Origin of the sequence: Pseudomonas caspiana (assembly GCF_040224095.2) — a bacterium.
Taxonomy (GTDB): domain Bacteria; phylum Pseudomonadota; class Gammaproteobacteria; order Pseudomonadales; family Pseudomonadaceae; genus Aquipseudomonas; species Aquipseudomonas caspiana.
The window spans coordinates 57,672-519,044 of the sequence record NZ_CP167995.1 but is presented as its reverse complement, the minus strand read 5'-3'; the positions used below and the strand labels follow the sequence as shown (position 1 = coordinate 519,044).

The 461,373-nt window shown below is 56.9% G+C and carries 408 protein-coding genes, 9 tRNA genes, 6 rRNA genes and 10 pseudogenes (2 of these 433 running past the window's edge); 185 read left to right on the top strand and 248 right to left on the bottom strand.

Annotation, left to right across the window (positions count from 1 at the left end; genetic code table 11):
* From ABRP31_RS02430 to ABRP31_RS02420, 3 genes and pseudogenes are all read right to left on the bottom strand, one after another.
* Positions 1–140, bottom strand: the beginning of a protein-coding gene (locus ABRP31_RS02430; protein ID WP_349972399.1) for an MltA domain-containing protein. The gene continues 1,033 nt to the left of window position 1, outside the view; 140 of the gene's 1,173 nt are visible here — the first part of the coding sequence; it begins with the start codon at positions 138–140; its stop codon lies beyond the left edge, outside the window.
* A 171-nt stretch (positions 141–311) separates the two neighbouring features.
* Positions 312–746, bottom strand: a pseudogene (locus tag ABRP31_RS02425) (methyl-accepting chemotaxis protein); the annotation flags it as partial.
* 102 nt (positions 747–848) lie between these two features.
* Positions 849–1,571: pseudogene (locus tag ABRP31_RS02420) on the bottom strand (PAS domain-containing protein); the annotation flags it as partial.
* 413 nt (positions 1,572–1,984) lie between these two features.
* On the opposite strand from ABRP31_RS02420, the gene gmd reads away from it, so the two are divergent.
* A complete protein-coding gene (gmd, locus tag ABRP31_RS02415) occupies positions 1,985–3,016 on the top strand; it encodes a GDP-mannose 4,6-dehydratase (protein ID WP_349972397.1) in 1,032 nt (343 codons plus the stop codon).
* Positions 3,016–3,909, top strand: coding sequence for a GDP-mannose 4,6-dehydratase (locus tag ABRP31_RS02410; RefSeq protein WP_349972396.1), 894 nt, complete (start codon positions 3,016–3,018; stop codon positions 3,907–3,909). Before gmd ends, ABRP31_RS02410 begins: the two co-directional genes overlap by 1 nt.
* Positions 3,910–4,051: 142 nt before the next feature.
* Here ABRP31_RS02410 and ABRP31_RS02405 read toward each other — a convergent pair whose 3' ends face one another.
* Genes ABRP31_RS02405 through ABRP31_RS02395 form a run of 3 tightly spaced genes read right to left on the bottom strand, consistent with a single transcriptional unit; the run spans position 4,052 to position 7,934 of the window.
* Positions 4,052–5,266 carry a cytochrome c gene (locus ABRP31_RS02405; RefSeq protein WP_349972395.1) on the bottom strand — a complete coding sequence of 405 codons (1,215 nt, stop codon included), beginning with the start codon at positions 5,264–5,266 and terminating at the stop codon, positions 4,052–4,054.
* Positions 5,267–5,277: 11 nt separating this feature from the next.
* Entirely contained in the window at positions 5,278–7,470 is a 2,193-nt protein-coding gene (locus ABRP31_RS02400; protein WP_349972394.1) for a molybdopterin cofactor-binding domain-containing protein, read from the bottom strand.
* A gap of 11 nt (positions 7,471–7,481) precedes the next feature.
* The gene (locus ABRP31_RS02395; RefSeq protein WP_087274015.1) at positions 7,482–7,934 is read right to left on the bottom strand and encodes a (2Fe-2S)-binding protein; all 453 of its coding nucleotides are present in this window, start codon (positions 7,932–7,934) and stop codon (positions 7,482–7,484) included.
* Positions 7,935–8,589: 655 nt separating this feature from the next.
* Here ABRP31_RS02395 and ABRP31_RS02390 point away from each other — a divergent pair.
* The 4 genes from ABRP31_RS02390 to ABRP31_RS02375 all read left to right on the top strand — a co-directional run bounded on the left by ABRP31_RS02390 (position 8,590) and on the right by ABRP31_RS02375 (position 13,075).
* Positions 8,590–9,441: a TIM barrel protein gene (locus tag ABRP31_RS02390; RefSeq protein ID WP_349972393.1), complete on the top strand. Its 852-nt coding sequence runs from the start codon at positions 8,590–8,592 to the stop codon at positions 9,439–9,441.
* Positions 9,442–9,455: 14 nt separating this feature from the next.
* Entirely contained in the window at positions 9,456–10,511 is a 1,056-nt protein-coding gene (locus ABRP31_RS02385) for an isopenicillin N synthase family oxygenase (protein WP_087274019.1), read from the top strand.
* Between the two features lie 66 nt (positions 10,512–10,577).
* On the top strand, positions 10,578–11,381 hold the full coding sequence (locus ABRP31_RS02380) for an ABC transporter substrate-binding protein (protein ID WP_087274021.1): 804 nt from the start codon (positions 10,578–10,580) through the stop codon (positions 11,379–11,381).
* 182 nt (positions 11,382–11,563) lie between these two features.
* A complete protein-coding gene (locus ABRP31_RS02375; RefSeq protein WP_349972392.1) occupies positions 11,564–13,075 on the top strand; it encodes an amino acid ABC transporter permease/ATP-binding protein in 1,512 nt (503 codons plus the stop codon).
* 136 nt (positions 13,076–13,211) lie between these two features.
* Here ABRP31_RS02375 and ABRP31_RS02370 read toward each other — a convergent pair whose 3' ends face one another.
* Positions 13,212–14,624 (bottom strand): M20 family metallopeptidase, encoded by a 1,413-nt coding sequence (locus ABRP31_RS02370; protein ID WP_349972391.1) that lies wholly within the window; start codon positions 14,622–14,624, stop codon positions 13,212–13,214.
* Positions 14,625–14,795: 171 nt separating this feature from the next.
* Here ABRP31_RS02370 and ABRP31_RS02365 point away from each other — a divergent pair, with 171 nt between their 5' ends.
* Complete coding sequence (locus ABRP31_RS02365) at positions 14,796–15,710, top strand: LysR family transcriptional regulator (RefSeq protein ID WP_349972390.1); 915 nt, start codon at positions 14,796–14,798, stop codon at positions 15,708–15,710.
* A 182-nt stretch (positions 15,711–15,892) separates the two neighbouring features.
* Here the strand turns inward: ABRP31_RS02365 and ABRP31_RS02360 are convergent, their stop codons facing one another.
* The 11 genes from ABRP31_RS02360 to ABRP31_RS02310 all read right to left on the bottom strand — a co-directional run bounded on the left by ABRP31_RS02360 (position 15,893) and on the right by ABRP31_RS02310 (position 36,046).
* Positions 15,893–17,185 carry an MFS transporter gene (locus ABRP31_RS02360; RefSeq protein WP_349972389.1) on the bottom strand — a complete coding sequence of 431 codons (1,293 nt, stop codon included), beginning with the start codon at positions 17,183–17,185 and terminating at the stop codon, positions 15,893–15,895.
* A 306-nt stretch (positions 17,186–17,491) separates the two neighbouring features.
* The gene (gene recD, locus ABRP31_RS02355; RefSeq protein WP_349972387.1) at positions 17,492–19,588 is read right to left on the bottom strand and encodes an exodeoxyribonuclease V subunit alpha; all 2,097 of its coding nucleotides are present in this window, start codon (positions 19,586–19,588) and stop codon (positions 17,492–17,494) included.
* Complete coding sequence (recB, locus tag ABRP31_RS02350) at positions 19,585–23,298, bottom strand: exodeoxyribonuclease V subunit beta (protein WP_349972385.1); 3,714 nt, start codon at positions 23,296–23,298, stop codon at positions 19,585–19,587. Before recB ends, recD begins: the two co-directional genes overlap by 4 nt.
* Complete coding sequence (recC, locus tag ABRP31_RS02345) at positions 23,295–26,771, bottom strand: exodeoxyribonuclease V subunit gamma (RefSeq protein ID WP_349972384.1); 3,477 nt, start codon at positions 26,769–26,771, stop codon at positions 23,295–23,297. Before recC ends, recB begins: the two co-directional genes overlap by 4 nt.
* A 556-nt stretch (positions 26,772–27,327) precedes the next feature.
* Positions 27,328–27,443: ribosomal RNA gene (gene rrf / locus ABRP31_RS02340) — 5S ribosomal RNA — on the bottom strand.
* A 169-nt stretch (positions 27,444–27,612) separates the two neighbouring features.
* Positions 27,613–30,506, bottom strand: a 23S ribosomal RNA gene (locus ABRP31_RS02335).
* 228 nt (positions 30,507–30,734) lie between these two features.
* Positions 30,735–30,810 (bottom strand) — tRNA-Ala (locus ABRP31_RS02330).
* A gap of 44 nt (positions 30,811–30,854) precedes the next feature.
* Positions 30,855–30,931 (bottom strand) — tRNA-Ile (locus ABRP31_RS02325).
* A gap of 96 nt (positions 30,932–31,027) precedes the next feature.
* Positions 31,028–32,566, bottom strand: a 16S ribosomal RNA gene (locus ABRP31_RS02320).
* Together the 16S, 23S and 5S rRNA genes with 2 tRNA genes alongside form the textbook arrangement of a ribosomal RNA operon.
* A 579-nt stretch (positions 32,567–33,145) precedes the next feature.
* Positions 33,146–34,639, bottom strand: a complete 1,494-nt coding sequence (locus ABRP31_RS02315; RefSeq protein ID WP_087267836.1) for a CoA-acylating methylmalonate-semialdehyde dehydrogenase — start codon at positions 34,637–34,639, stop codon at positions 33,146–33,148.
* 60 nt (positions 34,640–34,699) lie between these two features.
* Positions 34,700–36,046 (bottom strand): aspartate aminotransferase family protein, encoded by a 1,347-nt coding sequence (locus ABRP31_RS02310; protein WP_349973745.1) that lies wholly within the window; start codon positions 36,044–36,046, stop codon positions 34,700–34,702.
* 127 nt (positions 36,047–36,173) lie between these two features.
* On the opposite strand from ABRP31_RS02310, the gene ABRP31_RS02305 reads away from it, so the two are divergent.
* The 7 genes from ABRP31_RS02305 to ABRP31_RS02275 all read left to right on the top strand — a co-directional run bounded on the left by ABRP31_RS02305 (position 36,174) and on the right by ABRP31_RS02275 (position 44,445).
* On the top strand, positions 36,174–37,094 hold the full coding sequence (locus ABRP31_RS02305) for a LysR family transcriptional regulator (RefSeq protein WP_095100329.1): 921 nt from the start codon (positions 36,174–36,176) through the stop codon (positions 37,092–37,094).
* A gap of 294 nt (positions 37,095–37,388) precedes the next feature.
* A complete protein-coding gene (locus tag ABRP31_RS02300) occupies positions 37,389–38,780 on the top strand; it encodes a nucleobase:cation symporter-2 family protein (RefSeq protein ID WP_349973747.1) in 1,392 nt (463 codons plus the stop codon).
* 74 nt (positions 38,781–38,854) lie between these two features.
* A complete protein-coding gene (locus ABRP31_RS02295; RefSeq protein ID WP_087267824.1) occupies positions 38,855–39,517 on the top strand; it encodes a TetR/AcrR family transcriptional regulator in 663 nt (220 codons plus the stop codon).
* A 33-nt stretch (positions 39,518–39,550) separates the two neighbouring features.
* On the top strand, positions 39,551–40,141 hold the full coding sequence (locus ABRP31_RS02290) for a YigZ family protein (protein ID WP_087267821.1): 591 nt from the start codon (positions 39,551–39,553) through the stop codon (positions 40,139–40,141).
* Between the two features lie 694 nt (positions 40,142–40,835).
* Positions 40,836–42,404 carry an ABC transporter ATP-binding protein gene (locus tag ABRP31_RS02285; RefSeq protein ID WP_349973750.1) on the top strand — a complete coding sequence of 523 codons (1,569 nt, stop codon included), beginning with the start codon at positions 40,836–40,838 and terminating at the stop codon, positions 42,402–42,404.
* Between the two features lie 11 nt (positions 42,405–42,415).
* Entirely contained in the window at positions 42,416–43,519 is a 1,104-nt protein-coding gene (locus ABRP31_RS02280) for an ABC transporter permease (protein ID WP_087267816.1), read from the top strand.
* Positions 43,519–44,445, top strand: a complete 927-nt coding sequence (locus tag ABRP31_RS02275) for an ABC transporter permease (protein WP_349973751.1) — start codon at positions 43,519–43,521, stop codon at positions 44,443–44,445. The genes ABRP31_RS02280 and ABRP31_RS02275 overlap by 1 nt, the downstream gene beginning before the upstream one ends.
* Positions 44,446–44,455: 10 nt before the next feature.
* On the opposite strand, the gene ABRP31_RS02270 is transcribed toward ABRP31_RS02275, so the two are convergent.
* On the bottom strand, positions 44,456–44,938 hold the full coding sequence (locus ABRP31_RS02270) for a hypothetical protein (RefSeq protein WP_349973752.1): 483 nt from the start codon (positions 44,936–44,938) through the stop codon (positions 44,456–44,458).
* Between the two features lie 80 nt (positions 44,939–45,018).
* Here ABRP31_RS02270 and ABRP31_RS02265 point away from each other — a divergent pair, with 80 nt between their 5' ends.
* The 3 genes from ABRP31_RS02265 to ABRP31_RS02255 all read left to right on the top strand — a co-directional run bounded on the left by ABRP31_RS02265 (position 45,019) and on the right by ABRP31_RS02255 (position 47,627).
* Positions 45,019–45,369, top strand: a complete 351-nt coding sequence (locus tag ABRP31_RS02265; RefSeq protein WP_087267806.1) for a MerR family transcriptional regulator — start codon at positions 45,019–45,021, stop codon at positions 45,367–45,369.
* A 27-nt stretch (positions 45,370–45,396) separates the two neighbouring features.
* A complete protein-coding gene (locus ABRP31_RS02260) occupies positions 45,397–46,083 on the top strand; it encodes an SDR family oxidoreductase (protein WP_087267804.1) in 687 nt (228 codons plus the stop codon).
* A gap of 188 nt (positions 46,084–46,271) precedes the next feature.
* A complete protein-coding gene (locus tag ABRP31_RS02255; protein ID WP_349973755.1) occupies positions 46,272–47,627 on the top strand; it encodes an 8-oxoguanine deaminase in 1,356 nt (451 codons plus the stop codon).
* A 135-nt stretch (positions 47,628–47,762) separates the two neighbouring features.
* On the opposite strand, the gene ABRP31_RS02250 is transcribed toward ABRP31_RS02255, so the two are convergent.
* On the bottom strand, positions 47,763–48,854 hold the full coding sequence (locus ABRP31_RS02250) for a calcium:proton antiporter (protein ID WP_349973757.1): 1,092 nt from the start codon (positions 48,852–48,854) through the stop codon (positions 47,763–47,765).
* Between the two features lie 392 nt (positions 48,855–49,246).
* Between ABRP31_RS02250 and ABRP31_RS02245 the strand changes: the two genes are divergently transcribed.
* From ABRP31_RS02245 to ABRP31_RS02235, 3 genes are all read left to right on the top strand, one after another.
* On the top strand, positions 49,247–50,344 hold the full coding sequence (locus ABRP31_RS02245) for a BMP family ABC transporter substrate-binding protein (RefSeq protein ID WP_087267790.1): 1,098 nt from the start codon (positions 49,247–49,249) through the stop codon (positions 50,342–50,344).
* A gap of 164 nt (positions 50,345–50,508) precedes the next feature.
* Positions 50,509–51,474 (top strand): 2-oxoglutarate and iron-dependent oxygenase domain-containing protein, encoded by a 966-nt coding sequence (locus tag ABRP31_RS02240; protein WP_349973758.1) that lies wholly within the window; start codon positions 50,509–50,511, stop codon positions 51,472–51,474.
* 84 nt (positions 51,475–51,558) lie between these two features.
* Positions 51,559–52,512: an adenosine deaminase gene (locus ABRP31_RS02235; RefSeq protein WP_122662557.1), complete on the top strand. Its 954-nt coding sequence runs from the start codon at positions 51,559–51,561 to the stop codon at positions 52,510–52,512.
* Between the two features lie 12 nt (positions 52,513–52,524).
* Here ABRP31_RS02235 and ABRP31_RS02230 read toward each other — a convergent pair whose 3' ends face one another.
* The 3 genes from ABRP31_RS02230 to ABRP31_RS02220 all read right to left on the bottom strand — a co-directional run bounded on the left by ABRP31_RS02230 (position 52,525) and on the right by ABRP31_RS02220 (position 55,651).
* Positions 52,525–53,217, bottom strand: coding sequence for a winged helix-turn-helix domain-containing protein (locus ABRP31_RS02230; protein WP_349973760.1), 693 nt, complete (start codon positions 53,215–53,217; stop codon positions 52,525–52,527).
* Between the two features lie 790 nt (positions 53,218–54,007).
* A complete protein-coding gene (locus ABRP31_RS02225) occupies positions 54,008–55,204 on the bottom strand; it encodes a multidrug effflux MFS transporter (protein ID WP_087267779.1) in 1,197 nt (398 codons plus the stop codon).
* A 246-nt stretch (positions 55,205–55,450) separates the two neighbouring features.
* On the bottom strand, positions 55,451–55,651 hold the full coding sequence (locus tag ABRP31_RS02220) for a cation transporter (protein ID WP_349973762.1): 201 nt from the start codon (positions 55,649–55,651) through the stop codon (positions 55,451–55,453).
* A gap of 157 nt (positions 55,652–55,808) precedes the next feature.
* On the opposite strand from ABRP31_RS02220, the gene ABRP31_RS02215 reads away from it, so the two are divergent.
* The 3 genes from ABRP31_RS02215 to cueR all read left to right on the top strand — a co-directional run bounded on the left by ABRP31_RS02215 (position 55,809) and on the right by cueR (position 58,854).
* Positions 55,809–56,189, top strand: a complete 381-nt coding sequence (locus ABRP31_RS02215) for a hypothetical protein (RefSeq protein WP_087267773.1) — start codon at positions 55,809–55,811, stop codon at positions 56,187–56,189.
* 68 nt (positions 56,190–56,257) lie between these two features.
* The gene (locus ABRP31_RS02210) at positions 56,258–58,456 is read left to right on the top strand and encodes a heavy metal translocating P-type ATPase (RefSeq protein ID WP_349973763.1); all 2,199 of its coding nucleotides are present in this window, start codon (positions 56,258–56,260) and stop codon (positions 58,454–58,456) included.
* Positions 58,453–58,854, top strand: coding sequence for a Cu(I)-responsive transcriptional regulator (gene cueR, locus ABRP31_RS02205; protein ID WP_349973765.1), 402 nt, complete (start codon positions 58,453–58,455; stop codon positions 58,852–58,854). The genes ABRP31_RS02210 and cueR overlap by 4 nt, the downstream gene beginning before the upstream one ends.
* A 215-nt stretch (positions 58,855–59,069) precedes the next feature.
* On the opposite strand, the gene ABRP31_RS02200 is transcribed toward cueR, so the two are convergent.
* Positions 59,070–59,966 carry a PA4780 family RIO1-like protein kinase gene (locus ABRP31_RS02200; RefSeq protein ID WP_122662539.1) on the bottom strand — a complete coding sequence of 299 codons (897 nt, stop codon included), beginning with the start codon at positions 59,964–59,966 and terminating at the stop codon, positions 59,070–59,072.
* Between the two features lie 235 nt (positions 59,967–60,201).
* A complete protein-coding gene (locus tag ABRP31_RS02195) occupies positions 60,202–60,984 on the bottom strand; it encodes a helix-turn-helix transcriptional regulator (protein ID WP_349973767.1) in 783 nt (260 codons plus the stop codon).
* A gap of 108 nt (positions 60,985–61,092) precedes the next feature.
* On the opposite strand from ABRP31_RS02195, the gene ABRP31_RS02190 reads away from it, so the two are divergent.
* Positions 61,093–62,121 (top strand): bile acid:sodium symporter family protein, encoded by a 1,029-nt coding sequence (locus ABRP31_RS02190; RefSeq protein WP_349973769.1) that lies wholly within the window; start codon positions 61,093–61,095, stop codon positions 62,119–62,121.
* A 152-nt stretch (positions 62,122–62,273) separates the two neighbouring features.
* On the opposite strand, the gene ABRP31_RS02185 is transcribed toward ABRP31_RS02190, so the two are convergent.
* Positions 62,274–63,551: an acetyl-CoA C-acetyltransferase gene (locus ABRP31_RS02185; protein ID WP_349973770.1), complete on the bottom strand. Its 1,278-nt coding sequence runs from the start codon at positions 63,549–63,551 to the stop codon at positions 62,274–62,276.
* Between the two features lie 114 nt (positions 63,552–63,665).
* On the opposite strand from ABRP31_RS02185, the gene ABRP31_RS02180 reads away from it, so the two are divergent.
* Positions 63,666–65,021, top strand: coding sequence for a 3-oxoacyl-ACP reductase (locus ABRP31_RS02180; protein ID WP_349973771.1), 1,356 nt, complete (start codon positions 63,666–63,668; stop codon positions 65,019–65,021).
* Positions 65,022–65,056: 35 nt separating this feature from the next.
* Positions 65,057–65,923, top strand: coding sequence for a MaoC/PaaZ C-terminal domain-containing protein (locus ABRP31_RS02175; protein WP_349973772.1), 867 nt, complete (start codon positions 65,057–65,059; stop codon positions 65,921–65,923).
* Positions 65,924–66,064: 141 nt separating this feature from the next.
* Here the strand turns inward: ABRP31_RS02175 and ABRP31_RS02170 are convergent, their stop codons facing one another.
* The 4 genes from ABRP31_RS02170 to ABRP31_RS02155 form a co-directional block, all read right to left on the bottom strand.
* Entirely contained in the window at positions 66,065–67,399 is a 1,335-nt protein-coding gene (locus tag ABRP31_RS02170) for a DEAD/DEAH box helicase (RefSeq protein WP_349972791.1), read from the bottom strand.
* Between the two features lie 129 nt (positions 67,400–67,528).
* Positions 67,529–68,140: a PolC-type DNA polymerase III gene (locus ABRP31_RS02165; RefSeq protein WP_167384345.1), complete on the bottom strand. Its 612-nt coding sequence runs from the start codon at positions 68,138–68,140 to the stop codon at positions 67,529–67,531.
* A gap of 23 nt (positions 68,141–68,163) precedes the next feature.
* Positions 68,164–68,640, bottom strand: a complete 477-nt coding sequence (locus ABRP31_RS02160) for an NYN domain-containing protein (RefSeq protein ID WP_027902939.1) — start codon at positions 68,638–68,640, stop codon at positions 68,164–68,166.
* A 210-nt stretch (positions 68,641–68,850) separates the two neighbouring features.
* Complete coding sequence (locus tag ABRP31_RS02155; protein ID WP_349972792.1) at positions 68,851–69,606, bottom strand: DUF2076 domain-containing protein; 756 nt, start codon at positions 69,604–69,606, stop codon at positions 68,851–68,853.
* A gap of 179 nt (positions 69,607–69,785) precedes the next feature.
* Here ABRP31_RS02155 and ABRP31_RS02150 point away from each other — a divergent pair, with 179 nt between their 5' ends.
* Together ABRP31_RS02150 and ABRP31_RS02145 are read left to right on the top strand one after the other, a co-directional pair.
* On the top strand, positions 69,786–70,463 hold the full coding sequence (locus tag ABRP31_RS02150; RefSeq protein WP_349972793.1) for a hypothetical protein: 678 nt from the start codon (positions 69,786–69,788) through the stop codon (positions 70,461–70,463).
* A 112-nt stretch (positions 70,464–70,575) separates the two neighbouring features.
* The gene (locus ABRP31_RS02145) at positions 70,576–71,664 is read left to right on the top strand and encodes an endonuclease/exonuclease/phosphatase family protein (protein ID WP_349972794.1); all 1,089 of its coding nucleotides are present in this window, start codon (positions 70,576–70,578) and stop codon (positions 71,662–71,664) included.
* A 155-nt stretch (positions 71,665–71,819) separates the two neighbouring features.
* Here ABRP31_RS02145 and hrpB read toward each other — a convergent pair whose 3' ends face one another.
* Together hrpB and ABRP31_RS02135 are read right to left on the bottom strand one after the other, a co-directional pair.
* Positions 71,820–74,351: an ATP-dependent helicase HrpB gene (hrpB, locus tag ABRP31_RS02140; RefSeq protein ID WP_349972795.1), complete on the bottom strand. Its 2,532-nt coding sequence runs from the start codon at positions 74,349–74,351 to the stop codon at positions 71,820–71,822.
* A 69-nt stretch (positions 74,352–74,420) separates the two neighbouring features.
* Positions 74,421–74,978, bottom strand: coding sequence for an alpha/beta hydrolase (locus ABRP31_RS02135; protein WP_349972796.1), 558 nt, complete (start codon positions 74,976–74,978; stop codon positions 74,421–74,423).
* Positions 74,979–75,271: 293 nt separating this feature from the next.
* Here ABRP31_RS02135 and ABRP31_RS02130 point away from each other — a divergent pair, with 293 nt between their 5' ends.
* Both ABRP31_RS02130 and ABRP31_RS02125 read left to right on the top strand, forming a co-directional pair.
* Positions 75,272–75,691 (top strand): polyribonucleotide nucleotidyltransferase, encoded by a 420-nt coding sequence (locus tag ABRP31_RS02130; RefSeq protein WP_087267726.1) that lies wholly within the window; start codon positions 75,272–75,274, stop codon positions 75,689–75,691.
* Positions 75,692–75,712: 21 nt separating this feature from the next.
* Complete coding sequence (locus ABRP31_RS02125; RefSeq protein WP_349972799.1) at positions 75,713–76,606, top strand: cation diffusion facilitator family transporter; 894 nt, start codon at positions 75,713–75,715, stop codon at positions 76,604–76,606.
* Between the two features lie 13 nt (positions 76,607–76,619).
* On the opposite strand, the gene ABRP31_RS02120 is transcribed toward ABRP31_RS02125, so the two are convergent.
* Positions 76,620–77,339: a DUF6515 family protein gene (locus ABRP31_RS02120; RefSeq protein WP_349972800.1), complete on the bottom strand. Its 720-nt coding sequence runs from the start codon at positions 77,337–77,339 to the stop codon at positions 76,620–76,622.
* Between ABRP31_RS02120 and ABRP31_RS02115 the strand changes: the two genes are divergently transcribed.
* From ABRP31_RS02115 to ABRP31_RS02105, 3 genes are all read left to right on the top strand, one after another.
* Positions 77,325–77,639, top strand: a complete 315-nt coding sequence (locus tag ABRP31_RS02115) for a hypothetical protein (protein ID WP_349972801.1) — start codon at positions 77,325–77,327, stop codon at positions 77,637–77,639. The two genes, ABRP31_RS02120 and ABRP31_RS02115, sit on opposite strands and share 15 nt — an antisense overlap.
* Before the next feature lie 578 nt (positions 77,640–78,217).
* Positions 78,218–78,697 carry an Lrp/AsnC family transcriptional regulator gene (locus ABRP31_RS02110; RefSeq protein WP_027901835.1) on the top strand — a complete coding sequence of 160 codons (480 nt, stop codon included), beginning with the start codon at positions 78,218–78,220 and terminating at the stop codon, positions 78,695–78,697.
* Positions 78,698–78,714: 17 nt separating this feature from the next.
* Positions 78,715–78,915: a DUF2788 domain-containing protein gene (locus ABRP31_RS02105; RefSeq protein ID WP_087267717.1), complete on the top strand. Its 201-nt coding sequence runs from the start codon at positions 78,715–78,717 to the stop codon at positions 78,913–78,915.
* A gap of 263 nt (positions 78,916–79,178) precedes the next feature.
* On the opposite strand, the gene ABRP31_RS02100 is transcribed toward ABRP31_RS02105, so the two are convergent.
* The 4 genes from ABRP31_RS02100 to ABRP31_RS02085 all read right to left on the bottom strand — a co-directional run bounded on the left by ABRP31_RS02100 (position 79,179) and on the right by ABRP31_RS02085 (position 85,413).
* Positions 79,179–79,811 carry a pseudouridine synthase gene (locus ABRP31_RS02100; RefSeq protein ID WP_087267714.1) on the bottom strand — a complete coding sequence of 211 codons (633 nt, stop codon included), beginning with the start codon at positions 79,809–79,811 and terminating at the stop codon, positions 79,179–79,181.
* A gap of 65 nt (positions 79,812–79,876) precedes the next feature.
* Positions 79,877–81,373, bottom strand: coding sequence for an AMP nucleosidase (gene amn, locus ABRP31_RS02095; protein ID WP_167384338.1), 1,497 nt, complete (start codon positions 81,371–81,373; stop codon positions 79,877–79,879).
* Between the two features lie 278 nt (positions 81,374–81,651).
* On the bottom strand, positions 81,652–83,301 hold the full coding sequence (locus ABRP31_RS02090) for an acyl-CoA dehydrogenase family protein (protein WP_349972802.1): 1,650 nt from the start codon (positions 83,299–83,301) through the stop codon (positions 81,652–81,654).
* A 147-nt stretch (positions 83,302–83,448) separates the two neighbouring features.
* On the bottom strand, positions 83,449–85,413 hold the full coding sequence (locus ABRP31_RS02085; RefSeq protein WP_349972803.1) for a 7TM diverse intracellular signaling domain-containing protein: 1,965 nt from the start codon (positions 85,411–85,413) through the stop codon (positions 83,449–83,451).
* Positions 85,414–85,809: 396 nt separating this feature from the next.
* Here ABRP31_RS02085 and ABRP31_RS02080 point away from each other — a divergent pair, with 396 nt between their 5' ends.
* The 7 genes from ABRP31_RS02080 (at position 85,810) to ABRP31_RS02050 (ending at position 95,387) form a co-directional block, all read left to right on the top strand.
* The gene (locus ABRP31_RS02080) at positions 85,810–86,607 is read left to right on the top strand and encodes a hydroxymethylpyrimidine/phosphomethylpyrimidine kinase (RefSeq protein WP_087267861.1); all 798 of its coding nucleotides are present in this window, start codon (positions 85,810–85,812) and stop codon (positions 86,605–86,607) included.
* 23 nt (positions 86,608–86,630) lie between these two features.
* The gene (thiE, locus tag ABRP31_RS02075; protein ID WP_349972804.1) at positions 86,631–87,257 is read left to right on the top strand and encodes a thiamine phosphate synthase; all 627 of its coding nucleotides are present in this window, start codon (positions 86,631–86,633) and stop codon (positions 87,255–87,257) included.
* A 40-nt stretch (positions 87,258–87,297) separates the two neighbouring features.
* Positions 87,298–88,581 (top strand): glutamate-1-semialdehyde 2,1-aminomutase, encoded by a 1,284-nt coding sequence (gene hemL / locus ABRP31_RS02070; protein WP_349972805.1) that lies wholly within the window; start codon positions 87,298–87,300, stop codon positions 88,579–88,581.
* A 243-nt stretch (positions 88,582–88,824) separates the two neighbouring features.
* Positions 88,825–89,373 carry a tetratricopeptide repeat protein gene (locus ABRP31_RS02065; protein WP_087267696.1) on the top strand — a complete coding sequence of 183 codons (549 nt, stop codon included), beginning with the start codon at positions 88,825–88,827 and terminating at the stop codon, positions 89,371–89,373.
* A gap of 222 nt (positions 89,374–89,595) precedes the next feature.
* Positions 89,596–93,114: a toxin VasX gene (locus ABRP31_RS02060; RefSeq protein WP_349972806.1), complete on the top strand. Its 3,519-nt coding sequence runs from the start codon at positions 89,596–89,598 to the stop codon at positions 93,112–93,114.
* 1 nt (position 93,115) lies between these two features.
* Positions 93,116–94,246, top strand: coding sequence for a hypothetical protein (locus ABRP31_RS02055; RefSeq protein WP_349972807.1), 1,131 nt, complete (start codon positions 93,116–93,118; stop codon positions 94,244–94,246).
* 1 nt (position 94,247) lies between these two features.
* Positions 94,248–95,387 (top strand): hypothetical protein, encoded by a 1,140-nt coding sequence (locus ABRP31_RS02050; protein WP_349972808.1) that lies wholly within the window; start codon positions 94,248–94,250, stop codon positions 95,385–95,387.
* 19 nt (positions 95,388–95,406) lie between these two features.
* Here the strand turns inward: ABRP31_RS02050 and ABRP31_RS02045 are convergent, their stop codons facing one another.
* Positions 95,407–95,733, bottom strand: a complete 327-nt coding sequence (locus ABRP31_RS02045) for a DUF1820 family protein (protein ID WP_087267690.1) — start codon at positions 95,731–95,733, stop codon at positions 95,407–95,409.
* A gap of 132 nt (positions 95,734–95,865) precedes the next feature.
* Here ABRP31_RS02045 and miaB point away from each other — a divergent pair, with 132 nt between their 5' ends.
* From miaB to lnt, 5 genes are all read left to right on the top strand, one after another.
* Entirely contained in the window at positions 95,866–97,194 is a 1,329-nt protein-coding gene (miaB, locus tag ABRP31_RS02040; protein ID WP_349972809.1) for a tRNA (N6-isopentenyl adenosine(37)-C2)-methylthiotransferase MiaB, read from the top strand.
* Between the two features lie 218 nt (positions 97,195–97,412).
* Positions 97,413–98,435: a PhoH family protein gene (locus ABRP31_RS02035; RefSeq protein WP_087267684.1), complete on the top strand. Its 1,023-nt coding sequence runs from the start codon at positions 97,413–97,415 to the stop codon at positions 98,433–98,435.
* The gene (ybeY, locus tag ABRP31_RS02030) at positions 98,428–98,928 is read left to right on the top strand and encodes an rRNA maturation RNase YbeY (RefSeq protein WP_087267682.1); all 501 of its coding nucleotides are present in this window, start codon (positions 98,428–98,430) and stop codon (positions 98,926–98,928) included. Before ABRP31_RS02035 ends, ybeY begins: the two co-directional genes overlap by 8 nt.
* A gap of 5 nt (positions 98,929–98,933) precedes the next feature.
* Complete coding sequence (locus ABRP31_RS02025; RefSeq protein ID WP_087267680.1) at positions 98,934–99,776, top strand: HlyC/CorC family transporter; 843 nt, start codon at positions 98,934–98,936, stop codon at positions 99,774–99,776.
* A gap of 25 nt (positions 99,777–99,801) precedes the next feature.
* Positions 99,802–101,322, top strand: coding sequence for an apolipoprotein N-acyltransferase (lnt, locus tag ABRP31_RS02020; RefSeq protein ID WP_349972810.1), 1,521 nt, complete (start codon positions 99,802–99,804; stop codon positions 101,320–101,322).
* Positions 101,323–101,411: 89 nt separating this feature from the next.
* Here the strand turns inward: lnt and ABRP31_RS02015 are convergent, their stop codons facing one another.
* Positions 101,412–102,173, bottom strand: a complete 762-nt coding sequence (locus tag ABRP31_RS02015; protein WP_087267674.1) for a YdcF family protein — start codon at positions 102,171–102,173, stop codon at positions 101,412–101,414.
* An 85-nt stretch (positions 102,174–102,258) separates the two neighbouring features.
* Positions 102,259–102,630: a hypothetical protein gene (locus tag ABRP31_RS02010; RefSeq protein ID WP_349972811.1), complete on the bottom strand. Its 372-nt coding sequence runs from the start codon at positions 102,628–102,630 to the stop codon at positions 102,259–102,261.
* A 315-nt stretch (positions 102,631–102,945) separates the two neighbouring features.
* On the opposite strand from ABRP31_RS02010, the gene leuS reads away from it, so the two are divergent.
* The 5 genes from leuS (at position 102,946) to ABRP31_RS01985 (ending at position 109,326) form a co-directional block, all read left to right on the top strand.
* On the top strand, positions 102,946–105,552 hold the full coding sequence (gene leuS / locus ABRP31_RS02005) for a leucine--tRNA ligase (protein WP_349972812.1): 2,607 nt from the start codon (positions 102,946–102,948) through the stop codon (positions 105,550–105,552).
* 89 nt (positions 105,553–105,641) lie between these two features.
* On the top strand, positions 105,642–106,247 hold the full coding sequence (gene lptE / locus ABRP31_RS02000; RefSeq protein ID WP_349972813.1) for an LPS assembly lipoprotein LptE: 606 nt from the start codon (positions 105,642–105,644) through the stop codon (positions 106,245–106,247).
* A gap of 230 nt (positions 106,248–106,477) precedes the next feature.
* On the top strand, positions 106,478–107,515 hold the full coding sequence (holA, locus tag ABRP31_RS01995; protein WP_349972814.1) for a DNA polymerase III subunit delta: 1,038 nt from the start codon (positions 106,478–106,480) through the stop codon (positions 107,513–107,515).
* 251 nt (positions 107,516–107,766) lie between these two features.
* Complete coding sequence (gene arfA / locus ABRP31_RS01990; RefSeq protein ID WP_087267653.1) at positions 107,767–107,922, top strand: alternative ribosome rescue factor ArfA; 156 nt, start codon at positions 107,767–107,769, stop codon at positions 107,920–107,922.
* 84 nt (positions 107,923–108,006) lie between these two features.
* Positions 108,007–109,326 (top strand): lytic murein transglycosylase, encoded by a 1,320-nt coding sequence (locus tag ABRP31_RS01985; protein ID WP_349972815.1) that lies wholly within the window; start codon positions 108,007–108,009, stop codon positions 109,324–109,326.
* Between the two features lie 106 nt (positions 109,327–109,432).
* On the opposite strand, the gene lipA is transcribed toward ABRP31_RS01985, so the two are convergent.
* The 12 genes from lipA to ABRP31_RS01925 all read right to left on the bottom strand — a co-directional run bounded on the left by lipA (position 109,433) and on the right by ABRP31_RS01925 (position 120,833).
* Positions 109,433–110,464 carry a lipoyl synthase gene (gene lipA / locus ABRP31_RS01980; protein ID WP_087267647.1) on the bottom strand — a complete coding sequence of 344 codons (1,032 nt, stop codon included), beginning with the start codon at positions 110,462–110,464 and terminating at the stop codon, positions 109,433–109,435.
* A 2-nt stretch (positions 110,465–110,466) separates the two neighbouring features.
* Positions 110,467–111,114 carry a lipoyl(octanoyl) transferase LipB gene (lipB, locus tag ABRP31_RS01975; protein WP_349972816.1) on the bottom strand — a complete coding sequence of 216 codons (648 nt, stop codon included), beginning with the start codon at positions 111,112–111,114 and terminating at the stop codon, positions 110,467–110,469.
* Positions 111,114–111,389: a DUF493 domain-containing protein gene (locus tag ABRP31_RS01970; protein ID WP_087267640.1), complete on the bottom strand. Its 276-nt coding sequence runs from the start codon at positions 111,387–111,389 to the stop codon at positions 111,114–111,116. Before ABRP31_RS01970 ends, lipB begins: the two co-directional genes overlap by 1 nt.
* Positions 111,390–111,476: 87 nt before the next feature.
* Entirely contained in the window at positions 111,477–112,637 is a 1,161-nt protein-coding gene (locus tag ABRP31_RS01965) for a D-alanyl-D-alanine carboxypeptidase family protein (RefSeq protein WP_087267637.1), read from the bottom strand.
* A 239-nt stretch (positions 112,638–112,876) separates the two neighbouring features.
* Positions 112,877–113,884 (bottom strand): septal ring lytic transglycosylase RlpA family protein, encoded by a 1,008-nt coding sequence (locus ABRP31_RS01960; RefSeq protein ID WP_087267634.1) that lies wholly within the window; start codon positions 113,882–113,884, stop codon positions 112,877–112,879.
* A complete protein-coding gene (mltB, locus tag ABRP31_RS01955) occupies positions 113,884–114,891 on the bottom strand; it encodes a lytic murein transglycosylase B (RefSeq protein WP_349972817.1) in 1,008 nt (335 codons plus the stop codon). Before mltB ends, ABRP31_RS01960 begins: the two co-directional genes overlap by 1 nt.
* 17 nt (positions 114,892–114,908) lie before the next feature.
* A complete protein-coding gene (rodA, locus tag ABRP31_RS01950) occupies positions 114,909–116,012 on the bottom strand; it encodes a rod shape-determining protein RodA (protein ID WP_349972835.1) in 1,104 nt (367 codons plus the stop codon).
* 31 nt (positions 116,013–116,043) lie between these two features.
* Positions 116,044–117,945, bottom strand: a complete 1,902-nt coding sequence (mrdA, locus tag ABRP31_RS01945) for a penicillin-binding protein 2 (protein WP_087267628.1) — start codon at positions 117,943–117,945, stop codon at positions 116,044–116,046.
* 12 nt (positions 117,946–117,957) lie between these two features.
* Positions 117,958–118,425: a 23S rRNA (pseudouridine(1915)-N(3))-methyltransferase RlmH gene (gene rlmH, locus ABRP31_RS01940; RefSeq protein ID WP_087267625.1), complete on the bottom strand. Its 468-nt coding sequence runs from the start codon at positions 118,423–118,425 to the stop codon at positions 117,958–117,960.
* Between the two features lie 9 nt (positions 118,426–118,434).
* The gene (gene rsfS / locus ABRP31_RS01935; RefSeq protein ID WP_087267622.1) at positions 118,435–118,836 is read right to left on the bottom strand and encodes a ribosome silencing factor; all 402 of its coding nucleotides are present in this window, start codon (positions 118,834–118,836) and stop codon (positions 118,435–118,437) included.
* Positions 118,837–118,852: 16 nt separating this feature from the next.
* A complete protein-coding gene (gene nadD, locus ABRP31_RS01930) occupies positions 118,853–119,497 on the bottom strand; it encodes a nicotinate-nucleotide adenylyltransferase (RefSeq protein WP_167384342.1) in 645 nt (214 codons plus the stop codon).
* 64 nt (positions 119,498–119,561) lie between these two features.
* On the bottom strand, positions 119,562–120,833 hold the full coding sequence (locus ABRP31_RS01925) for a glutamate-5-semialdehyde dehydrogenase (RefSeq protein WP_349972818.1): 1,272 nt from the start codon (positions 120,831–120,833) through the stop codon (positions 119,562–119,564).
* Positions 120,834–121,171: 338 nt separating this feature from the next.
* Here ABRP31_RS01925 and ABRP31_RS01920 point away from each other — a divergent pair, with 338 nt between their 5' ends.
* On the top strand, positions 121,172–121,843 hold the full coding sequence (locus tag ABRP31_RS01920) for a DNA-3-methyladenine glycosylase (protein WP_349972819.1): 672 nt from the start codon (positions 121,172–121,174) through the stop codon (positions 121,841–121,843).
* Between the two features lie 2 nt (positions 121,844–121,845).
* On the top strand, positions 121,846–123,162 hold the full coding sequence (locus tag ABRP31_RS01915; protein WP_349972820.1) for a bifunctional DedA family/phosphatase PAP2 family protein: 1,317 nt from the start codon (positions 121,846–121,848) through the stop codon (positions 123,160–123,162).
* A gap of 173 nt (positions 123,163–123,335) precedes the next feature.
* Here the strand turns inward: ABRP31_RS01915 and ABRP31_RS01910 are convergent, their stop codons facing one another.
* Genes ABRP31_RS01910 through ABRP31_RS01900 form a run of 3 tightly spaced genes read right to left on the bottom strand, consistent with a single transcriptional unit; the run spans position 123,336 to position 125,013 of the window.
* The gene (locus ABRP31_RS01910) at positions 123,336–123,926 is read right to left on the bottom strand and encodes an LON peptidase substrate-binding domain-containing protein (protein WP_349972821.1); all 591 of its coding nucleotides are present in this window, start codon (positions 123,924–123,926) and stop codon (positions 123,336–123,338) included.
* A 12-nt stretch (positions 123,927–123,938) separates the two neighbouring features.
* Complete coding sequence (locus ABRP31_RS01905; RefSeq protein ID WP_349972823.1) at positions 123,939–124,655, bottom strand: LrgB family protein; 717 nt, start codon at positions 124,653–124,655, stop codon at positions 123,939–123,941.
* Positions 124,645–125,013 carry a CidA/LrgA family protein gene (locus ABRP31_RS01900; RefSeq protein ID WP_349972825.1) on the bottom strand — a complete coding sequence of 123 codons (369 nt, stop codon included), beginning with the start codon at positions 125,011–125,013 and terminating at the stop codon, positions 124,645–124,647. The genes ABRP31_RS01905 and ABRP31_RS01900 overlap by 11 nt, the downstream gene beginning before the upstream one ends.
* A gap of 190 nt (positions 125,014–125,203) precedes the next feature.
* Between ABRP31_RS01900 and ABRP31_RS01895 the strand changes: the two genes are divergently transcribed.
* From ABRP31_RS01895 to ABRP31_RS01885, 3 genes are all read left to right on the top strand, one after another.
* The gene (locus tag ABRP31_RS01895) at positions 125,204–125,659 is read left to right on the top strand and encodes a MaoC family dehydratase (protein ID WP_349972826.1); all 456 of its coding nucleotides are present in this window, start codon (positions 125,204–125,206) and stop codon (positions 125,657–125,659) included.
* Between the two features lie 136 nt (positions 125,660–125,795).
* Complete coding sequence (locus ABRP31_RS01890) at positions 125,796–127,520, top strand: C13 family peptidase (RefSeq protein ID WP_349972827.1); 1,725 nt, start codon at positions 125,796–125,798, stop codon at positions 127,518–127,520.
* A gap of 25 nt (positions 127,521–127,545) precedes the next feature.
* Positions 127,546–128,187 (top strand): oxidoreductase, encoded by a 642-nt coding sequence (locus ABRP31_RS01885; protein ID WP_349972828.1) that lies wholly within the window; start codon positions 127,546–127,548, stop codon positions 128,185–128,187.
* A gap of 321 nt (positions 128,188–128,508) precedes the next feature.
* On the opposite strand, the gene ABRP31_RS01880 is transcribed toward ABRP31_RS01885, so the two are convergent.
* The 3 genes from ABRP31_RS01880 to mpl are packed head-to-tail and all read right to left on the bottom strand — an operon-like array spanning position 128,509 to position 130,761.
* Entirely contained in the window at positions 128,509–128,793 is a 285-nt protein-coding gene (locus ABRP31_RS01880) for a YceK/YidQ family lipoprotein (protein ID WP_349972830.1), read from the bottom strand.
* Positions 128,786–129,415 carry a flavin prenyltransferase UbiX gene (gene ubiX, locus ABRP31_RS01875; protein ID WP_349972832.1) on the bottom strand — a complete coding sequence of 210 codons (630 nt, stop codon included), beginning with the start codon at positions 129,413–129,415 and terminating at the stop codon, positions 128,786–128,788. Before ubiX ends, ABRP31_RS01880 begins: the two co-directional genes overlap by 8 nt.
* Positions 129,412–130,761, bottom strand: a complete 1,350-nt coding sequence (mpl, locus tag ABRP31_RS01870; RefSeq protein ID WP_095100475.1) for a UDP-N-acetylmuramate:L-alanyl-gamma-D-glutamyl-meso-diaminopimelate ligase — start codon at positions 130,759–130,761, stop codon at positions 129,412–129,414. The genes ubiX and mpl overlap by 4 nt, the downstream gene beginning before the upstream one ends.
* Before the next feature lie 333 nt (positions 130,762–131,094).
* Here mpl and ABRP31_RS01865 point away from each other — a divergent pair, with 333 nt between their 5' ends.
* The 11 genes from ABRP31_RS01865 (at position 131,095) to ABRP31_RS01815 (ending at position 142,347) form a co-directional block, all read left to right on the top strand.
* Positions 131,095–132,615: an aldehyde dehydrogenase family protein gene (locus tag ABRP31_RS01865; RefSeq protein WP_349972383.1), complete on the top strand. Its 1,521-nt coding sequence runs from the start codon at positions 131,095–131,097 to the stop codon at positions 132,613–132,615.
* 342 nt (positions 132,616–132,957) lie between these two features.
* Entirely contained in the window at positions 132,958–134,352 is a 1,395-nt protein-coding gene (locus tag ABRP31_RS01860; RefSeq protein ID WP_349972376.1) for an ethanolamine ammonia-lyase subunit EutB, read from the top strand.
* The gene (eutC, locus tag ABRP31_RS01855) at positions 134,349–135,200 is read left to right on the top strand and encodes an ethanolamine ammonia-lyase subunit EutC (protein ID WP_372489323.1); all 852 of its coding nucleotides are present in this window, start codon (positions 134,349–134,351) and stop codon (positions 135,198–135,200) included. Before ABRP31_RS01860 ends, eutC begins: the two co-directional genes overlap by 4 nt.
* Positions 135,201–135,287: 87 nt before the next feature.
* Complete coding sequence (locus tag ABRP31_RS01850) at positions 135,288–135,746, top strand: GNAT family N-acetyltransferase (protein WP_095100483.1); 459 nt, start codon at positions 135,288–135,290, stop codon at positions 135,744–135,746.
* Between the two features lie 332 nt (positions 135,747–136,078).
* Complete coding sequence (locus ABRP31_RS01845) at positions 136,079–136,726, top strand: DedA family protein (protein ID WP_349972375.1); 648 nt, start codon at positions 136,079–136,081, stop codon at positions 136,724–136,726.
* 3 nt (positions 136,727–136,729) lie between these two features.
* On the top strand, positions 136,730–137,542 hold the full coding sequence (locus tag ABRP31_RS01840) for a M90 family metallopeptidase (protein WP_349972374.1): 813 nt from the start codon (positions 136,730–136,732) through the stop codon (positions 137,540–137,542).
* Between the two features lie 111 nt (positions 137,543–137,653).
* Complete coding sequence (gene ppa, locus ABRP31_RS01835) at positions 137,654–138,181, top strand: inorganic diphosphatase (protein WP_003317259.1); 528 nt, start codon at positions 137,654–137,656, stop codon at positions 138,179–138,181.
* Between the two features lie 375 nt (positions 138,182–138,556).
* Positions 138,557–139,282 carry a S24 family peptidase gene (locus ABRP31_RS01830; protein ID WP_349972373.1) on the top strand — a complete coding sequence of 242 codons (726 nt, stop codon included), beginning with the start codon at positions 138,557–138,559 and terminating at the stop codon, positions 139,280–139,282.
* Between the two features lie 811 nt (positions 139,283–140,093).
* The gene (locus ABRP31_RS01825) at positions 140,094–140,729 is read left to right on the top strand and encodes a hypothetical protein (RefSeq protein ID WP_349972372.1); all 636 of its coding nucleotides are present in this window, start codon (positions 140,094–140,096) and stop codon (positions 140,727–140,729) included.
* The gene (locus ABRP31_RS01820; RefSeq protein WP_349972371.1) at positions 140,726–141,217 is read left to right on the top strand and encodes an ImmA/IrrE family metallo-endopeptidase; all 492 of its coding nucleotides are present in this window, start codon (positions 140,726–140,728) and stop codon (positions 141,215–141,217) included. Before ABRP31_RS01825 ends, ABRP31_RS01820 begins: the two co-directional genes overlap by 4 nt.
* Positions 141,218–141,222: 5 nt before the next feature.
* Positions 141,223–142,347, top strand: coding sequence for a beta family protein (locus tag ABRP31_RS01815; RefSeq protein WP_349972370.1), 1,125 nt, complete (start codon positions 141,223–141,225; stop codon positions 142,345–142,347).
* A gap of 8 nt (positions 142,348–142,355) precedes the next feature.
* Here the strand turns inward: ABRP31_RS01815 and ABRP31_RS01810 are convergent, their stop codons facing one another.
* The 3 genes from ABRP31_RS01810 to ABRP31_RS01800 all read right to left on the bottom strand — a co-directional run bounded on the left by ABRP31_RS01810 (position 142,356) and on the right by ABRP31_RS01800 (position 144,356).
* On the bottom strand, positions 142,356–143,000 hold the full coding sequence (locus ABRP31_RS01810) for a sce7726 family protein (protein ID WP_349972369.1): 645 nt from the start codon (positions 142,998–143,000) through the stop codon (positions 142,356–142,358).
* A 462-nt stretch (positions 143,001–143,462) separates the two neighbouring features.
* Entirely contained in the window at positions 143,463–143,639 is a 177-nt protein-coding gene (locus ABRP31_RS01805) for a hypothetical protein (protein WP_349972368.1), read from the bottom strand.
* Positions 143,640–143,963: 324 nt separating this feature from the next.
* A complete protein-coding gene (locus ABRP31_RS01800) occupies positions 143,964–144,356 on the bottom strand; it encodes a hypothetical protein (RefSeq protein ID WP_349972367.1) in 393 nt (130 codons plus the stop codon).
* A gap of 137 nt (positions 144,357–144,493) precedes the next feature.
* Between ABRP31_RS01800 and ABRP31_RS01795 the strand changes: the two genes are divergently transcribed.
* Positions 144,494–144,787, top strand: a complete 294-nt coding sequence (locus ABRP31_RS01795) for a helix-turn-helix transcriptional regulator (protein WP_349972366.1) — start codon at positions 144,494–144,496, stop codon at positions 144,785–144,787.
* 584 nt (positions 144,788–145,371) lie between these two features.
* Here the strand turns inward: ABRP31_RS01795 and ABRP31_RS01790 are convergent.
* From ABRP31_RS01790 to ABRP31_RS01780, 3 genes are all read right to left on the bottom strand, one after another.
* Positions 145,372–146,265 (bottom strand): helix-turn-helix transcriptional regulator, encoded by an 894-nt coding sequence (locus ABRP31_RS01790; protein ID WP_349972365.1) that lies wholly within the window; start codon positions 146,263–146,265, stop codon positions 145,372–145,374.
* Between the two features lie 387 nt (positions 146,266–146,652).
* Positions 146,653–147,612: a FecR domain-containing protein gene (locus ABRP31_RS01785; RefSeq protein ID WP_349972364.1), complete on the bottom strand. Its 960-nt coding sequence runs from the start codon at positions 147,610–147,612 to the stop codon at positions 146,653–146,655.
* Between the two features lie 60 nt (positions 147,613–147,672).
* A complete protein-coding gene (locus ABRP31_RS01780; protein WP_349972363.1) occupies positions 147,673–148,194 on the bottom strand; it encodes a sigma-70 family RNA polymerase sigma factor in 522 nt (173 codons plus the stop codon).
* A gap of 217 nt (positions 148,195–148,411) precedes the next feature.
* Here ABRP31_RS01780 and ABRP31_RS01775 point away from each other — a divergent pair, with 217 nt between their 5' ends.
* From ABRP31_RS01775 to ABRP31_RS01765, 3 genes are all read left to right on the top strand, one after another.
* A complete protein-coding gene (locus tag ABRP31_RS01775) occupies positions 148,412–150,865 on the top strand; it encodes a TonB-dependent siderophore receptor (RefSeq protein ID WP_349972362.1) in 2,454 nt (817 codons plus the stop codon).
* Positions 150,866–151,093: 228 nt separating this feature from the next.
* Positions 151,094–152,641: a PepSY-associated TM helix domain-containing protein gene (locus ABRP31_RS01770; RefSeq protein WP_349972361.1), complete on the top strand. Its 1,548-nt coding sequence runs from the start codon at positions 151,094–151,096 to the stop codon at positions 152,639–152,641.
* Positions 152,642–152,796: 155 nt separating this feature from the next.
* Positions 152,797–153,102, top strand: a complete 306-nt coding sequence (locus ABRP31_RS01765) for a DUF3649 domain-containing protein (protein WP_349972360.1) — start codon at positions 152,797–152,799, stop codon at positions 153,100–153,102.
* 3 nt (positions 153,103–153,105) lie between these two features.
* Here the strand turns inward: ABRP31_RS01765 and ABRP31_RS01760 are convergent, their stop codons facing one another.
* Complete coding sequence (locus tag ABRP31_RS01760; RefSeq protein ID WP_349972359.1) at positions 153,106–155,028, bottom strand: methyl-accepting chemotaxis protein; 1,923 nt, start codon at positions 155,026–155,028, stop codon at positions 153,106–153,108.
* 297 nt (positions 155,029–155,325) lie between these two features.
* On the opposite strand from ABRP31_RS01760, the gene ABRP31_RS01755 reads away from it, so the two are divergent.
* Positions 155,326–155,595: a hypothetical protein gene (locus ABRP31_RS01755; RefSeq protein WP_349972358.1), complete on the top strand. Its 270-nt coding sequence runs from the start codon at positions 155,326–155,328 to the stop codon at positions 155,593–155,595.
* Between the two features lie 128 nt (positions 155,596–155,723).
* Here the strand turns inward: ABRP31_RS01755 and ABRP31_RS01750 are convergent, their stop codons facing one another.
* Positions 155,724–156,365 (bottom strand): DUF1109 domain-containing protein, encoded by a 642-nt coding sequence (locus ABRP31_RS01750; protein ID WP_349972381.1) that lies wholly within the window; start codon positions 156,363–156,365, stop codon positions 155,724–155,726.
* Positions 156,365–156,934 (bottom strand): sigma-70 family RNA polymerase sigma factor, encoded by a 570-nt coding sequence (locus ABRP31_RS01745; RefSeq protein ID WP_349972380.1) that lies wholly within the window; start codon positions 156,932–156,934, stop codon positions 156,365–156,367. The genes ABRP31_RS01750 and ABRP31_RS01745 overlap by 1 nt, the downstream gene beginning before the upstream one ends.
* A gap of 277 nt (positions 156,935–157,211) precedes the next feature.
* On the opposite strand from ABRP31_RS01745, the gene ABRP31_RS01740 reads away from it, so the two are divergent.
* The 7 genes from ABRP31_RS01740 (at position 157,212) to dxs (ending at position 162,882) form a co-directional block, all read left to right on the top strand.
* Positions 157,212–157,487, top strand: coding sequence for a DUF2282 domain-containing protein (locus tag ABRP31_RS01740; RefSeq protein WP_087267545.1), 276 nt, complete (start codon positions 157,212–157,214; stop codon positions 157,485–157,487).
* Positions 157,488–157,530: 43 nt separating this feature from the next.
* Entirely contained in the window at positions 157,531–158,355 is an 825-nt protein-coding gene (locus ABRP31_RS01735; RefSeq protein ID WP_349972379.1) for a DUF692 domain-containing protein, read from the top strand.
* Positions 158,352–159,110, top strand: coding sequence for a DNA-binding domain-containing protein (locus ABRP31_RS01730; RefSeq protein ID WP_349972357.1), 759 nt, complete (start codon positions 158,352–158,354; stop codon positions 159,108–159,110). Before ABRP31_RS01735 ends, ABRP31_RS01730 begins: the two co-directional genes overlap by 4 nt.
* A 16-nt stretch (positions 159,111–159,126) precedes the next feature.
* A complete protein-coding gene (locus ABRP31_RS01725; protein WP_349972356.1) occupies positions 159,127–159,597 on the top strand; it encodes a DoxX family protein in 471 nt (156 codons plus the stop codon).
* 102 nt (positions 159,598–159,699) lie between these two features.
* The gene (locus tag ABRP31_RS01720) at positions 159,700–159,942 is read left to right on the top strand and encodes an exodeoxyribonuclease VII small subunit (RefSeq protein ID WP_020289635.1); all 243 of its coding nucleotides are present in this window, start codon (positions 159,700–159,702) and stop codon (positions 159,940–159,942) included.
* Positions 159,939–160,826: a farnesyl diphosphate synthase gene (locus tag ABRP31_RS01715; RefSeq protein WP_349972355.1), complete on the top strand. Its 888-nt coding sequence runs from the start codon at positions 159,939–159,941 to the stop codon at positions 160,824–160,826. The genes ABRP31_RS01720 and ABRP31_RS01715 overlap by 4 nt, the downstream gene beginning before the upstream one ends.
* A 160-nt stretch (positions 160,827–160,986) precedes the next feature.
* Complete coding sequence (gene dxs, locus ABRP31_RS01710) at positions 160,987–162,882, top strand: 1-deoxy-D-xylulose-5-phosphate synthase (RefSeq protein ID WP_349972354.1); 1,896 nt, start codon at positions 160,987–160,989, stop codon at positions 162,880–162,882.
* A gap of 372 nt (positions 162,883–163,254) precedes the next feature.
* Here the strand turns inward: dxs and ABRP31_RS01705 are convergent, their stop codons facing one another.
* From ABRP31_RS01705 to nrdR, 11 genes are all read right to left on the bottom strand, one after another.
* Positions 163,255–163,887: a Vat family streptogramin A O-acetyltransferase gene (locus tag ABRP31_RS01705; protein WP_349972353.1), complete on the bottom strand. Its 633-nt coding sequence runs from the start codon at positions 163,885–163,887 to the stop codon at positions 163,255–163,257.
* Positions 163,888–164,008: 121 nt separating this feature from the next.
* The gene (locus ABRP31_RS01700; protein WP_349972352.1) at positions 164,009–164,428 is read right to left on the bottom strand and encodes an MFS transporter; all 420 of its coding nucleotides are present in this window, start codon (positions 164,426–164,428) and stop codon (positions 164,009–164,011) included.
* The gene (gene ribA, locus ABRP31_RS01695; protein ID WP_087267523.1) at positions 164,425–165,042 is read right to left on the bottom strand and encodes a GTP cyclohydrolase II; all 618 of its coding nucleotides are present in this window, start codon (positions 165,040–165,042) and stop codon (positions 164,425–164,427) included. The genes ABRP31_RS01700 and ribA overlap by 4 nt, the downstream gene beginning before the upstream one ends.
* Positions 165,043–165,284: 242 nt before the next feature.
* The gene (locus ABRP31_RS01690) at positions 165,285–165,794 is read right to left on the bottom strand and encodes a phosphatidylglycerophosphatase A (RefSeq protein WP_027901910.1); all 510 of its coding nucleotides are present in this window, start codon (positions 165,792–165,794) and stop codon (positions 165,285–165,287) included.
* On the bottom strand, positions 165,791–166,756 hold the full coding sequence (gene thiL, locus ABRP31_RS01685) for a thiamine-phosphate kinase (RefSeq protein WP_349972351.1): 966 nt from the start codon (positions 166,754–166,756) through the stop codon (positions 165,791–165,793). The genes ABRP31_RS01690 and thiL overlap by 4 nt, the downstream gene beginning before the upstream one ends.
* 159 nt (positions 166,757–166,915) lie before the next feature.
* Positions 166,916–167,416: a transcription antitermination factor NusB gene (gene nusB, locus ABRP31_RS01680; protein WP_027901703.1), complete on the bottom strand. Its 501-nt coding sequence runs from the start codon at positions 167,414–167,416 to the stop codon at positions 166,916–166,918.
* On the bottom strand, positions 167,413–167,889 hold the full coding sequence (gene ribE / locus ABRP31_RS01675) for a 6,7-dimethyl-8-ribityllumazine synthase (protein WP_027901702.1): 477 nt from the start codon (positions 167,887–167,889) through the stop codon (positions 167,413–167,415). The genes nusB and ribE overlap by 4 nt, the downstream gene beginning before the upstream one ends.
* A 114-nt stretch (positions 167,890–168,003) precedes the next feature.
* Positions 168,004–169,095: a bifunctional 3,4-dihydroxy-2-butanone-4-phosphate synthase/GTP cyclohydrolase II gene (ribBA, locus tag ABRP31_RS01670; protein WP_087267517.1), complete on the bottom strand. Its 1,092-nt coding sequence runs from the start codon at positions 169,093–169,095 to the stop codon at positions 168,004–168,006.
* Between the two features lie 17 nt (positions 169,096–169,112).
* Positions 169,113–169,784 carry a riboflavin synthase gene (locus ABRP31_RS01665; protein WP_087267514.1) on the bottom strand — a complete coding sequence of 224 codons (672 nt, stop codon included), beginning with the start codon at positions 169,782–169,784 and terminating at the stop codon, positions 169,113–169,115.
* Between the two features lie 47 nt (positions 169,785–169,831).
* Positions 169,832–170,932, bottom strand: a complete 1,101-nt coding sequence (gene ribD, locus ABRP31_RS01660) for a bifunctional diaminohydroxyphosphoribosylaminopyrimidine deaminase/5-amino-6-(5-phosphoribosylamino)uracil reductase RibD (protein ID WP_349972378.1) — start codon at positions 170,930–170,932, stop codon at positions 169,832–169,834.
* Between the two features lie 41 nt (positions 170,933–170,973).
* Positions 170,974–171,438, bottom strand: coding sequence for a transcriptional regulator NrdR (gene nrdR / locus ABRP31_RS01655; protein WP_027901698.1), 465 nt, complete (start codon positions 171,436–171,438; stop codon positions 170,974–170,976).
* A gap of 216 nt (positions 171,439–171,654) precedes the next feature.
* On the opposite strand from nrdR, the gene ABRP31_RS01650 reads away from it, so the two are divergent.
* From ABRP31_RS01650 to trxA, 3 genes are all read left to right on the top strand, one after another.
* A complete protein-coding gene (locus ABRP31_RS01650) occupies positions 171,655–172,107 on the top strand; it encodes a hypothetical protein (protein WP_349972350.1) in 453 nt (150 codons plus the stop codon).
* Entirely contained in the window at positions 172,104–172,820 is a 717-nt protein-coding gene (locus ABRP31_RS01645; protein WP_349972348.1) for a 50S ribosomal protein L11 methyltransferase, read from the top strand. The genes ABRP31_RS01650 and ABRP31_RS01645 overlap by 4 nt, the downstream gene beginning before the upstream one ends.
* 141 nt (positions 172,821–172,961) lie before the next feature.
* A complete protein-coding gene (trxA, locus tag ABRP31_RS01640; RefSeq protein WP_349972347.1) occupies positions 172,962–173,834 on the top strand; it encodes a thioredoxin in 873 nt (290 codons plus the stop codon).
* 10 nt (positions 173,835–173,844) lie between these two features.
* Here the strand turns inward: trxA and ABRP31_RS01635 are convergent, their stop codons facing one another.
* Positions 173,845–174,201 carry a hypothetical protein gene (locus tag ABRP31_RS01635; protein WP_349972346.1) on the bottom strand — a complete coding sequence of 119 codons (357 nt, stop codon included), beginning with the start codon at positions 174,199–174,201 and terminating at the stop codon, positions 173,845–173,847.
* 579 nt (positions 174,202–174,780) lie between these two features.
* On the opposite strand from ABRP31_RS01635, the gene ABRP31_RS01630 reads away from it, so the two are divergent.
* The 6 genes from ABRP31_RS01630 (at position 174,781) to ABRP31_RS01605 (ending at position 179,151) form a co-directional block, all read left to right on the top strand.
* Positions 174,781–174,975 (top strand): hypothetical protein, encoded by a 195-nt coding sequence (locus tag ABRP31_RS01630; RefSeq protein WP_349972345.1) that lies wholly within the window; start codon positions 174,781–174,783, stop codon positions 174,973–174,975.
* A gap of 214 nt (positions 174,976–175,189) precedes the next feature.
* Positions 175,190–175,777: a DUF2796 domain-containing protein gene (locus ABRP31_RS01625; RefSeq protein WP_087267494.1), complete on the top strand. Its 588-nt coding sequence runs from the start codon at positions 175,190–175,192 to the stop codon at positions 175,775–175,777.
* 72 nt (positions 175,778–175,849) lie between these two features.
* A complete protein-coding gene (locus ABRP31_RS01620; protein ID WP_349972344.1) occupies positions 175,850–176,560 on the top strand; it encodes an ABC transporter ATP-binding protein in 711 nt (236 codons plus the stop codon).
* 1 nt (position 176,561) lies between these two features.
* Positions 176,562–177,827 carry an ABC transporter permease gene (locus ABRP31_RS01615; protein WP_349972343.1) on the top strand — a complete coding sequence of 422 codons (1,266 nt, stop codon included), beginning with the start codon at positions 176,562–176,564 and terminating at the stop codon, positions 177,825–177,827.
* Between the two features lie 11 nt (positions 177,828–177,838).
* On the top strand, positions 177,839–178,360 hold the full coding sequence (locus ABRP31_RS01610; protein ID WP_349972342.1) for a DUF3299 domain-containing protein: 522 nt from the start codon (positions 177,839–177,841) through the stop codon (positions 178,358–178,360).
* Between the two features lie 104 nt (positions 178,361–178,464).
* Positions 178,465–179,151, top strand: a complete 687-nt coding sequence (locus tag ABRP31_RS01605) for an OmpW family outer membrane protein (RefSeq protein WP_349972341.1) — start codon at positions 178,465–178,467, stop codon at positions 179,149–179,151.
* Between the two features lie 166 nt (positions 179,152–179,317).
* On the opposite strand, the gene ABRP31_RS01600 is transcribed toward ABRP31_RS01605, so the two are convergent.
* Positions 179,318–180,247 carry an NAD-dependent epimerase/dehydratase family protein gene (locus ABRP31_RS01600; RefSeq protein WP_349972340.1) on the bottom strand — a complete coding sequence of 310 codons (930 nt, stop codon included), beginning with the start codon at positions 180,245–180,247 and terminating at the stop codon, positions 179,318–179,320.
* Positions 180,240–181,124, bottom strand: a complete 885-nt coding sequence (locus tag ABRP31_RS01595; protein WP_095100549.1) for a sugar nucleotide-binding protein — start codon at positions 181,122–181,124, stop codon at positions 180,240–180,242. The genes ABRP31_RS01600 and ABRP31_RS01595 overlap by 8 nt, the downstream gene beginning before the upstream one ends.
* Positions 181,125–181,373: 249 nt before the next feature.
* Between ABRP31_RS01595 and ABRP31_RS01590 the strand changes: the two are divergent.
* A pseudogene (locus ABRP31_RS01590) lies at positions 181,374–185,696 on the top strand (DEAD/DEAH box helicase).
* 276 nt (positions 185,697–185,972) lie between these two features.
* Here ABRP31_RS01590 and ABRP31_RS01585 read toward each other — a convergent pair.
* Positions 185,973–188,138 carry a mechanosensitive ion channel family protein gene (locus ABRP31_RS01585; protein ID WP_349972339.1) on the bottom strand — a complete coding sequence of 722 codons (2,166 nt, stop codon included), beginning with the start codon at positions 188,136–188,138 and terminating at the stop codon, positions 185,973–185,975.
* Between the two features lie 197 nt (positions 188,139–188,335).
* On the opposite strand from ABRP31_RS01585, the gene ABRP31_RS01580 reads away from it, so the two are divergent.
* From ABRP31_RS01580 to ABRP31_RS01570, 3 genes are read left to right on the top strand one after another with little or no spacing between them, the layout of a single operon-like run.
* Positions 188,336–190,687, top strand: a complete 2,352-nt coding sequence (locus ABRP31_RS01580; RefSeq protein ID WP_349972338.1) for an FdhF/YdeP family oxidoreductase — start codon at positions 188,336–188,338, stop codon at positions 190,685–190,687.
* Between the two features lie 44 nt (positions 190,688–190,731).
* Positions 190,732–191,325: a TetR family transcriptional regulator gene (locus ABRP31_RS01575; protein ID WP_349972337.1), complete on the top strand. Its 594-nt coding sequence runs from the start codon at positions 190,732–190,734 to the stop codon at positions 191,323–191,325.
* A gap of 25 nt (positions 191,326–191,350) precedes the next feature.
* Entirely contained in the window at positions 191,351–191,830 is a 480-nt protein-coding gene (locus ABRP31_RS01570; protein ID WP_122662344.1) for a nuclear transport factor 2 family protein, read from the top strand.
* A gap of 215 nt (positions 191,831–192,045) precedes the next feature.
* On the opposite strand, the gene ABRP31_RS01565 is transcribed toward ABRP31_RS01570, so the two are convergent.
* Entirely contained in the window at positions 192,046–192,582 is a 537-nt protein-coding gene (locus tag ABRP31_RS01565; protein WP_032626487.1) for a single-stranded DNA-binding protein, read from the bottom strand.
* Positions 192,583–192,591: 9 nt separating this feature from the next.
* Positions 192,592–193,986 (bottom strand): MFS transporter, encoded by a 1,395-nt coding sequence (locus ABRP31_RS01560; RefSeq protein ID WP_349972336.1) that lies wholly within the window; start codon positions 193,984–193,986, stop codon positions 192,592–192,594.
* Between the two features lie 190 nt (positions 193,987–194,176).
* Here ABRP31_RS01560 and uvrA point away from each other — a divergent pair, with 190 nt between their 5' ends.
* Complete coding sequence (gene uvrA / locus ABRP31_RS01555) at positions 194,177–197,011, top strand: excinuclease ABC subunit UvrA (protein ID WP_349972335.1); 2,835 nt, start codon at positions 194,177–194,179, stop codon at positions 197,009–197,011.
* Positions 197,012–197,091: 80 nt separating this feature from the next.
* On the opposite strand, the gene bfr is transcribed toward uvrA, so the two are convergent.
* The 55 genes from bfr to tyrS form a co-directional block, all read right to left on the bottom strand.
* On the bottom strand, positions 197,092–197,556 hold the full coding sequence (gene bfr / locus ABRP31_RS01550; RefSeq protein ID WP_087267443.1) for a bacterioferritin: 465 nt from the start codon (positions 197,554–197,556) through the stop codon (positions 197,092–197,094).
* Between the two features lie 154 nt (positions 197,557–197,710).
* Entirely contained in the window at positions 197,711–199,159 is a 1,449-nt protein-coding gene (locus tag ABRP31_RS01545) for a catalase (protein ID WP_349972334.1), read from the bottom strand.
* Positions 199,160–199,340: 181 nt separating this feature from the next.
* A complete protein-coding gene (gene rplQ, locus ABRP31_RS01540; protein WP_008145500.1) occupies positions 199,341–199,727 on the bottom strand; it encodes a 50S ribosomal protein L17 in 387 nt (128 codons plus the stop codon).
* A 42-nt stretch (positions 199,728–199,769) separates the two neighbouring features.
* On the bottom strand, positions 199,770–200,771 hold the full coding sequence (gene rpoA, locus ABRP31_RS01535) for a DNA-directed RNA polymerase subunit alpha (RefSeq protein WP_003176403.1): 1,002 nt from the start codon (positions 200,769–200,771) through the stop codon (positions 199,770–199,772).
* A 22-nt stretch (positions 200,772–200,793) separates the two neighbouring features.
* Positions 200,794–201,414, bottom strand: a complete 621-nt coding sequence (gene rpsD / locus ABRP31_RS01530; RefSeq protein ID WP_002555465.1) for a 30S ribosomal protein S4 — start codon at positions 201,412–201,414, stop codon at positions 200,794–200,796.
* Positions 201,415–201,432: 18 nt separating this feature from the next.
* A complete protein-coding gene (rpsK, locus tag ABRP31_RS01525; RefSeq protein ID WP_002555466.1) occupies positions 201,433–201,822 on the bottom strand; it encodes a 30S ribosomal protein S11 in 390 nt (129 codons plus the stop codon).
* Between the two features lie 30 nt (positions 201,823–201,852).
* Complete coding sequence (gene rpsM, locus ABRP31_RS01520; RefSeq protein WP_027898310.1) at positions 201,853–202,209, bottom strand: 30S ribosomal protein S13; 357 nt, start codon at positions 202,207–202,209, stop codon at positions 201,853–201,855.
* Positions 202,210–202,339: 130 nt separating this feature from the next.
* Entirely contained in the window at positions 202,340–202,456 is a 117-nt protein-coding gene (rpmJ, locus tag ABRP31_RS01515; protein WP_002555468.1) for a 50S ribosomal protein L36, read from the bottom strand.
* A gap of 28 nt (positions 202,457–202,484) precedes the next feature.
* On the bottom strand, positions 202,485–203,813 hold the full coding sequence (gene secY / locus ABRP31_RS01510) for a preprotein translocase subunit SecY (protein WP_027898309.1): 1,329 nt from the start codon (positions 203,811–203,813) through the stop codon (positions 202,485–202,487).
* Entirely contained in the window at positions 203,814–204,248 is a 435-nt protein-coding gene (gene rplO, locus ABRP31_RS01505) for a 50S ribosomal protein L15 (RefSeq protein WP_027898308.1), read from the bottom strand.
* Positions 204,249–204,251: 3 nt separating this feature from the next.
* A complete protein-coding gene (gene rpmD / locus ABRP31_RS01500; RefSeq protein WP_003186033.1) occupies positions 204,252–204,428 on the bottom strand; it encodes a 50S ribosomal protein L30 in 177 nt (58 codons plus the stop codon).
* Between the two features lie 2 nt (positions 204,429–204,430).
* The gene (gene rpsE, locus ABRP31_RS01495; protein ID WP_003186035.1) at positions 204,431–204,931 is read right to left on the bottom strand and encodes a 30S ribosomal protein S5; all 501 of its coding nucleotides are present in this window, start codon (positions 204,929–204,931) and stop codon (positions 204,431–204,433) included.
* A 3-nt stretch (positions 204,932–204,934) separates the two neighbouring features.
* Entirely contained in the window at positions 204,935–205,285 is a 351-nt protein-coding gene (rplR, locus tag ABRP31_RS01490; RefSeq protein WP_087267435.1) for a 50S ribosomal protein L18, read from the bottom strand.
* Positions 205,286–205,295: 10 nt separating this feature from the next.
* Entirely contained in the window at positions 205,296–205,829 is a 534-nt protein-coding gene (gene rplF / locus ABRP31_RS01485) for a 50S ribosomal protein L6 (RefSeq protein ID WP_027898306.1), read from the bottom strand.
* Between the two features lie 12 nt (positions 205,830–205,841).
* Positions 205,842–206,234: a 30S ribosomal protein S8 gene (rpsH, locus tag ABRP31_RS01480; protein ID WP_027898305.1), complete on the bottom strand. Its 393-nt coding sequence runs from the start codon at positions 206,232–206,234 to the stop codon at positions 205,842–205,844.
* A gap of 213 nt (positions 206,235–206,447) precedes the next feature.
* A complete protein-coding gene (gene rpsN / locus ABRP31_RS01475) occupies positions 206,448–206,753 on the bottom strand; it encodes a 30S ribosomal protein S14 (RefSeq protein WP_027898304.1) in 306 nt (101 codons plus the stop codon).
* A 13-nt stretch (positions 206,754–206,766) separates the two neighbouring features.
* A complete protein-coding gene (gene rplE / locus ABRP31_RS01470) occupies positions 206,767–207,306 on the bottom strand; it encodes a 50S ribosomal protein L5 (protein WP_004883677.1) in 540 nt (179 codons plus the stop codon).
* A 20-nt stretch (positions 207,307–207,326) separates the two neighbouring features.
* Positions 207,327–207,641 carry a 50S ribosomal protein L24 gene (rplX, locus tag ABRP31_RS01465; protein WP_002555478.1) on the bottom strand — a complete coding sequence of 105 codons (315 nt, stop codon included), beginning with the start codon at positions 207,639–207,641 and terminating at the stop codon, positions 207,327–207,329.
* Positions 207,642–207,652: 11 nt separating this feature from the next.
* On the bottom strand, positions 207,653–208,021 hold the full coding sequence (gene rplN / locus ABRP31_RS01460; RefSeq protein ID WP_002555479.1) for a 50S ribosomal protein L14: 369 nt from the start codon (positions 208,019–208,021) through the stop codon (positions 207,653–207,655).
* Positions 208,022–208,044: 23 nt separating this feature from the next.
* Positions 208,045–208,311 (bottom strand): 30S ribosomal protein S17, encoded by a 267-nt coding sequence (gene rpsQ / locus ABRP31_RS01455; RefSeq protein ID WP_002555480.1) that lies wholly within the window; start codon positions 208,309–208,311, stop codon positions 208,045–208,047.
* Positions 208,312–208,313: 2 nt separating this feature from the next.
* On the bottom strand, positions 208,314–208,505 hold the full coding sequence (gene rpmC, locus ABRP31_RS01450) for a 50S ribosomal protein L29 (protein ID WP_002555481.1): 192 nt from the start codon (positions 208,503–208,505) through the stop codon (positions 208,314–208,316).
* On the bottom strand, positions 208,505–208,918 hold the full coding sequence (rplP, locus tag ABRP31_RS01445) for a 50S ribosomal protein L16 (protein WP_027898303.1): 414 nt from the start codon (positions 208,916–208,918) through the stop codon (positions 208,505–208,507). Before rplP ends, rpmC begins: the two co-directional genes overlap by 1 nt.
* A 12-nt stretch (positions 208,919–208,930) precedes the next feature.
* On the bottom strand, positions 208,931–209,617 hold the full coding sequence (gene rpsC, locus ABRP31_RS01440; RefSeq protein WP_003176422.1) for a 30S ribosomal protein S3: 687 nt from the start codon (positions 209,615–209,617) through the stop codon (positions 208,931–208,933).
* A 13-nt stretch (positions 209,618–209,630) separates the two neighbouring features.
* A complete protein-coding gene (gene rplV, locus ABRP31_RS01435; RefSeq protein WP_002555485.1) occupies positions 209,631–209,963 on the bottom strand; it encodes a 50S ribosomal protein L22 in 333 nt (110 codons plus the stop codon).
* A 13-nt stretch (positions 209,964–209,976) separates the two neighbouring features.
* Entirely contained in the window at positions 209,977–210,252 is a 276-nt protein-coding gene (gene rpsS / locus ABRP31_RS01430) for a 30S ribosomal protein S19 (RefSeq protein ID WP_002555486.1), read from the bottom strand.
* Between the two features lie 16 nt (positions 210,253–210,268).
* Positions 210,269–211,093: a 50S ribosomal protein L2 gene (gene rplB / locus ABRP31_RS01425; protein WP_003317104.1), complete on the bottom strand. Its 825-nt coding sequence runs from the start codon at positions 211,091–211,093 to the stop codon at positions 210,269–210,271.
* Between the two features lie 14 nt (positions 211,094–211,107).
* The gene (gene rplW, locus ABRP31_RS01420; protein ID WP_002555488.1) at positions 211,108–211,407 is read right to left on the bottom strand and encodes a 50S ribosomal protein L23; all 300 of its coding nucleotides are present in this window, start codon (positions 211,405–211,407) and stop codon (positions 211,108–211,110) included.
* Positions 211,404–212,006: a 50S ribosomal protein L4 gene (rplD, locus tag ABRP31_RS01415; protein WP_020290705.1), complete on the bottom strand. Its 603-nt coding sequence runs from the start codon at positions 212,004–212,006 to the stop codon at positions 211,404–211,406. Before rplD ends, rplW begins: the two co-directional genes overlap by 4 nt.
* Before the next feature lie 12 nt (positions 212,007–212,018).
* On the bottom strand, positions 212,019–212,654 hold the full coding sequence (gene rplC / locus ABRP31_RS01410) for a 50S ribosomal protein L3 (protein ID WP_027898301.1): 636 nt from the start codon (positions 212,652–212,654) through the stop codon (positions 212,019–212,021).
* Between the two features lie 81 nt (positions 212,655–212,735).
* On the bottom strand, positions 212,736–213,047 hold the full coding sequence (gene rpsJ, locus ABRP31_RS01405; RefSeq protein WP_003186070.1) for a 30S ribosomal protein S10: 312 nt from the start codon (positions 213,045–213,047) through the stop codon (positions 212,736–212,738).
* Positions 213,048–213,186: 139 nt separating this feature from the next.
* Positions 213,187–214,380, bottom strand: a complete 1,194-nt coding sequence (tuf, locus tag ABRP31_RS01400) for an elongation factor Tu (protein ID WP_087267432.1) — start codon at positions 214,378–214,380, stop codon at positions 213,187–213,189.
* A 32-nt stretch (positions 214,381–214,412) separates the two neighbouring features.
* Positions 214,413–216,515 carry an elongation factor G gene (fusA, locus tag ABRP31_RS01395; RefSeq protein ID WP_087267429.1) on the bottom strand — a complete coding sequence of 701 codons (2,103 nt, stop codon included), beginning with the start codon at positions 216,513–216,515 and terminating at the stop codon, positions 214,413–214,415.
* A gap of 30 nt (positions 216,516–216,545) precedes the next feature.
* Positions 216,546–217,016, bottom strand: coding sequence for a 30S ribosomal protein S7 (rpsG, locus tag ABRP31_RS01390; protein WP_002555493.1), 471 nt, complete (start codon positions 217,014–217,016; stop codon positions 216,546–216,548).
* 122 nt (positions 217,017–217,138) lie between these two features.
* Positions 217,139–217,510, bottom strand: a complete 372-nt coding sequence (rpsL, locus tag ABRP31_RS01385; RefSeq protein ID WP_002555494.1) for a 30S ribosomal protein S12 — start codon at positions 217,508–217,510, stop codon at positions 217,139–217,141.
* 201 nt (positions 217,511–217,711) lie between these two features.
* A complete protein-coding gene (gene rpoC, locus ABRP31_RS01380) occupies positions 217,712–221,911 on the bottom strand; it encodes a DNA-directed RNA polymerase subunit beta' (protein WP_087267426.1) in 4,200 nt (1,399 codons plus the stop codon).
* 63 nt (positions 221,912–221,974) lie between these two features.
* Positions 221,975–226,048 (bottom strand): DNA-directed RNA polymerase subunit beta, encoded by a 4,074-nt coding sequence (gene rpoB, locus ABRP31_RS01375; protein WP_349972333.1) that lies wholly within the window; start codon positions 226,046–226,048, stop codon positions 221,975–221,977.
* 219 nt (positions 226,049–226,267) lie between these two features.
* Positions 226,268–226,633: a 50S ribosomal protein L7/L12 gene (gene rplL / locus ABRP31_RS01370; protein WP_087267423.1), complete on the bottom strand. Its 366-nt coding sequence runs from the start codon at positions 226,631–226,633 to the stop codon at positions 226,268–226,270.
* Between the two features lie 78 nt (positions 226,634–226,711).
* On the bottom strand, positions 226,712–227,212 hold the full coding sequence (rplJ, locus tag ABRP31_RS01365; protein WP_027898295.1) for a 50S ribosomal protein L10: 501 nt from the start codon (positions 227,210–227,212) through the stop codon (positions 226,712–226,714).
* A gap of 195 nt (positions 227,213–227,407) precedes the next feature.
* The gene (gene rplA, locus ABRP31_RS01360; RefSeq protein WP_032626524.1) at positions 227,408–228,103 is read right to left on the bottom strand and encodes a 50S ribosomal protein L1; all 696 of its coding nucleotides are present in this window, start codon (positions 228,101–228,103) and stop codon (positions 227,408–227,410) included.
* A complete protein-coding gene (gene rplK / locus ABRP31_RS01355) occupies positions 228,103–228,534 on the bottom strand; it encodes a 50S ribosomal protein L11 (protein ID WP_020290713.1) in 432 nt (143 codons plus the stop codon). The genes rplA and rplK overlap by 1 nt, the downstream gene beginning before the upstream one ends.
* A gap of 118 nt (positions 228,535–228,652) precedes the next feature.
* Positions 228,653–229,186, bottom strand: a complete 534-nt coding sequence (gene nusG, locus ABRP31_RS01350) for a transcription termination/antitermination protein NusG (RefSeq protein ID WP_020290714.1) — start codon at positions 229,184–229,186, stop codon at positions 228,653–228,655.
* 9 nt (positions 229,187–229,195) lie between these two features.
* A complete protein-coding gene (gene secE, locus ABRP31_RS01345) occupies positions 229,196–229,564 on the bottom strand; it encodes a preprotein translocase subunit SecE (protein ID WP_087267420.1) in 369 nt (122 codons plus the stop codon).
* Between the two features lie 46 nt (positions 229,565–229,610).
* Positions 229,611–229,686, bottom strand: a tRNA-Trp gene (locus ABRP31_RS01340).
* A gap of 187 nt (positions 229,687–229,873) precedes the next feature.
* Positions 229,874–229,949 (bottom strand) — tRNA-Thr (locus ABRP31_RS01335).
* 25 nt (positions 229,950–229,974) lie between these two features.
* Positions 229,975–230,048, bottom strand: a tRNA-Gly gene (locus ABRP31_RS01330).
* Positions 230,049–230,073: 25 nt separating this feature from the next.
* A tRNA-Tyr gene (locus ABRP31_RS01325) sits at positions 230,074–230,158 on the bottom strand.
* Between the two features lie 143 nt (positions 230,159–230,301).
* Positions 230,302–230,739, bottom strand: coding sequence for a hypothetical protein (locus ABRP31_RS01320; RefSeq protein ID WP_349972332.1), 438 nt, complete (start codon positions 230,737–230,739; stop codon positions 230,302–230,304).
* Positions 230,740–230,746: 7 nt separating this feature from the next.
* Complete coding sequence (locus ABRP31_RS01315; RefSeq protein WP_349972331.1) at positions 230,747–231,496, bottom strand: pantothenate kinase; 750 nt, start codon at positions 231,494–231,496, stop codon at positions 230,747–230,749.
* Positions 231,486–232,451 (bottom strand): bifunctional biotin--[acetyl-CoA-carboxylase] ligase/biotin operon repressor BirA, encoded by a 966-nt coding sequence (gene birA, locus ABRP31_RS01310; RefSeq protein WP_349972330.1) that lies wholly within the window; start codon positions 232,449–232,451, stop codon positions 231,486–231,488. The genes ABRP31_RS01315 and birA overlap by 11 nt, the downstream gene beginning before the upstream one ends.
* 308 nt (positions 232,452–232,759) lie before the next feature.
* Positions 232,760–232,875 (bottom strand): 5S ribosomal RNA (gene rrf / locus ABRP31_RS01305).
* Positions 232,876–233,044: 169 nt separating this feature from the next.
* Positions 233,045–235,938: ribosomal RNA gene (locus ABRP31_RS01300) — 23S ribosomal RNA — on the bottom strand.
* A gap of 228 nt (positions 235,939–236,166) precedes the next feature.
* Positions 236,167–236,242 (bottom strand) — tRNA-Ala (locus ABRP31_RS01295).
* Between the two features lie 30 nt (positions 236,243–236,272).
* Positions 236,273–236,349: transfer RNA gene (locus ABRP31_RS01290), tRNA-Ile, on the bottom strand.
* A 122-nt stretch (positions 236,350–236,471) separates the two neighbouring features.
* Positions 236,472–238,010: ribosomal RNA gene (locus tag ABRP31_RS01285) — 16S ribosomal RNA — on the bottom strand.
* 504 nt (positions 238,011–238,514) lie between these two features.
* On the bottom strand, positions 238,515–239,714 hold the full coding sequence (gene tyrS, locus ABRP31_RS01280; protein WP_087268768.1) for a tyrosine--tRNA ligase: 1,200 nt from the start codon (positions 239,712–239,714) through the stop codon (positions 238,515–238,517).
* Positions 239,715–239,929: 215 nt separating this feature from the next.
* On the opposite strand from tyrS, the gene ABRP31_RS01275 reads away from it, so the two are divergent.
* Together ABRP31_RS01275 and ABRP31_RS01270 are read left to right on the top strand one after the other, a co-directional pair.
* Complete coding sequence (locus ABRP31_RS01275; protein WP_349971118.1) at positions 239,930–241,366, top strand: peptidoglycan DD-metalloendopeptidase family protein; 1,437 nt, start codon at positions 239,930–239,932, stop codon at positions 241,364–241,366.
* A 3-nt stretch (positions 241,367–241,369) separates the two neighbouring features.
* On the top strand, positions 241,370–242,464 hold the full coding sequence (locus tag ABRP31_RS01270) for an anhydro-N-acetylmuramic acid kinase (RefSeq protein ID WP_349971117.1): 1,095 nt from the start codon (positions 241,370–241,372) through the stop codon (positions 242,462–242,464).
* A 57-nt stretch (positions 242,465–242,521) separates the two neighbouring features.
* On the opposite strand, the gene erpA is transcribed toward ABRP31_RS01270, so the two are convergent.
* Together erpA and argC are read right to left on the bottom strand one after the other, a co-directional pair.
* Positions 242,522–242,872, bottom strand: a complete 351-nt coding sequence (gene erpA / locus ABRP31_RS01265; protein ID WP_027900658.1) for an iron-sulfur cluster insertion protein ErpA — start codon at positions 242,870–242,872, stop codon at positions 242,522–242,524.
* A gap of 168 nt (positions 242,873–243,040) precedes the next feature.
* Positions 243,041–244,075: an N-acetyl-gamma-glutamyl-phosphate reductase gene (gene argC, locus ABRP31_RS01260; protein WP_349971116.1), complete on the bottom strand. Its 1,035-nt coding sequence runs from the start codon at positions 244,073–244,075 to the stop codon at positions 243,041–243,043.
* A 133-nt stretch (positions 244,076–244,208) separates the two neighbouring features.
* Between argC and hemJ the strand changes: the two genes are divergently transcribed.
* From hemJ to coq7, 5 genes are all read left to right on the top strand, one after another.
* On the top strand, positions 244,209–244,631 hold the full coding sequence (gene hemJ / locus ABRP31_RS01255) for a protoporphyrinogen oxidase HemJ (protein ID WP_087268759.1): 423 nt from the start codon (positions 244,209–244,211) through the stop codon (positions 244,629–244,631).
* 69 nt (positions 244,632–244,700) lie between these two features.
* Positions 244,701–245,552, top strand: a complete 852-nt coding sequence (locus tag ABRP31_RS01250) for a DUF805 domain-containing protein (protein ID WP_349971115.1) — start codon at positions 244,701–244,703, stop codon at positions 245,550–245,552.
* A 60-nt stretch (positions 245,553–245,612) separates the two neighbouring features.
* A complete protein-coding gene (locus tag ABRP31_RS01245) occupies positions 245,613–246,401 on the top strand; it encodes an SDR family oxidoreductase (RefSeq protein WP_349971114.1) in 789 nt (262 codons plus the stop codon).
* A gap of 92 nt (positions 246,402–246,493) precedes the next feature.
* On the top strand, positions 246,494–246,832 hold the full coding sequence (locus ABRP31_RS01240) for a histidine triad nucleotide-binding protein (RefSeq protein ID WP_087268790.1): 339 nt from the start codon (positions 246,494–246,496) through the stop codon (positions 246,830–246,832).
* 123 nt (positions 246,833–246,955) lie between these two features.
* The gene (gene coq7 / locus ABRP31_RS01235) at positions 246,956–247,603 is read left to right on the top strand and encodes a 2-polyprenyl-3-methyl-6-methoxy-1,4-benzoquinone monooxygenase (protein WP_087268750.1); all 648 of its coding nucleotides are present in this window, start codon (positions 246,956–246,958) and stop codon (positions 247,601–247,603) included.
* 63 nt (positions 247,604–247,666) lie between these two features.
* Here coq7 and speD read toward each other — a convergent pair whose 3' ends face one another.
* The gene (gene speD, locus ABRP31_RS01230) at positions 247,667–248,467 is read right to left on the bottom strand and encodes an adenosylmethionine decarboxylase (RefSeq protein ID WP_087268748.1); all 801 of its coding nucleotides are present in this window, start codon (positions 248,465–248,467) and stop codon (positions 247,667–247,669) included.
* 237 nt (positions 248,468–248,704) lie between these two features.
* Positions 248,705–249,127 carry an OsmC family protein gene (locus ABRP31_RS01225; RefSeq protein WP_027900665.1) on the bottom strand — a complete coding sequence of 141 codons (423 nt, stop codon included), beginning with the start codon at positions 249,125–249,127 and terminating at the stop codon, positions 248,705–248,707.
* Positions 249,128–249,332: 205 nt separating this feature from the next.
* On the opposite strand from ABRP31_RS01225, the gene crp reads away from it, so the two are divergent.
* Positions 249,333–249,977, top strand: a complete 645-nt coding sequence (gene crp / locus ABRP31_RS01220; RefSeq protein ID WP_087268745.1) for a cAMP-activated global transcriptional regulator CRP — start codon at positions 249,333–249,335, stop codon at positions 249,975–249,977.
* A gap of 64 nt (positions 249,978–250,041) precedes the next feature.
* Here crp and ABRP31_RS01215 read toward each other — a convergent pair whose 3' ends face one another.
* Genes ABRP31_RS01215 through ABRP31_RS01200 form a run of 4 tightly spaced genes read right to left on the bottom strand, consistent with a single transcriptional unit; the run spans position 250,042 to position 253,290 of the window.
* Complete coding sequence (locus ABRP31_RS01215) at positions 250,042–250,740, bottom strand: lipoate--protein ligase family protein (RefSeq protein ID WP_349971113.1); 699 nt, start codon at positions 250,738–250,740, stop codon at positions 250,042–250,044.
* 42 nt (positions 250,741–250,782) lie between these two features.
* Positions 250,783–251,622 (bottom strand): indole-3-glycerol phosphate synthase TrpC, encoded by an 840-nt coding sequence (trpC, locus tag ABRP31_RS01210; RefSeq protein ID WP_349971111.1) that lies wholly within the window; start codon positions 251,620–251,622, stop codon positions 250,783–250,785.
* Positions 251,619–252,668: an anthranilate phosphoribosyltransferase gene (trpD, locus tag ABRP31_RS01205; protein WP_087268787.1), complete on the bottom strand. Its 1,050-nt coding sequence runs from the start codon at positions 252,666–252,668 to the stop codon at positions 251,619–251,621. The genes trpC and trpD overlap by 4 nt, the downstream gene beginning before the upstream one ends.
* A 22-nt stretch (positions 252,669–252,690) precedes the next feature.
* Positions 252,691–253,290 (bottom strand): aminodeoxychorismate/anthranilate synthase component II, encoded by a 600-nt coding sequence (locus ABRP31_RS01200; RefSeq protein ID WP_349971110.1) that lies wholly within the window; start codon positions 253,288–253,290, stop codon positions 252,691–252,693.
* A gap of 475 nt (positions 253,291–253,765) precedes the next feature.
* On the opposite strand from ABRP31_RS01200, the gene estP reads away from it, so the two are divergent.
* The gene (estP, locus tag ABRP31_RS01195; protein WP_349971109.1) at positions 253,766–255,694 is read left to right on the top strand and encodes an esterase EstP; all 1,929 of its coding nucleotides are present in this window, start codon (positions 253,766–253,768) and stop codon (positions 255,692–255,694) included.
* Here the strand turns inward: estP and ABRP31_RS01190 are convergent.
* From ABRP31_RS01190 to ABRP31_RS01130, 13 genes are all read right to left on the bottom strand, one after another.
* Positions 255,691–258,129, bottom strand: a complete 2,439-nt coding sequence (locus ABRP31_RS01190; protein ID WP_349971108.1) for a TonB-dependent siderophore receptor — start codon at positions 258,127–258,129, stop codon at positions 255,691–255,693. The genes estP and ABRP31_RS01190 overlap by 4 nt on opposite strands.
* 111 nt (positions 258,130–258,240) lie before the next feature.
* Positions 258,241–259,185 (bottom strand): FecR domain-containing protein, encoded by a 945-nt coding sequence (locus ABRP31_RS01185; RefSeq protein ID WP_349971106.1) that lies wholly within the window; start codon positions 259,183–259,185, stop codon positions 258,241–258,243.
* Positions 259,186–259,686, bottom strand: a complete 501-nt coding sequence (locus ABRP31_RS01180; protein WP_087268726.1) for a sigma-70 family RNA polymerase sigma factor — start codon at positions 259,684–259,686, stop codon at positions 259,186–259,188.
* A gap of 279 nt (positions 259,687–259,965) precedes the next feature.
* Entirely contained in the window at positions 259,966–261,438 is a 1,473-nt protein-coding gene (gene trpE / locus ABRP31_RS01175; protein ID WP_349971105.1) for an anthranilate synthase component I, read from the bottom strand.
* Positions 261,439–261,512: 74 nt separating this feature from the next.
* Positions 261,513–262,331, bottom strand: a complete 819-nt coding sequence (locus tag ABRP31_RS01170) for a phosphoglycolate phosphatase (protein WP_349971104.1) — start codon at positions 262,329–262,331, stop codon at positions 261,513–261,515.
* Positions 262,328–263,002 (bottom strand): ribulose-phosphate 3-epimerase, encoded by a 675-nt coding sequence (gene rpe, locus ABRP31_RS01165; protein ID WP_027900674.1) that lies wholly within the window; start codon positions 263,000–263,002, stop codon positions 262,328–262,330. The genes ABRP31_RS01170 and rpe overlap by 4 nt, the downstream gene beginning before the upstream one ends.
* 168 nt (positions 263,003–263,170) lie before the next feature.
* Positions 263,171–264,319, bottom strand: a complete 1,149-nt coding sequence (locus ABRP31_RS01160; RefSeq protein ID WP_349971102.1) for an iron-containing alcohol dehydrogenase — start codon at positions 264,317–264,319, stop codon at positions 263,171–263,173.
* A gap of 154 nt (positions 264,320–264,473) precedes the next feature.
* Entirely contained in the window at positions 264,474–265,298 is an 825-nt protein-coding gene (locus tag ABRP31_RS01155; protein WP_087268712.1) for an ABC transporter permease, read from the bottom strand.
* Positions 265,299–265,309: 11 nt separating this feature from the next.
* Complete coding sequence (locus tag ABRP31_RS01150) at positions 265,310–266,557, bottom strand: ABC transporter permease (RefSeq protein ID WP_349971100.1); 1,248 nt, start codon at positions 266,555–266,557, stop codon at positions 265,310–265,312.
* 80 nt (positions 266,558–266,637) lie between these two features.
* The gene (locus ABRP31_RS01145; RefSeq protein WP_349971099.1) at positions 266,638–267,669 is read right to left on the bottom strand and encodes a polyamine ABC transporter substrate-binding protein; all 1,032 of its coding nucleotides are present in this window, start codon (positions 267,667–267,669) and stop codon (positions 266,638–266,640) included.
* Positions 267,670–267,752: 83 nt separating this feature from the next.
* Positions 267,753–268,877 (bottom strand): ABC transporter ATP-binding protein, encoded by a 1,125-nt coding sequence (locus ABRP31_RS01140; RefSeq protein ID WP_349971097.1) that lies wholly within the window; start codon positions 268,875–268,877, stop codon positions 267,753–267,755.
* 248 nt (positions 268,878–269,125) lie between these two features.
* A complete protein-coding gene (locus ABRP31_RS01135; RefSeq protein WP_087268700.1) occupies positions 269,126–269,755 on the bottom strand; it encodes a response regulator transcription factor in 630 nt (209 codons plus the stop codon).
* Positions 269,752–271,761: a histidine kinase gene (locus ABRP31_RS01130; protein WP_349971096.1), complete on the bottom strand. Its 2,010-nt coding sequence runs from the start codon at positions 271,759–271,761 to the stop codon at positions 269,752–269,754. The genes ABRP31_RS01135 and ABRP31_RS01130 overlap by 4 nt, the downstream gene beginning before the upstream one ends.
* 122 nt (positions 271,762–271,883) lie before the next feature.
* On the opposite strand from ABRP31_RS01130, the gene ABRP31_RS01125 reads away from it, so the two are divergent.
* The gene (locus ABRP31_RS01125; RefSeq protein ID WP_349971095.1) at positions 271,884–272,864 is read left to right on the top strand and encodes an alpha/beta hydrolase family protein; all 981 of its coding nucleotides are present in this window, start codon (positions 271,884–271,886) and stop codon (positions 272,862–272,864) included.
* A 55-nt stretch (positions 272,865–272,919) separates the two neighbouring features.
* On the opposite strand, the gene ABRP31_RS01120 is transcribed toward ABRP31_RS01125, so the two are convergent.
* From ABRP31_RS01120 to ABRP31_RS01110, 3 genes are all read right to left on the bottom strand, one after another.
* Complete coding sequence (locus ABRP31_RS01120; protein WP_349971094.1) at positions 272,920–273,687, bottom strand: TerB family tellurite resistance protein; 768 nt, start codon at positions 273,685–273,687, stop codon at positions 272,920–272,922.
* On the bottom strand, positions 273,688–274,359 hold the full coding sequence (gene murU / locus ABRP31_RS01115) for an N-acetylmuramate alpha-1-phosphate uridylyltransferase MurU (protein ID WP_349971093.1): 672 nt from the start codon (positions 274,357–274,359) through the stop codon (positions 273,688–273,690).
* 63 nt (positions 274,360–274,422) lie between these two features.
* The gene (locus tag ABRP31_RS01110; RefSeq protein WP_349971092.1) at positions 274,423–275,448 is read right to left on the bottom strand and encodes a phosphotransferase; all 1,026 of its coding nucleotides are present in this window, start codon (positions 275,446–275,448) and stop codon (positions 274,423–274,425) included.
* Between the two features lie 129 nt (positions 275,449–275,577).
* On the opposite strand from ABRP31_RS01110, the gene ABRP31_RS01105 reads away from it, so the two are divergent.
* The 11 genes from ABRP31_RS01105 to ABRP31_RS01055 all read left to right on the top strand — a co-directional run bounded on the left by ABRP31_RS01105 (position 275,578) and on the right by ABRP31_RS01055 (position 289,764).
* The gene (locus ABRP31_RS01105) at positions 275,578–278,355 is read left to right on the top strand and encodes an LPS-assembly protein LptD (protein ID WP_349971091.1); all 2,778 of its coding nucleotides are present in this window, start codon (positions 275,578–275,580) and stop codon (positions 278,353–278,355) included.
* Entirely contained in the window at positions 278,336–279,658 is a 1,323-nt protein-coding gene (surA, locus tag ABRP31_RS01100) for a peptidylprolyl isomerase SurA (RefSeq protein ID WP_167384353.1), read from the top strand. Before ABRP31_RS01105 ends, surA begins: the two co-directional genes overlap by 20 nt.
* Positions 279,655–280,644 carry a 4-hydroxythreonine-4-phosphate dehydrogenase PdxA gene (gene pdxA / locus ABRP31_RS01095; RefSeq protein WP_349971090.1) on the top strand — a complete coding sequence of 330 codons (990 nt, stop codon included), beginning with the start codon at positions 279,655–279,657 and terminating at the stop codon, positions 280,642–280,644. Before surA ends, pdxA begins: the two co-directional genes overlap by 4 nt.
* Positions 280,641–281,447 carry a 16S rRNA (adenine(1518)-N(6)/adenine(1519)-N(6))-dimethyltransferase RsmA gene (gene rsmA, locus ABRP31_RS01090; RefSeq protein WP_087268674.1) on the top strand — a complete coding sequence of 269 codons (807 nt, stop codon included), beginning with the start codon at positions 280,641–280,643 and terminating at the stop codon, positions 281,445–281,447. The genes pdxA and rsmA overlap by 4 nt, the downstream gene beginning before the upstream one ends.
* A gap of 114 nt (positions 281,448–281,561) precedes the next feature.
* Positions 281,562–281,942, top strand: coding sequence for a Co2+/Mg2+ efflux protein ApaG (gene apaG, locus ABRP31_RS01085; protein WP_349971089.1), 381 nt, complete (start codon positions 281,562–281,564; stop codon positions 281,940–281,942).
* Positions 281,942–282,823 carry a symmetrical bis(5'-nucleosyl)-tetraphosphatase gene (locus tag ABRP31_RS01080; protein ID WP_349971088.1) on the top strand — a complete coding sequence of 294 codons (882 nt, stop codon included), beginning with the start codon at positions 281,942–281,944 and terminating at the stop codon, positions 282,821–282,823. The genes apaG and ABRP31_RS01080 overlap by 1 nt, the downstream gene beginning before the upstream one ends.
* 125 nt (positions 282,824–282,948) lie before the next feature.
* On the top strand, positions 282,949–283,269 hold the full coding sequence (gene glpE, locus ABRP31_RS01075) for a thiosulfate sulfurtransferase GlpE (RefSeq protein WP_087268666.1): 321 nt from the start codon (positions 282,949–282,951) through the stop codon (positions 283,267–283,269).
* A 286-nt stretch (positions 283,270–283,555) separates the two neighbouring features.
* Complete coding sequence (locus ABRP31_RS01070) at positions 283,556–285,478, top strand: PrkA family serine protein kinase (protein ID WP_087268663.1); 1,923 nt, start codon at positions 283,556–283,558, stop codon at positions 285,476–285,478.
* A 117-nt stretch (positions 285,479–285,595) separates the two neighbouring features.
* Positions 285,596–286,867 (top strand): YeaH/YhbH family protein, encoded by a 1,272-nt coding sequence (locus ABRP31_RS01065; protein WP_087268659.1) that lies wholly within the window; start codon positions 285,596–285,598, stop codon positions 286,865–286,867.
* Positions 286,864–288,426 carry a SpoVR family protein gene (locus ABRP31_RS01060; RefSeq protein WP_349971087.1) on the top strand — a complete coding sequence of 521 codons (1,563 nt, stop codon included), beginning with the start codon at positions 286,864–286,866 and terminating at the stop codon, positions 288,424–288,426. The genes ABRP31_RS01065 and ABRP31_RS01060 overlap by 4 nt, the downstream gene beginning before the upstream one ends.
* Before the next feature lie 108 nt (positions 288,427–288,534).
* Positions 288,535–289,764 (top strand): multifunctional CCA addition/repair protein, encoded by a 1,230-nt coding sequence (locus ABRP31_RS01055; RefSeq protein WP_349971086.1) that lies wholly within the window; start codon positions 288,535–288,537, stop codon positions 289,762–289,764.
* A 92-nt stretch (positions 289,765–289,856) separates the two neighbouring features.
* Here ABRP31_RS01055 and folK read toward each other — a convergent pair whose 3' ends face one another.
* Together folK and folB are read right to left on the bottom strand one after the other, a co-directional pair.
* The gene (gene folK, locus ABRP31_RS01050) at positions 289,857–290,381 is read right to left on the bottom strand and encodes a 2-amino-4-hydroxy-6-hydroxymethyldihydropteridine diphosphokinase (RefSeq protein ID WP_349971085.1); all 525 of its coding nucleotides are present in this window, start codon (positions 290,379–290,381) and stop codon (positions 289,857–289,859) included.
* Positions 290,372–290,725 (bottom strand): dihydroneopterin aldolase, encoded by a 354-nt coding sequence (folB, locus tag ABRP31_RS01045; RefSeq protein WP_349971084.1) that lies wholly within the window; start codon positions 290,723–290,725, stop codon positions 290,372–290,374. Before folB ends, folK begins: the two co-directional genes overlap by 10 nt.
* A 74-nt stretch (positions 290,726–290,799) precedes the next feature.
* Between folB and plsY the strand changes: the two genes are divergently transcribed.
* Positions 290,800–291,369 (top strand): glycerol-3-phosphate 1-O-acyltransferase PlsY, encoded by a 570-nt coding sequence (plsY, locus tag ABRP31_RS01040; protein WP_349971083.1) that lies wholly within the window; start codon positions 290,800–290,802, stop codon positions 291,367–291,369.
* Positions 291,370–291,389: 20 nt separating this feature from the next.
* Here plsY and tsaD read toward each other — a convergent pair whose 3' ends face one another.
* Positions 291,390–292,427 carry a tRNA (adenosine(37)-N6)-threonylcarbamoyltransferase complex transferase subunit TsaD gene (tsaD, locus tag ABRP31_RS01035; RefSeq protein ID WP_087268639.1) on the bottom strand — a complete coding sequence of 346 codons (1,038 nt, stop codon included), beginning with the start codon at positions 292,425–292,427 and terminating at the stop codon, positions 291,390–291,392.
* 198 nt (positions 292,428–292,625) lie between these two features.
* Here tsaD and rpsU point away from each other — a divergent pair, with 198 nt between their 5' ends.
* From rpsU to ABRP31_RS01010, 5 genes are all read left to right on the top strand, one after another.
* Positions 292,626–292,841 carry a 30S ribosomal protein S21 gene (gene rpsU, locus ABRP31_RS01030; RefSeq protein ID WP_002551877.1) on the top strand — a complete coding sequence of 72 codons (216 nt, stop codon included), beginning with the start codon at positions 292,626–292,628 and terminating at the stop codon, positions 292,839–292,841.
* 495 nt (positions 292,842–293,336) lie between these two features.
* On the top strand, positions 293,337–295,298 hold the full coding sequence (dnaG, locus tag ABRP31_RS01025) for a DNA primase (protein WP_349971081.1): 1,962 nt from the start codon (positions 293,337–293,339) through the stop codon (positions 295,296–295,298).
* Positions 295,299–295,365: 67 nt separating this feature from the next.
* Positions 295,366–297,216: an RNA polymerase sigma factor RpoD gene (gene rpoD, locus ABRP31_RS01020; protein ID WP_087268632.1), complete on the top strand. Its 1,851-nt coding sequence runs from the start codon at positions 295,366–295,368 to the stop codon at positions 297,214–297,216.
* Between the two features lie 136 nt (positions 297,217–297,352).
* On the top strand, positions 297,353–300,559 hold the full coding sequence (locus tag ABRP31_RS01015; protein WP_349971080.1) for an EAL domain-containing protein: 3,207 nt from the start codon (positions 297,353–297,355) through the stop codon (positions 300,557–300,559).
* A gap of 15 nt (positions 300,560–300,574) precedes the next feature.
* Positions 300,575–300,651: transfer RNA gene (locus ABRP31_RS01010), tRNA-Ile, on the top strand.
* 342 nt (positions 300,652–300,993) lie between these two features.
* On the opposite strand, the gene ABRP31_RS01005 is transcribed toward ABRP31_RS01010, so the two are convergent.
* The 7 genes from ABRP31_RS01005 to ABRP31_RS00975 all read right to left on the bottom strand — a co-directional run bounded on the left by ABRP31_RS01005 (position 300,994) and on the right by ABRP31_RS00975 (position 306,046).
* Complete coding sequence (locus ABRP31_RS01005; protein WP_349971079.1) at positions 300,994–302,151, bottom strand: glutathionylspermidine synthase family protein; 1,158 nt, start codon at positions 302,149–302,151, stop codon at positions 300,994–300,996.
* 14 nt (positions 302,152–302,165) lie between these two features.
* A complete protein-coding gene (locus ABRP31_RS01000; protein WP_087268624.1) occupies positions 302,166–302,879 on the bottom strand; it encodes a DUF1190 domain-containing protein in 714 nt (237 codons plus the stop codon).
* A gap of 26 nt (positions 302,880–302,905) precedes the next feature.
* Positions 302,906–303,331 carry a DUF350 domain-containing protein gene (locus ABRP31_RS00995; RefSeq protein ID WP_032629074.1) on the bottom strand — a complete coding sequence of 142 codons (426 nt, stop codon included), beginning with the start codon at positions 303,329–303,331 and terminating at the stop codon, positions 302,906–302,908.
* A gap of 12 nt (positions 303,332–303,343) precedes the next feature.
* Positions 303,344–304,012 (bottom strand): DUF2491 family protein, encoded by a 669-nt coding sequence (locus tag ABRP31_RS00990; RefSeq protein ID WP_087268617.1) that lies wholly within the window; start codon positions 304,010–304,012, stop codon positions 303,344–303,346.
* A gap of 50 nt (positions 304,013–304,062) precedes the next feature.
* Positions 304,063–304,623, bottom strand: a complete 561-nt coding sequence (locus ABRP31_RS00985) for a rhomboid family intramembrane serine protease (protein WP_349971078.1) — start codon at positions 304,621–304,623, stop codon at positions 304,063–304,065.
* Positions 304,624–304,702: 79 nt separating this feature from the next.
* Complete coding sequence (locus ABRP31_RS00980) at positions 304,703–305,410, bottom strand: PspA/IM30 family protein (protein ID WP_087268611.1); 708 nt, start codon at positions 305,408–305,410, stop codon at positions 304,703–304,705.
* 15 nt (positions 305,411–305,425) lie between these two features.
* A complete protein-coding gene (locus tag ABRP31_RS00975; protein WP_087268609.1) occupies positions 305,426–306,046 on the bottom strand; it encodes a YjfI family protein in 621 nt (206 codons plus the stop codon).
* Between the two features lie 168 nt (positions 306,047–306,214).
* On the opposite strand from ABRP31_RS00975, the gene ABRP31_RS00970 reads away from it, so the two are divergent.
* Positions 306,215–307,288, top strand: coding sequence for an FUSC family protein (locus ABRP31_RS00970; protein ID WP_087268606.1), 1,074 nt, complete (start codon positions 306,215–306,217; stop codon positions 307,286–307,288).
* A 230-nt stretch (positions 307,289–307,518) separates the two neighbouring features.
* A complete protein-coding gene (locus ABRP31_RS00965) occupies positions 307,519–308,562 on the top strand; it encodes a methyl-accepting chemotaxis protein (RefSeq protein WP_349971076.1) in 1,044 nt (347 codons plus the stop codon).
* A 126-nt stretch (positions 308,563–308,688) separates the two neighbouring features.
* Here ABRP31_RS00965 and ABRP31_RS00960 read toward each other — a convergent pair whose 3' ends face one another.
* Both ABRP31_RS00960 and oxlT read right to left on the bottom strand, forming a co-directional pair.
* Positions 308,689–310,278 (bottom strand): gamma-glutamyltransferase family protein, encoded by a 1,590-nt coding sequence (locus tag ABRP31_RS00960; RefSeq protein WP_349971075.1) that lies wholly within the window; start codon positions 310,276–310,278, stop codon positions 308,689–308,691.
* Complete coding sequence (gene oxlT / locus ABRP31_RS00955) at positions 310,279–311,571, bottom strand: oxalate/formate MFS antiporter (protein WP_349971074.1); 1,293 nt, start codon at positions 311,569–311,571, stop codon at positions 310,279–310,281.
* 411 nt (positions 311,572–311,982) lie between these two features.
* Between oxlT and ABRP31_RS00950 the strand changes: the two genes are divergently transcribed.
* The 10 genes from ABRP31_RS00950 (at position 311,983) to ABRP31_RS00905 (ending at position 323,007) form a co-directional block, all read left to right on the top strand.
* Positions 311,983–312,444 carry an Lrp/AsnC family transcriptional regulator gene (locus ABRP31_RS00950; protein WP_087268594.1) on the top strand — a complete coding sequence of 154 codons (462 nt, stop codon included), beginning with the start codon at positions 311,983–311,985 and terminating at the stop codon, positions 312,442–312,444.
* A 156-nt stretch (positions 312,445–312,600) separates the two neighbouring features.
* Positions 312,601–314,280: an FAD-dependent oxidoreductase gene (locus ABRP31_RS00945; protein WP_349971073.1), complete on the top strand. Its 1,680-nt coding sequence runs from the start codon at positions 312,601–312,603 to the stop codon at positions 314,278–314,280.
* A gap of 16 nt (positions 314,281–314,296) precedes the next feature.
* Positions 314,297–315,097: a carbon-nitrogen hydrolase family protein gene (locus ABRP31_RS00940; RefSeq protein WP_349971072.1), complete on the top strand. Its 801-nt coding sequence runs from the start codon at positions 314,297–314,299 to the stop codon at positions 315,095–315,097.
* Between the two features lie 221 nt (positions 315,098–315,318).
* A complete protein-coding gene (gene pqqF / locus ABRP31_RS00935; protein WP_349971071.1) occupies positions 315,319–317,607 on the top strand; it encodes a pyrroloquinoline quinone biosynthesis protein PqqF in 2,289 nt (762 codons plus the stop codon).
* 153 nt (positions 317,608–317,760) lie between these two features.
* Positions 317,761–317,832, top strand: coding sequence for a pyrroloquinoline quinone precursor peptide PqqA (gene pqqA, locus ABRP31_RS00930; protein ID WP_008365141.1), 72 nt, complete (start codon positions 317,761–317,763; stop codon positions 317,830–317,832).
* 102 nt (positions 317,833–317,934) lie between these two features.
* The gene (gene pqqB / locus ABRP31_RS00925) at positions 317,935–318,846 is read left to right on the top strand and encodes a pyrroloquinoline quinone biosynthesis protein PqqB (RefSeq protein WP_349971070.1); all 912 of its coding nucleotides are present in this window, start codon (positions 317,935–317,937) and stop codon (positions 318,844–318,846) included.
* 164 nt (positions 318,847–319,010) lie between these two features.
* Positions 319,011–319,766, top strand: a complete 756-nt coding sequence (gene pqqC, locus ABRP31_RS00920) for a pyrroloquinoline-quinone synthase PqqC (RefSeq protein ID WP_099268493.1) — start codon at positions 319,011–319,013, stop codon at positions 319,764–319,766.
* Positions 319,763–320,038, top strand: coding sequence for a pyrroloquinoline quinone biosynthesis peptide chaperone PqqD (gene pqqD / locus ABRP31_RS00915; RefSeq protein ID WP_027899483.1), 276 nt, complete (start codon positions 319,763–319,765; stop codon positions 320,036–320,038). The genes pqqC and pqqD overlap by 4 nt, the downstream gene beginning before the upstream one ends.
* Positions 320,010–321,197 (top strand): pyrroloquinoline quinone biosynthesis protein PqqE, encoded by a 1,188-nt coding sequence (gene pqqE, locus ABRP31_RS00910; protein ID WP_176469980.1) that lies wholly within the window; start codon positions 320,010–320,012, stop codon positions 321,195–321,197. Before pqqD ends, pqqE begins: the two co-directional genes overlap by 29 nt.
* The gene (locus tag ABRP31_RS00905) at positions 321,163–323,007 is read left to right on the top strand and encodes a S9 family peptidase (RefSeq protein WP_349971069.1); all 1,845 of its coding nucleotides are present in this window, start codon (positions 321,163–321,165) and stop codon (positions 323,005–323,007) included. The genes pqqE and ABRP31_RS00905 overlap by 35 nt, the downstream gene beginning before the upstream one ends.
* Before the next feature lie 175 nt (positions 323,008–323,182).
* Here the strand turns inward: ABRP31_RS00905 and ABRP31_RS00900 are convergent, their stop codons facing one another.
* The 12 genes from ABRP31_RS00900 to ABRP31_RS00845 all read right to left on the bottom strand — a co-directional run bounded on the left by ABRP31_RS00900 (position 323,183) and on the right by ABRP31_RS00845 (position 337,757).
* Positions 323,183–323,812, bottom strand: a complete 630-nt coding sequence (locus ABRP31_RS00900; RefSeq protein ID WP_349971068.1) for a glutathione S-transferase — start codon at positions 323,810–323,812, stop codon at positions 323,183–323,185.
* Positions 323,813–323,878: 66 nt separating this feature from the next.
* Positions 323,879–324,055, bottom strand: coding sequence for a hypothetical protein (locus tag ABRP31_RS00895; RefSeq protein ID WP_087268563.1), 177 nt, complete (start codon positions 324,053–324,055; stop codon positions 323,879–323,881).
* A complete protein-coding gene (locus ABRP31_RS00890; RefSeq protein ID WP_349971067.1) occupies positions 324,052–325,185 on the bottom strand; it encodes a PepSY-associated TM helix domain-containing protein in 1,134 nt (377 codons plus the stop codon). The genes ABRP31_RS00895 and ABRP31_RS00890 overlap by 4 nt, the downstream gene beginning before the upstream one ends.
* 161 nt (positions 325,186–325,346) lie before the next feature.
* On the bottom strand, positions 325,347–326,360 hold the full coding sequence (locus ABRP31_RS00885) for a FecR family protein (RefSeq protein ID WP_349971066.1): 1,014 nt from the start codon (positions 326,358–326,360) through the stop codon (positions 325,347–325,349).
* Positions 326,357–326,875: an RNA polymerase sigma factor gene (locus tag ABRP31_RS00880; RefSeq protein ID WP_349971065.1), complete on the bottom strand. Its 519-nt coding sequence runs from the start codon at positions 326,873–326,875 to the stop codon at positions 326,357–326,359. The genes ABRP31_RS00885 and ABRP31_RS00880 overlap by 4 nt, the downstream gene beginning before the upstream one ends.
* A gap of 187 nt (positions 326,876–327,062) precedes the next feature.
* On the bottom strand, positions 327,063–329,489 hold the full coding sequence (locus ABRP31_RS00875) for a TonB-dependent receptor (protein ID WP_349971064.1): 2,427 nt from the start codon (positions 329,487–329,489) through the stop codon (positions 327,063–327,065).
* 155 nt (positions 329,490–329,644) lie between these two features.
* Complete coding sequence (locus ABRP31_RS00870) at positions 329,645–330,451, bottom strand: electron transfer flavoprotein subunit beta (protein WP_349971063.1); 807 nt, start codon at positions 330,449–330,451, stop codon at positions 329,645–329,647.
* Positions 330,441–331,661, bottom strand: coding sequence for an electron transfer flavoprotein subunit alpha/FixB family protein (locus tag ABRP31_RS00865; RefSeq protein ID WP_349971062.1), 1,221 nt, complete (start codon positions 331,659–331,661; stop codon positions 330,441–330,443). Before ABRP31_RS00865 ends, ABRP31_RS00870 begins: the two co-directional genes overlap by 11 nt.
* Positions 331,661–333,607: a dimethylglycine demethylation protein DgcB gene (gene dgcB / locus ABRP31_RS00860; RefSeq protein ID WP_349971061.1), complete on the bottom strand. Its 1,947-nt coding sequence runs from the start codon at positions 333,605–333,607 to the stop codon at positions 331,661–331,663. The genes ABRP31_RS00865 and dgcB overlap by 1 nt, the downstream gene beginning before the upstream one ends.
* Positions 333,608–334,080: 473 nt before the next feature.
* Positions 334,081–336,141 (bottom strand): dimethylglycine demethylation protein DgcA, encoded by a 2,061-nt coding sequence (gene dgcA / locus ABRP31_RS00855; protein WP_087268550.1) that lies wholly within the window; start codon positions 336,139–336,141, stop codon positions 334,081–334,083.
* A gap of 15 nt (positions 336,142–336,156) precedes the next feature.
* Positions 336,157–336,687, bottom strand: a complete 531-nt coding sequence (locus ABRP31_RS00850) for a DUF5943 domain-containing protein (protein ID WP_187521455.1) — start codon at positions 336,685–336,687, stop codon at positions 336,157–336,159.
* A 92-nt stretch (positions 336,688–336,779) separates the two neighbouring features.
* The gene (locus tag ABRP31_RS00845) at positions 336,780–337,757 is read right to left on the bottom strand and encodes a dipeptidase (RefSeq protein ID WP_027899496.1); all 978 of its coding nucleotides are present in this window, start codon (positions 337,755–337,757) and stop codon (positions 336,780–336,782) included.
* Positions 337,758–337,988: 231 nt separating this feature from the next.
* Between ABRP31_RS00845 and ABRP31_RS00840 the strand changes: the two genes are divergently transcribed.
* Both ABRP31_RS00840 and ABRP31_RS00835 read left to right on the top strand, forming a co-directional pair.
* Positions 337,989–338,399: a lysozyme inhibitor LprI family protein gene (locus tag ABRP31_RS00840; protein ID WP_349971060.1), complete on the top strand. Its 411-nt coding sequence runs from the start codon at positions 337,989–337,991 to the stop codon at positions 338,397–338,399.
* A 60-nt stretch (positions 338,400–338,459) separates the two neighbouring features.
* On the top strand, positions 338,460–338,879 hold the full coding sequence (locus tag ABRP31_RS00835) for a DUF3010 family protein (protein ID WP_087268542.1): 420 nt from the start codon (positions 338,460–338,462) through the stop codon (positions 338,877–338,879).
* Positions 338,880–339,096: 217 nt separating this feature from the next.
* On the opposite strand, the gene gabP is transcribed toward ABRP31_RS00835, so the two are convergent.
* On the bottom strand, positions 339,097–340,488 hold the full coding sequence (gene gabP / locus ABRP31_RS00830; RefSeq protein WP_087268539.1) for a GABA permease: 1,392 nt from the start codon (positions 340,486–340,488) through the stop codon (positions 339,097–339,099).
* Between the two features lie 645 nt (positions 340,489–341,133).
* Between gabP and ABRP31_RS00825 the strand changes: the two genes are divergently transcribed.
* The 9 genes from ABRP31_RS00825 (at position 341,134) to ABRP31_RS00785 (ending at position 348,796) form a co-directional block, all read left to right on the top strand.
* On the top strand, positions 341,134–341,898 hold the full coding sequence (locus ABRP31_RS00825; RefSeq protein WP_349971059.1) for a transporter substrate-binding domain-containing protein: 765 nt from the start codon (positions 341,134–341,136) through the stop codon (positions 341,896–341,898).
* Positions 341,899–342,045: 147 nt separating this feature from the next.
* Positions 342,046–343,263, top strand: a complete 1,218-nt coding sequence (locus ABRP31_RS00820; RefSeq protein ID WP_349971058.1) for a methyltransferase — start codon at positions 342,046–342,048, stop codon at positions 343,261–343,263.
* 321 nt (positions 343,264–343,584) lie between these two features.
* Positions 343,585–344,103 (top strand): Dps family protein, encoded by a 519-nt coding sequence (locus ABRP31_RS00815; RefSeq protein ID WP_087268530.1) that lies wholly within the window; start codon positions 343,585–343,587, stop codon positions 344,101–344,103.
* A gap of 207 nt (positions 344,104–344,310) precedes the next feature.
* Positions 344,311–345,450 carry a homoserine O-acetyltransferase gene (locus ABRP31_RS00810; RefSeq protein ID WP_087268528.1) on the top strand — a complete coding sequence of 380 codons (1,140 nt, stop codon included), beginning with the start codon at positions 344,311–344,313 and terminating at the stop codon, positions 345,448–345,450.
* Between the two features lie 7 nt (positions 345,451–345,457).
* The gene (gene metW / locus ABRP31_RS00805; RefSeq protein ID WP_349971057.1) at positions 345,458–346,078 is read left to right on the top strand and encodes a methionine biosynthesis protein MetW; all 621 of its coding nucleotides are present in this window, start codon (positions 345,458–345,460) and stop codon (positions 346,076–346,078) included.
* Between the two features lie 146 nt (positions 346,079–346,224).
* Positions 346,225–346,659 carry a DUF4426 domain-containing protein gene (locus ABRP31_RS00800; RefSeq protein ID WP_087268523.1) on the top strand — a complete coding sequence of 145 codons (435 nt, stop codon included), beginning with the start codon at positions 346,225–346,227 and terminating at the stop codon, positions 346,657–346,659.
* The gene (gene rdgB, locus ABRP31_RS00795; protein ID WP_349971056.1) at positions 346,656–347,252 is read left to right on the top strand and encodes an RdgB/HAM1 family non-canonical purine NTP pyrophosphatase; all 597 of its coding nucleotides are present in this window, start codon (positions 346,656–346,658) and stop codon (positions 347,250–347,252) included. The genes ABRP31_RS00800 and rdgB overlap by 4 nt, the downstream gene beginning before the upstream one ends.
* On the top strand, positions 347,249–348,463 hold the full coding sequence (gene hemW, locus ABRP31_RS00790; RefSeq protein ID WP_349971055.1) for a radical SAM family heme chaperone HemW: 1,215 nt from the start codon (positions 347,249–347,251) through the stop codon (positions 348,461–348,463). Before rdgB ends, hemW begins: the two co-directional genes overlap by 4 nt.
* A gap of 9 nt (positions 348,464–348,472) precedes the next feature.
* On the top strand, positions 348,473–348,796 hold the full coding sequence (locus ABRP31_RS00785) for a DUF3392 family protein (RefSeq protein ID WP_087268516.1): 324 nt from the start codon (positions 348,473–348,475) through the stop codon (positions 348,794–348,796).
* Between the two features lie 107 nt (positions 348,797–348,903).
* Here ABRP31_RS00785 and trmB read toward each other — a convergent pair whose 3' ends face one another.
* The 4 genes from trmB to ABRP31_RS00765 form a co-directional block, all read right to left on the bottom strand.
* Positions 348,904–349,551 (bottom strand): tRNA (guanosine(46)-N7)-methyltransferase TrmB, encoded by a 648-nt coding sequence (gene trmB, locus ABRP31_RS00780; protein WP_218927839.1) that lies wholly within the window; start codon positions 349,549–349,551, stop codon positions 348,904–348,906.
* A gap of 233 nt (positions 349,552–349,784) precedes the next feature.
* Entirely contained in the window at positions 349,785–350,579 is a 795-nt protein-coding gene (locus tag ABRP31_RS00775; protein WP_349971054.1) for a thiazole synthase, read from the bottom strand.
* A 54-nt stretch (positions 350,580–350,633) separates the two neighbouring features.
* Positions 350,634–350,834 carry a sulfur carrier protein ThiS gene (thiS, locus tag ABRP31_RS00770; protein WP_087268510.1) on the bottom strand — a complete coding sequence of 67 codons (201 nt, stop codon included), beginning with the start codon at positions 350,832–350,834 and terminating at the stop codon, positions 350,634–350,636.
* Positions 350,835–351,028: 194 nt separating this feature from the next.
* Complete coding sequence (locus ABRP31_RS00765; RefSeq protein ID WP_349971053.1) at positions 351,029–351,406, bottom strand: DUF423 domain-containing protein; 378 nt, start codon at positions 351,404–351,406, stop codon at positions 351,029–351,031.
* Between the two features lie 80 nt (positions 351,407–351,486).
* Between ABRP31_RS00765 and mtgA the strand changes: the two genes are divergently transcribed.
* The gene (gene mtgA, locus ABRP31_RS00760; protein ID WP_349971052.1) at positions 351,487–352,197 is read left to right on the top strand and encodes a monofunctional biosynthetic peptidoglycan transglycosylase; all 711 of its coding nucleotides are present in this window, start codon (positions 351,487–351,489) and stop codon (positions 352,195–352,197) included.
* A 154-nt stretch (positions 352,198–352,351) separates the two neighbouring features.
* Here mtgA and ABRP31_RS00755 read toward each other — a convergent pair whose 3' ends face one another.
* The 6 genes from ABRP31_RS00755 to ftsY all read right to left on the bottom strand — a co-directional run bounded on the left by ABRP31_RS00755 (position 352,352) and on the right by ftsY (position 358,870).
* Entirely contained in the window at positions 352,352–353,131 is a 780-nt protein-coding gene (locus tag ABRP31_RS00755) for a MetQ/NlpA family ABC transporter substrate-binding protein (RefSeq protein ID WP_349971051.1), read from the bottom strand.
* 48 nt (positions 353,132–353,179) lie between these two features.
* A complete protein-coding gene (gene solA / locus ABRP31_RS00750; RefSeq protein WP_349971124.1) occupies positions 353,180–354,355 on the bottom strand; it encodes an N-methyl-L-tryptophan oxidase in 1,176 nt (391 codons plus the stop codon).
* A gap of 352 nt (positions 354,356–354,707) precedes the next feature.
* A complete protein-coding gene (gene rpoH, locus ABRP31_RS00745) occupies positions 354,708–355,562 on the bottom strand; it encodes an RNA polymerase sigma factor RpoH (RefSeq protein WP_027899700.1) in 855 nt (284 codons plus the stop codon).
* Positions 355,563–355,671: 109 nt separating this feature from the next.
* On the bottom strand, positions 355,672–356,697 hold the full coding sequence (gene ftsX / locus ABRP31_RS00740) for a permease-like cell division protein FtsX (protein WP_349971050.1): 1,026 nt from the start codon (positions 356,695–356,697) through the stop codon (positions 355,672–355,674).
* The gene (ftsE, locus tag ABRP31_RS00735) at positions 356,694–357,365 is read right to left on the bottom strand and encodes a cell division ATP-binding protein FtsE (protein ID WP_027899698.1); all 672 of its coding nucleotides are present in this window, start codon (positions 357,363–357,365) and stop codon (positions 356,694–356,696) included. The genes ftsX and ftsE overlap by 4 nt, the downstream gene beginning before the upstream one ends.
* On the bottom strand, positions 357,362–358,870 hold the full coding sequence (gene ftsY, locus ABRP31_RS00730) for a signal recognition particle-docking protein FtsY (protein WP_349971049.1): 1,509 nt from the start codon (positions 358,868–358,870) through the stop codon (positions 357,362–357,364). Before ftsY ends, ftsE begins: the two co-directional genes overlap by 4 nt.
* A 374-nt stretch (positions 358,871–359,244) precedes the next feature.
* Here ftsY and ABRP31_RS00725 point away from each other — a divergent pair, with 374 nt between their 5' ends.
* The 4 genes from ABRP31_RS00725 to ABRP31_RS00710 all read left to right on the top strand — a co-directional run bounded on the left by ABRP31_RS00725 (position 359,245) and on the right by ABRP31_RS00710 (position 363,896).
* Positions 359,245–360,597, top strand: a complete 1,353-nt coding sequence (locus ABRP31_RS00725; protein ID WP_349971048.1) for a pitrilysin family protein — start codon at positions 359,245–359,247, stop codon at positions 360,595–360,597.
* Positions 360,594–362,072 carry a pitrilysin family protein gene (locus tag ABRP31_RS00720; RefSeq protein ID WP_349971047.1) on the top strand — a complete coding sequence of 493 codons (1,479 nt, stop codon included), beginning with the start codon at positions 360,594–360,596 and terminating at the stop codon, positions 362,070–362,072. The genes ABRP31_RS00725 and ABRP31_RS00720 overlap by 4 nt, the downstream gene beginning before the upstream one ends.
* Positions 362,072–362,656, top strand: a complete 585-nt coding sequence (gene rsmD / locus ABRP31_RS00715; RefSeq protein ID WP_087268486.1) for a 16S rRNA (guanine(966)-N(2))-methyltransferase RsmD — start codon at positions 362,072–362,074, stop codon at positions 362,654–362,656. Before ABRP31_RS00720 ends, rsmD begins: the two co-directional genes overlap by 1 nt.
* Positions 362,657–362,873: 217 nt before the next feature.
* Complete coding sequence (locus ABRP31_RS00710) at positions 362,874–363,896, top strand: hydrolase (protein ID WP_349971046.1); 1,023 nt, start codon at positions 362,874–362,876, stop codon at positions 363,894–363,896.
* A 173-nt stretch (positions 363,897–364,069) separates the two neighbouring features.
* On the opposite strand, the gene ABRP31_RS00705 is transcribed toward ABRP31_RS00710, so the two are convergent.
* The 4 genes from ABRP31_RS00705 to ABRP31_RS00690 form a co-directional block, all read right to left on the bottom strand.
* Positions 364,070–364,924, bottom strand: a complete 855-nt coding sequence (locus tag ABRP31_RS00705) for a sulfurtransferase (protein WP_349971045.1) — start codon at positions 364,922–364,924, stop codon at positions 364,070–364,072.
* A gap of 63 nt (positions 364,925–364,987) precedes the next feature.
* On the bottom strand, positions 364,988–365,659 hold the full coding sequence (locus ABRP31_RS00700) for a TetR/AcrR family transcriptional regulator (RefSeq protein ID WP_087268779.1): 672 nt from the start codon (positions 365,657–365,659) through the stop codon (positions 364,988–364,990).
* A gap of 106 nt (positions 365,660–365,765) precedes the next feature.
* On the bottom strand, positions 365,766–366,926 hold the full coding sequence (locus ABRP31_RS00695; RefSeq protein WP_349971044.1) for a mandelate racemase/muconate lactonizing enzyme family protein: 1,161 nt from the start codon (positions 366,924–366,926) through the stop codon (positions 365,766–365,768).
* A gap of 195 nt (positions 366,927–367,121) precedes the next feature.
* A complete protein-coding gene (locus tag ABRP31_RS00690; protein WP_349971043.1) occupies positions 367,122–368,174 on the bottom strand; it encodes a LacI family DNA-binding transcriptional regulator in 1,053 nt (350 codons plus the stop codon).
* Between the two features lie 393 nt (positions 368,175–368,567).
* Here ABRP31_RS00690 and ABRP31_RS00685 point away from each other — a divergent pair, with 393 nt between their 5' ends.
* The 4 genes from ABRP31_RS00685 to ggt all read left to right on the top strand — a co-directional run bounded on the left by ABRP31_RS00685 (position 368,568) and on the right by ggt (position 373,081).
* On the top strand, positions 368,568–369,998 hold the full coding sequence (locus ABRP31_RS00685; RefSeq protein WP_349971042.1) for a coniferyl aldehyde dehydrogenase: 1,431 nt from the start codon (positions 368,568–368,570) through the stop codon (positions 369,996–369,998).
* Positions 369,999–370,468: 470 nt separating this feature from the next.
* Entirely contained in the window at positions 370,469–370,948 is a 480-nt protein-coding gene (gene coaD, locus ABRP31_RS00680) for a pantetheine-phosphate adenylyltransferase (RefSeq protein ID WP_349971041.1), read from the top strand.
* A gap of 100 nt (positions 370,949–371,048) precedes the next feature.
* Positions 371,049–371,300, top strand: coding sequence for a YfhL family 4Fe-4S dicluster ferredoxin (locus ABRP31_RS00675; protein WP_087268466.1), 252 nt, complete (start codon positions 371,049–371,051; stop codon positions 371,298–371,300).
* A gap of 65 nt (positions 371,301–371,365) precedes the next feature.
* Positions 371,366–373,081: a gamma-glutamyltransferase gene (gene ggt / locus ABRP31_RS00670; protein WP_349971040.1), complete on the top strand. Its 1,716-nt coding sequence runs from the start codon at positions 371,366–371,368 to the stop codon at positions 373,079–373,081.
* Between the two features lie 11 nt (positions 373,082–373,092).
* On the opposite strand, the gene ABRP31_RS00665 is transcribed toward ggt, so the two are convergent.
* The 3 genes from ABRP31_RS00665 to ABRP31_RS00655 all read right to left on the bottom strand — a co-directional run bounded on the left by ABRP31_RS00665 (position 373,093) and on the right by ABRP31_RS00655 (position 375,336).
* Entirely contained in the window at positions 373,093–373,434 is a 342-nt protein-coding gene (locus tag ABRP31_RS00665) for a multidrug transporter (RefSeq protein WP_087268460.1), read from the bottom strand.
* 233 nt (positions 373,435–373,667) lie between these two features.
* Positions 373,668–374,480 carry a bifunctional DNA-formamidopyrimidine glycosylase/DNA-(apurinic or apyrimidinic site) lyase gene (gene mutM / locus ABRP31_RS00660; protein ID WP_087268457.1) on the bottom strand — a complete coding sequence of 271 codons (813 nt, stop codon included), beginning with the start codon at positions 374,478–374,480 and terminating at the stop codon, positions 373,668–373,670.
* 43 nt (positions 374,481–374,523) lie between these two features.
* A complete protein-coding gene (locus ABRP31_RS00655) occupies positions 374,524–375,336 on the bottom strand; it encodes an HDOD domain-containing protein (RefSeq protein ID WP_349971123.1) in 813 nt (270 codons plus the stop codon).
* A 366-nt stretch (positions 375,337–375,702) separates the two neighbouring features.
* On the opposite strand from ABRP31_RS00655, the gene ABRP31_RS00650 reads away from it, so the two are divergent.
* Complete coding sequence (locus ABRP31_RS00650; RefSeq protein ID WP_349971039.1) at positions 375,703–376,899, top strand: class I SAM-dependent rRNA methyltransferase; 1,197 nt, start codon at positions 375,703–375,705, stop codon at positions 376,897–376,899.
* Between the two features lie 21 nt (positions 376,900–376,920).
* Here the strand turns inward: ABRP31_RS00650 and ABRP31_RS00645 are convergent, their stop codons facing one another.
* Complete coding sequence (locus ABRP31_RS00645; protein WP_349971038.1) at positions 376,921–377,316, bottom strand: hypothetical protein; 396 nt, start codon at positions 377,314–377,316, stop codon at positions 376,921–376,923.
* A 306-nt stretch (positions 377,317–377,622) separates the two neighbouring features.
* A complete protein-coding gene (locus tag ABRP31_RS00640) occupies positions 377,623–377,754 on the bottom strand; it encodes a hypothetical protein (RefSeq protein WP_349971037.1) in 132 nt (43 codons plus the stop codon).
* 4 nt (positions 377,755–377,758) lie between these two features.
* On the opposite strand from ABRP31_RS00640, the gene ABRP31_RS00635 reads away from it, so the two are divergent.
* Positions 377,759–378,418 (top strand): TIGR04211 family SH3 domain-containing protein, encoded by a 660-nt coding sequence (locus ABRP31_RS00635; protein WP_349971122.1) that lies wholly within the window; start codon positions 377,759–377,761, stop codon positions 378,416–378,418.
* Positions 378,419–378,593: 175 nt separating this feature from the next.
* Here ABRP31_RS00635 and ABRP31_RS00630 read toward each other — a convergent pair.
* Positions 378,594–379,051: pseudogene (locus ABRP31_RS00630) on the bottom strand (transposase).
* Positions 379,052–379,414: 363 nt separating this feature from the next.
* On the opposite strand from ABRP31_RS00630, the gene ilvD reads away from it, so the two are divergent.
* On the top strand, positions 379,415–381,262 hold the full coding sequence (ilvD, locus tag ABRP31_RS00625; protein ID WP_087268445.1) for a dihydroxy-acid dehydratase: 1,848 nt from the start codon (positions 379,415–379,417) through the stop codon (positions 381,260–381,262).
* Between the two features lie 192 nt (positions 381,263–381,454).
* Here ilvD and ABRP31_RS00620 read toward each other — a convergent pair whose 3' ends face one another.
* Both ABRP31_RS00620 and ABRP31_RS00615 read right to left on the bottom strand, forming a co-directional pair.
* A complete protein-coding gene (locus ABRP31_RS00620) occupies positions 381,455–382,513 on the bottom strand; it encodes a haloacid dehalogenase-like hydrolase (protein ID WP_349971036.1) in 1,059 nt (352 codons plus the stop codon).
* A 229-nt stretch (positions 382,514–382,742) separates the two neighbouring features.
* Positions 382,743–383,255: a dihydrofolate reductase gene (locus ABRP31_RS00615; protein WP_087268439.1), complete on the bottom strand. Its 513-nt coding sequence runs from the start codon at positions 383,253–383,255 to the stop codon at positions 382,743–382,745.
* Between the two features lie 107 nt (positions 383,256–383,362).
* On the opposite strand from ABRP31_RS00615, the gene ABRP31_RS00610 reads away from it, so the two are divergent.
* The 3 genes from ABRP31_RS00610 to ABRP31_RS00600 all read left to right on the top strand — a co-directional run bounded on the left by ABRP31_RS00610 (position 383,363) and on the right by ABRP31_RS00600 (position 386,704).
* A complete protein-coding gene (locus ABRP31_RS00610; RefSeq protein WP_349971035.1) occupies positions 383,363–384,742 on the top strand; it encodes a DUF2868 domain-containing protein in 1,380 nt (459 codons plus the stop codon).
* Positions 384,735–386,123 (top strand): GTPase/DUF3482 domain-containing protein, encoded by a 1,389-nt coding sequence (locus ABRP31_RS00605; protein ID WP_349971034.1) that lies wholly within the window; start codon positions 384,735–384,737, stop codon positions 386,121–386,123. The genes ABRP31_RS00610 and ABRP31_RS00605 overlap by 8 nt, the downstream gene beginning before the upstream one ends.
* A gap of 125 nt (positions 386,124–386,248) precedes the next feature.
* On the top strand, positions 386,249–386,704 hold the full coding sequence (locus ABRP31_RS00600; protein ID WP_087268430.1) for a YkgJ family cysteine cluster protein: 456 nt from the start codon (positions 386,249–386,251) through the stop codon (positions 386,702–386,704).
* A 108-nt stretch (positions 386,705–386,812) separates the two neighbouring features.
* Here the strand turns inward: ABRP31_RS00600 and typA are convergent, their stop codons facing one another.
* Both typA and thiI read right to left on the bottom strand, forming a co-directional pair.
* Complete coding sequence (typA, locus tag ABRP31_RS00595) at positions 386,813–388,633, bottom strand: translational GTPase TypA (protein ID WP_087268427.1); 1,821 nt, start codon at positions 388,631–388,633, stop codon at positions 386,813–386,815.
* A gap of 144 nt (positions 388,634–388,777) precedes the next feature.
* Positions 388,778–390,232, bottom strand: coding sequence for a tRNA uracil 4-sulfurtransferase ThiI (gene thiI / locus ABRP31_RS00590; RefSeq protein WP_349971032.1), 1,455 nt, complete (start codon positions 390,230–390,232; stop codon positions 388,778–388,780).
* A gap of 334 nt (positions 390,233–390,566) precedes the next feature.
* Here thiI and glnA point away from each other — a divergent pair, with 334 nt between their 5' ends.
* The 7 genes from glnA (at position 390,567) to ABRP31_RS00555 (ending at position 398,216) form a co-directional block, all read left to right on the top strand.
* On the top strand, positions 390,567–391,973 hold the full coding sequence (gene glnA / locus ABRP31_RS00585) for a glutamate--ammonia ligase (RefSeq protein ID WP_087268421.1): 1,407 nt from the start codon (positions 390,567–390,569) through the stop codon (positions 391,971–391,973).
* Positions 391,974–392,252: 279 nt separating this feature from the next.
* Positions 392,253–392,819 (top strand): chorismate mutase, encoded by a 567-nt coding sequence (locus tag ABRP31_RS00580; protein WP_349971121.1) that lies wholly within the window; start codon positions 392,253–392,255, stop codon positions 392,817–392,819.
* Positions 392,820–392,897: 78 nt separating this feature from the next.
* Positions 392,898–393,422, top strand: coding sequence for a DUF4124 domain-containing protein (locus ABRP31_RS00575; protein ID WP_087268414.1), 525 nt, complete (start codon positions 392,898–392,900; stop codon positions 393,420–393,422).
* The gene (locus ABRP31_RS00570) at positions 393,406–394,053 is read left to right on the top strand and encodes a DUF4124 domain-containing protein (RefSeq protein ID WP_372489307.1); all 648 of its coding nucleotides are present in this window, start codon (positions 393,406–393,408) and stop codon (positions 394,051–394,053) included. The genes ABRP31_RS00575 and ABRP31_RS00570 overlap by 17 nt, the downstream gene beginning before the upstream one ends.
* Positions 394,054–394,378: 325 nt before the next feature.
* The gene (glnL, locus tag ABRP31_RS00565) at positions 394,379–395,464 is read left to right on the top strand and encodes a nitrogen regulation protein NR(II) (RefSeq protein WP_027902132.1); all 1,086 of its coding nucleotides are present in this window, start codon (positions 394,379–394,381) and stop codon (positions 395,462–395,464) included.
* Positions 395,461–396,897 (top strand): nitrogen regulation protein NR(I), encoded by a 1,437-nt coding sequence (ntrC, locus tag ABRP31_RS00560; RefSeq protein ID WP_027902131.1) that lies wholly within the window; start codon positions 395,461–395,463, stop codon positions 396,895–396,897. The genes glnL and ntrC overlap by 4 nt, the downstream gene beginning before the upstream one ends.
* A gap of 575 nt (positions 396,898–397,472) precedes the next feature.
* A complete protein-coding gene (locus tag ABRP31_RS00555; RefSeq protein WP_349971031.1) occupies positions 397,473–398,216 on the top strand; it encodes an SDR family oxidoreductase in 744 nt (247 codons plus the stop codon).
* 174 nt (positions 398,217–398,390) lie between these two features.
* Here the strand turns inward: ABRP31_RS00555 and betT are convergent, their stop codons facing one another.
* From betT to epsC, 9 genes are all read right to left on the bottom strand, one after another.
* Positions 398,391–400,346, bottom strand: coding sequence for a choline transporter BetT (gene betT, locus ABRP31_RS00550; protein ID WP_238599585.1), 1,956 nt, complete (start codon positions 400,344–400,346; stop codon positions 398,391–398,393).
* A 292-nt stretch (positions 400,347–400,638) separates the two neighbouring features.
* On the bottom strand, positions 400,639–400,959 hold the full coding sequence (locus ABRP31_RS00545) for a hypothetical protein (RefSeq protein ID WP_349971030.1): 321 nt from the start codon (positions 400,957–400,959) through the stop codon (positions 400,639–400,641).
* A gap of 45 nt (positions 400,960–401,004) precedes the next feature.
* The gene (locus tag ABRP31_RS00540) at positions 401,005–401,739 is read right to left on the bottom strand and encodes a hypothetical protein (protein WP_349971029.1); all 735 of its coding nucleotides are present in this window, start codon (positions 401,737–401,739) and stop codon (positions 401,005–401,007) included.
* Between the two features lie 135 nt (positions 401,740–401,874).
* Complete coding sequence (locus ABRP31_RS00535; protein ID WP_349971028.1) at positions 401,875–402,555, bottom strand: hypothetical protein; 681 nt, start codon at positions 402,553–402,555, stop codon at positions 401,875–401,877.
* 87 nt (positions 402,556–402,642) lie between these two features.
* Positions 402,643–403,377 (bottom strand): hypothetical protein, encoded by a 735-nt coding sequence (locus ABRP31_RS00530; protein WP_349971027.1) that lies wholly within the window; start codon positions 403,375–403,377, stop codon positions 402,643–402,645.
* Between the two features lie 151 nt (positions 403,378–403,528).
* Complete coding sequence (locus ABRP31_RS00525; protein WP_349971119.1) at positions 403,529–406,849, bottom strand: toxin VasX; 3,321 nt, start codon at positions 406,847–406,849, stop codon at positions 403,529–403,531.
* Between the two features lie 52 nt (positions 406,850–406,901).
* Positions 406,902–407,777, bottom strand: a complete 876-nt coding sequence (locus ABRP31_RS00520; RefSeq protein ID WP_349971026.1) for a DUF4123 domain-containing protein — start codon at positions 407,775–407,777, stop codon at positions 406,902–406,904.
* Positions 407,774–409,828, bottom strand: coding sequence for a type VI secretion system tip protein TssI/VgrG (tssI, locus tag ABRP31_RS00515; RefSeq protein ID WP_349971025.1), 2,055 nt, complete (start codon positions 409,826–409,828; stop codon positions 407,774–407,776). Before tssI ends, ABRP31_RS00520 begins: the two co-directional genes overlap by 4 nt.
* 131 nt (positions 409,829–409,959) lie before the next feature.
* A complete protein-coding gene (gene epsC / locus ABRP31_RS00510) occupies positions 409,960–410,913 on the bottom strand; it encodes a serine O-acetyltransferase EpsC (RefSeq protein ID WP_349971024.1) in 954 nt (317 codons plus the stop codon).
* A gap of 195 nt (positions 410,914–411,108) precedes the next feature.
* On the opposite strand from epsC, the gene ABRP31_RS00505 reads away from it, so the two are divergent.
* From ABRP31_RS00505 to ABRP31_RS00420, 18 genes and pseudogenes are all read left to right on the top strand, one after another.
* Positions 411,109–412,104: a D-cysteine desulfhydrase gene (locus tag ABRP31_RS00505; RefSeq protein ID WP_349971023.1), complete on the top strand. Its 996-nt coding sequence runs from the start codon at positions 411,109–411,111 to the stop codon at positions 412,102–412,104.
* Positions 412,105–412,558: 454 nt separating this feature from the next.
* A complete protein-coding gene (gene tcyJ / locus ABRP31_RS00500; protein ID WP_349971022.1) occupies positions 412,559–413,356 on the top strand; it encodes a cystine ABC transporter substrate-binding protein in 798 nt (265 codons plus the stop codon).
* Positions 413,353–414,021, top strand: coding sequence for a cystine ABC transporter permease (gene tcyL, locus ABRP31_RS00495; protein WP_087268386.1), 669 nt, complete (start codon positions 413,353–413,355; stop codon positions 414,019–414,021). Before tcyJ ends, tcyL begins: the two co-directional genes overlap by 4 nt.
* A 3-nt stretch (positions 414,022–414,024) precedes the next feature.
* Positions 414,025–414,768 (top strand): L-cystine ABC transporter ATP-binding protein TcyN, encoded by a 744-nt coding sequence (gene tcyN / locus ABRP31_RS00490; RefSeq protein ID WP_087268384.1) that lies wholly within the window; start codon positions 414,025–414,027, stop codon positions 414,766–414,768.
* 579 nt (positions 414,769–415,347) lie between these two features.
* Positions 415,348–416,082 (top strand): hypothetical protein, encoded by a 735-nt coding sequence (locus ABRP31_RS00485; protein WP_349971021.1) that lies wholly within the window; start codon positions 415,348–415,350, stop codon positions 416,080–416,082.
* Between the two features lie 430 nt (positions 416,083–416,512).
* Entirely contained in the window at positions 416,513–417,760 is a 1,248-nt protein-coding gene (locus ABRP31_RS00480) for an SfnB family sulfur acquisition oxidoreductase (RefSeq protein WP_349971020.1), read from the top strand.
* A 24-nt stretch (positions 417,761–417,784) separates the two neighbouring features.
* Positions 417,785–418,990 carry an SfnB family sulfur acquisition oxidoreductase gene (locus tag ABRP31_RS00475; RefSeq protein ID WP_349971018.1) on the top strand — a complete coding sequence of 402 codons (1,206 nt, stop codon included), beginning with the start codon at positions 417,785–417,787 and terminating at the stop codon, positions 418,988–418,990.
* Positions 418,990–420,348, top strand: a complete 1,359-nt coding sequence (locus ABRP31_RS00470; RefSeq protein WP_349971017.1) for an LLM class flavin-dependent oxidoreductase — start codon at positions 418,990–418,992, stop codon at positions 420,346–420,348. The genes ABRP31_RS00475 and ABRP31_RS00470 overlap by 1 nt, the downstream gene beginning before the upstream one ends.
* A 139-nt stretch (positions 420,349–420,487) precedes the next feature.
* Positions 420,488–421,276 (top strand): MetQ/NlpA family ABC transporter substrate-binding protein, encoded by a 789-nt coding sequence (locus tag ABRP31_RS00465; RefSeq protein WP_349971016.1) that lies wholly within the window; start codon positions 420,488–420,490, stop codon positions 421,274–421,276.
* Position 421,277: 1 nt separating this feature from the next.
* The gene (locus ABRP31_RS00460; RefSeq protein ID WP_349971015.1) at positions 421,278–422,420 is read left to right on the top strand and encodes an ATP-binding cassette domain-containing protein; all 1,143 of its coding nucleotides are present in this window, start codon (positions 421,278–421,280) and stop codon (positions 422,418–422,420) included.
* Positions 422,410–423,054 (top strand): methionine ABC transporter permease, encoded by a 645-nt coding sequence (locus ABRP31_RS00455; RefSeq protein WP_095092916.1) that lies wholly within the window; start codon positions 422,410–422,412, stop codon positions 423,052–423,054. Before ABRP31_RS00460 ends, ABRP31_RS00455 begins: the two co-directional genes overlap by 11 nt.
* Positions 423,055–423,095: 41 nt before the next feature.
* Positions 423,096–423,722 (top strand): methyltransferase domain-containing protein, encoded by a 627-nt coding sequence (locus ABRP31_RS00450; RefSeq protein WP_349971014.1) that lies wholly within the window; start codon positions 423,096–423,098, stop codon positions 423,720–423,722.
* Between the two features lie 134 nt (positions 423,723–423,856).
* Positions 423,857–423,967: pseudogene (locus tag ABRP31_RS00445) on the top strand (SAM-dependent methyltransferase); the annotation flags it as partial.
* Positions 423,968–424,093: 126 nt separating this feature from the next.
* Positions 424,094–424,209: pseudogene (locus tag ABRP31_RS00440) on the top strand (SAM-dependent methyltransferase); the annotation flags it as partial.
* Between the two features lie 123 nt (positions 424,210–424,332).
* Positions 424,333–424,452 (top strand): annotated as a pseudogene (locus ABRP31_RS00435) (SAM-dependent methyltransferase); the annotation flags it as partial.
* A 126-nt stretch (positions 424,453–424,578) separates the two neighbouring features.
* Positions 424,579–424,695 (top strand): annotated as a pseudogene (locus tag ABRP31_RS00430) (SAM-dependent methyltransferase); the annotation flags it as partial.
* A 134-nt stretch (positions 424,696–424,829) separates the two neighbouring features.
* Positions 424,830–424,940, top strand: a pseudogene (locus ABRP31_RS00425) (SAM-dependent methyltransferase); the annotation flags it as partial.
* Positions 424,941–425,053: 113 nt separating this feature from the next.
* A pseudogene (locus ABRP31_RS00420) lies at positions 425,054–425,185 on the top strand (SAM-dependent methyltransferase); the annotation flags it as partial.
* A 125-nt stretch (positions 425,186–425,310) separates the two neighbouring features.
* Here ABRP31_RS00420 and ABRP31_RS00415 read toward each other — a convergent pair.
* The 18 genes from ABRP31_RS00415 to ABRP31_RS00330 all read right to left on the bottom strand — a co-directional run bounded on the left by ABRP31_RS00415 (position 425,311) and on the right by ABRP31_RS00330 (position 446,938).
* The gene (locus tag ABRP31_RS00415; RefSeq protein WP_349971340.1) at positions 425,311–425,769 is read right to left on the bottom strand and encodes a transposase; all 459 of its coding nucleotides are present in this window, start codon (positions 425,767–425,769) and stop codon (positions 425,311–425,313) included.
* Between the two features lie 190 nt (positions 425,770–425,959).
* Entirely contained in the window at positions 425,960–429,058 is a 3,099-nt protein-coding gene (locus tag ABRP31_RS00410; RefSeq protein ID WP_349971339.1) for an efflux RND transporter permease subunit, read from the bottom strand.
* Positions 429,055–430,122, bottom strand: a complete 1,068-nt coding sequence (locus tag ABRP31_RS00405) for an efflux RND transporter periplasmic adaptor subunit (protein ID WP_349971338.1) — start codon at positions 430,120–430,122, stop codon at positions 429,055–429,057. Before ABRP31_RS00405 ends, ABRP31_RS00410 begins: the two co-directional genes overlap by 4 nt.
* On the bottom strand, positions 430,119–431,237 hold the full coding sequence (locus ABRP31_RS00400; protein ID WP_349971337.1) for an efflux RND transporter periplasmic adaptor subunit: 1,119 nt from the start codon (positions 431,235–431,237) through the stop codon (positions 430,119–430,121). The genes ABRP31_RS00405 and ABRP31_RS00400 overlap by 4 nt, the downstream gene beginning before the upstream one ends.
* Positions 431,238–431,528: 291 nt before the next feature.
* Positions 431,529–431,741 carry a DUF6124 family protein gene (locus ABRP31_RS00395; RefSeq protein ID WP_349971336.1) on the bottom strand — a complete coding sequence of 71 codons (213 nt, stop codon included), beginning with the start codon at positions 431,739–431,741 and terminating at the stop codon, positions 431,529–431,531.
* A gap of 14 nt (positions 431,742–431,755) precedes the next feature.
* Entirely contained in the window at positions 431,756–431,893 is a 138-nt protein-coding gene (locus ABRP31_RS00390) for a hypothetical protein (protein ID WP_349971335.1), read from the bottom strand.
* Between the two features lie 337 nt (positions 431,894–432,230).
* Positions 432,231–433,238 carry an ABC transporter substrate-binding protein gene (locus ABRP31_RS00385; protein WP_349971334.1) on the bottom strand — a complete coding sequence of 336 codons (1,008 nt, stop codon included), beginning with the start codon at positions 433,236–433,238 and terminating at the stop codon, positions 432,231–432,233.
* A 145-nt stretch (positions 433,239–433,383) separates the two neighbouring features.
* Positions 433,384–434,238 carry an ABC transporter permease gene (locus ABRP31_RS00380; protein WP_349971333.1) on the bottom strand — a complete coding sequence of 285 codons (855 nt, stop codon included), beginning with the start codon at positions 434,236–434,238 and terminating at the stop codon, positions 433,384–433,386.
* A 120-nt stretch (positions 434,239–434,358) separates the two neighbouring features.
* Positions 434,359–435,237, bottom strand: coding sequence for an ABC transporter ATP-binding protein (locus tag ABRP31_RS00375; RefSeq protein ID WP_349971332.1), 879 nt, complete (start codon positions 435,235–435,237; stop codon positions 434,359–434,361).
* Between the two features lie 15 nt (positions 435,238–435,252).
* The gene (locus tag ABRP31_RS00370; protein ID WP_349971331.1) at positions 435,253–436,149 is read right to left on the bottom strand and encodes a TauD/TfdA family dioxygenase; all 897 of its coding nucleotides are present in this window, start codon (positions 436,147–436,149) and stop codon (positions 435,253–435,255) included.
* Positions 436,150–436,428: 279 nt separating this feature from the next.
* Positions 436,429–437,211, bottom strand: a complete 783-nt coding sequence (locus ABRP31_RS00365; protein ID WP_349971330.1) for a MetQ/NlpA family ABC transporter substrate-binding protein — start codon at positions 437,209–437,211, stop codon at positions 436,429–436,431.
* A 181-nt stretch (positions 437,212–437,392) separates the two neighbouring features.
* Positions 437,393–438,601, bottom strand: coding sequence for an RHS repeat-associated core domain-containing protein (locus ABRP31_RS00360; RefSeq protein ID WP_349971329.1), 1,209 nt, complete (start codon positions 438,599–438,601; stop codon positions 437,393–437,395).
* Positions 438,598–441,846 carry a hypothetical protein gene (locus ABRP31_RS00355; RefSeq protein WP_349971328.1) on the bottom strand — a complete coding sequence of 1,083 codons (3,249 nt, stop codon included), beginning with the start codon at positions 441,844–441,846 and terminating at the stop codon, positions 438,598–438,600. The genes ABRP31_RS00360 and ABRP31_RS00355 overlap by 4 nt, the downstream gene beginning before the upstream one ends.
* Before the next feature lie 360 nt (positions 441,847–442,206).
* On the bottom strand, positions 442,207–443,196 hold the full coding sequence (locus ABRP31_RS00350) for a hypothetical protein (RefSeq protein WP_349971327.1): 990 nt from the start codon (positions 443,194–443,196) through the stop codon (positions 442,207–442,209).
* A 377-nt stretch (positions 443,197–443,573) separates the two neighbouring features.
* Positions 443,574–444,524 carry a sigma 54-interacting transcriptional regulator gene (locus ABRP31_RS00345; RefSeq protein WP_349971326.1) on the bottom strand — a complete coding sequence of 317 codons (951 nt, stop codon included), beginning with the start codon at positions 444,522–444,524 and terminating at the stop codon, positions 443,574–443,576.
* A 94-nt stretch (positions 444,525–444,618) separates the two neighbouring features.
* The gene (locus ABRP31_RS00340) at positions 444,619–445,200 is read right to left on the bottom strand and encodes an alpha/beta hydrolase (protein WP_087274326.1); all 582 of its coding nucleotides are present in this window, start codon (positions 445,198–445,200) and stop codon (positions 444,619–444,621) included.
* Between the two features lie 322 nt (positions 445,201–445,522).
* Positions 445,523–446,203: a response regulator gene (locus ABRP31_RS00335; RefSeq protein ID WP_349971325.1), complete on the bottom strand. Its 681-nt coding sequence runs from the start codon at positions 446,201–446,203 to the stop codon at positions 445,523–445,525.
* Between the two features lie 24 nt (positions 446,204–446,227).
* On the bottom strand, positions 446,228–446,938 hold the full coding sequence (locus ABRP31_RS00330; RefSeq protein ID WP_349971323.1) for a Crp/Fnr family transcriptional regulator: 711 nt from the start codon (positions 446,936–446,938) through the stop codon (positions 446,228–446,230).
* A gap of 83 nt (positions 446,939–447,021) precedes the next feature.
* On the opposite strand from ABRP31_RS00330, the gene ABRP31_RS00325 reads away from it, so the two are divergent.
* Complete coding sequence (locus ABRP31_RS00325) at positions 447,022–447,546, top strand: DUF962 domain-containing protein (RefSeq protein ID WP_087274297.1); 525 nt, start codon at positions 447,022–447,024, stop codon at positions 447,544–447,546.
* Between the two features lie 64 nt (positions 447,547–447,610).
* On the opposite strand, the gene ABRP31_RS00320 is transcribed toward ABRP31_RS00325, so the two are convergent.
* The 6 genes from ABRP31_RS00320 to dibA form a co-directional block, all read right to left on the bottom strand.
* Positions 447,611–448,597, bottom strand: a complete 987-nt coding sequence (locus ABRP31_RS00320) for a sulfate ABC transporter ATP-binding protein (protein ID WP_349971322.1) — start codon at positions 448,595–448,597, stop codon at positions 447,611–447,613.
* 3 nt (positions 448,598–448,600) lie between these two features.
* Positions 448,601–449,473 carry a sulfate ABC transporter permease subunit CysW gene (gene cysW, locus ABRP31_RS00315; protein WP_087274293.1) on the bottom strand — a complete coding sequence of 291 codons (873 nt, stop codon included), beginning with the start codon at positions 449,471–449,473 and terminating at the stop codon, positions 448,601–448,603.
* A 13-nt stretch (positions 449,474–449,486) separates the two neighbouring features.
* Entirely contained in the window at positions 449,487–450,308 is an 822-nt protein-coding gene (gene cysT / locus ABRP31_RS00310) for a sulfate ABC transporter permease subunit CysT (protein WP_087274291.1), read from the bottom strand.
* A gap of 168 nt (positions 450,309–450,476) precedes the next feature.
* The gene (locus tag ABRP31_RS00305; protein ID WP_087274289.1) at positions 450,477–451,484 is read right to left on the bottom strand and encodes a sulfate ABC transporter substrate-binding protein; all 1,008 of its coding nucleotides are present in this window, start codon (positions 451,482–451,484) and stop codon (positions 450,477–450,479) included.
* 148 nt (positions 451,485–451,632) lie between these two features.
* Positions 451,633–451,815 carry a sulfur starvation response protein OscA gene (gene oscA / locus ABRP31_RS00300; RefSeq protein ID WP_003170956.1) on the bottom strand — a complete coding sequence of 61 codons (183 nt, stop codon included), beginning with the start codon at positions 451,813–451,815 and terminating at the stop codon, positions 451,633–451,635.
* A 324-nt stretch (positions 451,816–452,139) separates the two neighbouring features.
* Positions 452,140–454,056 (bottom strand): phosphodiesterase DibA, encoded by a 1,917-nt coding sequence (gene dibA, locus ABRP31_RS00295; RefSeq protein WP_349971321.1) that lies wholly within the window; start codon positions 454,054–454,056, stop codon positions 452,140–452,142.
* A gap of 154 nt (positions 454,057–454,210) precedes the next feature.
* On the opposite strand from dibA, the gene desA reads away from it, so the two are divergent.
* Positions 454,211–455,395: a delta-9 fatty acid desaturase DesA gene (desA, locus tag ABRP31_RS00290; protein ID WP_087274285.1), complete on the top strand. Its 1,185-nt coding sequence runs from the start codon at positions 454,211–454,213 to the stop codon at positions 455,393–455,395.
* Positions 455,396–455,531: 136 nt separating this feature from the next.
* Positions 455,532–456,515 carry a sensor domain-containing diguanylate cyclase gene (locus tag ABRP31_RS00285; RefSeq protein WP_349971320.1) on the top strand — a complete coding sequence of 328 codons (984 nt, stop codon included), beginning with the start codon at positions 455,532–455,534 and terminating at the stop codon, positions 456,513–456,515.
* Between the two features lie 319 nt (positions 456,516–456,834).
* Here the strand turns inward: ABRP31_RS00285 and ABRP31_RS00280 are convergent, their stop codons facing one another.
* The 3 genes from ABRP31_RS00280 to gabD all read right to left on the bottom strand — a co-directional run.
* Entirely contained in the window at positions 456,835–458,211 is a 1,377-nt protein-coding gene (locus tag ABRP31_RS00280; protein ID WP_349971319.1) for an HDOD domain-containing protein, read from the bottom strand.
* 324 nt (positions 458,212–458,535) lie between these two features.
* Positions 458,536–459,816 carry a 4-aminobutyrate--2-oxoglutarate transaminase gene (gene gabT, locus ABRP31_RS00275; RefSeq protein WP_087274281.1) on the bottom strand — a complete coding sequence of 427 codons (1,281 nt, stop codon included), beginning with the start codon at positions 459,814–459,816 and terminating at the stop codon, positions 458,536–458,538.
* A gap of 174 nt (positions 459,817–459,990) precedes the next feature.
* Positions 459,991–461,373 carry the 3' portion of an NADP-dependent succinate-semialdehyde dehydrogenase gene (gene gabD, locus ABRP31_RS00270; RefSeq protein WP_349971318.1) on the bottom strand. The gene runs 60 nt beyond the window's last position, so the window shows 1,383 of its 1,443 coding nt (coding positions 61–1,443); its start codon lies off the right edge, out of view — the gene reads right to left on this strand; its stop codon occupies positions 459,991–459,993.

Here is a 461,373-nt window from a genome sequence, read left to right as displayed (position 1 = left end):
TTATAAGTGGTGTGCGGCGGTGGCGGTGGTTCTGGTGGCGGGGCTGGCTGTTTGTCTCCGCCATCGCAACCGGCGAGCAGAATGGCCAACGGCACGGCCCAGCACAGGCCTTTGCGCCATTGCGTGAAAGAAAGGTTCATGAGCACCGGGGCTCCCTTGGAGCAGTGTGGGCCGCAAGGGTACTCAATGCGTGAGCCGGGCGAAACCTGTAGGAGTTGTCGGAGGTTACGACGGCGCCGATTGCGGCCCACATGACACACCGCTAATCGCAGCCTTCGGCAGCTCCTACAGGGACGTATTGCCGGAAGGTTTCACTTCAACTGATTGGCGAACCGGCTCACCGCGCCTACCACCTGTCGGGCGCCTTCCTGGATTTCGACGATCACCGACCCCGCATCGTTTGCCAGCCCCAATCCTTGTTCGGCCTGGCCTCGACTGTTGGCCATGCCCCGCACGGCAGCATCCACCAGATTCTGGTTTTGTTGCACCACGCTGACGATCTCCTCGGTGGCGGTGCTAGTGCGCCCCGCCAGCTGCCTGACCTCGTCCGCCACCACCGCAAAACCCCGGCCCTGCTCACCAGCTCGCGCGGCTTCAATAGCCGCGTTGAGGGCCAGAAGGTTGGTTTGCTGCGCGATGCCGCCAATGGTCTGAACAATGGAGCTGATCAGCAATGATTGCTTGCCCAGCGCTTCAATCCCCTCAGACGCCGACAGCATCTCTTCCGAAATTTTGCGCATGGTGTCCACGGTGTCCTGAACCACCGTCGCGCCGCGCTGAGCACTCAAATCGGTGCGCTGGGAAATCTCGAAAGCAATACCCGCCGCCTCGCTGACTTCCTCCTCGCGCTCAACCTGCTCAGTGATTACCGTGGCAAACTTGACCACTTTGTAGAGCTTGCCCTGAGCGTCATGCACCGGGTTGTAGGTCGCTTCCAGCCATACCACACGGCCACTGGCATCAATCCGTTTGAACCGGCTGGCGACAAACTCGCCACGATTCAAGGTCGCCCAGAATTCCTTGTACTTGGATGAAGAGGTTTCCTCAGGCTCGCAAAACATACTGTGATGCTTGCCCTTGATCTGCGAAAGGCTGTAACCCATGCCCCGCAAAAACTGATCGTTGGCGGTAATCACGTGCCCACCCAGATCAAACTCGATGACAGCCGTAGAGCGCAGCAGCGCCTGGATAAACCCGGCGTTTTCCGTGGCCTGCTCAATCGCTTCGGTGATGTCAGAACCAAAACAGCGGATCTGCGACAGCTTGCCGTCTTCACCCATGATCGGATACCAGATCGCCCTGACCCAGGCCAGGCTGCCATCCACCTTGAGGAAACGATAGTTATCGATGACCGATTCGCCGGCGTCCACGGCAGCTCTAAGATTGCGGTAACAATCAAGCTGTTTAACGTAGGCAGGAACAAGTTCATCCATGGAGCGCCCACGCACCTGCTCAACGCTGTAACCCAGCGACTTGAGGAAGTTGGCGTTGATATGGGTAACTCGATAGTTGGGATCAAGGGTGATGGAGAGCATCTGCGCATTCATGCCGACTTCCATCTGCCTGTACATTTCCAACTCGGCTTGTTGCGCCTGTAATTCCTTTTTCAAGCGAGTGTTGAACATTGCGCCACCGATCGATGTGTTGAGTATTTTCGGTTATCGGCAAGCGGTGAAAAGGGCTTATGACCCTTGGTCAGATTTCACGCACTGCGCTACACACCGCCAAATGCCTGAAGTGGGTCCTCTTCACGCCGACGACCTACCCCCATATGAATGAATAAAGCAGACTTTCTGTTCGTGTGCGTGTTTTTTACAAGATGTTGCGCGCGCCCTTTACTTGACCGTTGTGTCGTCTAGCATGTGAAGGGTCTCGCGCAACATCTCCCCCGCAGTATCAAGGATGGTCCAGCCATAGCGTTGCGGTCATGAGGATCCCAACCGGCGACCGCTCTATCCTCTTGAACGGAGTTGAAAGCCACCGTATGAAAGCAATCGTTACCGGCATCACAGGTCAGGATGGCGCTTACCTGAGCGAGTTGTTGCTCGAAAAGGGTTACACCGTCTATGGCACCTACCGCCGCACCAGCTCGGTCAATTTCTGGCGCATAAACGAGCTGGGAATCCAGAATCATCCCAATCTGCACTTGATCGAATATGACCTGACCGACCTGTCGGCCAGTATCCGCCTGTTGCAGAAAACCGAAGCCACGGAAGTCTATAACCTGGCGGCACAAAGCTTTGTCGGGGTGTCCTTCGAGCAACCGCTGACCACCGCAGAAATTACCGGCGTGGGCGTGGTCAATCTGCTTGAAGCCATTCGGATCGTTAACCCGAAGATTCGCTTCTACCAGGCATCCACTTCCGAGATGTTCGGTAAGGTGCAGGCGATCCCGCAGATTGAAAGCACGCCGTTTTACCCGCGAAGCCCGTACGGCGTCGCCAAGCTTTATGCGCACTGGATGACCATCAACTACCGTGAGTCGTACGGTATTTTTGGCACCAGCGGCATCCTGTTCAACCATGAGTCGCCGCTGCGCGGGCTGGAGTTTGTGACGCGCAAGATCACCGACTCTGTGGCCAAGATCAAACTCGGCCAACTGGACGCATTTTCTCTGGGCAACATGGACGCCAAGCGGGACTGGGGTTACTCCAAGGAATACGTCGAGGGCATGTGGCGCATGCTTCAGGCTGACGAACCGGACACGTTTATCCTCGCCACCAACCGCGTGGAGACCGTGCGTGACTTTGTCACCATGACGTTCAAGGCGGTGGGCATGAACATCGAGTGGAAAGGAACGGGCGAAGATGAACACGCAGTCGACACCGCAACGGGCAAGGTGCTGGTGACGGTCAACCCGAAATTTTATCGCCCGAACGAGGTCGAACTACTCATCGGTGACCCGGCCAAAGCCAAGAAAATCCTCGGCTGGGAATCCAAAACCACGCTTGAGGAGCTATGCCGAATGATGGTTGAAGCGGATCTGCTACGTAATGAAAGAGGCATCAGCTTCTGATGAGTATTGCCGGCAAGCGCGTTTTGATCACGGGCATCCATGGGTTCACCGGGCGCTTCATGGCCGCCGAACTGGCGGCCCAGGGCTGCGAAGTCGTCGGCATAGGTCGCCAGCCTTCAAGCGAAGCCGGTTACCTCCAGGTTGATCTGGCCAACACCACAGAACTGAAAAAGCGCCTGACCGAAATCCAGCCCGACATTGTGGTGCATCTTGCCGCAGTGGCATTCGTCGGGCATGGCGTGGCGGATGCGTTTTATCAGGTCAACCTGATCGGCACTCGCAACCTGCTGGAAGCCATTGATGCTTGCGGGAAAACGCCGGAATGCGTACTGATCGCCAGCAGCGCCAATGTTTACGGCAATGCCTCCGAAGGGTTACTGGACGAAAAGACCCCTGCCGCCCCCGCCAATGATTACGCGGTCAGTAAGCTGGCCATGGAACACATGGCGCATCTTTGGCAATCTCGATTACCCATTGTGATCACTCGCCCGTTCAACTACACAGGCGTTGGTCAGGACGAAAACTTCCTGCTACCCAAAATCGTTTCTCACTTTCTGCGCAAGGCCGAGCGCATCGAGCTGGGCAATCTTGATGTATGGCGGGACTTCAGCGATGTACGCGCGGTGGTCAGTGCTTATCGAGGTTTGCTCGAGGCTCGCCCTATCGGGCAGACCATCAACGTCAGCTCAGGCGTCACTCACTCGCTGCGCGAAGTCATCGACATGTGCAGCGAAATCACCGGCCATCCAATCGTCACCGAAGTAAACCCGGCGTTTGTCCGGGAGAACGAAGTGAAGACGTTGTGCGGGGATAACTCACGCCTGCGCGGGCTGGTGCCAGAGTGGCAGACACCGCCGTTGAAAGAGACGTTGCGGTGGATGTTGGAGCGGTGAACCTTTAGCAACAGTTCGGTTGGGAATACAAACCTGTAGGAGCTCACGAGCAGCGCGAGGCAGCGATAGCGATGTGTCAGATAAATCGCTATCGCTGCCTCGCGTTGCTCGTGAGCTCCTACAGGGGGCCATTACTTTTCAATCAGTGCAACGAAGCCTCTCTCGATTTCGCTACATCCTCTGCCTTCACTTCCCCATTACTCTGCCCAAAACGACGCAGTACGAAGGTGCTGACTGCTGCCAGCTCGGTGTCGTTATAGGCGCGGGCGAAGTCCGGCATGCGTTGATCGGCGCGGAGCATGCCTTGGGTGTGGCCTTCCAGCAACGTTGCCATCAGGTTAGTGCCTGCCGGGTCATTGACCGTTTTGAGGCCAATCAAGGTCGCGATTGCCGACTGATTACCCGTACCGTCCAGACGGTGGCAACCCACGCATGAATCGGTAAACACCTTGCTGCCCAAGCCTTTCTCAGCCTTGTCGTTGACCGCAACAGCCGGTCGCGGCACACCTTGGCTGCGAGCAGGCGTGGACTTGAGGTAAACGGCAATCGCGTTGACGTCTTCCGGCGTCAGGTAGCGCAGGCTGTGCTCGACTGCATCTGCCATCGGCCCGCCAGCACCGCCGTAACCCGGCGCATAACCTTTGGACAGATAGCTGACCAAGGCTTCCTGCGGCCAGGCACCGATCCCGTGTGTCGGGTCAGAGCTGATGTTGTAAGCACGCCAGTTGCCAATTTCACCACCGGCCAGGGATTTGCCGCTGCTCATGGCCTGGAAGATATTGCGCGGGGTATGGCATTCGCCACAGTGACCTGGCCCTTGCACCAGATACGCGCCACGGTTCCATTCGGCAGACTGTTTGCTGTCCGGCACAAAACGCTCGTTACCGGCGAAGATCGCGTTCCAGAAGAACATGCCCCAACGCTGGTTGAACGGGAATGCCAGGTCATTCTCCTTCGGCTTCTGGCTGATCGGTTCAAGACTGAACAGATACGCTTTGATCGCCAGAATGTCTTCGCGTGGCATTAGCGTGTACGAGGTGTACGGGAAAGCCGGGTAGTAATGCTTGCCGTCTTTGCCAACGCCTTTTTGTAATGCGCTGACAAATTCATCGTCGGTCCAGTTGCCAATCCCGGTTTCTTTATCGGGGGTGATGTTAGGCGAATACAGCGTGCCAAACGGCAGCTTGAATTCCAGCCCGCCCGCATAGGGTTTGCCGCCCGGGGTGACGTGACACGCCACGCAATCCGCCGCACGAGTCAGGTACTCGCCTTTGCTGATAAGGCTTTGGTCAGCAGCCTGAGCCGTCAGCGCAAAGCTTGCACCCAACACCGCGAGCGCATAATTCAACGTTTTCATAACAGCGCTCCTCAAAGAGTGAAATAGCCAAAGCGGCTCAGTGGCAGACGACGCTCGCGTACTTTCGACGCAGCGAACACAGCGTTGACCAGCGCTGCAGCAGCAGGCACTGCGCCGGTCTCACCGACACCACCGGGGCTTTCTTCACTCTTGATCACATGCACCTCCACAGGCGGTGCATCACTCATGCGGATCTGCCGATAGGCGTGGAAGTTGGTCTGAACCACCTGGCCTTTCTCGATGAGGATTTCGTTGAACAGCGCAGCCGACAGGCCGAACAATGTGCCGCCTTCCATCTGCGATTCGACCGACCGTGGGTTGGTGGCAAAGCCGCAATCCACCACCGTGATCAGACGCTTGATGCGCATACCTTTGTTAGCCTGCACTTCCAGCTCGACGATGGTCGCCACGAAGCTGCCAAACACCGCGCTGACCGCAACGCCACGACCGTGGCCGGCGGGCAACGGCGTTTTCCAGTCGGCGATCTCTGCTGCTTTCTTCAAGACTGCCTGAGCGCGGGGTTGCTCCTGCATCAGGCTCAGGCGGTATTCAACCGGATCAATTTTGGCGTTGTGCGCCAGCTCGTCGATGAAGCTTTCAACGGCGTAAGTACTGCGCAACGGACCCACGCCACGCCACCACGAAACCGGAATCACGTCCGGGTCCTGGCGGATATAGCGCACTTGCAGGCTGTCGAGTTTGTAAACCGGATCGATGGCCACTTCGACGGCGTCAGCATCCACCCCGCTTTCCGGCAACTTGCCGACGTAGGCAGCCATCACTGAAGCGCCTGCGATTCGATGTTCCCAACCGACAGGCTTGCCATCCTTACCCAGCGCCGCATTCATGCGGTCCACGTAATGCGGTCGGTACTTGTCGTGGGTCATGTCTTCTTCACGGCTCCAGATCAACTTGATCGGGTAGCTGAGCTGCCGGGCGATGTCCACGGCCTGGAAGATAAAGTCCGACTCCAGACGACGACCGAAGCCGCCGCCGATGAGCTGGTTGTGGATAACTACTTTATCCACAGGCAGACCGGCGACCTTGGCCGCGCCCATTTGCGCAAAGCCAGGGGCCTGACACCCTACCCACAGCTCGCACATATCAGGGCGAACGTGGGCAACACAGGTCATGGGTTCCAGCGGCGAGTGAGACAGGAACGGCTGCTGGTATACGGCTTCGAACTGACTTGAAGCGTTTTTCAGCGCCGCGCCGATGTCACCGGTCTGCTTGGCGAAAACCCCGTCTTTTGAACTGGCATCCAGCAGGTCTTTGTCCAGTTGCGCGGAGTCAATCGAGGCATGCGGACCGAAGTCCCATTCGATTTCCAGCGCCTTGAGCGCTTGCTGGCAAGACCAGAAATTGGTCGCCGTGACGGCGACGGCATTCTCCAGACGGATCACGTCGCGAACACCGGAGACTTTGCGCGCAGCGTCGTCTTTCACGCTGCGCAGCTTGCCGCCATGGACCGGGCAAGTCAGCGACGAAGCGATCAGCATGTCGGGGATTTTCACGTCGATGGTGAACTGCGCCGAACCGTTGACCTTGTGCGGCGTGTCCAGACGCTGCGCCGAGGTGCCCAGCAATTTGAAGTCGGCGATAGCCTTGAGCGGCACGTCCTTGGGAACCGGGAGCGCAGCGGCGGCTTCTACCAGTTCGCCATAGGCCAGCGTCTTGCCGTTCGGGCCCAGTACTTTGCCGTTTTCGGCACGGCACAGGCTTGGCGCCACGTTCCAGCGAATGGCTGCGGCTTCGATCAGCAAAACACGCGCGGTCGCGCCAGCTTTGCGCAGAGGCTCCCAGGTGTAACGGGTCGATGACGAACCGCCGGTGGCCTGGAATTGCAGAATGTTGTCGGTGTAGAGCGCCGCGTCGGGCGGCGACTCTTCGATCCTGACCGAGCTGAGCGGGACTTCCAGCTCTTCGGCAACCATCATCGCGATACCGGTCTGAACGCCCTGACCCATTTCGATTTTCGGCGAGATCAAGGTGACTTGACCGTCGAGGGCTACGCGCACAAAGGCACCAAAACCCGGCGAGGCTTTGTCACCCAGACGGGCAGCGCTGACCGCTTCGGCCGCCATGCTGCGTGTGGCCATCGGTGGCAGCCAGGTGCTGATGACCAGCCCTCCCAACGAAAGCGCGCCACCCTTGAGCAGCCCGCGACGTGACACCGTCGCAGCAGATCCTTTTACTTCTGACATGGTGTCTTCCTTCAGGCCTGACTGACGCTTTTGATGGCGGCACGAATCCGCGTGTAGGTCGCGCAACGGCATAGATTCCCGGCCATGGCCTCGGTAATCTGCTCCTCGTTGGCGTCCGGATGCGCCTGCAGCAGCGCCACGGCAGACATGATCTGCCCCGGCTGGCAGTAACCGCACTGCACGACTTCATGGGCGAGCCAGGCTTTTTGTACTTCCTGACCGACCGGCAATTGGTCGACACCTTCAATGGTGGTGATTTTGCGACCGGCCACAGCGCTGACCGGCAATACGCAGGAGCGCACCGCCTGACCGTCCAGATGCACGGTGCACACGCCACACTGGGCAATGCCGCAGCCATATTTGGTACCCGTCAGGCCCAGCACATCGCGCAGGACCCAGAGCAATGGCATGTCTTCAGCGACATCCAGCTCATGCTCCTGACCATTGATCAGTAGTGTTTGCATCGTAAAACCCCTGGCATTCATCACGGTTAACCGCTGATGCGTCGGGTTGGCGACGCTGGTCCACAGCGGTTTCGGTTGTGTACGTTTTTTCTGTGATCACCCGGAACGTTGCCGAGTGATTTAAAAGTAGCGTGCCTATGACAATCCCGGAGCGATTAATCCGGTTGGCAGAAACAAAAAATAGAGACGGTGGTATGGCAGACGCTCTTCGGCGTGATTTGCGCAATACCTTGACGAGGATCGTCAGCAATACGGTCGTGCGCGAATAGTACGCTTGTGCTGGCACGGGACGACATGCCTAGAACTCCGGGGTTCGTGCCTGATTCCAGGCTATTCCTGATTAACCGGCAGGAATGCGATCGCCTGTGGGCGATTCGCAAGCTGACGTGGGACCGGCTTTAGCCGGGAAGGCGATATTTCTGACGATGAAGATGTACTGAATGTACCGGCCTCTTCCCGGCTGAAGCCGGTCCCACGTCATCAGTGAATCCTGTAAGAGATTCTATGCTCGCCCACGTCAGTGATTCCTGTGGGAGCCGCTGATACTTCACAAATCTCTGAACTATCGATTTGAGCTTTCCTATTCTTCTCGCTCATCACGCCCACCTAAGATCAGGCCGCGCCACTTGCTTGAGCAATCTTTTGAGGTCGATCGATGAAGCTGGAAATATTCCGCACCCTCTGGGGCTATACCGCGAGCAAAACCCAGGCTCTGGAAGAACTGCTCGAAGCCGGGTTCGACGGCATGGAAGCTCGTCTGCCCTTGAGCGCGGCAGAACGTGCTGAGTTCGCGGCGTTCTTGCGAGCCAATCAGGTGGGTTATATCAGCACGGTCTTTACCGCTTACGACGTGCTGCCGGAACAGTCAGCCACGGTCGCCGAACACCTTACGGATCTGGACAAAAAACTGGGCTGGGCCAGTGAGCTGTCGCCGCGCTTCGTTAACGTACTGGCCGGTAATGACCGCTGGCAGTTGCCGCAACAAGTGGAGTTCTTCGGTCAGGCCATGGAACTGGCGCGCAAGCACGGCCAGTTATGCACCTTCGAAACTCATCGTTCGCGCTCGCTGTTCAATCCGTGGGTAACTCTTGAACTGATTCGGCAATTGCCGGACCTGCGTTTTACCAGCGACATCAGCCACTGGATCGTGACCTGCGAGCGCCTGCTCAATGATCCGGAAGACGACCTGAGCGCTTTCGTTGAACGCGTCCATCACATTCAGGCCCGGGTCGGCTATGACCAGGGCCCGCAAGTACCGCATCCCGCCGCACCGGAATACGCAAAAGAACTGGCCTTCCATCAGCAACACTGGGAAGCGATCTGGCGCTCGCAACAGGAGCGCGGCTATCAAGTCACCACGCTAACGCCAGAGTTCGGCGCCGATGGCTACTTGCATCACCTGCCCTTCACCAATGTCCCGGTGGCCGATTTATGGTCGTTGAACACCTGGATGGGCCAGACCGAACGCGAACACTTCCAGCGCTTCACCCAATCCAACCGCCGCTAATGGAGCCTGTTGTCATGCCGGAACACTCTCAAGCTATCGCCAACTTCAACAGCATTCCGGTGGTGGACATCGCTGGTCTGTTCAGTCCCGATATTGCCCAGCGTCAGGCGGTGGCCGAAGACCTCGGCAAAGCGGCGCGGGAAGTCGGTTTTCTGTACATCAAGAATCACGGCATTGATCAGCAGTTGATCGATGGCTTGCGTCAGGCAGCCAAGGATCTTTTCGCCCAGTCGCTGGATTACAAGATGCAGCATTACATCGGCACGTCGCGCAGCCATAAAGGCTTCGTGCCGGAAGGCGAAGAGGTTTATGCCAAAGGCAAACCGGACCATAAAGAAGCCTTCGATATCGGCTTTGAAGTGGGTGATGAAGACCCGTTGGTGATCGCTAAAACTCCGCTGATCGGCGCCAACGAATGGCCGGACCTGCCGGGCTTCAAGCCTGCCGTGCAAGCCTATTACGCTGCCGTGTTCGCCTTGGGTCGGCGGCTGTTCGATGGCTTCGCCCTGGCACTCGGACTGGAAGAGGGTTACTTCGACGCGATGGTCACTCGGCCGCCTTCCAAGCTACGCCTGATTCACTACCCCTTCGACGACGCTGCACAAGACGCGCCCGGTATTGGTGCGCATACCGATTATGAGTGCTTCACGATCTTGCTGGCCGACAAACCCGGCCTGGAAGTAATGAACGATCTGGGCCAATGGATCGACGCGCCGCCTGTGGATGATGCGTTTGTGGTGAATATCGGCGACATGCTGGAGGTGATGACCGCTGGTACGTTCGTTGCAACGGCCCATCGGGTCAGAACCGTCAGCGAAGAACGCTATTCGTTTCCACTGTTCTACGCCTGCGATTTTCATACGCAAATCAAACCGTTGCCGCAGTTCGCCAAGGCCGGCGCACAGGATTACGAGGAGATCACCATCGGCGAACATATGTTCGGCCAGGCACTGCAAACCTATCAGTACCTGCGTAAAAAAGTGGAGAACGGCGAACTGAAGCTTTATGAAAAAGCCCGCAAGCCTTCGAGTTTTGGCCATTTGAAAAACCAGGCGTCAGAACCGCTCTGACTAGCCCGAATACCCTTTTCCCAACCCTGACGTGCCTTACCTTTCTCTACTTTGGAGTCCTCGACGATGCGCAATAAAAAGAACATTGCTGTCCGCTTGACCGTGCTTGCCGCCGCCGTGTTCGGCGCGACGCTGGCACACGCCGCCACTACCGTGACACCGGGCGTGTTCAAAGTGGGGATGGAGATCACCTATCCACCGTTCGAGTCTTATGACGAGAAGAAAAACGTCGTTGGCTCCGATCCAGAGCTGGCGCACATGCTCGCCAAGCACATGAACCTCAAGGCGGACTTCGTCGACACCAAGTTCTCCAGCCTGATCCTCAGCTTGAACTCGGGTCACTACGACGCGATCATCTCGGGCATGTACATCACGCCAGAACGTCAGACTCAGGCACAAACCATTGCCTATGCCAAAACCGGCGCAGCGATCATGGTCCTCAAGGACAGCAAAGTTAAACCCAAGGTGCCGGAAGACCTCTGCGGCCTGAAAGTCGGCTTGGAAAAAGGCACGACCTGGGTTGCCCAGTTCAACAAGCTGTCAGTGGATTACTGCGTGCCGAACAACAAAGGCGCGATCTCGGTCAGCGAGTTCCCGTCGGCCCCTGAAGTGACTCAAGCGCTGCTGTCGGGCAATGTCCAGGCACAAGTGGAAATTGACGGCGCAGCCGGCATGATCGCCGAACGCACCAAAGGCCGCGTGGTGGTCAGCACTGAGCATTCGATCTATCAGCAGACCCTGGGCATCTACGTGAAGAAGGGTAACGAGGAGCTGTATCAAGCGCTGCTCAAAGCCTTCGACGAGACCAAAAAATCCGGTGAATACGACGCGCTGCTGAAGAAATACAACCTGGAAGCGCCGGGTAATTAATTCACAGCATAACCCTGTGGGAGCGATGACGTGGGACCGGCTTTAGCCGGGAGAGGCCAGTACATTCAAGACATCTGCATCGTCAGGAATGCCGCTTTCCCGGCTAAAGCCGGTCCCACGTCAGCTTGCAGGCAAACATAGAATCTCCCACAGCGGTCTGCGCTAATCAGGATGCGGTGTACATGCAATTCGAATGGGCTTACTTTTTTTCTCTGTTCTCGATGGTGGACTTCTGGAAGTCCTGCATCACCGTTATTCAGCTCAGTGCTCTGGGCTGGTTTATCGGCATGCTGCTGGGATTTCTGCTGGCTTCGGCCAAGCTGTCGGCGTCGCGCTGGATCCGTATTCCGGCGTCGATTTATATCTGGTTCTTCCGCAGCGTCCCGCTGTTGGTGCTGGTGGTGTTCATCTACAACCTGCCGCAGATGATGCCGTTTACTCGCGACCTGTTCTCCGACCCGTTCTATTCAGGCCTGTTTGCGCTGGTGGTCACGGAAGCGGCGTACATGGCGGAGATCCATCGCGGCGGGCTGATTTCCGTGGCCAAAGGTCAGAAGGAAGCCGGGCGCGCGCTGGGTATTGGTGTGCTGGGCATGCAGCGTTTGATCGTGATTCCGCAGGCATTCCGTATCTCGCTGCCAACGCTGATCAACGAATACATTACCGTGGTCAAACTCACTTCGATCATCTCGGTCATTTCCCTGACCGAACTGCTGACCGTGGGACAACGCCTGTACGCGCAAAACTTTCTGGTCATGGAAACGCTGTCAGCCGTGGCCGTGTATTACGTGATGATCGTCACCGTGTTCGGTTGGCTTTTTCACTGGCTGGAACAGCATCTGGAACTGAACAATCGCAAGCCGCAAACCCTGGACGACGCCAGCGTGCAACAACTGCGCGCCAGTCTCCCTGCCGCCGTTTCGAAAGCGGCGGCCCCTGTTGAAAGCGGTCTTGCACCAGCGCTGCAACTGCACACAATTCATAAAAGTTACGGCAAACATGAAGTGCTCAAGGGCATCAATCTGGACGTGGCTGTGGGTCAGGTGATTTCCATCATAGGCCCGTCAGGCTCAGGCAAGACTTCGTTGATTCGCACCGTCAACGGCCTGGAAAGCATTGATGACGGCGAGATCATTCTGTTCGGCGAGAGCTTCATTCACGCAGGCGACAAGCCGAACAATCCGCAGATTCGGCGCGGGGTGCAGCGCATCGGTATGGTGTTCCAGAACTTCAACCTGTTCCCGCACCGGACGATCCTCGACAACGTCACCCTCGCCCCGCGTTATCACGACCGGGACCGGGTGATCAGCGAACAGCGCGCTTACGCATTGCTGGACAAGGTCGGCCTGCTAGCTCATGCACACAAGTATCCGCACCAGTTGTCCGGCGGTCAGCAACAGCGCGTCGCCATCGCCCGCGCCCTGGCAATGGACCCGCAGATCATGCTGTTCGACGAACCGACTTCGGCACTCGACCCTGAGCTGGTAGGGGATGTGTTGAAGGTCATCAGCGACTTGGCGAAGGAAGGCATGACCATGCTGATCGTTACCCATGAAATGGACTTCGCCATGTCCATTTCAGACCGGGTGATTTTCATGGAGAACGGCGTGGTCCAGGCCGATGCCGGACCGCAGACCATTCGCGCCGGTCAGGCAGGGGAACGGGTGATGCAGTTTATGGGGCTGGATCGTTAATACACGCCCCCTTGTGGGAGCTGGGCTTGCCCGCGATAAGGCCGACGCGGTCCACAACAGAACCGCGTCGCCTGTATCGCGGGCAAGCCCGGCTCCCACAAGGGCTTCGTGCGCCCGTGCAAATAAAGAGTGTCTGTCAGACCTTCAGCATCTTCGCGGGCGCTTCGCCCAGATCCCAGAACAACCCGGTCGCGGCTTTCAAGCCTTGCTCCACAACACTCTCGAGCAAATGCTCATCCGGCGCGTGCTGTTTGCAGGATGGATAGGAGTGCGGGAGCCAGACCGTCGGCAAGCCCAATACATCAGCGAAGCAGTGGTTGGGAATCGTCCCGCCCAGGTTTGGCAAAATGCTCACCGGTTCACCCAGACTCTGACTCACCGACTGCTGCACAAAGCCAACCCACGGATGACGCGGATCAAGGCGCGTCGCCGCATAACCTCCCTCGACGTTAATCTGCACGTCTTCAAAGCCATGCTGATCCAGATGCTGGCGCAGGTTGCTCTCCAGCGATTGCCAGTCAGTACCGTCGACAAAGCGTAACTGGCACACCGCTTCGGCCCGCCCTGGAATCGCACCGATCACCTTGACCGTGCTGCCGGATGACAAACCAACGACCTCAAGGGTGTTGCAGCCGAATAGTTTTTCGCCCGTGGTCAGGCCCGGCTCGCCCCAGTTCGGGTTGAGCTGCGGGTCAAAGCTTTCGCCACCCACCGGCAGATCACGAATCAGCGCCGACACGTATTCAGGCATGGGTGCCGGACGCAGGCATTGCGCGAGTAGTTCGCCTTGAGCGGAAACCAGCGATGACACGGCGTGGCCCAGCACGATGGCCGGGTTGGTTATAATCCCGCCCCAATTGCCCGAATGGCGGCTGCCGTTGCCAGTGTCCAGCGTCAGGCGGAACTGGCAGACGCCACGGGAGCCGAGGAACAACGTCGGCAGATCGTGTCTGACCCGCGGGCCATCGGAGGCCAGAAACAGGTCGGCGGCCAGCTCTTCTGCGTTGTCACGACAGGCTTGTTCAAGACCCGGCGAACCGACCTCTTCACTCATCTCGAAAATGATTTTCAGGTTGTAGCCGAGTTTGCCTTCGCGCGCCTGCAACACCGCTTCGAGCGCGGCCAGGTTGATGCTGTGCTGGCCCTTGTTGTCTGCCGTACCGCGACCATAGATGCGCCCGTCCTTGATGCTCAGTTGCCAAGGGGCAGTGCCTTCCTGCCAGAGCTCATCCTGGCCGCTGGTGACGTCGCCATGGCCGTAAGTCAGCAAGGTCAGCAATGCCGGGTCCTCGATTCGCTGGGCGAACATCAACGGTGGTTTGCCGCTGTGGGGGTTTTCGACAAAGCAGCAGGTGAAACCCAGCCGAACCAGCAACGGTTGCAGCTCGACCAGTAAATAGTCACGCAGCGGTTGCGCGCACTCAGGGTTCTGGCTCTCGGTACGTTGCGCGACGCGGCGGCTCAGGGTCTGAATAAACGCGCCGGAATTCAGGTTGTGAACGGCCAGCTCAATGGCGTGCTCTCGGGTATGCAGGGAGGTTGAAGACATCAGGATTACCTTTCACGGGGCCTTTGAGTCGCGCTAAAAGCAGCTCGACCAGCAATGAAATCAAGGGTAACGTTGCCGCCTGACTTGCAACAATTATCAAGTTTGCAAGCTATCCTTGCCTTTAGAACAAACCAGATCTGCACAGCGATGAGGCAGGAATGGGGAGCTGATATGCATGATCTGCCGCTGCGTTATTTCCACAGTGTGGCCCGGACCGGTTCGTTATCGGCAGCGGCCGAAGAGCTTCACGTTGCGGTGTCTGCGGTCAGCCGCCAGATCAGCAACCTTGAAGAAACCCTCGGTTTGCAGTTGTTCGAACGCAAGCCACGCGGCATGCAACTGACCGAGCCTGGTGAGTTACTGCTGGCCTATGCCACGCGCAACATGCTGGAAGTGAAAAACGTAATCGCCGAAATGCGCGGCGTGAATACCTTGCAGCAGCACCGGATTGTGCTGGCCTGCCCGGAAGGGATGGCGTGGGAATTTTTGCCGAGGGTCACCGCAGAGTTTCGTAACTTCCACCCTGGCGCGAGTTTCGATGTGCACGTGGTAGACGCAGCCCGCGCATCGCAACTGGTCAAGGAAGGTTCGGTGGACATCGCCCTGACCTTCAGCCTGACACCGACCCAAGGCGTGGAAATCTCCTTGAGCTGCGACTCCCCTATCAGCGCGCTCATGCCTGCCAGCCACCCGCTCGCCGCCCGTGAATCCCTTGAAGTGAAGGACCTGAGAGATTGTCCACTGGCCCTGCCCTACACAGGCTCGACCCTGCGCTATCTGTTCGATATCGCCTGTCACTTGCAGGGCATCAACATTGTGCCCGCCTACACCAGTCAATCGTTGGGCACGATCTATAGCGTGGTGCGCTACTCACAGGATGTGATTGCGCTGTGCGGCACCGTCACCGTCAGTGGCTCCACCGCTCGTGACAATCTGGTGCTGGTGCCCATGAGCGACCCGCAGTTACGCCAGCGCAGCCTGCAAGTGCAGATCATGGCCGGGCGCAAACTGCCGGTGTTGGTGCGCTACTTTCTGAGCTTTCTGGAAGAACAGTTGGTAACGGCGAGCACCATTACCAAAGGCTGATGCTGCCCGCATCAAACAAAAAATAACTATCTGATTCGGAACGCTTTTCTGTAGGAGTGAGCTTGCTCGCGATGGCGTCAGCACAGGCTATATCTTCATTGACTGAGAGACCGAATCGCGAGCAAGCTCACTCCTACAGGTGCTGTGTTTGAAGGGTTACAGTGTGGACGCAGGACGCAAGATCAGGCCAGTTTCAGCTGTCGACGGATTGCCAACAGGGTGACCAGGCTGAGCACACCGGTGACGAGCAGGTAGTAACTCGGCGCAAGGTTGTTGCCGCTGGCACTGATCAGCCACGCGATGATGAAGGGCGTGAAGCTGCCGAACACCGTGGTGCCGATGTTGTAGCTCAGGGCCATGCCGGTGGCGCGGACCTGGGTAGGAAACAACTCGGACATCAAGGCAGGCAGGCCACCGAAGTAGATCGCCTTGAGAATGCTCATCCAGAACAGTACCGCCAACAAAACCAGCAACGTCGGGTTGGCTGCCAGCCAGGAAAACGCCGGATAGATGCTGAGGATGAAGATCATCGACGCGCCAAGCATGATCCGGGTACGACCAAACACGTCGGACAGATGACCAATGAACGGTGTCAGGATGGTCAGCACCAGCCCGCTGAGCAGCGTGCCCGCGAAACCGATGGATGCGCTCAGGCCCAGCTGTTTGACGGCATAGGTCGGCATATAAATGATCACGTAGGTGGCCGACGTCGACAGCACCAGCGCGCCTACGGCGAGCAGCATGCGGTACTTGTGCGCCTTGAACAGCTCGCCCACCGGCGCATGACTGCGCTCGCTTTCCTTGAACTCCCCGGCCTCTTCGATGTGACGGCGGATGTACAGGCCGACCGGACCGATCATCAAGCCGAACAGAAATGGAATGCGCCAGCCCCAGGATTCAAGCTGGTCCACCGTCAACGTCGTAGTGAGCAACAAGCCGAAGCCTGAGGCGAGCAAACCACTGATGCCCTGGCTGGCAAACATGAAGCTGGAAAGCAGCCCTTTGCGCTCCGGAGCATGCTCCACCAGCAAGGCCGTCGCACTGCCGAACTCACCGCCCGCAGAAAACCCTTGAATCAGGCGCGCCAGGAATATCCCGATGGGTGCCCAGATACCGATAGCCGCGTAGGTCGGCATGATCGCAATCAGCAGCGTACCGAGCATCATCAGCCAGATCGACACGAGCATCGCCGACTTGCGTCCGACACGGTCTGCATAGGAGCCCAACACCGCTGCGCCCAAGGGGCGAATCATGTAGGAGATCGCGAACGTGCCGAGCGCCAACAGTAACGAGACCGTCTCGTCAGCGGCGGGGAAAAACAGTTTGGAGATGGTGATAGCGAAGAAGCCATAAACGACCAGATCGAACCATTCCAGAGCATTGCCAATCGACGAAGCAATCACCAGCTTGTAAAGCTTGCCCCTGGACATCGACGGTGTCGCGGGGGACTGGGCCGCTGCGTGCGCAGTTGTCATGCATGGTTCTCCAACTCGTCAAAGAATGGGCCTGTCCCCCTGACGAGGTGGCTGACCTTTGACGTGATGGTAGGGGCGCAACACCTTTCCCACAATTATGCATTTCAGAACATTTCATTGCTTTAGGCGCAAAGCATGGGTGCAACATTTTGGTTTTTTTGAGCGTTATTGGTGCTCGTGAGGTTGTTAACAAATCTTGTAGGAGCGCACGGGCACCGCGAGGCCGCGATGGCGGTGTATCAGGCAGATCGCTATCGCGGCCTTGCGGTGCTCGTGCGCTCCTACAGGGAGGGGCTTTACGGTTTTTTAAAGCTCCAGCATCAACCCACTCAGACGCTTCACCTTGCGTCGCAGTGCTTCTTCGAACACGCCCTTGCGCGGCTCGATCAAACTGAACCAGTTTTTGGCGCGGGTAATGCCGGTGTAGATCAGCTCTTTGGTGAGCACCGGGTTCAACGCTTCAGGCAGGATCAGCGCGGTATGGGCGAACTCCGAGCCTTGGGATTTGTGTACGGTCATGGCATACACCGTTTCCACGTCGTTAAGCCGACTCGGCAAAACGAAGCGCACCCCGCCGCTACCGTCGTTACGCGGGAAGGCCACGCGCAATACCTGTTTGCCCGCTTCCGGACCGTCGCGCTCGGGCAGGCGCAAGGCGATGCCGATGTCGCCGTTCATCAAGCCAAGCCCGTAATCATTGCGGGTCATCAACACCGGACGACCTTCGTACCAATGCTGATCGCTTTCAATCAGCCGGGCTTCGTACAGCGCGCTGGTAATACGCCGGTTCAGCCCCTCAACACCCCAAGGCCCTTTGCGCACAGCGCACAACAACTGAAACGCATCAAAAGCATCCAGCACCGCTCTGGCCCAATGGCCCCAACGCTCGTCTTCCAGCGTGGCATCCTGTGGCGGACGCTGCGCAGTCATCACGCCCAGATAGTGCCGATAGCCCTGCGGACCTTTCGGGCCCTGGCCGAGCCCTTCGAGCAGCAGACGTTCCAGTGAACGGTCCTGCTCATTCTTGAGGGCCAATGCGTGCAAATCAGCGTGGCTACGGGCGGCCAATAAAGCCCGGGCTTCGGTGGACTGCTGCTGATTGACCAGTCGCGCCAGTTGCCCGATACCACTGCCTTCACCAAAGCGCCGCGAGTAACGCAACATCGCTACTTGCTGAGCCAATGGATGCTGTTGCTCATCGCCCTGCTGCAAACCGGCACGATTCAAGTCTTCGCCGCTGATTGCTTCAAGCCAGCGCTGGGTTTGCGGGCTGTACAAGCCGGCTTCAGCATCACGGCACAAATCACCCAGCACCGCGCCCGCCTCAACGGAGGCCAACTGGTCCTTGTCACCCAGCAGCACCATGCGTGCATGGGGCGGCAGGGCTTCCAAAAGATTGGCCATCATTTCCAGGTCGATCATCGATGCTTCGTCCACCACCAACACATCCAGTGGCAGCAGATTTCCAGCGTGATGGCGGAAGTGACGGGTGCCCGGACGACTGCCCAACAAGCGATGGACCGTCGTCACCTCGGCAGGGATTTTCTGCCGCACGTCTTCGCTGACCGTCAGGCTCTGCACTTGCTGACTGATGGACTCAGTCAAACGCGCCGCCGCTTTACCGGTGGGTGCCGCAAGCCGAATCCGCAATGGCTGACCGGCCTGTACAGCCGGGGCCTGCAACAACGCGAGCAAGCGCACAACCGTGGTGGTTTTGCCGGTGCCCGGCCCGCCCGTGATGATGCTGAATGCACCACGAGTCGCCAGCGCACACGCCAGTTTCTGCCAGTCGATCAGCGCATCCGGCGTACTGCTTGGCGGGAACAGTGCGTTCAAACGCTGGGCGAGGTCGTCGGAAACGGCCTCCTGCTGTGCCAGTCGCTGACGCAAGATCGCGCCGATGCGCCGTTCGTAGGTCCAGTAGCGGCGCAAGTACAAACGGCGATCAGACAACACCAACGGTTTGCTGGTCGCACTTTCACCGTGGTCATCCCCGCGGGCAACCAGCGTACTGTTCAGCAGTGCCTGGCACCATGCATCGCCATCCAGCGCTACCAGTAACTGCGACGGCAGCAGCATCGGGCCGCTTTGCACATCCCCTTCAGGAGGCAATGACAGGGCAAAGTCCGGTTCTTTGAGGGTTTCGTACAAATCCAGGCACACATGGCCGTGGCCGAGTTGGTGGCTGGTCAATGCAGCGGCCAGCAGCACCAGCGAATCGGCGGACGGATCCAGCTCACTGAGGAACGCCACGAAAGCCTTATCCAGCGCCCGCAACCAACCGCGCTCAACCCAACGTTCAAGAAGCAACAGCAGATCGCGAACGTTGGACAGCGGCGCGAGGTCAGCCAGGCTTTGCGCATCCAGCGGCGTGGGCAGCAGTTCAGCGAATGAGCGACTCATGCAGGTTCTCCGGTCAGGACGAATTCGTCGGTCACTGACTTGCCTTGAAACAGTAGATCCAGACCTTCGATCAGCTCGCGAGGCGGCCGGGTAAACCAGGCACCTTGGCTGGTAGAAAAAGCACCACGCAGGAACACATACAGCGCGCCGCCCATGTGCTGGTCGTAATCGTAATCGGCGAGCCGCGCCTTGAGCTGACGATGCAGAGCCAGCAGATAGAGCACGTATTGCAGGTCGTATCGGTTGTCCAGAATTGCGCTGGTCATCGCGTCCTGGGTGTAGCTTTCGTCGTCCGGACCGAGCCAGTTGGATTTGTAATCCGCCACGTAATAGCGACCTTCGTGTTCGAACGTCAGGTCGATAAAACCCTTGAACATGCCGTTCAGAGACACGGTTTCAGTTGCCGCACGCGGCGCGTTGTCGTGGGTGTAGCGACGCACCAGAGCGTCCATCTGCGCGACGTTGACCTTGTGGCAGGCGAACCAGAATTCCATTTCGATGCGGTACTGATTGGGCTGGTCCATCGCCCCCAGAGAAATCGGCGTGCTGTCGCCGGCCAGCGACAACGGTAGATTCAGGACCTGCGTCAGCCAGCCGGTCAGCGTGTCGATCCAGCCTTCCCAACCGCGCCGGTTACAGCGCCGGGCCACAGCATCCTTAAGCTGTTGAGGGTCGCTGGCAGCTTTGGCAAAACTTTCATTGCCCGCCCATTCCAACAAACCATGGAGGAAGGTGCCGGGATTAGGGCCGCGTGGAAAACGGTGGATATCACCGCCGCTGACCAGCACCTCACGGGGCGCTTCGGGGTCGAGACGTTCGTCATCGAACAGTTTTTGCGCTTGCGGGCTGTCCGGTGATTCGTCGCTGTCGCTGCCCGCAGTGATCGTGTCGCCAATGCGCAATGCGCTGTAGGAGGCGATCCACCAATTTTCGGCAGCGCGGCGTTTAGGCATGCGCGGCTTGAGCAGGGTTGCTTCGTTACGTGGCGGGCTGAAGGTTTCTGCAGTCGCGGCAGGCACGTCTTCGACGCTGATCCCGTCGCAGCCTTCGCCCAGATCCCGCAGCCACGACGCCAGGCCAGCCGACTCAGCCAACGGCATGCCCCCGCCCAACAGATAACCCAATGCCGAGCGGTGCAACATCGAGCTGCTGGAATTACCGCGTTTGAGATCAGCGACACCCAGCCAGCAGGCATATTCGGCGCGGGTCAGGGCCACATAAAGCAAGCGCAGGTCTTCGGCCAGGCGCTCGTTATCAGACTGTTCGATCAGCGCAGCGGTAGGTTTGAGACTGACTTGCGCACGACCGTTTTCATCATGGAAATGCAGGGGCAGACGTGTGCCATCCACCGGTTTGCTGGAACAAATGAACGGCAGTAACACCAGCGGATACTGCAAGCCTTTGGACTTGTGGATGGTCACGACCTTGACCAGTTGCTCATCACTTTCCAGACGCAAAATCTGTTCTTCACCGGCCTGACCTGACAGAGCCAGATGCTCACCCAGATGGCGGATCAAGGCCTGCTCGCCATCCAGCTCGGCAGCGGCTTGTTGCAGCAATTCGGACAGGTGCAGCAAGTTGGTCAGGACACGCTCGCCGTCACTGCGGGTGATCAGGGTCTGCGGTAAATGGAAGTCGTGCAGCAAGCGACGCAGCATCGGCAGCACACCCTGATTGCGCCAGATCAGGTGATAACCGCGGAACTGCATGACCCGCGCTTCCCACGCCAATTCGTCCTGATTGAGGCGCTCCAGTTCTGTCAGCGGCAATGCCAGCGTGATGCACGCCAACGCAGCGCGCAGGGTGCGTTCGGAATCGGGCTCGGCGCAGGCCTTGAGCCAGGCCAATACATCGTGAGCTTCCTGGGCGGCGAATACTGAGTCCTTGTCGGACAGGTAAACACTGCGCACGCCACGGGCCGACAATTCGCCGCGCACCGCCTGAGCTTCTTTGCCGTCACGTACCAGAATCGCGATGTCGGCAGGCAATAGTCCTTTCAGGTCTTTATCCGCAGCCGCAAAACCGGCGCGACCCTGTTGCCCCGCGTTGAGCAGTCGAACGATTTCACTCGCGCAACTGGCAGCGAGTTGCTGACGATAGCTGACACCGGAGACCGGCTGATCGCTCGCCAGTTGCCAGACATTCAGAGCAGCCAGCGATGTGCCATCGATTTGCAGCGCGTCTTTACGGCCTTGAGAAAGCGCACCGGCAAACGGTACGTCATTCTTGTCACCTTCGCGGAACAGGAAGGCACCACGCCCTTCTGGACGCTGCTCGGCGCGCAGGAACACATGGTTGACCGCTTCGACCATGGAGTGGCTGGAACGGTAGTTGGTGTCCAGCGTATGCCAGCGACCAGACGTGGCCTGACGTGCACGCAAGTAGGTGTAGATGTCGGCGCCACGGAACGCGTAGATCGCTTGCTTGGGATCGCCGATCAGGAACAGCCCGGTTTCGCTGTCGTTTTCTTCAAGGCGATAAATACTCTCGAAAATCCGGTACTGCACCGGGTCTGTGTCCTGGAACTCATCGATCAAGGCGACCGGAAACTGCTCGCGAATCAACGTTGCCAGACGCTCGCCGCCGGAGCTTTGCAGCGCGGCGTCGAGCCTGAGCAGCATGTCGTCAAAGCCCATTTCGGCGCGGCGGCGCTTTTCGGCTTCGAAGCGCATGCCGACCCAATGTGCGGCGTGTTCGAGCACTGCGGCATCGGGCGTCGGTAAGGTATCAAGGGCGACTTTGAGTTCGACCATTGCCTCGAAAGCGGGATGCGAAGGCGGATTGCTCTTCCATGCTTCGGCGATACCGTCTGGGGTCAGCCGGGTAAAGCCGGTGCCCAGATCAAGTTCTTCCAGTTCCTCATCAGCCGCCCAAGCGGTGAGTTTTTCAAACCATGGCCGGAAATAGCGCTCCTGCATCTTGCGCCCATCGACAACCTTGCACGCCACGCCGTCGATACAGATTGCATGCAGCTCGGCAGCCCAGTTAGTCCAGGGCGATTTGAGCGCTTTGAGGGCCTCGCGACGTTGCTGCAGGGAGGCGGCGATCAACTCGGCAGGGTCTTGGGTCGGGACCGCCCGGTCGCTGCCAAACAGACTGCGCACCCGAGGTAACAACGCGGCCGGGCCACTCCAGTTGGCGCGGACCCAGTTCAGGGCGTCGCCACTCATTGGGTAGCAGAACAGTCGCCAGTAATCGCGCAGCACTTCGCCAAGCAAATCGCTGTGGTCGGTTTCCAGGGTCTGGGTGAACAGACTGCCGCTGTCGAAAGCATGTTCGCGGAGCATGCGCTGGCACCAACTGTGGATCGTCGATACGGCGGCTTCGTCCATCCATTGCGCGGCAATGTCCAGGCGACTGGCGCAGGCCTGCCATTGCTCGGGCGTGAATTGCTCGCGCAGCTCGTTGATCAGCTCATCAGGTGCGCTTATTTCTTCGCGAAAGAAGCGTGCCGCTTCGGCCAGCCGGATCCGAATCCGGTCGCGCAGTTCTTTGGTCGCGGCATCGGTGAAGGTCACGACGAGGATTTGCGGCGGCAACAGTTCACGGCCAAAGCCGGCGACATCACCGCCATGACCGAGAACCAGACGCACGTACAGCGCCGAAATGGTGAAGGTCTTGCCGGTACCAGCGCTGGCTTCGATCAGTTGGCTGCCACGCAGCGGGAAACGCAGGGCCAGTGATGCGGTGTGCTGTTGGGCGTCAGTCATGCGCTGGCTCCTTCGCTTTGCCAAGGCGCGTCGAAAATCGGTTTGTAGAGCGCATCGCACCAGCCAGCGAACTCTTCGCTGTCGATCAAGGCGTCGAAATCCGGAAACTGCCGGGCCAGCGCGGTGCTTTCACGTCGCTCGCCATCAGTAGTTTGTCCGTCGCCTTCGTAGGCTTTGCGAGCGGCGGCTTCGGCTTTGCTTTCGTCGTTCTGACCAAGCCAGGCAAAAGCGGTTTTAACGGCCACCGGCAATGGACGCTGCATGCCGGTTAGCCAAGCGGTGAGCAGGTCATTCAGTGCGTTGGCGGCGAGAGTTTTGTCCAGCGGATCCAGCAACAAGGTTTCATCACTGGCCACCAATGCGGTGCTGAGCGGCAGCCCACAAGCGCAGCCCACCAGATGCAGAACCCACGGACGAATCAACCGATGCCATTTGCGGTTTTTCTTCGACCCAATGGAGTTGGGAATAGCCGTGATCAGCAAGTACTCGCCTTGAGCGTTGGCATGCAAACCACCCAGCCAGCCTTCCAGTCGCACGCCTTGATGGGCGTAGCTGACCGGCAGCGCACTGCTCAGCGCTTCAGGCCATTTATGCAGCAGGCTCTGATAACGCTGCAGCAAATCCGGCAGTGGCTCGATCAGCTCTTCTCGCAAGCTGCTGCCGAAACCCGCCATGGGTAACAGGCCGCTGCCCTGGAGTTTTAACGCTTGTGCCTGCAGCGCTTCGTCAATGTCTTGCGAGCCAGTAAGCGCGGCATTAAGCAGGCTGTCGCTCAGGCTGTAGCGCTCAAGGGCGTCGAGCACAAACGGCTCCTCGTCAGCCAAAGGGGCTTCGGCCACTTCGAAGTAGATCTTCAAGCGCTGGCTGAAGAAGTGTTTGACCGGGTTTCGGAGGAAGTCCTGAAGTTGAGCCAGATTCAGGGGTTCATCTTGCTCGTGAGCAGAGAGTGGCGTTGCTATCGGCACGGCGACATTGGTTTCGTGCAGGACCTGCCATTCACGGGCGAAGCTGAAGAAGCCGGTGTTTTCATGAAAGTATTGCGCGCTGAACGGCTGAAGCGGATGTTCGAGGGTCATTGCATGGAGAAGCTGCTGGCCAGGATCGCGCTTTTTGCTGTCCGTGGGTACTTCCGCGTTTTGGAGCGTCCAGCCTGCCGCCAAGTGATCACGCAGTTGGCCGATCAGTACGGAAGGTGGTCGCTCACTGTTGTCACGAATGCTACGGCCCACCCAACTGATGTACAGCTGATCTCGTGCCGAAAGCAGTGCTTCGAGCAACAGATAGCGGTCGTCTTCTCGGCGTGAACGATCACCTGGGCGGTAATCGCTGCCCATCAAGTCAAAGTCCAGCGGTGGCTGTGCGCGGGGGTAATCGCCGTCGTTCATGCCGAGCAGGCAAACCAGCTTGAACGGGATGGCGCGCATCGGCATCAGGGTGCAGAAGTTGACCGAGCCAGCGAGAAAACGTTGTGACAAACGGCCTTGGTCAAGTCCGGCAAGCCAGGCTTCGCGAACTACCGTTAGAGGTAGTTCGTCTTCCAGGCCAACCGAATCGCACGTTTCCAGCCAGGTCTCACGCAGTTGCTCCAGCTGAGCGAGCAGGTAATCGTCATGCTCGCTGTCAGCCTGAAAGAATAGCTGGATCAACGCTTGCAGCCGGGTGCCCCACTCTGTTGCAATCGCAGGCGAGGACAGCTCGTTGTGGGCGACCTGAAGCGCGTCAATCAAAGCAACGAGCGGCCCTATCAGAGCAGCATCGAGACCACCGATTTCGTCGTAGGGTTCGATGCCGTCACAGGCAGCACCGGCACCAACCGCATAGCCGAGCAACATACGGCGTAATCCGAAATGCCAGCTGTTCTGCTCCAATTCTGCGGGCAAGCCGAGCCCTTCCCGCTGCTCGGCATTCAGCCCCCAGCGGACACCGGCACCTTCGATCCAGCGGTGCAACGTCGGCAGGTCGCGTTCCTTGATTTTGAAACGGGCGCGCAGTGCAGGAACGTCCAGCAGATCGAGGATTTCACTGACCGGGAAACGACTGTCCGGAATCTTCAGCAAGTGCTCGACGGCGATCAGCAAAGGCTCGCGACCGCGCTGCCCCTGGTCAGCAAGGGTGAACGGGATAAAGCGGCGGTCTTCGCGATCAATCTGACCAAATACAGCGCGAATGTGTGGCGCGTAGCTGTCGATGTCCGGGACCATGACGATCACATCGCGAGGACGTAGATCCGGGTCTTTGCTGAAGCGTACAAGTAATTGGTCGTGCAGAATCTCGACTTCACGCTGAGCACTGTGGGCGACGTGAAAGCGGATTGAGCGGTCTTGCAGCGGGTCGACAGCGGGCCAGATTTCCCGGGTTTCATCAAGCGGCCGTAGCTCAAGAATGTCGTCCTGTAGCTGGTTGAGAATGGTATGCGGATCACTCTCGCTGAACAGATCTATGCGCCCATCTTTGAACGCAGAACGGTAGCTACCGGGATCATCGTGGCTGTCGAGCAGATTGATGTAATCGCGACCTTGCTTACCCCACGCAGCCAGTAGCGGATGAGCGTGTTGGTGCAAAGCCTGTGGATCGAGTACGACAGGCATTCCGGTTTTACGGGCCTGACGTTTGTACTGGTGCCGCAGCAAATCCTTGTCGGCAACAATGTCGGCCCAGTGGTGGCGACAGGGGTTGTGAACACAGAGCAGCACCTGGCTGAACCGGGCCAGACCGGCCAATGCTTCCAGTGCCTGAGCGGGCAGAGAAGAAATGCCGAAGACGATGACCCGAGCCGGTAGACCCGCAGGGGCTTCATTCATGTGAGTGATGCGTTCGATAAAGCGTTGATGCACACCGGCTCGGCTTTGAGCCATGCCTTCGGTGCCGACATCCAGGAGCAATGCACGCCACAATTCTGCCTGCCAGCAATTTGCCGGGGTGAGCGGTTTGGCTTCGCCTCTGACATTACGTAATTGATGACGACCTGCTGCCCAGTCTTCCAGCCAGTCAGCGCGGTACACCTGATATTGGTCGAACAGGTCGGCCAGGCGTTCAGACAGCTGATAGCGCTTGCGCAGATCAGTGTCATTGGTCAGGAAGCGCCTTAGCGGCTCGAAGTGTGGCTGGTCGATCAAGGCAGGCAGCAGGCGCATCAGGCGCCATGTCAGCGGCGCCTTGTCCAATAGTGACGCGACCGGAATTTCATCCTTCCCCAAAACCGATCGATACAACTGCCACATGAAACTACCAGGTAGCTGGACATCGATTGCTGCCGCAATACCGCAGCCGCCCAGATCGTCGTCTTCTGCATCTTCAGCCAGTGCCAGCTTCAGCCATTGAGCAATGCCATTGCTCTGCACCAAGGCGATTTCGTTTTCCAGAGGTGAGAGCGGATAACGACGCATCCAGGACACAACCAGACTGCGCAGGTCATCCAGGCGATTGCCATGAACCACCATGAAACCGGCGCTGAGAGAGGTTGTAACGGGCATGGATGCTTCCTTGGCTGGATAATTCGGTGCGAAAAAACTGTAGCCGAACCTTAAAGCAAAACGGAGGGGGTGGAGGAGGGAATTTGGTTGTAGGAAACGAGATATTACTGCTGCCGCGCTGTATCGCAGCGAACACAGCCCCGTGGGTCCGGATTCATTCGGGAAGGCTATGTCTCGGCCGATAGATATGCAGCATTGATAGCGGCCTTCTCGCGAATGAATTTACCGAGGTTGGCGCATGGACGCTGGACGGGTAGGAGCGAACTTGTTCGCGAGAGGGATGGCACATCCGCCGCCTGTGTATCGCCTGAAATGCAGCCCTCCCGAATGAATTCGGTCCTACCGGGTTGGTGCATGGACGCTGGACCGGTAGGACCGAACTTGTTCGCGAGAGGGATGGTACATCCGCCGCCTGTGTATCGCCTGAAATGCAGCCCTCCCGAATGAATTCGGTCCTACCGAGGTTGGCCAGAGCGCGCGCATATACCGTTAATTTTTTCTCCGCGCACAAACAAAACCCCTGAACGCATAAGCGATCAGGGGTTCTGGAATTTAATCTTGACGATGACCTACTCTCACATGGGGAAACCCCACACTACCATCGGCGATACATCGTTTCACTACTGAGTTCGGGATGGGATCAGGTGGTTCCAATGCTCTATGGTCGTCAAGAAATTCGGTTGCCGGCTCGTTGCCCTTGCGGGTGACGCTCCAGCCAATGGGTATGTGATAGATCAGGTTCAGTGTGCGAACAAACTTTCGGTTCGTGTCGTCTTCACAGTCACCGCAATCTGATGCCCTGCTCTTTTTAAGAGAAGGTCGCAGATTGCTTGGGTGTTATATGGTCAAGCCTCACGGGCAATTAGTATGGGTTAGCTCAACGCCTCACAGCGCTTACACACCCCACCTATCAACGTCGTAGTCTTCGACGGCCCTTCAGGGAACTCAAGGTTCCAGTGAGATCTCATCTTGAGGCAAGTTTCCCGCTTAGATGCTTTCAGCGGTTATCTTTTCCGAACATAGCTACCCGGCAATGCCACTGGCGTGACAACCGGAACACCAGAGGTTCGTCCACTCCGGTCCTCTCGTACTAGGAGCAGCCCCTCTCAAATCTCAAACGTCCACGGCAGATAGGGACCGAACTGTCTCACGACGTTCTAAACCCAGCTCGCGTACCACTTTAAATGGCGAACAGCCATACCCTTGGGACCGGCTTCAGCCCCAGGATGTGATGAGCCGACATCGAGGTGCCAAACACCGCCGTCGATATGAACTCTTGGGCGGTATCAGCCTGTTATCCCCGGAGTACCTTTTATCCGTTGAGCGATGGCCCTTCCATACAGAACCACCGGATCACTAAGACCTACTTTCGTACCTGCTCGACGTGTCTGTCTCGCAGTCAAGCGCGCTTTTGCCTTTATACTCTACGACCGATTTCCGACCGGTCTGAGCGCACCTTCGTACTCCTCCGTTACTCTTTAGGAGGAGACCGCCCCAGTCAAACTACCCACCATACACTGTCCTCGATCCGGATGACGGACCTGAGTTAGAACCTCAAAGTTGCCAGGGTGGTATTTCAAGGATGGCTCCACGCAGACTGGCGTCCACGCTTCAAAGCCTCCCACCTATCCTACACAAGCAAATTCAAAGTCCAGTGCAAAGCTATAGTAAAGGTTCACGGGGTCTTTCCGTCTAGCCGCGGATACACTGCATCTTCACAGCGATTTCAATTTCACTGAGTCTCGGGTGGAGACAGCGCCGCCATCGTTACGCCATTCGTGCAGGTCGGAACTTACCCGACAAGGAATTTCGCTACCTTAGGACCGTTATAGTTACGGCCGCCGTTTACCGGGGCTTCGATCAAGAGCTTCGCGTTAGCTAACCCCATCAATTAACCTTCCGGCACCGGGCAGGCGTCACACCCTATACGTCCACTTTCGTGTTTGCAGAGTGCTGTGTTTTTAATAAACAGTCGCAGCGGCCTGGTATCTTCGACCGGCATGAGCTTACGGAGCAAGTCCTTCACCCTCACCGGCGCACCTTCTCCCGAAGTTACGGTGCCATTTTGCCTAGTTCCTTCACCCGAGTTCTCTCAAGCGCCTTGGTATTCTCTACCCAACCACCTGTGTCGGTTTGGGGTACGGTTCCTGGTTACCTGAAGCTTAGAAGCTTTTCTTGGAAGCATGGCATCAACCACTTCGTGTTCTAAAAGAACACTCGTCATCAGCTCTCGGCCTTAAGATCCCGGATTTACCTAAGATCTCAGCCTACCACCTTAAACTTGGACAACCAACGCCAAGCTGGCCTAGCCTTCTCCGTCCCTCCATCGCAATAACCAGAAGTACAGGAATATTAACCTGTTTTCCATCGACTACGCTTTTCAGCCTCGCCTTAGGGACCGACTAACCCTGCGTCGATTAACGTTGCGCAGGAAACCTTGGTCTTTCGGCGTGGGTGTTTTTCACACCCATTGTCGTTACTCATGTCAGCATTCGCACTTCTGATACCTCCAGCAAGCTTCTCAACTCACCTTCACAGGCTTACAGAACGCTCCTCTACCGCATCATCAAAAGATGATACCCGTAGCTTCGGTACCTGGTTTGAGCCCCGTTACATCTTCCGCGCAGGCCGACTCGACTAGTGAGCTATTACGCTTTCTTTAAAGGGTGGCTGCTTCTAAGCCAACCTCCTAGCTGTCTAAGCCTTCCCACATCGTTTCCCACTTAACCAGGATTTTGGGACCTTAGCTGACGGTCTGGGTTGTTTCCCTTTTCACGACGGACGTTAGCACCCGCCGTGTGTCTCCCATGCTCGGCACTTGTAGGTATTCGGAGTTTGCATCGGTTTGGTAAGTCGGGATGACCCCCTAGCCGAAACAGTGCTCTACCCCCTACAGTGATACATGAGGCGCTACCTAAATAGCTTTCGAGGAGAACCAGCTATCTCCGAGCTTGATTAGCCTTTCACTCCGATCCACAGGTCATCCGCTAACTTTTCAACGGTAGTCGGTTCGGTCCTCCAGTTAGTGTTACCCAACCTTCAACCTGCCCATGGATAGATCGCCCGGTTTCGGGTCTATTCCCAGCGACTAGACGCCCTATTAAGACTCGCTTTCGCTACGCCTCCCCTATTCGGTTAAGCTCGCCACTGAAAATAAGTCGCTGACCCATTATACAAAAGGTACGCAGTCACCTAACAAAGTAGGCTCCCACTGCTTGTACGCATACGGTTTCAGGATCTATTTCACTCCCCTCTCCGGGGTTCTTTTCGCCTTTCCCTCACGGTACTAGTTCACTATCGGTCAGTCAGTAGTATTTAGCCTTGGAGGATGGTCCCCCCATGTTCAGACAAGGTTTCTCGTGCCCCGTCCTACTCGATTTCATGACAAAGAGATTTTCGCGTACAGGGCTATCACCCACTATGGCCGCACTTTCCAGAGCGTTCCGCTAATCTCAAAGCCACTTAAGGGCTGGTCCCCGTTCGCTCGCCACTACTAAGGGAATCTCGGTTGATTTCTTTTCCTCAGGGTACTTAGATGTTTCAGTTCCCCTGGTTCGCTCCATACACCTATGTATTCAGTGTAAGGTAACTGTCTTATGACAGTTGGGTTCCCCCATTCAGACATCTCCGGATCACAGTCTGTTTGCCGACTCCCCGAAGCTTTTCGCAGGCTACCACGTCTTTCATCGCCTCTGACTGCCAAGGCATCCACCGTATGCGCTTCTTCACTTGACCATATAACCCCAAGCAATCTGGTTATACTGTGAAGACGACATTCGCCGAAAGTTTGTTCTCACAAACTTTACCTTAGCCTGGACACGCACCAGTGAAAGAGGTGCCCAGTCTATATTTCTATCACATACCCAAATTTTTAAAGAACGATCTAATCAAAGACTAGAAATCAACACTCACCATCGAACCGATGGAGTGCTCATTTCTAAGCTTTCAAACAGAAGCAGTAAGTGGTGGAGCCAAGCGGGATCGAACCGCTGACCTCCTGCGTGCAAGGCAGGCGCTCTCCCAGCTGAGCTATGGCCCCGTATCCGGGTTTCGTACGCGCTCTGACCAACTTCACCAGGTAACTGGTGGGTCTGGGCAGATTCGAACTGCCGACCTCACCCTTATCAGGGGTGCGCTCTAACCAACTGAGCTACAGACCCAAAATCGGGTGTGCAAAGCAAAAGCTGCTTCTAATCGTCTTCTTCAATGAATCAAGCAATTCGTGTGGGAGCTTGTGCTGCAGCTGAGTCGTCGATTAAGGAGGTGATCCAGCCGCAGGTTCCCCTACGGCTACCTTGTTACGACTTCACCCCAGTCATGAATCACACCGTGGTAACCGTCCCCCCGAAGGTTAGACTAGCTACTTCTGGTGCAACCCACTCCCATGGTGTGACGGGCGGTGTGTACAAGGCCCGGGAACGTATTCACCGCGACATTCTGATTCGCGATTACTAGCGATTCCGACTTCACGCAGTCGAGTTGCAGACTGCGATCCGGACTACGATCGGTTTTATGGGATTAGCTCCACCTCGCGGCTTGGCAACCCTCTGTACCGACCATTGTAGCACGTGTGTAGCCCAGGCCGTAAGGGCCATGATGACTTGACGTCATCCCCACCTTCCTCCGGTTTGTCACCGGCAGTCTCCTTAGAGTGCCCACCATAATGTGCTGGTAACTAAGGACAAGGGTTGCGCTCGTTACGGGACTTAACCCAACATCTCACGACACGAGCTGACGACAGCCATGCAGCACCTGTCTCAATGTTCCCGAAGGCACCAATCCATCTCTGGAAAGTTCATTGGATGTCAAGGCCTGGTAAGGTTCTTCGCGTTGCTTCGAATTAAACCACATGCTCCACCGCTTGTGCGGGCCCCCGTCAATTCATTTGAGTTTTAACCTTGCGGCCGTACTCCCCAGGCGGTCAACTTAATGCGTTAGCTGCGCCACTAAGAGCTCAAGGCTCCCAACGGCTAGTTGACATCGTTTACGGCGTGGACTACCAGGGTATCTAATCCTGTTTGCTCCCCACGCTTTCGCACCTCAGTGTCAGTATCAGTCCAGGTGGTCGCCTTCGCCACTGGTGTTCCTTCCTATATCTACGCATTTCACCGCTACACAGGAAATTCCACCACCCTCTACCATACTCTAGCTTGCCAGTTTTGGATGCAGTTCCCAGGTTGAGCCCGGGGATTTCACATCCAACTTAACAAACCACCTACGCGCGCTTTACGCCCAGTAATTCCGATTAACGCTTGCACCCTCTGTATTACCGCGGCTGCTGGCACAGAGTTAGCCGGTGCTTATTCTGTCGGTAACGTCAAAACACTTACGTATTAGGTAAATGCCCTTCCTCCCAACTTAAAGTGCTTTACAATCCGAAGACCTTCTTCACACACGCGGCATGGCTGGATCAGGCTTTCGCCCATTGTCCAATATTCCCCACTGCTGCCTCCCGTAGGAGTCTGGACCGTGTCTCAGTTCCAGTGTGACTGATCATCCTCTCAGACCAGTTACGGATCGTCGCCTTGGTGAGCCATTACCTCACCAACTAGCTAATCCGACCTAGGCTCATCTGATAGCGCAAGGCCCGAAGGTCCCCTGCTTTCTCCCGTAGGACGTATGCGGTATTAGCGTCCGTTTCCGAGCGTTATCCCCCACTACCAGGCAGATTCCTAGGCATTACTCACCCGTCCGCCGCTCGCCACCAGGTACAAGTACCCGTGCTGCCGCTCGACTTGCATGTGTTAGGCCTGCCGCCAGCGTTCAATCTGAGCCATGATCAAACTCTTCAGTTCAAACATCTTTGGGTTTTGAGAAAACCCTAAACTTGGCTCAGCAATCGTTGGTTATTTCTTTGATTTCTCGCGGAGTAACTTACGATGCTGATAATCTGTTGACTTCAGTCTGACAGCGCAAGCACCCACACGAATTGCTTGATTCAATTGTTAAAGAGCGGTTGGTTAAGAGTCTTTCGTCTCAACCGAGGCGCGCATTCTACAGCAGCCTCTGTATCTGTCAAGCGGTTATTTTAAGAAGTTTTCAAAGTTTCCTCATCAACTTCAACCACTTGCGCTTCGATCAACATCACGTTGCTCGTTAGCGGGAGGCGAATTCTACAGCGTTACAACCTGCTGTCAACTGCCTTTTTTCACCGCTTTCGATCAACTTCATCGAAGCCTCTTCTTCGCCAACTTAATCGTCCAACTCGTTGATTATCAAGGAGTTTTTCGTTCTGTCTGCGCCAGAAGAGGTGCGAATTATAGAGAGATCTGAGAGGCCGTCAACCCTTAATTTCACTTAATTGTCATAACTATCTGAAACACCCTTAAAACAAAGGGGCGAGCCTCGCGGCTCACCCCTTCTCGACTGGCTACTTACAGGCTAGGAAAGGCAAACTGCGAAGCTTCATGGCTGGCACGTTGCGGCCAGCGCTGGGTAATAGCCTTACGGCGCGTATAGAAGCGCACCCCGTCCGGCCCGTATGCATGCAAATCACCGAACAGCGAACGCTTCCAACCGCCAAAGCTGTGATAGGCAACCGGCACCGGCAATGGCACGTTGACGCCGACCATGCCCACTTCAATCTCATCACAGAACAGACGCGCCGCCTCACCGTCACGAGTGAAGATGCAGGTGCCATTGCCGTACTCATGATCATTGATCAGTTGCATCGCCTGCTCAAGGCTGGCTACTCGGACAATGCACAGCACCGGCCCGAAGATCTCTTCTTTATAGATGCGCATCTCCGGCGTCACCTGATCGAACAGACAGCCACCCATGAAGAAGCCATCTTCATTACCGGTAACACTCAAGCCGCGACCATCAACAACCAGCTTCGCGCCAGCCTGCACACCGTCTTCTATATAGCCGCTGACTTTGTCGCGATGCTGACCAGTGACCAATGGCCCCATATCCAACCCGCAGGTCGTGCCAGCCCCGATTTTCAGCGATGCAATTTGCGGCACCAGCTTGGCGACTAGTGCGTCGGCAATCTGATCGCCCACACACACGGCAACCGAAATCGCCATGCAGCGCTCGCCGCACGAACCGTAAGCCGCGCCCATGAGTGCACTGACCGCGTTGTCCAGGTCGGCATCCGGCATCAGCACCGCATGATTTTTCGCACCGCCCAATGCCTGGACTCGTTTACCGCGTGCAGCGCCTTCTTTATAGATGTATTCGGCAATCGGCGTTGAACCGACAAAACTCAGCGCTTTGACTTCCGGCGCTTCGATCAGCGCATCTACCGCCGCTTTGTCGCCATGGACGACATTGAGCACGCCTTTGGGAAGACCCGCCTCGTGCAGCAATTGTGCGATTAGCAGCGTGGAGCTCGGATCGCGCTCGGACGGCTTGAGGATGAAACAGTTACCGCAAGCGATCGCCAGTGGGTACATCCACAACGGCACCATCGCCGGGAAGTTGAACGGCGTAATACCGGCAACAACACCCAGCGGCTGGAAGTCGGACCAGGCATCAATGTTCGGTCCTACGTTGCGACTGTATTCACCCTTGAGAATTTCCGGAGCCGCGCAAGCGTATTCGACGTTCTCAATACCGCGCTTGAGCTCGCCCGCAGCGTCTTCGAGAGTCTTGCCGTGCTCTTCGCTGATCAATTGCGCGATGCGACCTTCGTTCTGCTCCAGCAGTTGCTTGAAGCGGAACATCACTTGGGCACGTTTTGCTGGAGGAGTATTGCGCCACGCCGGGAAGGCCGCCTTTGCCGAGTCGATGGCTTGCTGAACGATTTCGCGACTGGCCAACGAGACCTTATGAATAGCCTGCCCCGTCGACGGGTTGAACACGTCAGCAGTGCGGCCGTTGTCGCTGACCAATTGGCCGTCGATCAAGTGTTGGATGGTGCTCATGAATGACTCCAAAGCAGGCGCGAACAACTCCGCGCCTGTCACCTATATAGAAGAGGTTTATCAGTCGATCTGATTCAGCGCTTCGCCAACCGCATCGAACAAACGATCCAGGTCTTGCGGCTTGCTGTTGAAGGTAGGTCCGAACTGCAAGGTGTCGCCGCCAAAACGCACATAGAAGCCAGCCTTCCAGAGCTTCATGCCCGCCTCGAATGGACGGACGATTGCATCGCCATCTCGCGGCGCAATCTGGATAGCGCCGGCCAGACCATAGTTGCGAATGTCGACGACGTTCTTCGTGCCCTTGATGCCATGCAATGCGCTTTCAAAATGCGGCGCCACTTCAGCCGCTTGCTGCACAAGGTTTTCCCGTTGCAGCAGATCCAGCGCTGCAAGACCGGCAGCACAGGCAACCGGGTGCGCGGAGTAGGTATAACCATGCGGAAATTCAACCGCATACTCAGGCGTCGGTTGATTCATGAAGGTCTGATAGATCTCGCTGCTGGCGATCACCGCCCCCATCGGAATCGCACCGTTGGTGACTTGCTTGGCGATGCACATCAGATCAGGGGTCACACCAAAACTGTCTGCACCAAACATGGAACCGGTGCGACCGAAGCCGGTGATGACTTCGTCGAAGATCAGCAGGATGTTGTGCTGATCGCAGATTTCCCGCAGACGCTTGAGATAGCCTTGGGGCGGCACGATCACACCGGCAGAGCCGGCCATTGGCTCGACGATGACTGCAGCGATGTTCGAGGCATCATGCAACTCGATCAATTTGAGCATTTCATCGGCGAGAGCAATACCGCCCGCCTCCGGCATGCCCTTCGAATAAGCGTTGCTGGCCAGCAAGGTATGCGGCAGATGATCAACGTCCATCAACTGACCAAACATCTTACGGTTACCGTTCACTCCACCGAGGCTAGTGCCCGCGATGTTCACCCCGTGATAGCCACGCGCACGGCCAATCATTTTGGTTTTGGTCGCTTGCCCCTTCAGACGCCAGTAGGCACGCACCATCTTCACGGCTGTGTCGGCGCACTCGGAACCTGAGTTGGTATAGAACACATGATTCAGATTGCCCGGCGTCAGCTCGGTAATTTTCTCGGCGAGCTGAAAGGACAGCGGGTGACCAAATTGAAACGCCGGGGAGTAGTCCAGAATGCCCAACTGTTTAGAGACAGCCTCCTGAATCTCCTTGCGCGTATGGCCTGCGCCGCAGGTCCATAGACCGGAAAGCCCATCGTAGATCTTGCGTCCCTTGTCGTCTGTCAGGTAACTGCCGTGTGCCGCGACGATCAAGCGCGGATCGCGCTGGAAATTGCGATTGGCGGTGTAGGGCATCCAATGAGCATCAAGCTTCAATTGGCTGGCAATAGACATCTCGGACGACTCGAAACTGTTCATCGAAACGGACCTCGCTGAAGCGCTGGGCGGTTGAGTGACTGCAAATACTTGATGCAGCTACGGTGCCACGGGGATAAAGTCGGAAAAACTCAACTTTTACGATCTTTAGTTAGCTGATTACTAAACTATGAGCAGCCGTCGCCCCGATCCATTGGCACAAGTCAGCGATTTTGATATTCGATTGCTGCGCATCTTTCGAAGCGTAGTCGAGTCAGGCGGTTTCTCTGCCGCCGAAAGCGCACTCGGCATAGGTCGTTCGGCCATCAGCCAGCAAATGAGCGATCTGGAACAGCGCCTGGGCTTGCGTCTTTGTCAGCGCGGCCGAGCAGGATTTTCGTTGACCGAAGAGGGCCGTGAGGTTTATCAGTCGGCGCTACAACTGCTGAGCGCACTGGAAAGCTTCCGCACCGAGGTCAACGGCCTGCATCAGCATTTGCGGGGCGAACTGAACATTGGTCTGACCGACAATCTGGTCACCCTCCCCCATATGCGCATCACTCACGCACTCGCCCAACTGAAAGAGCGAGGGCCTGATGTGCATATCAACATCAGAATGATTGCGCCTAATGAAGTGGAACAGGGCGTACTCGACGGACGTTTGCACGTCGGCGTCGTGCCCCAGGCCAGCGCCTTGTCAGGGCTTGAATATCAGCCGCTGTACAGCGAACGATCGTTGCTTTACTGCGCGGTGGGCCATCCACTTTTCTATATGGATGACGCTGCGCTGGATGACGTGCGTCTTGCAGAGCAGGATGCAATTGCACCGACCTTTCGCCTGCCGGCAGAAATCCAGGCCCATTATCAGGCGCTCAATTGCACCGCCAGCGCATCGGACCGGGAAGGCATGGCGTTTCTGATTCTGACCGGGCGTTATATCGGTTATCTACCAGACCACTATGCGAGCTTTTGGGTGCAACAGGGTCGGTTGAGGGCACTGAAACCGGCATCGCGCTTTTATGATTTGAGTCTGGTGTCGGTGACCCGCAAAGGACGCCGCCCTCATTTGGTGCTGGAAAGCTTCCTGCAGACGCTGGCTGCTACACGGTGAGACATAGCACCCGGCCAAAACTTAACGCTCCTATCAAACAAACTACATCTATCTGATTTGGAATATCCTTCTGTAGGAGCTCACGAGCACCGCGAGGCAGCGATGGCGTCCGGTCTGAAACACCGCTATCGCGGCCTCGCGGTGCTCGTGCGCTCCTACAGGTACTTTGTTTGCAGCACGACAGCGTTGTGTCAGGGTCCTAAAGATATCCGCTAAACACTAGCCTTTAAAAAACCTGAGCACTTGGACAGCTTTTTGCACAGTCGTACATCAAACGACCCGCGAGAGCACGACATGCAGCCCGAAGCCTCACCCAGCAGCGATCTGATCTACGGCCTTGATGATCGGCCCAAGCCATTACCGGCAATACTGGCTGCGCTGCAACACGTGCTCGCCAGTTTCGTCGGCATCATCACCCCGCCGTTAGTGATTGGCTCGGCATTGGGGCTGGGCGCGTATATGCCTTACCTGATCAGCATGGCACTGATGGTTTCAGGCGTAGGGACTTTCATCCAGGCACGTCGTCCATTCGGGATTGGCGCAGGGATGATCTGCCTGCAAGGCACCAGCTTTGCTTTTCTCGGCGCAGTATTGTCTGCCGGTTTTCTGGTCAAGCAACGCGGCGGGAGCCCTGAAGACATTCTGGCGATGATCTTCGGCGTCTGTTTTTTCGGTGCGCTGGTACAGATTGTATTGAGTCGCTTCATTGGCCAACTGCGCAGAGTCATCACGCCGTTGGTGACAGGTATCGTGATCACGCTGATCGGGGTCAGCCTGATCAAAGTCGGAGTGACGGATCTGGGCGGTGGCTTCAACGCTCCAGACTTTGGCGAGCCGCTGAATCTGGCGTTGGGCGGTTTTGTGCTGGTCGTTATCATTCTGCTCAACCGGTCAAATACGCCCTGGATACGTTTGTCGGCGATCATCATCGGCCTGGCTGTAGGTAGCCTGGCGGCGTGGTTCAGCGGAAAACTCGTGCCTCATTCCGTTGGCGATCTGCCCCTGATCAGCGTACCGATTCCGTTCAAGTTCGGTTTCGCCTTCGACTGGACAGCTTTCCTGCCCGTCGCGCTGATTTATCTGATCAGCACTATCGAAACAGTCGGCGACCTGACCGCCAACTGCATGCTCGCTAAAAAACCTATAAGTGGCCCCACGTATATTGCCCGGCTTAAAGGTGGCGTATTGGGTGATGGATTCAGCTGCATGATTGCCGCCACGTTCAGTGCTTTTCCCAACACTACCTTTGCGCAGAACAACGGCGTGATTCAGCTAACCGGTGTCGCCAGTCGTTACGTTGGCCTGTACATCGGCGCAGTGCTGTTCATGCTCGGCCTGTTCCCGACTATTGGCGCCCTGCTGCAACAAATCCCCAAACCTGTGCTCGGCGGTGCAACCCTGGTGATGTTCGGCAGCGTTGCCGCAGCAGGCGTGCGTATTCTGGCGCAGGCGCCACTGGACCGACGCAGCATGCTGATCATTGCTACTTCTTTTGGTGTGGGTCTGGGTATCGCTGCCCAACCGGCGTTGCTGCACCATCTGCCCAAGCTGGTGCAGAACCTGTTCGACTCCGCGATCACCAGCGGCGGCATCACAGCCATTGTGATGTGCCTGTTACTGCCGGAGGACAAGACAAGCGTTGTGGGTACAGAATCTGCAACCGAAGGTGAGCCATCGACACATTAATTCCTGATAATGCCGAGCACCTGATTACGCCAGCTGTTCAGCATTGCACCCTATGATCTGTCCGGAACTGCCCAATGATCCTTGAAGTCCCTGCGCACAGTACTCACGGCATCAAGCCTGCCAGTCGCATTCGTCAGAAGAATGAAGAGGCCATTATCAAAGCCGCCGAAGACGAATTCGCCCGCCACGGTTTCAAAGGCACCAGCATGAATACCATCGCGCTGAACGCCGGGCTGCCCAAGGCCAACCTTCATTACTACTTCACTAACAAGCTTGGGTTGTACGTCGCGGTACTCAGCAACATCCTCGAATTATGGGACAGCACCTTCAACAACCTGACCGTCGAGGATGATCCGGCCTTGGCGCTGAGCCGCTATATCCGCGCCAAGATGGAATTCTCGCGTCGCCAGCCTCAGGCTTCGCGGATTTTCGCCATGGAAATCATCAGCGGTGGCGAATGCCTCAACCAGTATTTCAGCCAGGATTACCAAGCCTGGTTTCAGGGGCGGGCCTCGGTTTTCCAGGCCTGGATTGATGCGGGCAAAATGGACCCGGTAGACCCTGTGCATCTGATTTTCCTGTTGTGGGGCAGCACTCAGCACTACGCAGACTTCGCGACCCAGATCTGTCAGGTTACCGGGCGCACTCGCCTGACCAAGCAAGACATGGAGGTTGCGGGAGACAATCTTATACGCATCATCCTCAAGGGTTGCGGCCTGACACCTCCAGGCGCTTAACTGGCGGCATCTGTTTAAAGCTGGAACCCACGCATGCCCTTTACTCTGGTTGGCCCTTGCGAATTTCGCGAAGAGATTCGCAAGAGCCGCTTCATCACACTCGCGGCGCCTATCTCCAGCGCCGCCGACGCACAAGCGTTTATCGAGCAGAACAGCGACCTCAACGCGACTCACAATTGCTGGGCCTGGAAACTGGCCGATCAATACCGCAGCAATGACGATGGTGAACCTGGCGGGACTGCAGGGCGACCGATTCTGGCAGCCATCGAAGCTCAGGAATTTGATCAGGTCGTGGTGTTGGTGATTCGCTGGTACGGAGGCATTCAACTGGGTACCGGCGGCCTCGCCCGAGCCTACGGCGGTGGTGCCAATAAATGCCTGCAACAGGCAGAGCGTTTGCCACTGATCACTCGTGTGCCGTTGAGTCTGTCTTGCAGCTTCAGCGAATTGGCGCTGGTCAAGTTGCGGGTGGCGGAGCTCAACGGCTTGGTGCAGCAGGAAGACTTCACCGCCAACGGAGTGGACCTTGCGATTGCGGTCGGCCCAGAGCAGGTTGAAGTGTTGCAGCGGCAGTTGGCGGATTTAAGCAGGGGGCGGATAGTTTTGAGCAAAGGCGGGGAATGATTTCGCGTTGTCGTGCGTGAATAATTTTCCGTAGGAGCTCACGAGCACCGCGAGGCAGCGATGGCGTCCTGTCTGATGCACCGCTATCGCGGCCTCGCGGTGCTCGTGCGCTCCTACAGGTCGGTGTTTACTTTGCGCCAGCGTGGTGTCAGCGGACAGCTCCCACAGGCTCACGCTAACATCGGTACTGCACACATTTACTGTGCATCCGGCTGTGGATAAGCTGAGCACATGCGCCCGTAAGCCTTGCCGTGCATGGCTTTCAGCCGATCGGTCATTTTTTATACAAATCTGTCATATAACTACAAAAGAGGTGTAAAAACAGCGCGTTACAGCTCGTTATCGTCAGTAGCTACTACCGATTGCCCGCTTATATCGCACTTTTGAGCTTGCACACATTTACTGTGGAGGAACCTGTGGATAACAGGTGCAAGGGTCGCGGTAATGCAGGAGTTGTCTCACTCGAAGGCGACTGTATGTTTTTTACTCAGACAGGCTGGTCGAAATTGAATCATTAAATCCCCGGGACGCCCTGATCTGGTGCTGATGCTGGCTGTCAGCTCCACCCAAGAACCGAGGCTCTAGCCATTGCGACTTCGCCGTTACAAGCAAATCGGCATTTTCCCGTAAAAACCTGACTGCCTGGCCAGGAAATTGCTTTATCCACAGGCGATCCTCTTACCTTGAGCCTGTCATGCCAAACCCTGTGACATCTGCACGTCTGCAACTGCGTGCCATCAGCAAGCGCTATCCCGGCTGCCTGGCCAACGATGCCATCGACCTGAATATTGCCCCCGGAGAAATCCACGCCCTGCTCGGCGAAAACGGCGCAGGCAAAAGCACCCTGATGAAAATCATCTACGGCGTGACGCAGCCCGATTCAGGCGAAATAGTCTGGCAGGGGCAGGCTCTGAAAATGCGTAATCCGGCACAGGCCCGCAGCTTGGGCATTGGCATGGTGTTCCAGCATTTCTCGTTATTCGAAACCCTGACCGTCGCCCAGAACATCGCGTTGGCAATGGGCGGTGCGGCCGGTACGCCAAAGCAACTTGAACCAAAAATTCGCGAGGTATCGCAGCGCTACGGCATGGCGGTCGAGCCACAACGACTTGTCCACAGCCTGTCGATCGGCGAGCGGCAGAAAGTCGAGATCATTCGGTGCCTGATGCAGGACATTCGTCTGTTGATTCTCGACGAACCGACCTCAGTACTGACGCCGCAGGAAGCCGACGAACTATTCGTCACCTTGCGACGTCTGGCCGAGGAAGGCTGCAGCATTCTGTTTATCAGCCACAAACTGGGTGAAGTTCGCGCCCTGTGCCACAGCGCGACAGTGCTGCGCGGCGGCAAAGTCTCCGGACACTGTGTTCCGGCGCAGTGTTCGGACCTGGAACTGGCGCGTTTGATGGTCGGTGACGCTGAAGGCCTGACTGCGCAGTATCCCAAAGTCGCGGGGCACAAGCCGTTCCTGAAGGTGGAAAAACTATCTTGGCACAATCCGGATCCGTTCGGCTGCTCTCTGGTGAATCTCGACCTTGAGGTGCGCAGCGGCGAAATCGTCGGCATTGCAGGCGTGGCGGGCAATGGTCAGGACGAGTTGCTGGCCCTGCTCAGCGGCGAACAGACATTGAGCAACTCACTGTCATCCAGTATTCGGTTTGCAGACCTGAACGTTGGCCATCTACGTCCTGATGCCAGGCGCAAAAACGGCCTGGCGTTTGTTCCAGCGGAAAGACTGGGGCACGGCGCGGTGCCGGACTTGAGCCTCAGTGATAACGCGTTGCTGACTGCTTTTCAGCAAGGGCTGGTTAGCAACGGGCTAGTCCAGCGTAGCAAGGTCAGAAGCCTGGCTGATGAAATCATCAAACGCTTTGCGGTGAAGACTCCAGATGCCCAAGCGCCAGCTCGTAGCCTCTCCGGTGGCAACCTGCAGAAATTCATTCTGGGCCGCGAGATCCTGCAGAATCCGAAATTACTGGTGGCTGCGCACCCAACGTGGGGCGTGGACGTCGGGGCCGCCGCAGCGATTCATCGCGCGCTGATTGCCTTGCGTGATGCGGGCGCAGCAATCCTGGTGATTTCCGAAGACCTCGACGAACTCTTCCAGATCAGCGACCGCCTTGCAGCGCTGAGCAGCGGCAGGCTCTCCCCTCTTGTACCGACCGGGCAAACCTCGCCCGTGCAGGTCGGCGGCTGGATGGCCGGTGAATTCGATGCCCCGTCTGGCGCTCAACCTCAACTTCAAGCCGCCGCGCTTAATTAACGGAGTTTCCGATGCTGCTCTCTCTGGAACCGCGCGGGCAACAATCGCGAGCCATGCTCTGGTTTTCGCCGCTGCTGGCCGCAGTATTGACCCTGATCTGCGGCTCACTACTGTTTATCACCCTGGGCCTGGACCCATTGCTCACGCTACATACCTTGCTCATTGCACCGGTGAGCGACTGGTATGGCGTATCCGAATTGATGGTCAAAGCGCTGCCGATTCTGCTCTGCGCGCTGGGTCTGGCGGTCGCTTATCAAGCGCGCATCTGGAACATTGGCGCCGAAGGCCAGTTGCTGATGGGCGCGCTGGCGGGGAGTGCCCTGGCGGTCAATATCATTGATATGGAAAGCCGCTGGGCCTTGGTCCTGATTCTGCTGGTCGGCACGTTGGGTGGTGCAGCATGGGCGGGTTTGACTGCCTGGCTGCGCACCCACTTCAACGCCAATGAAATCCTGACCAGCATCATGCTCAACTACATCGCGCTGAACCTGTTGCTGTTCTTCGTTCATGGACCGCTGAAAGACCCTGCCGGAATGAATTTCCCTGAGTCAGCGATGTTTGGTGATGCCAGCCGCTTGCCGCTGTTGACCGAGGACGGCCGCGTGCATGCCGGTGTGTACTTCGCCTTGCTGGCTTTGGTCGCAGTCTGGGTTTTGCTGCAACGCAGCTTTGTCGGTTTCCAGGTCAAAGTGCTGGGGCTGGATAAACGCGCGGCAGGTTTTGTCGGGTTTCGCGAGAAACGTTTGGTCTGGCTCGCCTTGCTGATCAGCGGCGGCCTCGCCGGACTGGCTGGAGTCAGCGAAGTCGCCGGCCCCATTGGTCAACTGGTCCCGCAAGTGTCGCCGGGTTATGGCTACGCAGCGATCACCGTGGCCTTCCTCGGCCGCTTGAATCCAATCGGTATTCTGTTCGCCAGCTTGCTGATGGCGCTGCTGTATCTGGGCGGCGAGAACGCGCAAATGGCCCTGAACCTTCCTCAAGCCATTACCCAGCTGTTTCAAGGGATGATGCTGTTCTTCCTGCTGGCCTGTGATGTGCTGATTCTCTATCGCCCACGCCTGAAAACGCGCTGGGCCAAACGTCAGATGGCACCCGCTGCCACGGGAGCTGTGTGATGGATATCGATCTGTTGAGCAATATTTTCTTTGCCATGGTGCGTTGCGGCACGCCGCTGCTACTGGTCGCTTTAGGCGAGTTGATCTGCGAAAAAAGTGGCGTTCTCAATCTGGGCCAGGAAGGCATGATGCTGTTTGGCGCGGTGATCGGTTTTATCATTGCCTTGAGCACCGGCAACCTGTGGCTCGGTGTGCTGCTGGCGATGATGGCGGGGATGCTGCTGTCGGGATTGTTCGCGGTAGTGGCGCTGGTCTTCAATGCCAACCAAGTCGCAACGGGTTTGGCGCTGACGATCTTTGGCGTGGGTTTGTCGAGCTTCGTCGGCGCAGCCTGGGTGGGTAAACCGCTGCAAGGTTTCGAGCCAATTCTGATCCCTTACTTGAGCGACATCCCGCTGATCGGCCGCATGCTGTTTGCTCAGGACATTCTGGTTTACCTGTCCTTCGCGCTGTTTGCACTGGTGGCCTGGGCCCTGTTGAAAAGCCGCATTGGTCTGATCATTCAGGCAGTTGGCGAGAACCCGGACGCCGCTAGCGCCATGGGTTTGCCGGTGCTGCGCGTGCGAACCCTGGCAGTGTTGTTCGGTGGCGCAATGGCCGGGCTGGCCGGGGCTTATCTGTCCTTGGCGTACACGCCAATGTGGGCCGAAAACATGAGTGCTGGCCGAGGCTGGATCGCCTTGGCACTGGTGGTATTCGCCAGTTGGAGAGTGTGGCGCCTGTTGTTGGGTGCATACCTGTTCGGCCTTGCCAGCATTCTGCATTTGGTGGCGCAGGGTATCGGCCTGGCAATCCCGTCAAACCTGTTGGCCATGCTGCCTTACGTAGCGACCATCTTGGTATTGGTGCTGCTGTCGCGTAATGCCCTGCGCACAAGGCTGTATGCCCCGGTTTCTTTGGGGCAGCCTTGGCAGGCGGGGCATTGAGACTCACAGCTCAATGACGTGGGACCGGCTTTAGCCGGGAAGAAGCCCGCACAGCCGATAAATTTTTATTGGCGGTAAGGACGCCTTCCCGGCTAAAGCCGGTCCCACGGGGCCATAGCTGCAAGACCGCCCAGATCAATTCCATGATCAGGAATCCCGCCAGCAACCACGTCGCACCGTGCATCAGGGCATAGGCCTGCCACGTCGCGAACAGCAATCGACCTGCCGCGTCGTAACGTCCGAAAATCATCTGCGGATCTCTAATCCGTAGCACTGACCACACGCACACAATCGAACCCAGCAAGTTGGCCATCAACATATGCATGGGTTCGAATGGAGGCAGCGTACCGGGCACGTTCCAGGCCTGACTCACACCGGATAACAGCCCATGCAACGCGACAAAACTCCATGGCGTTAAAAAAGCAGCCGTGACGATCAAGTCGTACCAGCCACTGGCCCGGACTAAGTGTCGATAGTGTTGCGGTTGCCACATATAAATTCTCCAGCGGATTTAACATTCCAACAGGCTAAAGGCTGGAGTACGCTCCAGGGTCAAGCCCATGGAACAGAACTATGCGTATTGGTGAACTGGCTCAAGCCACCGCCGTCAGCCGCGACACTCTGCGGTTCTATGAGCAGCGTGGTTTGATTGCCGCGCATCGTAGCGACAATGGCTATCGGCACTATCCCGCGGAGATGGTGCAATTGGTGCACTTCATCAAAACCGCGCAGCGCCTGGGTTTCAGCCTGAACGAAATCGGCCACAGCGTTGCCGAACTCTGGAAGGCGCCCGCGCCCGATCTGGCCATTGCTCAGCTACTTCGGGACAAACTTGTGCTGATCGAGACACGCATTGCGGAACTCGGCGAATTGCGCACCGAATTGCAGAACCGTCTGGGCCAGAGCTGCCCGCTAAGCCCCTGATGCCTTATTCCTTAAAGGAGAATATTCATGTCGGTTACTAAAACAGCGTTAATCATCGGTGCTTCACGTGGCTTGGGTCTCGGCCTCGTCAAGCGACTGACCGAACTGAACTGGAACGTCATCGCAACCGTCCGCGACCCGCAGAAAGCTTCCGACCTGAAAGCCGTTGACGGCGTACAGATCGAAACCCTGGATATGGACGACACCGCTTCTCTGAAAGCGTTGAAGCGGAGTCTGGAAGGACAGGTGTTTGATGTCCTGTTCGTCAATGCCGGAGTTTCAGGCCCACAGCATCAAAGCGCGGCTAAAGCGACTGCCTCGGAACTGGGTCAACTGTTTCTGACCAACGCTATTGCCCCGATCCGCCTGGCCGAGCTTTTTGTCAGCCAGATTCGCCCCGACACCGGCGTACTGGCGTTCATGAGCTCGGTTCTGGGCAGTGTCGCCTGCCCTGAAGGCAACAACATGGCTCTATACAAAGCGAGCAAAGCGGCACTGAACTCCATGACCAACAGCTTCGTCGTAGAGCTGCCGGAACCACGTCCCACCGTATTGTCATTACATCCAGGCTGGGTCAAAACGGACATGGGCGGCGAAGGCGCCGATATTGACGTCGACACCAGCACTCGAGGGCTGGTGGAACAACTCGAGGCTTATGCGGGTAAAGGCGGGCATTACTTTGTGAACTACAAAGGCGAAACTATTCCGTGGTGAAGTAACCATTAGAATCGGAATGCTCTTCGGTAGGAGCGAACTTGTTCGTGAGGCGGTTGGCTCCTTCCGGGATTCGCAGGTAGAATCCCGCCCTCGCCACCCGCTGCACAGCATGGCGACCCTGGATCAGCAGACAGGGCAACACTGAGCTGGCTAACCTGAACCTGTCTTTCAGAGGAGCCGGCACCATGCCTGCGATCCGTATCTGGTTGAAAAATCCCCTCGCTGTTTTCACCGCCAATACCCTTGATGCCCGAGGCGGTCTGGTCATTGAGAACGGTGTCATCGTCGAACTGCTCAGCGCCGGTCAGCAACCCGCCAGCCCTTGCGATGACGTATTCGACGCCCGTGAGCATGTGCTGCTTCCGGGCTTGATCAATACCCATCACCACTTCTATCAAACACTGACGCGTGCCTGGGCTCCGGTGGTCAACCAGCCTTTGTTTCCGTGGCTGAAAACCTTGTATCCCGTCTGGGCGCGTTTGACTCCCGAGAAACTGGCGCTGGCCAGCAAAGTCGCCCTGGCCGAGCTGCTGCTGTCGGGCTGCACTACCGCTGCGGATCATCACTACCTGTTCCCGGATGGGCTGGAAAACGCCATCGATGTCCAGGTTGAAAGCGTCCGCGAATTGGGCATGCGCGCCATGCTTACTCGCGGCTCAATGAGTCTGGGTGAAGAGGACGGAGGTCTGCCGCCGCAGCAAACCGTGCAGCAGGGCGAAGTAATCCTTGAAGACAGCCAGCGCCTGATCCAGCGCTATCACCAGCGTGGCGCGGGCGCTCAGATCCAGATCGCGCTGGCGCCCTGCTCACCCTTTTCAGTGACGCCGGAAATCATGCGTGAAAGCGCAGCGCTGGCGGAAAAACTCGACGTGCGTCTGCACACTCACCTGGCCGAAACCCTCGACGAAGAAGACTTCTGCGTGCAGCGTTTCGGCCTGCGAACGGTGGATTATCTCGACAGCGTCGGCTGGCTGGGGCCACGAACCTGGCTGGCTCACGGCATTCATTTCAACCCTGACGAAATCGCTCGACTGGGCGCAGCAGGCACTGGTGTTTGCCATTGCCCGAGTTCAAACATGCGCCTGGCTTCCGGCATCTGTCCGACGCTGGATCTGATCGGAGCAGGCGCCCCGATAGGCCTTGGTGTAGACGGTTCGGCGTCTAATGACGCCTCGAACATGATCCTCGAAGCGCGCCAGGCGCTGTATCTGCAACGCCTGCGTTATGGTGCAGAAAAGATCACGCCTGAATTGGTGCTTGGCTGGGCCACGAAGGGTTCTGCGCAGTTACTCGGCCGTAGCGACATCGGTGAGCTGGCGGTAGGAAAACAGGCGGATCTCGCGATGTTCAAGCTGGATGAACTGCGATTCTCCGGCAGCCATGATCCAGTGTCAGCGCTGCTGTTGTGCGGCGCTGACAGGGCTGATCGGGTGATGATCGGTGGCCAGTGGAGAGTGATTGATGGGCACGTCGAAGGGTTGGACTTGAAGGGTTTGATTGCTGATCACAGCCAGGCCGCGCGGGAGTTGATTCGCGGCTGATGAACCCATTCCTGTAGCTCACGAGCATGCGAGGCAGCGATTGCGTTCTGCCTGATATGCCGCTATCGCGGCCTCGCGGTGCTCGTGCGCTCCTACAGATCATTCGTTTGCAGCACAGTAGCGCAGTTTGAGGATTTACAACCCCAACAACGACAACATGATGAACGTCGCAAACAACACAAAGTGGGTCATCCCCTCTATCGCGTTGGTTTCACCGTCATTGAGGTTGATGGCGCTCACCAGCAGGGTGATGAAAATCATCACGGTCTGCACCGGGGTCATCGCCATCTGGAACGGCTGACCGCTGTAGAGGGCCATGGCTTCCATGACCGGGACGGTCAGGATCACCGTCGATAAAGATGCACCCAGCGCGATATTGACCACCGATTGCATGCGATTGGCCAAGGCCGCGCGCAATGCCGTCAGGATCTCCGGTGCGGCAGAAATGGCCGCCACCAGAATCGCCGTCATGACCGGCGGCGCTCCAGTACCTTCCAGACCCAGATCGACGGTTTTGGACATCACTTCCGCCAGCGCACCAATCACCACCACACCGAGCACCAGGATCCCGATCGACAGCGTCAGATTGACCGGCTTTGCCTCTGCTTCAGGCTGATCCTTACGTTTCTTTTTCTCTGGATAGCTGTAGCTGAAAAAGTAGCTGTGCGGCCCGACCTGCATGCGCAGGAACAAGGTGTAGAGCAGAATCATCGCGCCAATGGTGAACGCCGAATACAACTTCCAGTCGCCTTCGGGGATGAACTCGGGCACCACCATGGAAACGCCCATCGCGGTGAGAATCATCACGCTGTAGGTGCGCGCCGAGTCATCGTTGTAGGACTGCTCGCCATGTTTGATGCCGCCCATCAAAGCGGCCAGGCCAAGGATACCGTTGATATCGAGCATCACGGCTGAGTAAATCGTGTCGCGCACCAACGTTGGCGATGGCTCGTTGCTCATCATGATCGCCAGAATCACCACTTCCACCAGCACCGCCGACAGGGTGAGGATCATGGTGCCGTAGGGATCGCCGACTTTCTCTGCAAGCAACTCGGCGTGGTGAGCCACGCGCAACGACGCACAGACGATGAAACCCACCAGCGCAATCCCCGCCGTCAGCGCCACGCCCTGCCCGTTATTGAGGAACGAGTGCTCGAACACGTAGGCGACAACTGTCGCGATGATCGCGAGCAGGAGAAATTTTTCTTGCTTGAGTATTGAGCCCATTGACTAGCCTATAAACCTTCCTGGGTGAAACGTCCGGATAACGTGTTCAAGGCGTTGAGAGTGCCGAGTGTAAGCAAAGGTTTCAAAATGGGTGAGAAGTTGATTGAACGCCGCTGCCCGTAGGAGCGCGCTTGCCCGCGATCCATTTCCATTCAGCACCTCACCGCCTGGACTGACGCCATCGCGGGCAAGCGCGCTCCTACCAGTTCAGGAAACGCGCACCAGTTGGCGGCAACATCTGCCTTTCTTGCACCGTCCAGCATCGCTTTGCGCTACTAAAAGCAGCTAAAGCCCCAGCCCTGTCATTAACTGTCCAGTTGGTCAGTTTTTTGCATTGTTCGAGCAACCCGCTTAGACGGCCGTGCCAAAAAGACCAAAAGGAGCTAGACCCGATGCACTCCACCACTCACCCGCGTCGCCCCCTGAAAAAATTGCTGTGTGCCATGGCTGCGGTCGTCGGCCTGGGTTCGAGCCTGCTCGCATCGGCAGCAGACCCGCTGAAAGTTGGCTTCGTCTACATCGGCCCGATCGGCGATCACGGCTGGACGTATCAGCATGAACAAGGCCGCAAGGCCATGGTTGAAGCACTGGGCGACAAGGTCACCACCAGTTATGTCGAGAACGTGCCGGAAGGCGCGGATGCTGAGCGCGTCATCCGCAACATGGCTAAAGGTGGCTACGATCTGGTTTTCACCACCTCCTTTGGTTACATGAACCCAACGCTGAAGGTCGCCAAACAATTCCCGAAAGTGACTTTCGAGCACGCCACTGGCTACAAGCAGGACAAGAACATGGGCACCTACCTGGCGCGCACCTATGAAGGTCGCTACGTCGGTGGGTTCCTGGCGGCCAAGATGACTAAGACCAAAAAAGTCGGCTACGTCGCGTCGTTCCCGATCCCGGAAGTGCTGCGTGACATCGACGCCATTCAGCTGGCGTTGAACAAGTACAACCCAGGCACCGAAATCAAAGTGGTATGGGTCAACTCCTGGTTCGATCCGGGCAAAGAAGCTGACGCTGCGAACGCGCTGATCGATCAGGGCGTAGACGTCATGTTCCAGCACACCGACAGTCCGGCGCCGATCCAGACAGCTGAACGTCGTGGTGTCTATGCCGTGGGTTATGCCTCGGACATGGCTCACTTCGGCCCGAAAGCGGTGCTGACCTCTATCGTCAACAACTGGGGGCCGCACTACATTCAGGCTACAGAGGGCGTGATCAACGGCACCTGGAAATCTCAGGATTACTGGGGCGGTCTGAAGGAAGGCACAGTTGAGCTGCCGATCAGCGATATCGTCCCGGCGGACGTGAAAGCAGAAGCCGAGAAGATCATTGCCGACATCAAAAGTGGCGCATTCCACCCATTCACCGGCCCGATCAAGGATCAGACCGGCGCAGTGAAAATCCCGGAAGGCAAGGTCGCGACCAATGCAGAGCTGGCCTCGATGAACTACTACGTTGAAGGCATCAAGGCGGAATTGCCGAAGTAATCAAGACGAGCAACCCAAAACTTGTGGAAGCTATTGTCTGTAGGAACGGCCGGTGGCTGCGAAAACGGGGTATCAGAAAGACCGCTTTCGCAGCCTTCGGCAGCTCCTACAGGGATCTTCGACGTTGCAAATAAACAATCACGTCAAACCAGAGACAATCCACCGTGAACCAACTCCCCATCATCGACATCGCCCCGCTTTACAGCGATGACCAACTCGCCTGGCAAGACATCGCCCGGCAAATCGACCTGGCCTGTCGGGAGTGGGGGTTTTTCTATATCAAGGGCCACCCGATCAGTGCCGAGCGTATTGAACAGGTAGTCGGTACAGCGCAGCGATTCTTTGCGCTGCCAGAGGCTGAAAAGCTCAAGATCGACATAACCCAAAGCCGTCATCATCGCGGCTACGGCGCCATCGCGACCGAACAGCTGGACCCCAATATTCCCAGCGATCTCAAGGAAACCTTCGACATGGGCTTTCATTTGCCCGCCGATCATCCCGAGGTCGTCGCTGAAAAACCATTGCGCGGCCCCAACCGCCATCCAGACATGCCGGGCTGGGAAGCGTTGATGGAGCAGCATTATCTGGACATGCAGGCCCTTGCGCAGAAGTTGCTTCAGGCCATTACTGTAGCGCTGGGTATTGAGCGTGACTTCTTCGACAAGCGCTTTGTCGCACCCGTCAGCGTACTGCGCTTTATCCACTACCCGCCGCGCCATACTGCCACCAGCGCCGAACAGCAAGGCGCCGGAGCACACACTGACTATGGCTGCATCACTCTGCTGCATCAGGACTCTGCGGGCGGACTGCAAGTGCGTGATGTGCGCGGTCAGTGGATCGACGCGCCGCCGATTGACGGCACGTTCGTGGTCAACATCGGCGACATGATGGCGCGCTGGAGCAACGACCGATATGTGTCCACGCCGCATCGGGTGGTCAGCCCACTGGGTGTTGATCGCTACTCCATGCCGTTTTTCGTCGAGCCCAACCCGGATACCGAAATTGAATGCCTGCCCGGTTGCAAGAGCGAAACCGAGCCAGCGCGCTATCCTGTCACCACTTGCTCGGCATTCCTGTTGTCGCGTTTCGCCGATACCTACGCTTATCGACGGGAGCAGGAGGCCGGGTAAATTTGAACCGCTTGGTCAGGTTTTGCCCATCCCCAGGCATGACTCTGTAGAATGCCGGCCATCTGCACCTGATGAGAAAAGCACATGTACGATTGGTTGAACGCCCTGCCCAAGGCAGAACTGCACCTGCACCTTGAGGGTTCTCTGGAGCCCGAGTTGCTCTTCGCACTCGCCGAACGCAACAAGATCGCGCTGCCGTGGAATGATGTCGAAGCCCTGCGCGGTGCTTACGCCTTCAACAACCTGCAGGAATTTCTCGATCTTTATTACCAGGGCGCAGATGTATTGCGTACCGAGCAGGACTTCTACGACCTGACGTGGGCGTATCTTGAGCGCTGCAAAGCCCAGAACGTGATTCACACCGAACCCTTCTTCGATCCGCAGACCCATACTGATCGGGGCATCCCGTTCGAAGTGGTACTGAATGGCATCACTGGCGCTCTCAAAGACGGTCAATCAAAGCTGGGTATCAGCAGCGGTTTGATCCTGAGTTTCCTGCGTCACTTGAGCGAAGAAGAAGCGGAAAAAACTCTCGACCAGGCCCTGCCGTTTCGAGATGCATTCGTCGCCGTAGGCCTGGACAGCTCGGAAATGGGTCATCCTCCGAGCAAGTTCAAACGCGTCTTCGACCGCGCACGTAATGAAGGCTTCCTGACCGTAGCGCACGCGGGCGAAGAAGGCCCGCCCGAGTACATATGGGAAGCACTGGACCTGCTGAAAATCCAGCGTATCGACCACGGTGTACGTGCCATCGAAGACGAGCGTCTTATGCAGCGCATCATCGATGAGCAAATCCCGCTGACGGTGTGCCCATTGTCAAACACCAAGCTCTGCGTCTTCGACGACATGGCAAAACACAACATCCTCGACATGCTTGAGCGTGGTGTGAAGGTCACGGTGAATTCCGACGATCCCGCTTATTTCGGCGGCTATGTCACCGAGAACTTCCATGCGCTGTACACCCATTTGGGCATGACCGAAGATCAGGCAAAACGTCTGGCACAAAACAGCCTGGACGCCAGACTGATCAAGCCTTGAGCTAATCCCTTGTCAAGCGGCAGCCGCGATCTTGTCGATCTCGCGCTGCCCGCTGGACGAGACTTGCAGAGTGCTCGATTCCTCTGTGACCCGTAGCCAACCCATCTGAATAAAAAGCTGCAACAGACCCGCCCCTAACGCACCGCCCAAGTGCGGCGTGAACTCGCTCCTGTCAGCACAGGCGCAGACGGTTTCGCGCTGACGCAACGCAAGTGCAGGCACGTAAATTCCCCGCTCTGCAAACCTTGCCATCCCCACGCTGGTGACTTCGACCCGATGCTCCTGCTGCTCGATCCAACCGGCCCCGAGCAACCGCTGATACAACTCCGCGGCGATATCGCCGCCTAGGTGATCGCTGCATATACGCGCCTCGCGCAAAGGCATGGCAGGCAAAGGCTGTGCAACATTGCGGTTGATCTGCGCGGCACTGACGACAGAGGCACAGGCAAGCGCCTGGATTGCCGTCGCCACCTGTGGACCCGCCAAACGGAAAAAGCGCTTGCGCCCACGCACCTCCTGCTTCAACAGACCACCCGAGGCCAGACGCGCCAGATGCGCCCCGGCCGAAGATGTCGTAAGGCCCGCAAGCAAAGCCAGCTCATTAGCGGATCGAGCAGTACCGTCCATCAAGGCCCAAATCATTGCACTGCGCTTCGGGTCAGCCAGTAATGTTGCAACGTGGCTGATGCAAGGTGCATGTTCCATATGTTCACTCCCTGTTGAAACATCGTCTATCGCGATGACATGGTGGCAGCAATCCAGTTGTAACCAAGAAACCAAACCGCCAAAGTCGAAGCCGCTGTACGCCAGTAAATAGCACTATCAGATGACCGACGGTCTCTAATCACGCCTGGCTTCAGGAACTCCCACGTTATTGGTGACTTCATTGACACGGCGTGATCGTTCTACACATACGTCTAACTTGAAGCGTAATTGCTCCAGAACCTGATCGAGCCCAACATCAACTACGAAGGCTAACTCAAAGCACCAGTATAAGCCTTGGAACCTTTCTGCCGATCAGGCAAAAAGAGCATTGTTCCGAGAGCAGCCGTAATGTAATGACGAACCTTGTCCAAGCTTTTACTTTAGGAACCCGCTGGAAAATATCACAATGAAGTCTACCGACCCACCGCCACAAAGGCCTGCAACCGCAAACCCAGAAAGCTCGCTGCACCGCGAGAGGCATTTTCCCACAACTAAAATGTGCTAAAACGCTCAACAAAATAAGGCAAGTAGTAGAGCTAATTTTCGCAGCTCGCCACTAGCAATCATATTAACGCTCGTCACTTTCCGAAATATCCGTAGGATAAATCCATGAGACTTGTAGTCACTGACTACATTTTACGAAGGAATATAAACACCAACTTATCAAGTCAGTAACTTCAAGCAAGTATCCAGTCAACCGACATTCATTGATCTTGACCATTTGATAACTTGCGATTGCAATCTTGTTCACGCCCGAATTGGCTCCCGCAAAAAATGCGGGAGCATCCAGTCAGACCTGCGATGGCATGGCATCGCGTTTATTTTGCAGGCGACGGGTCAATACCGAGATACCCACCGCCAGAGCACCACATATGCTGATGACCAACGCCATGGGTACCGCTGTGCCATCGTGCAGCACGCCAACCATCGCAGCAGCGCCAGCGGCCACGCTGAATTGCAGACAACCCAGCATGGCCGACGCGCTTCCGGCGCGAGCCCATTGCCCGTTCATCGCACATGCCGATGCATTGGGGATGATGCAACCCAGGCTGGCGATGCAAACGAACAACGGCACCAGCAATGGCCAAAGTTGTTCGGTACGCAACCCGGTTATCGCCAGCAACACCAGAGCCGCAGCAAGGTAAATCCAGATAGTGCGCGACAACAGAAACGCAGGTCCCCGCTTGCCCACCAGCCTTGCGTTGAGCTGTGCGATCAGGATGAAACCGGCAGCGTTGGTACCGAACAACCAACCGTAATGCTCAGCGGGCACGCCATAAAGCTTGATGAACACGAATGGCGAACCGGCGATATAGGAAAACATCCCGGCCATGGCGATACCGCCCGTCAATGCATGCCCGAGAAATATTCGGTCTCCCAGCAAGCTGCGGTACTGCTTCAAGGCGCCCGCCAATGGCTGACGCGGATGACTGGCGGGCATGCTTTCGGGCAAACCAAGCGCTACCGCCAGCGATGCCAATGCACTGAAGGCCGTCAGGCTGATGAAAATCGACTGCCAACCGTACAGATTGACCAACAGTCCGCCGAGCATCGGCGCCAGAATCGGAGCCAGCCCCATCACCAGCATTAGTTGCGAGAAGACTTTGGCAGACTGCACGGCATCGCATTTATCGCTGACAATCGCCCGGGCAATCACCATCCCGGCACAACCACCCAGCGCCTGCACGAAGCGTGCGCCGATGAGCCAGTCCAGGTTCGGCGCGAAGGCGCAGGCCAACGAGGCCAACGTAAACAGCGTCACGCCAAACAGCAGCGGAATCCGCCGACCGAAGCGGTCAGCCACAGGACCGTAAGCTAGCTGGCCGATGGAAAGGCCCAGAAAGTAAGACGCCAGAGTCAGTTGAACGTGTTTCTCGTCCGTGCCGAACGCCGAAGCGATGGCCGGGAAACCTGGCAAATAAAAATCGATGGCCAATGGGCCGAAGGCGCTAAGCGCACCGAGAATCAGGATGGTACGAAGGTTCATGAGGCGTCCAGACAGTGCTCGTGCAGCCCGACAGTTTAACCGGGCCTGTACGGGCTGAGTGTCAGGAGAAGGTAATTACTTCAAAAAGTTTCCCGGCCGCGCCTCGTAGGAGATTTCACCTCGCTGCACTGCCCCCCCTGTAAGAGCTCACAAACATCGCGAGGCAGCGATAGCGGTTTGTCTGGAATACTGCTATCGCTGCCTCGCGTTGCTCGTGAGCGCCTACAGATAGAATTTAAACTGCCTTCAACTCGCCAACTGCGCCTGATACCCCTCCTCACCAATCAAGCCAATAACCTGTTCGCCGGTCAGGTCGCTTTCGACAATCACTTCACCGGTCCGCAGGTCTACTTGCACCAGCGCGCTTGGGTCCTGGTCCTTGATGGCAGTGGTCACCGCTTTGACGCAGTGGCCGCAGGTCATGCCTTGAACGTTGAATCGTTGCATGGTGCTACTCCTTCACACAGGGCTTTGGATGACGATGACGCCATGTTTGACCTTCCCATCGTGGCAAGGTCAAGTTTCTCGTTTGTCTGCCGGGCTGGTATTCGGCGCAAGGCTCGGCCAAGCTGCATCATCACCGTCTACATCAGGAGTATCAGCGATGCGCTGGTCAGCATTGAGCCTCTTCGGCATTCTCGGTCTGTTGGCTGCTTCCCCGGCGGTTCAGGCCGATCAGGATTACGGCGTTCTGATCATTTCCCGCGAGCGGCTGGAAGTCGCGACGTCCTGCGAGATCGGTATCTATATTCAGGACCAGCTCGCGGGCCGCGTGTTCCAGGAACAGTCTGTCTCCTTCAACCTTCCAGCGGGAAATGTCGCGATTCGCCTGCGAGTGCTGCCAGGTGCTGTCTTCGGCTGCGACCCCGGCATGGAGGCGCAGAGCAACACCAACATCAAGATTCAAGCCGGCGATATTCTCAAATACCGGATCGCCAGCAGCCTCAATGGCATGTATCTCAAACGCGCCGACCTGAATTATTGATCTGGACTTGACCTTGACCTCGTGGAAAGGTTGATCCTTGCAGGTAACCGCCTTCAGGGAGAACGAACATGCTCAATCCGCTCAACTTCGACCTGCCGATTTCCGGCATGACCTGCGCCAGTTGCGCAGGTCGGGTTGAACGTGCGTTGAATAAAGTGCCGGGGGTCAAGACCGCCAGCGTTAACCTGGCCAACGAGCAGGCGCATATCGAGACGGACGGCGGGCCGGATACCGCTACCCTCATCGCCGCTGTAGAGAAAGCGGGTTACGGGGCCACTGAACTTCAAGAGCCGGCCGCCAAAGCCGATCAACAACTGCGCAAACTGACGCGAGAGCGCTGGGCGTTGATTCTGGCGATAACGCTGTCGATCCCCCTGATTCTGCCCATGCTCCTGCAACCGCTGGGCATGCACTGGATGTTGCCCGCGTGGGCACAATTCGCGTTGGCCACCCCCGTGCAATTCATCTTCGGTGCGCGTTTTTACGTCGCAGCCTGGAAAGCCGTTCGCGTCGGGGCAGGCAACATGGACCTGCTGGTGGCGCTGGGCACCAGTGCCGGGTACGGCCTGAGTGTTTATGAATGGGTCACTGCCGCGTCCGGCAAAATGCCACATTTGTACTTTGAAGCGTCGGCGGTGGTCATTGCTTTGGTATTGCTGGGCAAATACCTGGAAAGCCGCGCCAAACGTCAGACCGCCAGCGCTATACGCGCGCTGGAAGCCTTGCGCCCCGATCGCGCCCTGCAAGTCATTGACGGTCATGAGTACGACATCGCCATCAGCGCCTTGAATCTCGGCGATCTGGTGCTGGTAAAACCAGGCGAGCGCTTCCCTGTAGACGGTGAGGTGATCGAAGGCCAAAGCCATGCCGACGAAGCACTGATCAGCGGCGAAAGTCTGCCGGTACCTAAACAGGTCGGCGACAAAGTTACCGGCGGTGCAATCAATGGCGAGGGGCGTTTGCTGGTGAAAACCACGGCGCTGGGCACAGAAACAGTTCTGGCGCGCATCATTCGTTTGGTTGAAGACGCCCAGGCTGGCAAGGCGCCCATTCAGAAACTGGTGGACCGGGTCAGTCAGGTGTTCGTGCCAACCGTTCTGATCATTGCCTTCTTTACCTTCGCCGGGTGGCTAGTGGCGGGCGCGCCAATGGAAAGCGCGCTGATCAACGCCGTCGCGGTATTGGTGATCGCCTGTCCGTGTGCACTGGGCCTCGCAACGCCTACAGCAATCATGGCCGGAACCGGTGTCGCGGCCCGCTATGGCATTTTGATCAAGGACGCCGAGGCGCTGGAGCGCGCACATGAAGTCACCACAGTGGTGTTCGACAAAACCGGCACGCTGACTTCCGGCACACCGCAAATCGCCCATTTCTGCGCCAAGGGCGGCAATGAAGAACAGGTACTCGAGTGGGCTGGCGCTCTGCAGCGCGGCAGCGAGCACCCGTTGGCCAAGGCCGTGCTGGATGCCTGCCGGGATTGGCACCTGCATCCGGCCAGCATTGAAAACAGCCATGCCCTGCCTGGCGCCGGTATTGCCGGAACGCTGGACGGGCGCGACCTGGTCTTGGGTAACCGGCGCATGCTTGAACAAAGCGGCTTGCACATGGAAGAGCTGGCCGACGCAGCCCATGCCTGGGAAGCCGAGGGCCGGACCTTGTCATGGTTGATTGAGCAAAGCCCAAACCCGGCAGTGCTCGGTCTGTTCGCCTTTGGCGACACACTTAAACCCGGCGCGCGGCAAGCGATAGAGCAACTGGCGACACGCAACATCAGTAGCCACTTGCTGACCGGCGATAATCACGGCAGCGCCAAAGTAGTTGCCGATGCGCTGGGTATCCGTGACGTTCATTCCGAAGTGCTGCCTGCGGACAAAGCCGCAACAGTGGCTGACTTGAAGCGCTATGGCGTGGTGGCGATGGTGGGTGACGGCATCAACGATGCTCCCGCTCTGGCCGCCGCCGATATCGGTATCGCCATGGGCGGTGGCACCGATGTCGCCATGCATGCGGCAGGGATTACGCTCATGCGCGGTGATCCGGCATTGATCCCGGCAGCGCTTGAGATCAGCCGCAAGACCTACGCCAAGATCCGCCAGAACCTGTTCTGGGCCTTCGTCTACAACCTGATCGGTATTCCGTTGGCAGCCTTCGGCTTCCTCAATCCGGTACTGGCGGGTGCGGCAATGGCGCTGTCCAGCGTGAGCGTAGTGAGTAACGCCTTGCTGCTTAAAACGTGGAAGCCCAAAGATCCGGGAGCAAAGTCATGAACATCGGACAAGCAGCGAAACAGAGCGGGTTGAGCGCCAAGATGATTCGTTATTACGAAGCCACCGGCCTGCTGCAGGCGGCGCATCGCAGTGACAGCGGTTATCGGCTCTATGGCAAAGACGATCTGCACACACTGGCATTCATCAAGCGCTCTCGGGATCTGGGCTTTTCGCTGGAAGAAGTCGGCAAGCTGCTGACGCTTTGGCAAGACCGACAACGCGCCAGCGCCGACGTTAAAGCACTGGCCCGCGAGCATATTGCCGAGCTCAATCAGAAGATCGAGGAAATGGCCAGCCTGCGCGATACCTTGCAGGAGCTGGTTGAGCATTGCCATGGCGACGACCGCCCGGACTGTCCGATCCTCAAGGATCTGGCTTCGGGTGGGTGTTGTGGGTAGGTGACCTCGCAGGTGAGACCCACACCTTGTGGGAGCCGAGCTTGCTCGCGATAAGGCTGGACGCGATCTAAAGTCAACCGAGTCCAGCCTTATCGCGAGCAAGCTCGGCTCCCACAGGGGAACAGCATTCCAATTCAGATGGCAGTAGGCAATATCAGCAGCCTTCCAATCCAAACAAAAAACCCGGCCTGAGCCGGGTTTTTGTTAACTGCTGATCACTGCATCCAGGGCGGAGGCGGCTCTTCAGCAGTCTTGCTCGGTGGAGCGTCGTCGGCAGCGCGGGCAGCCTGACGGCGGTCTTCGTCCAGGCGCGCCGCTTCGATTTCCCGCAATACGCCGCCAACATCGGCCTCGTCTTCCGGTTCGTCAAACTCGCCAGTCAACACCGTCGCTGGCGACAACGTACCTGCTTCGTAGTACGACCACATTTCCTTGGCGTACTTGGTTTTGCGCAACTCTGGCGCAAATCGCCCGAAGTAGGACGCCATGTTGCCCACGTCACGCTCCAGCATGCTGAACGCGTGGTTATTGCCAGCGGCGTCGACCGCCTGAGGCAAATCGATGATCACCGGACCGGTCGGGGTCAACAGCACGTTGAACTCGGAAAGGTCGCCATGCACCAAACCGGTACATAGCATCAGCACGATCTGTTCGATCAGAAAGGCGTGATATTCCCGAGCCTGATCCGGCTCCAGAACCACGTCATTCAATCGCGGTGCGGCGTCGCCATACTCGTCGGCGATCATCTCCATGAGCAATACGCCTTCGAGGAAGTCGTACGGCTTGGGAACCCGAACGCCAGCGCTGGCCAACCGGAACAGTGCCGCCACTTCGGCGTTCTGCCAGGCGTCCTCTGTTTCCTTGCGACCGAACTTGGAGCCCTTGGCCATCGCCCGTGCCTGACGGCTGTTACGTACCTTACGGCCTTCCTGATATTCAGAAGCCTGACGGAAACTGCGCTTATTTGCCTCCTTGTAAACCTTGGCACACCGCAGCTCATTGCCACAGCGCACCACATAAACAGCTGCCTCTTTACCGCTCATTAGCGGGCGCAGCACCTCGTCCACCAGACCGTCCTCGATCAGGGGTTCAATGCGTTTAGGAGTTTTCATCAGCTTTTATTGTGGGTCCTTCGTTGCCAAACACGCGATTGTTGCCCGTTATACGGCAATCCTCTGCCAGCGAGTAGTGGGAGCTGACGTTTGATGTGGATAGTTTCTGTCGGAAAATCCCTCATCGCCCCGATATGAAGCAGCTTTCATGCCGTAAGACAGTAAAAAACCAACCGGACGCGCCGGGTAAGAAGCTTCGGCAACTATAAGCATCGCGTAAGACAATCGGAATCAGTTACTGCTTGAACAGCTCACCGGGAGTGAACCCGAACAACCCCTTGAAAGCCGCGATGAACGCAGACGTGGAGTCGTAGCCGCAAGCCAAAGCCGTGTTGGTCACGCTGTCGCCATTCTCCAGCGCACCCAGCGATGACAACAACCGCGCGCGCTGCCGCCAGCCACGAAAACTCAGCCCCGTTTCCCGTTGAAACAGGCGCATCAAGGTTTTTTCCGAAGCCCCGAGGCGCATTGCCCAATCGTGTAGCGTAATCAGTTGGCTCGGGTTTTCGATCAGTTCATTGCACAGCTCGAGCAAGCGCGGATGGCGAGGCAACGGCAGCGAGAAACCCACTTCTGGCAAATGCGCCAATTGATCCATGAGCACCTGCACCAGTCGCGCTTCACTGCTATCCCCCAAGGGATATTCGGCGGGCAAATGACAGAAACTTTTGATCAGTTCCCTGGCCAGCGGCGTCACTTCCAGAACCCGACAGCGTTGCGGTGCCCAGCTGGAGTCCTCTTTACGCACATACAGGCTGCGCATTTCTGCACGCATGGAAGTCACTACTTCGTGCTCCAGACCGGCCGGTATCCAGACGCCCCACTGCGGCGGGGCAAAGAAACTGCCTTCAGTGGTATGCACGCCCAGAACACCACTGATCGCGTAGGAAAACTGCACCCATTCGTGACGATGCGGCGGCGTCCACGAGCCGGCGTTCAAGCTTTCGGCACGGGCATACAATGGACGCGGCAATTCACTCAGGGCGGGGATCTGTCGCTCACTGCCTTGACGGTGCATAGGATTTTGTCCGTTAGTCGGTATGGTATGGCCTTATGTCGCAAGACGGCAGTGTACGAGTGAGTTAGCCTTCGGACATCTATTTTTACAAACAATTGCCGAGCACTTATGTCAGCCCTCAAACACCTCAAACGCGTCGTCACCGACTGGTTCCTCTGCGGGATGGTCCTGGCCACGGTTCTGGCCTACTTCTTCCCCGGCTTCGGCGCGACCGGCGGAGGCATGCATGCCGAATACGTCATCAACATCGGCGTGTTCGTGGTGTTCTTCCTGCACGGGGTCAACCTGTCGAGCGAACAAATCAAACACGGCCTGAAGAACTGGCGCCTGCACATCATGGTGCAGCTATTCACCTTCCTGGTGTTCCCGATCATCTGGCTGGTCTGTGACAAAGCGTTCGGTGCATACATTCCGGCGCTGTTGATGCTGGGCTTCTTGTACCTGTGCGCGTTGCCTTCGACGATTTCCTCTTCGGTAGCGTTGACCGGCAGTGCGGGCGGAAACGTACCGGCGGCGATTCTCAACGCGAGCATGTCCAGCGTGTTCGGCATCTTCATGACGCCATGGCTGGTCAGCCTGGTGATTGGCACCGGCTCCGGCGGTATTGACCTGGGGTCCACGCTGCTGAACCTCAGCCTGATGTTGCTGCTGCCACTGATCCTGGGCCAGTTGGTGCGTCCGCTGTTGGGCAAGTTTTTCGCCAAACACAAGAAATACACCAACCTGATCGACAAGATTGTGATCCTGTTGCTGGTCTACGCGGCTTTCTGTAATTCGATGGTGTCAGGACTGTGGCAAACCCAAGGCAACTCGGTCATCGCCATGGCTTTCGTTGGTAGCGCTGTATTGCTGGTAGTGATCCTGTTACTGACCACCGGAACAGCCCGCGCCTTGAAATTCAACCACGCAGACAAAGTGGCGGCGGTGTTCTGCGCCACCAAGAAATCCCTCGCGGCCGGTGCGCCGATGGCGGCGCTGATCTTCGGCAACAACCCGGGCCTGGGCCTGATTCTGCTGCCGATCATGATCTATCACCCGCTGCAGCTTATCGTTTGCTCGGTGATGGCAGAGAACTACGCCAACCGGCACAGGCAGCAATTGTCGGCAGAAGCGCTGGAGGAAGCCCGCGCGGCTTGATCGGAGTCTTTTGGGGGTTATGCAAAACCTGTGGGAGCTGGGCTTGCCCGCGATAGGACTGAACGCGGTTCACTTTAGATCGCGTCAACCTTATCGCGGGCAAGCCCAGCTCCCACAGGGGGAAAGCATTTCAATTCAGAAAATGGCACCCCTCACCGCTCAAGAATCGCAGTAACCCCCTGCCCGCCCGCTGCACAGATCGAGATCAATCCGCGCCCTTCTCCCGCGACGCTCAACAACTTGGCCAAGTTGGCGACGATGCGCCCGCCCGTGGCTGCAAACGGGTGACCGGCGGCCAATGAGCTGCCTTTGACGTTCATCTTGCTGCGGTCAATCGATCCTAAAGGCGCGTCCAGCCCAAGTCGGGTCTGGCAATAATCCGCGTCCTCCCAGGCCTTAAGCGTACACAGCACCTGGGCAGCGAACGCTTCGTGAATCTCGTAGTAATCGAAATCCTGCAAGGTCAGGCCATTGCGCGCCAAGAGCCGAGGCACGGCATAGGCTGGCGCCATCAGCAGGCCCTCTTTGCCGTTGACGAAATCCACCGCCGCCGACTCTCCGTCACGCAGATACGCCAACACCGGCAGACCACGCTCTTTGGCCCACTCTTCACTGGCCAGCAGCACCAATGATGCGCCGTCAGTCAGCGGTGTGGAGTTGCCCGCCGTCAGCGTGCCCTTGGCGCTGCGTTCGAACGCCGGTTTCAGGCTGGCGAGTTTTTCCAGCGTCAGGTCCGGGCGCAAATTATTGTCGCGGGTCAGGCCCTGAAACGGCGTGATCAAATCGTTCTGCCAGCCTTCGGCATACGCCGCGGCCATTTTTAAATGGCTTTCCAGCGCCAGTTGATCCTGTGCGTCGCGAGGGATATTCCAGGTCTGCGCCATCAATTCGCAGTGCTGCCCCATGGAAAGACCGGTGCGCGGTTCGCCATTGCGTGGCAACTCAGGCTTGAGGTTGTGGGGACGCAATTGCAACAAAAGTTTAAGTTTGTCGCCTACGGATTTAGCCCGGTTAACCTGCAGCAAAACGTTACGTAAATCTTCGTTCACGCCAATCGGTGCATCGGAAGTGGTATCCACGCCGCCCGCAATACCGCATTCGATCTGTCCCAAGGCGATTTTATTGGCCACCAGCAACGCCGCTTCCAGCCCGGTGCCACAGGCCTGTTGCAGATCATAGGCAGGCGTCTGCGGGGACAAGCGCGAGCCCAGCACGCACTCGCGAGTCAGGTTGAAATCCCGGGAATGCTTGAGGACCGCTCCGGCAACGACCTCGCCCATGCGCAAGCCATGCAGGTTGAAACGCTCGATCAATCCCTCCAGCGCAGCGGTCAGCATGTCCTGATTGCTCGAAGTGGCGTACGGCCCATTGGAGCGAGCGAATGGAATACGGTTACCGCCGACGATGGCGACCCGGCGTGGCTGATTCATTGAAAACTCCCTTTATTGATACGGATTCGCTGATGAGCAGCGTAGGGGATACTCGAACGAACGTCGCTTGAGTGTGGTCAACTCCTTTGAACCCCGACTCAAGGAGAGTGTTCCATGCCGTCTGATCGCTACATAGATTTCGCCAACTCTGACCTGGGCAGCCGCCTGGTTGGCGCTATTGGCCTGCCTAAACCGGTCAGACTGGAACGCTGGCAGGCCGGACGTCTGCGCCCTGTTGAAGGTTCGTTGCTGATCAGCGCCGGGCCGTTGGCTGATCAAGTCCGGCTTTTCGCTCCGCGCTTGACCGAGTCTGTCTACAGCTTTGGCTCAGAGGTACCGGGCACAACCGCCTGGGTTGTCGATCAGGGTCCGAAAATCAAAGCAGTGGTCTTCGACGCCAGCGCTTTCACGCGCACCGAGGACCTCAAGCAATTGCGCGAATTCTTTCAGCCACTGCTGAAAAAACTCGATGACAGCGCGCACGTGGTGATTCTTGGCCATTCGCCCGCCAGCCTCAGCGAACCGCTGGCCGCCAGTACCCAACAGGCGCTCGAAGGCTTCAGCCGCTCGCTCGCCAAAGAGATGCGCAACGGCGGCACTGTGCAACTGCTGCAAGTGGACAGTGGCGCGGAGGATCAGCTTGAAGGTGCTCTAAGGTTTTTCCTGTCGCCCAAAAGCGCTTTTATCTCCGGCCAGGTCATCCGTCTGAGTCCTTGCGCGGCACAGGTGCAGGACTGGAGTCGCCCGCTCAGCGGCCGCAGAGCGCTGGTGACCGGTGCGGCGCGTGGTATCGGCGCGGCGATTGCCGAAACACTGGCTCGCGACGGCGCTGAAGTGGTCCTGCTCGATGTACCTCAGGCCAAATCAGACCTGGATGCCTTGGCGGCGAGACTGGGCGGCAAGGCCCTGACGCTGGACATTGGCGCAGCCGAGGCGGGCGCGCAGTTGATCGAACAACTGCAGGGGGGCATCGACATTCTGGTGCACAACGCCGGAATTACCCGGGACAAGACGCTGGTCAACATGTCTGCCGACTTCTGGGATTCAGTGTTGTCGGTCAATCTCAACGCACCACAAGTGTTGACCGAAGCGCTGCTCGACAGCGGCACCCTGCGCGATAACGGTCGCGTCATTCTGCTGGCCTCAATCAGCGGCCTTTCCGGCAACCGTGGCCAAACCAATTACGCGACCAGCAAAGCCGGCTTGATCGGCCTTGCTCGCGCCTTGGCGCCGGTGCTGGGCGAGCGCGGCATCAGTATCAATGCCGTTGCTCCGGGCTTTATCGAAACCAAAATGACCTCAAGCATGCCGTTCGCCCTGCGTGAAGCGGGACGGCGCATGAGCTCGCTAGGTCAAGGCGGCTTACCGCAAGATGTGGCTGAGGGCGTCGCCTGGCTGGCTCAACCAGGCGCAGGAGCTGTCAGCGGTCAGGTACTGCGGGTCTGTGGTCAAAGCGTCATCGGCGCATAAGCGGACAACGATAATCACGAGCAAGGAGATGCACGATGAGCGCTCATTGGCGATACCTGGATTCTCTACCGACGCTGCCGAACCTGTTTGTTCAGGCGGCGCTGCGGCGCAAGGTCACCGGTACTGAACTGCCAGACATCGGCTTGCGTTGCTGGACGTCAGTGGACGCGCAGAAGCTGTCCCAATACCGCGAAGTGTGTGGCTTCAGCGAAAACAGTCTGTTGCCGCCGACTTATCCACACGTGCTGGCGTTCAATCTGCAAATGCAATTGATGACAGCCAAAGACTTCCCTTTCCCGCTGTTAGGGCTGATTCATTTGGCCAACCGGATAAGGATTCACCGACCGCTGGGCAGCGTGAACAAGGTGTACATCGGGGTAAAAGCCGAAAACCTTAAGCCTCACGACAAAGGCGCGACGTTCGACCTGATTACTCAGGTTGAGGATTCGATGGGTCTGTTATGGGAAGAAGAGAGCACGATGCTCTGTCGCGAAGTGCAGCTGGAAGGCGCGGTGAGCAGCGATTATGAGCCGGCAGCATTGCCCGCTACGGAGGTCGCTCGGTGGCGAGCGCCAGCTGAAATTGGTCGGCGTTACGCCAAAGTATCTGGCGACTACAACCCGATCCACCTGAGCGGGCCAAGCGCCAAGCTGTTCGGCTTCCCGAAGGCCATTGCCCACGGTATGTGGCTCAAGGCAAGAACTCTGGCTTTTCTGGCTAACCACCTTCCGGCCTCGAACGTGGATATCAGCGTGCAGTTCCAGAAGCCGGTGCGCTTGCCCAGCGAGATTGTGCTGTCGGCCAGCGCGGCGGGTTCCCACGGCCAATTCCGCCTGGAAGGTGCGCCAGGGTTGGTGCATATGGTGGGGAGTTGGCAGCCGGTGACGGAAGTCGCGGAGTAATGGCGGGCTGAAATGAATTGTGGGAGCGGTGCTTGCCCGCGATAAGGCTGGACGCGATTCACTTTAGATCGCGTCCAGCCTTATCGCGGGCAAGCACCGCTCCCACAGGTAAGGCGTCGCTCGTACCCTCTTTTATTTACATCAAGGTTTTTTCTTGCGCGGCCCTGTGTTGAACACCGGGACTTTACGCACGGGCTTGGCCGATGGCGCTTCTGGCGCAGCGTCGCCACTGTCGATCCATTTGCCCAGGTTACGTTTGCCGCCACCGGAGGTTTTGGGTTTCTTCGGCTTTTTCGGTTTCTTCAGAATCTGGCCGCTGGCGTCGGTGGTTGGCACGCGATGTTCCGGTTCGAAATCCGGTTCTTCCTCACGACGCAACGTCTGGCGAGTCAATGTTTCGATCGCCGACAGCAATTCCACTTCGTCAGCACACACCAGCGAAATGGCCTCACCCGTCAGGCCTGCTCGGCCGGTGCGGCCAATGCGGTGAATGTAGTCTTCAGCGACGATCGGCAGATCGAAGTTGACCACGGTTGGCAAATCATCGATATCCAGACCGCGCGCAGCAACATCGGTGGCCACCAGAATCTGTACTTCACTGGCCTTGAAGCGATCCAGAGCCCTTTGACGGGTGGCTTGTGGCTTGTCGCCGTGGATACCGTCAGAACTGATGCCCAGCCCCTGCAAACGATCCACCAGTTGATCGACGCCAACCCGAGTCTTGGCGAACACCAGAACCTGAGACCAGCGCAGTTTTTTCAGCAGATGGATGAACAACTCGGGCTTGCGCTTCTTGTCGACCGTCACCACCCATTGCTTGACCGAAGACGCCGCCACGTTGCGCGGGCTGACTTCAATGGTCAGTGGGTCGTCGAGCATCTGCGCGGCCAGCTGGCGGATGGCGTCGGAGAAGGTCGCGGAGAACAGCAAGGTCTGACGTTTTTTAGGCAGGGCCTTGTAGATATCGCGCAGCTCTTCGGAGAAGCCCAGATCGAGCATACGATCCGCTTCGTCGAGGATCAGGGTTTGCAATTGGGAGAACTTCACCGCGTTCTGGCGGTAAAGATCGAGCAAGCGACCCGGTGTAGCCACCAGCACATCGACGCCTTTACGCAGTTTCATCATCTGCGGATTGATGCTCACGCCGCCGTAGACGGCATAGGTGCTCAGCGGCAGGTGTTCGGCGTACTGACGAATGTTCTCGTGAACCTGCTCGGCCAGCTCACGGGTCGGCACCAGCACCAGCGCACGCACCGAATTGGGCATGACTTTCGGGCCTTCCATGGTCAGGCGTTGCAGCAGCGGCAAGGCGAAACCGGCAGTTTTGCCAGTACCGGTCTGGGCTGCGGCCATCAGGTCACGCCCGGCCAGGACCGGTGGAATCGCCTGCGCCTGAACAGGCGTGGGAGTCTGGTAGCCGAGCGTCTCAAGAGCGCGCAGCAGAGGTTCAATCAGGCCGAGTGTGGCGAATGTCATTGGAGTACCGTAGATAAATCACGCGAGATGGCGCGCAGTTTACCCTGTCCGGACTATTCCGGCCTGCACCGCCTGCGGCTTTCGCCATTAGTCCGGCCCAATCCGCTGTAGAGACTGGAGAGAACGCCTTTAAAAGCCGCGCTGACGCTTGATGGCGTCGCTGATTTTCGCCGCGGGCACTTTCTGCAGCGTGCAGAGCAATTGGTGGGAAATCGTCGAAAGGCCATGGGTGTGACGCAGTTCATGGGTCAGATAGGCGGTGAGGTTGGCAGCCATCTCGGCATCAGCCATGGCCCGGTGAGCCTTGCCGGTATTGGGCAGGCGCGCATAGCTGGTCAGGGTGCCAAGCTTGTGATTGGGCGCTGCCGGCATCAGGCGTCGCGCCAACAGCAGTGAGCAAGCAAAGCTTTGTTGGCGGTTGCGCTCGATGCGCGACAGCTCGTAATCCCAGAACTTCTGGTCGAACGAGGCGTTATGCGCCACCAGCGGGATCGTGCCGACGAAATCAGCCACGTCACTCATGACCCGCTCGGCTGACGGCGCAGTGCGAATCATGCTGTTGCTGATGCCAGTCAGAGACTCAATGAAGCCTGGAATCCGCACACCCGCGTTCATCAGGCTTTGAAAGCGATCAACGATGCGCCCCTGCTCCATGATCACCACGGCAATCTCCGTGGCACGGCAGCCTTGGCCTGGAGAAATACCGGTGGTTTCGAAGTCGATGACCGCTACTTGTTCCAACACGTGCCTGAACCCTTAAAAAATCAACGTAAAAGCAACGCGCCTTCGATGGGCACGTAGCGACTGGCGGCGCGGATCAGCGAGTTGGCGGTCAGCCCCGGCACGCCATAGGCAACCGCTTCTACGCCATGTTTGCTAATGATGCGCTCAAGCAACAAATCAAAATCGCCATCGCCGGACGCCAAGACCACTTCGTCGACCTGTGGCGCGACGTCCATGATATCGATGGTGATGCCCACATCCCAGTCACCCTTGGCCGAGCCATCGCTGCGCTGGATGTACGGCTTTAGTTTGACGGTGAAACCGAGGTTGCGGAGGATTTGCTGGAATTGCTGCTGCTTGCTGTCGCCACGGTCGATGGCATAGGCGTAAGCCTCGACGATTTCCCCACGCTTGCTGATATCGGCCCACAACGCCGCGTAGTTGAAATGGCAACCATGGGCCTGACGGACCGTGTAATAGAGGTTCTGTACATCGGCGAACACAGCGATTTTCTTCACCGGTAATCCTCATGACGCAGCAGCGCAGCCAAACGACAGCGCCGATTCAGAAGTTGAATCGGCGCTTAGTATGCCAGTTTCGTGGATGGCCCGGGCATTGGCGGCCACTCGCTCCAACAAAGAAATGCGGTCTCCTGTGGGAGCGTATTTCAGCGCGGCAGGTGGGTGTCTGAGTAAAACGCCTCCTGGAAATACATCTGGATAGCTGAATCAAACAAACGAATCATCATCCCCACCATCAAAACCGCCGTCATCCCAGCCACCTTGATCGCTGCCGTATGAATCGTTGCTGGTCACACTCTCCTGGTTATCGTTCCAGCCACCACCTGAATCCTGAGGGCTATGATCTGCAACCTGGGCAGGCTCTTCCTTGATGACTTCAACAATTTCTTCAGGCTGGTTGTGACTGCCGAACATGCTGCTCAGGCCCTGCGCCAGCATTACACCACCGGCGACACCCGCTGCGGTTTGCAACGCACCGCCGAGAAAGCCGGTGCCTCTCGGAGCCTGTTGCTGCGGCGCAGCATAATTGCCTTGCGGCGCGTTGTAAGGCGCAGGGCTGGACGGGCCGCCGTCGCGCCAGCCACCACCCGACGACGCTGGCGGCTGGGAAAAGGACTGCTGCGGCTGAGGCTGCGGGCGATTACCACCGCCACCGAAGATGCTCGACAAGAAACCACCACCGCCCTGGGCCGGAGCCGAAGAGCCTTGGGCCTTCGCCTGCTGGAGTTCAGCCTGCAAACGCTGGATTTGCTCGTCGCGCTCTTTGACCTGCTGGTTGAGCTGATTGACTGCCGCTTCCTGCACCAGAATCGCCTGCGCCATGTAATAAGGCGCGGCGGGTTGCTGGTTGAGATGCTCCTTGATCCTGGCTTCAGCCTCGACGTCACGGGGGGCCGAACCGGTTTCGGCACTTTTCAGTTTGCTGAAAAGACCATCGATCAGGGTTTGCTCTTCGCTGTTCATGGCGACCTCGTTAGATTGCCGTTAAAAATCTTCGCCTGGCCGGATAGCCAGCGCGTAAGCAAGGTAATGGGGCTAATCCAGAGCGTTTCAATAGACAGTCGCAAATGTTAAGAAGGCTCTGGCCGGTGCCTGGTTAGCCAGCTAAAGTGACCGCCTGCTTTTTTTGCGACTCGATACTAATGAACCCGCTGACTATTCTTACCGACTCCCTGTATTTTTTTCGGCGCAACCTGACGAGCATTCTGGCGCTGTGCCTGCCGCTGGTCATCGTTGAGGCACTGGCCAAGCAGGCGCTGAGCAACTCACTGACGGCCAACTCATCATCGGCTTACGAATTACTGATCGGCCTGTTGTTCTACCCGCTCTACACCTGTGCACTGATCCTGTTTATGGATGCACGCAGCCGTGGTGGCGATCAGCCGAAACCGCGTGACTTGCTAGCCATGGCGCTGCGCATGTGGCCGACGTTCGCAGTGCTCTCGGCGCTGAGCACACTGCTGATCATGTTTGGTCTGTCACTGTTTATCGTTCCCGGCATCTGGGTGATGGTCAAACTGGTGTTCGCGGAATACCTGTTGGTGCTGCGCGGCCTGACGCCGCTGATGGCGATGCGCGCAAGCTTCGAAATGAGCAACGGCCATTTCGTGCGCATCCTGACCTGCGTGTTGTGTATCTATATTCCGCTGTCGCTGCTTGAAGGTATCGCCTACTTCCTGCTGCCTGAGCCACAGAACGCAGCGGCCACTCTGCTGATCAACGTCGTCAGCAGCTTCCTGCAGTTGTTCACCAGCGTGGTGATGTTTCGCTTGTTCATGCTGCTCAACGAACCGCCTGAACAACCCGAAGAGCTGGAGTAACCGAGAGGAAGGCTGCCAATCATGTCCCAGTCGGCTATGCTCGGGATTGCACTTTTTGAAAGCCCTGCAACGCGAACTTCTGACTGAACGCAGCGCGTTCTAAGCCGAGCCAATGAGCCGCCTGATCCGTTTCATGCTGATTCTCGTATTGCTGGCCGGCGTGCTGCTGGGGCTGGTCTACACCCTGACCTGGCGCCCTGCTCCTCGTGAAGAACTGCCTGTCGCCTGTATTCCTGCAGATAAAGCACCGCGTTTGATACCGGGGCAAGCACTCAAGGTCATGACCTGGAACATCCAGTATCTGGCGGGCAAGCGTTACGTGTTCTGGTATGACATGACCGATGGCAGCGGCCCGGACGAGCGGCCAACGCCGGAAGATGTCGCCTTCAATCTCGATGAAGTTGCCCGGGTAATTCGCGACGAACAGCCGGACATCGTCCTGTTGCAGGAAGTGAACGACGGCGCGAAGAACACCGACTACGACGATCAGCTGGCGTTGCTGCAAGAGCGCGTCACTGATCTGTATCCCTGCAGCTCCGAGGCGTTTTACTGGAAAGCCGATTTCGTCCCCAATCCGCACATCGCAGGTAGCGTCGGCATGAAACTCGCGACCCTCAGCCGATTCGAGATCGACCGGGCCGAACGCATTCAGCTGCCGATTCGCGACGCTAACCTGATCAGTCGCCAATTCCAGCGCAAACCAGCACTACTGGTCAGTTACCTGCCGCTGCGCGATGGCGGTCACTTGGCGGTGATCAACACCCATCTCGAGCCATTTATCGAAGGCGACGACGCCATGCAGCGTCAGGTCCAGGCGACCGCCAAGCTACTCGACAAGTTCGAAGCCACTGGCACGCCCTGGCTGATCGGCGGAGATTTCAACCTGCTGCCGCTGGGTCAGTATCAGCGCCTGCCGGTCGAACAGCGTTCGTTGTATCAGCCGGATAGCCAGTTGCACGTGCTGTGGGACAAATACCCGATGATCCCTAACAACGTCGAAGTCGGCGGTATTGATCGTTCGAAATGGCTTACGCACTTCCCCAATGACCCACGCCTCAATGGCCCGGATCGCACCGTGGATTACCTGTTCTACAGCCCGCGACTCAAGCGAGTGGGGGCCAGCGTGCGGCAGGAAGATACGCTGCTGATCTCGAATCACCTGCCGGTTATTGGACGGTTTTTGTTGCCGGTGTTGCCTTGAAAACTCTCTAAGCAGAACTCGGTACCTGTGCGAGCGGTGCTCGCCCGCGATGCATGAGACGCAGCTTGAAGACACACCGCGTTATCGTTTATCGCGGGCAAGCATCGCTCCCACAGAAAGCAGCATACGGGGGCGTTCAAAACACTCACGGGCAGCTACTTCCTCGGCTTGATCCGCGCAGTCGGCTCGGCAATCAGCGGGTCATCCGGCCAATAGTGTTTGGGGTATCTGCCCTTCAAGTCCTTTTTCACCTCGGCATACGTGCTGCGCCAGAAATTGGCCAGGTCTTGCGTGACCTGCACCGGGCGACGGGCGGGAGACAGCAGGTGTAGTTTTACGATCTGCCGCCCGTTGGCGATGCGCGGTGTATCGGCCAGACCAAAAAGCTCTTGCAGGCGCACCGCGAGAATCGGCGGGTGTTCGCTGTAATCCAGACGTACCGATGAGCCGGACGGCACGCTCAAGTGATGCGGCGCCAACTCATCCAGACGTTGAGGCAACGGCCAAGGCAGCAGGTTATGCAGGATCGACGACAAGTCCAGATTGCTGAAATGACTGAGCCGCGACACCTTGCCCAGATACGGCAGTAGCCAGATTTCCAGCCGTTCCAGCAAACCGGCGTTACTGACATCCGGCCATTCGCTGCTGTTTTTCTGCTGCAGATCCAGCGAGCGCAACAAACCGACGCGCGCCTGCCATTGGCGTAGTTCGGGCGTCCACGGCAACAGTTCAAGACCTTTACGCCGCACCAACGCCAGCAGCGCCTGACCTTTGGCAGACTCATCCAGCCCGGTCAGCGGCTCGCGACTGAGGATCAATTCCCCCACCTTGCGCTGGCGTTCAGCACGGAACACACCTTCGCGTTCGTCCCAGTCCAGTTGATCAAGCTGAACCACTTGTTCAGCCAACACAGAATCAAACAATGCCGGATCGAACTCGGCCGCCAGATAGATACGCTCTTCGCGCTGGCCCTGTCGGCTACCGAGGTCGGCGATTACCAACCACGGCTGCTTCATCAACGCATCGACTTCGGCAAATAAGGCTGCCCGACCGTTAGCCAATCGGTATTCAGCACCGCCCGCCTTACGCTGCTGCGCAACACGGTCGGGATAGGCCAGCGCCAGCAACGCGCCCAGCCAGCGCGGATGGTCTGGATCGCTCACCGGCGCAGTCGCAGCGCCGCGCAGATAGCCGCGATATTGGCGAGCCAGTTGTTTAGCCCGCTGCACGCCGCCTTGGGCACCACGCGCAGCGCGCTCACTGCCATCGAGCAGCGTCAGGCGACTGTGCAGATCGGCACCGGCGCCGCGCAAAATGTCGCGCTCGCCCAGCAAGGCCGCAACGTCACAGGCCAGACTGCCCAGGCCCAACGCCTGGCCGCGCAGCAGCAAATGGGCGATACGCGGGTGGGCCGGAAGCTCGGCCATGGCCTGACCGTGAGAAGTAAGTTTGTGCTCTTGCCCCGGTTCACGGGTCAGCGCGCCCAGACGGACCAATAAATCCTGAGCCTGCCCATAAGCCGCAGCGGGTGGGACGTCGAGCCAGACCAGTTGCGCCGGCGTCACGCCCCAGCGCGCCAGTTGCAAGGCCAAACCGGCGAGATCTGCCTGAAGAATTTCCGCTGCGCCATACGCAGCAAGTTGCTCGTGTTGAGCTTCGGACCACAGTCGATAACACACACCCGGCTCCAACCGTCCGGCTCGACCGGCGCGCTGAGTCGCGCTTGCACGGGAGATCCGCTGCGTGTCGAGGCGGGTCATGCCGCTGCCCGGATCGAAACGCGGGACCCTTGCTAACCCGGCGTCGATCACTACTCTCACGCCATCGATGGTGAGGCTGGTTTCGGCAATATTCGTTGCCAGCACTACTTTGCGAATGCCCTTGGGGGCGGGTTCGATAGCGGCGCGCTGGGCGTTCAGATCCAGTTCGCCATGCAAAGGGCACAACATGATGTCGGGGCGCGAGTCCAAGGCATCCGCCAGTTGCTGATTGACCCGTCGAATTTCCGCCTGTCCTGGCAGGAAGACCAAAAGGCTGCCATTTTGATCGTTGATCGCATCCAGAACCGTTTGCACCACACGCGGCTCGATGAATTCGCCGGGCTGAAACGGTCGGCCCCACTGCATCTGCACCGGGAACATCCGACCGTCGCTGCGCACCACTGGTGCATCGTCGAGCAAACTGGAAAGCCGCTCGCCCTCCAGAGTGGCCGACATCAGCAGGATCTTAAGCGGTTGCTCGTCACGAAAAAGATCGCGGCCGTTAAGGCTCAGGGCCAAGGCCAGATCGGCATCCAGGCTGCGCTCATGAAATTCGTCGAAGATCAGCAAACCAACGCCTTCCAGCGCCGGATCATCCTGCAAGCGTCGGGTCAGAATACCTTCGGTGACAACTTCGATGCGTGTGTTGGGGCCTACCCTGCTTTCCAGACGGATCCGGTAGCCAACGGTTTCACCCACCTTTTCGCCCAGCTCGCTGGCCAGTCGCTCAGCCGCTGCCCGCGCTGCCAGTCGGCGCGGTTCGAGCATGAGAATGGTTTGCCCGGCCAGCCAGGTTTCCTCAAGCAGCGCCAACGGCACGCGAGTGGTTTTGCCTGCACCGGGCGGAGCTTCAAGCACCGCTTCATGGCGCTCGGACAGCGCCCGGCGAAGGTCGGGTAAAACGGCATCGATAGGCAGGGAAATCATGGCGGCTCCAGAACAGGCGGCCGATTATACGTGCCGACGGCATTAAATCCGCTATGACCCCTTCAAGCGTTATTTGAGTTGAAAACGAGCGTCGCCCGTCAGTCGATGCAACAACTCCAGGCCTTCCGGCCAAGGCCCGTATCCGCTTTGGCCGTTGATATGACCCGCGTTTTCCAGCCAGACCAATTCGCTGCCCCACGCTTCACTGAAGAAACGTGCCCGCTCCTGAGTCACGTAAGGATCGTCAGTACTGGCTACCGTGATCGTCTTGAATGGAAGGCGTTGCGTCGACATCGGCGTAAAGCCGCTCGTGCCCGATGGATAGCTGTCTGCCTCGGTATCGCTGGGTGCAACTAGCAAGGCGCCGCGCACCTTGTGCGCCTCAGGATATTGCTGGGCCCAACGAGTGATCAGAGTGCACGCAAGACTGTGGCCGACCAGCACGACTTCACCGTCAGTTGCCGTGATTTCCTGACTGAGACGTTCAACCCAATCCGCTGCAACCGGGGTTTCCCAATCATCTTGCTCAACCCTGCGCAGGTCGGGGAACTGCCGCTCCCACTGCGACTGCCAGTGAGCTTCGCCTGAATTGAACAGGCCCGGCAAAATCAAAACCCTGATTGTCATTGTTCGTCTCCTTTTGAATACGTGAGCAATATGCAGTGCATGGATGGGCGAGTAAATCATGGATGAACCGGCACGGTGTGGAGGCAAACACTACACCTGTAGGAGCTCACCGAGGTTACGAGGCCAGCGCTGGCGGTGGGTCAGACAAACCGCTATCGCTGGCCTCGTAACCTCGGTGAGCTCCTACAGGATTCGGCCTGATCAGTTGCGCCGAGAACTGCAGACCCGCGCAATAGTCATAGCTCTGCGTTATTTGCCTTGTATAGTTGCCACTTCAACTCCTGGAGATGTTCATGCGCATTCCTTCTCGTTTAATCGGCGGCGTCGTGGTCGCTACTCTGCTGACCCAACTCACCGCATGCGGCAGCATTTTCTATCCCGATCGTCGCGGCCAGATCGATGGCAAGATTGACCCGGCGATTGCCGTGCTCGACGCTGTCGGCCTGCTGTTCTATGTAATCCCAGGCCTGATCGCCTTCGGTGTCGACTTCGCCACCGGCGCGATTTACTTCCCGCACGGTCAGAGCGCGCAGATCGACCCGCAAAAACTGCAGCCGGCAGTGAACGCCGATGGCAGCGTCGACAACAGCAAGCTGCAAGCCATTCTGGAAACCGAACTTGGCCGCTCGCTGCCACTGAACGATCCACGTCTGATCCAGCATCGTGGCAGCGTGCAACAACTGGCATCGCTGGGCCTCGCGCCGTCCGCCTGACTGTAATTTGAAGGAAGCACCATGAGCACCAGCCTCGAACACGCCCGCCTGTTGCGTCTGGCAACCCGGGCTTCGCTGGCGGTCGCCAGTACCCTGATCATCGCCAAAGCAGTGGCGTGGTGGCTCAGCGGGTCGGTCAGTCTGCTTGCCGGGTTGACCGACTCTTTGCTTGATGGCGCAGCTTCATTTCTGAACCTGCTTGCGGTGCATTACGCGCTGCGCCCTGCCGATGACGATCACCGTTATGGGCATGGCAAGGCGGAAGCGCTGTCCGGCATGGCGCAGGCGCTGTTCATTGCGGTCAGCGCCTGCCTGATCGGCTTTCAGGCTGTCGAACGGATTCAGAATCCGGAACCGATTGGCGCGCCAGGTCTGGGCATTGCCGTGATGCTGCTGTCACTGGCGCTGACTTTCGCCCTGTTGACCTTTCAGCACAAGGTGATCAAGGAGACCGGTTCTGCCGCGATCCGCGCCGATTCGCTGCATTACCGCTCAGACCTGCTGCTGAACATGGGCATTCTGCTGGCGCTGGTATTGGCGTGGTTTGGGTGGCAGCAACTGGACGCCTGGTTCGGCCTGGGTATTTCCCTTTACATCCTTTGGAGCGCTTTCCAGATCGCCAGGGAAACCGTATCCGTGCTGATGGATGAAGAGTTACCAGTAGATGTCAGCGCGCGGATGCTGGAGCTGGCGTGCAGTGTGCCCGGCGTACTCGGTGCTCATGACCTGCGCACCAGAATTTCCGGCAACCATTGGTTCGTGCAGCTGCATCTGGAATTGCCGGGCAGCCTGACGCTGTCTGTCGCCCATGGCTTGTGTGACCAGGCAGCGGCGGCGATCAACAGCGAATACCCGAAGGCCGAGGTGCTGGTGCACGCCGACCCGCAGGAAGTCGTGCGCCCAGCCGTAGTCTGAATCAGTTGATGCCTCAATTGATGGTGTAGCCGCGTCCCATCAGGCAAGCCACCATCGAACGACGGTAGACCTGAATCATCGCCGGTGCGTTGTTTGCATTCGGTTCAGCCGGGTCGAAGCTGCTCTGTTCTACCGACCAGCGATAGCAATCGTATTTGTCCTGCGCAACCTGTTCGGCGCTCTGCCCATTGTTTGGATAGGCGATAGGGTCATACGGACTGGACGCTGGCATAGGCGGCGTATAAACCGGCTCGACGTTTTGCGGCGGATAAGCGACCACATAATCCTGTGTATCGTTCTGGTAGGTGTAGTACGTCCCGGCGGCCAGAAAGAACAGGGAACTGCCGATCCATACTTCCTGAGAATAAGCCGGCAAGCTGCGCACACGTACGCCATAGGGTGGCGTCACGATCACGTAACGCGGGCCTTGAGGGCGGTACCAGTAACCGTCCGAGTAGTAGTAATCCAGGCCGCGATACGGGACTCGGGAATAACTGCCCGGCACGCGATCGGTTACATGCCCCGGACGATATTGCGGGCCTGGCCCCCAGCCATTGCTGTGACCATCAGGGCGGCCGGTCCAGTGATCATTCGGGCGGTTATCACCCCGACTGCCGCGATAACCGTTGTCCTGGTAATAACCCTGACGCGGCGGCTGGGTCTGGCGCGCTTCGCCGGGACCACTCTGAATCGGCAGGTTGTTCTGACGCTGCTCCAGTTGCTGACGCTCCAACTGCCGCTGTTGATTCTGCTGCTGTTGGAATTGCTGCTGTTGCTGGCGCTCAGACTGACGCTGCTGAATTTGTTGCTGCTGGATTTGCTGCTGTTGCTGACGGTCGACGTCGCGGATTTGTTGCTGCTGTTGCCGCTCGACCTGCCGTTGCTGATTTTGTTGCTGTTGAATCTGCTGTTGCTGTTGGCGTTCAACATTACGCATTTGCTGATCCTGCTGGCGCTCCACTCCCCGCTGTTGATCGCGCTGTTGTTGGATTTGTTGCTGGTTCTGGCGCTGCTGGATTTGCAATTGCTGTGAAGCATTGGGTTGCTCGCGCTGCTGCCCGCCCGAGCTGCCGCGAATCTGATCACGTGGCGCGTCATCCCCAGCCAATGCCTGAGTACTGATGCTTACCCATAACAGGCTCAAGCCTGCCAAATGCCAGATACGCGATTTCATGCTTTCCTCACAGGGGCGCCGGATGTATGTGGTTAAGACTGCATTATTGAAGCGCCGTTCGCCGCATGCTATCAGCGCGCTACTAATGCGAACACGATCCCGTACAAAGAAATTGCGCACAAAGAAAAAGGGGGACCTCGCGGTCCCCCTTCGGGAATTTCGTCCTGGCTCAACGCTTGTGGCGTCGGCTCACCTCATGCCGTCTTCTGGACAGTATGTAGCCCGGGGGCCGTGCCAACCCTATTGGGCTGGAGGCCGCAGCTGGCCTGATTGGGCGAGCCGCGCTGGACGCTATGTCCGGGCAGTGATTCTGTTTAAAAGCATAGGCCTGAGGCATCAGCACAGGATTGCTAAAGTTGCCGGATAAAACATTACTTGCGCAATTTTTAACTTCGGATGAATAATTCGGCGCAATCGAACCTAGAAAGGGGAACCTCGTGAGCAAACTCGACCGATATGATCTGAGCATTTTGGCGGAATTGCAGCGTGACGCGCGCATCTCCAATCAGGAACTGGCTGAGCGTATCGGTCTGTCTCCGTCGCCTTGCTCACGACGCGTAAAACAACTGGAAGACGACGGCTACATTGTCAGACAGGTGGCGCTTCTGGACCGAAAAAAGCTTGGCCTTAACCTGACAGCCTACGTACTGATCGGCATGGATCGACATACGCCTGACCGCTTCGAGAACTTCGAAGCGCAAATTCGTAACCTGCCTCAAGTGCTCGAATGCAGCCTGGTGACGGGTATGGATGCGGATTATCAGTTGAAAGTCGTGGTGGCTGACATGGATCACTATCAGAAACTGCTGTTAGGGCACCTTACCCGTATCGACGGTGTGACCAGCGTGAAGTCGAGCTTTGTGCTCAATCAGGTTCTGGCCAGCACCGAACTGCCCCTGGTTCACCTGCGCAACTGACTCGTTGGAGATAAGTCGTGGAGCCTGAAGTTTTCGAACAATGGATGATGACGATCCTCATCAGCCTTCTGGTCGGCTTCATGGGCTTCATCGTCTGGGATCTGGCGAAGAAGTCCAAGGCAGGACGATTCGGCACCCTCATCCTGTTCTTCGTGCTGGGTCTGGGGATCATGGCGTTTGTGATCAAGACCGTTGTGATTGCTTATCTGGAGAGCTGATGCAGTTTCATCATATGGGAGATTCTATTTTTGCCTGCAAGCACTGATCTCGCCCCGTAGGACTGCTTTAGCCGGGATGGCAGTATTTCAGGCGAAGGATATTTAGCGAATGCTCCGACGTCCTCCCGGCTGAAGCCGGTCCTACGGAATCGCGCGGTCTATGTGGGAGCAGAGCTTGCTCGCGATAGAGCTGGACGCGATTCACTTTAAACCGCGTTGCCTATATCGCGAGCAAGCTCTGCTCCCACAAGTTCTAACTCGCGCTATAACCTCGCAGGCACTTCCCGCCATTGCCCCTGATCCAGCCCTTCAATCGTCCAGTCGCCAATCCTCACCCGCACCAGCCTTAATGTCGGCAGACCTACCGCAGCGGTCATGCGCCTGACCTGGCGATTACGGCCTTCTTTGATGATCAATTCTAGCCAACTGGTCGGCACGCTTTTACGAAAGCGTACCGGTGGGTCGCGTGGCCAGAGTTGTGGCTCGTCCAGTTGCCGTGCCTGAGCGGGCAACGTCGGACCGTCGTTGAGCTGCACGCCGTCACGCAATTGCTGCAACTGCTCGGCGCTTGGTTCACCTTCGACTTGCACCCAATAGGTTTTAGGCAGCTTGTGTTTGGGGTCTGCAATACGCGCCTGAAGCTGGCCATCGTTGGTCAGCAGCAACAGCCCTTCGCTGTCCCGATCCAGTCGTCCGGCCGGATAGATGCCGGGGATCTCGATAAAATCCTTGAGCGTCGCCCGCCCTTCTCCGTCACTGAACTGAGTCAGAACGTCGAACGGCTTGTTGAACAGGATCAGTTTTGGCTCGGCGGGCGGGGCTTTGGCGACACGACGGCCAGCACCGGGGCTGGTTGGCGCGGGACGACGAGCAGGGGGACGCTGGATACGGGACATGAGGATTTCGGTATTCGGAAACAGAAAGGGCCACTTTAGTGGCCCCTTGTGCAAATACCAAACACTTAACGGAACGGCGGCTCATCGAAGCTGCGCAGTTTGCGCGAATGCAGCGAGTTGAGCTGGGTGCGCATCAGGTCCAGCGCGGCAATGCCGATCTTCAAATGCTGGCTGACCGCACGCTCGTAGAACGCGTTGGCTGAACCGGGCAGTTTGATTTCGCTATGCAGCGGCTTGTCCGAAACACAGAGCAACGTGCCGTACGGAACGCGCAAGCGATAACCCTGAGCCGCAATCGTGCCGCTTTCCATGTCCACAGCCACCGCTCGGGACAGGTTGATCAGCGGACGTTCCTGGGCCCAGCGCAATTCCCAGTTACGGTCGTCGTAGGTCAGAACAGTACCGGTGCGCAGACGCTTCTTCAGATCGTCGCCTCGCTCGCCAGTGATCTGCGCTGCAGATTCCTGAAGAGCCAACTGCACTTCGGCCAACGCCGGGATCGGAATATGCGGCGGCAGCACGCGATCAAGAATCCCGTCGCGACGCATGTAAGCGTGAGCCAGCACGTAATCACCAATAGTCTGGGATTGGCGCAGGCCGCCGCAGTGGCCGATCATCAGCCAGCAATGCGGACGCAGCACCGCCAGGTGATCGGTGATGTTCTTGGCATTGGACGGGCCCACGCCGATATTGACCAGCGTGACGCCATGACCGTCTTCAGCGATCAGGTGATAAGCCGGCATTTGATAACGATGCCAAACCACACTGGCGACAATGGCCTGCGCCTCGCCGTGATCCATGCTCTTTTCGACGATGACGTTACCGGGCAGGACCATGCGTACAAAACGTGGGTCTTCGCGCAGTTTTTCCAGACCGTGAACGATGAATTGGTCAACGTAGCGGTGGTAGTTGGTCAGCAGGATCCAAGGCTGCACATGACGCCAGTCGCTACCGGTGTAATGCACCAGACGGCGCAGGGAAAAGTCCACGCGGGCGGCATCGAACAAGGCCAGCGGCAACGGATCGGTGTTGGCCCAGTCGTACAGACCATCAGCGATGCCATCAGTGGCGGCAGACAAATCAGTGCTGGGGAAAACCCGCGCCAGCGCTGCGGCCGTTACGCCAGAACCGGCCAGCTCGTCGCCCTGTTCAACTACATAGGGATACGGGATGTTTTGCTCACTGACGCCGACTTCCACGGTAATCGTGAAGTCATTCATCAATGGCCCGAGTTGTTCGAGCAGGTATTTACGGAAGGCGGCCGGGTGAGTCACGGTCACGCTGTAGTTGCCAGGCAACTGGACCTTGGCGTAAGCACGAGTGGTCAGCGGTACTTCGCCCTGACAGTGATAAGTCAGGCGCAATTCTGGATAGCGGAACAGGGAACGCTGATCGGCATCAGGCTCGACCCGGTCTTTGAGATAGCGCTTGAGCGCCTGGCTCAACGCGCTGGTAGCGCGCTCGTGCAGTTCAGCAAGGCGATCCACGGCTTGTTCGGGCGTTTCAACGACAATAAAGGTTTCAGTCACGATTGGTATCCTTCTGATCTTGCAGTGGCCCATCTTGCCTGCATCGTGAAGGGAAGGCACTAGTGGCGTAATGCGGGAGGAATAGTCGTAGGACCGGTTTTAGCCGGGAGTGCAGTATTTCTGGCGAAGGATATCTAGCGAATGCCTCGACCTCCTCCCGGCTAAAGCCGGTCCTACGGTATCGCGCGGTTTCTGTGGGAGAGAGGCTTGCCCGCGATATAGGCGCTGCGGTGCATCAGATAGAGCAACTCATCCTTATCGCAGGCAAGCCTCGCTCCCACAGGTCCGGTGTACACCACAGGTTATGTGCCTCACCCAATCATCGGGGTAGATCTTGCGACCAGCGCCTGCACATCAACGCCTCTTGGCAAGGTGCCATACACCGCACTTCGCGACGCCAGTCGACTGGCAATAAAAGCGTCACTGACCGCCGCATTGCCCGCCTCAAGCAGCAGCTTGGCCTGTAGAGCCAGGGCGATGTCTTCGGTTAGCTGCCGGGCCCGGTATTGAATATCACCGGTGTCCCGGAAGGCCGCTTTCAAACCGTCGATATGCATGGCCAGATCCTGATCGCCATGCCCATCGCCCAATTCGGCGAAGAGGGTATCGAGCACGCCCGACTCCTTGGACAGTGCACGTAGTACATCCAGGCATTGCACATTGCCGGAGCCTTCCCACGTAGAGTTGACCGGTGCTTCGCGATACAGCCGTGGCAGGATGCTGTCCTCGACATAACCGGCACCGCCCATGCACTCCGCCGCCTCATTGATCATGGCCGGGGCCCGTTTGCAGATCCAGTATTTGCCCACTGCCGTCACCAACCGGGCAAAACGGGCCTCGTGCGGATCGTCCAGATGATCCAGGGCGCGCCCCATGCGCATGCTCAAGGCCAGCGCCGCTTCACTCTCCAGCGCCAGATCGGCGAGAACGTTCTGCATCAGCGGCTGTTCGGCTAACACTCGACCACCAACACTGCGGTGAGCGCAATGATGCGCGGCCTGACTCAAGGCCTGACGCATCAGGGCGCTGGAGCCCACCATGCAGTCGAAGCGGGTCATTGCAACCATCTCGATAATGGTCGGCACGCCTCGACCTTCTTCACCCATCATCCAGGCGAATGCCCCGCGCAACTCCACTTCGCTTGAGGCGTTGGACCAGTTGCCCAGCTTGTTCTTCAGGCGCTGTATATAGAACTCGTTTCGAGTGTCATCCGGGCGATGGCGTGGCAGCAGGAAACACGTCAGGCCTTTGTCTGTCTGCGCCAGCGTCAGAAACGCATCGCACATCGGCGCCGAACAAAACCATTTATGCCCGACCAGCTCATAAGCCTGCCCCGGACCCGACGCGCCAATGGGATATGCCCGCGTGGTATTGGCGCGAACATCGGTGCCGCCCTGCTTCTCGGTCATGGCCATGCCGATGGTCACACCGGCCTTGTGCGCCATTCCTACATTTCGTGGGTCGTATTCTCGGGCGAGGACTTTCGGCAGCCATTGGGCCGCGAGATCAGGCTGCACGCGCAACGCAGGCACACTGGCAAAGGTCATGGTCAGCGGGCACCCGCTACCGGCTTCGGCCTGACTGTGCAGATAGCTCATGGCGGCCCGAGCAACATGGGCGCCGGGTTGTGGATCAGTCCAGGGTAACGACGGGATACCGTGCTCCACCGCCGTGCGCATCAGTTGATGGTAGGCCGGATGAAATTCCACCAGGTCAATGCGATGCCCATATCGATCATGGCTGGCAAACACCGGTTTGTTCTGATTGGCGAGAAACCCCGCCTCCATCAATGGCCCGCCCGCCAAGGCACCATACGCGTCAATTCGACCCTGAGCCCAACCGGCACCAAAACGCTCAGACCATTGCTGCAGCGGCAGATCGATACGATAGAGATTCGCGCCCTCCAGAGAGGGCGGCTGATTGGTGACTTCGTGGGTTTCGGCGAACTGATGCAGGTTCATGGCGATTACCTCTCTGTCGGGCGCGCTTCAACACAGCCAGACACGAAGTGAATCACGCACATCGCGCTTTAAAAAGTGCCATACATGACGAATTGACGGCGCTTTTGCCTTGGTTGCTCAACTACTGCAGCGTAGTTTTATAGGCCCTTATGCGAGCGAGGGAGTCTGCGCCGCACATCCAAGCGTCACTTTGAGCGCAAAACAACTGCCCTCGCCCGGCGCAGAACTATGGCTAAGTCGTCCACCGTGCAACTCGATCAGTTGCCGACAGATCGCCAGCCCGATACCCAGCCCGCCGTACTGGCGAGTTAATGAACCGTCCACCTGAAAGAAGTGTTGATAGAGCGTCGACTCATCCAGTCTCTTAAAGCCAATGCCGCTATCGATCACCTCAATCAACAGTTGCACCTGGCCTTCGCCTTGAGCCTGCTCCTGAACGCGAATTCGGACCGAGCCGGACAGGGTGAACTTGATAGCGTTTTCCAGCAGGCACTCCAGGCACTGGCGTAACTTGTAGGCATCCCCGATCAGATCGGTTCGCAGCGGCTCGTTCCACTCAACCAGAAATCTGAGCCCTTTGCTCTGCGCGGCGCCGTTGAACTGACTCTTGAGCCCATAAATGAGGCAGCGTAAATCGAACGGCTCAGGAACCACATGCAAACGCCCTGCTTGCAGCTCAGTCAGGGTCAAAATCCCGTTCACCATGCCCATCATGTCCTGCGCAGAACTGGCAGCGGTCTGATGGTACGAAGCAAGCTCGGGATTCAGTTCCACGGTTTGCATCAACTCCAACGAGCCGATCACACCATTCATTGGGGTCCGTAGCTCATGAGTGAGCGAGGCAAGGAACTCATCCTTGAGCCGGTTGCTTGCTGCCAGTTGCTGATTGGCACGCTCCAGGTTTTCTCGAGCCTCGCGCATGATCTGCGCATGCTCTTCGCGGCTTTGGTTGATCCGCACAGCCAAAGCCATGGAAACCAGAGCAGCTTCCATGGCCGAACCAATCTGATTGGCGTACATGGTGAGGAAAGTGTGCGGCAGATAGCCCGCCAGCATACCGACGTGAATCACACTGCCCAGCAAGAATGCCGTCCAGGCGAGAACAAAGTAACGAGCTTCGCGCACCCCATGACACATCGCAGCGATGCCAGCGATGAAGATCATCGAGGTAAATATCAGCATCAACCCGCCGTACAGACGGAACGCCAGGTTTAGATTAGGTGACAAGCTCAACAGCATCACCACGCCTGCTGCGGCCATTACCAGCACCAGCGAATGATCGAGCCAAAGCCCGATTTTCCTGGTTTGCAGGAAAGAACGGGCGAACTGACAAGCAAACAGGACCGACATCATCAGCAGGAACAACGGCGCGACATTGGCCAGCCAGGGACTTTCCGGCCAAAGAAATTCGACACCAATGCCGTTAAGCGCCAGTTGATAAAGCCCAAGGGGAGCGATGTAGAGCACGTAGTAGAGGTAACTGACGTCACGCACACCCAGATAGATGCACAGGTTGTAGATCAGCATCACCAGAAGCACGCCGTACAGCACACCCAGCACATACATGCGAGGCGGTTGCTCTTCCAGATACGCACTGCTGTCCCAAAGGCTCAGCGGGACCTGAATCGAACCGGCACTTTTTACACGCAAGTAAATGGTTTTGCTTTGCCCGGGCTCCAGGCTGACCTCAAACAGGTAATTGGCCTGTTTGATCTGCCGACTGGAGAACGGCAGCATATCCCCGGTCTGCCAGGCGAGGTGCTGGGTACCGATCGCATCGGGCAGGAAAAAGTCCACGTAATCCATGGGCGGATAGGCGAGCTCAACCATCCAGTCACGATGGGCGGTTACGTCTCTGGGCATATAGCGCAAATCAACCCTGAGCCAGAAGGCAGAGTTGGAAAAGCCAGCGTTGAGGGTGTCGCTGTCGAGGGTTCGAAAACTCTCTGACATCGCCGCAGAGCTGACATCACTGATGGTCGCTTCGCCGCTGACATCTTCAAACACCTGAACTGCTCGGCCTAACGCCAGACTGCGAGTGCTCTCATCGAATTCGACGGCACTGGCTAGCTGCGACAACAAGGCGACCAGCATGATCAACAAATAGCGCATAAAGCCCCGGATAGATCCGTCAGTTGACGTCGCTGGCCCCCTTCCATTGGAGCGACGCTTTCTGCGATTCCTGATTTTTTTAGAGTAGCTTCAGACAGCCTGAAGCAACTATCTCAATGTGGACCTGATTACGCAGGCCTGCTCACTTCACACAGCGGTACCGGGTTCGTGCCATCACTATTTCATGCCAACGCGTTAAAGCATAGCTGCCTAAAGGTCTTATGCACTATTTTCTGGAAACCTGCAGAAGGCTCTATTCCGGCACTTACAGCCGGATGGTGCGTTTACGAAGTAAATTCATGCGCTGAATATCGGCTCTGAGTCTCTATTGGCTGTATGAAAATTCCGAGTCCGCTGAGCGGTGCCAAAAAAAGTTTAGTGGTAAGCTCGCGCACCATGAATATCTATAGCTCCCGCCCTGTTGTCCTCTGCCTCTCCGGCCACGATCCAAGTGGTGGTGCCGGTCTGCAGGCAGATATCGAAGCGCTGCTCGCTCAGGGTTGCCACGCGGCCCCGGCAATCACTGCCTTGACCGTCCAAGACACCGTGAATGTCACTGACTTCAGGGTGCTGGATCGCGAATGGGTGCTGGCGCAAGCCAATGCTGTACTCAACGACTCGACTGTCGCCGCAGTGAAGCTGGGCATGCTTGGCTCGCTGGAAATGGTTGATACCGTTGTGGGGCTGCTTGAAGCGAATCCGCACCTGCCAATGGTCTGCGACCCGGTTTTACGCGCGGGCGGCGGTGGACGGCTGGGCAAAGACGAAGTCGGGTATGCCATGCGTGAGCGCTTGCTGCCGCTGGCAACCATTGCTACGCCTAATTTACCGGAAGCCCGAATTCTCGCAGAACTGCCGGAAGGGACGGCTGACGAATGCGCCGAAAAGCTGCTGCCTTTTTGCGAGCATCTGTTGATCACCGGCGGCCATGGCGACGAAGTGGAAGTCCACAACCGCTTGTATATCCGTGGCGGCGAAACACTCACCTTTATCTGCCAGCGTCTGCCCGGCAGTTATCACGGATCCGGCTGCACGCTGGCCAGTGCCCTGGCGGGGCGATTGGCTCAAGGTGAAAACCTGATCAGCGCCGTGCAGACCGCGCTCGACTACACTTGGCGCACGCTGCGCGATGCTGAACAGCTAGGTAAAGGACAATTTGTTCCCCGTCGCCTGCCCCTGGATTTCTGTTCGTAACGCCACGTGATGAGGCTCTATCTATGAAACTACGTGGCTTGTATGCCGTTACCGACAGTCGCCTGCTGGCTGGCAAGTTCCTGTCTTACGTCGAAGCCGCCCTTGATGGCGGCGTCACCTTACTGCAGTACCGCGACAAATCTGGCGATGAATCCAAACGACTGCGCGAAGCCACGGCGCTGCTCAAACTTTGCCAACAGTACAAGACCCATCTGATCATCAACGACGATGCCGATCTGGCTGCCCGCCTGGATGTAGGTGTGCACATGGGCCAGACCGACGGCTCGCTGACCGATGCCCGTGCACTGCTAGGCCATAAGGCCATTGTCGGCGCGACCTGTCACGGTAGCCTTGAGATGGCCGAAAAAGCCAAAGCCGACGGCGCGACTTACATTGCGTTCGGACGCTTCTTCAACTCAACTACCAAGCCCGACGCGCCCGCCATCGAGCTGGACGTTCTGGCGCAAGCTCGGGCTCGCTTCAACATGCCGATTGCTGTCATTGGCGGCATCACCCTGGAAAATGCTCCGCAACTGGTTGAGCACGGTGCCGATCTGCTGGCCGTGGTAAACGGCCTGTTCGGTGCCGAAAATACCCAGGAAGTCACTCGCCGCGCCCGCGCCTTCAACGCCTTGCTCGCCAAAAACTGACCGCGCCCGGCCCTATTTCGATTACGTAAGAGACTCGCTCATGTCCCGTTCTGAAACCTTGTTCGCCAATGCTCAAAAACACATTCCCGGTGGCGTGAACTCGCCCGTACGCGCCTTCAAAAGTGTCGGCGGCACGCCGTTGTTCTTCAAGCACGCGGTCGGTGCGTACGTGACTGACGAAGACGACAAGCGCTATGTCGACTACGTTGGCTCGTGGGGTCCGATGATCCTCGGCCATAGCCACCCTGAAGTGCTGGATGCCGTGCGCAGTCAGCTGGAGCACGGTTTGTCCTACGGCGCGCCAACCGCCATGGAAACCGAGATGGCCGACCTGGTGTGCTCAATCGTGCCGTCGATGGAAATGGTCCGCATGGTCAGCTCTGGCACCGAGGCGACCATGAGCGCCATCCGTCTGGCCCGTGGTTTTACCGGCCGCGACAGCATCATCAAGTTCGAAGGCTGCTATCACGGCCATTCGGACAGCCTGCTGGTCAAAGCGGGCTCCGGCGCGCTGACCCTCGGCGTGCCAAGCTCGCCGGGCGTACCCGCATCATTCGCCAAGCACACGCTGACCGTGCCGTTCAATGACCTGGGCGCCGTTAAAGAACTGCTGGCCGAAGTGGGTCAGGAAGTGGCATGCATCATCGTTGAACCAGTTGCGGGCAACATGAACTGCGTACCGCCTGCGCCGGGTTACCTGCAGGGCCTGCGCGATCTGTGCGATGAGCATGGCGTGGTGCTGATTTTTGACGAAGTCATGACCGGTTTCCGCGTAGCCCTCGGTGGCGCGCAGGCCTATTACGGCGTAACGCCAGACCTGAGCACCTTCGGCAAAATCATTGGTGGCGGCATGCCCGTCGGCTGCTTCGGCGGCAAGCGCGAAATCATGTCGCACATCGCCCCGCTTGGCCCGGTCTATCAGGCAGGCACGCTGTCCGGCAACCCATTGGCCATGGCTGCTGGCCTGACTACTTTGCGCCTGATCAGCCGTCCGGGCTTCCACGATGAACTGAGCGACTTCACCCGTCGCCTGCTCGAAGGCCTGCAACAACGTGCCGATGCAGCCGGCATTCCATTCGTGACCACCCAGGCGGGCGGCATGTTCGGTCTGTACTTCAGCGAAGCCAAAGAAATCGTGACCTTCAACGACGTGATGACCAGCAACGCTGATCGCTTCAAGCGCTTTTTCCACTTGATGCTCGAAGGCGGCGTGTACCTGGCGCCAAGTGCATTCGAAGCGGGCTTCACCTCCATCGCCCATGGCGAAGAAGAGTTGAAGTTGACGCTGGATGCGGCCGAAAAAGCGTTTGCGGCGTTGAAATAAGGCGTAAATAACTCCCTGCAGGGGCTGCCGAAGGCTGCGATCATGGTGTACCCATCACATCCAATCGCAGCCTCCGGCAGCACCTACAGGGGATACACCCCGTAAACACGGGCTTTTCAAGCCCGCGCAGCAGAAAAACAGTAAAGACTTTGTAAGGTTGGCCTCGCTTATTTCATAATGCGCAGCCAGCACGTTTAGCTGGACGGGCACGCCCGCACCTTTTTCAGAGGTAAGTCGATTCCCATGAACCGCACCGGCCGCACCCTTGCATTGGGCTGCCTGTTGCTTATTCATCCCCTGCTGGCGAATGCAGGCGGCAACTCGTTGTTAATCCCAGCGGTGGGTCGTTGCACCCTCAATACCCAGCCAGACAACCTGCCTGCTGCGCTTTCGGCGTGTGAGCAAGCGGCGCAGTCCGGGGATGCACAAGCACAATACGAGTTGGGCGAGTTTTACCACGACGGTAAACACGCGCAACGCGACCTGCCCAAAGCACTCGGTTATTTCGAGCAGGCTTCGTTGCAGGGGCACGCGCAGGCGCAATACCAGCTCGGCCTGATGTTCTCCAAGGGTGAAGGTGTTCAGGCCAATAACATTCAGGCGTATATCGTGCTGAAGATGGCCTCGGTCAACGGTTCCGAAGACGCACTGGACGCCGCCGACGAAGTTTCCGAGCACATGCAGCGCGACGAGCTAGAAGTCGCCACTCAGGTGCTGGGACAGATTTTCCGCAAGTATTTGCTGGAATTGCAGACGGCTGAAGGGCGTACGCCGTTTGCTCCGCTGCCTTAGAAATCATCCCAGCTTTGAGCAAAACCGGTAGCACGACCTGTTGCGCCGGAAAAACTTTCGACATTTCTTGTAAGGCATTTCCCAAACCCTCTTCCATGCATTGAGCGCCCGCTGCTCATCAGCCACTCTCCCGCCCTCGCTCAGGGCCGGACTCACGTCGTACGCGCTCCGCCATCTGGACCCTGGCCTCCTCGATTCGCCAGCCCAAGGCAAGGAGCCTGCATGACCCACCCTCATATAACGCCGCGTGGCCACATGGCCAATCTGGTCGCCAAGGCTCAGCCTGCCGAAGCGCCTGATGCTGGCGGGTTTTGTCCGTTGATGAGCCAGACCCTGCAACTGCTGCCGGTGCGTTACGGGCTGGTAGAAGACCTCGACCCGTCCGTCGAAATCGCCATGCCGTACACGTTGCAAGCCCTGCCCTTGGGGTTTCGTCTGCTGCGCGATGGCTATCTGTACATCATCGACAGCGCCACTGGCTTTTTGCATGAGTACAGCATCGCCGACGGCTCCGTTGCGGCTCTGCTGTTCAAGGGCGATCAGATCACCAAGGATCGTCGACCGGACGTAATCGAGGCTTATCCCGCGCTGGCGTTTTCTCGCAGCAGCGTGCTGCACGTCTCCTTTTCCGAGGTCCAGTGGACGGCGTTCAAATGTGCTCAGGTCATTAAAGTCGCTACCGAGCGCGAATACTTCATGCAGCGCGTCAGCTTCGAAAATATTCAGCGCGGCAATGCCCGGGACCTGATCAACGACCGGAAAATGGCACTTTGGCTGGCCGAAAGCAGCGGCAGCCGAGCGGACAACCCTGACGATAACTCGACGAAGATTCCCTACGCCTGGGAACACACACCGCTGTATCGCCAGACGATTATTGAAGAATTCACCAGCCAGATCACCACCGCTCATAAACGGGATTTTCTGTTCCTGGCCGTTCGGGATGACGTCGGGGTGATGCGTGATCTGGCGCAGTATCAGGATCAGGTGGTCGGCCAGATCGAGAAATGGGCCCTGAGCCAGCAGGGCGAGGTCGAGCGCGACTACTTGCTGGGTTGCTACATCGAGTCTCTTACCCAGATCAACGAGGAGGATCTGAACGAACGCGCTAAAAAGGACCGGACGCTCAAAGCCTTGCTTGATGATCTGGAAATCCTGCCCGAGCCTGAGCGCACCCAGACCCGCAATACGTTGCGAGAGGTGATGAGCCAGGATAACCGTCAGGAAGCGGGGGCCTATTTCAATGATTCCGACGTACCGGAAGAGCTGCAGGAACGCCTCGAAAAAGCCAAACCAGACCGGCTAAGCATGGATGACGGCATCGAGGCACGTGCCAGTACCATTCAGCAATATCAACTCGAACAACGTTTCGTCGGCACCAGCCCGGCCTTCATCGCCCGGCATCGCAAAAGCCTCTGGAAGCTGTATCGCCAGATGGACAAACCCACTAAAGACGCGCTCTACGGCGCCAAATTCGGCCAGCGCGGCATCAATGACTTGATCGACCGCCCCCGCATGGATCTCTTTCTCAAGAAGCAACGGGCAATCCTGCAACCGCTAAACGAGCTATTGGAAAAGATCACCCAGGATCGCATCGATCTGCTGATCAAAAACCGCCTGCATCGGGCCATTTGGTATTACGACATCGAAGACAGCGAGCAGGTTGATCACGCCCTGCTCACCGAATACGCCTGCCTGAAAGACATCTGCCGAAGCGACAAAGCCGTTGACTCAGTGCTGGATTGGCTGAACAACAACCCGGCCATGACCCGCCCAATGTTCTACGCCGCGCCGTTGAGTGCGCAAACCGAGCTCGGCGTGCAGTTTGCTGTATTCACAAACGCGAGCTGGCTGTTTTTCAAGGACGCACCGCAATGGCTGGAACGCCTCAAACAATGGGGTGCAGGCCTGGTGCTCGACACCCGGCGGCTATCGCCCGCCTCTCAAGTCAACCTCACGGCTGCCTGGGGCACACTGGCTCCAGCGTTGCAGATGGGCATTCAGCAGGCGGTGCAGGTTTTTTTGCAGCAGATGGACAAGGGCCAGTTGCCCGACATGGATGCCCTGTTTCGCAGTCTGCCCAAGGCGGCGGGCGTTGCAATCCTTGATGCAGCGCGGCGGGAGAACGTGACGTTCCAGGTAGCCAGCGCCGAAGACCTGCAAAATCTTGGCAAGACCATCAAGGCCGTCCAGCAGCATCGTGATCGTCTGCGCACCTTGACCAGCATGTCTCGCGAGCGCAGGGCCGCAGACCGTTCCTGGCATCTGGGCTCCGATGCCAATTGGTTCAAGGAGCAACGGCAAACCACTCAACAGTCCCTGGCCGAACTGGAACAACAACTCGCCAAGACCATGAGCCCCATCGCGGACCTGCCGACCGACTCAAATCACCTGCAATCCGCGGCCCCCGGCAAGCCGGGGTTGGCGTTGGTGTTCCCTGCGCAACAGCATCGGGAGGTTCAATCAGTGCTGGAGAGTTATCGCCGGGGTGTGACGGTGGCACCGAAGGCCGGGCTGCTCGGGGATGGGGCTGGGTTATTGGTGTTTGTGGCGCAAGCATTGAATTTGGTGGTGGTGAGGAAGGAAACACTGGCTCAACCTGAAATCTCTCGAAACCACAGCGGCTACCGGAGCGCACAGGCGGCAACTGCCGCGGCTGGATTTGGCGCAGCTCAGGGCATCGCGGATACAGCTCTGGGTGCGCATGCGACTGAGTTGGCAAAAAATCTTAAGAAAGCGGAGCTTTTGGGCGTTCATGTGCATATGGGTAAGTTGCATATTGCCCTTGGGGTTGGCGGTTATCTTGCGGGCATGATTGCTGCTGCCATGAGTCTCAACAACTCCCACAACAACTGGCAAGAAGCCGTACGTAACGGAAACAGCGAAGCACAGAATGGTGCTGTGATCAGCATGCTGGGCAATAGCGGTTTTCTGGCGAGCAATAGTTATGGCGCAATACAAACCGGTATGGCCTTCAAAAATGTCTTGGCCACCGCACGCAAATCCCCATCCCGGATAGCAGCATGGGCAGCAGCCGGTACACGCCTGTCTACGGTGTTCTTACGGTTTAACCTGGCGGGCATCTTGTTTACCGCTCTGGAGCTATCCGGCAGTTGGTACTTCAACCGCAACAACCTCAGCCGACACGATCGGTGGCTGCTGAGCACGCCATGGGGCCAGGGTCAGGACCCCGACCTGTGTCTTTCTTTACCTCTTGATCAATATTTGAAGGGACTACGCGCGCATTACCAGGCCCCGCGTATACAAATCATACCGTGCAGCGATGACGCACCTCGCCGGTTCTTGCTGCATTTTCCGACACTGTTTGCTGCTGAACTGACAAAGCCCCTTGGCAGTCATGCCAGTTCTTCCGTGCTCAATATTGGCGGCTATCAACTGATACGCAAAGTCGAAGGCCGAATGGGCAGGCCAGAACGCTGGAGCCCCTTGAGCACAGCACTGGAGGATCGTCTGCACATCAAGACGCTCAACCCCCTGATTGTGGAGTTGACGGATGTGCGCGGCCTTATCAATTCAGACCTGCCCAACCACACTGATATCGTGCTTTCAATCCAGCTGGGACCTATCACTTCGAAGGGGCAACACGAAGCCAACGTGTATGAGGTTTGCTTCCCGGTGTTTGGCGAAAGCGGCGACTTCCCGGCGGTCGACCTTGATCCACCGGGAGAACAATGCGAGTACTTCGCTATCCATCCCGACCTCATGCCAGAGGTGAAAAAATAAGATGGCAGAAGACATTGCTGGGCCGCCGCCCATCAATCATGCCCCGTGCGCTGGCTTACTGGAGGTGTTCCCAACCGGTCAGGTGACTTATTTGGCCCCATTGCCATTACCCACCGATCTGCCGGCGCAGGACTACGGCGGCGCTGTAGGCGAAGTAAACGACACTTATCTGGACTTCGGTGTAGGGTTACCCGCCGTTTTTGGGTGGCAAATGACGCTAGGAGGACCTTTCTGGGCAATCTGGTTTTTTGGCTTATTCTTCCCTGCACTTGACTGGTTACTTTCGATGGCAGAAGGAAGGGGATTGGAACAGGCGACCGAGTTTTCGCTGCAACTGATTGCAGGGGGCCTAGAAATGGGAGGCTGGGCCGCCGCAGTGGCCCTGACCATGTACCTCACCATCACCTTCCACCACCTCCTCAAATACAAAGAAGTCGTCCCCACCCGCTTCAACCGCCAGCGCCGGGAAGTCTGCTTCGTCCCCCGTGGCCAAACAGAGCCCATTTTCGTCCCGTGGGAATCGCTGTCAGCGTGGGTCGTTCAGGCACGATCAGTCACGCAATACGGCATGGATATCCGCTACGCCATGGGCGTCGGCTTTTATCATCCGCCTCACGACGAGCATTACAGCCTGGAGTTCTTCTGTGCCGGGTTTGATCTGGCGGTGTGCAACTGGGAGGCGATTCGGGCGTACATGGAATATGAGGTTCACACCCTCAAGGAAATCCAGGACCCGCTTGAACTGCAAAACCCCGGCGATCCGCCTCATGAAGGGCTGCATACGTTTTACAACGCGCGGGAACGCATGCGGCGGCGTCGCAAGAATCGCGAGGTTGGCTTCTTTTATCCCTTCTGGTGGTACACGTACCACGTGCTGACACTGTGGACCTTGCCCAATCACCTCACTGAATGGGAAATCCGCCACATCAAAAACATCGGCCGCGCCGCCATACCTGAAGCGATGCAAAGCTGGTCCCAGCCGCTGCCAACCGAACAGTGGGCAAAGCCCAGTGACGAATTGGTGCGCATGAGTCAGGCAGTCAAAACCCTACGCGAACAAAGACCCAGCCAGAACCTCGCATCACGATTCAGCGAAGTACAGCAGTCTGTCCAGAAAACCCGAGGTAGTTGATTTGGCAGAAAGAACTGAGCTGGGGAAGCAAGCGCCTGAAGCGCCGCCGCAAATTCATCATGCGCCTCATGCGGGAATGATTGAAACGTTTCCAACCGGCCAAGTCGTGTATCTGGCTCCGCTGCCACTGCCCACTGACTTGCCCGCTCAGGATTACGGCCATGCCGTTGGCGACCTCAATGACACCTATCTGGATTTTGGTGTGGGATTACCGGCAGTGTTCGGCTGGCAAATGACATTGGGGGGCCCGTTCTGGGCTATATGGTGGTTTGGCTTACTCATTCCAGCCTTGATATGGCTGCTCACCATCATGGACGGGGGGGGGCCAGAACTAGCTGCGACATACATCGCCGAACTGATCCCTCAAGGTTTAGAAATAGGAGGATGGACCGCGGCTTTTAGCCTCGGCCTCTACCTCATCATCACCTTCCACCACCTAAACAAATACCACGAAGTCATCCCCACCCGCTTCAACCGCCAGCGCCGTGAAGTCTGCTTTGTCCCTCGAGGTCATACCGAGCCTATCTTCGTCCCGTGGGAATCGCTATCGGCGTGGGTTATTCAGGCACAGTCGGTCACGCAATACGGCATGGATATCCGCTACGCCATGGGCGTCGGCTTTTATCATCCGCCTCACGACGAGCATTACAGCCTGGAGTTCTTCTGTGCCGGGTTTGATCTGGCGGTGTGCAACTGGGAGGCGATTCGGGCGTACATGGAATATGAGGTTCACACCCTCAAGGAAATCCAGGACCCGCTTGAACTGCAAAACCCCGGCGATCCGCCTCACGAAGGTCTGCATACTTTTTACAACGCGAGAGAACGCATGCGGCGTCGGCGCAAAAATCGCGAGGTTGGCTTCTTTTATCCCTTCTGGTGGTACACCTACCACGTGCTGACCCTGTGGACCCTGCCCAACTACCTCACCGAATGGGAAATCCGCCGCATCAAAAGCATCGGTCGTGCAGTCATTCCGGACACGATGAAAAGCTGGTCCGAGCCGCTGCCAGAAGTGCAATGGGCAAAGCCCAGTGAGGAATTACAGCGCTTGAGCCACGCGGTGAAGGTTCTCCGGGAGCAAAAGCCCAATCAGAACCTTGTCGCGCGATTTACCGAGGCGCAGTCCAGCGCAGGAAAGTGAGGCTCAAAGGGACGAAGACTTACTTATCCGGCATCGGCATCGGAAACGGCATCACGTTGCTGGTGCCGCGTGCTTCGCTGATCTTTGGCGTGCCGATCCGCTCGACTTCGTCGATGCGCACAATTGAATGCATCGGCACAAAGCTGCGTACGACACCTTCGAACTGCGCCTTGAGCTTCTCTTCGCTCGGGTCCACCACAACGGTCGTGCGCTCGCCAAAGACGAATTCCTCTACTTCAAGGAAACCCCACAGATCACTTTGATAGATCTGCTTGGCGTACATTTCGAACACCTGGCCCTGGTTAAGGAAAATCACTTTGTAGATTGGAGCTTCGCGTTTGGTCATAAAGGGCGGGTAAGAATCGGGGGCATAAAAGAGGGCGCGAACTATAGCATGCCCGTTCGGTAGAGGACGCTAGGAAGCAGAGACCGTCGCCACTATAATGCGCGGTTCTTTGAACCACCTGATGACGGACGCATGGCCAAGAAGCTTTATATCGAAACCCACGGTTGCCAGATGAACGAGTACGACAGCTCGCGCATGGTCGATCTGCTGGGCGAACATCAAGCCCTGGAAGTCACCGCTCGTGCGGAAGATGCAGACGTCATCCTGCTCAATACCTGTTCAATCCGCGAACGCGCTCAGGACCGGGTCTACTCGCAGTTGGGCCGCTGGCGTGAGCTGAAACTGGCCAACCCGGAGATGGTGATCGCTGTCGGCGGTTGCGTCGCCAGCCAGGAAGGCGCGGCCATCCGGGATCGTGCGCCCTACGTGGACGTGGTGTTTGGCCCGCAAACCCTGCACCGTTTGCCAGAAATGATTGATGCGGCGCGCTTCACACGCTTGCCGCAGGTCGATGTCTCATTCCCGGAAATCGAAAAATTCGACCACTTGCCCGAGCCACGTGTCGACGGCCCGAGCGCGTATGTGTCAGTCATGGAAGGCTGCAGCAAGTACTGCACCTTTTGCGTGGTGCCCTATACCCGTGGCGAAGAGGTCAGCCGTCCATTTGATGACGTCGTGGCAGAGGTGATTCACCTGGCTGAAAACGGCGTGCGTGAAGTGACGCTGCTGGGTCAGAACGTGAATGGCTACCGTGCCACCACTGACGACGGCCGCACTGCCGACCTTGCCGACCTGATCCGCGTGGTGGCATCAGTCGACGGTATCGACCGCATCCGCTACACCACCTCGCACCCGCTGGAATTCTCCGACAGCCTGATTCAGGCACATGCCGAGGTACCGGAGCTGGTCAAACACCTGCATTTACCGGTTCAGTCGGGGTCGGACCGTATTCTGGCGGCGATGAAGCGCAACCACACCACGCTTGAATACAAGTCCCGGCTGCGCAAGCTCAAAGCTGCCGTGCCGGGTATCAGCATCAGCTCTGACTTCATCGTTGGCTTTCCGGGCGAAACTGAAAAAGACCATGAAAACACCATGGAGCTCATCGCCGATATCGGCTTCGACTTCTCGTTTTCCTTCATCTACAGCCCTCGCCCCGGCACGCCAGCGGCGGACCTGAAGGACGACACGCCTGAAGCACTGAAAAAAGAGCGCCTGGCCGCCCTTCAGCACCGCCTGAATCAACAAGGCTTCGAGATCAGCCGACAAATGGTCGGCAGCACCCAGCGCATCCTGGTGACCGACTACTCGAAAAAAGATCCTGGTGAACTGCAGGGCCGCACCGAGAACAACCGGATCGTCAATTTCCGTTGCGATAACCCCAAGCTGATCGGCCAATTCGCTGACGTGCATATCGACGACGCCCAGCCGCACTCGCTGCGCGGGTCGTTGCTGAACTGACAGCGCCGGGCACGCAGGGCCGGTAGGAGCCAACTTGTTGGCGAGGCATGGGGCCTGTGTAGCAGCAGATGACGCCTCGCGAACAAGTTCGCTCCTACCGGGATTTCATTGCTGCATCGATTTACCCACAACCTTTATCAAGTCAGAGCTTTCGCCCACAGGTCACAGGGTTTATCCTTCGTTTCACCTTAATTGCCCCAGGGCGGCTAAAAACGACCTTGAACGTACAAGTCGAACCACATCGTTTTACCCTCGAACCCTTCGAGGCCTATCGCTTCGCAAATCTCTGCGGCCAACTCGACGAGAATCTGCGTCTCATCGAGCAGCGCCTGAACATCGAGATCCGTAACCGCGGAAATCAGTTCGAGCTGATTGGCGATCCCACTCAAACCACCTCAGCCGAAAACCTGTTGCGCCGCCTGTATCGGGAAGCCAAAAGCTCCGAACTGTCGCCGGACATGGTTCACCTGTTCCTGCAGGAATCCGGCGAGCAAGAGCTGGATAATCATCCGGCTGCCGACCCAGGCGTGGCCCTGCGTACCAAAAAAGGCATGATTCGCCCACGCGGCTTGAATCAGCAGCGCTACGTCAAAGAAATCCTTGGCAACGACATCAACTTCGGCATCGGCCCGGCCGGTACCGGCAAGACCTATCTTGCCGTGGCCTGTGCTGTGGACGCGCTTGAGCGCGAACAGATCCGACGTATCCTGTTGGTGCGACCGGCCGTTGAAGCAGGTGAAAAGCTTGGCTTCCTGCCCGGTGATCTGGCACAGAAAATCGACCCGTACCTGCGTCCGCTTTATGACGCGCTGTACGAAATGCTGGGCTTCGAATACGTCGCCAAACTGATTGAAAAGCAGGTTATTGAAGTTGCACCGCTGGCTTACATGCGCGGCCGCACGCTCAATAACAGCTTCATTATTCTCGACGAAAGCCAGAACACCACAGTCGAGCAGATGAAGATGTTCCTGACCCGTATCGGCTTTGGCTCTACCGCCGTGATCACCGGTGACATCACTCAGGTCGACCTGCCAAAAGGCACCAAGTCGGGTCTGACCCATGTCATCGACGTGCTCAAGGACGTGCCGGGCATCAGCTTCACGCACTTCAAGCCCAAGGACGTGGTTCGTCACCCGCTGGTACAACGCATCGTCGAAGCCTACGAGCGCTTCGAAGACCGCAACAGCGATGCGCCACAAGCCACGACCAATTCCTCTCGGGAATACCGCCGCGATGCTTGAGCTGGACCTGCAACTGGCAAGTGAAGCAAGTGTCCCAAGCGAAGCCCAGTTCCGCCTTTGGTGCGAAATGGGCCTGCGTCAGCGCAGCGCTGACTCCGAGCTGACCATCCGGCTGGTGGATGAAACCGAAGGCCGTGAGCTTAATCACACTTGGCGGCACAAAGATTACGCGACTAACGTACTGTCGTTCCCGGCTGACGTGCCCGACGACATGCTGGATATTCCGCTGCTCGGCGACCTGGTCATCTGTGCCCCGGTGATTGCCCGTGAGGCGACGGAACAAGGCAAGGCTGCGGATGCGCATTGGGCGCACATGGTCATTCACGGTTGTCTGCATCTGTTGGGTTACGACCACATCGACGATGAAGAAGCCGAGGAAATGGAAGCGCTGGAACGAACGTTGCTTGAGGAGTTGGGCTATCCCGATCCTTATGCTGACGACGAACACGACGAACCTCCACATTCAGCAACACCAAGCAAGGACAACGAGTAAGGGCTATGAGCGAAGATCGATCGAGCAACGGGCAAAAGTCATGGCTGGGTAAGCTCACCCAGGCTTTTGCCCATGAGCCGAAAAACCGCCAGGAGCTACTTGAGCTTCTGCGTGAAGCCCACCAGAACAAGCTGCTGGACAGCGAAGCGCTGGCTATCGTCGAAGGCGCCATTCAAGTGGCTGACCTGCAAGTTCGGGACATCATGGTCCCGCGCTCGCAGATGATCAGCATCAAGGCCAGCCAGACGCCACGCGAATTCCTGCCCGCCGTCATCGACGCGGCGCACTCCCGTTATCCCGTCATTGGCGAAAGCCACGACGACGTGCTCGGCGTGCTGCTCGCCAAAGACCTGCTCCCGTTGATCCTCAAGGAAAACGGCGGCGAAGGCGATATCAAAAACTTGTTGCGCCCCGCCACGTTTGTTCCGGAATCCAAGCGCCTGAACGTACTGCTGCGTGAATTCCGCGCCAACCACAATCACATGGCCATCGTCATCGACGAATACGGCGGTGTGGCCGGTCTGGTCACTATTGAAGACGTGTTGGAACAGATCGTCGGCGATATCGAGGACGAGCACGATGTCGAGGAAGACAGCTACATCAAACCGCTGCCTAGCGGTGACTTCCTGGTCAAGGCGCTCACGCCCATCGAAAGCTTTAACGAGTTTTTCGACAGCGAGTTCTCTGATGATGAATTCGACACCGTTGGTGGCTTGGTGATGAGCGCTTTCGGCCACCTGCCCAAGCGTAATGAAATCACCGTAATCGGCGCGTACCGTTTCCGAATTCTCAACGCTGACAGCCGTCGGATTCACTTGCTGCGTTTGAGCCCTATCAACCGCACGTAACGCTTCCCCGCTTTAAGGAATGTAGATGCGCTGGATCACCCACCCCGGCTGGCCCGGTAACTTGCTGGCCGTGGTGGCTGGCGCGCTTACCACCCTTGCTCTGGCACCCTATGACATCTGGCCGCTGGCTCTGGTGGCGCTGGCCCTGTTTTATCTCGGCTTACGTCATCTGAGCCCGCGCCAGGCGCTGGGTCGGGGCTGGTGCTTCGGCTTTGGTCTGTTCGGCGCTGGCACCAGCTGGATCTACGTCAGTATCCACAACTTCGGCGGTGCTTCGGTTCTGCTCGCCGGGTTCCTGATGCTGTTGTTCATTGCCTGCATCGCCTGGTTCTTTGCCCTGCCCGCCTGGCTCTGGGCACGCTGGATCCGCCGCAATGAAGCGCCATTGGCTGACGCACTGGCTTTCGCTGCCTTGTGGCTGGTTCAGGAGGCGTTTCGCGGCTGGTTCCTCACCGGTTTCCCGTGGCTCTACTCCGGTTATAGTCAGCTTGACGGCCCACTTGCTGGCCTCGCGCCGCTTGGCGGGATGTGGCTGGTGTCCTTCGCACTGGCATTAACCGCTGCGCTGCTGTGCAACCTTTCACGATTGCGGGCACGCAAGTCCTTTCTGGCGATTGGCGTGGTATTGCTGGTCGCCCCATGGATTACCGCGCTCGCACTGAAAAACCATGCCTGGACATCGCCTGCTGGCGCACCGCTGAAAGTTGCTGCCATTCAAGGCAACATTGAACAGCACATGAAGTGGGACCCCGAGCAGCTTAATGCGCAATTGGCGCTCTATCGCGACATGACCTTCCGATCCCAGCAGGCCGATTTGATCATCTGGCCGGAAACGGCCGTGCCGGTACTCAAAAGTTCTGCCGAGGGTTACCTGAAGATGATCGGGCAGTTCGCGACAGAACGCGGTTCGGCGCTGATTACCGGCGTTCCGCTGCGTGAGCCCAATGATCGCGGCAGCTATAGCTACTACAACGCAATCACTGTGGTCGGTGAGGGTCAAGGCACCTACATGAAGCAGAAGCTGGTGCCCTTTGGCGAGTACGTTCCGTTACAGGATCTGCTGCGTGGCCTGATTGCGTTCTTTGACCTGCCGATGTCCGACTTCGCCCGCGGCCCCAGCGATCAGGCAATGTTGCAAGCCAAGGGATATCAAATTGCACCATTCATTTGCTATGAAGTGGTGTATCCGGAATTCGCCGCCGGGCTTTCAGCGCAAAGCCAATTGCTGCTGACGGTGAGTAACGACACTTGGTTCGGCACCTCCATCGGCCCGCTTCAACACCTGCAAATGGCGCAGATGCGGGCACTGGAAGCCGGTCGCTGGATGATCCGCGCTACCAACAATGGCGTAACGGCGCTGATCGACCCGTTCGGCAAGATCACTACGCAGATCCCGCAATTCGAACGCGGTGTGATGTATGGCGAAGTCGTGCCCATGCAGGAGTTGACACCCTACCTGCGCTGGCGCTCATGGCCACTGGCGATTGTCTGTGCGCTGCTGATCGGCTGGGCATTGGTGGCGAGCCGGATTTCCAAGACGGTGTAACGAAATCTGTAGGAGCTGCCGAAGGCTGCGATAGCGATCTCCCTGATACACCGCTATCGCAGCCTTCGGCAGCTCCTACAAGGTTCGTTTTAGGGATAAACCCACGGGTAAACCAACAACCCCGCGGCCTCATTAAGCAACTGTCCGCTCTGCCAGATCGCTCGACTCTCCGGTAACCAGCCACCGAACACGCGAGCGTTGTCGGCACTTAAAAAGCCAACGGGTGCGCTGACCACTGTGAAACCGGCTTTTTCAAAGCTCCACTGAGCGCGCGGCATGTGCCATGCCTGGGTCACGATCACAACCCGCTTGATACCCAATGGCTGCAAGACGGCAGCCGTCATCGTCGCGTTTTCCCAGGTCGTACGGCTCAAGCCCTCCTGCCAGCGCACCTGCACGCCAAAATCGTTTTCCAGAGACTCCGCCATAATTGCCGCTTCGCTAGGCGGTTCGCCATAGTGCAAGCCACCCGTTGTCAGAATGGGAAGGCCTGAAGCCTTGGCCAGCCTGGCCGCATAGCGCATACGCTCAAGGGCGACGCCTGTCGGGATATCAGCCCCCCAACTTGGGTCATTACGTTCGCGCCCCGATCCCAGCACCACAATCGCGTCAGCCCGTTGCGCCAAGGTTGCCCATTCACTGCGCGACAAGGGCGCAATCTGCTCGATGCTACGGGCGGCGGTTTCGACAACGACCGGCAAACTCATCAACCACAGACCGCCCAGAGCTACTGTAAAGCACGCCACAGCCAGCTTCGGCCGGGAGCGGCGCAGGTAAAAAGCCAACAGGAACAGAACGAAGAAAATGCCGGGCGGCAGTAACAGCGATTTAAGCAGGTATCGGACAGGCATTGGGCATCTCCAGAAGATGCCCGAAGCCTAGAAGGATTGACGCTAAGCAACAATGCTTATGATGCAGGCCCGTAGCCCACGAAGATTAACGCCTGAAAAAATTGCTCGAGCTGTGACGGTTCAATTTTGCCAATGTCATGGCACGCCTTTTATCCTCCAGCCAGATAACCTTGGCTGAATGCGACGGTATCGATACCGACTCGGCGGGTTCTCGCAAAACGATGAAACTGCTTTTTACGTCAAGGTTCACTTCACCACCTGCCGCAACGGCATCACTGTTCAAGTAGGCTTCAATCAAATCGAACTCGGCACGACTCAAGCCGCGGAGCTCCAGCTCTTCAGGCCACTCGTCGCGAAGTCGCACTGCAATATCTGCCGTTTCCAGAGCAAGACCAAGCCGATTAATCAACCGTTCATACAGTTCATGAGTTGTCGCTATGTGCTGCAGCTCTGTCATCCCCTCTCACCTCATCGAAGATAAAACATACCCTCGTCATTGAGCTTAGCGCCGCTGTCAAAACCGGTGCATTGCAGCGACAAACGGCGGCCGCATGCCGATGAGCAGGCGCTATCGAGCGATCAGCCACGCAATCAGCGTTTCCCTCGATAGTCGGCGCTCATGTATGCTACGGCGCTTCCTGTAATTCCACTTCCGCTCGCTCGAGCTTGAAAGCACCGCACAGGCAGTTTCCATTGCCCGGCAGCGGTGCCGACCTGAATCGGCGATGCAACGAAGAGGTCAAGGGTCACCAATCTTTAGTAAAAAGTAGCCATGCACGAACTCTATCAGCCCCGCGAAATCGAAGCCGCCGCCCAAACTTTCTGGGACGAGCAAAAGTCTTTTGAAGTCAGTGAACAGCCAGGCAAGGACACTTTCTATTGCCTATCGATGTTTCCTTACCCTAGCGGCAAGCTACACATGGGGCACGTGCGCAACTACACGATCGGTGACGTGATCGCTCGTTACCAGCGCATGCAAGGTAAAAACGTGCTGCAGCCAATGGGCTGGGACGCTTTCGGCATGCCGGCAGAAAACGCCGCGATGAAAAACAACGTCGCGCCTGCCAAGTGGACCTACGAAAACATCGCCTATATGAAGACCCAGCTGAAAAGCCTCGGTCTGGCGATCGACTGGTCCCGCGAAGTCACCACCTGCAAGCCTGACTATTACCGTTGGGAGCAGTGGCTGTTCACACGCCTGTTCGAAAAAGGCGTGATCTACCGCAAGAACGGCACGGTGAACTGGGACCCGGTTGATCAAACCGTTCTGGCCAACGAACAGGTCATTGACGGGCGCGGCTGGCGCTCGGGCGCGATCATCGAAAAACGCGAAATACCGATGTACTACTTCAAGATCACCGCTTACGCGGATGAGCTGCTGGAGAGTCTCGACGAGCTGCCGGGCTGGCCCGAGCAGGTCAAAACCATGCAACGCAACTGGATTGGCAAATCCCGTGGCATGGAAGTCCAGTTCCCGTACGACCAGGCTTCCATTGGCGAAGCCGGTGCGCTAAAAGTCTTCACGACCCGTCCGGACACCTTGATGGGCGCGACCTACGTCGCAGTGGCCGCTGAGCACCCGCTGGCTACCCTGGCCGCGCAAAACGATCCTGCGCTGCAAGCGTTCATCAACGAATGCAAAAGTGGCAGCGTCGCCGAAGCAGACGTCGCTACTCAGGAAAAGAAAGGTCTGCCGACCTCGCTGTTCGTCGAGCACCCGCTGACCGGTGAAAAGCTGCCAGTCTGGGTCGCCAACTACGTGCTGATGCATTACGGCGACGGCGCTGTAATGGCAGTCCCTGCGCACGACGAGCGTGACTTCGAGTTTGCCTCCAAATACGACTTGCCAATCAAGGCCGTCGTTCGTACCAGCGCTGGCGACGAAACACCTGCCCCGTGGCAGGCGGCTTACGGCGAGCACGGCACGCTGATCAACTCCGGCGAGTTCGATGGCCTGGATTTCACTGCGGCATTCGACGCGATGGAAGCAGCACTGACCAAGAAGACTCTCGGTCAGTCACGTACCCAATTTCGCCTGCGCGACTGGGGCATCAGCCGTCAGCGTTACTGGGGCTGCCCGATCCCGATCGTGCATTGCGACACCTGCGGCGACGTACCGGTCCCTGAAGATCAGTTGCCGGTTGTACTGCCTGAAGACGTCGTACCAGACGGCGCTGGTTCGCCATTGGCGCGCATGCCTGAATTCTACGAGTGCAGCTGCCCTAAATGTGGAGCACCGGCCAAGCGTGAAACAGACACCATGGACACCTTCGTGGAGTCCTCGTGGTACTACGCTCGTTATGCCTCGCCTCACTACGAAGGTGGCATGGTCGATCCTGCCGCTGCCAACCACTGGCTGCCGGTTGATCAGTACATTGGCGGTATCGAACACGCAATCCTTCACCTTCTGTATGCGCGCTTCTTCCATAAGCTGATGCGCGACGAAGGCTTGGTGACTTCGAACGAACCGTTCAAAAACCTGCTGACGCAAGGCATGGTGATCGCTGAAACCTACTATCGCCTTGAAGCCAACGGCAGCAAGACTTGGTTCAACCCGGCTGACGTCGAGCTCGAACGCGACAGCAAGGCCAAGATCATCGGCGCCAAACTGATCAGTGACGGCCTGCCCGTCGAGATTGGTGGCACCGAGAAAATGGCCAAGTCCAAGAATAACGGCGTCGATCCTCAATCGATGATCGATCAGTACGGTGCGGACACCTGCCGCCTGTTCATGATGTTCGCCTCGCCACCTGACATGAGCCTGGAATGGTCCGATTCCGGCGTTGAAGGCTCACATCGCTTCCTGCGCCGCGTCTGGCGCCTGGCGCAGAGCCACGTGACTCAGGGGCTGCCAGCAGCGCTGGACATCGCCTCGCTCGACGACGGACAGAAAGTGATTCGTCGCGCCATTCACCAGGCAATCAAGCAGGCGAGCCAGGACGTGGGTCAACACCACAAATTCAACACCGCCATCGCCCAGGTGATGACGCTGATGAACGTACTGGAAAAAGCGCCACAGGCTTCAACTCAGGATCGCGCACTGATTCAGGAAGGCCTTGAAACAGTTGCCCTGCTGCTGGCACCGATCACCCCGCACATCAGCCACGAGCTGTGGAGCCAGTTGGGCCACAACACGCCTGTGATTGACGCTGGCTGGCCGGTTCTGGATCAAACTGCGTTGGTTCAAGACAGCCTGCAACTGGTTATCCAGGTTAACGGCAAGTTGCGCGGCCAGATCGAAATGCCTGCCAGCGCAACCCGTGAAGAAGTCGAAGCAGCTGCCCGAGCCAACGATAACGTACTGCGCTTTGTCGATGGCCTGACCATCCGCAAAGTCATCGTAGTGCCCGGCAAACTGGTCAATATCGTCGCAAGCTGATGGGATCGAGCGCTCGACCATAATCGGGCGCTGAACATATTTCGTGGGCTCGCACAGTCGACCCAAACGGATTCAAGGGGAGCATCAAGATGATCAAACGCAATTTGCTGGTTATGGGCCTCGCGGTACTGTTGAGTGCCTGTGGTTTCCAGCTGCGTGGTACTGGCGAAAACCAGCTTTCCATCAAGGAGCTGGACCTCAGCGCACGTGATGCCTACGGTAAAACCGTTGTGCAACTGCGTCAGGTTCTGGAAGGAAGCGGTGTAAAAATCTACACAGGTGCGCCTTACAAGCTGGTTATTCTAAACGAACAGGAAACCCAACGTGCCGCGAGCTCCGGTGGTGCGGGCCGTTCGGTTGAATACACGCTGAACACGATGCTTAACTACCAGATCAAAGGCAGTCAGAACCGCGAGCTGCTGACACGTAAAGTACAGATCGAAAAGATCTACGTGCATGATGGCAACAACCTGATCGGTTCCGACATGCAGGCAGCGCAAGTTCGTAACGAAATGCGCAGTGACCTCATCCAGAATCTGATGTCCCAGTTGCAACAACTGACCCCGGCGCAACTGGACGAGCTACAAGCCAAAGCAGATGCCGTTGCCAAGGCAGAAGCCGATGCACTGGAAGCTGCACAACGTATTCGCGACGAAACACCACAACAGTCGCCGATCGAAATCCCTTCCCGCTAAAAATGTTCGGGGCCAGCTCGTTGCTGGCCCCCGCGTTTTATTAGCCGTCTAAAAATGCAAATATCTCAATTGAAACGCATTTTTTCTGTAGGAGTGAGCTTGCTCGCGATAGCGTTTTCCACGTCAGCAATTTGGCGACGGTCAGACCGAATCGCGAGCAAGCTCACTCCTGCAAAGACCCGGTGTTTGCTGCTTAATGGCGCGGTATCAGGGACAACGAGGAATTTCAGATGAAACTCGCCCCCGCCCAACTCGGCAAACACCTGCAAGGCACGCTGTCGCCTGTCTACATAGTCAGCGGCGACGACCCGTTGCTCTGCCAAGAAGCCGCCGATGCCATTCGAGCCGCCGCAAGGCAGCAAGGGTTTGATGAGCGTCAGGTCTTCAGCGCCGACTCCAGCTTTGACTGGGGCACGCTGCTACAGGCCGGGGCTAGCATGTCGCTATTCGCCGAACGTCGCCTGCTGGAGCTACGCCTTCCTTCCGGCAAGCCCGGAGACAAAGGCGCTGCGGCGCTGATGGAATACTGCTCGCGTCCGGCCGAAGACACGCTGCTGCTGGTCAGCCTGCCCAAGCTTGATGGCAGCGCGCAGAAAACCAAATGGGGCAAGGCACTGATAGAAGGCGCACAAACCCAATTTGTGCAGATCTGGCCGGTGGATGCAGGGCAACTGCCGCAGTGGATTCGCCAGCGTCTCTCTCAGTCTGGTCTGGCTGCAAGTCAGGATGCTGTGGAGCTGATAGCGGCTCGAGTCGAAGGCAATCTGCTGGCCGCAGCTCAGGAAATCGAAAAACTCAAGCTGATGGCCGAAGAAGGCCAGATAACGGTCGAGACCGTACAGGCTGCGGTAGCTGACAGTGCGCGCTTTGACGTTTTCGGGCTGACCGATGCCATCCTGAACGGCGAGGCCTCACACGCTTTGCGCATGCTTGAAGGCCTGCGCGGCGAAGGTGTAGAGCCACCGGTCATTCTTTGGGCGCTCTCTCGCGAGCTGCGAGTATTGGCGAATCTTGCGCTGCAATTCAGTCAGGGCATGCCACTGGACAAGGCGTTCAGCTCGGCCCGCCCGCCTATCTGGGACAAGCGCAAGCCGCTGATGAGCAAGGCTCTGCAACGCTACTCGGCCAAACGCTGGGGCGAGCTGCTGATGGATGCGCAACGCATTGATGCGCAGATCAAAGGCCAGGCGGTTGGCTCACCCTGGAGCAGCTTGAGCCGGTTGTCGCTGCTCATGGCTGGGCAGCGTCTGGCGTTGCCAGCGGAGTAAATCCGCTCCCACAGGTGAAACGAGTTTCCTTTGAGAGCCGGGCTTGCCCGCGATGAACGATGATGCGATATGTCTGTTGCACAGAGGTGTTTGTATCGCGGGCAAGCCCTGCTCCTACTGGGACTGGATTTGCTGGCAAATAGATAACCCTCCACAGAGATTTGCCAGCGATAGCGCAGATCAATTAGACACGGCCCTGTCTTGGGTCGATCATTCGCGCCGCTTACTTAACAGCCGAGAGAGCACCCGTCATGAAAAAGCCAAAGCGGCCCAACAAGGCCAAATCCATCATCGCCCAGCCATTGTTCCGCAGCCGCCAGGAACAACCCGGCAAAGGCAAAGGTAGCTACCGCCGCGAAGCCTTCCAGTCTAAAAGCTGGGAGGCTTCTTACTTTCTGGCGGCCTGAAACATCGCGACTGTTCCCCGAGGTCCTTTCCGGCCTGCAGGCATGTTAAGGTCTGCATCTAACGGTAATACCTTGGACCCAAGCATGCCCTCTTGTTTTTTCCGACGTTGGCAACTGCGCCAAATGATCGCTGCCTCCAGCCTTATCCTGTTAGTTGCCTGTGCGGAAAAGCCGACAGCAGCCGATGCCACGCCACTTCCACGCGCGATTACAACGCCGCTCGCCTCACCGGCTCCGGCCATTGCTGTGGATGCCAATCTCGATATCTTGCCAACCATGAGCTTCGCCGACTGGCAGGCAGGTTTCCGCACGCAGGCGCTCAAGGCCGGTATCAGACCAGACATTTTCGACCGTGCCTTCATCGGTGTGACGCCGGATATGAAGGTGGTGAAGGCAGACCGTAGCCAGCCGGAATTTACCCGCCCGGTCTGGGAGTATCTGGACGGAGCAATCTCTGACGCGCGGGTGCGTAAAGGGCAAGCATTGCTCAACCAATATGCAGGCGTTCTGCAAACCATCGAGCAGCGTTACGGCGTGGATCGCAATGCATTGGTTGCAGTCTGGGGCATGGAGAGTAATTTCGGGCAGTTCCAAGGCTCTCAATCGGTGATTCGCTCACTGGCGACTCTGGCCTATGAAGGTCGCCGTCGCAGCTTCGCTCAGGACCAGTTGCTGGCCGCACTGCAAATTCTGCAACAGGGCGATATAGCCCCTGAGCAAATGATCGGCTCCTGGGGCGGCGCGATGGGCCAGACCCAGTTCATCCCCACGACGTATAACACCCACGCAGTGGATTTCGACGGTGACGGGCGTCGGGATATCTGGAACAGCGCTCCGGATGCCCTCGCGTCTACTGCGCATTACCTGCAAAGCTCTGGCTGGCAGACCGGTCAGCCTTGGGGCTATGAGGTGAAACTCGCCAATGGCTTCAACTATGCGCTGGCTGATGCCTCGACCCGCAAGAGCCTGGCCGAATGGCAGCAACTGGGCCTGACGTTGCCTAACGGCAGCGCCCTGCCAGCGACCGCCTTACAGCAACAAGCTGCACTGTTGTTGCCAGCTGGTTACAAAGGCCCGGCGTTTCTGGTGATGGATAATTTCCGCGCAATCCTGCGTTACAACAACTCTTCGTCCTATGCGTTGGCGATCGGGCTATTGTCAGGCCGATTCCAGGGTGGCGGCCTCGTCGAAGGAAGCTGGCCGCGTGGAGACGTCCCTCTAAGCCGCTCTGAGCGCATGGAACTGCAAAGCCTGCTCTCGGCAAGCGGTTACGATGCAGGCAACCCGGACGGCATTATCGGCGCCAATACGCGCAAAGCCATTCGCAGCGCTCAGCAAGCGTTGGGTTGGCCAGCAGATGGGTATCCGACGCAGGAGCTGTTGCAAAACCTGCGCAAGCCATAGCTCCTTGGTTACGGGGTTGTCCCTAACACCCTCCAAAACAAAAACGGGCCGGATAGTGATATCCGGCCCGTTTTGTTTGTAGCTCAAACGATCAGCGCTTAAAGCGTCAGACCATTGCCTTGACGGCGATCTTGGCCTGCTCATCAGCGTGGTACGAAGAACGTACCAACGGACCGGACGCGACGTTTTTGAAGCCCATCTTGTAGCCTTCCTCAGCGAACCACGCGAAGGTGTCCGGGTGCACGAAACGCTGCACCGGCAAGTGGCTACGGGAAGGTTGCAGGTATTGGCCCAGGGTCAGCATGTCGATGTCGTGCTCGCGCATGCGTTGCATAACCTCGATGACTTCCTCGTCGGTCTCACCCAGGCCCAGCATCAAGCCGGATTTGGTCGGTACGTGCGGGACCATTTGCTTGAAACGTTGCAGCAGAGTCAATGACCACTGGTAATCGGAACCCGGACGCGCAGCCTTGTACAGACGCGGCACGGTTTCCAGGTTGTGGTTGAACACATCTGGCGGCTCGGCTGCGGTGATTTCCAGCGCAACGTCCATACGGCCACGATAGTCCGGAACCAGCGTTTCCAGCTGCACGTTTGGCGACAGCTTGCGGATCTCGCGGATACAGTCGGCGAAATGCTGGGCACCGCCGTCACGCAGGTCATCGCGGTCAACCGAGGTGATCACCACGTATTTGAGACGCAGATCAGCAATAGCGACGGCCAGGTTGGTCGGCTCGTTGACGTCCAGCGCCTTCGGGCGACCATGGCCGACGTCGCAGAACGGGCAACGACGGGTGCAGATATCACCCATGATCATGAAGGTCGCAGTACCACCGGAGAAGCACTCACCCAGGTTGGGGCAGGAAGCCTCTTCGCAAACGCTGTGCAGCTTGTGCTTGCGCAGCAGTTGCTTGACGCGATCAACCTCCGGGGAAACCGGGATACGAACGCGAATCCAGTCAGGCTTCTTCGGCAGATCGACAGTTGGAATGATCTTTACCGGGATACGCGCAACTTTTTCCGCACCGCGCAGCTTTACGCCGGCCTCGACTTTCGGCCGGGGCGCACGCTCGGAAACATCAACGCTGGGGATCAAGGTTTGTACGGCGTTATCCGCAATATCAGTCGCAGTAGTCATAATCAGTCGATTCCGCCCGTTAGGGTCGTCTGCTCAGCATAGTCGAGGTGTTTGACGAGCTGCGTGCGCAGCCGGGCACTTACCTCGGCAAATTCAATCGGGCCTGCATGATCGCACAGCTGGGTCATTGCCAGCCCTGCGTATCCACAGGGATTAATCCGTCGAAAGGGCTCAAGGTCCATGTCGACGTTGAGCGCCAGACCATGGAATGAGCAACCTTGGCGAATTCGCAGCCCCAGGGACGCAATCTTCGCTCCTTCGACATACACACCCGGCGCATCAGCCTTGGCTGCAGCCGTTACACCGTAACTGGCCAGCAAGTCGATCAGGCTGTTCTCGATCCGGGTTACCAGATCACGCACACCGAAACCAAGGCGTCTGACATCCAGCATCAGGTAGACCACCAATTGGCCGGGGCCATGATAGGTCACTTGGCCGCCGCGATCGACCTGTACCACCGGAATATTGCCCGGCAACAGCAAATGTTCGGGTTTACCGGACTGTCCCTGAGTGAAAACCGGTGCGTGCTGCACCAACCAGATCTCGTCCTGAGTCTCTTTACCGCGCTGGTCGGTAAAGCGCTGCATCGCATGCCAGGCCAGCTCGTAATCGATCTGGCCCAGCTCGCGAACGCCCAGCGTTGCGGCCATCAAAGCACCATGTGCACGAGACCCGTAGCGCGCAGTGCGCTATTGATGTCACGCAGTTGGTCTTCGCCCGTAGCGACGATGTGCAGTTGAACTGTCGTGTATTTACCGTTGCTGCTCTGACGCTCGGCGAGGGTTTTCATATCAACCTTGGCGTACTTGGCCAGGATTTCCATTACGAGGTCAGTAAACCCTACGCTGGTATCGCCAATCACTTTGATCGGGTAATCATCACAGGGGAATTCGATTTTGTGCGACTTGACGTCGGAATCTGTCATGGCAGTAAAGCTCTCACAAGCCGTGAAGACGGAAACGCGCCCACTCAGGGTATGAGCGGGCGCGTCATGGTCGGCGTTGTACTGTTATCAGTTGAACAGGCCGTAGAAGAATAGACGAATGCTATCCCACACACGGCGGAAGATGCCACCTTCCTCTACAGCATCGAGGGCGATCAGGTTGGCAGTATGGACGACTTTGTCTTCCATCTTCACTTCAACCTTGCCGATCACGTCGCCCTTGGCGATTGGCGCAACCAGTTGCGGATTCATGGTCATGCTGGCGGTCAGCTTCTTCATCTCGCCTTTTGGCATGGTCATGCTCAGGTCTTCAGCCAGGCCAGCTTTGACTTGACGCTCGGTGCCTTTCCAGACGGTAGCCTGAGCCAGCTCAGTGCCCTTCTGATAGAAGTTCTGGGTTTCGAAGAAACGGAAACCGTAGGTCAGCAGCTTCTGGGTTTCGGCAGCGCGAGCTTGCTCGCTGGCAGTACCGAATACAACAGCGATCAAACGCATGCCATCACGAACAGCAGAAGACACCATGCAGTAGCCCGCTTCGTCAGTGTGACCGGTTTTCAGACCATCGACGGTCTTGTCACGCCACAGCAGCAGGTTACGGTTAGGTTGCTTGATGTTGTTCCAGAAGAACTCCTTCTGCGAGTAGATCGCATAGTGAGCCGGATCTTCGTGGATGATCGCGCGAGCCAGAGTGGCCATGTCGTGAGCAGACGAATAATGCTCCGGGTTCGGCAAGCCAGTCGGGTTCATGAAGTGACTGTTGGTCATGCCAAGATCGGCAGCAGTCTTGTTCATCATGTCGGCGAAGGCGTCTTCGCTGCCTGCGATGTGCTCGGAGAGCGCTACGCTGGCGTCGTTGCCCGACTGGATGATGATCCCGTGCAGCAAGTCGCTGACGGTGACCTGGCTGCCCACTTTGATGAACATGCGCGAACCACCGGTGCGCCAGGCGTTCTCGCTGACAGTCACCGGGTCGTTCTCGCCGATCTGACCACGACGGATTTCCAGGGTCGCGATGTACGCGGTCATCAGTTTGGTCAGGCTGGCGGGCGCCAAACGCTGGTCGCCATTGTTCTCGACCAGAACGTTACCGCTGCTGGCGTCCATCAGCACGTAGGCTTTGGCAGCCAGTTGCGGAGCGGAAGGCGTCATCTGCTCGGCGGCCCAGGCAGCCGGAGTGATGATCAGCGGTACAAGCAGGCACAAGCGTTTTGCAAAGGTGGTGATGTTCATCCGTCTCTCGAAATTGCTAATGGGCAAACATGCCCTCGCGGGCAAAGCTTAACGGGTCAATGGAAGCGGTAGCGCCTCCATCGACCGGCGGTGCCAGGCTCTAATCCTGGCCCATGAGACGCCTGTTCGACAGACAGACTCATGGACAGTTGCCCGCGCGGCTTGCTCTGATGGCAACGAGTCCGGCAGGCAACTGTAAACCGATCAGTCCCCCACTCTCGGCGGGACGTGAACGGCTATTAATCCAGTGTTACGACGCTAGGCTGACCCAGATTGGCTGACCTTACGCTGTTTTGCATTTGCTGGGCTTCACCCTGCGTCTCGATCGGCCCCATTCGAACTCGATAGAGTGTCTGTTGATTGCGGGCTATCGAACTCACGAACACCGGTGCCCGAACCATCCCGCTCAATTTCGACCTCAGGAGCTCTGCAGCGTCCGGGTTGGCGAACGCGCCCACCTGGAGATACAGCCCAGAGACTGGTACGGAAGCGTTTTTTTTTGCGTCAAACGGCACAGCAGGCGCAGCGTGCTGTTGCGGCGGTGGTGTGTATTGCTCAATGGTCCCGGCGGAAGCAATCAAAGCGGGTGCGGGTGCTTGCGGGATCGCTTGCGGCTGATTTGGCAGCAGCGGCGCAGGACGCCCGTTTTGCGCTAGCCACACTTGTGGATCGATGCCCTCGACCTTGACTCGCGCAGTACCGGTCTCGGCATAGCCAAGCTTCTTGGCCGCCGCGTAGGACAAGTCGATGATACGGTCCGAATAGAAAGGTCCGCGATCATTGACCCGCAGAATCACCGTACGGTTATTGTCCAGGTTAGTCACTTTTACATAGCTGGGCAGTGGCAGCGTCTTGTGCGCCGCGCTCATGCCGTACAGATCATAAACTTCGCCGTTGGCGGTGTTCTGACCATGGAACTTGGTGCCATACCAGGACGCAGTGCCCGACGCGACGTAGTTCCGGGAATCCTGGATGGGAAAATAGGTTTTGCCCAACACGGTGTATGGGTTGGCCTTGTAAGGCCCGGTGTGCAGGCTCGGCGTAGCATCCGGGATACGCGAGATATCCACATCCCACCAGGGTGCGCCATCTTTATGGGCACGGTTGATGTCCAGGCCTGGCGGCGAAGAGATGCCCGCAGTGCCCTTCTGCACAGGACGACTGGGAGACGAACAGCTGACCACCAGCAATGACAGCGAAGCCAACGCCATCAACTTCAAAGATGTAACCATCGGCAATGCCCGCATTACTTGACGCCCCGAGCTTGAACCAACAATTCAGACAGCTGATGAACACTCATGGCGTACATCACACTGCGGTTATAGCGAGTAATTGCATAAAAATTCTTCAAACCCATCCAGTATTCAGGTCCGTTTTCGCCTTCCAGCTTGAATGCGGTCACCGGCAGATCGTCGCGCAGCGCATCATGACTCGACCACCCCAAGGCTCGCAACTCCCCGACGGTCTTTACCGGATCAATGCCCGGTGTCAGGCCTTCATCGACACGTTCACCGCGCACGCTTGCAAGGCTGACCACTGGTTCGCCAGCCACCCAGCCATGCTGCTTGAAGTAACTGGCCACACTGCCAATGGCATCATCCGGATCGGTCCAGATATTAATGTGTCCATCACCGTCGAAATCCACTGCATAGGCGCGGAAGCTGCTAGGCATGAACTGCGGCAGGCCCATGGCACCGGCATAAGAGCCTTTGAGGGTCAGCGGATCAACTTGCTCTTCGCGGGCCAGCAACAGGAACTCGCGCAGCTCTTTGCGGAAGAACTCAGCGCGAGGCGGATAATCAAAGCCCAGCGTCGACAAGGCATCAATCACACGGTAATTACCGGTATTGCGACCGAAGAACGTCTCTACCCCAATGATCGACACGATCACCTGAGCAGGAACGCCATATTCCTGTTCGGCGCGCGCCAGAGCGGCCTCGTGCTGACGCCAGAAGTCCACACCTCGCGCGATCCGCGCATCGGTTATGAACATAGGGCGATAGTCTTTCCATTGCTTGACCCGCTCTGCTGGACGGGAGATCGCGTCGAGAATCGCCTGTTTGCGTTCCACTTCGCGGAACACGTCGATCAACTGCTCACCCGCGAAGCCATAGTCGCGGGTCATTTGACCGACAAATTCGGCGACTTGCGGCGAACCTTCGTAATCGCCAGCAAATGCTTCTTGAACAGATCCAAGAATGCCAACCAGACCGACCACCGGAGCATATCGAGCCCAGTTACGCACTACTTGCATTGAATTCTTCACCTTAATCAAACCTGCGCGATCCATTTACGGTGTGTATGGATCGACATCAAAACCCCAAAGGCTGACAGCAGCGTCACGAGCGAAGTTCCTCCATAGCTAATGAAGGGTAACGGCACACCCACTACCGGCAACAGGCCACTGACCATACCGATGTTGACGAAAACGTAAACAAAAAATGTCATCGTCAATGCGCCAGCCAGTAACTTGCCGAACAATGTCTGCGCCTGAGCCGTGATCACCAGCCCTCGCCCGATGAGCAGCATATAGATCAGCAACAATGCGCAAATCCCTACCAGCCCGAACTCTTCCCCCATCACCGCGATGATGAAGTCGGTATGGCTTTCCGGCAGGAAGTCCAGGTGGGACTGGGTACCGAGCAGCCAGCCCTTGCCGAATACGCCGCCGGAACCAATGGCCGCTTTCGACTGAATGATGTTCCAGCCCGTGCCCAGCGGATCGCTTTCCGGATCAAGAAAGGTCAGGACCCGCTGTTTCTGGTAGTCGTGCATGATAAAAAACCACATCGCGACCGACACCGGTACTGCGGCGGCAATCACGCTGATAATCCAGCGCCAGCGCAAGCCGGCCATGAACAATACAAACGCACCAGACGCCAGAATCAGCAACGAGGTCCCCAGGTCAGGCTGGCGGACAATCAGGGCAAACGGCACGCCGATCAACGCCAGGCTGACACCTACGTGTTTGAGCTGGGGCGGCAATGTTCGCTTGGACAAATACCAGGCGATGGTCGCCGGCATGATGATCTTGAGAAACTCAGACGGCTGAAAGCGGATAACGCCGGGAATGTTGATCCAGCGAGTGGCCCCCATTGCGTTGTGGCCCATGACATCCACGACGATCAGCAACAGCACGCCCACCACATACAGCACGGGCACCCAGCGGGCCATGAACCGGGGTTCGAACTGGGCAATAATCACCATCGCCACCAAGCCGATACCAAACGAACTCGCCTGCTTGATGAGCAGATCCCAGTTCTTGCCGCTGGCCGAATAAAGAACGAACAGGCTGCCCGCCGCCAGAGTCAACAGCAACACCAGCAAAGGACCGTCGATATGGATACGCTGCAAAAAAGTCGCGCGACGACGCATCACGTCTTCGCTGGACAGAATGCGGTCGAAGTTACTCTTCACTGGCACTGGCCGCGGCCTCCACGGCTTGAGCGCCGCCATATTCAGGTTTGAGTGTTCCGTCGGGTTTGAGCAGCCAGGCATCCATTACCTGACGCACCACAGGGGCAGCAACGCCCGAGCCAGACTCGCCGTTTTCCACCATGACCGAAACAACGATCTTGGGGTCATTGGCCGGCGCGAAGCCTACGAACAGGGCGTGGTCGAGATGGCGCTCCTGAACCTTGGAACGGTCATATTTCTCACCCTGCTTGATCGCCACGACTTGCGCTGTACCGCTTTTGCCAGCGATCAGGTATTGCGCACCAATCGCAGCCTTGCGCGCCGTCCCCCGAGCACCGTGCATAACCTGCTGCATGCCGTGGTTGACCTTGTCCCAGTCAGATGGGTTGCGCAAGACGATATTGGGCATCGGATTTTCATCGACCGGCTTCTCGCCTTCGATGGTCTTGGCCAAATGCGGCCGGTTCCACACACCTCTGTTAGCAACCAGCGCGGTAGCTTGAGCCAACTGCAACGGCGTAGCCTGCATGTAGCCTTGGCCGATCCCGAGAATCAATGTCTCACCCGGGAACCAGGCCTGACGACGGGTCGCGCGCTTCCAGTCCCGTGACGGCATCAAACCGGGGGACTCTTCGAACATATCCAGCGACACTTTTTGTCCAATGCCGAATTTGTTCATGTAGCTGGAAAGCCGATCAATGCCCAGTTTGTGAGCCAGATCGTAGAAATAGGTGTCGTTGGAACGCATGATCGCCGTGTCCAGATCCACATAGCCATCGCCGGTGCGGTTCCAGTTACGGTATTTGTGATCGTAGTTGGGCAACTGGTAGTAACCCGGGTCGAAGACCCGACTCGAGGCCGTGACCACTCCCGCGTCGAGCCCGGCAATTGCCACGGCAGGCTTGATGGTCGAACCGGGCGGGTACAAGCCCCTTAATATCCGGTTGAACAGCGGCCGATCGATGGAATCACGCAGCTCAGCGTAAGCCTTGAAGCTGATCCCGGTTACAAATGGGTTGGGATCGAAGCTCGGCGCACTGACCATCGCCAGCACTTCGCCGTTTCTCGGATCCATGGCCACAACTGCGCCACGACGGCCGGCGAGTGCGGCCTCGGCAGCCTCCTGAAGCTTGATATCCAGACTCAGGACGATGTCCTTGCCCGGCACAGGATCAGTACGCTTGAGCACCCGCAATACACGACCACGAGCGTTGGTTTCAACTTCTTCGTAACCCACTTGACCGTGCAACTGCTCTTCGTAAAAACGCTCGATCCCGGTTTTACCGATGTGGTGGGTACCACTGTAGTTAACCGGATCCAGACTCTTCAGCTCTTTCTCGTTGATCCGCCCCATGTACCCCACCGAGTGCGCAAAGTGCGCGCCCTGTGGGTAATGACGCACCAGTTGCGCCACGACCTCTACACCCGGCAGACGGAACTGGTTCACTGCCACGAGCGCGATCTGCTCCTCGGTCAGCTCAAACAGGATAGGCACCGGCTCAAAAGGTCGCCGCCCCTGTTTCATGCGCTTTTCGAAGATCAATCGGTCATCCGGCGTCAGCTCCAGCACTTCGACGATGGTGTCCAGCACCTGCGCCCAGTCGCCAGAACGCTCACGGGTCATGCTCAGGCTGAAGCTGGGCCGGTTGTCGGCAATCACCACGCCATTACGGTCGAAGATCAAGCCGCGGCTTGGCGGGATCGGCTGCACATGAACACGATTGTTTTCCGAGAGGGTCGAGTGATAGTCGTACTGGATGACCTGCAGGAAGTACAGCCGGGCAATCAACACGCATACCAGCACCACGACGGCCACAGCCCCGACCACGACGCGACCACGCACAAGGCGTGCGTCTTTTTCGTGGTCTTTTAGGCGGATCGGCTGAGACATGAGGGCGCGATGCTATTTGTGATAGGGGTGCCCGGACAGAACTGTCCAGGCGCGGTAGATCTGCTCACCAATGAGGATGCGCACCAAAGGGTGCGGCAACGTCAGGGGTGACAACGACCAGCGTTGCTCGCTGCGCGCGCAGACTTCGGGTGCCAGCCCCTCCGGACCGCCCACCATAAGGTTCACCGTGCGTGAATCAAGGCGCCAGCGGTCCAGCTCCACCGCGAGTTGCTCGGTGCTCCATGGCTTGCCGTGCACTTCCAGAGTCACGATTCGCTCTCCCGGTTGCACTTTTGCCAGCATGGCCTCGCCTTCCTGACGGATCAGACGGGCCACGTCGGCATTCTTGCCACGGGTGTTGAGCGGAATCTCCACAAGGTCGAGCGCCAGTTCGGATGGCAGACGCTTGGCATATTCATGCCAGCCTTCTTCCACCCACTTGGGCATGCGCGAACCAACGGCAATCAGACGCAGACGCACAATGAGGCCTTATTCGCTTTCGTTACCCGGAGTGTGGTGCGCGGCGCTTGCAGCGCGACTCTGTTCTGCGCCCATCCACAGGCGTTCCAGGTCATAAAAAGCACGAGCAGAAGCAGTCATCATGTGCACGATAACGTCGCCCAGATCCAGAAGAACCCAGTCGCTTTCGCCTTTGCCTTCTTCGCCCAGAGGCTGTGCGCCTTTGGCTTTGACGTTCTCGCGAACCTTGTCGAGCATCGCGTTGATCTGACGGTTCGAGGTACCGGTAGCGATAACCATGTAGTCAGTCAGGCTGTGCTTATCTTTCACGTCGATGACCTGAATGTCCTGGGCTTTGACGTCTTCCAGAGCAGCCTTGGTCAGTTCAACCAGCTCTTCGCCGGAAATAGTGTTTAGTTTTTGCTTGGTCATATAAAACTCATTCAGTTCAATTGGGAGCACGGTACAGCCCGTGCTCCTCGATGTAGGCCAGTACGGCGTCTGGCACCAGAAAACGTACCGACTTACCGCTGGCCAGCAGTTGGCGGATCTGGGTGGCAGACACTGATAAAGGCGTCTGCCAGACGAATGTAATGTGTCCGCCCGGCCCCTCAAGGGCCTTCGGATCGCTGACCGCGCGTGCCGCCAACAGATTGCGCATGGCATCCGGCGACTCGCTGTCTGCGTCCGGGCGCTGAAGCACCACTATATGGCAGTGCTCCAACAACTCTTCCCAACGATGCCAGGTGGGTAGCCCGCAAAAAGCATCCCAGCCCAGCAACAGGAACAACTGATCCTCTGCGGCCAGTTCGGCGCGCATCGATACCAGGGTGTCGATGGTGTACGACGGTTTGTCCCGCTTCAGTTCACGGTCATCCACCGTCAGGGGCGCCACGCCGGCCACTGCGCATTGAACCATCGCCAGACGGTCCATTGCGCTGACACTCGGCGTGTCGCGATGAGGCGGCCTGGCGCTGGGCGTCAGGCGCAACTCATCAAGTTCAAGCAACGCGGCAACCTCAAGGGCGCCACGCAAGTGACCGATGTGGACCGGGTCGAATGTGCCGCCCAGCATACCGATACGCTTTGGCATGACCGCAACGGCCTCGACTACAGCATCCGCAGGCGTTGCCGCGTGCTGCACAGGTGCGCTCAAGTCAGACTGGCTCCTGTCCGCGCAACTGGCCGTCGCCGATCACGATGTACTTCTCGCAGGTCAAACCTTCCAGGCCGACCGGGCCGCGGGCGTGCAGCTTATCAGTAGAAATGCCGATCTCGGCACCCAATCCGTATTCAAAGCCATCGGCAAAGCTGGTAGGTGCATTGGCCATTACGGAGCTGGAGTCGACTTCAGCCATGAAACGGCGGACCTGACCCTGGTGATCAGAGACGATGGCATCACTATGATGCGAGCCATAGTGGTTGATGTGTTCGATGGCTTGATCCAGGCCGGTCACGATACGAATCGACAGAATCGCCGCCAGATACTCGGTATTCCAGTCTTCTTCGGTGGCCGGGATAGCTTCGATCAGATCACGGGTGCGCTCGCAGCCTCGCAGTTCAACGCCTTTTTCGCGGAACTGGGCAGCCATCTGAGGCAGAAAATCAGCAGCGATGGTTTGATCAACCAGCAACGTCTCCATAGCACCGCAAATACCATAACGATAAGTTTTGGCGTTGAAGGCGATGCGCTGAGCCTTGGGCAGATCAGCGTGGGCACTGACATAGACGTGGCAGATACCGTCCAGATGCTTGATAACTGGCACACGCGCATCACGGCTGACGCGCTCGATCAGACCCTTGCCGCCACGCGGAACAATAACGTCAACGTACTCAGGCATGGTGATCAGTGCGCCAACGGCGGCACGATCAGTGGTTTCCACCACTTGCACCACGGCAGCGGGCAGATCGGCTTCGGCCAGACCGCGCTGTACGCAGGCAGCAATCGCCCGGTTGGAGTTAATCGCTTCGGAGCCACCACGCAAAATAGTGGCGTTACCCGACTTCAGGCACAGACTGGCAGCATCGATGGTCACGTTAGGACGCGACTCGTAGATGATCCCGACCACACCCAGTGGCACACGCATCTTGCCGACTTGAATACCTGACGGCCGAAAACTCATGTCGCGAATCGCGCCAACCGGGTCGGGCAGGCTGGCCACCTGACGCAGCCCGACGATCATGCTATCGATACGTGCGGGGGTCAGGGCCAGACGCTCAAGCATGGCCGGTTCAAGACCATTGGCGCGACCTGCGGCCAGGTCCAGATCGTTGGCAGCGGACAACTCGTCGCGGGCTTCGTCCAGAGCGGCGGCGGTGGCGAGCAGGGCGCGGTTTTTCTGCGCGGTGCTGGCACGGCCGATCACTCGCGAAGCCTCGCGGGCGGCGCGACCCAGGCGGGTCATGTAGTCAAGAACGGACTCAGTCATGGTCTCAGAGGTCTTGGCAGAGAAGAAAGCGGCCGATTATAGCTGTCGGGCGACGCTAACGACAGCGGTCACAGGCGGATGGTCGATAACGGGGTGAAATGAAGCGCAGATTCATATGCAGGAGATCGCCTTGTGCCCCTGACACAGAACTGTCGCGCAACAACCAAGTGACTTGTAGTGACTGCCGAAGGCTACGATGACGGTGTGTCAGGGTAAATGCTTCGCAGCCTTCGGCAGCTCCTATAAACGCAAAGGCGGATTTTGAATCTGTCACATTCAGCTGCAATTAAGCCTCGCATTGATATCATCAGCGTCCGCCCACGCTCTGTAACCACGCCATGCCAACTGCCCTGCCCGACAGCTTTTTCAACCGCGACGCACAAGTCCTGGCGCAGGCACTGCTGGGTAAAGTCATCAGGCACAAGGTTGGCGATCTCTGGCTGGCGGCGCGAATTATCGAAACAGAAGCTTACTATTTCGCCGAAAAAGGCAGCCACGCGTCACTCGGCTATACCGAAAAACGCAGAGCGCTGTTTCTCGACGGCGGGCATATCTATATGTACTACGCACGCGGCGGAGATTCGCTTAACTTCAGCGCCGAAGGGCCGGGCAACGCGGTACTGATCAAATCAGCCCACCCATGGGTCGATGCCGTATCGGACGCCAACAGCCTTGCCAGAATGCAGTTGAACAACCCCGATGCCAGCGGCGGGCTACGTGCGCCCGAGCGCTTGTGCGCAGGTCAGACGCTACTGTGCAAAGCGCTAGGGCTCAAAGTACCGATGTGGGATGCGAAACGTTTCGATGCAAATTTGTTGCTCGTGGAAGATGTCGGCCAAACGCCATCTCGTATCATCCAGACCACCCGCCTGGGCATACCTGCGGGACGTGATGAACACCTGATGTACCGCTTCGTCGACGCTGATTACGCTCGCTTCTGCACACGGAACCCGTTGCGACGCGGTCAGGTCGAAGGGCGCGACTACTTTTATCTCGATCAAGGAAATTAACCATGGGCCAATGGCTCGACAGCATCACCGGCTGGCTCGCGGTCAATCCCTCGTGGCTGAGCGTGGCGATCTTTTTGATCGCGTTCGTTGAATGCGTCGCGATTGTCGGGATTATCGTGCCGGGTACAGTCGTGCTGTTTGCCGTTGCAGCGCTGGCCGGCAGCGGAATTCTGCCGCTGGGTGAAGTTCTGCTGCTGGGCTTTCTCGGCGGTCTGCTGGGCGATGCGGTGTCCTACGTCATTGGTCGCAAGTACCATCAGAGCATTCGACGTCTTCCAGGCCTTCGCACACATCCAGAATGGATCGGCGGCGCAGAAACCTATTTTCAGCGTTACGGCATCGCCAGTCTGCTGGTCGGCCGCTTCATTGGGCCGCTGCGTCCGATGCTGCCGATGGTGGCGGGCATGTTCGACATGCCGTTCCCGCGCTTCGCCGCCGTGAGCGTGATCGCGGCGGCTGGCTGGTCGATAGCTTATTTACTGCCGGGCTGGGCAGCCGGTGCTGCCGTTCGACTGCCATTGCCGGAAGGTTTCTGGCCTCAGGCGGGCGTGGTCGGCGGCGGATTGGCAATACTGATCGGCGTCGCCATCCAGACCAGCCTGCGCACTAAAAAGCACGCTACCGAAATTATCGCCGCCACCAGTGCGGTACTGCTCGCGGCCATATTCTTCGGCTGGCCGCACCTGACGCAGCTTGATAACGGCATCATGACCCTGATCCAGGAACACCGCAGCACGGTAGTCGATCAGTTCGTGATCGTGGTGACCGGTCTGGGCGACTTCCGCACTCAATTCTATGCAGCGGCCTTGCTGTTGGTCCTGCTGCTTGCGACACGGCAATGGCGTCATGCCGTATTTGCAGGCATTACGACGCTCGGTACGGCGTGTGCCAACGGTGGAATGAAGTGGGTGTTCGCTCGTCAGCGTCCTGAGGTGTTGCTGGAACCGCTGACCACTTACAGCATGCCCAGCGGACACAGTTCTGCGGCCTTTGCGTTTTTCATGACCCTGGCAGTACTGGCCGGTCGCGGCCAGCCGGTGCGACTGCGCCTGACATGGTTGATGCTGGGCGGGCTCCCTGCCATTTCGATTGCCATGTCACGGGTCTACCTGGGTGTGCACTGGCCGACTGACGTACTGGCCGGGATGCTGCTGGCGTTCACGTTCTGCGCGATCAGCCTGAGCCTGGTGCAACGACAGTCGTCGCTGCCCGCCTTGCCCGTGAGGATCTGGTGGCTGGTACTGCCTTCACTGGTAGCGCTGTTCGGTGGTTTCGCGCTGTACTCGTTGCCGCATGCGGTGCTGCGTTATCAGTATTAGTTTCCCTGACACAACGCTATCCCCTGTAGGAGCGGTGCTTGCCCGCGATAAGGTCGATGCGATTTAAAGTGAACCGCGTCCAGCCTTATCGCGGGCAAGCTACCGCTCCCACGGGAATTGCATTCCAATTTAAGACCTCGCGGTGCCCGTCAGCACCTACAGGTTCAGTGTTTTCAAGCCTGAATATCGCCCTGCATTTCGTCGAGCAGATCCTGAATGGCATCCAGACGATCTTCAGGGTCGTCGATTTCCAGCAACTCGATTTTGTCTTCTTCGGTGAACGGCAGCAGGTAGGCCAACTGATTGGCTAGCGACCACTGACCATTGGCCTTGAGCCCCATATTCAGGGCCTCCACCATCGGATGCTCAGCCAACGCAGCCAGCAGCGCCACCAGGTCGGCGTCCTCTTCCTGAAGCGGGCGCTCCTGAGGCTCATCCAGCCACTGCACCTGAGCAACCAGCAATTGATCGCGCTGAGTTTCGGTGCTCAGCACACGAAACCGCCGCCCACCTTCGACACGAATTCCCAGCAGGCCGTTGTCCTGCGTCTGGAAATCACGCACCAGTGCTTCGCAGCCGATCAATGAATATCCGCTGGGAGCGTCGCCGACTTCACTGCCTTGCGTAATGCACACGACACCGAATCCCTCGCCCTGCTTCATGCAGCGCCCGATCATGTCCAGATAGCGTGCCTCGAACAGTTGCAGGTCGAGAATGCACCCCGGAAACAGCACAGCATTAAGCGGAAACAGAGGCAATGTCATACATATGCACCTTTAAACGATCATAGACACCGCCAACGGCAGAAATAAAGCCGTCGCGACACCCATCAAACTCATCCCCAGCGCAGCGAAAGCGCCGCACTCCTCACCTTCCTGCAACGCGATTGAAGTGCCGACGGCGTGCGCCGTCAGGCCCAGCGCCATGCCCCGCGCAGCAGGATTATCGACCCGCGCCAGCGTCAGCAAGCCTGGCCCGAATATAGCGCCAAGCACGCCGGTAATCAGCACGAACACTGCGGCCAGTGCCGCAACACCGCCAATCTGCTCAGCAACGAGCATGGCAATCGGCGACGTGACTGACTTCGGCGCCATGGTCATCAAAATCATGTGATCGGCACCGAACCACCGCCCCAGCAACAGACACAGCCCCGTGGCGAACACGCCGCCCACTACCAGCGTAGTTAAGGTCGGCCACAACAACTGACGAATTCGGCGCAGATTCAGATAAAGGGGCACAGCCAGGGCAACAGTCGCCGGCCCCAGCAGTACGCTGAGGATTTCCGTGCTCTTGCGGTACTCCGTATAGCTCACGCCACAGGCGGTCAGCACGCCAATCAACACCAGCATGGAGATCAATACGGGCTGCAGGAACACCAGCCGAGTCTTCTCATAAGCAGCCAGCGCCAGTTGATAAGCACCCAGAGTTATCGCAATGCCGAACAAGGGATGATGGATCACCGACATCGCGGCGCCGTACCAATCAAGCGTCATGATGGCTCCCGGCACGCGCCTGACGCTCGATGAGTTTCTGCATCAGCCAGCCGGCAAAGGTCAGGGCAACCATCAGCGAGAGTACCAACGCGCCAACAATCGCCCAGAAGTCTTCGGCAATCGCTGCCGCATAAACCATGACACCTACGGCGGGCGGCACCAGCAGCAACGGCAGGTAGCGCAACAGGCTACTGGCAGCCTGACTGATGGGCTCGCTGACTTCGCCGCGCACCATGAGGAATGCCAGCAACAGCACCAGACCAATGATCGGGCCCGGCAAGATAGACAAGAACAAATGATTCAGCGCGGTGCCGAGCAATTGAAACAGCACCAGCCAGGTCAGGCCCCTTAGCAACATAGAAAGCTCCAGCAGATTCGCGGGGCCATTATAAGCACCTTGTACAGCTATGGACGGGCATTCGCGAGGTTACGTTTCCTTGACCAATCCCACTCTCTCTGCTGATCTTTGTGTCGCACGCGAAGGCAAAATCCTACGCAATAAAAAGTAAAAAGCGACAACAACGTCAGTAGAGACAAGGAGAGTGGACATGCCTTTTGTACCTGTTGCAGAACTCAAGGACTACATCGGCAAGGAATTGGGACATTCCGATTGGCTGACCATCGACCAGGAACGCATTAATTTATTCGCCGAAGCCACAGGCGATTTCCAGTTCATTCACGTCGATCCGGTCAAAGCTGCGCAGACGCCATTTGGCGGGACCATCGCCCATGGCTTCCTGTCGCTGTCGTTGATTCCCAAGCTAATGGAGGACCTGCTGGTTCTGCCTGAAGGTTTGAAAATGGTGATCAACTATGGGCTGGACAGCGTTCGCTTCATTCAGCCGGTTAAAGTCGATTCGCGCGTTCGTCTAAAAGTCGCGCTGACGGAAGTGACCGAGAAAAAAACCGGCCAATGGTTGCTCAAAGCCACGGCAACGCTGGAAATAGAAGGGCAGGAAAAGCCCGCGTTCATCGCTGAGCCGCTGTCGATGTGCTTCGTGTAACACCGCCAAAACACGAAACAGTCGTTACAGACTGTTTCGTCGCTAATACTCGCTGCGGCATACTCCCTGCGGTTGTGCACAGAACGCCCTCACCCCCTTATCTGCACACCTGAAATCATATTGTTCGGGATTGACCATGCGCGCGCTTGTTCCTTTGGCTCTGACTTTTCTTCTCGCTGCTTGCGGCGACGGCGAACCGCTGTCCCCGCCTGATGCGCGCCTGCCAGACGGCGGGCGCTATCGCGGCGATGTGGTCAACGGCTTACTGCAGGGGCAAGGTCGTATCGACTATCCCAACGGCAGTTGGTATGCCGGGGAGTTTCAGGACGGGCTATGGCAGGGCCACGGCGAATGGCACGCGAGCAATGGCGACACTTATAAGGGCGGCTTCGCCAACGGCCTGTTCGACGGCCAGGGCACACTGATCACCCACGGCGGTGTTTACGTCGGCGGCTTCAAACAAGGACGCCGCGAGGGTGAAGGCACGCTCAAAGAAAAAGGCCTGACTTATCGCGGCGCCTTCAAGGCCGACCAGTACGAAGGGCTGGGCCGAATCGAACTCGAAGACGGCAGCCAGTACCAAGGCATGTTTGCCCGCGGCAAGCCCAACGGAGAAGGCCTGCGCAGCGACGCCAGCGGTAACCAGTTCAGCGGCAAATTCGTCAACGGCAAGCTGGAAGGCAACGGCAGCTTTACCAGCGCCGAAGGCGATCAATACGTCGGTGGCTTTCGCAACAACCAACTGGATGGTCGCGGCCGCTACGAAAACAGCGATGGCGACGTTTGGGTCGGTCAGTTCAGAGCTGGCGCGTTAAACGGCAAAGGCGAACTGATCGGTGCCGATGGCAGCCGTTATCAGGGTGAATTCACTAACTGGCGCTTTACCGGCCAAGGCCGCTTGAGACTGGTGGACGGCAGCACCTACGTTGGGCAATTCGCTGATGACGTCTATCAGGGCCAAGGCGTGCTGACGCCGATTCAGGGCAGCGTGCAAAGCGGCACGTGGGCCAACGGCCAATTGATCCGCGACGCCAAGGGCAAGTTGCTGCCCGACGCACTGGAAGCTGGCTTGCTGGCGCAGGGCCCGCTGCTGGAAAAATCATTGTCGACCGTTCCTGCTTCCACGCCAGCGGTGGAGTTGTTCAGTCTGGTGGTGGGTGGCGACGGCAAACAAAGCGTGTTCCTGCGCGAAGCCGACTACGTCAACAATTTACTGGCCTCACGCTTCGGGGCTTTTGGGCAGATCACGCTGGTCAACCATCGCGACCACATGATCGACCGTCCCTTGGCCACCCGGGAAAGCATCAGCCGTGCGGTAAAAACCCTGGCACAACGCAGCGGTCCGGAAGACCTGGTATTCATCTACCTGACCAGCCACGGCACTGCCGAGCATGAACTTGTGCTGGATCAGCCACGCCTGGAACTGGCCGACCTGCCCGCCGACGAACTGGCTGAAGCGCTGGCACCGCTGAAGAATCGCGACAAAGTCATCGTCATTTCGGCTTGTTATTCCGGCGGCTTCATCCCGGCGCTGAAAGACGACCGCACACTGATCATGACTGCCTCCCGCGCTGACCGGGTTTCCTTTGGCTGTTCGGAAGAAGCGGACTTCACTTATTTTGGCGATGCACTATTTGCCAAGGCGCTGGTCGAAACCGATGACCTGCAACAAGCCTTCAGCGACGCCAAAGCATTCGTCGCAGAACGTGAGATAGCAGATAACTACGAAGCGTCTGAGCCGCAGATCTGGGCACCCAAGGGCGTGATTTCCCGCTGGCAATTGCTACGCAAAAACCAGGCGGAACGGGCCCTGAATACCACGATGATCCGCAAGGAAGCGAAGACTGCTGCAAGCCACTAAGCTGTCGGTATCAAGGGAGAATTTTATGTACTTGACGCCTCAACACATCCTGCTTGCGGGAGCTACCGGTCTCACCGGCGAACACTTGCTGGATCGCCTGCTCAATGAACCCACTATCAGCCGCGTGCTGGCACCGACTCGTCGGCCAGTACCCGAGCATTCGCATCTGGAAAACCCGGTCGGCGAACTGAGCGGGCTGTTGCCCGGTTTGAGTGGGCAGGTCGATATCGCGTTCTGCTGCCTGGGTACAACGATCAAACAGGCAGGTTCGCAAGAGGCATTCAAAGCGGTTGATCTGGATCTGGTCGTGGCCTTCGCCAAACGCGCCCGGGAGTTGGGCGCAAGGCATTTGCTGGTGATCAGCGCGATCAATGCCGACCCGAAATCCAGCGTTTTCTATACGCGTATCAAAGGCGAGATGGAGCAGGCGCTCATTGCCCAGGACTGGCCGCAACTGACCATCGCCCGACCTTCCCTGCTGGTAGGCAACCGCAGCGAACAGCGTCTGGCTGAACAACTTGCAGCACCATTGGCCAAGCTGATTCCGGGAAAATATGGTGCGATTGAAGCGTGCACGTTAGGCAGAGCGCTTTGGCGTCTGGCGCTTGAAGAGCAATCAGGGGTGCGGATTGTGGAGTCGGATGAATTAAGGCGTTTGGGGAAGTGATTTCCTGAAACCAGCGCCCCTCTCAAACAACTACAACTATCTGATTTGGAATGCTTTCCTGTAGGAGCTAACGAGCATCGCGAGCAAGCTCACCCCTACAAGTCTGTGTTGTTTCGCGACTGCGGCGTGTCGGGATACAGGTCCAGATTGAATTTAATCCTGTAGGAGCTCACGAGCACCGCGAGGCAGCGATGGCGTCCTGCCTGATAAATCGCTATCGCGGCCTCGCGGTGCTCGTGCGCTCCTACAGGTCTACCGTTTGCCGCGAGACAGCGGTGCCGTAGGCAGCGCCTATAGATCTGACTGCCTATACACAGCGAATTACAACCCGCCACTCGCTTGAAAGCCCACACCTGCCGCAGTCAACAGTGACAACGGCAGCAACAGCGTATCGAGCAACGCGCTGGCTGGCAGGTCCAGGCCTGGATAGCTCGGCGCATGTGCACCGAAACGGTCCACTGCACAGCAACCACCCTGCATCGCATACAAATCCAGCCGCGTACCGGCATAGACCACCGGCGCACCGGGCTGTGCGGCATTGAGCGTGCGGGCGGTTGCGCAGCCCGTCAGGCTCAACGCCAGCGCAATCAGCAGCAGCTTACTCATCGACGCCCATGTGATGCTCGCCCCAGCGCGGCAGCATGTCTTGCGGAATGTTGAGCAGGTTGAGAATCCGCGCCACAACGAAATCCACCAGATCATCAATGGTCTGTGGCTGGTGATAAAAGCCGGGCGAAGCTGGCAGAATCACCGCGCCCATGTTCGACAACTTGAGCATGTTTTCCAGATGAATGCTGGAAAACGGCGCCTCTCGAGGGACCAGAATCAACTGCCGACGTTCCTTGAGGGTCACGTCAGCGGCGCGCTCGATCAAGTTGTTGCAAGCGCCGGTCGCAATCGCCGACAACGAACCCGTGGAACACGGCACCACCACCATCGCGGCAGGCGAGCCTGAGCCCGAGGCCACCGGCGACATCCAGTCTTCCTTGCCATACACCCGAATCTGCCCTGCGGCGGCACCGGTGTATTCAGTGAGAAACGCCTGCATCATCGCCGACTTCGGTGGCAGCGAAACGTCGGTCTCAGTCGCCATCACCAGTTGCGCGGCCTTGGAGATCAAAAAGTGCACTTCGCGATCTTCACGCACCAGGCAATCCAGCAGGCGCAAGCCGTACTGCGCGCCGGACGCGCCGGTCATCGCCAGGGTAATGCGCTCCGGGCCACTCATTGCAGCGCCTCGGCGAGTTTGCCATGCAGGCCGCCAAAGCCGCCGTTGCTCATAATCACCACGTGAGTGCCGGGCTGAGCCTGACTTTTCACGCGGGCAATGATGCCTTCCAGAGAATCGCAGACCACTGCCGGTACTGAACATTGCGCTGCGGTCGCGCCCAGGTCCCAACCGAGATTGGCCGGTGCGTACCAGACCACCTGATCAGCCTGCTGCACGCTTTCCGGCAAACCGTCGCGGTGAGCGCCGAGTTTCATGGAGTTGGAGCGCGGCTCGATGATCGCGATCAAGGGCGCATCACCGACTTTCTTGCGCAAGCCATCCAGCGTGGTGGCGATGGCGGTCGGGTGGTGAGCGAAATCGTCGTAAATAGTAATGCCGCGCACTTCCGCGACTTTTTCCATGCGACGTTTGACGCTTTTGAACGCGCTCAAGGCTTCGACGCCCAGCGCCGGTACCACGCCAACATGACGCGCAGCTGCAAGCGTAGCCAAGGCATTCGCAACGTTGTGCTGGCCGGTCATGTCCCAGTCAACCGTTCCCTGTACTTCGCCTTCGAAGATCACTTCGAACTGCGAACCGTCTTCGCGTAAAAGACGTGCTTGCCACTGACCGCCTTGACCAGTGGTCTGCACGGGCGTCCAGCAGCCCATCTGTATCACGCGGGTCAGCGCAGGTTCGGTGGTCGGATGAATGACCAGACCTTCACTCGGGATAGTCCGCACCAAGTGATGGAACTGGCGCTCGATAGCAGGCAGATCGGGGAAGATGTCAGCGTGATCGAACTCAAGATTATTGAGGATCGCGGTGCGCGGACGGTAATGAACGAACTTGGAGCGTTTGTCGAAGAACGCACTGTCGTACTCGTCGGCCTCGACCACGAAGAACGGCGTGCCGCCCAACCGGGCTGACACCGCGAAGTTCTGCGGCACGCCACCGATCAGGAAACCGGGACTCATGCCTGCATGTTCCAGCACCCAGGCCAGCATGCTGCTGGTGGTGGTCTTGCCGTGAGTACCTGCGACTGCCAGTACCCAACGGCCTTGCAGCACATGATCGGCCAGCCATTGCGGGCCGGACACATAAGGCAAACCTTTATTGAGCACATATTCAACGGCAGGGTTGCCACGCGACAGCGCGTTGCCAATCACCACAACATCCGGCGCAGGGTCCAGTTGAGCCGGGTCATAACCCTGCGTCAGCTCGATGCCCTGAGCCTGCAATTGCGTGCTCATCGGCGGATAGACATTGGCGTCGGAACCGGTCACCCGATGTCCCAACTCTTTGGCGAGCACCGCCAGAGAACCCATGAACGTGCCGCAAATACCAAGGATATGAATATGCATGACCACCTCTTAAAACATCCGCGCAGGTTAGCGCAGGGAGTGTGAAATGGCACTTAGTGTTTGTCGGGGCGACTGGCACTGCCTGTAGGAGCGCACGAGCAACGCGAGGCCGCGATGGCGTCCTGTCTGATACAACGCCTTCGCGGCCTCGCGTTGCTCGTGCGCTCCTACAAGAGCCGGGGCAGGAACTTAGAGACCGCTGCATCTCCAGAAACCACCCGATTCGAGTCCACCGGCAAAGCCCGCCCCTTTGCTCTACGCTTGAACAACCGCACGATTCAGAGCTACTGTCATGGCAGCTCTCCCAACAACAAAAAATCAGGAGAAATCACCATGCGTTACGCACATCCCGGTACCGAAGGCGCTCTGGTCAATTTCAAGGAACGCTACGGTAACTATATTGGCGGCGAGTTCGTTGCGCCGGTCAAAGGTCAATACTTCACCAATACCTCGCCGATTACTGGCAAGCCTATCGCTGATTTCCCGCGTTCCACTGCCGAAGACATCGAAAAAGCCCTGGACGCAGCCCATGCCGCTGCCGACGCCTGGGGCACGACCTCCGTGCAAGAGCGCTCCCTGACCCTGCTGAAAATCGCTGACCGCATCGAGCAGAATCTCGAGATCCTGGCGATTACTGAAACCTGGGACAACGGCAAGGCCATCCGCGAAACCCTCAATGCCGACATCCCGTTGGCAGTCGATCACTTCCGTTATTTCGCAGGCGTATTACGCGCTCAGGAAGGCACCGCAGCCGAGATCGACGGCAATACCGTGGCTTATCACATACATGAACCGCTGGGTGTGGTCGGGCAGATCATCCCGTGGAACTTCCCGATCCTGATGGCCGCGTGGAAACTCGCTCCCGCCCTGGCAGCGGGTAACTGCATCGTCCTCAAACCCGCCGAACAAACGCCTCTAGGCATCAGCGTGCTGGTTGAACTGATCGGCGACTTGCTGCCGCCTGGCGTGCTCAATATTGTCCAAGGTTACGGCCGTGAAGCAGGTGAAGCCCTGGCCAGCAGCAAGCGTATCGCCAAAATCGCCTTCACCGGCTCGACCCCGGTGGGTTCGCACATCATGAAACTGGCGGCGGATAACATCATTCCGTCCACCGTCGAGTTGGGCGGCAAGTCGCCGAACATCTTCTTCGAAGACATCATGAACGCCGAACCCGAGTTCATCGAAAAAGCCGCAGAAGGTGTGGTGCTGGCGTTCTTCAATCAGGGCGAAGTCTGCACCTGCCCTTCCCGTGCACTGGTCCAGGAGTCGATCTACCCGCAGTTCATGGAAGTGGTGATGAAGAAGGTCCTGAAGATCAAACGCGGCGACCCACTGGACACCGACACCATGGTCGGCGCGCAAGCATCGCAGCAGCAGTTCGACAAGATCCTCTCTTATCTGGAAATCGCCCAAGGCGAAGGTGCCGAGCTGTTGACAGGTGGCAAGGTGGAAAAACTGGAAGGCGATCTGGCGACCGGTTATTACATTCAGCCAACGCTGCTTAAAGGCAATAACAAGATGCGCGTCTTCCAGGAGGAAATCTTCGGCCCGGTGGTCAGCGTCACCACCTTCAAGGATGAAGCCGAAGCAGTGGCTATCGCCAACGACACCGAGTTCGGTCTGGGTGCTGGCCTGTGGACGCGAGACATCAACCGCGCTTACCGCGTAGGCCGCGCAATCAAGGCCGGTCGCGTGTGGACCAACTGCTACCACCTGTATCCGGCGCACGCGGCGTTCGGCGGCTACAAAAAATCCGGCGTTGGTCGCGAAACCCACAAAGTCGCGCTTGAGCACTATCAGCAGACCAAAAACCTGCTGGTGAGCTACGACACCAACCCGCTGGGTTTCTTCTAAGCCAGGTTGATTGACTGCCAATGGCCTCTTCGGAGGCCATTGTTGTTTTTGAAGGCACGCCTAAACCCTTGTGGGAGCTGAGCTTGCTCGCGATAAGGCTGGATCCGGTTCACTTGAGATCGCATCCAGCCTTATCGCGAGCAAGCTCAGCTCCCACAGGGGGGATTGCATTCCAGTTCAGAGAGAGCTTAACGCTCCAAATTGGTTCACAAACCGCCGTATCCCACCCCATTCACGACACATCCACCCCGGTAATTGGCGACTTAGCCCGTGATGGAGTATTAATTGCTTACTTTGCTGCCTTCGCCCCGAACTTGAACCGGGGCGTCATGGAGAATGTGTATGGCAAGCTTTTCCCACTCCGTCGGCGCACAGACGTATCGCTTCGATAGCCTCAAGGACGTAATGGCCAAGGCCAGTCCCGCGCGTTCGGGGGATTTTCTGGCGGGCGTAGCAGCGCTCAACGATGGTGAGCGGGTTGCCGCGCAAATGGCGCTGGCGAACATTCCGCTCAAGCACTTCCTCGAAGAAGCGCTGATCCCGTATGAGCAGGACGAAGTCACCCGGCTGATCATCGATACCCACGACACACTGGCTTTCGCCCCCGTCAGCCATCTGACCGTAGGCGGTTTCCGTGACTGGCTGCTCAGCGACAAGGCCGACGAAGCCAGCCTGCGCGCCCTCGCCCCCGGCCTGACACCAGAAATGGCAGCCGCCGTATCAAAGATCATGCGCGTTCAAGACCTGGTGCTGGTGGCGCAGAAGATTCGTGTGATCACAAAGTTTCGCGGCACCTTGGGCCTGCGCGGTCGCTTATCGACCCGCCTGCAACCCAATCACCCAACAGACGAACCCTCCGGTATCGCCGCGAGCATTCTTGACGGCCTGCTGTACGGCAATGGCGACGCCATGATCGGCATCAACCCGGCCACCGACAGCACCTCGTCTATCGTTGCCCTGCTGGAAATGCTCGACGCAATCATCCAGCGCTATGAAATCCCGACTCAGGCCTGTGTGCTGACCCACGTCACGACATCGATTGAAGTGATCAACCGCGGTGTGCCAGTGGACCTGGTCTTCCAGTCGATTACCGGCACCGAAGCGGCCAACTCCAGTTTCGGCATCAACCTCAATCTATTGCAAGAAGGTTATGAAGCCGGCTTGAGCCTGAATCGCGGCACGCTGGGCCAGAATTTGATGTATTTCGAGACGGGCCAAGGCAGTGCACTGTCTGCCAACGCCCATCACGGCCTCGATCAGCAAACCTGCGAGGCCCGCGCCTACGCCGTTGCGCGGCACTTCAACCCGTTTCTGGTCAACACCGTGGTCGGCTTCATCGGCCCGGAATACCTGTACAACGGCAAGCAGATCATTCGCGCCGGGCTTGAAGATCACTTCTGTGGCAAGTTGCTGGGCGTGCCCATGGGTTGTGACATTTGCTACACCAACCACGCCGAAGCCGATCAAGACGACATGGATACCCTGCTGACGCTGCTGGGCGTGGCGGGCATCAACTTCATCATGGGCATTCCGGGCTCTGACGACATCATGCTCAACTACCAGACCACCTCGTTCCACGACGCTCTCTACGCCCGGCAGACGCTGGGGCTGCGTGCTGCGCCGGAATACGAAGCATGGCTGGAAAAAATGGGCATCTTCACCCAGACCGATGGCCGCATACACTTCGGTGACAGCCTGCCACCCGCCTTTCGCAACGCTTTGGCGCATCTGGCATGAGTGACCAATTGATGGACGACCTCCCCGAAAGCAAACCCGACAACACGCAAAACCCGTGGCTCGAACTGCGCCGCCTGACACCCGCGCGGATTGCCTTGGGACGCACCGGCACCAGCCTGCCGACCAGCGCGCAACTGGATTTCCAGTTTGCCCATGCGCAGGCTCGGGATGCCGTGCATTTGCCGTTCGATCACGCGGCGCTCAGCGAGCAACTGGCCGCCAAAAAACGCGAGACCCTGCATTTACACAGCGCCGCAGCGGACCGGGACAGCTACCTGCAACGCCCGGACAAGGGTCGTCGCCTGGACGAAGCCTCGGCGCAAACCCTGCGCGACTATGCAGCAGCGCATCCCGGCGGAATTGATGTCGCCGTGGTGGTCGCCGATGGCTTGTCTTCGCTGGCCGTTCATCGCCACACCGTGCCGTTTCTGGCGCGGATGGAAGAACTGGCCAGCGCCGAAGGCTGGACACTTTCGCCGGTGATTCTGGTGGAACAAGGCCGGGTCGCCATCGCTGACGAAATCGGCGAACTGCTCGGTGCAAAAATGTCGGTGATTCTGATCGGCGAACGTCCCGGCCTCAGCTCGCCGGATAGCCTGGGCCTGTATTTCACCTACGCGCCCAAGGTTGGCCTCAATGACGCGCATCGCAACTGCATCTCGAATGTACGACTGGAAGGGCTGAGTTACGGAATGGCCGCACATCGTCTGCTTTACTTGATGCGAGAGGCCTGCACACGGGGTTTATCCGGGGTCAATCTCAAGGACGACGCGCAATTGAACAGTCTGGAATCCGACGAGCCACTGAACACGAAGGGCAACTTTCTACTCGCGGGGCCATCGGACTGAGCATTAGATTGCGCTTTCTAAACGCATTCGGCAGCATCGGGCGGCAGCCTGATGGAACATTTGTCATCGAGAAGTTGAGGCCCGACCATGCGGATCGTTAAAGCCACACTGGAACACCTGGACCTGCTAGCCCCGCTATTCGTCAAATACCGCGAGTTCTATGGCGAACTGCCGTTTCCGGATTCGTCCCGCGACTTCCTCGAAAAACGCTTGAGCCGGGATGAATCGGTGATCTACCTGGCGCTGGCTGCCGATGATGACAAAAAGCTGCTGGGCTTTTGTCAGCTGTATCCGAGCTATTCGTCGCTGTCCTTGAAACGTGTATGGATCCTCAACGATATCTATGTCGCCGAAGACGCCCGTCGCCAACTGGTCGCAGACCACCTGATGCGCACCGCAAAGAAAATGGCCAAAGACACCCAGGCCGTCCGCATGCGCGTGTCGACCAGCAGCAACAACGAAGTGGCACAAAAGGTCTACGAATCCATCGGGTTTCGCGAAGATACTCAATTCAAAAACTATGTCTTGCCGATCAGCGAGGATTAAACGGTTATAGGAATCTCCCTCGTGGGAGCAGAGCTTGCTCGCGATTCAGGCGCTGAGTTACGTCAGACAAACCGCGATCTTTCATCGCGGGCAAGCCTCGCTCCCACAGCGACCGCGCGACCTCGTAGGACCGGCTTTAGCCGAGAGGGCGTCGTCCCGGACGAAAGATATGCCGCAATGTGACGGCCCTCTCCCGGCTAATGCCGGTCCTACGGCAAACAGGTTCTATGTTTCCCCCTCCCCACCCATTCTGCTTCTATAATCCCGCCGCAACCCCTCAGTAGTTACTTCCGCACGTGACCCGGTCTGGGTCTCCGCTATTGGTGCCATACATGGATTTCAACCCGCTCGACCTGATTCTGCACTTGGATGTGTACCTCGATTTACTCGTAACCAACTACGGCACCTGGGTCTACGCGATCCTGTTTCTGGTGATTTTTTGCGAAACCGGTCTGGTGGTCATGCCATTCCTGCCGGGTGATTCGCTGCTGTTTATCGCTGGCGCAGTAGCAGCCGGTGGCGCTATGGACCCTGTGTTGCTGGCTTGCCTGCTGATGTCTGCAGCGATTATTGGTGACAGCACCAACTACATCATCGGCCGCACCGCCGGGGAAAAACTCTTCCAGAACCCCAACTCGAAGATTTTCCGCCGCGACTATCTGGCACGCACTCACGAGTTCTACGACCGCCATGGCGGCAAGACCGTCACCCTTGCGCGCTTCCTGCCGATCATTCGCACCTTCGCGCCGTTTGTCGCCGGTGTCGGCAAAATGCATTACCCACGCTTCCTCGGTTTCAGCGTGCTGGGCTCGGTGCTGTGGGTCGGCAGTCTGGTCTCCCTCGGCTACTTCTTTGGCAACGTCCCGTTCATCAAGAAGAACCTGTCGGTATTGGTGCTGGCGATCATCGTGATAACGCTGCTGCCAATGATCATCAGCGTGGTGCGCGGTCGCATGGCTCGCTCGGCGGACGCCCGCTAAAGCATGTGGTCGTTTAGCCAATGGCGTCGACAACGCAGGCTGGCCAAGAGCCCGGTTACCCCCGAACTGTGGCAGCGGGTGCGTCAGGGCTTGCCGATCCTCGATGGCCTGAGCGCCGAACACGACGCCCTGCTGCGGGAAAACAGCGTGCTGTTCCTGCAAGACAAGCACATCACCTGTTTGCCGGGTGTCGAACTCAACGACGAACAGCGCCTGCATCTCGCCGCGCAGGCGCAACTGCCACTGCTCAACCTTGGCGATCTGAACTGGTATCAGGGGTTTCACGAACTGGTGATCTACCCCGACGACTTCGTCAGCCCGCAGCGCCATCGCGACCCCAGCGGCATCGAACACGAATGGGACGGCGAACACAGCGGCGAAGCCTGGCAGCAAGGCCCGGTTATCCTCGCGCTGCCCGGCGTGCTGTCCAGTGGCAACTGGGAGCCGTACAACCTGGTGATCCACGAACTGGCGCATAAACTCGACATGCTTAACGGCGACGCCAACGGTCTGCCGCCGCTGCACGGCGACATGCAGGTCAGCCAGTGGGCCAGCGTCATGCAGCACGCCTACGACGACATGAACCGCCAGCTCGATGCAGATCCAGACATCGAAACCGCCATCGACCCCTACGCCGCCGAAGACCCGGCCGAGTTTTTCGCCGTCACCAGCGAATACTTCTTCTGCGCGCCGGACCTATTGGCCGACGCCTACCCGGCGGTCTATCAGCAGCTCAAAGCCTTCTATCGTCAGGACCCGCTCAGCCGCCTGCAAACCCTGCAGCGTGATGAACCTTCCTACCAGAATCAGGACTAACCCCTGCAGGCTGCCACGCGTGGCAACACCAACAGAATATGCCTATAATCCGGCCCACTTTTTGGCGTAACCAGCCAAAGCCGTCTGGTCAATCAAGGGGGGCAATGCCCAATGAGCTACAGCAAGATTCCGGCCGGTAAAGACCTGCCGAACGACATCTACGTCGCGATCGAAATTCCGGCCAACCACGCGCCGATCAAATACGAAATCGACAAAGATTCCGATTGCCTGTTCGTTGACCGTTTCATGGCGACGCCGATGTTCTACCCGGCCAACTACGGTTTCATCCCGAACACCCTGGCTGACGACGGTGACCCCCTCGACGTGCTGGTCGTGACCCCTTACCCGGTGACTCCAGGTTCGGTTATCCGCGCCCGTCCAGTCGGCATCCTGCACATGACCGACGACGGCGGCGGCGATGCCAAAGTCATCGCAGTCCCACACGACAAGCTGTCCCAGCTGTACGTCGACGTGAAGGAATACACCGACCTGCCTCCACTGCTGCTGGAGCAGATCAAGCACTTCTTCGAGAACTACAAAGATCTCGAAAAAGGCAAATGGGTGAAAATCGAAGGTTGGGGCAACGCAGACGCTGCCCGTGCCGAGATCACCAAATCGGTTGCTGCCTACAAAGGCTGATCGATTGCTGCATCGTCAACGGAGTGTCTGCCAGCAGATGCTCCGTTAACACCCCTCGCAAAACCCTCCTACTCTTTCAAACGCGCCCGCAAACATTCACGCCGATTGGTCTTTCTGCGAAAACAATCAGGCTTTTCAGTAAACACGCTCAAAACAAACTATTCCTCTCGTTAAACCCGATAAACAAACCTCCCCACCTGCAATTGCGCGCCGAGCAGAATCCGCACTGTTTACCTGCCGCCAACTAATGACAGAAGCCGCCTACAAAACCCGCAAAACCCTGTAATCCCGCGGCTCGCAAGACAATTAGACGCACCGCTCATTTGAACACCTCGTTTATTTAAACCCGTTACCGAGCGCCGTAAACTCGGGGCCATGAATACATCAGGTGATCGACTACGCGCCCTCCTGCGGGAGTGCCATCTCTCAGCCACGGACTTCGCCGCCAACCGGAAAGTCACGCCTCAGCATGTGAACAACTGGTTCAAGCGTGGCATCCCCATGGCCCGGCTGGACGAAGTGGCTGAACTGTTAACCGTCAACGCGCGGTGGCTGCGCACGGGCGAAGGCCCCAAGCACCCGTGCGACTCGGCCAATGAAAACAATGGCGGCGACAGCGGTGCGTCCCGTCACACCAGCCGCAGCTCGCTGCGCAGCGACGTGGAAGTGCCGGTCTATAAGGAAACCGAATCGGACACCGGCGACGTCCTCATCGCCGAAGCCCCCGGCAAGAAAGTCCGCCTGCCGCTGCACGTGCTGCAGAGCATGAACATCAACATCGACAACGCCATCTGCGTCGCCATGATCGGCAACAGCATGGCCGACAAAATCCAGGACGGCTCCGTAATCGGCATCGACCGCGGCCTGACCCGCATCATCGACGGCGAAATGTATGCCCTCGAACACGGCGGCATGCTCCGCGTGAAATACCTCTACCGCCTACCCGGCAACGGCCTGCGCCTGCGCAGCCACAACAGCAACGAACATCCTGACGAACTGTTCACTGCAGAACAGATCGAGCAACAAGGCATCCGCGTGCTGGGCTGGGTGTTCTGGTGGTCGACGCTGAATACGCGACGCCATGCGATATCGTTTCGATGAGCTGATCCATCGTGGGGTGGACACCTCTCTGTAGGAGCTGCCGAAGGCTGCGAATCGGTCGGTCATGAACATGCTTTCGCAGCCTTCGGCAGCTCCTACAAAAAATCGTGGCGCCTCAGATGGACTTTCATTTCGCCGACAGCCACGACGACAGATCTTCCAACAAAGTGTTTCAAGACTGGGCAAGCGCCGCGAACATCAGTATCCTCTGCGCCATCCCGGCCCGAAGCACACCCCGCATCGACGCCGACGGTTACGCCAGGCTGAAACCTAACCTGCGTCACCATCCTAATTAGCGCCACTCGCTGAGCGCACCTGTTAAAGGCGAGCACGGTTTGCCAAAAACAAACCAAGTTCGTCCTTGAGAAGCCGGCCACAAGCCGGCTTTTTAGTGGGCGATGGAAAGCCAATGTTTCTTCGTAATGATGCCAACTACAAGTTGAAACGGCCCACTGCCGATGGCAAACTGACAGCACTGTTGCGCGACGGACCCACAAGGAGATGGCGGTGAATATACGCGAAATGGATTTTCTTACCGACGTGCTTGGCATAAAGCTCAAATCAAATACAGCGACAATCAGGCTCGCCTCCGCTCCATGCATATGTATTCATCTTAAAGAAAATTCTGCCCCAAAAATTCGGACACACACGATATATCCTGTAATGCAAAACTCTAAGCCACAAGTGAGAGTTTTAAATACCGCTCCTTTGCCGATGCAATGCAGTGCCACATCTAAAAAAATAGTTAATAGAGAAAAGCCATAAAAAGCCATTTTTTCCTTTCACCCGCTGATGTTGTGAGAAAAGAAACATGGTCAACCAAAAAATGGAAAACACAACAAAAACTAAAAAAACATGGAGGGGCGCATTTGCGTGTTTTTTATTTTTATTCGCTGCCTCCTCCACCTTAGTTTATGCCGAGACCCCATTATCGGATGAAAGCCATAAGGAATCAGGCTTAAGGACTACAAATATTAATCCTCTTGAAGCTTTCAGTTTTATTCAAGAGGTAATTAACGCCAGGCTAACTAGAGAGGATCGCAGCATGTCCTCTTTAGAAGAAAATTTACGCGTACAAACTGAAAAGATCAAAACACTAGAGAACGAGATTCTAATTCTAAAAAATCAAGATAGCAGTATTACTGCAACCACCGTTCTAGCAGCCGTCTCAGTTATAATCACAGTGCTAGGTGTACTAATAGCAATACTTTCTATTTTTGGATATACCAACATTAAGAACGAAGCCATAAAAGACGCGAGAGAGACAGCTATAGAAACAGTTAAAGCCATTGCCAAAGAAGACCTTCCAAAATTGACTGAGTTGAACATTGTAGCTTTAATAGCAGCAGATAAATTCGACAAACTTATTCAAAATGCTGTAGAAAATGTGGTATACCGAGGAATTGAAATGCCTAACGACACCTCACAGGAAGGAGGAGAATCTTGAGAACCTCACAGGAGTGGAAATCGCTAAATGAAACCCAAAGGGCGATCATTACTCAACATCAAGGCGCACTTCCAGTCGCAGTTGGCGCTATAGCGAAAGCTTTTGGCCTAGTAGTTTTAAAGTCCACTATGCAAGGTTCTATTTCTGGAGAAATCCGTGAGTCAGAAGGCGTCGTGACCATCAAGGTGAACCGACACGATGTCAAAGAAAGGCAGCGCTTCACGCTAGCGCATGAAATAGCGCACTTTCTTCTACATCGAGAGCGACTAATTGGCGGTATAACGGATGATATACTTTATCGCTCAAGACTATCTGACGACTTGGAAAGGGAGGCGAATAGGCTTGCAGCAGATATAATAATGCCAAGCTCGCTCATCGAACCAGCGCTCCAAGCTTGTTCAAACTTAAAGCCAGAAGAGCGATATAAGAAAATCGCAGAGCAGGCACAGGTTTCGTTAGCAGCAATTAAAATCAGAACGGGAAAATAGCTGTTATGCATAAGTTCCCACTTTGGAAATACATGCCAATATTAGCAATTGGCCCAGCTGAAATGATGGCATTAGAACAACTACCTGATAAAGATAAGGATCAAATGCTGCCCGTATTCCCTCTTAAGGGATGGCTAGGTGCTCATCGACTCGAAAACACAATTAAACGAATAGAAAAGTCCATAGGAAAACGTCAATGGATAGCGGACATTGATGAGAAATTCCTTTCAGAAAACAAGGTTTTTCTATTCACGGGATCGTACCCATCAAAGCCGGTTTTTCAAGAAGTGGCGCAACTTCTAAACCCTAAAAACGGGTATGAAAACTGGTTCCTTTTCGTTAAAGGCATTGAAAATGCGGTGCCTTGTTTGCAGCATGAACACTTAGAGGAAAGTGAAAATCAGATTCAAAAATTATCGTCGCTTGACAGAGGATTAGTGCTGCGCATCCAACCGAATGATGCAAATCTTGAAAAGCATAGCAACCTAATCAAAACAATTAGTAGGCATGCCAAAGGAGAAACACTTGTAATATACGATCTAGAAAACATTGATAGCAACTTCGAGGAAAGAATTTATATTCTCGAAAAATTCATAATTGAAGCAAAAAACAATTTAGCGAACCTTACGATAGCTATAAGTTCAACATCTTTTCCATCCGGATTCGCGGGTCAATCTCAGGGAGAAAACTCAATATACGAGCGAATTTTATTCAATACTGTGGAGCAAAAAAATATTTTCTCGCCAGTAATATATTCAGACAGAGGAAGTACTCGGGCACAAAAGCAAAGCGGAGGAGCGGGTACCCCCCCGCCTAGAATTGACTACCCGCTGAAAAAAGATTGGAAGTTCGTTAGACGTGAGGTTGATGACGATGCGCCCAATTCAAAAGAGAGAAGAAAAGCTGCATATATTGAGATTGCTCAAGAAATCACTAATAGTAACTATTGGATTCCAGAGCTTCGCTTATGGGGAACTCAACAAATAGAAATAACTGCGGACTCTAACGATTTCGGCGTCTACACGCCCCAGAAATCAACCGCTGTCCGTATAAACATACATTTATTCAATCAACTTCACTACAATCAAAACTTTGACGTCGTAAACACTGATGAGGAGTGGGTGGACTAGGAGCGCATTCAAGATTTGTGCAATAGGTACGGACTCAGCAGGGTAACATCAGAACTACTCACTGCTCCCGCAACAATCACCTTGGACAAGAATCGGTTCGAAGCCATGCCAAATCGTTTGTGCACCCCATCTAATAAAATTGTCTTCATATCAGCTTTGGAAATTTTCGATATTTTTTTAAGCACTTCAATTTTTAGTTCATACATTGCAAATTTTTCAGCTGCAATATCTAATTTTTTTGCCACCTGCGAAACTTCTCGCTTGGTCATCAAACTTAAGTAATCGTTTTTTGATGACTCCTTTATCAAGCGACCTCGCCTTACAACCCTTATCCCACAAGACGAAACTTCCCAGACAGCGACATCATCATCAACTAGGGTCATAACAGCGGCAGAGAACTTTGGAGCTGCAACTACTACAACTCTATCGAAGTATTTTCGATACTCCAAAACCTGCCCTTCCAATCTAAACAACGAGTCTTTCTCGCTTTTAACTTCGATAGCTATCATTTCTTCTAATCGCACGTATCCTAAATCGATACGGCGATTTTTTTTTGCCAAATGCATCTCATTGAAGACTAAAGATGATGCCCCTATTTGTCCGGTCTGGAGAAGCCTATCCAGAACCATAGCTTTAATCTCTTTCTCGTCCACTTTAAGTCACCAACCCCGGAAGCTTTACCTGACTACATCTAATTACTTAAAAATAAATCGTCTACACTCAGCAACTCAAGCTGAGCCGAAATCCCCATTTGAAGAAGAAACCGTACTTTAAGCTAGATCTTTAAAATAAGAAAATATAGTTTTACTCACTTCAACAAAATTTTCACGAAGGAAGCGCATCTTCAATGGGGTGGCCCCTCATTCGGAGTGAAATCCAGGCTCACGGTCAGCGGCCGAAAATGAGCCCTCGTCTACTGATGACTTTGACACCGATCCTGCGCGGCCACGAACGTAGAGTAGAGACTTATGGCCAGATGGATAGCGGTGACGTATATAGCTGGGCTGCGCGTCCTCTTGGTGCGATGCACATCACCCAACACACCAAGTATCTTGCAGAAAGGTGCGGCATTGCATAACCTCTGGCGCAACATACCCGCCATGCCTATGGCTGCATCAGTAGCTATGCACAAATTGAGCGGGTTTTTTATGCCCGTAACTTTCGACCTTGGCACGAGCCTCAGCCGCATCGTACAGCTTCATTTCAGTCAAACGGGCAGCCTTACCGGTTTTCATCTGACGTAACCAAGTCAGTATTCCCCTCTGAAATTGCTTCATATCGTTGTCCATCACTGAGTTTCTCATTCATCTGATTCGGTTCGGCGATGGGCGGCTGCACCTCGCTTTACACGATGAGAATACTCTCTCCCCAACTTTCCAATCCCCAATAAAAAACCCGCCGAAGCGGGTTTTTTGTCCAGTACCATTCCAACTCCCTGTCGGCAGTATCCTTTCATGGTCGATCATCCTTGATCCTGACGGGCTCCCTGCTCGTCAGTGGTTGGATCCAAGATTATGCCTGTCGGACAGGTCTGCAAATGGCAGTTTTTCTCTATCGCGTGTAAGCGTTTGGCTATGTGTGGATTGAAACTCTCGAAAGGCCTCAATGACAATTAATCAACCAGCGAATGCGGAGCCTGAATAAGCATCAAGACCGAGCCTCCTGCGCCTGGCGACCAATGCCCGCCGAAACGACAAATCCGCATACTCCATGAACAGCCGGGCCAGGTGATTCAGGGCGGCCTCCTCACCTTCGCTCCCTACAACAAAATCAAACCCTAATGCCCGCTTGTTCTTGTCAGGCAGCTCCTCCCAGCTAGTCATGAGATAGGCGTACATCGCACTGACGACTTGGAGCTTGGTCAAGGTTTCAGGACCTGAAGGTGCAGCTTTGTCTGGCCTTCGTAAGTAAAAGCCGCGGCGTCTATGGCTCGACTGGCATTGCTTGCAGACCACCGACAGTGAAGCTCGGTGTTTTTTGAAGGCGGCGTTGATTTGTTTTTGGCTCATAAAATATTTCCAATCCCTGCGCTATCGCGTCTGATCGTCCTTTAAAAAAACGCGCCCGAACAAACGAACGCTATAGCGTGTAGCGCTATAACGTGCATTCAAGCGAAATCCCTTTCTTTTGTAAAGGGGGCTGCGAAATGGAGCTGAGCAAAGCAATAGGGGCAGCGCTGAAAGAAGCGAGAGAAGCCAAAGGCCTTACTCAAGAGGATTTTGTTGGGGTGAGTGGCCGAAGTTATCTGTCTGAAATTGAACGAGGGCTGAAAAGTCCGACACTCGAAAAACTGGATCAACTCGCCACGAGAATTGGGATTCACCCCATGGAGCTGCTGATTTCTTGCTATGCAAAGCAAGCTTCATCGAGCCAGCAAGATGTCTTGGATCTGCTGATTGATCGACAGCATAAAAATAACGAAGAGTCAGCCAAAAATTAGGCAGGACCTATTCAGCCGAAATGACCTACATCCCAAACCTCTGTGTCATCGCGTAGTGGATGACGTTCCTGACGTTGGATGTCGTTTTTTCGGCTAAGTGGAGCGCCATTGTCCTGCGAATCTACAACTCCCCGACGATGGGCTGCATCAACAAAACGGTACTTCGGAAGTAGTTTTCGATCACGCCGCCTTTACCTCCGCCCCCCGATAAAAATCCTCCGCCCCAACAAGTCGCTCTTTCGCAGAGCGAAACTCCAACGCGACCACCGGCTGCTCACCCGTTTTATCCAAGAGCACCGAATGCACTTCACCAGCCTGGAACTAGGTTTATGCACGTTGGGGCTGGGTGGCGGTTTTTATGTTGGGGGGCTCGATTAGTGTTGTTGCGCTGGGATTCTGGGTGTGGACGCGGGTTGCGGGGCGTTCATGATTAGCCGCTTTAGCGGGGGAGATTGATTTGACCGCGACCAAGACGACGCAAACAGGCGGATATTCCGCGTTATCGTTCATCGCGGGCAAGCCTCGCTCCCACAGGATCTGCGAAAACCTTAAGACCCGCTTTAGCCGGTCCTACGTCAGCGTTATCAGACGCCTTCCATCTCTGCCGAAGCCTCAATCTCCGCCGCCTGATACTGAAGCAACGGGATATCCACCAACGCCACTTGCAGCGGTGAGAAGTGGTTTTCCTCTTCCGTGTCTCTTGTGCTCAGGCTGATACCCAGCGGCATGCCCGCATAGGCGTCCAGCACCAGGTTGTAGATGTCGGCGTTGGCGGCGCGCACGCTGGCGGTCGAGCCGTTTGCGAGATGGACATGGGTATGGCTGATCAAGTGCATGACTTTCGCGCTGGTCAGATCATGCTTGGCGACCAGTGTATGGATAATCTGTTGAGCGACCGGAGAGTTGTTGGCATCGAATGCCAGTTCATCTGTGAAGTACTCGCCCAGCGCTCGATAGAGTTCAGGCAATAGGCCTTCCTCGCTGTCCCAACCGTGTTGCCAGGCGTCATCTTCCGGGCGGTCGGCGGCTTCATCGAGCAGTCGGATGCGCCTGATCAAGGCGGGGTTGATGAGCAGTTTTCGGTTGTTCAGGGTGCTTACCACCAGCCACTGGGGCTCTGCGTGCTCGATGCTCAGCGAATCCGCTACCTGGGAATATTCGGTGAAGGTGATGGGATACCAACTGCAGCTGGTTTCACCGGGAAGCAGCAGCCCCATTCGGCCCCAGAAGCCATCGAAGATGGCATCGTCACCCGGCATCCAATGTTGGGATGTCATTCTTCGGCCGTTGCTGGCGAAGTCCATCAGGTCATCGACGTTAGTGCCTAACAGCGTGGCGATATCTCTCAAGGCCGGAATGCCGGGTTCTGCCTCGCCGCTTTCCCACTGCCCGACAACCTGTTCGGATACGCCCAGCGCCTTGGCAAAGTCAGCCATCGGCACGCCTAGAGAGGTGCGTAATTCTTGTATGCGCTGCATGACTTACTCCAACCGTTAGTTCTTCCAGAAGCAGATGCTGAGCCAGCAGGTGACCGGCACGTCAGCATCTATCGGAGGGAGAAATTAGCGGGAGTGAGCGAGGGTGTTGTCGGGGCGGGTTTACAGGTGGCGTAGTGGATTACGTAAACGGCTGACGGAAGATTCTTACAAGGCGGAACGAAAGGCCATGTTGGCCTGCCAGGCAGCCCCACCAATCACTGAATGGAATGCGATCCCATGTGGGAGCAGAGCTTGCTCGCGATGAACGATGACACGGTCCGTCTGAAACAACGAGGTGTCTGCATCGCGAGCAAGCTCTGCTCCCACAAAGATCTGTGTTTCAGCGCGACAGCATGGTGCGAGTAATACGGAGGTGGCTATTACAGGCTAAATCCCCGCCTTCCCCTCTTTCACCGCCTCGCCATTCATCACCACCGTCAACCACGGCAGTTGATAGATCCGCACCGGCTGGGTACGCGACAGCACGTTGAGCATGCCGGGTACGTCGTCGAGGTTGAATACGCCGCTGACGGCGGTGTCCGGCAGGGTGCCAGCGACGACCAGTGAGCCGGGCATGTAGCGTTCGATGTCGGCGAAGACTTCAGCCAGTGGGCGGCTGTTGAAGATGAGTTTGCCGCGCTGCCAGGCAGCCGCGGTATTGAGGTCCAGCGGGCTAGAGGTGGACGGTGGGGAACCGTTTTCGAACTCAAGCTGCTGAGCTACTTTCAGAGGAACGGCCTGGCCGCCCGAAGAGACTTTGACTTCGCCTTCAGTGACGCCAACGCGGACTCGCTGGCTTTGACGATCGACGTCAAAGCGGGTACCGACGGCTTGCACGCTGCCGCCGGATGCCTGGACGACGAAGGGCCGGTTGGCGTCTTTGCTAACTTGAAACAGCGCCTCGCCTTTGAGCAGGCTGATGTCGCGACGGTTGGCCGAGTAATGCACAGATAACGCTGTTGCGCTGTTCATCCAGACCTGGCTGCCGTCTTCGAGGGTGAGCATTTTGCGTTCGCCAACCGTAGTGGTGTGATCGGCGAAATACACCTGAACAGGCTCTGTAAAACTGGTCAGCGCCAATGCGCCCAACCCGGCAGCCAGTGCAACCCAGCGCAACGGGCGGCGTTTGGGCATTGCGGGGGGCACAAAGAGTTCGGCAGTTCGGCTCTGCGGGATGGCTTGCCACATCTGCTCGGCCAGCACGGCCGCTGCCTCATGCGCCGAGCTTTGCTGGCGCCAGCGAACAAAAGCGGCGTGGTCCGACTCGTTGGCATGGCCCGAGGTCAGATGCACCCATTGCTCAATGGCCTGGTCTTCGAGCTCAACGTTGGGCATTGCTTGGTTCATAGGCTCGGTCATGGTGAAGGGCTCGAAGAAGCCGCCAGCGATAAGTGCATTGCGCTCATTCTAAATGCACTCCGACTGACGTAGCCAATCCCGACAGTGACGCATGGCCTGAACAATGTATTTGCCCACCGAGCTTTCCGATACCCCCAGACGCGTAGCGATCTGCGCGTGTGTCATGCCTTCAAGGCGATTAAGCAATAGCGCCAATCGTGCATTGCTCGGTAGCAGCTGCAACGCTTTGTCGAGTTGTTCGATGGCTTCGGCTGCCAGAAACGAACGCTCCGGCGACGCCATCGGGTCGCACAAAGCCTCATCAAGCGCATCGTCGGCCTGCAATGCAGAGCGCCGTTGCTCCTGACGCAGACGGTCGATGGCAAGGTTACCCGCGACCCGGAAAACAAAGGCCCGCGGCTCCAGAATCTGCGCGGTATCGGACAGCCCGGCGAGCCGCAAGTAGGTGTCCTGAGCCACATCTGCAGCCTTTTCCACGTTCCCCAAACGACGTGCGAGAAAGGCCAGCAGGTCGCCGTAATGCTCCTGAAAGACTGTCAGCAAGTGGTTTGAATTGGGTGAAACGGACATTCGGACGGCCCCGACCGGTGAGGCGTGCATCCTATCTCAACTGAGAACAGTTATCATCACTATCTCCCGATAATGCACTTAATGACCTATCCAGATCACGCCAATGAAAAATTTTTCAACAATCGACGGCAAGGTTGGTAGGGATGATTCGTCGTTGGGGTGGGCGCGAATAATTCTCATGTCGTGTCACCACCTACATTCAAGACGGACGATTTAAATGCAGGCACCTTCCAAGTTCTTTGCTCCGGTCAGCGGTCGCACGTTGACCCTGACGCTGATGTTGTCCATGGCTGGCAGCCTGCCTTTGATACCGCTCCTGGCGCAGGCCGCTGACACATCGACCAGTATCGATCTGAAGTTACCGGAGCAATCCCTGGATCAGGCTTTGACCCAACTTGCGGATCAGGCCAACGTCCGTCTTATTTTCAACTCCAGCGATGTCGGGGCGCTACGCACCAACGCGTTGCAGGGCAAGTACACGCTGGGACAGGCCATGGACACGCTGCTCAAGGGCAGCGGGTTTACCTGGCGTTTGCTGGACGAGCGCACTGTCGTGCTGGAGAAACTGCCGGTGTCAGGTGACTCCGCCATGATTCTGGGTGCTACCAACGTGAACGCAGTCGGCCAGCTTGGGACTACGACCGATGGGACGGGGTCTTACACCACCGGTGGCAGCAGCACGGCCTCGAAACTCAACCTGAGCCTGCGGGAAACGCCGCAGACGGTCAGCGTCGTGACGCGGCAGTTGATGGATGACAAGAAACTCACCAGCCTCGACAAGGTGCTGGAGCAGACACCCGGCATTACTTTTCAGTACCGCAACTTCGGCGGCCACGTTTACACCTCGCGGGGCTTCTCGCTGCTGGCCGAAAGCTTTCTGATTGATGGCGTGCCGGGTCAGGGCTACCAGATCACCGGCTGGATGAAACCTGATACCGCCATTTACGACCGCGTTGAAGTGCTGCGCGGTGCTTCCGGTTTGCTGGTCGGTGCAGGCGAACCTGGCGGCGCAGTCAATCTGGTGCGCAAGCGCCCGACGGCTGAAAACAAACTGACGGTGCAAGCCAGTGCAGGCTCCTGGGACCGCTACCGCATGGACCTCGACGCCAGCGGCAAGCTCAATGATTCCGGCAGCGTGCGTGGTCGCATGGTCACAGCTTACGAAGACAATGGCTCTTACATTGATGAGCGCGACTCACGCACGCCGTTGATGTACGGGATTGTCGAAGCCGACGTGAATGACGACACCACGCTGACGTTAAGCCTGCGTCACCAGGAAAACGTCATTAACGGCTACTCGATTTACGGTTTGCCGCGCTACAGCAATGGCAACTCGCTGGACATTTCCCGCTCGACCTCGCTAGTGCAGGACTGGAACCGCCACGAGAGCGACATGAGCGAGGTGTTTGCCGAAGTTGAACACCGCTTCAATGATCGCTGGAGCAGTACAACTTCGATGACGTATTCGCAGGGTGGTTTTGATCAGCAGATTGCTTATGCGCAAGGTGCGATCAGCCCGGTCACCAACGCGGGGTCGACGTTTCGCAGGGTGCTTTTCCGTCGTGATGAAGTGGACAGCACCGGACTGGACAGCCATGTGAATGGCAACTTTGATGCCTTTGGCCTGACCCACGAGGTGACTGTCGGCGCAACGTGGTCCAGACAGGAAGCCAATACCAAACAGGCAACCGTGAACCGGGTAACCGCGCTGGACATCTTCGATGTAAACCATCACGCGTTCGCCAAACCAGCAAGGCCGGCATGGGCAACCGATATCGACATGACCGAAGAGCGGTCAGGCGTTTACGCCAACTCCCGCCTGCGCATGACGGAAAAACTGAGTCTGGTACTGGGCGGTCGGGCCAGTTGGTATGACTACAACTACGATGTCGATAAAGGTGCCGCCCTCTCTTATGAGTCCAAGGTCACCCGCAAAGTGACCCCTTATACGGGCCTGATCTACGACATCAACGACAACTGGTCGTGGTATGCCAGCTACGCAGAGATATTCAACGCTCAAGGTAACTACATTGATGCCAGCGGTTCGCCATTGTCACCATCGACAGGTGACAACTATGAGACGGGCATCAAAGGCGAGCTTTTCGATAAACGTCTGAACCTGTCGATGGCCGTGTTCTATATCAAGCAGGAAAATGTAGCCGTCGCAGATCTCACTCCAGGAGTGGAGTGCCTAAACAACGCTGACGGCCTTTGCTACTTAAACGGCGTAACCAAACGCAGCAAGGGCATCGACATAGAAGCCAGCGGTGAAGTACTCCCAGGCTGGCAGGTCTTTGGCGGTTACACCTTCAACCTGCTGCGTAACGACAGCGAAGCCGTTGAAGTTGCCTACGAAACCCCCAAGCATATGCTGCGCCTGCAAACCAGCTACAACCTACCCGGTGCCTGGAACCGTCTGACCATTGGCGGCGGTGTTTCGGCTCAATCCTATTACAAGGCGGCCTCAACAACCGGACTGGATTACGGCAGTCAGGGCTACGCCATCTGGGATGCCCGCGCCAGCTGGCAATTGGACGAACACTGGAAGGTTTCGCTGAACGCCGAAAACCTGTTTGACCGTCGCTACTACACCACCGCCGTGGCCACCGACCGCTCGAACCTGTTCGGCGATCCGCGCAGCTACATGCTCACGTTGCGGGGCGATTTCTGATCAGGGACAGCGCGCTATCGTCTGGAACATAGCACCTGTAGGAGCGCACGAGCACCGCGAGGCCGCGATTGCGGTATATCAGACAAGCCGCTATCGCTGGCCTCGTAACCTCGGTGAGCTCCTACAGGATTGGGTTCAATCTGGAAGATTGCATTTTTTTGATGGAAGCCTTGGCCGCATTGATAAACCCCGGCGAACCCAATCGTGAAAGGTAAATTTCGCCAGTCCATGTCGTGGCTCCACACGTGGTGCGGGCTGGTGTGTGGATGGTTGTTGTGTGCGATTTTCCTGACCGGCACGTTGAGCGTTTTTCGGGAACCCATCACGCGCTGGATGGAAGCGCAGCCACTGGTTGTAAAAGACTCTAACGCCGTCAGCGACGGTACGACTGCAGCCCGCTACGCCAAGCGCTACTTGGTCGAACATGCATCCGGCGCTCGATTCTGGAGAGTGGAATTCCCTCAGTATCCGGGCCAGGCCCTACAGCTGGCCTGGCGTTCCGGATCAACCCTTCAGCAGGTTTCGCTGTCGGCTGAAACCGGCGAACGACTCCCCCAGGGCATAGCGCGGAAAACCGAAGGCGGACGGCATTTCATGTCGTTTCACTACATGCTGCATTTGCCGGTGCTGGGTTTCTGGCTGGTGGGCTGGCTGACCGTAGGCATGCTGGTTGCGCTGGTGTCTGGCGTAGTGATCCACCGGCGAATCTTTCAGGACTTTTTCACCTTCCGCCCCAACAAAGGTTTGCGCTCCTGGCTGGATGCGCACAACGCCACGGCGGTCATGACCCTGCCCTTTCTGTTAATGATTGCCTATACCGGGCTGGCGATTTTCTATACCAGTTACATGCCCTGGCCTCTGCAAGCGACCTATGGTTCTGGCCCGAATGCATACAGCCAGTTTCAATCGGAGCTGTCGGGTGAGGCGGCCTCTGTCGGCGAGCCCAATTATGCTGCGACTGATTGGCCCTCACTATTGCGCCAAGCACAAACCTCGACCGGTCAGGACGCACGCATGTTGCTGGTGCAGAACCCAGGCACGCAGAAGGCAACCATCCGGGTGATGGGCCGACACGATGAAGCTCACCCGTCGCAGACACTGTTCACGCCGCAAGCCAGCATGCTGTTTGACGGCGTAACGGGCGCGACTTTGCAGGTGCAGAAGCCGCTGCCGGAAACGATGTCGTTGGGCGATCAGATTTACGGCGTGCTGCGCTCACTGCATTTCGCCGAGTTTGGTGGCTGGGGCATGAAGTGGCTGTATTTCGTCAGCGGGTTGCTGGGCATGGGGATGATGGCGACTGGCACGCTGCTGTTCACCATCAAACGACGCAACAAGAGCCAGAAAGAATTCGGAGCCGCGACTGCCAGGGTCTACCGCTGTATTGAGGCGTTTAACGTGGCGAGTATTGCGGGCATTGGCGTGGCTTGTATTGGTTATTTCTACGCCAACCGCTTTATACCGGCGGACATTTTGGACCGCGCAACATGGGAGATTCGTAGCTTCTTGCTGATCTGGCTGGCGACATTGGTTCATGCCCTATTTCGTCCGGCCAAGAAGGCCTGGACCGAACAATTGGTCTGCGCAGCCGTGCTGTGCATTTGTTTGCCAGCGATCAATTTTTGTACAACCGGGCAGCATATCGGCCGCTACATCAGTGCAGGGGATTGGCAGCGCGGGAGCGTTGAGATTGTAGCGCTGGGGTTTGGGGTCGTGCTGGTGATGGCTTTGTTGAAGCAGCGAATAGCTAACCAGGCAACCCCCAGCTCGATTTGAAATGCCAGTCATCGTGGGAGCTGAGCTTGCTCGCGATAAAGCTAGACGCGGTTCACTTTAGAGTCGCTGTGTCCTTATCGCGAGCAAGCTCAGCTCCCACATAAAATCGCATTCCAACTCACCAGATTATTTGTGGCATCTGCAGGTGATGTGCAATGAAAAAAACCACCAGTACACACCTCTACCGCTGGATGATTCTCAGCCGGGTGCTGGCCGCCACAACCGGCGGTTACGTTTTGTCTGCATTGGCCATGTCGATGCTGGCGCTGCTGCTGCCGCGCGTCTCGGGCAGCGATCCGGCAAGCGTTGTGCAGATCACGACGCTGTTGAGTTTTGTGCTGTACACCGCTGTCGTCATCTGGGTATTCAGCACTGCCAGCGCCTGGCGGGCGTGGCTCGGTCTTGGGCTGGCGGCGCTGTTGACGGGCGCGGTCATCGTCGGGCTGACGATGACCGCGTAGGTGTTAAACCTTGAAATGCCCAACCATCATCTGCAACTGACCACCCAAACGCGCCAACTCAACGCTGGATGCGGCGGTCTCTTCGCTGGCTTCGGCGGTCTGTTCACACACATCACGCACGTTGACGATGCTGCGGCTGATTTCATCGGCCACCGAGCTTTGTTGCTCAGCTGCGGCGGCAATTTGCTGGTTCATCGCCTGAATACTGGAAACGGTTTGAGTGATGCTTTCCAGAGAGGTCCCCGCCTTGCGGGTCAGCGCGACGCTGCTGTCGGTCAGAGAGCGACTGCCCAGCATGATTTGCGAAACCTGACGGGTGCCGTTTTGCAGCCCGGCGATCAGACTTTCGATTTCTTCGGTAGACTGCTGAGTGCGCTGGGCCAGGCCGCGCACTTCGTCGGCGACCACCGCAAAACCACGCCCAGCCTCACCGGCCCGCGCCGCTTCAATGGCAGCGTTGAGGGCCAACAGATTGGTCTGCTCAGCCACGGCTTTGATCACGTCCATGACTTTGCCGATCTTGTCGCTTTCCTGCTCCAGCAAGGTCATGGCGTCGCTTGAACGTAGTACTTCACCGGCCAGTTTTTCGATTTGCGTGATGGCCTCGCCCACCACTTTGTCACCGTCCCGGGCTTGCGTGTCGGCATTCGCAGCAGCTACCGAAGCCTGCTCAGCGTTGCGCGCAACTTCGTGCACCGTGGCAGACATTTCTTGCATGGCGGTGGCAACCTGATCGGTCTCGATCTTCTGGTTGTTGACCCCGGCGCTGGTCTGCTCGGTCACGGCGGACAACTCTTCAGCCGCGCTGGCGATCTGCGTCACGCCATCACGAATCCCGCTGATCAGATCGCGCAACGTGGCACCCATGCGCTGGATGCCTTGTTGCAGCACGCCCAATTCATCGCGACGAGTAACAGCGATGGTATGAGTCAGATCGCCCGAGGCAATGCGGTCCACCACTTCCAGTGTTTGCTGCAGCGGACGGGTGATCTGGCGAGTGATGATGACCGCCGCAAAAATACCCAACAGCAGGGCCGCCACAGTGCCGCCGATTTGCAGGCTGCGGGCCGTGCTGGTGTCTTCGGCTGCGAGCGTCAACTGAATTTTTGAGAGTTCTTCGCTGAGGTTAACGATCTCGTAACCTTGAGCGGTCATGTCTTTGCGCGCCGTCACAATAGCGTCGTTTGCGACTTTGTAAGCCTGAACCGAAACCAGGTAATTACGCAGGGATGCTTCCAACTGTGCGACTTCGCTGCCGTGGGTCGCGCTGAAAACAGCCTTCAGCTTGTCCACGTTTTTAATGGCCGTTTCCAGCTGGCTGAACGCGGCCTGCTCAGTCTTTTCATTGGAGTTGCCGGTGTAGCCCCGCACTTCATAACGGACCAGTTGAAAGTCCATTTTGGCGTCGGCCAACAGTTGCAACTGGTCTGAACGCTCAGGATTCGATGGGTCCTGCTTAAGCACCGAGTCGTTGATCGTGGCAATCAACTGGGCACCTTTAGTGGCTTCAGCGCCCATATCGGCGCGGACCTTCGTACTGGTCTGATAACCACTGCGCATCTGACTCAGCGACGTCTCATAGTCTTTGATGATGTCAGTGAGTCGCGCCAGAGCTTTGGCGTTGAGCGGATTAGTGAAGGTCGACAGCAGTAGTTGCTGTTGCTTCTTGAAGTCTTCCAGAGTGGTCTGCACTTTTTGTGCAGCAGCGTCGTCACCATTGGCGAGCATGTATTGCAGACGCGCGACACGTAACACGGTGAGACGATCAGTGAGCTCACTGATATCACCGATTCTGTCGGTACGGTAGATCAGCTTATCCAGACTGGTCCATCCCAGAAGTGAAAGCAGCGCCGTGAATAAAAGCACAACCCCGAATCCCAGGGCTAACTTCATAGTGACGCTGATGTTGGCAAAGCTGCTGTTCATAAAATCTCCGTGATGTGCCTGTGTTTCCCCCAAATGCACGCTGTAGTTATTTTTATTGATAGCAGCCTGTGCACAGGGCATATCGGCCCGCCAACCGCATAACTTGACTACCTGTCCGTTTTTTTTGAGTAACAGCGCTGATCGCCAACCCCTGAAAAGGCACTGATCCAGAGCCGTTCAGTCGCACCATAGCGTCGTAAAACCTGGGCAATTAAAGCGCTGCACTGGCTGTAACACGCTCTCGGTACCGTCATACCCGCCCCCACTCTGCGCCAAACGTCCCGAGGGTAATGACTCATGAAGATCAGTGTTTTTGGATCAGGCTATGTCGGTCTGGTAGCCAGCGCATGCCTTGCCGATGTCGGGCATGACGTGCTGTGCATGGACATCGACACGCAACGGATAGAGCTGCTCAACTCAGGCGAAACGCCCATTCATGAGCCCGGACTGAACATGCTCATGCGCAGCAACATGCAGGCCCAGAGACTGTTTTTCTCGACCGATACGGCGCAGGCCGTGGCTTTTGCCGACCTGGATTCCGGCAGCGACTCAAATCGGCGGTCGTGATCGATGGGCGCAAACTTTATGAGCCCAAAGCCTTGGCGGATGCCGGGTTGAGTTATTCGAGTATTGGACGGGCGTGAGCTCCAGCCAACACGTTGGGCCGTGAGCGCGGATGGCGATGACGTCTTCGACTACCAGCGCAACAACCAGGGCCCGGCAAGCGCGCCAAGAGCGGTGGGTAGTAACATCCCAAGGAAATACCACACCGCCCAGAAAGGTACTTCCATTTCAGGACAATGCAGACAGTAGGCCAGACAACCCAAGGCGCCGGCCAGCATTCCGCAGCAGGCCCCAGCCATCCTCAAACGGGTCGGCGCTAACCCCCGCAATGCCCAAAATGCAGCGATGAACCCCGGAATTGAAAGCATAGCGACGCTTGGCGCACAGGTACGCCAGGTTTCGCCCAAAAGAAGCACGGGGCGAACATCGGGCTCAGCATTGGCCAGGACATTGAAAGCTGCGGCCCATACGGCAACCAGCGCAACGACTACCCACAGGCTGCCTGCGCCGACGGACATGCCGGGCCTGGCCAAGCGATCGAGCATCAACAGGGCCCCCACCATCACGCACAATGGCAAACCCGTTTTCACCCAGAAAATGATTGTTGAAACGACGTAAGCAATATCCACCCTGACGCCAAAGAACGAGACGACGCACAGCGTTGCCAGCGACAAGCCAAACAAAACCACTACGCCCAGACGTTTCTCGGGCGCTCTGCGATCAATGGGCTGAACCCCGGTTACAAGCATGGAGATCAAGTCGTCAGTCTTCATCATTTACCTCTAATCAACGCCCCCAACGCTTTAAGCCCCCGATGCACACCAACCTTTACCGCCGACTCTGACAAACCGGTCATACGAGCTGTCTGTATGACCGAAAGCCCTTCGAGCTTTACATGCTGGATAGGCAAACGCTGGCGATCCGGTAATTCGTTCAGGAGCTTTTGCAGGTCGCGATTTGCTTGAGCGGCTTCAAGATGTGGCGCGGCAAAAAGCTCTTCCACATCATCAAGCGAATCGTTAAACACCTCGCGGCGTGAGCGCAAACGGAACAAATCACTGAGCTTATAACGAGCAATGGCAAAAACCCATGCCGTTAAAGGCTGGTCTGACCGATAGGTTTGTCGGCTGTTGTGCACTGCCAGTAAAACTTCCTGCAGAAGATCCTCGATTTCATCAGGTTGACGTTGAAGTTTCCCACGCAGAAAACCGCGCAAGTGCGTGCTTAGTTCATTAAGAAAGGCACGATAAGCCAACTCGTTACCCTCCAGTCCGGAAAGAAATAGCACTTGTAGATCCCTCTCTCGCTTTCGCAACAACTCGCTGTATGTATTTCGATCCATTTCACGCATTAGTTACACCGATATAAATATTTTTTGCGGACACTCTGAGCGCTCGGCGTTCCTGTTCGCACCTGCAATGCGGTAAGCACGGCTCCATGGGCAAGCGTCCCGAGTCTGCCCAATCCCCCCGGCAACGACACCCATCAAAGAATTTCAAAAAATATTTAATGACCGCTGTAACCCACGATCCACAAGCGGCGAATTACCTCTCGGACCGTAGTGCAGCGCTCTTAGGCACTGAACTAAGGCCAACCAATAATTTCCCGGAGAAAACAATATGAACAACATTAAAACCGCCGCTCTTGCAATTGCCCTTACATCCTTTGCAGCAAGTGCTATCGCGGCTGAAACCCCGGCAGCAAAAAGCGGAGCCAAAGAACGCTGCTACGGCATTTCGCTGGCTGGCAAAAACGACTGTAAGGCAGGTGCAGGCACTTCTTGCGCGGGCACAAGCAAAACCGACTACCAGGCAGATGCATGGACGTACGTTCCGGCAGGCACCTGCACCTCGATCAAAACCCCAAAGGGAATGGGCACGCTCAAAGCAATGTAATCGTTCATCAATAGAGCTACTGATCATGAAAGTAATTCGAGAAATGGGCGCCGGACTCAGCCTCAAAGCCGAGCACTTTGAAGACGTTCTTGAGAGCCGGCGTGAAGGCCTTTGGCTTGAAGTCCATCCGGAGAACTACATGATCAGCGGCGGTCCACGCATGGACTGGCTGGAAGCTATCGGTGACATCCACCCTATGTCGCTGCACGGTGTTTCCCTGTCTCTGGCGGCCGATTGCCCGCCGGACTCTGAACATCTGCAGCGCCTGAGGATCCTCGCTGATCGCCTCCAGCCAAGGCTCATCTCCGAGCATCTTGCGTGGTCTACATGGCGCGGTCGGTACTATCCCGACCTGCTGCCATTTCCCCGGACCACCGCTGCACTTATCCGCATCGCCGATAACATTCAACGCACACAAGATGCCCTTCAGCGCTGCATATCAATTGAGAACCCTACCCATTATCTGAGTCTGGAAGGTCACGACTGGAATGAGGTCGACTTTCTGGAGCAACTCGCCAGCAGGACGGGCTGCGGCCTGTTACTTGATGTCAATAACGTTCATATCAGCGCCCATAATCTGGGTTTCAATCCCGAAACCTACATTGATCAATTTCCTGTACACGCTATAACCGAGATCCATCTGGCCGGGCATAGCAAGGATTCCGGGACCTCATCACTGCTGATAGACAGTCATGATTCACCGGTTTCGGACGTGGTCTGGTCACTCTACCGCCGCCTGATAAAACGAGCGGGGCCTCGGCCCACATTGATCGAACGCGATGACCGGATACCCGCCTTCGACACCCTTGTCGCTGAGCGTGATATCGCGCAATCGATACTGCAGAACGAACAGGAGATGAGCCAATGAGCGCTTCATTGAGCGAGTTTCAGGATGCCTTCGTCAGCGCACTCTATCAAGAGGACCACATGCCCCCGCTGGGTGTCACCCGGCAGGCCGCCTTTGAGGTCTACCGCAACACAGTAATAAAAGGGTCTGTTGACGCGTTGATAGCGAACTTCCCGACCGTCGAACGTCTTGTCGGTGAGGAATGGTTACGTGCAGCAGCCACCACTTATACGAAGCAATCACCGCCTTCGGATCCTCGGCTGCTTTTCTACGGTGCCGACTTTCCGGACTTCCTCGATACCTTTGAACATGCCCGGACCATGCCGTATCTGGGTGACGTTGCCCGGCTCGACCTTCTTTGGATTGAAGTACACAGCGCGGCCGAAACACCCGGTTTTGATATCAAAACCTTCCTCAATCTGAACGAAGGGGCGCTGCTGAACATGCGCCTCAAGCCAAACACCACCGTCCGCTGGATATGGTTCCCCCGCCACCCCGCTTACACACTCTGGCGGGTAAACCGAGCACAGCTGGAATTGCCCCAGAACCTGCCCTGGCAAGGAGAGGGAGCACTGCTGACCAGAAGTGCTGGCCAGATTATCTGGCTCCCACTAGGCATTGGCGGCTGCACTTTCCTTGAAGGCTGCGCGGCAGACCTGACCTTGGGCCGCGCTGCAGAACTTGCACTTGATCACGAACCTGACCTCGACCTGAACCACCTGCTTGATCGCCTGATCACTGCGAACACCTTCGCAGTGACTGAATTCAATCGATAGTTTTCTGGAGGCAACCATGAACATGCCAAAAACAACCCCGAACACCCATTCAGACTTACGTGCGCAATGGGGTCGCCTTACCGAATGCATGCAGCAACTTGTAAACGACAGCCTGCTTTCGCTGGTCGCCCGCCTATCCATCGCCGCTATATTCTTGATGTCTGCACGTACCAAGGTAGAAGGGTTTATGACCATAAGCCCCAAGACCTACGACCTGTTTGAAATGGAGTACAACCTGCCGCTGATTTCTCCGGTGCTGGCATCTCAACTGGCGACTTATGCAGAACATGTATTCCCGTTACTGCTAATCGTCGGCCTGCTTACCCGACTATCGGCTTTAGCGCTGCTGTTTATGACGGTAGTCATTCAGGTGTTTGTCTATCCTGATGCGTGGGCGACCCATCTTTCATGGGCTGGCCTGCTGCTTGTCATCCTGGGACGCGGCGCAGGGCTTGTCTCTATGGACCGCATGATGTCCGGTAAGTAATGAATTGCCGGGGGCCCACGAGATTATTGACTGAGTCAATTTGCCCCGACGCCCTCGCTCTGCTAGTGTCGCGCCGGTTTAACCTCTACCGGAATAGCCCCCATGGCCCGCAAGAAAGCTGCACTGGATTTCGAACAATCACTCGCTGATCTGCAAACGCTGGTAGAGCGTCTGGAGAACGGCGAGTTGTCGTTGGAAGACTCGCTGACTGCCTTCGAGCAAGGTATTCGCCTGACCCGCGACTGCCAGGGCGCGCTGGCGCAAGCCGAACAGAAGGTTCAGGTGCTGCTCGAACGCGACGGCGAATTGGCCGAAGAGCCATTCGACGCGGAACAGCCTGAATGATCGCGACTTATCAGGCACTGAGTCAGACCCGCGTCAACGCGGCGCTGGAAGGTCTGTTTGCAGCACCCGCTCCAGAATTGACCCGTCTTTACGCCGCGATGCGTTATAGCGTGATGAACGGCGGTAAACGCGTACGCCCGCTGCTGGCCTACGCTGCCTGCGAAGCGTTGGGCGGCAAGGCTGAAGACGCTAACGGCGCAGCCTGCGCGGTCGAGCTGATCCACGCTTACTCGCTGGTTCATGATGACTTGCCTGCCATGGACGATGACGATTTGCGTCGCGGCCAGCCCACCACTCACAAAGCATTTGACGAAGCCTGCGCGATTTTGGCCGGTGACGGCCTGCAAAGCCTGGCCTTCACTGCTCTGCTGGACCCATCCCTGACCTCGCGAGACGCCGAAGCCCGCCTGCAAATGGTCAGCGCTCTGGCATTGGCCGCTGGCCCTGCTGGTATGGTCGGCGGTCAGGCCATCGACCTGGGCTCGGTAGGCCTCAAGCTGGATCAGGCCGCACTGGAATTCATGCACCGGCACAAGACCGGCGCACTGATCGAAGCCAGCGTAAAGCTTGGCGCATTGGCCAGCGGCAATGCCGATCAGGCCCGACTCGATGCGCTGCAAGTCTACGCACGGGCAATCGGTCTGGCGTTCCAGGTGCAGGACGACATTCTCGACGTCGAAAGCGATACCGAAACCCTCGGTAAGCGCCAAGGTGCTGACATCGCCCGCGACAAGCCGACGTATCCGGCGCTACTGGGTCTGGAGCCTGCCCGGCAATACGCCTTGCAACTGCGCGACCAAGCCATTGACGCCCTGCGACCTTTCGACGCGTCGGCTGATCCGTTGCGTGAACTGGCTCGTTTCATCGTCGAACGGCGCAACTGATCCCGATTACACGACTGCAAATATCCCGAACCGGCCTTGTCTGGCCGGGTCAGAGACTTGTGTTTGACAGGTTTACCTGCGCATCAGCGACTGCACTTCATGGGCAGCATGCGATGCATCAGGTAAACTGCTGCCTCTTTTACTTATAACGATTCGCCTGATGCCCACGACGTTTAAAGAGATTCCCCGCGTGCGCCCTGCCACGCCGCTGCTCGACCGCGCTGAAACGCCGGACGGCTTGCGTCGCCTGGGCGAAGCCGAGCTGGAAGCCCTGGCCGATGAACTGCGCCTGGAGCTGCTCTATTCCGTTGGCCAGACCGGCGGGCATTTCGGTGCCGGCCTGGGTGTTATCGAGCTGACCATCGCCCTGCATTACGTCTTCGATACCCCGGACGACCGTTTGGTCTGGGACGTGGGCCATCAGGCGTACCCGCACAAGATCCTCACCGGTCGTCGTCAGCGCATGAACACCCTGCGCCAGAAGGACGGTGTTGCCGCCTTCCCGCGTCGCAGCGAGAGTGAGTACGACACTTTTGGCGTCGGTCACTCCAGCACGTCGATCAGCGCAGCGCTGGGCATGGCCATTGCCGCCCGCCTGCAAGGCAGCGACCGCAAGTCGATCGCCGTGATCGGTGATGGTGCGTTGACGGCCGGCATGGCTTTCGAAGCGCTGAACCACGCGCCTGAAGTCGCCGCCAACATGCTCGTTATCCTCAACGACAACGACATGTCGATCTCGCGCAACGTGGGCGGGTTGTCAAATTATCTGGCCAAGATCCTCTCCAGCCGCACTTACAGCAGCATGCGTGAGGGCAGCAAAAAGGTTCTGTCGCGTTTGCCAGGTGCGTGGGAAATTGCCCGCCGCACCGAGGAATACGCGAAAGGCATGCTGGTTCCAGGCACCCTGTTCGAAGAACTGGGCTGGAACTACATCGGACCTATTGACGGCCACGACCTGCCAACCCTGATCGCAACCCTGCGTAACATGCGAGACCTTAAAGGTCCGCAGTTCCTGCACGTTGTGACCAAGAAAGGCAAAGGCTTCGCTCCTGCTGAAGTCGACCCGATCGGCTACCACGCCATCACCAAACTGGAGCCACTTGATGCTCCAGCCGCAGCCCTGAAAAAGGCCAGCGGGCCGAAGTATTCCGGTGTGTTTGGTCAGTGGATCTGCGACATGGCCGAGGCTGATTCACGTCTGGTAGGCATTACCCCGGCGATGAAAGAAGGCTCGGACATGGTCGAGTTCAGCGAGCGCTTCCCCGAGCGCTACTTCGACGTGGCGATTGCCGAGCAGCACGCTGTGACGTTGGCGGCAGGCATGGCCTGCGAAGGCTCCAAGCCGGTAGTTGCGATCTACTCCACCTTCCTGCAACGCGGCTATGACCAGTTGGTGCATGACGTGGCGGTGCAGAACCTCGACGTCCTGTTCGCCATCGACCGCGCGGGCCTGGTCGGCGAAGACGGTCCGACCCACGCGGGCAGCTTCGATCTATCGTACCTGCGTTGCATCCCGGGTATTGTCGTCATGACGCCGAGCGACGAAAACGAACTGCGCTCGATGCTCAGCACTGGTTACCTGCATAACGGCCCCGCTGCTGTGCGCTATCCACGCGGTACCGGGCCGAACGCATTGATCGACAATGGCTTGGCCCCTATCGAGATCGGCAAAGGCATTGTTCGTCGTAACGGCCAGGGCGTTGCCATTCTGGTGTTCGGCGTGCAATTGGCCGACGCGCTGAAAGTAGCGGAAAAGATCGACGCGACTGTGATCGATATGCGCTTCGTCAAACCGATTGATGAAACGTTGATCCGCGACGCTGCCGCCAACCATGAACTGCTGGTGACCATCGAAGAAAACGCCGTCATGGGCGGTGCCGGTGCCGCTGTCAGCGAGTTCCTGGCGCGGGAAAACATCCTCAAGTCCGTATTGCATCTCGGCTTGCCGGATGTTTACGTCGAACACGCCAAGCCCGCGCAAATGCTGGCAGAGTGCGGATTGGATGAGGCGGGGATTGAAGCGGCGATCAATGAGCGACTGGCGTTGATTGGCTGATCGTTGAAAGCTTCAAAAAAAGGCGCTCATTGAGCGCCTTTTTTGTGCAGTTTGGTTGATGACTGGCAGCGGATGGCACTGTGTCCTGGCGCCCTGTCGCCAAGCAAGCACGGCCCTGTAGGAGTGAGCTTGCTCACGATTCGGTTTTTCTGTTCATGAATCATTGACTGGCCTGACGCTATCGCGAGCAAGCTCACTCCTACAGGGATATGCAGACTATGCGTCCCCTGGCATTGCGCTGTCGCGCAGCAAACACAGATCTGTAGGAGCGCACGAGCAGCGCGAGGCCGCGATGGCGGCTTGTCTGATACACCGCCATCGCTGGCCTCGTAACCTCGGTGAGCCCCCACAGGAAATGTGCGCGTCTTTACGCTAAACCGCTGCCTGTAACGCCTCGATATCACCTGAAACGATCACCTGCAGATTCCGGGTAATTTTCTCTATAGGCCAGTCCCACCAGGCAATGGCCAGCAGTCGTTCGATGACTTCAGCGGGGAAGCGGTGTTTCAGGACTTTGGCCGGATTACCACCAACCACGCTGTACGCCGGGACATCTGCGACCACAACCGAGCGCGCAGAGATGATCGCTCCGTGGCCGATCTTCACGCCGGGCATAACCAGCACGTCGTAGCCCATCCAGACATCGTTACCTACCACGGTATCGCCTTTGCAGGGCAAGTCACCCGGCTCAGGCATGACCTTCTCCCAGCCGTTGCCGAAGATCTGAAACGGATACGTCGAGATGCCACTCAGCTTGTGATTGGCACCGTTCATGATGAATTTAGTGCCTCTGGCCAGAGCGCAGAATTTACCGATGATCAGTTTGTCGCCAATGAACGGGAAGTGATAGAGGACGTTACGCTCGAAGTTTTCCGAGTCTTCGGGATCATCGGAGTAGGTGTAATCACCTACGATGATGTTCGGACTGCTGAGGGTGTTTTTTATGAAACACACCTGCGGGAAGCCGTTCATTGGATGGGGATTTTGCGGGTCAGGTCCGTTCATAAAAAGCTCCTTTTTTCATGCCAGTACAAATAGCTTCTGTAGGAGCTGCCGCAGGCTGCGAATTCGGTTTGCCATGAGAATGCTTTCGCGGCCTTCGGCAGCTCCTACAGGGGGCAGTACTTCAAACCAGTTGCCGCGGTATCCGGTAGAGATACAGAAGCACCACGCTAGAGAACGCCAACAGTAGCAACGGCACTGTTTCCATCCCGACAAAGACCGCCAGTGCAGCGATCCATGCCGGTAAACCCGCAGCCAGAAACGCGACACGGCGAGTGTCAGCAAGGGCGATCCAGGCAGCAGGTTCTTCAGGAGTGTCGCGGGCGGCGCCCGTGGCAATCAGCGCGTGTTTATAGCGGCCGAACGGCTTGAGGCTGACAAACATCGATAGCAGACCGACCACGAAAAACGGCATCGCCAGCACGGGAAAAATGGCGTATTTACTATCGAACGCGCCGCTGATCACAAACAGCGGCGCCAGGGTAAACACCAGTTGCCACCACCACGCGAGGGCGAAGCGGCGTCTGGTGTTGTTGCGATTCAAGCGCGATCCGCCTCGCCCTGATGCTCGTTGCCCATCATGTGACCGAGCTTGCCAGCCTTGGTGGCCAGGTAGAGTTTGTTGTGCGGGTTATGACCGGTGTGCAGCGGCACACGCTCGGCGACATTGATGCCCATTTCGGTCAAGGCTTTGACCTTGCGTGGGTTGTTGGTCATCAAACGCAGTGCATCGACACCCAAGTGCTGCAGCATTGGCAGGCAGATGGCGTAGTCGCGCTGGTCAGCAGCAAAACCCAGACGCTCGTTGGCTTCAACGGTATCAGCGCCGCCATCCTGCAGCTCATAAGCACGGACCTTGTTCAGCAAGCCAATGCCCCGGCCTTCCTGACGCAAGTACAGCAAAACGCCGCGACCTTCAGACGCGATGGCACGCAAGGCAGCTTCAAGTTGGGAGCCACAATCACAACGCTGACTGAACAATGCATCGCCGGTCAGGCATTCGGAATGGACGCGACCCAGCACTGGAGCGCCATCGGATACGTCGCCCAGGCTCAACACAAGGTGTTCGCGACCGGTCGCATGCTCGAGAAAGCCATGCATGGTGAATTCGGCAAAAGGGGTAGGCAGCTTGGAAGCGGCTACAAATACGACGGGCACCGTGTGCTCCTGATCAGTATGGGACTGGAAATTCGCAAGGCACGCATTGTAGCAGCACGCCTCGGCAGACGCTTATGCCGAATTGTCGACCATACAGATCGGGAAGTTAGATTGATGCTTTATAAGGTGCTGCCCCTGTAGGAGCTCACCGAGGTTACGAGGCCAGCGATAGCGGTGTGTCAGAAACACCGCTATCGCTGCCTCGCGGTGCTCGTGAGCTCCTACAGGGCTATATTTTCAGGTCAAATCCACGCCCACACCCAGACAATTCCCTGCATCGCGGCCCAGGCGAACACGCCTGCCAGCACGTCATCGAGCATGATCCCGACGCCACCGTGCACCTTGCGGTCGATCCAGTGAATCGGCCATGGTTTGAGGATGTCGAAGAAGCGGAACACCAGGAAACCCACCAGCAGCCAGACCCAACCCTCGGGCACCAGCCATAACGTGATCCACATGCCGACCATTTCGTCCCAGACGATACCTTCGTGGTCGTGCACACCCAAGTCGTCCGCGACTTTGCCGCACAACCAGAAGCCGAACAGCATGGTGATGCCGAGCATCAGCCAGTAGCCCCAGTCCGGAAGCATTTGCCACAGCGGGATGAACGGTACGGCAACCATTGAGCCCCAGGTACCCGGTGCTTTTGGCAGCGTGCCGGAACCGAAACCGAATGCCAGGAAATGCCACGGATTGGTCCAGACCGAAGGTGGAACGAATTCCGCCGGGACCTGCTTTGGATGATCTGTCACGGTGTCTCCCGAAAATGTTGGTAGCCGCGTGCCAGGACAGGAATGTCGTGACCCTTGGTGTCGATCAGCGCGACGCCTTCGCCCGCCTCGACTCGCCCGATGACATGGATGGGCAATCCTTCGTCGAGCAAATCCTGTAAGTGTTCAGGCGGCAACGTGAACGCCAGCAAATAATCATCACCACCACTCAGCGCTGCCTGCGTTGCGCCTTGCTGCCCGATGAAGGCCAGCAAATGCTCGGACATCGGCAGTTTTTCCTGCTCAACCAATAGCCGGACTTTCGATGCTAGCGCGATATGTCCGCAGTCGGCCAACAGGCCGTCGGAGATATCCAGAGCTGCACTGGCCTTGCCACGCAGCGACAAGCCCAAAGCAAATTGCGGTTGTGGCGACCAGTACCGCGCCAGTAAAGCCTCTGCGGTAGACGCCTCAGCAGTACGCTGGTTCAACACAAGCGGCAATGCACCTGCCGCATCACCCAATGGTCCACCGACGCACAGCAGATCGCCCGGGCGGGCACCGCTGCGAGTCAACGCCTGACCAGCCGGCACGCGGCCGAATACTGTGACCGTCAAGCTCAATGGCCCACGCGTCGTATCGCCACCCACCAGTTGCAAGCCGCAACCCTGCGCCATGAGGTTCAAACCTTGGGCGAAAGCCTGTAGCCAAGTGGCAGACACTTCAGGGAGGGTTAACGCGAGGGTGAAAGCGACGGGTCTTGCGCCCATGGCAGCAAGATCGCTGGCCGACACACCAAGGGCACGCTGGCCCAGCAGGAAAGGATCGCAGACGTCAGGGAAATGCACGCCGCTGACCAGCGTATCGGTAGAGATTGCCAACTGCTCACCGGGTGGCGGCGTTAGCAAAGCGCAGTCATCACCAATCCCCAGCGCCACACCTTCACCCGCTTGGGCACAAGGCGCAGCGGCGAAGTAATTGCGGATCAGCTCAAACTCGCCCATCAGGATCTCTTATTGTGTTGATAACACCCGGCGGAAACAAATCGATCAGGTAGGAGGCAACTTGTTGGCGAGGCGTCCATTCAGGCTAATCACTAGTGCCTGATACGCCGCCTCGCCAACAAGTTGCCTCCTACCGGGACTGCGGCCAGCCTGAAAGACTTAGCGCTTGTACGCTTTCACTTCAGCTTCACGCAGGCGCGGGGCCAATTTGTCCAGCACGCCATTGACGAACTTGTGGCCGTCAGTGGAGCCGTAGACTTTTGCCAGCTCGATGCCTTCGTTGATCACAACGCGATATGGCACGTCGACGCGCTTGAGCAGCTCGTAGGTGGACAGGCGCAGGATGGCCAGTTCAACCGGGTCGAGTTCTTCAATGGTCAGGTCCAGGCAAGGCGTCAGGGCCGCATCGATTTCGTCGATGTTGGTCGGCACGCCGCGCAACAGCTCGCTGAAGTAAGGGCCGTCGACGTCTTTGAAATCGTTATCGACACGGAACTGCGCCTCGATTTCATTCAGCGAATGACCCGCCATATGCCATTGGTAAAGCGCTTGAGTTGCCAACTGACGGGCTTCCCGGCGCTTTACACTTTTAGATGGCTTGCCAGCGTCCGCAGGTTTTGGATCGCGCGGGTTGAACTGATCGCTATCGTCGGAAATCACTTGGCCTCCAACTGCGCCAGCAGGCTGACCATTTCAAGGGCGGACAACGCAGCTTCTGCGCCTTTGTTACCAGCCTTGGTACCGGAGCGCTCGATCGCTTGTTCGATGGTGTCGACAGTCAGCACGCCGAAAGCAACCGGCACGCCGAACTCCATGGAAACCTGGGACAGGCCTTTGACGCATTCGCCAGCCACGTATTCAAAGTGCGGAGTACCACCACGAATCACCGCGCCGAGGGCGACGATGGCGGCGAACTCGCTGCGCTGGGCAACCTTCTGCACAACCAGCGGGATTTCGAAGGCACCCGGAGCGCGGATGATGGTGATGTCGCTTTCCTTGACGCCGTGGCGTACCAAAGCATCAACAGCGCCGCTCACCAGACTTTCCACGACGAAGCTGTTGAAACGGCCAACTACCAGAGCGTAGCGGCCTTGGGGAGCGACGAAGGTACCTTCGATGGTCTTCAGGGTCATTCGTGTAAGTCTCGTATTAAAGAGCAAGTACGCCTTGAGGCGGACTATAGGGATGTTAGGCCACGAAACAGATTAGCCGGTGGCACGCACAAAAGCGCGCCACCCGACCGGTCTTTATTCGGAGGGCACGTATTCTACAACTTCCAGATCGAAACCGGATATCGCATTGAACTTCATTGGCGAACTCATCAAGCGCATTTTGCGCACGCCGAGGTCGCGAAGGATCTGCGAACCGGCACCGACGGTGCTGTACGTCGTCGGCGATTTGATCGGCAACTGCCCGGCGGTTTCACGAATATGCGCCAGCAGCACGTCACCATCCAGCGGATGACCCAGCAACAGCACCACACCGCTGCCCGCGTTGGAGACCGCGGTCATAGCGGCGCGCAGGCTCCAGCGACCCGGTTGCTTGACCATCAACAGGTCACGCAAAGGGTCCATGTTATGCACGCGCACCAGCGTCGGTTCTTCTGCGCAAATCTTACCCAGGGTCAGCGCCAGGTGGACATCACCTTCGACGGAATCGCGGTAGGTCACCAGGTTGAACTGGCCCAATTCGCTGTCCATCGGCTGCTCCGCAATCCGCTGAACGGTACGTTCGTGGATCATCCGGTAGTGGATCAGGTCGGCAATCGTACCGATCTTGATGTCGTGTTCCAGCGCAAAGGCTTCCAGTTCAGCACGACGCGACATGGTGCCGTCGTCGTTCATCACTTCACAGATCACGCCACTTGGCTCGAAACCGGCCATGCGCGCCAGGTCGCAGGCTGCTTCAGTGTGACCGGCGCGAGCCAGAGTACCGCCCGCCTGGGCCATCAATGGGAAGATGTGACCAGGGCTGACGATGTCTTCAGCTTTTGCGTCTTTGGCCGCTGCGGCTTGTACGGTGCGGGCACGGTCAGCGGCGGAAATACCGGTGGTCACGCCTTCAGCGGCTTCGATGGACACGGTGAACTTGGTGCCAAAACCGGAACCGTTGCGCGGTGCCATGAGTGGCAGCTTTAGGGTTTCGCAGCGCTCACGGGTCATCGGCATGCAGATCAGGCCACGGGCGAAGCGAGCCATGAAGTTGATGTGCTCGGCTTTGCAGCATTCGGCGGCCATGATCAGGTCGCCTTCGTTCTCGCGATCTTCGTCATCCATGAGGATGACCATTTTGCCCTGGCGAATGTCTTCAACCAGTTCTTCGATACTATTGAGCGCCACGCGGCACCCCCTTCAATTCAGGATTTGAGGTAGCCGTTGGCGGCCAGAAAGCTTTCGGTGATGGTGCCAGCCTGCCCTTTCGAAGAGTCGGCGGCCTTGTCGCCCATCAGCAAACGCTCCAGATAACGCGCCAGCAAATCCACCTCAAGGTTGACCTTACGGCCCGGACGGTAGTCAGCCATGATGGTTTCGGCCAAGGTGTGCGGCACGATAGTCAGCTCGAATTCGGCGCCGTCGACGGCGTTCACGGTCAGGCTGGTGCCATCAACCGTGATAGAACCCTTGTGCGAAATGTACTTGGCCAGCTCGCGTGGCGCGCGCACCTTGAACTGAATGGCACGGGCGTTTTCCTCGCGAGATACGATCTCGCCAACACCATCGACGTGGCCGCTGACCAGATGGCCGCCCAGACGCGTGGTTGGAGTCAAAGCCTTTTCCAGATTGACCGGGCTGCCGGTCTTCAGATCGATGAACGCCGTGACGTCGAGGGTTTCGCGGCTGACATCAGCCCAGAAACCATCGCCGGGCAGCTCTACAGCAGTCAGGCAAACGCCGTTGACCGCGATGCTGTCGCCCAGTTTGACGTCGCTCAGATCAAGTTTGCCAGTTTCAACATAAACGCGAACATCGCCGCCTTTAGGGGTGATGGCGCGGATGCTGCCGATGGATTCGATGATGCCAGTAAACATGGGTCCTCCAGGAGAACAAGCCCAGCGCGCTGAGCGAAAGGCGGAAATTATACGCCGGGTGCGAGCTTGGGGGTTGCAATGACTCGCCAGTCATCACCGACAGCTCGGATGTCCACGATTTTTAGCTCAAAAGCCTCGCTCATCTGCGCCAGCGGCAAGTCGAGCAAAGGCCGGGCGGAAGAACCGAGGAACTTGCCCGCGACGAAAATCTGGAATTCATCCACCAGCCCCAGGCGAGTAAACGCCCCGGCGAGTCGCGGGCCCGCTTCGATCAGTACGTCGTTGATGCCACGAGCGGCCAGGTCGACCAGCAACTTGCGCAGATCTACATGACCACCGCTTCCGGCAAGGGCCAACATGTCGTGGCCTTCATCGTGATAGCGCTCGCGGGCTGAAGCGGCAGCGCAGGTCACAACCAGTGCGTGCCCGGCCTGAAAGAACGGCGCATCCAGCGGCACCCGCAAACGGCCGTCGATCAGCACCCGCAGCGGCGGACGCGTCATTGCCAGTGCGGTGAGTTCGGCATTCAGGCCCAACTCATCAGGGCGTACCGTCAGGCGGGCCTTGTCAGCCAGGACGGTATCAGCGCCAGTCAACACGACACTTGATTGCGCACGCAGACGTTGTACTGCCCCACGCGCAGCCGGGCCGGTGATCCATTGGCTTTCGCCACTGGCCATGGCGGTGCGGCCGTCCAGGCTCATGGCGAGCTTGACCGTCACATACGGCAAGCCTTTGATCATGCGCTTGAGAAAGCCTTTGTTCAGCGCCCGCGCTTCGTCTTCCAGCACCCCGCATTGCACCGAAATACCGGCGTTCATCAAACGCAGCAAGCCACGCCCGGCCACATCGGGATTGGGGTCCTGCATGGCAGCGACCACTCGCGCCACGCCAGCATCGACCAGCGCATCGGCGCACGGCGGCGTACGGCCATGGTGGCTGCAAGGTTCCAGGGTCACATAAGCGGTCGCGCCGTGGGCCTTGTCACCCGCCTGACGCAGCGCATGCACTTCGGCATGTGGCTCGCCAGCCCGGGCGTGCCAGCCTTCGCCGACAATCTGCCCATCGCGCACAATCACGCAGCCGACACGCGGGTTGGGGTGGGTGGAGTAAATCCCTTTGCGCGCCAGCTCCAGCGCACGTGCCATGTAATGGGTGTCCAGCGCGGTTTGCTCAGTCAACGAAGCACTCACTCTTTAGCTGGCTCGCGAGCCAGGCGATCGATTTCTTCGCGAAATTCGTTGAGGTCCTGAAAACGCCTGTAAACAGAAGCAAAGCGGATATACGCCACTTCGTCGAGCTTTTGCAGTTCGCCCATGACCAGATTGCCCACTACCAGCGACTTGACCTCGCGTTCGCCGGTCGCGCGCAGCTTGTGCTTGATGTGTACCAGCGCCGCCTCCAGACGTTCGACGCTGACCGGGCGCTTCTCAAGGGCACGCTGCATACCGGCGCGCAGCTTCTCTTCATCGAAGGGCTGGCGGCTGCCGTCTTGCTTGATCAGGCGCGGGAGCACCAGTTCGGCTGTTTCGAACGTCGTGAAACGCTCACCGCACGCCAGGCATTCGCGACGACGACGAACTTGATCGCCCTCGGCAACAAGGCGGGAATCGATGACTTTGGTGTCGTTGGCACCGCAGAAGGGACAGTGCATGGTGGCAGGCAACAAAAGTAGGAAGGGCCGCCATGGTAGCGCATCCCGCCGGCAAGACAAGTCTTGGGCTTTGCGCTATATAGACGCGCATCTGACGCAGTGTTCGGCGATACTGCGCGCTATTGGGCTATTTACCGGCGTTTGCGGGTAATTTAGCGTTGCCGTCATTGAGCGGTTGCTGTTGTCCTTCGTATTGATTTTTTGTTGGAGCTGTTCATGACGCTACGACCGCTGATGTTGATCGGCCTGATCGGCCTGCTCGCTGCTTGCAGCAGCAATGAGACACCTGAACCCGTCCCGGCCAAACCGGCCTCAGCGCCTGTCGCCAAAGTGCCGGCCGGTCCTGGCCCCTTGCAGCCGTTCCAGCGTGAGCTGAGTGGGCAATTGCTGGGCGTACCGGCTGGTGCCGAAGTCGAACTGGCACTGTTGGTGATCGACGAACGCGGTCGCCCGCAAAAACTCCTGACCAGCACCAAACTGCAGGGGAACAATCAGTCGCTACCATTCCAGCTGCGTTTCAACCCGGAAGCCTTTCCGGTGGGTCAGCGCGTTGAACTGCGCGGCCGTGCCAGCAAGTCCGGGCAATTGATCCTGCATCTGCCGTCGATGCGTATTGAACAACCCGTCACACAAGCGCTGGGGCCTTTGCAGTTCGAAACTGCGCCATGATTGCACCGCAACACCTGCAACAGGCGCTCAGCGAATTGCTGGGCGATGCGCAACTGGTCGCTACAGCTCTGCCAGACACCGACTTGCGGCTGTGGCTGATCGACGCCGATAACATGGATCGTGCCTTCAGCCCCGAAGAAACCCGACGCATTCTTGAAGAGCCGCCGTACTGGAGTTTCTGCTGGGCCAGCGGCCTGGCGCTGGCCCGGTTTCTGGCAGAGCAACCGCATTGGGTCGCTGGTAAGCGAGTGCTGGATTTTGGCGCAGGTTCAGGTGTGGCGGGAATTGCGGCAGTCAAAGCGGGCGCTCTTGAAGTGGTGGCCTGTGATCTTGACCCTCTGGCCCTTGAAGCCTGCCGCGCCAATGCAGAGCTGAACGGCGTGCAGTTAAGCTACTCGGCTGACTTCTTTGCCGAAGCGGATCGCTTCGATTTGATCATCGTCGCCGACGTGCTCTACGACCGGGCCAACTTGCCGCTGCTGGACCAGTTCCTCAGTCGCGGGCGGCAAGCATTGGTGGCGGATTCGAGAGTGCGGGATTTTCAGCATCCACAATATGGACGCCTGGATATCTTTGAAGCGCATACGCTGCCGGATCTGGCGGAGCCCCATGAGTTTCGCAAGGTGAGCCTCTACCACGCTGAGCGAGTTGAAATGCAATCCCCTGTGGGAGCGGTGCTTGCCCGCGATAAGGCTGGACGCGGTTCACTTTAGATCGCGTCGTTCCTATCGCGGGCAAGCACCGCTCCCACATGATCACCGCTCCCACAAGGAAGTGCTTCGCCTGCAACGCCGCTTTGCGCAAACCCAAGCGCCCTTTATAGTTGGCCCCATTCAGATACCCCGAGATTCGCAATGAACCAGGACACTACCTACATCTTCGACGCTACGGCGGCGACCTTTCAGCAACTGGTCATCGACAAGTCTTTCGACCAACCGGTGCTGGTGGATTTCTGGGCCGAATGGTGCGCGCCCTGCAAAGTGCTGATGCCCCTGCTCGCGCAGATCACCGAGAGCTATCAGGGTGAATTGCTGTTGGTGAAAGTCGATTGCGACGCCGAGCAAGACATCGTCGCCCGCTTCGGTATCCGTAGCCTGCCGACGGTGGTGTTGTTCAAGGACGGCCAGCCCATTGACGGCTTCACCGGCGCTCAGCCTGAATCAGAGATCCGCAAGATTCTCGACCAGCACGTGGTCATGCCTGCGCCAGTCGCCACTGACCCGCTGAAACTGGCTCAGGAAATGTTCGCTGAAAGCCACTTCGCTGAAGCCGAAGCTGCGCTGCAACAGATCCTGACCGAAGACAACACCAATGCGGCAGCGCTGATTCTTTACGCACGCTGCCTGGCGGAGCGCGGTGAGCTGGGCGAAGCACGGCAAGTCCTGGACGCGGTGAAAACCGACGATCACAAAGCTGATCTGGCCGGTGCCCGTGCGCAACTGACCTTCCTGGCTGAGGCCAAGGCCTTCCCGGATGCAGCAGACCTCAAGGCTCGACTGGCGCAAAACCCGCTGGATGACGAAGCCGTGCATCAACTGGCGATTCAGCAACTGGCCCGCCAGCAATACGAAGCGGCGCTGGAAGGCTTGTTGAAGCTGTTCATCCGCAACCGCAACTACGCCGACGGCCTGCCACACAAAACCCTGCTGCAAGTCTTCGACCTGTTGGGCAACGACCATCCACTGGTCACCGCCTATCGTCGCAAGTTGTTTGCTGCGCTGTACTAAGCGTCTGTCATCAGGCGTCTGTATTGACCCAGCTGTAGAGCGGCGCGTCCTGCCCGCTCTCGACCTTGACTTGCGAACTGTGGCGCAAGCGCACTAACAGGCGCTTGCCCGCCGCCGTACTGCCAGTCAGACCTTCCAGTTGATCCAGCAACTCCGGCCCATTGATCTGCCCGGCCTTGCGCAGCAGGTCCAGCGCGATCTGCCAGATCTTGTCGTCCTGGCTTGCAGGTTTGCTGACCACGGCTGCGGCGGTGGCTTCAGGTTTGGCGGCTTTGAGTTGAGCGCCGAGCTGCGCCCAATCGCCTTCGTCCAGCTCCAGGGTCAAATCCACCGGCCAATCGCCAACGGTTCCACGAATACGCAACATGGGTGCTTCCTCTTTTTTTGCAGGGGGACATGCTCGCATAGATTCATCTTTTTGCGCTGGGCTGTAGACGCTGCCGAAGGCTGCGAATTCGGCATGCCATGAGATTGCTTCGCAGCCTTCGGCAGCTCCTACAGGGATCAGCGGTATTTCTGATCTCCTTCCGCAAATTCACCACAAAGGGCCAGTACTCCGCTGGACCTGTGGGAGCAGAGCTTGCTCGCGATACAGGCGCCGCAAATGTCAGGTCGATCGAGTCCAGTCTTATCGCGGGCAAGCCCTGCTCCCACAGGGATCCGTGTTCAGGCAGAGACCATTCCTACATTCTGAATCGCTGTTGTTACCTCGTGGATCGCGTCCCGCGTCGGTAATGTGCGCCGGTCGTTGCAGCAGCAGCGAACGGGTTTCGCAGCCTGAGCAGTGCATACCCTCAGCACCAAATCTATATGGCGGCTGTACTTGGGACACCTTCGGGTGTGCCGGGTTGGGTGTGCTCGGTCTGCGAACCCATGTACAGCTGCCACCCAGCGTTTCGCAGCGTTTGAAGGCAGCTCTTGGATCACATCTACCTCGAGCTTAACCATGAAATCAAAAAGAAAATCTCACCACCCCATCGACTGCCTCCACGAAGCCAGAACCCAAGGCTTCGCCTACCTCACGCCCGATGAACATCGCCTGATAGAACCCCTGCGCTGGACCAGTCATGGCGGGCGGGCAATTATTTACACACTGGCTCAAGACCTGCGCCGGGCGCGGCCTTGGGAACAGCGCGTTTAACGATTGGAATACATACCCCCCTGTAGGAGCGAGCTTGCTCGCGATGGCGATCGGTCAGCTATACAAATGTTCGACAAGCACACCGAATCGCGAGCAAGCTCGCTCCTACAGAGACTTCATCGCTCCCTGAACCAAATTCCAGCTCACGCCTGCGACATTAATTGTTATAAGATCACATAACGATCTTTATCCCGTCATGTCCGGAGTCTGTTTTATGCGCCGTCTGCTGCTCGCTTTGCCCTTGGCCCTGCTTCCTCTCGCAATGGTTAATGCAGCCCCTGAGCATGATCACGACCATGAACACGGCAGCCTCGGCGCGCATGAGCATGGCGTGGGCCGACTGGACGTCGCATTGGTTGGCGGCACGCTGGAGTTCGAACTGGACAGCCCGGCCATGAACCTTGTCGGTTTTGAGCATCTGGCCACCAGCGCTGAAGACAAGGCCAAAGTCGCCGCTGCCAAAGATATCCTGCTCAAGCCCCACGCACTGTTCAACATTCCGGAAGCCGCCGAGTGCAACGTGGTTGCCCAGAAGCTGGAAAGCCCATTGTTCGGTGACAAGCCTGATGCTGACGCAGGCCACGATCACGATGCCAAAGACGCCCACGATGAGCACGAGCACAGCGAAATCCATGGCACTTACAAATTCACGTGTAAGGTCCCGGCCGTACTGAAAACCCTCGACCTGTCGACCATCTTCAAGTCGTTCCCGGGCACCGAAAAACTTCAAGTGCAGTTGATTTCGCCCAAAGGTCAGTCGGGTGCCGAAGTACGTCCGAGCAATCCAAGCCTGAAATTCTGATTCAGCTATTGTTGAAAACCGACCGGGCTTGCCCGGTCGTTTGATTTCCATACCGGCGGATTCACACTGGCCATGACTCAAGCACTGATCGAACTGTCCAACCTTGGCTTCACCTGGCCAGGGCACGCGCAATTGCTGGATATCCCGGCGTTTCGGCTGGAGCCGGGCGAAACGCTGTTTCTCAAAGGTCCCAGCGGTAGCGGCAAGACGACGTTACTGGGTTTGCTGGGCGGCGTGCAGAAACCCAATCGCGGCAGCATTCGCCTGCTGGGCCAGGAGCTCACCGAACTCTCATCCGGCGAGCGTGATCGTTTTCGCGTCAATCACACCGGCTATATCTTCCAGCAGTTCAACCTGCTGCCGTTTCTGTCGGTGAGGGAGAACGTCGAACTGCCATGTCACTTCTCCAAAGTCCGCGCCGATCGTGCGAAACAGCGCCACGGCAGCGTGGAAAGTGCCGCCGTCACGCTACTCGCTCACCTGGGTTTGAAAGACCCGCAAATGCTTAGCCGCCGCGCCGACTCGTTGTCCATCGGTCAACAGCAGCGAGTGGCAGCCGCCCGCGCCTTGATCGGCCAGCCAGAGCTGGTGATCGCTGACGAACCGACTTCGGCACTCGACACCGACGCACGGGAAGCCTTCATCAAATTGTTGTTCGCCGAATGCCGCGAAGCAGGCAGCAGCCTGTTGTTCGTCAGCCATGACCAGAGCCTGGCACCGCTGTTCGACCGCAGCCTGTCGTTGTCCGAACTCAATCGCGCCGCCGTCGCCGCAGAGGTTTGAGATGTATTTGTTTCGCCTAGCCATGGCCAGTCTGGCTAACCGCCGTTTCACTGCCTTCCTCACCGCATTTGCCATTGCCTTGTCGGTGTGCCTGTTGCTGGCCGTCGAGCGCGTGCGCACCGAAGCCCGGGCCAGTTTCGCCAGTACTATCAGCGGCACCGATCTGATCGTCGGTGCGCGCTCCGGCTCGATCAATCTGCTGCTGTACTCAGTCTTCCGGATCGGCAACGCCACCAACAATATTCGCTGGGACAGCTTTGAGGAGATCGCGCAGAGCAAACAGGTGAAATGGGCGATTCCGATTTCCCTAGGGGACTCCCATCGCGGCTATCGGGTGATGGGCACCAACGAAAACTACTTCGAGCATTATCAGTTTGGGCGCCAGCAACATCTGGAGCTCGCCCAGGGTCGGGCCTTTGCGACGGACCCCTTTGAGGTGGTGCTCGGCGCCGAAGTGGCCGATGCCTTGAAATACAAACTGGATGACAAACTGGTGCTGGCCCACGGCGTGGCGGCGATCAGTCTGGTCAAACACGACGACAAACCGTTTACCGTGGTCGGTATTCTCAAGCGCACCGGCACGCCGGTGGATCGTACGTTGCACATCAGCCTCGGCGGCATGGAAGCGATCCATATTGACTGGCAAAACGGCGCGCCTGCTCACGGCAATGGACGTATTTCTGCTGATCAGGCTCGCAACATGGACCTGACGCCCAAAGCGATTACGGCGTTCATGCTGGGCTTGAACAGCAAGATCGCCACCTTCTCGATGCAGCGCCAGATCAACGAATTTCGCGGCGAGCCGTTGCTGGCGATCCTGCCCGGCGTGGCACTTCAGGAATTGTGGAGCCTGATGGGCACGGCCGAAAAAGCCTTGTTCGTGATTTCGCTATTCGTAGTCCTGACGGGTTTGATCGGCATGCTCACGGCCATTCTCACCAGCCTTAATGAGCGACGCAGAGAGATGGCAATTCTGCGCTCGGTCGGTGCACGTCCCTGGCATATCGCGACCCTGCTGATCATGGAAGCCTTCGCCCTTGCACTCGCGGGTGTGGTCAGTGGCATGGTTCTGTTATATATCGGCATTGCCGCCGCCCAAGGCTATGTGCAGAGCAATTACGGCCTATTCCTGCCGCTTTCGCTCCCGAGCGAATATGAATGGACGCTACTCGGTGGCATTCTGGCTGCCGCGTTGTTGATGGGGGTTGTGCCTGCTTGGCGCGCCTATCGGCAGTCGCTGGCTGATGGTTTGTCGATTCGTTTATGAGGACCTTGAACATGCGGCGCCTGTTGTTGCTTTTGCTGTTTTCGGTCAGTTCACCATTGTGGGCGGTCGAACCGAAGGTGCTGACCTGGGAAGAAATGATCCCGCCGGATGCGCCAAAAATCGCGCCGATCACGGCGCCCATTCATGACCTGTCAAAGCTGTCCGACGCGCTGTCAGTAGAGTCGGCGCCCGCCGCCCATCAACAAGCTCCCCACGCGCCAGTGGTCAAGGCGCTGGATGGTCAGAACGTGCGCTTGCCGGGTTATATCGTGCCGCTGGAAGTCAGCGAAGAAGGCCGGGTAATCGAGTTCTTGCTGGTGCCGTATTTCGGCGCGTGTATCCACGTGCCGCCACCGCCTTCGAACCAGATCGTGCATGTCACCAGCGAGCTGGGCGTGAAAGTTGAAGAGCTGTATCAGCCGTACTGGATTGAGGGACCGATGCAGGTCAAAGCCTCGACCAGTGAGTTGGCCGACGCGGGTTACAGCATGGAGGCTGACAAGATCCTGGTTTACGAGTTGCCCGAGAATTAAGTTTTGCGGGCTTCATTGCGATTTCATTGAGCTGTGTCAAAGCCTTGGTTCAGACGCTCCGTACCATTGGCGACAGACAACTTGAATCGCCTTTTGGAGCCCTCATGAACAAGACCCTGCTCAGCGCTTCCCTCTTTGCGCTGGCGCTCAGCGCCCCTTACGCCGCTCAGGCTTATGAGGCCGGTGACTTCATCGTTCGCGCCGGTGTCGCGCACGTTGAGCCGAATGAAGACAGCGGCGAGATCAAACTCGACGGCACTAAAGTCTCCGGCACCAAGGCGACCGTTGATGGCGAGAACCAGCTTGGCCTGACGTTCGGCTACATGATTACCCCGCACGTAGGTATCGAATTGCTGGCAGCTACCCCTTTCAGCCACACCGTTTCGGTCAAAGGCCTCGGCCCGGGCCTGGATGGCAAGCTGGCGGACGTGAAACAACTGCCACCGACCCTGTCGCTGCAGTACTACCCGATGGAAGCGTCGTCGAAATTTCAGCCATACGCGGGTGTCGGCATCAACTACACCACGTTCTTCGATACCGACCTGACCGGCAATCGCAAGAGCCAGGGCTTCAGCAACCTGAAGATGAAAGACTCCGTCGGCCTGGCAGCACAAGTCGGTATGGACTACATGCTGACCGACAACATTCTGGTTAACGCCTCGGTCTGGTATGTGGACATTGATACTGAAGCGACTGTCGACGGCCCTTCAGCACTGAGTGTTGGCAAGACCAAAGTGAGCGTGGACATTGATCCATGGGTTTACATGGTGGGTGTGGGTTATAAGTTTTAAGACGCGGCGCACACTGGACCTGTAGGAACTGCCGAAGGCTGCGATGCATTTGTTCTGGCGCACCGCGATCGCAGCCTTCGGCAGCTCCTACAGGTCAACGGTTTGCAGTAACCGCCCAAAAAAAAAGCACCTCAGAGGTGCTTTTTTTGTGGGTCTCGACTAGCTCTCAACGACCAAGCAATTTCGCCAGCCCGACCTTCAGCGGCGTTGGCTCACCCAGCGTAAACCGCTCCAGCAGGCGCTGATTGTTCGCTCTCGAGTGACGGATGTCGCCGGAGCGAGCCGTTTGATAGGTCACTTGCGGCTGCTTGCCCACCACGTCTGCCAACGCTGACAACAACTGGTTCAACGAGGTGGTCTCGTTCAGACCCACATTGATCGCGCCCGACTCGACGTGCGGCAGATCCAGCGCTTGGGTCAGCAACTTGACCACATCGCCCACATAGAAGAAATCCCGTGTTTGCTCACCGTCGCCAAACACGGCGATCGGCAGGCCTTTTACTGCGCGCTCGGCAAAAATGCTGATCACACCGGAATAAGGCGAGGAAGGATCCTGGCGTGGGCCGAAGATGTTGAAGAAACGAAAGATCACGGGCTCCAGACCATGCTGGCGGCCGTAGAAATCAAGGTAGTGCTCGCTGGACAGCTTGTCCGAGGCATAAGGCGTCAACGGCGCTTTAGGTGTGTCTTCGCTGATGGCTTCGCCTTCGCCATTATTCCCGTAGATCGCAGCGCTGGAGGCAAATACCACGCGTTTGATGCCTGCTTCACGCATGACCTCACACACGTTCAGCGTGCCGATGAAGTTGCTCTGGTGAGTACGCACAGGGTCATCCACCGAAGCCTGAACCGAGGCAACAGCCGCCAGATGCACAACCGCCTTGCAGCCCAATGCCGCCCGCTTGACCAGATCGGCATCGGCAACGTCACCTTCGATCAGCTCTATACGCGGGTTATCCAGCGGCAGGTTGCTGCGCTTGCCAGTAGAAAGGTCATCAAGGATACGCACCGCATGCCCTTGGGCCAGGAGTGCATCGGCTAGATTAGAGCCAATGAAACCGGCGCCGCCGGTAATCAAGACAGGAAGATCAGACATGACGGTAATAACGATCCAGAAGGCTCGGCAACCCGGCGCGCCATGCGCGAGGTTTGACGCCGAAGGTATGGAGAATTTTCTTGCAGGCCAGCACGCCATGTTGCGGCTCGTCAGCTGCGTCGGGACGTGCAGCATGAGCCTGCGCAGTCGGTGACTCTATCGCCAAAGAGTGCAGCAAACGGGCTTCGGTGAGAATCGCCTGCCCAAGCGCCAGCGGCGTGGTCGCCTCATGACCGGCGTAGTGGTAAGTGCCCCAGAGCGGCGCTTCGCAATCGAGCTGTTTGAGAACAGCGATCATGACCCGTGCAGCATCGTCTACCGGCGTCGGATTGCCACGTCGGTCGTCGGCCATCAACAGCTCTTCTGTCGATTCGGCACGTTTCAGAAAACGCCCCAACACACCCTCGGCGCTGTCATCGAGCAACCAGCCGAAACGCAGCAGCAGGTGTTGCGGGCAGGTGGCACGCACACTCTGCTCGATACGCAACAGCGCTTGGCCACGTGCACCCAACGGGACCGGCTCGTCTTTTTCACTGTAGGCAGTCGCCCGCGAACCATCGAAGACCCGATAGCTGGAAGGCTGCAGTAGAACAATGTTGTGGTGCTGGCACAGCTCGGCAAGGCGCTCAACAGAGCGTTCCTGACTGGACAGACGCGCGTCGCTTACGGATTCCGCCTGAAACCAGTCGAAATAGTAGGCAAGGTTGATCAAGGCATCGGGGCGGGTGTCATCAAGCAGTTGCGTCAGACTCGCTGCATCCCAGCCGTCTTGCGGTGGACGCGGTGCCAGGAAGCCAATGTCTTCCTCTGCACCCAGACGAATCAGCGCCTGCCCGAGGGCATTCCCGCCGCCCAACAGCATAAGGCGCATTCGCATAGAGTCAGCAGGCTCGGTATCAAATTCGGTTGGAATATTATGTGTAAAACGCCTGCAAACATATCACGTTGCCGCGCAACCCCCAACCGTTGAGGGCTGTGGGATTTTTCTGCTCTGCATGCAGGAATAGGATTAACCCTCAGGCGTAGCATTCCAGCTCAAAATGCGAGGGTTATAATTCTCGGCGCTCCCCCAGCCACCGATCAAAGGCGCTTGCATCTTCCCCTTGCCACCCTCATTAATTTGCCCATGAACTCCCCGCTTATTCCCGACCCCGCACTCGACGGTTTTCATCCGGCAGTCAGTGCCTGGTTCCGCAGTACCTTCCCTGCGGTAACGCCCGCTCAGGCGCAGGCGTGGCCGTTGATCAAGGCCCGGCGCTCGACGCTGATTGCCGCGCCCACCGGTTCAGGGAAAACCCTGACGGCATTTCTGGCTGTGCTCGATGAACTCGTGCATCAAGGCCTCGAACACGGCGGTGAATTACCCGAGCAAACCTTCGTGGTTTACGTTTCGCCGCTCAAGGCGCTGTCCAATGACATTCAGATCAACCTGCAAAATCCGCTGGCTGGCATTACTGAACAATTGCAGCGCATGAATTTGCCGCCACTGCGCATCAGCACTGCGGTACGAACCGGCGATACGCCGCAAAAAGAACGCGCCGCCATGCGCAAGACTGCGCCGCACATTCTGGTGACCACGCCCGAATCGCTTTACGTATTGCTCGGTTCTGACTCTGGCAGACGCATGCTCGCCAGCACACGGACGGTAATTGTCGACGAGATCCATGCCATCGCCGCCAGCAAGCGCGGCAGCCACCTGGCGCTGACACTGGAACGACTGCAAGCACTGTGCAGCGAGCCATTGCTGCGCATCGGTTTATCGGCGACGCAAAAACCTATCGAACTAGTGTCGCGCTTTCTGGTGGGCGCGGACCCGATTGAGCGTCCGTGCGCCATTGTCGATATCGGCCATGCACGGCCCCGTGATCTGGGGATCGAAGTACCGCCTGTGCCCTTGGGGCCGGTCATGTCCAATGATGTCTGGGAACTGGTCTACGACCGCCTTGCCGAGTTGGCGCGCGAGCACCGGACCACGCTGATTTTCGTCAACACCCGACGCATGGCTGAGCGCATGGCGCGACACTTGAGTGACCGCCTGAGCAGAGAGGCTGTGGCGGCGCACCATGGCAGCCTTGCCAAGGAGCAACGGCTTGATGCCGAGCAGCGTCTCAAGCGCGGCGATTTGCAGGTACTGATCGCAACGGCGTCTCTGGAGCTGGGCATCGATATCGGCGATGTCGATCTGGTGTGTCAGATTGCGTCGCCGCGCTCCATTTCGGCGTTTCTGCAACGGGTCGGACGTTCCGGGCACCACGTCGGTGGGACGCCCAAAGGCCGGCTGTTTGCTACCTCTCGCGACGACCTGATCGAATGTGCCGCGCTGCTCGATTGCGTGCGACGTGGCGAGCTGGATATTTTGCAGATCCCAAAAGCGCCGCTGGACGTGCTCGCACAACAAATCGTCGCTGAAGTCAGCTTGCAGGAATGGCACGAAGACGCGCTGCTGGAAATGTTTCGTCGAGCGTCGCCCTACGCCGGGCTGGACGCCGACCACTACCAGGCACTGTTGAGCATGTTGGCCGAAGGCTATAGCGGAAGTCAGGGCGTGCGCGGCGCCTACCTGCATCGCGATGCCATGACCCGCACAGTACGAGGTCGACGAGGTAGCAAACTGACCGCTGTCACAAGCGGCGGCACGATCCCGGACAACGCCGACTACAGCGTGATTCTTGAGCCGCAGGCGCTGAACATTGGCACCGTCAACGAAGACTTCGCGGTCGAGAGCATCGCTGGAGACATCTTCCAGTTGGGCAATACGTCTTACCGCATCCTGCGCATCGAAAGCGGCCGCGTACGCGTTGAAGACGCACAAGGCCAGCCGCCCAATATCCCCTTCTGGATGGGTGAAGCACCGGGCAGAAGCGATGAGTTGTCGTTTGCCGTGGCACGCTTGCAAGGTCAGATTGACGAACTGTTAAGCGCCCACCCCGGTGATCTGCAGCCGTGTACTGACTGGCTGATCGACACTCTGGGGTTGAGTCTGGCGAGTGCCGAGCAATTGGTGGATTATCTGGCGCGAACTCGCTCGGTGTTGACTGCACTGCCGTCGCAAGACACGTTGATCATGGAGCGCTTTTTCGACGAGTCCGGCGGCACCCAATTGATCATCCACACGCCATTCGGCAGCCGACTCAATCGTGCCTGGGGCCTGGCGTTGCGCAAACGCTTCTGCCGCACGTTCAATTTCGAGCTTCAAGCCGCCGCCAGTGAAGATGCAATCGTGCTGTCGCTGTCCACCAGTCATAGCTTTGAGCTGGATGAAGTGTGGCGTTATCTGAACACCAACACAGCTGAACATCTGCTGATTCAGGCGGTGCTGGATGCGCCACTGTTCGGCGTGCGCTGGCGCTGGAATGCCGGAACTGCGCTGGCGCTACCCCGTTACACCGGCGGACGTAAAGTCGCGCCGCAGTTGCAGCGCATGAAAAGCGAAGACCTGATCGCGACGGTGTTCCCCGATCAGATCGCCTGCCTGGAAAATATCGTCGGCGAACGCGAAGTGCCGAATCATCCTTTGGTGGAGCAAACCCTCAACGATTGCCTGCACGAAGCGATGGACGCTGAGGGCTGGCTCAATCTTCTGCGGCGCATGGAAAAGGGTGAGGTCCGGCTGATTGCCCGCGACCTACCCGCACCGTCGCCGCTGGCCGCCGAAATTCTCAACGCCCGGCCTTACGCCTTTCTCGACGACGCCCCATTGGAGGAACGTCGCACCCAAGCCGTACTCAACCGGCGCTGGAGTGATCCGCAATCTTCGGACGATCTCGGCGCACTGGATGCCGACGCCATCGCGGCAGTCAACGAACAGGCCTGGCCCCAACCGCAGAACGCCGACGAGATGCATGAAGCGTTGATGAGTCTGAGTTGCGTCAGCAACGCGGAGGCTGGGGCAAATAAGGATTGGCTTAAATGGCTGGAGTCTTTGGCCCGCTCCGGACGCGCCACGCGTTTCGAGGTCGGTGCCGATCAAATATTGTGGGCGCCTTTGGAGCGCCTGACTTGCCTACAGGCGATTTATCCACAGGCGCCCATGCATCCACCGCTAAGCGCCCTGCCCGGCTTCGATGACGCATGGGAAACCGATGAAGCGATCGTTGAAGTGGTGCGCGCCCGCTTGAGCGGCTTTGGCCCGATGCCAACTCGCGACATCGCCGAGCCGTTGGCGTTGAGCGCCAGCAGCGTGGCTCAGGCGCTGGCACGGCTGGAGAGCGAAGGCTACGTGCTGCGCGGGCGCTTCAGCCCCGGCGCCAACGAGGACCAATGGTGCGAGCGACATTTGCTGGCAAGGATTCATCGGTACACCGTCAAGCGACTGCGCCGGGAAATCGAGCCGGTGTCTTTGCAAGACTTCATGCGTTTTCTATTCGACTGGCAGCATTTGTCCGCGACTACTCGCAGCCAAGGCCGAACAGCGCTGCCGGAAATCATCAGTCAGCTTGAGGGCTTCAGTGCTGCCGCCGGGGCTTGGGACAGCGACTTGCTGTCGGCCCGGATCAAGGATTACTCGTCACTCTGGCTCGATGAAATCTGCCGCTCGGGCAAGGTGGTCTGGACACGACTCGCGGCCAGCAGCAAAACCGGCGCGGTGGCGCTGCGCAGCACGCCGATTGTGCTGCTGCCCCGTGGCCAAGTCAGTTTATGGAGCGGTCTGACCGAGCAGCCGGAGCCCGACGAGTTATCGCCGAAGGCACAGAAAGTACATGCGGCACTGACCCAACACGGCGCGATGTTTTTTGACGAACTGGTAACCGAAGCGCATTTGTTGCGCGCGGAACTTGAAATCGCGCTGCAAGAGTTGGTGGCTGCCGGACTCGTGAATGCTGACAGCTTTGCCGGTCTCCGTGCCTTGATCACTCCCGCCAGCAAGCGCTCAGCGCACACCAGTCGGCGTAATCGCGGGGCGTTTTTTGGCGGCATGGACGATGCCGGGCGTTGGGCGCTGCTGAAACGTTCGACGCGCCCCGCCGCTATCGCCAACAAGCGCCCGCAGCCTGTAGACCCACAGGTCCTGGAGCACGTCGCGATGACACTGCTGCGCCGCTATGGTGTGGTGTTCTGGCGTCTACTGGAGCGCGAAGCCGACTGACTGCCAAGCTGGCGGGAATTGCTGCGTACCTTTCATAGGCTCGAAGCTCGCGGGGAAATTCGCGGCGGGCGCTTCGTCAGTGGCCTGGCGGGCGAGCAATTCGCACTGTCTGAAGCCATCCCGGTGCTGCGCGAAATTCGCAAGCGGCCACTGGATGGCAGCCTGATCAGCCTCAGCGCTGTTGACCCGCTAAACCTGATAGGCACGCTGTTACCGGGCAGCAAAGTCCCGGCGCTGGTGGGCAATCGGCTGGTGTATCGCGATGGTATTCCGGCTGCAGCAGTTATTGCGGGCAAACCCCAGTATTGGCTGGAGCTGGATCAGGAAGCGATGGCGCAAGTGCGGGACAGGTTGTTGCGCTGAACGAAAAAAGCACCAACTGCTGTGGGAGCTGCCAAAACGTCCCTGACACCGCGCTGTCTCGCGCCCAACGGTGGACCTGTAGGAGCGTACGCGCACCGCGAGGTCGCGATAGCGGTATATCAGACAGACCGCCATCGCTGCCTCGCGGTGCTCGTGAGTTCCTACAGAATACATTTCAATTCAGTGGGCTTGCCCGCGATGAGGGATGACTCGTCAGGCAGCTGCTGCGCGATGCCCCAATCGGGGGAGCAAGCTTCGCTCCCACAAGGAAAAAGGTTAGACGGGTTTAACCGGCGGACTCTCCGAGCCATCGACGTTCACCACATTGCCTTTGCCTGACGCCGGTTGCGCATCTCTGTCGACAGAAAGCGGCTGCACTTGCCCGGCACTTGGGCTGATGACCGTTTGTGGGTAAGTTTGCGCAAAGCGAACGTCATCGGATTTATCCACAAGCTTTTTCAATCGCTCGTTGAACGCACGACCCACACTGTATTGCCCGCCGGATGAGGTCCGGAACTGAGCGGTGAGCACTACGCCGTTGAGGTCCATGCGATCCACACCGAAGACTTCCAATGGCCCTTGCAGATTGCTTTTGAGCAGGATGTCTTCAGTGATCGACTGGCCAACTTCGCGAATCAAAGACAGCGCGCTGTCGATGTCGGAATCATAGGTGAACTGCACCGAGAAGAACGCGTAAGCAAATTGCCGGGACTGGTTGGTCACTGCCTTGATCTGGCCGAACGGCACCGAATGCACAAAACCCTTACCGTCACGCAGACGCACAGTACGGATGGTCAGGCTTTCAACCGTGCCCGAGTGGCCGGTGCTGAGCACCACCCAATCGCCAATGGAAAACGTGTCTTCAATAATGATGAACAGACCGGTAATGACATCCTGCACCAATTGCTGGGAGCCAAAACCAATTGCCAGACCGACCACACCCGCACCCGCCAGCAGTGGCGCGACGTTAATGCCAAGGTTGGCCATGGTGGTGATGGCGCAGATGACCACCAGAATAATTTTTATCGCGTTACGCAGCAGCGGCAGAATGGTCTTGATCCGCGTACTCGGCTGACGAGACGAGCGATGATTGAGCGGCGCTTTCAATGCTTCCTGAATAGCAGTGTCGAGCACCACCCACAGCATCCAGGTGACCATGAAGATCAGGCCAATGCTGCTCAGCGACTCACCGATGGCTCGGCCCAGACTGTTGCTTTGAGCAAATTCAAAGAGCGAAAAACCCCAGATCTGGCCCAGGATTTCAATAAACGCCACTGCCAGAATAATCCGCGCCACCCCATGCGCCAGATTCAGCAACCGTGCTTTGTAGATATGCCCACCACGCCCTTCAACGGTGGTGGGCTTGAACAGATGCTGGAAAACCGTACTCAAGAACACCGTGGCAATTAGCAATACCGTCGTGAACAAGGCGCAACGCAGGGCCTTCTGACTGTCTTCGCCTGCACCGATCAGGTTCACCGCAGACACCAGAATCATCAGCAGAATCGGCAAGTACCACAGGTTTGAGAACACCTTCAGGGATTCTTGTAGCGCCGGTCGGGCCAGACGACTGCTCAGCGAGCGATTGCGTATCAGGTGCGCGATGGGACGACGCACCTTGATCACCAACATGCAGAACACGACTGACGCAAACAACCCGGTAAACACTGCAACGCTGGTGGTGACGTTATTGCCGATCTGGCGAGCGATCTGCGGGCTGGTCAAAGCGTCACTCAGGGCAGCCATGAAACCGATGACAAAAAGCGGCTTCGGGCTGAAGCGGCGAATCATTCGCACCGCAGCGCGCTTATGCCCGTAGTTGAACATGACGATCACGCACAACAACACCGAAGTGGAGAAGATACCGCTACTGGTCGAATACGCCAGACACAGCGCCAGCGCGCGCCCCACCGAGGCCGTCAGGAAGTGACTGGCGTATAGCGTCAGTGGCAGGCTGATCAACGCAGGCAAGGTGTACGGCAATACATAACCAAGCAGCGCCTGACTGCGCTCACGGACCTTAAAAAACGGGCGGCGGTTGAGACGCATGGCAACGAAACTGCCAAGGGTAGTCAACGCGGCAAATGCGCCGATCCATACGACGGACAGCATCAGGAAGTCGCCGACAACGCCCCACTTGGAACGCGAGGTTGGTTTGTTGACCAGCTTGTCCAGCTCATCGGCTGCCCGGTCAGCACGTAAGCGCCAGCTGTCGAGCAGGCGGCCATCCAGTGACAGGGCTTCCTGCACATCATCAATACTGGAACTGATCACCCCGAGTAATCCGCCCTGCACGAGGATTTCCGGTGCAGCGGGCGCCTCGGCGTTGTCCGGCGCTGCATCGGCGGCGGGAGCGGCAGCCGCTTGCTCGGCAGCCTGCAAGTTGAAGCTGCCAGCAAATAGCAGCGTGCAAAGCAGGACGATGGACTTGAAATTCAACAAAACGCGGGGCACTCCTTGATGATCAGGGCTCTCTTTATCAGGCAATAGGAACTGATTCATATACGGCGGACAAGTTCGGTTTTCGCCTGTCAATCCCATGACAACCACTGGAGAAAGCACAGCGAACCTTCCACAGGCCCCCACGTCAGAGTTGCATAAGACGTTCAGCGCGGCTGTTCGGCAAGAGGAATACCCTGATGCTCATCCATCCCCGGACACGCTATAAACCCTACAAAATGGCAGCAGGAGGTTGGGGCTCTGCCATATCGGTCATGCGTATTCTCTGGCGTGAACAGACACTGCTCAAGGCGGCGGGGGCACTGACCCGGCAAAACAAGCAAGGCGGCTTTGCCTGTGTCAGCTGTGCGTGGGCCAAACCCGGCAAACCCCACGCGCTGGAGTTCTGCGAGAACGGAGCGAAAGCCACAGCCTGGGAATTAACCTCGCTGAAAACCGGCCCTGATTTCTTTGCCCGCCACTCAGTCACAGAGCTGCTTCAACTGCCCGACTACGACCTCGAGCAGCATGGCCGCCTGACCCACCCGATGCGCTATGACCCCGAAACTGACCGTTACCGTGAAACCACCTGGGAGCAGGCTTACCGCGAGATAGGCGCTCAGCTAAAACAACTGGACCCGGACAGCGTCGCGTTTTATGCCTCAGGGCGTGCCTCCCTTGAGACCTCCTTCATCTACCAGATCTTCGCCAGAGCTTACGGGACAAACAACCTGCCAGACAGCTCCAACATGTGCCACGAAAGCACATCGGTGGGCTTGCAGGAAAGCATTGGCGTCCCCGTAGGCACTGTTACGCTTGAGGACTTCAAGCAGACCGATTGCATCTTTTTCTTTGGGCAGAATGTAGGCAGCAACAGCCCGCGCATGCTCCATGATCTGCAAGAAGCACGCAGTCGAAATGTGCCAATCATCACGTTCAATCCCATCCGGGAAAGGGGACTGGAACGCTTCGTCAATCCTCAATCACCACTCCAGATGCTGGGTCCGGATTCGACAGTCATCAGCACCCAATACCATCAGGTAGCGATAGGCGGTGACATTGCAGCCGTCATGGGCATAGCCAAGGCATTGCTGGAAATCGACAAGACCGCACTGATCAAGGGCGAGCCGCCAGTGATCGATCAAGCGTTCATCGGCCAACATACCGAAGGCTTCGCCGACTTTGTTAATGCGGTACGTCATTGCGAATGGGACACCCTGACGGAACGCTCAGGGCTCAGTCGTGGAGCCATGGAGGCGGCGGCGACAGTCTACGCCGCCAGCGAGCGGGCAATAATTGTTTACGGCATGGGTATCACGCAACACCGTAAAGGGGTTGAAGCCGTACAGATGCTGGTCAATCTGCTGATGCTGCGCGGCAACATCGGCAAGCCCGGTGCGGGTATCTGCCCGGTGCGGGGTCATTCCAACGTGCAAGGTCAGCGTACCGTCGGCATCACTGAAGACCCAGGCAAGGTGCCTGTGGATAAAATTGAGACGTTGTTCAGGTTTCAGGTTCCGAAAAACAAAGGGCGTGCGACCGTGGAAACCTGTGAAGGCATCCTTGATGGCAGCGTGCGCGGTTTCATTGGTCTGGGCGGTAATTTTCTCCGGGCGATTCCCGATACCTCACGCATGGAACCTGCCTGGAAAAATCTGCATCTGAGCGTACAAATTGCCACCAAGCTCAACCGCACCCATCTGGTTACGGCGAAAAACAGTTGGCTGCTGCCATGCCTGGGCAAGATTGAAATCGACCGCCAGAACGGGCACGAACAAAGTTATAGCACCGAAGACAGTACCGGCTGCATTCATGGCTGGAAAGGCACCAACGAACCGATCGGCGAACAATTGCGCGCCGAAACCTCGATCATTGCTGGCCTGGCGCAAGCGACACTGACAGGAACCGAGCACATAGACTGGAATGCCTGGCGCAGTGACTACAGGGAGATTCGCAAAGCCATCGCGACGGTGTACCCGGAAATTTTCCATGACATGGAAACCCGAATGTGGCAAACCGGTGGTTTTCACAAACCCATCCCGGCCATTCAGCGTGAATGGAAAACCGAGAGCGGGCGTGCCCATTTCATCACGCCACAATCGCTGGATGAAGACAGTGACGTCAGCCCGGGATCTGATTGCCGTGATGTTCTGCAACTGATGACGCTACGCAGCAACGACCAATTCAACACTACGATCTACGGCTATGAAGATCGCTTTCGAGGCGTCAGCGGTATACGTTCGGTGATCTTCATGAATCGTAACGACATCGTGCGGCTCGGCTTCACCGCAGGTGACTGGGTGTTGCTAAAGACTGCGGTGGAACCGGAAACACCGCGAGAAGCCGGGCCGATGCAAATCATCGCTTACGACATTCCCGAAGGCTGCAGCGCGGCGTATTACCCGGAATGTAATCCGTTAGTGCCGCTTTGGCACTACGCGGAACGTAGCAAGGTGCCCGCCGCCAAATCTATTCCAATTACCCTTAGCCGCGCAGAGCCAGATTCTGCACAACGCAAACGAGCGATCCCGAAAACGGATCAGGTGGTTTAAGCGATACGATTGACAGGGTAGAACGATCGTTCTACTCTTTGATCATGAACAAGACATCGACTACAGCTTTGCAGGACAAAATCCTGCAAACCGCCGAGCAACTGATCTACACCAACGGAATACATGCCATGGGCATGGACTTGCTGGTGCGTACTTCCGGCGTGGCACGCAAAAGCATCTACCGATATTACGCGACCAAAGAAGACGTGGCCGTGAACGCATTGAGCGCGCGCGATGTTCGCTGGATGCATTGGTTTCGCACTGAGACCGCTAAGGCCACAAGCCCTGAAGCGCGAATTCTTGAAATGTTTACGGTGCTCAAGGGCTGGTTTGAATCGGAAGGCTTCCGTGGCTGCGCATTTATCAATACGGCGGGTGAGATCGGCGACGCTGAAGATCCAATCCGGCAGTTGGCAAAAATTCACAAGCAGAAGCTTTTTGACTACACGCTGGAGCTGTCCCTGCAATTGAACATCGAGCAGCCCGAAGCGCTGGCCAAACAACTGCTGATCCTGATCGACGGCGCTATCACCCTCGCCCTGGTGATGGGCGACCACAGTGCCGCTGACAGCGCCCGCGACATGGCGCAATTACTCATGAAGTCTGCCCTGAAAAATCCTGCTCCGCCTGCAAACTGATCATCTACTGTTCGGAGGTTTTGCCATGTCATCCAGCACTGAAACCCGCCCGCCTTTGCCGCCCTTTACTCGGGAGTCTGCAATCCAGAAAGTCCGTCTGGCCGAGGATGGCTGGAATGGTCGCGATCCCGAAAAAGTCGCATTGGCCTACACACTGGACACCAAATGGCGCAACCGCGCGGAATTCGCGACCAACCGCGAGGAAGCCAAAGCCTTCCTGACCCGCAAATGGGCCAAAGAGCTGGATTATCGGTTGATCAAAGAATTGTGGGCTTTCACCGATAACCGTATCGCCGTGCGCTACGCCTACGAATGGCACGACGACTCAGGCAACTGGTTCCGCTCGTATGGCAACGAGAACTGGGAGTTCGACGCAAACGGCCTGATGGCCAACCGCTTCGCCTGCATCAACGACATGCCGATCAAAGAGTCAGAGCGCAAGTTTCACTGGCCGCTGGGACGGCGTCCGGATGATCATCCGGGGTTGTCGGAGCTGGGGTTGTAACAGAAAGCTCCGTTGCCCATGGCACCGCGCTGACTCTCCGCAAACATTGGACGTGTAGGAGCTGCCGAAGGCTGCGAAGCCGTTATGCTGAGACACCGCAATCGCAGCCTTCGGCAGCTCCTACAAGGTGCAATCTGTCATACGCACGCCCAACAAAAAGCCCGCAGCGAATGAACGCTGCGGGCTTTTTCGTTTAGCCGGATGAAGCAAGTTGGCTAGAACGGGATATCGTCATCAAAGCTGTCGAAATCGGCGGCCGGCTGTGGCGCTTGTTGCTGTGGAGCCGGACGGGATTCGCGTTGTGGCTGCTGCTGTGGCGCGGACTGTTGTGGACGCGACTGCTGAGGACGTGGAGCGGAGTTTTGATAACCACCGCCACCTTGGCCTTGAGGAGCACCGTCGTTTTGTGGACGGCCGCCCAGCAGTTGCATGGTGCCTTGCATGTCTACGACGATTTCAGTCGTGTAACGCTTGATACCGTCTTTTTCCCACTCGCGGGTCTGCAGCTTGCCTTCGATGTACACCTGGGAACCCTTGCGCAGGTATTCGCCAGCGATTTCGGCAACTTTGCCGAACATCGACACACGGTGCCATTCGGTCTTTTCGACTTTCTGACCGGTCTGTTTGTCAGTCCACTGTTCGCTGGTTGCCAGACTCAGGTTGGTCACGGCATTACCGTTAGGCAGGTAGCGAACTTCGGGATCCTGGCCGCATGTGCCGACCAATATAACTTTGTTAACCCCACGGGCCATAACGTTCTCCTAGGCTTCGCACGCTTGGGTCGATGGGTTGACCATCCGTTCCAGAGACGCGCGATCCAATAGTTTTGTATCCAATTTGATATAGATGGCTGCCTCTTCGGCAACCACCACTGCATCCGTTACGCCTTCCACGGCCTTGAGTCTGTCTGCCAGGCCCGCATCACGCAGGGCTTCAGGCGACAAGGGCAAACGCAGGCTCGTCACGTAAGGCGGTTCACGCATGGTCACTGCAACCGCTAGCCAGATGGCGGCCATCGCAGCACCACCAAGGAACACCACGTCGAGCCCGCCATGCTGGAACAACCAGCCGCCGAGTATCCCACCTGCGGCCGAACCAAGGAACTGGCTGGTGGAATAAACCCCCATCGCCGTACCTTTTCCGCCAGCCGGTGATACTTTGCTGATTAACGACGGCAAAGACGCTTCCAGCAGGTTGAACGCGACGAAGAATACCACTGTCCCGATGACCAGTGCTCGTAACGTGTCTCCAAACTCCCAGAAGAATAGTTCAGTGAGCATCAATACGGTGACTGCACCGATGAGCACACGTTTCATCTGACGTTTTTTCTCACCATAAATGATGAAGGGAATCATTGCGAAAAATGAGATCAGCAGCGCCGTAAGGTAGACCCACCAGTGCTCTTCCTTGGGCAAACCGGCTTTTGTCACCAGCGCCAGCGGCAAGGCCACGAAGCTTGACATGAGCATCGCATGCAACACGAAGATACCCAAATCCAGTCGAAGAAGATCCGGGTGGCGCAAGGTCGGCCCTAAAGCCTGACGTGCAACACCCGATTCACGGTGCTGCAGCGTGCCGGTATTTTTGGGCACCACAAAAGCGACGATCAAAATCCCCAGCAAAGCCATTGCGCCAGTGGCGAGGAACAAGCCGGACAAGCCGAACGCGCTAGTCAGTATTGGCCCTACAACCATAGCAACCGCAAACGACAGGCCAATGGTCATGCCGATCATGGCCATGGCCTTGGTACGGTGTTGTTCGCGCGTCAGGTCCGAAAGTAGCGCCATAACCGCTGCGGAGATCGCACCGGCACCCTGCAGGATGCGTCCGGCGATGATGCCCCATATCGAATCCGCACTCGCTGCCAGTACGCTGCCCAAGGCGAAAATGATCAAACCAAAATAGATAACCGGACGCCGCCCGATGCGGTCGGAAATAATTCCGAAGGGAATCTGCAGGAACGCCTGAGTCAGGCCATAAGCGCCGATTGCGAGACCGATCAGCGCCGGGCTCGCCCCAGCCAGGTCCATGCCATAGGTCGCCAGCACCGGCAGGACCATGAACATGCCGAGCATGCGAAAAGCAAACACCAGCGCAAGACCGCCTGCCGCGCGGGTCTCGCCGCCGCTCATTCGCTCGCTGTAGGGATCGTGCATGGAAAAACCTCGTGTGAACCGGCGGCGATTCTACCAGTCCCATCGATTGACGGGGTATATCGCGACGCTATGACACGCCTAGATGACACAGTCTTCATTTAAGGTGAGGACAGCTGACTAGATAGTGTGCATCCATCCAGTATTTGTCCGTATACTCCTACGTTTTCGACGCCCGCCGTGCGAGGCCATTTTGGACAAGATCCTGATTCGTGGGGCCCGAACCCACAACCTGAAAAACATTGACCTGACACTGCCACGCGACAAGCTGATCGTCATCACCGGGTTGTCCGGTTCTGGCAAATCATCGCTGGCGTTTGACACGCTGTACGCTGAAGGGCAACGGCGCTACGTCGAATCGCTGTCCGCGTATGCCCGGCAATTCCTTTCCATGATGGAAAAGCCGGACGTCGACACCATCGAAGGTCTGTCGCCGGCAATTTCCATCGAGCAAAAATCGACATCCCACAACCCGCGCTCAACCGTAGGCACTATCACCGAGATCTACGACTACCTGCGTCTGCTTTATGCACGCGTTGGTCAGCCTCGTTGCCCGGATCACGACATTCCGCTGGAAGCGCAAACCGTCAGCCAGATGGTTGACCTGGTGATGGCGCAACCTGAGGGCAGCAAATTGATGCTGCTGGCCCCGGTGATTCGCGAGCGCAAGGGCGAGCACTTGTCAGTGTTCGAAGAGCTGCGCGCACAAGGCTTCGTCCGCGCTCGGGTAGATGGCCGTTTGTGCGAACTCGATGAACTGCCAAAACTGGATAAGCAGAAGAAGCACTCCATCGATGTCGTTGTCGATCGCTTCAAGGTGCGTGCGGATCTGCAACAGCGTCTGGCAGAGTCCTTTGAGACTGCGCTGAAACTGGCTGACGGTATCGCCTGGGTAGCGCCAATGGATGACGAACCCGGCGAAGAGATGATTTTCTCCGCCCGCTTCGCCTGCCCGATCTGTGGTCACGCCATCAGCGAGCTGGAACCCAAACTGTTTTCCTTCAACAACCCCGCTGGTGCATGTCCGACGTGCGACGGTCTGGGCGTGAAGCAGTTTTTCGATATCAAGCGTCTGGTAAACGCCGAATTGACTCTGGCCGAAGGCGCGATACGCGGCTGGGACAGGCGCAACGTGTATTACTTCCAGATGCTCGGCTCGTTAGCCAAGCATTACGATTTCAGTCTGGAAGTGCCGTTCAAGGAACTGCCCAGCGACATTCAGAAAACCCTGCTAAACGGCAGTGGCTCGCAGAATGTCGACTTCCGCTATCTCAACGATCGTGGAGACATCGTCAAACGTGCTCACCCGTTCGAAGGCATCGTGCCCAACCTCGAACGTCGTTATCGGGAAACCGAATCGGCGACCGTGCGCGAAGAGCTGGCCAAGTTTCTCGGCACGCAGCCCTGCCCGGATTGCCGCGGGACACGCTTGCGTCGCGAGGCTCGCCACGTATGGGTTGGCGAGAAGACACTGCCTGCCGTTACGAACATGCCAATCGGTGATGCAACCGATTATTTCGGTGAGCTGAAGCTGACGGGACGTCGTGGTGAAATCGCTGACAAGATTCTTAAAGAGATTCGCGAGCGTCTCGAGTTCCTGGTTAACGTCGGTCTTGATTACCTGACGCTTGATCGCAGCGCTGACACGCTCTCGGGTGGTGAAGCCCAGCGTATCCGTTTGGCCAGTCAGATTGGTGCGGGGCTCGTCGGTGTGATGTACATCCTCGATGAACCTTCGATTGGCCTGCACCAGCGGGACAATGACCGGTTGCTGGGCACGCTCAAGCACCTGCGTGACATCGGCAATACGGTGATCGTGGTCGAGCATGACGAAGATGCGATTCGCCTCGCAGACTATGTGGTGGATATCGGTCCGGGCGCTGGCGTGCATGGTGGGCACATCGTTGCCGAGGGAACGCCGGATGAGGTCATGTCGCACCCCGACTCACTCACCGGCAAGTATCTTTCCGGCCGGGTGAAGATCGCAGTGCCAGCCAAACGTACGCCGCGTAACAAGAAGCTGTCACTGACCCTCAAGGGTGCTCGCGGCAACAACTTGCGTAACGTTGACCTGGAAATCCCGATCGGCCTGCTGACCTGTGTGACTGGTGTTTCGGGTTCAGGCAAGTCAACGCTGATCAACAACACACTGTTCCCGCTCAGCGCAACCGCACTGAACGGCGCGACGACGCTGGAAGCTGCGACCCACGACAGCATCAAAGGCCTGGAGCATCTGGACAAGGTCGTCGACATCGATCAAAGCCCGATTGGCCGTACGCCTCGCTCCAACCCGGCAACTTACACCGGTCTGTTCACGCCGATTCGCGAGCTGTTCTCCGGGGTACCAGAGTCGCGCTCCCGCGGATACGGACCAGGGCGCTTCTCTTTCAACGTCAAAGGCGGTCGTTGTGAGGCGTGTCAGGGCGATGGCCTGATCAAGGTTGAGATGCACTTCCTGCCGGACATCTACGTGCCGTGCGATGTGTGCAAGAGCAAGCGTTACAACCGCGAAACCCTTGAGATCAAATACAAGGGCAAGAGCATCCATGAAGTATTAGAGATGACCATCGAGGAAGCACGTGAGTTCTTCGATGCGGTTCCAGCTCTCGCGCGAAAACTACAGACCTTGATGGATGTGGGACTTTCCTACATCAAGCTGGGTCAGTCGGCTACGACGCTGTCCGGCGGCGAGGCTCAACGGGTGAAGCTTTCCCGTGAGCTGTCCAAGCGCGACACCGGCAAAACGCTGTACATCCTTGACGAGCCGACCACAGGTCTGCACTTCGCGGATATTCAGCAGTTGCTGGATGTACTGCATCGTCTGCGCGATCACGGCAATACGGTAGTCGTCATTGAGCACAACCTGGACGTGATCAAGACTGCTGACTGGCTGGTGGATCTCGGCCCGGAAGGCGGTTCAAAAGGCGGTCAAATCATTGCGGTCGGTACACCAGAGCAAGTGTCTCAAATGGAGCAATCCTATACAGGCCACTATCTCAAACCACTGCTATTGCGCGACAAAGCCTGACATTACCTGATCGTTAGAACGAAAAAGCCCCTGTCACATGAAGTGCAGGGGCTTTTTTGCGGCTTGCCTTGGCGGCGAAATCAATACTGCGATTGCAGGTAGTTTTCCAGGCCGATGGTCTTGATCAGACCCAGCTGTTTTTCCAGCCAATAGGTGTGATCTTCTTCGGTATCGTTCAACTGAACACGCAGGATTTCGCGCGTCACGTAATCCTTGTGCAACTCGCAGAGCTCAATACCCTTGCACAGTGCAGCACGCACTTTGTACTCAAGGCGCAGATCTGCAGCGAACATCTCAGGGACAGTAGTGCCGACATCCAGATCGTCCGGACGCATGCGCGGAGTACCTTCGAGCATCAAGATACGACGCATCAGAGCATCGGCGTGCTGTGCCTCTTCTTCCATTTCGTGATTGATACGCTCATAGAGCTTGGTGAAGCCCCAGTCTTCGTACATACGCGAATGAACGAAATATTGGTCACGCGCTGCCAATTCGCCCACCAGCAGCGTATTGAGATAATCGATTACTTCCGGGTGGCCTAGCATCGCCCACGTCTCCTGCTTGAAAGTGCGTAGTCTGAACCAACCGCTTGCGAAGGTCACTGCCAATAGTGATAAAAAGCGACAAAAAGCAGTGAAAAACAGGTGATCAGATACGAAAAACCGCCCAAATGAGGGCGGTTCCGTTTATCACTTAGACTTACATCAGCGATACGCCCAGCGCTTTAGCAATACCTTCGCCATAAGCGGCATCCGCCTTGTAGAAATGCTGCAACTGACGCTGAACCACATCGTTGGAAACACCTGCCATTGTGCCGGCAATGTTGTTGATCAGCAGCGCTTTCTGGTCAGCGCTCATAAGGTTGAACAACTTGCCCGCCTGGCTGTAGTAGTCGCCATCCTCACGGTGATCATAGCGATCAGCCGCCCCGCTGAGGGCCAAGGCCGGCTCAGCGTAGTGTGGAGCCTGCTTCGGTGCGTCTGAATAGCTGTTGGGCTCGTAGTTCGGCCCTGAACCACCGTTAGTACCGAAAGCCATCGCGCCATCACGCTGATAGCTGTGAACAGGATTCTTCGGTGCATTGATCGGCAAGTGCTGGTGGTTTGTTCCCACACGGTAGCGATGCGCATCAGCGTAAGCAAAAACGCGCCCCTGCAGCATGCGATCCGGAGACAAGCCAACACCTGGGACCATATTGCTCGGGCCGAACGCTGCTTGCTCTACTTCAGCGAAGTAGTTAAGCGGATTGCGGTTGAGTTCAATCTCTCCAACTTCAATCAGTGGATATTCTTTTTGCGACCACGTTTTGGTCACGTCGAAAGGATTCTCGTGATGAGCCGCTGCCTGGGCTTCAGTCATCAACTGAATGCAGACGGTCCACTTCGGGAAATCACCTTTTTCGATGGCGATGAACAAGTCACGCTGAGCGTAATCCGGGTCGGTCCCGGCAATACGTGCAGCATCGGCAGGCGTGAGGTTTTTGATGCCTTGCTGGGTCTTGTAGTGCCATTTAACCCAGTGACGCTCACCAGCAGCGCTAATCAGGCTGTAGGTGTGGCTGCCAAAACCATGCATGTGTCGATAGCCATCCGGGATGCCACGATCCGAGAACAAGATCGTTACCTGATGCAGCGCCTCTGGGGAATGGGACCAGAAGTCCCACATCATCTGGGCATTTTTCAGGTTTGTTTGAGGCTGACGCTTCTGAGTGTGAATGAAGTCCGGGAACTTCAGTGGATCACGGATGAAAAACACCGGCGTGTTATTACCCACGATGTCCCAGTTGCCTTCTTCTGTGTAGAACTTCAAAGCAAAGCCACGCGGGTCGCGCTCAGTGTCAGCCGAGCCGCGCTCGCCGCCGACAGTGGAGAACCGCAGAAAGATCGGGGTTTGTTTACCTACAGTGTCGAACAGGTTGGCGCTGGTGTATTGGGTGATGTCACGGCTGACAGTGAAAGTGCCGTGAGCGCCCGAGCCTTTAGCGTGTACGCGACGCTCAGGGATGTTCTCCCGGTTGAAATGGGCAAGCTTCTCGATCAGATGAAAATCGTCGAGCAGCAACGGGCCACGAGGACCGGCGGAACGGGAGTTCTGGTTATCAGCTACAGGTGCGCCGCTGGCGGTGGTAAGAGTCTTGGACTGGCTCATTAATAATTTCCTCTGGCATAAACGACCGGCTAATCGGCATGGCAGGGATTATTGTCCAGATTTGTTACATGGCAAAGTTTATTAAATCTTGGGTAACGATAGATATACCTAATACGAAATCAGGGACTGTAAAAACAAAAAACCGGGCACTAGGCCCGGTTCCTTGTTTCAGACTGACGTCTTACTCAGCGGATACAGCTTCGCCGCCAGCAGGACGATCAACAAGCTCGACATACGCCATAGGAGCGTTGTCGCCAGTGCGGAAACCGCACTTCAGGATGCGCAGGTAGCCACCCTCGCGGGTTGCATAACGCTTGCCCAGATCGTTGAACAGCTTACCAACGATTGCTTTCGAACGAGTACGGTCGAAAGCCAGACGGCGGTTAGCCAGGCTGTCTGTTTTAGCCAAAGTGATCAGCGGCTCAGCAACGCGACGCAGTTCTTTAGCTTTCGGCAATGTAGTTTTGATCAGCTCGTGCTCGAACAGCGACACCGCCATGTTTTGGAACATGGCCTTACGGTGGGAGCTAGTCCGGCTCAGGTGACGACCACTTTTACGATGACGCATGGTTCATTCCTTACCAAACACAACGTTCGGTGATTACGACGATCAGGCAGTCGCCTTGTCGTCCTTCTTAAGACTTGCCGGCGGCCAGTTGTCGAGGCGCATGCCGAGGGACAGACCACGGGAGGCCAAAACGTCCTTGATTTCAGTCAAGGATTTCTTGCCAAGGTTTGGAGTCTTCAACAGTTCTACTTCGGTACGCTGAATCAGGTCGCCGATGTAGTAAATGTTCTCCGCCTTGAGGCAGTTGGCCGAACGTACAGTCAGTTCCAAATCGTCAACCGGACGGAGCAGGATCGGATCGATCTCGTCTTCCTGTTCGATTACCACTGGTTCGCTGTCACCTTTGAGGTCGACGAACGCAGCCAACTGCTGTTGCAGAATGGTTGCAGCGCGGCGGATAGCCTCTTCAGGATCCAGAGTACCGTTGGTTTCCAGATCAATAACCAGCTTGTCCAGGTTAGTACGCTGCTCGACACGGGCGTTTTCCACCACGTATGCGATACGGCGAACCGGGCTGAACGAAGAGTCAAGCTGCAAGCGACCAATGCTGCGGCTTTCGTCTTCATCGCTCTGACGCGAGTCTGCCGGCTCATAACCACGACCACGAGCTACGGTGAGCTTCATGTTCAGGGCGCCGTTAGACGCCAGGTTAGCGATTACGTGATCGGGGTTAACGATCTCGACATCATGATCCAGCTGAATATCGGCAGCGGTAACCACCCCCGAACCCTTCTTCGACAAGGTCAGCGTAACTTCGTCTCGACCGTGCAGCTTGATAGCCAGACCTTTAAGGTTCAACAGGATTTCAATTACATCTTCCTGTACACCTTCGATGGCGCTGTACTCATGGAGTACACCGTCAATCTCGGCCTCGACTACTGCACAGCCGGGCATGGAGGACAACAGGATGCGGCGCAGCGCGTTGCCCAGGGTATGGCCGAAACCACGCTCGAGAGGCTCGAGAGTGATCTTGGCGCGGGTTGGACTGACAACCTGCACATCAATGTGGCGGGGTGTCAGGAACTCATTTACCGAAATCTGCATGGATGCACCTATTTTCTAGCCCTTACTTGGAGTAGAGCTCGACAATCAGGCTTTCGTTGATGTCGGCGGATAGATCACTGCGAGCTGGAACGTTCTTGAAAACGCCCGATTTCTTCTCAGTGTCTACTTCTACCCATTCTACGCGGCCACGTTGGGCACACAGATCGAGAGCCTGGACGATGCGCAGTTGGTTCTTCGCTTTCTCGCGGATAGCTACCACGTCACCAGCACGAACCTGATACGACGGAACGTTAACGGTTTTGCCGTTTACGCTGACCGACTTGTGCGAAACCAGTTGACGGGATTCAGCACGAGTCGAGCCGAAGCCCATACGGTATACAACGTTATCCAGACGGCATTCGAGCAGTTGCAGCAGGTTCTCACCAGTAGCGCCTTTCTTGCCGGCAGCTTCTTTGTAGTAACCGCTGAATTGACGCTCGAGTACGCCGTAAATACGACGAACTTTTTGTTTCTCACGCAGCTGGGTGCCGTAGTCGGACTGACGGCCACGGCGCTGGCCGTGGATACCTGGAGCTGCTTCGATGTTGCACTTGGATTCGATCGCACGAACGCCGCTCTTCAGAAAGAGGTCGGTGCCTTCACGACGAGCAAGTTTGCATTTTGGACCAATGTAACGAGCCATTTTCTACAATCTCCTGGATTACACGCGGCGCTTCTTCGGCGGACGGCACCCGTTGTGCGGGATTGGCGTCACGTCGGTGATGCTGGCGATCTTATAGCCACAGCCGTTCAAAGCACGGACAGCAGACTCACGACCTGGACCTGGACCTTTGACGTTAACGTCGAGGTTCTTCAGACCATATTCCAGCGCAGCTTGACCAGCACGTTCAGCAGCTACCTGAGCAGCGAACGGCGTGGACTTGCGTGAACCGCGGAAACCCGAACCGCCGGAGGTAGCCCAGGAAAGCGCGTTACCTTGACGATCGGTGATGGTGACGATTGTGTTGTTAAAAGAAGCGTGGATGTGGGCGATGCCATCAACCACCGTCTTTTTAACTTTTTTACGAGGACGAGCAGCAGGTTTTGCCATGACTAAATTCCTGTCGTTGCGCTGGTGCGATTACTTGCGGATCGGCTTACGCGGACCTTTGCGAGTACGCGCGTTAGTCTTGGTACGCTGACCGCGTACTGGAAGACCACGACGATGGCGCAGACCGCGGTAGCAGCCCAGATCCATCAAGCGCTTGATTTTCATGTTGATTTCGCGACGCAGGTCACCTTCAGTGGTGAACTTCGCCACTTCGCCACGCAGTAGTTCAATCTGCTCGTCGCTCAGATCTTTAATCTTTGCCGCTGGGTTAACCCCAGTGGTTGCACAGATTTTATGTGCAGTGGTGCGACCAACACCATAGATGTAGGTCAGCGAGATAACAGTATGCTTGTTATCTGGAATGTTAACGCCTGCAATACGGGCCATTCAGTGGGACTCCAATTGACAGCTACCTACGCCCCGGAAGCCAAGAAATAGGGCGCGAGATAATATCGCTGTAATAACAAATAATCAACCCAGCAGCGCACTAGCTGCTGGGCTTAAGCACAGATCACACTCAGCCTTGGCGCTGTTTGTGACGTGGTTCCGCGCTGCAAATTACTCGAACAACACCTTCGCGGCGAATAATCTTGCAGTTACGGCACAGCTTTTTCACCGATGCACGAACTTTCATTACCAGCTCCTCGAACCTTATGGGTACCTCAGCGCAACATGCCGCTGCCGTAGCCCTTCAGGTTGGCTTTCTTCATCAGGGATTCGTACTGGTGCGAAACGAGGTGCGATTGTACTTGGGACATGAAGTCCATCACAACCACTACCACGATCAGCAACGAGGTCCCGCCAAGGTAGAACGGTACGTTTGCTGCAACCACCAGAAACTGGGGCAACAGACATACGGCCGTCATATATAGAGCACCGAACATGGTCAAGCGAGTCAGAACGCCATCGATATAGCGTGCAGACTGCTCACCTGGACGGATGCCCGGAATAAAGGCACCGGACTTCTTCAGGTTTTCCGCTACGTCTTTCGGATTGAACATCAACGCCGTATAGAAGAAGCAGAAGAAAATAATCCCTGCACTAAACAGCAGAATATTCAACGGCTGACCAGGAGCGATCGACTGCGAGATGTCCTGCAACCAGCCCATACCTTCAGACTGGCCGAACCAGGCACCCAACGACGCTGGAAACAGCAAAATGCTGCTTGCGAAAATAGCTGGAATAACACCAGCCATGTTCACTTTCAGCGGCAAGTGGCTAGTCTGCGCAGCGAAGACCTTACGGCCCTGCTGACGCTTGGCGTAATGAACAGCAATACGACGCTGACCACGCTCAATGAACACCACAAAACCGATAATCGCTACTGCCAGCAAACCGATAGCAACCAGGGCAAAGATATTGATATCACCCATGCGAGCAGACTCGAAAGACTGCCCAATCGCTCTCGGAAGACCGGCGACGATACCTGCGAAGATCAACATCGAGATACCGTTACCAACACCGCGCTCGGTAATCTGCTCGCCTAGCCACATCATGAACATCGCACCAGCCACAAAGGTGGTGACAGCAACGAAGTGGAAGCCGATATCTGCAGAGAACGCGACGCCCTGACCGGCCAGGCCAACGGACATGCCGATAGCTTGAACCAAGGCCAGGACAACGGTGCCGTAGCGGGTGTACTGGCTGATCTTGCGACGGCCAGCTTCCCCTTCCTTCTTCAACTGCTCCAGCTGGGGGCTGACGGCTGTCATCAATTGCATGATGATCGATGCCGAAATGTACGGCATGATCCCCAGTGCAAAAATACTCATCCGCTCCAGCGCACCGCCGGAAAACATGTTGAACAAGCTAAGAATGGTCCCCTCATTCTGTCGAAACAGGTCTGCGAGTCGCTCCGGGTTAATACCTGGAACCGGGATGTGTGCGCCTATTCGGTAGACGATAATCGCCAAGAACAGAAAACGCAGACGAGCCCAGAGTTCAGACATACCGCCTTTGCCGAGCGCAGAGAGAGCACCTTGCTTAGCCATTTATTCCTCGAACTTGCCGCCAGCTGCTTCGATAGCCGCACGCGCACCTTTGGTGGCTGCGATACCTTTGATGGTGACAGCGCGATTAACTTCACCGGACAGCATGATTTTCACACGCTGTACGTTTTGGTTGATCACGTTGGCATCCTTCAGGGACTGCACAGTTACAACGTCGCCTTCCACTTTAGCCAGCTCGGACAGACGCACTTCTGCGCGGTCCATGGCCTTCAGGGAAACGAAGCCGAATTTTGGCAGACGACGATGCAGCGGCTGTTGGCCGCCTTCAAAGCCCGGAGCAATAGTGCCACCGGAGCGGGAGGTCTGACCTTTGTGACCACGGCCACCAGTCTTACCCAAACCGCTACCGATACCACGGCCCGGACGATGCTTTTCGCGACGGGAGCCCGGCGCTGGACTCAGATCATTGAGTTTCATCGATTAACCCTCGACTCGCAGCATGTAGTAAGCCTTGTTGATCATCCCGCGATTCTCGGGAGTATCCAGCACTTCTACAGTGTGACCGATGCGACGCAGACCCAGACCTTTAACACACAGTTTGTGGTTAGGAATGCGACCGGTCATGCTTTTGATCAGCGTTACTTTAACGGTAGCCATGATCAGAAGATCTCCTTGACACTTTTGCCACGCTTGGCAGCAATAGACTCAGGAGATTGCATAGCCTTCAAACCCTTGAAAGTGGCGTGAACCACGTTTACCGGGTTAGTCGAGCCATAGCACTTGGCCAATACGTTCTGAACACCAGCAACTTCCAACACTGCGCGCATAGCGCCGCCAGCGATGATACCGGTACCTTCAGAAGCAGGCTGCATGTACACCTTCGAAGCGCCATGAGCAGACTTCATTGCGTACTGCAGAGTAGTGCCATTCAGATCAACCTGGATCATGTTGCGGCGAGCAGCTTCCATCGCCTTCTGGATCGCAGCAGGCACTTCACGTGACTTGCCACGGCCAAAACCAACACGCCCTTTACCATCACCAACCACGGTCAACGCGGTGAAAGTGAAGATACGGCCGCCTTTTACAGTCTTTGCAACGCGGTTAACTTGAACCAGCTTCTCAATGTAGCCTTCGTCGCGTTTTTGGTCGTTATTTGACATAACTTAGAACTCCAGCCCGCCTTCACGAGCAGCATCAGCCAGCGCCTTGACGCGGCCGTGGTACTTGAAGCCAGAACGGTCGAAAGCCACTTGCGATACACCGGCGGCTTTCGCACGCGCAGCGACCAGCTGGCCAACCTTAGTGGCCGCGTCGATGTTGCCAGTGGCACCATCACGCAGTTCTTTGTCCAAAGTCGAGGCGCTCGCCAAGACTTTGCTGCCGTCGGCCGAAATGACCTGGGCATAAATGTGCTGCGAAGAGCGGTGCACGCAGAGACGCACGACTTCTAGCTCGTGCATTTTCAGGCGTGCTTTGCGAGCGCGACGCAGTCGGGTAACTTTTTTGACGGTCATTTGCTATGCCCTACTTCTTCTTGGCTTCTTTACGGCGGACGACTTCGTCTGCGTAACGCACACCTTTGCCTTTGTACGGCTCAGGACGGCGGAAGTCGCGGATCTCAGCGGCCACTTGACCAACCAACTGCTTGTCGATACCTCGAATGAAGATATCGGTCTGGTTGGGAGTCTCAGCGGTGATGCCTTCCGGCAGGTCGTAATCCACTGGGTGCGAGAAGCCAAGAGCCAGGTTCAGCACTGTGCCTTTTGCTTGCGCTTTGTAACCAACACCGACCAGCTGGAGCTTACGCTCGAAGCCTTGGCTTACGCCTTGGACCATGTTGTTAACCAGTGCACGAGTGGTGCCGGCCATTGCGCGAGTTTGCTGATCGCCATTGCGAGCAGCGAAACGCAGCTCACCAGCTTCTTCAACAATCTCAACGGACGAATGGATATTCAGATCTAGAGTGCCCTTGGCACCCTTCACCGAAAGCTGCTGGCCGACGAGCTTAACTTCGACGCCTGCTGGCAACTTAACGGGGTTCTTAGCTACGCGTGACATGCTTATCCCCCCTTAGAACACTGTGCAGAGCACTTCGCCGCCGACACCGGCAGCGCGCGCAGCACGATCCGTCATCACACCCTTGCTGGTGGAGACGATAGACACACCGAGACCGCCACGAACTTTTGGCAGATCATCGACGGACTTGTACTGACGCAGGCCTGGACGGCTTACGCGCTTCACTTCTTCGATGACTGGACGGCCTTCGAAGTATTTCAGCTCGATAGACAACAGCGGCTTTGTTTCGCTGCTGATCTGATAACCCGCAATGTAACCTTCGTCCTTAAGGACTTTAGCTACAGCAACCTTCACTGTGGAAGATGGCATGCTTACGACGGGCTTTTCAGCCATCTGGGCATTACGGATACGAGTTAGCATGTCCGCTAACGGGTCCTGCATACTCATGGGCTAGACGCTCCTAATACAAAATAATTAGCCTTGCGGCTACAGCTTATCGCCGAGAATTCCGGGCAAATGAAAAACACGGGCTCAGGCGAGCCGGCAATTCTAGGCGCACCCCGGAAATGAATCAAGCCCCAATAGGGGCTTGATTCAAATTCAGGCTTGATTCCGACCAATCGCTTGCACGACCAGCCGGAATTTTGCGTGAAAGGCGTATTACCAGCTGGCTTTAACCAGACCTGGTACATCACCACGCATTGCAGCTTCACGCAGCTTGTTACGGCCAAGGCCGAACTTGCGGTAAACGCCGTGCGGACGACCAGTGATGCGGCAGCGGTTACGCATGCGCGAAGCGCTTGCATCACGTGGCTGCTTTTGCAGCGCTACTGTAGCTTCCCAACGCGCTTCTGGACTTGCGTTCAGATCAACGATGATTGCTTTGAGCGCTGCACGCTTAGTGGCGTACTTGGCAACGGTGAGCTGACGCTTCAGCTCACGGTTCTTCATGCTCTTCTTGGCCATTTTCCTACTCCAATCAGTTGCGGAACGGGAATTTGAAAGCACGCAGCAGAGCGCGGCCTTCATCATCGTTCTTGGCAGTGGTGGTCAGGGTAATGTCCAGACCGCGGAGAGCATCGATCTTGTCGTAATCGATTTCCGGGAAAATGATCTGCTCTTTTACGCCCATGCTGTAGTTACCACGACCATCGAAGGACTTGGCATTCAGGCCGCGGAAGTCGCGAACCCGAGGCAGGGAGATCGACAGCAGACGATCCAGGAATTCATACATACGATCGCGGCGCAGAGTCACTTTGACACCGATCGGCCAACCTTCACGGACTTTAAAGCCAGCGATGGATTTCCGAGCGTAAGTCACAACGACTTTTTGACCGGTGATCTTTTCCAGGTCAGCAACAGCGTGCTCGATGACTTTTTTGTCGCCGATCGCTTCGCCCAGACCCATGTTCAGGGTGATTTTGGTAACGCGCGGAACTTCCATCACGTTCGCGAGCTTAAGTTCTTCCTTAAGCTTCGGAGCGATTTCCTTCCGGTAAATCTCTTTTAGTCGTGCCATGGTCTTCTACCTAGCAGTGTTCAAGCATCAACCGCTTTTTGGGTCGACTTGAAGACACGAATTTTCTTGCCATCTTCAACTTTGAAACCAACGCGGTCAGCCTTGTTGGTTGCACCATTGAAAATAGCGACGTTAGAAGCGTGCAGTGGCGCTTCTTTCTCGACGATACCGCCCTGTACGCCCGACATCGGGTTTGGCTTGGTATGACGCTTAACCAGGTTGATCCCACCAACGACCAAACGGTCGTCAGCGAGAACCTTGAGCACCTTACCGCGCTTACCTTTGTCTTTGCCGGCGATCACGATGATCTCGTCGTCACGACGAATCTTTTGCATGTCGGATCTCCTTACAGCACTTCTGGGGCGAGCGAGACGATCTTCATGAACTTCTCAGTACGAAGTTCACGGGTCACTGGCCCAAAGATACGGGTGCCGATCGGCTCTTGCTTGTTGTTCAAAAGAACAGCAGCGTTGCCATCAAAGCGGATGATGGAGCCGTCAGCACGACGAACGCCATGGCGAGTGCGGACTACAACAGCAGTCATCACTTGGCCTTTTTTCACCTTACCGCGAGGAATTGCTTCCTTGACGGTAACTTTGATGATGTCACCGATACCAGCGTAACGACGATGGGAGCCACCCAGCACCTTGATGCACATAACGCGGCGTGCGCCGCTGTTATCGGCCACATCGAGCATGGATTGAGTCTGAATCATATAATTTCTCCGACCCCTAGTCCTTAGACTTCCACAGCGCGTTCGAGAATATCAACCAGTGCCCAAGACTTGGTCTTGGCTACAGGACGAGTTTCACGAATCGTGACTTTGTCGCCGATGTGGCATTGATTGGTTTCGTCGTGCGCGTGCAGCTTAGTCGAACGCTTAACGTATTTACCGTAGATCGGGTGCTTAACGCGACGCTCGATCAGAACGGTGATGGTCTTGTCCATCTTGTCGCTGACAACACGGCCAGTCAGCGTACGGACGGTTTTTTCGGCTTCAGCCATGATTACTTACCTGCCTGCTGGTTGAGCACAGTCTTCACGCGAGCGATGTCACGCTTAACTTGCGAGAGCAGGTGAGACTGCCCCAACTGGCCAGTTGCTTTCTGCATACGCAGATTGAACTGGTCGCGCAGCAGGCCGAGCAGTTGCTCGTTCAGCTGCTGTGCTGATTTTTCACGAAGTTCATTCGCTTTCATCACATCACCGTCCGTTTAACAAAGGAGGTGGCGAGCGGCAGCTTTGCAGCAGCCAGGGCGAAAGCCTCACGCGCCAGCTCTTCAGAAACACCCTCGATTTCATACAGGACTTTGCCTGGCTGAATCTGGGCAACCCAGTACTCCACGTTACCCTTACCTTTACCCATACGAACTTCGAGGGGCTTTTTGGTTACAGGCTTGTCCGGGAATACACGGATCCAGATTTTACCGCCACGCTTAACGTGACGGGTCAGTGCACGACGCGCTGACTCAATCTGACGAGCAGTGAGACGACCACGAGCAACAGACTTCAGCGCATATTCGCCGAAGCTGACTTTGCTACCGCGCAATGCCAGGCCACGGTTGTGACCAGTCATCTGCTTGCGGAACTTCGTACGCTTTGGTTGCAACATTTGGCGTACCCCTTACTTAGCAGCTTTTTTACGAGGCGCAGGTGCTTGTGGTTTCAGTTCTTCTTGGCGACCACCAATTACTTCGCCTTTGAAGATCCAAACCTTTACACCGATCACACCGTAAGTGGTGTGAGCTTCGTAGTTGGCATAGTCGATGTCGGCACGCAGGGTGTGCAAAGGCACACGACCTTCGCGATACCATTCAGTACGTGCGATTTCAGCACCGCCGAGACGACCGCTCACTTGGATTTTGATGCCTTTGGCACCAATGCGCATGGCGTTCTGTACAGCGCGCTTCATAGCGCGACGGAACATAACGCGACGCTCCAGCTGCTGAGCTACGCTCTGCGCAACCAACATACCGTCGAGCTCCGGCTTGCGGATTTCTTCGATATTGATGTGCACAGGCACACCCATTTGTTTGGTCAGGTCCTGACGCAGCTTCTCAACATCTTCACCTTTCTTCCCGATAACGATACCAGGACGAGCGGTGTGAATGGTGATGCGTGCTGTCTGAGCCGGACGATGGATATCGATACGGCTTACGGACGCGCTTTTTAATTTGTCTTGGAGATACTCACGCACTTTCAGATCAGCGAACAAGTAGTCCGCATAAGTCCGACCGTCTGCGTACCAGACGGAGGTGTGCTCCTTGACGATTCCCAGGCGAATGCCAATGGGATGTACTTTCTGACCCATCTCTTCGACTCCGTTACTTGTCAGCAACCTTGACAGTGATATGGCAAGACCGCTTGACGATGCGATCAGCACGGCCTTTGGCACGTGGCATGATGCGCTTCAGCGAACGCCCTTCGTTGACGAAAACGGTGGAGACCTTGAGGTCATCAACGTCTGCGCCTTCGTTATGCTCGGCGTTGGCTACAGCCGACTCCAGCACTTTCTTCAGGATCTCGGCAGCTTTCTTACTACTGAAAGCCAACAGGTTGAGCGCTTCGCCCACCTTCTTCCCGCGGATCTGGTCGGCGACCAAGCGGGCTTTCTGGGCGGAGATTCGAGCGCCCGACAACTTAGCGGCTACTTCCATCGTTCCTTACCCCTTAACGCTTGGCTTTCTTGTCTGCCACGTGCCCACGATAAGTGCGGGTACCGGCAAACTCGCCTAGTTTATGGCCGACCATGTCTTCGTTCACGAGAACTGGAACATGCTGACGACCGTTATGCACAGCAATGGTCAAACCGACCATTTGTGGCAGGATCATCGAACGACGCGACCAGGTTTTCACCGGTTTGCGATCATTCTTTTCCGCCGCCACTTCGATCTTCTTCAGTAGGTGAAGATCAATAAAAGGACCTTTTTTCAGAGAACGTGGCACTGTCGTATCCCTCTATTTACTTGCGACGACGGACGATCATTTTGTCGGTACGCTTATTACCACGAGTCTTCGCGCCCTTAGTCGGGAAGCCCCACGGCGATACCGGATGACGACCACCAGAGGTACGACCTTCACCACCACCATGTGGGTGATCAACCGGGTTCATGGCAACACCACGAACGGTTGGGCGAACGCCACGCCAGCGCTTAGCACCAGCTTTACCCAAGGAACGCAGGCTATGCTCGGAGTTCGAGACTTCGCCCAACGTTGCACGGCACTCGGAAAGCACTTTGCGCATTTCACCGGAACGCAGACGCAGGGTCACGTAGACACCTTCACGAGCGATCAGCTGAGCCGAAGCACCAGCGGAACGAGCGATCTGTGCACCTTTACCCGGCTTCAATTCGATACCGTGAACGGTGCTACCAACTGGAATGTTGCGCAGTTGAAGAGCGTTACCCGGCTTGATTGGAGCCAAAGCGCCCGCAATCAGCTGATCGCCAGCACTCACGCCTTTAGGGGCGATGATGTAGCGACGCTCGCCGTCTGCGTAGAGCAGCAATGCGATGTGAGCAGTACGGTTTGGATCGTATTCGATACGCTCGACAGTGGCAGCGATGCCATCTTTGTCGTTGCGACGGAAGTCGACCAGACGATAATGCTGCTTATGACCGCCACCGATATGACGGGTAGTAATACGGCCATTGTTGTTACGACCACCAGACTTCGATTTTTTCTCGAGCAGCGGTGCGTGAGGAGCGCCTTTATGCAGCTCCTGGTTGACCACCTTGACCACAAAACGGCGGCCAGGGGAAGTCGGTTTGCATTTAACGATTGCCATGATGCACCCCTTCCTTACTCAGCACTGCTGCTGAAATCGAGATCTTGGCCTGGCTGAAGGGAGATAACTGCCTTCTTCCAGTCATTACGCTTGCCCAGACCGCGAGCAGTGCGCTTGCTCTTACCCAGAACATTCAGGGTAGTAACACGCTCTACTTTCACGCTGAACAGGCTTTCGACGGCCTTCTTGATTTCCAGCTTGGTTGCGTCAGTAGCAACCTTGAAAACGAACTGACCTTTTTTGTCTGCAAGAACCGTAGCCTTTTCGGAAACGTGCGGGCCAAGCAGAACTTTAAATACGCGTTCCTGGTTCATCCCAGCAGCTCCTCGAATTTCTTCACGGCCGACACAGTGATCAACACTTTGTCGTATGCGATCAGACTAACTGGATCGGAACCTTGTACATCACGCACATCAACGTGCGGCAGGTTGCGAGCAGCCAGGTACAGATTCTGGTCAACAGCGTCAGACACGATCAGGACGTCAGTCAGGCCCATGCCAGTCAGCTTGTTCAGCAGATCTTTGGTTTTCGGTGCTTCAACAGCGAAGTCCTGAACCACGACCAGACGATCAGTGCGAACCAGTTCAGCAAGGATGGAGCGCAAAGCTGCGCGATACATCTTCTTGTTGAGCTTCTGAGAGTGATCCTGAGGACGTGCTGCGAAAGTGGTACCACCGCCGCGCCAGATCGGGCTACGAATAGTACCGGCACGAGCACGGCCAGTACCCTTCTGACGCCATGGGCGCTTACCGCCACCACGAACATCGGAACGGGTCTTTTGCTGCTTGGTGCCCTGACGACCGCCAGCCATGTAGGCTACGACTGCCTGGTGTACCAGTGTCTCGTTGAACTCGCCGCCAAATGTCAGTTCGGAAACTTCGATTGCTTGAGCGTCATTTACATTTAATTGCATGTCAGCTTCCCCTTAACCGCGAGCCTTGGCTGCTGGACGTACAACCAGGTTGCCGCCAGTAGCGCCAGGAACAGCGCCCTTGACCAACAACAGATTGCGTTCAGCGTCCACGCGCACTACTTCCAGGGACTGCACGGTCACGCGCTCAGCGCCCATATGACCGGACATTTTTTTGCCCTTGAATACACGACCAGGAGTCTGGCACTGGCCGATAGAGCCTGGGACGCGGTGGGATACGGAGTTACCGTGGGTGTTATCTTGCCCGCGGAAATTCCAACGCTTGATCGTACCCTGGAAGCCTTTACCCTTGGACTGACCGGTTACATCAACCAGTTGACCAGCAGCGAAGATTTCAGCGTTGATCAGGTCGCCTGCTTGGTACTCGCCTTCTTCAAGACGGAATTCCATGACGGCACGACCAGCGGCAACGTTCGCTTTAGCGAAGTGGCCAGCTTGAGCAGCTGTAACACGCGAAGCACGACGCTCGCCGACAGTGACTTGCACTGCACGATAGCCATCGGTCTCTTCAGTTTTGAACTGGGTGACGCGATTCGGCTCGATCTCAATGACCGTAACCGGAATGGAGACACCTTCTTCGGTGAAAATACGGGTCATACCGCATTTACGACCGACTACACCAATAGTCATGTTGTAAACCTCATGAGTGTACGGGGCTTTCACCCGCTATGGCCGCCCATTTCAGAGCGTTACACGACTAAGACCCAAGTCTTAGCCGAGGCTGATCTGCACTTCCACACCGGCTGCAAGATCAAGCTTCATAAGCGCGTCAACGGTTTTATCCGTCGGCTGGACAATGTCCAGAACGCGTTTATGAGTACGGATCTCGTACTGGTCGCGCGCGTCTTTGTTGACGTGCGGGGAAACCAGAACAGTGAACCGCTCTTTACGTGTCGGCAGTGGGATTGGACCACGCACCTGAGCACCAGTACGTTTCGCGGTTTCCACGATTTCCTGGGTGGATTGGTCGATCAGGCGATGGTCAAAAGCCTTCAACCTGATACGGATTTGCTGGTTTTGCATTGGATTCAGACTCCAGATTGCTGTTCCCACCGAGCGCAATACGCCCGTTAAAAGGAGGCGCAATTCTATAGACGAGGTAACGGGGTGTCAACCCAATAAAAAAGCCCCCGCAAGCGGAGGCTTTTTTTCAAATCATTGCTTACGCGATGATTTTGGCTACGACGCCAGCGCCGACGGTACGACCGCCTTCACGAATTGCGAAACGCAGACCATCTTCCATTGCGATTGGCTTGATCAGGGTAACGCTAACTTTAACGTTATCACCTGGCATAACCATCTCAACGCCTTCCGGCAGTTCGCAGCTACCAGTTACGTCAGTAGTACGGAAGTAGAACTGTGGACGGTAGCCTTTGAAGAAAGGAGTATGACGACCGCCTTCTTCTTTGCTCAGAACATAGATTTCAGCTTCGAACTGAGTGTGCGGCTTAACAGTGCCCGGCTTAACCAGAACCTGACCACGCTCAACGTCGTCACGCTTGGTGCCACGCAGCAGAACGCCACAGTTCTCACCAGCACGACCTTCGTCCAGCAGCTTGCGGAACATCTCAACGCCAGTGCAAGTAGTTTTGGTGGTGTCACGCAGACCCACGATCTCTACTTCTTCCTGGATTTTGACGATACCACGCTCAACACGACCGGTAACAACAGTACCGCGACCCGAGATCGAGAATACGTCTTCGATTGGCATCAGGAACGGCTTGTCGATAGCACGAACTGGTTCTGGGATGTAGCTATCCAGAGTTTCAACCAGTTTCTTAACGGCAGTGGTGCCCATCTCGTTGTCGTCTTGGCCGTTCAGAGCCATCAGAGCAGAACCGATGATGATCGGAGTGTCGTCGCCCGGGAAGTCGTAAGTGCTCAGCAGATCGCGCACTTCCATCTCAACCAGTTCCAGCAGCTCTGCGTCGTCAACCATGTCAGCCTTGTTCAGGAAGACAACGATGTACGGAACGCCAACCTGACGGGACAACAGGATGTGCTCACGAGTCTGAGGCATCGGGCCATCAGCAGCCGAACAAACCAGAATAGCGCCGTCCATCTGAGCAGCACCAGTGATCATGTTTTTTACGTAGTCGGCGTGACCCGGGCAGTCAACGTGCGCGTAGTGACGAACAGACGAATCGTACTCAACGTGAGCAGTGTTGATGGTGATACCACGAGCCTTTTCTTCTGGCGCGCTGTCAATTTTATCGAAGTCGACTTTAGCCGAACCGAAAACTTCGGAGCAAACGCGAGTCAGAGCAGCGGTCAGAGTGGTTTTACCGTGGTCAACGTGACCGATGGTGCCAACGTTGACGTGCGGTTTGTTACGTTCAAATTTTTCTTTAGCCACGACAGTGAACTCCTAGCCTAAAGGGGCTGAAATCAGCCTTGTTTTTTAACGATAGCTTCGACGACATTCGACGGAGCTTCGGAGTATTTGGAGAATTCCATAGAGTAGCTCGCGCGACCCTGGGACATGGAGCGAACGTCGGTCGCATAACCGAACATCTCACCCAACGGTACTTCGGCGCGAATCACTTTGCCAGAAACCGTATCTTCCATACCCTGGATCAGACCGCGACGACGGTTCAGGTCACCCATCACGTCGCCCATGTAGTCCTCAGGTGTAACAACTTCAACCTTCATGATCGGCTCAAGTACAACACCGCCACCTTTGGTAGCAAGTTGCTTGGTCGCCATGGAGGCTGCCACCTTAAACGCCATCTCGTTGGAGTCGACGTCGTGGTAAGAACCATCGAAAACGGTAGCCTTCAGGCCGATTAGCGGATAGCCGGCAACAACACCGTTCTTCATCTGCTCTTCGATACCCTTCTGGATAGCAGGGATGTATTCCTTAGGAACAACACCGCCCACTACTTCGTTTACGAATTGCAGACCTTCCTGACCTTCGTCAGCAGGAGCAAAACGGATCCAGCAATGGCCGAACTGACCACGACCGCCGGACTGACGAACGAACTTGCCTTCGATCTCACAGGCCTTCGTGATTTTCTCACGATAGGAAACCTGCGGTTTACCGATGTTGGCTTCAACGTTGAACTCACGGCGCATCCGGTCAACCAGGATGTCCAAGTGCAACTCGCCCATGCCAGAGATGATCGTTTGACCAGTCTCTTCATCAGTTTTTACGCGGAAAGACGGGTCTTCCTGAGCAAGCTTGCCCAGAGCGATACCCATTTTTTCCTGGTCATCCTTGGTTTTAGGCTCAACGGCAACCGAAATAACCGGCTCCGGGAAGTCCATACGAACCAGAATGATTGGCTTGTCAGCCGAGCAGAGGGTATCACCAGTGGTGACGTCCTTCATGCCGATCAGAGCCGCGATGTCACCAGCGCGAACTTCTTTGATCTCTTCACGTGTGTTCGCGTGCATTTGCACCATACGACCAACACGCTCTTTCTTGCCTTTAACCGAGTTGATAACGCCGTCGCCGGAGCTCAACACGCCCGAGTAAACACGAGCAAAGGTCAAAGTACCCACGAATGGGTCGGTAGCGATCTTGAACGCCAGAGCCGAGAAAGGCTCGTTGTCGTCTGCATGACGCTCCATCTCAACAGTCTCGTCATCCGGGTCGGAACCCTTGATGGCAGGAATGTCTACAGGTGCAGGCAGATACTTGATCACTGCGTCGAGAACCAGGGGAACGCCCTTGTTCTTGAAGGAAGAACCGCAAACCGCCAGAACGATTTCGCCAGCGATAGTACGCTGACGCAAAGCGCCTTCGATTTCCTCGGTGGTGAGTTCTTCACCTTCGAGGTATTTGTTCATCAGCTCTTCGTTGGCCTCGGCAGCAGCCTCAACCATGTTGCTGCGCCACTCTTCAGCCAGCTCTTGCAGCTCAGCCGGGATAGCTTCGCGACGAGGAGCCATGCCCTTGTCGGCGTCATCCCAGTAAACCGCTTCCATGGTCATCAGATCGATCTGACCCTGGAAGTTATCTTCAGAGCCGATAGCCAACTGGATTGGCACCGGAGTGTGACCCAGACGCTGCTTGATCTGACCGATCACGCGCAGGAAGTTCGCACCAGCACGGTCCATCTTGTTCACATAAACAAGACGTGGAACGCCGTATTTGTTGGCTTGACGCCATACGGTTTCCGACTGAGGTTCAACACCTGAAGTACCGCAGAACACAACGACCGCACCATCGAGTACGCGCAGGGAGCGCTCTACTTCAATAGTGAAGTCAACGTGACCCGGAGTATCGATGATGTTGAAGCGATGCTTTTCGAACTGCTTGACGGAGCCAGCCCAGAATGCAGTTGTAGCAGCGGAAGTAATGGTAATACCCCGCTCCTGCTCTTGCACCATCCAGTCCATGGTCGCGGCGCCATCATGCACCTCGCCCATTTTGTGGTTTACGCCAGTGTAAAAAAGGACGCGCTCGGTGGTTGTGGTTTTACCAGCATCCACGTGAGCAACGATACCGATGTTACGGTAGCGGTTAATCGGAGTAGTACGAGCCATAAAGCCCTCGCAAAATTAGTGACGCTAAAATTAGAAGCGGTAGTGCGAGAAAGCTTTGTTAGCTTCAGCCATACGGTGCACGTCTTCACGCTTCTTAACTGCAGCACCTTTACCTTCAGCGGCGTCCAACAGTTCGCCAGCCAAACGCAGAGCCATAGACTTCTCACCGCGCTTGCGCGCGAAGTCTACCAGCCAGCGCATTGCCAATGCATTACGACGGGACGGACGAACTTCGACCGGAACCTGGTAAGTAGCACCGCCTACACGGCGCGACTTCACTTCGACCAGCGGAGCGATGGCGTCGAGAGCTTTCTCGAAGATTTCCAGGGGATCGCTGTTCTTACGCTCTTTAACCTTTTCCAGCGCGCCATAAACGATACGCTCGGCAACGGCTTTTTTGCCGCTTTCCATCACGTGGTTCATGAACTTGGCCAGAATTTGGCTTCCGTATTTTGGATCGTCAAGCACTTCGCGCTTGGCTGCTACGCGTCTTCTTGGCATGGATAAGCCCTCAAACGGTCTTCAGGTAGCCCGGGACCACCACTCACTTGGGAGCGCGCCCGACCTTACTCTTATCGACTCAGAAAAATAGAAATCTGCAATTTGTCACAGGAAGCCAAATACTACTTAGGCTTCTTGGTACCGTACTTCGAACGACCCTGGTTACGACCTTTAACGCCGGAAGTATCCAAAGAACCGCGAACGGTGTGATAACGAACACCTGGCAAGTCTTTTACACGACCGCCACGAATCAGTACCACGCTGTGCTCTTGCAGGTTGTGACCTTCACCACCGATGTACGAGGAAACCTCGAAACCGTTGGTCAGGCGCACACGGCATACTTTACGCAATGCCGAGTTAGGTTTTTTCGGCGTGGTGGTATACACACGAGTGCATACGCCACGACGTTGCGGGCAGTTCTGCAGCGCAGGTACGTCGGATTTCTCGACGATACGCTTGCGCGGCTGACGTACCAGCTGGTTGATAGTTGCCATCTACTAGCTCCACTGTTGTCTTGCGACGCTATTGTCTTGCAAGAAAAGCAAAATGGCAGGACGCTAGTCCCGCCAAATTTAGGGGTACAAGAGTCTAAAGAGGATCCTGCCCCCAGTCAAGACAAAGCCCCGACGTCCTTTCTCGTCAAGCGACAGAATTTATCTGCCGCTTGGTTAGATAGGAGGCCGAGGCCTTACTCTTTAATTACCGCTTGAGTTCAACGCTTCAGTCAATGCTGCTTCGACTTCGCTAGCGCTTACTCGCAACGGCTTGTCTACATCACGACGACGCTTGCGCTCGCTGTGATAAGCCAGACCGGTACCGGCCGGAATCAAACGACCCACAACCACGTTTTCCTTCAGACCGCGCAGATAGTCGCGCTTGCCTGTTACTGCTGCTTCGGTCAGTACTCGGGTTGTCTCTTGGAAAGACGCCGCAGAGATGAACGACTCAGTGGACAACGAAGCCTTGGTGATACCAAGCAGTACACGGGTGAACTTGGAAACAAATTTCTCTTCCGCGTTCAGACGTTCGTTCTCGACCAGTACGTGAGTCAGCTCCATCTGGTCACCTTTGATGAAGGTGGAATCACCAGACTCGGAGATTTCAACTTTACGCAACATCTGACGCAGGATGGTCTCGATGTGCTTGTCGTTGATCTTCACGCCCTGCAGACGATAAACGTCCTGGATCTCGTTAACGATGTACTTGGCCAGCGCACTCACACCCAGCAGACGCAGGATATCGTGTGGATCGCTAGGACCGTCGGAGATAACTTCGCCGCGGTTAACCTGTTCGCCTTCGAAGACGTTCAGGTGGCGCCACTTCGGAATCAGCTCTTCGTACGGGTCGCTACCGTCGTTCGGAGTAATAACCAGACGACGCTTACCTTTGGTTTCCTTACCGAACGCAATCGTACCGCTGACCTCTGCAAGGATCGACGCCTCTTTCGGACGACGAGCTTCGAACAAGTCAGCAACACGCGGCAGACCACCGGTGATGTCTCGAGTTTTCGAGGTTTCCTGCGGGATACGAGCGATAACATCGCCGATCGCAACCTGCACACCATCCGCTACGCCGACGAGTGCGTTAGCCGGCAGGAAGTACTGAGCAGGAACATCAGTACCTGGCAGCAACAGATCCTTACCATCGACACCAACCATTTTCACAGCTGGGCGAATATCTTTGCCAGCTGCTGGACGGTCTTTGGCATCCAGAACTTCAATGTTGGTCATACCGGTCAATTCGTCTGTCTGACGCTTGATCGTGATGCCCTCTTCCATGCCCACGTAGGTCACGGTACCTTTCATTTCGGTAACGATTGGGTGAGTGTGAGGATCCCACTTGGCCACGATCGAACCTGCGTCGACCTTGTCGCCTTCCTTCACCGAAATCACTGCACCGTAAGGCAGTTTGTAACGCTCACGCTCACGACCGTAGTCATCAGCGATGGCCAGCTCGCCCGAACGGGACACGGCTACCAGGTGACCGTCTACTCGCTCAACGTGCTTCAGGTTATGCAGGCGAACAGTACCGCCGTTCTTCACCTGAACGCTGTCAGCAGCGGAGGTCCGGCTTGCCGCACCACCGATGTGGAACGTACGCATGGTCAGCTGGGTACCCGGCTCACCGATGGACTGGGCAGCAATTACGCCGACCGCTTCACCGATGTTTACCTGGTGACCACGAGCCAGATCACGGCCGTAGCACTTGGCGCAGATGCCGTAACGGGTTTCACAGCTGATCGGCGAACGGACAATTACTTCGTCGATGCTGTTCAGCTCGATGAACTCAACCCACTTCTCGTCCACCAGCGTACCGGCAGGCACGATGACTTCGTCGGTGCCAGGCTTGAATACGTCACGGGCGATTACTCGACCCAATACGCGCTCACCCAATGGCTCAACAACGTCACCGCCTTCAATGTGCGGAGTCATCAGCAGACCGTGTTCGGTACCGCAGTCAACTTCGGTAACAACCAGATCCTGGGCGACGTCAACCAGACGACGAGTCAGATAACCGGAGTTAGCTGTTTTCAACGCGGTATCCGCAAGACCCTTACGAGCACCGTGAGTCGAGATGAAGTACTGAAGTACGCTCAGACCTTCACGGAAGTTCGCAGTGATCGGCGTCTCAATGATCGAGCCGTCCGGCTTGGCCATCAGACCACGCATACCCGCCAACTGACGAATCTGTGCAGCCGAACCCCGCGCACCGGAGTCAGCCATCATGTACATCGAGTTGAAGGATTCCTGATCAACTTCGACGCCGTGACGGTCGATAACACGCTCTTTGGAGAGGTTCGACATCATCGCTTTCGAGACTTCGTCGTTCGCCTTGGACCAAAGGTCGATCACCTTGTTGTACTTCTCGCCCTGAGTTACCAGGCCCGAAGCGTACTGACTTTCGATTTCTTTAACTTCTTCGGTAGCTGCGTCGATGATGCGAGCTTTTTCATCAGGGATAACGAAGTCGTTAACACCAATGGAAACACCCGAAATAGTCGAGTAAGCAAAACCGGTGTACATCAACTGGTCAGCGAAGATAACGGTCTCTTTCAAACCAACCACGCGGTAGCACTGGTTGATCAGCTTGGAGATTGCCTTTTTCTTCATTGGCTGGTTGACGACGTCATAAGACAGGCCGGCCGGAACCACCTGAAACAACAGCGCACGGCCGACAGTGGTGTCGACGATACGGGTGTTCTTGACGCTGCCACCGTCACGATCGTTGATCGTCTCGTGGATGCGAACTTTAACCTTGGCATGCAGCGCGGCTTCGCCAGCGCGGAATACACGGTCAACTTCCTGCAGATCCGCGAACACACGGCCTTCGCCTTTGGCGTTGATCGCTTCACGAGTCATGTAGTACAGACCCAATACAACGTCCTGCGAAGGAACGATGATTGGCTCACCGTTGGCTGGCGACAGGATGTTGTTGGTCGACATCATCAACGCACGCGCTTCGAGCTGGGCTTCCAGCGTCAACGGTACGTGTACAGCCATCTGGTCGCCGTCGAAGTCGGCGTTGTACGCAGCACAGACCAGAGGATGCAGCTGGATAGCTTTACCTTCGATCAGTACCGGCTCAAACGCCTGAATGCCCAGACGGTGAAGAGTTGGTGCACGGTTCAGTAGCACTGGGTGTTCGCGGATAACTTCTGCAAGAACGTCCCAAACTTCCGGCAGCTCGCGCTCAACCATTTTCTTGGCAGCTTTGATGGTCGTGGCGAGGCCACGCATTTCCAGCTTGCCGAAGATGAATGGCTTGAACAGCTCGAGAGCCATTTTTTTCGGCAGACCGCACTGGTGCAGACGCAGGGTCGGGCCAACGGTAATTACCGAACGACCCGAGTAGTCAACACGCTTACCGAGCAAGTTCTGACGGAAACGACCCTGCTTACCCTTGATCATGTCAGCCAAGGATTTCAGAGGACGCTTGTTCGAACCGGTAATGGCGCGACCGCGACGGCCGTTGTCGAGCAAGGCATCGACAGCTTCCTGCAACATACGCTTTTCGTTGCGCACAATGATGTCCGGAGCGGACAGATCAAGCAGGCGCTTCAAGCGGTTGTTACGGTTGATCACTCGACGATACAGATCGTTGAGGTCAGAAGTCGCGAAACGACCACCGTCCAGCGGAACCAATGGACGCAGATCTGGCGGCAGAACCGGCAGAACGGTCAGGACCATCCACTCAGGCAGGTTGCCCGAACCCTGGAATGCTTCCATCAGCTTCAGACGCTTGGACAGCTTCTTGATCTTGGTTTCGGAGTTGGTTTGCGGAATTTCTTCACGCAGACGGCCAATCTCGTGCTCCAGATCGATAGCGTGCAGGAGCTCACGAACAGCTTCAGCACCCATACGGGCGTCGAAGTCGTCACCGAACTCTTCCAAAGCTTCAAAGTACTGCTCATCGTTCAGCAGCTGACCTTTTTCAAGAGTGGTCATGCCCGGATCGATTACGACATAGCTCTCGAAATAGAGAACACGCTCGATATCGCGCAGGGTCATGTCCATCAGCAAACCGATACGGGACGGCAGCGACTTCAGGAACCAGATGTGGGCAACAGGCGATGCCAGTTCGATGTGAGCCATACGCTCACGACGGACCTTGGCCAGCGCAACTTCAACGCCGCACTTCTCGCAGATCACACCACGGTGTTTCAGGCGCTTGTACTTACCGCACAGGCACTCGTAATCCTTGACCGGACCAAAGATCTTGGCGCAGAACAAGCCGTCACGCTCAGGTTTGAACGTACGGTAGTTGATGGTTTCCGGCTTTTTAACTTCACCGAACGACCACGAACGGATCATCTCAGGCGATGCCAACCCAATACGGATGGCGTCGAACTCTTCGACTTGACCCTGGTTTTTCAGCAAATTCAGTAGGTCTTTCAAGGCCTTTCCTCCTGGCGGAGCAGAGGGCAGTCATACCGACCCACCCTCGATTCGCGTCACGTGTTATTCGGTTTCCAGATCGATATCGATGCCGAGCGAACGGATTTCTTTGATCAACACGTTGAAGGACTCGGGCATGCCCGGCTCCATACGGTGATCGCCATCCACGATGTTTTTGTACATCTTGGTACGGCCGTTCACATCGTCCGACTTCACTGTGAGCATTTCCTGCAGAGTGTAGGCCGCGCCGTATGCTTCCAGCGCCCACACCTCCATCTCCCCGAAACGCTGACCACCGAACTGAGCCTTACCACCCAGCGGCTGCTGGGTAACGAGGCTGTAAGAACCAGTGGAACGCGCATGCATCTTGTCGTCCACCAAGTGGTTCAGCTTCAGCATGTACATGTAGCCAACAGTAACCGGACGCTCAAACTTGTTGCCGGTGCGACCATCGAACAGCTGCATCTGGCCGCTCTCTGGCATATCCGCCAGTTTCAGCATTGCCTTGATTTCAACTTCTTTGGCACCGTCGAACACTGGCGTAGCCATTGGCACACCATTACGCAGGTTCTTCGCCAGATCCAGGATTTCTTTATCGCTAAAGTCTTCCAGTTTCTCTTGACGACCACCGATCTCGTTATAGATCTCGGTCAGGAACTTACGCAGTTCAGCAACTTTACGCTGCTCCTCGAGCATGCGGTTGATCTTCTCGCCCAAGCCCTTGGCCGCTAGACCCAGGTGAGTTTCGAGAATCTGACCAACGTTCATACGCGAAGGTACGCCCAACGGGTTGAGAACGATATCGACCGGCGTGCCATTGGCATCGTGCGGCATATCCTCAACAGGCATGATCACGGAGACCACACCCTTGTTACCGTGACGACCGGCCATCTTGTCGCCCGGCTGGATGCGACGACGGATTGCCAGGTAAACCTTGACGATTTTCAGAACGCCTGGAGCCAGGTCATCGCCCTGCTGCAGTTTGCGTTTCTTGTCTTCGAACTTGTCATCCAGAAGACGGCGACGATCAACGATGTAAGCCTGAGCTTTCTCGAGCTGCTCATTCAGCGCATCTTCAGCCATGCGCAGTTTGAACCACTGGCCGTGCTCAAGACCGTCGAGAACTTCGTCGGTGATGTCCTGGCCTTTCTTCAAGCCAGCGCCGCCTTCGACCTTACGGCCAACCAGAGCGGAACGCAGACGTTCGAAAGTAGCGCCTTCAACGATACGGAACTCTTCGTTCAAGTCCTTGCGGATCTCGTCCAGCTGAGTCTTCTCGATGGACAGTGCGCGAGCGTCACGCTCAACACCATCACGGGTGAAGACCTGAACGTCGATGACAGTACCTTTGGTACCGGTAGGTACGCGCAGGGATGTGTCTTTAACGTCGCTTGCCTTCTCACCGAAGATAGCGCGCAGCAGTTTTTCTTCTGGAGTGAGCTGGGTCTCGCCTTTAGGGGTGACCTTACCTACCAGAATGTCGCCAGCGCCAACTTCAGCACCTACGTAAACGATACCGGCTTCGTCCAGTTTGTTCAGTGCAGCTTCACCCACGTTCGGGATGTCTGCAGTGATTTCTTCAGGCCCAAGCTTGGTGTCACGCGCCACACAGGTCAATTCCTGAATGTGGATCGTGGTGAAACGATCTTCCTGAACAACACGCTCGGACAGGCAGATGGAGTCTTCGAAGTTGAAGCCGTTCCACGCCATGAACGCGATGCGCATGTTCTGACCCAGAGCCAGCTCACCCATATCGGTGGACGGACCGTCAGCCATAATATCGCTACGCTCAACACGATCACCTTTGCTCACCAGCGGACGCTGGTTGATGCAGGTGTTCTGGTTGGAGCGGGTGTACTTGGTCAGGTTGTAGATGTCGACACCAGCTTCACCGGTTTCAACTTCGTCATCAGCAACACGAACCACGATACGGCTTGCATCAACAGAGTCGATCACGCCGCCACGACGAGCCACGACGCAAACGCCGGAGTCGCGAGCCACGTTGCGCTCCATGCCAGTACCTACCAGCGGCTTGTCAGCACGCAGAGTAGGCACAGCCTGACGCTGCATGTTCGAACCCATCAACGCACGGTTGGCGTCGTCGTGCTCGAGGAACGGGATCAGAGACGCCGCAACCGAAACTACCTGCTTCGGCGATACGTCCATCAGCGTCACGTCTTCTGGAGCCTTGACGGTGAACTCGTTCAAGTGACGTACAGCAACCAGCTCGTCGATCAGGACCTTCTTGTCGTTCATCGCCGCAGAAGCCTGGGCGATGACGTGATCCGCTTCCTCGATAGCCGAAAGGAAAACGATTTCGTCAGTTACCAAAGCATCTTTAACAACACGGTACGGGCTTTCCAGGAAGCCGTACTGGTTGGTACGCGCATAAGCAGCCAAGGAGTTGATCAGACCGATGTTCGGACCTTCCGGCGTCTCAATCGGGCATACACGACCGTAGTGAGTCGGGTGAACGTCACGAACCTCAAAGCCAGCACGCTCACGAGTCAGACCGCCAGGGCCGAGTGCAGAGACGCGACGCTTGTGAGTGATCTCGGACAGCGGGTTGTTCTGGTCCATGAACTGGGAAAGCTGACTAGAACCGAAGAACTCTTTAACCGCTGCAGCAACTGGCTTGGCGTTGATCAGGTCCTGAGGCATCAGGCCTTCGCTTTCTGCCATCGACAGACGCTCTTTGACTGCACGTTCAACACGCACCAAGCCAACGCGGAACTGGTTTTCAGCCATTTCGCCAACACAACGAACACGACGGTTACCCAAGTGGTCGATGTCGTCGACGATGCCTTTACCGTTACGGATATCAACCAGCGTCTTGAGAACGGCGACGATATCTTCTTTGCACAGAACACCCGAACCTTCGATCTCGGTGCGACCGATACGACGGTTGAACTTCATCCGGCCTACAGCAGAGAGGTCATAGCGCTCCGGGCTGAAGAACAGGTTGTTGAACAGGGTCTCTGCAGCGTCCTTGGTAGGAGGCTCGCCCGGACGCATCATGCGATAGATCTCAACCAGCGCTTCCAGCTGATTGCTGGTGGAATCGATCTTCAGCGTGTCGGAAATGAATGGACCACAGTCGATATCGTTGGTGTACAACGTTTCGATGCGAACAACCTGAGCCTTGGCGATCTTCGCCAGGATTTCGGTGTTCAGCTCGGTGTTGCACTCAGCGATGATTTCGCCGGTTGCCGGATGCACGACAACTTTGGCAGTGGTGCGACCCAGGACGTAGTCCAGAGGCACTTGCAACTGCTTGATACCGGCTTTTTCCAACTGGTTGATGTGGCGAGCGGTAATACGGCGACCTTGCTCAACAATAACCTTGCCTTTGTCGTCCAGGATATCCAGAACGGCAATTTCGCCACGCAGGCGCTGAGGCACCAGTTCCAGGCTGAGGTTTTCACCTTCTACGTGGAATACGTTGGTGGTATAGAAAGCATCCAGGACCTGCTCGGTCGTGTAGCCCAGCGCGCGCAGCAGTACCGAAGCAGGCAGCTTACGACGACGGTCGATACGGACGAATACACAGTCCTTTGGATCGAACTCGAAGTCCAGCCACGAACCACGGTAAGGAATGATGCGAGCGGAGTAGAGCAGCTTGCCGGAGCTGTGCGTCTTGCCGCGGTCGTGGTCAAAGAACACGCCCGGGGAACGGTGCAGCTGGGAAACGATAACGCGCTCGGTACCATTGATTACAAAGGTGCCGTTTTCAGTCATCAGGGGGATTTCACCCATGTAGACTTCTTGCTCTTTGATGTCCTTGATCGCTTTGTTCGACGATTCTTTGTCGAAAATGATCAAACGGACTTTTACTCGCAGAGGTACAGCGTAAGTCACACCGCGCAGCACGCACTCTTTGACATCAAATGCCGGTTCGCCCAAGCGATAACCTACATACTCCAGCGCAGCATTGCCGGAGTAGCTGATGATCGGGAAAACGGATTTGAAGGCTGCATGCAGACCGACGTCGCGGAACTGATCTTTGGTCGCTCCCGCTTGCAGGAATTCGCGATACGAATCCAGCTGGATGGCCAGGAGATAAGGCACATCCATTACGTCCGGCAACTTGCTAAAGTCCTTGCGGATACGTTTTTTCTCAGTATATGAGTAAGCCATCAGCGTTCCCCAGCTTGGTCACCTGCTTGTTTGGCTCCTCCCGACGGGAACAGCCAGAAAATCGTGCAAACCCCTTGGTTTGCGCCACCATCACCGGTGGTTTTACACGTTATGGATACCGGCCGAGCCAGTCATCTATAACGGAAAAAGGCCGGTGGCAAGAGCCACCAGCCATCAGCCTTTCGCTTAACGCTTGGGCTGGACACTCAAAGTCGATACTTACTTCAGCTCGACTTTAGCGCCTGCTTCTTCCAGCGTAGCTTTGGCTTTGTCAGCAGCGTCTTTCGCAACTGCTTCCAGAACCATTGCTGGTGCGCCGTCAACTACTGCCTTGGCTTCTTTCAAGCCCAGACCGGTCAGTTCACGTACAGCCTTGATCACGTTAACTTTCTTCTCGCCAGCTTCGGTCAGCATGACGTTGAATTCAGTTTGCTCTTCAACAACAGCGGCAGCAGCAGCTGGACCAGCAGAAGCAGCAGCGGCAGTAACACCGAACTTCTCTTCGAAAGCTTTGATCAGCTCAACAACCTGCAGAACGGACATTTCGCCAACTGCGTTGAGGATATCGTCTTGAGAGATAGACATGAATCTAATTCCTGAATTGGGGGACGGCCTACGCGACCATCGAAATAAACAAAAATACGCGAAAGGAGGTACGGAGCCTTAGGCTGCAGTAGCTTCTTTTTGGTCGCGAATAGCCGCCAGAGTACGAGCCAACTTGCTGGTAGCGCCTTGAATCACGCTCATCAGCTGGGAAATTGCTTCGTCACGGGTCGGCAAGGTTGCCAGTACGTCGATCTGATTAGCTGCGAGGAACTTGCCCTCGAACGCAGCTGCCTTGATCTCGAACTTATCCTGACCCTTGGCAAACTCTTTGAACAAACGGGCGGCAGCGCCAGGATGTTCGTTAGAGAATGCAATCAGGGTCGGGCCGGTGAACGCGTCGTTGAGAACACTGAAATCAGTCCCTTCAACAGCGCGCTTGAGCAGTGTGTTACGTACTACGCGCACATAAACACCAGCTTCACGAGCCTCTTTACGGAGTCCGGTCATTGCGCCTACTGTCACGCCACGGGCATCAGCCACGACAGCAGACAGAGCGACTTTGGCAGCCTCGTTGACTTCAGCGACGATGGCCTTCTTGTCTTCGAGTTTAATTGCCACGGGTTTAACTCCTGCTTGTTACCGTTTCATCTGACCTAAGCCGGATGTCGTTTTGGTGTCTGATTCGGTAAGGAACCGGGAGCACCATCTGCGTAGGCTTGTATTTTAAGACTTGCGCCGCCTACGGTCTTGGATAGCCCCCGCGAGGCAGGGACCCCAATTTTTTCATTGGTGCGACGAGCGCACCAATTTGTCTTACGCGTCCAGGGAACCCTGGTCGATCACCAGGCCTGGGCCCATAGTGGTGCTCAAGGTTACGCGCTTAACATAAATACCTTTCGAGGAAGCTGGCTTGATACGCTTCAAATCAGCGATCAGGGCTTCAACGTTTTCTTTCAGCTTGACAGCGTCGAAACCGACTTTACCAACTGAAGTGTGGATGATGCCGTTCTTGTCGGTGCGATAACGAACCTGACCAGCCTTGGCATTCTTGACGGCGTTAGCAACGTCAGGAGTAACAGTGCCGACCTTAGGGTTAGGCATCAGGCCGCGAGGACCGAGGATCTGACCCAACTGACCAACAACACGCATCGCGTCCGGAGAAGCGATAACCACGTCATAGTTCAGGTCGCCGCCTTTCATTTCGGCAGCCAGGTCGTCCATACCAACGCGATCAGCGCCGGCAGCCAGAGCAGCTTCAGCAGCAGGACCCTGGGTGAACACAGCAACGCGAACGGTCTTACCAGTGCCGTGCGGCAGCACAGTAGCGCTACGAACAACCTGGTCAGATTTACGCGGGTCAACACCGAGGTTTACAGCAACGTCTACAGACTCGCTGAACTTGACGGTCGACAGCTCGGCCAGCAAGGTAGCTGCGTCGGTGAAGCTGTAAGATTTGCCCGGCTCGATTTTAGCCGCGATAGCTTTTTGGCGCTTAGTCAGCTTAGCCATTACACACCCTCCACGTTAAGGCCCATGCTACGAGCGGAACCGGCGATGGTACGCACGGCCGCTTCCATGTCAGCAGCAGTCAGATCCGCATTTTTTGCTTTAGCGATATCTTCCAGCTGTGCACGAGTCACGGTGCCAACTTTAACGGTGTTCGGACGTGCCGAACCGCTAGTCAGACCAGCAGCTTTCTTCAGCAGAACCGAAGCAGGGGTGCTCTTTGTTTCGAAAGTGAAGCTACGGTCGCTATAGACAGTGATGATCACTGGAGTCGGCAGACCTGGCTCAAGACCCTGAGTACGGGCGTTGAAGGCCTTGCAGAATTCCATGATGTTCACGCCGTGCTGACCCAGGGCCGGACCGACTGGCGGGCTTGGGTTAGCTTGAGCAGCTTTCACTTGCAGCTTGATGTAAGCGGTAATTTTCTTGGCCATGAGGCACTCCAATTACGGGTTCAAACGCCAATCAAGGCTCCCCGGTTACTTGCACGTTTATCCCAGTGACGAAAAAACCCCACAGCCTATGGCTACGGGGTATGGGATTCTCGCTCAGCTAGACCTTTTCGACCTGACTGAACTCCAGCTCCACCGGAGTGGAGCGACCGAAAATGAGCACTGCAACTTGAATGCGGCTCTTCTCGTAGTTAACTTCTTCGACAGTACCGTTAAAATCTGCAAAAGGACCGTCTGTGACACGAACCACTTCACCTGGCTCAAACAGAGTCTTAGGCTTAGGCTTATCACTGCCATCAGCAACGCGACGAAGAATCGCGTCAGCTTCTTTATCTGTAATCGGCGCAGGCTTGTCAGCCGTGCCGCCAATGAAGCCCATGACACGAGGAGTATCCTTGACCAAGTGCCAAGTACCTTCATTCATGTCCATCTGGACCAGCACATAACCTGGAAAGAATTTACGCTCGCTTTTGCGCTTCTGGCCGTTACGCATTTCCACCACTTCTTCAGTGGGAACCAGAATTTCGCCGAAGCCATCTTCCATGCCAGCCAGCTTCACACGCTCGATCAACGAGCGCATTACATGCTTTTCGTAACCCGAATAAGCATGCACTACGTACCAACGCTTAGCCACGGGACACCCTTAGCCAACAATCAAGGAAACAAGCCAGCCGAGCAGGGAATCAAGACCCCACAACAGCAACGCCATAACCAGAACAACAGCCACAACAATCAACGTGGTCTGAGTGGTTTCTTGGCGAGTCGGCCAAACGACTTTGCGAATTTCAGCACGAGCTTCCTTAGCCAAAACAAAGAAAGCCTTGCCTCTAGCAGTCTGCAAACCAACAAATGCAGCAACCCCAGCCAGCACGAGCAAGACCAGGACGCGATACAAGATAGGTTGAGCTGAGTAGTATTGATTACCGACAACCCCAACCACTACCAGAGCGACCACAACCAGCCACTTGAGCAGATCGAAGCGAGATTCTTGGGCTTCAGCCTTGAGAGTCATCTACGATAATCCTGTGAAAAGAAAGCCAGATACAACCTAATGAATCTGGCAGGTCAGGAGGGAATCGAACCCCCAACCTACGGTTTTGGAGACCGTCGCTCTGCCAATTGAGCTACTGACCTAAAAGCAAAATCAGGCCGACCAATATGCCAGCCCAACAAGAATTTTTCAACAGCATTCTGGCCCTTACCGATATACCCACCCACAAAGGAAAGATACAACACTAAAAACCAGATAACTAATCGCCTCGAAATGACAGCAAGCCGACTAGTAAAACAAAGGCAGATATTTTCATATCTGCCTTTATAATGGAGCTCTTGAGCGGATTTGAACCGCTGACCTCACCCTTACCAAGGGTGTGCTCTACCAACTGAGCTACAAGAGCAAACTCTTTGGACATACAGCAAATCTGGAGCGGGTAGCGGGAATCGAACCCGCATCATCAGCTTGGAAGGCTGAGGTTCTACCACTAAACTATACCCGCCTAACTTGCTGCACAGCCTGAAATATGGTGGAGGGAGAAGGATTCGAACCTTCGAAGTCGTAGACGTCAGATTTACAGTCTGATCCCTTTGGCCGCTCGGGAACCCCTCCTGAACGAGGCAGCATTCTCAACTCATGCCACCCTTCTGTCAACCTTTTTCTCAGTAAAAACCTGAGGTTACATGCGTTGACGATCGCTTTGCAGCCCTGAACAAACTATCAAGCACTGCGAAGCGGGCGCCATTCTATGCAAACTACTCCCCGGTTGCAATGCCTTCGCACAACATTATTTTGTTTTTTAACTCAGGGAAATCCTGCACGAGCCCAGCGATAAGGCTATCTCCGACAAGCCTGCGACTGACAGGGTCTATTTTGACCCAGTACGTATTAATACCACCAAGATGCTGCGCCTGAAACTGCGCCTGAACATCGAGACTCATGAGCCTCTGCTCAACCGTTCGAGCCTCGTCCTGGCGTTCAAAACCGCCAAGATAGAGACATTTGTCCTGAGACTCTCGATCTGACACTTGATTACCCTGCGCACCGGACTCACTGAGCAAATGTATGTTCTGCTGTTCAGCCCGATGCAGAGATAACGGCAAAACTTCTTTAGCCCTCAACGGTGCCTCTTGCTGATGCCAGACATAGTAAAAGCCGTTTAGCATCAGCAATAAAAGAAATAACCACCGCATAGAAACCTCAGAGCAAAGGGCAGGCCAGTGCCAGGCCTGTAAACACCAGATCAGGAACATGTCTTGCGCTTGGCATGACGCCCTTGACGAGCTCTGCATCCCCACCAGTCACAAAGACGACAAAGTCATCCCCCAAATACTGATGAGCAAGCTCTAGCTGCGACGCAGCGAAGCCTCTCAGCATCAGGGCGCAGCCTCGCTCCACAGCCTCCGCAGTCGTGCGCCCAGGAGCGAAGCTGGAATGCGCCTCCTCCGCCGCCGCATCATCGTACCGAATACGTCGCGTATGGGTACGGAGCTGCCCACGCATAAGCGGCATACCAGGACAGATGAAGCCACCAAGATGCTCCCCATCGACACTGACAAAATCCGAGGTGACTGCCGTCCCCAGATCAAGTACGAGGCACGCCGCCCCTACAGTCGCGTAAGCACCTACCAACGCCAACCATCGATCCAGACCGAGCCGCTCATAAGCCTCATAACCATTTTTGACACCCGCCAGCACCTTGGCCGACTCCGCACATTGGGTCTCAAGGCCAAACGACGCTTTAATCGCAGCAGCCAGCTTCTGAGTCTCCTCCGGACTCCGCACGCTAACCATGCGACTATGTCGAAGGAGTAATCCTGGGGTAGAAGCGACAGCGCCTATCAGCTTGTCATCCGAGTCAACCACACCACCCGATACAACTACTGGCGCCCCCTGCCGAATCACGCGCCACTTTATAAAGCTATTCCCGCAATCCAGCTCAAGTATCATCACGCAACCTCAAGCTGAGCTCTCCACCGCTGAACACTTTTTCGTCGCTCCCAACCTGCAATCGCAGCGCGCCCTGTGAATCGATACCCAAGACAACACCCTCAACCGCCTGAGTGCCCGCAAGCAAACAGACAGCACAGCCTTGCCATAAGTGATTGTTTTCCCACTCAGACCTGAACACTTCAAAGCCTGAATTCTGGTGCACCGATAAATACTCTTCGATATTGCTCGTCAATTTACCAGCCAACTCGTTACGGCTGGCGAGCGTTCCAACCTCCAGCCTTAAAGAGGTCCATAGCTGATCCACCTCTTCCGTCGCACGCATGTTCACGTTGATGCCAACACCGATGACCACGTGACACACATCCGCTGGATCACCTACCAATTCCAGAAGTATTCCAGCAATCTTGCGCCGCCCTACCAGGACGTCATTCGGCCACTTTAAGCCAGCGCCTTGAACACCCATTTCCCGCAACGTCTTCAAGACCGCAAGACCTATCAGGAGACTCATCCCGTCCAACTGGCGCATTCCCCCATCAATCCGAAGGGCCAGACTGTAGTAGATGTTCTCGCCAAATGGGCTAATCCACGTTCGACCCCGCCGACCGCGACCAGCGGTTTGCCGCTCCGCCAAGACAACGAAAGGTGGGGGAGGTGAGTTTTCAGCAATCAACTTCATAGCTGCAGCGTTGGTGGAACCAATTGAATCGTAGACAACAATCGGCCATGCACTCGCCTTACCGGCGGCGGCAGATACTTCACCAGCGACCAGCAGGGATATCGGACTCTCCAGCCTATAGCCCCGCCCTCTGATTTTATGAACACGGATGTTCAACTCAGACTCTAGCTGCTGAAGCTGCTTCCACACAGAAGTACGACTAACCCCGAGAGCTTGCCCCAGAGCCTGCCCAGAATGAAATTTCCCATCCTCAAGGAGCTTCAACAACGTCAGCATTTAAAGATCGCCATGCAATAAGGCTCGCATGATAGCCACGCAAGCCGACGATGCATAGAAACGACACGAGGTTAATTTCAGATTGCTGCCAGAGAGACCAAACACCAAGATCCAGTATGGCTTGGCGTGGCAATCCAAGGCTGTGAAGAGGTGCGGTAGACAGAACGCGCAGTCAGCCGAAGATCAGCGTCGGGGCGTATGATGCCCTCCGGCTGAAGCCGGTCCTACGGTTATGCAAGAGGCGGTCTTTTTTTCGCGCACAAACAAAACCCCTGAACGCGTAAGCGATCAGGGGTTCTGGAATTTAATCTTGACGATGACCTACTCTCACATGGGGAAACCCCACACTACCATCGGCGATACATCGTTTCACTACTGAGTTCGGGATGGGATCAGGTGGTTCCAATGCTCTATGGTCGTCAAGAAATTCGGTTGCCGGCTCGTTGCCCTTGCGGGTGACGCTCCAGCCAATGGGTATGTGATAGATCAGGTTCAGTGTGCGAACAAACTTTCGGTTCGTGTCGTCTTCACAGTCACCGCAATCTGATGCCCTGCTCTTTTTAAGAGAAGGTCGCAGATTGCTTGGGTGTTATATGGTCAAGCCTCACGGGCAATTAGTATGGGTTAGCTCAACGCCTCACAGCGCTTACACACCCCACCTATCAACGTCGTAGTCTTCGACGGCCCTTCAGGGAACTCAAGGTTCCAGTGAGATCTCATCTTGAGGCAAGTTTCCCGCTTAGATGCTTTCAGCGGTTATCTTTTCCGAACATAGCTACCCGGCAATGCCACTGGCGTGACAACCGGAACACCAGAGGTTCGTCCACTCCGGTCCTCTCGTACTAGGAGCAGCCCCTCTCAAATCTCAAACGTCCACGGCAGATAGGGACCGAACTGTCTCACGACGTTCTAAACCCAGCTCGCGTACCACTTTAAATGGCGAACAGCCATACCCTTGGGACCGGCTTCAGCCCCAGGATGTGATGAGCCGACATCGAGGTGCCAAACACCGCCGTCGATATGAACTCTTGGGCGGTATCAGCCTGTTATCCCCGGAGTACCTTTTATCCGTTGAGCGATGGCCCTTCCATACAGAACCACCGGATCACTAAGACCTACTTTCGTACCTGCTCGACGTGTCTGTCTCGCAGTCAAGCGCGCTTTTGCCTTTATACTCTACGACCGATTTCCGACCGGTCTGAGCGCACCTTCGTACTCCTCCGTTACTCTTTAGGAGGAGACCGCCCCAGTCAAACTACCCACCATACACTGTCCTCGATCCGGATGACGGACCTGAGTTAGAACCTCAAAGTTGCCAGGGTGGTATTTCAAGGATGGCTCCACGCAGACTGGCGTCCACGCTTCAAAGCCTCCCACCTATCCTACACAAGCAAATTCAAAGTCCAGTGCAAAGCTATAGTAAAGGTTCACGGGGTCTTTCCGTCTAGCCGCGGATACACTGCATCTTCACAGCGATTTCAATTTCACTGAGTCTCGGGTGGAGACAGCGCCGCCATCGTTACGCCATTCGTGCAGGTCGGAACTTACCCGACAAGGAATTTCGCTACCTTAGGACCGTTATAGTTACGGCCGCCGTTTACCGGGGCTTCGATCAAGAGCTTCGCGTTAGCTAACCCCATCAATTAACCTTCCGGCACCGGGCAGGCGTCACACCCTATACGTCCACTTTCGTGTTTGCAGAGTGCTGTGTTTTTAATAAACAGTCGCAGCGGCCTGGTATCTTCGACCGGCATGAGCTTACGGAGCAAGTCCTTCACCCTCACCGGCGCACCTTCTCCCGAAGTTACGGTGCCATTTTGCCTAGTTCCTTCACCCGAGTTCTCTCAAGCGCCTTGGTATTCTCTACCCAACCACCTGTGTCGGTTTGGGGTACGGTTCCTGGTTACCTGAAGCTTAGAAGCTTTTCTTGGAAGCATGGCATCAACCACTTCGTGTTCTAAAAGAACACTCGTCATCAGCTCTCGGCCTTAAGATCCCGGATTTACCTAAGATCTCAGCCTACCACCTTAAACTTGGACAACCAACGCCAAGCTGGCCTAGCCTTCTCCGTCCCTCCATCGCAATAACCAGAAGTACAGGAATATTAACCTGTTTTCCATCGACTACGCTTTTCAGCCTCGCCTTAGGGACCGACTAACCCTGCGTCGATTAACGTTGCGCAGGAAACCTTGGTCTTTCGGCGTGGGTGTTTTTCACACCCATTGTCGTTACTCATGTCAGCATTCGCACTTCTGATACCTCCAGCAAGCTTCTCAACTCACCTTCACAGGCTTACAGAACGCTCCTCTACCGCATCATCAAAAGATGATACCCGTAGCTTCGGTACCTGGTTTGAGCCCCGTTACATCTTCCGCGCAGGCCGACTCGACTAGTGAGCTATTACGCTTTCTTTAAAGGGTGGCTGCTTCTAAGCCAACCTCCTAGCTGTCTAAGCCTTCCCACATCGTTTCCCACTTAACCAGGATTTTGGGACCTTAGCTGACGGTCTGGGTTGTTTCCCTTTTCACGACGGACGTTAGCACCCGCCGTGTGTCTCCCATGCTCGGCACTTGTAGGTATTCGGAGTTTGCATCGGTTTGGTAAGTCGGGATGACCCCCTAGCCGAAACAGTGCTCTACCCCCTACAGTGATACATGAGGCGCTACCTAAATAGCTTTCGAGGAGAACCAGCTATCTCCGAGCTTGATTAGCCTTTCACTCCGATCCACAGGTCATCCGCTAACTTTTCAACGGTAGTCGGTTCGGTCCTCCAGTTAGTGTTACCCAACCTTCAACCTGCCCATGGATAGATCGCCCGGTTTCGGGTCTATTCCCAGCGACTAGACGCCCTATTAAGACTCGCTTTCGCTACGCCTCCCCTATTCGGTTAAGCTCGCCACTGAAAATAAGTCGCTGACCCATTATACAAAAGGTACGCAGTCACCTAACAAAGTAGGCTCCCACTGCTTGTACGCATACGGTTTCAGGATCTATTTCACTCCCCTCTCCGGGGTTCTTTTCGCCTTTCCCTCACGGTACTAGTTCACTATCGGTCAGTCAGTAGTATTTAGCCTTGGAGGATGGTCCCCCCATGTTCAGACAAGGTTTCTCGTGCCCCGTCCTACTCGATTTCATGACAAAGAGATTTTCGCGTACAGGGCTATCACCCACTATGGCCGCACTTTCCAGAGCGTTCCGCTAATCTCAAAGCCACTTAAGGGCTGGTCCCCGTTCGCTCGCCACTACTAAGGGAATCTCGGTTGATTTCTTTTCCTCAGGGTACTTAGATGTTTCAGTTCCCCTGGTTCGCTCCATACACCTATGTATTCAGTGTAAGGTAACTGTCTTATGACAGTTGGGTTCCCCCATTCAGACATCTCCGGATCACAGTCTGTTTGCCGACTCCCCGAAGCTTTTCGCAGGCTACCACGTCTTTCATCGCCTCTGACTGCCAAGGCATCCACCGTATGCGCTTCTTCACTTGACCATATAACCCCAAGCAATCTGGTTATACTGTGAAGACGACATTCGCCGAAAGTTTGTTCTCACAAACTTTACCTTAGCCTGGACACACACCAGTGAAAGAGGTGCCCAGTCTATATTTCTATCACATACCCAAATTTTTAAAGAACGATCTAATCAAAGACTAGAAATCAACACTCACCATCGAACCGATGGAGTGCTCATTTCTAAGCTTTCAAACAGAAGCAGTAAGTGGTGGAGCCAAGCGGGATCGAACCGCTGACCTCCTGCGTGCAAGGCAGGCGCTCTCCCAGCTGAGCTATGGCCCCGTATTTCTACAGGCGTTTCCCACACAAAATTGGTGGGTCTGGGCAGATTCGAACTGCCGACCTCACCCTTATCAGGGGTGCGCTCTAACCAACTGAGCTACAGACCCAATTTCGAGCTTGTAGCCGCTAGCGTGAGCTATCAGCTTGGAGCTTAAAGCTGCTTCTAATCGTCTTCTTCAATGAATCAAGCAATTCGTGTGGGAGCTTGTACTGCAGCTGAGTCGTCGATTAAGGAGGTGATCCAGCCGCAGGTTCCCCTACGGCTACCTTGTTACGACTTCACCCCAGTCATGAATCACACCGTGGTAACCGTCCCCCCGAAGGTTAGACTAGCTACTTCTGGTGCAACCCACTCCCATGGTGTGACGGGCGGTGTGTACAAGGCCCGGGAACGTATTCACCGCGACATTCTGATTCGCGATTACTAGCGATTCCGACTTCACGCAGTCGAGTTGCAGACTGCGATCCGGACTACGATCGGTTTTATGGGATTAGCTCCACCTCGCGGCTTGGCAACCCTCTGTACCGACCATTGTAGCACGTGTGTAGCCCAGGCCGTAAGGGCCATGATGACTTGACGTCATCCCCACCTTCCTCCGGTTTGTCACCGGCAGTCTCCTTAGAGTGCCCACCATAACGTGCTGGTAACTAAGGACAAGGGTTGCGCTCGTTACGGGACTTAACCCAACATCTCACGACACGAGCTGACGACAGCCATGCAGCACCTGTCTCAATGTTCCCGAAGGCACCAATCCATCTCTGGAAAGTTCATTGGATGTCAAGGCCTGGTAAGGTTCTTCGCGTTGCTTCGAATTAAACCACATGCTCCACCGCTTGTGCGGGCCCCCGTCAATTCATTTGAGTTTTAACCTTGCGGCCGTACTCCCCAGGCGGTCAACTTAATGCGTTAGCTGCGCCACTAAGAGCTCAAGGCTCCCAACGGCTAGTTGACATCGTTTACGGCGTGGACTACCAGGGTATCTAATCCTGTTTGCTCCCCACGCTTTCGCACCTCAGTGTCAGTATCAGTCCAGGTGGTCGCCTTCGCCACTGGTGTTCCTTCCTATATCTACGCATTTCACCGCTACACAGGAAATTCCACCACCCTCTACCATACTCTAGCTTGCCAGTTTTGGATGCAGTTCCCAGGTTGAGCCCGGGGATTTCACATCCAACTTAACAAACCACCTACGCGCGCTTTACGCCCAGTAATTCCGATTAACGCTTGCACCCTCTGTATTACCGCGGCTGCTGGCACAGAGTTAGCCGGTGCTTATTCTGTCGGTAACGTCAAAACACTTACGTATTAGGTAAATGCCCTTCCTCCCAACTTAAAGTGCTTTACAATCCGAAGACCTTCTTCACACACGCGGCATGGCTGGATCAGGCTTTCGCCCATTGTCCAATATTCCCCACTGCTGCCTCCCGTAGGAGTCTGGACCGTGTCTCAGTTCCAGTGTGACTGATCATCCTCTCAGACCAGTTACGGATCGTCGCCTTGGTGAGCCATTACCTCACCAACTAGCTAATCCGACCTAGGCTCATCTGATAGCGCAAGGCCCGAAGGTCCCCTGCTTTCTCCCGTAGGACGTATGCGGTATTAGCGTCCGTTTCCGAGCGTTATCCCCCACTACCAGGCAGATTCCTAGGCATTACTCACCCGTCCGCCGCTCGCCACCAGGTACAAGTACCCGTGCTGCCGCTCGACTTGCATGTGTTAGGCCTGCCGCCAGCGTTCAATCTGAGCCATGATCAAACTCTTCAGTTCAAACATCTTTGGGTTTTGAGAAAACCCTAAACTTGGCTCAGCAATCGTTGGTTATTTCTTTGATTTCTCGCGGAGTAACTTACGATGCTGATAATCTGTTGACTTCAGTCTGACAGCGCAAGCACCCACACGAATTGCTTGATTCAATTGTTAAAGAGCGGTTGGTTAAGAGTCTTTCGTCTCAACCGAGGCGCGCATTCTACAGCAGCCTCTGTATCTGTCAAGCGGTTATTTTAAGAAGTTTTCAAAGTTTCCTCATCAACTTCAACCACTTGCGCTTCGATCAACATCACGCTGCTCGTTAGCGGGAGGCGAATTCTACAGCGTTACAACCTGCTGTCAACTGCCTTTTTTCACCGCTTTCGATCAACTTCATCGAAGCCTCTTCTTCGCCAACTTAATCGTCCAACTCGTTGATTATCAAGGAGTTTTTCGTTCTGTCTGCGCCAGAAGAGGTGCGAATTATAGAGAGATCTGAGGGGCCGTCAACCCCTAATTACAGCTTTATTCCAAAACCAGCGTAATACGCCCGAATGCCTTCTTGCCAGCCTGGCAAACATGGGTCGCCCCTACTTTAAAGACGAACGAGCGATCCACAACTTCACCATCTATACGCACACCACCGGAAGCAAGCAGATCCCTGGCCATTGCAGAGTTCTTAACCAGGCCTGCCTTATTAAGGACGGCCGAGATGGGCATATCTTCAGGGGCACTTACTGAGATTTCCGGCAAATCGTCCGGCAGCTCACCATCCTTCATACGATTGCCCGCAGAGCGGTGCGCACTGGCAGCTGCCTCTTCGCCATGGAAACGAGCAACGATTTCCTCAGCCAGCTTGATTTTGATGTCGCGCGGGTTTGCACCCTTCTCGCAATCGGCCTTGAAGCCATTGATCTCTTCCATAGAGCGGAAGCTCAGCAGCTCGAAGTAACGCCACATCAGCGCATCCGGAATAGAAACCAGCTTGCTATACATAATGCCCGGCGCTTCCTGAATACCTACGTAGTTACCCAGAGACTTGGACATCTTCTTCACACCATCCAGACCTTCCAACAAAGGCATGGTGAGAATGCATTGTGCTTCCTGCCCATAAGCGCGCTGCAGCTCGCGCCCCATCAGCAAGTTGAACTTCTGGTCGGTACCGCCCAGCTCAACGTCGGAACGCAGAGCGACAGAGTCGTAGCCCTGCACCAACGGATAGAGGAATTCGTGGATCGCGATCGGCTGACTGCTTTTATAGCGCTTGTCGAAATCATCACGCTCAAGCATCCGGGCCACGGTGTATTGGGACGACAGACGAATGAAATCCGCAGGACTCAGCTTGTCCATCCAGGTGGAGTTGAAAGCCACCTCGGTCTTGGCCGGATCAAGGATCTTGAACACTTGGGACTTGTAGGTTTCTGCGTAGTCGAGGACCTGCTCACGAGTCAGCGGAGGACGCGTCGCGCTCTTGCCACTCGGATCACCGATCATGCCGGTGAAGTCACCAATCAGGAATATGACGTGGTGACCCAACTCCTGGAATTGACGCAGCTTATTAATAAGCACGGTGTGACCCAGGTGCAGGTCAGGCGCCGTAGGATCGAATCCGGCTTTAATACGCAGTGGCTGACCACGCTTGAGCTTGGCAACAAGCTCGGCCTCAACCAAAAGCTCATCCGCCCCGCGCTTGATCAGCGCCAGCTGCTCTTCAACCGACCTCATATCCATCCCCTATTAATAGCCGTTTTCAAAAGGGGACCAACCATACAAGATCAGCGCCCAATTACAAGTTTTGCCCAGCGCCAAGGGACGAATCGAAAACCGATTCATCCACAGGGTTGCTTCGCACAGGTTTTGGTTATATTTTATACAGTTATTTCATCTTCATCATGTCATTCATCTTTTCCAATTCATCTTTTTTCAAAGTCAAATTACCTATGATAGACACGCCGCCTAAAGCGCCACCGCTTTATCCCAAGACCCACCTGCTCGCAGCCAGCGGCATTGCCGCCCTTCTGAGCCTGGCACTCTTGGTCTTCCCCTCAAGCGAAGTCGAAGCCAAAAAAACTGTTTTGAATCTTGATATGGAAGCGCCTGCTGATCAGGGCGCACCTAACCAAGACGCTCTGGAAACAACTGAAGCCACACAATCGGCAACAGAATCTCCATTCGCCCAGATCGACAATGGCGATGAGCAGGCAGAAGACACTGCGGCGAACGAAGCACAGACAACCGGAGACGTTGCAGCTACTGCCGTTGCAGCCAAAGATCCCAATCACCGGGAAGTCACCGTAGCCAAAGGCGACACCCTGTCCACCCTGTTTGAGAAAGTCGGCCTTCCGGCAGCGACAGTGCACGAGGTCATGGCCAGTAATAAGGAGGCGAAGCAATTCAGCCGACTGCAAAACGGTCAGGTCCTGCAATTTGAACTGACCCCCGAAGGCCAGCTAAAGCAACTGCACACCAAGCTCAGCCAGCTGGAAAGCATCAGCCTGTCCAGAACGGGCAGCGGCTTCACATTCAATCGTGAAATCAGCAAGCCGGATGTACGCACGGCCTATATACACGGCGTAATCACCAATTCCCTGTCGCAGTCCGCCCAGCGCGCAGGCCTGTCGCACACCATGACGATGGACATGGCCAATATCTTTGGCTACGACATCGACTTCGCTCAGGACATCCGTAAGGGTGACGAATTCGACGTTATCTACGAGCAGAAGGTCATCAACGGCAAAACGGTTGGCACTGGCAATATCCTTTCTGCGCGCTTTACCAATCAGGGCAAGTCCTACTCCGCCATTCGCTACACCAACAAACAAGGCAACACCAATTACTACACCGCCGACGGCAACAGCATGCGCAAAGCGTTCATTCGCACGCCGGTCGACTTCGCCCGTATCAGCTCCATGTTCTCCATGGGCCGCAAGCACCCCATCCTGAACAAGATCCGCGCGCACAAAGGCGTCGATTACGCTGCTCCGCGTGGCACACCGATCAAAGCCACCGGTGACGGTAAGGTCTTACTCGCTGGTCGCCGTGGTGGATACGGCAACACTGTGATCATTCAGCACGGCGAAACCTACCGTACCCTGTACGGTCACATGCAGGGCTTTGCCAAAGGCATCCAGACTGGCGGGACCGTCAAGCAAGGTCAGGTGATCGGCTATATTGGTACTACCGGTCTGTCGACAGGTCCGCACTTGCACTATGAGTTCCAGGTCAATGGCGTGCACGTCGACCCACTAGGTCGCAAATTGCCGATGGCGGATCCGATCGCCAAATCCGAAAAACAGCGGTTCATGCAGCAGAGCCAGCCGTTGATGGCTCGTATGGATCAGGAAAAGGCCACCATGCTGGCCTCGAGCAAACGATAAGCCATGGCGTTCTTTTATATAGGTGTGATGTCCGGCAGCAGTCTCGATGGGATCGATATCGCCCTTGTTGAGCAGGATGACCGGCCAAGACTGTTGGCAACTCACTACATCCCGATGCCGGAAGACTTGCGCGCCGAGTTGCTGGGGCTTTGCTCCAGCGGACCGGACGAGCTGGCTCGCGCGGCGATTGCCGAGCAGAAATGGGTTCGTCTGGCAGCGGAAGGCGTACTTACGCTCCTGACCCAACAAGGCATGGTTGCCGGGCAGATTCGCGCTATTGGTAGCCATGGTCAAACTATTCGCCATGAGCCCGCTCGCGGTTTCAGTATCCAGATCGGCAACCCGGCCCTGCTTGCGGAGCTGACTGAGATCACCGTGGTCAGCGACTTCCGCCGTCGCGATATTGCTGCGGGCGGTCAGGGCGCACCTCTGGTCCCTGCGTTCCATGAGGCGCTGTTCGACGACAATAAAGACCGTCGCGCCGTCCTCAATATTGGCGGTTTCAGCAACCTGAGCCTGATCGAGCTGGACCGACCGGTAACCGGCTTCGACTGCGGCCCAGGCAACGTGTTGCTTGATGCGTGGATTCAGTCACAGCGTGGTGAAGGTTTTGACCGTGATGGTGCATGGGGCGCGAGCGGCACGGTTGATTCTGCACTGCTGAAAGCGCTGCTCAGCGATCCGTTCTTCCTGACTAAAGGTCCGAAGAGCACAGGCAGAGAGGTGTTCAACCTTGGCTGGCTGCACCACCATCTCTTCCAGTTGCCGACGCTCTCGGCCGAAAACGTACAGGCGACATTGATGGAGCTGACGGCTCTGGCGATTACCGAGTCCTTGCAATCGGCCCAATCGGAAACCAAAGAACTGCTGATCTGTGGCGGTGGAGCGCACAACGTTGCGCTGACTAATCGTCTGGCCGAGTTGTTGCCCAATACCAAAGTCAGCAGCACCGCTGCTTTCGGCGTTGATCCTGACTGGGTTGAAGCCATGGCGTTTGCGTGGCTCGCTCATTGCTGCCTCGAAGGCGTACCTGCTAATCGCCCGACCGTCACGGGTGCACAAGGTCTGCGAGTGCTGGGCGCTATCTACCCGGCCTGACTCCAGACGAACAAAAACGCCGCGCATTAGCGCGGCGTTTTTATTTGTGCAAAACGATCAGATCGAGAATGAAGACCCGCAGCCGCACGTAGTGGAAGCGTTCGGGTTCTTGATAACGAAACGCGAACCTTCCAGGCCTTCCTGATAATCCACTTCAGCACCCGCCAGGTACTGGAAGCTCATCGGGTCGACCACAAGGCTCACGCCTTCGCGCTCAACAATGGTGTCATCGTCGGCAACGTCTTCATCGAAAGTGAAACCATACTGAAAACCTGAACAACCGCCGCCGGTTACAAACACACGCAGCTTCAGGCGATCGTTACCCTCTTCATCGACCAGAGTCTTCACTTTGTGCGCAGCACCATGGGTGAATTGCAAAGCCGTTGGAGTGAAGGATTCGACGCTCATGTTAAATATCTCCCGGCGCTAAGCCGTCATAATGCGTAATGACGCGCATTATCCGCTTCTCCCAGAAAATTGGTCAACTATTCCAGAGCAGCGGCAAGTTTCAAGCCTCAAGCTGCAAGTGGTCGCACCACCCCCTCGAGGCTTGAAGCTTGAAGCTAAAGACCGCTTCTAAGGCATCATCCCGGCATGGGACAGACCCAGCGTCTCGTCCAGCCCGAACATGATGTTCATGTTCTGTAAGGCCTGGCCCGACGCGCCCTTGACCAGGTTGTCGATAACCGAAAGCACAACGACCAGATCTCCGCCCTGCGGACGGTGGACCGCGATACGGCAAACGTTGGCCCCACGCACGCTGCGGGTTTCCGGGTGGCTGCCAGCAGGCATCACATCTACAAATGGCTCGTTGGCATAACGCTTCTCGAACAAGGCCTGCAGATCAACCGACTTGTCGACCACTGTGGCGTACAGCGTGGAGTGAATACCGCGAATCATTGGCGTCAGGTGCGGGACGAAGGTCAAACCGACATCGCCGCCAGCCGCGCGACGCAGCCCTTGGGTGATTTCCGGCAAGTGACGATGACCTTTGACGGCATAAGCCTTGAAGCTTTCATTGGCCTCGGAATACAGCGAGCCGATGCTCAAGCCACGACCCGCTCCGCTGACACCGGATTTACAGTCGGCAATCAAACGCGTGTTATCGGCAAGCCCGGCTTCCAGCAACGGCAGGAAACCCAGTTGCGTTGCGGTTGGGTAGCAGCCTGGCACAGCAATAAGGCGAGCCTGCTTGATTTGCTCACGGTTAACTTCAGGCAAACCATAAACCGCATCCTTGAGCAGCTCTGGCGCGCCGTGGGGTTGACCGTACCACTTGGCCCACTCCACCGAGTCTTGCAGGCGGAAGTCGGCAGATAGATCGATGACCCGCGTGCCAGCGTTCAATAGTTCGCCCGCCAGGGAATGCGCGACACCATGAGGCGTGGCGAAGAACACTACATCGCATGCCCCCAGGGTAGCGATGTCAGGCACGCTGAACGCCAGACCATCGTAATGACCGCGCAGATTAGGGTACATATCAGCAACAGGAAGACCTGCCTCGGATCGAGAAGTGATAACGACCACTTCAGCTTGCGGATGCTGCGCCAACAGACGCAGCAACTCGACACCGGTGTAACCCGTGCCGCCGACGATACCGACCTTGACCATAACCTGCCCTCTACGTACCAACTGGAAAGCCGTCGATAATATGGGCCTAACGCGTCTGCGACAACCGACAACGTGACGTATGGGCGCTCAAGCCACTACTATTTGCATACCGTGAACCTGGGAATAACTAAAAATGCTTTTATGGATCAAAGCTTTTCATATCATTTCAGTAGTCTGTTGGTTCGCAGGGCTGTTTTACCTGCCAAGACTTTTTGTTTACCACTCGATGAGCGAGGACGCCGTTAGCCGCGAACGTTTCTGCACCATGGAGCGCAAGCTGTACCGGGGCATCATGGGCCCGGCGATGATTGCGACGCTGATTTTTGGTATCTGGCTTATCGCCCTGGTGCCGGGATACATGAGTCAGGCCTGGATGCATGCCAAGCTCACACTGGTTGTTCTGCTGATAGGCTATCACCATGTGTGTGGCGCACAGGTCAAACGTTTCGCCCGGGGCGAGAATGGCCGTAGCCATGTGTTTTATCGCTGGTTCAACGAAATCCCTGTATTGATCCTGCTGGCAATCGTCATTCTGGTGGTCGTCAAGCCTTTCTAACTAATGACTGGACCGACCGCACCTTACAGTCGGTCCACGTTGCCTTTTGTTGCGACAAGGAAGCCAAGCATGACCACCCCGCTGTTCAAGATTGTGTTCGAAGGTCAGTTGCGCAACGGTGTTGAGTTGCAGACGGCCAAGCTCAATCTTGCTCGACTGTTCAAAAGTGAAGTCACCGCCGTAGACAAGCTGTTCAATGGCAAGCCCGTTGCACTCAAGCGCGGACTGACTCAGGCCGACGCTCAGGTCTATCTCAATGCGCTCAATGATGCAGGTGTCGAAGCGCGCATCGACACTGACCCCCTCATAAGCTTGAACATAGAAGAAGTTGAAGAAAGCTCACCGGCGCCTTATGCCGCTCAGCCACAACCAAACTCCCCTTACGCGCCCCCCCGCGCAAGTGTGATTGATGCCGAGCCAGAGCACTCAGACCTGAAGATCTTCAGCTTCCAGGGTCGGATTGGTCGCGTGCGTTATCTGGCGTGGATCTCAGTGCTAGTGGTGACAGGGTTTATTGCTGCCGGCATATGTTCAGTCATCATGAGCGCTTCACTGGTCGGAGGCGGCCTACTGCTGGCGGTTGTCGGAGCTGCGTTCTTTTTGGTCTGTCTACAGATAGGTGCTCAAAGGCTGCACGACGCAGGATGGTCCGCCTGGTTGCTGTGTTTGTACGTGGTGCCCTACATAGGTTTCGTACTGCCTGTGCTGCTTGTTCTCGCACCGGGCAATAAAACCACTAACCGCTATGGCCCGCCGCCGCCCCCTAATAACCGCGGCGTCATCCTGCTGGCCTGCATGTGGATCTTCTTCATTGGCATCTCTGTGATTTCCAGCCTGACTGGCGGAGTTCATTTACTCAAAGAAGAGCTATCTGACGTCACAACTCAATACGAGCAGTCGCTGCCTGATGACGATCAATAGTCTGATGTCTACGCCCCGGACTAAACTCCGCGGCTCGCACTACGTTCAACGGAGAACCGCATGACCCGTTACGCCTTGATCACCGGGGCAACCAGCGGAATTGGCCTGGCCATGGCCGAAGCCTTGGCACGCAGAGGGCGCAGCCTGTTACTGGTTGCCCGCCAGCGCGACCTGCTGGAGACGATCGCTATCGAACTGACCCAGCGCTTCGGCGTAGAGGTGCTGATTCGCGCCTGTGATTTGGGCGAGCCATTGCGCCTGTCAGGTTTTCTGCTGGAACTGGAAGAAGAAGGTGCACACCAGATCGATCTGCTGGTCAATTGCGCCGGGATTGGAACATCCGGCCCGTTCCTGGCTCAAGACTGGGGGCTGGAGCAGGACTTGATCGACTTGAACATTCTGGCCCTTACGCGCCTGTGCCACACGGTCGGAAACCTGATGGCGCTGCAGGGTGGCGGGCAGATTCTCAACGTCGCATCCGTGGCGGCGTTCAGCCCCGGGCCATGGATGAGCACCTACTACGCCAGCAAAGCCTACGTGCTGCATTTCTCGGAAGGGTTGCGCGAAGAGGTCAAGAAAAACGGGATCAAGGTTTCGGTCCTGTGCCCTGGCCCTACACGCACCAGCTTTTTCCGTACAGCCCAGCTTCAAGTAGGTAAAAGCGGCGATCAGAAAATGATGAGCCCCGAAGAAGTCGCGCTGTATACCGTTCGCGCTCTGGCTAAAAACCGAGCAGTGATCATTCCAGGATGGCGTAACAGACTGATCGCGTTCAGCCCACGGATGGTTTCGCGCTGGATGAGTCGCTGCATTGCCGGGCTGATCAACAAGTCCGTGTGTTCGCGCTAACCGACAAATGCTGGGCGCGGGCCAATCCCCTCAGTACACTCGGGGCGGTCCATTCATCTGCACGTTCCATACACCACAAGGAGCAAATGGCTGTGGATACTTTGTTCACCAAGATCATTAACCGCGAGATACCGGCCAAGATCATCTACGAAGATGATCAAGTGCTGGCCTTTCACGATATTGCCCCCCAGGCACCGGTTCATTTTCTGGTCATCCCGAAAAAACCGATTCGCACCCTCAATGACCTGACAGAAGAAGACAAGGGCCTCGCCGGTCACATCCTCTTCACTGCACAACGTCTGGCCAAAGAGCTGGGCTGCGACGACGGATTTCGCGTCGTCATGAACTGCAACGAGCTGGGCGGGCAGACCGTCTATCACATTCACATGCATGTTCTGGGTCAGCGTCAGATGAACTGGCCGCCGGGTTAATCACGATATTCAAATACTTGCAGCACGGCTGGAGTCCGCCAGGGCTCTAGCCAGCTGATCCAGCTCAAGCCTCACACGGCTGATTGGGGTAGACTGGCCCCAATGGTTTTTCCGGAGGTGCCCATGGCTACCGAACGTCACTACTCCCCTATCGACCGTATCCTTTTGCAAGCCGACGCAGCGATGCGCACGCTGTTGCCGTCCAAGGGATACTCCCAACGCCCCTCGCCTGCCCTCGTTCAACCTGAAGTCAAAATGAACGATGAAGAAACCCGGCACGTAGCGGGCCTGATGCGTATCAATCATACCGGCGAAGTCTGCGCCCAAGCGCTGTATCAGGGGCAAGCGCTCACTGCCAAACTGCCTGATGTACGCGCATCCATGGAGCATGCCGCCGAGGAAGAAATCGACCATCTGGTCTGGTGCGAGCAACGTATTCATCAATTGGGCAGCCATACCAGCGTGCTCAACCCGCTGTTTTACGGGCTGTCCTTCGGCATTGGTGCCGCAGCGGGGTTGATCAGCGACAAGGTCAGCCTGGGCTTCGTTGCAGCCACTGAAGATCAGGTGTGCAAACACCTGGATGAACACCTTGAGCAAATCCCCGCCGAAGACGAAAAATCTCGCGCGATCCTCGAGCAGATGCGCGCTGACGAAGAGCACCATGCGCAAAGCGCGCTGGATGCAGGCGGCTTCCGCTTCCCTGCACCGGTCAGATTTGGCATGAGCGTGCTGGCCAAGGTCATGACCAAAAGCACTTACCGGATCTGAATCCAGTAAATTGCGAGCACAAAAAAGGCGCCCTCATCGGGCGCCTTTCTTTTGCGTGGAAAGTTAAACGGCGACGTTAACGTTGCGGCCGTAAAAGATTTCCAGCATTTCGTGTTTGACCTTGGAGGTCACCTGATCGCGCTGCACCGGGGACAGATTGCTGGTCGCATCACCGAACAGGTAGTTATCCAGTTCGAAGTTCTTGAGCAGCATCTTGGTGTGGAACAGATTTTCCTGATACACGTTAACGTCAGTCATCTGGTAACTGTCGCGCGTGTCTTCAGAAAGGTAGTTCTGGATCGAGTTGATCTCATGGTCGATGAAGTGCTTCTTGCCTTCAACGTCACGGGTAAAGCCGCGCACACGATAGTCGACCGTCACGATGTCCGATTCGAACTTGTGAATCAGATAGTTCAGCGCTTTAAGCGGTGAAATCACCCCACAGGTTGACACGTCGATGTCCACACGGAACGTCGCGATACCGTCCACCGGGTGAATTTCCGGATAGGTATGGACAGTGATGTGGCTCTTGTCGAGGTGCGCCAGAATGGTTTCCGGCAATGGGCCTGGCGACTCTTCGATCTGGCTTTCGGTAGGTGTTACCGGCTGCTCGGAAATCAGAATCGTCACACTGGCGCCTTGAGGATCGTAATCCTGGCGGGCAATGTTGAGGATGTTGGCGCCAATGATATCGACGACATCAGTCAAAATCCGCGTCAGGCGTTCTGCGTCGTACACACTATTGATGTACTCGACGTAGGCCTGCTGGTCCTGCGGGGTTTCCGCATAGCAGATGTCGTAGATGTTGAAGCTCAAGGTCTTTGTCAGGTTATTGAACCCGTGGAGCTTGAGTTTGCTTTTCACCGTTAAAAACTCTCTATATATGTGCGGCCCAGGCCACGTGATCAAGCATGCCCGTCAGTTGAGCGAAGCTCAGCTGCGTAGGACGGTTAACACCTCTTCGCGGTGGCGATTTTGGTTGTCTGTTCGGGAGCGGCCGCAAACAACCTGCGCATCCTGCTCCCTGAAAAAGGGGCGCATTATGCAGACGTCAGGAGCTGTCTGCCAGAGTGTGCGCCGCTTTTATGATAATTGGGTGTCTTAGCCCAACTCGATGATTTCGTAGTCGTGAGTAATCTCGACGCCGGCGTTGCCGAGCATGATCGAAGCCGAGCAGTATTTCTCGGCGGACAACTCGATGGCGCGCTTGACCTGAGCTTCTTTCAAGCCGCGACCCTTGACGACAAAATGTAGATGAATCTTGGTGAACACCTTCGGATCTTCAGTGGCGCGCTCGGCTTCCAGAAAAGCCTCGCAGCTTTCGACCGGCTGGCGCGACTTCTTCAGAATGCTGACCACATCGAAGTTGCTGCAACCGCCAAGGCCGATCAACACCATCTCCATAGGGCGCACGCCCAGGTTACGACCACCGCTCTCGGGCGGACCATCCATCACAACCACGTGACCACTGCCGGATTCGCCGAGGAACATGGCTTCACCAGCCCATTGAATGCGTGCTTTCATCGCCTGGGGCTCCACTGCTAAAAAGGCGGCCAGCTTAGCACAGCGACAGCCGCGCTCTGAGCACGCCTATAGATTCCATTTCACGACTAACGTGTAGGAAATTTCGGAAATGGACTCAAATGAGGTCCAAAAAGCTGGCTAAATGCAATCTGCTGCCGATAACGCTAAGAATGCCTCCGGCGATGTACTTTTTCAGGACTAAAGAATGCTAGCTATTCCCCTGTCATCCAAGACCAAGCATTTGGAAAAGTTTCTGGCTCACGCACAGCGCCGGCGCGTTTCGGCGAAGTCCAACATCATTTGTGCGGGGGATCGTTCCGAGTCCCTGTTCTACATCATCAAAGGCTCTGTCACTGTCTTGATCGAAGACGATGAAGGTCGGGAAATGATCGTTGCCTACCTTAACTCAGGCGATTTTTGCGGCGAGCTCGGGCTGTTTGAGCCTGCCGGAAAAGAAAGAGAACGTAGTGCGTGGGTACGCGCCAAGACCGAATGCGAAATCGCCGAAATCAGCTACAGCAAATTTCGTGAGATATCCCTGCTGGAACCTGAAATCCTCTACGCACTTGGCGGCCAGATGGCTGAGCGGCTTCGCAACACCACCCGCAAAGTCGGCGATCTGGCATTTCTCGATGTCACAGGCCGGGTAGCCCGCACATTGCTGGATTTGTGCAAGCAGCCGGATGCAATGACTCATCCTGATGGCATGCAGATCAAGATCACGCGTCAGGAGATCGGACGCATCGTAGGATGTTCACGTGAAATGGTGGGCCGGGTGTTAAAGGCCCTGGAAGAACAGAAGCTGGTCCACGTCAAAGGCAAGACGATGGTGGTGTTCGGAACGCGTTGAGGGGTTCTAACGCAGCAGGCATAGGACGACCCACTGTGGGAGCCGAGCTTATTCTGATTTCTCGTTAGAGGCCACGCCCCAAATCCGACAGGTCTGTCTGATAAGTGCTCTCCAACACACCCTCAACCGCAAACGCCTCGCGCAACGCGATATGGCTGTCCGCCCTCACTCGCTGGTCAAGCTCGCAGATTTCGTTGAAACGGTTAACGGCGGCGACCATTTCATGCCGTTCGTTATCGACCAGCAATGCACCGTGGGCCAGCACGACCGGCCTCAGCCCACCCTGGCTCTGGCGCCAGCGCTGGGCAGTGCCGACCATCTTGCGGCCATTGAGGTTAACGTTGAAGCGGCCATCACAGAACGCACCGTCCACCTCCCCCAACGACGCCGCGCCACCCAGTTCATTCAAGATATCCAGAATCGGCTGACACAACCGGCGGTAGGCAATTTCAATACGGTCACGATCAGGATCGCTTTTAGGCTGAGCGTAAACCAGGGCGATATTCACGGTGGCGGATGATTGCGGCACCGGCTCGCCACCGGTTTCCCGCAACAGAATCGGCCAGCCACTGTCTGCAAGCGTTTCGCTGGCCTCGACAAAGCCAGGCAGGCGACTCATACGGCGAGGCATCACCAGCGCCCGATCATTCGGGCGCCAGAGCAGCAGAGCGAAATCGGTCTCCCCGGCGCAGACCGAGGCGAGCAGATCCTGTTCGGCTTTCAGGCCAGCTTCGACGCAGATATCAATGACTGAATCAGACATGTTGATCCTCTGTAACACCTGTCGAAGCAACGCCCAAAATGATCAGTCCAGCGTAGAGCTGCGCACCGGCGGTGTGCCGCGCTCAGGGAAGAACAAGCGCTGCAATTCATCACCTGGATGTTCGGCACGCATGAAGGCTTCGCCCACCAGGAAGGAATACACATCGCTGATTTCCATCAACTCGACATCGGCACGGTTAAGAATGCCGCTTTCAGTGATGACCAGACGATCACGAGGAATACGCGGGAGCAGATCAAGCGTGGTTTCCAGGCTCACTTCGAAGGTGTGCAGGTTACGGTTGTTGACGCCGACCAATGGAGTGTCGAGGGTTTTCAAGGCGCGTTCCAGCTCGTCGCCGTCGTGCACTTCGACCAGTACATCCAGCCCGACGCTTTTCGCCACCGAGGCCAGTTCTGCCATCTTGACGTCGTCCAGAGCAGAAACGATCAACAGCACACAGTCAGCACCCAAGGCACGGGCTTCGATGATTTGATAAGGATCAATCATGAAATCCTTACGAATCACCGGCAGCTTGCACGCGGCACGCGCCTGCTGCAGATAAGCATCGGCACCCTGAAAATAATCAATATCGGTCAGCACCGAGAGGCAGGTCGCGCCGCCCTTTTCGTAGCTCTTGGCGATGTCGGCAGGTACGAAGTTCTCGCGGATCACGCCCTTGCTCGGCGATGCTTTTTTGATTTCGGCAATGACCGCCGGCTGCTTGCTCTTGGCCTGTTTAATCAGTGCGTCGGCAAAGCCTCGGACTGGATCAGCCGCCGCAGCCAGTTTTTCGACTTCAGCGAGACTGACTGCCGCACTGCGAGCCGCGACTTCCACGGCCTTGCGGGCGAGGATGTTCTCCAGAACTGTAGGCACGCTCATCCTTCATTCTCCTGCTTGAATACCGCGGTAAAGGCACCCAACTCTTCAAGCTTCTCCCGGGCCAGCCCGGTGTGAAGCGCATCGTGAGCCAACTCGACACCTTCTTTGAGCGTGTAGGCATGATCAGCAGCATAGAGGGCTGCGCCTGCATTGAGCACAATCATTTCAGCCGCTTTCTGGCCCTGTTCGGTTTTGCGGCGACCCAGCGCATCGCGGATTAGTACCAGCGAAGCCTCAGGGCCATCAACGCTCAAACCAAACAGACTCTGGCTTTTCATCCCCAAGTCTTCAGGCTGCACCCAGTATTCGGTCACTTCACCATTTTTAAGTTCAGCCACAAACGTTGGCGCGGCCAGACTGAATTCATCCAGCCCGTCCTGAGAATGGACCACCAACACATGCTTGCTACCCAGACGAAGCAGGACCTCGGCCAACGGGCGGCACAAAGCCTGACTGAATACGCCAACTACTTGGTGGCGGACACCGGCCGGATTCGTAAGCGGGCCGAGCATATTGAATAGAGTACGCAGGCCGAGATCACGACGCGGACCTGCAGCATGCTTCATCGCACCATGGTGAGCCTGGGCGAACATGAAACCGATGCCCACGCTGTCAATGCAGCGCGCCACTTGTACGGGGGTCAGGTTCAGGTAGACGCCCGCGGCTTCAAGCAGGTCGGCACTACCGCTTTTGCCAGAGACCGCACGGTTACCGTGCTTGGCAACCGTGCATCCGGCTGCGGCAACTACAAAAGAAGAGGCCGTCGAAACATTGAAGATATTTGCGCCGTCGCCGCCAGTACCCACAACGTCAACTACACCATCAAGGGTTTTCAACTCAACCTTGTCAGCCAGCTCACGCATGACGGAAACCGCACCGACGATCTCATCGATGCTCTCGCTCTTCATGCGCATACCCATCATGAAAGCGCCGATCTGCGCCTCTGTGCACTGGCCGGTCATGATGGCACGCATGACGTCGCTCATCTCGGCAGTGCTCAAATCCAGGTTATCGACAACACGCCCCAAAGCGGTCTTGATGTCCATTGGCTTAGTCATAAAAGAATCCTTAACCCTGACGGGTGCCGCCGGTTTGCTTGAGGAAGTTGGCGAACAGCTCGTGGCCCTGCTCGGTCAGAATCGATTCGGGATGGAACTGGATCCCTTCGATATTCAGCGTCTTGTGGCGCAGGCCCATGATTTCGTCCCTGGAGCCATCTTCCAGCGCAGTCCAGGCCGTCACTTCAAGGCACTCAGGCAACGTATCGAGCTTGACCACCAGCGAGTGATAACGGGTAACAGTGAGGGGGTGATTCAACCCTTCGAACACGCCGTGATCCTCATGAACCACCGGGCTTGTTTTGCCGTGCATGACCTGACGGGCACGCACCACATCACCGCCGAAAGCCTGACCGATCGACTGATGGCCCAGGCATACACCCAGAATCGGCAGTTTACCCGCGAAGTGCTTGATCACTTCCAGCGAGACGCCCGCTTCATTAGGGGTACAAGGACCGGGTGATACGACGATGCGCTCAGGCTTGAGGGCTTCGATCTCGGCGACAGTCAATTCGTCGTTGCGGATCACCTTGACGTCGGCACCCAGCTCACCGAAGTACTGCACGACGTTGTAGGTAAAGGAATCATAGTTATCGATCATCAGCAGCATTTGGCTTAAACCCATTGAATTACTGACTATTTTTTCAACCTTCAAAATCGCTGCCGATTGAGTGCCCGCTAGTTTAACGACCGGAGAGAGACCCGGAAAAGCGGCAGGGCAGAGTTTTAAAGGCGTATCAGGAGGTCCGGACAGGCCGGAAGAGAATAAGTCAGGCGCGCCAACGCCAACGGGCGTGAGCCTTGATAACACGCATCAAGAGTTTGCTGACGATCAACACAGGGGAGGTCTCGTTTCTACGTCCCGGCACATTAGCGTACCGGGGGATGGCGTGCAATATCACATCGCCTGAGCAAGATGACCGAAATCCACCTTTGGAGTCACTAAACAATCAAATTTGTAAAGCGGCGGATACACATCAACCATCAAAATCACCGTCGGGCGGTTAATGACCATTTAACCGGGCGCGCAGGGTTCAGCTAGCTACTTTTCCTTAAGCATAAAAAAACAAAAAAGGAACCTGACCATGCTCAAAACCAAACGGTTTGCGGCACTTGCCGCCTGCTTGCTGGTTTCAGCCTGCCCTGACAGTTGGGCAGCGCCTTCACCTTATTCAACCATGGTGGTGTTCGGTGATAGCTTGGCCGATGCCGGGCAATTTCCCGATGCTGATGGCCCGAGCGGAGCGACGTTACGCTTCACCAACCGCACCGGTCCCACCTATCAGGACGGAAGCGGTGAGTTTTTCGGTTTGAACTCATCGACCTTGCTGGGCCTGAAGCTCAATATTGCGCCAGGCGACCTCGCGGCATCCACATCCCCGGTCAACGCTGCGCTGGGTTTGGCGGACGGAAACAACTGGGCGGTCGGCGGTGACCGCACCGATCAGGTGTATGACGCGATCACTTCCGAATCCAGCGTCATCAATCCGGATGACGGCACGGTCCTGCGTACTCGTCCCGGTTATCTTGTCGCCAATAACTTTCAGGCAGATCCCAACGCTCTGTACTACCTGACCGGGGGCGGTAATGACTTCCTGCAGGGTCGGGTGCTGAGTCTGTCGCAATCCAGAGATGCCGCTGACCGTTTGGCCGATAGCGCTCAGGTTCTGCAACAGGCTGGCGCACGGTACATCATGGTGTGGCTGTTGCCAGACATCGGCCAGACTCCCGCGGTATCCGGCACGATCCTGGCTCCAGTCACCTCAATACTCAGCAGCGCGTTCAACGCACAGCTAATCAGCCGCCTGGCGCAGATCGATGCCGAAATCATCCCGCTGAACATTCCGCGCTTTGTGTCAGAAACTCTGGACGATCCCGCGAGATTCGGTCTGGCGGGAGATCAGAATCTGGTCGGCACTTGCTTCAATGGCGATAACTGCACCGAAAACAGCACTTACGGCCTCAACAGCGCGACGCCGGACCCAAGCAGGCTGTTGTTCAACGATGGCGTGCATCCGACAGTGACGGGGCAGCGACTGATTGCCGACTACGCTTATTCGCTACTCGCAGCCCCGTGGGAAATCTCCCTGTTACCAGAAATGGCCAGCGGCACATTACGTGCGCAACAAGATGAACTGCGCAGCCAATGGCTGGCGGATTGGGGCAATTGGCAAAGCGTTGGTGATTGGCGGGCCATTGTCGCCGCAGGGGGTCAGAAAATGGACTTTGATGCGCAGGACAACTCCGCAGAGGCGGATGGCAAAGGCTACAACATGACCTTGGGTGGCAGCTATCGGTTTGCTGAGCACTGGCGGATCGGCATGGTGGGTGGAGCTTATCGACAACAACTGAATGCCGGGGATCGGGATTCGGACTACAAACTCAATAGCTATCTGGCGACTGCCTTTGTCCAGTATCAGGCTAACCATTGGTGGGGTGATTTTGCAGCTTCAGGTGGATATCTGGATTACGAGAACGCTGAGCGCAAGTTCGCACTCGGTGTCAGTCAAGGTAATGAGAAAGGCGATACCGATGGCGATATCTGGGGAGCAAGTGCGCGGCTAGGGTTTGATATTGCTGGCGCAAGCAGTAGCTGGCATTTATCGCCCTTTATCAGTGCCGACTACGCACATGTGAGCGTGAATGGTTATTCAGAAAAGGGCACTCGCTCAACGGCGCTGACCTTTGATGACCAGACTCGCAAATCACGGCGTCTGGGCGCGGGTTTACAAGGCAAGTTTCAGGTCACCCCCACAACGCAGTTGTTCGCCGAAGTAGCCCATGAGCGGGAGTTTGAAACGGATCAACAGCAGGTGACCATCGCCTTGAACAGCCTGCCGTTCAATGACTTCACCCTTGAAGGCCACACGCCGCAGCGCAACCTGAACCGCGCCACTCTTGGCATCAGCCAGAAACTGACCCAAGACTTGAGCCTGCGGGCCGATTACAACTGGCGCAAGAATGATGACGTGACGCAGCAAGGGGTGAATCTGGCGGTGAGTCTGGACTTTTAAAACTCGTACTTGGCCGACAAAGTAAAGTTACGCGGCGCGCCATACACGCTGCGGCCACCAAATGGAGCGCTAGCCAGGCCTTCGTAGTAAACCTTGTCGAACACATTGTTGAGACTCAGTTGGGTCGAAAGATTCGGGTTGACCTGATAGCGAGTCATCAGGTCAACCAGCGTGAACGCGTCCTGCTCGACTGTAGTCGGTTGGTTCAGATAAGTACCGACGTTGTAGGTGCGTGTCTGACTATAGACCGCACCGCCAACATGCCATTTGTTCAGATCGCCCGGCAGCCGGTAGTTGGTTGAAAGCTTGAACAAGTGGCGAGGCAGGTCGGTGTCAAACAGGCGCCCCACATTGGCCGGATCGGAATCGCTCTTGTACTTGGCTTCGGTAAATGTGTAACCGGCACCCACCTGCCAATTCGGCGTGAGTGCACCATTGACCTCCAGATCAATGCCCTGGCTGCGTACTTTTCCGGAAGCCTCGTAACACGAAATGCCCGGATACGTCGGACAGGTCAGCGCAGGGTTGTCGACTTCACGCGCGCGGTTCATTTGATCGATCTGGAATACCGCAGCGCTGGCGTTCAACGTGCCGTCGAAGTATTCGCCCTTGATGCCGACCTCATAGTTCTTGCCCGTGATGGGCTCCAATATCTTGCCACTGGTGTCTTGAGAGGTTTGCGGCTGGAAGATATCCGTGTAGCTGACATACACCGAGTGGTTGGCATTGAGGTCGTAGATCAACCCGGCATAACGGGTCACATTTCGAGTGACCTTAAAGTTGGTGCTTGGGTTATTGAGGATGTCCTGGTTGTAGTCATACCAGTCAAGGCGCCCCCCAAGGATTAGCTTGAGCGGGTCGGCCAGGCTCCAGCGGGTGGTGACATAGACGCTTTTCTGTTCAATATCGGTGAGCGTGCCATAGGTGTGAGTCACACTAGGCCGAGGATTGGCGCTGGGATCCCACTGACCAAGAACGATGCCGTTCACGTTTGGCGCGTACCCTCCATTGGTTTCCTTGAGTGACTTACGCCAGCTGCTGCCCAGCACCAGCTCATGTTCGCGCCCCAGCATCTGGAAGGGACCGCTGGCAAACGCGTCATAGCTGGTCTGTTCGTATTCGGAGTTTTGCTCGACGATACGCTGCTGCCAGGTGTTGCCCACAGGTCGCAGGAACGAGGCAAGAATGTCAGAGTCAGTCCAGTTCTTGATCGCCGCCAGACGCAAGTTCCAGCCGTTATCGAAACGATGGTCCAGTTCGGTAAATACGCTTCTGGTGTCCTTGTCCCAATATTCCCAGTCGTTGCCGAAATAGGAAGAACGTGACAGATGAAGGTCGCCGCCATCAGCGTCCACCGGAATACCGCCCCAAGTGGTGTTGTTATTGTCGTTCTGATACGAGCTACCGAAGGTCAGCGTCGTATTGTCGTTAAGGTCGGCCTCGCCAATAGCGTAGAAAAGGCCCAGCTCGTTTGACTCAACATCCCGAAAACTGTTCTTGTCGTTGTAGCTGCCGACTACCCGCCCGCGCACTGTACCTTCTTCGTTAAGCGCCCCCGAGGCATCCAGTTCGGTACGGTAGTTATCCCAACTGCCGACGCTGCCACTGACGCTGACTTTGGTTTCTCGGGTGGGACGCTTTCTGACCAGATTTATCGCCGCCGACGGCGTACCGGCACCTTGCATCAAGCCCGTTGCACCACGCACGATCTCTACCCGGTCGTACATCGCCAGATCAGGTGATGGCACGAAGTCGCCGTCATAGGCCGTGGCAAGCCCGTCGTACATCAGGTTTTCTACCTGAAACCCCCGGGAATAAATCAACGGGCGCACCGCGCTGAATTTCTGCACCGTAACGCCGGGGGTGTTCTTCAGTGCATCTTCCAGGTTGACCATCGCCTGATCATCCATGCGCTGGCGGGTGATGACCGTGACCGATTGCGGCGTCTCGCGCATGGTCAAAGGTAATTTGGTTGCTGTCTGCATTGCACCGGTGCTGTAGGAACCCGAGTCCTCGGTAGTGCTGCCCAAGCCCAGACCGCGAATGCTTGTAGCCCCCAACTCCAATGCCGAACCCGTTGCAGCCGGCACCAGCACGTAACCACCATTGGCCTGACGCTGAGCTTGCAGGCCGCTGCCTGCCAAAAGCCGCGCCAACCCGTCCTCTACAGAATAAGTACCCACCAACCCCTGGGACTTCAGACCCTGAGTGTGTGCCGCGTCAAATGACAGAGTGACGTTGGCCGCAGTGGCGAACAGACTGAGCGCCGTACCCAAAGGACCGGCTGCGATCTGATAGCTGATGTTCTGGCTTTGCGCTGTGGCCTGTGCAGGCAAAAGCAGCGCCACAGGAAACGGCATCAAGGTCAGGCCATACAACGCCAAAGGTGCCATACGGGTAAATGCACTGGCTGTCTTGGGGGGCAATCGGGTCATGGATTTACATTCCGTCGGCTGGCAAATATGCGGCTCTGTTCGCCGCTTCAAGTGATTGGCCGTATGAGAATGAAAATCGGCAACCCGATCAGGTGATTTATTTACAGCGGTTCACACCGCCTCAATGCTGACCCAATAACGCGTCAGGTACTTCACCTTCACAGGCAAAGATACCCCGAGGTTTTCCAATATCGTGTCGGTGTCGTCTACGCGAAATGCACCTGACAGTCGCAAATCCGCAATGCTGTCGGCACAACGTACGAAGCCGTGGCGATACCGCGATAGTTCGGTAATGAAGTCTCCCAGACGCCACTCGATCACAGTGAGCATGCCTTGGGTCCATGCGTCCGCCCCGGGTGGCACGGGCATGGGCGTAGTGATCTTGTCACGGGTAAATCCCACGCGCTGACCCGCCTCAAGGCGAAATGGTACCGACGGATTACTACTGGCACGCACCTCTACAGCATGCTCCATCACGCTGACCTCAGAGGTCGATCCATCGCTGCGCACGCTGAAGCGAGTTCCCAAAGCGCGTACCTGCCCTTCGGAGGTATGCACCACAAAGGGTCTATTGGCAGGATCGCTCGCTGTCTGGATGAGGATTTCCCCGCGACGCAGGCGAATCAGCCGCAAACCCGGGTCATAGCTGATATCCACAGCGCTGTCGGTATTCATATTCAGGGTACTGCCATCGCTCAGGCGCAGTTCCCGGCGTTGACCCTTGCTGGTGTGGTATTGCGCCAAGGCGCCTTGTACAGCGGTTGAATCCTTGAGGGTCCAGCCCGCTGTTCCGGTGGCCAGTAGTAGCGCGAGGGTTTTGAGCACCGCCCGGCGACGGGCACGCACACCCACCAGAGTCGGTAATGCAACTTCCTGAGGCAGGCTAGAGAACTGACTTTGTAGTCTTTCGACGCGCGCCCAGGCTTGGGCATGCGCCGGGCTCGCCGCGACCCAATCGCTCCACGCCTGACGTTGTGCCGCGTTTGGTTTCGAAGAGTTGAGCTGCACATACCAAGTGGCGGCTGCTTCCAGCGTCTTGTGGTCAAGGACAACCATTCAGTCGTCCATCAGCGCGAGGCAATGGGTCATGGCTCGAATCATATGATTCTTCACCGTGGTGACCGAAACACCATGGCGCTCGGCGACAGCAACGTAGGACAAACCTTCAAGCTGCACCGCGAGAAACAATTGCCGGGTACGCTCACCTAGCCCATCCAGCATCAGATCAACCGCTGTCAGGGTTTCCAGAATCAGCAAACGTGTTTCAGGGGAAATATCCAAAGGTTCCGGGCGCATCGCCAAGGCCTCGATATAGGCCTGCTCCACTGCACGGCGGCGAAACTTGTCGATCATCAGCGCCCGGGCCACCGAGCTCAAATAAGTGCGTGGCTCACGGATCGCTTCTACATTACGTGCCGTCAGTACCCGCAGGAATGTGTCCTGGGCCAGGTCAGCGGCCTCGTTGGCACAACCCAGACGAACCCTCAACCAGCCCTTGAGCCAGCCGTTGTATTCGTTATAAAGGGAACCGAGCGCGCAATGATCCGATGCAGACATGGAAGATACGACCAGAGCAGTTAATGATAATGACTCGCATTATTCGTTAATATCTGATCGTAACGCAAGGGATGAATCCTGGGGGTGGGCCTGGATTTCTGAAGACCCACGGGAGGCGCTCTCGAATATTGGCGCGATGTCCTGGGAACGGCTTTAGCCGGGAAGACAGGGTTCATGACGACAAAAATGCTTCGTCTGAAGCCGCCTCTTCCCGGCTAAAGCCGGTCCCACGTCGCACACCATCTCCTACACAATCTTCGCCCCTTTCAATCAGAGCGATTACTGCTGCTCAGCCAACGCCACTGCGCGAAACATCGCGCGGCGTTTGTTCAGGGTTTCTTCCCATTCCAGCGCTGGCACCGAGTCAGCCACGATGCCGCCACCGGCCTGCACATGCAGCTCGCCGTTTTTGATGACAGCGGTACGAATCGCAATCGCGGTGTCCATGTTTCCGTTCCAGGCCAGATAACCCACCGCGCCACCGTAGACGCCACGCTTCACGGGTTCAAGCTCGTCGATAATTTCCATGGCGCGGATTTTCGGTGCGCCGGACAACGTGCCCGCTGGCAGAATCGCTCGCAGAGCGTCCATCGCGGTGAGGCCGCTTTTCAGTTGGCCGGTGACGTTGGAAACGATGTGCATCACGTTGGAGTAACGCTCAATGACCATTTTTTCCGTGAGCCGGACCGAACCGATTTCCGAAACACGGCCAGTGTCGTTACGGCCAAGGTCGATCAGCATCAAGTGCTCGGCGATTTCCTTGTCATCGGACAGCAGGTCTTCTTCCAGCGCCAGATCGGCTTCTTCGTTCGCACCGCGAGGGCGGGTGCCGGCAATCGGGCGAACGGTGATCAGATTGTCTTCAACCCGCACCAGAACTTCCGGTGAGCTGCCGACCACATGGAAGTCGCCGAAATTGAAGAAATACATGTAGGGCGTAGGGTTGAAGCAACGCAGCGCACGATATAGATCAATCGGCGCAGCCTTGAAGTCGATGGACATACGCTGCGACGGAACCACCTGCATGACGTCGCCCGCAAGGATGTACTCCTTGATGGTGTCGACTGCCCGTTCGTAATCATCCTGGGTGAAACTGGAGCGGAATACCGGATCAGCCGCTTGCGTACGCGTCAGGTCCAGACCGCGACGTGGCGTGATCGGCTGACGCAATTTCTCCATCAGTTCATCGAGACGTGCCAGGCCGCTTTCATAGGCATCCGGTTGCGCCGGATCGACCAGAACGATGGCGTGCATCTTGCCCGCAAGATTATCGAACACCACGACGGCATCAGACACCATCAGCAGGATGTCCGGCACGCCCAGCGGATCAGGATTCGGACATTTGCCGAGGCGTTTCTCGACATAGCGTACGCAGTCGTAACCAAAGTAACCCACCAGCCCGCCGTTGAAACGTGGCAGACCGGGAATAGTCGGCACGTTGTAGCGCGCCTTGAAGGTTTCGACGAACGCCAGTGGATCTTCGGCCTCCAGATGCTCGATCTCGACGCCATCGTGAGTGACACGAACATCGTGATCATGCACTCGCAATACGGTGCGGCACGGCAAACCGATGATCGAGTAACGGCCCCATTTCTCACCGCCCTGCACCGACTCCAGCAAATAGGAATTCGGTTGGTCGGCAAGCTTGAGGTAGATCGACAGCGGCGTGTCAAAGTCGGCCAGGGTTTCGTAGGCCAAAGGGATACGGTTGTAGCCAGCAGCAGCCAAACGCAAGAATTCTTCGCGATTCATCATCAGCCTCATCAGTGAGGGTTAGCAGTCAGGTAAGCAAACGGTGCCGGATTCAATCTCCGGCCGGATTCAAGTCAGGCGCGCCAACGCCAGCGGGCCAAGGCCTTGATGACTTTCATCCAGAGTTTGCGAGTGACCACCACGATGGAATCTCTAAGGGAGGGATCTTTGATTTCCGGCAACAGTATCCCAGCGTCCAGATCCAGGCAACCGGGAATCAGACGCCGCAGATCATCAATGACCAACGCCGGGGACTCTTCTTCAATCGGTCGACCATGGTTATAGCCGTAGCTCATGGCAACGCAGGGCACGCCAGCGGCTTTCGCCGCTTGCACATCACTGCGCGAGTCACCGACGAACAGCGACTGCGAGGCTGGAATATTGGTCATCTTCATGACAAAAAACAGCGCTGCCGGGTCAGGCTTTTTCGTCGGCATGGTGTCGCCACCAATGATCAGACGGAAAAAACGGCCTAGCTTCATCTCATCCAGCAGCGGCGCGACAAAGCGTTCCGGCTTGTTGGTGATCAGCGCCATCTCCACGCCCATCTTCTGCAGCCACTTCAGGGTTTCGCGTACGCCAGGATAGACCGCCGTGAATTCATGCTTTTCGGCATAGAAATTCATGAAGATTTCCAGTGCCTGCTCGGCCTGGGCATCATCGACGCCGCTGTGGTCCAGGTCATTGGCCAAGGCACGACGAACCAGAACAGGCGCACCGTTGCCGATCCAGTTCCGTACCTGCGCCAATCCAGCCGCAGGACGGCCCAGCTCGAGCAGCATTTTGTCCACCGCGACGGCCAGATCGGGTACCGAATCCACCAGGGTACCGTCCAGATCAAACATGATCAGCTTTGGCAGGCGCCCCGGAAACAGTTGCTCGAAGCCGCTCATGCGCGAGACAACGCCAGTTCTGCGCGCATCTTGTCGATGACTTGCTTGTAGTCGGGCGTGTTGAAAATGGCGGAGCCGGCAACAAAAGTGTCAGCACCAGCCGCCGCGATCTCACGAATGTTGTTCACGTTCACGCCGCCATCGATTTCCAGACGGATGTCCAGCCCCGAGGCATCGATCAAGGCACGCGCTTCACGCAGCTTGTTCAAGGTGCCGGGAATGAACTTCTGACCGCCAAAGCCCGGGTTGACGCTCATGAGCAGGATCATGTCGACCTTGTCCATCACGTACTCCAGCAGATTCAGTGGGGTCGCCGGGTTGAATACCAGACCCGCCTTGCAGCCGCCTTCTTTGATCAACTGCAATGAGCGATCAATGTGCTGCGTCGCTTCCGGGTGGAAAGTGATGTAACTGGCCCCCGCTTCGATGAAGTCGCCGATGATGCGATCCACCGGGCTGACCATCAGGTGCACATCAATGGGTGCCGTCACGCCATATTTACGCAAAGCCGAGCACACCATCGGACCGATGGTCAGGTTCGGTACGTAGTGGTTATCCATCACATCGAAGTGAACAATGTCGGCGCCAGCGGCCAGCACAGAGTCAACTTCCTGGCCTAGACGGGCGAAGTCGGCGGAGAGAATCGATGGAGCAATGAGGAAGGGCTGCATGACGCACCTTTTTGAGCAGAATCACGGTGGCGCGCATTGTACTCCAAGCGTTTCCGGAAAACTCCAACCCCTGTAGGCGCTGCCGAAGGCTGCGAAGGCAGCTTGTCTGACCCACGTCTATTCGCAGCCTTCGGCGGCGCCTGCAGGTTTGCATCAGTGCAGAAAGTCTCAATACGCAGCGCGATAGATCTTCTCGATATCCGCCGCCGTCAGCTTGCGTGGGTTATTGCGCATCAGGCGGTCGATCTTGCTAGCCTCTTCGGCCATCGCGGGGATCGCGTCTTCCGGCACATTAAAGCTGCGCATGCCCTTGGGGATATCCACGGCTTCGCACAAATCCGCCATGGCTTGCACGGCCTGGTTGGCCGCGTCTTCATCGCTCATATGCTCGACCCGCAACCCCATGGCTTCGGCAATGTCGCGAAAGCGCTCCACACACGCCATTTTGTTCCAGGCCATCACATACGGCAGTAACAACGCATTGCTCACACCATGTGCAATATTGAACCGTCCGCCCAACGGATAGGCCAACGCGTGCACCGCGCCCACTCCGGCATTACCAAACGCCATCCCCGCCATCAGACTGGCGGTAGCCATATGTTCACGAGCGATGAGATCAGCCGGATTGGCATACGCCTTGGGCAGCGACTTGACGATCAGCTTGATCGCCCCCAGCGCCAGCGAGTCAGTGATTAACGAGCGGTTGACTGACAGATACGACTCGATGGCATGCACCAACGCATCCACACCACTGGCAGCCGTGACACTGCGCGGGCAAGTCAGCGTCATAACCGGGCTGACCAGCGCTACGTCCGGCAGTAAGTAGTCGCTGACGATGCCCTTCTTCAGCTGCGCCAGCTTGTCAGAGAAAATCGCCACGTTGGTGACTTCCGATCCCGTGCCAGCCGTGGTCGGGATAGCGATAAGCGGCGGCCCTTTGCGCTTGACCTGATCTACACCGAACAGCTCGGCAAGCGGCCCGTCATGGCCGACGAATGCGCCAACGCCTTTGGCGATATCAATGGCACTGCCGCCGCCCAGCCCGATCAGACCGTCATGGCCACCCTGCCGGTAAGCATGGGTGCAGTCCTCAACAATGGAGATTTCAGGCTCAGGTTTGACCTGATCGAAGATGCCATATGCACGCCCGCCCAATTGCGCCAACGCAAGATCGACCGTGCCGCTCTTGACCAGAATCGCATCGGTGACGATCAGTGGGTTATTGATATTCAGGCGGGTCAGCTCAGCGGCTAGCTGCTCAATGGCAGCAGCGCCGGTGATCAGTTTATTGGCGATTTTGAATGCAGCGATACTCATCAGCTCGGCCCTTTGGAATTGTTTTGGCGAGGGAGGATGAGAAGAATAGATGAAATGACCAGAACGGCCCTGTAGGAGCTGCCGAAGGCTGCGAAATCAGTATGTCTGATACACCGCTATTCGCAGCCTTCGGCAGCTCCTACAGGGGGCATTGTTATTCCACAGCAGTACGCAGCTTCTCGCTACGCCCACGCAACCACTCCAGCACCAGCAGCAAGACCACTGAGAAACCAATCAGCAACGTCGCGGCGGCGGCGATGGTCGGGCTGAGGTTTTCCCGGATGCCGCTGAACATCTGCCTTGGCAGCGTCGCTTGCTCGGGACCAGCGAGAAACAGCGTTACAACCACTTCATCAAAGGACGTTGCGAAGGCAAACAGCGCACCGGAGATAACACCCGGCGCAATCAACGGCAATGTCACCCGACGAAACGCTGTCAGTGGCGAGGCCCCGAGGCTGGCAGCCGCCCGCACCAGGTTGTAGTTGAAGCCTTGCAACGTCGCCGACACAGTAATGATCACGAACGGCACGCCCAGCACCGCATGGACCAGAATCAACGACAGAAAGCTGTTACCCATGCCCAGCGGAGCGAAGAACAGGTAGCTCGCCACACCAATAATCACCACCGGCACCACCATCGGCGAAATCACCAAAGCCATGACCAGTGCTTTACCGGGGAAGTTGCCACGGGTCAGGCCAATCGCCGCCAGTGTGCCGAAGACCATGGCCAGCACGGTGGCAGCTGGAGCGATGAGCAGGCTGTTTTTCAGCGCACGCATCCACTCATTGGAGTTGAAGAAGTCCTGATACCAATGCAGCGAAAAGCCTTGCAGCGGGTAGACCAGAAAACTGCCGGAGTTGAACGACAAGGGAATGATCACCAGCACCGGCAACACCAGGAACAACAGAATCAGGCCGCACAGGATGCGTAGTGCGTAATACCAGACGCGTTCCAGCGGCGAAGAGTATGAACTCAACATGGTAATTCTCCTCAGCTCAAACGCAGGCGGCTGGCGCCGACCAGCCAGCTATAGATCAGATAAAGCACGATGGTCGCCAACAGCAGCAGACCGCCCAGCGCCGTAGCCATGCCCCAATTGATGCTGGTATTGGTATAGAAGGCGACAAAGTAGCTGACCATCTGGTCATTCGGGCTGCCCAGCAAAGCCGGAGTGATGTAGTAACCAATCGCCAGAATGAACACCAACAGGCAACCCGCGCCGATCCCGGCATAGGTTTGCGGGAAGTACACGCGCCAGAAACTGGCAAACGGGTTGCAACCCAGAGAGATAGCAGCACGCATATAGGTGGGCGAGATGCCTTTCATGACGCTGTAGATCGGCAGGATCATGAACGGCAGCATGATGTGCACCATCGAGATGTAAACGCCGACCCGGTTGAACACCAGCTCCAACGGTTTATCGATGATGCCCATGGCCATGAGCGCGCCATTGATCAGGCCGCTGGATTGCAACAAGACGATCCAGGCAGCGACCCGGACCAGAATCGACGTCCAGAACGGCAGCAAGACCAGAATCATCAACAGGTTGCTCTGCCGCGCAGGCAGATTGGCCAGCAAGTACGCCAGCGGGTAAGCCAGCGCCAGACAGATCAGGGTAATGACAAAGCCCATCCAGAAGGTGCGGGCGAAGATGTCCAGATAGATCGCTTGATCAGGGGTCGCAGGCGCCACTTCACCGAGGTCATCAATGCGGTGATCTACTGCAGCCAGCAAATAATAAGGGGTGACGCTACTGGTATTACGGCGGATCACCTGCCAATAGGCCGGATCCCCCCAACGCTCATCCAGTGCCTCGAGTGCATCTTTATAAGAGGCGGGTTCTTCTTTGAACGGCAGCGCACGCGCGGTGCTCGTCAGGAGGCTGCGATAGCCAGCCAGTTCCATGTTCAGACGCTTGGACAAATCGCCCAACGTCGAATTCTTGCGGGTTTGTGCCAGGTCCATGCTCAGCGCCTTGTAGACCGGCTCCGAGGGCAAACCCTTGCCGTCCCACTTGGCAACTTCGATCACGGTAGTTGGTAAAGCATTGACCACTTCCGGGTTGCCGACGCTCTTGTAGAGCAGCGCCACGATTGGCACCAGAAACACCAGCAGCAAGAAGATCACTAACGGCGCGATCAAGGCTTGAGCCTTCCAGCGGTTGACCCGCTCGGCACGAGCCAGGCGTTGCTTCAAGTTGGGGCTGGCGCCTTCAGTCAGGGGCACGGCGGTGGCCATAGCGAACTCCGAAATCTTTAAACGAGGGGCGCATTCCCTACTCTAGGGAACGCGCCCGGATCACACTCAACTTGATGCGCTTACTTGGCAGCCCAAGAGTTGAAGCGCTGTTCCAGTTGCTCACCGTTGTCGTTCCAGAACGCTACGTCGATCTGCACCTGATCCTTGATGTTCTCAGGGGTAGTCGGCATGTTCTGCAGAGTTTCAGCGCTCAACAGTTTGACGGCATCGGTATTGGCCGGACCGTAAGCGATGTTTTCCGAGAAGGTCTTCTGCTGCTCAGGCTGCAGGGTGTAAGCGATGAATTTCTTCGCCGCTTCGGCGTTTTTCGAGCCCTTCGGAATGGCCCATGCGTCGAAGTCGTAAACGCCGCCGGTCCATACCACTTTGAGTTTGCTTTCTTTGGCGACCGCTGCGATCCGACCGTTGTAGGCCGAGCTCATGACCACATCACCCGATTGCAGAAACTGCGGCGGCTGTGCGCCCGCTTCCCACCACTGAATGCTTGGCTTGAGCTTGTCGAGCATCTTGAACGCGCGGTCCTGACCGTCTTTGCTGGCCAGCACTTTGTAGACGTCTTTTGGCGCAACGCCGTCAGCCATCAGGGCGAATTCCAGGGTGTACTTGGCGCCTTTACGCAGGCCGCGCTTGCCCGGGAATTTTTCAGTGTTCCAGAAATCAGCCCAGCCGGTCGGAGCTGTAGCCAGTTTGTCGGCGTTGTAAGCCAGCACGGTGGACCAGACGAAGAAGCCCGCTCCGCAATGAGAGATCGCGCCCGGTACGTATTTCGACTTGTCGCCGAATAGAGCTGGATCCAGCTCCTCGAACATGTCTTCGTCGCAGCCGCGCGCCAGCTCTGGCGATTCAACTTCTACCAGGTCCCAGGACACGCTTTTGGTGTCGACCATGGCTTTGACTTTGGCCATTTCACCGTTGTATTCGCCGGCGATGATTTTGCCGTTGCCAGCTTTATCCCAAGGTGCGTAGAAGGCTTTTTCCTGAGCGGCCTTGTTGGCACCGCCAAACGACACGACGGTCAGGTCAGCGGCCATGGCTTGCGCGGCGCACATCATGCCCAGCGTAATTGCGGTGAGTTTCAAAGATTTGAGCATTTGATTGTTTTCTCCACGAGCAGTGTTGGTATATGCGTATGGGCGATGGGTTCGCCTCTGGCTGATGCCTTTTTATTTGTAGATCAATGCACGTGCTGCAAGGGATCGAGCGCGCGAACATGCTCGACTTGCCATCCAATTGGCACAACGTCGCCAACGCTCAGGGCCGGGTCCAGCTCGGCGATGGGCTGCTTGACGAAGAAGTCGGTTTTGCCTGCCACTTCCAGGCGCACACGAACGTGGTCGCCCAAATACACAAACTCTGCAACGCGACCGGAGAAACGGTTTACGCAGCTCTCGCTGTTGCCATTCAAACTGATGCGTTCAGGGCGGATCGACAACGTCACCGCGTCGCCGACCTGACCGACATTGACCGCCAGCGCCTCAACCTTCTCGCCCCGCTCGAGTTCAACGACGCAACGCTCGCCGGTGTGGCTGAGCAGCTTGCCGTTGAGGCGATTGTTTTCGCCGATGAAGTTGGCCACGAAGGTATTTTTCGGCTCTTCATACAGATTGCGCGGTGGCGCGATCTGCTGGATTTCGCCTTGGTGAAACACGGCCACACGGTCGGACATGGTCAGCGCTTCGCCCTGATCGTGGGTCACATACACCACGGTGACACCGAGGCGCTGGTGCAGATGCTTGATTTCCATCTGCATGTGTTCACGCAGTTGCTTGTCCAGTGCGCCCAACGGTTCATCCATCAAAACCAGTTGCGGTTCGAACACTAAGGCGCGAGCCAGAGCCACGCGCTGCTGCTGACCGCCGGACAATTGCGCAGGGTAGCGATGGGCGAAAGTGCCGAGCTGAACCATGTCCAATGCACGTTTGACCTTCTCACTGACGTCGGTTTTGCTCATACCGCGGACGGTCAGCGGAAAAGCCAGGTTTTCGGCGACGGTCATGTGCGGGAACAGGGCGTAGTTCTGAAACACCATGCCGATATCGCGCTTGTGCGGCGGCACGTTGTTGATGGCGCGCCCTGCCAGGAGGATTTCGCCTGCGGTCGGAGTTTCGAAACCGGCCAGCATCATCAGGCTGGTGGTCTTGCCAGAGCCTGACGGGCCGAGCAAGGTCAGGAATTCGCCTTTGCGGATGTCCAGATTAAGGTCTTTGACGATAAGGGCTTCGCCGTCGTAGCTCTTCTGCACACCACGGAAGCTGACCAGAACATCATTAGCCCCAGCGCTTGAATCGACGTTGCTCATTACCCACACCTTTGTTTTGTCTGCGTGCGGTCAGCCTAGTTTAGGCTGGGAGCCGCGAAAATCGGGGGGTAGGAGAGATTGGGGTAGGGATTGCCCTACACGGATGGCGGGGATAGGTATGTCAGTCTTGAGGCATTTGAGGGCCCAATCGCGAGCAAGCTCACTCCTACAAGGGATTGCGATCATCTGTAGGAGTGAGCTTGCTCGCGATTGCGGTTTCAGAGCTGAGCACGGATGTCGTTTTCAGATCACAACAACTTATGCTCCATCGCATATTTCACAAGATCAGCCAAAGAATGCAGGTTCATCTTCTGCATCAGCCGCGCTTTATGAGTGCTGATGGTCTTGCTGCTCAGGTTCAACTGCTGCGCGATGTCATTGACGTTGACGCCTTGGGCGAGTCGCTCGAACACCGAGAACTCGCGCTCAGATAACAATGAGTGCAGCGGCCGGTTATCTGTAAGACCAACTTCAAAGACCATGCGGTCGGCAAGGTCCGGATCAATGTAACGACCGCCCGCTGCTACCCGCCTGATCGCAGTCAAGAGCAGCGCCGGGTCACTGTCTTTGGTCGCATAACCGGCGGCCCCGACTTTCAAGGCCCGCGCCGCCATCTGCGCTTCATCATGCATCGACAGCACGAGTATTGCGGGCGGGTTGGTCAGCGCACGAATCCGCGGGATCGCTTCAAGGCCATTCACACCGGGCATGGAGATATCCAGCAGCACCACTTCGCACTCGGTCTGGCGAAGAGTTTCCAGCAACTGCTCACCGTTACTGGCTTCGCCCACCACCAGCAAATCCTTGGCGAGGCCGATCAACTGCTTGATGCCTTCACGAACAATAGTGTGGTCTTCAGCTACCAGTACACGAATCACGTTTGCTGCTCCTGCCCGGTTTGACGCAACGGAATATAGACGCGCAAGGCTGTGCCTTCACCTGACTCGCTGTCCAGTTCCAATCTGCCGCCAAGCATCAACACCCGCTCGCGCATGCCTACCAGACCGAACGAAACGACCTTACCCTGTGGCTGGACAAAGCCGATGCCGTCGTCGGCAATGGCCAGGCACATTACGCCCTCATCCAGCGTCAGACTCACGTCTACGGTGTGCGCCTGAGCGTGACGCATAACGTTAGTCAGCGCCTCCTGAAGAATCCGGAACATGCCAATAGCCAAGGCATCGCTAAGCGTTGGCAAATTATCAGGCACGTCCACCAGACACGGAATTTGAGTGCGCGCTTCGAACCGTTGCGCCTGCCACTCGATGGCCGAAGCAATACCCGCATCGAGGATCGGCGGGCGAAGCGCGGTCGCCACATCACGTACCAGCTGGAACAGCTGGGATATCAAACGCTTCATGCTGTTGAGTCGATCCCGAAGACCTGGATCAAGGTCGGCGTAGGCCAGTTCGCACATGGACGTTTCCAGCTTGAGCACGGTCAGCATCTGACCCAACTCGTCGTGAACTTCTCGTGCGATGCGGGCCTTTTCTTCTTCGCGCACGCTCTCCAGGTGCGCCGACAGTTCACGCAATTGTTCGTGGTAACGGCGGCGCTCGGTCACGTCGGTGAGGAAAACCACCAGATACTCGGACTCCTCGAAGCGCAGGAAACTCAAGGAGACGTCAACCGGCAGAACGCCGCCATCGGCGCGCACACAATTGGTTTCGAACGTTTGAGCAATGCCTTCGCTGGAGCGCGCGCTTTTCCATAGGCCCAGCCAGCGATCCATGTGCAAGGTAGGTTCGAAATCAATCAACGGGCGATTAACCACGCCGCCGCTGACGTATCCCAACATGGTCTCTGATGCCTGATTGGCGTAGCGCACACGGCTGTCCCAATTGACCCAGAGAATCCCTACCGTGCTTTGATCGATGGAAAACTGTGCCAGGCGCAGCGCCTCTTCCCCCGCAGCCCGCAACGCCAGCTCCTCACGAGCCGCAAGCACTTCGCGCTCCAGTACCTGTTGCTGACGCCGTTGCCAGATAACGATGGCGAAACTGGCCAGCAGCAATACCAGCAGCAACAGACAAATGTTTTGCCAGAAGCCTGGCGACTCGCTGGCTTTTACCGCATTAAGTGGCAGCCAGCGTGCATGCAGTTGATCAAGCTCCTTGGCCGGAATAGCGTGCAGAGCGGCACTGACAATCTCGGCCAACTCAGGCGCATCTCGACGGGAAGCGACGCGAAGCAATTGGGGAAACCCTATATCACCGACGATACTCAGCCCTGCAAACTCCGGTTCCCTAGACAAACGGCTGAGCTGCGCCTCATCGAGCACGGCATAGCGCGCCTGCTGGCTCAGCAACAATTGCAGCGCTTGCCGATCCAGTGGCACGCCTTGCAAATTGATATGGGGATAGGTGTTGCGCAAATAGTCGGCGGTCACGCTGGGCATACGAATCACCACACGCGTGCGGCTGTCGAGCTTCTCCAGATCCACGACACCAGAACCGTCGCGCTCGCCCACCACCAGTTGCGAAACCCGCATGTAGGGATCCGAAAACAGCCAGATACGAAGGCCGGCCGGGGTTTGCGTCAGGCCGGGGGCGATATCTACCATGCCTTGCGCCAAGGCTTCTTCCAAAGCGGCCTGATCAGGAAAGTTACGCCAAAGCAGTTCAGTTTGCAGGCTTCTGCCGAGCAGGTTCATGAGGTCAACGTTGGCACCGGAAAGCTGCTGCTGGCGACGATCAAGCTGAGCATAAGGTGCCTGCATCACCAGCCCGACTCGCAACGGGCCACGCTTTGCAAGCCACGCGCGTTGCTCTGCCGACAGCGGCGTCGACACGGCAGGCTCCGAATCAGCCCAAGCGATGGTGTTGAAAATCATCAAGAGCAGGGCCAGACAGCCGATAACTCCAGTGCGCAGCAGAACCATCATCAAGGTGTCGTTCCCATGAGTTCCATGTAGTCGTTTGAAGCGAGGCGCAGCTCAAGCATGGGCCTGACAAATCCTTACCAACCCATTAGGCTGCCGGGATAGTTTCTGGCCTGGAATATCCAATGTCCTACACATTTCGCGCAACGCTTCCTTCGCTCTGTCTGGCGCTGATACTACCTTGCGCGTTGCCTGTCATGGCGGCTGATCCCGCTCCTGCAAAAGATGCTGCAACCGAACCTGCCGTGGAAAGGGCACCGCTGTTACCACGCACCCAAGAAGACGCGCTGGCCCTTGAAGGGCGTTTGCCCGTTGCAGATCAGCAGCAGTTACAGGCCGGCGAAGACAGTTTCCTCGCCTTGTGGAAACCCGCCAACACTGAAGACCCCAAAGGCGCGGTGATTATTATTCCCGGTGCGGACGAGTCGGCAGACTCACCGGATACAGTAGGCCCGCTACGTCGCAAGTTTCCGGATATCGGTTGGGCCAGCCTGAGCCTGACCATGCCCGATCAACTGGCTGACTACAACCAGGCACGTGAAGCGGAGTCTGCGCCCACCGATGCCAGCGCGGCCGAAAAACCTAAAGAAACTCCCAAGGACGCAGCGGCCAGCGAAGCTGACAAGGCAGCAGCGGCAGAAAAAGAAGCCGCTGCCGCAACCGCAAGAGCCGCCGCGGCTGAAGAACAGGCAAACGCCCAGGCCGAACGCATTTTTGCCCGTATTGAAAGCGGCATCAGCTTCGCTCAACAGAACAAGGCCCGCAGCATCGTGCTGCTCGGTCATGGCAGCGGCGCCTACTGGGCAGCACGCTATCTGAGCGAGCGCCCGGCGCCACTGGTGCAGAAATTTGCCATGGTCACAGCGCGAGAGCCTGCGGACGCCAAACCACTGCTGACCGAACTGATACCGAGCCTTAAAGTGAAAACCTCGGACTTTATTTACAAGGACGCCACCCACAAAGCAGCTGTTGAACGCTTGCAGGTTAGCAAGCGGACAAAAGGGCCGGGGTATAGCCAGATTCCGCTTACTGCAATTCCAGGCAACTTCGCCGCCGAACAGGAACAGATGTTCCGCAGGGTTCGCGGGTGGGTTGAGGCGCAGTAAAGATGATTGACGGAGCGCAAATGCTGCTCCCACAGAATAAAGCACAACACCATGATCAAAACCCGCGCCGCGCCCTGATCACTTTATAAGCATTATGCAAATCCTGAGTCCGGTCAGTCGCATCACGCACCAGCAACTGACTCGCGCCTGAACCAGCCACTTTATCCGGGTGATGCCGACTGAGCAGACGGCGATAGGCGCGCTTTACATGCGCAGGCTCGGTATCGGCCTGCACACCGAGCAGCTTCAAAGCTGCCTGGTAATCGTTACTGTTGTTACCCAGCGGTTTTCGGGGAGCCTCCTCGTGCTCGGCGGCCAAAGAATCAACCCTGGCTGCCGGCCAGCCTAGCCATTTACCCCACCAAATGATCAGGTCTCGTTCGCCCCGTGAAGGTTTACCGTTGGCCCATGCCATACGCCAACAGGCTCGCAGCAGACCTTCAGCCGTATGAGGTTGAGGCGCCAGCCGACGCAGATAACCGCGAAGATTATCGCCCCCCTCCTTGCCACGATTGAAAGCTGCAATAGCCCTGCGCTGAGCAGATTCGCTCATGCCCATACGACGCATTTCAACGCGGGCTTGCTGAATGTGCTGCTCCACAACCCGGCCGTCACTTTTGGCCAGTCGCCCCAGCAACACGAACAGCAATTCATCATCGCGCAGCGCAACTCGCCCCCTCATCCGTTCACGCAGTTGCGCCCAGCTTTGCAGCGCCAGACGTCGATCCAGCGCCTGACCCAACAACGCGCCCAGCAAAGCACCCGGAATGCTGGCAATGGCGAACCCGGCTCCGGCACCTAAAAGGGTGGATGGCCAAAGCATTCAGCGGCCCGCCGCGAGCAACTGCTCGACCTGAGCAAGACGCTCGTGGGTGCCGACATCAACCCAGCGTCCGGTGAAGTGCTCACCGGTCACCTGCCCCCGGTCCATCGCTTCACGCAGCAACGGCGCTAGCTTGAAAGCCCCTTCCTGGCAGCCAGCAAACAGTTTCGGATGAAGAACGGCGATACCGCTGTAGGTAAGCCTGGTACCGGCCTCGCTGGAATTACGAACCTGCCCGTCGATCAACGAAAAATCGCCCTCCGGGTGATGCGCCGGATTATCGATCAGTACCAAATGAGCCAGACCGGCAAGAGGGACACACAACGCATTGAAGTCGTAGTCGGTCCATACATCCGCACTCACAACCACAAAAGGCTGGTCACCCAGCAGCGGTAACGCGCGCAGAATACCGCCTCCCGTTTCCAGCGGCTCGCCTTCAGGCGAATAAGCAATGTGCAGCCCTAAACGCTGACCGTCACCCAGATAATCTTCAATCTGCTGTCCGAGCCATGCGTGGTTGATCACCACGTCATGAAACCCTGCATCGCGCAAGGCTTGAAGGTGGTACTCAATCAGCGGCACGCCGCCTGCCCTGACCAACGGCTTGGGTGTGTGCAGTGTCAGCGGGCGCATTCGCTCGCCTTTTCCTGCTGCGAGAATCATCGCTTTCATGCAAGTCTCTTCAACACAATCGATAACCTTATTTTAGTAACGACTCTAATTTCGCGAAGCGATTCAGACTGATCCGCCCGCCGGTCGCTTAAGGCTGCTCAGCAGATCTGCCAATTCAGCCAACTCGGGACGCCGCTTCAGTACCGCCTCTATATAAGCAAAGAAGCGCGGGACATCTGTCAGATAGCGAGGTTTGCCGTCACGATGGCAAATACGGGCGAAGATACCGATGACTTTCAAATGCCGCTGCACGCCCATCAGATCGCTGGCACGCATGAATGCCTCGAAATCGTCCTGAACGGGAATGCCCAGCCCACGCGCCTTGTCCCAGTAACTCTTCAGCCACGCGTGGACACGCTCCTCAGGCCAACTCAGAAATGCATCTTTGAACAGGCATGTCACGTCGTAAGTGACCGGCCCGTAGACCGCATCCTGGAAATCCAGCACCCCCGGATTGGGTTCGCTGAGCATCAGATTCCGAGGCATAAAGTCGCGGTGCACCAGCACTTTGGGCTGCGCCAGCGCGCTCTCGATCAACAGGTCACTGACACGCTGCCAGCTCGCGAGCTGTTGTTGGTCAAAGTCGATTCCAAGATGCTTGCGCACATACCACTCAGGAAACAACTCAAGTTCGCGACGTAGCAAGGCGACGTCATAACTGGGTAGCGGCGCATCCATCGGCAACTGCTGATAAGCCAGCAGCGCATCAAAAGCATCGGCAAACAGCGAGTCCGCATTGTGCTCGTCAATAACGTCGAGATAGGTTTTTCGTCCGAGATCGTTCAGCAGTAAAAAGCCTTGAACAAGATCTTCGGCATAAATTTCAGGAACATTAATCCCTGATTTGGCTAACAAATGAGCGATATCTACAAACGGTTTACAGTTTTCCTGGGGGGGAGGAGCGTCCATCACAATAAAAGTTCGCTCACCACCCTCCCAACGAAAATAACGTCGAAAACTGGCATCGCTACTGGCCGCAGTCAATGTGGCCGGGGGTATCGCGCCCCATCCTCGAGCCAGGAAGAGCGCAGGAAGCTGCTCATCGAGCCAAGTTTTCAGGTGTTGCAGGCGTACATCTTGATCTGGCATTGCAAGGGTCTCCGACGGCGCTAGCCGTCAAGCGGGTCATGCTTTATTATCCGACATCTTTTTCAGCCCATCGAGAGGCGTGCGGCCCCCCCGCGGGCAGATGGCGCGCAGGAAGCCCGGACTAATAAGATGGCATTGAAATCCCCCGCGTTTCGTAAAAAATTTCCGTTGCTCGTAACCGGCAGTTTGCTGGCGATGCAACCTCTAGCCACTCAGTTCGTGGTTGCCGCGGAACAGTATGACTGCTCAGTCTCTGCTTCGGGTGCCTGGAATTGTGCGCCGAAAACCAATGCAGTCGAGCTGCCTCCGCGTCCAGTGCATAGCGCTACGTCGGTCAGCTCCAATGGCACGGTTACGTCGGACAGTAGCTCCACCAGCGAACCAGCCGTGGCCAAGACCCAACTGGTGACCGAAGCCAAAGGACGCGGCCTCAAGTCGCGTAGTGCTGACTACAGCCACCTGGACTGGGTTCCTCGCGAAAGCCTGACGCCTGCGCAGTTGGCAGAAACCGGGCCTTACTGCTCCGGGGCCTATGTCGAGCCGATCCGTCCTGGCATGGATGACAAGACGCCAATGAAAGAGGCTCCGATGTTCATCGGTGCCAAGGCCTCTCGTTATCAACAAGAAGAACAGATCGCCTCGCTAGCCGGTGACGTCGTCATGCGCCAGGGCAGCATGCAGGTACAGGCCCAGGAGGCCAACCTGTATCAGGCTGAAAACCGCGGCGAGTTGAACGGTGATGTTCGCATGCGCGACAACGGTGCCCTCATCGTGGGTGACCGTGCCGAGCTGCAACTGGACACCGGTGAAGCACAGATCGACAACGCAGAGTATGTTCTGCACAAGTCGAACGTGCGCGGTAACGCCCTGTACGCCAAGCGTGCCGAGAACGCGATTATTCGCCTCAAGGACGGTACGTACACCACCTGCGAACCGAACAGCAATGCCTGGACGCTCAAAGGTAACAACATCACGCTGAACCCGGCCACCGGTTTCGGTACTGCCACCAACGCCACCCTTCGGGTCAAAGACATACCGGTGTTCTACACCCCGTATATCTACTTCCCGATCGATGATCGTCGCCAGTCTGGTTTCCTGCCACCGTCCATCAGCACCAGCAGTGATACCGGCTTTATGCTGGTGACACCGTACTATTTCAACCTGGCACCAAACTACGATGCCACGCTCTATCCTCGTTACATGTCCAAACGCGGCATGTTGATGGAAGGCGAATTCCGCTACCTGACCAAAACCAGCGAAGGTCAGTTCGGCGGCGCGTACCTCAACGACGATGATGACGAACGCAAACTGCAGACCGATTACAAAGACACTCGCTGGATGATCAACTGGCAGCACAAGGGCGGTCTCGATTCGCGCTGGCTGACCCAGGTTGACTACACCGACATCAGTGATCCGTATTACTTCCAGGATCTGGAAACCAGCCAGATCGGCGTGGAAACCCGCGAGTACGTTAACCAGCAAGGCTCCTTGACCTACCGCGGTGACACGTACACGGCGGCGATCAACGCGCAAGCGTACAAACTCGCAACCGTGTCCAAGATTACGCCTTACGACCGCCTGCCGCAGATCACCTTTAACGGGGCTCTGCCTTACCACCCGGGCGGCTTGCAGTTCGATTATGAAACCGAAGCCGTACGATTTGACCGCGACCTGCGCAATGGCAACTACGTTGATCAGGACGGCATCTCGGAAGAACGCCTGGACACTCGTGTCGCAGGTCTTGCTCGCGCCAACGGTGACCGTTTGAACCTAGCACCTTCGGTCAGCCTGCCGCTGAACTGGAGCTATGGGTACCTGACACCAAAGCTGAAGTACGTCTATACGCAGTACGATCTGGATCTGGACAGCCAAGGCAAGGCAACCCTGCTTGACGGTGAACAGTACAGCAGCAGCCAGAGCCGCAGCGTTCCGATCTTCAGTGTCGATAGTGGCCTGTACTTTGACCGCAGCACAAACTGGTTCGGCAAGGACTACCGTCAAACCCTGGAACCACGCCTGTTCTATCTCTACGTGCCAGAGAAAGACCAGTCTGACATCCCGGTATTCGACACTTCCGAAACCACGTTCAACTACAGCTCTCTGTTCCGCGACAACCGCTTTGTCGGCTCCGATCGTATCGGCGACGAGAACAAGCTGTCGCTGGGCGTTACCAATCGCTGGATCGAAGACGACGGATTTGAACGCCAACGTTTCAGCATTGGTCAGGCGGTTTACTTCAAGGATCGCGAAGTACAGTTGCCGGGTGTGGTCTTCAAGGACCGTGACGACGCACAAGCTAACGTCTCGCCTTATGCGCTTGAGTATGAATACCGCTTTAACCGCGATTTGCGCTTCAATTCGGACTTCAACTGGGATCCGGACAGCCACAGCACCCGCTCCGGCAGCGCCATGTTCCACTATCAGCCTGAAGACAACCCGAACAAGGTCGTCAATGTCGGCTACCGCTATCGTGATGATCTGGTCCGTTATGACCAAAACACAGGGCGATGGAGTGTGGGCGGTGGTGACTACGGCACTCCGGGCCAACCGGGTTACGTGAAGGACTACTACAAGATCCAGCAGCACGACTTCTCGGTCATCTGGCCAATCGTGCCGCAGTGGAACGCAATTAGCCGCTGGCAGTTCGACTACAACCGCAATCGCACAATCGAAGCTTTCGGTGGTTTCGAATATGACAACTGCTGCTGGAAGCTGCGCCTGATCAGTCGTTACTGGATCGATTACGACGAGTTCAGCCAGAACGAACCTGAGAACGAAAAAGGCGACCGCGGCGTATTCCTACAAATCGTGTTGAAGGGGCTAGGCGGCGTGACCGGCGCCAAAGTAGATAGCTTCCTCGACAAAGGCATCCAAGGTTATCGTGAACGTGAAGACCAAGCTTTCTGATTGTCTGCGCCCGCTGTTGCTGGGCGCGTTGTTCCTGGGGACTGCAGCGAATGCTGCAGTCCAGCAACTGGACAGTGTGGCGGCCATCGTCGATAACGACGTGATCATGAAGAGCCAAGTGGACCAACGTGTCCGCGAAGTTCAACAGACCATCGCCAAGCGCGGCTCGGGTGTTCCGCCCGCCGAGGCACTGCAGCCACAGGTTCTGGAACGTCTGATTCTGGAAAACCTGCAACTGCAACTGGGCGACCGCGCCGGTATTCGCATTACTGATGAAGAGCTGAACCAGGCGATCGGCACCATTGCTGAACGTAACAACATGAGCGTGGAACAATTCCGCGCCGCGTTGGCCCATGACGGTCTCTCCTACAACGACGCTCGCGAGCAGGTTCGTCGGGAAATGATCATCAGCCGGGTACGCCAACGCCGTGTAGCCGAGCGTATTCAGGTGTCGGAGCAGGAAGTGAAAAACTTCCTCGCTTCCGACCTGGGCAAAGCTCAGTTATCTGAAGAGTTTCACTTGGCAAACATCCTGATTCCTACACCCGACAGTGCATCGTCGGATCAGATTCAGGCGGCAGCTCGCAAGGCACAGGACCTGTACAGCAAGCTCAAGCAAGGCGCTGACTTCGGTCAGGCGGCAATTGCCAACTCAGCCAGCGAAAGCGCACTTGAAGGCGGCGACATGGGCTGGCGTAAAGCAGCTCAACTGCCACCTCCATTTGGCGACATGCTGGGTTCGATGCCGGTTGGCGATATTACGCCTCCAGCCCGAACACCTGGCGGCTTCATTATCCTCAAGCTACTGGAAAAACGTGGCGGCCAGGGTCAGGCACAGATGCGCGACGAGGTACACGTGCGTCATATCCTGATCAAGCCGAGCGAAATTCGTAGCGAAGAAGAGACCAGGCGTCTGGCGCAAAAAATCTACGACCGCATAGAAAATGGCGACAACTTCGCCGATCTTGCAAAAAGCTTTTCGGAAGATCCAGGCTCGGCACTCAACGGTGGCGACCTGAACTGGGTAGACCCGAACTCGCTGGTTCCGGAGTTTCGTCAGGTCATGAACGACACGCCGCAAGGCACCTTGTCCAAGCCGTTCAAGACCGCCTATGGCTGGCACGTACTGGAAGTTCTGGGCCGTCGCGCCACGGACGCTACCAGTCAGGCACGCGACCAGCAGGCCCTGATGGTATTGCGCAACCGCAAGTATGACGAAGAGCTGCAAACCTGGTTGCGTCAGATCCGTGACGAAGCCTACGTCGAGATCAAACTCCCTGGCGCAGCCCAGGCTGCTCAGTGAAACCCAAGCGTTTTGCACTGACACCCGGCGAGCCGGCCGGCATTGGTCCCGACCTTTGCCTGCTGCTCGCCACGCAGCCTCAGCCATACCCCCTTATTGCAATCACCAACCGTGACCTGCTCTCCGAGCGGGCCACGCAGTTAGGCGTGGCTGTTGATCTGATCAACGTAACGCCAGATGCGTTCCCGGACACAGCAGCTCCCGCTGGCAGCCTTTACGTCTGGGATACGCCACTGCAGGAACCGGTGATCCCAGGTCAACTGAACAAAGCCAATGGCGCGTTCGTCCTGCAAACCCTGACCCGCGCGGGCCAAGGCTGCATGGACGGCCTCTTCGCCGGGATGATCACCGCCCCGGTGCACAAAGGCGTGATCAACGAAAGCGGTATCGCCTTTTCAGGCCATACCGAGTTTCTTGCTGAACTGACCGAGACCGAGCAAGTGGTAATGATGCTGGCGACCGGCAATCTGCGTGTTGCACTGGTTACCACCCACCTTCCACTGCGCGAAGTAGCCGACGCCATTACTGCTGAACGCCTGGAGCGCGTGACACGCATCCTGCACGCGGATCTGGTACACAAGTTCGGCATTGCCCGTCCGCGCATTCTGGTCTGCGGGCTAAACCCCCATGCAGGCGAAAGCGGGCATCTGGGCCGCGAAGAAATCGACATCATTGAACCTGCTTTGGAGCGTCTGCGCAGCGAGGGCCTGGATCTACGCGGGCCACTGCCAGCCGACACTCTATTTACCCCCAAATATCTGGAGCACTGCGACGCAGTGCTGGCGATGTACCACGACCAAGGCTTGCCTGTACTCAAATACAAAGGCTTCGGCGCTGCCGTCAATGTGACCCTAGGCCTGCCGATTGTTCGTACCTCTGTCGATCACGGCACTGCGCTGGATCTGGCAGGTACCGGCAACATCGACACTGGCAGTCTGCGAGTCGCCCTGGAAACCGCCTACCAGATGGCCGAGACTCATTCATGACCGAGCAATTCCAACACAAGGCGCGCAAGCGCTTCGGACAAAACTTTCTGCATGATGCGGGCGTGATCGACAAGATCCTGCGAGCCATCCGTGCTCGCCCGGAAGATCGTCTACTTGAGATCGGGCCTGGGCAGGGAGCCCTGACTCAGGGCCTGCTCGGCAGCGGCGCACAACTGGACGTCGTGGAACTGGACAAAGACCTGATCCCGATCCTGATCCACCAGTTTGGCAACAAGCCCAACTTCAACCTGCATCAGGGCGATGCACTGAAGTTCGACTTCACCAGCCTCAACGCGCCGGCCAACAGCCTGCGCGTGGTCGGTAACCTGCCATACAACATCTCCACGCCATTGATTTTCCACCTGCTGCACAACGCGAACCTGATTCGTGACATGCACTTCATGCTGCAGAAGGAAGTGGTTGAGCGGATGGCTGCGGTGCCTGGTGGCGGTGACTACGGTCGCCTTTCGATCATGGTTCAGTACCACTGCCGGGTAGAGCATCTGTTCAATGTCGGTCCGGGCGCTTTCAACCCGCCGCCTAAAGTCGACTCGGCGATTGTTCGCCTGGTGCCTCACGAAACACTGCCGCACCCGGCCAAGGATCACCGCCTGCTTGAGCGCGTAGTGCGTGAAGCGTTCAACCAGCGCCGCAAGACACTGCGTAACACACTCAAGCTGTTGCTCAGCAGCGATGAAATTACCGCCGCTGGTGTCGATGGCAGCTTGCGCCCCGAGCAACTGGATCTGGCCGCGTTCGTTCGCCTTGCGGACAAGCTCAGCGAGAAACCGGACCAGGCCTAAGCTTGTAGGGCATGTATATGATCAAAGTCCGATTGGTCATTTATCGTTTACATGTCCTAGACTGATTCCACCGGCTTTCCGGTTCTATCCGCATCCGCTTCCAAGGCCTAACGCATGCCCGATTCCCGATACCAGGTCGACGTCAGTGTCGTCACCCGCTTCCTGGCAGAGCAGTCACAACCCGAACAGAATCGCTTTGCCTTTGCCTACACCGTCACCGTGCACAACAGCGGCGATCTCCCTGCCAAACTGATGTCCCGACACTGGGTCATCACCGATGGCGATGGCCACGTCGAAGAAGTCCGCGGCGAGGGCGTTGTAGGGCAACAGCCGTTGATTGATGCAGGTAAGAGCCATACCTACAGCAGCGGCACCGTCATGACGACCAAAGTCGGCAACATGCAGGGCACGTATCAAATGCTCGCTGACGACGGCAAACGCTTTGATGCGGTCATCGCACCATTTCGCCTGGCGGTACCGGGGTCTCTTCACTGATGGCGGTGTATGCCGTTGGTGACCTGCAAGGTTGCCTCGAACCACTGCAATGCCTGCTGGAACATGTGAATTTCGACCCGGCCAGGGATCGTCTATGGCTGGTGGGCGATCTGGTCAACCGTGGGCCTCAATCACTGGAAACCCTGCGCTTTCTGTACAGCATCCGCGACTCAGTCACCTGCGTGCTCGGCAACCACGATCTGCATATGCTCGCTGCTTCACGCAGTATCGAGCGCCTGAAGAAAGGCGATACCCTGCGCGACATTCTCGAGGCACCTGATCGCGACGATCTGCTGCAATGGGTGCGTCAGCAGAAACTGCTGCACTACGACGCCGAGCGCAACGTTGCAATGGCTCACGCAGGGATCCCTCCACAGTGGTCATTGAAGAAAGCCCTCAAGCTTGCCGCTGAGGTTGAAGCTGCTTTGCTCGATGATGCCCTCTATCAGCCTTTCCTTGACGGAATGTATGGCAACGAGCCAAACAAGTGGGACAGCGACCTGCATGGCGTTGCCCGACTGCGGGTCATCACCAATTATTTCACCCGCATGCGATTCTGCACCAGCGACGGCAAGCTGGACCTCAAAGGCAAGGAAGGCGTCGAGACCGCCCTGCCCGGCTATGCACCATGGTTCAAGCATCAGGACCGCAGGACACGCGATGTGAAAATCATCTTCGGTCACTGGGCCGCGCTGGAGGGCCGTTGCGATGAGCCCAATGTTTACGCCCTGGACACCGGCTGTGTATGGGGCTCGGCGATGACGATGCTTAACGTCGATACCCTGGAGCGATATCTTTGCGACTGCGATGATCACGGCAATGCCGAATCCGGGGCGACCCGGACCATTCTGCATGACCCGACGGGCGTGATCAGGCGCTAAACTTAATGCAACTAACTGTAGGAGCTGCCGAAGGCTGCGAAAGCGGCATATCTGCACACCTCCATTCCCAGCCTTCGGCAGCGCCTGCAGAATCAGCCCCCAGACAACCTTCATAGGAGCCAACCATGACCGAATTCAAACGCATCCCGCCAGAACAGGCTCAAGCTCTGCGCGAGCAAGGTGCAGTGCTGGTGGACGTTCGCGATCCACAAGCTTTCGCAGGTAACCACATCCCTGACTCCCAGCATCTGGATAACCATTCCATTGCCGACTTCATTCGCAATGCAGATCTGGATAAACCAGTCGTGGTGGTCTGCTACCACGGCAACTCCAGCCAGAGCGCTGCTGCCTATCTGGTGAACCAGGGTTTCTCCGACGTTTACAGCATGGACGGTGGTTTTGAGCTGTGGCGCAGCACCTTTCCGAGCGAAACAGCCCAAGGCTGACAGAAAAATTTTTTATTTCAGTTGATCCCGCGTCCTGCGCGGGTTCGCGGCCTAACTGACAGACGGTCAGCCAGTCTTTCTGCTCATCCCTTCTTTATCTTTCCGATTCCGAACTATCCTTAGCCTCAGGCCATCCGTAATCAGGGGAGAGCCGGTACACCGGCGCGTGGGTCATCGGTAGTTACTTTTATGGTGTTTGGGGGGTAAACGGCATCTGGATCCTCAGCTGCTGCCAACATCGACTGACGATCCGCCGCCGGCTCTACGTATCGAGCGAGGTGACGTCATGAGTATCTTTAGCCACTTCCAACAACGCTTTGAATCGACACGGCAGGAGGAGCTCTCCTTACAGGAGTATCTAGAGCTCTGTAAGCAGGATCGCAGCGCCTATGCGTCTGCGGCAGAAAGACTGTTGCTTGCTATCGGCGAGCCAGAGTTGGTTGATACCTCGACCAACTCCAGGCTATCGAGGATCTTTTCCAACAAGGTTATCCGCCGTTACCCGGCCTTTGCCGACTTCCATGGGATGGAAGAGTGCATTGACCAGATCGTCTCGTACTTCCGCCATGCCGCTCAGGGCCTGGAAGAGAAGAAACAGATCCTTTATCTGCTCGGCCCGGTGGGTGGCGGTAAGTCATCGCTGGCTGAAAAACTCAAACAACTGATCGAAAAAGTCCCGTTCTACGCGATCAAGGGCTCGCCGGTCTTCGAATCTCCACTCGGGCTGTTCAATGCAACCGAAGACGGTGCGATTCTCGAAGAAGACTTTGGCATCCCGCGTCGCTATCTGAGCACCATCATGTCGCCATGGGCGACCAAACGTCTGGCTGAGTTCGGGGGCGACATCAGCCAGTTCAAAGTGGTCAAACTCTATCCATCGATTCTCAACCAGATCGCCGTAGCCAAAACCGAGCCGGGCGACGAGAACAACCAGGACATTTCCGCCCTGGTCGGTAAAGTCGATATCCGTAAACTTGAGGAATACCCACAGAACGACGCCGACGCTTACAGCTACTCTGGCGCGCTGTGCCGGGCCAACCAGGGCCTGATGGAATTCGTCGAAATGTTCAAAGCGCCGATCAAGGTGCTTCACCCACTGCTCACCGCCACCCAAGAAGGTAACTACAACAGTACCGAAGGCCTGGGCGCGATTCCGTTTACCGGCATTCTGCTGGCCCACTCCAACGAATCGGAATGGCACAGCTTCCGCAACAACAAGAACAACGAAGCCTTTATCGACCGGATCTACATCGTCAAGGTGCCGTACTGCCTGCGAGTGAGCGATGAGATCAAGATTTACGACAAGCTTCTGTTCAACAGCTCACTGTCCAAAGCCCATTGCGCGCCCGACACACTGAAAATGCTGGCGCAGTTCACCACCCTGTCGCGCCTCAAGGAGCCGGACAACTCCAACATCTATTCCAAGATGCGTGTGTATGACGGAGAGAACCTCAAGGATACCGATCCAAAGGCCAAGTCGATTCAGGAGTACCGCGACAGCGCAGGCGTAGACGAAGGCATGAATGGTCTGTCTACACGCTTTGCGTTCAAGATCCTCTCCAAGGTGTTCAACTTCGACCCCCATGAAGTCGCCGCCAACCCGGTGCACTTGCTCTACGTGCTGGAGCAGCAGATTGAGCAAGAGCAATTCCAGGCTGAAACCCGCGAGCGCTATCTGCGCTTCATCAAGGAATACCTGGCACCGCGCTACATCGAGTTCATCGGTAAGGAAATCCAGACCGCGTACCTGGAGTCCTACAGCGAATACGGGCAAAACATCTTTGACCGCTACGTGCTATATGCGGACTTCTGGATTCAGGATCAGGAGTATCGCGATCCGGAAACAGGAGAGATCCTCAATCGGGTAGCCCTGAACGAAGAACTGGAAAAAATCGAGAAGCCAGCAGGCATCAGCAATCCGAAGGATTTCCGTAACGAGATCGTGAACTTCGTATTGCGTGCCCGCGCCAACAACAACGGCAAAAACCCAACCTGGCTCAGCTACGAGAAGCTGCGTGTAGTGATCGAGAAGAAAATGTTCTCCAACACCGAGGACCTGCTTCCGGTTATCAGCTTCAACGCGAAAGCCAGCAAGGAGGATCAACAGAAACACAACGACTTCGTTACCAGAATGGTCGAGCGGGGCTACACCGACAAACAGGTACGGCTTCTTTCCGAATGGTACCTACGGGTCCGGAAGTCGCAGTAGAGCAGCCACAAGCGTCAAGCTACAGGCTGCAAGACAGAGGCGTGTGAACCTGATATCCGGGATTGCTTCTACTTGCAGCTTGCAGCTCATAACTTGAAGCTGCCCGGAGGGCTCCAGATGAGCTATGTGATCGACCGACGTCTCAATGGCAAGAACAAGAGCACGGTAAACCGCCAGCGTTTTTTGCGGCGTTATCGTGACCACATCAAGAAAGCAGTCGAAGAAGCCGTCAGCCGCCGCTCCATCACCGATATGGAACATGGCGAGCAAATCAGCATTCCCGGTCGCGACATCGACGAACCGGTGCTTCATCATGGTCGTGGCGGCAAGCAGACCGTAGTTCACCCTGGAAACAAGGAATTCACCTCAGGCGAGCACATTGCGCGCCCGCAAGGTGGCGGTGGAGGAAAAGGGCCGGGCAAAGCCAGTAACTCCGGCGAAGGCATGGATGAGTTCGTTTTTCAGATTACTCAGGAAGAGTTTCTGGAATTCATGTTCGAAGACCTCGAACTGCCCAACCTGGTCAAACGCAATCTGACCGGCACCGATACATTCAAGACAGTGCGCGCCGGGATCAGCAACGAGGGCAACCCCTCGCGCATCAATATCATCCGCACTCTGCGTTCCGCTCACGCGCGTCGCATTGCCCTGTCCGGCAGCAGCCGGGCCAAACTCAAAGAGGCGATCAGCGAACTTGATCGACTCAAGCGTGAAGAGCCCGACAACTTCGGCGACATTCAGGAGCTGGAGGTCGAGATCGATCGCCTGAAGGCCCGTATCCGGCGCGTGCCGTACCTGGACACCTTCGACCTCAAGTACAACCTGCTGGTCAAACAACCCAACCCCAGCTCCAAAGCGGTTATGTTCTGCCTGATGGACGTCTCCGGCTCCATGACACAGGCGACCAAAGATATCGCCAAACGCTTCTTCATCCTGTTGTACCTGTTCCTCAAACGTAACTACGACAAGATCGAAGTTGTGTTCATCCGCCACCACACCAGCGCCCGGGAAGTGGACGAAGAAGAGTTCTTCTATTCACGGGAAACCGGCGGCACCATCGTATCCAGCGCCCTCAAGCTGATGCAGGAAATCATGGCGGAGCGTTATCCCACCAACGAGTGGAATATCTACGCTGCTCAGGCATCCGACGGCGACAACTGGAACGACGACTCGCCCATTTGCCGCGACATCCTGATCAAGCAGATCATGCCGTTTGTGCAGTACTACACGTACGTGGAAATCACACCACGTGAACATCAGGCCTTGTGGTTCGAATACGAGCGGATCGGTGAAGCGTTCGCCGACACGTTTGCCCAGCAGCAGCTGGTCTCTGCCGGTGATATCTATCCGGTATTCCGTGAACTCTTCCAGCGCAGGTTAGTGACATGACCGCTAGAGAGCAGAAGCGCCAACCCCTGTCCACGGGCTCAGAGTGGACGTTCGAACTTATCCAGGCTTACGACCGCGAAATCAGCCGCATCGCGGAGCGCTATGCCCTGGATACCTATCCCAACCAGATTGAAGTCATCACGGCTGAACAGATGATGGATGCCTATGCTTCAGTGGGTATGCCCTTGGGCTATCACCACTGGTCCTACGGCAAACACTTTCTGAGCACGGAGAAATCCTACTCTCGGGGACAGATGGGTCTGGCCTACGAAATCGTCATCAACTCTGACCCGTGTATCGCTTACCTGATGGAAGAGAACACCATCTGCATGCAGGCACTGGTAGTGGCCCACGCTTGCTATGGGCACAACAGTTTCTTCAAGGGTAATTACCTGTTCAGGACCTGGACCGACGCCAGCTCGATCATCGATTACCTGGTGTTTGCCAAGCAGTACATCATGCAATGCGAAGAGCGCCACGGCATCGACGCGGTCGAAGACCTGCTCGACTCCTGCCACGCGCTGATGAACTACGGCGTGGATCGCTACAAGCGCCCTTACCCGATCTCTGCCGAAGAGGAACGCCGCCGCCAGAAAGATCGGGAAGAGCACTTACAGAAACAGATCAATGATCTGTGGCGCACTATTCCTAAAAACGCCGACAAGAACAGCAAAGAGGACAACGCCCGGTTCCCCGCCGAACCGCAGGAAAACATCCTGTACTTCATCGAAAAACACGCACCGCTGCTGGAGCCATGGCAGCGTGAAATCGTACGCATCGTGCGCAAGATTGCGCAGTACTTCTACCCGCAGCGCCAGACTCAGGTCATGAACGAAGGTTGGGCGACGTTCTGGCACTACACGTTGATGAACGACCTGTATGACGAAGGCCTGGTCACCGACGGCTTCATGATGGAGTTCCTGACCTCACATACCAGCGTCATCTATCAGCCGGGTTTCGACAGCCCGTACTACAGCGGCATAAATCCCTACACGCTAGGCTTCGCCATGTACCGCGACATACGCCGTATGTGCGAGGAGCCTACCGAGGAAGATTACCGCTGGTTCCCCGAGATTGCTGGCACAGACTGGCTGACGGCAGTGAAGTTCGCCATGAGCAGCTTCAAGGACGAGAGCTTCATTCTGCAGTACCTGTCACCCAAGGTGATCCGTGATCTGAAATTGTTCAGCATCATGGACGACGATCAGAAGGACGACCTGCTAGTGCCTGCAATACATGACGAACCGGGCTACCGGATCATTCGTGAAACCCTTGCCGCGCAGTACAACCTGGGCAATCGCGAACCCAACGTGCAGATTTACAGCATCGACCGCCGCGGCGACCGCTCACTCACCCTTCGCCATCAACAGCACGACCGCAAACCGCTGGGTGAATCTACCGATGAGGTACTTAAACATCTGCACCGGCTTTGGGGCTTTGATATCCATCTGGAAACCCTGCAAGGCGATCAGATCATGAAAACTCATCATGTCCCGCCCAAAGGCGAGCATGCTGACAGTGAATATCCCCGGCTCGATTTGGCGGTAGTGCATCTCTAGCAAGCAGGCGTCATGGGGTATTTGTTTAACACCCCGTGACTATTGATTCGTTTTTACCTCCGCAAGAGCGACGCAAGGTTTATCCTGTCGCGCTTACGGAGGTTTTTTATGCAGATCTATAAAGTCGGTGGCGCCGTGCGCGACCGCCTGCTGGGCAAACCGGTTACCGATGTCGATTGGGTGGTTGTTGGCGCAACTACCGACGAAATGCTGATCAAGGGCTATCGCCCTGTGGGTACAGACTTCCCGGTTTTTCTCCATCCACTGACGGGCGAGGAATACGCCCTGGCCCGCACCGAACGTAAAAGCGGACGCGGCTACGGCGGATTTGTATTTCATGCCAGCCCGGACGTGACCCTCGAGGATGACCTGATCCGTCGGGATCTGACCATCAACGCTATCGCCGAAGACAGGGAAGGCAACCTGACCGATCCCTATGGCGGTCAGCGCGACCTTGAAGCGCGGATATTACGCCACGTTTCACCCGCTTTCGCCGAAGATCCGCTCAGAGTACTGCGCGTTGCCCGCTTCGCCGCACGCTACGCACCTGAAGGCTTCAGCATCGCCCCTGAAACCCTTGAATTGATGCGCCAGCTCAGCGAATCAGGCGAGCTTGATGCGCTGACGCCGGAGCGCAGCTGGAAGGAAATTTCCCGCGCCCTCATGGAAAGTCAGCCACAAGTGTTCATCAAGGTACTGCGTGATTGCGCAGCCCTGAAAGAGCTTATGCCGGAAGTGGACGCACTGTTCGGCGTCCCTCAGCCGCCCGCCCATCACCCGGAAATCGACACCGGCGAGCATGTGCTGGGCGTTCTGCAGCAGGCGGCCCTCCATCAACAACCGCTGAGCGTGCGCTGGGCCTGTTTGCTACACGACCTGGGGAAAGGCCTGACGCCTGAAGAAGAGTGGCCGAGACATATCGCCCACGAACACACTGGCTTGCGCTTGATCAAGGAAGTAAATACTCGCTTCAAGGTGCCGCGCGACTGTCAGGAATTGGCGTTGCTCGTTGGCCAGTACCATACCCATGGACACCGGGCATTAGAGCTGAAGCCTTCGACAGTGCTCGACTTGCTGCACAGTTTTGACGTCTATCGTCGACCTCAGCGCTTCGAGGATTTCATCATCGCTTGCGAAATGGACGCCCGAGGCCGCCACGGCTTTGAGCAACGCGATTACCCGCAAGCAAACTACCTGCGTGGCGCGGCTGAAGCGGCGCGAGCGGTGTCGGTACAGCCGCTGATCGAGAAGGGTTTGAAAGGACAGGAGCTGGGTGAAGCTCTCAAAGGCGAACGCCTGGATGCGCTGAAGGTTTACAAGGCGCAGTACAACAGTTGAGATTGATGTGATCTTCTGAGGAGCTGCCGAAGGCTGCGAAAACGATATACCTGATCCATCGCGTTCGCAGCCTTCGGCAGCTCCTACAACATTCAGCTATCCAGCAAGCTCTGCGGCGTCAGCTGTGTTTCGCGCCACTCAAACGCCACCGGCCACAGCTGCTGCTCGATCTGCGCGTTAGCCCAAAGCTGCTCGAACGAAACTCCAGCCTCAGGATGCACACGATCCGGGGCGATCAGCGAGAGCGGCCACAGCACGAAAGCGTTCTTGAGAATCTCGGCACGAGGCAGGATCAAACCGTCGAAGCTACCTACCTGATCGCCATACAGCAGCACGTCGATATCCAGCGGAAGACCCTTGCGATCAGGGGCATAACGGCCGTTATCGGCTTCGATAAATTTCAGACGGCGGTCCAGCTCCATCAACGGCAGCGCAGTCAATCCGGTTACCACCAGATTGAAGAACAGACCGCTCTTGATTCCAACAGGCTGACTTTCAAAAACCGGGGAACAGACGATTTCACTGACGAAGCCATCCAGCGCTTCCAGCCCCGCGATCAGGTGCTTCTCGCGCTCGATGTTACTGCCTAAACCAAGGTAAACCCGTGTCAGCGACATCCGCGCTCGATCTCCACGCCGACACCAGCAGCGGCCGCAACAGCACCGGGCTTGGTCAGCTTCAAGTGCAGCCAGGGAATCTGAAACTCATGCATGAGCACTTCCGCCAACCGCTCGGCAAAGGTCTCTACCAGTTGAAATTGCGCCTTTTCGGCAAAGTCCAGAATGCTCGTGGATACACTGGCGTAGTCGAGTGCTTTGCTCAGGTCATCCCCAGCAGCAGCCGGCCGATTGTCCCAGGCAAAGCTCAGGTCCAGACGCAGGCACTGACGAATGCCCCGCTCCCAGTCGTAAGCACCGATAACGGTATCGACTTCCAGACCCTCAATGAAAACTCTGTCCAAACACCACTCTCCACTGCACGACAAGGGCGCGATGCGCCGTTAGAATCAGGGCTTCCCAGCCCGGAATAGTTAGCATGTTTTGGTTACTGGCGATTTTCGCCTACCTGCTTGGCTCACTGTCCTTCGCCATTCTCCTGAGCCGCCTCACTGGCAGCCCGGACCCGCGCGCCAGCGGTTCTGGCAATGCAGGCGCGACCAACATGTTGCGTCTGGCCGGCAAAAAACTCGCGATCCTGACCCTGCTCGGCGACCTGTGCAAAGGCTTACTGCCTGTACTGATCGCCAATCTGGCCGGGATGGACCCCAGAGCGCAGGCCTGGATTGGACTCTGCGCGGTATTGGGCCATCTATTCCCGCTTTACTTTCGCTTCCGCGGTGGCAAAGGCGTCGCCACCGCTGCCGGAATGTTGCTGGGCCTGTATCCGCCCGCAGCCGCCCTGGCAATCTGCGCATGGGCGCTGGTGTTCTACCTTACCCGCACCAGCTCGATCGCGGCCCTGATCGCCACGCCACTGACCCTGCCACTGCTGGCATGGCAGGAACCCAGGGCACTGCTGCCGATGACCCTGCTTACCTTACTGATTGTGTGGCGTCATCGGGGCAATCTACGCGACCTGTTTGCCGGGCGCGAACGGCATTTCTGAATCACAAAGGTGAATCCGCTTCACGTTGGCGCGTGCAAACCCTGTAGCTGCTCCATCGGCCAGCGAGCCTGGACGCTGATGCTCAGATCTTCCTTCTGCCCAGCCTGCAAGCGCTGACATCCGGCAAAAGCGATCATCGCGCCGTTATCAGTACAGAATTCAGGACGAGCATAGAAAACATTGCCTTTAAGCTCGCCCAGCATTTTCTCCAGCGAAGCCCGCAAAGACTTGTTGGCGCTCACACCACCAGCAATGACCAGACGCTTCATACCCGTCTGTTTCAATGCCCGCTTGCACTTGATGGTCAAAGTCTCCACCACTGCCTGCTGGAAGGCCAGCGAGATGTCGCAACGAGTCTGCTCGCTGTCGTCCCCAGTGCTTTGGCATTGCTGCCAGGTCGTCAGCGTGGAGGTTTTCAGGCCACTGAAACTGAAATCCAGCCCTGGGCGGTCAGTCATCGGGCGCGGAAAGACGAAACGCCCTGCCACACCTTTAGTCGCCAGTGCCGCAATCTCGGGTCCGCCTGGATACTGCAAGCCCATCATCTTTGCAGTTTTGTCGAAAGCTTCGCCCGCAGCGTCATCAAGCGTCTCGCCCAACAACTCATAAAGGCCAATGCCATCGACCCGAACCAGTTGCGTGTGCCCACCAGACACCAACAAAGCGACGAACGGAAACTCGGGCGGCTGCGCTTCCAGCATTGGGGCCAGCAAGTGGCCTTCCATGTGGTGCACACCGAGCGCAGGAATGTCCCACGCGAACGCCAGAGCCTGGGCGCACGATGCACCGACCAACAATGCACCTACAAGGCCCGGCCCTGCTGTGTATGCGATAGCATCAATGTCTGTAGTGACAACACCGGCGTCGGCTATGACCTGACGAATCAGGGGCAGCATGCGCTTCACGTGATCACGGGACGCAAGCTCCGGCACCACACCGCCATAAGCGCGATGCAGGTCGATTTGGCTGAACAATGCATCGGCCAGCAGCCCGCGCTCACTGTCATAAAGCGCGACGCCGGTTTCGTCGCAAGAGGTTTCTAATCCCAGTACTAGCATGGGTTTGCGCCTTGTAGAGGCTGAATTCGAAGGCGCGCATAATAGTCGCCACCTGATGCGCCGACCAGCGGTTTTCGATCAGAGGCTTTGCATTCCTCTCAATGAGGGGTTAACATCCGCAACCCTTAAAAACCGACGTACTTATGTGCAGTCTTTGCACGAGACGTTGACCCCGGTAATGAATGAAGGTAGCTCTGGATGCCAGCCGTCAAAGTTAAAGAGAACGAACCCTTCGACGTAGCTCTGCGTCGTTTCAAGCGCTCCTGCGAAAAAGCCGGTGTTCTGGCTGAAGTTCGTAGCCGCGAATTTTACGAGAAGCCTACTTCTGAGCGTAAGCGTAAAGCAGCAGCCGCTGTTAAACGTCACGCCAAGAAAGTACAGCGCGAACAGCGCCGCGCCGTTCGTCTGTATTAATTTACAGACGTCTGTCGCAAGCTTCTGCAATGCCCGGCCTCAAAGCCGGGCTAGCGGCAGTTAAGGCACAGCATAAGCTACATCGAAGAAGCATACAGATCGCACATGCGCATCTGAAACTTCCTCAAAGCACGTCCCGCCTGAGATTCAGGCCACGTTGATCACGTCTTACGACGAATGCATCAAGGTGAATGACGAGTATGCCTTGATGACCTTCGCAAGAAGTTCAGCCAAGGCTGCGTCGCCCTCGACATGCTGAGCACAGCGAATCCGTAACGGACATTCGACTTGCTACGAACAGCAACACGCTACAAAGCCGTCACTGCCTGGTTTCCCACAGGTAGATTGCTGGCAGCTACCATTCCAGATAATGATGAGCAGCCGCGCTGAGATCAGGCTGTGCATGCCTTATGGCATTACAGAAAGACCTGCTGCAGCCGTTACATCCTGGATTCGCCACGATTCTCATGGCGAAACGCTTGATACGAGAACGATATGGCCGGGCTGATTCCCCAAGGCTTCATTGACGACCTCCTGAACCGCACCGACATCGTCGATGTTGTCAGCTCACGTCTGCAATTGAAGAAAACCGGGAAGAACTTCAGCGCCTGCTGTCCGTTCCACAAAGAAAAGACTCCGTCTTTCAGTGTCAGCCCCGACAAACAGTTTTACTACTGCTTTGGTTGCGGCGCAGGCGGTAACGCCCTCGGCTTCATCATGGACCACGACAACCTGGATTTCGTCCAGGCCGTCGAGGATCTGGCGAAATCAGCAGGCATGGAAGTCCCCCGAGAACAGGGCATCAAAGGGCAAAAGCCCCGCCAGCCAGTGGACTCGCCGCTTTACCCACTGCTCACCGCCGCCGCCGAGTATTACCGCCTCGCTTTGAAGAACCATCCATCGCGCAGAGCCGCAGTGGAATACCTCAAAGGTCGCGGCCTTTCAGGTGAAATTGCTCGCGACTTCGGTCTTGGCTTTGCCCCGCCCGGCTGGGACAACCTGCACAAGCACCTGAGCAGCGACACACTTCAGCAGAAGGCCATGATCGATGCCGGCCTGCTGATTGAGAATGCCGAAACAGGTAAGCGCTACGATCGGTTCCGCGACCGGGTGATGTTTCCAATCCGCGACAGTCGCGGCCGGGTCATCGCTTTTGGCGGACGAGTACTGGGTGACGACAAGCCCAAGTACCTTAACTCGCCGGAAACACCGGTGTTCCATAAAGGCCAAGAGCTATATGGCCTGTTTGAAGCACGTAAATTCAACCGCAACCTCGATGAAATCATCGTGGTTGAAGGCTACATGGACGTCATTGCTCTCGCCCAGCAAGGCTTGCGCAATGCCGTCGCCACATTGGGTACCGCGACCAGCGAAGAACACCTGAAGCGCCTGTTCCGGGTCGTGCCCAACGTGTTGTTCTGTTTTGACGGCGACCAGGCAGGTCGCAACGCCGCATGGCGCGCACTGGAGGCCACACTTTCCAGCCTGCAGGACGGACGCCGGGCACGATTTCTGTTTCTGCCTGAAGGCGAAGACCCGGACACTCTGGTTCGCGCCGAAGGCACTGACGCTTTCAAGGCTCGCATCCATCAACATGCGCAGCCGCTGGCAGACTATTTTTTTGAACAGCTGACCAAGGAAGCCGACCCGCGCTCCCTCGAAGGCAAGGCCCACATGGCCACCCTCGCAGCACCGCTGATCGACAAAGTACCCGGCGCCAACCTGCGCACGCTGATGCGTCAACGATTGACGCAGATAACCGGCCTGACCAACGAAACAGTCAGCCAACTCGTCCAAAGCGCACCTGCTGAAGCGCCACCCAGTTATGACCCCGGCTTCGATTACGACGCCATGCCCGACTACGCTGATTACCAGCCACAGGGCGGATACGAACAACCCCCTAAGCAGGAATGGACGCCGAAAAAATCCGGCGGCCAGGGCCAGAAAAAGTGGGAAAAGAAGCCGTGGGACAAAAAAGGTAAGCGTGGAGATGACGAACCACGTGCCCCGCGCACGCCGGCGACCGTCGAACCACCAACGTTGACAGCATTACGAACACTTTTGCATCACCCGGAGCTGGCTGAAAAAGTTGAAGATGCCAGCCACTTCGCTGCAGAAGATCACACTTATGCGCAGCTATTGGTCGCTTTGCTCGAAGCTTTGCAAAAAAATCCAAAGCTGCGTTCGCTGCAACTGATTGCCCGCTGGCACGGCACCGAACAGGGCCGCTTGCTACGCGCATTAGCGGAAAAGGAATGGTTGATCTCGGCCGATAACCTTGAACAACAGTTTTTCGACACTATAACTAGGTTATCCGCCCGCCAACGCGAGCGCAGCCTGGAACAATTAATCAGGAAGGAACGCCAGTCAGGCCTGGACGCAGATGAAAAACTTCTGCTGCTCAAGCTGTTAAATCGGAATGTTCCTGCACAAACCCCGACCTCAACTGGCGCGTGAGGTCATAGCTCGGGTATAATCCTCGGCTTGTTTTTTGCCCGCCAAGACCTTCAGTGGATAGGGTGTTATGTCCGGAAAAGCGCAACAGCAGTCTCGTATCAAAGAGTTGATCACCCTGGGTCGTGAGCAGAAGTATCTGACTTACGCAGAGGTCAACGACCACCTGCCTGAGGATATTTCAGATCCTGAGCAGGTGGAAGACATCATCCGCATGATTAACGACATGGGGATCCCGGTACACGAGAGTGCCCCGGATGCCGACGCCCTGATGCTGGCCGACGCCGATACCGACGAAGCAGCCGCAGAAGAAGCGGCAGCAGCGTTGGCAGCGGTTGAGACCGATATCGGTCGCACCACTGACCCTGTGCGCATGTATATGCGCGAAATGGGTACGGTCGAGCTTCTGACCCGTGAAGGCGAAATTGAAATCGCCAAACGTATCGAAGAAGGCATTCGTGAAGTGATGAGCGCAATTGCGCACTTCCCTGGCACGGTTGACCACATTCTCTCCGAGTACACCCGTGTCACGACGGAAGGCGGTCGCCTGTCTGACGTACTGAGCGGCTACATCGACCCGGATGACGGCATTGCGCCGCCAGCTGAAGTCCCGCCGCCTGTTGACCCGAAAACAGCCAAGGCTGCCGAAGGCGACGATGACGAGGAAGAGAAAGACGAGTCTTCCGACGACGAAGAAGAAGTCGAAAGCGGTCCCGATCCGATCATCGCCCAGCAGCGCTTCGGTGCAGTTTCCGATCAAATGGAAATCACCCGCAAAGCCCTGAAAAAGCATGGCCGCGACAGCAAGCAGGCAATTGCCGAGCTGGTTGCACTGGCCGAGCTGTTCATGCCGATCAAACTGGTTCCTAAACAGTTTGAAGGTTTGGTGGAGCGTGTTCGCAGCGCACTTGAGCGCCTGCGTGCTCAGGAACGCGCAATCATGCAGCTGTGTGTACGTGATGCACGTATGCCGCGCGCCGACTTCCTTCGCCAGTTCCCAGGCAACGAAGTTGACGAAAGCTGGACTGATGCACTGGCCAAAGGCAAAAGCAAATACGCTGAAGCCATTGCCCGCCTGCAGCCTGATATCCAGCGTTGCCAGCAGAAGCTGACCGCGCTGCAGACCGAAACCGGTCTGACGATTGCTGAAATCAAAGACATCAACCGTCGCATGTCGATCGGCGAGGCCAAGGCCCGTCGCGCGAAGAAAGAGATGGTTGAAGCGAACTTGCGTCTGGTTATCTCGATCGCCAAGAAGTACACCAACCGCGGTCTGCAATTCCTCGATCTGATCCAGGAAGGCAACATCGGTTTGATGAAGGCGGTGGACAAGTTCGAATACCGTCGCGGTTACAAGTTCTCGACATACGCCACATGGTGGATTCGTCAGGCCATCACTCGCTCGATCGCCGACCAGGCACGCACCATCCGTATTCCGGTGCACATGATCGAGACGATCAACAAGCTCAACCGTATTTCCCGGCAGATGCTGCAGGAAATGGGTCGCGAACCGACCCCGGAAGAGCTGGGTGAGCGCATGGAAATGCCTGAGGACAAGATCCGTAAGGTATTGAAGATCGCTAAAGAACCGATCTCCATGGAAACACCGATCGGTGATGACGAAGACTCCCATCTGGGCGACTTCATCGAAGACTCGACTATGCAGTCGCCAATCGATGTCGCTACGGTTGAAAGCCTGAAAGAAGCCACTCGCGAAGTGCTGTCGGGCCTGACCGCCCGTGAAGCTAAAGTTCTGCGTATGCGCTTCGGTATTGATATGAATACCGACCACACTCTGGAAGAAGTCGGCAAACAGTTCGACGTAACCCGTGAGCGTATTCGTCAGATCGAAGCCAAGGCACTGCGCAAGCTGCGTCACCCGACAAGAAGCGAGCATTTGCGCTCGTTCCTTGACGAGTAAGCTAGCGACGCTACACACAAAACCCCCGGCCCTGCCGGGGGTTTTGCGTTATGGATCAGAAGTTTTCAACTTCAGGCGACGGTTTTCTCAGTACGGCTACACTCGTCTCATTGCCATCCGCCATCATGAGACTGCCATGTTACAACTGCCGGCCATTTTCCTAGCGTACGTAATAGGTTCTCCGGCGGCCGCCGCATATTCAGAAAACCTCTCCGCACCGGCACAGGGGGAGATTTCAGCTGCGTACCGGGCAAGTTCCGAACCTCGAAACCTATACGCGGCTGCCTCCGGGGCCCCGGCCAATGCAGAACAACCCCAGCCCATTACCCAGGTAACAGCCCTTGAATCGGAGTCCGAGCTAAAGCAGCGAAACGGCAATACCCCCTTAAAGGAAACCTTCCTGCTTTACGGCCTTCCAGGGCTCCTGCTGCTTTTCACCGTGCTGATTATCGTGATTCGCGTCAACCGACAACTGAGCTCGGAAATCACCCGAAGGATGGAGCTCGAACAGGAGCTGCGCAGTAGCGAATATCACTATAGAGGAATGGTTGAAAGCCTTTCAGCAATTGCCTGGGAGGCCAACCCGGAAGATTACCGCTACAGCTATGTATCACCTCAGGCCGAAAGCCTGCTGGGCTACCCACTCCAGCAATGGAGAGAGCCAGGGTTCTGGCGCACGATTGTCCATCCTCAGGATCTGCTCAGAACCGAAGCGATATGCATCCTGGAAGCCAGCAACGGTAAAGATCACAGTGTCGATTACCGGGTCATCAGCGCCGACGGCCGAACACTTTGGGTGCGAGACATCATCAGTTTGAGCAAGCACGGTCGTACCCCCGTTATGCGCGGGCTGATGATCGACATTAGCGAAACGAAACAAACCGAAGAAGCCCTGAAACTATCGGAAGGCAAGTTCGCCTCAGTGTTTGCTCAGTGCCCGGACATTCTGCTGATCGCGAGCCTCGTCGACGGCACCGTTCTGGAAGCCAATACCGCATTCGTCGAGCAAATAGGCTTGCCGGTGGAAGACATCATTGGCAGGACGCCGACCGAACTCGACGTCTGGGGCATTCCAGGCGTGGGCCCCGGAATACTGGAGCGCCTGCAGAAGGGCAGCATTCGTAACCTGGAGATGCCTTTTCGACGCAAAGACGGCCGTACGTTCTCCGGACTGATTTCTGCCGAACCGTTTGACCTGAACTCCATTCCAGCTGTTGTCGTCGTGGTTCGGGATATCACCCAACTCAAAAAGGCTCAGCAAGAACTCCAGCTGTCTGAGGAGAAGTTCGCCAAATCATTCCACTCATCACCGGACGGCCTGTTGATTACCCGACAACGAGACGGCTTGATGGTCGAGGTCAACGAGGGATTCAGTCGCATGACGGGTTACGACAGTGCGACCTCGCTGGATCAATCCACCCTCACGCTTGGAATCTGGGCGAACCCAACGGAGCGCGAAAAGCTGCTGGAGCAACTGAACCGCGACGGTTTCGTGCGTGATTTCCGCAGCCATATCAGACGTAAGGATGGCCAGATTCGACTGTGTGAAGTCTCGTCACGGCCGCTGCTTATAGCAGGCGAAGACTGCATGCTGACCATCGCCCGGGACATCACCGAGCGTCATCAGATGCAGGAAAAATTGCAACTCGCAGCCACTGTATTTGAAAGCACCGCCGAAGGTGTTCTGATTACCGATACCCGCCAGCGCATAAACGCCGTAAACCGGGCATTCAGCGAAATTACCGGCTACAGCGAGCAAGAATCCTTGGGACAGACTCCGCGGCTGCTTGCCTCAGGCCTGCATGACAGCGCGTTCTACGCAGCCATGTGGTATCAGTTGACCGCCGAAGGGCATTGGCAGGGGGAGATCAGTAATCGGAGAAAGAACGGGGAGATTTACCCAAGCTGGCTGACGATCAGCGCTGTAAGAAACAAGGAACAGTTCATCACCCACTTCGTTGCGGTCTTCGCCGACATATCCAGCCTCAAACATGCGCAGGCGCGCCTGGACTATCAGGCCCATCACGACCCGCTCACAGGTCTTCCCAACCGAACGCTGTTCGAAAGCCGCCTGCAAGCAGCCCTGCTGCACAGCGTGGAATCCAACAGCCTTGGTGCTGTACTGTTTCTCGATCTGGACCGCTTCAAACACATCAACGACAGCCTCGGCCATCCAGTGGGCGACCTGCTGCTCAAAGGCATCGCACAACGCCTGAAAGAAACCCTGCGCGATATCGACACCGTCGCACGCCTGGGCGGGGACGAATTCATCATCCTGCTGCCTGGCCTGCTTCATCCTGGCGATGCGGAAGCCATCGCCACCAAACTACTGGCCTGTTTCACAGCCCCCTTTCAAGCGGATGAACATGAGTTTTTCATGAGCGCCAGCATTGGCAGCTGTCTATTCCCCACCGATGGTCACGATGTGGCCACCGTCGTGAAAAACGCCGATGCCGCCATGTACCGCTCCAAAGCCAAGGGTCGCAACCGGGTCGAAAGCTATACGCAAGATCTGACGTCCCAGGCCAGCGCCCGAATCGCCCTCGAACACGAACTGCGCAGGGCCATCGAGCGTAATGAATTCAGCCTCTGCTATCAGCCGAAAATCAGTCTGGTCAGCCAGCGACTGGTCGGCGCAGAAGCCTTGCTGCGCTGGACGCATCCGACGCTAGGTGAAGTACCGCCCGAGCACTTCATACCGCTGGCTGAAGAGAACGGCATGATCCTGCAGATCGGCGACTGGGTGCTCGAACATGCCTGCCAGCAAATGCACGACTGGAACAAACTCTACAAATCCTTTGGCGCGCTGTCGGTGAACCTGGCCGGCGCTCAGTTACGTCAGCCGAACCTGCTGAGTCGCATTCAACAACTGCTCTCAGACCACCAACTGGCTCCGGATTGCCTGCAACTGGAGATCACCGAAAACTTCATCATGAGCCAGGCCGAGGAAGCCCTCGCTGTCCTGCACAAACTCAAAGCTCTGGGTGTCCAACTGGCCATCGACGACTTCGGCACGGGCTACTCATCCCTGAGCTATCTGAAACGCTTGCCGCTGGACATCCTGAAAATCGACCAGTCATTCGTGCGCAGCCTGCCCGAAGACCCGCACGACGTCGCTATCGTGCGCGCCATCATCGCCCTGGGCCGCAGCATGCAACTGACCGTCATCGCCGAAGGCGTGGAGAACAACGAACAACAGCAATTCCTAGCGAACGAAGGCTGCGAACAGATCCAGGGCTACATCGTCAGCCTCCCTCTCCCTCCCGATGAATTCAGCGCGAAATTTCTTCGTACGACTCTTTCGGACTTTTCGGATAGCACAGCATCGAAACCGCCGTTATAATCCGCGGCCTACTGAGGGCCTATAGCTCAGTTGGTTAGAGCAGGGGACTCATAATCCCTTGGTCCACGGTTCGAGTCCGTGTGGGCCCACCAAATTAAAAAGCCGCGCTAATACGCGGCTTTTTTGGTTTTGGGTAGATAGCTTTCATGCCACCGAACGTTTGGAAGGCCCTAAACAGGGGCTTATCGGTCCCTTTTTAGGACCGATCGATTTTATATGCCACCTCTACCCTTAAGGTACTACCACGCCGTGCAGCAAAGGGCGGCAAAGCCTATGTTCCACTGCAACGCTATCTGCGTCTGAGCGGACGCCATCGCCAGCAACCTCACTCCTACAGGAGGTCGGTACCTGCCATAAAGATCTGTCGTCTTTGATGCCGCACTCGCGAATGAATTCGCTCCTACAAGGACATTGTGTTGGCGGTACCGCCTCTCTCAATCCAACACCACATGCGGCAAAAACCGGCTGCTGTCCTTGGTGATCAAGCTGTCGTCTTCCCGAATACCAATCCCTGAAGCCAAGTCGCCCACGACCCATGAACCGATGAGCGTGTAGCTGTCGCCGAAGCGTGGCAGCGGGGCGAACTGTTGCAGGATGTAGGGCGCGTCGTTGTAGGGACCGTCTTCGAAAATAACTTCGTCACCCGGGGTGCGGATTTCGATGTTGGCGCCTTCACGGGAGAAGTAGGGTTTGCGGACCCAACCTTTCGGGACAGGCGCTCGTGGATCTTTGTCGACGAAGGTCGGCAGCAGGTTCGGATGCCCTTCGTTGAATTTCCAGAGCAGCGGCAGGATGCCTTTGTTGGAGATGATGGACTTCCACGCAGGTTCGATGAACTGGGTGTCGCATTGCGGGACTGCCTGGCCATGGGGTTCGTGGAACACGTGCTCCCAGGCATGCAGTTTGAAAATACGCTCGATCCAGCGGCCCTCAAGATCGACGAAGCGGCCCTGTGAATTCAGACCAATGTCTTCGATATCGATGTGCCGGGTTTCGATGCCGACATGCTCAGCCATCTTGCGCAGGAATTCAGTGGTGCCTCGGTCCTCGGCTGAACCTGACATCGAGGAGAAGTAGAATGGCCCGCCCTCTCTGATAGCCGCGAAGGCTCGAACCAGATCCTCTGCCAACGAGTTGAACTGCGAAGCGTGTGCAGGCAATACGCCTCGGGCGATCTGCTCTTCCAGCCAGATGAGCTGAAATGCGCCAGCCTCATAGGCAGAGGTTGGCGTATCCATATTGCCTTCCAGCAATTTCGCCGGATTTACACCGTCGTAACTGAAGTCGAAGCGCCCGTACAAATGCGGGTGCCCCTCCTTCCAGGATGTCCGGACCAGATCGAAGAACGCTGGCGGGATTGCCAGTTCGGTCAGTAGCTCCTCGCTCTCTACCACCCGCTCAACGGCATCCATACACATGGCATGAAGCTCCTGAGTCGGAGCTTCAATGTCGCGGGTGATCTGAGCTTCGCTGAACTGATAGTAGGCGCGCTCATCCCAGTAGCGCTCGCCGTCGATGGTGTGGAAATCGAATCCCTCACGCTCGGCGGTTTCGCGCCAGTCAGGCCGCTCTTCGATACTGATTTTCTTCATGGCTGGCGCTCCCGTTAGCCGCCGAAGCCGCTGCTTTTGCCGCCCCAACCGCTGCGAGCAGTTGCCTGGCTGCCAAATCCGCCACGGGAAACCGACGACGAGACTGATGAGTTACGGCCCAGCGTGCTCTTGGTGTAGGCACCGGTTGAACTGGTGCGCGCCTGAGTGGAATTGCCGAACGTCTTGCCGCGCTCGATCTGACGGGACAGCGTCGAGGACTGATAGCCGCCGCGCCCATCACGCTCCTGATAAACCGGTTGAGAGTTGTAGCGACCACCACCGCCAAGGTTGCTGACCATATTGCTGACCAACATGCCCATCAGGAATCCATTGACGCCTGAGCTGGCGAAACCAGAGCCCCCCGACTGACCGGCCTGAGCATTGGCCGCATCGACCTGCTCTTTGGGTAACTGACCGGAAAGCTCCAGCTGGAAGCCGCCGAGTTTTGGCGTGAACTTGCCATCAGAGTTCTGCTGGCAGTAATCAGGGACAAAGTCTGCCTCACATGCGGCCGCACTGTCGTACGTTGGCGCAATGCGCCGGTGATCCGCCAAGGCCGTCATGTAGGCATCCGAGCAGACGTCGACAGGAACCTTCTGATCCACGCAGGCTTGTACTGTCGGAAATGTCTGTTGCGCCGTGACGTCGACGGTGTCGGACTTGCCGCACGCACTGAGTGCAAGCGGCAACGTGCTGGCCAGGACCAGCTTCAAAGAACTACGTCTCATCGAATACTCCTTTCGATCACAGGCAATCAGGTCGACGGCGTCATGCAGGCCGAATTGAGGAAGCCGACACTGATCGAAACGCTGGCCGCGTAAATGGCAGCGGCCAGTTCGCCACGGGTGATGCGAGCCGAGAGGTCCTTAAGAACAAAATTGGTCGCGGTGAACGCCAGCAATTGCACAACAGCTGCAATGACCGCCCAGATCACCACGTCCAGCACGCTGATGCTGTAAGTGATCACGTTGCTGGCAGGCAGAGCGAACCCGATCAATGCACCGCCCAGTGCAACAGCGGCAGCGACATTGCCTTCGCGAATCTGCACGAACTCTTTGTGCGGAGTCAGGCGGGTGTAGGCCATCTGGAACAGACCGAACAAACCACCCGCCACAATGATGTAGATAACGAAGCTCAGCACCGACTGAAAGCTGAGGGACAAACTAAGCGCATCAAGCATTTTTACTTCCTTTTAGATGACGGTGAAGTCAGTGGACTGCAGCGTGACGCCAACCGAAGTAGTGAGAGAAACGATGCCCTCTTCATCCTCCTCAACCGACAACAGCAAAAACTCACGACGATCAATCAAGCCCGTGTCGCGGGCGTACAGCATACTCAAATGCTCGATCCGGTAGCTGCCTTCGGGGTTGGCAACCTCTTCGGTCATGGGGGTCAATTCAGTTTGACCTTCTTCCGTGCCCCACTGCCGCTCGTACTCCCAGCCGTCGTGCTCGTACAGTGGCAAACCGATTTTGGATTCGGGGCCTACCAGACGCTTCAATTCCGACTCGCTGTTGATGGTCACAACGCTGCTGTAGCCGAACAGGATAACGTCCTGCACATCTTCGGCGGCTGGGCCATTCATCATGACCTGCATCCAGTAGTCTTCATCTTCGAAGTAGAAGCGCACCAGCCGAATGGATTGCCCAAGGTCCACGTGACCCACAGACCAGACCACCTCTTCATTGGGTACAACCAGTTCCGAATGCCCATCAAGCAGCAACTTGAGCGAGTCATCAAGATCCAGCATGCGTCCGCTTGCCAGGCCAAACGGCGTGAGCAACGCTGCACTATTTAACGGCGCGACCGCTGCGGGCGGCTTTGGCGGCGCCAACCCCAAGGCTCGTTTGATCCAACTCATAATGCGTTTCCTTTCATTGGCGCCGAAGCGATGCTCAGCGCGAAAATTGCTCACACCGACGGATTTTCAACCAGCCCTTTTGCGTGCATCAGCCAGGCCACGACAATACCGGCAAGCGCGCCCGCAATGTGTGATTCAACCGAGACGCCCGGCACCGGTATGAAGCCCAGGATCAATCCGCTGTAGCCGACCAATGTAACCAATGCGACAGCGAAGCTGATCAGACTGCGCTGAAACCACGCGCGCGCCAAGAGATAAGCCCACAACCCAAAGATCAATCCACTGGCCCCGACATGAATCGTCGACCGCCCCACTGCCCAGACCAACAGCCCACCCAGTAGCGTTACCAGCAACACTACACGGACATAACGCTGCAAACCTTCGGTCGCCACCAGCCAGCTCAGCACGATAAAGGGCAGCAGGTTACTCAGCAGATGACGAACAGAACCGTGCAGAAACGGGGAAAAAATAACGCCTTGCAGCCCCGACCAGGTCCTGGGGACCAGACCATGGCTGAGCAGGCTGTTTGCGGTCAGCGAGTTAATCACCTGAACTGCAATCATCAAAGCAGCGAGGCCAAGAATAACGCGTAGTCCGCTTCCGACTTTCATGTAGGCACCGTTCGAACCAGTAAAAGCAACCAAACAAAAAAGGGACAAACGGATTTCCGCTTGCCCCTTTTTTCAGACCTTACTGACCCGCGTTGCCACCTTGGCTCTGCGCTTTCAAGCGGGCCAGAACGTCAGCAGCACCACCGGTTTTCGCACCGATACCGGCATCCTGCAAACGACGCTCCAGATCACCACCGTTCGCCGCGTTGTCCAGTTCCTCTGCGGCTTCGAGCTTGGCGTCCTGTTCATCCTGACGCTGCTTGATGCGCGCCAGCGAACCCACGGCAGTTTCCAGACGGCCATTGGCACCGCCTGTGGCCGCGGCGGCGTTGATCTGCGCTTTCTGTACGCTGTCACGCGCCTTGGCCATGTCGGCTTGCTGACGCAGGCCTTTGATCTGGCTTTCGGCCTTGGTGACCTGAGCGGTCAACTTGGTGACCTGAATGCCGAACTGGTCAGCGGCGGCTTTTTCCTGATCACGCAGTGCGGTCAATTCGGAAACCTTTTCCGCACACTCCAGAGCCAGACCTTCTTCGCCCTTGTTCATGGCGGCGATGGCTTTCTGTTCCCAGTTGGCGATGTTCTTGTCGTGTTCGTCCACACGCTGTACGGACAGCTTGTGCTTGGCTTTGATCTGAATCAGCTGGTTACGGGCGGCGAGCATCGAAGCGTCGGCGTCACGGATTTCCTGATCCAGAATTCGTAGGGCTTGAGCGTCGACGATTGCCTCACCGACCTCGGAGGCGCCGCCACGCATAGCGGTAACCATTTTCTTCCAAAGGCTCATTGATTTGTCTCCCGATTACTGTGAGTCAACTGTTAAAAAATCTTCGTAGGCATCAGCGGCGCGGATCACGTTGTCTGCCAAGGTAAACACTTCCTGGACAATGACGGTCAGTGAAGAAGCCGCGCTCAGTGCGCCAAACATGCTGTAGACGGTCTCGCCGTTGGGCATGGTTTCGATACCGATGGACGACAGCGGGAAGATGTCCCGGCTGCGCAATACGGTGTCGTTGAATGCCGCGACGTCTTTTACCTGGGAGGCGTAAACCAGTACGCAATCCACAAGAATCTGGTCGCCCGCAATTGCAATGATGATCGGCAGGCCGCCGAAGTTATTCATCGTCACGCTCAAGCTTGGCTCGGCCCCCTGGACCAGCGTCAACTCGACTTCATTACTCTTTACCACGTCCAGTTCAACGAGCGCCGAGTGCAGCGTGTCGATGGTCCAGTTGGTATTTTCGCTCATGAATTCCTCCAGTTTGATGCGGTTACCCAAATAGGGCTGGCGTAACACTTTTTCGACGTTTCTCAAGACTTCAGCGTTTTCAGGAAGCACATACAGCTCTCTTTTGACGTACCCGGCCGCCGTCAGCCGTGCACGCATTTCACGCATGTAGTCGGTTGAAGTTTTTCGAGCCATCCGAGCGCCTTCCAGGACATCACATGTGATGGTTCAGCAAGCTACTCTCATAAAAACTCACATGCAACACCTCACATGTGATGAAACATTTCATCGCGACTGTGGCTTAGTGACGTCATCCCGCGTCTCTTCCGGGATCGATTCCCAAACCGCGCGGTCTTTAAACGCATGACCAATACCCGCTCTCTCCGTTTGCCTTTCTGGTTGCGTCGCGTTTTGCGGCCCTTGCTAGATCCTTACCGCCGCTATCGCCATGCTCGCCTGATCCATGCGGCGCGGATTGCGGTCGGGTTGCTGGTGACGATTCTATTGACCACGGGGCTGAATCTGCCTCACGGCGAGTGGGCATCGGTGACGATGCTGATCGTGATTGGTGGCTTGCAGCATCACGGCAATATCCGCAAAAAGTCCGTCGAGCGTGCCTACGGGACATTGATTGGTGCGGGGCTTGGGTTGCTGGTCGTTGTGCAGCAGGGTTATCTGGAGATGCCGTTGCTGACGTACGCGATGATGTCGGTAATGTGCGGATTCTTTGCGTATCACGCGATCGGCAAGGGCGGGTATACCGCGTTGCTTTCGGCCATTACGCTGTTCATCGTTGCAGGCCATGGTTACAACCCTATCAGCGACGGGTTGTGGCGTACGGTCGACATTCTTATCGGTATCGCGCTGGCGTTGGCATTTTCGTTCGCCCTACCGCTTTATGCAGTGTTCTCCTGGCGCTACAACCTGGCCAGCGGTTTGCGTGACTGCGCCAAAGTGTATGGCCGCATTATCCATGGCCAACCCGTAGCGGCTGACGAGCATCTGAAGCTAATGGCGCGCCTGAACGCCACCATGTTACAGCTGCGCTCGCTGCTGCCTTCAGTGTCCAAGGAAGTGCGAATTTCCATGGTCGAGCTGGATGCCATTCAAGGGCACTTCCGCATGTGCCTGAGCACGTTGGAAATCCTCGCCAACATTCGCCCGGAAGATCTGGATCAAGCGGCCGGCCCGGAATGGCGTGCACGCCTGGATACGGAGTTCCGGCAAACCCGCCGTCAGTTGATCGGTATGGCTCGTGCGTTGCAAACAGGTGCGACGGAGCGCCTGCAGCGTACATCCGAAACGAACCTGCCAGACCTGGGTTACCCGATCCCCGTGCAACTCACCGGGTATCACCTGCTGATGCTGCAACTGGCGAGCAATATCGACGGCTTGCAACAGCGACTGGCGAAAACTTCAAGACGCTGGAAAATCTGATCAGTCCAGGCAAACGGTAGCGCCCTGCGCGCATTCATACCGGCAGATGACAGACCACCGAAACTGCGATAGCTTGCCTAAAGGCACGGTGACATCAGCCGATGACCAAATAGGAAGTTCAAACTTCCGCACTCCAAGGGGCAATCAATAGCCCCTTTTTCTGTACCTTTTTTTGCACATTGTTTATGTGAAGGCTGCCGCCTCCTATAACTTTTTGAAGCAGAAAGCACATGATCGAACCCGAACGGATAGTCACTCTCTCCCGAGAAGTGGAAGCGTTAGCGAATCGAGGTGTCAGCGACATACAAATGATCACGCGGCAAACTCGACTCTTGGCGATCAATGCACTGATTGAAGCGGCGCATGCGGGTAAAGCCGGATTGGGATTTTCCGTCGTGGCGGAAGAGGTCAAGGACATATCCGAACGGATTTCGAAAATCGCCAGTGGCCTGACCCAGGATTTGCAGGCATCAGTCAATGAACTGACTGATCTGGGCCGAGGCATGTGCTTTGACGTACGCGGTCAGCGGCTGGCGGATCTGTCGCTGAATATGATCGAGATCATCGACCGCAACCTTTATGAGCGTACGTGCGATGTCCGTTGGTGGGCGACGGATGCTTCGCTGGTCGATGCATTAACCACAACCACGCCGGAAACCAGCGCTCACGCCAGCGGGCGGTTAGGGATCATCCTCGATAGCTACACCGTGTATCTGGATATCTGGGTTGCAGACACCAAAGGACGCGTCATCGCCTCGGGTCGGCCAGACACTTTCGGCAAGGTCATCGGTGCCAACGTGGCAGAGGCACCATGGTTCAAGCAGGCCGTGCGGCACTCATCCGGTGATCAGTATTTTGCCGGGGAAGTGGCGGTGGAACCGTTACTTAACGGCTCGCAAACCTGCGCATTCAGTGCGGCTGTACGCAGCAAGGCCGGCAAGCAAACGCCGGTAATTGGTGTGATCGGGATTTTCTTCGACTGGAAAAATCAGGCGGACTCGATCATCAACGGCGTGCGCTTGAGTGACGAAGAGCGCGCTCGAAGCCGGGTGATGCTGGTCGACGCCAAGCACAACGTCATCGCCAGCTCCGACGCCCAGAGCCATTTGGGGCAGAACGTTGATTTGCAGATCAAAGCCGGACAGGCCAGCGGTTACAGCACCCAGCCCAACAACGTCATCCAGGGCTACTCGATGACGCCTGGATTCGAGACCTATCCCGGCATGGGCTGGCTGGGTGTGATTGAGCAGCAATTGCCAGCGATAGAGGCGTAGCTCAACCGAACTGTCTGAAATGCACTCCTGTAGGAGCTGCCGAAGGCTGCGATTTAATTATCCTGAAACACCGCCTTCGCAGCCTTCGGCAGCTCCTACAGGGGCCGTGTTGTTGCGTGATTACACTCAATACCCCGCCGCCGCCCCATTACTGCGCGGATCAAACGCACCTTCGAAAGAACCATTTGGCAAGCGTACCGCCGCTGCCGCATGCCCCATGGTTTCGGTAAAGGGCGCGAGTATCTCGACCTCATGACCAAGGGCTTTCAGTTGTTCGATCACTTCGGGCGCGATACGCGACTCCAGCTTCAACGTGTCACTGCTGTCGCCCCAGGTTCTGCCCAGCAACCAACGCGGCGCGGTGACGGCCTGCTGCAATGATTGATTGAACACCGCATACCGACTGAACACGGCAGCCTGGGTTTGGGGCTGGCCGTCGCCACCCATGGTGCCGTAAACCAGCGTGCGCCCGTCACTCAACCGCGCCGCCGCAGGATTCAACGTGTGGAACGGTTTCTTGCCCGGCTTCAGCGCCAACAGATGATCGGGATCGAGACTGAATGAGGCGCCCCGGTTCTGCCAGTTCAGGCCGCTTTCCGGCAACACTACGCCGCTGCCGAACTCGTGATAGATGCTCTGGATAAACGACACCGCCAAGCCATTGTTGTCGATGATGCCCATCCAGATCGTATCGCCCGGCCCCTTGCCCTCGCCCCACGCCGCTGCGTGCTGCGGATCGATTCGCTCGGCCAGAGTGTGCAGGTAATCCGCTTCGAGACAGGCCTGCGGCTCGATGGTCATGTGCTCGGGATCAGTAATGTGTTCATCGCGCACCGCAAACGCCAGCTTGGTGGCTTCAACCAAAGTATGGATGTGCTCGGCGCTATCGGCTGCACATTGGTTCAGACTCGCATGGTCGGCGATGCCGAGGATCATTTGCGACACCAGCCCCTGACTTGGGGGCGGCATATTGAACACGGTGCCAGCGCTGTGCTGGAGCGCCAAAGCCCGAACACGTTTGGCGCGATATCCCTCCAGGTCACTGCGAGTGACCGGGGCACCCACCCGCTCTAAATCCTTGGCGATGGAGTCCGCCAGCGAACCGCGATAGAAACTGTCGAGCCCCTCTTCTGCCAGCGTTCGCAGGGTCCCGGCGAGGCGAGTCTGTTTGAACAGACTGCCCGCAACAGGGGCTTTTCCGTCGTGCAGAAAGGTTTCGGCAAAGCCCGGAATATCCTGTAATTCAGCCTTCTTGCTGGCGGTTGCCATGTGCTGGGACGGGGTGACCGGGATGCCGGATTGCGCATAGAAAATCGCATCAGCCAACAGCCGGGGCAGTGGCAGACGACCGTCCCTTTCAGCGCTGACTTGCAACGCTTCTTGCCAACCGCCCACGGTCCCGGCGACCGTCAGTGCGGCGCCGGAACCGCGAACCGGGATGCGCGTCATGCCCGCGTAGCGCTCCATCGTCGCAAGGCTGCCGGCCGGGCCGCTCGCATCAATGGCAATTGGTTCGCCTTCGGGCGGGACAATCAACCAGAAGCCATCGCCACCCAGGCTGTTCATGTGCGGATACACCACCGCAATCGTAGCGGCCGCCGCGACCATCGCCTCAATCGCGTTGCCACCCTCGCGCAATATGGCCAATGCCGATTGAGCAGCAAGGCTATGAGGCGCGACGGCGATGCCACGGGCTGCGAGCGTTGTATTAAGCATTCAGACTCCTTGGTTGACAGGCTGCGGGGCATTCTTCGCCAGCCAGTTGATACGCATGCGTTTGAGGACGAAAAAGGCCAGTGCGGCGGTAATGATGTCGAAGCTGATCGCGACGGCAAACACCGGAACCCAACTGTCGGTGTATTGGTGCAGCAATGCCGCCACCGGACCGCCGAAGATTGAGCCAATGCCTTGCGCCATGTACAGAAAGCCGTAGTTGGTCGTTGCGTTTTTGCTGCCGAAGGTATCCGTCAGCGTCGACGGGAACAGCGAGAAAATCTCACCCCAACCGAGAAACACCACGCCCGACAGCAGCACGAAAAGCACCGGGTTATCGATGGTCAGAAACCACAACGTCATGGCGACGCCTTCAAAAAAGAAGGCGAAGGCCATGGTGTTTTCCCGGCCCCAATGATCAGAGATCCAGCCAAACAATGGCCGGGTCAGGCCGTTGCAGATGCGGTCGATGGTCAACGCAAGGGGCAAGGCAGCCATGCCCATGACCATCACGTTGGTCATGCCGAAGTCCTTGGCGAAACTGGCCATCTGCGAGGTGACCATCAAGCCCGAAGTGGACATCATGGTGAACATCGCGAACATCAGCCAGAAAAGCGGTGTTTTAAGCATCTGACGGGGCGTCACATCGGCCACCACTCTGCCCACTATCGGCACAGGCTGTTCGGCAAGTTGCGCGGGCGGTTGACGCAAGAACTGAGAAGCGACAAAACCCACGACGCCGAGGATCAGGCCGAAGGTCATCAGCGTCGACTCCATGCCGACATCCTTGAGGCTGTTGCTGATCGGGAAGGTCGTGAGCATCGCGCCCATGCCATAACCCGCCGCGACAGCACCCGCCGCCAGACCGCGACGATCCGGGAACCAGCGCACCATCAAACCGACGATGCCGACGTACACGATGCCAGTCCCCAGCCCACCCAGCAGGCCATAACTCAGGTACAACGCCGTCAATGAAGTCGCCTGACTGGCCAGTACCCAACTCAAACCGGATAGCACGCAGCCCGTAGCGATCAACTTGCGCAGACCAAAACGATCAATCAACCAGCCTTGGGCCGGTGAAAAGAATGTCTGCAGAATAATTAACAGGGAGAAAGTTATTTGCACCTGAGCCAGTGAAACACCCAACTTCTGTGTTAATGGGCCGGTGAATAAAGTCCACACATACTGCGGACTGGAAATGGCCATCATACAAACCATGCCGATAACCAACTGATACCAGCGCGAACTGAAAGCCCCGACAGCTGGCTGCTCTAGCGTAAGCGTCTTGCTGACCATAACGAATCTCACTGTGTAAGTGGGTTATGCGTCTTGTTCAGCAAGTGACATGCCAACTCAACTTGAGCACTCATGATATAGAGGATGGACTTTATATACGCCAGGCAACGTTATGAAAAACAGTCGCCCGCACTTTAAACTTCCGAGGCAAGAGTCGAAATAACGGCATTAATAGTGTTCAGATTAAATTGAGACATTACTTATTAACGACCTTCACTCTACGCCTACCCTCCGGACTCATCTAACGCTAGCCAGACACAAGACATCGCTTAACGGACACATTGCCTTTTTAGTTCAAGAATCGGCTCATGGCGAGCGCACCAGAATGATTCTTCTTGCTTCGTTTTAGCTCGTGGCAACCCATTGGCAGCCACCACAGGTAATATGCCCGCAGCCTTGAAGGAGAGAAGCTTGTCCACAACCCGCCAGCCCGTCCTCGATGAAATCGACCGCCAGTTGATCGCGGCCCTGCAGCTCAATGCTCGCGAAAGCGTTGCGATGCTCGCACGGCAACTGGGTATCGCCCGCACCACGGTCACGTCCAGGCTGGCACGGCTGGAAAGCGCCAAGGTCATCACCGGCTATGGCGTACGCCTGAGCCAGCGTGTCGTCGACGGTGGTCTGCAGGCGTATGTCGGGATCACCGTGCAACCGCGTTCAGGCAAGGAAGTGCTGCGCCGCCTTAGCAGCCTGGCTCAGGTTCAGCAGCTGTGTGCTGTGAGTGGCGAATTCGACTACGTGGCCTGGCTTCGTACCGACTCTCCCGAGCAACTGGACCAATTGCTGGATTTGATCGGCAGCGTTGATGGCGTCGAGAAAACCACGACCTCAATAATCCTCAGCAGCAAGATTGATCGCGGGCAGCCTGTTTAAAACAAGGCAGCTCCTACAGAAAATGTATTTCAATCCAAATTGACCGATACTTTCGTCATATCGCACAAAATCACTCCATAACGACGACACTTTGCGTCTTATTTACGTTCCTGCGCTTGTCTAGACTGTGCCTTTCGCGTTCCAGCCAGGTCAGTCATGAAAAACAATCGCCATCCCGCAGACGGTAAGAAGCCGATCACTATTTTCGGCCCGGACTTCCCCTTCGCTTTCGACGACTGGATTGAGCATCCCGCCGGGCTGGGCAGTATTCCGACCGAGAATCACGGCCAGGAAGTGGCGATTGTCGGCGCGGGCATCGCCGGGCTGGTGGCGGCCTATGAACTGATGAAGCTGGGCCTCAAGCCCGTCGTCTACGAGGCATCAAAGATGGGCGGCCGTCTGCGCTCCCAGGCTTTTGAAGGCACGGAAGGCATCATCGCGGAGCTGGGCGGCATGCGTTTCCCGGTGTCTTCCACGGCGTTCTACCACTATGTCGACAAGCTTGGCCTGGAATCGAAGCCCTTTCCAAACCCGCTGACCGCTGCCTCGGGCAGTACCGTTATCGATCTGGAAGGCGTGACCTATTACGCGCAAAAACTCTCGGATCTCCCCGCGATGTTTCAGGAAGTGGCCGACGCCTGGGCCGATGCGCTGGAAGAAGGTTCGGGCTTCAAGGACATTCAGCAAGCCATCCGCGACCGCGATGTGCCGCGCCTCAAAGAGCTATGGAACACCTTGGTGCCGTTGTGGGATGACCGCACGTTTTATGATTTCGTCGCCACCTCCAAAGCGTTCGCCAAACTGTCGTTCTACCACCGCGAAGTTTTCGGCCAGGTCGGTTTCGGCACCGGCGGCTGGGATTCAGACTTCCCCAACTCGATGCTGGAAATTTTTCGCGTGGTCATGACCAACTGCGACGACCACCAGCACCTGATCGTTGGCGGCGTAGAACAAGTGCCGCTGGGCATCTGGCGGCATGTTCCGGAGCGCTGTGCCCACTGGCCTGAAGGCACCAGCCTTGCCTCATTGCACCATGGCGCGCCACGTACCGGCGTAAAGCGCATTGCCCGCGCCGAAGACGGTCTGCTGGCCGTCACTGATAACTGGGGCGATATCCGCCACTATGCTGCCGTGCTGACCACCTGCCAGAGCTGGTTGTTGACCACCCAGATCGAGTGCGAAGAGTCGTTGTTCTCGCAAAAAATGTGGATGGCGCTGGACCGTACGCGCTACATGCAATCGTCGAAAACTTTCGTGATGGTCGACCGTCCATTCTGGAAAGACAAAGACCCCGAGACCGGCCGCGACCTGATGAGCATGACCCTCACCGATCGCCTGACCCGTGGCACTTACCTGTTCGATAACGGCGACGACAAGCCCGGCGTGATCTGCCTGTCTTACTCGTGGATGAGCGACGCGCTGAAAATGTTGCCGCAGCCCATCGACAAACGGGTCAAACTGGCACTCGATGCGCTGAAGAAGATCTACCCTAAAGTCGACATCGCGGCGCGGATCATCGGCGACCCGATAACCGTTTCCTGGGAAGCGGACCCGCATTTCCTCGGTGCCTTTAAGGGTGCATTGCCAGGGCATTACCGCTATAACCAGCGGATGTACGCGCACTTCATGCAGCAAGACATGCCCGTCGAGCAGCGCGGCATGTTTATCGCTGGAGACGACGTCTCTTGGACACCCGCCTGGGTCGAAGGCGCAGTGCAGACCTCACTGAACGCAGTGTGGGGCATCATGACCCACTTCGGCGGCAAAACTCACGCCGACAACCCAGGCCCCGGTGATGTGTTCCACGAGATTGGTCCCATCGCCCTGACCGACTGAACAAAAGGCATGAATCATGCGCATCGCCCTGTACCAATGCCCGCCCCTGCCGCTGGATATCGGCGGCAACCTGCAACGTCTGGATGATCAGGCGCGAGAGGCGGCAGCGCTCGGTGCGGAGCTTTTGGTTTGTCCTGAAATGTTTCTCACCGGCTACAACATCGGTGCCGAGGCGGCGCGTACATTGGCGCAACCCAGTGATGGCTTCGCCGCGGGGGATATCGCCGCGATCGCCAAGGGTTACGGCATCGCGATCCTCTATGGATACCCGGAGTTGGGCGTCGACGATTTGATCTACAACTCAGTGCAGCTGATCGACGGCCACGGCAAAACCCTCTGCAACTATCGCAAGACGCACCTGTACGGCGAACTGGACAAGGCGATGTTCAGCCCGGGCGAGGACCGCTTCCCGATTGTGGAGTTAAACGGTTGGCGTCTGGGCTTTCTAATCTGTTATGACGTCGAGTTTCCAGAGAACACCCGACGACTGGCGCTGGAAGGTGCCGAGTTGATTCTGGTGCCGACGGCTAACATGGCACCTTATGATTTTGTCGCCGAAGTGACAGTCCGCGCCCGAGCTTACGAGAATCAGTGCTACGTGGTTTACGCCAACTATTGCGGCAGCGAAGACGACATCCATTACTGCGGCCTGAGCAGCCTCTGCGCCCCGGATGGCAGTCGGCTGGCCGTGGCACAGCAGGATGAAGTGCTGATCTGGGGCACGCTGGACCGAGAGTTGATGGAGCAGTCGCGGTCGATCAATACCTACTTCAATGATCGGCGGCCGGGGTTGTATGTGGGGTTGGGGCAGGGTTGAACTGTAGCCTCTAACGATTTACAAATCACTGAATTGAAATGCACTTTCTGTAGGAGCTCACGAGCACCGCGAGGCAGCGATGGCGTCTTGTCTGATACACCGCCATCGCGGCCTCGCGGTGCTCGTGCGCTCCTACAGGTCTATCGTTTACCGCGAAGCCGCGCGGTGCCATGCACAACCAATTCCGCTAGCATGACCTGATCACGTCATCCGGAACGCCCATGCCTGCCTCCCCCACCACCGAACATCTGACGCTCGCCAACGGCCTGAACGTCGTGTTGTGCCATGCGCCACGGCTCAAGCGTTGCGCTGCTTCATTGCGGGTCGCAGCGGGTAGTCATGATGTGTCGGCGGCATGGCCGGGGCTTGCGCATTTTCTGGAGCATCTGTTCTTCCTCGGTACCGAGCGGTTTGCCGGGGATGAAAAGCTGATGACTTTCGTCCAGCGTCATGGCGGGCAGATCAACGCCAGCACCCGCGAGCGAACCACTGATTTCTTTTTCGAGCTCCCCGAACCGGTGTTCGCCCAAGGGCTGGAGCGCCTCTGCGACATGCTCGCTCACCCACGCATGATGCTGGCCGATCAACTGCGCGAGCGGGAAGTCCTGCATGCCGAGTTCATCGCCTGGTCTCGCGACGCCACTGCGCGTCAGCAGATACAGATGCTGGAAGGCATCTCTGCCCGCCATCCCCTACGCGCATTTCATGCAGGCAACCGCTACAGCTTGCCGGTGCCACGTCCGGCGTTTCAGCAGGCGTTACAGGCTTTCTATCATCGGTTTTATCAGGCCGGGCAAATGACCTTGTGCCTGGCGGGACCGCAGTCAATGGACGAGCTAAAACAGCTGGCGACGCGTTATGGCGCAGGGCTGGTCAGTGGCGTGAAGGTCACGCAAGCACACCCGCCTAAGCTGGTGGATGACGAGCGTCGAATACTCGTCAGCCCCGATCAGCAACTGCTGCTGGTGTGTGAGGATTTGCCTGAGGGAGCGGATGAAGCTGCCGCGTTTTTATGTCATTGCCTGAATGGCAGTAGAGCGGAGGGGGTGGTTGGAGCGCTGAAGGCGGAGGTGGTTTATCAGTTTGCGGGTCAATTGTTGATCAAGGTCGACGCCATCGCGAGCAAGCTCACTCCTACAGGGGGGCGTGTTACATCTGTAGGAGTGAGCTTGCTCGCGATGGCGTCAACGCTGATTCCAGACTGGATCTGCGCTTTCAAAACCCATTGGCCATCCCTGCACGACGACTATAACCGCCTTCAGCAACGGCACCTGGATGTCAGCTCCCCTCTTGAGCTAGCGCACTACCACGCCCGCAACCTGCCAAAAGGCCTGTCCAAGAACGGCCGTACAGCGCTGATCGCTTTGCTGGAGCAGATTCAACCGAACACACAACCTCCAGAAATCCATTGGCAGTTCCCGAAACCCAACCCATTCCTGAACGTACCGAGCAATGGCCACGAAGGTGCGCTTTACCTGCGCTGGTTACTGCCCGCCCCACAGCCGACGCTGTGGCGGATGTTTGATCAAAGCCTGAAGGCTCTCGCTCGAGATGCCAAGCAATCAGGCGTCAGTCTTGAGCTCAGTGCTTACGGCCGTTACTGGCAACTCAAGCTGACCGGCCTCGACGCTCCCATGCCGGATATCCTGAAGCATGCGTTACAACGGCTGAGCGCTCCGGACGATTCGGCCCAGGCGTACCTGAGCCAGCCGAGCGATGAACCCGCTCTGATTCCCATTCGACAGTTGCTCAAAGCGCTGCCCGATTGCTTTCTGAACGCAGCCCCCGCCTGTGAAACCACCGATGTTCAAGCTTTCTGGCCAGCGACGCAGTGGATCAGCTTCACCTCAGGCCTTGCACAGGAAACGATCCACGCGCTGAACACCGTATTACTCAGTACGCCGGGCCAGCGCGACGAGCAAACACTGCAAGCGCCAGCACTGGCACCCGGTAAACATTGGCAAGCCGCCGCGCCACACGCCTCGGAAGCCGCCGTGCTGCTGTTCTGTCCCGCGCCCTCTTCGTCCATCGTCGACGAAGCCGCCTGGCGATTATTGGCGCATCTGGCACAAGGCCCGTTCTACCAGCGCCTGAGGGTCGAGCTGCAACTGGGTTATGCGGTATTCAGCGGCCTGCGACAGATCGCCGGACGAACGGGAATACTTTTCGGCGCACAGTCACCTAACGCCTCGGTGCCGCAGTTGGTCGAGCACATTGAACAATTCCTGAACGATCTGCCGCGCTGGATAAACGAAGTGGATATGGCCGCTCAAACTGACGCCCTCATCGCACAACTGGACATCAACGCCATGGAAGCCCCGCAAGCCGCAGAGCTACGCTGGCAGGCGCATCTGGCGGGCCGCGACGAACGATTTATGTCGGCGCTGCATGAAACATTAAGAAACCTCGACAGGCATACTGTGTTGCAGGCCGCTGCTAGCCTTCAAAATGCAATTGGCGGCTGGCTCTGCCTGACCAACAGCCCGCAAAACCCATGGCACGCCGCGTGATCGTTACCAAAGCTGCAAAAGCTTTGTTCACTAATCCGACAGCCAGAATTTGTTAAATTAAGTAACATAGCTTCCTAACCATCGAACGTATGCCGTCGCAGGTGTACTAACGATTTACCACCCACCGCTGCAATCACCCAGAAGGAGTCTTTTATGTGGACTAAACCTGCTTACACTGATCTGCGTATCGGTTTCGAAGTCACCATGTACTTCGCAAGCCGTTGATTACAACGCGGTGCAAAGCCTCGGTTCGCCGGGGCTTTTTTTATTGGTGAGTTGTTTTTTCTTTTAGATCCTCCTTTCCATGCCTCGCCCCAGGGAGCTGACATGTACATCCAGATTCTAGGTTCCGCTGCTGGCGGCGGTTTTCCGCAGTGGAACTGTAATTGCGCGAACTGCGCCGGTTTCCGCGACGGTAGCCTGCGAGCTCATGCCCGGACCCAATCGTCCATCGCGCTCTCTGACGATGGCATCAACTGGGTGTTGTGCAACGCCTCTCCAGACATTCGCGCACAGCTTGCTGGCTTTGGTCCTATGCAACCGGGCCGCGCCCTGCGGGACACCGGGATCAGCGCAATCATCCTGATGGACAGCCAGATCGACCACACCACCGGCCTGCTCAGCTTGCGCGAAGGTTGCCCGCATCAGGTCTGGTGTACCGACATGGTTCACGAAGACCTGAGCACTGGCTTCCCGTTGTTCAACATGCTCAAGCACTGGAATGGCGGTCTGGTCTGGAACCGGATCGAGCTTGAAGGCAGTTTCGTGATTCCTGCATGCCCTAACCTGCGCTTCACGCCATTCCCGCTGCGCAGCGCCGCGCCGCCCTATTCGCCGCATCGCTTCGATCCGCATCCGGGTGACAACATCGGCCTGATGGTTGAAGACCTCAAGACCGGCGGCAAGCTGTTCTATGCGCCGGGGCTGGGCAAGGTTGATGATGCGCTGATGGAAAAAATGGTCGCCGCTGACTGCTTGCTGGTGGACGGCACGATGTGGGACGACGATGAGATGCAGCGTCGTGGCGTCGGTACGCGAACGGGTACTGAAATGGGCCATCTGGCACAAAACGGCCCTGGCGGCATGCTTGAAGTGCTGGAGCATCTGCCGAAACAGCGCAAGGTGCTTATCCACATCAATAACACTAACCCGATCCTCGACGAAGACTCGCCCGAGCGCGCGGAGCTTGCTCGGCGTAACGTTGAAGTGGCGTTTGATGGGATGAGTATTGAGTTGTAAGAGCTGTGAATACTGACCTGTGGGAGCGGTGCTTGGTCTGGGCGGCATTCCGACGATAAAGACACCTCGATCTAAAGTGAACCGCGTCCAGCCTTATCGCGGGCAAGCACCGCTCCCACAGGTCCGAGTCATTCAGAAAGAGATGTGTTGTTACAGGAGCCAAAATGAGCGAAGCAACGCCGCTGTCCCCCGCTGAATTCGAACAGGCTTTGCGTGCCAAAGGCGCGTATTACCACATCCACCACCCGTACCACGTGGCGATGTATGAAGGCCGTGCAACCCGCGAACAGATTCAGGGCTGGGTCGCCAACCGTTTTTACTACCAGGTCAACATCCCGCTCAAGGATGCCGCCATTCTTGCCAACTGCCCGGACCGTGAAATTCGTCGTGAGTGGATTCAGCGCCTGCTGGATCACGACGGTGCGCCCGGCGAAGACGGTGGCATTGAAGCCTGGTTGCGTTTGGGCCAGGCCGTTGGCCTGGACCCGGATCAGTTGCGCTCCCAGGAACTGGTCCTGCCCGGCGTACGTTTCGCCGTAGACGCCTACGTCAACTTTGCTCGCCGCGCCAACTGGCAGGAAGCCGCCAGCAGCTCGCTAACAGAGCTGTTCGCCCCGCAGATCCACCAGTCACGTCTGGACAGCTGGCCGCAGCATTACCCGTGGATCGATCCGGCCGGCTACGAGTATTTCCGTACCCGGCTGGGCCAGGCGCGTCGCGATGTGGAGCACGGTCTGACGATCACCCTGCAGCACTACACGACTTATGAAGGCCAGCAGCGCATGCTGGAAATCCTGCAGTTCAAACTCGACATTTTGTGGAGCATGCTGGACGCCATGAGCATGGCCTACGAGCTGAACCGCCCGCCTTATCACAGCGTGACCGACCAACGGGTCTGGCATAAGGGGATTGCCCTATGAGCTTTGATCGACAACAAGTCCCGAGCTGGCGTCGAGGCTACCGTTACCAGTTTGAACCGGCGCAGAACGGCCACGTGCTGCTCTACCCGGAAGGCATGATCAAACTCAATGAAAGCGCCAGCGCCATTGGTGGCTTGATCGATGGCCAGCGCAGCGTAGCGGCCATCATTGAAGCCCTGAACGAGCAGTTCCCGGGCTTTCCCGAGCTCGGCAGCGATGTCGAGCAATTCATGGAGGTCGCCCGTGGCGAACACTGGATCGAACTTGCCTGAGTCGACCCCGGTCGAGTCAGCGATCAAGATTCCGCCCAAGCCCGCGGTCGGTCTGCCGCTTTGGCTGCTGGCCGAGCTGACCTATCGCTGCCCGCTGCAATGCCCGTATTGCTCGAACCCATTGGACTTCGCCAAGCAAGGTCAGGAACTGACCACCGAGCAATGGTTCAAGGTCATGGCCGAAGCGCGGCAGATGGGGGCGGCGCAGATTGGCTTCTCAGGCGGCGAACCGCTGGTGCGTCAGGACTTGGCTGAGCTGATCCGCGAAGCCCGCCGTCTGGGCTATTACACCAACCTGATTACTTCGGGTATCGGTCTGACCGAACAGAAGATCATCGACTTCAAGGAAGCCGGCCTCGACCACATCCAGATCAGTTTCCAGGCCAGTGATGAGCAAGTGAACAACATGCTCGCAGGGTCGAAAAAAGCTTTTGCGCAAAAGCTGGAAATGGCTCGTGCAGTCAAAAAGCACGGCTACCCGATGGTGCTGAATTTCGTCACCCACCGGCACAACATCGACAAGATCGATAAAATTATCGAGCTGTGCATCGCCCTCGAAGCCGACTTCGTCGAGCTGGCAACGTGTCAGTTCTACGGCTGGGCGCACCTGAACCGCCAAGGCTTGCTGCCCACCAAGGATCAACTGGTTCGTGCCGAGCGGGTCACCAATGAATACCGCGACAAGCTCGCCGCCGAAAACCATCCCTGCAAGCTGATCTTCGTCACCCCGGATTACTACGAGGAACGTCCCAAGGCCTGCATGAACGGCTGGGGCAATATCTTCCTCACCGTCACCCCGGATGGTACCGCCCTGCCGTGCCATGGTGCGCGGCAAATGCCCGTGCAGTTCCCCAACGTTCGCGACCATACGATGCAGCACATCTGGTACGACTCGTTCGGTTTCAACCGTTTCCGTGGTTACGACTGGATGCCTGAACCGTGCCGCTCCTGCGATGAAAAAGAAAAGGATTTCGGCGGCTGCCGTTGTCAGGCATTCATGCTCACCGGCGACGCCGCCAACGCCGATCCGGTGTGCAGTAAATCGCCTCATCACGGGATGATTGTGCAGGCTCGAAAAGAAGCCGAATATGCTACCCAAACAATTGAGCAGCTGGCCTTTCGCAATGACAGAAACTCGCGCCTCATCGCCAAATCCTGACACGTTCACCGCAGCCCAGGCGGTCGCCGCCGGAGTCGACTTCGCCGAGCTGGCAGTCAACCCACTGGGCTTGTTCTGGAATGAATACCGGCCTGAGGATGGCGCGAGCCGCATCTGGCGCTGGTTTGAGGGCAATACAACCTGCCTGACACCCGATGGCTTCAGCGTGCGCAGCCGAGTGTATGAATACGGCGGTGGCTCGTTCTGCCTGACTGACGATGCGTTGGTGTTCGTCAACGAAAGCGATCAGCAGCTCTATCGCCAGCCCTTGGTGTTTGATGAGTTCGAAGGCGAGGGTCTGCCTGAAGCCATCACCACCGGCAAGAAACGCTACGGTGACCTGGTGTTTGCCAGCGGGCAGATTCTGGCCGTTGAAGAAGATAAGGACATCCACCAACTGGTCAGCATTGACGTCGCCAATGGCAAGCGTTTGGTTCTGGCGCGAGGGGCGGACTTCTATGCGTCGCCGACCCTCAGCCCTGACGGTCAGCGTCTGGCCTGGATTGAATGGCAAAAGCCGCACCAGCCCTGGACCAGCACGTTGTTGATGAGCAGCAAGCGTCAGGCGGCGGGCGGTTGGTCCGAGCCACGCTGCCTGGCGGGCGACCGCGATGAGGAGTCCATTCAGCAAGCGCGTTTTGACGCCACGGGACGTTTGTATTGCCTGAGCGATCAAGGCGGTTTCTGGCAGCCTTGTGTGGAAGGCTCATTCGGCCTGACCCACCTCAAGGCGTCCGACGCCGATCATGCGCCAGCGCCGTGGCAGCTAGGCGGTCGCAGTTGGTTGCCGCTGCCCCACGGTGCCTACCTTGGCACTTGGTCCGAGAATGGAACCGGAGTGTTGGGAATGCGCGACTCCCACGGCACGCTGGAGGACTTCAGCGGCGAGTACAGCCGCTTCCGCAGCCTGGCGCTCGACGATCAATATATCTATTGCATCGCGGCCTCAGCGACCAGCCCTTCCGCGGTGCTGGCGATCAGTCGCAAAGATCATAGCGTTCAGGTCCTGGCCGGTGGCGTTGCCCCCCTGCCGGCCGAACAGATCAGCCGTCCGCAAGCCCTGAGCTACAAGAGTGGCGACGGTGAAGCTCACGGTTATTTCTATCCGGCCATGAATGCTGTCGGCGCGCCGCCGCTGGTGGTGTTTGTCCACGGCGGACCGACCTCGGCCTGCTACCCGGTGCTTGATCCGAAAATCCAGTACTGGACCCAACGCGGCTTTGCCGTGGCGGATCTCAACTATCGCGGCAGCACCGGTTACGGCCGGGAGTATCGCCAGAGCCTGCACCTGAACTGGGGTGTGGCCGATGTGGAGGATGCCTGCGCAGTCGTTGCGCACTTGGCGGGACGCGGACTGATCAATCCGGATCAAGCCTTTATTCGCGGCGGCAGTGCCGGGGGATATACGACCCTGTGCGCGCTGGCCTTCAAGAAAGTCTTCCGCGCCGGTGCCAGCCTCTATGGCGTCAGCGATCCACTGGCGCTGGCCAAAGCCACGCATAAATTCGAAAGCGATTATCTGGATTGGCTGATCGGCGATCCGGAAGAGGACATCGACCGCTATCACGCTCGCACGCCGCTGCTGCATGCCGCCGAGATTCAGGTGCCGGTGATTTTCTTCCAGGGCGAGCTCGACGCCGTGGTCGTCCCAGAACAAACCCGCGCCATGCTGATGGCCCTGAAGTCCCGAGGCATTGAGGCTGAAGGGCATTTCTACGCAGACGAGCGCCACGGCTTCCGCAAGGCGGTCAACCAGGCGGATGCATTGACGAAGGAGTGGGCGTTTTATCGCAAGGTGATTGATGGGTGATCATTACACTTGGCTTGTCGGGCAACGCGACTAATTGAATTGGAACGCAGTCCTGTGGGAGCGGTGCTTGCCCGCGATAAGGCTGGACGCGATTGACCTTGTATCTGCGTCGTTCCTATCGCGGGCAAGCACCGCTCCCACAGGGTTAAGTGTTTGCTGCGCGAATATCTGTGCCTCAAACCGAAGGCTGGGTCGCCTGCATCGACGGTCTCTGACTGACTTCAAAGTACCAGTTGGCCAAACGCGGATAGCGGTTGCGCCAGGCCAGGTCCGGCTGGCGGAAGTCGATGTAACCTAGCGCCGCGGCGACGCTGATGGATGCCACGTCAAAAGAGGTGCTGAGTTCAGTTATCGCTTCCTGCTCGAAATAGCTGAGGCTGCGCTCGATCTTCTCTTGCTGATTATCAAGCCAGACGTCCCAGTGCTTTTCCGCCGGGCGTAACGCTTGCTCATAACGAATCAACAAGGCCGCATCCAACAGCGCATCCGCCAGGGATGCCAGGGTCAGACGTCGCCAGCGCGCTGAACCTTCACGAGGGATCAACGGATTGCCTACATGCTGGTGATCGAGGTAGTCGAGGATGACCCGGCTGTCATGGATGACGTTGCCATCAGCCAGTCTTAACGCTGGTATCTTGCCGGCCGGATTGTCGTTATTCAGCTCTTCAACCGGGGCGACGGGCGTCAGAAGAGTCGGTTGCAGCGTCACCCGGCTCAGTTGTCCGGTTTCATGCAGTACAAGCATCACCTTGCGGGCAAACGGCGAAGCAGCGTTGTAGTACAACGTCATGGTCGGCGCGGACATGGATGTTCCTCGAATAAGACAGTCCATCAGACTAGCCAGCGCCACAGCGGTCCGCAATATTTGCTTTCAGGACTTGCGAGCCAGCAAGCCTCTGATGCTGAACGCTGCGGCTACGCCCATCCCCAGCCAGGCCAGTGCATCCCACCAGCCATCACCCAACAACGCAGCAAAAAGCCCCAGCCCGGTCAGCAAGGCAATGACTCCCGGCGCGGCAAAGGTCTTCCAGAATGTGGAACGCTTCATTGCAGCGTCTCTTGTGGCAGCGCATCGACTGGCCGTGCCGCCCTTCTGCGTCCCCACCAAAGATACAGCCCGCTGGACAGGACAATGATCGTCAGCACATCGAGCACCGCCCACAGCACTTTCATCGGCATGCCGCCGTAATCACCAAAGTGCAGCGGCTGGGACATGCCCAACGCATCCATATACCAAGGCCGCTCGACCACCGCCGTAACCTCCAGGGTTTGCGCATCGATCAGCACCGGGGTCATCAAGTGCGCCGTCAGATGCGTATTACCTTTCATGAACACCGCGTAATGGTGCTCACTGGAGAAGCGCGTTCCGGGGAACGCAATGAAGTCGATCTGCATACCGGGCGCTGCGGATTCAGCGATCTCCGCCAGGCGCGTTGCGGGGGCAAGTTGAGTCAGCGGCGGCGCACCGCGATACGGTTCGATCATCGCGGCCAGCGTGTCGTTGCGCCACGAGGCGATCAACAGGTCGGCGCAGGCACTGATTACTCCGGTCACGCCTACCACCAACGCCCAGGTCAGGGTCACGACGCCAATCAGGTTATGCAGATCAAGCCAGCGCATGCGCGTTGATTTTTCGACGCGCACGGTGGCGAATTTGAGTTTGCGCATGAACGGCGCGTAAAGCACCGTCCCGGAAACAATCGCCAACACGAACATCAGCCCCATGAACGCCAGCAGTAACTTGCCCGGCAGCCCTGCATACATATCCACATGCAGACGCAACATGACCATCATGAAACCGCCGTTGGCAGATGGCGTTTCCAGGGCTTCGCCGGTGCGCGAATCGAGCATGAACGAGTGTGAATCGTTGGGATCGGTGCCCGCCGTTTTGGCCATGATCGCCCAGACACCGTTCGGGTCGTCGTCCTCCCAACCGAAATATTGCATGACCTCGCCCGGGCGATGGGCCTCGGCAGCCACTACCAATTGCTGCAGATTCAGGTGCGGTGTGTCGGCCGGCATTTCCTTGAATTCCGGCGAATTGCCCAACAGGTGATCGATTTCATGGCTGAATACCAAAGGCAGCCCGGTCAGCGCCAGCATCAACAGAAACAGGGTGCAGATCAGGCTCGTCCAAGTATGGATAAAGGACCAGCGGCGCACGGTTTGGCTTTTCATGCTCTTCTTCTCAAAAGCTTTTATCCAAAAGCAAAAGGCCGCTGATCAGCAGCGGCCCTTCTATGCGCCTCAGACCGCGAAGGTCGTGCGCTGTATTAACCGCGGCATCATACACGCAGAAAAGCCCCGGAGCTGAGCCCCCCGTGACGGAGTGTTCGACTCTAGGTCCCAGGTTTTGGAGGTGCCTGGGGAGCCGTTTTTTTACCGTCGCTCGCAATCAGCTTCGTCCACCATTGAGTTCGCTGCTCAACCTGAACGGCAAGAGTGGGTGAAAGAGCCTTGAGCGCCAAATCGGTATTGCTCAGCGGGAAAGTGCCCGTAATACGCAGGTCAGCCACCTCCGGCGCAACCCCAAGATAACCGGCTCGATAGCGACTCAACTCTGCCGCCAGCTCGGAAAGCCGCGTGTTCTCTACCACCAGCATGCCTCGCGTCCATGCATCGGCTCCAGGCTTGAGCGCCAGCATTGGCCCCAGACCGTCACGGGTCATGAGCACTTGCTGACCTTCTCGCAGAGTTTGCTCACGATCATCACGCTGAGCATGAGCCGCTACCGCCGATTGCAGCACGCTCAGCAACGTACCCTCGCCTTCGCGGCGGACCAGAAAGCGGGTACCCAGAGCACGCATACGGCCGTCGCGGGTCTCGACAATAAAGGGCCGAGGATCTTCGTGAGTGCCGGTTTCTACATAAATCTCCCCGTCCTGCAGAATCACCCGGCGCTGAGTGGCATCGAAGCGCACATCAATGGCGCTGTGGGTGTTGAGCTGGATCAGCGTGTTGTCTGCCAAGCGTATGGTTCGTTGCTCACCCGTCGCGGTGCGCTGGTCAGCCAGCCAGTAATCGATGGGGATGAATCGATTGCCCATGAACAGCAGCAGCCCACAAGCCAGCAGCACACTGGCAAGGCCACCACCAAGCTTGCGGATACGCCGCACAGCACTGTCGTGCGACCGCAGCAGGGCGGAGCGCGCAGGAGCAGAAGTCAGAGAGAACTGTTTATCAAGCATCCCAAGCTGAGCCCACGCACGGGAATGCTCTTCATTGGCAGCCAGCCATCTGGAATGTTCATCACGCTCGTCCTGACTGCCATTGCCGCAATCCAGACACAGTTGCCACGCAATGGCAGCATCCAGCACTTTTGCTGAAACCGGCTTTGAATTAAACGCGCTCATAACGGTTCGCCGTACAGTGCTACATAGCACTGACGCATTCCCTGAGCCAGATACTGGCGCACGCGTGATGGAGAGACACCGAGACGCTCTGCAATCTCTCCATGGCTCAAACCATCGATACGGTTGTAGAGGAACGCGGCCCGCGCCTTGCTCGACAGCTTGCCGAGCATGTGATCAATGGTTTTCAGATCTTCGAGGATCAGCAGTTGTTCTTCCAGCGAAGGTTGTTCGGCTTCCGGGATCAGCATCAACTCATTGAGGTAAGCCTGTTCAAGCGCCGCCCGACGAAAGTAATCGAACAACAGTCCTTTAGCGATCGCAGCCAGGAATGCCCGTGGCTCGCGTGGCTGATCAAGCTGATCACGTTTGAGCAAACGAACAAACGTATCCTGGCTCAGGTCTTCAGCCCGTTGCGGGCAGGCGACATTACGCCGTAACCACGTTACCAACCAAGTGCGGTGATCGCGGTACAAGGCGCCAATGAGCTCGCTCTGAGGGCTTGGAACTGACGACACGAAACGAACCTCGGAAAAGGTGCATTAAATAACGAGAATTATTCGCGATTGTGTCAGAGCTGACGAGTAGTGGCAAATGACACCCGTCGGATGGGGATGGTTTACTACTGCAGACCCGGAGATCGAAATGCACAGACCTTCGATCAACCTCGCCCCAGTGAAAGGGCGAGGTTGCCTTCAGCCAGGATTAAAACTCTAGTTGGGCCGAGAACGCGACGGTACGCGGCTCGCCCAAATAGCTGCTGTTGAGCCAGTACTCTTTATTGGTAAGGTTGCTAATGTTCATGCGCAAAGTCAGGTCATTTTCAGAAAGGCGCATGCGATAACGGGCACCCGCATCGAAGGTCGTGAAGGAAGGCAACTGGTAGTCGTTGTTTACATCGGTGTACTGCTTGCCGGTATAGAAAGCGCCGCCCGTCAGGGCCAGGCCCGGTGCTCCGTTGATGTCGTATTCGGCATAGACCTTCGCCAATTGCTTGGCAACGTTGGTCGGCGCATTACCTTCATTCGCCGCAATCTCGGTTTTCTTGACCTGAGGATCAAGCAACGTCACACCCCCAACCACGGTCAACTCCGGTATCACCTTGCCGGTGACGCTGAATTCCATACCGTTGTTTTCCTGCTGCCCGTCAACCACGTAAACGTTGGCACCGTTCGTATAGGCGTTAGGTTTTTTGATATTGAAAAAGGCGAGTGTCAGCAGCGTCTCACCTACCGTCGCCTTGGCACCGATTTCATACTGCTCACTGATTTCTGGTGCAAAAGCCTGTCCGGCATTTATCGTGCTCGAAGGGGCAACGCCGCCCGACTGAAGGCCTTCGATGTAGGTGGCGTAGGTTGTGAGCCAAGGCAGCGGCTTGTAGATCAGCGAGATGTTGGGCGAGGTTTTGCTTTCGTTGTACTTGGTTTCCGTTTCCGGCGTGCCGAATGCTTTCGCGTAGACAAACTCATTGGCGTAAGTCTTGATCTGCGTATTGGTAACGCCAAGGATCGTAGACCACTGCTCGTTGAAGGTGATCACATCACCAATCAGGAAGTTATTCGTCTCTGAGGTATTCGCCAGGCGCTGGTCGCCATGGCCGATGTAATAACCTGGCTTGTCGACTTGTGGCGTCGAGCTGAGCGGTATGGTGCCAACGGGCGAAGTGTATTGCGGACCCGGAAACGGGATATGGTCCTCATACTGACGTTGACGCGAGGTGTTGCCCTGATAGCCCATGGTCATCTTGTGCCCAAGGGGACCAGTGTCGAAAGCTGCGTCGAGGAACAAGTAACCGGATTTCTCTTCAGTCTCGATCGGCGCGAACGCATAAAGATTCTGCGCATACACGCCAGGTCCCGTGATAGTCGGTCCTGTGTACGTATTTTCAGTCGTGTATTGCTGGGCCGAGAATGCCGTGCGCAGCGTAAACACATCGTTCAAGCGCCATTTGGCACGCACACCGGCCTTGTCGGTTTCGTCGTCAGCAAAGCTCCACTTCTGACTGTACAGCTTGTCGTTGCTCAGGGATGACGCGCTTGGGCGCCAGGCTTCATTGTTGAAGAACCAGTAGCTGGTCGTGCCACGCATCTCGGACTTTTTGTGCGATGCGTCGAATTGAACCAGCAGATCGTCAGTAACGTTCCAGTCCAACGCCAGGCTGATCATTTCGCGCCGACGCTTCTGCATGTCAATCGCGGTTTCGCCGTCCTGGGTCAGGACGTTTACCCGGTAGGCCAACTTGCCTTCCGGATCGATCGGCCCGCCGAAGTCGCCATGAAGGTAGTAGTTTTCGCCGCCGGCATTGCCTAGCGTCACGCTGTTATAGCGCTCATAGGTCGGGCGCTTGAGGACGTAATTGACCAGCCCGCCCGGTGACGCCGGGCCATACAGGAAGCCGGTCAGGCCGGTGATGATTTCGAGCTGCTCATTCTCTTCGATATAGTTGCCGCCGTCGGCACCGGTGGTGAAACGCAAGCCATCGTTAGCGATGTTGAGATTACCCGCAGCGCTGAAACCACGCATGTTGACGGCACTGGCGTACCCGGCGTTGCGCGGAGAGTAGAGTTGGGTGAACGGGTTGTGTTTGAACACGTCATCAAGGGACGTGGCCATTGTATTTTTCAGCATCGCCTGAGAGGTCACACTCATCGAGTAAGGCGTGTCCTGAAGCTTCATCCCGCCCAGAGCGCCAACACTGGTGACATTCTCACTTACATAACCAGCAGCTTCTGAGCCATCAGGCCCGGCACCTGCCGCGTTGATATTGACATCAGGCAACGCCATCGTGCCTTCCTGCACGGCCTCCAGATAATAGCCCCCCGTGCCATTTTGCTGCAGTTGCAGACCCGTGCCGCGCAAAGCCTGGCGCATTGCGGTACCTGCATCGAACTCACCTTTGACAGTCGCCGAAGTCTTTCCTGAAACCAGAGACGGATCCACGCTCAGCGCCAGCCCGGCCTGACTGGCAATAGCGTTGAGGGTGCTGGCCAACGAGGCTGCTGGCAAATCGTAGGCGTGGGTGGCGGAAGTCTGCTCCGCTGCAATCAACTGTGCACTGGCTATCGAAGAACCAAAAGCGATAGCCATGGCCAATACACTTGGGCGTAGAAGGGTATCTAAAGGATGGGACATGGCGGCTACTCGTGAATGGAAGCAATTCTCAGTAACCATGTGCCGAATGAAAAATGGAAAGTGACAGGGGCAATTGAAAATAAAATTCGAATGAGCCGATAAAGTCTCGCCACCCACTGCGAGACCGGCTACAGCCGGTCCCACAATCGATGCGTCTAGCGAACCACACCCTCTTCAATCAACAACTTGAGGATCGCCTCTGCACCCGCCTCTGGCGTCACACCCTTGAGAACTTGCCCGCCGCCACCGCTGGCTTTGGCTGTTGCGGCCTTCATCCGGTCGGCGCCGCTTTTGGCTTTGATGACTTTCAGGCGTTTGGGCCGGGGTTTGGCCGGTTGCAGGACTGAGCCGCTGAACAGTTCGTCGCTGACAATTTCCACTTGTTCGGCTGCAAGTGTGCCGCGCTGCGCAGGGCCGTAGGCGCTTTGCCGGGGCTTAGGCGCGGCGTTATCCACCGTCGCCAGAAACGGCAGCCGTACTTTCAAGCGCCGACGCTGACCACGAGGTAATGCCTGCAATACAAGCGCGGTGCCGTTATCCAGCGACTCCACTTCAGCCAGGCCCACCACCAGCGGCCATCCGAGCTTTTCCGCCAGTAGAAATGGCAACATGCCAGAGCCTTCTCCGGTTTCTGCCTGGCTTCCAGTGAGCACCATTTGCACACCAGACTCCCGAATGTAATCCGTCAAAGCAGGCAGCGCGTCGGCGTTTTCCGGTTGCTCCAGCACATGCAACTCGTCCAGGCCCATGCCCAGATAAGCACGCAACGCAGGCTCTTCTGCGCTCCCCGCGTGCAGCACGTGCAAGTTATCCCCAGCCAGTTGCAAGCCCAACTCAACGGCGCGGGCATCCTGCTCAGCGCGACGCGCGCGGCCGGATGTCGGGTGCGCACCAATGGATACCAGGCTGATGACGTGCACTGCAGCGTTATCCCCAGAGGAAGCAGTTGGCTCAGGCCGCATCTTGTTTTGCTCCATGGCGGTGGGTTTCCACCGCGTCGATCAGCGCCTTGAGAATTGCCGCGCTGTCGCCGATCACAGAAAGATCAGCGCGTTTGATCATGTCGCAACCCGGATCAAGGTTGATTGCCACCACCTTGTCGCACGCACCAATGCCCTGCAGATGCTGGATCGCGCCGGAAATACCCACCGCCACGTACACCCGCGCCGTGACCCAAGTGCCGCTCGCGCCGACCTGTCGATCACGGCCCATGAAGCCGTCATCCACTGCCACGCGGGACGCACCTTCAGTCGCGCCAAGGGCTGCAGCAGTGCGGTGAAACAAATCCCAATCCTTGACGCCGTTGCCGCCGGAGAAGATGAACTCCGCTTCCGCCATTGGAATCATGGCCGGGTCGACAGCGACAGCGCCGAGGTCTTCAATGCGCGGCAGGCTGCGCGCTACGCTTGTGGATAACTCAACCGGCAGCGCTTCATGACGGGTTTCGCTGACCGGCTCAGCACACTCCGCAGCAGCGAGGATCAAGCGTGCTAATGGTCTTGAGATATCTTCCTGGCCAGCACCAGCGCGACCGATGCATTGCTCATCCTTGACTTGCCAGACACGCGTGGCAGGACGCTCACCCAAACTGGCCGCGAAGCGACGACCCAATTCACCGCCACCGCTGCGACTGTCCGGCAGCAGCCAGTGACGAGGGCTGAACTGGTTATCCACAGCCCGCAGGCCCTGGACACGCTGCTCCGGTGAGTAACCGCTGAACTCGCTACCTTCCAGAACCAGCAAGCGATCAACGCCTGCCGTCGCGAAAGCGCTCTCTTTGTGCTCGCCAAACACCACCGCGAGCACCGCGCCACTTTGCCCGGCAAGCTGATGAGCCAGACCGAGCAGATCACGGTCGTGGCTGCTCAAGCGTCCACCGACCATGTCCGGCGCAACGCAAATATAGAAAGCCGGTTGCGGCACTTGATGCAGCGGCAACTGCACTTCGGCTGCGGCTGAGCGTTTCACCGCCCCGCCTTGCTGAGCGCCACTGCGGTCGATTCGTTTGATGCCGTTGGGACCGATAAACCCTACGCCATGCACATTCTTGCGCATCAGGCCGTTGGGCCCCATCCAGCTGGATTGTGCCGGTTGCATGGCAGCGTGCAGCGGGTGCAGGCGGTTGCGGGCGATCCATTCAGCGCGAGGATCACGACGGATAATGTCGCTCATCAGTGCACCTCCGCAGGTTCACGTTTGACTGGCGCAGGTTTGCTGGGGATAACTTCTTCCACCAATGCGTCAGCCACCAATTCAGCAATGTCTTTGATCATCGGTCGCGGCTCGACCACGCCTTCGAGCATCGCGGTGCATTGCGGGCAACCGACGGCCACCAGTTCGGCACCGGTTTCGCGGATGTCTTCCATGCGCATGTCAGGAATCCGTTGCTTGCCGGGAATATCCGTAATCGGCGCACCGCCACCACCCCCACAGCAACGGGAGCGGAAACCGGAACGCTGCATTTCCTTGACCTCGATTCCCAACGCACGCAATACATCACGCGGCGCTTCGTACTCACCGTTGTAGCGGCCCAGATAACACGGGTCGTGATAGGTGACGCTGGAACCTTTATGCTGGCCCAGATTCAGCGCGCCGCCTTGAATCAACTCCGCCATGTAAGTGCTGTGGTGCTGCACGAGGTAATTGCCATCGAACGCGCCGTACTCGTTTTTCAGCACATGGAAGCTGTGCGGGTCGCAGGTGACGATGCGCTTGAAGCTGTATTTGCTCAGGGTCTGAATGTTGCGTCTGGCGAGCATCTGGAAAGTCGCTTCGTCACCGAGACGCCGCGCCACGTCGCCGCTGTCATGCTCTTCAAGACCGAGCACGGCGAAGTCGACCTTGGCTGCCTTCAGGACTTTGACGAAGGCGCGCAAAGTACGTTGATTGCGCATGTCGAAAGCGCCGTCGCCGACCCAGAACAGCACGTCGACAGATTTTTTGTCGGAGAGCAGATTCAAACTCAAATCCGCGGCCCAGTTCATCCGCCCGCCCGGTGCGAAACCGCCAGGGTTGTCGGTGGCGATGAGGTTTTCCAGCACTTCAGCGCCCTTGTTTGGCGTCGCGCCTTTTTCCAGAGTCAGGTGGCGGCGCATGTCGACGATGGCGTCCACGTGCTCGATCATCATTGGGCATTCTTCAACGCATGCCCGGCAAGTGGTGCAGGACCACAAGGTCTCAGCGTCTACCAAACCGTTGACGATGGGTTGATGCGGATTGCCGCCGTGCAGACCGATCTCTTTGCCGGGATACGGGCTACCGGCAAATTTGGCGTCAGTGCCGCCGGCCAGACCAACGACCATGTCCTGAATCAGTTTTTTCGGGTTCAACGGCTGACCGGCTGCAAACGCCGGGCATGCGGCTTCGCACTTGCCGCATTGCACGCAAGCGTCAAAACCCAGAAGTTGGTTCCAGGTGAAATCCTTGGGTTTTTCTACGCCGAGCGGAGCAGTCTTGTCGGCCAGATCCAGCGGCTTGAGGCCCGTCGAGCGACCACCGCCAAAACGTTCGGCGCGACGGTGCCAGGCCAGATGCAACGCACCGGCAAAGGCGTGCTTCATCGGCCCACCCCAGGTCATGCCGAAGAACATTTCAGACACGCCCCACAGGCAACCCAGGCCCAGCAATGCGACCAGCACCCAGCCGCCGAAGTCTTGCGGCAGGATACCCGCCACTGGCAGCGTGACCAGAAAGAAGCTGACGGAAAACGCCATGAGGCTTTTCGGCAGGCGCATCCATGGGCCTTTGGACAGGCGTGCTGGTGGACTACGACGGCGCAGGAACATGAAGATTGCGCCAACGAACATCAAGGTCGATGCCAGTAACAGTGCATAGCCGAGGATGCGGCTATGCAAACCAAAGCCGTGTACGACGATGGCCAGCAACGCTGAAAGCACGAAGCCCAGCGCCGTAGCGACGTGGGTATTGGCGATGTATTTATCCCGAGCCACGACATGGTGAAGATCGACCATATAGCGCTTGGGCATGGCCAGCAGCCCGCCGATCAGGTCGACTTTAGAGGCCCGGCCGTTGCGCCACATATTCATCCGCCGCACAGCCCCCAGGACAGCAAGGCCCAGAGCAGCGAACAGCAGGATGGGAAGCAAGGTGTTCAACATGTGAAGCTCCTACGGCACGCGGTCCGACAGAGGTCATCGGTCTCCTGAAGGAGTGGGCTTGCCCTCGATAAGGACGCTGCGGTTCATCAGGGCAACCGCGTCATCGTTCATCGCGAGCAAGCTCTGCTCCTACAGAGGTACTCATTTCTTCTGTGGGAGCTGGGCTTGCCCGCGATTTAGGCGCTGCGGTTCATCAGGACAACCGCGTCATCGTTTATCGCGAGCAAGCTCGGCTCCTACAGGGGTACTCGTTTCTCCTGTGGGAGCTGGGCTTGCCCGCGATTTAGGCGCTGCGGTCCATCAGGACAACCGCGTCATCGTTCATCGCGAGCAAGCTCGGCTCCTACAGGAGTATTCGGTGTTTCCTGTGGGAGCCGGGCTTGCCCGCGATAAGGGCGCTGCGGTTCATCTGGGAAACCGCGTCATCGTTCATCGCGAGCAAGCTCAGCTCCCACAAGGGTCGGCGTACAGCCTCAAAAATCCTTGCAGAGGCGCAAACCGTCATAAATCGCCGCATGGGTATTACGCTGTGCTACGCAGTCACCAATGCGAAACAGCAAGTACCCGTCACCCGGCTCGCTCAGACACGGTTGCGGCTGAATGGCGAACAGCGCTTCGATGTCGATCTGGCCTTTGTTACGCGAGTCGGCTTTCAAGGCGTAATACAACTCTTCGTCCGGGCGCACGCCGTTTTCGACGACCACCTGATCCACTACGCGCTCTTCTTTGGCACCGGTGTATTCGTTCTCCAGCACCGCCACCAGCTTGTCGCCTTCGCGGTAGACCTTCTCCAGCATCATGTCGCCGGTCATGATCACTTCTTTCGGATACATGCTGCGGTAGTAAGTCGGGAACGATGTCCCGCCAATCGCAACACCCGGTTTGATGTCGTCAGTGACGATCTCCACCTGGCTGCCTTTGTCGGCCAGGAAGTCAGCCGCAGACATCCCGGTGAATTCACAGATGGTGTCGTAAACCAGCACGTTCTTGCCCGGCGCGACCTTGCCGTCGAGGATGTCCCAACTGCTGACCACCAAACCTTCCGCCGCACCCCAATGTTCGTTCTGCTCCAGAAACGGATGACCGCCCACCGCCAGCACGACGATGTCCGGACGCAGATCCATGATGGTGGCCGGGTCCGCAGCCGTGCCCAGACGCAGATCGACTTTCAGACGCGCCAGCTCCAGCTGGAACCAGCGGGTGATACCGGCAATCTGGTCACGCTGCGGCGCTTTCGAGGCAGTAGTGATTTGCCCGCCGATAAATTCCTTCTTCTCGAACAGCGTTACGTCATGGCCACGCTCGGCCGAAACCCGCGCGGCTTCCATGCCTGCAGGCCCGGCTCCAACGATCACCACCTTGCGTTTCGGCCCGGTGGATTTTTCGATGATGTGCGGCACGCCCATGTATTCACGGGAGGTCGCGGCGTTCTGAATGCACAGAACGTCGAGGCCCTGGTATTGACGGTCGATGCAGTAGTTGGCACCGACGCACTGTTTGATCTGGTCGATCTGGCCCATCTTGATCTTGGCGATCAGGTGCGGATCAGCGATGTGCGCACGAGTCATCCCGACCATGTCGACGTAACCGCCCTCGAGAATCCGCGTAGCCTGGTTCGGGTCCTTGATGTTCTGCGCGTGCAGCACCGGTGCCTTGACCACTTCCTTGATACCGGCCGCGAGATGCAGGAACGGCTCCGGTGGATAACTCATGTTCGGAATAACGTTGGCCAAGGTGTTGTGGGTGTCGCAACCCGAGCCGACGACGCCGATGAAGTCAATCATGCCGGTCTGGTCGTAATACTTGGCGATCTCCTTCATGTCCTCGTGGCTGAGGCCGTCAGGGTGAAACTCGTCGCCACAGATACGCAGGCCCACACAGAAATCCGGGCCGACTTCCTTGCGCACAGCCTTGATCACTTCAAGGCCAAAACGCATGCGGTTTTCGAAGCTGCCGCCCCATTCGTCAGTGCGTTTGTTGACCCGCGGGCTCCAGAACTGGTCGATCATGTGCTGGTGCACCGCCGACAGTTCGACACCGTCCAGGCCACCGGCCTTGGCCCGCGCCGCAGCGCTGGCGTAGTTGCCGATCACGCGCCAGATTTCTTCCGGCTCGATGGTTTTGCAGGTTGCGCGATGTACTGGCTCGCGGATGCCCGAAGGCGACATCAGGGTCGGCCAGTGATCACCATCCCAACGGGAGCGACGGCCCATGTGGGTAATCTGAATCATGATCTTGGCGCCGTGCTTATGCATGGCGTCAGCAAGGTTCTGGAAGTGCGGGATGATTTTGTCGGTCGCCAGGTTGACCGATTTCCACCAGCCTTGCGGGCTGTCGATAGCGACGCTGGAAGAGCCACCACAAATCGCCAGACCAATCCCGCCCTTGGCCTTTTCTTCGTAGTACTTCACGTAACGATCGGTGGTCATGCCGCCATCAGTGGCGTAGACCTCGGCGTGCGCAGTACTCAATACGCGGTTGCGGATCGTGAGCTTGCCGATTTGAATCGGCTGAAACATCGCTTCGAAAGCCATAACACGATCCTCGACTTACAGCGGCTTGACGATGAACAGGCCGTCGTCGTGGCCTTCTTCCGAACCACCGTAAACCTGCTCGGCGACGGTACGAATCGGGCTGCCCGCTGCGGCGAGAATCTGGTCCATGGCACCGGCAAACCAACCGGTGAACATGTAATCAACCTTGCGACCGACTTTGCCGTAGACGTACACAAAGCAGGAGTGCTCAAGCTTGACGCTGGCGGTACCTTTTTCCAGGTCGATGTCCTGAATCTTGAACAGACCCCAGCCACGCTGCGACAGACGCTTCATGTAATGCTCGAAAACAGCAACGCCTTCCAGACCGTGACATTCGGCCTCTTTCTCACACCAATGCCAGGCAGATTTGTAGCCCGCCTTGTAGAGAATTTCGGCGTAGGCATCAGCGCCCAGCACTTCTTCAATACCCATGTGGTTGTTCACGAAAAAGTGGCGCGGCACGTAGAGCATTGGCAATGCGTCGGAGGTCCAGACGCCGGTTTCGCTGTCGACTTCGATAGGCAGTTGCGGGGCGATTTTAGCCATGGGGTCAAACTCCAGATGTTCGGGTTACGCCCACTGCGCGAAATGGCAGTGGGGTGATCAATTCAGTAAAGGTTTCGCTCGTGATCGGGGTATTACTCGCCCCAGACATCCTTGAGCACATTCACCCAGTTCTCGCCCATGATCTTGCGCACTACGCGCTCGGAGTGGCCGCGTTTGAGCAAGGTCTCGGTCAGGTTCGGGAACTCGCCAACCGTGCGGATACCCAGCGGGTTGATGATCTTGCCGAAGCTGGTCAGGCGGCGGGCGTAGCCCTTGTCATGGGTCAGGTATTCGAAGAAGTCCTGACCATGGCCCTGTGTGAAGTCGGTGCCAATCCCGATGGCGTCTTCGCCGACGATGTTCATGGTGTATTCGATGGCTTCGGCGTAATCGTCGATGGTCGACTCAATACCTTTGGCGAGGAACGGCGCAAACATGGTCACGCCGACAAAACCGCCGTGATCGGCGATGAACTTGAGCTCTTCGTCGGACTTGTTGCGTGGATGCTCTTTAAGGCCGGAAGGCAGGCAGTGGGAGTAGCAGACTGGTTTTTTCGATTCCAGGATGACTTCTTCTGAAGTCTTGGAACCGACGTGGGACAAGTCGCACATAACGCCGACGCGGTTCATTTCAGCGACGATTTCGCGACCGAAACCCGACAGCCCGCCATCACGTTCGTAGCAGCCGGTGCCCACCAGATTCTGGGTGTTGTAGCACATCTGCACGATGCCAACGCCGAGCTGTTTGAAGATCTCGACGTAGCCGATCTGATCTTCATAAGCATGTGCATTCTGGAAGCCGAAGAGGATGCCGGTCTTGCCCAGCTCTTTCGCCTTGCGGATGTCGGCGGTGGTCCGCACAGGCATCACCAGGTCGCTGTTTTCGCGCATCAGCTTCTGGCTTTTGCAGATACTGTCGATAGTCGCCTGGAAACCTTCCCACACCGAGACGGTGCAGTTGGCCATGGTCAGGCCGCCTTTGCGCATGTCTTCAAACAGCTCACGGTTCCACTTGGCGATGATCAGCCCGTCAATAACGATGCTGTCGGCGTGTAATTCGGCTGGGCTCATCAGGCTGTCCCCTTATTAGGTGCTTGTGCGCCGAATCGTATGCCGACGCTATTGAGGCCAGCATATGCCTGAGGGTCGGCCGAGCCGGGTGCAAAAACGACAGGGGGTTTGCCGAAAGCGTCAAGAAACGACAAAGGGCGACAGGACGCTGCCGGCGTCTATCTCGCCAACCTGTTATTTAGGGCGCGCTTAGGCCAGAATCCAGCTCATCAAATGGAGTGGAGAGACTCGATGAACAAGGTTTTCCTGGCTTTGGTTCTTTTAGCGACCGGCATTTCGGGCGCTCATGCAGCACAAAACCCTGATGTCTCGCCATGTGACGGCGTCGAAGAGGACCAGCAGACCCTTGAGTGCTCCAAGTACAGCCGCGACACGGCTGAGGAGTTGCTGAAAGAGAACTTCCAGAACCTGTTGCAGCGGGTTAACACCCAGTTCGGGGCCAATAAGTCGCAGGCCAATGCCTTCGCCGAAAAACTCAAGGCTGCCCAGCTAGCCTGGGAAAAGCTTCGCGACGCCGACTGCGCCGTGGAAGTGTTCCCGGCAGCAGCGGGTAGTAAAGCGTTCAACATCGCCCAGAACGACTGTTTGGCGCGTACCAGCGATGAGCGCTCCGAGTATCTGGAATCGATCGCGCAGGAATGAACACCGCAATGAGCTATGGTGTCTGCCTTTTAACCAAGGCTGTAACGTAAAGGCTCATTCATGATCATTTGTGGTGTAGAAATCAAAGGCAGCGAGGCTATTTTTGCGTTGGCGACACGCCAGCAAGGTGGCCTCGAACATTTGCCGCTGGCGACCAAGAAGCTGGCCCTTGAAGATGATGACGAGTCGGCCAACGTCAAAACCTTCGCGACCCAGATCGCCAGCTTTGTGCGTGAGAACGGCATCAGTCATGTCGTCATCAAGAAGCGCAGCAAGAAAGGCGAGTTCGCAGGCGGCCCGACGACGTTCAAGATCGAAACGGTTTTCCAGTTGCTGCGCGATTGCGAAGTGACCCTGTTGTCGCCGCAAACCATCAACGCGCAGAACAAGAAACACAACTTCGACCTGCCTGCTTCGCTGAACAAGTATCAGCACGAGGCGTACAAGGCGGCGTGCTCGGGACTAATGAAAACCAAATAAATGCATTCCCTGTAGGAGCTGCCGAAGGCTGCGAAGCATTCATCCTGACACACCGCCATCGCAGCCTTCGGCAGCTCCTACAAGTCCAACGCTTGCCCGAGACAGCGTGATGCCTTACACACCGAGGCGCCCCCCCACAGAAACATGCCCTCACTCCAACAAAAACGGCCGCGATCATTGCTGATCGCGGCCGTTTTGTTTGCTGCGGGTCAATCGGTCAATTCAACACAGCCTTGCCAGCCCTTTCGCCCTTGCGACGACGGGCCACCAGGACACCAGTGGCAATCACCAGAATACTCAGCAAGCCGGTCGCGATGATCTCCACGCGGTGCGACTCCTGGACCAGCATGACGCCCAACACACCCACGATGAACACGATCACCAACCAGGTCAGGTATGGGAACAGCCACATGCGGAACGACAGGGTTTCACCCGCAGCAATGCTCTTCTGGCGCATGCGCAGTTGGGAAACCGCGATCACCAGGTACACCAACAGCGCGATTGCACCGGAGCTGGCAAGCAGGAATTCGAACACGGCAGCCGGGGCTACGTAGTTGGCAAATACCGTCAGGAAAGCAGCCGCAGTAGACAGAATAACCGCCCAATAAGGGGTACCGCTTTTGCTGGTGCGAGTCGCAACCGCTGGGGCGTCACCGCGTTTACCCAGCGAGTAAAGCATGCGCGACGCGGTGTACAGCGCCGAGTTCAGGCAACTGGTCACGGCAATCAATACCACGATATCCACAATCAGCTTGGCGTTAGGGATGCCCATCATGTCCAGCACGGTCTGATAGGAACCTACTTCAGCCAGACGCGGGTCATTCCACGGTACAAGCGAAACAACGATGAAGATCGAGACCAAATAGAACAGGCAGATCCGCCAGATCACCGAATTGGTGGCCTTGGTGATCTGCTTTTCCGGATTCTTCGATTCAGACGCGGCGATGGTGACGATTTCGGTGCCCATGAACGAGAACATGGTGGTCAGCATCGCCGCCAGCACAGCGCCCATGCCATTCGGCAAAAAGCCCTGAGTATCGAACAGATGGCTGACACCGCTGACCTGGCTATTGGGCAGCAGGCCGAATATAGCCGCAACGCCCAAAGCAACGAAACCGATGATCGCCAGCACTTTGATCAACGCGAACCAAAACTCGAACTCGCCGTAGTTCTTCACGCTGAACAGGTTGGTGATGGTGAGCAACAAGGTGATCACCAACGTGAACACCCAGATAGCGATGTTCGGGAACCAGGCATGCAGAATGGTTGCGGCGGCGTTGGCTTCCAAGGGAATTACCAACACCCAGAACCACCAGTACAACCAACCAATGGTGAAACCGGCCCAATGCCCGATCGCACGATCGGCATAGGTCGAAAACGATCCGGTGTCCGGCGACGCAACCGCCATCTCAGCCAACATGCGCATGACCAGAACCACCAATGTACCGGCTGCAGCGTAAGCCAGGAGTACCGCCGGGCCCGCTTCGGCAATCGCATGCCCGGAACCTACGAACAGACCGGCACCGATGACACCGGCGATGGACAACATCGTGATGTGCCGAGGTTTGAGCCCCTGATCGAGCTCTGAAGCGTTAGGGATACTGCTCATTCAAAAACTACCTTTGCGTGGTAATCGACTGCCTGACCGTCTTCGTAAAAAGAAAAAAACGGGGCGTTTTTTATTATTTACGCAAATTCTGCGCCAAAATGATTCAAAAACGACGTCGCTCAGGGAAACGCTGGCGCTAGAGCTCAAGGATTAGCGACAAGAAGAATCGTTTCAGCGAACAAGTGACATGTTTTGTTACCGATGTGCACAGCCCCGTCCGCAGAAAACGCACCAAAAATACACAGGACGTTGAAGTGCGCACTATTGAAGTGCTCTGAATTGGTGAGTACGGAAACAGCACAAAGCTGCAGGACGACGTAGTGAGCTAATGGTTATCTTGCGACATGTACAGACATCTATGGCACCGCGCTATCGCGAAGCAAACACTAGACCTGTAGGAGCTGCCGAAGGCTGCGATGACGGCGTGTCAGGATGAGCGCTTCGCAGCCTTCGGTAGGGCCTACAGAAAGTGCATTTCAATTCAGCGCTCTTATGAGTGCATTGGTGCGCAAATGCTGAACCCCGCCGATACATGGCTTAACAAATGCTTCAGGCGACCAGCGACATTTTGCGGTAACTCATGTCCAACAGCAGTCGTCCTCACAGCAGCCCAATAAGTCCCGCAATTGCAACGGAGCAACACCCATGCAGATGTACAAAAAATTCCTGCTGGTCGCAGCCGCCACACTGGCTTTCACGACCAGTGCTTTTGCTGTGGAGAAATTGAAATTCGGTGTCGAGGGCGCTTATCCACCGTTCAACGGTAAAGACGCCAGCGGTCAGGCGGTAGGCTTTGACGTCGAAATCGGTCACGCACTGTGCGCAAAAATGAAAGTTGAGTGCGAGGTAGTTACCACCGAATGGGAAGGCATCATCCCGGCGCTCAATGACAACAAGTTCGACTTCCTGATTTCATCCATGTCGATTACCAAAGAGCGCGCTGAGCTGGTGGACTTCACCGAGCCGTACTACTCCAACAAATTGCAGTTTGTGGCGGCGAAAGGCAGCGAGCTCAAAACCGACAAGGCCTCCATTCGAGACTCACTGTTAGGCAAGACAATTGGTGCTCAGGCGTCGACGTTGTCAGCCTCGTGGCTGCAGGAAAATCTGGGCATGGATATCACCCTGAAGCTCTATGACACTCAGGAAAGTGCTTTCACTGATCTGGCCGAAGGGCATGTGGACGCGATCCTCGCCGATAAATATGTCAGCTATGAATGGCTCAAGGGCCAGGCCGGCTCGAGCTTCGAGTTCAAAGGTGACCCTGTTGTGGATAACGACAAAATTGGCATCGCCGTACGCCTGAACGACCCACTGCGCGCTCGACTGAACCTGGCGATCAAGGAAATCATCGAAGACGGCAGCTACAAGAAGATCAACGACAAGTACTTCCCGTTCAACATTCTGTGATCCAAATCGCCTGGCCAACACTTAAGTATTAATATTTTTCTGAGTTCAGACGTCCTTTACGCGTAGACGCCCGATCAGGGCGCTGTTATGAAGAGGGCTGGCGTTTTACCGCCAGCCCTTTTACGCGTTTGAACCCGACAGCTGACCATGGCCAACGACCTCGCTTTGCACGACGAACAGCTCCGCAGTCGATTCCGGGCCCTGGACAGTTTCCTGTTTGCCTGGCAGCCGCTGTGGCGTCCCCGACCGTTCACTCACTTGCATTTGCCTTGGGAGCGTCAATATCCCGAGCTCGCAGGCTGGCTGCGCCAACGCACGTTAAGCGAGGCCGAAGCGGCCCATAATCATCCGGAACAACTCGCAGCGCCGTTCCCGTTTCCACAACTGGCGGCTGAGGCTCAGGCACTGAGTCAAGTACAAACTCTGCCCGCCTTCGACCTTGCTCCGGTAGAGCCGCGCATGAGCGTCGACGTCCCTGGCCGCAAATGGCAACAGATCGAAGCCTTCGCCAGTTGCCTGAGTTTTGAACACAAACCCGCACACTGGCTGGACTGGTGTTCGGGCAAAGGCCATCTGGGGCGACGTTTACTCGGGCCAGACCAGACACTGACCTGCCTGGAACGCGACCCGACGCTGGTCCAAGCCGGACGTCAACTCAGCTCGCGCCTGAACGCCGAGGCCACACATGTACAACAAGACGTCATGGCAGACGATGCCTGGCGCCGACTTCAAGCTCATCACTCACCGGTAGCGCTGCATGCCTGCGGGGATCTGCACGTCCAATTGATGCGCCTGGCCAGCCAGGTCGGCTGCACTCAGCTGGCTGTTGCGCCTTGTTGTTACAACCGCATTGAAGCGGAGCATTATCAGCCGCTCTCCAGTGAGGGCCAAACATCTGCTCTGAAACTATCCCGGGACGATCTCGGCTTGCCGCTAAGCGAGACAGTGACCGCTGGAGCCCGTGTCCGTCGCCAGCGCGACCAGTCCATGGCTCGCCGCCTGGCCTTTGACTTGCTGCAACGACAGTTGCAAAACAGCGACGATTATTTACCCACGCCGTCACTGCCCAGTGCCTGGCTGGATAAACCTTTTGCCGATTATTGTCGTGATCTGGCAGCGCTCAAGGGCCTCCCTGCGATGGGCGAACAACATTGGTCCACCCTTGAAGCAGCGGGCTGGGAGCGCTTGGCTCAAGTGCGAAATCTGGAATTGGTTCGCAACTTGTTCCGTCGGCCACTGGAGCTGTGGCTGGTGCTCGACAAAGCCCTGTATCTGCAAGAACAGCATTATCGCGTGAGCGTTGGCACCTTCTGCGAAAGCCATATCACGCCTCGCAATTTGCTCTTGATCGCTCAGTCAAACTGACTTTCACTAACTGAATAGCCTGTGGATAACTCTGTTGATGAAAATCCGATTGTCGCGCTATTTGCTTAGCAAGCTACTTATCCAAACGGTCAGATCTTATCCCGCCGACCAAATAAAACCCCTTCTAAAACATGTAGTTATCTGAAAATTCAAAGATTTCCAGAAATTTCATTCCATTTGGTTATTTTCGCTCACCGCTTGTGCATAAAGATTTGAGCACAAGCGGTACAGAGGGTCCCAGTAGCCCATGCTGCAATGTCATCAGGATGCCCACTCGCATCGCCCGTTACGCCGACCGACTACTGAGGAAGGAAACGTCTGATGAAAAATCTTGAAGCTGCCAAAGAACTGCGCAAAGCCGACTTGCATACGCCCAACAGCCTGGGGGAAGAGGCCCGCCGTAATCTGTCAGCGGAACTCAACACCTTGCTCGCTGACATCTTCGGCCTGTACCTGAAAACCAAGAACTTCCACTGGCATATGTCCGGCCCGTACTTCCGCGACTATCACTTGCTGCTCGACGACCAGGCTGATCAGATTTTCGCAACCACCGACGCCATCGCCGAGCGCGTACGTAAACTGGGCGGCACCACTTTGCGCTCCACCGGGCACATCCAGCGCCTGCAACGCATTGCCGACAACGATGCCGACTTCGTCACCCCGGCCGACATGCTCGCCGAACTGCGTGAAGACAACATGCAACTGGCCAACTACATGCGCGAAACTCACGCACTGTGCGACGAACATAACGACGTCGCCACCGCCAGCCTGCTGGAAAACTGGATCGACGAAGCCGAACGGCGTATCTGGTTCCTGTTTGAGTCTGGGCGTACTGCTTAAGTCGAGGCTGAACGCTAATCCTGTGGGAGCCGGGTTTGCCCGCGATTCGGCTGGACGCGATTCACTTTGGATCGCAGTGTCTTTATCGCGAGCAAGCTCAGCTTCCACAGGGGTTTTACACCCCCCTGAGAGCCCACCGAATTCCTCTGTTGCCCCTCCCCCCCGTGGTCATTAGACTTACGCCTCATTTAAGCGAGAGCAGGGTCGATGTCCACGGTCTTTCCCGAAGATTCTGTCGGTCTAGTCACGCCGCAAACGGCACATTTCAGCGAGCCTCTGGCACTGGCCTGTGGCCGCTCGTTGCCTGCCTACGATCTGATCTATGAAACCTATGGCCAACTCAACGCCGCGCGCAGCAATGCCGTGTTGATCTGCCATGCCCTTTCTGGTCACCACCACGCGGCGGGCTATAACAGCGTCGATGACCGCAAACCCGGTTGGTGGGACAGTTGCATCGGTCCCGGCAAGCCTATCGATACCAATCGGTTCTTCGTCGTCAGCCTGAATAATCTGGGCGGCTGCAATGGCTCAACAGGCCCGAGCAGTATCAACCCGGAAACTGGCAAACCCTTCGGTGCCAACTTCCCGGTCCTGACGGTTGAGGACTGGGTCCACAGCCAGGCGCGCCTGGCTGATTTGCTGGGTGTCCAGCAATGGGCAGCAGTAGTCGGCGGCAGTCTGGGCGGCATGCAAGCGCTGCAATGGACCATGACTTACCCGGACCGAGTGCGCCATTGCCTGGCGATTGCCTCGGCTCCTAAACTGTCGGCGCAAAACATCGCGTTCAACGAGGTGGCCCGTCAGGCAATCCTGTCAGACCCGGAATTCCATGGCGGCGACTTCCAGGAGTTCGGTGTCATCCCCAAACGCGGCCTGATGCTGGCGCGCATGGTCGGGCACATCACTTATCTGTCCGATGACTCAATGGGTGAAAAATTTGGCCGCGGCCTGAAGAGCGAGAAACTCAACTACGATTTCCACAGTGTGGAATTCCAGGTTGAAAGCTACCTGCGCTATCAGGGCGAAGAGTTCTCCGGCCGCTTCGATGCCAACACTTACCTGTTGATGACCAAAGCGCTGGACTACTTCGACCCGGCAGGCGCGTTCAACGACAATCTGGCCGCGACCTTCGCCAATGTGACCGCAGACTTCTGTGTCATGTCGTTCACCACCGACTGGCGCTTCTCACCTGCCCGCTCCCGGGAACTGGTAGACGCACTGATGGCAGCGAAAAAGAACGTCTGCTACCTGGAGATCGACGCGCCTCAGGGCCACGATGCGTTCCTGATTCCGATCCCGCGCTACTTGCAGGCGTTCTCCAGCTACATGAACCGAATTGTAATTTGAGGACGCCATGAGAGCCGATCTGGAAATCATCCAAGAATGGATCCCTGCGGGCAGCCGCGTGCTCGACCTTGGTTGCGGCGACGGCGAACTGCTGGCCTGGCTGCGCGATAACAAGCAAGTCACTGGTTATGGCCTGGAAAACGACGCTGACAATATTGCCCGCTGCATCAGCAAGGGCGTCAACGTCATCGAGCAGGACCTGGACAAGGGTCTGGGTAACTTCGCCAGCGATAGCTTCGACATCGTGGTCATGACCCAGGCGTTGCAAGCCGTGCATTACCCGGACAAGATCCTCGACGAAATGCTGCGCGTGGGCCGCCAGTGCATCATTACCTTTCCGAACTTCGGTCACTGGCGCTGCCGCTGGTACCTGGCGACCAAGGGCCGGATGCCGGTGTCGGATTTCCTGCCTTACACTTGGTACAACACGCCGAACATCCACTTCTGCACCTTCGAAGACTTCGAAGAGCTGTGCCGTGGCCGCCACGCCAAGGTCATTGATCGGCTGGCAGTGGATCAACAGCATCGGCATGGCTGGGCCAGTAAACAATGGCCTAACCTGTTGGGTGAGATCGGTATCTACCGGGTCAGCAGCCCGGGGTTGCAGGAACACCAGATCGCGGTTTGAAGCAAACCTGAAACCGGAATCTGTAGGAGTGAGCTTGCTCGCGATTCGGTTTCACTGGCACTAAATTACCGTCTGAACAGACGCTATCGCGAGCAAGCTCACTCCTACAGGATCGTATTTTTCAATTCATGGACAGGAGAAAGATGATGCGTCGCCTGGCAATCATCTTGATGTGCGCCTTGAGCCTGTCGGCATTTGCTGCTGACTACGCCAAGCCCAACCGGCAGGAAACGTTTGGCGACGTGACCGTTTACTACAACGCGTTTGCCTCGACCACGTTGTCAGCGGACGTGGCGAAATCATCCGGCCTGATCCGCAGCAAACAGCTGAATGTATTGAACATCACCGTTCTAAAGACGGGCAAACCAGCGCCGTCCGTGGTGGCAGGCACCTACAAAGACCTGACCGGACGCCCAGAGCCTCTGACCTTCAAGCAAGTCACAGACAAAGGCTGGATCAGCTACATTGCGCAGTTCCCGGTTGAACAAGCCGGAACCTACACCTTCAACATCGATGTGAAAGCCGGGAATCAAGACAACCATTCCTTCAGCTTCAATCAAGAACTCTATCCAGGCGAATGATGACTTTCCCGCAGCTCGTACTGGCCAGCCACAACGCTGGCAAACTCAAAGAACTCCAGGCCATGCTCGGCGACAGCGTGCAACTACGCTCTATCGGCGAATTCAGCAATGTGGAGCCGGAAGAAACCGGTCTGTCGTTCGTCGAGAATGCCATTCTCAAAGCCCGCAACGCGGCACGCATTTCCGGCTTGCCAGCGCTGGCTGACGACTCGGGGCTGGCGGTGGATTTCCTGGGCGGCGCACCGGGTATCTATTCCGCGCGCTATGCCGATGGAAAAGGCGATGCCGCCAACAACGCCAAGCTGCTCGACGCCCTTAAAGACGTCCCGCAAGAGCAACGTGGCGCCCAGTTCGTTTGCGTACTGGCGTTGGTGCGTCACGCTGATGACCCATTGCCGATCCTCTGCGAAGGCCTGTGGCACGGGCGCATACTGACCGCCGCCAGCGGCGAGCACGGTTTCGGTTACGATCCATTGTTCTGGGTGCCGGAGCGGGACTGCTCCAGCGCGGAACTGAGCCCCGCCGAGAAGAACCAGCTCAGCCACCGCGCTCGCGCCATGGCCATCTTGCGTCAACGCCTGGCTTTGAAATGACCCACGAAACGCCTGCAACACCGCTGTTCCTCGGCACCACCGGTTTCTCATCGACCGAGCCGAGGACAGCCTTGCCGCAACTGCCGCCGTTGTCGTTGTACATCCATATCCCGTGGTGCGTACGCAAATGCCCGTACTGCGACTTTAATTCCCATACTGCCAGCCCTGTGCTGCCGGAAGCGGAATACATCGACGCACTGCTGGCCGATCTGGATCTGGACCTGCCTTACGTTTATGGCCGTGAACTCAGTTCGATCTTTTTCGGCGGCGGCACGCCAAGCCTGTTCAGCGCAGACGCCCTGGGCCGTTTGCTCAAAGGTGTCGAGCAACGCATTCGCTTTGCCAACGACATCGAAATCACCCTGGAAGCCAATCCCGGTACCTTCGAGCAGGTCAAGTTCAGCGCCTATCGGGGACTAGGCATCAATCGCCTGTCCATCGGCATCCAGAGCTTTCAGGAAGCCAAACTCAAGGCGCTGGGTCGCATTCACAACGGCGATGAAGCCATTCGGGCCGCCGACATGGCGCGACAGGCGGGCTTCGATAACTTCAATATGGACTTGATGCACGGCTTGCCTGACCAGTCACCTGAGGATGCATTGGGCGATCTGCAACAAGCCATCGACCTGAAACCGACGCATTTGTCCTGGTATCAGCTGACGCTGGAGCCGAACACGGTGTTCTGGAACCAACCGCCGACGCTGCCAGAAGACGACATCCTGTGGGACATTCAGGAAGCCGGACAGTTGTTGCTGGCGCAGAACGGTTACGCACAGTACGAGGTCTCGGCTTATGCGCAACCGGGCAGACCGGCGCGACATAACCTGAATTACTGGAGCTTCGGCGACTTCATCGGTATTGGTGCCGGAGCCCATGGCAAACTCAGCCATCCGGACGGGCGCATTGCGCGCACCTGGAAGACTCGTTTGCCGAAGGATTATCTGAATCCGGCCAAGCCGTTCAAGGCGGGTGAGAAGCTACTCAGCGTTGAAGAATTGCCCTTCGAATTCCTGATGAACGCGCTGCGCCTGACAAATGGGGTGGACGCTGCATTATTTCGCGAACGCACCGGTCTAAGCCTCGATTCGCTGGCCAGTGCGCGCCAGCAAGCCGAGCAACGTGGGCTGCTGCAAGCTGATCCGACCCGATTGGTCGCAACGCCGCAAGGCCAGTTGTTTCTCAACGACCTGCTGCAATATTTTCTGATCTAAGGACCCTGCATGGATTTGATACTGGACCTGCTCGCCACCATCTCCCGCTGGAGCCGCAGCAACCTCTCGGAAATATCCCTCGCTCTGGTGGGCTGTTTGCTGGTGTTGTTTGGCGCTGACTTCAAAGGCTGGGTCGAACAACGCATCAGCAGCTTCGCAGGTGCCTTGCGCATCCCGTTGATGGCCTTGCTGGTCACCATCGGCAGCGGAGCCGCGTTGATCTACGCCACGCCGTGGGTGATCCGCGGCCTGAGCCAGTTCAACAACTACAGCCTGGCGCCGGTGTTGGTGGTGGTGCTGGTGTTGATCGGGGTTGTTGCGGATCGTAAGTAAACTCACCCAGTAGGAGCCGCCGAAGGCTGCGAATGACCGGGAACCGGTCGCTGCGGTTTCGCCATGCTCGCAGCCTTCGGCAGCTCCTGCAGAGGGGTTGGTGTCAGTTAATCCACCTTCTCGAATTTCAAATCCCAAACCCCATGCCCCAAACGCTCACCACGGCGTTCGAACTTGGTGATTGGACGCTCGGCCGGGCGCGGTACGCATTTGCCGTCTTCGGCCTGGTTGCGATAGCCCGGCGCGACGTTCATCACTTCCAGCATGAATTCGGCATACGGTTCCCAATCGGTGGCCATGTGCAGAACACCGCCGACCTTGAGTTTGCTGCGCACCAGTTCGGCAAACGCAGGCTGCACGATACGGCGCTTGTGGTGGCGGCTCTTGTGCCATGGGTCAGGGAAGAACAGCATCAGGCGATCGAGGCTGTTATCGGCGATGCAACGGTTGAGCACTTCAATCGCGTCGCAATCGTAGACCCGTACGTTGGTCAGGCCCTGAGTCAGCACGCCGTTAAGCAATGCGCCAACACCCGGATAGTGAACTTCAACCCCGATGAAATCCTGATCCGGCGCAGCGGCTGCCATTTCCAGCAGTGAGTGGCCCATGCCGAAACCAATTTCCAGCGTGCGCGGCGCGGAGCGACCGAATACCTGATCGTAATCCACCGGCGCGTCGGTCAATGGCAGCACATAAAGTGGACGGCCTTGGTCCAGACCACGCTGCTGGCCTTCAGTCATGCGACCGGCGCGCATCACGAAACTCTTGATACGGCGGTGCTGGCGCTCTTCGCCTTCTTCGGCAACGGGCAGCTCTGGGTTTGGAACGTCTGGATCAGTCATCAACAAAGTCTCATCAAACAACACGTACTATCTGAATTAGTGCTTTCCTGTAGGAGCTCACGAGCAACGCGAGGCAGCGATAGCGGTGTGTCAGGCAAACCGCTATCGCTGCCTCGCGTTGCTCGAGCTCCTACATAGTTACTGTTTTACCGGATCAACCCATCCAGCGGCGAAGACGCGCTGGCGTAAAGTTTTCTGGGCATACGGCCGGCAAGGTAAGCCATGCGACCGGCAATCACCGCGTGCTTCATGGCTGAGCCCATCAGGATCGGGTCTTGAGCATGAGCGATGGCCGAGTTCATCAGCACCGCTTCGCAACCCAGCTCCATGGCGATGGTAGCGTCGGACGCAGTGCCGACACCGGCATCGACCAGCACCGGCACTTTGGTTTCTTCCAGGATGATCCGCAGGTTGTACGGGTTGCAGATCCCCAGACCGCTGCCAATCAAGCCAGCCAACGGCATGATCGCGATACAGCCGATTTCAGCCAGCTGACGCGCAATGATCGGGTCATCACTGGTGTAAACCATCACGTCAAAACCTTCCTTGACCAGCACTTCGGCGGCCTTGAGGGTTTCGATGACGTTAGGGAACAGGGTTTTCTGATCGGCCAGAACTTCCAGCTTGACCAGATTCTTGCCGTCGAGCAGTTCACGCGCCAGGCGACAGGTACGCACCGCCTCGATAGCGTCAAAGCAGCCCGCCGTGTTCGGTAGGATGGTGTAGCGATCCGGCGGCAGGACATCCAGCAGATTCGGCTCACCCGGGTTCTGGCCCAGGTTGGTACGACGTACCGCGACAGTGACGATCTCGGCACCCGACGCTTCGATGGCCAGACGGGTCTGCTCCATATCCACATACTTGCCGGTACCCACCAGCAGGCGCGACTCGAAAGTCCGACCGGCCAGGACAAACGGCTTGTCGCTGCGAACATTGCTCATTGGAAATCCTCTTGGAAGTTGAGGTCTTGCAGTTGAATCAGAAAACGTCGACGCCTAGCCGCCGCCAATCGCGTGGACGACTTCGACCTGATCGCCTTCGCTCAGGGCCGTGGATTCATGCTGGCTGCGTGGCACGATATCCAGGTTCAGCTCGACTGCGACACGACGCCCGACAAGATCAAGGCGGGTCAGCAATGCCAGAACGGTCGCGCCGTCGGGCAATTCAAAGGGTTCACCGTTCAACTGAATGTGCATGCGCGGGAGCAGCCATCATTTTTGGGGGCGAGCATTCTAGCCCGATCAGCCGGTATGACCAAGGTAAAGCGATGTGTGGGAGCAGAGCTTGCTCGCGATAGGAACGGCATAGATATCAGGTCCACTGCGTGCAGGCCTATCGCGAGCAAGCTCGGCTCCCACATTGACATCATTTCAATTTAAAAATGGGACAATCAAACCCCGTCCAAACGCCACGCGGTCAAGCCCAGCAATGCCCAACCCACCAGAAACGCTAGTCCACCGAACGGGGTGATAATCCCCAGTTTGCTGATGCCGGTCAGGGTCAGCAGGTACAGGCTGCCGGAAAACAGCACAATCCCCAGCGCGAAAGAGAAGCCCGCCCAGGTCATGAGCCTGCCCGGAAGCTGAGCGGCCAGCACCGCCACGCCCAGAATCGCTAAGGCGTGGATCAGTTGATAAAGCACGCCGGTATGGAAAATCGCCAGATACTCCGGGCTCAGGCGGTTCTTGAGGGCATGCGCAGCGAAGGCTCCCAGCGCTACGCCGGTGAAACCAAAGAACGCTGCCAACATTAAAAAGCTACGAACCATAACTAACTCCGTTCAAAAATCGTCCAAAGGCGCACGGTCTGTATAATGGCCCGCTCAACGGGTTCGGCCAAGCCATCTCTATGCTGCGTTCACTAGTACGTCTTCTCATTAAAGCCCTGCTCTGGTTTGCAGCGGGCAGCGTGTTGCTGGTCCTGATCTTTCGCTTCGTGCCGCCACCGGGCACGGCGCTGATGGTTGAGCGCAAGATTGAATCATGGGTCGATGGCAAGCCGATTGATCTGCAGCGCACCTGGCAGCCATGGAACAAGATTTCCAACGACCTCAAAGTCGCGGTTATCGCGGGTGAAGATCAGAAGTTCGCCGAGCATTGGGGCTTTGATGTGGAAGCTATTCAGGCCGCCATTGCTCACAACGAGATGGGTGGTTCGATTCGCGGTGCCAGCACCCTGAGCCAACAAGTCTCCAAGAACCTGTTCCTGTGGTCGGGTCGTAGCTATCTGCGCAAAGGCCTTGAGGCGTGGTTTACCGGGCTGATTGAAGTCCTCTGGTCCAAACAGCGGATCCTTGAGGTATACCTGAACAGCGTCGAGTGGGATGACGGTGTGTTCGGTGCCCAGGCGGCGGCGCAGCATCACTTCGGCGTGAACGCCAGTGCGCTATCGGCGCAGCAAGCCAGCTATCTGGCCGCCGTACTGCCTAACCCTCGAGTCTGGAGCGCCAGCCGTCCGACCAGTTACGTCGCAGGCCGCGCCAGCTGGATTCGTCGTCAGATGCAGCAGTTGGGTGGGGATGATTACTTGCTGGGTTTGAATAACAGCCGCAAGTTGTAGGCTCCCCGGTCGAGCAACACCGCCTGATGAACTGCAATGCTATCTCTGTGGGAGCCGAGCTTGCTCGCGATGGGGACGACTCGATCTGAAACCGCGCCGCCCTTATCGCGAGCAAGCTCGGCTCCTACATAAGATCGTATTTCACCACCCGGCTTTAAAACGCCGGAACAACATCCCCGTGGTATTTCTCCAGGATGAACGCTTTCACTTCAGGTGAATTCAGCGCGGCACCCAGCTTTTTCACAGCAGGCAGATCTGCCTTGTCACGGCGTACGTACAGGTAGTTGGCGTAAGGCGATTCAGAGCTTTCGATGAATAGCGCATCTTTATGCGGCTCAAGCTTGGCTTCCAGCGCGTAGTTGGCATTGATCAGCGCCAGATCAACCTGGCCAAGGGCACGAGGCAGCATCGCCGCTTCCAGCTCTTTGAACTTCAGGTTTTTCGGGTTGCTGGTGATGTCCTGACGGGTCGCCATGATGTTGCCTGGATCCTTCAGGGTAATAAGCCCCTGCTTGGCGATCAGCAACAGCGCACGCCCGGAGTTGGTCGGGTCGTTGGGGATGGCGATAGTTGCGCCATCCTTCAGTTCGGCAATGGATTTGATCTTCTTCGAGTAAGCGCCGAACGGTTCGATGTGCACCGCAACCACCGGCACTTGATCACAGCCCGGATGGCTCTTTTTGTAGGCGTCGTAATACGGCTTGCTCTGGAAGTAGTTGGCGTCCAGCAAGCCTTCATCCACCTGGCGATCCGGCTGCACGTAATCCGAAAACACTTTCACATCCAGGGTCACGCCTTCCTTGGCCAGTGTCGGCTTAAGGAATTCTAGGATTTCCGCATGGGGCACAGGCACCACTGCGATTTTCAGGGTGTCGGCATAAGCAGAACCTACAGCGGCGACCAATAGCGCCAGCGACAGAGCAACACGTTTCACGATACTTCACCTTTCAGAGTGGGCAGATAAATACAGGAATCAGGCGTTTCAACGCTGTTCGTCGAAACGCTTCAAGGAAAAGGCCGACAGATCCACATCGCTTTTGCCGTTGATGCACCACTGCGCGAGTGCTTCGCCCAGCCCGGCGGAATGCTTGAAGCCATGGCCCGAGCAGGCGGAAACAACCAGCACGTTTTTCATGGCCGGATGTTCGTCGATGATGAAGTTGTAATCGGGAGTAACGGTGTAAGCGCACACCGAGGATTTGACGACCCGCGAAGTCACACCCGCGATCTTGCCGCGAACCTGACCGTCGAACATGTCCTGCTCTTCTGCGGTGCTGATGGTTCTGTCCAGTGAGCCTGCCGAAGAGGCGTCGCGATACTGCTCGGTGGCGACCTTCATGCTGCTCTCACCCGGCAGGGGCGGGAAACCGTAGTTGATGTCCACCTCTCCGGGACCATGCGTCAGGATGAAGCTCGGCGACTGCGGTGCAAAACTCGCGTCCTCCTCCAGCTCGAACCAGAACAGCTTTTGCCGACAGACCCTCAACAATTGATTGAACGGAGCGCCCAGCAAATCCGCCGACCACATGCCCGCGCTGACAACGACTTTATTAGCCTGGATCGTGCGCTTATCGGTGGTGATCGTGACGCCCTGCTTGGTCGAACTGATGCCGGTCACGATCTCACCGGTCAGCAACGTCGCGCCATGCTCTCGTGCCAGCTTTAGCTGCACATCGATGCAGCGCTCCGGTCGCACGTAGCCGCCGCCTGGTTCGAAATAGCCAATTGCAGTGTCCAGGACTGGAGCAAATTGCGGAAAGCGTTGGCGAATCTGCTCCGCATTGAGCACTTCGTGATCAATGCCGTAAGTCTTGGCCAGGTGAATGGTGCGATGGGTGAAATCGTTTTCGTCTTGAGGGTCATAAGCAGGACTGGATGTCATCACCAAGACGCCACACTGCTCAAATAACGACTCACCTGTCAGCGCCTCAAGTTCACGCCAGATACGGTGAGAGTTGTGGACGATCGGTACATACTCAGCGCCTTCACCCACGGCCAGACGAGTGATGCGGGTGTCGCCGTGGCTGGAGCCTTCAGTGTGGGGCGGATTGAAGCGGTCAACGCCGATGACATCAATCCCGGCTTTAGCCAGTTGATACACCGTCGCAGCGCCCATCGCGCCAAGGCCTAACACCGCTACTTCACACCGCTCGTCCATCGACTCATACGCCCAAAAAGCGGACATTTGAGTATTTATGCTTATGCAAGGCAACGATCAAAAAGCCATAAGCTTATGCCTGAAAAAGCACACTCCTATCTGCGTAAATCAGATAGCGAGTGGTGTTTTACAAGAGGTGCCCAATGTCTCTGAGACCACGCTATTGCGAGCAAACGGGTGACCTGTAGGAGCCGAGCTTGCTCGCGATGAACGATGACGCGATGGACCTGAGAGGCAGCAGCGCCTGCATCGCGAGCAAGCTCGGCTCCTACAGAAGATCATCGGTCGCTACAAAACAAAAACGCCCCGACCGATTTCCCGGTCAGGGCGTTTCTTTGTCGATGAACCGATATTACGCGGCTATCGACAACTTGAGCTTGTTCATCGCGCTCTTTTCAAGCTGACGAATACGCTCGGCGGAGACGTTGTACTTCTGCGCCAGGTCATGCAGCGTGGCCTTCTCTTCAGCCAGCCAGCGCTGGTAGAGAATGTCACGGCTGCGGTCGTCCAGCACTTCCAAAGCCTGATGCAGATTGGCAGTGGAGTTGTCAGTCCAGTCGGAATCTTCCAGCTGACGCGCTGGATCGTAACGATGGTCTTCCAGGTAATTCGCTGGCGACTGGAATGCACTGTCGTCGTCGGCTTCAGCAGCCGGGTCGAACGCCATGTCGTGACCAGTCAGACGGCTTTCCATCTCGCGCACTTCACGCGGCTCAACGCCAAGGCTTTCAGCCACGCGATGAACTTCTTCATTGTTCAGCCACGCCAGACGTTTCTTCTGGCCGCGCAGGTTGAAGAACAGCTTGCGCTGGGCCTTGGTGGTCGCGACTTTCACGATGCGCCAGTTACGCAGGATGAACTCGTGAATTTCCGCCTTGATCCAGTGAACAGCGAACGAAACCAGACGCACACCCATTTCCGGGTTGAAGCGTTTAACGGCCTTCATCAGGCCAACGTTACCTTCCTGAATCAGATCTGATTGAGCCAGGCCGTAACCGGAATAACTGCGTGCGATGTGCACAACAAAACGCAGGTGGGCGAGGACCATCTGCCGAGCCGCCCCCAGATCCTGCTCATAATAGAGACTCTCAGCCAGTTCACGCTCCTGCTCAGGGGTCAGCAAAGGAATGCTGTTCACCGTGTGCACATAGGCTTCCAGGTTCGCACCCGGGACTAAGGCATACGCAGGTTGCAAAGAAGTGGTCATACGAAATGTTACCTCCGTCACATGACTCGTGCAGTTCAGCACTGCGAAATTGACCCAGGAACCGCTAAACAAGTTCCCTGTATGAAAAAGTCAATACATGAAGAAAAATTTACCGAGGTGCCAGCTCTCTCAAATGGCGTGCTACTGCAATCCAGGCACCGATATACCCTAACAACACCGCTCCAAGCAAGAGTGATAGACCATCGGACGCCGGAACGCCAGCCAGAGAAAAATCACTTCCATACAATCCGGCAAGACCGATTACCGCATCGTTGAGCCAGTCGAGCCCGAAGGCCAACACGCCCCAGGACAGAAAACCCGCCCCAAGGCCATACAGTGCGCCCATATAAAGGAAAGGACGCCGTACATAACTATCGGTGCCGCCTACCAGTTTAATGACTTCGATTTCGGTGCGACGGTTCTCGATGTGCAGACGAATGGTGTTACCGATTACCAGCAACAACGCTGCAACCAATAGCACAGTCAGACCAAAAACAAAGCGATCGCCCAACTTGAGTATCGCCGCCAGACGCTCAACCCAGACCAGGTCCAGTTGCGCCTGCTCGACGTTGGACATGCCTGCAAGCTGAGTACGCAAGGCCTCTAGCGCAGGCTTGTCCACCTCATCAGGAGTGACCAGCACAACGCCCGGCAATGGGTTTTCCGGCAATTCCTTGAGGGCCTCGCCCAGGCCTGACTGCTGCTGGAACTCGGCCAGCGCCTGCTCACGACTGATGTATTCAGCTTCGGCAACGCCCGGCATCAGACGAATTTCGTTACGTAATTTTTCGCCCTGGCTGGCACTGGTATCCAGCTTCAGGTAAATCGAAATCTGCGCAGCGCGCTGCCAGGAACCACCCAACCGCTCTACGTTGTTAAGCAACAACGACAAGCCCATAGGCAGGCTCAGGGCAATCGCCATCACCAGACAGGTGAAAAAGCTGCCGATTGGTTGCTTGCCCAGGCGCCGCAAGCTGTCGATCAAGCTTGAGCGGTGCGCTTCCAGCCAGGCGTTGAACAGCGTACCGAAATCCGGGCCGTCATCGTCATGGCTGTTTTTTGACTTTTTCGGAGCAGGATCAGCGGCTTTCGGCGATACGCGCTCAGAAACTTTAGGGGAACGTGTAGCACTCATACCCCAGCCTCCCCGTCACCGATGAGGCGACCGCGTTGCAGCGTGAGCATTCGGTGACGCATACGCGCAATCAGCGCCAGATCGTGACTGGCAATCAGCACACTGGTGCCCAAGCGATTGATGTCTTCGAACACTCCCATGATCTCTGCTGCGAGGCGTGGATCGAGGTTACCGGTGGGCTCATCCGCCAGCAGTAAAGCAGGGCGATGGACGATGGCGCGAGCAATGCCGACCCGTTGTTGCTGACCGGTAGACAAGTCGCCGGGGTACAGCTCGGCTTTGTCCGACAGTGCTACGCGCTCCAAAGCGGAATCCACACGCTTGGTGACTTCCAGCTTGGACAACCCAAGAATTTGCAGCGGCAAAGCGACGTTGTTGAACACCGTGCGATCAAACAGCAACTGGTGGTTCTGGAATACAACGCCGATCTGCCGACGCAGGAACGGGATCTGTGCATTGCTGATCTGACCGAGGTCCTGCCCCGCCAGCAGAAGTTTGCCGGTGGTCGGGCGCTCCATGGCCAGCAGCAGACGCAGCAAAGTACTTTTGCCCGCCCCGGAGTGGCCGGTCACGAACAGAAATTCGCCACGACGCACTCGAAAGCTCAGCTCATGCAAGCCGACGTGTCCGTTCGGATAGCGTTTACCGACCTGTTCGAAACGAATCATGTGCGCTCGCGCTCCGCAAACAGGGCCTGAACAAACGGCTCGGCTTCAAAGGTACGTAGATCATCGATGCCTTCACCCACGCCGATGTAGCGGATAGGCAGGTCGAACTGTTTGGCGAGGGCAAAGATCACGCCGCCTTTGGCCGTACCGTCCAGCTTGGTCAGCGCCAGGCCGGTCAGGGACACTGCCTGGTGGAAATGCTTGGCCTGACTGATCGCGTTCTGCCCGGTACCGGCGTCCAGCACCAGCAGAACCTCGTGAGGTGCGTCCGCGTCCAGCTTGCCGATCACCCGGCGAACCTTCTTCAACTCTTCCATCAGGTTGTCTTTGGTTTGCAGACGACCGGCGGTGTCAGCGATCAACACGTCGATACCCCGCGCCTTGGCGGCCTGCACGGCGTCGAAGATCACCGAGGCTGAGTCCGCGCCAGTGTGCTGCGCGATGACCGGAATCTTGTTGCGCTCACCCCAGACCTGCAATTGCTCGACGGCAGCGGCACGGAAGGTATCACCGGCAGCCAGCATGACTTTCTTGCCTTCCAGTTGCAGCTTCTTCGCCAGCTTGCCAATCGTCGTGGTTTTGCCCGCGCCGTTGACGCCGACGACCAGGATCACAAAGGGCTTGCGCGAAGCGTCGATGATCAGCGGCTGTTCGACCGGTTTGAGCATCGTCGCCAGTTCGCCTTGCAGCGAGGTATACAACGCCTGCGCATCGGTGAGCTGCTTGCGCGCGACCTTTTGCGTCAAGCTCCGAATGATGACACCCGTTGCCTCGACGCCGACGTCGGCGGTCAGCAGACGCGTCTCGATTTCCTCGAGCAGATCATCGTCGATGGCCTTCTTGCCCAGAAAAAGGCTGGCCATACCTTCGCCGATGCTGGCGCTGGTCTTGGACAAACCTTGTTTGAGGCGGGCAAAGAAACCGGCTTTGGTCGCTTCAGGCTGAGCAGCTGCTGCCGGGGTTTCGATGATCGGCGCAACGGCTGCAGCAGCCGCAGGCGCCATGGCAGCAACCACTGGCGGAACAACCGGCTCAGGTTGCGGCTCTGGCTCTGGCTCTGGCTCTGGCTCTGGCTCTGGAGTGATGGTCGATTCCGGCTCGGCAATCGGCACGTCAATACGTGCCAATTCGGGCTCTGGCTCAACCGGAGCAGCAACAGGCGCAATCGGCGGCGTGACGTGCAGCTCGTACTCATTGACCAGCGCCACCGGCTCTTCAGCGACCGGCAAGGTGAGCCACGGCTCTGGCGTAGGCTCGCCCGGTTGAACCTGTTCCACGACAGGTTCAACAGCGATTTCGTGCGCAGGCTCGGGCGTCAATGCCGGAGCAGGCTGCGACTCAGCCGTCAACGGAGCCGATTCAATCACTGGCTCCGGCGCTGCTGTAGATAAGTCTTGTGGCTGTTCGGCAGCGGTTTCCTGCGGCTTCTTGCGCAGCCATCCGAACAGGCCTTTCTTCTCGCCAGCCGGGGCTGGGGTCTTCTTGTCGTCGTTGGAACCAAACATGGAGGACGGCTATCTCAAGGTAGCGACGCGCCAGAGCGGCGCCTCTGAAAAATTCTGGTATGCGAAACAGACTGCATTTCAGTCTGCTTGTTCATCTGCTCGCTGAGCATAATCCGCAACCGGCGCTCTCTACTGCCTACTGTAGGAGCTGCCGAAGGCTGCGAAGCGATAGTAGCTCCGATGCCTCAGGCAGGGACATGAAGATGCGAAGCATCCAACACCGATTCGCAGCCTGCGGCAGCTCCTACGGAATCTGCGTTCAGCATTCCCTGACTCTTTTGTCATAGTCGGGAGCGAGACTGCCCGCTATCCTAACACCCCCGCGCCCGTGGACGCTAAGTTCAAACGGGCCGTCTTACAGGTTCAAATTACGAATGAATGCTCTAGCCCGCCGTGCCGCAGGCCTGCTGTTCGGCACAATTTGTCTGCCATTCGGTGCAATGGCCGCCGACCCGCAACCTACCCATGAATTCACCCTCGCCAATGGCCTGAAGGTCATCGTCCGCGAAGATCACCGCGCACCGGTTGTGGTGTCGCAGGTCTGGTACAAAGTGGGGTCCAGTTACGAGACCCCAGGCCAGACCGGTTTGTCACACGCCCTTGAACACATGATGTTCAAAGGCAGCTCCAAAACCGGCCCCGGCGAAGCTTCGCTGATCCTGCGGGATCTGGGCGCTGAAGAAAACGCTTTCACCAGTGACGACTACACCGCCTACTACCAGGTATTGGCTCGTGATCGCCTGGCGGTGGCGTTCGAGCTGGAAGCCGATCGCATGGCCAGCCTGACGCTGCCTGCCGACGAGTTCAGCCGCGAGATCGAAGTGATCAAGGAAGAACGCCGTCTGCGCACCGATGACAAGCCGACCTCCAAAGCCTTCGAGCGCTTCAAGGCCATGGCTTATCCGGCCAGCGGCTATCACACGCCAACCATTGGCTGGATGGCTGACCTTGACCGCATGAAGGTTGAAGAGCTGCGCCACTGGTATCAATCCTGGTACGTACCGAACAACGCCACACTAGTCGTAGTGGGTGACGTTAAACCCGACGAAGTCAAAGCCCTGGCTGAACGTTTCTTTGGTCCGATTGCGCGCCGTGACGTACCACCTTCGAAAAAACCACTGGAGCTGGCCGAACCTGGTGAGCGTCGCATCACTTTGCATGTTCAGACTCAACTGCCAAGCCTGATGTATGGCTTTAACGTACCAAGTCTGGCGACCGCCGAGGACCCGCGTTCAGTCAACGCACTGCGCCTGATTGCGGCTTTGCTGGATGGCGGCTACAGCGCACGCATCCCGACGCGTCTGGAGCGTGGCGAAGAGCTGGTTTCCGGTGCAGGTTCGAACTATGACGCTTTCGCCCGCGGCGACAGCCTGTTCATGATCAGCGCCACGCCCAACACCCAGAAGAAGAAAACCCTGGCTGACGTTGAAGCCGGTATCTGGCGTTTGCTCGACGAGCTGAAAACCAAGCCGCCAACCAACGAAGAGCTGGAACGCGTACGTGCTCAGGTGATTGCGAGCCTGGTTTATGAGCGCGACTCGATCACTAGTCAGGCCAGCACCATTGGCGAACTGGAAACCGTGGGCCTGTCGTGGAAGTTGATCGACGAGGAACTGGCCGCTCTGCAAAGCGTGACTCCGGCAGACATTCAGAAAGCCGCCAGCACCTACTTCACCCGTGAGCGCCTCAGCGTTGCGCACGTTCTGCCTGAGGAGAAAGCAAAATGAGTGAGCGCAACGGCCCACGTAAAATGCTGTTTGGCCTGCTGTTGACCACCAGCCTCAGTGTTTTCGCTACACAATCGGCTCTGGCTGAAGAAGCCGCCGGCAATGCCACACCCGCCCGCCCAGCTCTGGAGTCCTTGAAAGAACTCGACGGCAAGGCTCCGGCGCGCCGCACGCTGGACATTCAGACCTGGCAAACCGCTGAAGGCGCTAAAGTCCTGTTCGTCGAAGCTCACGAGCTGCCGATGTTTGATATGCGCCTGACCTTCGCAGCGGGCAGCAGTCAGGATCAAAACCTGCCGGGCATTGCCGTGCTGACCAACGCCATGCTCAACGAAGGCGTGAAAGGCAAGGACGTGACCGCAATCGCTCAGGGCTTTGAAGGCCTTGGCGCGGATTTCAGCAACGGTGCTTATCGCGACATGGCAGTGGCTTCGATTCGCAGCCTGAGCGCAACGGACAAGCGCGAGCCTGCATTGAAACTGTTCTCCGAAGTAGTGGGCAAACCAACCTTCCCTGCCGACTCACTGACGCGCATCAAAAACCAGTTGCTTGCCAGCTTCGAATACAAGAAGCAGAACCCGGGTTCGCTGGCAGGCGAAGAGCTGTTCAAGCGCCTTTACGGCAAACATCCTTACGGTCATCCGAGCGAAGGCACTGCCGAGTCCATCAAACCGATCACCCTCGCACAGCTCAAAGCGTTTCACGCCAAGGCTTATGCGGCTGGCAACGCCGTAATTGCGCTGGTGGGCGATCTGTCCCGCGACGAAGCTCAGGCAGTCGCTGCGCAAGTCTCGGCATCGTTGCCTAAAGGCCCAGCATTGGCCAAGCTGCCAACCCCTGCCGAACCCAAGGCTGGCGAAACCCACATCGAGTTTCCTTCCAAGCAGACTCACCTGATGCTGGCGCAACTGGGCATCAAGCGTAACGACCCGGACTACGCAGCGCTGTCGTTGGGAAACTCGGTACTCGGCGGTGGCGGCTTCGGCAGCCGCTTGATGACTGAAGTCCGTGAAAAACGCGGCCTGACTTACGGAGTGTCATCGGGCTTCACCCCGATGCAGACTCAAGGTCCGTTCATGATTGGCCTGCAGACACGTGCAGAATTGAGCGAAAACACCCTGAAGCTTGTGCAGGACATCGTTCGCGATTTCCTTGCCAATGGCCCGACCCAAAAAGAACTCGACGACGCCAAGCGTGAGCTGGCCGGTAGCTTCCCGCTGACCGCCGCCAGTAACTCGTCCATCGTCGCGCAACTGGGCGCTATCGGCTTCTATGACTTGCCGCTGACGTTCCTTGAAGACTTCATGACCCAATCGCAAAGCGTGACAGTCGAGCAAGTCAAAGAGGTGATGAACAAGCACTTGAGCGCTGACAAGATGGTCATCGTCACCGCCGGGCCGACCGTAGCGCAAAAGCCGCTGCCGCCGCCCACCGACAAACCTGCTGAACGCCCCCTTGGGGTCCCGGAGCATTAATGGCCAATCCACGCCCTAAGGGCCATAACGGCTTGGGCCAACTGCGCATCATTGGTGGCGAATGGGGCAGTCGCAAACTGACATTCCCTGACGCCCCCGGTCTGCGCCCGACGCCAGATCGTGTCCGCGAAACGCTGTTCAACTGGCTGGCGATGGATATTGCTGGCGCCAAGGTGCTGGATGTCTTCACCGGCAGCGGCGCGCTGTTTTTCGAAGCGCTGTCCCGTGGCGCCAGCAAGGGCCTGGCGCTGGACAACAGCGCCGCAGCCATCGCGAGCCTGCGCCAGAACCTGAGCATGTTGAACTGCACCACTGGCCAGGTGACACAGGCCGACTCGCTACGCCATCTGGAAACCCAGACCGCCGAGCCATTCGACGTGGTGTTCCTCGACCCGCCGTTCCACCAGAACCTGCTGGCTTCGGCCTGCGCGCTGCTGGAGTCACACGGCTGGTTGGCGGACAACGCCTGGATCTACACCGAAAGCGAAACCCCGCCATCGACCACCGGCTTGCCCGGTAGCTGGCGCCTGCACCGGGAGAAGAAAGCCGGGCAGGTGTATTACGCGCTTTGGCAGCGTGGGTAATCAAAGGCTGACGCAAGAACTCCTGTAGGAGCTGCCGAAGGCTGCGAAGCGGTTGACCAGAAGATCGCCTTCGCAGCCTTCGGCAGCTCCTACAGGGCACATCTGAAACCACCTATCCCTCGCCCGTACCGCTGAGCAAAAAATCTGCTCACCGCGCCTATCACTTGTGGCAACGTACGCCTGATACATAATCACAATCTGCCGAGAGAGGACGACCGTGCTAACACGCCCTGCTAAATCCTCCTTTGCTAACCGCTTCGTTCCCGCATCCGGGCTGGGCAATCCCCATCTGCAAACGTTATGGGGGCCGCTATGGCGAAGGAAAACATCCATCGAACGGCAACGCGAGCGCGTCTGGCTGGCCGATGGGGACTTTCTCGATCTCGACTGGTTCGGCCCACACGAGCTGAACACGCCTCTTGTGCTGGTGCTGCACGGCCTGACCGGTTCATCGAACTCCCCTTATGTGGTCGGCTTGCAACAGGCGATCGTTCAGGAAGGCTGGGCCAGCGTGGCGCTCAACTGGCGAGGTTGTTCCGGCGAGCCGAATCTGCTGTCGCGCAGCTATCACTCCGGTGCCAGCGAAGATCTTGCATCAGTCATCGCTCACCTAAAGGCCAAGCGTCCATTGGCACCGCTGTACGCAGTTGGTTACTCGCTGGGCGGCAACGTACTGCTCAAATATCTGGGTGAATCAGGCGTGAGCAGCGACCTGCAAGGCGCAGTGGCCGTGTCTGTGCCTTTCAGGCTGGATGAATGCGCAGACCGCATCGGCATGGGTTTTTCAAGGGTCTATCAGCGGCATTTCATGCGCGAGATGGTCACCTATATCAAAGACAAACAACGTCACTTCAAGGACGAAGGGATCAGCGAAGGGCTTGCTGAATTGTCAGCATTGGGCTCGCTGGAAAACATGCGCACGTTTTGGGATTTCGATGGCCGGATAACCGCCCCGCTGCACGGCTTCGCTGATGCCAAGGATTACTACCGGCGCGCGTCCAGCCGCTATTACCTGGGAGACATCCGTACGCCGACACTGATTATCCAGGCGGCAGACGATCCGTTCGTGTTCAAGCACAGCCTGCCAGAACCTGAAGAGCTGTCTGCCAGCACAGAATTCGAGCTACAGGAAAAAGGCGGGCACGTAGGGTTCGTCGATGGATCGCTGAAAAATCCCGGGTATTACCTGGAACGGCGGATTCCGCTGTGGCTGACGAGTGCGCATGGGGCAGTGGTTTAGTTTTATTACATTAACCACATGTCCTGTAGGAGCTGCCGAAGGCTGCGAAAGCTTTCTGTCTGAAACACCGAGGATCGCAGCCTTCGGCAGCTCCTACAGGGCAAATATTTGCCGCGATACAGCGCGATGCCCTGGACACAGAGGCAGCTCATCTCTACTGGAGGAGATTACGCTCAAGCCCCCGTCGCAACCTCACGCCCCGGATCGGTAATCCACTCACTCCACGACCCCGCATACAATGCCCCCAGCGGATATCCCGCCAGACACAACGCAAACAGGTTGTGACACGCCGTCACGCCAGACCCGCAATAAGCGACCAGGCTTTCTGGCGGGCGGCCCTGAAGCTTTTCAGTGAAGCGCTGCTTGAGTTGCTCAGCCGGTAAAAAGCGTCCGTCCGGGCCGAGATTTTCGTTAAATGCCGCACATTGCGCGCCAGGAATGTGTCCGGCAACCGGGTCAATGGGTTCCACTTCACCGCGAAAGCGAGCTTCGGCGCGGGCATCAATCAAGGTCAGCGATGGTTCGCCAAGACGCGCCTGCAATTGTTCCGCGGTCAGCACCAGCGAGTCATCCGGCTGACCGGTGAAATTCCCGGGTTCCTTGCCAGGCGGATCAAGACTCAACGGCAAACCCGCCGCGTGCCAGGCCTTTAGCCCACCATCGAGAATGAACACGCCGTCGCGCTTGCCCAACCAGGCCAGCAACCACCACGCCCGAGCGGCGTAGGCGCCGGGACCATCGTCATAAAGCACGACATCGCTGTCGGCGTTGATGCCCCAATACTGCAAACGCTCAACCAGCCTCTGCGGGTCCGGCAAAGGATGGCGACCGGTTTTCCCTTTGCTGATCGGGCCGCTGAGATCACGCTCCAGATCGGCAAAGGACGAGCCGTCGATGTGCCCGTCGGCATAGCTGCGCTGGCCGTAGGAGGTATCTTCGAGAGCAAAACGACAATCGAGAATCACCAGCCCCGGCTGCCGCTGGCGATCTGCCAACTGCTGCGGGCTGATCAGTTGCGCGATGGACATGACGAGCTCCTGTAGACAATTGAAAGGTTCAGCATCTTCTCTGACCGTTGCCGCTGACGATGTTCAGACTCCATTTGCCAGCGCTTGATGCAACGGAACATAAAATTCTTCGCACAGCGCGTTCACTTCCTGTTGCGCCTGCGGGGTTACATAGCCTGACTCAAGCATCAGAACCTGATAAACGCCACGGCGAATGGCATCTTCACTCAGGTGTGTGCTGTTTTCCCGTGTGGTGCAGAGAAAACGTACCCAGGACGTCAGGATGATCCAGGTGTTGAGCGTCAGCGATTCGATCTGCACTTTGTTCATTTGCAGGATGCCAGCCTCAACAAACCCACCATAAATGGCCATGGCCTGAATCAGACAATGCTGGGAAAAGCGTCGATAACGCGCGGCCAGTTCGGGGTCGCAATCGAGCAGATGCTCCAGATCACGATGCAGGAAGCGATAGCGCCACATCCCGTCGAGGATCTCCAACAAGTAAAAACGCTTGTCTTCAACGCTAGGCAGGCGACCTTTGGGCGGGCGCAGGAAGGTGTTCACCAGGGTTTCATACTCGGTGAACAGTTCGGCGATGATCGCCTGCTTGTTGGGGAAGTGGTAATACAGATTACCCGGCGACATCTCCAGATGCGCCGCGATGTGATTAGTGCTGACGCTGCGTTCGCCCTGCTGGTTAAACAGCTCCAGACTGTTCAGCACGATCCGTTCACGGGTTTTGATACGCGGGGTCAGGCTCACACTTGATCGCTCGGGTTTTATTGGTATCGAGCGATCTTAACGCAAGCGAACGATAAAGCGTGATGTCCGGGACAACCAATCGGCCCGGACATCACAAGCCTCAAGGGCGCTTGCCCACTTCAAACTGTTGAGCCGTCCAGGGTTTGACCTGTTCGCTTAGCGTCAGGCCCAATCCCGGACGCGTCGGTACCAGCATGCGACCATCGCGGGTTTCCAGACGCTCATTGAACAACGGCTCCAGCCACTCGAAATGCTCGACCCATGGCTCGGTCGGGTAAGCCGCTGCCAGGTGAACATGCAGCTCCATGGCGAAGTGCGGTGCCAGCATCAACCCGGCCTGTTCTGCCATGGCCGCTACCTTTAGATAAGGCGTAATACCGCCTACACGTGGCGCGTCCGGCATCAGGAAGTCAGCGCCACGCAATTTGATGAACTCCGCATGCTCGGCCACGCTGGTGAGCATTTCTCCGGTAGCGATTGGCGTATCGAATTGCTGAGCCAGCGCCGCATGGCCTTCAGCGTCATAGCAATCGAGTGGCTCTTCGATCCAGATCAGGTTGTACTCTTCGAACTTGCGGCACATGCGCTGGGCCGTCGGGCGATCCCATTGCTGATTGGCATCGACCATCAGCGGGAAGTTATCCCCAAGGTGTCTACGAATGGTGCTGACGCGCTCGATATCCACCGCCCAGTCCGGCTGACCGACTTTCAGTTTGATACCGCCGATGCCCTTCTCCCGCGACAAATCAGTGTTCTTCATCAACTGATCCAGCGGGGTATGCAGGAAGCCGCCAGAAGTGTTGTAGCAGCGCACCGAATCACGCTGCGCACCCAGCAAGCGAGCCAGGGAAAGGTTGGCGCGTTTGGCTTTCAGGTCCCACAACGCTACATCGAAAGCGCCAATGGCTTGAGTCGACATACCGCTGCGACCCACCGAAGCGCCCGCCCAGCAGAGTTTGGTCCATAACTTGGCGATATCGCTCGGGTTCTCACCGATGAGCGCCGGAGCGATTTCCTGAGCGTGAGCAAACTGGCCGGGGCCACCGGCGCGCTTGGAGTAACTGAAGCCCAGGCCACTGTGGCCGTCGACCGTTTCGATTTCCACAAACAGCATGGCGATTTCAGTCATGGGTTTCTGCCGACCGGTCAGCACCTTGGCATCGCTGATCGGATTGGCCAACGGCAGGAATACCGATGAGACCTTCACCCAGGCAATCTGGTCGTGATCGGAGGACTTGATGTTTTCTTGTTGGATTTGCATAAGTGCTTCCTGAGTTCAGCTCGAAAAAAGGGTTCGCGACTTAAATCACATGGAGATAGCCCAATGAATGATTGCGCAATCATTCAAGAATCAAAAAAAGCTCCACGCCTGAGATACGACGGGAGGCCTTGGAGGGATACTACTATGATTGCGCAATCATTCAACAGCGCCACTCATCAACTTCGGGCAATTGACTCAGGTGGTGGCGCGGTCGATGAGGGTAAAACCGGTATCGATCCGCAAGGGATCTTCGGCGCCAGCGGGATAGTTAAAGCGTTCCAGAAGTGCCTGAGCGGCCATTTGACCAATACGAGAGCCATCAACCTTGACCGTCGACAGTGCTGGATAGACCTGCGCTGCGCTGCTCAAATCACCGAAGCCCATCACCGCCAGATCTTCCGGGACGCGCAGGCCTCGGCTAGCCGCTTCTGCCAATACACCCTGAGCGATGGTGTCCGAGCTGCAGATCACAATTTCAGGGCGATCTTGCTGATCCAGCAGGCGGCGCAGACCTTCTCGGCCGATCTCCAGCGTGGCGGGCGGCGCAAGCACTTCAACCGGTACATCATGAACGCCATGGCGCTCCAGTTCGGCCAACAGACTTTTGCAGCGACGCATGCCTCGAGGATCGCTGATGGTGACGACAGAGAAGCGCCGGTAATTTTTGTCCAACAGATGCCGCGCCACCGCCTCGCCCACCGCCTCATGGGAGAACCCTACCAGCATGTCGATAGGCGCCTCACTCAAGTCCCAGGCTTCCACGACAGGAATGCCGGCCTGGGCCAGCCGTATCCGGCTAGCTTCGGTGTGCAGCGTGCCGGTGAGCACGATGCCGTCTGGCCGCCGCCCCAGAACCGCCTCAAGCAATGTTTCTTCCTGCTCGGCTGAGTAGCCAGTCAACCCCAACAGGGTCTGGTAACCCGCTTTGGTAAGTGAATCCATCAGCGCCTGAACTGTGTCGGCAAAAATCGAGTTGGCAATCGTCGGCAGGAAAATCGCCACCAATCGGCTTTTGTTGCTGGCTAGCCCACCGGCCAACATGTTCGACACATAACCCGTCGCGCGCACTGCTTCGCGCACCTTGTCGCGGGTCTTCTCGCTGACCAGCTCAGGCCGATGCAACGCCCGGGAAACCGTCATGGGCGAAACGCCCGCCACCTTGGCGACATCAATCAGCGTCAGGCTAGCGCCTTTGGGCGGGAATGGGATGGTAGATCCCGAAGGACCGCCATCTGATGGTTTCGACATGAGTGTTTCCGGACGGCTGCGCTAGACCGGCAAAGATACCGCTTCCGGGGAGACAAATGTAGCCGGGGCGTGAAGTGCTGGTGTATGCCTATTGGGCATGACACAGCGCTGTTGCGCAGCAAACAAAGCCTGTAGGAGCGCACGAGCACCGCGAGGCCGCGATAGCGTTGTATCAGAAAGGTCGCCATCGCTGCCTCGCGGTTCTCGTGAGCTCCTATAGAAAAGCACTCCAAATCAATTAGTTGAATCTTTTTGATCGGAGGCTGCCCTGAGTCGCTGACACTACTTGCCTATGGTCATCCGGCCTGAAAAACACTGCAGTCCACCGCGGAATTTGACTTTATAGAGCAACAACTCTAAAACCAGTGGATAACTCCAAACGGAATTGCCCACATGCCTGCCGAACTCGCCTGGTTACCGGACCTTTCGCAACCGCCAAGCGAACTTGAGCGGGTGTTTGCCGAGCAGCGTAAAGCCTTTTCCGCCAACTCGATGCCCACCGCAGGGCAGCGCCTGCAATGGCTTGCCAGTCTGCATGACGTGCTGTGCACCGAGCAGCAGGCTTTGATCGAGGCAATCAGCAGTGACTTCAGTCATCGCAGCGCCGATGAGACGTTGCTGGCCGAGTTGATGCCCAGCCTGTTTGGCATAAAGGACGCCCGTAAACACCTGAAAAAATGGATGAAGCCTTCAAGACGAAAAGTAGGCATCGCTTTCCAGCCCGCATCGGCCAAGGTGGTGTATCAACCATTGGGCGTAGTTGGCGTTATCGTGCCTTGGAACTACCCGCTGTTTCTGGCCATCGGGCCAATGATTGGAGCGCTGGCAGCGGGTAACCGGGTGATGCTCAAACTCAGCGAATCAACACCCGCCACCGGTGAACTGCTCAAGCGTCTGTTCGCTCGGGTGTTTCCGGAGGATCTGGTAGCGGTGGTGCTGGGCGAGGCGGACGTCGGCATCGCATTCTCAGGATTACCGTTTGACCACTTGCTGTTTACCGGCGCAACCAGCGTTGGCAAGCACGTGATGCGTGCCGCAGCGGAAAACCTAACGCCGGTCACGCTGGAACTGGGCGGCAAGTCTCCGGCCATTGTTTCCCATGATGTGCCGCTCAAGGACGCGGCCGAGCGCATCGCTTTCGGCAAGACGCTCAACGCCGGACAAACCTGTGTCGCGCCGGATTACGTGTTGGTGCCGGAGGATCGCGTTGAGGAGTTCGTCGACGCTTACAAGTCCGCCGTGCTCGGGTTTTATCCCTCGCTGGCTGACAATCCTGATTACACGGCAATCATCAATCAACGCCAGCTCGCTCGTCTCAACCACTATCTGACCGACGCGACTGAAAAAGGCGCGAAGGTTATTAACCTCTACGAAAGCGGGCAGGATCGACGCATGCCGTTCAGCCTGCTGCTTAACGTCAGCGACGACATGTTGGTCATGCAGGACGAGATTTTCGGCCCACTGCTGCCCATCGTGCCCTACTCACGCATCGACCAGGCATTCGCCTACGTCAACCAACGCCCTCGCCCACTGGCTTTGTACTACTTCGGCTACGACAAAGCCGAACAGCAGCGTGTGCTGGAGCAGACCCATTCCGGCGGCGTATGCCTGAACGACACACTGCTGCATGTCGCTCAGGACGATTTACCATTCGGCGGCGTCGGTCCTTCAGGGATGGGGCATTACCACGGGCATGAAGGCTTCATGACGTTCAGTAAGGCCAAGGGCGTGTTGATCAAGCAGCGCTTTAACGCTGCGAGGCTGATCTATCCACCTTACGGGAAAGCGATTCAGAGGCTGGTTTACAAGCTGTTTATTCGGTGATGGCGGGGATCTGTCTAGTGCATACGAATCGACACCCCACTGCAGGAGCTCACGAGCAACGCGAGGCAGCGATGGCGTTGTACCTGATAAATCGCTATCGCGGCCTCGCGGTACTCGTGCGCTCCTACAGAACGCATCCCAATTCAATTGCATACATGTAGTTTGATGGGAGCTGCCCCGGTGTCCATCACACCGCGCTGACTCGCGGCAAACATGGCCCCTGTAGGAGTGAGCTTGCTCGCGATAACGTTCTGCCAATCAACTATGTTGTGACAGAAAGACCGCTATCGCGAGCAAGCTCACTCCTACATATCTACCGTTTCGCGATGTCCCGCAGGAATACGGGATACACCGCTTTAACACTCAATTTTGATAGCAATACGACCTTAGCCTTCAGCACTCCGACTTGGCCCACCGGGAATGCTGCGCTACCATCCGACTCCCCAAAGGACTCCGACCAGGACGACGCGATGAACCGAGTGTTGTATCCAGGCACCTTCGACCCTATTACCAAGGGCCACGGCGATCTGGTCGAGCGCGCATCGCGCCTGTTCGATCATGTGATCATCGCCGTTGCCGCCAGCCCGAAGAAAAACCCGCTTTTCCCTCTGGAACAGCGCGTGGATCTGGCCCGGGAGGTCACTAAACACCTGCCGAATGTCGAAGTGGTAGGTTTTTCGACGCTGCTTGCGCACTTTGCCAAAGAACAGAACGCGAACGTGTTTCTGCGAGGCCTGCGTGCCGTTTCTGACTTCGAATACGAGTTCCAGCTGGCCAACATGAACCGCCAACTGGCACCGGACGTCGAAAGTCTGTTCCTTACGCCATCCGAACGGTATTCGTTCATTTCCTCGACGCTGGTCCGTGAAATCGCGGCCTTGGGCGGGGATATCACCAAGTTCGTCCATCCGGCTGTCGCTGAAGCGCTGACTGAACGCTTCAAACGCTGAGTTTTACGGCAACGTCCGGGTGCAACGAAACGACTAATGCGGCACAATTCGCCGCATTGGATTTCATATGCCCCGGCATCGACCGCGGCAGGAGTGTTTCATGTCCCTGATCATCACTGACGATTGCATCAATTGCGACGTCTGCGAACCCGAGTGCCCGAACGAGGCGATTTCTCAAGGCGAGGAGATCTACGTGATCAACCCGAGCCTGTGCACTGAATGCGTTGGCCACTACGACGAGCCGCAATGTCAGCAAGTCTGCCCCGTGGATTGCATCCCGCTGGATGAAAACCGCGTTGAAAGCAAAGACGAACTGATGAGCAAATACCTGATCATTACCGGCAAGGCTTGAACCGTCGGCGTCGCTGAATCGCCGACATCAAGCTCATCTTGCCGGCCGACCAAAGCGAGCCCGGCATGATCCTCAAGCACGTTCTGTCCAGCGTTTTGCTGCTCTGCGCCATGTCCGCGCAGACCATTGTCGCTGCTGAAACACCGTTTCCCCGCCCTGCACAGTCCGCCATCGCCAGTCCGCATCCGCAAGCCAGCGCCGCTGGTCGGGAAATCATGGTGGCGGGCGGCAACGCTTTCGATGCCGCAGTAGCCGTCAGCGCTGCACTCGCCGTGGTTGAGCCCTACGGCTCCGGATTGGGCGGCGGCGGATTCTTCCTGCTACGTCAAAGCGGGCCGCAGCCTGGCTATGTGTTTCTGGATGCGCGAGAAAAAGCCCCGATCAAAGCGACTTATGACCTCTATCGCCGCGATGGCAAGGTTCAACCCAGCCTTTCCCTGAACGGACCGCTGGCCGCTGCCATTCCCGGCCTGCCCGCAGCATTAATCGAGCTGGCAGAGCGCTATGGCAAGCTACCCCTGAACATTTCCATGGCGCCGGCCATTCGCCTGGCCTATCAAGGTTTTCCGGTCGACCGAATTTATCAGCAACGTGCTACGGCTCGCCTTTCAGCACTGCGCGACGATCCGGAAAGTGCTCGACTGTTTCTGCGTGACGGCGAAGTCCCGTCGATGGGCACGATCATCCAGCAGCCGGACCTGGCCGTGACACTCAACCGACTGGCCAACAACGGTCGCGATGGTTTCTACGCTGGCCTGACCGCTCAATCGATGGTTAATGGCGTAAAAGCAGCAGGAGGCATCTGGAAGTCAGAAGATCTGGATCAATACCAGGTCGCGACGCGCGCACCTTTGCGCTTTCGCCTGGATGACCAGCGGGAGCTGATCAGCGCCCCGCCACCCTCGGCAGGTGGCGTGGCGTTGGCCCAAAGCCTGATGATGCTGCAGCAACTGCCGTGGCAGCAGTCAGACAAAGTCCAACGCGCCCACTATGTGCTGGAAGTCCTGCGTCGTGCCTATCGAGACCGTGGCTTGCTGGGCGATCCGGACTTCGTTGTCAATCCCCTCGATCACCTGCTTGATCGTGAGTATCTGGTGCACTTGGCGGGCAGTATCGACCCGCACGAAGCAACGCCGAGCAGCAACCTGGAACCTTCACCGCGCTGGCGTGAAGGCGAACACACCACTCACTTTGCCGTGCTGGACACTGACGGCAATGCGGTCGCGGCGACGCTCTCGGTCAATTTACCGTTCGGCGCAGCGTTCACCGTACCGGGCACGGGCGTTGTGCTGAACGATGAGATGGATGATTTTGCCGCCGATCCGCAAGGCAGCAACGCATACGGACTGGCAGGCAGCAAAGCCAACTCGATTGCGGCAGGCAAACGTCCGCTGTCGAGCATGAGCCCAAGCTTTCTGGAAAGTCCTGATGAGTTCGCTGCATTCGGTACGCCGGGCGGCAGCCGCATCCCGAGCATGGTGCTGCTGTCGATGCTGGAGTATCTGGATGATCAACCGATTGCCAGGTGGCCTGCCGTGCCGCGTTACCATCATCAGTACTTGCCGGATGTGGTCGAGCACGAGCCGGGAGCGTTCAGCCAGGAAGACATGAAAGCGCTGCAATCGCGTGGTTATAACTTCAAGGAAGTTTCCCGCGGCTATGGCAATCAGCAAGTGTTGCTGTGGGACAAGACGGGGAAGCGTATCGAAGCGGCCAGCGATCCGAGAGGCCTTGGAGTGTCAGAGACCTTCGATCCGAAGGTCAGACAAATCGCGCCCTGAGCGGACTGGTCTTACTCCTGTTTGGCGTAGCCATCGCCCGTACATCCAAGGCAACGCACGAAAGCGGCTTTGCCAGGATCGACCACCAATGCTTTGCCAGTTGCGCCGAGGTTTCCGCCAGCAGCGGCGAATGGAGAGGCAATGACAAACAGACCGGCGCCGACAATGGTGGCCGCGATTAACAAAGGCCGGGCGATCAACAAGTCGCCGATCATGGCGTAGGCCGGTGGGTTCTGAATGCTGTAAACCGGATCTCCGCTGCCGTGATTCACCGGCTCGTTGGCCAATACAGGCATCGCCTGCATGCCGAAAATCAAAGCCAGGCTGGCGGCGATCAGTCGAAACGGCTTCATGGCATGGTCCTTCACGTACAGCGGGATGGGATTGGGTTAACTATAAACAGCGATGACGGTTAAGCAAGTGAGGCAGTACTGCGGATCATTTTGGGCCCACCAATATCCGATTCAACCGATGCCCCTGTAGGAGCTCACGAGCAACGCGAGGCAGCGATGGCGGTGCATCAGACAGAACGCTATCGCTGCCTCGCGTTGCTCATGAGCGCCTACAAAAAACCGGAATTACCGGACTACTTCTGACATTTGGGGCAATACACACTCGCCCGCTGCCCCAGCTTGATTTCACGCAACGTAGTGCCACAGACCTTGCAGGGCTGCTCGCCACGCCCGTAGGCAAACAACTCTTGCTGAAAGTACCCGGGCTGACCATCGCCACCAATGAAATCACGCAGTGTCGTACCGCCACGCTCGATGGCGGCCGCCAGAATGCGCTTGATCTCAATCGCCAATCGCAAATAACGGGCACGAGAAATGGTTTTCGCCTCACGCCGCGGATCAATACCAGCCGCAAACAACGCTTCGGTGGCGTAGATATTCCCCACACCAACCACGACAGCGTTGTCCATGATGAACGGCTTGACCGCCATGGACTTGCCCCGCGAACGCTCGAACAGGCGCTGACCATCAAACAGGTCGGTCAACGGCTCAGGCCCGAGGCGTATCAATAGTTCGTGGTTGAGCGGGTCCAGACTCCAGAGCATCGCGCCAAACCGACGCGGATCGGTATAGCGCAGCGCCAGCCCGGACTCCAGCTCAATGTCCACATGTTCATGCTTGAGCGCTGGCAAGCCCGCTTCCACTAGACGCAAGTTGCCCGACATACCCAAGTGGCTGATCAACGTCCCTACTTCAGCCTGGATCAGCAGATACTTGGCGCGTCGCTCGACCACTACGATCTTCTGCCCAGAAAGGCGGACATCCAGATCTTCAGGGATCGGCCAGCGCAGACGCCGGTCACGCACGATGACGCGGCTGACACGTTGACCTTCAAGATGAGGCGCAATGCCCCGGCGGGTAGTTTCAACTTCGGGTAATTCAGGCATGGGTAACTCGGTGATGCGCGAAGCGATGCGACCGCGCGCGGGATCAGTGCGCGGACAGCTCGCGAATGCTTTCTTTGAGGTTTTCGAAATCGTAATCGGACAGCCCAACGTAATCGAGGATCAGATGCCCGATGGCATTCCACTCATGATCTTCATCCTCGTTGCCGAGCACCTTGTGCGACGCGCAGATATGTTCGGCCATTTTCAGCACCGCCAAGAGATTTTTCAGCGGGGCATTGCGGTTGGAGTCATCCTGAAAAATCGCCAGCGCATTATGGTGATTAGCGATGGCATTGGTGACATGTTCGGGCAAACGCCAGGACTTTGCAGTGAAATAGCCGACAACGGCGTGGTTTGTATCAAACCTCTCGTTCTCGGTATCCACGACACGATGTTCCGCACTTGCATTGGTATAGGCCTGCTCAAGCACGTCCATATAGTCCGGAAAACGCTTGAGCATCAGCGGAATTCCGCAGTCGTGGAACAGACCCAACGCGTAGGATTCATCCACCGTTTGCGAGCCAATGCGCTTGGCCAGCGTCAGGCTGGTCATCGCCACGTCCTGAGTCGAATCCCAGAAACGATTCAACGTCACGATGGTTTCGTCGCTCATTTCGCCCTTGATCGACTGCGCATTGATCAGGTTGATGACGGAGCGAATCCCCAACAGATTGACCGCTTTCTGGATCGAGGCAATCTTGTTGGCAAGTCCATAGTGAGCCGAGTTGACGATTTTCAGCAGCGCCCCGGACAGGCCGGGGTCCTGAGAAATCAGCTTTGCAATCACATCAAGATCAGGGTCTGGCATGTACTGCTCCATCTGCAAATCCACCATGATTTGCGGTTGCGGAGGCACACTGATGCCCTGCAGGACTTGCTGAATCTGCTCGGACGTAAGCTCTTCGGACATAGGTAAACACTCAAGGACAGATCTGGATTCTACTCCTTCATACCTGTCGCTTTACAGTCACCGACGCATACGGCAAGCGCTTTAGACGCGTCAATTAACCCGCTACTGAACCGGCAGCTCTCGCAAGCCGTTAAAAGATATCGAGATGTGAAGCAATTTTCGTCCGTGATGATTCTGTAGAAATTCATTTCAGACGCAAGCCTTGCGCAACTTCCAGAGGGCCATCTAACCACTAGCCGGTTAATTAACATCATCGCGGCCCCTGAATGAAATGACGCGCTATAATCCCGCTCTTTTTTCCGGAGCGACGTCATGTCCCTGCCTAGCTTGCGCCTCAAAGCCAACGCCGACCGTCGCCTGCGCGCCGGCCACTTGTGGGTCTACAGCAACGAAATCGACGTAGCCGCGACGCCGCTGCACGGCTTTGCCGCAGGTGATCAAGCCGTGCTGGAAGCCGCAGGCGGCAAACCGCTGGGCATCGTCGCCATGAGCCCGAACAACCTGATCTGCGCCCGCCTGCTGTCGCGGGACGTCAAGTTGCCGCTGGACAAGTCGTTGCTGGTGCATCGCCTCAACGTGGCCTTGTCTCTGCGTGAGCGCCTGTTCGACAAGCCGTTCTATCGCCTGGTGTACGGAGATTCGGACTTGTTGCCGGGTCTGGTTGTTGATCGCTTCGGCGACATTCTGGTGGTCCAGCTGGCTTCCGCCACCATGGAAAACCATAAAGAAGACGTGCTTGCCGCTCTGATTCAAGTGCTCAAGCCAAGCGGCATTCTGTTCAAGAACGACTCGGCTGCCCGTGATGCAGAAGGCCTGAACCGTTACGTGGAAACGGCATTCGGCCTGGTCCCGGAATGGGTCGCTCTGGAAGAGAACGGCGTGAAGTTCGAAGCGCCGGTCATGGAAGGCCAGAAAACCGGCTGGTTCTACGACCACCGCATGAACCGCGCGCGCATTGCTCCGTACGTCAAAGGCAAACGCGTTCTGGACCTCTACAGCTACATCGGCGGCTGGGGCATTCAGGCGGCAGCGTTCGGCGCAACTGACGTGACCTGCGTCGACGCCTCTGCATTTGCGCTGGACGGTGTGGAACGTAACGCGGCCCTGAACGGCTTTGCGGAAAAGCTAACCTGCATTGAAGGCGACGTGTTTGCTGCACTGAAAGAACTGAAAGCGGGCGAAGAGCGTTTCGACGTGATCGTTGCCGACCCTCCAGCCTTCATCAAACGCAAGAAAGACCTGAAAAACGGCGAAGCCGGATACCGTCGCCTGAACGAGCAAGCCATGCGTTTGCTCAGCAAGGACGGCATCCTGATCAGCGCGTCGTGCTCGATGCACTTGCCGGAAGATGACCTGCAAAACATCTTGCTGACCAGTGCCCGCCATCTGGATCGCAACATCCAGTTGCTTGAACGCGGCGGCCAAGGCCCGGATCACCCGGTACACCCGGCGATCGCTGAAACGCGCTACATCAAGAGCATCACCTGCCGCTTGCTGCCGAATAGCTAAGCTGTAACGACTCTCTTTGAATCAAGGGGAGTCGTTTTTCTCCAGCTGAAGTTTCAGGTCACTAGTAGCAGACTTGAAACCGAAGCTGACTATCATGAGCCCACAAATAGCGACCGCGAAGCCTAGAAGAATCACGGCCTCCTGGTCGATTATCTCCGCGATAACCATCCCGAAAAACACCATGTTGCAGATGCCCATGATTATCATCGTCGGGATATAGCTCATTCCAGGATTGCCCTTATCTCTCAGAGCATCAAGCTGCTCTTGAGGCGAGATCAACATGCATTGACAATGTGGACAGGCCAAAGGCTGCCTTATAAACAAGGTTTTTTGCTGTTCCTTGCTCGGTAAGAACGTTTTGCCGCACTCACCGCAATCCGCCTTCATGCCTACGACACAAACAAAATTGTCGCCCACTTCATCCTCCCGACCAAACCGGGCTTCCCTAGTGGAAAGCGCTCCGGTGCGTCGGCATCCTATAGAGATGATTGGATGTAAAAAATCCGTCAGCAGCACTTTCAGAAGCTTCCTACAAACAAAACTGTAATCTGGATATCACGACCATCTGCCAAACGATTTTGCGGTCGTCCAGGCCCAGACATTCCCTACCGCAAGTCAGAAAACCGTCACCGTCCCACCCTCGCAATGAACCCGAACGATTTCTGACGGTCAGTGTGTGGGGATAAAAAAGGATGGCGTTGCTGGCGTTGAGCCCCAAAAGGCTCATGTATTCCCCTTCTCGCCCATGCCGATCATCCATCGCAGTTGCGGTGCTTTTGCGCTGTAGATCACTGCCCCATCTTTACCGGCCCGACCATCGGCGCCTTTATCTTTCCTTTTATCGAAGATAACCATGTCTATGTCTCGTCATCTTTCAGCATTCATTTCTCGTCTTCCTCGTGTATTCAACTACCGCACTCTGGGCGCTGGCTTGCTGATTGCCGCTTGCAGCACTGTGCATGCAGCAGAATCCAGACCTAATGATCGCTGGGTCAGTGACAGCCTTAATACTTATGTGCGCAGCGGCCCCACCGACGGCTATCGTATTGTCGGCACCCTCAAGTCCGGCCAGAAGGTTGAATTGATCAGCACCCAAGGCGAGTACAGCCAGGTGCGCGAGGGTGGCAACTCGGTGTGGATTCCGACTGCTGACCTGCAGAGTGAGCCCGGCCAGGCTGAGCGCTTGCCGGAACTGACTCAACAGGTGGCCGACCTGAGCGGCCAGCTCAAGACCATCGATGACGGCTGGAAGGTTCGCGTGCAAGGCATGCAGGAAACCCTGGACACCCGTAAAAAGCTGATCGATGAGCTTGAAGCTCGCAGTAAAGACCTCAACGAACAACTCACCGCAGCCCAGTCTGAACTGCGCACCACGCAAGCCAAACTCGGCGATGAGAACAACCTCGTCCTGATGCGCTACATGGTCTACGGCGGCAGCATCGCCGGTGCCGGCCTGCTGATCGGCCTGATCATCCCGGCCATGACCCGTGGGCGTAAGAAGAATGATGGTTGGGTTTAACCTGCGTAGCGGCAACTGACGTTATCGCGGGGAATCGCGCTCCTACAGGATCACAACCAAACGCATTATCAACCCTGAATTTTGCGTTGCTGCACATGACGCTATCGCGAGCAAGCTCACTCCTACAGTTGGAATGCGTTCCCCTGTAGGAGTGAGCTTGCTCGCGATGACGGACTCAAAGCCAAACAGCATCCCAGAGCGGATAATCCCCAACGCGCCTTACCAGCCTTGCTCTTAGCGGGTTCGCGATGATATAGCGAGCGGCCGTCAGTAAATCCTCGTCATAGCGCAGAGCACGGTCGTGAAATCCTCGTTGCCAAAGCTGTTCGCTACATCCCCTCATACGATTGACCGCAATCGCACTACGGGATTTTGTGCTCTGCATCAACGCTTTCAATGTTCCAGACCTTAGCTCGACAAGCCAATGGAAGTGATCTGGCATGATGACCCAGGCCGGGAGTTAGCCAGCCCCTGTTCTTGCGCCCATCGAAATTCTTTTACGACTAATCGGCCCAGCCTCCAGTCCACGAAAACAGGCCGTCGGCTCTGAACCACCGATGTAAGTAAATAGGGGCGGCCCGTCTCGGAATATCGCCCCGCCCGTGCTTGTTCACTACGATGCAAATCTGGCAATCCATTGCACTCCGCTGAAAGCTTAAAACGCTAGCCCTTCGGCGCTGATATTGCCGCAAGGTAAGTGATGCCGAATGTATAGGCCCAGGCATTCATCCATAAATCCCCCGCGTAACATCCCTTCTGCCCCTCACAGGTGTAGAATCGCGCTATTCATCGCCAGTCATCCCCGGCGGGTTTATGAGCTCAGGCCGAGCGCACGGCGATCCCGTGGCGTCGGTTTCCCTCGCAGCAAGCGGTCACTGCCGCTGGCTTTGTGAAGACAGGGGACTGAACGAAAAGTCGGCGAGCGCAGCCACTTTACGTACAGAACCAAGAAGCTCACTCCCCCATACTTACCTGATTAGCCGCCCGGAGTGCTCCATGCCTGATTACCGCTCGAAAACGTCCACCCACGGCCGCAACATGGCCGGCGCTCGTGCCTTGTGGCGCGCCACCGGGATGAAGGACGCGGACTTCAAGAAACCGATCATCGCCGTTGCCAACTCGTTCACCCAGTTCGTACCGGGCCACGTCCACCTCAAAGACATGGGCCAACTGGTCGCCCGTGAAATCGAGCGGGCCGGTGGCGTCGCCAAAGAATTCAACACCATCGCCGTGGATGACGGCATCGCCATGGGCCACGACGGCATGCTGTATTCGCTGCCGAGCCGCGAGATCATCGCCGACTCCGTGGAATACATGGTCAACGCCCACTGCGCTGACGCCATCGTCTGCATCTCTAACTGCGACAAGATCACCCCAGGCATGTTGATGGCCGCTTTGCGCCTGAACATCCCGGTTATCTTCGTTTCCGGCGGCCCGATGGAAGCCGGCAAGACCAAGCTCGCCTCCCACGGTCTGGACCTGGTCGATGCCATGGTGATCGCAGCTGACTCGACAGCCAGTGACGAAAAAGTCGCCGAGTACGAGCGCAGCGCCTGCCCGACCTGCGGCTCGTGCTCCGGCATGTTCACCGCCAACTCGATGAACTGCCTGACCGAAGCACTGGGTCTGGCACTGCCGGGCAACGGCTCGACACTGGCGACGCACAGCGACCGTGAGCAACTGTTCCTGCAGGCTGGCCGCACCATCGTCGACCTGTGCCGTCAGTACTACATCGAAAACAACGACGCCGTGCTGCCGCGCAACATCGCCAACTTCAAGGCGTTCGAAAACGCGATGATGCTCGACATCGCCATGGGCGGCTCGACCAACACCATCCTGCACTTGCTGGCAGCCGCTCAGGAAGCCGAGATCGCTTTCGACCTGCGTGACATTGATCGTCTGTCCCGCAAGGTTCCTCAGCTGTGCAAAGTGGCGCCGAACATCCAGAAGTACCACATGGAAGATGTGCACCGCGCAGGCGGTATCTTCAGTATCCTCGGCTCGCTGGCCCGCGGCGGTCTGTTGCACACCGACCTGCCGACCGTCCACAGCCCGTCCATGGCCGAAGCCATCGCCAAATGGGACATCACCCAGACTGACGATGAAGCTGTGCATACCTTCTTCCGTGCAGGCCCGGCCGGTATTCCGACGCAGACTGCGTTCAGCCAGTCGACTCGTTGGGAAACCGTAGATGACGACCGTGAAAACGGCTGCATCCGCAGTTTCGAACATGCGTATTCGCAAGAAGGCGGCCTGGCCGTGCTGTACGGCAACATCGCTCTGGACGGCTGCGTCGTTAAAACCGCAGGCGTTGACGAATCGATCCATGTATTCGAAGGCAACGCCAAGATCTTCGAAAGCCAGGACAGCGCAGTTCGCGGCATCCTCGCTGACGAGGTCAAAGCGGGCGACATCGTGATCATCCGCTACGAAGGCCCGAAAGGCGGCCCGGGCATGCAGGAGATGCTGTACCCGACGTCTTACCTGAAATCCAAAGGTCTGGGCAAAGCGTGTGCATTGCTCACCGACGGTCGTTTCTCGGGTGGTACTTCAGGCCTGTCCATCGGCCATGCATCGCCGGAAGCAGCCGCTGGCGGCGCGATCGGTCTGGTGCGTGATGGCGACAAGGTGCTGATCGACATCCCGAACCGCTCGATCAACCTGCTGATCGATGACGCAGAAATGGCCGCCCGCCGCGCCGAACAAGACCAGAAAGGCTGGAAGCCGGTTGAAGTACGCCCACGTAAGGTGACGACAGCGCTGAAAGCCTACGCCCTGCTCGCCACCAGCGCCGACAAAGGCGCTGTGCGCGACAAGGCGTTGCTGGACAAGCTGGTGCCTTAAGCTTTCTCAGCGACCACAAAAAACCCGGCAGCGATGCCGGGTTTTTTGTTGGGCTGCCAGGATCAACGCAAAACCTGTGGGAGCGAGGCTTGCCCGCGATAAGGACGCCGCAGGTATCAGGCACATCGCGTCCAGCCTTATCGCGGGCAAGCCTCGCTCCCACAGATCCAGCGTAGAACCTAGAAGTAGTTCCTACTGAATCTCATCCGGCTTGACGATCACCCAGTTCTTGTCCGCAGTCACCGGCAAACCTTCTTTGGCCTGAGCCTCGGCATTGTTTTTGATCATACCGTTCAGTTGGGTCATGTATTTGTCTTTGCGATTAACCCACAGGTGCACGCCGCCTTTGCTGACGTCTACACCGTGGAACAGCATGTAGCCATCGCTTGTAGGCGTATCGCCGCCGACCAGCACCGGCTTTTTCCATTGATCGATGTAGGTCAGGATCGCCGCCTGCTTGCCCGCCATCCAGGTCGCTGGTGTCCAGAGATAAGGCGTCAACTCCAGACCAAGGTTAGCCTTCTCGTCGTACTTGCCCGCCGTGATCTGCTTACGCGCGGTGGTCAGCTCGCCGGTCTTCTTGTCCTTGAGCAGCAGGGTCACGCCAATAACGTTTTGCGGTTTGACGTTGTAGCCGTACTTGGGATCGGAGGCGACCATCCGCACCAGCTCTTCGGATGCAGCGGTCATCACATAAACCTCAATGCCGTTTTCCATCAGCTTGTTGAATAGCTCTTTCTGGCCGGTGAAGATACGTGGCGGCTCAACGTCGAGCTTCTTGACCACATCGCCATCGTAGTAAGTCGCCGGGATCGGTTTACCCAAGGCCATCAGCTCATCGACATAGCCTTTGAGTTCTTTGAGAGTAAAGCCCGAGAACACCTGAGCGACCCATGGGTAGCAAACCATGTCGTCGACTTCACACAGGCGGTAGTAATAGCTGAACAGGCTTTCCTTGTGGTCAGCCGTGTCCTTGAAAGGCATGAGCTTGAGGGACGGATCGAGTTTCTCTCGGGTGATCAGCCCTTTGCTTTCCATGTACGGCAGCAGCGACTCTTCGAGGTCGAAGCGGTAGCTGGTGTTGTCCATGTCGAAAACCGCGTAATTGCCCTTGTTGGCATTGGCAGCAATCATCGCGTCAAGTGCTTTTGCGGCGGGCTCAGGCCAGTGCTTCAACTCGGTGGCAGCAAACGCCTGCCCGGCCAGACCAAGGCAGAGCGCAGCGGCAAGCAATCGTGGAGCGAACTTCATCGTGGTATCCCCCTGAAAGTTAAGAGGATCGACCGTAACAAATTATGATGACTGATTGGGGATGCCAGCGACTGTGTGCGTCCCGAGGGCGTCACACTGGAAGCGATTCGCGACGGAGATTTCCGATTGCGACACTTTTGTGGAGGATTTCAAACCGCTATCGCGAGCAAGCTCACTCCTACAGCTGACCGTATTTTTCTGTAGGAGTGAGCTTGCTCGCGATAGTAATTTAACGGCGCTCCCAAACCTCAAAGCTATACGCAGGCTTGTTATCCACCGCCGGATTCAAAACCTCAGACACCAAGGCCCACTCCGCCAGATCAAACTCCGGAAACCACGCATCGCCTTCGGGACTCAACGCCACACGGGTCAGATACAAACGATCTGCCTGAGCCAGACCCTGGGCGTACAACTGCGCGCCGCCGATCAGCATCACCTCCGCAACACCCTGCTCCAACGCCCATTCTTCGGCGCGGGCAACAGCGGACTCCAGCGACGTGAAAACCTCGGCGCCCTCCAGTTGCAGGTCCGCCTGACGCGTGACCACCAGATTCAAGCGACCGGGCAGCGGCCGACCCAGCGAATCCCAGGTCTTGCGCCCCATGATGATGGGCTTGCCCAAGGTCGTAGCCTTGAAATATTTGAAATCCCCCGGCAAGTGCCAGGGCATGGAATTGTCGACGCCAATCACTCGGTTCTCACCAAGAGCGGCAATCAGGCTGAGCGGAAGTTGATTTTTCATGGCGGCGAGAATAACAGACGCTGACACTGAATTCGTAGCGGCCGAACTGCTCGAATGTATGGCGCAAAGGTTATGCTCCTTTCCTGATTCATTCGACGAGACGCTGTGTGACTGCTCTGACTCCCCTCGATACCCTCTGGCTGACAGAAGCCGTGCGCCTGCGCGAAGAACAGGCCGGCCCGCTGGAAGACCTTGAAGCCAACCGTCGCGCCCGGGCCAACGGTGGCGACCTGACGAGCCGCGTGCAAAGCCGCGCCCTGTGGCTGGCCGAACGCGACGGCATGCGCGCCGCGCTTCCACACTGGAAACAAGGCGCCCGACTGGCGCTGATCGCACTGGCGATTTTCTCGGTGTTCAGCGGTGCGGGGCTGGCATTCGCGGCACTGGGCGACGGCCAGACTCCGGTCAATGTGTTCTGGGCGCTGGGCAGTCTGCTCGGGCTGAACCTGATTCTGCTGCTCAGTTGGGCGATGAGTTTTGGCGTCGCCGGACAAAACACGGCGAGCCTTGGACGCCTCTGGCTATGGCTCAGCGAAAAACTCGCCCGCGACGCCCAGGCCGCACAGCTCGCCCCCGCATTGATTGTGCTGTTGCAGCGCCGACGGCTTAATCGATGGGTACTGGGCGCGCTGATCCATGGCTTGTGGCTGCTGGCACTGGTCAGCGCACTTGTGCTGTTACTGCTGCTAATGGCGACGCGACGTTATGGCTTTGTGTGGGAAACCACTATTTTAGGCAGCGACACCTTCGTCAGCCTGACCCAGACGCTCGGCATACTCCCCGCTTTGCTGGGTTTCACTGTCCCGGACGAGTCCATGATCCGCGCCAGCGGCGACAGCGCCGTGGTTGTTGAATCAGGTCGCCAGGCCTGGGCCGCGTGGCTGGTCGGCGTGCTATTGGTTTATGGAATTGTGCCGCGGCTGATTCTTGCGTTGGTCTGCCTGTGGCGCTGGCGCATCGGCCGGGCTGCGCTAAGTCTGGACCTGACCTTGCCCGGTTACAGCCAGCTTCGCGAACGGCTTATGCCCAGCAGCGAACGACTTGGGGTCAGCGACGCGGCGCCAGAGCAACTGCATCAAGTACTGCCCAATGGCGCGGCACAACACAGTGACGGCGCAGTGCTGGTCGCTATCGAGCTGGACGATGAACAGCCCTGGCCGCCTCTATTGCCGGAAGGTGTGGTCGATGCAGGCATTCTAGACAGCCGGGAATCCCGGCAAAAACTGCTCGATCAACTGACCCGCTTTCCACCCGCACGACTGGTTATTGCCTGCGATCCGCGTCGCTCACCTGATCGCGGCAGCCTTGCACTGGTTGCCGAACTGGCTCGCTGTGCAGGCGCAACGCGGGTCTGGTTGCTACTAGCACCCGACGGGCAACATCTGAATCCTGAGCGAGTCGGCGACTGGCAGGCAGCGTTGCAGCAGCTGGATCTAGCGTGGAGCAACAGCGCGCCACTGAACTGGCTGGAGGCAGGCCATGACTGACAAGGACAAGATTCGCCCGCTGAAACTGGCGGTGGTCGGCCACACCAATGTCGGCAAGACCTCGCTACTACGAACGTTGACTCGCGATGTGGGCTTTGGGGAAGTTTCCCACCGGCCAAGCACGACGCGCCATGTAGAAGGTGCGCGGCTGTCCGTGGATGGCCAGGCGCTGCTTGAACTGTACGACACACCCGGCCTGGAGGACGCCATCGCGCTGCTGGATTTTCTCGAACGCCAGGATCGACCGGGCGAGCGCCTGGACGGCCCCGCACGACTGGCGCGCTTTCTGGAAGGCAGCGAGGCACGGCAGCGCTTTGAGCAGGAAGCCAAAGTCATGCGCCAGTTACTGGCATCCGACGCAGGGCTCTACATCATCGACGCCCGTGAGCCGGTGCTGGCCAAGTACCGTGACGAGCTGTCGATCCTGGCAAGCTGCGGCAAACCGCTACTGCCGGTCCTGAATTTTGTCAGCAGCGCGGATCATCGTGAACCCGCGTGGCGTGAGGCGCTTGCACGCCTGGGCCTGCATGCCTTGGTGCGTTTTGACAGCGTTGCACCGCCAGAAGATGGCGAACGGCGCCTGTATGAAAGCCTTGCGCTGCTGCTGGAAAACTCCCGTGATCAACTGGAACGGCTGATTCTGGATCTTGAGGCCCAGCGTGACGCGCGTCAGCAAAGCGCCAGCCGTTTGATCGCGCAGTTGCTTATCGACTGTGCGGCCTGCCGACGCAGCGTTTCCACTGACTCGGGCCATGAACAACAAGCCATTGATGAACTGCGCAAAGCCGTGCGTCAGCGTGAACAGCGCTGCGTGGAGGAACTGCTCAAGCTTTACGCGTTTCGCGTTCAGGACGCTGCGGCCAGTGATCTGCCCTTGCTGGACGGGCGTTGGGGCGACGACTTGTTCAATCCCGAAACCCTCAAGCAATTAGGCGTACGAGTCGGCGGCGGAATTGCGGCAGGCGCGGCAGCGGGTGCGGGAGTCGATTTGCTGGTGGGTGGCATCACCATGGGCGCGGCGGCCTTGGCCGGGGCTATAGCGGGCGGGGCACTACAGACGGTGCGCAGCTACGGCGGGCGGTTGCTCGGCAAACTCAAAGGCCAGCGCGAACTGACGGTGGACGATGCGGTATTGCGGCTGCTAGCGCTGCGTCAGCGTCATTTGCTGATGGCCTTGGCCGCACGAGGCCATGCCGCCATGGACAGCATTCAGCTGAGCACTCCGCAGGACAAAACCTGGCGCGAGGGTAAACTGCCTGAAGCTCTGCATAAGGCCCGTGCGCATCCGCAATGGTCGTCGCTGAATCCTGGGGCGAAGCTGAGTCAGGCTGAGCGGCAGGAGCAGATAGACGAGTTGGCGAAAGTGATATTCGAATCCTGAAAAATTTTCCCAGCCTGTAGGAGCGCTCGGCCACCACCGGTAGTCGCTTTGCAAAATTTTGCCTACGCGAAATCAACAAGCACCGGTATCATCGCGCGCCCGATACACCCGGAACCGTATTGCTCATGAAACCGACCTTGATCGCCGCCGCAGAAATCGACCGTATCGATACCTGGGCCAAATACTCCAGTCACATGTGCGGAGGCTGCATTTCCAGCTGCTGCACGCTGCCTGTGGAAGTGAAGATCAAGGACTTGATCCGCATCGGCATCGTCGATGAATTCGAACGGGGCGAACCGGCGAAGAACATCGCCAAGCGTTTGCAGAAGGAAGGGATTGTCGAGCGTTACAACCAGAAGTCAGAAATCTTCACCTTGCAGCGCATGAGCAACAACGACTGCCTGTATCTGGATCGCAAGAGCCGCTTGTGCACCATCTACGACAAACGTCCGGACACGTGCCGCAACCACCCCAAGGTTGGCCCGCGTCCCGGCTACTGCGCTTACAAGCCTAAAGATGTGGTTCGCCAGGCGAGCGGCACGCTGAAGAACAATACCAGTACGCCGTTTCCGAAGTTCTGACACCGGACTGTCGCGCCTGCAAAGTCCGCGATCAGCGAGCACCACACAAACAAAAACGCCCCCGACCTTGCGGTCGGGGGCGTTTTTTCAAGCCTGATTAAAAACTAATCAGTTCTTGGCTTTCTTGGCAGCGCGGGTACGCTCGCTTTCGTCCAGGATCTTCTTGCGAAGACGGATGGACTTAGGAGTCACTTCGCACAGCTCGTCGTCCTGGATGAATTCCAGAGCCTGTTCAAGGGTGAACTTGACAGGTGGAACCAGAGCGATGGTCTCGTCTTTACCCGAAGCACGCATGTTGTCGAGCTTCTTGCCTTTAGTTGGGTTAACACCCAGGTCGTTGTCGCGGCTGTTCAAGCCAACGATTTGACCACCGTAGATTTCCTGACCGTGCTCAACGAACAGCTTGCCGCGAGCCTGCAGGGTTTCCAGGGAGTAAGTCAGAGCCTTGCCGGTTTCAACCGAAACCAGAACGCCGTTCTGACGGCCGGACATGTCGCCGGACTTCATCACGTCGTAACGGTCGAAGATCGAGGTCAGGATGCCAGCACCGGAGGTGAGGGTCAGGAACTCGTTACGGAAACCGATCAGACCACGAGCCGGGATGTTGTACTCGAGACGTACACGGCCTTTGCCATCCGGAACCATGTTGGTCAGGTCGCCTTTACGCAGACCCATTTGCTCCATGATCGCGCCTTGCGCTTCTTCAGGCAGGTCGATGGTCACGTTTTCGTACGGTTCGTGCTTCACGTCACCTACGCGACGGATGATCACTTCCGGACGACCTACGGCCATTTCGAAGCCTTCGCGACGCATGGTTTCGATCAGAACCGAAAGGTGCAGCTCACCACGACCGGAAACCTTGAACTTGTCAGCCGAGTCGCCTTCTTCAACGCGCAGAGCAACGTTGTACAGCAGCTCTTTGTCCAGACGTTCCTTGATGTTACGGCTGGTGACGAACTTGCCTTCTTTACCGCAGAAAGGCGAATCGTTTACCTGGAAGGTCATGGAAACGGTTGGCTCGTCAACGGTCAGTGGCTTCATCGCCTCAACGTTGTTTGGATCGCAAAGCGTGTCGGAGATGAACAGCTCTTCGAAGCCGCTGATGCAGACGATGTCGCCCGCTGCTGCTTCTTCAACGTCGATGCGGTGCAGACCGTGGTGACCCATCAGCTTCAGGATACGGCCGTTGCGCTTCTTGCCATCAACGTCGATAGCCACAACCGGAGTGTTCGGCTTGACGCGACCACGAGCGATACGGCCAACGCCGATAACACCCAGGAAGCTGTTGTAGTCCAGAGCAGAGATCTGCATCTGGAAAGGACCGTCACGGTCAACAGCCGGCGCAGGTACGTTGTCGACGATCGACTGGTACAGCGGGGTCATGTCTTCAGCCATGTCGGTGTGGTCCAGACCGGCAATACCGTTCAGGGCCGAGGCGTAAACAACTTTGAAGTCCAGCTGTTCTTCGGTAGCACCCAGGTTGTCGAACAGGTCGAAGATCTGGTCCAGAACCCAGTCCGGACGCGCGCCTGGACGGTCAACCTTGTTAATGACCACGATCGGACGCAGGCCGGCTTCGAAAGCCTTCTTGGTCACGAAACGGGTTTGCGGCATAGGGCCGTCTTGAGCGTCAACCAGCAGCAGCACGGAGTCAACCATCGACATTACGCGCTCAACTTCACCACCGAAGTCGGCGTGGCCCGGGGTGTCCACGATGTTGATGTGGTAGCCGTTCCAGTTGATGGCGGTGTTTTTCGCCAGAATGGTAATACCGCGCTCTTTCTCCTGGTCGTTGGAGTCCATCACGCGCTCGTCGTTGAGCTCGTTACGCTCCAGAGTGCCGGATTGACGCAAGAGTTTGTCTACCAGGGTGGTTTTACCGTGGTCAACGTGAGCAATGATGGCGATGTTGCGTAGATTTTCGATCACTTGTGTATCTCGATCAGAGGATTCGGTTAGCTGAATACTGCTAAACAGCTATTTATAACGTCAGAGTCGGCCAAAGCCGTTACGGCTAGACGACTGGCGTCGGGGGGCCGGTGACGCAAGCCACAGGCAAACAGCCCCGGGCACTTAGCTCGGTCTATAAACGCGCACATTGGCATACCCCTCACTGAGCAAATGGTGAGCATGCAGGCGACTCATGACGCCTTTGTCGCAATACAACAGGTACTGGCGCGTGTTATCCAGTTCCTTGAAGCGGCTGTTCAGTGCATAGAACGGCAGCGCCTGTATTTCAATGCCAGGCAATACCAGTGGCTGATCTTCCTGGACATCCGGGTGACGGATGTCGACGATGACCTGCCCTGCCAGTGCCTGACTGACTTCTTCTATCTCGACACTCTGGCTCAAATCGTCAATCACACGATCGATCGAAACCAGTTTGGCGTTCTCCAGCGCTCGCTCGAGAACCGCCATGTCGAACTGTTGCTCTTCGTACTCAACGCGGTTGCGCTTTGCGTTGGTCTTGGGGTTGATCGAAATCACCCCGCAATACTCAGGCATGTGCCGGGCGAAATCGGCAGTACCAATTTCAACCGCCTGATCGACGATATCCTGCTTGTGGCTGGTGATCAGCGGACGCAAGACAAGCTTGTCAGTCGCGGCGTCAATCAACGACAGGTTCGGCAACGTCTGGCTGGCAACCTGTGAAATCGCTTCGCCGGTAACCAGCACATCGATATCAAGACGGTCAGCGATAGAGGATGCAGCGCGTAACATCATACGCTTCAAAACTACACCCATATGACTGTTATCGACTTTCTGCAGGATTTCTCCGAGAACTTCCTCGAAAGGCACGCTGATAAACAGCACGCGCTGGGAGCTGCCGTACTTCTTCCAGATGAAATGCGCGACTTCCATCACGCCCAGTTCGTGGGCACGACCGCCCAGATTGAAGAAGCAGAAATGCGCCATCAGCCCGCGACGCATGACCTGATAGGCCGCCACCGTCGAATCGAAACCGCCGGACATCAATACCAGGGTCTGTTCGAGGGCGCCTAACGGGTATCCGCCTACGCTGTTGTGCTGGCTGTGGATCACGAACAACCGTTTGTCGCGAATTTCCATTCGCACCACGATTTCCGGCTTTTTCAGCTCGATACCAGCCGCACCGCACTGCTTGCGCAGCTGGCTGCCGACGTATTTTTCGACATCCATTGAGCTGAATGCATGCTTGCCCGCCCGCTTGCAGCGCACTGAAAACATCTTGCCCGGCAGCAAGTCTGCGTAGTGCAGCTTGCACTTCGCGACAATGTCGTCCATGTCGCCCAGCGGGTATTCGGCCACCTGAAGGAAATTGGCGATGCCCGGCATGCAGCTCAGGCGATCGGTCATGTCCTGCAGGACCTTGGGGTCGGTCAGTTTCGTCTGAACCTCGAGGTTGTCCCACGAGCCATCCACCACCAGCACCGGATCCAGATCACGGAGCACGGTACGGATGTTCTTGGCCAGCTGGCGGATGAATTGCTTACGCACCGGCGGGCTTTTGATGATGATCTCGGGGAAGACTTTTACGATTAGTTTCATGAAAACAGCGCGCGAGGTGCCAGCCGAAAAAGAGGGGGCGGGATTATAGCGGAAATTGCTCAAGGTTTAACCAGTTATCGTGCAACCAATCATCGATGCACCAAAAAAGACCTTACGCACAATATCGAGCATCATTAAGGTGCACCAAATTTTCAAATAACCGTTTTTTATCCCGAAATAGCGAGCGTTTGGGGCATAAAACCCAACTCGGGGCACTGGCATGCAATTTGCTCCCTTGTGAGGCAGGTTGCCTTGGCAGAGTATCTGCGCCGGCATCACCCAAATTCTAAGGGCCCAAACCATTAAATAGGCCCGAAGCCACCCGGAGGACACCATGTCGAAGTCGGTTCAACTCATCAAAGATCATGACGTTAAGTGGATTGATCTGCGCTTCACGGACACTAAAGGTACACAGCACCACGTGACCATGCCGGCTCGCGATGCGCTGGAAGACGACTTCTTTGAAGTCGGCAAGATGTTCGACGGTTCCTCCATCTCTGGCTGGAAAGGCATCGAAGCCTCCGACATGATCCTGCTGCCGGACGATGAAACCGCAGTACTGGACCCGTTCACCGAAGAGCCAACCCTGATCCTGGTTTGCGACATCATCGAACCTTCGACCATGCAAGGTTACGATCGCGACCCACGCGCTATTGCTCACCGCGCTGAGGAATACCTGAAGTCGACCGGTATCGGTGACACGGTATTCGCCGGTCCAGAGCCAGAATTCTTCATCTTCGACGAAGTGAAATTCAAATCCGACATCTCCGGTTCCATGTTCAAGATCTACTCCGAACAGGGTTCGTGGATGTCCGACGCCGACATCGAAGGCGGTAACAAGGGCCACCGTCCAGGCATCAAAGGCGGTTACTTCCCGGTTCCACCATTCGACCATGACCACGAAATCCGCACCGCAATGTGCAACGCTCTGGAAGAAATGGGCCAGACCGTAGAAGTTCACCACCACGAAGTGGCAACTGCTGGCCAGAACGAAATCGGCGTGAAATTCAACACGCTGGTTAAAAAGGCTGACGAAGTTCAGACCCTGAAGTACGTTGTTCACAACGTTGCTGACGCTTACGGCCGCACCGCTACCTTCATGCCTAAGCCGCTGTACGGCGATAACGGTTCGGGTATGCACGTTCACATGTCCATCTCCAAAGATGGCAAGAACACCTTCGCGGGCGAAGGCTATGCCGGCCTGTCCGATACCGCTCTGTACTTCATCGGCGGCATCATCAAGCACGGTAAAGCGCTGAACGGCTTCACCAACCCGGCTACCAACTCCTACAAGCGTCTGGTTCCAGGCTTCGAAGCTCCAGTAATGCTGGCGTACTCGGCTCGTAACCGCTCCGCTTCGATCCGTATTCCTTACGTCAACAGCCCTAAAGGCCGTCGTATCGAAGCTCGCTTCCCGGATCCAGCAGCCAACCCGTACCTGGCTTTCGCAGCACTGCTGATGGCTGGCCTGGACGGTATCCAGAACAAGATCCACCCTGGCGACGCAGCTGACAAAAACCTGTATGACCTGCCGCCTGAAGAGGCCAAAGAGATCCCACAAGTTTGCGGCAGCCTGAAAGAAGCCCTGGAAGAGCTGGACAAAGGTCGTGCGTTCCTGACCAAAGGCGGCGTTTTCAGCGACGACTTCATCGACGCTTACATCGCTCTGAAAAGCGAAGAAGAAATCAAAGTACGCACCTTCGTACACCCACTGGAATACGAGCTGTACTACAGCTGCTAATCCAGTCGCGTCAGCAACTTTGACGCACCAAAGAGGCCTCCTTCGGGAGGCCTTTTTTATGGGCGGGATTTAATAGCCGGTAAATAGTTGTTGCCTGAAGCGCTGTGCGCGAGTGCATGCTGTCGTATCGCGAACGCCGCCCCTGTAGGAGCGCACGAGCACCGCGAGGCCGCGATAGCAGTGCATCAGACAGAACGCTATCGCGGCCTCGCGGTGCTCGTGCGCTCCTACAGATTCACTATCAAATTACATCCCGATTCAGAAAAGAGAAAAAGAGAGATGACCAATAAACCACGCCTGCTTTTCCTCTGCGCCACCTTCACCAGCCTGACCGCCTGCGCAGGCGCACCCCAGACCTCAACCGCCCCTGCGCCGCTGGCACCTTTGCTGGCAACGATCAGCGAACGCCTTGCCGTCGCAGATCAGGTCGCGCTGACCAAATGGGACAGCGGGAAACCGATTCAGGACAGCCCTCGGGAAGCACAGGTCATCGCCGCAGCAGCAAAGCTCGCCCCGACCTATAGCCTGGACGCACAGGAAGTCAGCCAATTCCTCGCCGCGCAGATTGAGGCGAACAAGCTGGTGCAGTACGCACTTCTTGCCAAATGGCACGAGACCGGCAAGGCGCCAGACACACCAAGGCCGGATCTGGTCGGGCAAATTCGCCCGCATCTGGACCAACTGCAAACGCGGCTGCTGCGTGAGTACTCAGCCTTTGCGATGTATCGCCAGGATCCAGAATGCCCAAACTGGCTGATTCAACAGTCCCGTCTGCAAGCAAAGGATCCCATTCATGATCTGGCGCTGACGCGCGCAGTGGGCGAGCTGTGCATAATCCGCAAATGATCGTAAGCCGCTCAGGCTGATTTATGTTCTATGCTGCGCCCATAACACCGCCAACCGCATCAAAGCCACGGAGCCTGCATGCGCCGAAGTCTCATCTGTCTGCTGCTGTTGATCGCTTTGCCCGCAGCGGCGCAGATCTATAAATACACCGACGCAAACGGTAATACCGCGTTCAGTAATCAGCCACCCGACGGGGTCAAGGCCAAGGTCGTGGAATTGCCGCCACTCAACAGCGTCGACACCCAGAAAATGGCCACCCCTGTGACGCCAGCGCAAACCCCACCGGCCCCGGCTCAGGCACAAACCGGCTACCAAACCCTTGAGCTGACTGACCTGCCTGCAGACGAAGCATTACGCGCCAACAATGGCACCTTCACCGTGGGCGTAGCGATCAAGCCAAGGCTGATACAGGGGCATCTGCTGCAATTACTGGTCGACGGCAACCTTTATGGCCAACCCGGTAATGTCCCGCGCCTGCAAGTGGTCAACATTGAGCGCGGCGAACACAGCTTTGCGGTCGTGGTGCTGGATAAAGGCCGCATCATCCAGCAGAGTCCGACCATTACCCTGACGGTGCAGCGCGTTCATGTCGGCAAACCTTAAATCCCCAGGACTGCTCAGCGCGCTGTTTTGCCTGCTGATCACGCTGCCCGCTTTAGCATTGGCGGAGGTTTACACCTACACGGACGCCCAAGGCAATCGGGTGTTCACCGATCAGCCTCACAAGAACGCCAAGCGCGTGGAGATCCTGCCCAGCAACAACACCACCGGATCGCCACCAAAACGTACCGTCCACCAAAGCGCGCCACCCAAGGCAAAACCCAAGGCGATATTTCGTTACGACTTGCTAAGGATTCTGGTGCCAGAACCGGACGCGACAATGCGCAGCGCTCCAGGCGAACTGATTGTCACCGTCACCAGCGACCCAGCCCTGCAGCCCGGTCATAGCTATCGACTCCTGGTCGATGGCAAGCCTTACGCTCAGGCCGGACGCAGCCCTGTGTTTCCGTTAACGAATGTTGATCGAGGCACTCATCAGCTCGCGGTAGAGATTCTCGATGAAGCAGGACGCGTGCTGGAAAAGACACCTAACCAGCCCTTCCATATGCTGCGCATTTCACTGGCGCAAAAGCGCACGGCCAATCCCTGCAAAACCGCCGAATACGGCGTGCGCCCCGAGTGCCCTCTGAAAGACAAGCCAGAAGAAGAAAGCAGCATCCTGCCTTTCTTTTGATTCATCCCCCGCCCTCCGAACACTAAAGCCCTATATTGGTGCAAGATATTACAAGCCGACAGCAAGTCGAGCCCATTTTGGGTCGAAAACAACCCAAACCAATGAACCAATCAAACGCACTGTCCAAAAAAAGCCCGATTTTGCAGATTAAACGCTTCTTTTCGGAGCCTTGGTTTGGTTTTTGCAACTTGCCCATAACAGCATCTTTATCTGCACTGGATACAAACGTATCAGTGGCGTTACCCACGCTGGAGAAGACCAACCAGCGCCTGTGATCCGAGGCTCGCCTGGAATCGCAATGAGCCAAAAGAGGTCAACGACTTTAATGACTATCAGCGACGCGCTGCACCGTTTGTTACTCGACAACCTGACCACTGCCACCATTCTGCTCAATGCTGATCTGCGCCTTGAGTACATGAACCCAGCAGCGGAAATGCTGCTCGCCATCAGCGGTCAGCGCAGCCATGGGCAATTCATCAGCGAGCTGTTTACTGAGTCGGCAGAAGCCCTGAGTTCCCTGCGTCAGGCGGTGGAACAAGCGCACCCGTTCACCAAACGTGAAGCCATGCTCACCGCCCTCACAGGTCAGACTCTGACTGTTGATTACGCTGTGACCCCCATCCTCAGCCAAGGCGAGACCTTGCTGTTGCTGGAGGTCCATCCGCGTGACCGCTTGCTACGCATCACTAAAGAAGAAGCCCAGTTGTCCAAGCAGGAAACCACCAAAATGCTGGTGCGTGGCCTCGCTCACGAAATAAAGAATCCGCTAGGCGGCATTCGCGGCGCAGCGCAATTGCTGGCCCGTGAGCTCCCTGAAGAGAGCTTGAAGGACTACACCAACGTCATCATCGAGGAAGCCGACCGCCTGAGAAATCTGGTGGATCGTATGCTCGGATCGAACAAGCTGCCTTCACTGGCCATGACCAACGTGCACGAAGTGCTCGAACGCGTCTGCAGTCTGGTCGAAGCAGAAAGCCAAGGGTGCATCACTCTGGTGCGCGACTATGATCCAAGTATTCCCGACGTATTGATCGACCGCGAACAAATGATCCAGGCCGTGCTCAATATCGTGCGTAACGCGATGCAAGCCATCAGCAGTCAAAACGAACTGCGCCTTGGCCGGATAAGCCTGCGCACCCGTGCGATGCGGCAGTTCACCATCGGCCATGTGCGTCATCGGCTGGTCAGCAAAATCGAAATCATCGACAACGGCCCCGGTATTCCGGCCGAGCTTCAGGAAACCATTTTCTACCCGATGGTCAGCGGCCGCCCTGACGGCACTGGGCTCGGCCTTGCGATAACGCAGAACATCATTAGTCAGCACCAGGGGCTGATCGAGTGTGACAGCCATCCTGGCCACACCACCTTCTCGATATTCCTGCCGCTGGAACAAGGAGCAGCTTCGACATGAGCCGTAGTGAAACTGTCTGGATCGTAGATGACGATCGTTCCATTCGTTGGGTTCTGGAAAAGGCCTTGCAGCAAGAAGGCATGACCACACAAAGTTTCGATAGCGCCGATGGCGTGATGAGCCGCCTGGCTCGTCAGCAACCGGACGTGATTATCTCTGACATTCGCATGCCGGGCGCCAGTGGTCTGGATCTACTGGCGCGTATTCGCGAACAGCATCCGCGCCTGCCGGTCATCATCATGACCGCCCATTCGGACCTGGACAGCGCTGTTGCCTCTTATCAAGGCGGCGCGTTCGAATACCTGCCAAAACCATTTGACGTCGATGAAGCCGTTTCCCTGGTCAAGCGTGCCAACCTGCACGCTCAGGAACAGCAAGGCATGGACGTTGCGCCAACGCTGACCCGCACACCTGAAATCATTGGCGAAGCGCCAGCGATGCAGGAAGTGTTTCGGGCCATCGGCCGCCTGAGCCACTCCAACATCACCGTGCTGATCAACGGCGAGTCGGGTACCGGTAAAGAGCTGGTTGCCCACGCCCTGCACCGCCACAGCCCACGTTCGGCATCGCCATTCATAGCGCTGAACATGGCTGCGATTCCGAAAGATTTGATGGAATCGGAACTGTTCGGCCACGAAAAAGGCGCGTTCACCGGCGCAGCAAACCTGCGTCGCGGTCGCTTTGAACAAGCGGACGGCGGCACACTGTTCCTCGATGAAATCGGCGACATGCCTGCCGACACCCAAACCCGTCTGCTGCGGGTTCTGGCTGACGGCGAGTTCTATCGCGTGGGCGGCCACACGCCGGTCAAAGTCGACGTGCGTATCATCGCGGCGACTCACCAGAATCTGGAAACACTGGTGCAGGCAGGCAAATTCCGGGAAGACTTGTTTCACCGCCTGAACGTGATCCGCATCCACATCCCGCGCATGTCGGATCGTCGTGAAGACATTCCGACGCTGGCCAAGCACTTCCTCAGCCGTGCGGCTCAGGAGCTTGCGGTCGAACCGAAACTGCTCAAGGCGGAAACCGAGGAATACCTCAAACACCTGCCTTGGCCGGGTAACGTGCGCCAGCTGGAAAATACCTGTCGCTGGATCACCGTCATGGCATCCGGCCGTGAAGTGCACATCAGCGACTTGCCGCCCGAGCTGCTGAGCTTGCCGCAAGATGCAGCGCCAGTGACCAACTGGGAACAGGCGCTGCGCCAATGGGCCGACCAAGCGCTGGCACGCGGTCAATCCAGCCTGCTGGACAGCGCCGTGCCGACCTTCGAGCGCATCATGATCGAAACCGCCCTCAAACATACCGCTGGCCGTCGTCGCGACGCCGCGGTTCTGCTGGGCTGGGGCCGCAACACCTTGACTCGCAAGATCAAGGAGCTGGGCATGAAGATCGATGGTGGTGACGACGACGAGGGCGATGAAGGCTGATTAAAGCCTTCACCCAAAAGCCCAGGGTTGCGTATGCAGCCCTGGGCTTTTTTGTTTTTGCATGCGGCTGGATGCAGATCCCGATTTAAATTCTATGTCTAGTCCCGGTTTACCTGACACCGCGTTGTCTCGCAGCACGCATTGGACCTGTAGGAGCGCACGAGCACCGCGAGGCCGCGATAGCGGTGTATCAGACAGACCGCCATCGCTGCCTCGCGGTGCTCGTAAGCTCCTACAGAAAAGCACTCCAAATCAGACAATTGCATTTAGTGATAAGAGCCGAGCTTGCTCGCGATTGCAATCTCACCGTCATAACCGGATTGCCTGCTACAACGCTTCACGAGCAAGCTAATCTCTCATCAAAAAATGCAAAACAACTGGATTGAAATGCGCTCTCTGTAGGAGCTGCCGAAGGCTGCGAAGCATCTATCCTGACACGCCGCGATCGCAGCCTTCGGCAGCTCCTACAGGTCCTGCGTTTGCTCAGGTTTCCCGAACATCAATGCCAATCCATGCCTGTTTATAACTGCGTTCAGCATGTAAAAGTATCGGCACATTCAGAATGGAGGTGGATCATGACTCAGAGCAATCCTCGCAAAGTCGCCATCGTGACCGGAGCATCTCGCGGCATTGGCGCAGAGATCGCTAAACGTTTGTCAGCCGATGGCTTTGCAGTTGTCGTCAACTATGCCAACAGCACCCACGAAGCTGATTCACTGGTGGCTGAGCTGGTCGCCGCTGGCGGTCGTGCCATAGCGGTCAAGGCCAACGTGGCCGACACAAACGAAGTGCGCAGCATGTTTGACGTGACTGAGCAAAAACTGGGCAAGGTCGACGTACTGGTCAACAACGCCGGGATCATGAAAACCATGCCCATTGCGGACACCAGCGATGAACTGTTCGAACAGACGTTCGCTAGCAATACGCGGGGCACCTTCAACACCCTGCGCGAAGCCAGCGCACGAATGAACGACGGCGGACGGATCATCAACTTCTCCAGCTCGGCGTTGGCGCTAAACATTCCAGGCTACGCGATCTACAACGCAACCAAGGCAGCCGTTGAATCGTTCACCCATGTGTTTGCCAAGGAGCTGCGCGGTCGTGACATCACCGTCAACGCGGTAGCACCCGGCCCCGTCGCCACCGAACTGTTCTTGAATGGCAAAACTGAAGAGCAGATCAAGAACTTCGCAAACATGCCGCCGCTGCAGCGCCTGGGTCAGCCAGAAGACATCGCCAATGTCGTGTCCTTTCTGGCCGGACCGGAATCAGGCTGGGTCAACGGGCAGATCCTGCGCGCCAACGGCGGGTTGGCGTAGATCGATGCGAACCGAGAGTCATCCTTGACTCAAATCCCTGTGGGAGCCGAGCTTGCTCGCGATACTGTCGACCCGGTCACTCAGAGGCACCGTGTCATCGTTCATCGCGAGCAAGCTCGGCTCCCACAGAATCTAAGCAAACCTGCAGGACCTAGGTGAGATGGTCTCACTGACCTAGCGCACCAAATGCAGGAACTGCATATGGCGCTCGTACTGGTCGAGGATGTCGTTGATGACCTGCTCTTTGGTGTAACCCACCAGGTCGTAATCCTGACTGCCTTCGCTCAGATGTACTTCGGCGCGGTAATAGCGACGATTGTTCAACTGCTTGGAGCCCATTCCGCCACGCGCAAACGACGGCGTGAAGAAGCCTTTCATCATCACCTGATAAATGAACGGACGTTCTTCGCCATGGCCGATTTCCAGACTGACGCTGTCGTTGGCCGGATCCGGCTGACTGACTACGTTCAGGCCTTTCTCGGCAAACACCGCCGTGACGTCTTCGATAGCCGGGCGCACGGTTTGGTCGAGGAAGCGATACACCTCGTCTCGCGACGGATAATGCACGGCCTGGCTCAAGCGCTGACGCCAGCCGCCACGTCGCGCACCCGACACCGGGGCCAACGAGTACAGCTGCGCGATCTGTCGCTGGGACTCCATGAAGAATGCTTTATGCAGACCCCACATCATCAACAGCAGAATCAGCGAGAACGGCAACGACGTGAGCACCACCGCAGACTTCAGCGCATCGATACTACCGGAGAACAGCAAGCCACTGGTCACCAGCGCAGTCGCCACACCCCAGAACACCCGCAGCCACTTGGGACCGTCTTCATCAGCGTTACCGCCTTTGGCCGACAGCGTCGAAAGCACCACCGTGCCCGAGTCTGCCGAGGTGACGAAGAACACAAAGCTGATGAACACCGTCACCGCAATAACGGTTTTGCTCCATGGATAGGTTTCCAGCAGCAAATAAAGCGTGCGTGACGGATCATCAATGGCCGATTGACCCAGCGCGACCATGCCGTGATTAAGCACCTGATCGATGGCGCTGTTACCGAAAATAGACATCCACGCCAAGGTGAAGCCCAACGGAATCAGCAGTACACCGAACACGAACTCACGAATGGTCCGGCCACGGGAAATACGCGCAATGAACAGGCCTACAAATGGCGACCAGGCAATCCACCACGCCCAGTAAAACACCGTCCAGCCGCCCAGCCATTCGCTCGGCTTGTCGTAGGCATACACATCAAAACTCTTGGTAGTGATCGCCCCAAGGTAATCACCGATGTTCTGCACCAACGTGTTCAGCAGATGCTGCGTCGGGCCAGCAAACAACACAAACAGCAGCAGCGCACAGGCCAGCAGCATGTTGATGTCCGACATGACGCGCACGCCCTTGTCGACACCCGCCACAGCCACCAGAATCGCCGCGCCCATCATCAGCGTGATCAGCCCGACCTGAATCCATTGGGTATGGGGAATATCAAACAGGTAATCGAGCCCGGAATTGAGGTGCAAGACCCCAAAGCCCATGTCGGCACCGAGACCGAAGATAGTCGCGATGATGCCGAAGCCATCCACCGCATAACCGATAGGACCATTGATACGTTTGCCGATCAGCGGGTACAGCGCGGAGCGCAACGCCAACGGCAGGTTATGGCGATACGCGAAGTACGCCAGCGCCATACCAACAAACGCAAACACGCCCCAGCCATGCAGGCCCCAGTGCAGAAACAGCAACTGCATCGCCTGACGCGCCGCCTCAGTCGTGCCCGCCTCGCCTTGCGGCGGCTGCAGCATGTGAGTCAGTGGTTCCGAGACGCAGAAGAAGAACAGCGTGATACTGATCCCGGCAGCGAACAGCATCCCCGCCCAGGACAGATAACTGAATTCGGGTTCGTCGTGGTCGGCACCGAGCTTGATCTTGCCGTAACCAGACAAGGCGGTGACCACCACGAAGACCAGATAAATCGTCATCGCCAGCATGTAATACCAGCCGACCGTATTGGCCGCCCAGTTCTGCGCCGCCAGCAACCACTGGCCAGCCGTCTCAGGGAAGGAAATGACCAACACACCGAACAGCAAAATAACCGTTGCCGCGAAATAAAACACCGGCGGATTCATGCGAACCATACCGCTGGATTGGCTAGCAGGTGCACTCATGAGCCATGCACCTCAAGGTCGTAGGCAAAGACAGCAACAAACGGATTCAGCAAGGGTAAGCCTCCTGTTATGAGCGGGCAGCGAACCACCGGTTTTAGTTGAACAAGCGTTCAATTAAAACATGGAAGCCCCGCAGAGACTAATCGCGAGGCCGATGGATGCTGGCTCAAGGGAGGTTATGACGCCCGGTTCACGGGAATCGTTCCGTGCTGGGACCGCTTGTCGGGTTGGGGATTTCGACGTGTCTCAGGGGTTACCACTTCCACTCAGCTTCACGAAATTCAGCGTGTGGAATTACGGTCTTCAGGAAGGCAACGAAGTCATCGATTCTGGCTTTTTCGAGGTGGACTTCGAAGCCCGCCAGGGGATCGGCATGAAAGCTGGGAACGACTATTTTCCGCTTGCAATCGATGAAGACGAGGTCATAGCGCGCCCAGTCAGTGGCGTGATGCTCGACGGGGTTTTCCCAGTTGAGCAGCTTAACTGCCGCAGCGATGGAAATTCCCGCCGGGCCTGCTGCGATCCAAATCAGGCTTGGGTCTATTGAGAACATAGAAAGGAAACTTACTACCACGCCCTCCTCCCTTTTATTGACTTCCGAAACACGTGAAATAATGGGCTAATACCCAGCATCACCCTCTTCAAAGTCTACTATGGAAGGGGCGTATTGTTTGCAAGCATCAATAAACTCATCAAACCGCTGCCTAGGCAAAAAAACTTTGAAATACATGTAGTTTTGCTCAAAAGGAATATTAGGGTTGTATCTTCGCTGAAGAACCACGAGATTTCTCTTTCGATCCGCCACTATCAGCTGCACTCTATCCCACTCAAAACTGCCGCTATCAATCTCATTCTCCCAGGCCAGCAGCTTCAACGCAGCCGGGATGGTAACAGCGCCGACGCCGACCAGAGCAAAAATCATCATTGGCATGATTGAGATTATGGCCAGCACGGTGACTAAAGCAAAAATGGCAATGCCTTTGAATATCCAACCCGCGCATTTTGGAAAGTACAGCCAGTAGTCGACTTCCCCGCCTTTCTCAGAAATGCGGTAAGAGTAAAAGGTTTTTTGTCGGGCGATTGTAACCCATAAGAAAAAAACCAGTGCCATGCCAAACAAGGCCGTATCAGTGAATAGATGCTTAGTATTTTCGTTCTGATGAAAAAAAGCGCCATAGAGATAACACATTAATGGAAACGAGCCAATCGCAATCGTGGGTACGTCCACATATACCGTCGGATGCGCATGGGCCTTAATATCCCAACGCATAAAGATAGAGCTCACTTCCTTCTCCAGAGGTACATCTGCCTCGATGGAAGTTTCCTGTACCTGTGCATTCTGTGTCAAACTCATTACTACTACTCTATGTAAAAACACATCAGTATCCGAACTGAATTCATCACCGTGCTTGCGAAGGGGCGATGACCTACGCATATGAGCGATGCCCAGAGACCGCCCCGAACTGGGGCATTCAAGGTAGCTCAGGGGTTACCACTTCCATTCAGCTTCGCGGAATTCAGCGTGTGGAATTACGGTCTTCAAGAAGGCAACAAAGTCATCGATTCTGGCTTTTTCGAGGTGGATTTCGAAGCCTGCCAGGGGATCGGCATGAAAGCTGGGGACGACCATTTTCCGCTTGCGATCGATGAAGACGAGGTCATAGCGCGCCCAGTCAGTGGCATGATGCTCGATGGGGTTTTCCCAGTTGAGAAGCTTTATTGCCGCAGCGATGGAAATACCCGCTGGCCCCGCAGCGATCCAAATTAGGCTTGGGTCTATTGAGATCATGGAGAGGATGGCTATGAGGGCGAAGATGGCGAGGCCTTTGAAAAAGCGTCCTGCGTATTTTGGATAATATAGCTGGCAGGTCACATCTCCCCCAAACTTATCCACATGATATTCAAATACTGTCTTTTGCCTTACGCCCAGAACCCAGAGATATAAGTAAATGACAACCGAAATCACTCCCCCACCAATAAGAGTTCCCTTCGTCTCAACGCTAACATCTCCTTGCCATCCAAAAGCAAATAAAGTTATCGGAAGCACAAACAGCACACCCATTCCGATATCTGCAGGAAGAGTAGGTCGTGCATGCGCTCTTATCTTCCAGACCAGAGGAGCTTTGCGAACACTAGGCTTGCTCTTAACCCTTTTTTTCAATTTCGACATATAGCTATCCAAAATCGATACTTAGACAAGAAATTCACGACTAGGCTTCCCCCTTCCATTGACCTCCAAAATATGCGGACCAACAGACTAATATCCAGCGTCCCCCTCTTCAAAATCCACAGTGGAAGGTACATGTTTTTTGCAAGTTTCAACAAACTCATCAAACTGCTGCTTGGGCAAAAAAACTTTGAAATACAGGTAGTTTTGCTCAAACGGAATATCGGGATGGTATCTTCGCTGAAGAACCACGAGACTTCTCTTTCGATCCGCCACTATCAACTGCACTCTACCCCACTCAAAACTGCCGCTATCAATCTCATTCTCCCAGGCCAGCAGCTTCAACGCAGCCGGAATGGTAATAGCGCCGACGCCGACCAAAGCAAAAATCATCATTGGCATAATTGAGACAATGACCAGTACGGTGACCAAGGCAAAAATGGCAATGCCTTTGAATATCCAACCCGCGCATTTTGGAAAGTACAGCCAGTAGTCGACTTCCCCGCCTTTCTCAGAAATGCGATAAGAATAGAAGGTCTTTTGTCGAGCGATTACAATCCATATGAAAAAAACCAGCGCCATGCCAAACGCACCTGAATTTATAAATGAGTGCCTTGTATTTTCGTTCTCATGAAAAAAAATACCGTAGAGAAAAAACAAAAAAGGAAATGCGCCAAGCGCAATCATGGGTATGTCCCCATATAACGTAGGATGTGCATGGGCCTTTATCTCCCAGCGCATGAAAATCGAGCTGGCTTCCGTCTCCAGAGGTACATCTGCGCCGATGGAGGCTTCACGTACTTGTGCATTCTCTTTCGCGCTCATTTACTTAACTACTCTCATGTAAGAAAAACTTTAGCATTCGAACTAAACACCCCCAAGTGGGGCAGGCCTGACCAGTCAGCAAACCTTGTGAAAGACAGGGAGCTTTCCGCGAGCAAGTTTTTTGCTCGCTCCTATTACGCACTCGTAATCACTACAGCGGAACGGGTAGCTGCAAAGCGTCCGCGCGACTGCCTAATGACTCAACCGTCAGTGAGTTTTTACTTGAACCCACCACTCGACTCTCGCTGCCATCAGTATCCCCCTCTGGAGTCAGTTCAATCTGATAGCGATAACCTTGGTCGCCTTCTCGAATGGTCAAAATGTGTTCCGGATACCAAACTTGCAGTTCCAGATATTTCGCGCCTTCAGTCAGCGGAACCCAGGTTTGCCAGATAACGTCTTCGTCTGCTGGAGGCGAAATGGTTTGCAGCGGCTCGTTGAAGTGGGTCTGAGTTTTGAGCGGAGAGACTCTTCGCCACTGAGCAACAGCCTCAACTGTGCCGTAGCCACTGAAGCAGTCCTTCAGGCTGTCGCCAACTTTCTCTACCGGAAAGCCAGGAAGCGGTCGGCCGGTTGCAGTCAAATTCACATGCGCCAACTCGCCTCGAATGGTGCCGGGCAATCGCAGTTGCACCCAGGCGCCATTTTGGGTCTCAGTCGGTAGGTAACCAATGTCCGGAAAGTAATGTTGGCTGGCATGGAATGTGGGCTTTATGAAAATAGCCGGAGCCAGTTGAATTTCGAGAAATGTTTGATTCTCCTCATTTTGATCTTTAAAACGTTCATCCGGGTAGCGGGGCCAGCGGCACTTGTGCAGCCAATGGCCGACTACATCACGCTTCAAATAGTTGAGAGCCAGAGTTGATAAAAGGTACACCACCCCAATCACTGCTGCGAAACCAATGAACCAAGGGTTCATGACCAAGGCAGCTAGTGCTCCATAACCCATTAGTGCTGCAATGCCAGCTGACAATTGAGCCCCACCCACCACTGCAAATCCAAGGACTGAGATCTTCTTTATATCCATTACATCTTTATCCAACGCTGAGTCCGTATTCAGGTAATCATCATCGATATCCCACCACTCCAAAGACGCAGCTACCACAGCAAACCCGCCTAAACCAACCAACCTCGCACCAAATCCTTTTATTAATTTCCCCCAGTCGGATTTACCCGCTCGAGTCCACTGAACTGCAGACTGCTGGGTAATTTTGATGGGTTTCGAGTCGCTACCAGAAACCGCCAAATCTTTCATTGCCCCCCAACCAGTCTCGACAAACACTGCCATCAACGCATTCCCGGTATAGGCCGCAGCTGACGCCACCTTCGCCCAATCCTTCTTATTCAACTCACCATCCCGGCTAGCGGTCTCGTAAGTAACGAAGGTGTTAAGCAGGTTGATGGCGGCGATACCCCAGGTGATGGCGCCAGCGTTAAGGCCGTGTTCGGCGCTCCAGGCTTTGGCCTGTTTGCTCCATGTCTGGGTGAGCTGGCCGTGTTTGGCGAAGAAATTAGAGATCCTGGTCTGCATGACTTGACCGTAGCGCTTGCTGCGATAGTCAAACAGCAACGGCTCGTTGAGCCTGTGCTGCGTCAATTGGCGCTGGATGTCTTGCATGACCGAAGCTATGGCGCGGCGATCGTATTGTTGGGGCTGGTAGAGCCAGCGGTATTGAGCCGTTTTGTAGAGATCGCGACCTTTTTTCAGTTCGGCGTTCCAAGCGGCGTGGCGTTTAGCGAAGTCCTCGTCGATCTGCAGTTTCTCGGGGTGGTTGAGAAGCACATGGCCCATGAGCAGATTGCGTAGCAACAATGCGGCGTTGTCGTTAACGGCACCTTTAGCCAAACGACTGTCGACCGGAAAGAATGCTAGCTGGATGTTTTCCAAGGTCGCCTTGCCAGCACCTTTTGCCAGATCAACCAAGGCATTCAGGGTCATTTGCGCCGGTTCGCTCAGCGCCTTGATCCAAGGTTTTTCTGCCAAGGCATCGTGGGTGAGGAATCCGTTCAGTTCCCCTGCCCGCCCTACTAATGCCGTGACATCGGAAATCCCCTGCATCACGCGATTGGCTTCATCGGTTAGGGCATCTTTGATTACATGGGAGAAGCCGAAACGAGCAAAGCCAAACAGGGTTTTGCTGTTCTCTTCTTCCTCTTGCAGCCAGCGAGAGAAACCGAGGTCCTGACTCAGGTTGCGAAGCAGGTCGGAAACAACGTCCAGCAGGCACAGCAGCGAGGTGGAGTGGGTGGTGTCGATGAACAGTCGAACCGGATCGGTTCCGATGTAGCCAACTAATGCCTTGATGTCATTCTGAGTTTCAGTGACTTGCGCACGCAGGGTCTTCAGTCGCGCGTTCTGGGTGTCGGAGTATTCCCGCGCTGCTTCCAGATCGACCTCGCGACGCCACTTGCTGCGGTCCTGCCAGCTTTGGCGCAGGTCGGGATTCGGCAAACTGCCGTAATTAGCCTTGAGCTCATCGCCCAAGGCGGCAGAGGGCAATTCAATGAGCCCTAAAACCTGACCGTCAGCACTTTGTTTGAGGTCATCCTCCACCTGAAGCTGCTCGAAGTACGCTTCGATATCCCGAATGTACTGCCGGGTTTTCGCTTCATCTTTGAGTACCGCAGCAGGCAGTAACGACTTGTCACCCGCTGCACCGCATAGCTTTTCTACGACGCCCGCGATATTCAGTGCGTGTTCGTGCTCCAGCTGAAATTCATGAAGCGCCGCTTGATCCGTTGCGAGCTGCATGCCGAGGTCTTCGAGCATCGCTAACGGATCGTCCAGCGCGATCAGTACCGAACTAAATTTGTCCTCGACGCTACCGGTCCAGAGCACATCGGCCGCGAGGGCAACAGATGGATATTTGCCTTCTTCGTCCGCCACAGGAGGATGGGCAGAATCAGCAAAACGGCCGTCATGGTTGATGGGATGGGGATCCACGTCTGCCACTACCCGCTTGCTCAGGCGGGTTAACGGCAGCGCATGCCAGGCGGTCATCTGTCGGCAGTAGTCGCGTAAGTCCAGCTCCCGCAGCCATGAGGAACGCTTCACGCTGCTGGCACTCATCATCTGGCACATGCGCCAGGTCCATTGATACGGCGAAAACGCCATGCGCAACTTGTGAGTTCGGGGATAAAGCAGGTGGCTGCGGCTTTCTCCTGACGCAGACCGGGTATCTTGCTCCGTACCGCTCCAGACAATCCGCGTCAGGCTCGCGTCATGCGCCTGAAAGCGGTACTCGTGCAGCACCTCATCGGTTTCGTCGTAGACATACACAAAACCATCGCGCAGCTGTCGCAAGGTGTAGCTGCGGCTTTGCAGTTTGGGAGGGCATTTCCATTTGCCCTCGGCACTCAGCGGCGTGAGCCGACCGGGATCGACGTCATAGCGCGAGCGATCCAGCGCATAGCGCATGGGCACAATGGCGATATCCGGACCTTTGAACGGGCAAACTCCCGGATTAGCCATGGGCCGATTAGAGAATCGAGCGTTGCGACACTGCTGAGGGTTACCGTTTTTATCAGCCATGAGCGTTATCCTTTTGCGCATAGCGGTGCGCGTCGAAAGCTTTGATTCGTGCTTCGGGAGACAGGCGAGCGTGTGCCGGATCGTGGGTTAGCCAGCTTTGGTAATGGCCATGCGGGCGAGTGGCGAAGTCCTGGCCATCGTCGGCACATGTCTCGATCCAGATAACCAGCCCTCGCTCGCTGACAAGGCCCCATTCCAGGCCTGCTGTCAGGCTGGAGTCCAACCAATCAGTGATCTGCGGACTGCTCATGTCGAGAAAGAACGAAGGGTTTCGCTCACGGACCCACGCGTGAACACGCCCAAGAAACCGCCAGTGTTGGGTTTGCTCAAGCGCGAGTATCTGGTCGGGTCCGAGCAGTACGCAGCGGTTGTCCCAAGGCAACCCGGTATTGGATCCGCTGAATATCTGCAATGAAGGCTGCGAACGTGGCTCCCAGGTCTGTTTTGGCTTGGCTACCCACCAATGCTGGATGGGGCCCAGATGCAGGTTTTCCGATTCAGAAAAACTCGACAGCCAAAAATGCGCCACCAGCGGATCGGCGAAGCGCAGTAAACCGCTGCCACCGTTACAGTCAGGCGGGCTGATAAGCCGTCGAAGGTGGCTGGCGACTTCCTGAATTGAGGCCTCGCTAAACATCAGCGTTGAGTCTGCCAGAAGCGCCTCATCATCGAACCAGTCCGACAGGAGCGTGCTGCCCGGTAAAGGCTTGACCAGAATCGGCCCAAGGTCGTAAAGGTCTTTCCAGCGAGTTCCCAAATACAGCGGATCGATTTCAAACATTTCATGACGCTGATAAAGGCTGGCCAGTGCGCCAGGCCTTAACGCGCCGTCGATCAATAAATAATTAGCCTGGGAGGGGGCGGTCATGACTGGCCTCCCTGCGCCAGTTCTTCCGCTTTGGCGGCTTCGCAGGCCTCACAACGGGCGGGAAGAATTTCGAACTCATCACGGATGGGTTGAACCGAGACGTCCATTACCGGCGTGGAAGAACCGCCCGGAACCGCTACTCGTTTTTCGAGAGGTACGGGCGGGACCGGAACGGCAGGCATCCCCGGCAAAGGAACTCCACCCAGCAAAATCGGTACGCTGGTAAAAATCCCCGCCGGAGTAATCGATATCCAGTGGCCGCCCGCTTTGATAGTGGTGCTGAGCGTGGCGTCGACAATCATGTTTTGCCCGGCCGACAGGTGGATTTCCTGCGCGGCGCTGACCAGATGATTCGCAGCACTGATGTGCTGGTTGCCCACTACCGTCAACGAATCATCGGCCAGCACCTGGGTTTTACGTGCCCCGTGCGTGAGGTGGTGTTCTTCGTCGTGCGATTCGTGGCTGGACAAGCCGGTGACCTTGACCTTGCGCTGGTTATCCACCTGAATCGACTGATCGTTGAGGACGTGCTCGGACCAGTTGCGTTGAGCACGGATGGAAATGGACTCGGCGCCTTTGCGGTCTTCGATGCGCAGCTCGTTGAAGCCTGCGCCCCCAGGGCTGCTTTGGGTCTTGAGCACGGTCTGGGTATTCTGCGCGGGCAGGTTCAGCGGTGCTCGCGTACCGGCATTGGGCAGGCAAGCCAGTACGTAAGGCTGGTCCGGATCGGCTTCGAAGTAACCGACGATCACTTCCATACCGACTCGCGGAATCATCGCCGTACCGTATTGCTCTTGCGCCCAGCCGGTGGCCACCCGCAGCCAGCAGCTGGAATGCTCGTTGCGACTACCCTCGCGGTCCCAAAAGAACTTGACCTTGGTCCGGCCGTATTCGTCGCAGTAAATCTCTTCTCCCTGCGGGCCGGTGACCACCGCGTGCTGGCTGCCTAGAACCCGTGGCTTGCGGTGCCTGAGCGGTGGACGAAACGGCACCTTGCCGGGGATGGCCTCAAAACGGTTGCGATAGCCTTGGGTAAATGCTCCCTGCTCAGACGAGCGAGGCATGGACTCTTCAAGCACCTGTGGTTGTTTACCCTCATGAAAAACCGAGGTTAATAACCACTGCTGACTCCACTGCGGATTGGGATGCGTCAGTTCAAACAAGTGACCGCTGACCAGCGCGCTCTGATCGCTGTTGCCACTGGCCAGTTGAACGTCGCTGCGGTTTCGTTCCAGTGCCTTTCGCGCCTGCCGTGTGCCGACGCTGAGGTCGGTGAACGGCGCTGGATAGTGGTAATCCTCCAGCTCACTACGACCTTCGACGCCCGCGCTGCTGAGCAGGTCCACCTTGGGCAATTGAAAGTGATAGTTCTGCTGGCTGGCCTTGCCTGAACGTGTTGCGAGACGAACGTTGAATTTGTTGATGACCGAAGCTTCTGCGACCAACCCGCTGCTCTGCACGTATGAGACCGCAGGTTTGAGCACCGGCAATTGAATCGGATCGTCAGCAAACACCAGCAGATGCGCGCTCGGGCTGTGCTGAAAATGAAAGTGGATGCCCTCTTCTTCACATAGCCTGCGCACGAAATGCAGATCGGTTTCCTGATACTGGGTGCAGTAGTCGCGAGGCTTGAAGGATTCGCGCAACCTGAAAGCAAACGCATTACTGAAGATGGCGTGATCCTTGAGGACCAACGCGATGATGTCCGGGACCGTCTTGCCCTGAAAAATCCGATGATTGCGGCGGTATTCCAGACGCTTGAGGCTGGGCACCAACTGGATGTAATAGTGGGTGAAGCGCTTGCCCGAATCACCCTGGGCAATTTCGCCAATCTGTCCGTGAAAACCATTACCTTCAGCGTCAATTTTCAGAAACGCCAGGCGGTGCAGCAGCTCTCCCAGTTTGAGATTGGCCCGCTCGCTGACCAACTCGATGCGTACGCTGAACGGACGACTGATGGACTCTTTGGCCGTGAAGGCCAGCACTCGTAAGTCATGCTCAAGCCCGTCGATTTCCAGCGTGAACGAGGCGCGATTGGCGGGGTTGAACATGGGCGAGTCCTTGGCCTGGGTAAAAGGCGGGACTTTGCACTAACGCACAGCAACAAGAAGTCGGATGCTGCTAGCAGCATCCGTAGGATTTATCCCTATTGAAAGCCGACAGGACAATTAAAGGCCGACATCTACTTCTGACTCCCATCATCCTGCTGCAACAAATTAGCCTGCGTCAGGTTGCAACCCGCTGGCACGCTGCGCGTCAGCCAGACGTTGCCGCCAATGGTCGAACCTTTGCCAATCGTTATGCGGCCCAGAATCGTTGCGCCAGCGTAGATCACGACGTCGTCTTCGACGATGGGGTGGCGGGCGTGGCCTTTTTGCAGTTGGCCGTCTTCGTCTGCCGGGAAGCGTTTGGCGCCCAGGGTGACGGCCTGGTAGATGCGCACTCGCTCGCCGATGATGGCGGTTTCACCGATGACGACGCCTGTGCCGTGGTCGATAAAAAAGCTTGGGCCGATCTGCGCGCCGGGATGGATGTCGATGCCGGTAGCGGAATGGGCGATTTCCGAGCTGATCCGCGCCAGCAGCGGTAAGCCTGCACGGTACAGGTGGTGGGCGATACGGTGGTGGATGACGGCTAGAATTCCGGGATAGCACAGCAGCACTTCGTCAACGCTGCGGGCCGCCGGGTCGCCGTGATAAGCGGCCAGCACGTCAGTGTCGAGCAGCGTGCGCATCTGCGGCAAGGCGCGGGCAAAGCCCTGAATCAGGTCCAGTGCCTGCTTATCCAGCGCACGAACGTCCTCGGAGCGTTGATGTGCCACGTAGCGCAGCTCCAGCCGAGCCTGCGCCAGCAGCGCATTGAGTGCGACGTCGAGGGTATGACCGACATAAAAGTCTTCACTTTCTTCGCGCAGATCTACCGGCCCCAGACGCATGGGGAACAGCGCGCCGCAGAGCGCTTCAAGAATGTCGCGCATGGCAGCTCTGGAGGGCAGCTCTCGGCCGCCGTGCTCACCACTGACCCGTTTGTTACGTGCCCGCCAATCATCACGCGCGGTACGCAGCTCACTGACGATCTGCTGCAACTGCCAGTGACTGGATCGGCCTTCGGCGGATGCCTCTGGGATATCACTCACGCTGACTTCTCCTCGGTTCGGGGTACGGCCTTATCGCGCTGGCCGCTGATGCGGCCACTCTACGGCAAACATTTCAGGCTAAAAAATAACAATTTAAGTAGGTGTTCTCCTCTGAGGGCATAAGCAGTGAGAAGTTGCCCTGTAGGAAGCGTCTGCTTATAGTCCTGCGACTCTTTACACGGCTTACCTATCCTCATGATCAAACAACAGCTCGCTCAATTTAATCGCCTGGACTTGATCGGTGCCCCCACTGCACTGGAAAAACTGGAGCGCCTGTCGGTCTGGGCGGGCCGCGACATCTATATCAAGCGCGATGACACCACGACGCTGGCCTTGGGTGGCAATAAGGTTCGCAAGCTGGAATACCTCGCCGCCGATGCGCTGGCGCAGGGCGCTGACACACTGATTACAGCGGGCGCGATTCAGTCCAACCATGTGCGTCAGACCGCTGCCCTGGCCGCCCGTCTGGGCCTGAGCTGTGTGGCGCTACTGGAAAACCCGATCGCCACCGAAGACAGCAACTACCTGCACAACGGCAATCGTCTGCTGCTGGACCTGTTCGACGCCAAGGTCGAGATGGTGGAAAACCTCGACAACGCCGACGAGCAGTTGCACGCATTGGCCGCGCGTCTGCGTGCCAGCGGCAAAAAACCTTACTTGGTGCCGATTGGCGGCTCCAGCCCGGTGGGCGCACTGGGTTATGTGCGGGCAGGCCTTGAGCTGGCCGAACAGATCAAACAGACCGGGCTGGATTTCGCGGCTGTCGTGCTGGCTTCCGGTAGCGCCGGTACGCATAGCGGGCTGGCCCTTGCCTTGGCTGAGGCCTTGCCGCAGTTGCCCGTGATTGGCGTAACCGTGTCGCGCCCTGAAGAAACTCAACGCCCGAAAGTGCAAAGCCTGGCCGAACGCACCGCCGAGTTGTTAGGCGTAGCACTGCCTGATGCTTTTAACGTGGAACTGTGGGATGAGTATTTCGGCCCGCGCTATGGCGAACCGAATGCGGGCACTTTGTCTGCGATAAAACTAGTAGCCAGTCACGAAGGTCTGTTGCTGGACCCGGTCTACACCGGTAAAGCCATGGCCGGATTGCTGGATGGAATTGGCCGTGGTCGCTTTGATGACGGCCCGCTGATTTTTCTGCACACCGGTGGTGCACCCGCACTGTTTGCTTATCCGGGTGTGTTTGCTTGAGCTGTTTTTAGCGGGCGGGAGTCTATGCCCTGCAAGAGGATAGTGCTGCGTTTCTGACACGGAGCTATACCTCAGCCAAAAGGGCTCTGTAGGAGCGTGCTTGCCCGCGATTGGACTTCGGAGCCGCATACTTTGTCGTCAGTGTGAATGCTTTCGCGGGCAAGCGCGCTCCTACAGGAAATCGCCCCAGCTCCGGTCCATATGTATCGTGTGAATTAGCTGGTGAATGTCAGATCGCGCCGAAGCTGTAGGTATTTCCGGAAAAAGAGGCGCCATATTCTATAAGCGAATATAAATCAGGTTTTTAGTTATTTTGAGCCATAACCAGCTGCTCTTATGATCGCCGCCAGCACGGATCAAAGCGTTGAAAAAGCTGGATAAACATTCGCTGCCAACGTAGCGTTCGTCAGGTCCGATTCTTGCCTGAAACCAAACAACTTAAATGGGGCTAGTCATGATTATTTCTGCCATTCGGCGCACCGTTCTTCTTTCCACTCTGGGCCTGGTGCTCGGTTCCAGTTTGATGGGCCAGGCAATTGCAGGCGAACAACTGGATCAAATCAAAAAAGCCGGCACGATCAAGGTCGGGCTTGAAGGCACTTATCCTCCTTTCAGCTTCGTGGATGAGAACGGCAAACTGACCGGTTTCGAAGTCGAGTTCTCCGAAGCGCTGGCCAAAGAGCTGGGCGTGAAGGTGCAACTGCAAGCCACTCCATGGGCAGGCATCCTCGCGGCGCTGGAGTCCAAGCGTCTGGACGTGGTGGTCAACCAGGTCACGATCTCCGAAGAGCGCAAGAAGAAGTATGACTTCTCCGAGCCGTACACCATCTCCGGTATTCAGGCGCTGGTGCAGAAGAAAGACGCAGCCAAGTTCAAAACCGCAGCAGACCTCAAAGGCGCCAAAGTGGGTGTAGGTCTGGGTACTAACTACGAGCAATGGCTCAAAGAAAACGTACCGGACGCCGTCGTCAAAACCTACGACGATGATCCAACCAAATACCAGGACCTGCGTGTCGGCCGCATCGACGCCATTCTGGTTGACCGTCTGGCTGCACTGGAGCTGATCGCCAAAACCAAGGACAGCCTTGCAGTTTCCGGCGAACCGTTCTCCCGTCAGGAATCCGGTATTGCCATTCGCAAAGGTGAGCCTGAACTGGTTGCGGCCATCAACAAGGCCATCGACAAACTGCGCGCTGACGGCACCCTCGCCAAGCTGTCGCAGAAGTACTTCAAGGCTGACGTGACCAAATGATTGAAGAGGGTCTAAAGCTTGCGCTGGACTCCGCGCCCTTTCTGATAAAGGGCGCGTACTACACGGTCTTCCTGAGCCTGGGCGGTATGTTCTTCGGCCTGCTGCTGGGCTTCGGGCTGGCGCTCATGCGCCTGTCACCGCTGATGCTGCTGCGCGGTATCGCCCGGGTTTACGTGTCGTTCTTTCGTGGCACGCCGCTGCTGGTTCAACTGTTCATGATCTATTACGGCCTGCCGGAACTAGGCATTGAGCTGGAACCGCTGACCGCTGCGCTGATCGGTTTCTCGCTGAACATGGGTGCGTATGCCTGTGAAATCCTGCGCGCCGCTATCGCGTCCGTGGATCGCGGCCAATGGGAGGCCGGTGCAAGTATCGGCATGACCCGCGCGCAAATCATGCGCCGGGCCATTCTGCCTCAAGCCGCGCGCACTGCATTGCCGCCACTGGGCAACAGCTTTATCTCGCTGGTCAAAGACACCGCGCTGGCGGCCACTATTCAGGTGCCGGAACTGTTCCGTCAGGCACAACTGATCACCGCCCGCACCTTCGAAATTTTCACCATGTACCTGGCGGCCGCCTTGATCTACTGGATCCTGGCCACGGCGCTTTCGTACCTGCAGAACCGTCTGGAAGAGAGAGTCAACCGCCATGATGTGGAGTCCTGAAGCATGATCGTGGTTGAAAAACTGACCAAGGAGTTCAAGGGTCAGCAAGTGCTCAAAGGCATCGACCTGAAGGTTGAGGCCGGCGAGGTCGTAGCGATCATCGGTCCTAGCGGTTCGGGTAAAACCACCCTGCTGCGCTGCCTGAATTTCCTGGAAGAGCCCACCAGCGGCAAGATCATCGTGGGCAACATTGAAATCGACGGCAACCGTCCGCTGAGCAAGCAGCAAGGCCTGATCCGAGAGCTTCGTCAGCACGTGGGTTTTGTGTTCCAGAACTTCAATCTGTTCCCGCACCGCACCGCGCTGGAGAACGTCATTGAAGGCCCGGTCGTGGTCAAGAAGATGCCGCGTGAAAAAGCCTCCGAACTGGGTCGGCAACTGCTGGCCAAAGTGGGTCTGGCAGGCAAGGAAGACGCCTACCCACGGCGCTTGTCGGGCGGTCAGCAGCAACGCGTGGCTATCGCCCGTGCCTTGGCCATGGAGCCGGAAGTGATTCTGTTCGACGAACCCACTTCTGCTCTGGATCCTGAGTTGGTGGGCGAAGTGCTAACGGCTATTCGCGCCTTGGCTGAAGAAAACCGCACCATGGTCATCGTCACCCACGAAATGAACTTCGCCCGAGACGTAGCCAACCGCGTGGTATTCATTGATAAGGGCGTAATCGTCGAGCAGGGCGACGCGAAAGAGCTGTTCGCCAACCCTCGTGAAGAAAGAACGCGGCAATTTCTGGAGCGCAGCCGCTCCTGATCCTACAAGGTACTTTCCGGAAACTGGCGCCTTCTGGCGCTGTTTCCGCTCGCCTTACATTTGTACATCAATCAATTGATCAATCTAGCCGTTGATCGCTGCCTAAAGCCCCCGCAAAAAACATCTAAAAAACTGAACGCAAAGCCTGTCTCGATTGCCATCCATTACAGGGCAAGGCGAGTCTGTGAGTATTTGAGTTCTTACCAGCTTTGTCAGCTAGCAGGTTTTCTTGCGCAATAAACATAACCCGATATTTCAACAAGTAGGACGGACCAAGTCGTTACGGTCAACAGTTCGATCATTTCATGTAGGAATAATCTTATTTACTCAAACAACTAACATTCAATCCATTAGCGCCTTGACAGATATGCGCAAACGACATTAGCTCAAGAACAACAGAAAACCTCATCACCTTCGGACAGTTACAAGCGGAATTTACCGACACTTTGTAATGCTTCCCATAAACCGAATCTATACGTTAACTATCCACAGGCTGAACTCGAGGTGCTTATCAATGATGTCACTTACAACTTTGTTACAACTATCAATGACCAACTCAATTATGACGGGCATTCAGACATGACTCACACACTTGGCAAAACCAGCGGTCAAAAACTGTTCCCACCGTATGTCCCGCAGGCTCACAGACATGGCGTAGGCATCCGTGCCGCGGCCCACCTGCTGGTCAACATTGATCCCTATCCGGACATGGACGCAGGCGATCTGATCGAATTATTTTGGGGCGGCAGCTACGTCGCATCGAAATTACTTGATGAGTCCGACGTCGGTTACACCATGGTCCTACGGGTACCGGAGAGTTTCCTGCAAAGCGGCACGATCAAGACCTACTACCGGCTCATGAAGGTCGGCGGAGCGCCCATTACCTCACCTTGCCGTAGGCTGAGGGTGAAGCTGGACATGCCCGGCGGGCTGTTGATCAACGACAGCGACGAAGAGAACCAGGGGCTCGCACCGGTTTCACTGCCCGATACCGTGATCCGCAACGGCCTGATCACCAGCGACGTCAAGAAAGGCCTGCCACTGTCCATCGAGCCTTACCTGAACATGGCGCCTTGCGACGAAATCACCCTGCGCTGGGGCGATGTGCGCATGGATCTGGAACCGCTGGAGGCCGACGACGTCGGTAAACCCGTCACGCTGATCGTACCTGCCACTTTGATTCTGGAAGCTGGCGATGAACCGCAACTGGAGGTGACCTATTGCGTTATTGATCGAGTTGGCAACAATTCTCGATGGGCTCCGCCACGGGCAATTAACGTCAGCACCCTGGATATTCACCAAGGGTATGAGTGAACAGTTTTTAATTCACGCCGATATGCGAAGGCATCAAAACTTCGTATATCGGCTTACGTATCAGAAACCGAGAACTGACTCACAGCCAGGCCACCCCCAAGAATAATCCTACAAACATTTACATATTTACCTACGCCTCCCGGCATAACCTATACAAACAACTGACTAGGCTTCCCTGAACAAGCTATTGCCATTCAGGACACTCCTCATGAAAGTAAGCAAGCCCGTCAAACTATGCATTCTTATTGTTCTGCTCGGCTCCTGCCTGACCTACGCTCAGACCGCATGAGCAGCCGTGATTTAGCCTTCTATGCTTATTCCAAAAAATTCGTATATTTAATTTTTTAGTCGCCTTAGGGTATATGCACCGGACCACCGGACATCGTGTTTTTTCTTCGCCTTCTCTGGACGGCGTTTTTGCGAGGTTTGAATGGTCGTTTCAACGTCTCACACCACCCTGATTGATAACGACGCGGATATCGCGCCGCCTTTGCATCCTGCGCGGATATTACAAAATGACGCCCAGGCAATCGAAGCCGCCCACGCATTGGCTGCACAAGCCCGCCTGCAGGCTGCAGAGCGTGATGCTCAACGCTTGCTCCCTTGGCAGCAGATCGAAGCGTTCACCCGAAGTGGCTTGGGCAGTATTTCCATTCCGCGCGCGTATGGCGGGCCTCAAGTATCGTTCGTCACCATCGCTGAAGTATTCAAGATCATCTCTGCCGCTGACCCGGCGCTGGGCCAGATCCCGCAAAACCAGTTCGGCATCATCCACTTGTTGCTGGGCAGCGCCAACGAGCAGCAGAAAAAGGTGTTGCTCAAGAGCGTGCTCGACGGCTGGCGGATCGGCAATGCCGGACCTGAACGCGGCACTAAAAACACTCTGGAGCTCAAGGCTCGCATCACCCATCACAAAGGGCGTCTGGTCATCAACGGCCAGAAGTTCTACTCCACGGGCGCATTGTTCGCACACTGGGTCGCAGTCAAGGCGCTGAACGATCAAGGCCAGCAGATCATGGCCTTTGTGCCACGGGGTAGCGCGGGCCTGCGAATCGTCGACGACTGGTCGGGATTCGGCCAGCGCACCACCGCGAGCGGAACCGTACTGCTCGACAACGTGCCGGTTGACGCCGAACAGGTGGTCGAAAACTGGCGTCTGTCGCTGACACCCAATATTCAGGGCGCAGTCTCTCAACTGATCCAGGCGGCCATCGACGCAGGCATCGCCCGTGGCGCCATCGACGACACCATCTCGTTCGTGCGTGAGCGTTCCCGGCCTTGGGTCGACGCTCAGGTCGAGCGCGCCGGTGATGACCTCTACGTGATCGCCGACATCGGCAAACTCAAACTGGAACTGCACGCGGCTGAAGCGCTGTTGCGCGAAGCGGCCAGAGTCCTTGATGAAGTCAACGCCAGCCCCATCGACGAATACGCCGCTGCACGCGCCTCGATAGCCGTTGCCCGCGCCAAGGTGCTGACCACTGAAGTGTCACTGCTAGCCAGCGAAAAACTGTTCGAGCTGGCTGGTAGCCGCGCCACCCTGGCCGAGTTCAACCTCGACCGACACTGGCGCAACGCCCGCGTTCACACCCTCCATGACCCTGTGCGCTGGAAATACCACGCCGTCGGCGCGTGGCACCTCAACGGCACCCTGCCCGCCCGCCATTCGTGGATTTAAACCAGACCACTGGAGTACAACGTTATGAGTTTGCAATCCCCACTGCGGGAACGGGCTGCCCTGATCGAAAACGATGAACAGGCCCTGCACATTGCCCAGGAACTCGCCGCTCACTTCAAACGTGAAAGCGCGGTGCGTGATCAGGAGCGTCGGCTACCCCATGCCGAACTGGATCTGTTCAGCGCCTCGGGCCTTTGGGGCATCAGCGTGCCCAAGGCATTTGGCGGCGCAGGCGTGTCGAATGTCACCCTGGCGAAAGTCATCCGCCTGATCGCCGAGGCGGATGGGTCGTTGGGGCAAATTCCTCAGAACCATTTCTATGCACTTGAAGTACTGCGCGTTAACGGCAGCCCGCAACAGCAGCAGCGTCTGTATGCCGAAGCATTGGCAGGTTTGCGCTTCGGTAATGCGCTGGCCGAACTGGGTACCAAGACAGCCCACGATCGCACCACCCGCCTGAGTCGCGACGGCGACGGCTATCGCATCAACGGCCGCAAGTTTTACTCGACTGGCGCACTGTATGCCCAGCGTATTCCGACTTCGGTCATCGACGAAAACGGCGTTCAGCAACTGGCTTTCGTGCCCGCTGACAGTGAGGGCCTGACCGTCATCGACGACTGGAGCGGCTTCGGCCAGCGCACCACCGGCAGCGGCTCGGTGGTCTTTGAAAACGTCTACGTGGACGCTCGCGACGTCGTGGCATTCCAAAGCGCATTCGAGCGCCCGACCACCGTCGGGCCATTGGCACAAATCCTCCATGCAGCCATCGACACCGGCATCGCCCGCGCTGCTTTCGAAGACGCTCTGCACTTCGTTCGTACGCGCACCCGCCCTTGGATCGACTCCGGCATCGAAAAGGCCGTGGACGATCCGCTGACCCTGAGCAGCTTCGGCAAATTGAGCATTCGTCTGTATGCCGCCGAAGCGCTGCTGGACCGGGCCGGGCAGTATCTGAATATCGCCCAGGCAGACACTAACGCCGAGACCGTGGCCGCCGCATCAATTGCCGTCGCCGAAGCCCGCGCCATCAGCACTGAAATCTCACTCGCGGCGGGGAGCACGCTGTTCGAACTCGCTGGTAGTCAGGCGACTCTGGCCGAGCATGACCTTGACCGGCACTGGCGCAACGCCCGCGTCCACACGCTGCACGACCCGGTACGCTGGAAGTATCACGCCATCGGCAATTACTACCTCAATGACAAAAATCCTCCACTGCGGGGGACGATTTGATGGCGAAGAAAAAGATCCTGCTCAATGCCTTCAACATGAACTGCATTGGCCACATCAACCATGGTTTGTGGACCCATCCACGGGACACCTCGACCCAATACAACACACTCGAATACTGGACCGAACTGGCACAGCTGCTGGAGCGGGGCCTGTTCGATGGCTTGTTCATCGCCGATATCGTCGGCGTGTATGACGTTTATCAAAACTCGGTGGACGTGACGCTCAAAGAGTCCATTCAGTTGCCGGTCAATGATCCGCTGCTGCTGGTCTCCGCCATGGCCGCCGTTACCAAAAACCTCGGCTTCGGTCTGACCGCCAACCTCACGTACGAAGCACCGTATTTGTTTGCCCGGCGCATGTCGACGCTGGATCACCTGAGTCGTGGCCGGGTGGGCTGGAACATCGTCACCGGCTACCTGGACAGCGCTGCGCGGGCCATGGGCCTGACTGAGCAAGTCGAACATGACCGCCGCTACGATCAGGCGGACGAATACCTGCAAGTGCTCTACAAACTCTGGGAAGGCAGTTGGGAAGACGACGCGGTCATCAATGATCGCGAGCAGCGGGTTTACGCCCAGCCGGACAAGGTTCACAAAGTCAGGCACACAGGCGAGTTCTATCAGGTTGAGGGATATCACCTGTGTGAACCCTCCGCTCAACGTACCCCGGTGCTGTTCCAGGCCGGCAGCTCGGATCGCGGTCTGCAGTTCGCCGGGCAACATGCCGAATGCGTATTTATCAGCGGCCAGAACAAAGCCGCGACCCGGGAGCAGGTCGACAAGGTGCGCGCCAGTGCCGTCGCGGCAGGGCGCAACCCGCAAGACATCAAAGTATTCATGGGCCTGAACGTGATCGTCGGCAAAACCGAAGCCGAAGCGCAGGCCAAGCTTGCGGAGTATCGCGAGTTCGCCAGCGCCGAAGCCGGTGTTGCGCACTTCGCCGCCTCGACCGGCATCGATTTCTCCCAGTACGAGCTGGATGAACCGATCCAGTACGTGAAGAGCAACGCCATTCAATCGGCGACCAAGAACCTCAAGAACAACGACTGGACCCGGCAAAAACTGCTCGACCAGCACGCCTTGGGCGGGCGCTACATCACCTTGGTGGGTTCACCTGAACAGGTCGCCGACGAGCTGGAATCGTGGATCGCCGAAACCGGTCTGGACGGCTTCAACCTGACCCGCATCGTCACCCCGGAAAGCTACGTGGACTTCATTGACCTGGTGATCCCCGAGCTGCAACGCCGAGGCTCCTACAAAACCGCTTACGACAGCGGCAGTCTGCGCGAGAAGCTTTTTCCAGAGGGCGGCGCGCGGTTGCCAGAGCAGCATGTCGGAGCGAGCTACAGATCCCGCTGATGGCGTAGATCCTGTGGGAGCGGTGCTTGCCCGCGATGGCGTGGAAACCCAATCGCAGGCAAGCCTGGCTACCACAATTGAATGCGATCAAACCAAACAAACAACACAACTAACCCCTGCAACACATCGGACATCCACCATGAAAAAACTCATCAGCACCCTGGCACTCAGCCTCTTAGCCCTCACCGCCCATGCAGCGGACGCGCCTCTTAAAGTCGGCACCACCGCCGCTTTCGCCATCCCGCTGGAAGCCGCTGTCCAGGAAGCAGCCAAGCAAGGCCTGAAGGTCGAGCTGGTGGAATTCACCGACTGGATCGCGCCCAACGTCAGCCTCGCGGCGGGCGATATCGACGTGAACTACTTCCAGCACATTCCGTTTCTGACCAACGCCAAAGAAGCGGCCGGGTTTGATCTGGTGCCATACGCGCCGGGGATCATCAACAACGTCGGCCTGTACTCCAAGAAGTACAAAAGCTTCGATGAACTGCCAACCGGCGCCACCGTGGCCATCGCCAACGACCCGATCAACAGCGGTCGCGGTCTGCAACTGCTGGCCAAGGCCGGTTTGATTACCCTCAAGCAAGGCGTGGGCTACAAGGCCACCGAGGAAGACATCGTCGCCAACCCGAAGAAGCTCAAACTGATTCAGGTCGAGGCCGTGCAACTGGTTCGCGCTTATGACGACGCTGATCTGGTTCAGGGCTACCCCGCCTACATTCGCCTGTCGAAAACCTTCGACGCCGAATCGGCCATCCTCTTTGACGGTCTTGATCACCCGGAATACGTCATCCAGTTCGTGATCAAGCCGCAGAGCAAAGATGATCCACGCCTGGCCAAATTCATCGACATCTACCAGCACTCGCCAGTCGTGCGCGCCACGCTGGACAAGGTTAACGGCAAGCTCTACCAAGCCGGCTGGGAAGGTTGATATGAATGCATCCGTGCAACGCCAACTGCCACTCGAACCCACGGGCGCAGCGCACTCGGCAGATCATTCGACAACCAAGGCCGAACTGCACGCCGACCTGAACCGCGCGCACGTGCGGTTCATTAATCTGGGCAAAACCTATCAGGGTCAGCAAGGCCCGGTAGATGCGCTGCAAAACATCGACCTGGCGATCCAGAAAGGCGAGATTTTCGGCATCATCGGCCGCAGCGGCGCGGGCAAATCCTCGCTGATCCGCACCATCAACCGCCTGGAACAACCCAGCAGCGGCCGGGTGCTGATCGAGCAGACCGACATTGGCGAACTCAATGAAGACAAGCTGGTGGAGCTGCGCCGTCGCATCGGCATGATCTTCCAGCACTTCAACCTGATGTCGGCCAAAACCGTATGGCAAAACGTCGAGCTGCCGCTCAAGGTGGCGGGCGTGCCCAAGGAACAGCGCCAGCGCAAAGTCACTGAACTGCTGGAACTGGTGGGCCTGCAAGACAAGCACAAGGCATACCCGGCGCAATTGTCCGGCGGCCAGAAACAGCGCGTGGGCATTGCCCGCTCGCTGGTGCATGACCCGGCGATTCTGCTCTGCGACGAAGCCACTTCAGCGCTGGACCCTGAGACCACCCAGTCGATCCTCGGTCTGCTGCGCGAGATCAACCAGCGCCTGGGCCTGACCATCATTTTGATCACCCATGAAATGGCCGTGATTCGCGATATCTGCGACCGCGTCGTGGTGCTCGAACAAGGCCGTGTCGTCGAGCAGGGCCCGGTCTGGCAAGTGTTTGGCAACCCGCAGCATGAGGTCAGCAAAACCCTGCTCGCACCTCTGCAGCATGGCTTGCCGGAAGACCTTCAAGCGCGACTGGCTGCCCAGCCGCAAACCCCTGATGCCAAAGTCGTGCTGGACCTGCACTTCACGGGCGACAGCGGTGAAGAGCCGGATCTGGCTGCGCTGTTCGCGGCACTCGGTGGCCGCGTCAGCTTGCTGCAAGGCGGTGTTGAACGGATTCAAGGGCGTGCGCTGGGCCACCTGCTGCTGTCAGTGGCTGGCTCGCCGCACAGCGTCGACACCCTGTTGAACCAGGCGCGCAAACAAGCGCAACACGCGGAGGTACTGGGCTATGTGGTTTGATCGCTTGCTGCAAGGCGCCATCGATACCTTCCTGATGGTCGGCGTCTCATCGTTTATCGCACTGGTGTTGGGCATTCCGCTGGCAGTGATTCTGGTCACCAGCGGCAAAGGCGGGATTTATGAAGCGCCTGCACTCAATCAGGTCTTGGGCGGCTTCGTGAACCTGTTCCGCTCCATTCCGTTTCTGATCCTGATGGTGGCGCTGATTCCGTTCACCCGAATGATCGTCGGCACTACCTATGGCGTTTGGGCTGCGGTGGTACCGCTGACCATTGCCGCCACGCCATTCTTTGCGCGGATCGCCGAAGTCAGCTTGCGTGAGGTCGATCACGGATTGATCGAAGCGGCGCAGGCCATGGGTTGCCGCCGCTGGCACATCATCTGGCACGTGCTGCTGCCTGAAGCACTGCCGGGCATCGTCGGTGGTTTCACCATCACACTGGTGACCATGATCAACTCCTCGGCCATGGCCGGCGCGATTGGCGCGGGCGGGTTGGGAGACATCGCCTACCGCTACGGCTATCAGCGCTTCGATAGCCAGATCATGCTGACCGTGATCGTGCTGTTGGTGATTCTCGTTGCAGTCATTCAACTGGGCGGCGATCGTCTGGCCAGAGGTCTGAACAAGCGCTAAGTGAGTTATATTTGGCGCCTCACTGCTCAGACAGAGTCGCCATGAAGCTCCAAGCGCAAGACCTCGCACAGATCACCGACAAAACCCTTGGCCACTACAACCAGGTGGCCGAGGACTTCCGCGAAGGCACCCGCGACCACGACGTCAGCCAGAACATTGCCGCGTTGCTGCGCCACATTGAAGGCCCGGCGCCGTGGCAGATTCTGGATTTCGGCTGCGGGCCCGGCCGTGATCTGCAGACGTTCAGCGGTATGGGCCATGCGCCGGTGGGCCTGGACGGCTCCGAGCGCTTTGCCGAAATGGCCCGCGCTGAAACGGGCTGCGAAGTGTGGCAGCAGAACTTCCTTGAGCTGGACCTGCCTGCTGAACGCTTCGATGGCATCTTCGCCAACGCCGTGCTGTTTCACATCCCCAAACAGGAACTGCCGCGCGTGCTGAGCGAACTGCACGCCACGCTGAAACCGGGCGGCGTCCTCTTCAGCTCCAACCCCCGTGGCGACAACCGCGAAGGCTGGAACGGCCCCCGGTATGGCTCATATCACGACCTGGAATCCTGGCAGGAACTGCTCACCGCTGCGGGGTTTGTGGAGTTGGAGCATTACTATCGCCCGGCAGGTTTGCCTCGGGACCAGCAGCCTTGGTTGGCGAGTGTTTGGCGTAAAGCCTGAGACCGAGTCGCCCTTATCGCGGGCAAGCCCAGCTCCCACAGTGACTGCATTCCAGCCAGATAAACGCGATTCCTGTGGGAGCAGAGCTTGCTCGCGATGGCCTCGACTCGATCTACGAAATTCTGGAATCCTGACAAGCACTGCTCACTGCTGCGGGGTTTGTTGAGTTGGAGCACTACTACCGTCCGGCAGGATTGCCTCGGGACCAGCAGCCCTGGTTGGCGAGTGTCTGGCGTAAAGCCTGAGACCGAGTCGCCCTTATCGCGGGCAAGCCCAGCTCCCACAGTGACTGCATTCCAGCCAGATAAACGCGATTCCTGTGGGAGCAGAGCTTGCTCGCGATGGCCTCGATTCGATCTACGGAATCCGAATCCTGGCAAGAACTGCTCACCGTGCGGGGTTTGTGGAGTTGGAGCATTACTATCGCCCTGCTGGGTTGCCTCGGGAACAACAGCCCTGGTTGGCGAGTGTCTGGCGTAAAGCCTGAGACCGAGTCGCCCTTATCGCGGGCAAGCCCAGCTCCCACAGTGACTGCATTCCAGCCAGATAAACGCGATTCCTGTGGGAGCAGAGCTTGCTCGCGATGGCCTCGATTCGATCTACGGAATCCGAATCCTGGCAAGAACTGCTCACCGCTGCGGGGTTTGTGGAGTTGGAGCATTACTATCGCCCTGCTGGGTTGCCTCGGGAACAACAGCCCTGGTTGGCGAGTGTTTGGCGTAAAGACTGAGACCGAGTCGCCCTTATCGCGGGCAAGCCCAGCTCCCACAGTGACTGCATTCCAGCCAGATAAACGCGATTCCTGTGGGAGCAGAGCTTGCTCGCGATGGCCTCGATTCGATCTACGGAATCCGAATCCTGGCAAGAACTGCTCACCGTTGCGGGGTTTGTGGAGTTGGAGCATTACTATCGCCCTGCTGGGTTGCCTCGGGAACAACAGCCCTGGTTGGCGAGTGTTTGGCGTAAAGCCTGAGACCGAGTCGCCCTTATCGCGGGCAAGCCCAGCTCCCACAGTGACTGCATTCCAGCCAGATAAACCCGATTCCTGTGGGAGCAGAGCGTGCTCGCGATGGCCTCGACTCGATCTACGAGATTCTGGAATCCTGACAAGCACTGCTCACTGCTGCGGGGTTTGTTGAGTTGGAGCATTACTACCGTCCGGCTGGATTGCCTCGGGACCAGCAGCCCTGGTTGGCGAGTGTCTGGCGTAAAGCCTGAGACCGAGTCGCCCTCATCGCGGGCAAGCCCAGCTCCCACAGTGACTGCATTCCAGCCAGATAAACCCGATTCCTGTGGGAGCAGAGCGTGCTCGCGATGGCCTCGACTCGATCTACGAGATTCTGGAATCCTGGCAAGAACTGCTCACCGCTGCGGGGTTTGTGGAGTTGGAGCATTACTATCGCCCGGCAGGTTTGCCTCGGAACCAGCAGCCTTGGTTGGCGAGTGTTTGGCGTAAAGCCTGAGACCGAGTCGCCCTTATCGCGGGCAAGCCCAGCTCCCACAGTGACTGCATTTCAACCAGATAAACGCGATTTCCTGTGGGAGCAGAGCTTGCTCGCGATGGCCTCGACTCAATCTACGAAATGGGTTAAATCCACGCAGCATCCCAAAGCGGGTAATCCCCCACTCGCTCGGTCAGTCCTGCTCTCACAGGATTCAGGATCAGATACCGAGCCAAGCCCTTTAAATCCTCTTCTTGCCGAATCGCATAGTCATGGAAGCCGCGCTGCCAGATACTTCCGGTCCGGCCTTGAAGATCATTCACCACCACGCAAGCGCGAGACTTTGTCCGCGCAACCACTCGGCTCAACGAACCACTCTTTAGCTCCAGCAACCAGTGAAAGTGATCAGGCATCACTACCCAAGCAAGTGACTGAGCCAACCCGTCACGCTCAGCCAACCTAAACTGCTTCGCCACAAGACGACCTACTCGCCAATCGCCGAAGATCGGCTGGCGGTCTTTGGTGTTAGCAGTTACGAGATAAATCCGGCCTTTTTCACTGTGGCGGCCAATGCGTAACTGTCGAGATTGATGAGGTGATCGCATTCCATTGCCTTTGAGCTCTAGTGGAACTCAAAAGGTAGGTCAGGCAGGTGATCTACAGCGCTGGATTAATTGGCTGGATGTATCTGCTTCTCGAATCGAGGCGCAGCCATCGCGAGCAAGCTCAGCTCCCACAGCGCTTGCTTTTGCTGTGGGAGCCGGGCTTGGTCTGGGCGGCATTCCGACGATTGAGTCAATGATTTACAGCTGGCTCACCACCCTTTTCAGCCTGCTCCCGCTGCTCATCACTCGGCTCCTTAATCCGGTACCACGCCACATACAGCGCGGGCAGGAACAGCAGCGTCAGCAGGGTGGCGATAATAATGCCGCCGATCATGGCGTAGGCCATCGGGCCCCAGAAGACTTCGCGGGCGATGGGGATCATGCCCAGGCTAGCAGCCGCGGCGGTAAGCAGGATCGGACGGCGACGATGCTGGGTCGCTTCGGCCACGGCGTCCCATGGCAAGTAGCCGTCGCGCTCATACGCATCGATTTGCGTCACCAGAATCACCGAGTTACGGATGATGATGCCGATCAGCGCCAATATCCCGAGGATCGCCACAAAGCCCATGGGCGTACCGGTCGGAATCAGCGCCAACACCACGCCAATCAAGCCCAATGGCGCAACGCTGGCGACCAGGAACATCTTCTGCACGCTGTGCAGCTGGATCATTAGGAACGTCGCCATCAGGAAGATCATCAGCGGCACAACGCTGGCAATCGGGCCTTGGGCCTTGCCACTTTCTTCGACGGTGCCACCAGTCGCGACCTTGTAGCCAGTCGGTAAACCCGCAGCAAACTTGTCGATCTCAGGCTTGAGCTGCTTGACCAGATCCGTCGGCTGCATGTCATCCGCTACCGCCGCTTTAACCGTAATGGTCGGCTTGCGGTCACGACGCCAGACCAGCGGCTGCTCCAGTTCGTATCGCACCGTCGCAAACGCCAGCAACGGAATTGACGTACCGCCCGGCGTTACAATCTGCAGATTCTGCAGGGTTTCCGGCGAGCCACGCTCTGCATCTTCAGCACGGCCCACGACGTCAATCAGGTAAATGTCGTCGCGAACCTGCGTGACAGGCGAGCCGCTGACGATGCTGTTCATCAGCTTGGCGACGTCCTCGGACGACAAGCCCAACTGCCGCGCCTTGTCCTGATTGATGTCGATGCGCAGGACTTTGCCTGGCTCGTTCCAGTCGTAAATCATCTCGCCGACATGAGGATTGGCGTCCAGCAGTGTGGCCAGTTCGATGGCGTGCTGGCGGACCTTGTCGATGTTTTCGCCGCTGATTCGATACTGCAGCGGACGCCCCACCGGCGGCCCCATTTCCAGCGGCTGAACGAAGCTGCCGATGCCGACAAACTCTTCGCGCAGACGCTTGTTCAGGCGGTCGGTCAAATCGGCGCGCTGCTCCAGGCTTTTGCTGACGATGACCAACTGCGCGTAGTACGGATTTTCCAGTTGCTGGTCCAGCGGCAGATAGAAGCGTAAGGCGCCCTGGCCGATGTAAGTGCTCCAGCGCTCAATGTCCGGATCGTCCTTGAGCGTCGCTTCAAAACGGTCCACCACCTTGCGGGTTTCATTGATCGAAGCGTTTTGTGGCAGGTTCAGGTCGACGAGAACTTCTGGCCGATCCGAGGATGGGAAGAACTGGTTCTGCACGAACTGCATAGAGAACACTGCCCCCACAAACAGCAGAATGGTGAAAATGATCGTGATCCAGCGATGTCGCATCGCCCAGAACATGCTGTTGTTGAAGCCTCGGGCGATCCGCCCTTCCTTCTCTTTTTCGTCTTTCTTTTTGATGTTGGCACTCAGGATGTGCACGCCGATCACCGGCGCGAACAACACCGCCACGACCCACGACACCAGCATCGCCACGGCAATCACCGCAAACAGCGTGAAGGTGTATTCCCCCGCCGAGCTGGCATTAAGGCCGATGGGCACAAACCCGGCGACAGTCACCAGCGTACCGGTCAGCATCGGAAAGGCGGTCGAGGTATAGGCGTAAGTCGCGGCCTGCTCCTTGGTCTCGCCCATCTCCAGGCGCGTGACCATCATCTCCACCGTGATCATCGCGTCATCCACCAGCAAGCCGAGGGCGATGATCAACGCGCCGAGGGAAATCCGCTGCATGGTGATGCCGCTGTATTCCATGAACACGAAGACCATGGCCAGCACCAGCGGGATCGAACAGGCGACCACCAACCCGGCGCGTATCCCGAGGCTGACAAAGCTGACGATCAGCACGATCACCACCGCCTCAAACAGCGCGCTGGTGAAGCCGCCGACGGCCTTCTCAACCACTTCGGCCTGATCCGACACGTTATGCACACCGACGCCCACCGGCAGATTGGCGGTTGCGGCGTCCATACGCCCATGCAGCGCTTTACCGAACTCCTGAATATTCCCGCCTTTCTTCATCGCGATGGCCAGGCCGATGGCTGGCTTGCCGTTGAAGCGGAACAGAGGTTTGGGCGGATCGGCATAGCCACGGGTGATGTCAGCGATGTCGCTCAAACGGTAGAAACGATCATTGAGGCGCAGATTGACCTCTGCCAGATCCTTCTCTGATGCAAACTGCCCCGAGGTCCGCACCGAAATCCGCTCCGGCCCGGCCTCGATCACACCCGCCGGTGTGACCGCGTTTTGCGATTGCAGGCTCTGTACCACCTGGCTTTGATCCAGACCTAGCGCCGCCAGCTTGCGGGTGGAGAAATTCAGGTACAGCACTTCGTCCTGCTGGCCGATCATTTCGACCTTGCCCAGCCCTGGCACTTCACGGATTTCCGTACGCACTTGCTCGACGTAATCGCGCAACTGGCGCATGGAAAAACCATCCGCCGTGAACGCGTAAATCGACCCGTAAACATCACCGAATTCGTCGTTGTAAAACGGTCCTTGGGTGCCTTGAGGGAATTGCGCGCGGATGTCATCGATCTTCTTGCGCACCTGATACCAGATCTCCGGAATGTCCCCGGCAGAAGTGGTGTCGTGCAGGAAAATCATGATCGTCGACTCACCCGGACGCGTGTAACTCTTCACGTAGTCCAGCGAGTCCAGCTCTTCGAGCTTCTTCTCGATGCGGTCGGTGACTTGCTCCAGGGTTTCGTCCACCGTCGCGCCCGGCCAGCGGGTTTGTACGACCATGGTTTTGATGGTGAAGGAAGGATCCTCTTCACGCCCAAGATTCATGTAGGAAAACACGCCCATTAACAGCGCGACGAACATCAGGTACCAGACAAAGGACTGGTGTTTGATGGCCCACTCGGACAGGTTAAAACTCCCTTTCATCGCGGGCTTTCCTCATCGACTTTAACTTTTTGGCCCGGCTTGAGGCTGTTGACCCCGGCGCTCACCACCCACTCGCCGGGTTTGATCCCGTTGCTCAATACAAAACTGTCACTGCTACGACTGATGACGTTCACCGTCCGGGGATTTACCGTCTGGTTTTGCCGGTCGATGATCCACACCTGCGCCTTGCCATCGACCTCCTGCAAAGCATTGATCGGCAACTCAGTGCGCGAGGCGATGGCCGAGCTGAGGCTGACGCTGATTGCGGTGCCAAGGCGGAAGGCTTCCGGCGTCTCTGCCAGGGTCAGGCGCGCACGGCGGGTGCGCGTGGTGCGTTCGGCTTGCGGCTCGATTTCGCGCAACGTCGCGGTGGTGTTGATCTGCGGATCAAGTTGGCTGGCGACCTTGAACTCGACGCCTTTGGGCAACTGATCAGCCAAGGTTCCAGGCAAATCGATCACTGCTTCTTTGACGTCCGGACGGGCCAGCGTTACGACCTCCTGCCCGGCCGTGACCACTTGCCCGGCCTCTACCTGCCAGCGAGTAACAACCGCTGCGTGATCGGCTCGTAATTCGCTGTAACCCAGTTGATCCTGAGCCTGGCTCAGTGCTGCACGGGCCTGCTCCAGTGACGAGTTAGTGGTTTTCAGATCGGTCTGGGCGATGTCCAGTTGCGCTTGAGCGCCCACGCCACGGTCGAACAACTCCTGCTGACGACGGGCATTGGCTTGCGCGTTGATCCACTGCGCCTGAATGCGGGCAAGATCGCCTTGGCGAGCACGCACGTTGTTCTGTTGATCGGTAGGGTCCAGCGTGGCGAGCAGCGCGCCTTTGGCGACTTCACTGCCGACATCCACGCTGCGTTGCGCGATCCGTCCGCCGACACGAAAGCCCAGGGTGCTTTCAAAGCGCGCTTCGATGTTGCCTGCAAAACGTCCGAGGCTTTCCTCGGAAATCGCGTTGGCTTCGACATGCAGCACGGGGCGTACCGGTTCCGGCGCAGGCTCTTCTTTGCTGCACGCGCTCAAGAATGGCAGCAACAGCAACCACGACAAACGCTTCATGGCTGCACCTTCGCGGTTTTCTGTTTCTCGCTGGCGGCTATTTCCACCTGCATGTCCGGGTGCAACAACTGCCCACCGGCCACGACCACTTTCTCACCCGCCTTCAGGCCATCGGTGATGATGACTTTGGCAGTCAGGTAACGGCCAACGGTGACGGCACGCAAATTGGCTTTGCCTTGATCGTCCACCACCCACACGGCTGGCTTGCCCAATTGATCACCTAAACCTTTGGTCAACGCGGCCCACGGCAGTTCGATGCTGGCTTTGCCCGGCGCGTTCAGCGACCCGCTGACCACTGAACCGAGGTCCATGCCAGCGGGTAATTTTTCGAGGGCGATTTTCACTTGTACGGTGCCGGTTTCGGCTGACACGGCGGGTGTCACTTCACGGACTTTGCCGACCGTTTTGATTTGCGGGTTATCCAGCAGCGTCACCACCACCGGTTCATCGCCGGACGCTTGGGCGAACAGTGACTCATAGACGTTGAATACCGCGTCACGCTCGCCGTCACGGGCCAGGCCGAAAATCGGCACAGTGGCCTGCACCACTTGCCCAACCTCCGCCTGACGTTCAGTAATCACACCCGGCGCGTCGGCGATCAATGCGGTGTAACTCAGTTGTTCACGGGCATTGGCCAACTGCGCCTGAGCCGCATTGAGCGCGCTCTGGCTGCTTCGCAACGCGGCTTGCGCCGAATCGTACTCGCTGCGGCTGGTGTAACCCTTGGGCAGCAGTTTTTCCTGTCGCACGAACGCCGCACGGGTTTGCGTCACCCGCGCCTGTTCGGCAGCGACAGCAGCGACGGCGGAATCGACGTTGGTCTGTAAGTCTTTGGGGTCAAGCTTCGCCAGCACTTGCCTGGCCGTGACCCGATCGCCCACATCCACCATGCGCTGAATGATCTTGCCGCCCACGCGGAATGAAAGCTGCGTCTGCACCCGCGCCTGAACATCACCGGTCAGGGCCACCTGAGCGGCGTAGTCAGTAGTTGCGACTTCTTGCACGTAAACGCGTGGCAGATTGGCCGGAGGGGCTTCTTCTTTGCCGCAGCCGGCGAGAATGGCCAACGCCAGCGTCAGACCGGACAACGCCAATTTAGAGGGGGAAACGGGCATGCAGACTCCTTATGCGGATGCCGTGCGCGTGCCTCGCTGTAAACAGTGGGTGGCGCCGTGACTATGCGACTCTAAGCGTAGATCAGGGTTCCTTGAGGTGTGTGATTGGTTGTGCAGAAGAGGGTGAAACGGCCGGAATCAGGGTATCGGCTGGCACTGAGCCTGTGGGAGCAGGGCTTGCCCGCGATAAGGTATCGGTGATCTATCTGCAACCGAGGTGTTCTTATCGCGGGCAAGCCCTGCTCCCACATGAGGACTTCATTTCAACAGTGCCAGCACGGTGCTCCAACTTCAGCGGGGTTCGACGCGTTCCAGTGAGCGGTCGAGTTCGGCTTTGGCCATGGCGATCAGGTGGACGACGGAAAAGGCAAGGTCGCGCTTGGAGCCGTTGAGGGTATCGCCGGTTTCATAGGCGGTGGCGGCTGCGCAGCGGAGTAGGTCGCTGACATGGAGCAGCGACTCTTCGAGGGTTGGTAGCGGTGGATCCGGTGTTAATTTTTTCATTTGCGTATGTCCGGTTAGGCCACCGGATGTTCGCTGCTAAACGAATAAGGGGTGGCGGCTTCGTCGCGGGTTAGCAGACCGGTGGACATACGCAAGCATCCGGCGCACTCGAAAGTGCCCCACGCAAAGCCGCCATAAAGCGGTAATTGCACGTTACGTAGTCCAGACAGGCTGCTAAACCCGATCACTGATTGGTCAGTGACGGGCGCAGCCTAGTGTCCGGAATTGGCACGCGCAAGGGCTCAGGATTTTCTAGGAAACTTCACACAGAAGAAAGGGAAACAGCCGCAGGAAAGGGCCTTCAAAGGGGTGTTTTTCGTGAGTTGAAGTTACAGATCAGGGTCGGAAGGATAGCGATTTGTGGGAGCTGGGCTTGCCCGCGATAAGACTGGACGCGATTCACTTTAGATCGCATTCAGCCTTATCGCGGGCAAGCCCAGCTCCCACAAGGGTCAACGCCAGCCAGTGGATGGATATTCCAGACTGGTATCAGCTACCCGCACCACCATGGGCTTCTTCAAAGAAGTAATCCTTCCAGCTCGCCGCCTTGTTTTTCAACACACCCAGCTCTTGCAGTTTTTCAGCATAAATAAAGGTTCGCTGCGGGGTGATGGTGAAGTCGATTTCCGGATCGGAAACGATCTTCTCTACAAACGGCAGCGCCAGCTTGGATTGCTCTACGCGGATGTAGGTCTGGGCGGCAGCAGGTTTGTCGGCCTTGATGATTTTCTCGGCTTCAGCCAGGGCGTCGTAGAACGCCTTGTAGGTTTTCGGGTTTTCGTCGTGGAATTTCTCGGTGGTGTACAGCACGTTGAACGTAGCCTGACCGCCCAGCACGTCGTAAGAACTCAGCACTTTATGCACATTCTTGTTTTCCAGCGCCTGGTATTGGAACGGCGGGCTGGAGAAGTGCGAAGTGATTTCCGAACCGCCCGAAATCAGCGCCGACGTGGCGTCCGGGTGCGGCAGGCTTACCGAGATGTTGTCGAATTTCTTGAAGTTGTCGTTACCGAACTCTTTGGCAGTTTCGATCTGCAAGGTACGCGACTGGAAGCCCACGCCAGCGGCTGGCACGGCGATGCGGTCTTTGTCGGTGAAGTCTTTGAGGGTTTTCACGTTCGGGTTGTTGGTCAGCAAGTAGTTGGGCATCGAGCCCAGCGACGCGATGGCTTTAACGTTCTGCTTGCCTTTGGTGCGGTCCCAGATGGTCAGCATCGGCGGCACGCCCGCGGATACTACGTCCAGCGCGCCAGCCAGCAGTGCTTCGTTCATGGCGGTGGCGCCAGAGATGCTGTTCCAGTCAACCTTGATGTCGATGCCCTGCTCTTTACCGTGCTTCTCGATCAGTTTTTGATCACGCACCACGTCCAGAATCAGGTAACCGATACCAAACTGCTGGGCGATGCTGATCTTGCCTTCGGCCTGTGCGCCGCCGCTGAGCAGGCCGATGGTGGCTGCCAGAGCGATGATGGCTGAGCGCTTGAAAGGAATTGCCATTTGAAACCCCATATCAGAAATGTTGTTGATATCTGTGGGAGCAGAGCTTGCTCGCGATAAAGCTGGACGCGGTTCACTTTGGATCGCATTCAGCCTTATCGCGAGCAAGCTCTGCTCCCACAAGGTTTAAGTGTTTTCAGTTAAATCAGCGCTGCATACCCCAGCGCTTGACGGTCAGGCGTTCGATGTTGGCAAACAGCAGGTTTTCCACCAGCAGGCCGATCAGGATGACCGCGGCCAGGCCAGCAAAAACTTTGTCGGTGTACAGCTCATTGCGGTTCTGGAAGATGTACCAGCCCAGGCCGCCTTTGCCGGACGATGCGCCGAACACCAGTTCAGCCGCGATCAGGGTCCGCCAGGCGAATGCCCAACCAATTTTCAGACCGGCCAGAATCGACGGCAGCGCCGCCGGAATCAGGATGTGCCAGACAAAGCGCAAGCCTTTGAGGCCGTAGTTGCGGCCGGCCATGCGCTGGGTTTCCGAGACGCCGAGAAAGCCCGCGTAGGTATTGAGCGCCAACGCCCACAGCACCGAGTGCACCAACACAAAAATCAGGCTGTTCTGCCCCAGGCCAAACCACAGCAGCGCCAGTGGCAGCAGCGCAATGGCAGGCAGCGGGTTGAACATCGCGGTCAATGTGCCGAGCAAGTCACGGCCTAGTTGGGTAGACACCGCAAGCGTGGTCAGGGCAAAGGCCAGGACGATACCGATCACGTAGCCCTGGATCAGCACGGTCAGGGAAATCCAGACCTTGTTGATCAGTTCACCCGACAGGATGCCGTCATAAAACGCAGCAGCGGTTTGCAGGAAGCTGGGCAGCAACAGGTCGTTGTTCTGAATCCGCGCAGCAACTTCCCAGAGCACGGCCAGCACGATCAGGATCACGGTTTTACGCACCCAGCTCACTTGCCAGATGCGTTGCGCCAGCGGGATGTCACGGGCCAGGTCTTCCTGAGTGAAAGGCTCCAGCGTGACTTCGTATTCTTGACGGATGTTCATGGTGTGTTCTCTGAATTCGACACTCCACAGGTAGGAGCTAACTTGTTAGCGAGACATTCGACCTGTGTTGCCAGGAAGATCGCCTCGCGAACAAGTTCGCTCCTACCGGAGTAGGCGGTGTTAATAAGCGATCCGGATGTCCTGGAAGTTCAGCTCGCGATCAACGGCCTGCTCTTCGCCTTCGTCGAAAAGCAGCCGGTGAATGCGCTGGGCGGTTTGCTGGAAACCAACGCCGCCAAGGCTTTTCAGGTCGTATTGATGGCTGTTGATTTCAGCCCGCACACGGCCCGGATGCGGCGACAACAGCAAGATGCGGTTACCGACCACCAGCGCCTCTTCAATCGAGTGCGTGACAAACAGCAGCGTGAAGCGCACTTCTTCCCACAGCTCCAGCAGCTCTTCCTGCATCTTGCGACGGGTCAGCGCATCCAGCGCAGCGAAGGGTTCGTCCATGAGCAGGATTTTCGGCTGCATCGCCAGCGCGCGAGCAATCGCCACGCGGGCTTTCATGCCGCCAGACAAGGTGTGCGGGTAGGCATCGGCAAAGGCGCTCAACCCGACTTTCGCCAGGTAGTAATGCGCACGCTCCAATGCTTCCTTGCGCTTCAAGGTGCGCGAGGCCAGCAGCGGGAAAATCACGTTTTCAATCACGGTTTTCCAGGGCGGCAGCTGGTCGAACTCCTGGAACACCACGATGCGGTCCGGGCCTGGCTCATGAACTTCAGCGCCAGCCAGACGAATCTGCCCTTCGCTGGGTTTGATGAAACCCGCCACAGCCTTGAGCAAGGTGGATTTGCCGCAACCCGAAGGGCCAAGCAATACGAAGCGATCAGCCGGATCAACTTCAAAGCTGACTTGATGAGTCGCCCGCACCACACGCTCGGGCGTGCGGTATTCCAGGCTTACGTTCTGGACTTGCAGCAGGGCTTCAGCAGCGGGCTGGTCGACCTGTTGCGCAATCGAGTTTGCGCTAGCCGTGTGGCTTTGCAGAACAGTCATTAAAAGCTCCCGGTATTAGAACGGCGCATCGCCCTGAATGGTGGTGCGGTGCAAGCGGCGACGCAGATGGTCAGGCGTGCCGCCTGCCAAGTGGATCAGCGAGCGGTTATCCCAGAAGACCATGTCGTTGGGCGCCCATTTGTGGCGATAGACCCCTTCAGGACGCACGCTGTGGGCGTACAGCTCATTGAGAATCTGCTGACTCTCGTCTTCCGGCAGACCGACGATATGCGTGGTGAAGCCTTCGCTGACGAACAGCGCCTTGCGGCCGTTCTCCGGATGCGTACGCACGATCGGATGGCTGACCACAACGACTTGTGCCAACTGCTCGGCGGTCAGGGTTGGGCGCCAGTTTTGAGCGTTGTGCCCGTCGCGATAGCGCGAGGTGTAGCTGTGTACGGCAGAGCGGCCTTCAACAGCTTTGCGCAGATGCTCCGGCAAGGTGTCCCAGGCCAGGTGCATGTCGGCGAACAGCGTGTCGCCGCCTTCGCTCGGCAGTTCTTGTGCGTAGAGCATCGAGCCCAGGCTTGGCAGTTCTTTGTAGGAGAGATCCGAGTGCCAGTACTTGCCCGCATCGCCAAGGCCCAAGGGCTGACCGTTTTCCACGATGTTGGAAACGATGAGAATTTCCGGGTGGTTAGCCAGCAGGAATTGCTTGAGGACGTGGATCTGCAACACGCCAAAACGGCGGCTGAAGTCGATCTGCTGTTGTGGGGTGATCTGCTGATCGCGGAACACCACGACGTGATAATCCAGGTGTGCGCGGTGTACGCGGGCGAAGTCAGCGTCATTCAGCGGTCGGGACAGGTCCAGCCCAACGATTTCCGCGCCCACTTTCTCGGCGAACGGGCGCACCTCGAACTGCTGAGGTTCGGCGTGAACAGGTGATGACGCGAGGGACGCTGCTGACATGACTCAGACTCCAGAAGACTGGTGGTAATGAGCCATGACTTTATAGGTATAAGAATCGAAATTTAAATATCGTTATTGCATATGGATAGTCCGGATTGAGCTAGGCACTCAAGGCGGACACCTGTAGGAGCTGACCGAGGTTACGAGGGCTGCGAAAGCGTTGTATCAGACAGACCGCAATTCGCAGCCTTCGGCAGCTCCTACAGATTCTCGCCAGAAACAAAAACGCCGACGCTGTTGCCAGCGTCGGCGTTGGGTATTACGTGTTCAGCTCAGCAATCAGAATGCAGGCAGTACCGCACCGTCGTACTTCTTGTTGATGAAGTCTTTTACTTTCTGGCTGGTCAGGGCCTTGGACAGTTTCTCGATAGCGTCGGTGTGAGCGTTATCGGAACGGGTCACCAGGAAGTTCACGTAAGGCGAATCGGCACCTTCGATGATCAGCGCGTCTTTCTGCGGGTTCAGCTTGGCTTCCAGCGCGTAGTTGGTGTTGATCAGCGCAAGGTCAACCTGGCCCAGTGCACGTGGCAGTACAGCCGATTCCAGCTCGCGGAACTTGAATTTCTTCGGGTTGGTGGCGATGTCTTTCGGGGTCGCCAGTGCATCGGTCGGGTTTTTCAGTGTGATCAGGCCATTCTTCTGCAACAGCAGCAGAGCACGACCGGCATTGCTGCCTTCGTTAGGGATGGCGATGGTTGCGCCTTCTGGCAGGTCAGCGATTTTCTTGAACTTGCTGGAGTAGCCACCGAACGGTTCAACGTGTACGCCAACACCTGTCACCAGCGTTGCGCCTTTACCTTTGTTGAAGCCATCCAGGTAAGGCTTGGTCTGGAAGTAGTTGGCGTCCAGACGCTTTTCATTCAGTTGCACGTTTGGCTGCACGTAGTCGGTGAAAACCTTGATTTCCAGATCCACGCCTTCTTTAGCCAGATCAGGCTTGATCAACTCCAGGATTTCCGCGTGAGGAACCGGCGTAGCACCAACGATCAGTTTCTCGGCTGCTTGAGCCACGCTTACCGAAAATACGGCCGCCAGAGCGGTCAACAGCAATGTCTTTTTCATGCAATGTCCTTAGAGAAAATCGAGGTCGATGTATACGACAGCTCTTCAATGAGTTGCCCCCGGCTGCGAGTGCAGTCGGGGGCGTGGAGCGGACATTACCGGCTTTATTTATTCCAATACAATACTTTTTTAGCAATTACTTATGCTTTTTTAGAAGGTCGATAGTGAAGCGAACCGACGGTTAAAAGTCCCTGATATCCTGCGCCAAAGTTTGATCGCCCCTGAGAAAGTCGCCCGGTTTGAAGTTGCTCTGCCCCAAGCCCTCTGCGCCGCCCTGCGCATCGCCGCGCAGAAAGGCGTCGAGTGTTGAAGGAGCATCGTCAGGCTGGCCGTCAGCAGGCGGGTTGAAGAAAGGAACGACGAACTTATCGGTGTAGTAGGCAGCCTTGGCTGGATAAGTAGCATATTTGACGTACTGCAAAATCTTCTCTGCCTTGGCCAGCCGATTCTGAATTGCGACGGTATTTCTTGCTCCGTTGCCGAGCTTTGCCACACCACTGAGGCTTTTCAGAGCTTGGCCGTTGGACACCCGGACCGCGCCCTGACGCGTTACCGAAACAGGTCCGGCGTTGAAGAACCCGGACGCCGCACGGGATCCACGAGAGGCAGCATGCTTGGCGGCGTAGGGAGAAGCCACGGATAACACCGCTAACCCCAGACTGAGCTGGCCTAAAATCGATCCCGCCTCAGAGTCAGGCGCCAACTCCTCTGCCAATTCACTCGCGATACTCAGCGCTTCGCTGGCGACGCCGACGACCGCCGCGAAAATCAGCGGCCCCGTGAGCGGCACTCCCGACCCCAGCGTGATGACAGTGATGGCAATGGCTGCGGCAGAAAGCGCAATGCTTAAGATCGATTTCCACGAAAAGTGCCCGGTGGGGTCGCTCATGTTTATCGGGTCGCCCAGGCAATAGGCGTAAGGGTTTACCCCACCCGAATCAAATGGGCTGAGGCTGTCGGGGCTGTGAAAGCGCATCAATGCCGGGTTATAGGCACGATAGCCATTACCAAGCAAATAGCAGCCCGTGACCGGATCAGGTTGCTCGCCGTTAAATCCCGGCAGGCTTTGCAGACCGCTTTCTACAGTATGGCCGCCATAGGGTGTGTAAACGCTGGCGTGGATGTGATCGCCGGTGACCGACTGCACAACACTGCCTTGAGAGTCGCAGCCCAACAAGCTAGTCGCCAGGGTATCGCCGGACCGGCTGGACTGAGCCAATACCTGCCCGCCCGCCTCCATCACGCTGTGGTGTAGCGCCCCCTGAAACTGCGCGGCAATGCGGCCATCGGTGTACACACGGGTACTGGCAGGCTCGCCTGCGGGTTCGATGCCGATCAGGCGATCAAGGGCGTCGTAGCGATAACTGATCAATATACTTTGCGGGTTCATGATTGAGCCTCCGCGACCGAGGCCAGTCGGCCCAAACCGTCGTAATTCAGGCGTCGGCCACGCTCGTCGTTGAGCTGATTGCCGTCCTGGTCATAAGAAAATCCAGCGTCTTGCTCCGCATAGTCCGGATGACTGTGGCGGACACGACTCAGTTGGGTTTTGTCGAAATTGTCGTATGCATAAGTGGCGAGATCTTCCCCGCCAACAAATACCGTTTTCAGCTGGCGGATGTTGTCCAGCGCATCAAAAACGTAGTCCTGACGGAGGATCGATTTGCCCGCCGAATCCACCGGCAAGTGCTCGCCGGCGCACTGGAATCGCTGCAGGCGGCCGCGCAGGTCATAGGTGAACTGTTCGTCGCGCAATACCGCACTACCGCGGCGAAGCACGCGCCTGATCAGTTTGTCGTTACTGTCGAACTGCTGAGAAAGTTCTTCCGACTCATTGGCGTCGACGGTCAACAGGCGACGCACCTCACGGCCAAGGTCGTCGTATTCCATCTGCGTGGTGAGCTGACGACCTGTTTGGGCATCGACGGTAACGATTTTGCTGACGCGTCCGAACGGGTCATAGGCGTAGTCCGCCTTGACCGTCCCCTGCTCCACCTGCACGACTCGACACAGCGGATCATAGCGGGTGATCCGGGTCGCGCCGGTCGCATCCACAGAGCGCAAAGGCAAACCATTGAGTGAGGTTCGCTGCGTAGCCTCCCGTGTAGAACTCCCCTGCGTGACCTGCTCGTTACTTAACTTGCCCGACGGGAGATAACGAAGCCGTTGCTGACAGGCCGGGCTTACGGCCTGGATCAGTCTGGCGTGGGTGCTGTCGTAGCGGAAACTGGCAGATAACGTGTTGTCGCTCGCAACATGGCGCTCGGTCATCTGATTGTTCAGCGCCGGGTCGTACTGGTAAGAAATCAGCTTGCCGCTGGCCGTAACATGGGTCGCAGGATTTGGCTGCGCACCCTCGTAGCTGAAAGTCTCAGTACGCCCGCCAACGGTGATGCTTGAGACGCGCAGCAGACCATCGTAAGTACGCTGACCGGCCAGATAGTCGTCGACCCAGATATGCGTCGCCAGGTCTTCGGTACTGTGTTTGACGTACGCCTTCTTGATGCGCGTGCCGTCCGGCAACAGGGTCATTGTCAGGCGATCAGCAAAATCATAGGTATACCGCGTGGTACGCCCCAGTGGATCTACCTGTTGAACGCACCGGCCCAGGCCGTCGTAAACGTATCGAGTGACGCCGTAGGAAACGCCTTTCCGGTCAAAACGTTCAACCGATTCGTTCTTGCCGAACACGTTTTTGGTGATGACGGTGCGACCCGCCTCACCGGCGCCTTGAGTCTGAACGAGCGTGACCGGGTCATAACGGTCGTGGGTGACCATCCCGTCCGGGCCAATCGTTGCGATGCGGCTGCCCCAGTCGTCGTACGCATATCGAGTCATGAGCGGGAAAGGCTTGCCGTCGAGCCAGTCAGTACTCACCTCTTCAGCCAACTGCCCAAGCCCGTCGTACCGAGCGCGATAAACAGTTCGCATGGGTTGTCCCGCACCGTCGACATCCTGCATCTCAACAACAAGTTTGCGACTCAATCCATCCAGCCGGGTAACCGTTTCAGCACCATTAGGTGCAATCGTGCGCATCGCTACTTCATCAGCCAGCGTGTTGGCCAGCTCGTAGCTGTGAACTCTGGTGGCCTGGTCCGCAGTCCGCGGAGCGAGTATTTCCTGAGCCTTACGCCCTAGCCGGTCGTGAGTCGTTTCCACGGTGACGCCCAACTGTTCAACGAACTTTACCTGCGCCCCTGTGAGCTTGTTCTGCCAGTGAGACTGGGTACTTCGGGTGCCATCCCTGGCGATCAGAGTGGTATGGGTGCACACGGCGTTATCACGCACCTCATAGCGATGGTTCAGAACAGTATCAATGCCCTCTACTGTCTCGACCCTTTGCCTCACGCGGCCGAAGAACATGCTTTTGGGATCGTTCTCGTACTGCCGCGCGATTGTGATGATCGGCACCGACTGCCCGCCTTGCAGAACCGACTCTTGAGCAAGGGCCAGAAAATGCCCACGCTCGGCGCTGGCCGAAGGTAGCTCGGTGTAGCGGTATTGCGTGATCAACGTGGGTGCGGGTGCACGATCCGGTGCGGGTATGAGTGTCTTGCGCTTGAGCCAGCGCACCCCGCCGAATGCATCTGCCGGGCAGCCATCAGAAGCGCCTGGCGGGTAGTACTCGAAGACTTCTGTAATACCGGCAGGCGAGACTTTCTTGAGGATGTTGCCGAAATCGTCGTACTCGGTGGAGGTCGTCTCCTCGCGACTAATCTCAGGTTTCGCAGCATCAAACCAGGACACTTGAACCGCGGCTGGTAGCTGAAAGTTACCGGGCTGATCCTCGAATCTCAAACCCGGCTTTTCATGATATCGCGTGCGCCTGCGCACTGTTTTGCCGTTCTGGATGACCGTTTCTTCAACCTGGAGGTGAAAGCGGTTGTAGACACGTTTGGTACTGCGCATCACGCGTGCAGCAGATCCGGCCCCGACCATCAGGTCCTCGAAAACTTCATACTCATAGCTGCCCGCCGCCCGATACAGGTTATCGCCGTCATCACGCCATGAAACACTGGAGCCATTGCCTAAGTAGTTGCGGTTCGAGTAACGATAAGTTCGGGTTATGGGCGCCTGGTTGGAGCGCGGGAGGGTGACGTGCGACGCAACCGCAGGCAGCGCCTTGACAGGCGCGCCCAAGGGCAGAGTCAACGCCGAAGCCCGGTAGGCCACTTGCTCAACAGCACCTGTTGGTAACTCCAGTCTGGAAATCAAACGCAGACCGTTCACGCTTTGATAGCTGAAACGCCACGATGCCAGCTTGCCATTTTCCAGCGACAAGGTGATTTTAGTCAGCTCGTTATTCTGGATCAGAAGGCCGAAAACCAGCTTGTCAGCCGGACTGTCAGGCCATAGCGTAATACTCGAAACTCTTGTCGCGCCATTAACAATATCAAGGGTCATCAGCGCCTGACTTTCGTCCCGGATTTCACGCAGCAAACGCTGCCCTGCGACGACTCGATACGACAAGTGGACAACCCGACCTTCGGGTGAGTAAATTCTGGAAACGACCCACTCGTCCCAATTCAGGGCAGGGTTAGTCAGCACCTCAACAATTCCCGACTTGTGCTCGATGATCAACTCGTCGCCCGAGCGGCTGGTTTTTATATCCCGGACTTTCTTGTCAGCGATCACGAACCGATCGGGAGCTGTATTGGCGATATGTGTTGCACCGGTCGACAGGCTGAGTTGGCGAGTTTTTCCATGATAGCGTGACAGCGGTATAGACCAGCCCGCTCCCAACCCCGTAGAACTTAGGTTGAGGCCGTTAAACCCCATCGTTATAGGAAGTGATGGCCCACTTAACACATTTGCCAATAATGTTGAGAGGGATAGATTACAACTGTATGTCCCGGTTCTAGGGTCAACACCGGCGCTGACGAAACTTGCAAAATTATAAGCATTGGAGTGAAAACTGTTCATATGCATTACCGCTCCACAGGGAAGCCGTTTAAGGAACCGCGCCCAGAGACCAGGCGCGACTCTATCAATTGACTAAACCAGTTCAATGTCACCGGTTCGCTGGTTATTTTTGAACCGCAAGCTCAATTGATGCACATTTCCATATTCATCAGTTGCACTCAGAGAGGTGTTTAGTACCGCCGTGCGACCAAGAAGTTGAGAGAAATACCTACGCGGCTGAGCCTGAACATAGGTTTTGGTAAATAAAATCTGTCCAGGTCGCGGTTCCCATTTCAGTTGAGGGTCGACATACAATAAAGGAAAAAGGTAATTGATGTTCTTTTGCCCCGGCTTGACATAGCCAACCATGGTCGCGGCCTCATTCGTCCAACCCGGACCAATGTCGCCATGCAAGCCTCCCGGGGAACACGTGATGTCGCGGAACTCAAGACTGGGGTTTTCATTTAATCCAAATCGAAAATAAGACAGATGCCCTACACCGAACTGCCCCTTGCTACCATCAAGATAACGCTCAGGAACGATGACGACTTCTTCCAGATAGTAGTCAGCGGGACGATAGGACTTGGGGCGGACAGGGGACAATAGCAGCGCCCCACCTGCCATATTGCGGGAGTAGAACAAGGTGCCATCGTCACGAGTAATCCGAGCGCTCACGGTGAACGGGGTGACATCTACAGTACGCAAGTAAAAATCGATGTACGCCTCATCCGAAGTTTGAGCTCGCGCCACCTCTTGGTCGGTTGACAGCGTACGAGCTCCCGACGACGGGAAGTAGCTGTAGCCGCCATTATTCTGTACGGACCAGTCCCATTTTCCTTTCGCGGGATTCAGTGGCGAACTAGACCAGGTATCGTGGTAGGTCAGTTCCGCGTTGCCGTGAAAATTCACCAGCGTAATACTGCGCCTTTCCTTCTCCGTCAGCACCGCGGGCTGCCCATTAATATCAATGACCTTAATTGTCATTCTTACCCGAATAGACTGACGCCCATTTGCGTACACATTATTATTTCCAGTTGCACTTTCAAGCGCAAATATTTCAGGTGCATTCCAATGACCAGTCATAAAAATCCTTTTATAGGCCTCATACAAGAAGCCTCAACAATTATTAGATACCTAAGCAATAACTTAAGCAGAGATTACATAAGAAGCAGACTGCGACTGTGAGTGCCGAACAGTGAAACTAACTTCTTGCACTCAGACTGATTTAAATATTTTTTGTTGTCTAGCGCACGCAATAAAAAGTAATGAACAGTGCTGTAAATGCGCCATAAACTACAACTTCAAGACCCAATAATCAGCAACTCGCAAGGGATAAAGAGTCAGGCACTGTAAGACCAATCCCTTTGTAGTGCAGGATTAAAATAGGTGCTTTTTTGTCCACAAAAAAAAGCGCCGCATCCCTGGCAAAGATGCGGCGTCGTAATACCGGGGTAGCTGCGCTAGCGTGTAGCGCTTTCCAGCCTGGAATTGACCGTTTCTAGCAGCCGCTGCACTGCAAAGAGTTGCTCAACCTTTGCACCAACAAGAACTTTTCCTACAAGGAGCTCCAGTTGCACAAATGGATCGGTCTTTGAGGGTAAGTTCAGATGCTCCGGCAATACCTCATCGCCGCTGCTGACCAGCAACGCGAAGTGGATAACGTTTTCCAGTTCACGCGTATTGCCTGGCCAGTCATGGGCTTCCAGGATTGCTTGCGCAGCATCACTGATCAACGGCACGGCGAGGTCCAGACGCTGGCTGTAGATACCGAGAAAGTATTCGGCCAGCGGCAGGATGTTCCCGGGTTGCTCGCGCAATGGCGGCAAGTCCAGATGGCCCTCGCTGAGGTAATGGAACAGTCGCTCGTGGAATTTACCGGCCGCAACGGCCTGGCCCAGATCAATGCTGGTGGCAGCGACCAACCGCACATCGACCGGGCTGGGTTGATGTGCGCCAACACGGGTGACTTCGTGATTTTCCAGGGCGGCGAGTAGCTTGATTTGGATCGGCAACGGCAGGTCGCCAATCTCATCCAGATACAGGGTGCCGCCATTGGCTGAGCCGAACCAACCGGCGCGGCTGCTGGCGGAACCGCTATGAGCACCGGCGGCATAACCAAACAGCTCGGCATCGGCATAGGTCGGGCTGATCGCGCCGCAATTGACCGAAACGAACAGCCCGGTGCGATCGCTGCCACGGTGGATGTGCCGCGCCAGTAACTCTTTACCGGTGCCCGACTCGCCACGTATCAATACCGGCAGCGCACGAGGTGCCAGTTGCTCCATTTCTTCACGTAATTGGCGCGAACGCGGATCGATGAATACCAGCGCCTTGGCACGAATGCTAAGCGGGCTTTTTTCTGCGTCGGGGAAGGTCAACAAAGGCTGACCGAAGGGTTCATTCAGGCTCATGGCAAACTCCCGCCTGAGCCCTTGCGACGGCTCAAACGTTAAAAAATCAAATAGGGCGAGGAAGCAAGCGCGATAGGTTTCGCGCTGCATAAGTTCATGCGCGACGCCGCGCGTGTTGTTCCATTCGGCTCTGCAGGCGGTACAGGTAGGCGAAACCTTGCTCCCAGCGCCGATGACCTGACTTGACGTTGATGTGCCCGGCCTCGCTGAGAATGCCGGTTTCGGCCCCCCAATCGCGAGCCATCTCAAGCGCCCGCTGGGTGCTGACCGCCGCATCGTTATCCGAGGTGACGATCTGAGTAGGGAATGGCAGCAGATCCTTGGGGATCGGCGCGAAGTTGCGCAGAGCTGGCGAGCAGTTAGGCCGCTCGACATCAGCCGGCGCGACCAGCAGCGCCCCCTGAACCTGACGCAGCGACTCCAGCGGAGCCAGCCGCGCCCAATGCGCAACGGTGATGCACCCCAGGCTGTGAGCAATCAGGATCACGGGCGTGCTGTCTGCCGCGATACTGCGCTGCAACTCGCCGACCCAGTCTTCACGACGCGGTTTGAGCCAGTCGGCCTGTTCGACGCGAGCACTGTTTGGCAGGCTGTTCTGCCAGTGGGTTTGCCAATGCTCATCGCCCGACCCCTGCCAGCCTGGCACGATCAAGTAGCGGATCGACTCGTTATGCATGGGGTCAGCCTCCTGCATGGGTGCATTCATTGAGTGCAGTATAAGGAGCTGACATATATTCGTTAAGGAATAAGAAGCTATCAAGCAATAGCTAAAAAGAATATATAGAACAAAAAAAAGGGGTTGTCCCCTGCCTAAGGAACAACCCCGATAAAGACTGCTGTGTGAATGCCCGCCTTCCAGAGGGCATGAGTGAAGGTACTCAAGATTTGTTACAGATAGACGAACTCGCCTCATTTGGATGAGCTGCCACGGTATTCATGACACCGCGCTATCTCGCGTCAATAGACGGCTCGTGCGCTCCTACAGGTTCGCGGTGCCTTCACCGCAAATCAAACGCTTCATCGTCCAGCAACGCCAGTTGATAGCCGTCATCGCCCACCGGGTGAATCAGCTTGGGCAGGTAGCGCTCGTCGATCTTGGAGCGTAGGCGCTGGATGGCAACGGTTACAGGCCGAGGGTCGTCATCGAAAATCTCTGCCGCGATTTGCTTGCGGGACAAGACTTCCCCCTGGCGGCTCGCGAGCAGCTGCAACAAGGCAAACTCCCTTTCACCCATGGAAATCCGCTGGCCGCCACGGCTGACGCGCTGGAGTGTCATGTCAATTTCCAGATCCGCGATGCTGATGCTGGCGGCGTCGCCAGTCGGGCCGCGACGCAGCAACTTGCGCACACGGGCCAACAGCTCTTCGTAACTGAAGGGTTTAAGCAGGTAATCATCGACACCCAGCTCCAGACCACGAAGACGATCTTCGATGGCATCCGGAGCGGTCAGGAACAGCACCGGCGTAGCGCCGCGCTGGCGGATCAGTTGCAATAATTGCCAGCCATTGAGGCCGGGCAGCATCACATCGAGGATGATCAGGTCGTAGTGTTGCTCTTCGACGAAATGGCGACCGTCCAGGCCATTGAGCGCCACGTCCAGGGTAAAGCCTGATTCGGCAAAGCCTTCAGCCAGTTCCTTTGCCGTCCCGGCATCGTATTCCACTAACAGCAGCCGCATGGCTCACCTCGATTGTTCAGGCGCTCAGCATAACGACTTGGCGCGCAGGGCGTTGGCCGCTTTGCGCAATTTGACCACATCGAAGATTTCCACCTGCTCGTCGCCCAAGCGCAGGATCTTGCGCTGCTGCATGTCCTGCAATACGTCGAGCAACTCTGGCGGGGATATGTCTGCGGTGCGTTGCGCATCGATTTCAGTAAAACTCATCAAGCGCCGCGCATGGCTAAGATGCCCATAACCTTCTGCGAGCATCAACAACCGCCAAGCCACCCGGGCTTTGACCGGCAGCGTTTTGATCCGCTCTGGACGCAGCAAGTTGATCCCCATTTTCTGGCTAAGCAAGTCAGCGAACGGACGCCAGTGGGCAGGGTTTTGATCAAGCAGCTCAGTGAGCACCGGCTGTGAGACATGGAGAAAAATGCTCTGCTCCATGGAGTAGACATCGAACCTGCGGGGCAATCCGTCGAACAGCGAGACCTCACCAAACCAGTAAGGCGTGCGGACATGCTCAAGACGGGGCGCCAGACGTTGCTCGGCTGGGCCGCCAATGCGCACCGAGCCTTCCAACAGCGCATACAGACCACAGGGTGCATCACCCTTTTCGAACAAGAATTTACCCGGTGTCTTGCGCGTCTGGCGAGCGGCGTCCAACAAGCTATCCTGCAAGGCGGCGGGCAGATGACCAAACCAAGGGTCGTTCATCAGACGCGAGCGCCATCCAGCTCCATTTGTCATGTATTGCTCCCTGTTATTGCTGATCACATCGCGTAAAAGACGAAACCGTAGCAGAATCGTTTATCGCTCAAAGAGGAATAATAATGAAAACCCTCACCGATCATCTCAGTCAATACGCGGCCTACCACCGCGATTCGCGGAATATCGCGACACACTTTGTAGGAATTCCACTGATCGTCGTAGCCGTGACAGTACTCCTATCCCGCCCTGGCTGGATGGTCAGCGGCTTATGGCTGTCCCCGGCAGCCGTTGTCGCGGCCGCATCGGTGATCTTCTATTTACGGCTTGATCGGCAATTCGGCGTGTTGATGGGCGTGCTGCTGGGTCTGTGCCTGTGGGCAGGCGCACTCCTCGCGCAGCAAGCGACCATGGTCTGGCTTAGCGCCGGTGTGGCTTTGTTTGTGGTGGGCTGGGTCATCCAGTTCGTCGGGCACTATTACGAAGGCCGCAAGCCGGCGTTCATCGATGACATTAGCGGGCTGATCATCGGGCCATTGTTTGTGGTGGCTGAACTGGCGTTTCTGGCAGGTATTCGCAAGCCGTTGCAGCATGCGATTGAAGAAAGAGTCGGCCCGGTGCGCAAGCGGGATTTGAAGCAGGCGGTTTAACAACACGCTGAACATTTGTGGGAGCAGGGCTTGCCCTGCTCCCACATAAGATCTTCCACAGCCTCTAGATACTCGCGACCTTCTGCCAGACCTTAGGCTTGAAGAACAGCGTTTCACCACGCGCCAGACCGGTCAGGCTGTCGTGGTCTTTCACCACTTCAGCTTCGATCAGTTCGCTCTGCCCTTCGACTTTCAGGGTGATCCGGGTGGTCGCGCCCAGCGGACGAATGTCGCGCACTTCAGCCGCGTGGTGGTCTTCCAGCTCGGAGCGTGACAGCGACACTTCGTGCGGACGGAACAGCACATGCTCTTCTCCCACATGCAGGCGGTTCGAGTCGCCGAGGAAGTGATAAACAAAATCGCTGGCCGGGTTTTCGTACACTTCGCCCGGCGAGCCGATCTGCTCGATCACACCTTTGTTCATGACCACGATGCGATCCGCCACCTCCATGGCTTCTTCCTGGTCGTGGGTCACGAAAACCGAGGTCAGGTTGATGTCTTCATGCAGGCGCGCCAACCAGCGACGCAGCTCTTTACGGACCTTGGCATCCAGCGCACCAAACGGCTCGTCGAGCAGCAATACCTTAGGCTCTACCGCCAGTGCGCGAGCCAGCGCAATCCGCTGACGCTGACCGCCGGACAACTGCTCCGGATAACGATCAGCCAACCAGTCCAGCTGGACCATGTTCAGCAGCTCGTGAACCTTGACTGCGATCTGGCTTTCATTCGGACGCTGATTCTTGGGCTTCATGCGCAGGCCGAATGCGACGTTGTCGAACACGGTCATGTGGCGGAACAGCGCGTAGTGCTGGAATACAAAACCGACGTTGCGATCACGCACATCGTGGCCGGACACGTCTTCCCCATGGAAAACAATGCTGCCGGCATCGGGTGTTTCCAGGCCGGCAATAATCCGCAGCAAGGTAGTCTTGCCACAGCCGGACGGGCCTAACAACGCCACCAGCTCGCCACTCTGGATGTCCAGATTGATGCTGTTCAGGGCCTTGAAGGCATTGAAGTTCTTGCTGACATTACGGACTTCGATCGACATGAATTATTCCTCCGCCGCACTTTGGCGCAGACGGTTAATGCGCGCTTCGCTCCACTGCTTGAGCAGCAGGATAAACAGCGCAAGGATCAGCAACAGGCTCGCCACGGCAAAGGCTGCAACGTGGTTGTACTCGTTGTAGAGAATTTCGACGTGCAGCGGCAGGGTATTGGTGACGCCGCGGATGTGCCCGGAGACTACCGACACCGCACCGAACTCACCCATGGCCCGGGCGGTACAGAGCACCACGCCGTAGATCAGGCCCCACTTGATGTTCGGCACGGTCACATGCCAGAACATTTGCCAGCCATTGGCGCCGAGCAGACGTGCCGCCTCTTCTTCCTGAGTGCCCTGCTCCTGCATCAACGGGATCAGTTCACGGGCCACGAAAGGCACGGTAACGAAGATGGTCGCCAGAATGATGCCCGGCAAGGCAAACACAATCTGGATGTCATGATCCTGCAGCCATGGGCCGAAGAAGCCTTGAGCACCGAACATCAACACGTAGACCAGACCGGCGATGACCGGTGAGACCGAGAACGGCAGGTCGATCAATGTCACCAGAATACTTTTGCCACGGAACGAGTATTTGCTCACGCACCAGGCAGCACTGACACCGAAGATCAGATTGAGCGGGACCGAAATGACGACCGCGATCACGGTCAGCTTGAGTGCTGACAGCGCGTCGGGTTCGAGGATTGCCGTGAAGAACGCGCCGAGGCCGTTTTTCAGCCCCTGAGACACCACGATAAACAGCGGCAAGCCCAGGAACAGCAGAAACACCAGCCAGCACAGGATGATCAGAATCCGGCGCGACACCGCGCTGCCACGACGGGCGGCGTTGGCAGAGGCGGCGGCTGAAACAGATGAATGGGACATGTTCTGCGCCTCCTCAGGATGGGGTTTCGATGCGCCGCTGCAGCAAGTTGATCAGCAGCAACAGAATGAAGGAAACCACCAGCATCATTACGCCAATCGCCGTAGCGCCGGTGTAATCGTACTGATCGAGCTTGACCATGATCAGCAGGGGCAGGATCTCGGTTTTCATCGGCATGTTACCGGCAATGAAAATCACCGAACCGTACTCGCCCACACCTCGGGCAAACGCCAATGCAAAACCGGTCAGCCAGGCAGGCAGCAGTGCCGGTACGAGGATGTGACGGAACACTTGCAATGGACGCGCACCCAGGCAAGCAGCCGCTTCTTCGACTTCACGAGGGATATCGGCCAGCACTGGCTGCACCGTACGCACCACAAATGGCAACGTAACGAAGGTCAGTGCGAGGGTAATACCCAATGGGGTGTAGGCAATCTTGAAGCCCAGGTCGGTAGCGAATTGCCCGACCAGACCGTTTGGCGCATACAGCGCAGTCAAGGCAATACCGGCTACTGCGGTAGGCAGGGCAAACGGCAGGTCGATCATTGCATCAATGATCTTGCGGCCCGGGAAGGTGTAACGCACCAGTACCCAGGCCAGCAAAACACCGATCACGCCATTGATGACTGCGGCGTAAAACGCCGTGCTGAAGCTCAGTTTCAGAGCTGCCAGCACACGCGGTGCAGTGATGATTGTCCAGAACTGATCCCAGGTGAGCTGCGCGGCATGGATGAACATGGCCGCCAGCGGAATTAACACAATCAGGCTGAGGTACACCACGGTGTAACCCAGCGTCAGCCCGAAGCCGGGTATGACGGGGGAGATGCGTCGTGACATAAAAGTCCTTGGTTAACACACGGAACCCGCAAACGAGTGCGGGTCCTGAAATTAAATCTACTTCTCCACTGTAGGAGCGCACGGAGGTTACGACGCCCGCGATGGCGGTGTATCAGACAGACCGCCATCGCTGCCTCGCGTTGCTCGTGAGCTCCTACAGGTTATGTGTTACTGCGCCTGGTAGATCTGGTCGAAAATGCCGCCGTCATTGAAGAACTTAGGCTGCGCAGTTTTCCAGCCGCCGAAGTCTTTGTCGATAGTCAGCAGGTCCAGTTTCGGGAACTGTTTTTCGTACTTGGCAGCGACTTCAGCGTTACGTGGACGGTAGAAGTTCTTCGCTGCAATTTCCTGGCCTTCCTTGCTGTACAGGTGCTTCAGGTATTCAGTCGCAATTTCGGTATTGCCTTTCTTCTCGGCGTTTTTGTCGACAACGGCGACAGGAGGCTCAGCCAGGATCGACAGTGAAGGTACGACGATGTCGAACTTGTCCGCGCCACCGTCTTCTTTCAGTGCCAGGAACGCTTCGTTTTCCCACGCCAGCAGCACATCACCCTGACCGTTGTTTACGAATGTAATGGTCGAACCGCGAGCACCGGTATCCAGAACCGGGACGTGCTTGAACAGCTCTTTCACGTACTCGTTGGCTTTGGCTTCGCTGCCGCCGGTTTTCAGGCCATAGCCGTAGGCTGCCAGGAAGTTCCAGCGAGCGCCGCCGGAGGTTTTCGGGTTAGGTGTGATAACAGAAACGTCTTTCTTGATCAGGTCGCCCCAATCCTTGATGCCTTTCGGGTTGCCCTTACGCACCAGGAACACAATGGTGGAGGTGTAAGGCGTGCTCGCATCCGGCAGACGGGTCTGCCAGTTCTCCGGCAGGGTTTTGCCAAGCTTGGCGATTTCATCGATGTCACCCGCCAGCGCCAGCGTCACCACGTCAGCACGCAAGCCATCGATTACCGAACGGCCCTGCTTACCGGAACCACCGTGGGACTGTTTGATTTCAACCTTGTCGTCCGGATGGGACTTTTTCCAGAAGTTGATGAACTCAGCGTTGTATTCCTGATACAGCTCACGAGTCGGGTCGTACGAGACGTTCAACAGCTCGTAATCCTTTGCAACTGCAGAACCGGCAAACACGGCACTGGCGAGTGCGGCCAGCGCATAACGGCGTATGGACATGGGTCAAGCTCCTGGAAAATCCGGTGGTGTTGTTGGCTTTTTCTAATTTTATTGATTGTAGGAGCGCGCTTGCCCACGATGAACGTTAACGCGGTTTGCCTGACATACCGCGTCGCCTCAATCGCGGGCAAGCGCGCTCCTACAGGGTTCAGCTCGGTTTGTTACCCGGGTTCTGCAAACGAAATTTTTCTTTGCGTTCGATCTGGACGACCTGTGCGTTGTGCACGGTGATTTCAACAGCACCAAAACGCAGGTCGCGCAGCGCACTCTGAATTTCACGCAGAATCGCTGCTTCGTCCTGGCCGTCAACGCTACGCAGAGATGCGCTCATGATCGTACTCCTTGATATTGATTGGCCTGCAAAACCGACTTGCGTGGATCTGCTTGTGGCGTGGAGGCAATCTTAGAGACGCGCGGATATTCTTAAAAATACTATTTAAGAATCTACATATAACCAAAGTGAATTTACGAGAGATTCTCTACTTCAGTTTGCCCGGACAATAGACCTGCAGAAGCGCACGAGCATCGCGAGACCGCGATAGCGGAGTGTCAAAAAGACCGCCATCCCGGCCTCGCGATGCTCGTGAGTCCCTACAGGATGTATTTCAATTGCCTGGTTTGCAGGTAGCCTGAAGAGAGCTGCCACTTCGGCTGACTAAAAATTCGGGGCATGAGACCAGTCAATCTGCTCAGCCGGCATTGGCCGCGCAAACCAGTAGCCCTGACCCATCTGGCAATCGTTGGCGAGCAGAAACGACGCCTGATCCACCGTCTCGATGCCTTCGGCCAGCACGCGCATGCCCATGCTTTGCGCAAGGGCAATGATTACTCGCACAATCGCGATGTCATCCTCGTCACCGGGCAGACCGGCGACAAAACCTTGATCGATTTTCAGCTTCTGCACCGGCATCCGTTTGAGGCGCAGCAAAGATGAGTAACCCGTGCCGAAATCGTCGATGGCCAGGCTCAGCCCGAGGTCACGCAAACGGTGCATCTGCTCGATAGCCTGATCAGGATCCTCCATCACGGCGCTTTCAGTCACTTCCAGCTCCAGATGGGCAGGATTGAGCCCGGTGTCGCGCAACACCTTCGCCACCCGCTCAACCAGATGACCACTGGCAAACAGACGGCTGGAGATGTTGACGGCCACAAAGGAAATATCCACCCCCGCTGCCAGCCAGGTGCACATTTGCTGGCAGGAAGTGTTCAACACCCAGGCATCCAGCTCGGCAATCAAGCCACTCTGCTCGGCGATGGGGATGAACTCCCCTGGCGACACCAGCCCCCGCTCGGGATGCTCCCATCGCACCAGCGCTTCGACGCCCAGAATACGGCTGTTGTACAGGTTGTGAATCGGCTGATAAAACACCCGCAGCTCATGTCGTTCAATGGCCCTGCGCAATTCGCTGGCCAGATGCACCCGCTGCTGGGCGTGAGCCGTCAGCTCTTCGGTATAGAGAGCATACGTTTCGCGACCATCGCTTTTGGCTTTGAACAGCGCCGAGTCGGCATTGCGCAACAACTGCGCGGGGCTGGCCGCATCGCCAGGGAACAGGCTGATACCCACGCTCGCACTGATGAAAAGCTGTTGGTTTTCCAGCACAAATGGGGTTTTGAAGCCGTCCAGGATTCTCTGGGCATACCCGGCCACCTGTACCACTTGCTGGCAGTTCTCAATCAGCAGTGCAAACTCGTCACCACCCAGCCTCGCCAGGGTTATTTCAGCATCAAACAAAGACCTGAGCCGCTCGGCGACCGCTTTGAGCACGTCATCACCGACGTTGTGCCCGAGGCTGTCATTGATATTCTTGAAGTGATCCAGATCGATCAGCAAAAGCGCACAGCCGCGCTTGTTCGACCGGGCATAACTCAGCGCTTGAGTCGTGCGGTCGATGAACAGCAAGCGGTTGGGCAGATCAGTCAGCGGGTCGTAATGAGCGAGTTGCAGCAAATCCTGCTCAGAGCGCTTGATGGCCGTGATGTCGGAGAAGACCGCGACGAAGTGCTTTATTTCACCGTTGTCGTCCTTCACGCTGCGAATACTTTGCCACTGCGGGTAAATTTCGCCACTTTTGCGCCGGTTCCAGATTTCGCCGCTCCACTGTCCGGCGCTGAGAATCGAACGGTACATCTGCCGATAGAACTCAGGGCCGTGACGACCGGATTTGAATTTGCTCGGGTTTGCACCCAGCACCTCATCCAGCTGGTAGCCGGTGATCTCCATGAAGGCACGATTGACGTGAACGATCTGCCCTTGGCTATCAGTGACCACGACCCCTTCAAGGGTGCTGTCGAAAACGGCAGCCGCCAGACGCAAGCGATCAAGGTCTTCGCGTTGCTGGCTCCGGGTGACTTCGATGCCCATGAAGCGCAGCAGCTGACTGCGAACAACGAAGATAAAAATCGCGCTGACCGCGACCCAGACATAACCACTCATCTGCTGGGCAAATGCCAGCCTGGCCGGATTTTCGATCCATACGGGTAGACAGTAGTCACACACGACAAACCAGAGAATGGACAGAACCCCGTAAAACAGGGCTGTTCGCAGTGCATCACGCGACGAGTCAGTCATAAGAAAGCGAGAAACCTTATGAAATGCGGGATTAAAGATTAGGAAACATCTGGCGACTCTTATCTCAAAGGCCGACTGGTTTTATCTGGTGGCTCAGTGATAATGCGCACTGTTGGTTTTATTTCAAAGCGTCTTTTCGAGGGCCATACAGCCTATGTGGTACAACGGTTTGCTCGACCTTTCAGTCTGGCAGTTAGTGGCAGTTACTCTTGCCATGACCCATGTGACAATTGTCGGCGTCACAGTTTATCTACACCGCTACTCCGCCCACCGCTCACTGGAGCTGAATGCGGGCCTCAAGCACTTCTTCCGTTTCTGGCTGTGGCTGACCACTGCGCAGAACACTCGTGAGTGGACGGCCATCCACCGCAAACACCACGCTAAATGCGAAACCGTCGATGACCCGCATAGCCCGGTCGTCAAAGGGCTTTCTACTGTACTGCGCAAGGGCGCAGAACTGTATAGGGCCGAGGCAGAAAATCCTGACACCTTGCGTATCTATGGCAAAAACTGCCCTGAAGACTGGATCGAACGCAAAATCTATACGCCTTACCCGTTGCTGGGCGTGGCGATCATGGCAGTGATCGACCTGCTGCTGTTCGGTGCGCTGGGCATCACCGTCTGGGCGATCCAGATGATGTGGATTCCGTTCTGGGCTGCTGGCGTGGTCAATGGTCTGGGCCATGCCGTGGGCTATCGCAACTTCGAATGCCGTGATGCGGCAACCAATCTGGTGCCGTGGGGCATCATCATTGGCGGCGAAGAACTGCATAACAACCATCACACCTACCCGAACTCGGCCAAGCTATCGGTCAAGAAGTGGGAGTTCGACATGGGTTGGGCGTGGATCAAGCTGTTCAGCGCACTGCGTCTGGCCAAGGTCCAGCGGGTTGCACCTATCGCGCATCGTGTCGAGGGCAAAGGCAGCATCGACATGGACACCGCCATGGCGATCCTCAACAACCGTTTCCAGATCATGGCCCAATACCGCAAGCTGGTGATCGGCCCGCTGGTAACCCAGGAGCTGGCCAAGGCCGACGCCTCGGTACGCCACCAGTTTCACCGCGCCAAGCGCTTGCTGTCCCGTGAAACCACCCTGCTGGATGACAAGCACCACTTGCGCATCCAGACCATGCTCGAACACAGCCATGCGCTGAAAGTGATCTACGAGAAACGCCTTGCATTGCAGCAGATCTGGGTCAAAACCAGCAGCAATGGCCACGACATGCTCGCGGCCATGAAAGAGTGGATTCACGAAGCCGAAGCCAGCGGAATTCAGTCCCTGCGCGATTTCGCCGACCAGCTCAAAACTTACTCGCTGCGCCCTGCGCACGCCTGAAGCCTCTGATCAGCGCGCCCACCCGTGGCGCGCTGATTTGAACTTCATCCCCTAAATCCAATCAGAACAACAGCCCGCCACCCCGTGCGGGAAGTGTTGTGGCTGAGCGCCGCACCTTATCCTGAGATGCAGTGCGATGGACAACAAGAATCTACTGACCCCAAACACCGATGCGCCCGCAGCTGAAACCTTACTGGCCCTGATGCATGCCCAGGCGGAAGTCGCTCGGCTCAGCGAACGTGAACAACTCTTCAGCTCGCTGCTGGTTAGCGTCAATGCTGTGCTGTGGGCATTTGATTGGGCCACGCAGCGGATGATTTACGTTAGCCCGGCCTACGAACGCATTTTCGGCCGTTCTGCTGGTTTGCTGCTGGCGGACTTCGGCGAGTGGCGCGACAGCATTTACCCCGATGACCTCAATTACGCCGAACGCAGCCTGAACGAAGTCATCGAGAAAGGTGCCGTCGAAGATCGCGAGTACCGAATCATCCGCGCTGACGGCGAAGTGCGCTGGATCAGTGACAAATGTTTCGTGAGCCACCAGACCGACGCCGAACAGCGTCTCGTCGTAGTCGGGATTGCTGAAGACATCACCGAAAAGAAAGAGCTTGAGAGCGAGTTGCAGCGTCTGGCGACGACCGACGTACTGACGCAAAGCAGCAACCGTCGACACTTTTTCGAATGCGCTCAGCGCGAATTCGAACTGGCTCGCCTGCATGGCACGCCTTTGGCGTTTCTATTGCTGGATATCGATGACTTTAAACTGGTCAACGACACCTACGGCCACCAGGAAGGCGATCTGGTGCTGCAGAAAATCGCTGAGTGCGGCAGGACAACGTTAAGGCGTGGGGATCTGTTCGGCCGTATCGGTGGGGAAGAATTTGCGGCGGTGTTCCCGGGCTGTGCCCCGGACATGGCCAAACAGATCGCCGAGCGGCTGCAGCGGGAGATCCAGCGTTTGAGTTTCCAGCGCGGCGACAAGACCTTCGGCATTACCGCCAGTCAGGGCCTGACCAACATGGGTGAGGAGGACCAAAGCCTGGAAGTCCTCTACGCCCGCGCGGACGCCGCCATGTACCAGGCCAAACGTCAGGGCAAGAATCAGATTGTGTTGGTGTAGGTAAGTCGCGCAGGAGCCTGTTGGAGCGAAGCTTGTGATGCATCTGTGGGAGCCGAGCTTGCTCGCGAAGAACGATAACGCGGTATGACTGATAAACCGCAGCGCCTATATCGCGGGCAAGCCCGGCTCCCACAGTAAACCGTTGTCCTGTTGGAGCGAGGCTTGCTCGCGAAGAACGATTACGCGGTACGACTGATACACCGCTATCGCGGCCTCGCGGTGCTCGTGCGCTCATACAGGTCTGTAGTTGCTTCGCGACCGCGTGGTGTCAGGGACACCTGGGCTCACGCAAGGAAACGAGTTCCAGTAGCCAATGAAGCTACCGCGATGAATCCTCCTCAGCCGCTGGCGTCTCATCGGCCACCGTTTCAGGCTCTGCCTCTGGCGCGCCATCCAGCAAATCCGGACCTTCGTCCTCTTCAGTATCTGCCAGCGTTTCCACCGCCAAGCTCACTGGCGGTGCCAGCAAACTTGGATCAGTCACGCCGGTCAGTTTTTTGCGCAACCGCTGCAAGTCCGCAACCGTGAGCTTCAGCAGCCGGGCCGGTTTGGTCTTGAGCAACGTCGTCACGCTGTCGTCATCCCCCAGACGCGCCATATGCCCGGCCAGGTTCATGACCAGCACTTCGCGGGTATAAACCCCGGTGTTGTACTGGTAAACCGACGAGGTCAGCTCACGCAGCTCAAGCGGTAGACGCCAGCGCACACGCAACGCCGAACCATAAGCCGCGGAATACTGCTCCAGCGCTTTTTCGATCTGCTGATCATCAAGCTTGCCACCGGCTAACAACCACTCCTGCAAACAGCCCAATACGGCAAGATCACCCAGCGACAACAGCAGCCCGGCACAAAAGCAACGCTCCGGGTCGACCTCAAGCATGCCCGCCAGCACCCGCGCGTACTCGGCCGTACGCTGCGACATCTCCCAGAACTCGCTGGCCTTAGCCTGCAACGCATTGTTGGTCAAAATCGACATGCGCTTTTTAGTCAGCCCGGAAACAATGCTCGCGCTCTGCGTTGCGCCCAACAGCGCCAGCGCTGCACCGAGCGTTTGCACGGGCTTGACCAGATGCTTGGCGGCCGTATTGGCTGCCGCGATCAGCACCGCGGTGATATGGGGATCACTGCGCAACTCTTGCTCAAGCAGGGTTGCATCAACACCAGCGGCGCCCTTGCTGAGCTTGAGCGCGGTGGCGACATCCACAAACAGCGGCGCACCGTCTGCGGTGTCTCGGTTCTTTTCGAGGTACTTGCTCAGTGTCAGGCCCGGGGTCAGAGCGGGCACTGCGCCCGGCATCGGACACGCCAGCAACACACTCTCGACGCGTTGACGCAGCTTTTCAGCATCCAGCGGCTTGGTCAGGTAAGCAGTAGGTGCCAGCGGTACTACCTCGCGAACACTGGCTGTGTCCCCCCGATTACTGATCAGGATAAAGGGCAGCGGAGGCTGACGACGCAATCCGCGCACGCCACGCAACAGACTCAAGCCGTCGACAACAGGCAATTCTCTGGCAGCAATGATCAGATCAGGGACGTGCTTCTTCATAAACTCGACGGCCTGCTTGCCATCGCTGCAAATCTGGAGCGCAACATCGTCACGCACGCTCAGGATCAACTCACTGAGCGTTTCACGAATCCATGGATCGGATTCAGCAATCAATACCCGAGGTCCCGCAGGTAAATCTACAGCTGTCATCAGAACTCTCTCGTCGAACAAACGCATAGCCAACGAACTGAAATGTATTTTCTGCAGGAGCTGCCGAAGGCTGCGATACGGTATACCAGACCCAGCGCCATTCGAAGCCTTCGGCAGCTCCTACGGTCAATGTATTGCAGCACGAACATCCTGTTTCAGGAGCATGGCGCAACCTTCAACATCAATGCACCCACCTTAGCCAATGCATACGTCGGGATATAGATAAAAACCCTCATTTACCCCTTTTAAGCGCAAAAAAACCCGCCGAAGCGGGTCTTTTTTGTCCGTTTGGTCACATTTTAATCAATTGCGACCCTGGCATTTTCACGCCAGCTCAGCGAAACATTCTTCGATGATTGCCAGACCTTTATCCAGTTGCTCGTCAGGCGAGGTCAGAGGTACCAGCACGCGCAATACGTTGCCGTATGTGCCGCACGACAGGAGGATCAAGCCCTTGTCGCGAGCCTTGGCCACTACTTGCGCAACAGCAGCGGCGTTTGGCTTGTGGGAATCGCCGTTTTCGAACAGCTCAACCGCGATCATTGCGCCCAGCGCACGGACTTCACCGATGACCGGGTATTTGGCCTGAATGGCCTTGAGGCCCGTCACCAGACGCTCGCCGACCGCTTTGCAGCGATCCAGCAGGTTCTCTTCTTCGAAGACCTGCAACACCGCCAGTGCAGCAGCACACGCCACCGGGCTGCCAGCGTACGTGCCACCCAGACCGCCCGGAGCAATGGCGTCCATGTATTCAGCTTTACCGCACACACCGGCCAACGGGAAACCGCCAGCGATGGATTTGGCAAAAGTGGTCAGATCAGCTGTCACGCCCATCTGTTCCATGGCGAAGAAAGTACCGGTACGACCTGCGCCCGTCTGCACTTCGTCAGCGATCAACAGGATGCCGTGCTTGTCGCACAGTTCGCGCAGGCGAGCCATGAACGCTTTCGGCGCCACGTAGAAACCACCTTCGCCCTGAACCGGTTCGATGATGATTGCCGCGATGTCTTTAGGCTCAGCGTCATTCTTGAAGATGCGCTCGATGCTGGCGATGGAATCGTCAACACTGATGCCATGCAGTTCACATGGGTAAAGCGCACGGAAGATACCGCCTGGCATTAGGCCCATGCCTGCCGAGTAAGGCACGACCTTACCGGTCAGGCCCAGGGTCATCATGGTGCGACCGTGGTAAGCGCCAGTGAACGCGATCACGCCAGCACGGCCAGTGGCAGCGCGAGCGATTTTCACGGCGTTCTCTACCGCTTCGGAACCGGTGGTGACCAGCAGGGTTTTCTTGGCGAAATCACCTGGCACCTTGGCGTTGATCTTTTCGCACAGCTCAACGTACGGCTCGTAGGCCAGCACCTGGAAGCAGGTGTGAGTCAGCTTGGTCAGTTGCTCTTGCACGGCGGCAATGATTTTCGGGTGCAGGTGACCGGTGTTCAGTACGGCGATACCGCCCGCGAAGTCGATGAACTCACGACCTTCAACGTCGGTAACCGTGGCGTTCTTCGCGGACTCAGCGAAGATCGGGTGGATCTGGCCAACACCGCGTGGAACAGCGGCTTCGCGGCGTTGCATCAATTCTGCGTTTGTCTGGGTCATGTTTCCTCATTCGCCGCTCATCGGTCGGCGTGGTTCAAGGATCAAGTGGCGGATCAACGCGTGACAGCATTCGATGATCGACTGTCACGGCCTCCGGCCACCAAAAAGGTTTTGGGTGCCACTAAAAACCGCCGAAACGTCGCTCTCGCGCCCCGGCGGCTGCAACCCCCTGCGTTAAACCGACAGGCAGAGGTATTTGATTTCCAGATAATCTTCGATGCCGTACTTCGAGCCTTCACGGCCCAGGCCCGAGGCCTTGATGCCACCGAACGGCGCGACTTCGTTGGAGATCAGGCCGGTGTTGATACCCACCATGCCGTACTCCAGCGCTTCAGCCACGCGGAACACGCGGCTCATGTTCTGAGCATAGAAGTACGACGCCAGACCGAACTCGGTGTCGTTGGCCATGGCGATCACTTCCGCTTCGTCTTTGAAGCGGAACAGCGGAGCCAGCGGGCCGAAGGTTTCTTCTTTGGCAACGGCGGCATCTTTGGACACATTGACCAGAATAGTCGGCTCGAAGAAGTTGCCTTCGATGCTGTTGCCGCCGAACAGCACTTTCGCGCCTTTGCTCACGGCATCGGCAATGTGCTCTTTAACCTTCGCCACGGCCTTGCCGTCGATCAGCGGGCCCGTAGTGGTGCCCTCTTCCAGGCCGTTACCGATCTTCAGCTTGGCGACTGCGACTTTGAGCTTCTCAGCGAACGCATCGTAAACCGCGTCCTGCACGTAGATACGGTTGGCGCAGACACAGGTCTGACCGTTGTTGCGGTACTTGGAAATGATCGCGCCTTCGACGGCCTTATCCAGGTCCGCGTCGTCGAACACGATAAACGGCGCGTTGCCGCCCAGTTCCAGCGAAACCTTCTTGATGTCCTTGGAGCATTCAGCCATCAACTGACGACCAATCTCGGTCGAGCCGGTGAAGGACAGCTTGCGCACGATCGGGTTGCCGGTCAGCTCGCTGCCGATGTCGCCAGCGCTGCCAGTGACAACGCTGAACACGCCAGCCGGGATGCCTGCACGCTCGGCCAGTTCAGCCAGCGCCAGTGCGGAGTAAGGAGTTTGCGAAGCAGGCTTGAGCACCATGGTGCAACCGGCAGCCAGCGCCGGGCCCGCTTTACGGGTGATCATCGCAGCCGGGAAGTTCCACGGCGTGATCGCAGCGGTCACACCAATCGGCTGCTTGAGCACGATCAGGCGCTTGTCTGGCTGATGGCCCGGAATCACATCGCCGTAAACGCGCTTGGCTTCTTCAGCGAACCACTCAATAAAAGAAGCGGCATAACCGATCTCGCCTTTGGCCTCGGCCAGCGGCTTGCCCTGCTCCAGCGTCATCAGGCGAGCCAGGTCATCCTGATTCTCGATCATCAGCTCAAACCAGCGACGCAGCTTGTTGCCACGGTCCTTGGCGGTCAGTGCACGCCAAGCGGGCAGCGCCTTGTCAGCCGCTTCAATCGCACGACGGGTTTCAGCAGCGCCCATCTTCGGCACAGTGCCCAGGACTTCATCCGTTGCCGGGTTGTTGACCTTGATCGTCTGACCATTGTCCGCATC

Bases quoted from the DNA above. Each gene is read 5' to 3' on its own strand.
- gmd (WP_349972397.1), top strand. From the start codon at position 1,985: ATGAAAGCAATCGTTACCGGCATCACAGGTCAGGATGGCGCTTACCTG.
- ABRP31_RS02410 (WP_349972396.1), top strand. From the start codon at position 3,016: ATGAGTATTGCCGGCAAGCGCGTTTTGATCACGGGCATCCATGGGTTC.
- ABRP31_RS02405 (WP_349972395.1), bottom strand. From the start codon at position 5,266: ATGAAAACGTTGAATTATGCGCTCGCGGTGTTGGGTGCAAGCTTTGCG.
- ABRP31_RS02400 (WP_349972394.1), bottom strand. From the start codon at position 7,470: ATGTCAGAAGTAAAAGGATCTGCTGCGACGGTGTCACGTCGCGGGCTG.
- ABRP31_RS02395 (WP_087274015.1), bottom strand. From the start codon at position 7,934: ATGCAAACACTACTGATCAATGGTCAGGAGCATGAGCTGGATGTCGCT.
- ABRP31_RS02390 (WP_349972393.1), top strand. From the start codon at position 8,590: ATGAAGCTGGAAATATTCCGCACCCTCTGGGGCTATACCGCGAGCAAA.
- ABRP31_RS02385 (WP_087274019.1), top strand. From the start codon at position 9,456: ATGCCGGAACACTCTCAAGCTATCGCCAACTTCAACAGCATTCCGGTG.
- ABRP31_RS02380 (WP_087274021.1), top strand. From the start codon at position 10,578: ATGCGCAATAAAAAGAACATTGCTGTCCGCTTGACCGTGCTTGCCGCC.
- ABRP31_RS02375 (WP_349972392.1), top strand. From the start codon at position 11,564: ATGCAATTCGAATGGGCTTACTTTTTTTCTCTGTTCTCGATGGTGGAC.
- ABRP31_RS02370 (WP_349972391.1), bottom strand. From the start codon at position 14,624: ATGTCTTCAACCTCCCTGCATACCCGAGAGCACGCCATTGAGCTGGCC.
- ABRP31_RS02365 (WP_349972390.1), top strand. From the start codon at position 14,796: ATGCATGATCTGCCGCTGCGTTATTTCCACAGTGTGGCCCGGACCGGT.
- ABRP31_RS02360 (WP_349972389.1), bottom strand. From the start codon at position 17,185: ATGACAACTGCGCACGCAGCGGCCCAGTCCCCCGCGACACCGTCGATG.
- recD (WP_349972387.1), bottom strand. From the start codon at position 19,588: ATGAGTCGCTCATTCGCTGAACTGCTGCCCACGCCGCTGGATGCGCAA.
- recB (WP_349972385.1), bottom strand. From the start codon at position 23,298: ATGACTGACGCCCAACAGCACACCGCATCACTGGCCCTGCGTTTCCCG.
- recC (WP_349972384.1), bottom strand. From the start codon at position 26,771: ATGCCCGTTACAACCTCTCTCAGCGCCGGTTTCATGGTGGTTCATGGC.
- ABRP31_RS02315 (WP_087267836.1), bottom strand. From the start codon at position 34,639: ATGAGCACCATCCAACACTTGATCGACGGCCAATTGGTCAGCGACAAC.
- ABRP31_RS02310 (WP_349973745.1), bottom strand. From the start codon at position 36,046: ATGAACAGTTTCGAGTCGTCCGAGATGTCTATTGCCAGCCAATTGAAG.
- ABRP31_RS02305 (WP_095100329.1), top strand. From the start codon at position 36,174: ATGAGCAGCCGTCGCCCCGATCCATTGGCACAAGTCAGCGATTTTGAT.
- ABRP31_RS02300 (WP_349973747.1), top strand. From the start codon at position 37,389: ATGCAGCCCGAAGCCTCACCCAGCAGCGATCTGATCTACGGCCTTGAT.
- ABRP31_RS02295 (WP_087267824.1), top strand. From the start codon at position 38,855: ATGATCCTTGAAGTCCCTGCGCACAGTACTCACGGCATCAAGCCTGCC.
- ABRP31_RS02290 (WP_087267821.1), top strand. From the start codon at position 39,551: ATGCCCTTTACTCTGGTTGGCCCTTGCGAATTTCGCGAAGAGATTCGC.
- ABRP31_RS02285 (WP_349973750.1), top strand. From the start codon at position 40,836: ATGCCAAACCCTGTGACATCTGCACGTCTGCAACTGCGTGCCATCAGC.
- ABRP31_RS02280 (WP_087267816.1), top strand. From the start codon at position 42,416: ATGCTGCTCTCTCTGGAACCGCGCGGGCAACAATCGCGAGCCATGCTC.
- ABRP31_RS02275 (WP_349973751.1), top strand. From the start codon at position 43,519: ATGGATATCGATCTGTTGAGCAATATTTTCTTTGCCATGGTGCGTTGC.
- ABRP31_RS02270 (WP_349973752.1), bottom strand. From the start codon at position 44,938: ATGTGGCAACCGCAACACTATCGACACTTAGTCCGGGCCAGTGGCTGG.
- ABRP31_RS02265 (WP_087267806.1), top strand. From the start codon at position 45,019: ATGCGTATTGGTGAACTGGCTCAAGCCACCGCCGTCAGCCGCGACACT.
- ABRP31_RS02260 (WP_087267804.1), top strand. From the start codon at position 45,397: ATGTCGGTTACTAAAACAGCGTTAATCATCGGTGCTTCACGTGGCTTG.
- ABRP31_RS02255 (WP_349973755.1), top strand. From the start codon at position 46,272: ATGCCTGCGATCCGTATCTGGTTGAAAAATCCCCTCGCTGTTTTCACC.
- ABRP31_RS02250 (WP_349973757.1), bottom strand. From the start codon at position 48,854: ATGGGCTCAATACTCAAGCAAGAAAAATTTCTCCTGCTCGCGATCATC.
- ABRP31_RS02245 (WP_087267790.1), top strand. From the start codon at position 49,247: ATGCACTCCACCACTCACCCGCGTCGCCCCCTGAAAAAATTGCTGTGT.
- ABRP31_RS02235 (WP_122662557.1), top strand. From the start codon at position 51,559: ATGTACGATTGGTTGAACGCCCTGCCCAAGGCAGAACTGCACCTGCAC.
- ABRP31_RS02230 (WP_349973760.1), bottom strand. From the start codon at position 53,217: ATGGAACATGCACCTTGCATCAGCCACGTTGCAACATTACTGGCTGAC.
- ABRP31_RS02225 (WP_087267779.1), bottom strand. From the start codon at position 55,204: ATGAACCTTCGTACCATCCTGATTCTCGGTGCGCTTAGCGCCTTCGGC.
- ABRP31_RS02220 (WP_349973762.1), bottom strand. From the start codon at position 55,651: ATGCAACGATTCAACGTTCAAGGCATGACCTGCGGCCACTGCGTCAAA.
- ABRP31_RS02215 (WP_087267773.1), top strand. From the start codon at position 55,809: ATGCGCTGGTCAGCATTGAGCCTCTTCGGCATTCTCGGTCTGTTGGCT.
- ABRP31_RS02210 (WP_349973763.1), top strand. From the start codon at position 56,258: ATGCTCAATCCGCTCAACTTCGACCTGCCGATTTCCGGCATGACCTGC.
- cueR (WP_349973765.1), top strand. From the start codon at position 58,453: ATGAACATCGGACAAGCAGCGAAACAGAGCGGGTTGAGCGCCAAGATG.
- ABRP31_RS02200 (WP_122662539.1), bottom strand. From the start codon at position 59,966: ATGAAAACTCCTAAACGCATTGAACCCCTGATCGAGGACGGTCTGGTG.
- ABRP31_RS02195 (WP_349973767.1), bottom strand. From the start codon at position 60,984: ATGCACCGTCAAGGCAGTGAGCGACAGATCCCCGCCCTGAGTGAATTG.
- ABRP31_RS02190 (WP_349973769.1), top strand. From the start codon at position 61,093: ATGTCAGCCCTCAAACACCTCAAACGCGTCGTCACCGACTGGTTCCTC.
- ABRP31_RS02185 (WP_349973770.1), bottom strand. From the start codon at position 63,551: ATGAATCAGCCACGCCGGGTCGCCATCGTCGGCGGTAACCGTATTCCA.
- ABRP31_RS02180 (WP_349973771.1), top strand. From the start codon at position 63,666: ATGCCGTCTGATCGCTACATAGATTTCGCCAACTCTGACCTGGGCAGC.
- ABRP31_RS02175 (WP_349973772.1), top strand. From the start codon at position 65,057: ATGAGCGCTCATTGGCGATACCTGGATTCTCTACCGACGCTGCCGAAC.
- ABRP31_RS02170 (WP_349972791.1), bottom strand. From the start codon at position 67,399: ATGACATTCGCCACACTCGGCCTGATTGAACCTCTGCTGCGCGCTCTT.
- ABRP31_RS02155 (WP_349972792.1), bottom strand. From the start codon at position 69,606: ATGAACAGCGAAGAGCAAACCCTGATCGATGGTCTTTTCAGCAAACTG.
- ABRP31_RS02150 (WP_349972793.1), top strand. From the start codon at position 69,786: ATGAACCCGCTGACTATTCTTACCGACTCCCTGTATTTTTTTCGGCGC.
- ABRP31_RS02145 (WP_349972794.1), top strand. From the start codon at position 70,576: ATGAGCCGCCTGATCCGTTTCATGCTGATTCTCGTATTGCTGGCCGGC.
- hrpB (WP_349972795.1), bottom strand. From the start codon at position 74,351: ATGATTTCCCTGCCTATCGATGCCGTTTTACCCGACCTTCGCCGGGCG.
- ABRP31_RS02135 (WP_349972796.1), bottom strand. From the start codon at position 74,978: ATGACAATCAGGGTTTTGATTTTGCCGGGCCTGTTCAATTCAGGCGAA.
- ABRP31_RS02130 (WP_087267726.1), top strand. From the start codon at position 75,272: ATGCGCATTCCTTCTCGTTTAATCGGCGGCGTCGTGGTCGCTACTCTG.
- ABRP31_RS02125 (WP_349972799.1), top strand. From the start codon at position 75,713: ATGAGCACCAGCCTCGAACACGCCCGCCTGTTGCGTCTGGCAACCCGG.
- ABRP31_RS02100 (WP_087267714.1), bottom strand. From the start codon at position 79,811: ATGTCCCGTATCCAGCGTCCCCCTGCTCGTCGTCCCGCGCCAACCAGC.
- amn (WP_167384338.1), bottom strand. From the start codon at position 81,373: ATGGGCCACTGCAAGATCAGAAGGATACCAATCGTGACTGAAACCTTT.
- ABRP31_RS02090 (WP_349972802.1), bottom strand. From the start codon at position 83,301: ATGAACCTGCATCAGTTCGCCGAAACCCACGAAGTCACCAATCAGCCG.
- ABRP31_RS02085 (WP_349972803.1), bottom strand. From the start codon at position 85,413: ATGCGCTATTTGTTGATCATGCTGGTCGCCTTGTTGTCGCAGCTAGCC.
- ABRP31_RS02080 (WP_087267861.1), top strand. From the start codon at position 85,810: ATGAATATCTATAGCTCCCGCCCTGTTGTCCTCTGCCTCTCCGGCCAC.
- thiE (WP_349972804.1), top strand. From the start codon at position 86,631: ATGAAACTACGTGGCTTGTATGCCGTTACCGACAGTCGCCTGCTGGCT.
- hemL (WP_349972805.1), top strand. From the start codon at position 87,298: ATGTCCCGTTCTGAAACCTTGTTCGCCAATGCTCAAAAACACATTCCC.
- ABRP31_RS02065 (WP_087267696.1), top strand. From the start codon at position 88,825: ATGAACCGCACCGGCCGCACCCTTGCATTGGGCTGCCTGTTGCTTATT.
- ABRP31_RS02060 (WP_349972806.1), top strand. From the start codon at position 89,596: ATGACCCACCCTCATATAACGCCGCGTGGCCACATGGCCAATCTGGTC.
- ABRP31_RS02055 (WP_349972807.1), top strand. From the start codon at position 93,116: ATGGCAGAAGACATTGCTGGGCCGCCGCCCATCAATCATGCCCCGTGC.
- ABRP31_RS02045 (WP_087267690.1), bottom strand. From the start codon at position 95,733: ATGACCAAACGCGAAGCTCCAATCTACAAAGTGATTTTCCTTAACCAG.
- miaB (WP_349972809.1), top strand. From the start codon at position 95,866: ATGGCCAAGAAGCTTTATATCGAAACCCACGGTTGCCAGATGAACGAG.
- ybeY (WP_087267682.1), top strand. From the start codon at position 98,428: ATGCTTGAGCTGGACCTGCAACTGGCAAGTGAAGCAAGTGTCCCAAGC.
- ABRP31_RS02025 (WP_087267680.1), top strand. From the start codon at position 98,934: ATGAGCGAAGATCGATCGAGCAACGGGCAAAAGTCATGGCTGGGTAAG.
- lnt (WP_349972810.1), top strand. From the start codon at position 99,802: ATGCGCTGGATCACCCACCCCGGCTGGCCCGGTAACTTGCTGGCCGTG.
- ABRP31_RS02015 (WP_087267674.1), bottom strand. From the start codon at position 102,173: ATGCCTGTCCGATACCTGCTTAAATCGCTGTTACTGCCGCCCGGCATT.
- ABRP31_RS02010 (WP_349972811.1), bottom strand. From the start codon at position 102,630: ATGACAGAGCTGCAGCACATAGCGACAACTCATGAACTGTATGAACGG.
- leuS (WP_349972812.1), top strand. From the start codon at position 102,946: ATGCACGAACTCTATCAGCCCCGCGAAATCGAAGCCGCCGCCCAAACT.
- lptE (WP_349972813.1), top strand. From the start codon at position 105,642: ATGATCAAACGCAATTTGCTGGTTATGGGCCTCGCGGTACTGTTGAGT.
- holA (WP_349972814.1), top strand. From the start codon at position 106,478: ATGAAACTCGCCCCCGCCCAACTCGGCAAACACCTGCAAGGCACGCTG.
- arfA (WP_087267653.1), top strand. From the start codon at position 107,767: ATGAAAAAGCCAAAGCGGCCCAACAAGGCCAAATCCATCATCGCCCAG.
- ABRP31_RS01985 (WP_349972815.1), top strand. From the start codon at position 108,007: ATGCCCTCTTGTTTTTTCCGACGTTGGCAACTGCGCCAAATGATCGCT.
- lipA (WP_087267647.1), bottom strand. From the start codon at position 110,464: ATGACTACTGCGACTGATATTGCGGATAACGCCGTACAAACCTTGATC.
- lipB (WP_349972816.1), bottom strand. From the start codon at position 111,114: ATGGCCGCAACGCTGGGCGTTCGCGAGCTGGGCCAGATCGATTACGAG.
- ABRP31_RS01970 (WP_087267640.1), bottom strand. From the start codon at position 111,389: ATGACAGATTCCGACGTCAAGTCGCACAAAATCGAATTCCCCTGTGAT.
- ABRP31_RS01965 (WP_087267637.1), bottom strand. From the start codon at position 112,637: ATGAACATCACCACCTTTGCAAAACGCTTGTGCCTGCTTGTACCGCTG.
- ABRP31_RS01960 (WP_087267634.1), bottom strand. From the start codon at position 113,884: ATGCGGGCATTGCCGATGGTTACATCTTTGAAGTTGATGGCGTTGGCT.
- mltB (WP_349972817.1), bottom strand. From the start codon at position 114,891: ATGCAAGTAGTGCGTAACTGGGCTCGATATGCTCCGGTGGTCGGTCTG.
- rodA (WP_349972835.1), bottom strand. From the start codon at position 116,012: ATGCGTCGTCGCGCGACTTTTTTGCAGCGTATCCATATCGACGGTCCT.
- mrdA (WP_087267628.1), bottom strand. From the start codon at position 117,945: ATGTCTCAGCCGATCCGCCTAAAAGACCACGAAAAAGACGCACGCCTT.
- rsfS (WP_087267622.1), bottom strand. From the start codon at position 118,836: ATGACCAAGCAAAAACTAAACACTATTTCCGGCGAAGAGCTGGTTGAA.
- nadD (WP_167384342.1), bottom strand. From the start codon at position 119,497: ATGCCAAAGCGTATCGGTATGCTGGGCGGCACATTCGACCCGGTCCAC.
- ABRP31_RS01925 (WP_349972818.1), bottom strand. From the start codon at position 120,833: ATGACTGAGTCCGTTCTTGACTACATGACCCGCCTGGGTCGCGCCGCC.
- ABRP31_RS01920 (WP_349972819.1), top strand. From the start codon at position 121,172: ATGCCAACTGCCCTGCCCGACAGCTTTTTCAACCGCGACGCACAAGTC.
- ABRP31_RS01915 (WP_349972820.1), top strand. From the start codon at position 121,846: ATGGGCCAATGGCTCGACAGCATCACCGGCTGGCTCGCGGTCAATCCC.
- ABRP31_RS01910 (WP_349972821.1), bottom strand. From the start codon at position 123,926: ATGACATTGCCTCTGTTTCCGCTTAATGCTGTGCTGTTTCCGGGGTGC.
- ABRP31_RS01905 (WP_349972823.1), bottom strand. From the start codon at position 124,655: ATGACGCTTGATTGGTACGGCGCCGCGATGTCGGTGATCCATCATCCC.
- ABRP31_RS01900 (WP_349972825.1), bottom strand. From the start codon at position 125,013: ATGTTGCTAAGGGGCCTGACCTGGCTGGTGCTGTTTCAATTGCTCGGC.
- ABRP31_RS01895 (WP_349972826.1), top strand. From the start codon at position 125,204: ATGCCTTTTGTACCTGTTGCAGAACTCAAGGACTACATCGGCAAGGAA.
- ABRP31_RS01890 (WP_349972827.1), top strand. From the start codon at position 125,796: ATGCGCGCGCTTGTTCCTTTGGCTCTGACTTTTCTTCTCGCTGCTTGC.
- ABRP31_RS01885 (WP_349972828.1), top strand. From the start codon at position 127,546: ATGTACTTGACGCCTCAACACATCCTGCTTGCGGGAGCTACCGGTCTC.
- ABRP31_RS01880 (WP_349972830.1), bottom strand. From the start codon at position 128,793: ATGAGTAAGCTGCTGCTGATTGCGCTGGCGTTGAGCCTGACGGGCTGC.
- ubiX (WP_349972832.1), bottom strand. From the start codon at position 129,415: ATGAGTGGCCCGGAGCGCATTACCCTGGCGATGACCGGCGCGTCCGGC.
- mpl (WP_095100475.1), bottom strand. From the start codon at position 130,761: ATGCATATTCATATCCTTGGTATTTGCGGCACGTTCATGGGTTCTCTG.
- ABRP31_RS01865 (WP_349972383.1), top strand. From the start codon at position 131,095: ATGCGTTACGCACATCCCGGTACCGAAGGCGCTCTGGTCAATTTCAAG.
- ABRP31_RS01860 (WP_349972376.1), top strand. From the start codon at position 132,958: ATGGCAAGCTTTTCCCACTCCGTCGGCGCACAGACGTATCGCTTCGAT.
- eutC (WP_372489323.1), top strand. From the start codon at position 134,349: ATGAGTGACCAATTGATGGACGACCTCCCCGAAAGCAAACCCGACAAC.
- ABRP31_RS01850 (WP_095100483.1), top strand. From the start codon at position 135,288: ATGCGGATCGTTAAAGCCACACTGGAACACCTGGACCTGCTAGCCCCG.
- ABRP31_RS01845 (WP_349972375.1), top strand. From the start codon at position 136,079: ATGGATTTCAACCCGCTCGACCTGATTCTGCACTTGGATGTGTACCTC.
- ABRP31_RS01840 (WP_349972374.1), top strand. From the start codon at position 136,730: ATGTGGTCGTTTAGCCAATGGCGTCGACAACGCAGGCTGGCCAAGAGC.
- ppa (WP_003317259.1), top strand. From the start codon at position 137,654: ATGAGCTACAGCAAGATTCCGGCCGGTAAAGACCTGCCGAACGACATC.
- ABRP31_RS01830 (WP_349972373.1), top strand. From the start codon at position 138,557: ATGAATACATCAGGTGATCGACTACGCGCCCTCCTGCGGGAGTGCCAT.
- ABRP31_RS01825 (WP_349972372.1), top strand. From the start codon at position 140,094: ATGGTCAACCAAAAAATGGAAAACACAACAAAAACTAAAAAAACATGG.
- ABRP31_RS01815 (WP_349972370.1), top strand. From the start codon at position 141,223: ATGCATAAGTTCCCACTTTGGAAATACATGCCAATATTAGCAATTGGC.
- ABRP31_RS01800 (WP_349972367.1), bottom strand. From the start codon at position 144,356: ATGAGCCAAAAACAAATCAACGCCGCCTTCAAAAAACACCGAGCTTCA.
- ABRP31_RS01795 (WP_349972366.1), top strand. From the start codon at position 144,494: ATGGAGCTGAGCAAAGCAATAGGGGCAGCGCTGAAAGAAGCGAGAGAA.
- ABRP31_RS01790 (WP_349972365.1), bottom strand. From the start codon at position 146,265: ATGCAGCGCATACAAGAATTACGCACCTCTCTAGGCGTGCCGATGGCT.
- ABRP31_RS01785 (WP_349972364.1), bottom strand. From the start codon at position 147,612: ATGAACCAAGCAATGCCCAACGTTGAGCTCGAAGACCAGGCCATTGAG.
- ABRP31_RS01780 (WP_349972363.1), bottom strand. From the start codon at position 148,194: ATGTCCGTTTCACCCAATTCAAACCACTTGCTGACAGTCTTTCAGGAG.
- ABRP31_RS01775 (WP_349972362.1), top strand. From the start codon at position 148,412: ATGCAGGCACCTTCCAAGTTCTTTGCTCCGGTCAGCGGTCGCACGTTG.
- ABRP31_RS01770 (WP_349972361.1), top strand. From the start codon at position 151,094: ATGTCGTGGCTCCACACGTGGTGCGGGCTGGTGTGTGGATGGTTGTTG.
- ABRP31_RS01765 (WP_349972360.1), top strand. From the start codon at position 152,797: ATGAAAAAAACCACCAGTACACACCTCTACCGCTGGATGATTCTCAGC.
- ABRP31_RS01760 (WP_349972359.1), bottom strand. From the start codon at position 155,028: ATGAACAGCAGCTTTGCCAACATCAGCGTCACTATGAAGTTAGCCCTG.
- ABRP31_RS01755 (WP_349972358.1), top strand. From the start codon at position 155,326: ATGAAGATCAGTGTTTTTGGATCAGGCTATGTCGGTCTGGTAGCCAGC.
- ABRP31_RS01750 (WP_349972381.1), bottom strand. From the start codon at position 156,365: ATGAAGACTGACGACTTGATCTCCATGCTTGTAACCGGGGTTCAGCCC.
- ABRP31_RS01745 (WP_349972380.1), bottom strand. From the start codon at position 156,934: ATGGATCGAAATACATACAGCGAGTTGTTGCGAAAGCGAGAGAGGGAT.
- ABRP31_RS01740 (WP_087267545.1), top strand. From the start codon at position 157,212: ATGAACAACATTAAAACCGCCGCTCTTGCAATTGCCCTTACATCCTTT.
- ABRP31_RS01735 (WP_349972379.1), top strand. From the start codon at position 157,531: ATGGGCGCCGGACTCAGCCTCAAAGCCGAGCACTTTGAAGACGTTCTT.
- ABRP31_RS01730 (WP_349972357.1), top strand. From the start codon at position 158,352: ATGAGCGCTTCATTGAGCGAGTTTCAGGATGCCTTCGTCAGCGCACTC.
- ABRP31_RS01725 (WP_349972356.1), top strand. From the start codon at position 159,127: ATGAACATGCCAAAAACAACCCCGAACACCCATTCAGACTTACGTGCG.
- ABRP31_RS01720 (WP_020289635.1), top strand. From the start codon at position 159,700: ATGGCCCGCAAGAAAGCTGCACTGGATTTCGAACAATCACTCGCTGAT.
- ABRP31_RS01715 (WP_349972355.1), top strand. From the start codon at position 159,939: ATGATCGCGACTTATCAGGCACTGAGTCAGACCCGCGTCAACGCGGCG.
- dxs (WP_349972354.1), top strand. From the start codon at position 160,987: ATGCCCACGACGTTTAAAGAGATTCCCCGCGTGCGCCCTGCCACGCCG.
- ABRP31_RS01705 (WP_349972353.1), bottom strand. From the start codon at position 163,887: ATGAACGGACCTGACCCGCAAAATCCCCATCCAATGAACGGCTTCCCG.
- thiL (WP_349972351.1), bottom strand. From the start codon at position 166,756: ATGGGCGAGTTTGAGCTGATCCGCAATTACTTCGCCGCTGCGCCTTGT.
- ribE (WP_027901702.1), bottom strand. From the start codon at position 167,889: ATGACCCTGAAGACCATCGAAGGTACCTTCGTCGCTCCCCAAGGCCGC.
- ABRP31_RS01665 (WP_087267514.1), bottom strand. From the start codon at position 169,784: ATGTTTACTGGCATCATCGAATCCATCGGCAGCATCCGCGCCATCACC.
- ribD (WP_349972378.1), bottom strand. From the start codon at position 170,932: ATGGCACGTGCGCTGGAGCTGGCGCGCAAAGGGATTTACTCCACCCAC.
- nrdR (WP_027901698.1), bottom strand. From the start codon at position 171,438: ATGCACTGTCCCTTCTGCGGTGCCAACGACACCAAAGTCATCGATTCC.
- ABRP31_RS01650 (WP_349972350.1), top strand. From the start codon at position 171,655: ATGACGCTACGACCGCTGATGTTGATCGGCCTGATCGGCCTGCTCGCT.
- ABRP31_RS01645 (WP_349972348.1), top strand. From the start codon at position 172,104: ATGATTGCACCGCAACACCTGCAACAGGCGCTCAGCGAATTGCTGGGC.
- trxA (WP_349972347.1), top strand. From the start codon at position 172,962: ATGAACCAGGACACTACCTACATCTTCGACGCTACGGCGGCGACCTTT.
- ABRP31_RS01635 (WP_349972346.1), bottom strand. From the start codon at position 174,201: ATGTTGCGTATTCGTGGAACCGTTGGCGATTGGCCGGTGGATTTGACC.
- ABRP31_RS01630 (WP_349972345.1), top strand. From the start codon at position 174,781: ATGAAATCAAAAAGAAAATCTCACCACCCCATCGACTGCCTCCACGAA.
- ABRP31_RS01625 (WP_087267494.1), top strand. From the start codon at position 175,190: ATGCGCCGTCTGCTGCTCGCTTTGCCCTTGGCCCTGCTTCCTCTCGCA.
- ABRP31_RS01620 (WP_349972344.1), top strand. From the start codon at position 175,850: ATGACTCAAGCACTGATCGAACTGTCCAACCTTGGCTTCACCTGGCCA.
- ABRP31_RS01615 (WP_349972343.1), top strand. From the start codon at position 176,562: ATGTATTTGTTTCGCCTAGCCATGGCCAGTCTGGCTAACCGCCGTTTC.
- ABRP31_RS01610 (WP_349972342.1), top strand. From the start codon at position 177,839: ATGCGGCGCCTGTTGTTGCTTTTGCTGTTTTCGGTCAGTTCACCATTG.
- ABRP31_RS01605 (WP_349972341.1), top strand. From the start codon at position 178,465: ATGAACAAGACCCTGCTCAGCGCTTCCCTCTTTGCGCTGGCGCTCAGC.
- ABRP31_RS01600 (WP_349972340.1), bottom strand. From the start codon at position 180,247: ATGTCTGATCTTCCTGTCTTGATTACCGGCGGCGCCGGTTTCATTGGC.
- ABRP31_RS01595 (WP_095100549.1), bottom strand. From the start codon at position 181,124: ATGCGAATGCGCCTTATGCTGTTGGGCGGCGGGAATGCCCTCGGGCAG.
- ABRP31_RS01580 (WP_349972338.1), top strand. From the start codon at position 188,336: ATGCTCATCCATCCCCGGACACGCTATAAACCCTACAAAATGGCAGCA.
- ABRP31_RS01575 (WP_349972337.1), top strand. From the start codon at position 190,732: ATGAACAAGACATCGACTACAGCTTTGCAGGACAAAATCCTGCAAACC.
- ABRP31_RS01570 (WP_122662344.1), top strand. From the start codon at position 191,351: ATGTCATCCAGCACTGAAACCCGCCCGCCTTTGCCGCCCTTTACTCGG.
- ABRP31_RS01565 (WP_032626487.1), bottom strand. From the start codon at position 192,582: ATGGCCCGTGGGGTTAACAAAGTTATATTGGTCGGCACATGCGGCCAG.
- ABRP31_RS01560 (WP_349972336.1), bottom strand. From the start codon at position 193,986: ATGCACGATCCCTACAGCGAGCGAATGAGCGGCGGCGAGACCCGCGCG.
- bfr (WP_087267443.1), bottom strand. From the start codon at position 197,556: ATGCTAGGCCACCCGGAAGTAATCGATTATCTCAATACGCTGCTGGTG.
- ABRP31_RS01545 (WP_349972334.1), bottom strand. From the start codon at position 199,159: ATGAGCCAGTCCAAGACTCTTACCACCGCCAGCGGCGCACCTGTAGCT.
- rplQ (WP_008145500.1), bottom strand. From the start codon at position 199,727: ATGCGTCATCGTAAAAGTGGTCGTCACCTGAGCCGGACTAGCTCCCAC.
- rpoA (WP_003176403.1), bottom strand. From the start codon at position 200,771: ATGCAGATTTCGGTAAATGAGTTCCTGACACCCCGCCACATTGATGTG.
- rpsD (WP_002555465.1), bottom strand. From the start codon at position 201,414: ATGGCTCGTTACATTGGTCCAAAATGCAAACTTGCTCGTCGTGAAGGC.
- rpsK (WP_002555466.1), bottom strand. From the start codon at position 201,822: ATGGCAAAACCTGCTGCTCGTCCTCGTAAAAAAGTTAAAAAGACGGTG.
- rpsM (WP_027898310.1), bottom strand. From the start codon at position 202,209: ATGGCCCGTATTGCAGGCGTTAACATTCCAGATAACAAGCATACTGTT.
- rpmJ (WP_002555468.1), bottom strand. From the start codon at position 202,456: ATGAAAGTTCGTGCATCGGTGAAAAAGCTGTGCCGTAACTGCAAGATT.
- secY (WP_027898309.1), bottom strand. From the start codon at position 203,813: ATGGCTAAGCAAGGTGCTCTCTCTGCGCTCGGCAAAGGCGGTATGTCT.
- rplO (WP_027898308.1), bottom strand. From the start codon at position 204,248: ATGAAACTCAATGATCTGAGTCCAGCGCCGGGCTCCCGTCGCGAAAAG.
- rpmD (WP_003186033.1), bottom strand. From the start codon at position 204,428: ATGGCTACCGTTAAAGTAACGCTGATCAAAAGCATGACCGGTCGCATT.
- rpsE (WP_003186035.1), bottom strand. From the start codon at position 204,931: ATGTCAAATAACGACCAAAAACGCGACGAAGGCTACATTGAGAAGCTG.
- rplR (WP_087267435.1), bottom strand. From the start codon at position 205,285: ATGACCGTCAAAAAAGTTACCCGACTGCGTCGCGCTCGCAAAGCACGC.
- rplF (WP_027898306.1), bottom strand. From the start codon at position 205,829: ATGTCACGCGTAGCTAAGAACCCCGTTAAGTTGCCAGCAGGCGTCGAA.
- rpsH (WP_027898305.1), bottom strand. From the start codon at position 206,234: ATGAGTATGCAGGACCCGTTAGCGGACATGCTAACTCGTATCCGTAAT.
- rpsN (WP_027898304.1), bottom strand. From the start codon at position 206,753: ATGGCCAAGAAGAGCATGAAGAACCGTGAGCTGAAGCGTCAGCTCACC.
- rplE (WP_004883677.1), bottom strand. From the start codon at position 207,306: ATGGCACGACTAAAAGAGATTTACCGGAAGGAAATCGCTCCGAAGCTT.
- rplX (WP_002555478.1), bottom strand. From the start codon at position 207,641: ATGCAAAAGATTCGTCGTGACGACGAGATCATCGTGATCGCCGGCAAA.
- rplN (WP_002555479.1), bottom strand. From the start codon at position 208,021: ATGATTCAGACTCAATCCATGCTCGATGTGGCCGATAACAGCGGCGCA.
- rpsQ (WP_002555480.1), bottom strand. From the start codon at position 208,311: ATGGCTGAAGCCGAAAAAACCGTCCGTACGCTGACTGGCCGTGTTGTC.
- rpmC (WP_002555481.1), bottom strand. From the start codon at position 208,505: ATGAAAGCGAATGAACTTCGTGAAAAATCAGCACAGCAGCTGAACGAG.
- rplP (WP_027898303.1), bottom strand. From the start codon at position 208,918: ATGTTGCAACCAAAGCGTACGAAGTTCCGCAAGCAGATGACTGGTCAC.
- rpsC (WP_003176422.1), bottom strand. From the start codon at position 209,617: ATGGGTCAGAAAGTACATCCCATTGGCATTCGCCTGGGAATCGTCAAG.
- rplV (WP_002555485.1), bottom strand. From the start codon at position 209,963: ATGGAAGTAGCCGCTAAGTTGTCGGGCGCTCGAATCTCCGCCCAGAAA.
- rplB (WP_003317104.1), bottom strand. From the start codon at position 211,093: ATGGCAATCGTTAAATGCAAACCGACTTCCCCTGGCCGCCGTTTTGTG.
- rplW (WP_002555488.1), bottom strand. From the start codon at position 211,407: ATGAACCAGGAACGCGTATTTAAAGTTCTGCTTGGCCCGCACGTTTCC.
- rplD (WP_020290705.1), bottom strand. From the start codon at position 212,006: ATGCAATTAAATGTAAATGACGCTCAAGCAATCGAAGTTTCCGAACTG.
- rplC (WP_027898301.1), bottom strand. From the start codon at position 212,654: ATGACTATTGGTGTAGTCGGTCGTAAATGCGGTATGACCCGTATTTTC.
- rpsJ (WP_003186070.1), bottom strand. From the start codon at position 213,047: ATGCAAAACCAGCAAATCCGTATCAGGTTGAAGGCTTTTGACCATCGC.
- fusA (WP_087267429.1), bottom strand. From the start codon at position 216,515: ATGGCTCGTACTACTCCGATTAACCGCTACCGTAACATCGGTATCGTT.
- rpsG (WP_002555493.1), bottom strand. From the start codon at position 217,016: ATGCCAAGAAGACGCGTAGCAGCCAAGCGCGAAGTGCTTGACGATCCA.
- rpsL (WP_002555494.1), bottom strand. From the start codon at position 217,510: ATGGCAACTATCAACCAGCTGGTACGTCAGCCGCGCAAGCGTATCGTC.
- rpoB (WP_349972333.1), bottom strand. From the start codon at position 226,048: ATGGCTTACTCATATACTGAGAAAAAACGTATCCGCAAGGACTTTAGC.
- rplL (WP_087267423.1), bottom strand. From the start codon at position 226,633: ATGTCTATCTCTCAAGACGATATCCTCAACGCAGTTGGCGAAATGTCC.
- rplA (WP_032626524.1), bottom strand. From the start codon at position 228,103: ATGGCTAAGCTGACTAAGCGCCAAAAAGCTATCGCGGCTAAAATCGAG.
- rplK (WP_020290713.1), bottom strand. From the start codon at position 228,534: ATGGCCAAGAAAATTACCGCTTACATCAAGCTGCAAGTGAAAGCTGCT.
- secE (WP_087267420.1), bottom strand. From the start codon at position 229,564: ATGACTCTCAAGGCTGAAGCCCAAGAATCTCGCTTCGATCTGCTCAAG.
- ABRP31_RS01320 (WP_349972332.1), bottom strand. From the start codon at position 230,739: ATGCGGTGGTTATTTCTTTTATTGCTGATGCTAAACGGCTTTTACTAT.
- ABRP31_RS01315 (WP_349972331.1), bottom strand. From the start codon at position 231,496: ATGATACTTGAGCTGGATTGCGGGAATAGCTTTATAAAGTGGCGCGTG.
- birA (WP_349972330.1), bottom strand. From the start codon at position 232,451: ATGCTGACGTTGTTGAAGCTCCTTGAGGATGGGAAATTTCATTCTGGG.
- tyrS (WP_087268768.1), bottom strand. From the start codon at position 239,714: ATGAGGTCGGTTGAAGAGCAGCTGGCGCTGATCAAGCGCGGGGCGGAT.
- ABRP31_RS01275 (WP_349971118.1), top strand. From the start codon at position 239,930: ATGATAGACACGCCGCCTAAAGCGCCACCGCTTTATCCCAAGACCCAC.
- ABRP31_RS01270 (WP_349971117.1), top strand. From the start codon at position 241,370: ATGGCGTTCTTTTATATAGGTGTGATGTCCGGCAGCAGTCTCGATGGG.
- erpA (WP_027900658.1), bottom strand. From the start codon at position 242,872: ATGAGCGTCGAATCCTTCACTCCAACGGCTTTGCAATTCACCCATGGT.
- argC (WP_349971116.1), bottom strand. From the start codon at position 244,075: ATGGTCAAGGTCGGTATCGTCGGCGGCACGGGTTACACCGGTGTCGAG.
- hemJ (WP_087268759.1), top strand. From the start codon at position 244,209: ATGCTTTTATGGATCAAAGCTTTTCATATCATTTCAGTAGTCTGTTGG.
- ABRP31_RS01250 (WP_349971115.1), top strand. From the start codon at position 244,701: ATGACCACCCCGCTGTTCAAGATTGTGTTCGAAGGTCAGTTGCGCAAC.
- ABRP31_RS01245 (WP_349971114.1), top strand. From the start codon at position 245,613: ATGACCCGTTACGCCTTGATCACCGGGGCAACCAGCGGAATTGGCCTG.
- coq7 (WP_087268750.1), top strand. From the start codon at position 246,956: ATGGCTACCGAACGTCACTACTCCCCTATCGACCGTATCCTTTTGCAA.
- ABRP31_RS01225 (WP_027900665.1), bottom strand. From the start codon at position 249,127: ATGAAAGCACGCATTCAATGGGCTGGTGAAGCCATGTTCCTCGGCGAA.
- crp (WP_087268745.1), top strand. From the start codon at position 249,333: ATGCTAGCTATTCCCCTGTCATCCAAGACCAAGCATTTGGAAAAGTTT.
- ABRP31_RS01215 (WP_349971113.1), bottom strand. From the start codon at position 250,740: ATGTCTGATTCAGTCATTGATATCTGCGTCGAAGCTGGCCTGAAAGCC.
- trpC (WP_349971111.1), bottom strand. From the start codon at position 251,622: ATGAGCGTGCCTACAGTTCTGGAGAACATCCTCGCCCGCAAGGCCGTG.
- trpD (WP_087268787.1), bottom strand. From the start codon at position 252,668: ATGGACATCAAGACCGCTTTGGGGCGTGTTGTCGATAACCTGGATTTG.
- ABRP31_RS01200 (WP_349971110.1), bottom strand. From the start codon at position 253,290: ATGCTGCTGATGATCGATAACTATGATTCCTTTACCTACAACGTCGTG.
- estP (WP_349971109.1), top strand. From the start codon at position 253,766: ATGCTCAAAACCAAACGGTTTGCGGCACTTGCCGCCTGCTTGCTGGTT.
- ABRP31_RS01190 (WP_349971108.1), bottom strand. From the start codon at position 258,129: ATGACCCGATTGCCCCCCAAGACAGCCAGTGCATTTACCCGTATGGCA.
- ABRP31_RS01185 (WP_349971106.1), bottom strand. From the start codon at position 259,185: ATGGTTGTCCTTGACCACAAGACGCTGGAAGCAGCCGCCACTTGGTAT.
- ABRP31_RS01180 (WP_087268726.1), bottom strand. From the start codon at position 259,686: ATGTCTGCATCGGATCATTGCGCGCTCGGTTCCCTTTATAACGAATAC.
- trpE (WP_349971105.1), bottom strand. From the start codon at position 261,438: ATGAATCGCGAAGAATTCTTGCGTTTGGCTGCTGCTGGCTACAACCGT.
- ABRP31_RS01170 (WP_349971104.1), bottom strand. From the start codon at position 262,331: ATGAGCGGCTTCGAGCAACTGTTTCCGGGGCGCCTGCCAAAGCTGATC.
- rpe (WP_027900674.1), bottom strand. From the start codon at position 263,002: ATGCAGCCCTTCCTCATTGCTCCATCGATTCTCTCCGCCGACTTCGCC.
- ABRP31_RS01160 (WP_349971102.1), bottom strand. From the start codon at position 264,319: ATGAGTATCGCTGCATTCAAAATCGCCAATAAACTGATCACCGGCGCT.
- ABRP31_RS01155 (WP_087268712.1), bottom strand. From the start codon at position 265,298: ATGTTGAGTTCATACTCTTCGCCGCTGGAACGCGTCTGGTATTACGCA.
- ABRP31_RS01150 (WP_349971100.1), bottom strand. From the start codon at position 266,557: ATGGCCACCGCCGTGCCCCTGACTGAAGGCGCCAGCCCCAACTTGAAG.
- ABRP31_RS01145 (WP_349971099.1), bottom strand. From the start codon at position 267,669: ATGCTCAAATCTTTGAAACTCACCGCAATTACGCTGGGCATGATGTGC.
- ABRP31_RS01140 (WP_349971097.1), bottom strand. From the start codon at position 268,877: ATGAGCAACGTCGATTCAAGCGCTGGGGCTAATGATGTTCTGGTCAGC.
- ABRP31_RS01130 (WP_349971096.1), bottom strand. From the start codon at position 271,761: ATGATGGTTCTGCTGCGCACTGGAGTTATCGGCTGTCTGGCCCTGCTC.
- ABRP31_RS01125 (WP_349971095.1), top strand. From the start codon at position 271,884: ATGTCCTACACATTTCGCGCAACGCTTCCTTCGCTCTGTCTGGCGCTG.
- ABRP31_RS01120 (WP_349971094.1), bottom strand. From the start codon at position 273,687: ATGCTTTGGCCATCCACCCTTTTAGGTGCCGGAGCCGGGTTCGCCATT.
- murU (WP_349971093.1), bottom strand. From the start codon at position 274,359: ATGAAAGCGATGATTCTCGCAGCAGGAAAAGGCGAGCGAATGCGCCCG.
- ABRP31_RS01110 (WP_349971092.1), bottom strand. From the start codon at position 275,448: ATGCCAGATCAAGATGTACGCCTGCAACACCTGAAAACTTGGCTCGAT.
- ABRP31_RS01105 (WP_349971091.1), top strand. From the start codon at position 275,578: ATGGCATTGAAATCCCCCGCGTTTCGTAAAAAATTTCCGTTGCTCGTA.
- rsmA (WP_087268674.1), top strand. From the start codon at position 280,641: ATGACCGAGCAATTCCAACACAAGGCGCGCAAGCGCTTCGGACAAAAC.
- apaG (WP_349971089.1), top strand. From the start codon at position 281,562: ATGCCCGATTCCCGATACCAGGTCGACGTCAGTGTCGTCACCCGCTTC.
- ABRP31_RS01080 (WP_349971088.1), top strand. From the start codon at position 281,942: ATGGCGGTGTATGCCGTTGGTGACCTGCAAGGTTGCCTCGAACCACTG.
- glpE (WP_087268666.1), top strand. From the start codon at position 282,949: ATGACCGAATTCAAACGCATCCCGCCAGAACAGGCTCAAGCTCTGCGC.
- ABRP31_RS01070 (WP_087268663.1), top strand. From the start codon at position 283,556: ATGAGTATCTTTAGCCACTTCCAACAACGCTTTGAATCGACACGGCAG.
- ABRP31_RS01065 (WP_087268659.1), top strand. From the start codon at position 285,596: ATGAGCTATGTGATCGACCGACGTCTCAATGGCAAGAACAAGAGCACG.
- ABRP31_RS01060 (WP_349971087.1), top strand. From the start codon at position 286,864: ATGACCGCTAGAGAGCAGAAGCGCCAACCCCTGTCCACGGGCTCAGAG.
- ABRP31_RS01055 (WP_349971086.1), top strand. From the start codon at position 288,535: ATGCAGATCTATAAAGTCGGTGGCGCCGTGCGCGACCGCCTGCTGGGC.
- folK (WP_349971085.1), bottom strand. From the start codon at position 290,381: ATGTCGCTGACACGGGTTTACCTTGGTTTAGGCAGTAACATCGAGCGC.
- plsY (WP_349971083.1), top strand. From the start codon at position 290,800: ATGTTTTGGTTACTGGCGATTTTCGCCTACCTGCTTGGCTCACTGTCC.
- tsaD (WP_087268639.1), bottom strand. From the start codon at position 292,427: ATGCTAGTACTGGGATTAGAAACCTCTTGCGACGAAACCGGCGTCGCG.
- rpsU (WP_002551877.1), top strand. From the start codon at position 292,626: ATGCCAGCCGTCAAAGTTAAAGAGAACGAACCCTTCGACGTAGCTCTG.
- dnaG (WP_349971081.1), top strand. From the start codon at position 293,337: ATGGCCGGGCTGATTCCCCAAGGCTTCATTGACGACCTCCTGAACCGC.
- rpoD (WP_087268632.1), top strand. From the start codon at position 295,366: ATGTCCGGAAAAGCGCAACAGCAGTCTCGTATCAAAGAGTTGATCACC.
- ABRP31_RS01015 (WP_349971080.1), top strand. From the start codon at position 297,353: ATGTTACAACTGCCGGCCATTTTCCTAGCGTACGTAATAGGTTCTCCG.
- ABRP31_RS01005 (WP_349971079.1), bottom strand. From the start codon at position 302,151: ATGAAGAAAATCAGTATCGAAGAGCGGCCTGACTGGCGCGAAACCGCC.
- ABRP31_RS01000 (WP_087268624.1), bottom strand. From the start codon at position 302,879: ATGAGACGTAGTTCTTTGAAGCTGGTCCTGGCCAGCACGTTGCCGCTT.
- ABRP31_RS00995 (WP_032629074.1), bottom strand. From the start codon at position 303,331: ATGCTTGATGCGCTTAGTTTGTCCCTCAGCTTTCAGTCGGTGCTGAGC.
- ABRP31_RS00990 (WP_087268617.1), bottom strand. From the start codon at position 304,012: ATGAGTTGGATCAAACGAGCCTTGGGGTTGGCGCCGCCAAAGCCGCCC.
- ABRP31_RS00985 (WP_349971078.1), bottom strand. From the start codon at position 304,623: ATGAAAGTCGGAAGCGGACTACGCGTTATTCTTGGCCTCGCTGCTTTG.
- ABRP31_RS00980 (WP_087268611.1), bottom strand. From the start codon at position 305,410: ATGAGCCTTTGGAAGAAAATGGTTACCGCTATGCGTGGCGGCGCCTCC.
- ABRP31_RS00975 (WP_087268609.1), bottom strand. From the start codon at position 306,046: ATGGCTCGAAAAACTTCAACCGACTACATGCGTGAAATGCGTGCACGG.
- ABRP31_RS00970 (WP_087268606.1), top strand. From the start codon at position 306,215: ATGACCAATACCCGCTCTCTCCGTTTGCCTTTCTGGTTGCGTCGCGTT.
- ABRP31_RS00965 (WP_349971076.1), top strand. From the start codon at position 307,519: ATGATCGAACCCGAACGGATAGTCACTCTCTCCCGAGAAGTGGAAGCG.
- ABRP31_RS00960 (WP_349971075.1), bottom strand. From the start codon at position 310,278: ATGCTTAATACAACGCTCGCAGCCCGTGGCATCGCCGTCGCGCCTCAT.
- oxlT (WP_349971074.1), bottom strand. From the start codon at position 311,571: ATGGTCAGCAAGACGCTTACGCTAGAGCAGCCAGCTGTCGGGGCTTTC.
- ABRP31_RS00945 (WP_349971073.1), top strand. From the start codon at position 312,601: ATGAAAAACAATCGCCATCCCGCAGACGGTAAGAAGCCGATCACTATT.
- ABRP31_RS00940 (WP_349971072.1), top strand. From the start codon at position 314,297: ATGCGCATCGCCCTGTACCAATGCCCGCCCCTGCCGCTGGATATCGGC.
- pqqF (WP_349971071.1), top strand. From the start codon at position 315,319: ATGCCTGCCTCCCCCACCACCGAACATCTGACGCTCGCCAACGGCCTG.
- pqqB (WP_349971070.1), top strand. From the start codon at position 317,935: ATGTACATCCAGATTCTAGGTTCCGCTGCTGGCGGCGGTTTTCCGCAG.
- pqqC (WP_099268493.1), top strand. From the start codon at position 319,011: ATGAGCGAAGCAACGCCGCTGTCCCCCGCTGAATTCGAACAGGCTTTG.
- pqqD (WP_027899483.1), top strand. From the start codon at position 319,763: ATGAGCTTTGATCGACAACAAGTCCCGAGCTGGCGTCGAGGCTACCGT.
- ABRP31_RS00905 (WP_349971069.1), top strand. From the start codon at position 321,163: ATGACAGAAACTCGCGCCTCATCGCCAAATCCTGACACGTTCACCGCA.
- ABRP31_RS00900 (WP_349971068.1), bottom strand. From the start codon at position 323,812: ATGTCCGCGCCGACCATGACGTTGTACTACAACGCTGCTTCGCCGTTT.
- ABRP31_RS00895 (WP_087268563.1), bottom strand. From the start codon at position 324,055: ATGAAGCGTTCCACATTCTGGAAGACCTTTGCCGCGCCGGGAGTCATT.
- ABRP31_RS00890 (WP_349971067.1), bottom strand. From the start codon at position 325,185: ATGAAAAGCCAAACCGTGCGCCGCTGGTCCTTTATCCATACTTGGACG.
- ABRP31_RS00885 (WP_349971066.1), bottom strand. From the start codon at position 326,360: ATGAGCGCGTTTAATTCAAAGCCGGTTTCAGCAAAAGTGCTGGATGCT.
- ABRP31_RS00875 (WP_349971064.1), bottom strand. From the start codon at position 329,489: ATGTCCCATCCTTTAGATACCCTTCTACGCCCAAGTGTATTGGCCATG.
- ABRP31_RS00870 (WP_349971063.1), bottom strand. From the start codon at position 330,451: ATGCGGCCTGAGCCAACTGCTTCCTCTGGGGATAACGCTGCAGTGCAC.
- ABRP31_RS00865 (WP_349971062.1), bottom strand. From the start codon at position 331,661: ATGAGCGACATTATCCGTCGTGATCCTCGCGCTGAATGGATCGCCCGC.
- dgcB (WP_349971061.1), bottom strand. From the start codon at position 333,607: ATGTTGAACACCTTGCTTCCCATCCTGCTGTTCGCTGCTCTGGGCCTT.
- dgcA (WP_087268550.1), bottom strand. From the start codon at position 336,141: ATGGCTTTCGAAGCGATGTTTCAGCCGATTCAAATCGGCAAGCTCACG.
- ABRP31_RS00850 (WP_187521455.1), bottom strand. From the start codon at position 336,687: ATGGCTAAAATCGCCCCGCAACTGCCTATCGAAGTCGACAGCGAAACC.
- ABRP31_RS00845 (WP_027899496.1), bottom strand. From the start codon at position 337,757: ATGAGCCCAGCCGAATTACACGCCGACAGCATCGTTATTGACGGGCTG.
- ABRP31_RS00840 (WP_349971060.1), top strand. From the start codon at position 337,989: ATGAACAAGGTTTTCCTGGCTTTGGTTCTTTTAGCGACCGGCATTTCG.
- ABRP31_RS00835 (WP_087268542.1), top strand. From the start codon at position 338,460: ATGATCATTTGTGGTGTAGAAATCAAAGGCAGCGAGGCTATTTTTGCG.
- gabP (WP_087268539.1), bottom strand. From the start codon at position 340,488: ATGAGCAGTATCCCTAACGCTTCAGAGCTCGATCAGGGGCTCAAACCT.
- ABRP31_RS00825 (WP_349971059.1), top strand. From the start codon at position 341,134: ATGCAGATGTACAAAAAATTCCTGCTGGTCGCAGCCGCCACACTGGCT.
- ABRP31_RS00820 (WP_349971058.1), top strand. From the start codon at position 342,046: ATGGCCAACGACCTCGCTTTGCACGACGAACAGCTCCGCAGTCGATTC.
- ABRP31_RS00815 (WP_087268530.1), top strand. From the start codon at position 343,585: ATGAAAAATCTTGAAGCTGCCAAAGAACTGCGCAAAGCCGACTTGCAT.
- ABRP31_RS00810 (WP_087268528.1), top strand. From the start codon at position 344,311: ATGTCCACGGTCTTTCCCGAAGATTCTGTCGGTCTAGTCACGCCGCAA.
- metW (WP_349971057.1), top strand. From the start codon at position 345,458: ATGAGAGCCGATCTGGAAATCATCCAAGAATGGATCCCTGCGGGCAGC.
- ABRP31_RS00800 (WP_087268523.1), top strand. From the start codon at position 346,225: ATGCGTCGCCTGGCAATCATCTTGATGTGCGCCTTGAGCCTGTCGGCA.
- rdgB (WP_349971056.1), top strand. From the start codon at position 346,656: ATGATGACTTTCCCGCAGCTCGTACTGGCCAGCCACAACGCTGGCAAA.
- hemW (WP_349971055.1), top strand. From the start codon at position 347,249: ATGACCCACGAAACGCCTGCAACACCGCTGTTCCTCGGCACCACCGGT.
- ABRP31_RS00785 (WP_087268516.1), top strand. From the start codon at position 348,473: ATGGATTTGATACTGGACCTGCTCGCCACCATCTCCCGCTGGAGCCGC.
- trmB (WP_218927839.1), bottom strand. From the start codon at position 349,551: ATGCGCGCCGGTCGCATGACTGAAGGCCAGCAGCGTGGTCTGGACCAA.
- ABRP31_RS00775 (WP_349971054.1), bottom strand. From the start codon at position 350,579: ATGAGCAATGTTCGCAGCGACAAGCCGTTTGTCCTGGCCGGTCGGACT.
- thiS (WP_087268510.1), bottom strand. From the start codon at position 350,834: ATGCACATTCAGTTGAACGGTGAACCCTTTGAATTGCCCGACGGCGCG.
- ABRP31_RS00765 (WP_349971053.1), bottom strand. From the start codon at position 351,406: ATGGTTCGTAGCTTTTTAATGTTGGCAGCGTTCTTTGGTTTCACCGGC.
- mtgA (WP_349971052.1), top strand. From the start codon at position 351,487: ATGCTGCGTTCACTAGTACGTCTTCTCATTAAAGCCCTGCTCTGGTTT.
- solA (WP_349971124.1), bottom strand. From the start codon at position 354,355: ATGGACGAGCGGTGTGAAGTAGCGGTGTTAGGCCTTGGCGCGATGGGC.
- rpoH (WP_027899700.1), bottom strand. From the start codon at position 355,562: ATGACCACTTCTTTGCAACCTGCGTATGCCTTAGTCCCGGGTGCGAAC.
- ftsX (WP_349971050.1), bottom strand. From the start codon at position 356,697: ATGAGTGCTACACGTTCCCCTAAAGTTTCTGAGCGCGTATCGCCGAAA.
- ftsE (WP_027899698.1), bottom strand. From the start codon at position 357,365: ATGATTCGTTTCGAACAGGTCGGTAAACGCTATCCGAACGGACACGTC.
- ftsY (WP_349971049.1), bottom strand. From the start codon at position 358,870: ATGTTTGGTTCCAACGACGACAAGAAGACCCCAGCCCCGGCTGGCGAG.
- ABRP31_RS00725 (WP_349971048.1), top strand. From the start codon at position 359,245: ATGAATGCTCTAGCCCGCCGTGCCGCAGGCCTGCTGTTCGGCACAATT.
- ABRP31_RS00720 (WP_349971047.1), top strand. From the start codon at position 360,594: ATGAGTGAGCGCAACGGCCCACGTAAAATGCTGTTTGGCCTGCTGTTG.
- rsmD (WP_087268486.1), top strand. From the start codon at position 362,072: ATGGCCAATCCACGCCCTAAGGGCCATAACGGCTTGGGCCAACTGCGC.
- ABRP31_RS00705 (WP_349971045.1), bottom strand. From the start codon at position 364,924: ATGTCCATCGCGCAACTGATCAGCCCGCAGCAGTTGGCAGATCGCCAG.
- ABRP31_RS00695 (WP_349971044.1), bottom strand. From the start codon at position 366,926: ATGCAAATCCAACAAGAAAACATCAAGTCCTCCGATCACGACCAGATT.
- ABRP31_RS00690 (WP_349971043.1), bottom strand. From the start codon at position 368,174: ATGTCGAAACCATCAGATGGCGGTCCTTCGGGATCTACCATCCCATTC.
- ABRP31_RS00685 (WP_349971042.1), top strand. From the start codon at position 368,568: ATGCCTGCCGAACTCGCCTGGTTACCGGACCTTTCGCAACCGCCAAGC.
- coaD (WP_349971041.1), top strand. From the start codon at position 370,469: ATGAACCGAGTGTTGTATCCAGGCACCTTCGACCCTATTACCAAGGGC.
- ABRP31_RS00675 (WP_087268466.1), top strand. From the start codon at position 371,049: ATGTCCCTGATCATCACTGACGATTGCATCAATTGCGACGTCTGCGAA.
- ggt (WP_349971040.1), top strand. From the start codon at position 371,366: ATGATCCTCAAGCACGTTCTGTCCAGCGTTTTGCTGCTCTGCGCCATG.
- ABRP31_RS00665 (WP_087268460.1), bottom strand. From the start codon at position 373,434: ATGAAGCCGTTTCGACTGATCGCCGCCAGCCTGGCTTTGATTTTCGGC.
- mutM (WP_087268457.1), bottom strand. From the start codon at position 374,480: ATGCCTGAATTACCCGAAGTTGAAACTACCCGCCGGGGCATTGCGCCT.
- ABRP31_RS00650 (WP_349971039.1), top strand. From the start codon at position 375,703: ATGTCCCTGCCTAGCTTGCGCCTCAAAGCCAACGCCGACCGTCGCCTG.
- ABRP31_RS00640 (WP_349971037.1), bottom strand. From the start codon at position 377,754: ATGGTTATCTTCGATAAAAGGAAAGATAAAGGCGCCGATGGTCGGGCC.
- ABRP31_RS00635 (WP_349971122.1), top strand. From the start codon at position 377,759: ATGTCTCGTCATCTTTCAGCATTCATTTCTCGTCTTCCTCGTGTATTC.
- ilvD (WP_087268445.1), top strand. From the start codon at position 379,415: ATGCCTGATTACCGCTCGAAAACGTCCACCCACGGCCGCAACATGGCC.
- ABRP31_RS00620 (WP_349971036.1), bottom strand. From the start codon at position 382,513: ATGAAGTTCGCTCCACGATTGCTTGCCGCTGCGCTCTGCCTTGGTCTG.
- ABRP31_RS00615 (WP_087268439.1), bottom strand. From the start codon at position 383,255: ATGAAAAATCAACTTCCGCTCAGCCTGATTGCCGCTCTTGGTGAGAAC.
- ABRP31_RS00605 (WP_349971034.1), top strand. From the start codon at position 384,735: ATGACTGACAAGGACAAGATTCGCCCGCTGAAACTGGCGGTGGTCGGC.
- ABRP31_RS00600 (WP_087268430.1), top strand. From the start codon at position 386,249: ATGAAACCGACCTTGATCGCCGCCGCAGAAATCGACCGTATCGATACC.
- thiI (WP_349971032.1), bottom strand. From the start codon at position 390,232: ATGAAACTAATCGTAAAAGTCTTCCCCGAGATCATCATCAAAAGCCCG.
- glnA (WP_087268421.1), top strand. From the start codon at position 390,567: ATGTCGAAGTCGGTTCAACTCATCAAAGATCATGACGTTAAGTGGATT.
- ABRP31_RS00580 (WP_349971121.1), top strand. From the start codon at position 392,253: ATGACCAATAAACCACGCCTGCTTTTCCTCTGCGCCACCTTCACCAGC.
- ABRP31_RS00575 (WP_087268414.1), top strand. From the start codon at position 392,898: ATGCGCCGAAGTCTCATCTGTCTGCTGCTGTTGATCGCTTTGCCCGCA.
- ABRP31_RS00570 (WP_372489307.1), top strand. From the start codon at position 393,406: ATGTCGGCAAACCTTAAATCCCCAGGACTGCTCAGCGCGCTGTTTTGC.
- glnL (WP_027902132.1), top strand. From the start codon at position 394,379: ATGACTATCAGCGACGCGCTGCACCGTTTGTTACTCGACAACCTGACC.
- ntrC (WP_027902131.1), top strand. From the start codon at position 395,461: ATGAGCCGTAGTGAAACTGTCTGGATCGTAGATGACGATCGTTCCATT.
- ABRP31_RS00555 (WP_349971031.1), top strand. From the start codon at position 397,473: ATGACTCAGAGCAATCCTCGCAAAGTCGCCATCGTGACCGGAGCATCT.
- betT (WP_238599585.1), bottom strand. From the start codon at position 400,346: ATGAATCCGCCGGTGTTTTATTTCGCGGCAACGGTTATTTTGCTGTTC.
- ABRP31_RS00540 (WP_349971029.1), bottom strand. From the start codon at position 401,739: ATGAGTTTGACACAGAATGCACAGGTACAGGAAACTTCCATCGAGGCA.
- ABRP31_RS00535 (WP_349971028.1), bottom strand. From the start codon at position 402,555: ATGTCGAAATTGAAAAAAAGGGTTAAGAGCAAGCCTAGTGTTCGCAAA.
- ABRP31_RS00530 (WP_349971027.1), bottom strand. From the start codon at position 403,377: ATGAGCGCGAAAGAGAATGCACAAGTACGTGAAGCCTCCATCGGCGCA.
- ABRP31_RS00525 (WP_349971119.1), bottom strand. From the start codon at position 406,849: ATGGCTAATCCGGGAGTTTGCCCGTTCAAAGGTCCGGATATCGCCATT.
- ABRP31_RS00520 (WP_349971026.1), bottom strand. From the start codon at position 407,777: ATGACCGCCCCCTCCCAGGCTAATTATTTATTGATCGACGGCGCGTTA.
- tssI (WP_349971025.1), bottom strand. From the start codon at position 409,828: ATGTTCAACCCCGCCAATCGCGCCTCGTTCACGCTGGAAATCGACGGG.
- ABRP31_RS00505 (WP_349971023.1), top strand. From the start codon at position 411,109: ATGATCAAACAACAGCTCGCTCAATTTAATCGCCTGGACTTGATCGGT.
- tcyJ (WP_349971022.1), top strand. From the start codon at position 412,559: ATGATTATTTCTGCCATTCGGCGCACCGTTCTTCTTTCCACTCTGGGC.
- tcyL (WP_087268386.1), top strand. From the start codon at position 413,353: ATGATTGAAGAGGGTCTAAAGCTTGCGCTGGACTCCGCGCCCTTTCTG.
- tcyN (WP_087268384.1), top strand. From the start codon at position 414,025: ATGATCGTGGTTGAAAAACTGACCAAGGAGTTCAAGGGTCAGCAAGTG.
- ABRP31_RS00485 (WP_349971021.1), top strand. From the start codon at position 415,348: ATGACTCACACACTTGGCAAAACCAGCGGTCAAAAACTGTTCCCACCG.
- ABRP31_RS00480 (WP_349971020.1), top strand. From the start codon at position 416,513: ATGGTCGTTTCAACGTCTCACACCACCCTGATTGATAACGACGCGGAT.
- ABRP31_RS00475 (WP_349971018.1), top strand. From the start codon at position 417,785: ATGAGTTTGCAATCCCCACTGCGGGAACGGGCTGCCCTGATCGAAAAC.
- ABRP31_RS00470 (WP_349971017.1), top strand. From the start codon at position 418,990: ATGGCGAAGAAAAAGATCCTGCTCAATGCCTTCAACATGAACTGCATT.
- ABRP31_RS00465 (WP_349971016.1), top strand. From the start codon at position 420,488: ATGAAAAAACTCATCAGCACCCTGGCACTCAGCCTCTTAGCCCTCACC.
- ABRP31_RS00460 (WP_349971015.1), top strand. From the start codon at position 421,278: ATGAATGCATCCGTGCAACGCCAACTGCCACTCGAACCCACGGGCGCA.
- ABRP31_RS00455 (WP_095092916.1), top strand. From the start codon at position 422,410: ATGTGGTTTGATCGCTTGCTGCAAGGCGCCATCGATACCTTCCTGATG.
- ABRP31_RS00450 (WP_349971014.1), top strand. From the start codon at position 423,096: ATGAAGCTCCAAGCGCAAGACCTCGCACAGATCACCGACAAAACCCTT.
- ABRP31_RS00415 (WP_349971340.1), bottom strand. From the start codon at position 425,769: ATGCGATCACCTCATCAATCTCGACAGTTACGCATTGGCCGCCACAGT.
- ABRP31_RS00410 (WP_349971339.1), bottom strand. From the start codon at position 429,058: ATGAAAGGGAGTTTTAACCTGTCCGAGTGGGCCATCAAACACCAGTCC.
- ABRP31_RS00405 (WP_349971338.1), bottom strand. From the start codon at position 430,122: ATGAAGCGTTTGTCGTGGTTGCTGTTGCTGCCATTCTTGAGCGCGTGC.
- ABRP31_RS00400 (WP_349971337.1), bottom strand. From the start codon at position 431,237: ATGCCCGTTTCCCCCTCTAAATTGGCGTTGTCCGGTCTGACGCTGGCG.
- ABRP31_RS00395 (WP_349971336.1), bottom strand. From the start codon at position 431,741: ATGAAAAAATTAACACCGGATCCACCGCTACCAACCCTCGAAGAGTCG.
- ABRP31_RS00385 (WP_349971334.1), bottom strand. From the start codon at position 433,238: ATGGCAATTCCTTTCAAGCGCTCAGCCATCATCGCTCTGGCAGCCACC.
- ABRP31_RS00380 (WP_349971333.1), bottom strand. From the start codon at position 434,238: ATGAACATCCGTCAAGAATACGAAGTCACGCTGGAGCCTTTCACTCAG.
- ABRP31_RS00375 (WP_349971332.1), bottom strand. From the start codon at position 435,237: ATGACTGTTCTGCAAAGCCACACGGCTAGCGCAAACTCGATTGCGCAA.
- ABRP31_RS00370 (WP_349971331.1), bottom strand. From the start codon at position 436,149: ATGTCAGCAGCGTCCCTCGCGTCATCACCTGTTCACGCCGAACCTCAG.
- ABRP31_RS00365 (WP_349971330.1), bottom strand. From the start codon at position 437,211: ATGAAAAAGACATTGCTGTTGACCGCTCTGGCGGCCGTATTTTCGGTA.
- ABRP31_RS00360 (WP_349971329.1), bottom strand. From the start codon at position 438,601: ATGAACCCGCAAAGTATATTGATCAGTTATCGCTACGACGCCCTTGAT.
- ABRP31_RS00350 (WP_349971327.1), bottom strand. From the start codon at position 443,196: ATGACTGGTCATTGGAATGCACCTGAAATATTTGCGCTTGAAAGTGCA.
- ABRP31_RS00345 (WP_349971326.1), bottom strand. From the start codon at position 444,524: ATGAGCCTGAATGAACCCTTCGGTCAGCCTTTGTTGACCTTCCCCGAC.
- ABRP31_RS00340 (WP_087274326.1), bottom strand. From the start codon at position 445,200: ATGCATAACGAGTCGATCCGCTACTTGATCGTGCCAGGCTGGCAGGGG.
- ABRP31_RS00335 (WP_349971325.1), bottom strand. From the start codon at position 446,203: ATGCGGCTGCTGTTAGTGGAATACGATGCCGGGACGGCAAAGGAACTG.
- ABRP31_RS00330 (WP_349971323.1), bottom strand. From the start codon at position 446,938: ATGACAAATGGAGCTGGATGGCGCTCGCGTCTGATGAACGACCCTTGG.
- ABRP31_RS00325 (WP_087274297.1), top strand. From the start codon at position 447,022: ATGAAAACCCTCACCGATCATCTCAGTCAATACGCGGCCTACCACCGC.
- ABRP31_RS00320 (WP_349971322.1), bottom strand. From the start codon at position 448,597: ATGTCGATCGAAGTCCGTAATGTCAGCAAGAACTTCAATGCCTTCAAG.
- cysW (WP_087274293.1), bottom strand. From the start codon at position 449,473: ATGTCCCATTCATCTGTTTCAGCCGCCGCCTCTGCCAACGCCGCCCGT.
- cysT (WP_087274291.1), bottom strand. From the start codon at position 450,308: ATGTCACGACGCATCTCCCCCGTCATACCCGGCTTCGGGCTGACGCTG.
- ABRP31_RS00305 (WP_087274289.1), bottom strand. From the start codon at position 451,484: ATGTCCATACGCCGTTATGCGCTGGCCGCACTCGCCAGTGCCGTGTTT.
- oscA (WP_003170956.1), bottom strand. From the start codon at position 451,815: ATGAGCGCATCTCTGCGTAGCGTTGACGGCCAGGACGAAGCAGCGATT.
- dibA (WP_349971321.1), bottom strand. From the start codon at position 454,056: ATGACTGACTCGTCGCGTGATGCACTGCGAACAGCCCTGTTTTACGGG.
- desA (WP_087274285.1), top strand. From the start codon at position 454,211: ATGTGGTACAACGGTTTGCTCGACCTTTCAGTCTGGCAGTTAGTGGCA.
- ABRP31_RS00285 (WP_349971320.1), top strand. From the start codon at position 455,532: ATGGACAACAAGAATCTACTGACCCCAAACACCGATGCGCCCGCAGCT.
- ABRP31_RS00280 (WP_349971319.1), bottom strand. From the start codon at position 458,211: ATGACAGCTGTAGATTTACCTGCGGGACCTCGGGTATTGATTGCTGAA.
- gabT (WP_087274281.1), bottom strand. From the start codon at position 459,816: ATGACCCAGACAAACGCAGAATTGATGCAACGCCGCGAAGCCGCTGTT.